Genomic DNA, 461,373 nt, shown 5'->3' with positions numbered 1-461,373 from the left:
AGTGTTTGTCGCTGTTTGAAATGTTACCAAGCTTCGATTTGGGAACGTTATTAAGACTTATATTACATAATGTATAAATTTTTAATGAAAATAGAGTCGCTTCAACAATAGCATCCGATTGCTGAAGAATAAAAATTGCACCAGATCCTTAATTCATACTAACTATTATTTCTCTAAAATGAATGTGTTTATAAATATATTATGACCAATTACTTTTACATATTTTCTGTTCTATTCAAAGATTACAGCTCCTGTATTGTAATCTAATAGTAAGAAGTAACCATCTGAGTAAGTACCGTCTTTAATAGGTTGATACACCGTTAATGTTGATGTGTCTCTTAAATATTCTGAAGCAGGGTATTTTTCCCACTTCTCTAAAGAACCTGTAATTTTACTTAATTTAGGTTTAAAGGCTATCTGTCCATTTTTTTTATAGGGTACTTTAGCTGAATATGTTGTACCTACTTGTCCAGATTTAGCTTCGGTATAAGAATAACCAATTGAGCTAGAGATAATTTCCTCGACCCCAGTTTCAACAGATGCCGAAAAACTACGAGTAATTGTTTTGGACTCTGATATTGTGATAGGACAACCGTCTAGATTAGGACATAGCAAACCTCTAGATACCGTTACTGAAGAGCCGAATACATTTGTTCTAGTTGATGGTTTAGATGCATAAGGTTCTAATAAATTTTCTTTGAACCCTTTAGTTATAGAAGAATTAATTTCAGCTTTAGTTATATCTTCTGTTATTTCTTCAGAATTCTCAATTTCATTGAGGTATTCACTAATGGGTACTTCAATTAATTGATTTGTTAATGAATCCCATTTGTAAACTGCCATTATTTCCTTGTTACTAGAACTATCGTAGACCTTAATTTCGTCAGCATTAACTGTGTATGAGAATACAAAGAAGCAACATAAAGTGAAAAGCATAGTAAAAATTTTTTTCAATATTAAACTTCCCTTTAATGTTTTTTTATGTTATAAAAAGTGACATAAAAAGTATTTTTCAAAAAAAAAAAAACGATTATATGTAAGGGAAAACGAAATATATATGTTTTTTTAGAAAAACTCAAAGTTTTATGTTACAATTTATTACATTGGGATTATTTTACAATATTTCGAAATAAAAAGGAAGGTGATTTTTATAAAAAAAAATATTTTTATTTTATTAGTGTTCTTTTTAATCGGATGTAGTCAAGTTGAAGAGGAAGAAGAAAAAGTGATGAATTATATAACTGCAGATTCTGCGATTAATAGTGCTTTAGAAAATATTAATGGAGAGATCCTTCAAACGATAACTATGGAGACTGAAGTCTTTGTATTTTTTAGAATTAAAAATGAAGGTGCACTTGGTATTTTTACTGTATATAAAAATAACGATAAATATTATATAAATTATGAGAAACGAGCAATGAAGGCTAATTTAATTTGGGGAGAATATGATTCTAAATTAAATGGACGTTTGACAGCAGTGATGGGGAAAGTACCTGATGATGAACAAATAGAAAAAGTGAAATTAATCGGGGGAAATTCGGAAATGGAACTTGCTGTATCCAATAAATACTTCGTCATTTTTAATTACCAAGATACATTTCGTACGATTGAATATATAAAATAGCCTTGGCGAGGGTACTTAAAGCTCGGGTAGGTGCTTCACTCATCTTACCGAACCGTAGAACCTTCCCAAAGCGTCGTTTGGGAGTATTGTTGATCCATAACCTTGTCATGGCATTTGTTATTCCATAATCTGGGCGCGATTCTTCAATAAGAAGATCGCGTTTTTCCGTTATAGGGCCATATTATGAAATATAATATTGATAGATAATAGCATTTGGATAAATTTTGAAACAAATAAGAATTTTAATTCGTATATTAGATACTAAATACTTTAAGGCGGTGTTGTATGTGGAATGGATAGCTATAATACTAGCTTCTCTTATACCATATGGTATTACCATTTGGACTTATCTCTATCCAAAAGAAAGTTTATTGTTGGGAAGACGAGGGATATACAAGGAAGAACCTGAAATAACGGAAAGTGCAATTAAAAATACAAAAATGAAAGCTAAAATCACCATTATCGTTTATCCGATAGTTTATATTATAGTTTTTGTTTATATTTACAGCTTGTAAAAATATAAAATCCTTTCTTCAACAATCTGGCGCTTTAATGGAATATGGATCACAGAAATGATCAATCTTTATTCAAAACCAACATTTTTATGAATTAAATTACATATTATACGACACTAACTATTAGATTTTTATTTTAAAAACAAAAGCATCTAAGAAAAATAAAAGTTACTTATGAAATTGTCAATGAAAATGAAAAAGCAACTAGTTTACATAATATATTTATGTAAACTAGTTGCTTTTTCTCGTTCCAAAATGGTGATCTCATAGTATAATAATAATACCAATTTTTCTGGGAGGTACTAGTTTGCAGCAGGCGTTACAATATTTAAAAACTTATTTTGGTTACGATACATTTCGATTAGGACAATCACAAGTGATTGAAAATATTCTTCATAATAACGATACATTGGTGATTATGCCAACGGGTGGCGGGAAATCCCTTTGCTATCAAATTCCAGCACTATGTATGGAAGGAACTACGATTGTTATTTCTCCTTTAATTTCACTTATGAAAGATCAAGTGGATATGCTAGTTTCAAGCGGCATACCAGCTGCATTCATTAACAGTTCCCTAAGCTTTGAAGAAGTACAGGATACAATGTATCAAGTACGAAATGGACAAATTAAATTGCTCTATATAGCACCAGAGCGATTAGAAAATGAACGCTTTACGAGGGAGCTTGCACAATTACGTGTTCCTTTAATCGCCATTGACGAAGCACACTGTATTTCACACTGGGGACATGATTTCCGACCAAGCTATCGTTCAATTCAACAGCTTCTACACTTATGGGAAGTAAAACCTACTGTCATTGCGTTAACGGCTACTGCTACAGAAGAAGTTAGTGAAGATATTCGCCAATTGCTATCAATTGATAATGATCATACATTTATTACTGGGTTTGCAAGAGATAACTTGAAATTTTCTGTCTTACTTGGTGAAAACAAAGAGGCGTTCATTAAAAAATACGTGAAGGCGAATGGGAATGAAGCGGGTATCATTTATGCCGCTACACGAAAATCTGTTGAGTCAGTTTATGAAATGTTACATAAAGTTGGTGTATCCGTTGCTAAATATCATGGTGGGATGTTTGAAGAAGATCGAACATATGAGCAAAATCGCTTTCTTAACGATGAGGTCCAAATCATGGTAGCGACAAATGCATTTGGTATGGGCATTAATAAAACGAATGTCCGCTATGTGCTTCATTATAATATGCCACGCAATATGGAGAGCTATTATCAAGAGGCTGGGCGAGCAGGAAGAGATGGTTTAGCGAGTGAATGTATTTTACTTTATTCATCATCTGACGAGCAAACACAACGTTTCTTAATCGACCAGGCACAGGATCGTAGCAGAATTCCACTCGAATTAAATAAACTGCATAAAATGATTGATTATTGTCATACAGAGCGTTGTTTACAGAGTTACATTGTCGAATATTTTGGCGACGAATTAACTGCTAATTGTAATAGATGTGCTAATTGTACAGATGATCGACCACAGCAAGATGTTACAACTGATGCACAAAAAGTCTTATCTTGTATTGTTCGAATGGGCCAAAAATTTGGTAAGCAACTAACTGCTTCAGTACTTGCTGGTTCACGAAGTAAAAAGGTAACTGAATTTAACTTTCATAAACTTCCGACATATGGCATTTTAAAACCGATGAATGCAAAAGAAATCGCTAATTTTATCGAATTTTTGATTTCAGAAAAACTCATTGCAGTGAATAATGGACAGTTCCCAACATTATCGATTTCAGATACTGGAAGGGAAGTCTTACTTGGGGAGCAAAAAGTACTACGTAAGGAAACACGTATTCCTCAAACGACAATTGAACAAAATGATCCACTATTTGAAGTACTTAGATCTGTAAGGAAGGAAATTGCAGATCGAGAAAAAGTGCCACCATTTGTTGTATTCTCAGATAAATCTTTAAAAGATATGTGTGTAAGACGACCAAAGAACAGCGCACAATTTTTAGAAGTTAGTGGTGTTGGTGAAAGTAAGTTAGAAAAGTATGGAAAAACGTTTATTGATACAATTCAGCAGTTTATTACACAAGAATAATAAAAACAAGCTCGTCACAAAAGACGGGCTTTTTTTGTTGTCGATATTTTATGAATTATTTATAATTGGTTTTATGTGTTTCGTGAAGTTTAAAATAATTAAACTTTTTTAAAGATATTGTAAATAAGTTACTTCCATAGTTTAATTAAATATAATGTACTGAGAAGAGTAGGTGGATTTTTATTGAACACTTTAGGAGAGCGCATCAAGAAGCTGAGAAAAGAAAAAAAATATACGCAAACTGAGCTGGCGGGTGACCGTCTCACAAAGGGCATGCTTAGTTTAATTGAAAATAATAAAGCCCAGCCTTCAATGGAAAGTTTACGCTTTTTAGCAAAGCAATTAGGAGTAGAGGTTAGTGAACTACTAGATGATGGGACATTAGCGCAGCTTCGAAATTTATATACTGAAATTGAAGAAGACATCGAACGAAGAGAGTTGCTTATAGATCCTGAACAAGTACAATCTTTATCGGTTAATATGATTGAAAAGATTGAACCATACTTGGCACAAATTCAAGGGACTAATTATGAACAAATTCGCTTGCGTGAAGTTTATTATTTAATGAATCGCACAATAAATAAAGCGAAATCATTAGAGGAGTATTGGAAGTTTATTGACCAATATGAAGCGATTCACGCCTATAGCCGTATGCTTCGTTGTTATTTCTATTTAGCTTTTGCTGCGATGGAACAAAGGAATTATCAAGATACACTAGCTATATTAAAACAAGGTGAACAAAGTATTGCACCATATGAATTATTAATTGATCCGATTGTACGCCTTGATTTATATTACAATTTAACTGTTGCATATTCGGCTATTGACGATATTGAGATGTCTGAGCGATATTTACAGAAAGCTTTGGGAATTGCCAAAAGAAAGCATATTTTTTATCGTATGGCTAATTTTTATGAGTTAATATTTATCCACGCAGTTGCCAATAAAGAATATGATAAAAGTACGCAATATTTCCAAAAGTTAAAGTTACTAGCTGATTTTTCTGAGGATGCGTCCATAGCGCGTGCAACGGCCCATTGTCATCTTCATTATGTGAATAATGTAGAACGTAATTATAGTGAAATTGATCAAATAATGGCTGAATATAAGGCAGTATTAGCAAATGACCATTACTTGTATGATCATCCTAAATTTATATGTGAACAAATGTATGCCCAGTTCCATATGAAAAATTATGAGCAAGCTTTAGTATATGGGAAATCGTTAAAAATACCGGGCTTCATTCATCATCCGATTGACTTAGCGATGTATTACCGCTTTTATGCCATTCGGGCACTTGCTTATTATTATTTAGAGGATTTTGAAACAGCGAAGAAAGAGATTATTTATGCAAAAAATGGGGTAGAGGATTTCCCTGATACAATTTATAAGCAATTTGTGTTAAATGCTTATTCGGAGATCTTTTTTGATTAAAAAAACGAATTGCTTTCAACTGGGAGCAAACTTAATAAGTGACGATTAAAAGAAAAACTCCATCATTTTGACGTAAGTCAAAATGATGGAGTTTTGTGTTTAACGAATTACACAGTGAAAAAGGATGTATCGTTTAAAATAATAAAAATATAAATTTATATTTTATATGCAACTAATCAATCTATAAAATACTCTAACGTTATGTAAGGAAAAGGAGGTGTTCGCAATGGAATATGAATTATTAGTAAAAAAAGCTCAAAAAGGAGATGGAGAAGCATTTATACAACTTATTCAGCAATATGAGCTCATTTTGTATCGAACGGCGAAACGACTTGGTTTAAAAGATGATGATATATCGGATATATTACAAGAAACCATTTTAACTGCCTTTGAAAAGGTAGGCACGCTAAAAAAGGCTTCATACTTTAATACATGGATTTGTCGTATTTTATTAAACAATTGTTATCGCTTTATGAAAAAGAATAAACAAATCGTTTCAATTGATGAACCACTATTTAATCATTTGTCCTATCAAGATAATTTATCAATCGAGTTAGAAGATGCATTAAATAGTTTAGATGACAATCTTCGTATTGCATTAACACTTTATTATGTGAACGGTTTTACAACGAAAGAAATTAGCGAATTTCTTCACGAACCTGAAGGCACTATTAAATCACGAATCTCCAGAGCCAAAAAAAAATTAAAAAATACATATTATTTGGAAGGAGCTAATCTAACATGAAGCGAAACATGGATGAGATAATGAATAATAACATAAATAAGGAACAAGTAATACCCGATTCAATCCGTGTTGCATTTGACAAATCATACGAACAAATCCGACAGCAATCCAAGAAAAAAGTAAAAAAATCTTGGTTAAAACCTGTTTCAGCTGCAGCTGTAGCAATTACTTTAAGTTTTGCAATCTTACTCACGAATGATACTACGTTAGCAAAACTTCAAGCTTTTTTAAGTATAAATGATCCAGGAATCGAAACTGCGGTTAATAATGGTGATTTACAATATATAGCGCAAACACAGAAGTCTGAAAACCTCTCTATAACACTAGAAAATTTGTTTGCAGACGCCTATCGTTTAGGATTACAGGTAACAATTGAGGCAGACCATATTTCAAAAGACAACCTAAACTACCTAAGTTTTGAGTACCGTCTTTTTGATGCTGATGGTATTGAAATTGATGCACTTGTATCTGATACAAAGGAAATCGCTGGTTCAAGGATTTATTCGGGCGCAGATTTCCAACTTAGAGAAGTGAAAAATAATAGTGCAACACTAGAATTTTTTGCAGAAGCAACTACAACAACTGCCCCATCATTAGAAGGTGCTAAATTAGTCGTTGAAACCGTGCACTTTATAAACAATGAAGGAGGCGTTACTTCAGTTGATGGTGAATGGACATTTGATTTAACATCAGCGAATGTTATAACAAAAGAGTATATAGCAAAAAATTCTGTTACTGGTTTAACCTTAGAACATGCTATTGTAACAAACGGTTCGATGCAATTGCGTTATAAAATCGATGGTATCGTTGAAAATGAGAATGAGATTTTTGAAACAGCATTAATCAATGATAAAGGAGAATCGTTCTTTGCAAAAAGTGCAAATGTTGAGCGATTAGAAAAAGGGCAACAAACAGTGATTAGCCTTGTTTTTCCATACAGTGTTTGGAATAAGCAACAATCGCTCTTATTAAAGGTTAAGGGATATAATGAATTAAGATTAGTAGAGAATGAGTAAATAAGTGCCGAGGTCCTAAAAGAAATTATTTATTAAAGCAAAAATATAGTTATCGCATATGTGTGTGTAGCCTCCTGTCCCTTAAAGATAGGAGGCTTTGTTTCAACTACCGCTATGAACATTCCGATAAGTATTTAATGTAAGTACTTATCTGGACAAAATTAAGATTTTAAAAATTTTATTATAATATTTTGGTATTATTGTATAATTTAAGTAATTACGAATAAAGGAGAGAGGAATATGTTAGTCATTACTGTAAAGATCACAAACAAATCGGAGGGTATGTTGGTTTAATTTCATAATGTAACTTATTCTCCGATTTGAGCTTCAAAACTGACTCACTATTCGGAGGTAAACAATTGGACATTAAAAATATTTATTATTTTATAACGAGTTCGCGTTCATTTTGTATTCATATCGTATTCACATTAAATGCGATTTATTATGTTTCTCATGCTGGATTAAACCCACTTCAATTAGTGTTAATTGGAACAATTATGGAATTAGCTGTTTTATTTTTTGAAATTCCAACAGGCTTAGTAGCTGATTTTTGGGGGCGGAAAAAATCCTTTATTATTGGCACATTCATCATTGGTTTAGCACATCTATTAGAAGGTAGTGTTCCAACATTTTGGGCGATTGCAGTTGGTGCAGCATTATGGGGAATAGGCTGGACATTTATTAGTGGTGCGGAAACGTCATGGATTGCAGACGAATTAGAAAATAATGAGTTAGATACTGTTTTTCTTAAAGGAGCCAAATTTAGCTCAATTGGCAGTTTTTTAGGAATTATTGTAAGCGTAGTTGTCGCAACAGTCTTTACTGTGCAAATTGCTATTTTAATTGCAGGTGGGTTGCTCGTGGTCATTGCGATTATTTTATTAAGAATAGTACCTGAAACGAAATTTCTTAGTATTGCACATGGAGAAACGACAAGTTATCAACAAATACTACATGCTGTTAAGGGTGGGCTAATTCAAATTAAAGGAAATGCAATGCTAATCAGTCTTGCAGTTGTTACGATATTTTTTGGATTAGCTAGTGAGGGTTTTGATAGACTTTGGGGAGCACATTTCATAGAAGGTTTCCATTTGATTGAAAAAGATGCGATCTATTGGTTTGGGGCTTTTTATGCAATTGCTTTTTTATTAAATATAGGAATTTTAAAAGTTGTTGAAACCTATGTGAAAGAGCGATTTGCAATGGTTTTACTTGTTCTTAATAGTTTACTTGTACTAATAATGCTATTCTTTGCCGTTAGTAATGCTTTTTTATTGGCAGCGATATTGTATTGGTTGATTGCATCACTTCGTGCCGTCAACACACCATTAATAAACATCCTGACTAATAAACAATTACAATCACAAGGTCGAGCAACTGCGCTTTCGATGTATGGTCAACTTGATGCGTTTGGTCAAGTAGCTGGTGGGCCGTTAGTTGGAATCATTGCACTTTATACATCGATTCAAGGTGGTATCATTTCTTCAGCAATTTTAATTATACCTACATTGTACTTTTTATGGCGAATGAGTAAATTTTCATAATGATAAATATTAAGTAAGTATGACAGTTAAAATATGGGGGCGTTGATTTTGCAACGATTCCATATTTTTTTATGATGGGAACCAAATGAACTCACTTTTTAAGAAAAGATAAAATATACTTTAAAATTAATAAAAGGAAAAGAGGAATATTGAACAGAATTAGATAGAATGGGGTATGGAAATCGTCACTCAAAAAATCAAAGAAAAACGCTGCAATCATATGAAACAGCGTTTTTACGTGAATGGATTGTTAAACAGCAACTAATTTCTTTTTATTCTTTGTTCCAATGCTCAGTAATAAACTCATCACGACCGGATTTTGCGCGATCTTCTTTATAATGAGCCTGTTCTTTTTTGTAGTAATCTTGGTGATAATCCTCAGCAATCCAGAAAGTTTGTGCTGGTAAGATTTCTGTTACAATTGGCTTTTTAAAGCGGCCACTATTGGCTAATTGTTGTTTGGATTTTTCTGCGGCTTCCTGTTGTGCGACATTATGTGTAAAGATAACAGTTTTATAAGATTCACCACGATCATGGAACTGTCCACCTGCATCAGTTGGATCAATTTGCATCCAAAAAATTTCTAATAAGCGCTCATAGCTAAAAATTGTTGGATCAAATTCAATTTCTACAACTTCCACATGTCCAGAATCACCGCGCTTAACGTCCTCATATGTTGGGTTATCGATATGTCCCCCCATATAGCCACTCGTTACTTTATGTATTCCATCCCATTGATCGAATGGCTTTACCATGCACCAAAAACAACCTCCTGCAAATGTAGCCTTTTCCATCGTCTCACTCCTCAGTTTACAATCATATAATAAATATGCTGTATTCTAACATGGAATGAGTTAATCAGCAATGTGAAAAATAAATGTGTACAATACAATCTTTTTGGAGAAGGGTATAGTAGAACTTATATTGAAACTAATCTATAATTGATTTCGTCTAATTGTGAGTAATAGAAAGGAAGATATTACTTATGGAAGAACATGTGCAAAAAACGCGATATCGTAAAAAGAAGCTACGAAAAGGTCGTTTAATTTTTATCGTTTTGTTTGTAACAATAGTCGGCTTACTCGTCTATAGTTATACGCAATATCGAAGTGGCCTTAATTTAACGAATGATGAAAGTATCCCTGCTGCAGATTTCACACCAGATGAAAAACATCCTACTATTGAAAATTATTTAGTTTTAGGTGTAGATAGTCGCGGAGAGGAAAAATCACGATCTGATACAATGATGCTTCTATCTTGGAATCGAGATACAAATGATATGAAGCTCGTTTCCTTTATGCGTGATATTTATGCGGAAATACCAGGTTACCAATCCTACAAACTAAATACAGCCTATTATTTAGGCGGAGTACCATTAATTCAAGAAACGTTAAATAATATGTTTGATATACCGATCCACCATTATGCTTTAATTGATTTCACAAGCTTTGAAACATTAATCGACATCTTAGCACCAAACGGGATAGAAATGGATGTAGAAAAAAATATGAGTGGAGATATCAAGGTTGACATTAAAAAAGGGCTACAAAATTTAAATGGGAAAGAATTACTTGGCTATGCTCGATTCCGCTCAGATGCTGAAGGAGACTTCGGACGTGTGGAGCGTCAACAAAAGGTAATTGAAGCTTTAAAGGATGAGTTAATGAAGCCAACTAATATGGTAAATATCCCGAAATTTGTAGGTGCTACACAAGGATACATTACTACAGATTTATCAAGTAAAGACCAGTTAGCAACCGTGCTAAAAGCAGTTGCTGGTGGTGGAATGAATGTAGAAAAAATGACGATCCCTGCTGAAGGTACTTATACATTCGGTAGCTATAGACACGCTGGATCAGTACTTGAAATCAATTTGCAACAAAATAAACAAATTTTGCATGATTTTTTACAATTAGAGGAGTAACCATTATATCAATATGAAAAATCCATGATAAAATATAATGGAACATAAAATTATGCGATTTGTTGGGGTGGTTTTTTGGAAAATGAAAGAGAAAAAGCGGGAATCAAGTCGAAACCATTACCGCAAGAGAAATCGGCATTTTTCTCAAGTAGATTTATTCGATTTTTAGGTGGTAAAAATTTACTTTACTTATTGATTGTTCTCTTACTGATAGGTTGTATTGTATTTATATACAATAAAATCTCCTTTATTTTTGAACCATTAAGTGTATTAGTAGAAGTAATTATTTTACCAGGAGTACTTGGGGTTATTTTATTTTATTTATTACGACCACCATTAAAATTATTAGTGAAATGGAAAGTACCCCGAGCATTAGCAATATTTCTTTTGTATATTATTGTTGCTGCATTATTAACACTGCTGATTGTACTTGTTTATCCATTCCTACGGGATCAATTTACGAATTTAGCCCAGGAATTTCCGCTAGTGTTTATGTCATTTGCTGATCAAATTTTATCATTTTTAAACAATTCTCATTTTGATGAGTATTTCCAATCAATCAACGTGAATTACAACGAATTTTTAACGAACTTTACAGATGATCTAGTAAATGCAGTAAAGGAAACAATGTCAAGTTTAGCAACGGGGGTTGCTACTGGGCTAACAGGACTTGTTTCAGCAGTAACAGGTATTGTACTAGGATTAGTAATTGTACCGTTTATTACGTTTTATTTACTATATGAAGGCGATAAAATGCCGCGCTTTATATTACGTTTATTCCCACCACAACAACGTGAACATATTGGCGAAGTATTACATGATATGGACAAGCAAATTAGTTCATACATTCAAGGGCAAATTTTAGTATCGTTTTGTATCGGAGTCATGATGACAATCGGTTTTGTAATTATTAAAATGCCTTATGCTTTCTTATTAGGCTTTTTAGCAATGATTACAAGTGTCGTGCCGTATTTAGGACCAGCAATTGCAGTTACGCCAGCTGCCATAATAGCCATTGTTAACTCGCCATGGCTATTAGTGAAGTTAATTATTGTCTGGACAATTGTACAATTAATTGAAGGGAAGTTTATTTCCCCTCAAATTATGGGTAAATCATTAAGTATACATCCAATTACAATTATCTTTGTACTCCTAACAGCTGGAGCATTATTCGGCGTTCCAGGTGTAGTTTTAGGTATCCCAGGGTATGCTTTAATAAAAGTACTAGTGACCCATGGATATCGCCTATTTAAAGAGCGTTACAATCGTTTCCAATCAGACGAAACGAATTTATACGAAGATTAAAAGTGAACGATGTGAGGATGTCCTATAAGTGTAGACTTATTGGCATCCTCTTTTTTGAAAATTTATTGGGATTTAAATTCATAAGCGGGGGATTTAGTATGTTAAGTAAATGGGTAACAACAGTTGAGGAAAACGGTGTAAAAGTTGAAACGGTTATCGAAAAAACTGAATTGGTAGAAGGCGACATCCTGAGTGGGACGGTTTATGTGACTTCATTAGAAGAAGACGAACAAGAAAAAATTGACTATATTTCATTAAAGGTAATTTGCAAGGATGCTGATGGTGACTTGCAAGTTATTGCAAAGCATTCATTTGAGCTTGTTGGGGGCATACGATCTAAAGATGCAGAAATTATCCCATTTGAATTAATTCCAGATGAACGTTGGAGTTGCGGACCAAAACAACAGCTAATTTTTCAGACAAAGGTGCTTTTTTTAGATGGTACAGTAATTGAAGAGGCAGGTATTATTTCTTACGAGTCCGAGTAAACAGTGCCTTCTATTCGTAGTGTTTATCGCATTGATTGTTTGTCATAACCACAAAAAAAGGATGAGTCTACTTTTGAGGAGACTCATCCTTTCGTCTATTATTTTAAACTTTTTAATCGTTCAACTGCTTTTTGTAATTGTTCAACTGGTTGAACTAAGGCTAATCGCATATAGCCTTCGCCAGCTGTACCGAATGCAGTACCTGGTACCATGACTACTCCAGTTTCTTCAATTGCTTTAAATGCAAAGTCAACACTATTTAATGTTGAAGGGTATTTTGCCCATACGAACATTCCTCCATCACTTGGAGCAACTTCCCATCCAATTGAAGTTAAGCCATTCATTAATGTTTGATGACGTACAGAAAATGTTTTACGCAGTTCTGCTGTTACTTCTTCTGCATGATCAAGCGCTAACGCAGCAACTTGTTGAATTGGCTCAAAAATACCAAAATCCAAATTCGATTTTAATTGCTTCATTATTTCCACTAACTTGTCATTACCAACAATGTAGGCGATACGAGTACCGGCTAAGCTGAAGCTTTTCGATAATGAGTTAATTTCTAAGCCAACTTCTTTTGCACCTGGTGTCGCCAAGAAGCTAATTGGAGAATTTCCTTTAAAGTAAAACTCTGAATAGGCAGCATCATGTAAGACAATGATGTTGTATTTTTTTGCAAAGGCAACGACTTCTTCAAAATAATCAAGAGAAGGCATTGCTGGTACAGGGTTTCCTGGTAAATTTAAAATAAGTAGCTTTGCTTTTTGAAGTACTTCGTCAGGAACGGCTTTTAGATCTGGTAAGTAATTATTCTCTTTCGTTAATGGCATATAATATGGTTCTGCACCAGCTAAATGAATGCCTGCATCATATGCTACATAAGCAGGATTTGTCGTTAATACGATATCACCTGGATCACAAAAAGCGACGGGTAAATGGACTAAGCCTTCTTGCGATCCAATCGTTTGAACTACCTCTGTTGCAGGGTTTAACTGAACATTATTAACTCGTTTATAATAGCGACAAACCGCTTCGTTAAATGCTTGAATACCCGTTAATGTATAACCATAAGAAGATGAAAGTGCAGTTAATTCTGACATCTTTTGACGTAAATTTTCTGCAGGTGGAATATCTGGGCTACCTAAGCTTAAATCGATTAATTCCATCCCTTTTTGTTGTTGTAATAGTGCATGTTTCTTCAAGTCTCCAAAAATTGCAGGAGCAAATAACGACATTTTTTTTGACGGTTGGATATTCAATTTGTAACACTCCTTAAAACTTTTCCAATATATGCCCCATTTTATCATACTCATCACGTATAATGGGGAGGAATTCAGAAAAAAGGATTAATGCAATACATTAAAGCGTTAAATTGCTGTGTATTAGCAAATTTTTGCGGAAATGAAGGGGAACAATGATGAAAATATATTCTTTAAGTGGGGCAAGTGGGACAGGAAAGAGTACAAGTGCGTTGCAATTCGCACATGAACATAACATTCCAGCGATTATCGACGATGGACTACTCATTGTGAACGGAGAGAAGGTTGCAGGTACTTCAGCGAAGTTTGAAAAGAATACGTTAAAGGCTGTTCGTCGTGCCATATTCGAGGATGAGTCACATAAAGACGAGGTCATTCAAGCATTAAAAAATGGACAAGTTGATGCCATATTAATTATAGGAACTTCTGATAAAATGACCGGAAAAATAGCGAAACGTTTACAACTCGGTGAAATTATGACATACGTTCATGTAGAAGATGTTCGCACAGAAAAAGAAATTCAAATGGCACGGTTTATTCGTGAAATACAGGGTAAACATGTAATGCCCGTGCCTTATCGCCAAGTAGAACAAAACTTCTTTAAACGCCTTATCCAGCGTGGGAAGGAGATTTTTTCGACGAATCGTGAAAAAATCGGGGAGACGACAATCGTACGACCAGATTTTCACCAGCAAACGATTACGATAGCGCGATCTGTCTATTTGGATGTTATAAAGCATGTAGTTGAAAAAAATACAATTGTTTCACGATTAGTACATTTACATTTTTCAATTGTATCTGTCCCGCGTGTAGTTATTGAAATACAAATTGCTGCACCGGTTTCTTATTATATACCGGATGCTATAAAACAACTTCAACAGGAAATTGCAGACAGCTTTCAATTTCATTTTAGTATTGGACCAGAGGAAATTAATGTAAAGATTGTAGGGATAGAGACTACTATACGATAAAATAGGGGAAATGAGTTAAGTAGTAAATAAATATATAGTATACTGGAAAAGACAATTAAATAGGAGGAGGGGTAATCTATGAATAAACGGCGACGGTTTGGTATTCGCTTTAAAATTACAAGTGGATATATTGTGTTAATAACCTTTTTAGTCGCAGCTACAATACTATTAAATACACAAGTAACCAACCTTCAAAAAGAACGTAATGGAATTATTCAATATGATTCACAAATGCGGATTTTATCAAACCAATTAGAACGTCAAATTGTAAATATGGAGTCTTCCTTACATCGTTATCTCATAACGAAGGATGAAAACTATATAGAAACATATTATCAAGGCCTAGCAACATGGAATACAATTTATCAAAATTTGGATGACCTCGTTCAAAATTATTCCACACATCAAAAGAAGCTTCCGACAATACATACAAGTATTGAATATTGGATTGCCAACATAGGTCAACCGTTAATTGATGTTATTGCGACAAATGATTCTGAGCGAATAGTAGAAAAGTTTAATGGTGTACAAAGTAGTGCCATTATAAGCGATTTACAAGCACAGTTTACGGATTTTCGGACAACTGAAACAGAAGCCATTCAGCAAAAAATCGTGGAGTTAGATGGTAAAAATAGACAGTTAACATTTAGTCTATTTGCGATATTAGGCGTGATTGCAACATTAACGATATTAGTATTTAATACGATTTCACGTAAAATTACTGAGTCAGTTAATGAAGTAACATCGACTATTCTTGAAATAAATGAGACAAACGGAAAAAACCGAAAGCCGATTATTGCAAAAACAAATGATGAAGTACAGGATTTAGTCGATGCAACAAATACTCTATTAATCACAATGGAAAATCGTCAATTATTCCAAAGAAATATAGCGGAAATTGTAACGTCCTATCAAGGTGTCGATTCATTGGACAACCTCGGTAAAGTACTATTAAAGGAATTGACAACACGTACTGAATCTGTCTATGGCGCTTTTTATATACAGGATATGCAAAATAAGCAACGATACAATAAAATTGCTTCTTTTGCAGATTCGAGAGAAGAAGTTGGCCGTCAGCATTTCATGGCAGGTGAAGGCTATATTGGCCAAAGTGTTAGGGAACGCCGGATGCTAAACTATGAAAATATGGAGGAGAGTTTACGGATTTTTGAAACTGCAATAGGTAATACGGAAATTACGAATGGCGTCATAGTACCAGTTTTATTTGGTAGAGACGTCGTAGCAGTATTGGAATTTGCGGCTATCCATACTTATAGCGCCCAACAAAAGTTATTGATTCAGGAGGTTGTTCAACATTTAGGGGTGACCATCAATAGTATTCAAGGGCGTATGGAAATAATACGTCTACTAAATGAATCGCAGACGATGACAGAGGAGTTACAAGTTCAGTCTGAGGAATTACAAACCCAATCTGAAGAATTAAAAATGCAGACGGAAGAGCTAAAAACGATTAATGAACAGCTTGAAGAACGAACTCGTGACGCAGAACAAAAATCATATGCACTGGAAAAAGCTCAAATTGAACTTGAGCAAAGTGCCGAGCAATTGCTTCAAAGCTCCAACTATAAATCTGAGTTTTTAGCAAATATGTCCCATGAGTTAAGAACACCGCTTAACAGTATTTTAATATTATCAGAAATGCTCGCGGAAAATCGTGATAATCGTCTATCTGATGATGAATTAGAATATGCCAATGTCATTCACAAATCTGGTGGGGATTTACTAAATTTAATAAATGATATATTAGATTTATCAAAAGTAGAAGCGGGTAAGATGGATTTATGGTTTAGTGAGATGGATGTTTCTGAAGTACCACAGCATATTCAAAGCTTATTTAACCCATTAGCGGAGCAAAAAGGAATTGAATTAATGGTGGATGTTTCACCAGATATGGACACGATTTTTTACACAGATGTAAAACGATTCCATCAAATTATTAATAATTTATTGTCGAATGCTGTGAAATTTACTGAACAAGGTTCAATATCTGTAATAATTGAGCAAGCTGAAATTACTTCCAGTATGCAGCATAGTAGTGATAATTGGATTGCAATTACCATTAAAGATACGGGGATTGGTATTCCAAAAGAAAAGCAGCAAATTATTTTCGAATCATTCCAGCAAGCTGATGGTGCAACGGTCCGAAAATATGGTGGGACAGGCTTAGGGCTATCCATTTGCCGTGAATTTACAAAGCTACTTGGTGGCTGGATGTCACTTATAAGTGATGTAGGACAAGGTAGTACATTTACTGTATTTTTACCAAGTCTTCCAGATGGGAATATACCTCAAGGTCAACTTGTACAACAGGAAGTTGCATTTACTGATGCACCACAACTTATTGAAACGCATATGGATAAAACGGTGTTTGATGATAAACATATATTAATAGTGGATGATGATTATCGAAATATTTATGCATTAAAGCAGGCGTTAGAGCATAAAGGTGTCAAAATAATAGAAGCGAATAACGGAGTGGAATGCCTAAATATTTTACAAACAGAGCCTAGAGTAGATCTTGTATTAATGGATATTATGATGCCAGAGATGGATGGTTATGAGGCAATGGAACGTATTCGAAGAGATTTGAATTTAACTGAATTACCGATTATCGCACTAACGGCTAAGGCAATGAAGCATGACCGTGATCGTGCAATTGAATCGGGTGCGTCAGACTATATTAGTAAACCGTTAAATTTAGATCAGCTCTTTTCTGTTTTATCAGTATGGCTAACAAGTGAGGAACGTTTACGAAATGAATAGGCAACAATTAGAATTACGTTTGTTACTCGAGGCAGTGTATTCTTTATCAGGATTCGATTTTCGAGAGTATAATCAGCAGTCCATTTTACGTCGTGTGCAGCATCGAATGCGAATTAACAACATCCCGACAATTTCACGGTTAACTGAAATGGTTATTTATGAAGAGCAATTACTGTCTCAATTATTAAATGATTTTTCGATTAATGTGACAGAGATGTTTCGAGATCCAACCTTTTTCCGAGCATTTCGCGAAGAAGTTGTGCCTCAATTAAGGGAGCTTGATAAAATTCGAATTTGGCATGCAGGGTGTGCTACGGGTGAAGAAGTGTATTCTATGGCCATTTTATTACGAGAAGAAGGCTTACTTGATCGTACAGCCCTATATGCAACTGATATGAATCAAAATGTATTAACAAAAGCTCAAAAAGGTGCGTTTCCGATTCAAAAAATGCAAGCCTACACGAAAAATTATTTTTTAGCTGGTGGGAAAGAAGCCTTTTCTCAGTACTATAAAACAGATGCAGCGTATGTATATTTTCAACCGTGCTTACGTGAAAACATCATATTCGCGCAACATAATTTAGTAACCGATCATTCCTTTCAAGAATTCGATGTCATTATATGTCGGAATGTACTCATATACTTTACGCAAAAGCTACAGCATGATGTACATCAGCTTTTTTATGAGAGCTTAGCACCGAATGGATTTTTAGCATTGGGAGATAAGGAAACGTTGCAATTTACACCGTTAGCACCGAAATATCAAACAGTGCATCAAAAGGAACGGATTTACCAAAAGAAAAGTTAAACGAAGCAAAAGAGCTACACGATTTTTTTCGTGTAGCTCTTTTTTTAAATTAAGATCCTGCTTGTAATAATAAGACGCACATGTCGTCTGGCTGGTTTTGTTGTAAATCTTTATCGACTAAATAATCTATCGGTGGTCGATCCTTAGCCCACATGACACTTGCTATTTTACAAAGCTCTTTATCAGATGTAATTTCACAAGGACCCATCGCTTCCAATACACCATCCGTGAATAAGACAATTTGAACAGAGGTTGTATAATGAATAATTTCTTTGTCAATTTTAATTTCTTCAAAGAACCCAACTGCATAACTTGTTTGTGTGATGGGCACCGTTTGTTGTCCGTCAACAAGTGCATAGCCAGTAGGATGTCCAGCATTAACATATTCGATTGTCTTTTTTTGCGTATCAATAATAAAGCAGACGCCTGTAAAATAATACAGTAAATTTTCTTTTTCATTTTGTAATAAACTCATATAACGGTTTAGCTCGGCAATAACAAGTTCTGGATCAACTAATTTTTTTATTGCCTCACGTAATACGGAGGAAATGTACATACATACTAACGATGCAGAAACCCCATGACCCATCATATCGAGTAAAATGACGGCATATCGATGATCATCGATTTTATCCCAATAATATAAATCACCTGCTAAATTAAATGAAGGTAAATAAGAAGCCGTAATCATTAAATCCTTCTGCTCAACTGGTGGACTTAATAAGCTTTGTTGTACACGCGCGGCTAAGTTAAGCTCCCGTTCAATATTTCTTTCTTGATTTGTATGCCAATCGAGTTCTGATTTTAAACGTAATGCAACTCGTAAGCGAGCAAGTAACTCGACTTTATTAATAGGTTTCGTTATGTAATCAATACCGCCCACATCTAACGCTTCTGATAATTTTCCTTTATCCTCTAATGCAGTTACAAAAATAACTTGAATATCTTTTAAACGGGGATCTTCTTTAAGAATTCTACAAGCTTCAATTCCATCCATTTCTGGCATCATGACATCTAATAAAATAGCATCTACCTCGTTACATTGAGGTACATTGGATGGATCCAAATATTGAAATAGCTCTTTCGCAGATTGTAATGAAACATAGTCTTGATAGCCGTCCGCTTTCAAGATTTTTTCTATTACGTAGAGATTTACTCTGTTATCGTCTACTAGAAGAATGGTCACTATATCACCTTACCTCTTTGCAATTTAATTGAAATCTATATAAAACTATTTCTTCCAATGTAATTATACAGAAAGTAGAAATAATTTGAAAATGAGAAGCTTGCTATAGTTACACTTACACCTATAGTAGGATATTCTAAGGTTCATTTATTACAATATTTTGTAAATTGATAAGGAGAATTACATAATGTGGGGAACGGTAAGAAGTGACAGATACCTAACATTAAAAAAGAATAATAGAAGTACATCCGCCATTTTCAACAAATATGCAATAATGAATATTAAATAAATAATGAAAACCCCCTTTTAAATTAAATGTGAACTACAGTGTACTGCAGTTTTCCATTTAATCTTGCAAGGAGGTATTTCACATATTCTTTACTTTAACCAGTAAAGCGTTTTATTTGTTTCGTTTAAATTGCGGTTGGCGCTTTTCTACAAAAGCAAGAACGCCTTCAGAAAAGTCATTTTTTGATACAAATGGTGTTGAACCTTCCCATAAGGCAGGTGTTGAATTAATACATTCATTTACTGAACGTTTTACAGCTATTAAAGAATCTGGTGACATGCCTGCTACTAGCTTACCCATGCGAATAGCAAAGCGCGTCAAATCCTTTTCTGCGACTAAGTAGTTTAACATACCAGCTTTAAATGCTTCCTCTGCTTTATACATTCGACCTGTAAATACAAAATCCTTTGTTGCAGAAGGACCGACTAAATCCACAAGACGCTTCGCAAACTTATTGTTTAACGTAATCCCTAATTTCCCGACAGGAATCCCCATTTTTGTTTTATCCGAACCGATACGAATATCACAGGCAAGTGCTAATTCTAGGCCAGCTCCCATTGCTGGGCCATTAATGACCCCAATGACCGGAATTGGTAAATTTTCAATTGTCGAAATCGTCTTTTCCATATGTACAAAAGCTTCTTCTGCTTTTTCTAAGGAAATGGAATTGAACTCTTTAATATCTGAGCCGGCAGTAAAGTTTTCACCTGAACCGCGCAATAAGAGTACTTTATTTTTTGGATTATCTAACGTGCGTAGGGCAATTTTGGCTAATTGATCCCACATGTTTGCTGTAAGTGCGTTTTTTAACTGCGGACGGTGTATTGTAATAATCGCGAGTCCAGCTGTTTCTTGATAAATGATTTTTGCTTCTTCCGCTTCAAGTCTTGTTGTACGTACTTGCATAAGTAATTTTTCCCCCTAAACCTTTTCATGATGCTTATTATAGCTTATTCGACAATTAATGACATGCAATTTAGAATTTTCAAGAAGAAATGCATCATGGAAGGCATTTTTACAGGAATGATTTACGTTTTTCTTTAAAAAATCATGCTACAATACGAGTAAGGGGCGTGGTAAAATGGAGCAATTAATTGATTATGTAAAAGCATTTGAAGTGTATTTACGTGGACTCAATAAATCTGCTTATACGACGAAACAATATTCGCTTGATGCGAAACAATTCGCAGAAATAGTGAATGATGCTCAATCGATTAATGAAGCGCTACTACACTATACTAATATGATCGTGGAACGCTATCCAAGTACAAATTCCATTAACCGTAAATATGCAGCGATTCGACAGTTTTTAAGCTTTTTACAAACGCGCGGTATTATTTCATCATATAATACAAATGCTTTGCAACCACATGACAAAGATGAAAAAAAGCTTCAAGTGTTAAAAGAAAAGCAACGGAAAAAAGTAATTACATATTGGCCACATAAATATGAGATCGCTTTATCAGAGGAGGATGCTTGGCTTGCGTTACGAAATGCGACAATAGTTTTTTGTATCGCTGAGCTAGGAATTAAACCAGCGGAGCTCGTGCGTATGGAGTGGAAGCATGTCCGTGAAGATGAACAGCAGCTTATTGTGCTTTCTTCTAAAAAATACAGAATACTTCACTTATCTAAAACACTTGTGGAGCTTTTAAAACGTTATCGAGAGGAAACGAATGCCTTTATGCTTGCAGCACATTCTTCTCCTTACGTATGGTTAGGTGTTGGGAATCAACAAGGGCAACCTGTTACAGTAAAGACGATTGAACGCGTTTTTTCTGCAATGTCGGAGCAACTCGGTTTTAAAATTACTGCGACAACACTTCGATACGCGGTCATCAAAAAGGAATTGAATAACTCAACGGATATTGATGCATTGTATGAACAGTTCGGTTATGCTCGAAAAGGAGTATTAACAGAGCGCCAACAGCGTTTTTCAACGGAAAGAGAAATAAAACAATAACAAAAGAAAGCAGGGGTATTATGGCTATTTCATTAATGGAAGCCTATATGATTGAAGTTTTAAAAAGTCATGCGCTTACATATGAAGAAATTAGTAATCAAATCGAACAAAATAATGTTGATCAAATTGCTCAACAATACGAGGTAGATATGGCGCAATTAAAAGCGCTATATGAAGCTTCACCTGTTGAATTTAAGGATGCGTTTCAAGGACATTACGAAGTGAAATTCATGACGATTAACGGACTAAAAAATTTAATTCGGATGAGATTTGGCATTACTGAAGATCGCTATACTCTTTTAGAACAAGGGAATGGAATCGAAAATTTAATAATTGATGAAGCGACTGAAAAGCAAATTACTACGATGCTTTCTTCAAACTGGAAAGTTAAACGTGACGATAAAAAAGTTACGTTTTATGTATAGGTGATGTGATGGAAACGTTCATTATTTTTATATTTATTATTGTCCTTGCAATCATTTCTTTTAAGGTCATGAAAAAAATATTCAAGCTAATTATTTGGCTCGTTATCTTTTATTTACTTTATCAATATTTCTTTATGTAAAGAATGGATGTGCTCCTGTATTGGGCGCATTCTTTTTTTTTAATTAATTTACTAGCCTTTAAATTTTCAAAATATATTGTAAATTTTTAATTTTTGTTTTATACTTTGAACATTCTAAAAACCAAGTAAGTTAATATGATTATATGGAGATGGTGTTATGTCAGCAAAACAAATTCACTTTGGTGCTATGATCCATGGTGTTGGAAGTCATATGTCATTATGGAAACACCCAAAAATTAATCCAGCACAAAGTGTAAGTCTTGAATATTATGTGCAGCAAGCGCAAGTGGCAGAAAAAGGGCTGTTCGATGTTGTGTTTATTGCAGATGGACTTTTTATTAATGAAAAATCATTGCCACATTTTTTAAATCGCTTTGAACCGATTACGATTCTTTCCGCGCTTGCAATGGCGACTAACAAAATTGGGCTAGTTGGGACGATTTCAACTTCCTATAGCGAACCATTCAATGTAGCACGTCAGCTTGCGTCATTAGATTTAATTAGCAATGGTCGTGCAGGGTGGAATGTCGTGACAACGCCACTTGAAAGTACCGCATTAAATTTTAGCAAAGGCTTAGATCATCATCCTACCCATAGTGAGCGTTACGAAATAGCTGCCGAGTATGTAGAGGTAGTGCAAGGTCTTTGGAACTCATGGGAGGAGGACGCCTTTACGTATGATGTGGAAAATGATCAATTTTTCGATTCTAAAAAGTTACATCCTCTTAATTACGAAGGAAACTATTTTTCAGTGGCAGGACCGTTAAATATTCAACGATCAGTGCAAGGTGAACCGGTTATTTTCCAAGCGGGCTCCTCACCAGCCGGGATCGCATTTGCAGGAAAAGCAGCAGATGCCATTTTTGCAAATGCCGTTTCGATTGAAGAGAATAAAAAGCTACGAGAAAAACTACGTGCTGCAGCAGCCGAAAGTGGGCGGGATGCAAAAAGTTTGTCCGTATTACCTGGCATATCACCAATCATTGCAAATACCTTTGAAGAAGCAGAACAAAAGTACTTGGAAGTAGCGGAATTAATAACGGCTGAGAAAGCATTGGCCTATTTAGGGCGTTATTTTGACCATCATGATTTCACTCAATATGAATTGCATGCGCCATTTCCTGAACTTGGTGATATCGGGCGCAATAGCTTCCAATCTACAACAGACCGGATAAAAAAATATGCTAAAGAAAAAAACTTAACGCTATACGAGGTGGCCATTCGTGAAGCGACACCTAAGGATGCATTTTTAGGTACTCCTGAACATATCGCAAACGAAATAATTAAATGGATTGATGCAGAGGCAGCAGATGGATTTATTATTTTACCCGGTGTTCCAGAAGCTTTAGAAGATTTCGTTGATATGGTCATCCCTCTGTTACAAGAAAAGGGTTATTACCGTACCGAATACACATCCAATACGTTACGAGAGCATTTAGGCTTACCAAACAAGCCAAGTAAACACGATCAAATACATGTTTAAAGAGGTGCGGAATGATTCAACTATCAAATATTCATAAATCCTTCGGGAAAAATGAAGTATTAAAAGGAATCGATTTAACGGTTGAAAAGGGAGATATTATCGCAATATTAGGACCAAGTGGCTCAGGTAAAACAACTTTGTTACGAAGCATCAACTTTTTAGATAAAGCAACGTCCGGTATTATTACAATCGATAATCTATCACTTAATGCAAAAACAGCCTCTAAAAAAGAGATAATTGAACTTCGTAAAAAAACAGCCATGGTATTTCAAAACTATAATTTATTCCAGCATAAAACGGTGCTTGAAAATATTATGGAAGGTCCCATTCATGTTCAGAAGCGGGAGAAAAAAGAGGTAAAAGAACAGGCTTTGGAATTATTAAAGAAGGTGGGGCTTACAAATAAAGCGGATGCCTATCCAAGCTCTCTGTCAGGAGGACAGCAGCAACGTGTTGGTATTGCGCGGGCATTAGCGATGAATCCACAAGTTATTTTATTTGATGAGCCAACGTCTGCTCTAGATCCTGAACTAGTTGGGGAAGTACTCGATGTCATTCGAAAAATTGCAAATGAAGGGATTACGATGATAATCGTTACGCACGAAATGAATTTCGCGCGTGAAGTTTCCAATCATGTTGTTTTTATGGATGGAGGGGTGGTTGTTGAAAGTGGGACGCCACAGCAGATTTTTAATCATCCGAAGCATAATCGAACAAAGCAGTTTTTAAAACGACTAACGCCAGAGTTAATGTTCGAAATTTAAGGAGTGATTGTATGTTTACATTGTCAATTTTAGATCAAAGTCCAATATTATCTGGAGATACAGCACAAGATGCCTTAAATCGAACAATTGAACTGGCACAAGTTGCAGAACGTTTAGGCTTCAAGCGTTTTTGGGTATCAGAGCACCACCAATCGAAAGAGGTCGCAGGCTCATCACCGGAAGTACTTGTTTCTCACATTTTAGCAAAGACCGAAAAAATCATCGTTGGCTCTGGTGGTGTGATGTTAACCCATTATAGTCCATACAAGGTAGCGGAAAACTTTCATGTCTTAGCAAATTTAGCACCAGGACGCGTGGATTTAGGCATTGGAAAGGCACCAGGTGGCTTACCCCAATCGACTAAAGCTTTACAATATAATGGTTTGAGTAATCCGGAAGATTTTAATGATCGTCTTAAGCAACTTATTCGCTATATAAATAAGCAGGATGAACTGTCTGTAGAACCAGCTACACGTATTGCACCCGAAGTCATTTTACTAGGAGGCAGTGTAAGCAGTGCTAAATTTGCTGCTGAGCAAAAAATACCTTACGTTTTTGCTCAATTCATTAATGGCAATGAAGAACAGTTAATAGAAGCGGCAAAATTGTATAAAGCGATTTATCCAACAGGAATTTTTATGGTTGGTGCGGCAGTAATTGCAGCAGCAACTGAAGATGAGGCTGAAAGATTAGCAAAAGATACGGATTTATACCGTGTCTATCTAGAGACAGGTGAAAAATTTACATTAACCAATTTTGAGAGTGCAGAGCGATTTGGAAAAGAATCCGGCAAAACCTATCGAGTGGAGCGTGTACCTTCTCCAGCCATTTACGGTACGATTGATAAAATTGAAAAGCATTTTACGTTGTTTCAAAACTACGGGGTTGATGAAATTATTGTTCATAATCCAGTACTAGAGAAAGAAGCCCGTTTAACATCTATTGAGCTCATCAGTCAATTAAACGCTGTTACTCAATCATAATTTGGAGGAAATTTATTATGAAAATCACAAAAAAAACATTCATCTCATCATTATTACTTTCGAGTGCTTTATTACTTGCAGCGTGTGGAAATGATGAGGAGGCAAGTTCAAAAAATCAGGAAGAAGGCGTTCAAGAAATTATTATCGGAACAGGCAATCAAATGCTAAATATCGCCTATATCGATGAAAATGAAAAGTTGACAGGCTATGACGTAGAGCTTTTAAAGAAAATTGATGAAAAGCTTGAGGATGTTTCATTTACATTTGAAGCAATGGATTTTACGAACTTATTATTAAGTCTTGAAACAGGAAAAATCGATATGGTTGCACATAATATGGCGAAGAATAAAGAACGTGAAGAGAAGTTTTTATTTAATGCACAGCCATATAATGCTATTCCGACACATGTTGTTGTACATGAAGACAATCAAGACATTCAATCGATTGATGACTTGCAAGATAAAACGGTTGGATTAGTCCCAACTAGTAATGCCGCGCTATTTTTTGAGAAATATAAAGAAGATCATGGTTTAAATACTGAAATCTCCTATATTTCGTCAACACCGGACTTAACAAACCAACTAAAAACAGGACGAATTGATGCAATTTTCAGCTTCCCATTCTCTGTAAAAGCGAATAATGCGCAGTCAAATGCAGAGCAAAAAATTGTAGGAGAAGAATTATTATTTACAGATATTTTCTTCTTATTTAGTAAATCAGATACAGAACTAGCTGCAAAAGTTGATGGAGCAATTAAAGAACTGATTGAAGACGGAACAGTTTCAGAACTATTGTTACAATGGTTTGAAGCGGATTACTCAGATCAATTGTTAAAATAAAAGGGGGAATTATAGCATGATTGATATAAGCTACGTAGTGGAATTCCTCCCGAAGCTAATCAGCTATTTACCTATTACATTAGAAATATTCTTTCTGTCTTTAGTTTTAGGCTTACTACTAGGTATTTTAATCGCAATACCGCGGCTCTACAATATACCGGTATTGAAATCGATTGCGACAATATATGTTTCCTTTATTCGAGGGACACCTATTTTAATTCAATTATTTCTTATTTTTTATGGTTTACCAGCGATTGTAATCCTCTTTGGTGTTGATCTTTCAAGGATGGATGCGTTTATATTTGTCATTATTACGTACACGCTCCATAATGGTGGACAATTTGCTGAGATTTTCCGCGCCGCGGTTAAATCTGTCGATTATGGTCAAACAGAGGCTGCACAAGCAATTGGCATGTCATCTATGCAAATCTTTATTCGTATTGTTTTTCCACAAGCGTTCCGCATTGCATTGCCGAATATTGGGAATGCGGCGGTGAGTTCGTTAAAGGATACATCTCTCGCATTTTCAATTGGTGTGATGGATATGATGGGACGTGGCGATACATTAATTGCTGCAACGATGAAAGTATTTGAAGTGTATATCGGCTTAGCCATAATTTATTACGTTATTGTTTTAATTATTGAAAGATTATTTAATTGGTTTGAGAAATACTTTAATCGTCATTTGCGCTTAGCATCAACAGGAGGTTAAAACATGACTATCGATCTTAACTTTATTTGGACAGCATTTAAAAGCATTCTTCCTGCTCTGCCGATGACGATGTTCATTACATTTATTCCTCTTTTTGCGGGTGCAGTTATTGGCATTGCAGTTGCATTCATTCGTCTAAGTGATTGGAAAATTATTAAGGGAATTGTTAATGTTTATGTTTCTTTTTACCGCGGAACGCCCGTTGTACTACATATCTTTTTAATTTATTTTGGCTTACCCATTATTGCAGAGGAAAGCTTAGGGATTTCATTACACGGTTGGCCAATCGTCATTTTTGTTTGTATTGCCTTAACGCTAAATGCCGGTGCGTTTTTATCAGAAATCATTCGTTCAGGCATATTAAGTGTATCGGTACAGCAATCAGAAGCAGCGATTTCTCTTGGGATGACAACAACACAAGTTTACAGGCGAATTATTTTACCACAAGCTTTTGTAACGATTGTGCCAAATTTAACGAATATGGTGATTGCGTTTTTACATGCTTCCTCCATTGCCTTTTTAGTGTCAGTAAAAGAGTTAACTGGTACAGCAAATATTATTGCTTCAAGTAATTTGAAATATTTAGAAGCGTTTATTGCACTGGGTATTATTTACTGGCTTGTTACAATTCTATTTGAGTTAGTAGGACACCAAATTGAAAAGAAATTAAGTGCTCACCTCCGCCAAGGGGTTGTGCAATGAGAAGGAGTGGAAATATGAGTCAAGCAACTGTTGTCGTTTGGTCAAAATCTGGCTGTTCGTATTGCCAAGAAGTGAAAGGTTTTTTAGAAGAAAATCAAATTTCGTATAAAGAAGTCGATGTGACGAGTCATGATGATCGACGAGATATATTAGAGCTCAAATACGATGTCCGTTACGTACCAGTTGTAGAAATTGGGCAAGAAGGCAACTATACAGGGGTTACACAATTAGGACTTGAAGCATTAAAAGTAGCATTAGAAAAACAAGGGATACTATAAATAAGCGAGGGATAACTATAGCACGCTATCCCTCGCTTATTTTTTATTGATTCTTTCTACGCTTTTTTTTGACGAAATAGTTGCCTAAATAATTTAAAAGCTGGTTAATGACAAGGAGAATAGATATAACTAGACCAACAATTGTTAATATAAAAGCAATCCATTCAAATAACGTAAAGCTAAAAATACTTGACCAATCCATTGGCTCACCTAGTAAATCGATTACTAAATTCATTCCGTATATACCTGAAATCATCGTGAATACAGTAAGTAGGAAAATTAATTCATTTAGACGATCATTTGAGCGATCTTCTTGGATGCGATACAACTCATCTAACGTTTCTTTAATATCTCGATATTGCTCCTCAATACAAAAAACTTTTCTAAAAAAATGAGCAATTTCTTTACCGCCCGTCCGAACAGATACTTCAGAAAAATAATAACGAGAAGCAAACTTTGTAATTTGTTCAATTAAATCTTCGATAATATGTTTGTCCTTTGAAAATCGTAACTCACTATGCTCAAAGGCCAATTTAAGGAGCATTAGCTTATAAAAATAATAAATGAGCGTTGTGTAATAGGATGTTGTATGAAATAGCGATACGTACTTTTCGGCTTGGTTATGCGGATAGGTGGTGAGTTGTATATGTCCTTGCAACGTTGTCATACTATAAAAATTTGGTGCCCATCGATTATAACAATGTTCTTCAACAAATTTTTTAATATATTGTTCATTCGTACTTGAAATATAAGGCTCGCCATCTTTATCTCTACCATTTAATTGTCCCGCGCGGTATAACATTTTATCATCAATATTTGTATCTTCCTCTAAATGAATTAATGCACTTACATACATCCGTTCATCCTCAAAATATGGCATTTTCTTAATAGTTTGGTCTATGTGGGAGTAGTCAACAAAAAACGATTCTAAAAAGGGAGCTAATGTTTTAAATACTAGTTCCTCTGTATGTTTGTATTCTAATTGCTCCAAACGTATTTTTGCTCCGAGCTCTTCTTCCATTTTCGGATGTAATACACGAAAATAATGGGCAAAGGAGAGGGCACTTGTCATATCACAAATCCCTTTCAGCTGAACTCGGATAGCTAATATCCCAATACCAAAAGGACAAAGGTTGATATCAACACTTGGAATGCTAAAGGACATGTTTTCAAAAACTGTCGTCATTTCTCCTTCAAGATCAAATTGTTTTGTGAAGCGATTAAAGTTTACGAGAGAAATGTCATCGTTTAATATTTTTTCCTCTATAAAAGGATAATAATATTGCTTAAGCAATTCATAGGATACGTTTACATCCGGTCCGTAAAACTTTTCGTGAAATTGTTGTTGTTCAACTTGAAAGTGATAATAATCATTTTCTTTTAGTACTCGCAGGAATTTTTTAAAATGATGCTTTCTATAATTAAACGGGTAATAAAATATAAATTGACTTTGCGTCGCCTCCAACAAACACACCTCCTATAAAATTATTCCCGAATTTTCGTGAAAACTAACCTAGTAGATTCATTTTTAAATGCTCTCTCAGACGAATCGAGGTGGGGCATTACCCACAAACATTCATTTCACTTCGTCTGAGTGCGAAATTACAATATAGAAACATACGTTCGTTTATTTGTTCAATAATAACCGTTTTTCTGTATGAAAGACCCTGATTTTCAATAAATGTTCCCAAATATGAATTTGGGAACATTTTTTATGCTATAATTACGCTAGGAGTTGATCAAATGGCGCAAATTAAGTTACCAAAATTTTTGCGAGATTTTTTAATATATTTAACGACAATTACAGGGAAATCACCTCGTACTCGAAAAGAATATGAATATGACTTAATTTTGTTTTTACGGTTTCTGCGCGCGGTGGAAGAGGATATTCCATTATCAAATATACATATGATTGAAATTAGTGAACTTACGATAGATACGATTAAAGAAATAACATTAGAGGATTTATATTTATTTATGGAGTATTGTGAAGTGCAGCGCAGTAATTCGGCTGCAACGCGTGCGCGAAAGGTAGCAACATTAAAAGCCTTCTTTAAATATTTAAAAGGGAAGCGACGTTTAATAGAAGATAATCCAGCAGAACAATTAGAATCTCCGAAAATCGGGAAACGGCAACCAATCTATTTAAATATGGAGGAAGCGCAAGAGTTTATTGGCGCTATTGATGCGCAACATTATAGTAGTCGGGATTTTTGTATGATGGTTTTTTTCTTAAATTTAGGAATTCGTGTTTCTGAATTATGTTCACTTAATTTAGATTCCATTCAAGGAAGAAAAATAACCGTAATCGGAAAAGGAGATAAAGAACGGCAAGTTTACTTAAATGATGCGTGTGTTAATGCATTAGAAAAGTATATGATCGATCGCCGTGATTATAAAGGTGAAGGGCCACAGCCATTGTTCGTATCACAAAAAGGAACGCGATTTGCTCGACAATCCATCGCGAAAATCGTGAAGCAAATTAATGCGAATTGTCATGCGCCCAAAGAAAAATTAACCCCACATAAATTAAGACATACTTCTGCGACAATGATGTATAAAGCAGGCGCGGACATACGAAGCTTACAACATATTTTAGGGCACTCAAGTGTGGCAACGACTCAAATTTATACTCATATCGAAGATGAACAATTGCAAGAAGTTATTCAAAATAATCCATTTAACAAGTTTACATAATATTATTACGTAAACTTTTTTAGTGTAAGAAATTTCAGAAATGAATTGACATGATACACCATCTGTTATATATTTAAAACACAAAAATAAAACTGTTATAGAACAATGAAGGGGATGTATAAAATGAAAGCAAATCGTCAAGCATATGAAGTGTACGTGAAAAAGTGTGAACAATTCGGATTAGAACCGGTAAATTTTCGATATTTTATTATTCAATTATCTGAACAACAAATAAATGCCTATTATGAGCAAGCAATATTAGAAGGGATACATTAATATGACAGATTATCGTGATGCCTATGAATATTATAAGGATGCGTGCAAAAAACATGATCTTGAGCCAGTAAACATTCATTATTTTATTTTAAACTTATCTCAAGAACAGCTATTCGCTTACAATAACTATATAAACGAGAAAAGAGGGAATTATGAAAAATCAAATTAATGAAACAAATTAAGACAATCGACCTATTTTGTGAGGGCGATTGTCTTTTTTGTTTTTCGCTACTTCCCAATAGACCTAAAAAATACTTTACTTTTCAGTTCAGACGGATTAGCATATATTATTGTGTAATAATCCCTATGTTGTTTTCATTTTTAAACAATAAGTAGTGAATTTTGATTACATATAAAAAAGAAGAGGTAGGCGTTACTAGTGGGAAAAATAATGAATAAATCTACTATTATGTTATTAAACACGGCTTTTGTTGTTTTACTTTCGTTGTTTATACATTTATTACACAGGCAATTTCATTTTTTAGATAGCTATTTACATATCCAGGGCATTACTAATGTAGCAGGCTCGATGAATGTATTACTAAATATTTTTACAATCCTTCCTATTGTATTAATGGCTGCGACATTTTGGCTATACAAAAAGAAGCATCCGTCACAACAACTTTTCATGACGATTACGTTAACCTTTGGAAGCATTTCAATTATTGCAGGTGGAAATGGTTTAACAGAATATCACTTTTCAATATTTATGGTCCTTGCGATGATAGCGAACTTTCAAAAAGTCCGATACATAATTATTAGTACAGTAATATTTGCTGTCCACCACTTATCAGGCTACTTTTTCTTTCCACAGCTCATTTGCGGTACAGAGGACTACAGCTTTTCATTATTAATGATTCACGCAATATTCCTTATTATGACGGCATTTTCAACAAGTATTTTAATTGTGCATAATCAAAAAACAGAAATGAATTTAGCGAACGAAACCGCACTTGCAGAACGTCAGTTACAACAACTATTTAGTGAAATTAATGAGGAAAGTGTTAATTTAACCGCGTTATCGGCCCAAATTGCAACGGAATCGTCTGCATCGGCTAAGTCAAGTCTGGACATTACAAATGCTTTATTTACGTTTGAAGAAAATGCAAAAAATGAAGCCCAATCATTACAACAAAGTATCCTTGAAAACGAAGAAAGTATTACGCAGTTGTCAATCATTCACGAAAAAACGGAAAATGTTACGGATCAGGCAAAACGAAGCTTACTTCAAGCAGCAGAAGGCAAAGAAACAATTCGTGTCGTTTCGAGTCAAATGGGTATTATTACAGAAACAATAACTTCAATTAAACACCTGATTGAACTGCTTCATTCGCAGTCGCAAGACATCTCTAACTCATTAACGGTCGTTCATAAAATTTCGGAGCAAACGAAGCTGTTAGCATTAAATGCATCGATTGAAGCCGCACGTGCAGGAGAAGCTGGAAAAGGGTTTTCCGTAGTAGCGAGTGAAATAAGAAAGTTAGCGACAGATACGCAGCAATCCGTCTCTAAAATGGATGTGGTGTTAGAAGGTATTCAGCAGCAAGTTACTACAGTCGCATATAAAATGCAAGACGGGATGGAAGAAATTCATAAGGGAAATACAATCATAGAAAAAAGTGAACTGGCGTTTGAATCTATTTTTGAAACAATTTCTACATTAGAACACAACATTAATCAAATATCACATGCCACGCATGATATTGTTCGAAAAACAGATCGTTCTGTTTCCTTATTTAGTGACATTGCCACAATGAACCAACATTCTGTAACTAGTGTAGGGGTAATAACTGCATCAGCAAAGCAACAACATCAAGCTACTAAAAGTTTAGAGCAAGTCGTTATCGAATTAAATAACGTAACGAACAATATGAAAAAATTAACGGATCTAATAAATTCATAATATAAGTTATTAATAGAATAAGAATAGGGAATAAAAGACTTACCTCAAAAGTTACTTTTGGGGTATGTTTTTTTATGTTATAAGGTATTTTTTACTATTGAAATATTATGATTTTGTGAATTTTTTTCTCGAATTATCCATTTTATTGAGCTAAATTGCATAAAAAGTTGGATAATAAAGTTATTTAGTTTTATAATTTTAAAGATAAAGGATATTCTGTTTATACTTATTATTAAAGGAATGGGGAGATACTAATGCAGGAGGTAATCGATTCAAACGTCCTTGAATCAATGGATTTTACATATGAACAATTAGTTGATTTAAAGGCTGCTCTTGATAAAACTTCAATTGTTGCTGTAACCGATCGAACTGGGAAGATTTTAAAAGTGAATGACCAATTTTGTGAGATTTCTAAGTATTCGAAGGAAGAATTAATTGGACAAGATCATCGAATTTTAAATTCCGGGTTCCATCCGAAATCCTTTTTCAAAGAAATGTGGCGTACTATCGGTAGTGGGGAAACATGGCAAGGAGAAGTTTGTAACCGCGCAAAAGATGGTTCCTTATATTGGGTGAAAACAACAATCGTTCCTTTTTTAGATGATACTCATAAGCCTCAACAGTATATTTCAATACGAACAGATATCACGGCACAAAAGAATATTAAAAAAATTGCCCATATCGCTTACCATGATGATTTAACGGGGCTTCCTAATCGTCGTAGCTTAACAAGACGCATTGAAAGTGAAATAGAAAATTGTCGTCGTAGTCAAAAAGAGTTTGCGCTTTTTTTCTTTGATGTTAATCGTTTTAAAAATATAAATGATAGTTTAGGTCATAAAATTGGCGACTTATTTTTAAAGGAATTAGCCAATCGCTTAAAACAAATTGATATTCAGACGAATTCTTTTTACCGCCTTAATGGGGATGAGTTTGTCTATGTATTAGAGGATGTAAAGCTCATTTATGAAATGGCCGACAAAATATTAGAAGTGTTTAAAGAAAGCTTTATTTTTGAAAAGTATGAGTTTTATGCAAGTGTTAGCCTAGGCGTTAGTATTTACCCAGAACATGGTGAAAGCATTACGAAGCTACTAAAAACAGCTGACATAGCTATGTACGTTGCAAAAGCGAAAAAAGGCAATAGTTTTAGTATTTATAAGAAAAAAATGCGCGGAACCAATGATCGATTTTTACTTCTTGAAACTAAATTACATAAAGCATTAAGAGAAAACACATTAGACCTACATTTCCAGCCAAAGTATAAATTACAAACAGGGGAGCTTGCGGGTGTAGAAGCTTTCATTCGCTGGACCGATGAAGAGCTTGGTCAAATGAAGCCAGAGCAATTTATTCCATTTGCGTCACAATGTGGTCTTATTCAGGACATTGATCAATGGGTCATTATAAATGCAGCCAAAAGAATGGTCGCTTTACAAGCAATCGTTCCCGCAGATTTTAAAATGGCTGTGAATGTTTCTGTAGATTCTATTAAGGAAGCAGATTTTATTGCAAGTTTAACAGCAATTCTTACTTCAACAAAATTAAATCCAAAACAACTGGAAATTGAGATTTCTGAGTTAAGTATGCTAGATACAGATAGTCAATTAATCGAAAAACTTCACCAAATCCATGCATTAGATATTACAATTTCCATTGATGACTTTGGGATGGGGTATTCTTCGTTAAATTATTTACGTGAGATTCCAATCTCGTCATTAAAGATCGATAATGCATTTACGCAGCATTTAAATTTAGTACCTGCGAACGCAAAAATGATTGCTGCAATCGTGTCATTAGCGAATGCCCTTAATCTGCAGGTTGTTGCTGAAAAGGTAGAAAACGGAGAAGATTTAGCCATTTTAAAAGAGTTGAAATGTGCGTATGTTCAAGGAGTTTACTTAAATGAACCATTGACTTTTGAAGCGCTTGTAAGTTACTTAAAATCAATATAATGAAAAAAGGTGTTATTGAAAGTTTTTCGCTTTCAGTAACACCCTTTTTTAATCAATTAAATAGCTTTCTATACGGTCGAAATCTTTTTCGTCTATGCAATCCATATATTTATATAACAAATCGATATCAACTTTCATTTGATCTTTATGTGTTAAATAAAATTGCTCTGTTAAATGACAAATAATAAGAGGTACTGGCTTTTGATGATCGAATCGATTAAAATGCTTCGCTAAAAAAGAAGTATCTAATTCAATAAATGTATTTAAGCCAAGTGCAGTGAAGTCAATATACTTCAAATGCGCGGATAAAAAGGATTCAGTAAGCATTTCATTATATTGACAAACAATAGACCAATCTAATTCATTGCGATAACGATTTATCCAATGTAATTCAGCATTGGCAGCAAATAATTGTTGCTGGTCCTTATTATACGTGGCGAATTTCTTATCCATTTCCGCGTTTGTAGGTCGCTTATCGCCATACCTATCGTATTTTTGACTCGTTAATGAAGGAATACCTTTAACTAAATGTTCACTACCTGGCCATTTATTTAATCCACGGTCATATTCAAAAAAATGAAGATCCATTTCGATCTGTTCGTCACTTTCTGGCAAATAGGTAATATAAAAGGAACTATAAAATGCATCACTTTCTATAAAGTCTTCTAATTGATCGCTAAAGTCGCTGTGAATCGGTTTTTTTGTAAACTGTAGCTGATGAATCATATAGCGTTTAAAAGACGTTGACAGGCGTGCTAGTACGCTTTTATTGTATTGTAGCGCATAAAAGTCAACTTCCTGTAAATGATCGATTAAAAATTGCTCTGATAGTAATGGATTGCTATAGCATACATATCCAAATGGAAGATAATCGAAATAGTGCTCAAGTTTAGTCGGATGTTCCTTTACAGCTGCTGTACACCATTCCTTATATTCCTTTAAAAAGGCGCGGTCATAGTGGTGGTCTTCGTTAGTAAAAACTTCACTTGGCGCTTCAAATTGAGTAAAGCATGAAAACGTATTGAAATGCTGTACATTAAAGTTTTCAGGGATGGCGATTTGCTGTAAGGATTGTTTTATATGAAATATTTTTTTAGGCTTTGTAGTAACAAAGCTATAAGTACCAATTGCACCGCGTTCTTCTAATAAAATATAGGCAAGCTCCTGGCGCTGATCTCGTGTAAGTTTACATTCTTTAGGGAACTTTACCGCAGCAAAATACTGAGATTGTGCCATATCATAATAAAATTTATAGTCGCCTTCCTCTGTAAATGGTTCATCAGTTTCGTTTTTTTGCCAATAGAGAAGGGCACCGTAAACAGGCGCATAGTTAGAAAACGTTATGTTCGCGATTGAAAAAATATTATGTGAAAGTGAATCATCATAAACGACTTTTAGAAAATCAATATTTTTAATTTTTAACATAAAACACCTCCGGGTACTTGTATTATAAACGTTTCTTTACTTTCTCGCACAAATTGAAAACATTTTTTATGAAATAGGTTTAAAAATTTTTTACGGAGGTAATATATCTATAGTAAAGTTACAATCAGTCAATAGTTTTAAAAAGTATTATTGGATTTCTATTAGCTTCGTTGTATGCGTTTTAAAATTAATATAGAAAGGTAAAACTCTCTTAAAAAATTTAAAAGCAAAATGCTTTAACGAAGATTCTTGAACGATACCTGTTGATTAAAGAACAACGAAATGTATACACGAACAAAGTATATCCACCCTGAAATTGAAGCTCAAGCGTCTGTGGGAAATAAACTATGTCACGCGTCACTACAAATAAATAGGCAACATGGTTGTAACTTTACTGTAATAAGAAAGACACACGTTACTTACACTAACGTGTGTCTTTCTCCTGTATACTAATAATATTGAAATAAAGATAGGAGTGACTCATATGTGGAAGTTGAATAACGGAAAGCTTATCCAAACTACGGATAATTCACGTGTTCGCTATAAAACTCGAATTAGCGCGGCTTTAATTGAACAGTTAAAAGAATTAGCAGCTCAGCATGATACACATATTGGGTATTTGCTAGAAAACGGCTATAACAATTTGCTGCAACAAGGAACGATTACATATAACAAGAAAAGTCGCCCAAATGATCGTAGCGAGTTTAGAACAACTTGTGATGAAGAGCTTTTACAAGCAATAAGAGACTTTGCCAAGCAACATGAGTTAAATTTAAATGATGTAATCGAAGCAAGTACGGCATTCATAAATCCCGCTGAAGTAAAGCATGCGAACTGGAGATATCGCGTGGAAATATAGTGTGGTACACATCGAAAAAGAGGCTGGGACAGAAGTGGAAATTTCTCTATTTACGGTAAAGTACAGTATTAAAAAAAATTGGATACTTAACAAATTGGTTGTAGTGGAGGGGCGACTCCTGGGGGAATAGCGTGGCGCCTGAGATTACAGGCCTAGGCCACGCCCCCGGAAAGCGTCCCGCAACGAAAACCAATTACAAAAAAACATCATTTTCTCACTCGAGAAAATGATGTTTTTGTTTTACTCACAATTTATTTGATTTCAATTTTTTACAAAAGAACTTAATTGCAAAACTGAAAATTACTTTCTCTTTTATTTACCAATATTGTAAAATTATAAAGGGAATGCGATGATGGAGTATATTAGGCATTTTTCATAATGGTATGTAGTGGGATGTGTAGCTTTGGAAGTAATTCAAAACAAATTCAGGGAAAAAAGAAACGAATGGAAATGCAATAGGTTCATTGCTTATAGGGATTGTATCAATTATCGGTATATTTCTTGTAGGAAATGCTGCCGTTCTTAGTATAGCGGGTCTATTACTGGGAATCTTTGGATTAAGAGAAACATAAAAACTTAAGCAACAAGGAATGAAATTAGAGGTTATAGGCATAATTTTCAATTGTGTAGTTATTGTTAGTTTATTTTTTTAAATAAATCAACGTACTTAATGAGCATGTAGCATGATTATTTTTGGAGGTGGGACAACTATGGAGAAACCAGTAGTTAAACTTAGTAATTATGATCCACGTTGGGAAAAACAATTTGAATATGAGAAAAAAAGAATTCTTGATGCATTAGGTGATAAGGTTTTTGCAATCGAATATATAGGAAGCACATCTATAAAAGGATTACAAGCGAAACCAATAATAGATATTATTGTAGCTGTACAAAATATAGATGAAATATCGAACTTTATTCATCCTTTAAGTAAAATAGAATTTGAATATATTCCTAAACCTGAGTTTAAAGATAGAAGGTTCTTTAGAAAGGGACAATGGGGAAATGGCACCTGTCATTTACATATGTGTGAAATTAGTAGCAGTGAATGGATTGATAAAGTATTATTTCGTGATTATCTTCGGTTACATCCTGAAGTTGCCGAACAATATGCCTCATTAAAAAAAGAGCTTTCTTCTAAATATTTGTTCGATAGACCGACGTATACAAAGAATAAAGAGCCGTTTATAAAATCAATTATTGAAAAAGCTAGAATGGAATTACATAGTAAATAACGTAGCATGGATCCTCAAGTTTTGAAGTTTTACATAGAGTAAAAAGATTGGCCAATATGCTAATCTTTTTTAATTTAAAGCATTTAAAGCAGCAGAGTAATTTTTCAACAATTTAACTAACTAATCAATAGAAAAGATATCAATATTTTAAGCAGCTTAGAATGCATGAATTAAAAACATGTTTGCATTTTACTAAATGAAAATTGTTAAAGAAAGAGCAGAAGCAACTTAGCGGTCTTAATATAATTCCATTTTAGGGACACCGTCATAATATATATTATAGGAAGTTGCGTATCGTTTCATAAGTATACTTATAATAGTGAGACGAAACGTGAAATTTGATCAAAATGAATAAAAGCTGGATTATGTTCAAAATGAACTCATTCCAGCTTGTTAAAAATTCAATTAAATCCTTACTTATAATATGCTTTTTATTGATAGTTGCTCATTCAGTACCTAATTTACTATGTAACTTTGACCAATAATATAATTGCTGTTCATTTATTTGAATTCAATAGCAACTTTAAAATCAACATATCTTAACAAGATATTTCAACTCATTTAAGCTTATGTTAGAACAAAAATTCTTTTTGTTAAACGAGTAATTGATACTAAATTTGCAGCCAATTCCCTTATTTTAATCCTTTCAAGATCCTCATGACATTACAACTAACAAATCTACAAAAAGCGTGAACAATTGTGCATCTTTTCACAAGCTATCTGTTTATTGTTTTAGCTCCTTTAAAAAGTAAGCAAGCCACTTATCTTGAGGAGAAACGATTGGTGGTAAATTTTCTAATGGTGCCCAAAATAAATTAAATGTATGTTGATCGGTTTCAATCGCCCACTCATTCAATTTACTGTTTGCTTGTAAATGATAAAAATGTCTCATCACTTTTGATGCCAGATTGGCTTCTTCTACCCAACCGGTTATTTGATAAGATATATAATTCGGATTTGGGTATTGATCTCCTTCAATATAAGAAACTTGGACGAATTTCTTATGTTTTCGTTCGTGTAGCACAGTAATTCCCCGTCTAATTTCTGCCCATTGGAAGCTTGAAACATCTGGTTTTGAATATATTTTTGCCGGTTTTTAGAGAATATATTTCCCGTCAAAAAGCTGTTCTTGACTACCAATGAGTGTACAGGAATGATATTCTTCAATACCTGTTTCTTCAATTGCTTCTCTAATAGCAGCATGCTTAAAGTCCTCGTCGAGTTCTACTGTGCCTGCTGGAATTTGGATTCCGGCATTAGGATGTTGTATTAGTAAAAGCTGTAGTTTATCATCAATTTTACGTGTTATAAAGCAAGTAACTTTTCCTATTACATTGGTAATCATACTTCTGATCACCAGTAATTTTCCATTAAAGAAATTGACCATTTCGGTTGCTTAATTTTCTCTTTTGGCAAGAACTCTTTCATAACAGGTTTAATATCAATAATAGGTGTACCATCGATTGCGTCTAATCCTTTTACAATTATTGCTCTTTGTTGAATCGCAACAAGTTCCACAATCGTTACGCCTAATTTATTTGGTCTATTTTTGCCTCGTTGTGCAAATATGCCAACCTCAGGATATTGCTTATTATTTCGTGGATGTCTTGCTTCATATTGTATTTGATGATCTTTTACTTGATCAAAGTAAAAAATAATTTCTATGTGAGAAAATTCGTCAATTCCCTTTAAAGAAGCTTCATTGAGCTCATCACATAGCTCAATTGTTGATAAAATTGAGCCCCAATGATCATCCTCGATAGCTTTTCGCGTATTTTTTACAAATGCGATCGGCTGTATTGTATACGGCATCGTACTTCCCCCTTTTCCAACTATCAGTACTTCTTAGTTCATACGATATCATACGTCACGTGTAAAGGTAATTATTGGTTATCTATAGATAGCCATAAGCTTGTCTTATTATAGAGATGTATAAACTAAAATTAGTTACATTTTAAGCATTGTTAATAGATAGAATCGTCCCTTGCTCTTATTTGTAATCACTTTTAAGGATGGCCATAATAATTTCGTCTGAATATGTATTATCAATGTATAAAGATTGACGTAAAACGCCTTCTTTAACAAATCCAATTTTCTCATATGCTCTAATCCCACGAGTGTTATGACTGAATACCTCTAACTGCAAACGATTTAATTGAAGCTGTTCAAAAACAAACTGTAAAACAATTTTGATTGCTTCCGTTCCATCTCCTTTTCCTGTTAATGAAATGGCCGCCATCGATATTCGAAATCCTGCTTTTTTGTTGTCCTCATCAATATCCAAAATTGATAATTCTCCAATCATTTCGTCACTTTCCTTTAAACAAATAGCAAAATCATAGCGGCTTTCGTCATTATTAATATGTTCGATATGTTTTATTATTTGATCCAATGAAAAAATGCTCTTCGTCCCTGTCATATAACGGATTTCTTGATCCATTGTACTTTCTAAAATAATCGTCGCATCTAATTCACAAAGTGGCCTTAAAAAAATTCTCTCGCTTTCTAATCTCATATCAACATGCTCCTTTTTAGGTTGTTTATTGTATTGAATAGAATCAAATTATAAAGTTATGCTGCGTTGGATGGTAATATATACATTATCATCTACCATTGAAAGCTTATTTGAAAGCTTTTTTTGGAGTGATCCGAGTAGATGTTGTACTAAATGCATCGGAATTTTTAGTTGTGCAGGCTGTTTAAACGTTAGTGGTTTCCGATTGGATGTCACCTGGAGTTGAATCCCTTTCTCCATTTCAAGCGAAATTGTCAATTGTTTAACTGGCTCTGCTAATATGAATTCAATTCCTTCCGCGCTTTTAAATGCAACAAAAGTTGGATCCGTAGCTTCAAATGTTGCAAGCCAGCTTTCCCCAAACGACATCATCAAGGCGGAAGTATGCTGAATAGTATTTTCTACGATGAAAGCATTTTCTTTTACATTTGCAGAGTGTGACTTTTCAAGAGCGAATGTTTCAGTTGTTTGATTTTTATAGGTCACAATCAATTGGTCAGACATCGTGTTTATGTGATGAACAGACTCCGCTCGAACATGTTTAAGCTCATTCGTACGAAGATTAAATGTGTACAAATATCCAAGATGAGAATAGTTACTAAAATAAATACGATCATTTGCATAGGTGCAAGATTGAACCCGAATATTAAGTAAACGTTTTGTCTGCAGCTTATTAAGCTGAAGCTCGGTTAATAGCGCAGTTTTCGGATGCGGATAAATAAGTGTATCCTCTACGATACAAGCATCATAAAGTGCGTGAAATACATTAAAACGTTTGCTCGTACAAGGTGGATATAAATCAAGATCCCATTGATGATTTATTGCCATTTGCTCATCTGTACATAAAAAATACCGATAGCGAATCACATGATTTTCATAGACATGGCCAATATCATCCCACGTCACATCAATATGAAACCACTCGCCGTCAATATTGACGAGATTCCAAGCATGGCCCGCATCACCTTCCCCATCTGCCTTCCCTATCACGTAATAACAAGGGATTGCTAGCATCTCCATCATTTTTTCAAACAAGAGCGCATAAGCCATACAAACACCGCGCTTTTCCTGCATAAATGTATGTACAGCAAATGGTGAGCCTTTCGTCTGCATTTCATAAGCATACGTTCGGACGATATAATCATGCACAGCTACAACCTTTTGCAAAGTTGTCATAGAAGGCTTCGTAATTGTCTTTAACGTATGTTCAATTTCTGTAAGCATCCACTGTTCTTGATCACCATTCATCCGATAACTAAGTGTAAACTCAACCTTTACACGATTTTTGGATGTACTACGGTAACGATAACTACGATTGGCACAATGCTGTGTATAAAACGGCTTATGCAAATGACATAATTCGAATGCCTCTTCAATAAGCTCATGCACAGGCTTAGGTGTATGACCATTAATATGCAATGTAAATTGCTTATCTAAACGCTCCATATGCATTGTTAGTACCGCTTGTAACTCGTCATATGTAATGGTGGATGATTTAATGGAACCTCCACGTGCTTTAAATTCTTCATAACTTATAAAATAGCGTTTCATTTGCTTTATTCTCCTACGTACTTAAACGTTATCATCAATTTCATAATCATTTTCTTTTACATAAATTTCTACAAGCTTGCCTTCCATTGAGATTACCTTCTCTAAATGCATACCATTTTTTAATGCGATACGTTTTGAGCCTTCATTGCCTACTTGAATGGCAGACACATAACGTGCTAAATACATTTCTTCATCCGCATAAGTTTTCAGGGCATGAGCGGCCTCAAAACCATATCCTTGATGCCAACAGCTAGGCTTTATCCAATAGCCAAGTTCCATTTCAAAGGTATCATCAAAAATTTGTGCTACAAGCCCAGCATGTCCGATCACTTCCCCACTTTCTCGATGAATGAGCTTATGAAGCCCGTAATCACCAAAATTTTTATACTGTTCAAGCATCCGGTCGATTAAGTGCTCCGCATAAACAATGTCTTTCACTTGTCCATTTCCGATAAATTTCATGACATCAGGGTCTGTAACAAGTTCAAGTACAAATTGTACATCTTCTTTTGTATAACGTTCAAAACGCAAACGCTCCGTAGTAAGTTTTAGCATTTCTTTGGCTCCTTTTTAATAAATTTATGCTTTTGGTCTAAAAAAATACGGCTTTTTATAATTAAAATATCAAATTATTATCATTTTTAGATTAAAGCTTACTAATTCTTTCATTCACTACATCAATTTATTTTAACATCTTGATGGGAAGAAATATTTTAAATTGTTGAATATCAAAAAAATATTATTTTTAACTTGTTATAGTACAAAGATAGTGTAATCAGGAAATAATATGGAAATCAATTATATTAGATTAGCGAAATATTATATTGTGCTTTATGTGTGATTTCCTCTAATAAAGTGAAATATTCTGTAAATTTAAAACGTAAAATAATATTTCGTTATATATTTCACGTAAATTTAAGTCCATTTTTTCTTCATAAAACCTAATAATTCTACTTCAAACAGAAATGGATAATTAAGAGTTTTCAGAAAAAATGTTATTGCATAATAAAGTATTCCCCCTTACAATCAAAACTAATAACGGATTGAAATAGTAATATTCCGTTTAAAACAGAATAATAATTCTTAAGGGGGAATTCAGTTGAGCAAATCAGGGGAGAATTACTCAACAAATAGCGATTCAATCAACTATGATGTGATTGATCGCATGGAATCATTTAATCGATTTGTACAAAAGAAAAATCGATTTTTATTCGGTATGACTATAACATTTTTGACATTTTACATCCTTTTACCGATTTTAGCATTCACACCTGTTTTACAACAGAAAGCAATCGGTAGTATTACTTGGGTTTGGGTTTATGCACTTGCCCTATTCATAATGACAATTGTACTTTGTACAGTTTACATTAAAATGGCAACAAAATTTGATGAAGCTGCCAATGCGGTTTTAATTGAATATGAAAAGGCTGGTGCATAAGAATGAATTTAGTATCTGCAGGCTTCTTTTTAGGGATTGTTGGATTAACATTAATCGTTACATATATCGCAGCGAAAAGAACTTCTTCCGCAAGTGATTTCTATACAGCTGGAGGTGGCTTAAAAGGCTGGCAAAATGGTTTTGCGATTGCTGGGGACTACTTATCAGCTGCTGCCTTTTTAGGGGTATCGGGAGCAATTGCTTTAACAGGCTTTGACGGCTTCTTCTTCTCTGTTGGCTATGTTGTAGCAAATTTAGTTCTACTTTATATTATTGCTGAACCGATGCGAAATTTAGGACGCTTTACATTAGCTGATATGTTAACTGCCCGTTTCAATGAAAAGCGCATTCGTGGGGTTGCTGCTACGGGAACGATCATTATTGTCATTTTATATATGATCGCGCAGCTTGTAGGTGCGGGAGCATTAATTAAGCTTTTATTCGGTATTGAATATTGGGTGGCAGTGTTAATTGTAGGTGTCATGATGACAACATACGTTTTGTTTGGTGGAATGACAGCAACGAGTTGGGTGCAAATAATTAAAGCAGGCTTATTATTATTTGGTACTTCTCTATTAGCGATATTAGTTTTTGCGAAGTTTGATTTTAACTTAGTGAAAATGTTTGACACTATTAGTACGAACTATGGAGACGAATATTTAGTACCTGGAATGAAATACTCATCGACAATTGATTCGGTATCAATGATGTTGGCATTAGTTTTAGGGACATCTGGGTTGCCACATATTTTGATGCGCTTCTTTACTGTTAAAGATGCAAAAACAGCGCGTTCATCTATTTCTTGGACAACTTGGATCACAGCAATCTTTTTCTCGTTAACTATTTTCTTAGGATTTGGTGCCATGCACTTCGTAGGATTTGAAGCAATTATAGGAGAAAATGCTGCTGGGAATACAGCTGCCCCACTTCTTGCAGAATTTTTAGGTGGTAACATTTTATTATCATTTATTTGTGCTGTAGCATTTGCCACTATTTTAGCGGTAGTATCAGGATTAGTATTAACGGGTGCTTCTGCTATTTCGCATGATATTTATGGAGAAATTATTAATGGCGGTCAATTAACAGAAAAGCAACAAGTATTAGCCGCGCGTATAGGATCGATTTCAATTGCAATTGTTTCCATTGTATTAGCGCTATTTGCACAAAGCTTAAACGTTTCGTTTTTAGTATCATTTGCTTTCTGTATTGGTGCGTCAGCAAACTTACCAGTAATTCTTTACACAATTTACTGGAAAAAATTCAATGCCAATGGTGCCGTTGCAGCGATGGTAACTGGCTTAGTGTCATGTTTAGTATTAGGCGCAATGGGGCCGAATATTTGGAGCCCGACTGGTAATGCAATTTTTGTTGGGGAACCATTAGTGAATTTAGCAGTGCCAGCAATTATCACAATACCACTGAGCTTCTTTGCAGGCTTTATAGCTTCCATTTTAACGGCTAATAAGGTCGAGCAAGATGAAGCGGAACGTATTTATAAAGAAATTCGTGTTAAAGCACATACAGGAGTTTCAGTGCAAGACGTTTCTCATTAATAAGATCGAAAAACGCTTAGTAGTTAATCTGAGCGTTTTTCTTATAATTTACTATTCCATTTCAACTATCATTCCCTACTAGCTTAATTAAGTTCGCAAACTTTTATTTTTTCTAATTGGAAAAAAGATAATTATTAATATGAATCCGATGATCAACGTTCCAAATGGGTAAATTAAGGGGAAAAATAGTGAAGGATAACCTTCCCAAGCATCTGTATAATAACCAATCGAATGAGGGGCTACAACACCAGCATTAAGCAATTCTGTTTGTAAAGCGTCACGTTCCATAAAGCTAAAAGATTTATTATTTAAAAGCCCTTCTTTATCCAATGTATAAAGCGTGTACTTTAATTTCTCCGAGGGAACCCAACCTACTATATCTCCGTTTGGCATCTCTTTTGGCAATTCTCTTGTTTTCTTCAAAAGCACAATAAATTGAACTTGATCATTTTTCTTATCTTCTAAGGTTAAATATGCAATCTCTCCATAATATCTATTTAAACCTTCTTCTTCCACCCTTATTGGGTAATCTCTTAATACATCTATTACTTCTCCATCTATTTTGATAGATAAATCTGCGATGCTAATTTTATTACTCCAAGGGTCTATATAACTTTCCATATTTTTTATTGCTTCCTCAACCTCTACAATATGTCCTTTAAAATTGAATTTGGATTCAGTAGGAGGAAAACTGTTATTTACATTCGTGACAGTATATTTTAAATTCATTTTTTGATTATGAATGATTTCCATTACCATTTTTGTGCTTAACGGCAAAGAAGATATAAGTAAAATCACCCCTATCAAAAAAATTATTACCTTTTTCTTCATATCTATTTCACTCCACAATTTTAGCAATTTTAGATACCATAAATTTATTTTAGCATATAAATGTCAATTTCCTTCAAAATACAAGTTTGCTTCTTATTAAACTCTATTTTCTTAGTAGAATCGGTTATGTATTTGTACATCCAATTCATACCCTTTTAATAAATTTATGTGGTGTTTCCATTCGGTATAATAAATTATATTTATTAGGGTATGAAACCAATTAAAACATTGATACCAAATACTATGTGAATTGTGTCCCTATTTTGCTTTTATTTAATGTTTTCCCCTCAATAACCGAACTCGTTATATGCCCCTGTTTTTTCTTCTTTTATGCTTAAAAAATTATGAATATACTTTGTAAATTATAAATATAACTCTATTTTTAAAAGTAAATCATTTTTTAAATATTACTATTAAGCAATAAAATGAATAGTATTTCAACTATCAAAAATTCTCGAAAAATCATTAAAATTATTTGTCAATACTGCTGGAAACGTTTGTATTTCAACGTTTATCGACATCTGATAATGTCGAATTGTCTTATTTTCTGTATAAAAAGTAGTTTATTTTCTCTAATAAACTTATTTTTTTGAAAAATTTTTTCAGATAATTTTGTCTAAAACTATTGCAATTTTATGGGCGCTAAAATAGAATGAAAATGTAATTTCCTTAAATGAGAATTTTACAAACATTAAGCAGTAAATTCAAACACAAATGGGGGTATGTTTATGGGAAAAATTGAAAAGCCGATTATTGATTATGATAAAATTGCTTCTCAAGAATCATTTAAAAAGCTTTCGAAGAAGAAAAATTCATTTTTGTGGACTATGACGGTAATCTTTTTAGCACTTTATATGTTATTACCAATCTTAACGTCATACACAACAATTTTGGATCAAAAAGCATTTGGGGATATTACATGGGTATGGATCTACTCAGCAGGGCTATTTTTAATGACTTGGGGATTAGCTCACTTTTATGTAGCAAAAGCAAATAAATTCGATAAAGAAGCAAAAGCAATTATCGATGAATATGAAGGAGGTCGCTAATTATGAATGACATTAGTTTAACAGCGGTTATCTTCTTCGTTTCGATTGTAGGATTAACGTTAGCAATTACGTGGTGGGCGTCAAAACGTACCTCTTCTGCAAGTGATTTCTATACAGCGGGTGGCGGATTAACTGGCTGGCAAAATGGTTTAGCCATTGCTGGTGATTACTTATCAGCAGCTTCGTTTTTAGGGATTGCAGGGTCGATTGCACTATTCGGCTTTGATGGCTTCTTCTTCTCATTAGGTTATTTAGTAGCGTATTTAGTAGTACTTTATATCGTTGCTGAGCCATTACGTAACTTAGGACGCTTTACATTAGCGGATATGATTACTGCCCGCTTTGATAAAGCAAAAGTACGCGGTACAGCAGCATTATCTACAATTACAATTGTATTATTCTATATGATTGCACAGCTTGTAGGTGCAGGCGCCCTAATTCAATTATTATTAGGTATTGAATATTGGATGGCAGTATTACTTGTTGGTGTCATGATGACCGTTTATGTATTATTCGGTGGGATGACGGCAACGAGTTGGGTACAAATTATTAAAGCCGTATTATTAATGTTAGGTACAGTTATTATTTCATTCTTAGTATTAGCAAAATTCGATTTCAGTATCGCCAATATGTTCACACACATGTCTACTGCAACTGAGCACGGTGAAAATTATTTAAATCCTGGTTTACGTTATACAGATGGAATTGATACAATTTCGATGTTGATTGCATTAGTATTAGGTACAGCAGGTTTACCACATATTTTAATGCGCTTCTTTACTGTAAAAGACGCAAAAACAGCTCGTTCTTCTGTAATTTGGGCAACTTGGATTGTTGGTGGATTCTACGTATTAACAATCTTCTTAGGATTCGGTGCAGCAGCATTTGTAGGGAAAGAAACAATTGTCGCAGCAAACCCTGCTGGAAACATGGCTGCCCCATTATTAGCAAGAGCATTAGGTGGAGAAATTTTATTCTCGTTCGTCTGTGCGGTAGCATTTGCAACAATTTTAGCCGTAGTAGCTGGTTTAGTACTTTCAGGTGCTTCTGCCCTATCTCATGATATTTACGGGCAAATTATTAAAAAAGGTAAAATTACTGAGAAAGAAGCAGTTAAAGCTGCTCGTATCGGTTCGATTATCATTTCTATTATCTCTATTTTATTAGCATTAGGTGCACAATCTTTAAACGTTGCCTTCTTAGTATCATTAGCGTTCTGTATTGCTGCATCATCAAACTTACCAGTAATTATTTACACAATCTACTGGAAGCGCTTCAATACAACAGGTGCCGTGTCTGCAATGTTAACAGGTTTAATTTCTGCTTTAGTATTAGTAGCTGTTTCACCAAACGTATGGGGTCCTGAAGGTAAGGCGATTTTCGTTGGTGAGCCATTAATCATGTTAACGAATCCAGCGATCATCTCTGTCCCTCTTGGCTTCTTAGGTGGATTCATTGGTACATTGTTATCGAAAGAAACGGATGCTGCAAAATACCGTGAAGTTGAGGTTAAAGCGCAAACAGGTATTTCGGTACAAGACGTTTCACACTAAATATAAATTAGCTACTAACCTATGTTAGTAGCTAATTTTTTTATGGAATAAATCTCGTTTTTTTCATATAAATTTATTATTTTACGTTTTTTACATGGTACAATAATTAGGCAGCATCCAGCTGACTCCTTTTGTAAAGGAGGTGTGTACTACTGTGTCTTATCCATCACGCAAATTAAGGGCTAAGGCTGTTTCGAAAAAGAAACGTATCGAAAGACTAGCCATCTTCCGTTACGTAACAGACTTCTTTCGTCTCGTTGATACATTGTATCGTCTAATTCGAATGATGCTGTAAAAAACGTTGTTTCACCACCTTGTCTAGCCATCAAGGTGGTGTTTTTAAATTAGAGGCTTTGCATCAGGAATAGAAGGAAATGAGGCTATCCAACAATTGCGTCTGATTGATTGGGAGTGGCGTTATTGCCGTCTTGTCCTTCGTTTTGTTGTTTAGCAAAGAACTTTTGTACGGGGATTTTTATATAAAAATACAACCCTATTGTTAAACTAGAAAATATCCACCCTGCAACATGTTTATAGATGAGCATATTGCCATAACCATCAATTCCATATTTCTCTAGTAGAAATACGGTAAGTGCTACCATAAAAAGAATTCTTACAATAAAAATAACCTGAATAATTTGAAACCATTTAAAGATTCCTTTTTGAAAAAATAAAGCTTTACTATCCTCTCGTGCATCACCAAGCAAATAAACAAAATCAACGGCAAAATATAAAGAAAAAGGACGCTTAATTATGAGAGCAACAACATATATTAATGATAAAAAAAGACTTAAATAGATGCCATTCCAAATCATTTGCTCTGCTGATCCTGAAAGTATATTCACCGTTGTGCTAACCGCGAGAGATACTAAAATAAATACACCCGTAATGTTAAATTGTTTATCTAATATAAAGCGGTAAATAGTATAAACAACCCCAGGAACTGTTGAAATCAACATTGCTATGTAATCACCTAATGGCTCTCTCCCAAATTTCCAAATTACATAAGGTAATGCTGCATAAAATAGTAAATCAAATAATATAAACCTTTTATTAGAATGCTGTTTTTTGACCATATTTCTCCTCCATTTTTACTCTATTCAGCTGCCCCTTTTTCTACTAGAACTTTAAGCATCCTCTATACATTCGAAATAAATTATCCAAATTGTAACTATTTGTATTAAACCCTTTTTCTTTAATTGAAGTAAAGTCACCAAGAATCTGTTCTAAACTCATGGGTTAATGCCTTGAATCTATCAATGTCAGTTCTTCTTAACTAATCCATTCCAAACTTTTTGTATACTTAGCAAAATAACAGAAAATATACTGGTTCTTAATAAAAAAATTAACGCTGTAAGAACGATTATTGGTAAAATATCTTTGAATGTTAAATTTTCTAATTGAGAAAACTTAAAGTCTTTTAGTGAAAACGATAGCATAATTAGTATAGCGAATAATACGAGCCATTTCTTTGATAAAAAATTTGTCTTATTCAAGTGAAATTACCTCCGAATAAATTTATTCTCATCTAGATTCTTAATCGCCAATATTAAATTATCCTGAATGATTCTGGTATCTACGAAACTAAATGAAACATATAATGTTATAGCTTTGCCATTACTTGTATGATAAAAGAGGGCTGCATATTCTGATTCTCCATTAGGCATCGTTTCAATATCCATCAACATTTTTTCAAAGGTCAGTTTGCCATACCCTTTTCCTTGGTAGCTTTTATCAATCATCATCTTCTAAAATATTATGGAATTCATGATTTTTTTGTGTTAAATCCATTTGGCAAATAGCCATGTATCGCTTTTTCCGCTCTAGTCTTGTTTAGTAACGAATCTCTAGAATAACACTAACATAAATTACCAATATTAACATCTCTCAATAAGGGTTTTTTTCTTATTGAGTACAATCGTTATTTAACATCAACTACAAAACCTCCATTTAGAAAAAGATTGATTAAAATGGAGGTTTAAATTTTTGTTGCAATTGTGATGAAAGAAAACCATATTATGAAACATAGCTAAGAACATCGTGTAATTTGTATATAGAATATTTTTTGAGGGAGATTGTTACATGATCATAGCGGTAATTGGAAGTTTCTTATTTTTATTAGTTGCAATCTTATATGCTTTACTTGCGTTAGGTTTTCCTTATGGAGAATTCGCAATGGGCGGTAAGTATACTGTAATGCCATTAAAGTTGCGGATTGCTTGTGGGTTTTCAGTATTTATTCAGCTTTTTGCCATCATAATAATTTTGCAGACTGCAAATCTTATTCCTAATTTTTTCTCGATAGGCACTACAAGAGGAATTTGTTTTTTCTTTGCAGCATACTTGACAATTAATACGATTTTAAATGGATTTTCTAATAGCAAAAAGGAAAAGTGGATAATGACACCTATGGCTTTACTTACAGCACTTTGTTTTTGGATAACTGCTATTATGTTTTAGGAATGTCTAAGAATATACTGAATCTAAAGTTTGGGAGGAGCATTATTTTTAATTATGATATGAAAAACGAAGAGGAACCTTAATAAATAAAGGTTCCTCTTCGTTTCGTAAGACGATTCAGCTTTTTTATATACTACATGTATTTTAATCATTACGTTCACTTCACCAAATTTTAGACAAAATAAAAAAGCGATTGGGGGCCACCCAACCGCTTTGTACTACTGCAGATCCATCACGCATGAATCTTACTACCTTCATTTTATGGAAATTTACTGCCCATGTCAATGAATTGTATTTATATTATGATAAAAATTGTTCAGTTATGCATGAATATCGTAATTTACGCTTCTATTATTTCAACATACGCACGAGTAATTGCACCATCGCCGTCTGTATCAATACGAAGTGATCCATTTGAATAACGATCAGCACGTGTTAAATTCGTTACTTGTATTGTTTCTTGTACACCTTTTTCGGTTTCAATGACAATAGAGTTTCTGAAATTCACAACTAAAACGGTAAATATACGATGTGGATTCGTTTTAAGTTCTTTTAAAATGACTACTCCACGCTTCGCACGATTGCCTAACTCAATTTCACTGATGAGCATACGTTTTACAGCACCACGCTGCGTTATAATAATTAATTCCTGATCAGCATTTGGCTGTAAAATAGCGACAGCAGCTAAGTGCTCCCCATATTTTAAAACCATTCCTTTAACACCGGCTGTTTTAACCCCTGTTATTGGTAATTCATTCATTGGGAAGCGAATTGTATAGCTTGTGTTTGTTGAAAGAAGTACTTCTTCTTGCTCAGTAACAAGCGTTGCGAAAATCATTTCATCTTCGCCCTTTAAATTCATTGTTTTAATTGGTTTTGAATAACGAGTCACGACATAATCAGCAAGTGCAGAACGCTTAATTTGTCCATCCTTTGTTGCTGTAAATACATACTTATCTGCCTGTTCAAAAGTCTCAATGCCGATAACTTGAATAATTTCTTCCGTTGTATCAATTGGAACAATACTAGATATATGCTGACCTAAGTCTTTCCAACGAATATCAGGAAGCTCGTGCACCGGCTGGTAAATATAGTTACCTTTGCTTGTGAACAACAGTAAATGATGCTGTGTATTTAAGTTAGCTTCATACAGTAAGTAATCCGAATCTTTCATCGCAAAATCTTTACCGTTTGAGGCATTATGCGAACGTAAACTTGTACGCTTAACATATCCATCTTTCGTAACGGTCACGACAACCTCTTCACTCGGAACAAGGACGTCACGCGTTACTTTAATTTCTTCAATTTCTGCTTCAATTGTAGACATACGAGGTAACGCAAAACGCTTTTTAATGTCGTTTAACTCTGATTTGATGACACGAATCAATTTCTTCTCATCCTCTAAAATAGCTGTTAATTTGATGATCAGCTCATTTAATTCCTGTTGTTCGTTTTGAAGCTCTGTAATATCAGTATTTGTTAAACGGTACAGTTGTAAGCTTACGATCGCTTCTGCTTGAACTTCTGTAAAGCCAAACTTCTCAATAATATTATTTTTTGCATCACGCTTATCTTTAGATGCACGGATTGCTGCAATAACTTGATCTAAAATTGATAAAGCCTTCATTAGCCCTTCTACAATATGTAAACGGTCCTGTGCACGCTTTAAATCAAATTGTGAGCGTCGTGTCACGATTTCCTTTTGGTGGTCAATATAGGCATCTAGCATGAGCGGTAATGTCATCATTGTTGGACGACGATTATGAATCGCGATCATGTTAAAGTTGTAAGATACTTGCAAATCTGTTGACTTTAATAAGAAATGTAAAATGCCTAGTGCAGGCACATCCTTTTTCAGCTCAATAACAATTCGTAAGCCATCACGGTCAGATTCATCTCGAATTTCTGAAATGCCTTCTAGACGGCGGTCGCTTACACGTAGTTCATCCATTTTACGAATTAAGTTTGCTTTATTTACTTCAAACGGGATTTCTGAAATAATAATTTGTTCTTTATTCCCTTTTAAAGCTTCTATTTCAGTACGAGAGCGGACGATAATTTTTCCTTTTCCTGTCTCATATGCTTTTTTAATACCATCAAGCCCTTGAATGATGCCACCAGTTGGGAAATCAGGTCCTTTTATGACCGTCATTAATTCTTCAACGGTGCAATTTTTATTATCTAAACGCATTAATACCGCTTCTAGAGCTTCTTGTAAGTTGTGTGGTGGGATATCTGTTGCGTATCCAGCAGAAATCCCTGTCGCACCGTTAACAAGTAAATTTGGGAAACGTGACGGTAAAACAGTTGGTTCCATATCTTGATCATCAAAGTTTGGAACAAATTCCACCGTATTTTTATTAATATCGCGTAACATTTCTGATGCGATAGCAGAAAGTCGTGCTTCCGTATAACGCATTGCAGCTGGTGGGTCACCATCGACCGAACCATTGTTACCATGCATCTCGATTAACATGTGACGGCTCTTCCAGTCTTGACTCATACGTACCATCGCCTCATAAACCGACGAATCCCCGTGTGGATGGTAGTTACCGATTACATTACCCACAGTTTTGGCTGATTTACGGAATGGTTTTTCGAAAGTATTGCCTTCATTGAACATCGCAAATAAAATACGGCGTTGTACTGGCTTTAAACCGTCACGAGTATCTGGAAGTGCACGGTCTTGAATAATATATTTTGAATAGCGACCAAAGCGGTCACCCATTACTTCTTCTAATGGTAAATCTTGAAATTTCTCTACGAAGCTCATTCGTTAACCTCCTCATGCTGGATGAATTCATTTTCTAAAATGCTTGCATCCTCTTCCATGCCGAAGTTTACATTTGATTCAATCCATTTACGGCGCGGTTCTACTTTGTCACCCATAAGTGTTGTGACACGGCGCTCTGCACGAGCACCATCCTCAATTTTGACACGGATTAATGTACGTGTTTCAGGATTCATCGTTGTATCCCATAATTGATCGGCATTCATTTCACCAAGACCTTTGTAACGTTGCAGAATATAGCCTTTACCAATTTTTTTGATGGCCGCATCTAGTTCGTTTTCAGTCCATGCATAAGTAAGTTCTTGCTTTTTACCGGAACCTTTAGATACTTTGTAAAGCGGTGGTAAGGCAATATATACTTTGCCCGCTTCAATTAACGGACGCATGTAGCGATAAAAGAATGTTAATAGTAATACTTGAATATGTGCCCCATCTGTATCCGCATCGGTCATAATAACAATTTTGTCGTAAGCTGCATCCTCTACAGAGAAGTCTGCACCAACACCTGCACCAATTGTATGAATAATTGTCGAGATTTCTTCGTTTTTCATTATATCTTGGAGCTTTGCTTTTTCCGTATTAATAACTTTTCCGCGCAGTGGTAAAATGGCTTGGAATGTGCGGTCACGTCCTTGCTTTGCCGAACCACCGGCAGAATCACCTTCTACAAGATATAATTCATTTTTCGCCGCATTTTTTGATTGAGCTGGTGTTAATTTCCCGGATAAGAGCGTACTGGATTTTTTCTTTTTTCCGTTTCGCGCATCATCACGAGCTTTACGAGCTGCTTCGCGAACTTGTTGTGCGCGAATGGCTTTTCTTACAAGTGATGCCGAAAGCTCTGCATGCTCTTCTAAAACGTACATAAGCTTTTCCGATACAACGGTATCAACTGTTGATCGAGCTTCACTCGTTCCAAGCTTACCCTTTGTTTGGCCTTCAAACTGTAAAAGATGCTCTGGAATTCGGACAGATATGATGGCTGTTAAACCTTCTCGAATATCAGCACCTTCTAAGTTTTTATCCTTTTCTTTTAACAGCCCAATTTTCCGTGCATATTCATTAAACACGCGAGTCATCGCTGTTTTAGCACCCGTTTCATGAGTACCACCGTCTCGAGTACGGACATTATTAACAAATGAAAGAATTGTTTCTGAATAGCCATCATTAAATTGGAAGGCAAACTCAACCTCGATTTCCGCAAGCATCCCTTCCACATACTTTACTGGATGTATCACGTCTTTTTCTTCGTTTAAATATGTAACAAACGCCTCAATTCCACTTTCGTAATGGAACACGTCATGTTGACCTTCTCCACGCTCATCAATGAGCTCAATTTTTAAACCTTTTAATAAAAACGCGGATTCACGTAAGCGCTCAGCTAATGTGTCGTAATTATATTTTGTTACGGAAAAAATAGATGGGTCCGGTAAAAAATGAACAAGTGTCCCATTTTCTTTTGTTTTTCCTAAAATATCAAGAGATGTAACCGGCTTACCGCCATTTTCAAAACGTTGACGATAAATTTGCCCGTCTCGGTGAATGGTTACTTCCAAAAATACGGATAAGGCATTTACTACGGATGAACCTACACCATGTAGACCACCACTCGTTTTATAGCCACCTTGTCCAAATTTACCGCCTGCATGTAGCACTGTAAAAATAATTTCAGGTGTTGGCTTCCCCATTTTATGCATTCCCGTAGGCATACCACGACCAAAATCTCGGACGCTTATACTATTGTCCTCGTGAATCTTAACGATGATATGATCGCCAAATCCAGCGAGTGCTTCATCCACTGCGTTGTCTACAATCTCATATACTAAGTGGTGAAGACCTCGGCTATCTGTTGAACCGATATACATACCTGGTCGTTTTCGTACGGCTTCTAAACCTTCTAATACTTGAATGGCATCTTCATTATATGAAATACCGGTCTGGTTTTTTACCAAATGTAATCCCCTCCAAAAATACAAACAAACGTTCCGTTATACTGCATAATCGTACTGTCTCCTGACTTCATTGTCAATTGATGAATCAATCCATGAGACTTAGCAAGAATTAATTGTACCATCAAAAACGCCTGTTTTAAAGCGCTTCCTCCAGTAGTTTTCATCGTATTGTAACTTTTTTCCTCCTTTTCATAGAAATTTTGTGAAAAAATAATACCTCTTTCCTTCCTTTCATAAACAGTGTAAAATAATCAATACATACTATTAGTACCAACTAGTAATTCTCAATATTGAAAGGGGCACAACACTTGATTAATGCAATAATTCTCATTTGTGCTTATTTGATTGGTTCCATTCCTTCTGCTTTATGGATTGGTAAAATCTTTTACAAAACGGATATTCGACAACATGGTAGCGGCAATTTAGGTGCCACAAACACATTCCGTGTACTTGGAAAAAAACCAGGGTTCATTGTGACTCTCATTGATGTATTAAAAGGTACCGCAGCAGTACTCTTACTAACTCTTCCCTTCTTTAGCGAAGCAACGATTTATCCATTAGTATTAGGGATTGTAGCGGTTTTTGGACATATGTTCCCGATTTTTGCTAGTTTTAGAGGAGGTAAAGCCGTTGCGACAAGTGCGGGTGTTATATTAGGTTATAATTTACCGTTATTTATCGTGCTCCTCGTTACATTTATTGTCTCGTTAAAAATTACGAAAATGGTAAGTTTAACGTCAATGATTACAGCAACTGTTGCGTTAATTTATGTTATTATTTTTTGGATTGTGACGGGTAATTATGCATTATTTATTTTAATTGCCTTTTTGGCGACGTTTATTTTCTATCGTCATCGAGAAAACATTAAACGTATTAAAAACGGTACAGAACCAAAAATAAAAGGTTTCTAACTCTCTCCATTGCGAGAGAGTTTTTTTATGTATAAAAAATGTGTTTAGAATTCAAGGAATCTAAACACAGTTAAAGATAAATATTAAGATGGATTTATTGCATCTGAATTATTTTCTTGCTGACCATGATTTTCGTTTGAAAAGATGTCATAAGCAAGTAATGTTACCTCCAGCTTTTCTTCAAGCTGTTGTATTTCTTTAATTTGTTCGGGCACTAAATGAGCAAATTTCGAGTTCAAATTTCCCAAGTAAATCACATCCTTCTACAGTAATAAAATTTAGTATGGAAAATTATTAGTGAATTATCCATTGTGTATGATGGAAGTTTTATAATTACAAAAAGCCTATACGAAGAAGTTGGTATATAATGATAGATGATTAATATATCGTGAAACTGAATGAGGTGATTGGATGCAGATTAAATTATCAGAGGAAGCAATTAAGTGGTTCCAACAGGAAATGGAAGTAGAAAAAGATGATTGGATTCGATTTTATGCTAGGTATGGTGGTTCTTCCCCATTCCACGAAGGATTTTCTTTAGGTATGACAAGAGAACAGCCTCATGAAATCGGAGTGGAAACAACGGTTGACGCGATTCATTTCTATATTGAAAAATCAGATGAATGGTTTTTTAATGAGCATCATCTAGTTGTTAGCGTTGATCAGGAATCAAATGAACTAAGCTATTCCTACGAAAAATAATTCTAATTTTCCGAATTAATTGTAATCCCACTTTTGCCCCCTTCCATCGCTATAATATGGAAAGACAACTTAGATAATAGATTGATGAGGGATTACAAGTGAAAATTAAGCAAGGCTTTTATTGGCGATGTGTTTTTTTTATAACAGGCATCATTGTGCTTTCGTTAGGTATTGCCCTAACAATTAAAGGGCAGCAATTAGGTGTTGGCTCGTGGGATGTACTGCATATTGGGCTTGTGAAAAACTTCGGTTTAACAGTGGGTATGTGGTCGATCATTCTTGGCTTAATCATTTTAGCAATTGATGCAGTCATTTCGAAGCGTTTACCTAAATTGGGCACCTATTTAGATATGTTTTTAGCGGGTATTTTTATCGATATTTTTCTGTACGTATTACCAGATGCCCACGGCTGGTTTGAGCAGATCCTAGCCTTTGCTCTTGGTCTATTATTACTTGGTTTTGGGTGTGGGATGTACATGGTAGCGAATCTTGGTGTTGGACCACGAGATACATTAATGCTACTGCTTGTCCAACGTTTAGGCTGGTCAGTAAACCGAGCGCGGACGACGATGGAAGTATCAGTCGCAGTAATCGGCTTTTTACTAGGTGGTCCAGTAGGTTTAGGAACGCTTCTTATGGCATTTGGCCTTGGGGCAATCGTTCAATGGGCACTGAAATGGAACGAAAAATTATTTTACCGCGCGGCAGGTGTAGAAAGCGCGATTTTATAAAAGAGTCCTTTGACAATTTTATTGTTAGGACTAGTTAAAGTCATTATTTTTCTGTAAAGGTGAAATAATGGCTTTTTGCTTTCTTATATAAAGTTGGCAAAGGTAAAGAAAAACGGCGATGTATATAAAGGCCCCTTTTACATCGCCGTTAAACTTTATAATGCTTAGCGAAAAACTGTTCATAAGACGCATAGTGGACCTTTAAAATTTAACAGCTTGTCAATACTATCCTGTTTTGCGTAGCGTTAATTAATTTGAAATATTTGGCAATTTCTTCTCAAAAATCTCTTTTTGAAGGTGTTTAACAAATGCCTCAAGGGAAAATGAAGTTAATTCGTCCTGTTTATAAGCTCGTACAGTAACTGTCTCATTCGCTTGTTCTCGTTCTCCTAATACAAGGATATACGGTATTTTTTGTATTTGTGCGTCACGAATTTTTCGACCAAGCTTTTCGTTACGTCTATCTACTGCTACTCGAACATTAGCTTGACGTAGCTGGCTGGCAACCGCTTCAACATATGCTGTATGTACATCTGATACAGCAATGATTTGCACTTGCTTTGGTGCGAGCCAAAGCGGAAATGCACCACCAAAATGTTCGATTAAAATACCAAGAAATCGATCAATGGAGCCAAATACAGCTCGGTGAATGACAACTGGTCGCACTTTTTCATTGTCTTCATTCACATATGATAAATCAAACTTCTCAGGTAGCTGGAAATCAAGCTGCACTGTTGCACATTGATGGCTTCTCTTAATTGCATCCTTTATATGAATGTCAATTTTGGGTCCATAAAAGGCACCATCACCTTCATTAATTTTATATGGGAAACGTAGTCGCTTTAACACATTTTCAAGTGCTAGTTCTGCCTTATCCCATAGGGTAAGCTCTCCCATATAGTCATCAGGTCTTGTCGATAATTCAATTTCATACTCAAAGCCAAATACTGTATATACTTGATCAATAATTTGCAACGCTAATGTAATCTCATCCTCAATTTGCTCTGGTGTCACGAAAATATGAGCGTCATCCTGACAAAATGTACGAACTCGCAGTAGCCCATTTAATGCTCCACTAAATTCATGTCGGTGAACCTGACCAAACTCCGCCATACGAATTGGTAGATCGCGATATGAATGTAAATCATTTTTATAAATCAACATATGGCCAGGACAGTTCATTGGCTTTAAAGCAAACTTTTGCTCATCGACTTGTGTAAAATACATATTTTCTTTGTAATGCTGCCAGTGTCCTGATTGCTCCCACAAACGCTGATTCATCATGAGGGGCGTCCGCACTTCTTTATAGTCATATCTTGTTTGCAAGCTACGTAGGAAATTTTCAAGTTCATTTCTAATAGTTTGCCCGTTTGCTAAATAAAATGGCATACCTGGAGCTTCTTCAGAGAACATAAACAGTTCAAGGGGTCTTACCAACAAAAAGCGCAAAACATACGCTAAGTAAAATTTTACATAAAGAAAGCCGATTTTTCCTATGCTAAGGAAGTATCGGCTTTTAATATTCTTTAAATTGAAATGTATCAAAATGTGTTTTTTCCTGTTTTGATACTGTTACCATTGAAATTAGAAAATAAGCCTTGGTTAGTTAGAAAATCAATTCAACGGTAATAATTTAAGGTTGGGGTAGCGTCAGGAAAATGCGGATTTACAACGATAAGCATATTTTGATACGATTCTTATGAGACATTACCCTCAATCAGGGGGGGACAGCCAACATTTTTGAAATTTTGTACGCTAAGGAAACTCGAAAATAAAACAGCCGATTTCACATTCTGTTTTGGAATAGTACCAGCTAAGCTGTCACGACCCGCAATAAGGAAATTTCAGGATTAACTCCAACATACTTACCCCCGTCCTATTTTGGATGGGGGATAAAATAAAGGTAATTAACTTTTTTAGATTAGACTATTTCTGTACGCTAAGGAGGCTCCAAAGGGGATTTTGTTGACACCTTGATTTTGTGATTGTCAAGCAATCTGTAAATAACTAAATATTGAGATGAGCCTAAAATTCAGTCCATTTTATTATCTAACTTCTTTACCCATTCACTGTCATTCCAAATATCGGGGTTGTTAATCGTTAGATTTTCTCCACGAACCATGAAATCATAACCATCTTTTGTACCCGTATACCAATCAACAATGACTAACTTGCCGTTTACATTACGTACAAGAAACTCAGTAACTTCACCACGACTACCCACAGTCTGTTTAATTTCCACAGGGAATTTTAAATAGAGAAAACCTCCATCCATATCATCCGTATACCCCACTTCCCAAGTGTCAATCTTAATATTTTGCACCTTAGCATTAAATTGGGCATACACATCATATTGGGATTGGATTTTCTTTTTCGTATACTGTATAAGGTTTTCGTTATCTATAAATGTATCCAATTCAATACTCGTGCCGTTCCAGACCGCTTTATAATAGTCAGTCAGCGCTCTTACACACATTTCATAAGCCGTCTCAGAATCCTGAATAGATAGTTCCCCTTCATTTTTAGCTAAATATTCGGGGGAATCTTGTAATACATTCAGTTCAGTGTTGGGCGTAATTTCATTGTTTATAGCACTATCTTCGCTGCTTTCTTCCGAGACTACCGGTGCACATGAGCTCAGAGTAAATAAGACTACTAACAGATAAGCAAATTTCATTGTATCCCCCCTCTAATTCTAATATGAATAGATATTTTGATGCTACGATTACTGTTAAAAAAATATTAACACAATTCCTTATCTATTGTACTTGAGAGTACTAAGATTAAGATTTCCTCCCTCTAACAATCAGAATAGAATATCAAAATACACCACTACAACCGGAAGATTATAATGGTGTACCATGGATTTTAGTAATTAGTTGTAATAACCTATCAGCTTTATAACCCTTTTAGCATCACCTGGGTATATAGTCTCCGCTTTTTGGTTATTGTTATAGCTACCTGAAGCAGTACGCCCAGTAACCAATGCTCCTACAACATTTACCTGGCTTGTTTCGTAGAATTCAGTGATAATAGTGGAATGTCTCCAATTATTGTAACTTCCACTTAGATAAAATTGTAGGATATCTCCAACTTCATAAGGGTGATTAGTAGAAAACCAATCAAAAGTTCTATAAGTAATGGAAGTACCAGCTGGACCTTTTGTTGTATTGTTCACCAAAAAAGTATGAAGATTTGGTACACCTGACCATGATGAGGAACGATTACTCAAATTTCGATAATACCAACCAGTAGAAGAAATGCCTGTTCCATTTGTGTCATATACAACCGCACCGCCAGCTAACAATGCGTGCGACACGAAATTTGTACAGTCCCAATTACCGGATATTTGAGAAAAATCATAATAGGGCACAACACCATTGCCACTTGCTGGTGAGGCTTTAATGTTATTTCTCGCATAAGTTACTATGTTTTTCTTATTCAAAGACCTTAGTGTTGCGCTTGGGGCTGGTGCTGCGGCTGTCGATACTTCAGAACCTATTTCTCGGTCTACAGAAAAATTATCAACAATTCTATCATGTAGTTCCAGTTGCCGTTGGGAAATATTTGAATCTATTGAAGTAGAGTTATAGATAAATCGACTTGAATTATCCACTTGACCTATAACAAACTCATCATAATAGTCATATGGCATATACCAATCAGTCAAAGTAAATCCTGTATCCGTATTCTTAAAAAACATGTTTGAGATTTCGCCAAATCCGGATTCTACCTTCAAACCTACATAATTAAATGTAGCCTCTGTGCTGATAGAAAGGAAGACACCTTCCTTGGTCACCTCGGAGGATAATAAAGTGAAGTTCAATGTATAATTTTCTTTTTCTGCATCTGCCGCGTCTGTAACATATTGTTTTGTTTTAATTTTCTGTTCCACATAATTAGACAATTTCGGGTCAAGTAAGTTTGTGTCCATAATTGTTTTCCCTGTTAATCCCGCTGTGCCAAGATCGGTATTTTTATAATAATTCGTTAAAATATCTTTGGATAGAGAAAAAGTAGTTTCGACGACAGATGAGCTATGTGTTGCATCTGCTACCGAGTCAATTTCAGTTGAACTGCTTTTAGCTTGAGCAGCTGGAATACCAATTGCAAGCGTAAGTACCGTCACAAAAATTATTCTCAATAGATTTTTTATCAATGTACTTCAGTCCCCTCATTACAATTTAAATGAATCTTTGTTCAATCAAAAATCTAGTAATCGACTTCTTATTTACACCTTCTTGAATCAGTTCTTTTACTAGTCAATCTTACAACTCACAGATTATTTCCGACTGTAATAAAACGCAATAAAGTTTACCTTTCAATTATCCCTCCCTCTATAAATTATTTTAGAAATCACATAAACTACAAATATGTATTAATATGATTTTTATTTACAATTATAGGAAATTTACACAAAAAAATACAGATATTTATTTCGACAAAATTTGACTAATAAGCATGGTTTTAAGTGTCATTTTCGATATGTTAGAATAAATGGCTCTCGTTATTTACGTTAAATACGCTCAAAAACCTTACTACATATAAAGGCACGATTCTCGTATAGAGTAATTTTAACTTTTAACATTACTGCTTTTTACAAAGTAGAATTCTATGTTAACACTGTAACAAAAACGGTTCCATTTATGAACACATAGTGATGTAACTATTTTTCTACCTTTTTACCTTTAATAAATAATCATAAACCCTGTAAATAAATCTATGTTCAGTAATTACCACCCCGATTAAGTTTTGATACAATAAAACAGAAAAGTCATAAAGTAGAGGGTGAAATAAATGAAGGTAGGATATGCTCGTGTTTCAACAGGTATCCAAAATCTTGATTTACAATTGGATGCTCTTAAGGAACATGGTTGCGAAGAAATATTTACGGATAAAATTAGTGGTGCCAAAGATAAAAGACAAGGGTTGGAAGAGGCACTACAATTTTTACGCACTGGTGATTCGATAGTAGTTTTGCGCTTAGATCGATTAGGGAGAAATATGCAACATTTAATTAAAATTGTGAATGACCTTAATGAGAGAGGTATTAGCTTCCATAACTTGCAGGAAAACATTACGATGGACAAAGCTAGTGCAACGGGGCAACTAATATTTCATCTCTTTGCAGCATTTGCTGAATTTGAGCGTAATCTTATTCAGGAGCGATCAGCAGCTGGGCGTGTTGCAGCAAAAGCCAGAGGACGATTAGGAGGAAGACCAGAAAAGTTAGACAAGAAAGAGTTAGAAATGTTAAAGACATTGGTGCAAAATGGGACTCCTATTACTGATATTGCTCAAATGTGGGGAATTTCTCGAACAACTGTTTATCGATATTTAGAAAAGAAGGGAGTAAATCGATTTGTCCAATCAGGAAACTTTCAGCCGGTGATTTCCCTCTCTTTTGACCTTCTCTAAAACGATTCATATCCTTTTCATTGCTTTTTAAATTGAAATTAGTAATTAATCTAACCTACTACCAAAATATTGTCAATAACTTATTTTTAAGCATTCAATACTTGATTAAAATTATACTTGTTTTTCACTATTTTTCCATTTTGTAAAATTGTAAAGAATGTCTAGTAATAATAAAAATAATAAAATTACTCCAATTGTTATATTTTCATTTGAAGTTAAATCACCAATCCAATACATAGTAAGATATAATAGTGATACAAACGGAATCAACCATAGCGTACGTATAAACCTTCTTCTATAACTTAATTTATGATAGACAATTACAAACCCTTTATCCTTTTTTTCTGCATTCTTATATATTACCGACATTACAGTATTACCAATTAAATTGGCGATCAATGAAACAATAAAAATCAGTATAATATTCACATTTATCTCCTTTAGTAAAAATTAATTTTACACTTCAGCTAAATAACCTCCTTTAGCTAATATTTTCCCAAATTTAATCACTTCTATATATTTAAATCACCTAATTTTAATTACTAAGGTCATAACGTGCTATTTCATCACCATCAATAATAACAATTAAACTCACTTCCAATGCATTCTTCCAATGCATTTCCCTTCAACTTTTCTATTTGTTCTGTTGAAGGTATCACTCTTATTTCAGGATTTTCTTCACTGGCAACCAAAATTAAATTGTAAGGTTAAATCCACCCCTTCTCCCAAAGTAGTGTTTAGAAAGGTCCTTGAAATGTTTGGTACATAAAAATTCCGTGAAATTTGTAGTAGGAATGGTTCCTCTTTATAGTGGTAAACCAATTTTTGTAACTTTAATCGTTTTCGTTAATTAAGTAATTAATAATAGACGCATAAGACTCTGCAACTAATTGAGCTCCAGTACTATTGAGGTGTATACCATCTAAAGTAAGATGAAGACCACGTTTTTTTGACATCTTATCAATTTTTGAAGGCTTTTTATAGAAAATATCCATCATTACTCTTATTACTTTTGTGCTGATATAATCTGTGCTGTTTACTTTTGAAAGATGGTTTAAAAATATTGCATTTAAATTCATAAAATAAACATTTTCATGTTTAGCGGAAATGGATTGGATCAGTTTATTTAATTCTTTAATTTCATTATTTGAAGCATTCTCTATATTTTCACCAACGATTGCAGGCGTAACGGTTACAACTTTTTTCGAGGATTCCATAATGAGGTTTAGTACTTTGGAATAATAGTCTTTGAATTCGTCATGATCTTTCGCTACGGGCTGTGCTTGAACCGTTAGCATCTTTGAATATACGTCATTTACCCCGATCCAAAGGAAAGCAAGATCATAATCACTCTCTAACTTTGTTTTCATTAAACGATTAAATAAACTTATAACCGATTCACCGGGTTTGCCAAGATTAATGAAAGTAATGTTTGGAAACTGTTCCTTAAGTATGTTAGAGAAAGCAACTCCAGGACGCCCTTCTGTTAAACTGTCACCTATTAATGCAATTTTCAATTCTAATTTCTCCTCTACAAAGAATTTAAAATGATGATTATAGCTTGGTTAAAGTAGCCATGAACGATCGTTAATAAACAATCCATTTTTACAATTAATTCATTACTTTAATAAAAGAATGAGAAATTATAAATCCTGAAGTTCATTAACAGTAACAAATGTATAACCTTCCTTTGAAAGTACATGTAGTATACCTTCAATTGTTTGGATTGCTTTTCCCGTTTTATCGTACATTGGATGCAGCAAGATAATTGAACCAGGTTCAATATTCTCTGTCACATATTTAACTTTATCAGAAACCGTTGTGTAAAAAGTATCTGGTTCAAGATTCCAAGTTATAGTGTCTCTATTATGTTTCTTTAGGTAATACGGTAACCCTATCAGCTTTTTCCCATTTGGTGGTCGAACATCGATTTCCCCTTTGTAACCTGTATTTTGAATCAATTGATCTGTCTTTTCTATTTCATCTTTGTAGTAAGAGGGTGTTTTGAAAATCATTCGATTATGTGAATAAGTGTGATTCCCAATTTGATGTCCTTCTTGTGCAATTCTTCTTGCTTCCTCTGGATATTTTTCAATCTCTGCACCTATCAGAAAAAAGGTAGCTTTAGCATTGTACTTTTCTAATAGCGGTAATATCAGATTTGTGTTATCTGCTGGACCATCATCAAAAGTTAAAGCAATCACTTTCTGATTCGTCTCTACTTGTTTAGTTAAGCCCCCAAACAACTGATACGTCCTAGAATTCATTAATTTATAAGTGCCTAGCAATAGTAGGGAAAATAAGAAAATTCCTATCCCAAGCAATACCAACGTCTTTTTCACAGCAATCCTTCTTTCCATACAGGAGAGTTAGTTCAATATAAAGTAAACAACTTTATAAGCACTGCTTCTTCTATGTTTTCCTCGTTCATACCGTTGCCCTCCAGTAACTGAAGCTGGCGATGAGTGTGAGAAAATGCCGATTGTGTCTCCTTTATTTAATATAGGATTCATTCGATCATCATCCTTATAATTTTATTTTTTATATTAAACTTTAATTTCTACAAATTAAAGAAAAATCAGAAAATTACTTCCTAATTTTTCAAAAATAGCGCATAGTAGAATTGGAGGTGGTTGGAATGATACATATTGAAAACATACATCTGTACCGTAATGAAAAAATCATTTTAGATAACTTAAACTGGCATGTAGCTAAGAATGAGCACTGGGCAATTTTAGGCTTAAATGGGTGTGGTAAAACGACGTTGTTAAAAGTAATTAACGGCTACATTTGGCCAAATGATGGAAAAGTTCAAGTACTTGGCGAAACGTATGGACAAACGTACATCCCTACCCTTCGAAGACGTATAGGTTGGGTTAGTAATGTGATGCTTGATCACTTTAATTGGCGGGATTCTGCAATTGAAATTGTATTAAGCGGCAAGTTTGGCGCCCTTCGATTATTTGAAGAAGTGTCTGAGGAAGAAATTGCAAACGCCGTTGAAATTATGAAGCATTTTCATTGTGAACATTTAGCAAATAAAGAATTTGAGTATTTATCACAAGGCGAACGTCAACGAGTCCAAATTGCGCGTGCGATAATGGCAGAGCCTGAAATTTTAATTTTAGATGAGCCATGTGGAGGACTTGATATTTTGGAACGTGAAAATTTACTTGAAACCATCAAACAGATTGCAACGAAGGAAAACTGTCCGACACTGATTTATGTTACACATCACGTAGAAGAGATTTTACCATGTTTTACCCATGTTTTATTAATGAAGGATGGTAAAGATGTAGCAGCTGATGTGCGGGAAGCGATTTTAACTGAAGAATGTTTAAGCAATTTCTTTGGGCAACCTATTCGTTTGCAGCATGAACGTAATCGGGCTTGGGTCGCTTTAAAATAAATCCCTATTATTGTAACTTTCCCGAATAAATTAAAGTCTAATGATGAAAGTAATTGATTTGGAGGGAAAGAGATGAAGCAATTAGAAACCATTATTTTAGTTTTAAGTACCCTTTTGTTTTTCGTTATTCCAACAAATGTTGCTGCTACTTCGTGGGTATATTCCTTCGTAGTGTGGGATGGCCATATTTATCAAATGACGGAAGAAGAAATAACAGCGATAGATAAGCGAATAGGTAAAGTGACGAGCTATTCCGATATGGAATCTTTAGCAGGTAATTTCTCGAATCACTATCCAAAAGGTACGAAATATTTTTCCATACAAGGAATTGATCCAAATAGCGCTATAGCAGTAGAAGTCACGGCAGGAAAATATCTAAAAGCAATTAATAATGGAGAGTACACGGCCCCAAATCAGGTAGAGCGGTATGTCTATAAAGGAGTTGGGATTTTTGTCATCGTTATTGCTGCAATTATAATCATTACTCGAAAAAGGAGATATTGATGAACAATGTGTTGAATAAATCGATAAGAGAGGACATTTTCGAAGCAATTATTTCCATTTGGGGATTGAATATCCTCGATTTTACGATTGTTGATTTAGGTTATATGAATTTAAAATGGATACTTAAAACCGATCATGGAGATTTCTTTGCAAAGCAGTATAATAAATCACGTTATCCTGAACATATGGTCGAGGGATTAGAAATTTCATTAAATCATCAAAATACGCTCTATAATTCCGGGATACCTTGTCCAGAACTATATACTCATAACGGCAAATATGTAATAAAATCAACAAATGATGAGCGATTTGTATTAATGAAGTTTTGTGAAGGTCATAATCTTAAGGCAGGAACTGCAAATGAGCAACAAATGTTTCATTTGGGTCAAATTATTGGTAAAATGCACATGATTATAAATAGTAATAATCGAATAAATATACCACTTCACTGGGATGTTCGTACTAAAGAAAGTATGTTTGAAAACTGGAAGGAAAGATGGAATGAAGCAATTCGTATAGATTGCCAAAGTACACTATCTACACTAGATACACAAAGAAAAATCATTGAAAAAAACGATGTACATATTTTTTCGGATTGTGAAATTGGTTGGAGTCATTGGGACTTATTTGCAGATAACATTTTATTTAAAAATAATCTTGTCTCCGCAATTCTAGATTTCGATAGAATCAATTATGTTTACCGTGAGTTTGATATTTCAAGGCCACTTTTATCGTTTTGCATTGAAAACGGCAAGATTCATTTAGGTTGTGTTGCTGCCTTTGTTAAAGGCTATAGAGAATTTCAACCATTATCAAATCAAAAATTAGTGCGGTCTTTCAAATTAACTTGGTGGAAAGAAGCAGAATGGGTTAGCGTAAAAATGCAAAATTCAGCCGTTATAAAAAGATTTAATGAAGAAAACGTTTGGGTTGGCGATCATTGGGATCATCTCGAAGATATATTTGCTATACTAGATTAATAGAAATTGCAGAAGCATTATCCTAGATTTCAATTATATGTACAATACAAAAGGTCCCATTATATTACGGCTTCCAAACTGAATGGATGCCGTTTTTTTACTTTTTACATAAAATTATTCAAATAATTTAAGCCAAATCCCCTTCCCATTTGTCTAATAGATGTAAAACGAAAGGAGGAATTACTTACGATGAAACAGGAACGCTTAGTAAAAAAAGCGCAAAAAGGAAATGATAAAGCGTACTTGACCCTTTTCCAGCAGTACGAGGCAGATATATACCGAATGGCTTATGTCTATGTAAAAAATAAAGACGATGCATTAGATCTTGTTCAAGAAGTAGCTTATCAATCTTTTAAGAAAATCGGAACACTGAAAAATCCGGAGTATTTAAAAACTTGGCTAATGAAAATTACGATTAATTGTTCATTGAACTTACTCAATACAAACAAAAAAGTGATTCCACTAAGTTTAGGGTTTGAAGTGATTACTGGTGCAGAAGATGAAGATATTGCCCTTACTTTATCTTTACAGGAACTGATTGATACGTTGAAAGAGGATGAGAAAAGTATTATTTTACTTAAATATTATGACGATCGGACATTAAAAGAAATTTCAGAGATATTAGATATCCCCCTTGGTACCGCAAAGTCAATTTTATACCGCGCTTTAGATAAGCTTCGTCAAAATGCAAAGGAGGTAGGAAATTATGGATAATCAATTTAAGCAAGAGCTGTCAAAAATCGAAATTCCTACAGAGCTTCATGAAAGAAGTAAACTGGGTATTCATAAAGCGAAATCGGAAATGGGTGGTAAACTAAATCGTTTCGTGAAAAAGCGGTTAGCTATTGCGAGTATTTGTGCTTGTTTAATGATTCCAACGGGTGCATATGCGTATCAAGCCTTACTTGCCGATGATTTATACGGTTCGTTTGAAAATCTAAAAAAACATGTGGCAAGTATTACAATCGAAAGTTACTTGTTATTTAATGCGAAATTAGATCGAGCAAAAGGTGATTTAGGAAAACAAGAGTATGAGCAATTTAAGGAATTATTACAAGTCATTACAAGTTCAAAACTGGAATATGGGGATAAGAACGGTAACATCGATTACACGCAAATCCCTGAAGAACAAGTAGAAAAAATTAAACGAGCAATAGGAGAAGTACAACCCTACTTTGACAAATTAAATGGGCAACCATCAAGCAAAGAGGTTTTAACCGCTGAAGAATTCGAACAATACTTGCAAGCATTAATGACCTATGAAATAACGATGGCCAAAGTAGGTGTTTCCAGTCCACCTGATATTGCTTCAGTTCCTGCCGAGTTGAAAGAGGAATTCATTAAGGCACAAGATTACTTACAATATGTAAATGAGAAGCAAATGGGAAATTATAATTAATTGCAAAAAAACTCTTACTCGAATTGTTGAGTAAGAGTTTTTATATGCTATTTGGGTTATATATAATACTCTAATGGTTCATCAACATAATGCCAATGATACGGCGTTTCTTGGTAGACATAGTAGTTCAACCAGTTATAAAACAACAAGTGAGAATGGGCACGCCAGCTATTTTTCGGTTCTTTACTCGGGTCATTATTCGGGAAATAGTTTACTGGAATGTCCGTATTGTCAGGGTCCTTTTGAATATCTCGGAAATATTCATCCGAAAGTGTTGTCGCATCGTACTCTAAGTGGCCTGTGATCATAATATGCTTATTGTTTTTTGATTGGACGATAAAGACACCTGCATCATCTGAATAGCTTAATAAACGTAAATCTGGATGTGCTCGAACCTCATCAATGGAAACCGATGTATGGCGGGAATGTGGGGCTACATATTCATCACTAAAGCCGCGCACTAAATCAACGGTTAAATCGGTAATAACGTGTGAATACACACCCGAGCATTTTTTCGGTAATTCAAACTTCCCAATGCCATAACGGTGATAAAGCGCTGCTTGTGCCCCCCAACATATATACATGATGGACGTCACGTTTTTATTTGCCCAATCCATCACTTCGGTAATTTCTTTCCAGTAACCGACCGCTTCAAAATCCATCTTCTCAACGGGTGCCCCAGTAATAATCATTCCGTCATAACGTCGATGCTTAATTTCATCAAATGTTTGATAAAATGTGTCTAAATGAGACTTTGACACATTCTTTGATTCGTATGTCGCCGTATTTAAAAAAGTCACATCCACTTGTAAAGGTGTATTACCAAGTAAACGTAGTAACTGTAACTCAGTTTTTTCTTTTTCTGGCATTAGATTAAATACTAATATGTTCAGTGGACGAATTTGCTGCGTTTTCGCGCGGTCTTCTTCCATAACGAAAATCTTCTCTTTTTTTAAAAGCTCTCCAGCAGGTAGCTGTTTTGGTATATTGATTGGCATCCTTTGTTCCCCCTATACCCTATCTACGAAAAAACCTCCCATTCCAGAAAAAAGAATGAGAGGTCAACGTTCGCTCTTATCTTTCAAGGGAATCCCCTTGCTGGAATTAGCACCTTTCTAATCGCATTAGAGGTTGCTGAAACGTCACCGGGCCATATCCCTCAGTTTCTCGTGATAAGACTATTTAATTGTTATTCATCGTAACATGAATAGGTGAATTTTGCAATAATTGGTGTTACGGCTAGTTTACGGTATATATTACACTTCTTATTATACCTATGTGAATTACATTGTAACTCATACATCTGAAAAAGAGAAGTAGATGTTAATTATATTTTGAAAAATTATAATGAGGTGAAATTGATAAGGAATACGTTTGGCAACAAAAAAACAACCCTCATATAAAGGTTGTTAGATTATGTAACTATTTTTTAATAGAAAATCCTTATTCATCATCCTGTTTATTTTTCCATTTTATATATGTATCTAAATCTTTTGTATCTACCTCACCATCAAAATTCCAATCCCCTTGTTTAACAGGTTCTCTGTCAATACTTTCGAAACATGATTTTAATAAAAATATACACAGGATTATAATTACAATAATCACCATACACCCTTTAAGGCAACCTTCATATACATCAATATCTGGATTATCATTGGGATTATTGTTAGGATTATTAGTAATTTCTTCTTTCATTATTTACCACCCCATAAAATTAACTAACTATATATTACCAAAAAACTTATTATAAGGAAATAATATTTTTTATGTGCGTGTGAAAAATGATAAGGTACGGCATCGATTTCTTGTTTAGGGGTAAGCGACTATTGTAACCGCGCTACTATCAAACCTTTATTTGTAAATACTAAATCAGTTATTCTATATGTTCTTCCTTCAAACGTTAAAACTTTATCATAAGTAAAGTATCGTCTATTCACTTCATTGTCTGTAATAGATAAGTCGTATACTGTTCTAATTAGATTTATAGTTTCATTTGTAGGAATAGAAACGTCTTTGTATTTTAAAACTCCATATTCAATTCCATAATCCACTTCTTTATCTTCATAAATTGGACGTCCTAAATCATCATATCCAACTAATACTTTATCAATCATAATCTTGTCATGAGTAAAGTTACAGTAAGTTACAATTGCTTTACGTTTCTGTACTCGATTAGTAATCACATCAGTCATAACTAAATAATCATTACCATCTATTTCTACATGCTCACCGCGCTTAAATGGTGCTAGTGAATGGAAATGAAATGATGAAATTGGATTTAATTCGTGATTAGTTACAAAGCCTTTTATTGTACGTTTATTAGGTAAATTAGGATTTAAAATGTAATTTGATTCTATACTTTGAAAATTTAAATCTAAAATGAAATCATTAAATCTGTTCAATCTTCCCACTCCTAATTATACAGTAAGAAAGTAGATTTAAATCCTTCTTCACTGTTTGGTATTTTATTTATCTTATCTTCCAATTGATTGATACGAGCAAGTAGTTGTTCATGGAAGTCAGATACAGTCATATCATCTATCTTAAGCGTACTCATAAGAGATGTATTGTTTGCTATTGATTCTAATACACTTAACGCAGTCATATAGATTCTACGTTTATTTACAATGGAATTTACATCATATTTGTCATATGGTTCTAATCCATTTTCTTGTAGATAGATAATCATCTCACCTTGTTCTAATTCTATTCCTTTAGTTTCCATCTGTAGACGTTGTAAGTTATTCATATTAATCCCCTTTCAATGTATAGTGTATGCACTCTCAACTTCCTATAACCTATCTTATGTAAACTAGATATATCTCTTAAGCATTGATAACACTACATTCCTTACTTTCACGTTACTTACGTAGTATACAATAAATATACATTGTTGTTATATCAACGTTTATCACACTTTAATAAAAAATATATTTTATAAATAATGTATAAGATATGTATATTATTCTTTACTCTCCAATACAGATATACGTACCTCATGGTCAACTATAATCTTATTAGTATCTTCTACATCTTGTCTAACTTCTGTTAGATGTTGAGTAAGTTGTTGAGTAGTATTATCAAGGTTAGATAGAGTATTGTTTAGTTTACTCGTTGCTTTCCATACGGCTACAATTGCCACAATTATCGGAATAATCTGATTAAATAATGCTAATAATTCCATTTTTTTATACCTCTCTCTATTTATATAGGACAATTTCCCCACTCCTCATAGTATAACGGGCGAGAGATTTTTAACATATTATTTTAAACCTTCAAGCCTGTTATATCAACGTTTCCATTTAATTTTTATTACCTTATTTACTTAACATTTGTAATATTAAGTATACGCTTTATTATACGGATACTGTTTCATTTTCTACTACAGGAACAGGTACGTCTTGTAACCTTGTTAATTCTACTAACTTATCGTTTACATATGGGCTATTGTCAATAATAGTTTCAGTACTAATTGCACCCATATCATATTGAGTTTTCATATTATCTAAAATCTCTTTATGATTAGATGGAGTATTGTATACAAATTTAAACTCTAACGTTACTAATTGCTCATCAGTTATCTTAATACCTTTATAACCTAATAACTTAGCAACCTTTTCATATCTTTCAGTTAATCCATCCATGATGTAATTCTCTAATACACCCGCATTTGTATCTGCTAAACTAAACAGTAACTTAATAGATACTTCAGACAAGTTACTAATATCCGTTTTATTCATTGATACGGCTGGAGTTGAACTTACATCTAATAGAGTCTGATTTAACGTCTTATATACACTTTCAAACGTCTTATAATCCATTTCATTACTTACTAGTTTAAAGTCAGCACCATCATCTAAGTTAAAACCACCAGATACAACGTTTTGTGGAACAGTAGTTTCTAATTGTTGACCAATTGCTACAGGAATAGGATTCATAAACTTATAGAAAGATTCCGTATACTTACTTAGTAAATCTTCCATATTATCAAGAATATTAATATAATCCTTTAAATCACTACGTCCTTTATTAGATACTAAATCATCTTCTACTGTATAAACTACAGGTAAGCCACTTAAATTGGGGCTAGACTTTACTAATTGTAAACTACCAGATAAATCATTATACTCCTCAACTGCATTTTCACTATAAACAGTGTAATAATTCTTTCCATCAAATTGGTTAAATTCAATGAAACCAATCAATTCCTTAGTACGGTTATAAATTGGTGTACCAGATTCAGCGTCAATAATCTTAGAATCAATACGTCCCTTGTTATTAATAAATAGATATTCAGATACTTGACCATATTTAATCATATGATTTAAAATTTTTTCATTTTTATTATCGAATTTACCTAATTTATTTACCATATTTAATTGTTTTACTAACTCCACGTCACCTACAAGGTTAACAGGATTCTTTAGTAAATATTGAGTTTTAAAGTTAATGATAGTTTTCGCTAAATTAATCACAATTTTACGTGGCGAAACCAATTGACCATTATACATATAATTAGGATTATTAAGAATATCATGTTGACCATCTAAATACTCTTTATACTCTCTAGTTTCATGTATACGGTTATAGTTAATGAATTGAGCGATTTCATCTTTAAACCAAAACTTATTACCTTTATATTTGGATGCTATATATTCTTCCAATGTAGACATCTCATTCACTCCTTATTGTTTTATTGTACATACCATTTATTCGCTTTAATTCCTTGTATCGCCAAACTTGTACTAATTACTAAGTCATCATGGTGTACGTCACTAGAACCTCTTTTATTACCTAATTTACCGTTAATTTCAATGAACATTTGCATTTGTTGTAGCGTTGTTTTACAGTCAATACGTACATAGTTCAATTCGAATTGTTCTTTAAAGTCACTAATCATGATAGCCTTACTCTTTTCGGTGGTCATATAACCTATTTCTAATTTCTTTTTACCTTTTTGGTCGAATTGCTTCATTTTATACATATTTAAATAACCACGTTCTTTTCTTAAGCGTTCAATTACAGGTAATCCATAACTGTTACGCTCTACAGTAAGAAATGCATAGTTATAATAAATACCTAACGTATAGATAATATGAGCAAATTCATACACTGGTACACGATTATGATAGAAACTAAACATCTGTTCACCATCTTTATTGAGACATGTGATACTAGAGAAGTCTCCTCCTCCACCAGATGCAGTATCTACTCCAAAATAGTATTTAACTCCCTTTTTAGGCAATAAAAAAACATCCAATCCACGACCTACATATTTGTGCAAGTCAACTGGAATGAATGGAGTAACATCTTTCTTATCCATTGGTGTATTAGCATAACTTATACGATTTAATACTTTAGATTGGTCAAATACACTATTACCTGTACTGATAAACGATTCTAGCGCATTAGATGGATATTCTTGTTGGAATTGTTGTTCATTTTCCATATCGCTAATCTTGAACCGTCTCCACATTAATTGTTTTAAGTTAGCACCCTGTTCTAATAGCGCCAATTCCATATCGTCACAATCTTCTTTTGTTAATCGCTTTTTAAATACTGCCTTATGCCATTTTTCCGCTTCATCATAGTCATAAGCGAATTGTTTCTTATATAACTTGTGGTAGAAAGGAATGAAATATGATACATACTTAGATTGTCCTTTTAAACCTTGCATACTAATTCTGTAATGATGGTTACTAATACCATTTGAAGTAGATTCTATTGTTAATTGTGAGTTATTACCCTTTGCTAGTGACTGCTCTACAGATAATAGTTGTTTTTCTTGATTAGCATAGAAGGCAAATTCCGATAAATGTATGTATGTATAAGTAGAACCACGTCCAACATCTTTATGTCCCGCTACTACACTTCGAATACGAGAACCATTTTTAAAGAATAATTCATTACGGTTATCACGTCTTACCTCACTGAATACATCTGGATAATTTTCTCTAGGTAACATATCATTCATTTGTTTTAACTTCTCAAATAGCGCCATTGCACTATCATTTTTATACGATACAATTAGTATATTCTCATTTTCCTTTGTAATTGCTCTCCATAGTGCCTTTGCTAATACAAAAGTAGATATTCCACCCTGACGTGCTTTAAGAATATTAACAAAACGATTAGTTTTCATCAGTTCATCTATCTCTAGTTGCGCTTCATTCAATTCAAATTTAATTAAATCATTGTTGTTATCAGTTATTTTTATGAAGTTTTTGGAGAAAAGAGGGAATTCATTCATAACTTTTTGTAGTTTATCGTTCATTACAATTCTAACTCACTATATTTATCTTTTTCTTGCTCTTTTTCGTTGTTTTTTTGTGATAAAATAACACTTTTATTAAATTCCCTAGACTGCTTTTGAATATCCATAAGCAACTTAATAGACTTTTCATCACCTGTTAATGCTTTTTCTTTCACAATTGCATAAATATCCTCTAAATCCTTACCAGATTGAGATTCAATGTATACGTTAACTAGCGACAAATATTCAGCGCTCTTTTCCCATTTAACCATATGTGATAATGATTTAGAATTTATCTTTTTACACAATTCCTCCTCACTAGGTTTATCTTTAAACACAAATAAGTCATGTTTCCATAGAAAATACTCCTTCTTCTTCCATGACACATTATTCAATGCTTCATAAATACTCATATTTTAATCGTCTCCTTATTTTTCTCATAATAAAAAGAGAGTCAATTATCTGACTCCCTTAATTAACTCCACGGTAAACATTCATCCATGACAATTACATCATCATTTTTATCTGCATACTCATAGTTAGGTTTAAAGTTTTCTGATTCTTTAGTTATAATTTCATAATCATTACTATATTTTACTTCGATATTATTTAATTTAACTGTTCCTTCTACATCTAACCAATCATATTTGAGTGTATTCCACTCTATAGGCATCGTAAAGCCTTTTGATTCTCTTTTTGCTAGTAAAGTGCGTATTTCATTAATGGACGGTTTTAGAGCATTTACAGTCGATTTAAGACTATGTGTAGAATAATAGAAGTTATCAATCATGCTCAAGAAGTTAAATACTTTAAATTTATCAGAAAATGATAATAATTTATTACCTTTTAACTCTTTTACATTATCAATGGTCTTAGACCAATACAATTCATTAAAATCAAAATCAATATTATATGGTGTATTGTCAATTATTTCTATTGAAATAGACTTCCATATTTTATTTATACCCATTGTTTGCTTCAATTTCTCAATACTACTACTTAATTGTTTATTGTCAGATAAAGAATAAGAGTAATTAAATAGAGTGTATCCATGACTCTCTACGATAGACCTTAATTTAGAATTAAAATCATTATAAATATGTACATTTGAATTAATTATTTTATTATCAATCGTTTCACATGTATAAGTTTCTTTAGTTTTAATCTTATTTTCGTTTTCTAATAGTTTAATTGATACTTTAGCGTAAGACTTGTTACGGTTATTGATATACGATTTAAAGTGATTCATAATAAATTGAGTATCTTGCCCGAAATACATCTTACTAAATAAATCATTTACATTATTGTAATTAATATTAAAAGTATGTACTCCACTACAAAGACTACCCCATTTAGTAAAAGTATGATTGGATTCATTTACATTAAGTAATTGATTGAAGAAATATTTACTCATTTTAATGTGTGCATCATCTATACCATTAAATTTACGATTATCCTTTATTTCATCGGCTACGTCCTTAAGTCCAATTAATGTATAAGTAGGGTGTAATTCACCTTTCTTTTTACGTTGCTTAGTTACACTCTCACAAATACTATTAACTTTCTTCATGAATGAGTCGTAGCCTACATTTTTCTTAAGATAACCCTTTTCTATAAAGTGCTTGTTCTCTAGTTCCTTACCGTTATAACCGTATTTTACAGTTAATTCGATTAGTTCTTTTTCATTTAACGTTATTTCTCTCATAAGTAACTCTCCTTTTTTATTGTTTTAAAATTTACCCTAGAATTGTATGTATTATATAAAACATATTATATATATGAATATAGGGTAAATTTTATTATAATTTATTTTCCTTCTAATGTCAATCATTATATTCTCTAATTGGGTTTATGAAGGGGATTAGTCACATAATTAAAATTATGTTCCTTTGAGATAATCCCCCTCAAACTCCCCCAATCTCGAATATGATTTAAAAGGAAAAAGAAATATCAATGTCCATACGTTTTTTTACGCTAGTAAAAAATAAGGATGCAACAAACATACGCTAGTATGTGCGTTAGTATATCTTAATCTTTTTATCTTTTATATTTATCATGAGTTACCCCATGTTTTAATCAAATTCATTAATTCATCTGTACGCTCATACATAGTAAAAATACGATTATCCATGATTGAACGTGCTTTAATAATGTAACTGATACCGTTACTTTTAATGTACTTACTTAAGTTTACGTCATACACGTAATAAAATTTATTATCTGATTTCATAAATCATTCTCCTCTGATTTGTTTATATTTTGTATAAGATAGTTTTGATTGTCCTGTAAATGCACAACTAAACATCATGTTATCATGTGTAACGTCACCAATTAGAAATGGACAATCAGAATAATTAGTTTCTAATTTGGCTACTTGTTTAAATTGTTGTGTAGGTAGAATTAATTCATATCCTAATAACTTTTCAGCGTGTGACTTGTATGGTTCTTCATAAGTTAAATAACCATTATTAAACGTTAAATACTCATTCATACGCATACTTGATATTTCTTCTTTAGTGTATTTATTCATAATATTAATCAATTCGTCATAACCTAGTTGTCTTATGTAGTTATTATGAATACCTTGATATTTACTGTCATAATGTCCGTAATGACTTGAATCAATTGATAGTAAAAACATTTTCCCCTCATCAGTAGATGGTAATGGAATATCATACAATGACATAACCTGTAACAACGTTGAAAATGCACATTTTTGATGATAATTAATGGAAGTAATACCTAATACACTATTAATATTAGCGCTATTTGGATTCTTTTTACTCTTATTATCTCTTAATGTTACATGGTTATCATATGTATATCTATCACCTAAACACGCTAAATCCACCCCAATATGGTTTTTAATAGACGTATCAAGCATATAGATTCCATCTCTAGTTACATACATGTTTTGTTCATAACCGAATACTTGATTTAATATTGACATAGTTGCTAAACTATCTAAATCATCTGTACCGCTTAAGTAGTAACTTTCTTGTTTTTCTTTAGTCCATGATGGGAATTTATCTTTTAATTGTTTAATCATAATAATTAGACATAAATCTAATTACCTAAATCCTTGTGTATACCTCTTATCCTACTTTTCCATATAAATAAAGACTACGTAATAAATTAGTCAGTTGTAATTACGTTAACTAGTAATTACGTCATGGAAAATAGGAAACTAAATTTAATATCATTCACTCACTCTCTTTCTTATTCTCTTATTTTTTAATGATATAGTTTGAATATTTAGTTAATTTATTTGAGTCAAAGTTACGTTTACCTTTTTCAAAGTAAGATATATAAGCAATTGACACATTCATATGTTGCGATAGTTCTTTTAAAGTAATTCCTTTAGTACGTCTCATTAAATATAGTTCTGTTTTATTCACCTTATATTACCCATATAACAATATAAGAGGGGAAATTAATCCCCTCAATTGTCAATCCCTTATGCGAAAGTAATTACGCCTACTGCTTTTGGAGAACCAACTTTTAAAGAGTACTCACCAACAACTTGACCCTTAGTAGAGTCACCTGTTTTAGCAAGTGGTTCGAATGTTGCTTCACGTAAAGCAACTAAGTCTAAATATTCGATGTTAAATACTACTGCTTTATCTACTGGTACATGTTTAGATAATACTACGTTAACAATTCCGAAGTTAGTTTCGATAGCACGTACAACTAAACCAAAAGTAGTAGTTTTGTCAATGTAACGGTATTGAGATTCAAATTGAGCATCAATTGCTTGTTTTGCTTGAGCATTAACCATTACATATTGCTCACCATCAATTAAGTTGTTATTCCATAATTTTTCTAACGTAGAAACTAGTAATTGACCCGCATCATTTACACGACCTGTTACCGCATTGTTAGCGTCAGCGAATTCTATTAAACCAGACATTTTACGTACACCAGAAGTAGATGCATCGTCTTTTAAACCGTTGATAAGAGTTTTCTCTAAGTTGATTTTTAATTCTAATAGACGATTTTTAATTTCAGATGGGAATTCATCAATTTTCATTGCTTGAGCAGTACCAGAAATAGAAACTGCTTTCTTAAAGATTTGTAACATGTTGTTTAATTCACGACGTACAGACGCTTGGAATACAGTAGTTTCAGAACCTTCTGTAAATGAAATATCATCTGTAGTATCTAAAGTTTGTTCTCTCCATGAATGTACTACTGCCATTGCTTTTTCCACATTACCTTTAGAAAGTAATAGAGATGTTAACGGAGTAGATTGCACACCTAAAATTGCTAATTCTTGAGATAATGAAACTTGTTCCGCTGGAGTGAAGTAAGTAGTTGATTGAATTTGTGTCATAATAAGTTTTCCACCTTTTTTGTATGTTTTTTAGTTTTTAATATATAAAAAATCACCTACATTTGTAGATGATTAATTACTTAAATAATTTAGATAGTTTGTTACGAATAGCGGTATTAACGTCACCTGTTTCGATTGCTTTTGAGTAAGCATCTTGTTGGGCTTTATCAGTAGGAACATATGAATGTGCTACTAATACTTCATTGATACCTTGTTTTAAAATTGCTAATTGTTCCTGTTTGTCTTTAGCAGTAAACAACTTTTCAAAAGCAGTAAGATTTTCAGATTGTAATAACATCTTAAATGATGTTTCTTCTGCTTCTTTTGCCTTCTTTTGTAATTCTTCCATTAATACATTTTGTTCCGCAACTTGTTTTTCTAATTCTTCCATTTTCTTAGTTGTATCGTCAGTAATGTCAGTTACTTCTGTTGTTTCCTCATCAGATACTACATCCTCAATAACTGTTTCTACTGTTGATTCTACTTTTGTTTCTTCCATTTAATCATTCCCTTTCTTCTCTTAAATAAATTTAACCTTTTGTAATTGTCTTGCTAAAATTGGTTTATTATCTACTACACCGCTAAATTCGAATATAAAATCATGTTGTGGTGCGATGTAATCGTAATAATACCGACCATTATCAGTTTGTATATCAATAATAGTCTCTATTAATACTTGTTCTGTATCATAGACCTTAAGTTTAACGTCATTAGGTTGGACAGATTGACCATTAAAGTTACGAAACTCTACGACCAATCGAATAGTATCTTCACTAAACATTTACTCAACTCCTAACGTTGTTCTATTTTGAAGCGTAGTAATGCTTGTTGTACACGTCTTAGTTGTTAAATTAGTACAATGCTCTTGTGAGTACACATAAGCGTGTATAACCGCATTTTCAATTTGAGGGTATAATACTTCCACTGATACATTTAAACGCTTTAAATCTAATCCTATTAATCTTAAAACGTCTTTTTCTGTTTGCTTATCTATTAGGATGTCACCCAATATAACAGTACCTTCTGCATTTACGTTATTCACTTTTGAAACTGTTACATCTAAGTTGAACGGAATAACTTCAATATCACGTATAGTGTTATAAGCCTTTTCTGATAGCGTAGAAACGTTTCTAAACTCAACAGGATTAAATACACCTGTTTTATTCTTAAAGCCATTATAGGCAACGATAACAGGCTTAAATGCTACATCTACTTCTACAGATACTTCTTTGTAATCTTTAGGTGTAAATGCTTTAAGTTGAGGTACACTATTTGGGGATTGAGTCCAATAGTTAGTATCTAATGTGAGGGGATTTAAAATAGTAGTATCATTTACAAATGAAACATTGTTCTGGAATTGGTTAGGAAACTTAGATGTATTACCATATACATTTTTGAATGTATAACTGTTGTTAGTAGTAGCACCGTAAATAGTACCTACTATATAATTGAATGAATTTCTATTCTCATAAGAGTTAACAGATACAATGTCGTGGATGAAGTCATTAGTGTTGTTGGCATCTGTATTTAATTGAGCGAATACTCCACCTAAATTTGGTGTAGTAGAGTTAGTTGAATTAATAAATACCATGTCAATATCAGTGTTTAGGTTAGATACTTTACCGCGCTCTTGAGTTGCGATTAATTGACCACATAAACCACCGATACGACCAATAGTACAATCATTAACAGTAATAGAACCTGTAATCTTGACGTTATCGACTTTACCTATAATTGTACCCGCAAATAATCCACCACTTACGATGGTAATACCTTGTACATATAAATTGATATTTTCTATGTTTAAATTTGAAATACTAGAACCTATGTATAAGTAACCAAACAAACCTATACTTGTATTTGACGCACCTTGTTGTAAATTAATATTCTTAATTGTGTACCCTTTACCATCAAACTTCCATTCACCACGTTCTCCAACAGTAGGAGAGGATAATGGCAACATGTTTGCATTATTAAAGTCTAAATCGTTACCTAATTCAAAGTAAGCAGTACGATTCACCCTTAAACGCTCAAAATCATCAACGGTTTGAATTATAAAAGGATTGGATTGAGTACCGTTACCTAGCATTAGTTAACCCCCTTAATTCATTGGTACTTGCACTTTAATTGTGATAGTAATTGTGTCTTGTACTGCTTCAAATGTAAAATTACTAAATGTTACTGTAGCAATAGGAGTAGCATCAGACATATCTTCATGTAGATTAGCACCATTAATCGTAGTACCTGTAAAAGTACCACCTGTATTTTCTAGTACTACTTTGTATTGAATCTCATTTCCTACAACTGTAATATCATTTGTTAAAACTCTAGTTACTTCTGTAGCATCATTTACAATACTAATGTGCTTAAATGTATTTTTAATATAATCACGTACCTTGTCGTAACCATGTTGAGTAAATTGTGTCATTCATAACACTCCTTATATTTTATTGTTAAATTTTAAACATATTATTGAAATGAAAAGAGGGGCTAACGATGGCAACGCTAACCCTTCTATGTATTTTGTTAGCCTTACATACTAACAAAAGAGGAATAAAAATATAAAAACACCCAATTGGCATGTTTGGGTGCTTTATCTATTTCTATTTAATTTTATTGTCAAATTTTAAACATATTTATCCTTGTCGCCTTTAGACACCATCAATTGCCCTTGATGTTCATTAAGAATAAGTCAGTATTTAACTGGGAATATGGACGTTTAATTTAATTTACCAAATAAATCCAATTAAATTCTACTACAGTATCTAAAGGATTAAAGGTTTAACTTTTTCTACCGTTTTCATCGTCTCCCTTGTAGACCTTTATCTAAATCAGCCTATAAACGTTGATATATCAACGATATTTTTAAATCTTATTTATTCTACAACATCTAATCATTGATATATCAACAAATTAAAAATTCTAAAAGCGTTACATTATTTAGTTGTCTCCCTTGATGTTAATTATCTTTTTCATTGATTGTTAACCGTTTGAAGCGATAAAATGGATTAATGTTAGAAAAAAGACTTATAAAATTCACTACTCGCTCTAGTGATTTATTACTTTCTAAAGCGGTAGTTTATTTATTTTCACACCTTCTTATTTTTAAGTCTGAAAAAATACAAAAGAATTTCACTAGAGACTCTAGTGAATTATAACTTTCTATACTATGACCCTTCATACTGTCTCCTTTAGACGCTATCCATTTCCCTTGATAATAATTAACGTTATTTGATTAGTTACTTTACAGAATCAATTGAACTTAATTTACATTTTAAATATCAAAAAATAAGAGAATCTCGCGAACACTTGGTATGACTGGTCAAAATAACTTTTAGAACCGTCTTATTTTTTAAATAATACTGTCTATTTCTTATTTTGCTCCGTATTATCACCTTTATTAAAGTAATACGCAAATACCATAGTAAGTATTACAATTACATTTTGTACGTCTAACATTCCTGTAATAGACATGTAGGCAAATACAATAGCAAATAATATAGTTACAATCTTTCTAACTTCTATTAATTGTAGTAGTTTACTCATTTATTTCTCTCCAATCCTAAAATAATACTTGACAAACGAACCCACTTTTACACCAGAATAGGAACATGTATTAGGAAATTGGCGCATAGTTGTAACCTACTATTTCAAAACTAAATTAATAGTACTGAAATAACAAGTTACTACACATACACCGTCATAGTTATGATTGAGGTTTCTCGTATGCCTTGTTTTAGTAGGAATCTTTCGACTCTTGTAATCTCTTAATAGTACAGTCCATTAAGTGCGAAATGCATGATTACAATAACCCTATCCGTAGATAGCCTGTACTCCTTACCTAGCCTTTATATTGGTCGCTCTCACCATTCAGACACTACGAAACAAGGAACGTATTTGATGTGTCCTAAACCTTTGTTTGCAATGGGAAGGTTATAACCTGTCAAGTTTATTTTTAATTGGTGTTACTAGGTTTCCACCAACGAGTCATCTAAAAAAGACAATAGGAAACTAGACCTTTGACATTCTAATTTTTTTCAAGTAGAATAAAAGGCATATAATGACTCTATTTAGTTGTAATGGTTGACACTAAAGAGTATTGAGGGAAAGCATTGTGAGTGCTAACCCTCTTTTTTGTTGTCTAAATTAAAAATCAAAACTATTTAATGGATTATGTTTGTCATTTTCCTGTTTTAACTCGCTACCCCACAAATTCACATAACGCATAGTTGTAGTAATGTTTTCATGTCGCATTAGTTTCTGTATAGCGAATGCAGAAGTACCACTCATGACTAAACGGTGACAATAGGAATGTCTAAAAGTGTGGGGTGATACTCGAATGTTCTTAAAATTCATCTTCATTTTTAATTCTCTAAATACGTAGTCAATCGTATTGATTGTGAACGGTATATTCTTATGAGTGACAAATACATGATTAGTTTCATCTTTAAAGGCATTATTTGAGAAAGCCTTAAATGCTAATAATTCTTTTGTTAACTTGTCCGTTAAAAATACCGTCTCATATTTACGATTCTTACCGTACACGTTAAGTGTCTGATTATTAAAGTCTACATCGTCCCACTTCAACATAATTAACTCTTTCCTACGAATACCTGTCCCTAGTAACACTAAGATGATTAAGTAATTACGGTAACTACTATAGGATTGATGTTTCTTCTTTTGACCACGATAGAAAGCCAACATTTGATTAATCTGATTGTCTGTAAACGTATCTATCTTAACGTCTACTTTCTGCATCTTAAGTTTCCTAGTAACGTTTTCCTTTACGATTCCTTCTTCTAATAGATAATTAAAAAAGGCTTTAGTACGTAGAATAATTGTGTTAATTGTATTGGGTTTCTTATTCTGTTGTTGACATATCATCAGATAGTTTTTAAAGTGGTTGTGCGTTACTTCCTCAACATTAATTACACCTTCATTAATGCAATAATCAATAAACGGTTTAACCATGTACTTGTAACTATTAATATTTGCTTGAGTCGTGTTGTTAAATTTCCTATCTGCTATGAAATCATCAAATGCAAACTTTAAGAGCATAAAAAATACACCTCTCATCATCTAAATTCATAGATAACAAGAAGTGTACTATTAATAATATATAATCTGTAAACTAGTTATAATCTTATCAAGTGTCTCAAACCGTTGGTATATCTACGTTTGTAAAATACTTGTATGCGTTTCTCGTGATAAGACTATTTAATTGTTATTCATCGTAACATGAATAGGTGAATTTTGCAATAATTCTAAAAACAAGATTTTAAGATTGTGCCCACGATGTTTTTTCATGTTCGTGTACAATCGCTTCTAGCTGTTCGTCCCATATATTTGTTAACGTATTATAGACGCGAACAAAATGAAGTTGCTGTTTTTGATTATATAAAATAAAGCAGAGAATCGGAATGTCATTTATTTGTATCGATTCTGTTGATGCAATACTCGTAATAAATGTTGGAATTTCTTGTTCATCGCTTTCTTCGCCTATTAATCGTTGGAGCTTTTCGATAAGCAAGGATTCTTCTATGCCTTCAATTTCTTCTAATTCTATATATGGAAATTCTTCAGGAAATTCCTCTAGCTCCGTGAATGCTTCAATATCCCCTTCTAACACAGCTTGATGAAGTGGGCTAAATTGTAAAAAGTTTGATGTAAGCTCTAATTCCTCTTCAAAAATGCCTGCTAGTAATTGATCTTCTCCTTTTGATGTTAACGAATAATAGTCCCCTTTTTCAATCATTCCTAAGCGAATCATCTTATTCGTTAAATCGTGAATAAATAACGGTTCGACTAGCAAAATATCTGCTAATAGCTCGGCATTTTTAAGCTTTGCACGCTGAAAGGAGAGCAGCATCATTTTCATTAATATATCCATCGCACTTCGCATGATCGGATGGTAGCTCACTTCAATTGTATGAATCGGGATGGAAAAGTGCATGCATTTTTTAAGCTCGATATTTTGGTCTTGTTGAAGCTCTTTTAAAAGTCGTTGTTGTAAGCTTTGTAAATCCATACGTTCCCCCTTACACGATTTCCGCAATATAGCCATTTTGAGATTTTACTGTATTCAGCACATGCTGGTACATTGTTTTTGTTTGTACATTTTTTGGGCGTTTTGTAAACATATCAGTACTGCCAATGAGTATTAATAATTCCCGGGCTCGAGAAAGCGCAACATTTAAACGGCGATAATCTTTGGCAAAACCAATTTCCCCACGCTCATTGTCATGATTACGTACCATACTTACAATAATAACGTCCATCTCCATTCCTTGGAATTTATCGACAGAGCCTGTTCGAATGTGTAAGTGTGGGACAGATATTTCTTGTTCAATCATTCGATTAATACGCTTCACCTGTTCTGCATAGAACGAAATGACACCGACCGATTTTAAACTACTTTCATCAAGAAGCCCTTGTTCTTTTGCACGGAATGCCGCTTCATTTAGTTCGATAAGTTGCTGTTTAATTTGCTCAAGCTCAGCCGTATTGAATAAGCTCGATCCTTCCTTCATCCGCTCCTCGAAAAATTCCCGGGTATTCGGAATATCCAGCCACATTAAATGGTGTTTCCGTGTAATTTTGGATGTTTCCAAATAGTGATCACGCAGTGTATTCGAATCTTCTAAGCCACATTGCAACCGTTCTGTTTCGTTTTCATAGAAAGGTTGGATTGTTGCCATAATGTTTTCGTGCATACGGTACTGTAATGCAAGCATCGTTTTATTTTGAGCTGGTAAATTTTTATATAGGCGTTCGAATAAAGACTCTTCTAGTAGCTTTTCTAATTCTCGCTTCTGTTCAAATGTTGTGCTTTCTTTCACTACTTGCTCAAGCGTTTCTTCAAAGGTTGCATCTCCGACAAGTGGTGGCAGCTGGTGATGATCTCCTACTAAAATAATTTTGGCACCTTTAAGCATCGGTAAAAGTAACTCAGGTGGTGTCGCCTTCGACACTTCGTCTATAATAACGACATCAAAGGTTGGATAGTTGTCCATAAACTCTTTATTCGCAGATGCAACACAAGTTGTCCCAATCACATTTGCATGCTTTACATATAGCTTACGGATTTCATCTAAGTCATGTTCATTCGCTTCAGCTAATAAACCGTGCCACTCGTTTTGAAGTTCCTGTGTGACGGGAAGAAGCTCAATTTTTACTTGAAGCGCAGTAATTTGCTCATTCCAAGCCTCAATGTGTTTTGTTACTTCAATAATGGCAGCTTCTGGATTTAGCTTTGTTAGTTGTTCGAGTTCAGCACGACGTTTTTCAAGCTGTACGCCCTGTGCATTAATTTCTTTGAAAAGGGTCGATTTTTCAACGATAGTTGCTTGTCCTAATGTCATTTGCTCGGCTAATACTGCAAATTCCTCTGATTTTTGCTTGAGTTGTTGTTCTAATTTTTCACGATTTTGTAATTGTGTTTCGACCTGGATTTGTTGTAATTCATTTGTTGCAATTTGTTGTTGTAGCTCTTCGATCGTATGCTCAATTTGTAAGTCGTCATTTACAACAGCCTTTATTGCTTTTTGCTGCTGTTCTATCGTATTAATTTCTTGCTTTAACTGATCCAGTTGCTGAGCTTTTTCACTATTTTGTTCTTTAAACTGAGTCAATATTTCTTCTTTTAATTTTTCAAAAATAAGGACCGTTTCACGAATCGAATCCATATATTTTTCATTTAATTGCTCAATGTACTGCATACGTAGATGTATGCCTTGGATTGAACGCGTACCGTTTTGTACATTCACTTTACGATCTCGGAAGGCCATACTTAATTTCGTTAAAAAGTTTTGAACCTCATCAAGAGAATAGTTATGATTCATCGGTAATTGCTCAGGTTTTACATGAATACCAAGCGCTGTTTCACTGTATTTTAGCGCTTTTTCTAATCGTTCACGCACGTCTTTAATTGGCTTATATTGCTCCATCTGTGGTTGAATACGATCTAGTGCTGTAAGTAAACGATCCATCGCATAATTACGGCGAATATCATACTGTGCCATAAATTGTTCAATTTCATAAACCTTTTTTAATGAGACAATTTTTTCAGTCAAATGCGTATATTCGGATGATTCCTGTAGTCGGCTCATTTTAAGTGAAGCTGCTTGTAAGCGACTTTCCACTTGCTTCATTTCCGCCCGGTTCTTACTTTCCTGAATAAGTTGCTGTAACGTTAGTAATTGTTCTTGAAGTTGTTTTTTTTCAGTTAATAGCGTCTGTGTAGTATCAATTGTTGCTAATTGCTGTTCAAAGGTTTCAATAGCGCCTTTTACTGTATCGTAAGTGTTTGTTAACTTATTAAGGGTACGCTCATTTTCCTCAAGCTCTTTTTTACATGCTGTCAGTTCCTTTTTGAGTGTCTGAATCTTGTCTACTAATACATGAAGCTCGGCCTTTGCTGCTTCCTTTTGTTCAATTTGCTGTTCAAGCTGTTTTTTTTGTTCGTTTAAAGCTTCAATCTCCTTTTGTGCAGAGGCAATTTCCTCGTTTAACAATGCTTCTTTTTGCGCGTGTAAGGAAATTTCATGGCCAATGGCATCATACGTTTGCTTTTGCCAATATGAAGCGACATTTTCTTCGATGAATTTTTTGCCTTCTTCTTCAATGCTTTCTGTACGACCATAGCGTAATATTCGAATATCTTTATTTGATAATAAACGGCTTAGTGCATTATCTACTGCTAAATTGGATTGCGAAGCCACAAGTGTTTTAAGACCTGCTTTTGCATTTTGGTAGCAAATTTCTGAAATTACCGTTGTTTTCCCTGTCCCAGGGGGCCCTTGAATAACGTATAAATCCTCAGCATTCATTGCGCCTTGTACGGCCTGCTGCTGATAGGGATTAAGTCGATTGTGAAAATCGATTGACAGGTGATTTTTCCGTTCTGCAATTACTGGTTTATCTTCAAATAAAATTGTTTCTAAATTTGTGTTTGCAGCTAATCCTTCCTTTAAACGTTCAAAGCCCTTTAGCAATCGCTTTAATTGGGATTTCGTTGCTGCATTTGAAAATTCTACATCTTCGGACTGGAATTGTAGCTCATTTTTGCGTGCTAATCGGCTATAAAATGGCTTTAATGCAATGTCAACTGTGCTTTCATTTCGGCGCACTTTTACAACATCACCAATTTCTTGTACATAGCCATGTAATCTTGCACTTAATCCTTCAAGTTGCTTCCATTGCTTATTTTCAACATTCGAAAGTCGCATCGTCATATGAGTAAAATCGCTATCGTATGTAACCGTTGTATAGCGTGCGTGAATATCATCAATATCAGCATTTTTATTGAGTACTTTTAAGTAACCCTCCCAGCTTGAAATACGTTTGTTTACGTAATCAAAGCGTTCTTGGGCAATCGGTAAATCTTCTATCATTTGTATAAACTGTTCCTGATACGTATGTCCACTTATGCGTGAAGGGACAAAATGTATACGCATCATCGCACGTCGGTTTGTTTTTACAGGTGTTCCTTTGCCACGTGTTCGGAAGCTTTTTGCTACTAGTCCATTTTTTTTATCAAATACACAGTCCATAATGACAACGCGCTCATCGAATTTTGCTTTCAGCTTCGTATTCTTGTCATTATCGAAATAAAGCGTTACATGCATTTGCTCCTCTTCTAATGAAACCTTTTCAATGGCCACAAAGAAATATTGCTGTAATTTAAAAAAGGCGTGTTCATCTGAAACATGCTCTTTTAATGCTTCACGCGCGGTATTTGTAAGTAATATGTGACAACGCGTTTGCGCTAGTGCAGCTGTTTTGATTGCCATGAACACACCTCCAATTCTTTTTAGTCATAAATTTTATTATATCAATAAAAGGTGATGCATTAAAGAAAAAATGCTAGGTAAACGTTGTTGTTTATTCGTTTACCTAGCATTCTTAGAAATTTCACTATTGAATTTTTGCAACCTCTATATATTTTGCATCCCACTCAGGATTGATTTTTTTCAATGCTACTGGACGGAAATTTTCCTTTTTCACTAAAATATGCTGTGATGTTGCTGTTACTGCAACTGTACCGTCCTCATGTAAAATTTCATAGCCATATGTAGTGCGGAGCTTCGTATGCTCCTCAATCCACGTACGTACGGTTGCTGTTTGCCCGTAACGCATAGCGGCTTTGTATTGTATTGAGAAATCCATTACTGGCGATAAATATCCATCTTCCTCAAGCTTAGCATAGTTAAATCCTAAATCCTGAACGATTTTTGTGCGTCCAATATCACACCATACTAAATAGTTAGCATGATACACAACACCCATTTGGTCTGTTTCTGCATAACGAATTTCAACTGTTGTTTCTGAAATAAACATCATCTTCACCTCTAGTATAGTATAGCGCTAAAATAATCGAGGTGTAATGTCTTTTATTAAATATATTGAGTATACAAGCCTTTTTGTGTATCAAACCATAGTAATTGACCATGCTTTTTCTTTGGAATGTGTACTTGCAATGCCCATTCTGGAAATTGCTTTACGAGCTGGATTTGATCGCCAGTTGCAAAGGCAACAAACGAAATGTAATGGTCCTTTGTCATTGGATGTTGACTTGAAATGTACCATTGTTTATCAATTTCCTCGACGTTTAGCTGTTCTTCTTCCATCGCCTTTTTTGCTTCAAGTGGTTCTAGCTTACGACCACAACATGACATAATAAAACTCCCTGTTGATAGCCCGATATTTAAGCAGCTCGGACATACATAATACGTTGATTTTTTCATATTGCCTCCTACAAATGCATTCTCTACAATTTCGCCATCCAAAATGTTTTCAATATTGACTCCAAGGTGGTTTGAAAGCTGAGCTAATAATGTAATATCAGGGCACCCAATTCCACGCTCCCATTTTGAAATAGTCCGATCTGATAAACACATTTGATCGGCTAATTGCTTTTGAGTTAATCCTTTTTCTTTTCTTAATTGAGAAATCAGCTGGCCTATTTTTTCACTATCCATTTTCTCGCCTCCTACTCTTGTTTAAGAGTAAAATGAAAAAGCACTATTTACAACAAACGCTTCGTAGAGTTTAAAAGAAAAACGCTTAGTAATTTTCCTCTAAGCGTTTCTCAACAGCTATTTATTTTTATGATTCATACAGACATTTTTGACTAAGGTACAACGATCGTTAAGAGTGACAAATTACTATTCCGCGATCAAAAGCGTTCCATAGTAAGATCCGTATTAACCGCAACGGCAGCTTTATTTCCTTTCGCAGCAGAAATTAGTAATGAAGTTGGTCTAGACTTTTCTGTTTCCCCCGCAATGTAAATATTTTTCTGTGTCGTTCTACCGACACCATCTGTAATCACCTTTCCGTTTTCTTTAACTTCACATCCTAGTTTTTCTGCAAAGTGATTGGGGCGATAAAAAGATGGTGCAACAAACCCACATGATCTATGAAGTATTTCTCCTGTCACAAATTCAATTTTTTGAAGGAGCCCATCATACCCGATCAACGCCTTTATTGCCTCTGATTTTATTTGGATATTCCGTTTTTGTAACTCTGCAATGCCTTCTTTCGATAATTGAATGCCATTTGTTAAAACGACAATATCCTGCGACCAGTTATAAACTAATTTTGTCAAATGCAGTACATGCTCTTCTTTTTCTGCTATGACAACTAACGGTTTATCTCTTTGTTCCCAGCCATCACAATATGGGCAACTAAATAGGCTTTTACCGTAATAATTTCTTATAGTTGGTATCGAAAAAATCTCTTGAATACCTGTGGCTAATAGTATCTTTTCTGTAATATATTCCTGACCATTTGGCGTTTTGACAATAAACCTATCCTGATCTTTAACCTTGATTATTTCAGTAATTGTTGTATTAAAATAGGATACCGAAGGATAATTCTTTAATTCTTTTAACCCTAATTCTTTAAATTGTTGGGGATTTATCCCATCGCGAGTGAGAAATCCATGTGATTCCTGTGTCACTCTATTTCGATTTGTTCCATCGTCAAATAATGCAATTTTTCTCCTAGCTCTCCCTAAAGTTAAACTAGCACTTAGCCCAGATGGACCTCCACCTATTACGGTGCAATCAAAAACTTTCATTTTTTACCACCTTATTCATTTCTTTTACTGTTTTAACAGTAACAAACTCCTTATACCCGAAATCATGAGAATCTATATACATGGATCTAAATCGTTCAAATAAACAAGCTTTTTTTGAACCTGCTTTCTATTTTTAACTAGACATCGAGATCCTATTCAGTAGTGGTTCCACCACAAAATAAATGTTTTTGGATAAGCCATCATACATTGATAGGCAAGGTGTTCATATTTTTTTAATGAAAAACAAAAAAGAGCATTAATCCTTTTATTGGATTAACGCATCATTTGCATATGAAATTCAATAGTTAAAAATAGTAAAAAACTATACTCGAATTTTATATTTATGTAAATCATTTATTATCCAATCAACTGCAGTTACAAGATTCTCTGCAATATAGTCTGGTTGAACGTCTTGCCATTCATGGCGAAATCTAGTTAGTGAACCTTTTCCCCAACCTGTTTTTACTAATACCTTTTTTGCTCCTGCTTTGTATGCAGCTAGCATATCCGAGCTACCCGTATCACCAACAACATAACATTCTTCAAGTTTTAAATTATGCATTTCTCTAGCTTTTAACAATAATCCGATATTCGGCTTTTGGCATTCACATCTATCATCAGGACTATGTGGACAGTAGTAAATCTCGTCTAGAAAAGCGGAATGCTTTGCTAATTCTTTCTGCATCATTTTAAAGCCCTTTAATAAATCAGCTTCAGTAAAATAGCCTCTACCTACTCTAGTTTGGTTTGTAAAAAGAAATACTTTTACTCCAATTTCGTTAAGTGATTTAATAGCTGCGGGTGCAAAGTTATACAACGAAAAATCAAATGGATGAATTCCTCCACCAGTACCCCCAATGGTTCCATCCCTATCTATAAACACAGCTCTCATCCTACATCATCGCCCCTATCCTCCTAAGGTCTATTTTAAATTTATTGTAACAAAACAAATGGAATAACTATACAAATTTTACCATAAACAAAAAGCCTGCAGGAAATGAATCCTACAGGCCGTTTACTTAATAATTAGTTGTCTTTTACATCTTTACGATTTTTCTTCAGCATTTTCGATAATACTTCATAGACAATCGGAACGACAATTAATGTTAATAATGTAGAAGATAATAACCCACCGATTACTGTGATTGCTAGGTCTTGAGAGATCAGACCGCCACCAGCACCACCGAAAGCCATTGGCATCATTGCACCAATTGTTGCGATGGCTGTCATTAAGATTGGGCGTAATCGTGTAGCCCCAGCTTCTAATATCGCCTCACGCATGTTCATACCATCGTGTTCCATATGGATAATCCGGTCGACGAGTACAATCGCATTCGTAACGACAATACCTATTAACATGAGTAAGCCCATCATAACGGATACAGAAATTGTTTGACCCGTTGCCCATAATCCAACCCATGAACCGATTACTGCGAATGGTAATGAGAATAGGATGGCAAATGGTGCTAAACCTTCACCGAATGTTACAACTAAGATGAAGTATACAATGGCAATTGCAGCTAACATAGCTACACCAAGTTGTGTGAATGTTTCAGCCATATCTGCGGCAACACCGCCAACACCAGTTGATACACCTTTTGGTAAATCGATATCAGCAATTTTTTCGTCCGCTGTTGTAGTAGCTTTAGAAATATCTTTGTCAGTAATTGCAGCAGTTACTGTTGCAAAGTACTCACCTTTTTGACGAGATAATGAATTTAATGTCGTACCTTCCTCAACCTCTACTAAATCAGCAATTTTCATTGCTTGACCCGTAGCAGTTTGAATTGGCGTTTCAAGTAACTCATCAATTGTTGCTGCGCTTGTTCTTGCATCGCGTTGAACTACAACTTCAATGTCATTGCCATCGCTTTCAACTTTTGTTAATACTTCTTTCGTAGTATCTGATTGTAAAGCCATTAAAATTTGTGCAGTAGTTAAACCGTATTGTAATACATTTTGTTGTTCAACAATTAAGCGGTGCTCTACATATGGGTTAGATGCGTTTGATTCAACATCTTCTAAACCTTTCACATCCTTTAATGCTGATTCTACTTGTGCTACGGCTTCACGTAAATCATCTAAGTCTTCACCGTATAATGTGTAGCTTACTTCATTTGAAGACATACCCATTGAGAAGTCTTGTGATTTCCACTCGCCTGATTGACCGATATTAAACACATAATCTAGTACTTCTTCTTTTGCTTCTGAGAAGTTATCCATTTCTGGATCAAAGATTAAGTACATTAAACCGCCACCAGCACCGCCACCCATCATCATTGCTGACGGATCTGACGAAGCTTCAGTCGTCACTGATAATTGAATAATATCAATATCGTCACGTTTCATTAATTCTTTTTCAACAACTTCGATGTTTGCTAATGTGTCATCAATTAACTCGCCTGTTTCAGGTGTATATGTTAAATACATTACTTTTTCTTCTTGAGAACCCATGAAGCTGAAGCCAATTAATGGCGTTAACGCTAATGAACCAACAAGCATAAGAACGGCTATAATTGACGTAATCCACTTATGATTTAAACATTTTTCTAAGAAGTTGCGATACAGAATCGCTAATTTACCAACTTCTTTATGCTGACTTGCTGACTTTTCACCGTAAATTTTCTTACGGAATAAGAAGTGAGAAAGTGCAGGTACGATTGTAATCGCAACGATTAATGATGCAATTAATGCAAATGACATTGTTAAGGCGAATGGTAAGAATAACTCGCCAACCATACCACCAACAAAGATTAACGGTGCGAATACCGCGATTGTTACTAATGTAGAAGATAAAATTGGCTTGAACATTTCAATCGTTGCTTCACGAATTAATGCACGACCTTGTAATTTTTCTTCTTTTAAATGCATACGACGGTAAATGTTTTCGACTACTACGATCGAGTCGTCAATAACACGACCAATGGCAACCGTAATGGCACCTAGTGTCATAATATTTAACGTAATATCCATCCAGTTTAATAATAGCAATGCCATGAAGATTGAAACCGGAATTGATATGATCGAAATAATTGTTGATTTAAAGTCACGTAGGAATAAAAGGATAATTAAAATCGCAATTAATCCACCGAATACCGCTTTTTCAATCATAGTAAACACTGAATCTTCAATTGGTTTACCTTGGTCAAGAGAAATATCGATTGCAAGACCATCGATTGCCTTCTCTTCTTCTTTAATTAAATCCTTTACAGCGTTTACGACTGTAACTGTGTTTGCATCTTGCCCTTTTACGACTTGAATTGAAATCGAGTCTTCACCATTGGTACGTGAAACAGATTGAACTTTACCCACTTTTTCAATTTTAGCAATATCACTTAATTTCACGAATGGTGTTGGATTTTCTGCGGATGGAGTAACAGGAATTAACATTTCCTTCAAGTCATCCATCGTTTTGAACTTGCCATCTATAGCTACGGCTTGCTCTCCATCTTCGAACTCATATAATCCTAGTGAAACGGCTAGGTCACTAGCTTGAATCATTTGCTTCACTGAATCTTCAGTCAATCCAAGTGATTCCATTTTAGCTGTATCATATGTAAATGATACTTCCTCGATATGTTGCCCTGTAATTGTTGCAGATGCAACACCATCAATTTTATTTAATTTTGGAAGGATTAGATCTTCAACAGTTGACGTTAATTCAACGATATCCTCCTCTGTACTACTAATCGATAGTGCGATAACAGGCATCATGTTCATGCTTATCGCCATTACTGACGGTTCTTGAACACCTTCAGGAACTACCACATTATCTAATGCTGCTTCTAGATCTCTCTTTTTCTCATCCATATCTACGCCATATTCATATTCCACTTGAACTTGTGAAACATTTGATGACGAAGTTGAATATACGGCCTTAACATCTTCTAGGCTTTCCAATGCCTTTTCGTATGGTACGGAAACGTCATTCATTACTTGTTCCGGTGTAGCTCCAGGATACACACCCATCACGATAAGGAAAGGAATAGAGATGTCAGGAATAGATTCCATTTTCATACGTGATGCCGAATAAATACCAGAAAACGTAATGATTATCGTTAATAACCATACCGCTAACTTATTTTTCAACACGAAATTCACTAAACCGTTCACGCTTTCACCTTACCTTTCTTGACTATATTTAATCACCATTCTATAATAATGACTACTCGGTCACGTGTCAAACGAAAGGAGCACCTAATTATTATGACAAAAAAACAATTGATCATTGATTCTGCTGTCCAATTGTTTTCGGAAAGAGGAATCGAGGCGACTTCTGTACAGCAAATTACAGACCATTGTGGTATTTCAAAAGGTGCATTTTATTTATCTTTTAAATCAAAAGAAGAATTAGTTACATCAGTTATTGAACATTTTATGAACAATATAATTATGAAAGTTGACCAAGCAGTCAATGCAACTCCTAACAAGGAGGACAAGTTGCTGACTTACTACGTTCAAACCTTTACAATTTTGTCGGAATATACAAGTTTTGCGGAAATTTTAATGAAGGAAAAGATGGCAGCTATAAGTGATGATTTAATTGAAAAGCTTCATTTTTTTGTTGCTCTGTCGAATGAAAATCTTATTAAAATCCTTTTTGATGTGTATGGTGATCAAATAAAAGGAAAGCAATTTGATTTAGTAATGATTATTAATGGAATGATACAAGGTTATTTATCGTGGATTTTTGAGGTTAGACACCCTTTTGATATTGTGAAATTATCACAATCTTTAGTTGAAAAGACGGATCTTATCGCAACAAAGAGTCAGCTCATTTTTCTCGAAGAATCAGCATTTATATTCACTAAGTACGAACAAAAACCTTTACAAGAGTATGTAGATGAATTACAGAGCATGCTTGATGAAACAAATGGCACCATTGAAAAAGAGTCGCTTTTATTATTAATTGAGGAATTAAAGTTAGTAGAACCACGAACAGCCATTATTCTAGGTCTTTTATCAAATTTAAATAATAACGAAAAATTCGATTGGATCAAGTTCTTAATTCGAAAGCAATTGAGTACTAAAAAAGTAACTAAATGATTTCAAATTTAAAGGCTCGCTATGCTAATGGAGGATTGAAGTGCACCCAAAAGCGTAGCGAGCCTTTCTTTATTTATCCCTTCGTTCTGGATTACTTATTCGGATTTAGGAAGTCCAGTATTTCTTTAATAACCTTTTTTGGATCCTCAATCATACCTAAATGTCCAGTATTTGTTGAGACTTTTATAACATTACTATTGGATGTTTCAATTGGTGTGACTGCTTTATCTTGTTCACCTTCAATTACTAAAATGGGCGTAGAAGTTTGATCTACTAGGTCACGTTGATTAGGGCGTGACTTCATTGCTCCAAGTGCAGCTATTAATCCTTCCTTCTTTGCTTCATAGGCAACATCCTTTGCAAACAGAATATCTTCCGTTTTTGCGTCAGGTGCTAGAAAGTTATGAATGACACCATCGACAAAAGAACCGACACTTGTATCCTGAATTTCTTCTTGCTGTCTCGTTCTTTTTATAATGGCTTCTGCTGTATCAGGTGCATCAGATGAATAAAGTAAAACAGCCTTCTCAATTTGGCTATATTGCTTTTCAATCGCAGCAAGTGTAATATAGCCTCCCATCGAATGACCGACCCAATAGGCCTTTTCTACACCTTCTTTTAATAATACATCAACAACTTCTTCCGCATAGCGGTACATCGTGTAATCACCATCTTCAATGTCGCTACTGCCGTGACCTGGTAAATCTACAGCAATGACATCAAAATGCTTTTGTAGTGGTTCCATGATTTTATCGAAAATAGAAATCCCACCTAAAAAACCATGGATTAATACTAATACTTGACCTGAGCCTTTTCGCGTGTAATTTAACATTTAACAGTCCTCCCCTTATGAATACTACTTGTACTATTTCCTTTTAGCGCCCCTATGTAAACCTACGACGTTTGGTTTTCTCTCTCTTTTTATTTTTTATTCATAGCAAAAAAATCATCTCTCAACTAAGAAATTTCTGAAGAGAGATGATTTTAGTCCAAACCTTATTTTAATTTACGTGCTTTGTTATACAATCTCCCTCATAATTGAGGCGGTAATCGTAATTTGTCTATTTGGCACTATATATATGATTTTTTCCGTTTAAACGTTGGCTTTACTTCTGCAAAAAGAATGGCGAAGAAGATTAATATACAGCCAACAATCATACGTCCAGTTAATAACTCGTTTAGAAGTATAACGGAAAATAAAGTACCGAATAATGATTCTGTTGATAAAATAATCGCAGACTTTGTTGGGTTTGCATACTGCATCCCAATATTTTGACATACATATGCAACAGCTGTACAAAATACTGCTAAATAAATGATAATGCCAATACCTTGTGTTGATGCGGTTGTAGGTATCTCCCCTAAAATTAATACGGCAATGACACTTAAAATCGCAGATGTATAAAATTGGACAATCGTTAAAGCTAACGCATCCTCGGTTTTAACGAAAACATTCGTATAAAAAATATCAAACGCAAAGGCGACAGCACAAATTATGGATAACATATCCCCAATATTAATCGTTAAAGAATCTTGTAATGATAAAAACCCAATTCCGACAATCGCAACACCTGCTGCTACAAACTCAAATCGATCGATTCGACGCTTATATATAACATAAGCAATAATTGGAACGATAATCACATTGATTGCTGTTAAGAAGGCATTTTTTGAAGGGGTTGTATATTCTAGTCCCATTGTTTGTAATGCAAACGCTGTAAATAAAATTGCACCAAGTACTGCGCCTTTCCAAAGTACAGACTTTGTAATTAGCTTTAGTTTCTTATAAAAAATAATCGTTAATATTGCTGAAGCTAATAAAAATCTACCAGCCATCAATTGAAAAACCGTCCAATGCTCAAGACCTATAGCCATTCCTACGAAGCCACTTCCCCACATCACTGCGGTAATGAGCATTAAAATCTCACCTTTATACTTTTGCATGTTCATTCCTTCTCTCTATCTATCTACATTAAAGTTACAATAATCAAAATTCAATAAAAAAGGAAGTACATTTTCATATTAATGATAATGCATGTAGAAACTAATGAAATTTTGTATGTTTCATTTGACAGAATTGGATGAAAAGGGTTTTTTTGATGGATTAAGAGGAGATTTGATTTAGGTACTGATTGATTTGTTCGAAGTGTAATTAGTATAATTTCTCACTATAGTGTCGTATAATATGTTAATTAAGACTTAACTATATAATCTACTTTCTCATAGTTGAGCAAATGTTGCTTTGTTTTAATAATTGTAATGGTAATTTTGTTAAAATTCGTGTAGAATTAGCTTTTATAAACAGTTAGGGACGTGAACAATTTGATCAACATAGAAATGCCAAAACCAGACGTAGTAATTCGTCAACGTGAACAAGTAATTAAACCAGGAGAAGTAGAAATTACTCCTTACTTTGGTTTTATTGACTTCCACAAAATCACACGTGAAAATGGAGGAATTTTCTTCTTCTACAACGAGAAAAATGAACTATTATTCGTTGGTAAAGCTAGAAAAATTCGTCAACGAATTAAAAAACACTTCGAAGATAATGTTTCTCCAATGAAAAACCACCGTGATGAAATTCACAAAATTGAAGTGTATGAAATCGAAGACCCGATGGAACGTGAAATTTACGAAACTTATGCAATTAATATGTTTAAATCAAAATACAATATCGATAAAGTATTTTTTGAACGTTAATTGAAATGGAATAGGTTGTACTAGCATTTGATTGTTAGTACAACCTTTTTTTATTTTTGCTGATAATCTAACATTTCATTAATTTTCTTCATATCTTGCAATATGTTTATCTTTTGCTTTGCAATGCCATCATACCACTTATCGATTTGATCAAGCATTTTAGGCTCAACTTCTTTTCCTTCTGCCAATAAATGTACAATAATATCAATTGCCTTTGTACGATCTGCGTAAAATTTCGTACGTGCAGCAAAATCTTTCCCAACATTTTGCTTAAATAGATGACCTAGCTGAATAATGCCGTTGTTCATCATTTGTTCAGCATACAAAGTTGAGCCAACAACAGCTAATCGCTCATTAAAAGAAGGCTCTTCTTTAATATAATTTTGCATCATCATTGTTACTTCATTAGAAAATGCTTTTAATTTGTCCTTTTGTCCATCCATTAAGCTTTTTGTTTCCTCAAACAGTTTAAGCATGGAATATGTACGGTCTAGCATGTCCTTCGCCTTTTTAAAGTTCTCATCACTTGCACCGTTTAAACGTACTTGTACCGTCTCATAAACATATTGACGCTGTAAATAAGCAGTTAATAAAATAATTCCATTATAATGAATACTTGCTTCGTAGTGATTTGTCATCGTCTTCCTCCAACACGTAAAAGGAATTGACAGTAACTTTTGTGTAATCAATTGTTCCGTCAATTCGAGTTCGTACTATTGCTATTATTTATGCTAATCTAACAATAACACACTATGTCCGTGTTCGCATTAAGGTGTTTTCCACAATGATTCAAATTGTTGCCAATTCACTAATCTTGGGAATGATAACTGTTGATTGTAGGATTGATTTTTTACAATCGCTACTGTTTTCGAATCTGCTAAAGTATTTAAAACAGCAGGTTTATCATCTACATACACATCCAGTGCTAAATCTTTAATAATGTCGATCTTTTCATGGTCTTGCATACCACAGTAAAAGCGCTCATCCACTACAGGGAAGCCTTGAGCTTTCACCCATTCACGCGTCTGCTGACAAAATTTTTTAGGACGCGAAGTAATATAGTAAATTTCATGTCCTTCTTCCGCAAGCTTATTTAGTACTTCCTTCGCGTATTCGTAGCTTGGGCAGTCAGTGAAATAGATCTCTTCCATAGTATCTTTCCACATTTGGTTTCCTTGCTCACCAGTTAAACCAAATGCCTCGTGAATTTCAACTGTAAGAATCGCTTCAAATACGTCAATCCCTACTGATTGCCCTAATTTCTTGTTATACAAATGAAACGCGTGTCGACGTAAATCAATTAGTGTATCATCAATATCAAAACCAAATTTCATGTTAATCACCTAACTATATACGACAAAAGCCTCGTGAAACTTTTGCTCTTTTTCTATTTGTATTGCTTGAATTTTTGCGATTTCCGATTTCCGTTTTGTTGCACAGGATACAAAATCAAATGATTGATCCTTCGTTAGCATTTGCGCTAAAATATGCGCATCCATTAAAGCACTATTCAATCCAAATGCGCCAGTTGGGGTCATTGTGTGCACCGCGTCACCGATTAAAATGACACCATCTTTCCCCCATTGCTCACTTGTACTACTAAAAACATCGAGCAAAATAAAATCCTGCCACGACTGTATATGATCTCTTACAGCTGAAGCGAGCTGTGGAAATGCTTGTTCAAGCTTTTCGATGAATGGGGTAAAAGGTTGTTTTCGAAGTGAAGAAAAGCTACCCTTTTCAATGTTCCAGCCAATTTGAACCAAGCCTTTAGCTTGGGTGAACAATGAAATTTGCATACCTTCAACTAACGCCATCTTAATAGAGGGCATCCAATTGTCTGGCGCTGGAATGCGTGCCCATAATAAATCGTAGCCATGGTCTCGTATTGTCACATCTAAATTCGCTTTTTTACGAATTGTTGAGTATCGTCCGTCAGCACCAATTATTAATTGACTCTCAATAATGAATTCTTCACCATTTTGAACAGCATGAACAGCAGTATATTGTCCTTGTTCATTTTGTATTAATTCTTTCACCGACGTATTTAATAAATAGTCAAAATGCTCATATGTTTTTGCCTGTTCAAGTATTGCCTCTAATAGATGCGCTTGTGGTACATGAATTCCTAAATGACCAACCTGTTTATCAGGGAAAATCGTTTTAATACACTCCCCATGTTGCCAATATTCAAGTGTTTCCATTTTCAACAAACCAAGTTGCTCAATTTTATCATACAAATCATGTTGTTTTAATACCATTTCGCCTTCTTCATTTAAATGTTCCCCACGAAAGGCTTTCGCAAAATCTCCTGTCCGTTCAATTAATAAAACAGACACGTTCTTTTTTGCTAATAAATTTGCAAGTAATGCACCACCTGGGCCTCCACCTACAATACAAACATCTACCTTTCGATTCATCTTTCCACCTGCTTAGGATAAGCTGTAATACGTATGTCTTCGCCAATCCGGACGACCTCATCAAATTGTAGTGTTTGCGCTAAATCAATTGAATCGACATCTTCTCCACTAAAGGGTGTAATCGAATTTTTCCCTCCAAGTACTTTCGGTGCAATGTAAATAATATATTGGTCAATGAAGCCGCTACGTAAAAAGGACGCATTGACTGCACCTCCACCTTCAACTAATAAATGCGTAATCCCTACTTGATAAAGCGCTTTTAATGTTGATTCGATGTCTAATCCTCGCTCTGTTTGTTTGACGCGTATAATGATGATCCCTTGCTTTTCTAATGCCTCGGCCTTTTTGGCATCAGCATCAAAGGAAGTAACAATCACTGTACGTGCCTCAGTTGTATTGCTAACATGCGCATCTAACGGTGTTTTTAACGAACTATCTAATATAACTCGTATAGAATTTCGACCATTGCCATCAGGGAGACGTGTTGTTAATTTTGGATTATCATTTAATACTGTTTGAACACCAACTAAAATACCGTCCACTTCATGGCGCAATTGATGGACATCCGCACGCGCTGCTTCTGCTGTAATCCACTGTGAATGCCCATTATGCGCTGCAATTTTACCGTCCAAAGTCATTGCAAATTTCGAGACAACAAACGGACGCTCCGTTAACATATTATGGATGAAGCGTTCGTTTAGTTTTCTTGCTTCTTCATCCAGTATGCCAACTTCTACTTCAATTCCTGCATCACGTAAAAGCTGAATGCCACGTCCCGCAACAGAAGGATTTGGGTCTTCCATTGCCACAACAACCCGCGCAACTTCGGATTCCTTAACTAAATTTGCACAAGGAGGTGTTTTTCCATAATGAGAGCAAGGTTCTAGTGTTACATAAAGGGTTGCTCCCTTTGCATGCTCTCCAGCCATACGAAATGCATGAACCTCTGCATGTGGCTCACCTGCTTTACGGTGTAACCCAGTCCCTACAATTACACCATCTTTTACAAGCACAGCCCCTACAAGAGGATTTGGGTTTGTATTTCCTTTTGCACTTGCTGCCAAATCAAGTGCTAACTGCATATAGTTACGATCTGTCATCATCTTTATTTCCCCTTAAACAAATAGCTTTTCTACATTTCCGATATGACCTGATTTTTCTACTTTAGTTTGTAGATAGTGTGCATTATTTTTTGTTAATCCACCCCAAAGTGGGATGTGTCCATCTACAGATAAACCGTGTGCTTGTAATGCTGCTAATTTTTTCGGATTATTTGTAATGAGTGTTACGGTCTTCGTACGCAGTGCCTCTAAAATCTTGATTGCATCTTCGTATGAGCGTGTATCATCTTCAAAACCAAGCGCATGATTTGCTTGTACCGTATCATAATCTTGTTCTTGTAAAAGATACGCTAAAGATTTTGTGAATAATCCAATGCCACGACCTTCATGATCTGCTAAATAAAAAATCGCTCCACAACCATGCTCGACTATCATTTTCATTGATTCGTGTAATTGATAACCACAATCACATCGTTGTGAACCAAAAATATCGCCTGTATGACAAATACTATGCATACGAATAAGGGCCTCTTCCTGATGTTCAAAATCGCCATAAACGAGTACAGAAGACTGTTGACCGAATGCTAAGTTCATCTCCTGTAATGAACCAATAACTTGTTCTTTTGTTAACGAACGTTCTGTTGGCAGCCAAGAATACCAATTAAAAGTCGCTTCAAAATCCCCTTGTTTAATCGGTAATTTTACCGGTCCGACTAACGCTAAGTTTTGCGAGTCGTTTCGCGCGACAAGTTTCATTTTATCTCTTAAAATATCCATAGTATCTTTCATATTCATCACCATTATTCCTTTATCTAGTTACTTTACGTAACTTAGTTTACAATAATAACTGTTGAACGTCAATTAAGGGCTATCAGAAAAGCGTTGTACTATTCTGGTAGCCCTATTTTATTTATTATATTTTCAGTTTTCTCATATAAACAGGCAGTTGTACTAACCTAATAAATTTGTGCGATAGTTGTTAGTATTATTTAAAAGTGATAGTCTTCAATTTTCTTTACTTTTTGTGCAATTAAACTCACAACAATAAATGTTACAAAGGACGCACCTATCGGCAGTGTGACTGAATGCATTCCGTAAATGTTTGGAGTGAATTCAGAAATGAAAATATAAAGTATTAATCCGACTACCATCGAGCTAATCGCTCCATATTTGTTTGCTTTTTTCCAATATAAACCGAATACAACACTCCATAAAAACGCTGATTCTAAACCACCAAATGCAAATAAATTCAGCATAATTAGTAATTCAGGTGGCTTCAATGCAAAAATGACTACTGCTAAGCCAATAATTGTAGTCACCCAGAAGCTTCGATTTTTAATCTGGCTTTCTGTTGCATTTTTATTAATGTAATTCAAATATATATCTTTTACAACGGTTGAGCTCACTAAGATTAGTAAGGCATTTACCGTTGACATAATCGCTGCCATTGGCGCAGCAAGTACGATTCCTGCTAATACAGGCGGTAATACTTCAAGCGTTAATAATGGCATCACCTTATCACCAATTTCAATACCAGGGATAACTGGACGGGCGAAAACACCGATTAAGTGCATCCCAAACATGATTGTACCAATTCCAATTGTCCCAATTAAAATTGCACGGTGCAAGCTTTTTGAATCCTTATAGCTCATCGCACGAACGGCAATTTGCGGCAATCCGATTACCCCAAGTCCAATTAAAATCCAAAATGTTGATACATATAATGGCGTTAAATTTCCTTCAGCACCAAATGGTGAAACAAGTTGTGGATTTTCTGATACTAAGCTTTGCATAATATGATCGACACCACCACCTGCAATGATCGTTCCGATTAATAAAATGACAGTACCGATAATCATAATTGATCCTTGCAATGCATCCGTTAATGCGACTGCTCGGAAACCACCGATAATGACATACACGAGCACAGATGCAGCGAATATAAATAATGCAGTTGTGTACGATAGTCCCGTGAGCGATTCAATAAGACGTGCACCACCAACCCATTGTGCTGTCATCGATGCAAATAAAAAAACGATAATACTGATTGCAGATAAAATAACAATCGTATTACTGTCATAGCGCTTTTTTAAAAAGTCTATTAGCGTAATTGCTTCAATACGACGTGCTACAATGGCAAACTTCTTTCCTAATACCATTAATACGAAATAGCCTGCTGGTAACTGTGCCATTGCTAAGAGCACCCAACCAAGGCCAGTGTTATAGGCAACACCTGGTCCCCCAATAAAACTTGAGGCGCTCCCATAGGTCGCCATCATCGTCATCGCTAAGAGGAAGCCACCCATTTCACGTCCACCTAAAAAATACTCCTGCATAAAGGAAGTTGACGTACGAACTTGACGATTCGCCCATATCCCAATCCCGAATATCACCACTAAAAATACAAATAGTGGGATGATTACTTGCCAATGTATCACTTTTCTTCCTCCTCCTCTTCAAGCGAAATATCTTTGAAGAAAAGCTTCATCGCTAGCCAAATGCACACAATCATAAAAATTGTACCTGCTATGCAGCTATAGAAAAACCAAGCGGGAAAACCAAATACATACGTATATTCAGTTGGATCACCTGAACCGAGACCGTACGCAAAGCCGTACCAAATAGCAAAGTTAATTACGACTAGTACAACACCAATTAAAGCTTCTCGATGCGCGATTTTAAAACGCTTATCTTGCATGTAAAAACATCCTTTCTTAAACAAATAAATAATCTATTCTATAATACGTTTCTATCGTGTCAAAGAAAAGAGTTTCTACTAGAAAAACTCTGAATTCCCCTTATTTTTACCCGTTTTTATATTAAATAACTTTGTTTAAGTAACTAAACCGTCTATACGCACCCTCTTAGCAGCTTCACCCTCCTTTGCACAAAATTTAATTGAAACAGCTAAAGAACAACTGACCTTAAGCGAAAATGCTATACTTTTAATAATTTTCAGCGTTTTTATTTTCTATCTATGTCCCTTTTTGCTATACTGAGAAAGTAAAATAAATACTATGTGGGGGAAAGTAATGAAGAAATTATCAGCGGTTATGTTAGCGTTTACACTTGTATTCTCAAGTGTTGGAACAACTCTATTTTTCGCTAACGATACACAAACAGTCGAAGCAAAATCGTACAAATCTGGCAAAAAAGGATTTAACAATTCAAACAGCAATAACAACTCGAATATCCAAAAAAATGATGATGCAACAAGTCCAACAACAGCTAAGCAAAACAACGGTACTACAACGAAGCAAGATACTACTAAAGCTTCTTCAAATAAAGGTGGCTTAATGAAAGGGCTTATGCTTGGTGGTTTAGCTGGTCTTTTATTCGGAAGCTTATTTGCTAACATGGGTATGCTTGGTTCAATTTTAGGTTTATTAGTAAACGTTCTTGCCATTGGTGCAATCGTATTCTTCTTAGTGAAAATCTATCAATTAATTAAACGCAAAAAAGAAAAAGAAGAGGTTACGCAAACTTGGAAAAACTAACGTTACTTGAACAAGATTTAATTAACGCTGTTTGCTTATTCCACGCTAAATTTAAAAACGTAGAACCACAAAATATTGAAGTGGAACTTATGTATGATGATGTTGCGGGGTATTCAGCCGAGGCGTTTTATAACGGACAGTTGGAAGTTTATAATTCGGTCAATTTCATTATGGCCATTCGCCTTTATATTGATGAGCAGCTTGGCCGTGATTCAATGTCTGCACGTATTTCGCTAGACATCCATGATGAAGAAGGCATGGTTGCTTATATCGAATTTTAGTGTACAAATAGGTTTGCCTCATTTTTTTGAGGTCAAACCTATTTTTTAATCGTTAAAATTAATCGGAATTTTAACGATTACATATTTCCCTGTCCACTTTTGTGTAGTCACAATTAATTTTTTTTCTTGCTTTTCAAAAATTAATCCACTACCCTCTTTATCCTTATAAATCCACTTATTTTGATCTACCAATTTTTTAATCGTATCATCAACGATAGACATATCCTGTTCACTTGTGATATACCATGCAAATCCGTCTTCATCCGTTAATTTTTCCATTGGCTTTTCTGAATGATTGATTATTTTAATAACGTCTCTTTTGCTCAAACTTTCAATTGGAAGCGAAGGATAAAAATCTTTGTTGTAAATTACAAAAATAAGAATGAATATGCAAATCGTTCCTAATGAGAATGCTAGTATACCCTTTTTCATACTGTACTTGCTCCTTTTATAATTTTGCAATAGTAGTAGTGAATTGATTAAATAATCCGCATCGTTCTAACTGTTATTTGAGCACTTATTTAAATCTCAGTCAATTGCATCTAGTTTTATATAGTTTTCTGTCCTATCTAACCATTCATTTACTAAACAGTTAAAAAGTTCTGGTTGCTCAATTTGTAAGTTATGACCTGCGATATCTAAAATTGCAACTGAACCCCTTGGATAATATTCCATTATGTTGAGTGCATCTTTATATCCTACAGATGCGTCTTGTCTTCCTAAAAGAAATAAACTTGGTTTCGTATAATTAGTATTTTCAAGTTCAAATGAAAATGCATAATTATTTTTAATCTTCTCCAAAAATTGTGCATCCGCGATTTTACATCCAGATATAATTTCTTTGTTATAGCGTAACCAATTATACTCATTGAGTACAACTTGATTACTACTAAAGTCAGTTAATTCTACCTCTGAAATCTTTTTTAAAAATTCATTGTCCCTTTTTAAAACTTTATGTTTCTCAATTGTTCTTTCGCTTTGATTAGGAATAATAACAGGGCAAATAAATGCTACTCCAAGTACTCGATCTTTGTGCTTTTTAATAAGCCCTCTAGCTAAATAACCTCCATATGATTCTCCTGCAATTATGTATTCTTGATTAGGAAGTACAGCTTCAATAAAATCTATAAGTGTACTTAAAATATGATCGGAATTACTAATTTCGTCATAATTTTTTGTTAAACCCATTCCAGGTAAGTCAACATAAATTCGTCTCCACCCTTTCCTCAAAGTAAAAATTGGCTCCATACAACCACTCATTAATCTATGATCAGGTGTAAATCCGTGTATTAATAAAATTGGAATCCCATCTCCTATTTCTTCATAATAAATCTCAGCCTGACGAACTTTACAATACGCCAATTCACTTCCTCCTTTCAAATCGAGCTAAACCGAATGTTTGTTCTCATTATAAATGATTATGCAAAAAATAACAAATTCTTATAAAATAGGTTCTATGTCAAATGTTGGGGTAATGTCATAATGATTCATCAATCGGCACTACCTTTTTGTTTTTTCTAAACAAGTCCGTTAATTTCCATTACGGGCGGGCGCTTTCCGCGGGCACGGCTCCAACTAACTACCAACTGGATGCGTCCCGTTGCGTTGGTAATGGATTTCCCGCACGTGCTGTTCCCGCAGGACCGCCCTCCATTCCAATCAACTCTCTATTAACCAAGGTGTATATCTACTTCTTTATATACTCTACTTAATAGTACTTTTGCTTTGAAGTGTTCATACTTCCTAAATACAAATGCATGACGCTTGGTGACTTTCGAAGTGTTATTAATGCCCTCTTAAAAACCATTTGAATAGCCAAATGCGTAACGATTTAAAATCTCTACTTGCCTGCAGGGTTCATATCCATGACAACGATTTCTACATTTGAACCGTACTGTGCCAAATAATCTTTAATTGTATCTCTACGACGATTCGGTAAAATATCTATTAGTTGATGCATTTTTTGCGTCTGCAATAATTAGCTGATATTTGCCCGCATCTGTATCTGCCTTATATTCATCAATCGCAATTACTTTTGGTAACATCACGCCTTTTGGCATTGTTTGTACAACATTTTTAAAGCGACGAATTACTGTCGTTGAGGAGACACCTGTCGTTTCCGCTGCTTCTTCCGGCTTGTGGAAATAAAACAGCGAAAGTACATGATTATCGTATACAAAAAGTTTTGTGCTTTTTTTGCACAAATTGAATAGATACCCAAACAAATATTATAGAACCATAAAATAAATACCCCGTTCACCTTTTAAAATGAACGGGGTACCCTTTATGCTGTTGGTTGTACTTCTGGTGTATATTTCGCTGATAAAGTTTTATAGCCTATAACGAATGCTACAAATGCCAATGCAGATGCACCAACTAAGATGAGTGCAAGCACAAGTGCATTTGAGGAAAGCATTGATACATCGCCTAAAGAGATTACAGATTTAAAGCCCGCATTCGAGTATGTTAATGGTAGGAACGAGCTTAATGCTCTCAAATTCTCAGGAAGCATTGGAATTGGTAAGTTCGAGCCTGTAATAGACAATTGCGCTACAATGAACACAAGTCCGATAAAGCGACCTACATGTCCTGCTGCTGACACTAAGAAGAATACGATTGACATAAACGTTACACTTACTAAAATCGCAAATAGAATAAATAATAGAACGTTCTCTACTTGTAGCTGTAATACTACAAGGGTAAACACAGTAACAAGCAATGCTTGAATTGTTGCAAATAGAGCCAATTGTAGCCATTTGCTCACAAACCAGCTAATAGCTGATTTTGGCATAACTGCAGGCTTTTTAAAGTCAACGAAGAACGATAAAACAAGCAGCCCTACAAATAACGCTAATGATAAAATGTATGGTGCAGTCGAATCACGGTAATACTCGTAGGCATTCACCTTCTCACCTGCTAAAACTACAGGAGAAGAGAACATTGCGATATTATCATCCGTAATTTTTATTGCTGCTACTTGCTCAGCACCACCTTCAAGACCAGCCGTTAATTCTAAGCTTCCCGCCTGTAGACGATTCGCACCATCATTTAACGATGTGACACCTTCTGTCATTGTTTGCCAGCCTGTTGCTACCGTTTCATTCCCTGCACTAATTTGTGCTAAGCCATTTTTCAAGCTCGTTGCACCAGCACCAAGTTGCCCCCATGAAGAAGCTAATGTTTTATTTCCATCTGCCACTTGTGATGCACCACTTGATAAGCGATCAATCCCTGCTCCTAAAGCTTTTTGTCCAGTAGCTAACTGATCAATACCTGCAACTGCTTGCCCTTGACCTGCAACTAATGAATTAATGCCCCCGACAATTGTCGTTTGGCCAGCAACTGCATCTTCTAAGCCAGTAGTTAAAGCGGGCATGCTTTGTGCAATTTGTTGTGCCCCACTATTTAGTGCATTTGCACTTTGTACTGCTACTGGATAAATTGTACCTAACTCTGTTAAACCCGCACTTAATGCTTGTAAATTTGCACGGTACGTTTCTAATCCTGGCGCTTGTGATAAGCCTTGTAGCAATTGTGCTCCAGCAGCTAATTTTTCGATGTCCGCTTGTTTCGATTGTAAAACAGTAGCTAATTGGTTTAAGCCATTTGCTAAGCCAGGATTACTAGCAGTGCCATCTCCTAATGCAATGCCTGCATAAAGCTGATTTGCACCACCTGATAATTGTTGTAATCCTGCTAATAAATTTTCACTACCAGGCTGTAATTGCTGTAATCCAGTATAAATTTGTTTTGAACCAGTTTGTACTTGTGTAATTCCTGTAATTAACTGATTCGAACCAGCTTTTAACTCACCTGCACCAGCTGCTACTTGCTGTGAGCCATTCGCAAGCTTTTGAATATTACCAGTACCACCTGAAATTGCTGAAACTAATTCCCCTGCACCAGCATCAGCTGATTTTGCTCCTGCTGCTAAAGTTTGAATATCAGCAGATTTTTCAGTTAAACTAGTTAGTAATGTATTTGTACCTTGAGCTAACTGTGATGTACCATCAACGATTTGCTTAGAACCGTCTGCTCCATCTGCAAAGCCAGTTTCAATATCTGTGAATCTTGAGAATACCGTACGAGCATAAGTAGCCGTGATTTTATCCCCTAATTGCTCACGCAGCTTCTCTACCGCACTATTTGTCACTTGTGCACCCATGAAGTTTAGACCTTCATTTTGAATATAGCGAAGCTCTGGCACTTGCGGATTCGGATCAAGTACAGTTGTAACCTTTTGAGAGAAATCTTCTGGAATTTCAACGACCATGTAGTACTTTTGAGTATCCAGCCCCTTTAAAGCTTCCTCTTCACTAACAAAATGCCAACCTAAAGAATTACTCTCTTTAAGCGTTTCCATTAAATCATTACCAACATTAATTGGTTGACCGCTCGATACGCCACCCTCATCTTTATTAACAAAGGCAACTGGCAAATTGTTTAAATTGTCGTAAGGACCCCATGTAGCTGATAATAAGATGGCTACATAAACAATTGGGATTAACATGACCCCGATAAGTGCAAAAAGCAATCCTTTACGATTTTTGAGCGATGATAGCTCTTTTCCGAATAACTGAAATGATCCCATACAAAACCCCCTTTGTACTTCTATTTTTTTAATACGAATGAATATCCACTCATCCGTATATGAATAAATATATTCTATGTTTTTACATTTTTCTACTAAAAAATGTTTATTTTTTCTACTTATTACGTGAATTTTGTTCATAAAAGTATATAAAATAAAGTATTAAATAATTGCTATATAACTTATTACTAAGTAAAAGTTCACTTTTTTGACATAAAATAATATTTAAAAATATAATCTTTTTTATTTTAGTTATAACAATTTTACTTAAAAAATTTTTATAAAAAGTGCTATTTTCCTAGATAGAAAATCCTCTTTATTATAAAAAAATCACTGAACAGATTTACCTGTTCAGTGATTTTTGCTCATTATTTTGTTTTTGGAGCTGCTACATCTGTAATACGACCTTCAGTTGTATATTTCACTTCTTTTAGTGATAATAGCTGCTCTTTTAAGTTTTCCCAATCCGATAAGCCTAAATCCGTTACACGGTTTTCAGCATAGGCTTTTTTAAATACTTCATAGTTATCTCCACCTATAGCTGTGAAGGCATTTGTCGCAACTGTATATGTTTCATTATCTTTGATATCTACATACGCTTTAGTCGCTTCATCAAAATATTTTAATGAAACAACACGAGCGCCAGCTTCTTTTGATGAATCATATTCTAATTTAGCACCTGCAATGTGTAAAAAGCCACCGTGTTCTTTTGGGGCATCTTTTACTGAATGTTCAAAGGCTGCTTTTAATTCTGCTCCAGTTACATCCATTAGTGCTAATGTATTACCGTTTGGTAACACAGTAATGACTTGTCCTGTTGTTACGTTACCTGCAGGAATTTCAGCTCGAATTCCTCCACCGTTTTGTAATGCCATAATGACATTTTTCTTCGTAAATTGCTTTGCTTTTGCTAGCATACCGTCCGTAATAATATTACCAAGGGCAGTTTCACTACTACGTACACTTATTCCTACTCCCTCAGATGAACGCGGTGTCACTAATGCTTCTGTTAATGTTACGCCAATTTCTATAGAAGAAATAGTATCAACTTTTTCCTTAAACGGCGCTAATAATTTTAATCCTTCTGCATCATCTACATAATCAGCAATTTTTAATAGTTTCCCATTGTGAGCTACTACTACACCCTTTTCATCGAATCCAACATCTAAAGTACCTAAATAATCAGCATATTGATAAGCTTGGACAATTAATGTTGCATCCTTTTTCTCACCAACTGTATTTGTATCAACAATAAATGGTTCATCCAATCGAGTATGTGAGTGACCACCAACAATAATATCGATTCCAGGAACTGCTTTTGCAAGTTCTTGATCGTTGTCTACCAACGCATTGTCATCAAATCCGATATGCGTTAGCGCGATAATTTTATTTACACCTTTATCTTCAAATGCTTTTACAGCTTTTTTTGCTTCTTCAATATAGTTTTCAAATTTAACTGCGCCTGGAGAAGCAATCGATTCTGTCTCAGCAGTAGTTAAGCCAAAAATACCAACCTTTTCCCCATTAATTTCTTTCACAATACCCGAGTAAATTTTACCGTTTTCTGGTTCACTACTAATTAAATCAGAGAATAAACCGGTAAACTTCGCATCTCCTGAAAAATCTACATTAGAAGAAACGACTGGGAAATTTGCCCCTTTAATAAAGTCTACTAAAGCCTGATGACCTTCTGGAGAAGAGCCTAAATCAAACTCATGATTTCCTAACGTAAAATAGTCCACCTTTAAAGCATTTAAAAACGGTAAGTCTGCTTTACCATGGAATTCATTGAAGTAAAGTGTGCCGTTAAAGACATCTCCAGCGTGTAATAATAAAGCTTCTGGGTTTTCTTTACGTACTTCATTTACTGCAGTCATTAATTTCGGGAAGTTTTCAACACGCGCATGCGAATCATTAAAATGCATTAACGACATTGTATAGTCGGATTCAATTTGCTGTTCTGGAACTGGGTCTGGCGTTACCTCTGGATCTGGTTGTGGAGTTGGTAGGCTTGATGTTAATACTACAGCTAAAACGCTTGCTAATTCTCCTCGTTGCAATTGTTTTGTAGGGTTTACTTCAATATTTACTTGTTTTAAGATTTCCTGTAAATCTACAAGAGAAGCTACATTTTCAAAAATCATTAATAATTGACTATGTGTAATCGTATCATTTGGTCGGAATGTGTTATCGGCAAAGCCTTTAATAAAGCCTGTTGAAACTAAAGCAGCAACCGAACTATAGTAATAGTGTTCTTCTTTCACATCTGTAAAGCCCGGATTTACAACATTTCCAGTATCTAATTTTAGTACATTTGCAATCATTTTAGCTGCTTGACCACGTGTGATCGTTGCGTCCGGCTTGAATGTACCATCGCCAAACCCTTCAATGATTCCAGCACTTGCTAGTACTTGAATACCTGCATAATATGGATGTGATTCTTCCACATCTTTAAAAATTTGCGTTTCTGCTGATACACCTGTTACTCCTACGATTGCAGCTGTTACAGCCGACACAGTAGCAACTGAATACATTTTACGTTTTTTCGACATCGTTCTACCCCCAAAAATTAATTTGTACTACAATATTGATATTATCGAAAACTATTTAAAATTTCTACATTTTATAGTTTTTTTAAAAAAAAATTTGAAAAATTGTAATTTTAAAGGTTCTAAGTAAAATGTTGGGGTAGTGTCATATTGATTCTTCAATTGGCACTGCCTCTTTTTGTTGTTTCTAATATAGTCCGTTGATTTCCATTACGGGCGGACGCTTTCCGCGGGCACGGCCTGAGCCTGTAGTCTCAGGCGTCGTGCTGTTCCCGCTGGAGTCTGCCGCCCTCCATTCCAATCAACTTTCTATTAACCAAGGTGAATCCCTACATTTTTATATACATGATTTAGTAATATCTTTGCTTTATAGTGTTCAAATTTACGGAATCCATAGGCATTCCTTTTTAATACTTTGGAGGTATTTTTAATCCCTTCTAAAAATCCATTAGAATAACCAAATGCATAGCTATTTAGAATTTCTTTTTGCCAGTTCTTAAACGTTTTTATTGCTTTTAAAAAGGCTGGATTTTTTGTTTCTTCAACCTTTCGGTAGAAGTCATATAATTTCACTTTCACTTCTGATACACTTTCTTTTTTCGATTCTCGTTGCCACTTCTTATAAAGTTCTTTTAATTCATGTGCTTCCTTCAATTCAGTGGACATATTGATATAACGATTTAAGTACCAACGTTCTTTTTCGGTTAATTTGTGTTCATCCTTATGCAAGACATAGCGCATTCGCTTCGCCTTTTTACGGTCATAAGAATTCCATTCATTTTGGACTTTCCGACGTACTTCATCCACAGCCCAATGAATATAGCGACAGTAATGAAAACGGTCAGCCACAATAACAGGACGATTTAAAGCCTTCTTTACTGCTGCTTTAAAGCTAGGATTCATATCCATCACAACGATTTCGACATCTGCCCCATTTTCTTGAAGATAGTGTTTAATTGTTTCTTTTCTACGATTTGGCAAAATATCAATAGGTTCATGTGTATCTGCGTTTGCGATTATCAGTTGATAAGTTCCAGCATCTGTATCTGCTTTAAATTCATCGATCGCAATCGCTTTTGGTAAACGTACCTTTTCTGGTAATTGATGAACAAGCTGTTTAAAGCGTCGAATCACTGTTGATGAAGATGTACCAAGTACATCTGCTGCTTCTTTAAAAGTTTTCGCTTTAACCGAACGAATACGAACAACCTGATTCCATTCCTTTGAAAAGCGTTGGTAACGCTCGACAAAAGGGGAATCTTCACTAAATCTTTTGCCACAAGAACAGCGGTAACGGCGTCTTTTATAAAAGAGAACGGTTAAACGTTCAAACCACTTTAAATGTTTGATTTTTTGAATACGATAATCGTGAACTTTATCTGTTAATTGACCACAATCTGGGCAAGTATGTTCTTTTTGAGGCATCGAAACATGAAGAACAATTCGATTCTTCTGTTCCGTCATTTCATTGATGATTACTTCTTTTAATCCTGGGATGTTCATGGTAAAATTCATAGAGCACAAATCACCTTTCTATATCTTGTTTCTAGTCAATTCAAGTATATAAAAAAGTGTGATTTTGTGCTTTTTTTATGTGAATTTGTATGAACACCCCAACAAATATTGTAGAACCATTTTAAAATAAAAAAAAGGTAAAGTCGCAAGGACTTTACCTTTTTTTAAAAGTATTTACAAAGAGTTACTCAGCAGCTTTTGCACGTAATACCATTTGTAAGATACCACCGTGACGGTAGTAATCTACTTCTACTTCTGAATCGAAACGAGCTAACGCTTTGAATTCAGTTACTTTACCTTCTGGAGAAGTAGCAGTTACTGTTAAGATGTCACGTGGTTTAACATTGTCAGTTAAGTTAACTGAGATTGTTTCATCACCTTTTAATCCTAAAGTATCAGCAGATTCGCCAGCCATGTATTGAAGTGGTAATACACCCATCATTACAAGGTTTGAACGGTGGATACGCTCATAAGATTGTGCGATTACAGTTTTAACGCCTAGTAAGAATGTACCTTTAGCAGCCCAGTCACGAGAAGAACCCATACCGTAGTCGTTACCAGCTAATACTACTAAGCCAGTACCTGCTTCTTGGTACTTCATGCATGCATCGTAAATGTACTCAACTTCACCTGTTGGCCAGTAAGTAGTGAAACCACCTTCTGTACCTGGAGCGATTTGGTTACGGATACGGATGTTAGCGAATGTACCACGCATCATTACTTCGTGGTTACCACGACGTGAACCGTAAGAGTTGAAATCACGGATAGCTACGCCGTTTTCAATTAAATACTTACCAGCTGGTGTATCTTTACCGATTGCACCTGCAGGAGAGATGTGGTCAGTAGTGATAGAGTCACCGAACTTAGCCATTACACGTAATCCTTCTAAAGTTTGGATCGCACCTGGCTCTTTAGAAAGACCAGTGAAGAATGGTGGGTTTTGGATGTAAGTTGATTTATCATCGAAAGTATATAAGTTTTCAGTTGAAGTTTCGATTGCATTCCAAGCTTCGTTCGCAGTGAATACTGTTTCGTATTCTTTTTGGAATAATTCACGCGTTACAACACGGTTTAATACTTCGTTAACTTCTTCAGTTGATGGCCAGATATCAGCGAAGAATACTTCTTTGCCTTCTGGAGTTACTGCGATAGCGTCTTTTTGTAAATCGATGTCTACAGTACCAGCTAAAGCGTAAGCTACAACTAATGGTGGTGATGCTAAGAAGTTAGCTTTTACTAATGGGTGTACACGGCCTTCGAAGTTACGGTTACCAGATAATACAGAAGTTACGAATAAATCGTTTGATTTGATCGCTTCTTCAATTTCTGGTAATAACGGACCTGAGTTACCGATACATGTTGTACAACCGTAACCAACTGTGTTGAATCCGATTGCATCGAAGTATTCTTGTAAACCAGAATCTTCTAAGTAACCAGTTACTACTTTAGAACCTGGTGCTAAAGAAGTTTTAACCCACTTCGCAGGTTTGATTCCTAACTCAACAGCTTTTTTAGCAACTAAACCAGCAGCTAATAATACGTATGGGTTAGAAGTGTTTGTACAAGAAGTGATTGCAGCGATTGCTACAGCACCTGCTGGAATTTCAACATCACCTTCAGCGAATTTAGCTGTTGAAGTTTTGTCGAATTCTTCTTCTGTTAAACCAAAGCCTTGAGTACCTTGTGGAGCTACTACAGAGTTACGGTATACAGATTTCATATCAGTTAAAGGAATTAAATCTTGTGGACGTTTTGGACCAGAAAGGTTCGCTTCGATGTCTGCAAGGTTAATTTCTAATACGTCAGTGTAAACTGGCTCTAAATCTGGGTTAAAGAACATGTCGTTCGCTTTTAAGTAAGCTTCTACAACTGCAATGTGTTCTTCGTCACGGCCAGTTAAGCGCATGTAGTTAAGAGACTCTTCGTCAACTGCGAAGAAACCACAAGTAGCACCGTATTCTGGAGCCATGTTTGAGATAGTAGCACGGTCAGCTAATGGTAATTTAACAACGCCAGGTCCGAAGAACTCAACGAATTTGTTAACTACGCCACGAGCACGTAATACTTGAGTAACTTTTAATGCTAAGTCAGTAGCAGTTGTACCGTTTGGTAATTCACCTACTAATTTAACACCGATTACATCAGGAATTGGGAAGTAAGAAGGTTGACCTAACATACCAGCTTCTGCTTCGATACCACCAACACCCCAACCTAGAACACCGATACCGTTGATCATAGTTGTGTGAGAGTCAGTACCTACTACTGAGTCTGGGAATGCTACTAAGCCTTCTTCTGTTTCGTTCACGTGAACGATTGGTGCTAAGTACTCTAAGTTAACTTGGTGTACGATACCTGTTGCAGGTGGTACAGCGCGGAAGTTATCATAAGCAGTTTGAGCCCATTTTAAGAAGTTATAACGTTCAGCGTTACGCTCGAACTCTAAATCCATGTTCGCTTGTAATGCAGCTGCGTTACCATATTTGTCTACTTGAACTGAGTGGTCAATTACAAGGTCAACAGGAATAGCAGGGTTGATTTTAGCTGGGTCTCCACCCATTTCTTTCATTGCAGAACGTAATGAAGCTAAGTCAACTACTACTGGTACACCAGTGAAGTCTTGTAATACAACACGTGAAGGCTTGAATGGTACTTCCGCTTCTTTGTTGTGTGAACCGAATTTTGCTAATTCATTTACGTGTTCTTCTTTGATTACGTAGTTATCGTACTGACGTAATACTGATTCTAATAATACTTTGATTGAGTAAGGAAGGCGTGATACGTTTGCGATACCAGCTTCTTCAATTGCAGCTAAACGGAAGTAGTTATACTCTTTACCATTTACTTCGAATGAAGCGCGGCTGTTGTGTAAGTTTGCCATTGTTATGTTCCCCCTAGTTTTTCTTAATCGAAAAGGTTGTAATGCTCTTTTCTCCAACGCTAATAATAGCCTATATTCACACATAAGTAAATTGCATAATTATTATCTTTTACGATAAGTTTTATTTATGACCTATCGGAAAAGCGTTTTTATTCTACAATATTATCGAGAAATTATAATCACGCTGAAATCATTTAGCTGACTGCATTTTCCAACAAAAAATTTTCATGGGACCTCATGTAGAATTTTTGAGAATTAACTATAAAATTGATGATAAATTTACATGTCAAACTCCCCAGAATTATTGTAGAAAAACATTATCACCCAATATTTTAGTTCAATTTGAGCCAACGTTGGATAAAGATGGAGACAATTCCCCGTAATTTTTCACTTCGATTTGAAAATTTCAAATAAAAGTAGAGTGTTTTGGAAGTCGCTAATAAATTCGTTCTTGCTTTAAACCAATTTGCATCATAGCCGCGCTCGAACGCTACCATTTCCAAATAATCATATAACTGCTCGATCCATTCAATGAGTAAGTCCTCGTCAATCTCCTTTCCTAACAAAGCTTCAACAATATTACAGAAGCGCTCTTCCTCATCATCTTGGAATACATATCCCTTCCATAAGTTTTGACGGATCCCCTGTAAAATATGTGCTGTATATTGAATTGGATAATGAGTATGTTGAATAATTGCACATAAAAGATCTGTAGTGTGCGCAATACTATGTGCCCATCCTGATAGTTCATTTACATAACTGCGTAAATCCTTTTCCTTTGTAAAAAGAGTAAGTGCACTTTTTGTTATTTGTTCAATTTCAATTTCATTTAAAAATTGTAGTTGGCGATCAGCATGTACAATAGCTGTTAAAAAAAGCGCTGAGAATGAACGTTGAAAAACACTTGTATCTCCAACTGCTCCAATTTCATAGAGCAGGCCTTCAGATGATGTTAAACGTTGTACATAGTGATGAATGATTTTTTCTGGTATTACATTCTCTGATAGCAATTGAAGAAATAAACGGTAATTTTGTTGATCTCTTAGTTGTGCATTGTCATTTCCAACCTCTGCTAATAGTTGCTCAAATATTTCTTCATTGTTTAATACATATTGTGCACGGTCCATTGGTGTTAATGATAATAATTGATCATAATCTTGCTGGTACAATAAAATTCCTCCTAAATCAGTTCCATATTGTCATTGTAAGAGACAATAAGCAGTTTGACTAGGAAGAACGACTCTTAAATAGGATTTACAAAGCAAATGCTTCATCTGCTTCAAATAATTCTCCAACCTCAATGACACGATCTGAAAACTTCTTCACAACAGTTAAATCAACTGCGTTATAAAAATTTGTCAGGACAATTGCCGTACATTCAAATTGCTTTTCCTTTTTTGCTTGAAGAAATTGTTGGATAAAGCTAGATGACAAGTAGCTGGAGCCGTCTGTCACAAATAATACATCCGCTTTTTTAAATTCACTTTTTAATAAAATGTCCAATGATTCTCGTAATGGATGTTCGTAATTTGTCCCGCCACCTAGAAAACTATTACTAAACTCAATCAGCTCCTGTGTCGTAGCTTGACCTTTCAAGAAGATTTTAACTTCTCCCAGCTTTGTAGCGAATGGAATAATTGCAAAATCACGTTTTTGATTTCTTGCTATCATTAAGAGCGCGATACAAAATGCTTTACTTTGTTCTTTAATCGACGTCATCGAACTACTTTCATCGATACAAATTATTATCGGACCTCTGCCTTTTTTCTCTTTCCCGTTCGTATCAAAGATAAACGTTTGCTGCTCACTAAAGCGTCTTAAAAAGTCAACTTTGCGATTAGGAATCATATAATTCGCCATTTCAGCCGGTAATAACCGCGATATTTCTTGGCCAACGGTAATTTTATTTCGCTCCATCGTTTGTTTTTGCTTCATTTTTTGTTTTTTCAACACGATTTTTTTAAAGCGACCAACCAGATTAGCAATTTTCCGAAGCTCCTTATCGTTCCGTAATTTTTCTGCCAGCTCGAATTGATCAAGTAGCGGAATTTCTTCTCGTTTTTTTCCATCCATTGTACCTACCGCAATAATAGACTTTTGCGTATTACTTACTTTCTTTTTATTCCGTTGAATCATCGTAGAGATTGTAGAATCGTTTAGGTTTTGTAAAAGTGTCGAAAATTGATTGTGATTATGCAGTGGAACGACAATTGTTTGACTTCTCTCATTCTCCAATAATTTTTTCAGCTGTTCAGCCATTCCAATCGCTGTTAATACACTAAACATTTCGTCTCCTTTCGTGAGTTCATGCCAACGGATATATTCCTCATTTCGTAATAGCTTATAAATAAATGTGTCATGAATTTTAATAGGGTGCATATCTTGTTCCCGTATTTTTGGATGACGTCCGAAAAATGCATACCAGCTGTCACCGATAATATTTGTAAAACCGGGTAATAGTTTTTCGCCTTCTATACAAATATTATTCAACATCTTTGCCATTTTTAATAATTCATTAAAGCGTTGTTGTAGAAGCGGTGAAATGTTCAATATGGAATGACTATAGAGTAACCGTATATTTGACTCCATCATTAACCTCCTTTTAGAAAAAATACACCTTGCACGAGGTTGCACAAGATGTTTGGGCTAATATATTTATTTTTTCGGTAGCCATTTTACTTTAAAATCCAATAACCTTAGATGTCATTTGTAATAAACGTTTATGCATGTCCATTTTTAAGTTTTGTAATTCTGGGCGATTCGGTAATTGGCGATTCATATTTTGTACTTCAATAAATAACGTTTTGCCTTGCATGAGAAGCTCACTTAATTGACTGCGTGCAACGGGTGTATTTCGTATGAGTAAATTTTGCGCATTTAATAGGATGAGATCAAACTCAGAAGTTGTCCGATCAATAAAGGTATCTACTGTATCAAAAGCAATTTCATTTATAATTTCCTCTGTTTTTTTCTTTTGCTCAATCGTATCCCATAAAATATTTTTAAGGATGTTTAGGTCAACATTGAGCACTACTACTCGTCCAGCTAAGTATGCCTTTGCTTTTAATATCGATAGCGCTTGCTTAAAACGGCGATCTGACGGACGAATCCCAGCATCGTGTAAAGCCTGACGAATTTTTGCAAGTGTTTTGTAAAGTGCATCCGATATGAAAACACGTGACACCTTCTCTTGATGTTCATATAACTCAACTAATGACAATTTAGGAATCTCTACATAACTTTGATTTTTTAACATTGCGATAAAGTCATCTTGTTGTCGAATATAATTCACTTCATAACGTAATAAAAATCGATCAAATAAAGCTTCTAGACCTTCCCCTTCTTCAATATATTCATTAGAAGAGCCCACTATCGTTATTAATGGACATGGGATTGGTATACCATTATTGTAATAAACCCGCTCATTAATTATTGTTAATAACGAATTTAAAATAGCTGAGTTCGCTTTAAAAATTTCATCAATAAACGCAAAATGAGCTTCTGGCAACATATTTTTTATATTTCGTTTATATAGCCCTAGTTCTAAGTCCTTTAAAGACAGCACGCCAAATAGTTCCTCTGGTGTACTAAATGGGGTAAGTAAATGTTGAAAATAATGGCTTTCTTCTACAATGTGTCCTAGCATTGAGGACAATTCACTTTTCCCAGTTCCTGCTGGACCAATAAACAGAAGGTGCTGCTTGGAAAGAATAGCTGTTATTAATGCTTCAATTTCTTCTTCCCTATCAAAAAAACGTTCATTTAATTTTTGCTGGATGAGTTGTAATTGTTTTGGCATTGCTTTTACTCTCCTTCTTTACAACGACACTTTATTTTTACGAATTTACACTTTTTGTATAACGATTCACTACATTAAAAGTTTTTAAACGTCTACATTTCAATCAAAGTATTATTTTTTCATTTTAAGTAACATATTATTTCCTATAAATAACTATATGTAAGAATGGAATAATTAATTTCTTGTAAAAATTTTGAATTTTTTTGATTAAGATTGCGTAAATAAGTGAAAATAATAGGTATAGCATGTCATCAAGGAGGGTTTTCATGGCGATCATAAAAGTGTCAGCTTCTGTTTTTTCAAAATATAAAACAGTAGATCGCGCACTAAAAAAAGCAAGTAAAGATGATGTCATCCTACTTGCCAATGGAAAATATAAAGAATCGATATCCATTCATCGAAATGTTACGATTACTGCAAAATATGGAGATATTGTTTACTTAAAGGGCGCTATCATCATCCCGAAAGGTTTCGAAGTTACATTTGAAAATATTAACATTCATCCTTCTACACAGTTTTATGTTGAAGGAACTGTATTTATAAATAATTGTACATTCGATGGGTCTAATACAAATGTGCTTCTTTCGTTTAACGGCGGAAAAGCAACGATATCAAACTGTCATTTTTTTGGAGCAAACGAAATTGCAGTAATATTGTGTAATAAAAGTGTGGCTACGTTTCTAGATTGTACTTTTGATAACAATCAAAAATCGCATTTATTTATAGAAAATTCAAAGGTAGAATTAAAAAATTGCGAGTTTTCCAAAGCGCGCCATGGCATATGGCTAAAATCAAATTCAAAGGTTACTACTGAAAATGTCAATATCCATCACCATAGTGGAACCCAAATTATTGTACAAGAAGAGTCCACCTACCAAGATTCTGGAAGTACAATTGAACATGGAGAAGGCAACGGTATTTATGCAAACGACCAGTCGACTGTCCTATTAAATGAAACAATCGTCCAGCATCATGTACTCCCTCAGCTTTGGATACAAAAAAGTACTATACAACTAACAAACTGTTCTATTGAGCAAGGTAGCGAATCAGGGCTCATGCTGCGAGAACAATCCGAAGGAACAATTATAAATAGTAAATTCTCCCACCATAAAATTGCCAATATCCAACTCACACTAGAATCACTACTAAATATGACTGATAGCAACATTAGTAAATGTCGGGGTGTTGGTATTCAAGTAAAAGAAAAGTCCATTGTCAATTTTATAAATGCTATCTTTGAAGACAATGTATTATCTCAGCTTTACATTACGGAAAAATCGATTTGCACTGGGAAAGATTCCGTTATCAAAAATGGAAAACAGGTAGGAATCTTTGTTGATAAAGAGGCTTCTTGTTCGATCGTAGCAAGTAAAATATCCAATCACGCGAACACTGCTATTACAGCGATTGGCGCAGAAATTTTCTTATTAGACACTGAAATATTTGCCAATAAAGGAAATGGGATTTTGACGGTAAAGCAGACGGAAGCCACCATAGAAAACTGTCAATTTCAAAAGAACCAAATGCCTCATATCGCCGGGAAAGAAAAAGCACAAGTAACGGTCTCAGCTAGTACATTTACTGGTGGTAAAGGAATTTTTATGATTGAAAACTGCCAATTAGAAGTTAATGACTGCCATTTTACAGACGGTACAGGTGTTCAAATCGAAGTTGGAAGTCACACAAAAGCAACCATTCATAAAACAAAAATAATACAAGGTACAAGTAATGCGATAAAAGCGATGAAAGATGCCTCGATTCACATTACAGAATGCCAAATTATCGCCCATAAAATGCCTCAAATTGTTGTGAATGATAGTTCGCTCATTTTCAGAAATAGTGAGCTGTTACATGGTGAAAAAAATGGCTTCATTATCGAAAATCATTCGGAAGCATTAATACAAGATTCATTTATTTCAAATCATCAATATCCACAAGTGTGGATTGATTTAGAGTCATCAGTTGAGCTCTCTTCAACTCAATTAACAGAAGGACATGAATCAGACATATACGTCCAAAACAATTCGACCGTCCACGCGACAAATTGCATCATCCATAACGATAAATTTAACTTTAATATTCAAGCCGTTAACCATTCCAAAATAAACTTAGTCCAAACAGCTGTAGAAAATTCAGTTGGCGAGAAATTTTATAGTGAAAACCATAGTGAAATTACTAATTCGTATGATGAAGTAAATTGAGTAATGAAGCCAGGCTACAGACTCAGGCCCGTGCCCGCATAAAGCGTACCCGGAACTTGAAACCAATTTTACCCGCATCAAAAAAACAATTTTTCTCTTAGGAGAAAATTGTTTTTTTGTTTTGTCTCAGCTTCTTTATTTTTGTCTACTTCGAAGCCTTTGCTCTTCGTTATGGTGGCAAAAAATTCTAGCCCCTCTGAATTTAAACGTTTTCTTCTAGGCTAATTTATGAGAAAATAGTTCGTTAGAAAGGAAGTAAGTAATTAATGACTACGTTAAAAGAAATTACCCCAAGCTATGATCCATGGGAAGCCTATTTAGACGTTGAACAACATGGCGGCCTAACTTTATCCAATATTGAATTTACAACAACCACTTTATGTAATATGCGTTGTGCACATTGTGCCGTTGGTTACACACTTCAAACGAAAGATCCCGAAGCATTACCAATTGAACTGATTTTGAAACGACTAGATGAGATTCCTCATTTAAAAACAATTTCAATAACTGGTGGCGAGCCGATGATGTCAAAAAAATCGGTGCAAAACTATGTTCTTCCACTCCTAAAATATGCACATGAACGTGGAGTTCGTACACAGATGAACTCAAACTTAACAATTGATGGTGCACGCTATTTAGAAATCGCTCCTTATTTAGATGTGTTGCATATTTCACATAACTGGGGAACGATTGAAGAATTCGTAGAAACAGGATTTGCAATGATGGAACGTAAACCCACAGAAGAGCAACGGGCGGCCCTATTCCAGCGGATGATTGATAATTCAAGAATGCTTGCAGATCATGGTGTTATGGTATCGGCTGAAACAATGTTAAATAAAAAGACATTACCGTATTTAGAGCATATTCATAAGCAAATCGTCGAGGAAATGAAGTGTGCACGTCATGAAGTCCACCCGATGTATCCATCAGACTTCGCTTCTGCGCTCACTTCTTTATCACTTGAAGAGACACGTGACGCGATTAACCATTTACTAGATATTCGGGATGAAAATACATGGATGCTTTTTGGTACATTACCGTTTTATCCGTGTAGTAAGTCTGAAGAAGATTTGAAATTACAAGAGCGTATACGTCAGACGAAAAATGTAACGCTTCGAAACGATCCTGATGGCCGTTCACGTTTAAATATTAATATATTTACTGGTGAAGTCATCGTTACGGATTTTGGTGATACGCCAGCTCTTGGAAATATTCAGCATGATTCATTACCAGCCATATTTGATAAGTGGTTAGCGACGGACTTAGCAAAAAGCTTAAACTGTCATTGTCCTGCTGTTAAATGCTTAGGACCCAATGTACTTGTAAAAAATATGTATTATGAACATGAAACATTTGTAAGTGGTTCTGTGAAATAAAACGTAAAAATGCCTCCCTACAATTCGTACAAAATCGTACTAGTATTGTAGGGAGGCATCTATTATATTTCAATATATTTTGGGAGCTCTGGGATGTCTGATTTTACATCAGACTCTGTTAGGCTTAAGCCGTTTAATTTATATTTTGAATCAAACTCCAACTGGACGAGTAAATCATCGGGCTCCGCGATATTTAATCGATTGTAAAGAGCTTGATGCGTTAAATCAACAGCGCAAATACATTCTATCGTATTTTGAACATGATATTTTTCTTGTTCCGTAATTGGGAATGCCCCATTTAGTAAATGCGGCATAATTGCATCACGTAAAAATCCTTGTGCTTCAACAATACAGTTAAACTCTGCTAATTTATCCGCATACGAACGTAGATGAACACGTTCTGTTTTCCGCTGTAAATTTAAATCGCTTACTTGCGTAATAATTGTTTTTAATCGTTGTGCTGCCAGCTCATTTAAACGATTTTGTACAGTATATAAATTTTCACTCACAAACACTTCGTATTTCTTAATAAATTCTAGTTTTTCCTCACATTGCTTTTGGAGCTTATTTAGTGAATGGATCCGTTCAATTATTAAACTTTCCATTTCATTATTTGCTATTGGGAATGTTAAGGGTTTCCCCGTAAGTTTTTTATATTGCTTTTCTAAGCGGGAATATTCCATCGAATAATCGACGTGTAATTTTCGGTAATCCCGTACATTTTTTTGATACAAGACGGCCATTTCTTCATATTTTTCTACTAATGAATCGCGTAAATATAAGTCGCTCGCAAGTTTTTGCAACAACTGATAGAGCGTTTGGACATCTTTAAAGACGGTGCTAACATTTTGATATTCCTCTTCATAGGACGTAAGCAGTACTAAATCGCGTTGTTGACGACTAAATTCGTACTCCGAGTCTGATTGATATCGCTCCACATTTTCAAGGGCAGAAATATAAGGCTCCCGAGTTGGAATGACCTCGATCTCTTTTCGTAATCTTTCTAGCCAATGGATAAACAATTCCGTAACGTGACGCGTCTTCTTTTGCTTATCCTCTACTAAGCGATAAATTAATTGAGAGAGATGTGTAATATTCGAATCAATTAATAGTTGCGTGTCATTCGTTTTTCTTGCTTTTAACGCATTTAATGCAGATACCCCTAAAAATTCACCTGCTTTGTTGCCATATCGCGCCTTTTCAGAAGCAAAAGATTGTTCAACATCGCTTGTAGATTCGTCAATCCCATTTAAAATGATATGCGGCTGTATATTGAAAGTTTCTAATTTATTTAGTAAATTCACCTCATCAACAGTCGCAGGTGAGCCATTTCGTAAAACCCAAAATACTTCGTCGACACGCTGGATTAACGAATGTGAGAAGTAAGCGGTATTGTTATTTCCTACTTCTAACGCTGTTGAATCAATAAGTGTGACCGCTTTTAATAAATCATGTTTAATATATACTTCAATAAAATCTAAATGCTCCCGGATTATTTGAGCGCTATATGTATCAGAAACTGTAAGTAAATGTAATTTGGAAATATCAAATGTTGCGACCATGCCATCTAGGAAAATTGCTTTTATACACTCTTCTTCTCCATAGCGTAAAAATGTGTTAATATTTGTTGGCTGATTTTTATTATCTTCAAGTAATTCTCTTCCAAGTAAACTATTTATTAAAGTCGTCTTTCCTACCCGTTCTTTCCCTAAAAATAAAAAGATTGGCTGACTATCTGCATCATCAATAATTCGCTTAAGTCGTCTTGTCGTATCTTTTACATAAGAATTTTGCGATAAAATAATGTGCAGAGGCTTAAGACGATCTATTAATTGCTGTAAATCCGTAATGTCATTTAAACTCGTCTGCTGTGCATCTGTTGGCTTTGTCATCTGTATTCCCCTCTTATCTAGTAATATTTCCATTATAAGTCCTTTCAAAATTGCTTGAATATGGAATTTTCAACAGATTCAAAAAATCACTACAAGTGTCACAGTCATAAACGACAAAAATAGGTAATAGTACACACTAACTTTAATAGAATACAATTAATAATGATTCATTCCACATCTATCGTCTTGCTCAATTTGACGGTCATGATATGATAGGAAAAGATTATTTAAAGGGGTTTTTTTATGGGAAGTATACGTGAGCAATGGTTCGGAAATATACGTGCAGATGTATTAGCTGGTTTAGTCGTTGCATTAGCACTAATTCCGGAAGCCATTGCATTTTCAATATTAGCTGGTGTTGATCCTATGGTAGGTCTTTATGCATCCTTTGTAATTGCCGTAACAATCAGCTTTGTTGGGGGACGCCCTGCGATGATTTCTGCTGCTACTGGCGCGATGGCATTAGTCATTGTCTCATTAGTAAAGGACCATGGTTTGCACTATTTACTAGCTGCCACAATTTTAACTGGATTTATACAAATAGCATTCGGTCTACTTAAAATTGCGAAATTAATGAAATTCATTCCAAATGCTGTGATGATTGGCTTTGTTAACTCCTTAGCTATTTTAGTATTTCTAGCACAAACTCCGCACTTTATCGGTGGGGATTTCATGACGTGGTTATTTTTACTTGTGACGATTGCGTTAATTTATGCGATTCCTTATATCATTAAAGGAATCCCCGCTCCATTAATTGCAGTTGTTATCTTATCAATTGTAGCGGTCTATTCAGGCGTCAATTTAAAAACCGTTGGCGATATGGGTTCGATCAGTCAGTCATTACCGTCGTTTTTCATTCCAGACATTCCATTCAATTGGGAAACGTTCATGATTATTTTACCGTATTCCTTAGCACTTGCTGTTGTAGGTTTAGTGGAATCGTTACTCACAGCGTCTATTTTAGATGATATGACGTCTACAGAAAGTGATAAAAACAAAGAAGCACGTGGTCAAGGCATTGCCAATGTCATTAACGGATTTTTTGGAGGAATGGCGGGTTGTGCGATGATTGGTCAGTCAGTTATTAATGTTAAATCCGGTGGGCGCGGTCGCCTTTCAACGTTTGTTGCAGGTAGTTTTTTAATGTTTCTTATTTTAGTTTTAGGTGATTATGTTGTACAAATACCGATGCCTGTACTTGCTGGTGTTATGGTCGTTGTTTGTATTACACAATTTGATTGGCATTCGTTTAAATATGCAATGATAGCACCAAAAAAGGATGTCTTTGTCATGCTATTAACGATTGCTGTTGTACTCTACACACATAATCTTGCAATTGGGGTTGTGGCAGGTATTATCGTAAGTGCGCTCTTTTTCGTCAATGAAATTTCTCGTGTCAAAATAACTCAGCAAGGAACAACGTATGCTGTATCAGGGCAATTATTTTTTGCTTCAACAGAAAGCTTTGTCGAATATTTTAAAACACAAGCGTTTTCCTCTAATTCGATTATCATCGATTTCACCAATTGTAAAGTATGGGACGATTCCGCAGTTGGTTCATTAGTAAAGGTGAAGGACTTGTTAAAGGCGAAAAATATAACTGTAGCGTATACAGGCATTGATGAAGCAAGTAAACAATTGCTTGTGAAGTTAACCGGTCATACGATAATTGACTAACTTTGGGGGAATGAACATGTATCCACATATTTTACTTGCGGCAGATGGCTCTGAAAACTCATTTCGTGCAGCAAAAGAAGCAGTTAAACTAGTCAAATTAAATGAACATAGCAAAATTACACTATTATTTGTGATTGATTATGAAAAAGTAAAAACAGAGGTACTTCACGCAAATTCAGCAGAAAGCTTGTATATGGAACGCAAGAAAAAGCTACAACACATTGAGCAATTATTCACGGCAGAAAACGTGCACTATGCAATTGAAATGGTGCATGGTAGTCCTGGTCCTGAAATTGTGAACTATGCCAATTCAAAAAAAGTAGATTTAGTTATTATCGGAAGTAGAGGATTAAATAGCTTACAGGAAATGGTGCTAGGAAGTGTATCTCATAAAGTAATGAAACGTGTCCAATGCCCGGCCATGATTGTTAAATAATTGTATTCTTTAATTCAAAAGTCAAAACACCATTTTTCTCTAATATGAAAAATGGTGTTTTATATTTCATTACGTTTACACTAGATGAAAGACGTTTCTTAAAGTTAAATGATTAAGAGCAGTCTCACATGTAGAGTTATTTACGACAAATACAATTGGTTGTATGGTCATTTACCATACCGACTGCTTGCATAAACGAATAGCAGATTGTGCTCCCTACAAATTTAAAGCCATCTTTTTTTAATTGCTTGCTCATTCGGTCACTAATTTCTGTTGTGATAGGAACTTCTTCAATCGTATTCCAGTAATTAATGATCGGCTTCCCATCTACAAAGGACCAAACATACTGTGAAAATGACCCATAATCGTTTTTTATTTTTATGTAGCTTTGTGCATTCGTCACAACACTAGCAATTTTTAAACGATTACGAATGATTCGCTCATCTTCCTTTAATTGTGCTAATCTTTGTTCATCATAAGTAGCAATCACTTCAGCATTAAACTGGTCAAATGCTAAGCGGTATCCTTCTCTTCGTTTTAATATCGTCAGCCAACTCAGTCCAGCTTGTGCGCCTTCTAAACAAAGCATCTCAAATAGATGCTGATCATCATATACAGGTACGCCCCACTCCTCATCATGATACTTTACATAAATCGGCTCATCTAACTTCACCCATGCACAACGTTCCATAATAATCACCCCAACGGTTGTTTTCTTTCACTTTAAGCGAACTATTTTGCATTCGCAATCAAAATGTGATAGATTTAACTGACGAACGTTAGGAAGGTGATAATATGACGCAACAAAAAATCGTTCTGGCAGCTTATAGTAACTTTGCTGAGCATGGGTATAGTGGTGGTTCCCTAGCACAAATAGCGGAAGAAGTAGGGATTCGCAAGCAATCAATCTATACGTATTTTAAAAGTAAGGATGATCTTTATTTATCAATATCTCAAGATGCCATGCAAACAGAGCTGGCCTTTATGAAGGGATTTATCGAGCAACAGCAAGAGCAAGAAGTTGAACAAATGCTCTATCTACTTTTACGCGCAGCACAACAACGCTTTATGCAACAATTAAGTACTAAATTTTTTATTCGGTCGACATTTATTACACCACCCCATTTAGAAAAGCAATTACTGGAGCAAACTTATTTTTATTTAGATTCATTAGAAGCTATACTAAAACACTTTTTTGCTAAACAACAAATAGCAGTATCCCCAACAATAGCAGCAAGTAGCTTTTTAGCGTTACTCGACAGTTTATATGTTGAAATGCTTTATGGTGGTGAAGCACGCTTTGAAAAACGGTTAGAAGCCGGTTGGAAAGTGTTTTATCGGGGCATTACAAATTGAGGTGAAAGATGATGACAAAATATTGGCTCCTTGTATTATTAGCAGGACTTATTGAAATTCTTTGGGCAATGGGCTTAAAATATGCAAGCACGATTGGCATGTGGATAGGCGTTGTTGTGCTCATAATTATATCCTTTTATATTTTAATTATTGCAACAGAAAAATTACCTGTTGCAACGGTGTATGCGGTATTTACGGGAATAGGAACCGCAGGAACAGTTATTGTAGAGACATTATTATTTAACGAACCATTCAGTATTGCAAAAATTGGCTTTATCGCCCTTTTATTAATAGGCGTAATTGGACTAAAACTTATTTCGAATGAGCCAGAAGAAGCGAGGGATAACTAATGGCTTGGGTATATTTACTATTAGCAGGTGCATTTGAAGTTGGTGGAGTAATTGGCATGAATAAGGTTGCTCAAAAACGCAACATCACGAACTTCACCATTTTATTTGGATCATTTGCTTGTAGCTTTACATTGCTTGCATTAGCAATGAAAACTTTACCGATGGGAATTTCTTATGCTGTTTGGACGGGTATCGGTACTGTTGGTGGAACACTCGTGGGAATGTTTCTTTATAACGAATCTAAAAGTTGGAAAAGAATTTTGTTTATTTCGTTTATTTTAATTGCGGTTGTCGGATTAAAGTTAACGCAGTAAGATAGAGTCACAGCTTAAACGTGGAGCAGCCATTTCTCGTTCTGCGTTTTTATATTCGTATATTATAGTGGAGGTACATATATGAAAGCTTATTTACAACTTATCCCTATCCCAATGAGCGGGCTTATGCTAGGTTTTGTTTCATTGGGGAACGTATTTCATACAGTAGAACAGCATGTACTAGGGCATATTGCATTTTTCATTGGTGGCTTTTTATTATTAATGCTTTTGTCAAAAGCGTTGTTTGCTTGGTCAAGTGTTTTATCAGAAATGCAAAATCCAATTATCGCATCTGTGTCCCCTACTTTTACAATGGGTACGATGGCTTTTAGTAATGGCTTACATTACTATTCTGTTCCAGAACTTCTCATTCAAAGTATATGGATTATTGCTGCTGCTACTCAAATTTTTATTATTTTGTATTTTATTAAGGCATTTATTTGGAGAAAAAAATTGTCAATTTCGATGATTTTTCCAAGTTGGTTCATATTATTTGTTGGAACAGCGATGATGCCGTTAACTGCTGGACAGCTATCAAATGTTTTCACAAAAGGAATCCTACTTTTTGCGGTGATCTCATTCATTATTCTCGTTCCGATTGTAATTAAACGTGGGTTTATTTTAAAAGACTTACCAGAGCCCACTATTCCAATGATTACGATTTTAACAGCGCCTGCATCATTAAGCTTAGCTGCTTATTTCCAGCAGTATGAAGGAACATTACCAATCGCAATTACTCTATTTGTTGTCGCTCAAGCTTTATTTTTATTAGTATTAACAAAACTAGTAAGTGCTTTAAAGCTTCCTTTTTATCCAAGCTATGCGGCCTTTACGTTTCCTCTTGTTGTTACAGCAACAGCAACACATGCTATGTATCAATTTTTAAGTAATCATAATATTGACTTACTATGGTTAAATTGGGTTGGAAACGGACAACTAATCCTTGCTACTTTAATGATTTCATATGTTTTCATTCGATATTGTAACTATTTAGTTTTTCAATTTAAACAACAGCGTATAAAGCAACAATCAAATCAAGAAGTGATTTCATAACGAATACAACTTATTTTTAATAACAAAAAGCACCGAGATTTAATTCTTGGTGCTTTTTGTCATTTCATTCGATAGCTGTAGTGTGCATTTGTCGTGAATATTCTTTCTTATTGTACATTCTGAATTTTACGTCCCCTATCGCTTCTTAAGCATTTGCAATTAGAAACTTTTTCCACTCAGATGTCGTATAATACTTAAGGAGGTCGAAAGAAATGAATAAATGGTTGTACTTTATTATTGGCATAGGCGTTATTAGTAGCGGCCTTTATATTTGGTTAGGCTATGAAATAAATCAAGGGGAGAAAAATAGAGCAGACGGTACAAATGATTATTTAATCGTATTAGGAGCTAAAGTGAAGCCGGGTGGTGTTCCCTCCCTGTCTCTTAAAAACCGTTTAGATGTTGCTGCAGTATACTTACATGACCATCCTCATGTAAAAGCAATCGTTTCAGGTGGGCAAGGACCCGATGAGGACAGAACCGAAGCCTCTGTAATGTTTGACGTGTTAGTAGAAAAAGGAATTGCTCCAGATCGAATCATGCTCGAGGATCAATCTACTTCTACTTATGAAAATCTACTCTATTCAATGTCTCTATTACCAGAAAAGATTACAGATATTACAATCGTTTCGAATGATTTTCATTTGCGGCGAGCAAGTCTGTTAGCTCAAAATTTAGGATTGCAGTCCGATGTATTAGCAGCCCCTACCCCTAAAGTAGTTGAGTTCAAATCACGGGTTCGGGAAAGGCTAGCATTATTAAAAACATTTATTGCAGGTAAATAATTTTACATTTAGAAACCATTTCGTTATTTTTATAGAGAACGACAAAATGGGGTGAAATAAATGAAACTTAGTATTTTAGATCAAGTACCAATTTCAAAAGGGATGACTTCAACAGAAGCTCTTGCAAATAGTGTAAAAATTGCTCAGCTCGGTGATAAATTAGGCTATGAGCGCATGTGGTTTGCCGAGCATCATAATATGACTTCATTAGCAAGCTCTGCACCTGAAATTACAGCTGCCTATGTCGCAGCAAAAACAGAGCGTATCCGAGTTGGTACCGGCGGGATAATGATGATGCATTATTCCCCATTAAAAATTGCAGAAGTATTTAAGACATTAGCTGCGTTAGCGCCAGGTCGCATTGATTTTGGCGCTGGGCGAGCACCAGGTGGAGATGGACTAGCTATGACGGCTCTTGCGAGTGGCAGACGCCCAGAGATGAATGAACAATATGATAAGCTTGAAATCATTTTACGTCTGATGAATGAGCAGCAAACAGGTGAGGCAGTTTATGATGCAGTCGTTGCCGCGCCATTTAAAATTCAACTGCCACAAGCATGGCTGCTAGGCTCAAGTGGTCAAAGTGCTAGACAAGCAGGAGCTGCTGGGGTTGGGTACTCGTTTGCTCAATTTTTCAATGGGCAAATGTCTAAAGGAATTTTTGACGCCTATCGCAATGCTTTCCAACCGTCTTATTTTATGGAGAAGCCAGAAATAATTACTACTTATGCAGTATGTGTGGCGGAAACAGAAGAAGAGGCGGAATATTTATCGATGCCGATGCAAATTGCGCGACTAAATTTAATGCGAGGTAAGCTAACACAAGGGATTTCTCCTGAGGAAGCAAAGGATTATCCATTAACAGAAATGGATAAAATGATTTTACAGCAAAACCGTTCATTAATGCTTGTTGGATCAGCGAAGGAAGTTGCGGAGCGAATTTTATATGAGCAAGAGTATTACGGATTTGATGAGGCAATGATCAATAGTAATTTATATACTGTTGAGCAACGTTTAAATAGCTATCAATTACTGGCAGAGCAATTGATCAAATAATTTCAGATGCAAATTTTGTGAGGCTGGGACAAAACCAAAACATCATTTTTCTCGAGTGAGAAAAATGATGTTTTTTGTAATTGGTTTCCGTTGTGAGAACGATTTCCGGGGGAGTCGCCCCTCCACTACAACCAATTTATTAAGTATCTAATTTTTAATACTGCATTTTCCATAAATAGAGAAATTCCCACTTCTGTCCTAGCCTCTTTTTTTTCGCTAATTCATTCCGCTAGAAATCCATTTCAGTCTGTAGTTTTATACGGTTGCAATTTGACTAGCCGTCTGTGGATTAATGCGCGCTACGATAATACTGTTAATCGCATTTACATAAGCAAGTGCAGATGCCTTTAATATATCAGTATGGGCAGCCTTTGCCATATACGTCTCGCTATTAAATTCAACAATAATTTTTACTTTTCCTAATGCTTCTTGCCCACGTGACACAGAGCTAATATTATACTCGACTAATTTAACGTTAATCCCCGTTACCTCCGCTATTGCTAAGTAAAGCGCATCAATTGGACCTGAACCTACAGCACTTGCTTGAAAGACATCCGCCCCTCGTCTTACTTTCACGCTTGCGGACGGGAACGTTGAATTTGAGATAATTTGTAAATCTTCAATTTCATAAAACTGGTCTGCATAAGTTTGTTCGTTTGGATTGTTTTTCTCTGCCTTTTCATAATACTCCTCAACGATTACATATAAATCGTGATTATAGACTTCCTTCTTAGAATCGGCTAATTTTAAGAAGTTTTCAAAAATACCTTCAAATTCTTCCACAGTAAAATCTTTAAAACCAAGCTTTGATAATGCATTTTTGACTGCATGGCGGCCGGAGCGTGCAGTTAATACAAGCTCCATATCTTCTAAACCTACATCTTCTGGATGAACAATTTCATAGGCATCTCTAGATTTTAGTAAGCCATCCTGATGTATGCCCGAAGAGTGTGCAAAGGCATTATCTCCTGTAATTGCCTTGTTTACTTGTACATCAATGCCCATAAAGCTTGATACTAAGCGAGATGTGTTCATAATTTCCTTCGTATGAATATCCGTAAATACATCATACACATCTCCACGAGTTTTAATCGCCATTACAACTTCCTCTAAAGCAGCATTACCAGCCCGTTCACCAATACCATTTATCGTACATTCTACTTTATCTGCACCATTTTTAATGGCAGCTAGCGTATTTGCTGTTGCCATACCTAAATCATTGTGGCAATGTACGGATAATAGCACAGAGTCATCTAAGTTTTTCATGCGGTCATTCAGTTTCGCGATCATTTTTCCCCATTGCTCCGGCTCTGCGTACCCTACAGTATCAGGGACATTAATCATTGTTGCACCAGCCTTCATGACGGCCTCAATCGTTTTCCATAGATACTCAAAATCTGAGCGCGATGCATCTTCTGTTGAATATTGTACTTGTGGAAGTAATGTTTTAGCGTATTTCACCGCATCAACACCGATCTGTAAAATTTGATCTTTTGATTTACTAAACTTTTTCTCTACATGAATATCCGATGTGCCTAATACCATATGAATCATCGGATTTTGTGCATGTTTTACTGCATGATACACAGCATCAATGTCACTCTTCACCGCACGAGCAAGTGCTGTAATCATAATATCTGATGTATTCCCTACTTTTTGTGCTACTGCCTTTACCGCATCAAAATCACCTTGAGAAGATGCAGGGAAACCGGCTTCTATTATGTCGACACCTAGTTTTTTTAATTGTTGAGCTATCTCTACTTTTTCGTATAGGTTTAATTTTGCACCTGGTACTTGCTCACCATCACGTAACGTTGTATCAAACACCCAAATTTTTCGACTCATTTACAAAACCCCTTTTCTGTTTTATTTTGATGGGAAAACAAAGTAGGCACAGCGGCAAAATAAAAAGCCCCGCCTCTATCAACTACTGATAGAGACGAGACTGAACTCGCGGTACCACTCTAAATTGAACGGTCATTACTGACACAATTCCACTTAACGACAGCACAATACTGTCTTGCCTAATAACGGAGGCATCCGACTTCCCTACTGACATTCAGGTTGTAGCTCATGGACGAGTTCAATTGCTGTATCCGTCAGTTTACACCACCCACTGACTCTCTTTAAGAATACGGGACAATTTACTACTTCCAATCAAAGCCTTTTCTGTTCTCTTGAAAGCAAGTTTACGCACTTTCCATATTGATGTCAATATTTATCTGAAAATTTTTAATTAAATAACAATTAAATGCGATCACCATTGAAAATCGAGTTTTTTACGATCACATAATCTACATTGCGAATTGCAGCTAATGTTTTCCCACCTGAATAAGAAATAGATGATTGTAAATCTTGCTCCATTTCTGTCAAAGTATCCATTAAAGGACCTTTGTAATTAACATACATCTTTTTACCTTCTACGTTTTTGCGCTCACCCTTTTGGAACTCTGACGCAGAGCCGAAATATTCCTTCATAAGTTTACCATCAACTTCGACTGTTTTTCCTGGTGATTCCTCATGACCAGCAAATAATGAGCCAATCATAACCATTGTCGCTCCGAAACGTACCGATTTAGCAATATCACCGTGCGTACGAATACCGCCATCTGCAATAATTGGTTTTGATGCTGCTTTTGCACACCAACGAAGTGCGGCTAACTGCCATCCACCAGTGCCAAAACCTGTTTTAATTTTTGTAATACATACTTTACCTGGTCCAATACCTACTTTTGTCGCATCCGCCCCTGCGTTTTCTAATTCGCGAACAGCTTCAGGCGTCCCTACATTTCCAGCAATAACAAAACTGTTTGGTAAATGCTTTTTAATATGACCGATCATGTCAATCACTTGATTTGAATGACCATGTGCAATATCAATTGTAATGAATTCCGGTGTTAACTTTGCATCTGCAAGCTGTTCAACAAATGCATATTCTTCATCTTTCACGCCAACAGAAATCGATGCAATGTACCCTTTCCCCTGCATATCACGAATAAATTGCTCACGCGTTTCTGGATTGAAACGGTGCATAATGTAAAAATAACCTTCAGATGCCAATTTTTCAGCAATTGTTTCATCAATTATCGTTTGCATATTCGCTGGTACAACCGGTAATTTAAATTGATACCCACCTAGTGTAACTGTTGTATCACATTCTGTACGGCTTTTCACAATACACTTTGCAGGTATTAATTGAATATCCTCATAATCAAAAACTGTATCCATCATATTAAAACACTCCTAAACACGAACATTTTTTTATTCAGCTTAATAATCATTCGCCATTAGGTACTTTATAATAGATTGAAAGCGGTGTCAACCAAAATTGAACATTTTTTTAGAATTTCACTCAATCTAAGAAATGTTTTGAATTTACTACTTCCTTGCAACATGTTGTCGTACAATAGTATAAAGCTTGAGAGGAGGAATACATATCGACGGTCAATTAGTTGCGATGTCCTTAATGAATTTAAAAGGACGTGAGCTGCGAATGCTTTATGCATTGTTATTTAAAACAAATATTTTTAGCTTGTTAAGAGTAAAAACGAAGGAATTATTTAATAAGGATGTAGACCACTTTAATGCCAACCTGGAAAAGGAAATGCAAAAAATCGAGCAAATTTCAGATGAAGCACTACAGCTTGAATTATTTTTAAAGCTTACGGAAGTGTATGAGATGAAAGGAATTCCTTATCACTCTATCGAAAATATAGAACAACAATGCACGGCAATAGTAGAACATGCTTATAGTGATTTAGAAAAAAGTGATCATAATTTTATTGATTTCACAGATCGTTCAACAGATCAAACGAAGCTACAGCAAATCATTCAATTTGAAATGCAAAAATTATTCTTTTCTTTTGATGATAAATATCAAGAATTAAAGGAAGATGAACGCTTCAAATTCACGCAAAAGATACAAGAATTTCTTGTTGAATTACCTGATGATGAACAAATCCGATTAAAAAACCGATTACAAATTGAGGAAGTTACGAAGGAGACCATTCACGAAGCAATGGTTGCAAGGGGATCTGTATTTGTATTATCTGCTATTGTGGAAATTGCTGGCTTTACGGCCTATACAACATTAACAACTGCCATGGCTTCAACGATTGCTTTAGGAGGAGTAGCAATGCCTGTTGGCGTATACACATTAGCATCATCGCTCCTTACGTTAGTCATTAACCCGTTCATTTTAATCCCATTAGCAATTGGTGGAGGTGGTTGGTTAGTATCACGTCAAAATAAAGTTTCACAAAAAAGATTAGTCCCAATTGTACTCTTACAAATGACACTTCCCTCGATGGTCGCATTACCAAACAATGATGAAAAATTATTTCAACCAATCATTTCACGCTGGCAGCATTTAAAAAACAAGCACACTAGTTTACTAGACGACCAACATCAATACTTAAAAGAAATTGCCCTTCGTCAAAAAAAGGCCGTTTCCGCTGAACGGGAGAGTGCAGAATTAGCAAATACGATTCAGGCGCTTACAAAAGAGAAAGAATCAATCCGACAGGCATTATTAAACGTTATTTATGCGATTGACAAATCCGAACAATCGACTACCTATGATCACTTACTCCAAACAATTTCTTCAAAAAAAGAGCGAATTGCAACGCTCGAAATTCAAAAAGCAAACAACTCAAAGCAAAAAGGCTTTTGGAAATCGATAAGTTCCGCTTTTGATAATAGTTCATTGCGGTCTGAAATACGGACTTTAACCGAGGAAATTGGGGAAGCAGAAATGCAATTAGTGGAGGAACTTTTACAAACGGAAGGTACTGTATTGATGAATGATCGGCAACGGTTTCAAAAAATCATTAATGAAACAAATGACCTTATTCAAAAACGCTCTGAATCTTCAAATACAGCTCTTACATTACGTGGTGAAATTGCCGAATTAGAAGAAAAATTATCTGTAGTAAAGAAAGAAATAAAAAATTACCAATCAAAATATTATGGCATTGCGGATGAATAAAGTTAAAAAAAGGTGTCCTAAAAGAGTCATTTAGGGCACCTTTACATAATTTATCAATTGATTTAAAGAATGAATTTCAGCAAATGGTTTTATTTTCGTATCGTTCGAGTGTTTGTTTGGATTGAACCAAATCCCCTTAACATTGTCATTTTGACAGCCACCAATATCCTTTTCTAAGTCATCCCCTACAAATAATGTCGCTTCAGGTTTTACATTTAGCTTATTTAAAGCGAATTCGAATATTCGTTTGTCTGGTTTACTAATCCCCACTTCTTCTGAAATAAAGATTGAATCAAAACAACAATGTAAATTTGTATTACTTATTTTAGCGTATTGTCTCTGTGTGGAGCCATTTGTTATTATGGCCACCTTCACTTGCTCTTTTATAACATTTACGAGATGTAGTACGTTTTCGTTTATCGAAAAACACATAGGAAAATGTTCATTCCAAAATTTTTGAAGGGCATTTCGCTGAATTCTTTCGATTGGTGGGAATTCATTAAAAAATGCTTCCAAAACAAAAGCTTTATCATTTTGACCATAAGCCCTACTGTCATAGTCTTTGAATCTTTTAAGCATTTTGTTTTTTTCTCCATCGGTAATCTCGTCATAATACTTGTCTAAAATTATTAAAAACATCTTATCGACTGCCTTATTTCGATCAAGTAATGTATCATCTAAATCAAAGAATATAGCTTGAATGTTTGTCAAATTACCCCACCTCCTTTATCACAAAATATGAATACTTAAAATTATGAAGGATACCTTTATTCAAAAATATCCGTTCGCTATTTTTTAGCAAACGGATAAATTTAAACACTATTCTTATATATATATTAGTTTTTAATTGTGAATATATTTCTCAAATACATCCCCGAAATCTTTCTTCACAAATTGCGCTTTTTGATCGATTAACCACTTGTGAGAGAAGCTTGTAATTTCTTTAAAGGATGAAGCTGGAGAAATACTATCATTGCCAATTCGGCCTAGTGAATTCGACGCTAGCGTTAAGCTTTGTTTAGCGGCCTCCATACTAAAGGCATTTGTTTTTTGCTCAAGCGAAATGGCATGCAACGCTTTATATAAGTCTTTAATCTCAGTTAAATATTTTTTATGAATATCAATGCTTAATGGATTATTGCCTATTGTAAACTTAATTTCAACATCTAAATCGATTGTACCTGCTGTTTCTAACAGTACTTGATCAATTGTGTAATGCTCATAATCATAACGGCGTAGTAAACGCTTTTTACTAATGGCATTGGCACCGTCAACATGAATTAACGCATAGTTTGTAAAGCAATATTCATCTGCTTTTGTTTTAATTAAAAAATAAATTTTTTCATCAATTTCATTAAAGACGAAATCATCTGCATCCGTTTTATCAAAATCTTCTTTTGATATAACAACACCGATATCTGATAAGCCGAGTGCATCGGCAGCAATTTTTTTAAACATCGAGCATCCTCCAAATCTATTTGAATTCTACTTAATTTTACCACACTTTTTATGATTTTTTGTGGTGCTTCTTTTGGAAGGAACCGCTATTTTTTCCTAGGAATCGTCAATGTGTGCCAATCATTTGATTTTAACCGTTTTGCCACATAGACGATTTGCCCAATATGATAAGAATAATGATACATTTGGCGTTCAATTGCGTCGATCACCGTATGTGGTTCATTTCGGATTGTAATAATATTTAAAAGCTGCTCTTCAGTAATGCTTTCTAACGCATTTAAAAAAGTATCCCATCCAACCGCCCAAATATTCATTAGCTGTTCTTTGGAGGCAATATCCCCTACAAATTCGTCATCTCGATTTCGGTCAGGTTTCTCTCCATCCGTTGTAAGAAAATCCGTCCACCGAGATACCATGTTTCCACTCATATGTTTTATGATAATCGCAATACTGTTTGACTCTTCATTCGGCGTCCAAAATAGCTCACTTTCACTTAATTGCTCCATTGCTTTTTCAGCCGTTGTTTTGGCTTCGAGAAATCGTTGCCTAACAGTTGTTAAATAAGCTTTACCTAAGTTCATCTTTTCCCCCCCATTTTATATACGAAAGATCATTCTGAAATTGTCGAAAGTCTGTTACTTAATTGATCCAAAATGATTTCTTCTACAGCCTGACCATTGTAGTCTATATACGCAACCGCCTTGCCCTTTACTGCCACAATCGTTTTGATTAACCCGTTATTATATACAAGTAATTGATTAAAGCGACGATCATTTATTTTCGTAAAATCCTTTTTTTCCACTCTATATTCATTTCGTTCGATTAAATCATCCATGAACAGTGCGGTTAATTGAGCGAACTGAAGTTGGTATACCTCGTAACTCATATATGGTCGATAAGACGATTGATCATCAATTAATGCTTGATTTGATTTATACTGAATCGGTGCTAAAATGCTCCACTCCACCGAGTATCGATTATTCCAATCTACTTCATCCCAAATATCACTTGATTCTCGACGTAAATTTGCATTTTGTTCGATATCCGCTAAAGGGATAATTGGCAAATCGTGCGCTTCTGCTGGCATCGTTTTTGTATCCATTTTTATTATTTGTACAATAGGCATAAATGCTAATGCGGTCATTAGAAGGAGGTATGATAGGAAACCAATTATTAATACCCACCTTCGTTTCTTCTTATTCGATGATCTAATGGTGGTTATACTGTTTAATTGTTCTAAACTATATTGACTAATACTTTTCATGGAAATATATGCAGTAGGTAAAGACATAAGTATATATCCTACTAAAATAAAGAAAAGTATATGTTCACTCACTACAAAATGATATATAGATGCTTCACTTCTAAAAAGGAACGCTACAAAAATTGCTGATAGAAGGAGCGTCGGAATGAATGTAATAAAGATAGTATTTCTCGTCCACTTTTTAACCGTTTCAAAAGCCTTTAATTGCACCTCTCGATCAATGATGCTTTGTTCTTTTGCATGCTCATTTGTCGTACTAAAAACATGGTACGTTGTAAAATAGACCGTATAGTTCGTGACATATTCAAAGCCTAATTGTTCACTTTTTTCCAGCTGAACGGTTGATAAGTTCATCCAATTCGAAGGCTCAATTTTATAATAGACGTCACTTTTTTCTCCTTTTTCAAAAGTAACTAAGTACTTGCCTAGCTTTTTTAAGTGAAACCCTTTGGCGGACATTTCCTGAAACCATACTTCCTGCTCAGCTATCCGCCAAAATTCATCTATTCGAATTTTTCGAATGAAATTACCCATATCAAACCCCTTATATTTAATTATTAACTCTTTAATAAACTTGTAGGGTATCCCACATATGCTATTACTTGATTTGGCATTTCGACTAGATTTCCGACCGCATATTCATTAAAAAGTTGTTCGATTTCTTTCACATATTCATCAAATTTCGGCTCTCCTTTTTGAAGAGAGTACGATGCTGATAGACACCGTTGAATATATTTTTCCTTCGTGAAGAATAACGGATCGGAAAAGGAAATCACTTCATATTGCTTATTAAAAAAGGAATTGATTTTATAATCATCTCGCTGCATCCAACCACTAAAACCAGGGAAATTCGGACAATACTTCTCAAAAAGCTGATGCATCCTTTGATTAAGTAAAGCGTTCTGGTCGCGCACATTCCATATTAAAAATACTTTTCCCTCTGGTTTTAAAATACGTGAACATTCCCATTGAAAGGCGACTTCGTCAAACCAATGAAATGCCTGGGCGACTGTAACAAAATCCACTGATTTTGGCATTAGTCCTGTAGCTGAATCGGAGCCTGTTAATGCTTTAAAATGAGTAAACTGCCCAAGCTCTTTCATTGCCATATCACGCATATCCTTGTTCGGTTCCACACCATATACAAAGCTGCCCCGCTCTAGCAGTAATTTCGCAAATTTCCCTGTACCTGAACCGATATCTGCGATAACAGACTTCTCTGTAAATCCGCATTGTTCATACAAGTAATCTATTAATTGCTTAGAATAAGATGGTCGAGCAGATGCATAATGGCTAGCTAAGCCCGTAAATTTATCTGTATTTTTCATCGTCTAACTCCCTTCAAAGGCGTATTTAAATTAAATTCCCCCACCATTAAGTAGCAAAATTAGCCCAACAACAAACATGATCCATGAAAGCGCTGAACTTGTATTCTTTTGTATTAAAATTTGCAAATTCCTTAACGGTTTTACCATCCATCGACGGAATAATATGAATAGGAAAAGTAAAAAAAGTGCTGGTACAATCATTATCACATTGTATCCTAGTAAAATAGGTAACCACTCATAAAAGCTAAAGTGATGACTTACCATTAGCCCGATCGAAGCAAAATAAGGTATGGCAGTAGCTACTTCCACAACAAACGTCGTTAATCCCATTGCAACCATTGCATTTACCTTAAAGTTTTTCGGCCTCGGTTGATCCATTCCTTTTTTCTTTGGCACAAACCAACTACCAATAAATAAAATAGCTCCAATACTCGTCATTGCTATTTTGGCCGTATTGCTACTGAATGCATCTGCAATTGGACGAAAAATAATATCTAAGCCAAGCATTAAAAAAATACCCGTACTAAAATACAAGACGATAATCGTAACTAAATAGGTGATGATTAATTTCGTTTGTTTTCCTTTTGCTGACAGTAATACATATACTGTTACGCCGATTATCGCTGGACTAAACATATCAAGTAATGCCAATGCGCCAATATACAATAAAATTTCATTACTCATAGCTGACCGGCTTCTTTTCTAGCTTCATAAATGGTATATGCTTGTTCAATAAAGTTTATAAAATCATTATCTAATGGATACAATCCAGCTTGCTCTGAAAGTGAGGGGGATTTTCGTATTTCCCACATTTTCTCTAGAAAAAGATCGTTATCCTTATATGCTTCTTCACTCTTTTCGACCATACGTTTTATAATACGTTGTACCTCAGCTGATTCAGCACCATGTGACACCTCTTGCTTCAACTGCCCTAATAAAGCGACCCATTCTAACGAGTGAGGATCATTCCGATTTATATTCGGAAGTTTTTTGATTAAATCCATTTCACTATCAGCGAATAGTTGCTTTCGAAAGGCTTGTTTTTGGTCTTGCTCTCGTAATGAAAGTTGAATCATCTGTTGAATAAGGGCTTCTGTCAGCTCCCCTTCGATGGCTAAAGCATTTTTCAAACCAATTAATGTATTCTCCATTTGCTTTAACTTCTCTTGCTCCTCTTTCACAAATGCAAGCTGATGCTCAATACTAGCGGACCAATTCCACGTCTTATTCAAAAGTGTTTGAATTTCCTTCAGCTTAAACCCTAAATTTTTGAGAAATAAAATTTGTTGAAGTTTTTTTAGTTCTTCTTCTCCATATAGACGATGGCCACCCTCTGTTTTAGCTGATGGTATGAGTAAAGCAATCTCTTCATAATAGCGTAATGTACGAACTGAAATACCCGTTCTTTTTGAAATATCTTTAATGGTAATCATTATTTACGCGCCCCCTATCATTTTCCAACAGTATACAAAATGACGTTGCGTAAGTTTCAAGTGTTTTTAAAAATCTTTTTCATAAAGCTAATTAAATGAAACGAGCTGGAAAAGTTCCAAACATACTTTGCTACATTTTTAAGCTTCCACTTGGATTCCAAATCCGCTTAATTTCGATTTCTTCATTCTTTTCTATTAAATATACATCCGGATTACTAAGTTGTTTCCATTGTTCGAAACCAAATTCTGTTGGTGAGAAATGCTTTAATAATAATGTCATAAGGTTACCATGCGTAATAAGTGCTATCGTATGTTCATTTTCCTGAAGCAATTGCTCCACTAATTCTACAACGCGCGATGCCGCTTCCCTACTTGATTCACCGCCTGTAAGCTTTAAATTTTCGTCATGAAAGCTTTGTTTTAATTTTTCCTGCCAATCGACTAAATTTTCACTACTTAAAACTCTTTCCATTAACCGATCGTCTATTTCGATCGGCATATTCTGTTTATTCGCAAAAGGCAATATGGATTGAACCGCGCGATTAAATGGACTAGAAATGATTTTTTTTATGGGCATGCCCTCTAAAAATTTTACTAACTCTTTAGCTTGATACTGCCCGCTATGAGTCAGGTTTGCGGTAGGTGCCTGCCCTTCCGCTTCACAATGCCTTATGACAACTAATTTTTGCAAAATAATTCCTCCTAGTGCAATTAAAATAATTCTTCCATTCAAAAGAAATCATAATTTTATTTATTTTAACAATTAATGTAAATAAAAGAAATAAAAATGCTGGCTCAAGCACTGTACAATACAGAGCTTAAGCCAGCTATTATAAAAAGGAAGTTCCATATACGCTTACTTATAGTGAGCAATGTTTAGCTTCGCGTTTTTTCTAATTACATGATTAAAAAATAATGAAACAATTAACAAACTAATAAGGGCAGAATCAATGATGCGAACAACGATAATACCATACGCTTGAATGGATACTTCATCGATTACATACCATAAACAAAACAGAAGAAATGTGAGTACGGTAATTTGACCCCAATACATACATTTTTGTATTGGTTTTATCCTCTCATCACGTATACCTCCATTTCTTTTTGTACGAATATACATATATCCTATTATTAAGATGATTCCAACCATTGTGCTTCCATGTTGTAAAAACTTATAAATAGGGATATTCAAATTCAACATTGAAACGGTGTAGGTAAGAAACGGTAACTTTAATACCACATATCCGCCTATATGCGTAAAGGAATCCCAAACTACATGTGTCAGCATCCCTAATAACGCGGAATATAAAAAAACAATACTCTTTACCAAAATGTTGGCGCTTACTTTTGGGGTAGAATGATCCTGAAAAATTGATGGAAGATGAGTAATTAATGCCCTATGTATACATGCTTTATAAAGGAAATAGACGATAATGACGAGCGGTAAATTAAATAATATAAATCCGCTAAAGGTATGACCGTATACACTATGTGGCTTTCCATGAAGAAAATACTCAAAATCTGGTGACATACTACCTAATACTAAAGCTAAAAAATTTATGTACATACTCTTCCTTGAAAATGGTAAAACTGCAGCTGGATGAGCAAAAGTCAACGGCATTATGCTTCACTCCTAAAATATGCTTTCATAAAACAATTTTTTCTTCTTATTATAGCATAATTGCTTTGCATTCTAATTACAGTCGAATCCTAACAGGAAGCTAACGTATTCTTTAGCTTCCTTTTTTGATTAAATTCCGTATTATTGCACATTACTTTATAAGAGGCTTTTTTTCCGATTCCCATTAATTCTCATTGAATTTTTACACACTTCCTCTCATAATAAATTTTTGACACCGAGGAGGGAAAAATGAAGAAAATTAACATTTTGTTAATAGTGATTTTACTACTAACATCATTCACAGTTGTGAATCAAAACGTTGAGGCAGCCTCAAATATTACAATTAATGTTGCAGGAGTAAAGCAATCCTATAGCAACAAAGCGATTATTAAATCTGGGAGCACCTTAGTCCCACTTAGAGGGATTTTTGAGTCATTAGGAGCAACTGTTCAATGGAATCAATCAACGAAAACAATTGATGCATCTAAGGGAAATACAAAAATTTGGTTAAAAATCGGTTCAAAGACTACGAAGGTAAATGGCAAAACTGTTACCATTGCTGTCCCAGCACAAATTGTGAATGGCAGTACGCTCGTTCCACTACGATTTATTAGTGAAGCATTAGGAGCAAATGTACAATGGACACAAGCTTCTAAAACAATTGATATAACGCCTGCTAAAGGCTCCTCAAAAACGATGAAGATACACTTTATCGATGTTGGGCAAGGGGATGCGACGTTAATTCAATCCCCAAACGGCAAAAATATTTTAATTGATGGTGGTCCGCGTTCAGAAGGCAATCAGCTAGTCGCCTATATTAAGTCACTTGGCATATCAAAGCTCGATTATGTCGTCGCTACACATCCAGATGCAGACCATATTGGTGGCCTAATTGCAGTGTTAAATAGTATATCCGTAAGTAAATTTATCAATAGTGGAAAAGATCATACTTCTGAAACCTATATGAACATGCTTTATTTAATTTCAAGTAAAAATATCCCCTATACTGAACCATCATCTGGAACAGTAGTAATGGATGAAAATAATTTGGAATTTTATTTAAAAGTTATTTATGCAAATAAAAATGCAACGGAAAATAATGAAGCTAGCCTTGTTATTAAAGGTGGCTATTGTGGAACAGATGTATTATTAATGGGAGATGCAGGACTTGAAGTTGAAAATATTTTACTGAAGTCAGCAAATAATTTAAAAGTCGACTTATTAAAAGTAGGACATCACGGCTCAAGTTCAAGTAGCTCATTAAATTTCTTAAAGGCAGTTAATCCTGAAGCTACAATTTTAAGCTATGGAAAAGATAATTCCTACGGCCATCCACATCAAACGGTTTTAAACAATATAAACACAGTTGGTTCAAAAATGTATTCAACTGCAACAGAAGGAACAATTATTGCTACGATCGATTGTAATGGCTATAAATTGAATGCGAAGGAATTCAGTGGAGGGAATGTTGCACCGCCAACAGTGCCTTCAAAAACGTATCAAAACTGTACAGAGTTACGTATAGATTACCCAAGTGGTGTGCCAGCAAGCCACCCAGCTTATCAAGCAAAAATGGACCGTGATCAAGACGGTTGGGCTTGTGAGTAAAATAATTCCTTAAAAAAATGAAAAGTGTCCTACAGAAGATCATAATCTTCTGTACAGGACACTTTTTTAATGATTCCATTTACAAGTTATTTACCAGGGATCGTATTGTACGATTCTTTATTCGTATCCCCTTTTTTAACCGCATCTGGATTGTCTATATTTTTTTCTTGACTGTAGTAATGTTTTGCTGCGGCTTTACTTTTTTCACTCTCATATTTTTCACGCTTTAATTGTTTGTCCGCAAGTTCATTAGGTGCTTTCGGTTTGTATTCAATCATCTATTGTACCTCCTAAAAGTATAATAATTATTGTATACACCCTATCTTTACCCGAATGCTTACAAACGAAACTTGCAGCACTGATTTTTTAATGAACTAACGTATATTTAAAACATCCAATTTATCCGGGATAATACCGAACTAGGAAAGGTTAACACTATGCATGAGGGTATATAAAATACCCCATTTCTGCGCATTGATTTTAAAATTATATCCTATTTTCATTTTAATTAAAACTTAAAATATTTATAAAATCACTTTTTATTTAACTTTTTTTCTACTTGATGAAATGTGATGTATAACGCATTATCTTTCGTTTCTATTTCGTTAGGTAACACAATTAGTTTTTTACTTTGTAAGTGAATCATTACTGTATCCGATAAATCTTTTGAATGGGATGCGGAAAATGTAATCCTTTCAGATCTTATCTCGTCAAATGTTGAACAGTCCCAAGTTCTTATATTGATAAAGTTTTGCATAGATAGCATATTTTTTTCATATATCGAAGGATTATTCTTCGGTGTAGCAAAAACTAATATATGTAAAGGCTGATCACTGTCATTTTGGTAACCATGAACATAATTCGTCCAACCAAATACTAAGCTATTTTCTTTCGCCTTAATTTGTCTTTCAAATGAAATGTCATATGTTAATTCACCTTGTAATACAAATGCATGATCTTCACCAAATGGATGAAAATGTGCCTCAATCCCTTTATCGTTGGAATTTATTTGAAAATACAATATCCGATGATTTTTGCAAGAGCTTTCCCAAACTTTTTTGATACTTTGTATTGGATATCATTAACTCCTTTAAATGTACAAGCATTGGATCACCTCCCCTGTATTATACTTCTACCCTTTTTCTGGTAAATCCGTCGAATGACGGAAAAAAACCCTGTTCTCTTTACGAACAGGGAGAATTTTTCTATATAAAAATATAAGATTTCCGACGAAAAACACTTAAGCATACTCCAATAATACATGCATTTAGTAACATCGGTGTCAGCCCATAGCTGATAAATGGTAGTGGAATCGATACAAGCGGCACAACGCCAAATGTCATCGCTATAGCATACACCACCTGCGTAGCAAATAATGTTAGAACGCCCATTACTAGCAGCTTACTAAATGTTTGCGGTTTACTAAAGCTTTGAATTCCAATACGAATAAGAACAAATAAAAGAAGTGCTGCTATAAATAATGCAAGTGCAAAGCCGTATGACTGTATTAAATGAGCAAATACGAAATCGGTATGAGCTTCGGGTGATAATCCCTGTATTTTATTTCCACCGATCCAATTCGCATTTTCTATGATGCTAGAGAATTTCACATATAAATAGCCAGATGTATCCATATACATTTCAGGTTGTAAAAAGCCATTAATCCGGGCTAATTGATAAGGGGCTAAAATACCCTTCTTTGCCATTATAAAAATACTGATAAAGAATGCTACAACTGTACCGAGTATAAGTGTCGCCGCAACGATTTTCTCTCGTTTCGAAAACGTTCCACAAAGAAGCATCACAAATGTCATCACGCTAAAAATAAACAAGACTGGTACATTTGGAATGTTCGCTATTAGAATAAACGCAAATCCAGCAAGCACGATTGCCTGCCATATTTTCATTGACTTCTTTGAAAAAAGAGCAGCCCAGGCGATACAAAATAACGGGAGTGTATACCAAACATGGAGTCTTAAAGGACCAACACGAAGCATAGATTCTCCGTTCACAATTAAATTCGGAAAACACATTATAAGAAGCATTAGTCCTATACCTGCTGCGTAAAAGTAGTACCCATAATTTTTTACTTTTCTAACATCAAAAAGCATAAGCCCCGTGATCATCATAATAGTTAATAGGATGTATATGAAGTTTCTTTCAATGAGCATCGATTTATATTGTAAATCGACTGCAAGGAGTGGCAAAAAGCTTAACATTAAAAGTAGCCCAATAGGCACTACAATCAACCAATCTACTTTAGGCTTATGTAATTTATTAAGTGATTGTCCAAGCGTTGTAGCACTACCCATCTGTGCAACTGCACGATGTTCTGCTTCATCCTCCGAATACCCTTGTGCAAGCCATGCCTTTTTCGCCTGCTTCAAGTGTTGCGTTAACTCTTTTTCTACTTCAATCTTTGCCTCCCTCGAACGAATAAAACTTGTCACCTGCTGCAAAAACTCGTTAAGCTTCATAAATCGTCACCTCCTGTAATAGTGACTTTAAAGACCATCGACCAGTGTCCTTCTTTGTTTGACCACAATATTTTGCCAAGCCCTTTTTTGATAAACGGTAGCTTTTTTCTTCCTTTTCATCCCAGCATCCGATTAGTTCCTCAGCGATTTCCGCTCGATGTAAAATAGTAAAAACGATTCCCTCGTTTTGAAGAAGGCCGTCTACACCCTTTACATGAAGAAGCTGAATAAGCTCGGTTGCTGTTTTTGGCTCATGTAATAGACTTAAAATCTCCTGCTCGATCATCGGCGTCATTTTTGCACGAACGTGTTGTTTTTGTGCTTCTGTAAATTGTACTTCTGAAAACGTATGCTTCTTCATTGCTCGCTTTAAATTTTTTAATTGCTCGTCCATTGAAATGCCTCCAGTTGTTTTTTGAGTAATGCCTTGCCTTTTCTGAGTCTCGTTTTTACAGTATTTTCATTGACGAGTAGGAGACTTGCAATTTCTTTACTCGTATAGTCTTCAAAATAAAATAAATAGATGACTTCACGATAAATGACCGGCAATTGCATAACAGACTTTGCTAATACAGCATCTTCATCATGCTGAACAACCGTTTGCTCGACACTTGTTTGTTCATCAATTGTGTGTAAAATCAGCTCATCTGCAGCTTGTACATTTTGGTTATACCAGCTTTTTAAATAATCCTTCGTATGATTAATCGCGATACGCCAAAGCCATGTCTTCATAGAAGATTTGCCGTTAAACGATGGTAAAGCATTGTAGCATTTCAGAAAAATTTCTTGGGTTAAGTCTTCTGCGATCGCATGCTGATGTACGTATGTATAAGTCAGCTGTAATATATCCTGTCCATAATGCTCCATCAGTTGCTCAATTTTTTGTTCTATCGAGGCAGTCGCATTTGTTATTACAAATTCATCCATGCCATTCCCTCCATTCCAACTATTAGACGAGTACCACATTTTAAAAGTTTGCATTTTTTATAATCGAATTCAGTTATTTAAAATCGTTCAAAAAAATACGAGATATAAATAAACTCCCCCATATGATTTTTTCAACACATGAGGAAGTACTATTTGTAAATTTATTATAGGTAGTAAACTTTATTAAACAAAGCTTCTTGAACACTACCATATTGGTGACCATGTCTTTAAAAATTGCTTCGTTCGATCTTTTCCAATATTCATTAGATTTCTCTTCATTTCTTCATCGATATCAAATTGGGTCGTATTATACTTTTCCATCGGAATAAAGATAATATCCTTTTCGTGCCTACGTGCAATATAGCGATTGTCATGAGCGTTTTTCATTGTAGTAAATAGCGCTTCAAATAGTTGGATCGCGTTGTTTATCTCATGTGGTGACATCTCTTCACTTGCACTGCTTAATTTCAAACCAAGGACTGGTCTTACTTTTACACCATTATCAAAAATCCATAATGGAAAGTTGCTTAATACCCCACCATCAACTATGACCGATTCCCTTCTGCCTGTTTTTAAATACATCGGTTCGAAGAAAAAAGGAAGACCACAGCTCATGCGTAATGCACGAGATATCGGAAATTTTCTACCATCAATGCCGTAATTTTTTAAGTCATCTGGAAAAACAAGTATTTGACCATTCGTTAAATCTGATGCAACTAGCTTTAACGTTCCACTAGGTAAATCACCGAAAGAATAAATACCTTTCGTTTTTAGTTTTTCACAAAACCACTTTTCTAATGCTTTTCCACGATACATCCCAAGGCGCAAATATAAATTAATCCATTTAATAAAAGGAAGCCGAGAAAAAACTTTAGGTGAATCAAGCAATACTTTTGGATTTAACTCATCAAAAACCTTTTCCATTTCTTTTGCGTTAAAGCCAGCTGCAATGAAAGCAGCAAAAATCGCACCAGCACTCGTGCCTGCTACCCGGTTAAATTGGATGCCGCGCTCCTCTAACTCCTGCATAGCCCCAACATAAGCAAAGCCCTTAATACCACCACCCGAGAACACTCCATCAACAAGCATCTGTTCTCCCCTTCAACGCTTTTCTACACTGTAAGTAAAAGAGGAAACATTTAGAACTAACAAACGACAAATTTCAACATATTCCTATTTTTTAGTACATTTTTAATTATGGACATATAATCTTACTTTCTTACTTAGCTTTACACAATTGGGGAATGCTCACGTACAAACTGTAGAAATGGCAATAGCTCCTCATCCCCTTTTTTGTAACACATATACATTTCAATTGTCGGTAAATAGTACAAATCAAACAATAACGATTGAATTTGCTGTGTTTTCAATTCCTCGGCAATTAAAAATCGTGGTAAAAAGGCCATTCCTAAACCTGCCTTAACGAATTGCTTTATATAATAGCTTTGTTCAATATGGAGTTTTCTAACGGATGGATACAATTCCCCAAACATTTTTTCTAAACTTGCAGTTGCTCCCAAATGTCCAATCATTAACGGATATTGGTCGATTAATTCTTGTATAACTAAATATGCCCCTTTATTTTTCGTATGAAATTGTCGTGGATATATGAATTGAAAATCCGATTGTCCTACTCTTTCACTATGACACGATGCTTGGACAGCCTTTTGAAAGCTGAACGTAACTAGCAATTGCTCATTTTCTAACTGATGATTAATGTTCTCGGAATCATCTACGACAATGTTTAACTCATAATTCGGAAATTGAACAGAAAATTTATATAAAATATGTGGTAGATGTGTTTCGACCATAGCTGCTGATAGTCGAATATGTAACTGCTTTACTCGTTGCTGATTCAGTAATTTAACCTGTCTTTTACTATCGGTTACTACATTTAAAATATGAATGGCTGACTTATAAAAGTGCTTGCCTTCCTCTGTTAGCTGTACTTTCGTATGATTTCTGTCAAATAACTGTACATCCAAATACTCTTCTAGCTGTTTAATATGTACTGTAATGCTTGGCTGGGAAATGAATAATTTTTCAGCAGCGACTCGAAAATTTCCTGTTTCAACAGTTGTAACAAACGTCTTCAACAATTTTAAATCCATACGCAGTCCCCTAACTCATTACTATTATTAATCAAACTAATTAAATTTAATTAATTTTCATAAAAATTATACCACGTTAAAGTAAAGGTATTGAAGGAGGGAAAAGTAATGGAACATTTAATTGAAATTTTTAACCGATTTAAAGAAAGAGAAGCTGCTGGAAATAGCCCATTATATGTTTATTGGTGTGGAAAAATTGTAGAAGATCAAGCAATATTAAATCTAATTTCACACATTCCTAAAGAGCAACCAAAGCCTAATTTATTTTTTGCATCCGTGCAATTTGTTGCTGCTCAAAAAAATCACCCACTGTACAGCTACATTCAACATCCTAAACTCTCAATTTATGAATTGGAACAGAGCTTTCAACAGTTAACCAATTTATGTCAGCTATATGAAGTAGAGCTAATTCACTGTTTTCAAACAAAATATGTCCAAACGAATGAAATAAATCGTGCTACCTATTTATATCCGATTTTTAGTGAAATTGCGAAAATGACTAAATTGCCCCTATCATTAATTGAAATTGGTACGAGTGCGGGACTTTTACTAAATTTGGATCATTTTTATTATGCAATTTTGGAAAAAAATTCGGTTATTGAATTTGGAAATCCGAATAGTGATCTTCAGCTCACTGCTCAAAATTTAGGCGAGCCATTAAAATCTGTATTCCCATTTTCAGTACAAAATCGTATTGGCTATGACTTAAACATTATAGATTTAACGAAAGAGGAAGATTATCTCTGGTTGAATGCATTAATTTGGCCAGAGCAAATAGAACGAAAAGAACGCTTAAAACAAGTACGAAAACTAAATCAATCGATAACTAAACAACTTCTCGAAGAGGATTTTTTAACCTCTTTGCCTAACATTACAGCAAAACTTGACGAGACAACGCAAATTGTTATATTCCATACGCATGTTGCCAATCAATTTCCCGAGAAATTAAAGAAAAATTTCTTACAATTATTAAATCAGCTTAGTAACACTCGAGCGATTTATCACGTCTACAACAATCTATTTGATGGTCATTTACATGTTGATTTCATTCAAAATGGCCATACATCATCTTTAAAAGTAATCCAACATTATGATGGACATGGTAAATATTTCGATTGGAATGAACAAACAGAATAAGATTCGTAAAAAACGACAAGAAATCGAATCAATTTCTTGTCGTTTTGCTTATTCCTCATATATCATTTTCTTTGTCATGCCACCATCTACAGTTACATTTGTTCCCGTAATGAAGTTATTACGTGGATCCGTTAAGTATAAACACGTTCTTGCAATGTCGTCGGGACGTCCTACTCGGCCACTCGGATGTTGAGAATGATCAATAGCCCGTAGCTCACTGTAGTCACCTGTTTCAATCCAACCAGGTGCAATACTATTAACCGTTATACCGAACTCCGTAAAGGAAGTAGCTAAGGCATGTGTCAATGCAACAATCCCGCCTTTGGATGCAGCATAGCTTTCAGTATGAGGTTCAGACATAAAGGCCCTTGTTGATGCTAAATTTACGATTGAACTGCCCTTTTTCATATACTTTGCAGCTTCTCGAGCACATAAAAAAACGCTTCGTAAATTTGTGTTAATGATATCATCCCAGTCAGAAAGAGTTAGTTCAAGTGGTGAAATTGATTTCATTTTGCCTGTATTATTAACTAAAATATCAAGGGAACCATAGCGTTTATATGCCATTTCCATTGTATTTTTAACATGTTCCTCACTACATACATCCGTATACAAAAAGAAGGCAGAATATCCTGCTGATAGAAGTTCACCTTCGAGCTGTGTTCCCAAATTCTTTTGTACGTCAGCTAACACGACATTAGCCCCTTCTTTTGCATAATGCTCAGCAATTGATTTTCCGATGCCCTGAGCAGCCCCTGTAATTAAAACTGTTTTATTTTCAAACAAAACGTTAAACCTCCAACTTTTTTATATTTTAATTCTTCATTTATTATATAAATAATTTGATTAGATATTAAATATTTACATCTTACATTCAGTTGAAAAAGTAGTTTTTAAACGTGTTAGAAACATATGTTATGCAAAATAAAAAGATGAGGCTGGGAGGACAGAAGTGGAAATTTCTCTATTTACGGTAAAGTACAGTATTAGAAATTGGATACTTAATAAATTGGTTGTAGTGGAGGGGCGACTCCTGGGGGAATACGCCTGAGACTAGAGGCTCAAGCCACGCCCACGGAAAGCGTCCCCGCAACTGAAACCAATTACAAAAAACATCATTTTTCTCACTCGAGAAAAATGATGTTTTTGTTTTGTCCTAGCCTCATCAAATTGATTTTGAAAATTAAAATCAGCCTATCTATTTATGAGCAGAACATAACTAGGCATATTAATGGAGACGAATGGCTTCCCATGTCGAACGGAAAATTGCAATACAGTTCTGTCAATATTGTACCTGTGTGCAATAGCTATAAAGCTACATTCTATATTTGATTCAGTTGATTGTGAACAAAAGCTCTTAAATACTTTAGGGGAGTATAATTGGCATACTTTTTTCAACTGAATACATTTAGTATAAGCCATATAATATATAACGTAAAATGCATATTTTTTATCTACAAAGAACTTATAGTTATATAAAGAGGGAGCGTCAATATTTTTGTGTAAATGACTTTCCAACCCTTCAGGGTAGAATATCACTTTTTATTTATCTTTCACGTAATCAAATGAATAATTTGTCACTGGCCCATCCTGTCTATTCTGCTGGGTCGTATAGCTTTTCAAAAATCTCCGTAAGTTCTGATCGAGCCTTGTTAAAGCCTAGATGACATCTTGTGGCGAAGCGTTGATTATAGTCCTCAAATTGCGTCACAAGGAAGCGTTCCAGTGATTCTTCATTTGGAAATTGTTCTTTACGTTTCGTATATTTCTTGATTTGTTTATTGAACGATTCAATTAAATTCGTCGAATAAATGCTTCGCCAAATATCTTTAGGAAAGTCATAAAACGTCAGTAAGAACGCATTGTCTGTTAAAGAATTTACGACTTTTGGATACGCTTTTTTCCATGTATCACAAAAAGTATCGAGCGCTTTTTGACCTTTTTCTTTGCTCGCTGCTTTGTAAATCGTTTTGAAATCATCGCAAATAGCCTGGCGATCTTCTACGCGAACTTTATGCGAAATATTACGTGCAACATGCACTAAACATGTCTGGTACTGCGCTTTCGGAAATACAGTTTGAATTGCGTCAACCATGCCTTTTAAACCGTCCGAAATGAATAATAGGACATCTTCTACGCCACGTTCTTTTAATTCTTTCAACAGTTCATGCCAGTTGTATGCAGATTCTGTTGGGGCTATTGTGTAGGCCAGTACTTCTTTTGAGCCATCTTCGCGAATGCCGACGGCAATATACACAGCTTCTTTTGAAACGGTATCACGACGCACAGCGATATAAGTCGCATCTAAATAAACGCAGACGTAACGATTGTACAACGTGCGATTATTGAATGCTGCTACTGTTTCAGAAACAGCCTTTGTCATGTTTGAAATCGTTTGTGGTGTGTAATGATGCCCGTACATTTTCTCGATTAAAGACGAGATTTCAGACATCGTAATGCCTTTTTTGAACAGGTGAATCACGGTTTCTTCGAGCGTATCATTCGTACGTTTATAAGGTGCAACGGTCTGTTGTTTGAATTCACCATTGCGATCACGTGGAATTTGAATCGTCAGCTCACCAAATTCTGTTTTTAACGAGCGTTCGTAAGAACCGTTGCGAGAATTACCTGAATTAAAACCAATGCGATCGTATTTTTCGTAATCAAGGAATTCGGTTAATTCCGTAGCTAGCAGCGAATTCACGGCTGTTTCTAAATGTGAGCGAAAAACTTCAGTTATATCTTGTTTTTGGACTAGAGCTTGAACGATTTCTGTTGTAAACTGATTCATAGGGAAGACCTCTTTTCTGGGATTAGTTGTGGTGACTTAATTCTACCAAGAAAAGGTCTTCCTTTTTCTATGTCTTCAGTTATTTACACAAAATATTTTATACTCTCTATAAAGAAGATGTTTATTAAATGCTATTAACAAAAATTCGACAAATTTATTTTTTCTCTAGAATATAATATGACAATTAACATTAGAAAAAAATTGAATATATTGTAAAATAGTAGTAATGTTTTATGGAAAATTTTAATAATAGGAGGGAAATTCCATGCAGAGCCTATTTATTGCTTCTAAAACAAAGGTTCCTCTCACTTCGCCACACATAATTGAAAAAATGGATTTATATCATACTTTTCGTAATAACAGTTGTAAAAAGGTTACGATATTCCGTGCACCAGCAGGCTATGGTAAAACAACTATTGTAAGCCACTTACTAAGTAAACAGTCAAAAGAAATTGCTTGGGTATCACTCGACCAAGCCGATAATGATCCCATTCGTTTTTGGAAATATACTTTACAAGCTGTAGCAAACGCATTACACACAAATATTGATCAAGAACTCTCTCCTCTTTTACACGCTCAAGATCTTTCGTCACTTGAATATTTTGTCAATTCTTTTGTAGAAGAAATCAATTTTTCTGAAAAAGACTTACGTATTGTGTTAGACGATTATCATTTAATTGATAACCAGATTATCCATCAACTAGTTACACAGTTCATCGAGAACTCACATCACCAAGCGCATATTTATTTAACTACTAGAAGCTCCCTCTCACTTCCAATTGCAAAATGGCGTGTGAAACAATGGGTACAGGAATTCGAAATGGAACATTTACGCTTTAGTATGCAAGAAGCGAAGCAATTTTTTGCTCTGAAAAATTCTCATTTAGCCCATCCAGATATACTCCCACATATTATGAAAAAAACAGAGGGCTGGATTTCCGGTCTAATTTTGGCTAATTTAGCAAATCAATCAGAGACCCCACAACAATGGCAAGAACATGCACAGCCTTTTATTTCTGAATTCTTATGGCAAGAGATTATCACTACGCTTCCACGTTCTACTCAGGATTTTCTTATTCGAACATCATTTTTAAATGAGTTAGAGCCAGATCTTTGTGAGAAATTAACAAATGTAGAACATAGTCGGGGAATACTTGAGGAATTAGAATCAAAAGGTTTATTTACTGTACGTTTACAATCGTCTAAACCTGTTTTTCGTTACCACCATTTATTTCAAGAAGCTCTACAAATCGAACTTAAAAGACAATATTCAAATCGAGAAGTACTGGAAATTGTAGAGCATACTGCAAAACTTTTATATGACAATGGCTATACTAATTCTGCGATTGAATTAGTACTACAATATGGACTATATGAACTTGCTGTTTTTTGGATTTCCACAAACCTTGTATCGATTTATATCGCTGGGCATACCGCAACGTTTTTACGCTGGCTCAATTTACTGCGAAGCAATCAGTATAGAGTTACTTATGAAATGCTTTTACAGGGCTATTTAACGGCTATTTCTATGCTAGAATTTGACACAGCAAATGAATTAATGCAAGAGCTTGATTTTCTCCAAGAAACGGAACAGTGGATGCAAAAAGAAGAAAATTTATCATTAGCTGCAGCTTTTGGAATAACAAAAGCCTATGCCCTCGTTGCATCTGGTGGAGATATTAAAAAGGTCAAAGAAATTTTACGAAACGAATTACCATTGCTAAAAGAAAATACATATACGCGATGGGCTTCCGTGGGGAATTTATATAATTCATTTGAAGTTAAACTTCTACGGACAAGTTTATCTTCAATTGGGAAGCTTCCAGAAATCGAGGAACTACCGGAAATTGTTGCGCTATTTCGTGAAACAAATTTAAATACATTATCTGTAGCAGCGTTTATTTTTGGTATTGCTGCGGAATGTTTATATGAATGGAATTCACTTGAAGAAGCTCAAAAAGAAATGGCAATTACTCTAAAACTAGCTCATCAATATAAAGATCCTTCATTATTTATCCCGATGTACTTTTTAAAGGCAAAAATCTATGCACAACAGTGTCAACTAAACTCTGCGCAGGCAATGCTTACACAACTCTCCCAAGAAATCACAGAAAAACATTGGCACAATTCTATCCAAACTATGAAAGCCTACTGCTATATTCTAGACGGTGATAGCCAAAACGCTGAATTTATCCTACAAAAAACAAAAACAAACCAGCCTTTTTGGCAATTAGTATATGCGCGATTATTGTTATTAAAGGACCAACCTCATGAAGCTTTACCACTCATTATTCAAGTGAAAACTAAAGCACAGTATGAAGGTCAAATAGCGACAATTATTGAAGCAACTGTATTAGAAGCAATTTGCAATTACCGATTAGGAAATAAGAAATTGGCATTAACTACATTACACGAAGCTTTATTACCTGCTTCAAAGTACTATTACGTTAGAACGTTTTTGGATGAGAAGGAAATCATACCACTACTTGATGAATATTTTAAATTAAATTCATTAGAAGAAATGTGGGAGACTGTACCTGCTCATTATTTCGATTATCTTAAAAAAAATTATACGTCCACAAATCTAACTGAAAACGATATACTTACTCCACGTGAAAGAGAGATTTATAATTTATTGGCAGAAGGAATTACAAATCGTGAAATTGCACAACAGCTATATTTATCTGAGGGTACGGTTCGCGTTTATTTATCGAACATTTATAGTAAACTTGGTGTGACTTCAAGAACAAAGGCCATTCTATTAAAAAAGTAGCTAGGCAACTTATTGAAGCTGCTGTCTGTATTTTATACAAAAACAGCAGCTTTTTAAACTCCATTACGTAGAATAACGATTGTACTAGTTCTTCTAACTTTTAAATTTCTACTCCAACATCTTTTTCTCAATATAAAAAAATGTAACCTACAGGAAGGACTAGTTAAAGTGTCCATCTTATAAGCTACATTTTATAGGTATTAATAACTCTTTTTATTATACGTTCAATTTCTTCTTCCAAGTTAATGAATAAATACTTGAAGAAATCGCGATTATAAACAGGATGATTACTAATATAAATACTGTATAGTATGAGCCTGTTGTATCGAAAATAAAACTGAATAAAGTTGTACCAAATGCTACACCTAATGTCGACGAAGACATAATTGTTGTATAAATTGATGCATAATCCATACCGCCGAAAACTTCACGAATAACAATTGGCGGTAATAATGTAGAGCCTGAGAAGCCAATACCGAACAATAAAGCGCCAGCGAATAACATCGCTTAACGGGGCGATACAGCTTCAGACAATTTACTGATCAATTTTGTAATTCCATTGGCTATGTACCAAATTATCAGGTTGAAGTAGAGGAAGCAACAACGATTTTACAGTTAATAAAACATGGTCGAGGTGCTGCCTTTACACCGGAAACATCTGTTGATCTTTATGAAGATCGATTAAAGCATTTACGAATCGAAAATGGGAAATTTACGCGAACAATTGGACTTCTCAAACATAAATACCGCTATGAAACAAAAATTTCAAAAGCGTTTATTGCTCATTGTTACAACTATTTTTCAACTCAAGTAGACAAATTTTAATTAACTAAAAGAAAAGGTTGTCCAAGTATTTTGCCTGGACAACCTCATATTTCATTATTTTTCCCCTCGAAGTGGTATCGACATTTTTCTGCTAACCGTTTTCAATCCAAATTTTTCATAAAATAAAATGGCCTTTTCGTTAAATTCCCACACATTTAATTCTAAATGGTGTACGTCATTCGTATTAGCCCAATCAACACATGCTTGAAATAATTGTTTGCCGATTCCATGCCGGTGATATGCCTCTTTTACTCCAAAATCATTCATATAGGCAAATTTGCGTGGTGTCATTGATTCGAACGTAGGAGATTCCGCAATTTCCATAACGGCAAATCCTACAACCTCTTCGTTTATTTTGGCAAGTAAAATATCACTAGCTGAATCATCAAGTAATTCACAAAAATAATTGTACGGCATGACTTCCTCCACTTGCTTAAAAACATGTGGGAGTGCGATAGCATGTTCATCATGTCCTTCTCTAACAATTGAATTTACCGTATGAAAATCACTTTTTTGTGCTTTTACAATATGTATATTCACCAATTTCTCTCCCTTCTTCACTTAAAATATAATGCATTACTTCTTCGATATAACAATCTAAAGGTTGACTGCTATCAACGATTAAGTAACGTTGATCCTGTGGCTTTTTACTGCCTTCTACTGCATATGTAAATTGATCGATTGATAAAATTTCTTTAATTTGACTTCTTTTTCGCTGACGATTTTTTAGTCGTACATTAATCTCATCAAAATTATTGAGATAGCATTCAACATATTTGTAGTGTGCTTCATATGTGTGTGCTAAGTTCGTTCCCTTCATTATTATTTCTTCATACAAACATGGACTATCAAAAATGATATTATGCCCTTGTGCCAGTAATGATTCAATTAAAGTCCAATCGAGATGATAGGAAATTTTACCGGCTTGCTTCGCGTCCATTTCAATTTCTTCTGTCACATCAAGAAAAGCAGACTTGATAATGTCATGATCAATAATAATAGCTCCAGTTCTTTTCGCAATTTCTCGAGCGAGCGTTGATTTTCCTGCTCCAGGGAAACCTGCCATTTGTATAAAAAACATCGAAATTCTCCAATTTTGTAATGATTTTTGTTGTCGTATGAAATTCAATCAAATAACGTTTCTTTTTCAGGAAAATGTAAAAATTCAAAGACCGTTTGTAATTGGGATTTGGTATTTCTTGAAGAAGATAGCACCGGTAAATTATATTCCGAAAAGAATTGTACATCGTTCGTTTCAATGCCAATTGTCGCTTCTCCTCCTATAATCTCGCATAAAACAAAAATCTTATAAAAATGATATGGATCTGGCGGATGTGGGTGCTTATTTTTATCGAGTATAGCTAGTATTCTCTTTGGAATCGCATCAAAACCTGTTTCCTCTTTTATTTCCTTGACGATATTTTCTCCTGCTGATAATCCGACATCACAAAATCCCCCAGGAAGCGCCCATTTCTCATCACTTTTTTCTTTCACGAGTAAAATTTGGTTGTTTCGAAAAATGACACCACGAACATCGACTTTGGGTGTTTGGTAGCCCGTTTCATTGGTGAATAAGTGCTTTATTTTCGTTTCGTCTAAATCTGTATAATGTGCCATAATTTCAACACTTACTTGCCTTAGCTCCTCGTATCTTTCTAAATCATGAACGTTTTTTGAAAAGGCTATGCCTGTTTGAGAGATTGCTTGAATTTTTTTTGCCCAATCCAACCATTTATTATGCATCAACGATTACCTCTTTTTCTCTAGTATTTCTCACCGAATGTATTAGAACAGCCTTTATTTTTAATTAATTGTACGAGTAATTATTCTATATTTAACTATTAAATTCCTTTATGTGCCTTATAACGAGACAAAAAGCATGATTGTATTTTGTTACAATCCTGCTTTTCTTTAATTAATCTTCTACTTCAATTTTTAATATTTTCCCTGTTTTAGCATGGATCTTATATTCATACTCGACATTGTTGTGTATGAATGTAATTTTGTAAAAACGAAGATGATCGTCATTTTCCATTTCGATATCCGATACATATCCTTGACCATTCATATGTGCCTTGGCTATTTCAGCTGCTTTTGTCTGTGAAATAAATTTACTATGCCCTTTTGCTTTTCCATGTTTATGAAGTGCCTTATTTTTAATTGGTTCCCGATCAGTTATTTTCACGTACCCATTTAGTGCGTCCACCTTTAATTCAATTTTTTCTTTTGTAGTTTTGATTTCAATTTCATAATGTGGATTTCGTTTATCGTTTTCATATTCAAAATCGACAATTTTTCCATTTACGACATTTAACGCAAGTTCTTTTGCTTGTGAAGCAGAAATGTGTTTTGTTGTTGCTGCCTCGGACTCAATTGGTTGACCAAATAACGTACTGCCAGATAATCCAATTACTGCTGTTGCCACAATAAGTGTTTTTTTCATAATTGATCTCCTTTACTATGTGATACGGATATCATACCCCTTTAAAATTAACGGAAGATTATAAAATTATTAGAATTTAATGAGAAAAATTACAAGAAAATAACAGATGTGACAAGAAGCAAATATTTTCCTTGATAAATTAGACCTTTGGATGAATCATATCATTTAATTTAAATTTTAGCTCTCACAATATATCGTTGGAACGTAATTGGTAAGCCATTACTCGTGGCATTTTGATTAAACAACAAAGTAATTTGCTCGATGTTTTTGGCAATTAAAGTATTGATGATAATGGGATTTTGACCAAAACACCGAAGCTTTATGACATCTATCGGTGAATGTAAGTATTCTATGCTATCGAAAATTTCAATTTCTGTAGTTGAGAAATGACTTGAATGGAGGCGATTCTTCACTAATTGAAATGTATTTGCTGTTGATTGTTTAAATAGGTGAGGAAATATATGTGGAAGTTCCTTACCTGTGTTATCCCCAGGATGAAGCCCTACTACATAACCGCCCTTTTTTACAACATCTTTCAGCGGTGGATAAGCAGACGTAGGTCCCTTACGAATATAGGCACAATCAAATGTATTTTGTTCAAAAGGTAACCCCTTTTTAGAATTTCCATTTACAAAGGAAACATTTTTAGTGTGAAGCGTTTTTCCAGTAGCGATAAAATCATCGGTTATATCAAAGCCTATTACCTCTTTTGCTTTTTGACCACATTGAATAGTAAATTCACCATGCCCACATCCAACATCTAATACTTTCTTTCCTGTTATGATGTGCATCACTTCTTCATCAAAACGTTTCTCTCCATTTGGTTCAGTGATGGTGGCGTTCCACGAATACTCGTATTTCCTTTGTAATTGACCAAGTTGTTTATACCATTTGATTGAGTGAGGTTCTAACCAATTTGAATGGCTTGTTGGATCTAGTAATTTCACCGTCTCATCTCCTCTATAAAGTTTCCCTACAAATAAAATTACAATATATGTTAAAATTATACACTATCATTACAAATATAATTTGAGAAATAAAGGAGGACTTTTAATGACATTACCAATCAAATTGGTACGATTTAATGGAGAAAAGCGTGAGCTCATTAATTTACTTTGCACAAATGCATGGAACTTTCATAGCTCTCCGAAAGTTGACGCTTCATCAATTGAGAAAAAGGTAGATATAGGCTTTTATGAAAATGAACGCGAAGCCTATTGGATTATTCATAATTCTGAGAAGATAGGTTTTTTAATTATCGAAGATATTGAGGATTCAATCCCATTGTTTGATCTTCGTCTTACTACAGCCATAAGGGGTAAGGGCATAGGGTTGCACGTCTTATTATGGCTTCAAGATTATTTATTTGGCGAAAAAGCGAAAATTCGGATTGAGGCCTATACACGTGCAGATAATTTAGCGATGAGAAAATGCTTAATGAAGGCAGGTTTTGTTAAGGAGGGCTATTTACGGAATGCTTGGGAAAACGACGATGGCACGATTCATGACTCCGTATTATACGCTGTCATTTTTGAGGATTGGAAAAATAAAACGATTTCGGATATTAAATTATTTGATTTACCATTTTAATTCATCGAGTTGATTTCTCAATTTTTATACAGTATTTTTGCATTGGGATTTGTTTACATAATATTTTTATAAATTTCTTCACATAAAATGAACTTTCTTCCTTTTTCATTTGTATAGTTCATGAAAGTAGTATTATTACAATTTCAAATTAGAAAGGAAGCGTTATTATGGGTATTGGTTTCATTCTTTCGATGATTGTTATGATTTTAGCTATTATCATTATTTTAGTTGTTATTTTTCCATTTGATCGAAAATACGTTGTGCGAGAAAACCGTAAAATTAATTACAAAAAGACAACAATTTATTTGCGTTGGAATGTTTTTGACACGCTCTCATTGCTTATTGCCATTTATACGATTATTTGCGTGCAAGTATTAAATATCCTTATTTCAACTGGGCAAACAATCGAAAATCCATTTGTCCAATTTTTTACGAATCAATCACAGGCTTGGGTTATCGTTACAGTCGCTTATTTAATAACAAGAATATCTGCTACTATTAAATGTATAAAGGCGAACTTTGGAGAAATTCCACATGAAAAGTAATGAGGATTTGATGATTGAATATCAGGAGGGAAATGTTGAGGCGTTATCGATTTTATATGAGCGCCTCTATGAGCCTCTATACTGCTTTTTATTTCGTTATACACGAGAAGAGCAAATTAGCGTAGATACGGTGCATGATGTATTTGAAGTTCTACAGAAAAAGAAGCATGTATATAACGTAAAAAAAGGGACAATCAAAACATTTTCATTTCAAATTGCCTATCGTTTATTATTGAATAAACTTAACCGCAAGAAAAGATGGCAAAGTGTGCTCCCTTTTTTATTGCCAACTTATAAAAAACAGTTACCGCATGAAGATACTTTGATCATTCAACAGGCGATTGAAAATCTTCCTGACAAACAAAAGGCTGTTATTTTACTCGCCTATTATGAAGATTTAACCCAGGAGGAAATTGCTGTTGTTTTATCAATTCCCCCTGGCACAGTTAAATCACGTTTACATAATGCGATAAAAGCGTTAAAACAGGCATTAAAGGAGGATTTTAAACATGAAAGATGAATGGAAAGATGAGAAAGTACTCGTAAAAATGTTAGATCAATATGAAGTGAAAGTTCCTATTGATAAACTCGCTGCTACGCCATCTAAATATCTTCGTTTCATTCGTTATTTAACTTCTCCCGCTAAAGATCCGTTAGATCTAGTAACCGAAAGTGTTAGAGGGTATCAATTGGCGAAACTTCTCCCATTAGGATGCGGGCTTTTCCTTGCTATTTTACAAGGAATATTGTTTTTGTAATGCGTATCATAAATTGAACAAAGGCTTCCTAATGAAAGGAAGCCTCTTTTTCATGCTATTATAATTCTTGTCGTAAAGCTTGCATAACTTCTATTTTCGTTGCTTTTCGTGCAGGACGTACACCTGATAATACCGCTACCCCAATGCTAAGTGTTGAAGCAATAAGCACTAATTGTACAGGAATGTACGAAAGGATAATTCCTTCTAAATTGGCATCCTTCTGACCAAAAATTTCTGAAACAACAAATGGCATTAGTGCATTCACTGTAAAGCTGAACGCATATGAAATGATTAATGCAAGTACCGTACCAATAACGCCGATCATTAAGCTTTCCATTAAAAATAATCGCTGTATTAATTTTGGACTAGCTCCGATTGCCTTCATCACACCAATTTCTCGCGTACGTTCTGTAACCGCCATCGTCATCGTATTAAAGATCCCGATAGATGCGATTAATACCGCTACTGCCCCAACAAATACTAATCCGATCTTCATAATTGAATAAACGACGTTAATCTCGTCTAATTGCTCAGTAATCGAGTACAAACGGTAGCCATCATCACGTAGTGTTTTTAATAACCCTTCTACATGCTCAAGTTCTGTTGCAAAGATGACCATTTCATCTACAAATTTCTCTTCCCCTGGACCAACTGTTAACGCAGTATCTAACCACTGTTGATTTCCTTCTGGCAACATGATTTTTGTATCAATTGCCCATTCATACGCTGGCTTTGGTAATACGCCCACAATTGTATAAGTTTTTGACTCACTATATTCACTATTTTCAGTAAATGATTTTACTTTCATTGTAATTTTTTTACCAATTAATGATTGTTTGTAGCCCTCTTCAGCACCGTCATACCATTCATTGTTTGCTTCTGCTTCTGCACTTTTTTGCGCAATAATTTCGCGGTCTGCATCATTTAATAAATGCTGTGCAAAGTGGTAACCGACAACGATTTCGTTATCTGCCTTTGGGAAAGAGCCTTCTGCTAATTCATCATTAACAGCCGCATATTTTTTAAAGTTTGTCATCATAAGCTCTGTTTGAATGTCCCGATCATCTAATTGGGAATTTGCCTCAGCCGATACGCGTGTTATCGTACGCACATTTTGTACATGCTCTAGTTGCTCTATTTTAGTAATATCTTCATCCGTTAATTGTTGTCCATTCATAAGCTCTATACTTGTTACATTTTCATTCGTTAAAATATCATTCAACACCGTTTTATGTAACCCATATCCAATCGATGCTAAAATAATTAAAAATGCACAGCCCATCGTCGCTGCAAGAATCGTCATCGAAACGCGTAACTTATTTTTCTTTATATGCTGCTTGACGAAATCATATTGGTCCTTAAATAACATTGCTATTTGCCTCCATTTCTAGCTTGCCGTTTTGCATTCGATAAGTTCTGTTCGCAATGGAAGCAACTTCTTCATCGTGTGTAATAATCACAAAGGTTAAATTAAGTTCACGATTTAACTGTTGAATAAGCAGCAAAATATCTTGTTCGGTTTCTGTATCTAAACTTCCTGTTGGTTCATCTGCCAGTAAAATGGGGGCATTTGTAATAAGAGCTCGTGCAATACTTACACGCTGCTGTTGACCACCAGAAAGTTCTTTAGGATAATGATCTGCTACTGCTGTTAAGCCAACACGCTCTAATATATCGCGTACGCGCTTAGATCGTGCTTTTTGATTCATTCCTTGAAGTTTAAGTGGTAGCTCCACATTTTCAAATGTCGTTAAACTCGGCATGAGTTGGAAATTTTGAAAAATGAACCCGAAGTTTTTAAGGCGAAATGCCGCGCTTTCGACTTCAGTCATCCCTACCATTTGTTTGCCATTAACTAGGATTGATCCTTTCTTCGCCTTCATAAAACCGGCTAACAATTGCAGTAATGTTGATTTACCTGAACCACTTTTACCAACAATCGATACAATTTCACCCGCTTCAACTTGTAAGCTTATACCTTGTAATACTGGTACTTCATTTTCCTGTCCCTTTCTTCCTATCGTAAATGCATGTTGTAAATTTTCAATTTGTATCATCATACCGCTCCCTTTCATACATTCAGTGTACAGGTGGAATCTTAATAAACAGTTAGTGAAAATATGAAGAATTTCTTAAGAAATTTGATAGAAATTAGCTAACATGGTTGCGTTGTCCCAAATTTGTTATAATGTCTAGAATTCAAAGCTTAGAACTATTTTTAAGGGAGGTTTAATGACTTGAACAAACAAACTGAAATATTTTTTGCATTTTTTCGCCCTAGCATTGTCGGTTTTGGTGGCGGACCAGCTACGATCCCACTTGTCCATAAGGAAGTTGTCGAAACATATGGCTTTATGACAGACGAGGAATTTACAGATATACTGGCAATTGGCAACACATTACCCGGTCCGATCATTACAAAAATGGCTGGTTACATTGGCTATCGTGTAGGTGGGATGCTTGGCTTAATCAATGCCGTTTTAGCAACAATTTTACCAAGTGCAATTATGCTAGTTTTGTTATTAACCTTATTAAATGAATATAAGGATTTGCCGTTTATTATCGGCATGACAAATGGTGTTGTACCTATTGTAGGTGTGATGATGGCCGTATTAACGTGGAATTATTTTAGTAAATCACAAAAATCGTTAGGTTGGAAATTAAGTGGACTTATTTTAGGAATATCATTTATTACGATTATCTTATTAAATATACATCCTGGAATTGTAGTCATTGCGTTGCTACTTTTCGCATTGCTTTTACCGGTTAAAAGGAGTCATGAAACATGATCTATATACATATATTTTTAGCTTTCTTTATACCGAATATGATTGGCTACGGTGGTGGACCGGCAACCATTCCGTTAATTGAACACGAGGTCGTTAATAAGTATCATTGGATGACTACCGCTGAATTTAGTGACACATTTGCAATTGGTAATGCACTACCTGGACCAATTGCTACAAAAATTGCTGCTTATGTTGGCTTTGAGCAAGGCGGTTTACTTGGTGCTGCAATCGCTCTTTTTGCAACCGTTGCACCATCGCTGTCATTAATGATGATTTTACTCGGCATTCTGTATCGCAATCGTCATTCTCCACGAGTAAAACGTTTGTCCACATTTGTTTTACCTGCTGTTGTTATTTTAATGGCAGATTTAACGTTCGATTTCTTCAAGACATCCGTCAATTTAATCGAGTGGCTACCAACGATTTTAATTGCCATAGCAAGCTTTATTGCAATGGAAAAATTTAAAGTACACCCCGCGCTCGTTATTTTCTTCGGGTTATGTATCGGTGGAATATTTTTAAGTGGGGTTTAATGAAATCACACTTCATTTAGGCAAAAATGAAAGGATAGATGAACAGGACAATAAACCTGTGTCATCTATCCTATTTTTACAACATATAGCTTCTTCAAATCTAATTGAATTTTATATTTTTCTTTAACGAGTTTTCTACTAAAGCATACAGTAACCCTGCCATACTAAAAAATATAATTGAACTAATCATACTTAAATTATATTCTTCTACAAAAAGCCAATCATATATTCGTTTAAAAGTAAATGCCCCTATTACTCCACCAAAAAAAGTAAAGATCACCATTTTAGAAAATAATGATTCTACAACCATACATACGACGATTGTTAAAGGTAAAAATGAAATAGGAAATAAAATAAAAGCGAAAGAAGACAAAATGAACAAATATCCCACATATTCTGATTTCCTGATTTTATCTCCTTGGAATACTTCTAATCCGAATGCTGCAAAGGAAAACAACAATATAAAGGGTATCCACATGAACAAACTATGGTAAAAAGTTTTCATAATTAATTACCTTAATTTTTTACGCATGCGCTGAAACGTGTAATAATTCCCATAATGCTGAATGCCAGCTGCCTGTTGAATAGCCTGTTTTGAAGCAATTTCAAAGCCCTCGATATCTTTTTGCATATACGCTTTATGTGCTGCAATACTAAAATTCATCCACTCTTTTTCATAAGATTTTGTTGGAATGGCATCATAGTTTCCTTCTAAAATAGTAATTAAATCATTTGTGTATTGCCCGACTTCCTTATGAAGCATCGGCTTTATGTACTGGCGCGCATCTTGAAAATCTCCACGTAATAGTGCATGAAGTGTTCCATAAATTGCTTGGTATTTTTCATTTTTATACTTTGCCAACACTTGATCAAGCGCTACCACTAGTTCTTCATCCGTTCCATCTCGTAGCAAGTACATATAAAGATAGACCGGATTTTTTTTGAATTTATCAACAATTTTCGTAAGTGCTTCCAAATTCTTCGAACGATAAAGGATATATATTGGGCTTAATAAATGTGGAACTCCCACCACTACTATTACTATATAGGCAATCCAAATGGGCCATCCTGTTATGGCTATTCCAATTCCTAGTACAAACCCCAATAAAATGAGGAAAATATAAAACTTCATTCTTTCAACTCGTTTCAATTATACTTTTGTTAAAACTTATCCGTTCCTTATTAAAAATTCATCATTTGTCGCATTGTTATAAATGAAACAACTGTTGGCGTTGCTAATGCAATGATTAATGAAAGGACGGCAAATAGTTTAGTTTGCTTGATACGCTTAGAATCCCCGTCTTTTAATTGTTGGAAAAAACTTAATGTAAAATACAAACATAATGCATAAAAAATAATCGGTATGAAACTCACTAATGGTATAAATAAATATGAATTTTCTTGCACTACTAACTCTCCTAATCTTTTAATTCATTTGTTATAGCTGTGTTTTGTACGAATTGCTGAAATTCTTGTTGTTGTTCAATGAACGGATTGTGGTTCGATTGTTCAAAGATTGTTAACCTAGCCGATGGAATATGCTTTGCAATCTCTATACTATATTCGATCGGACATTGTGCGTCATGTCGTCCTCCAAATACAAACACTGGTACAGTAATAAACTTTAGTTGATCACGTAAATCAAAGCTTTTCACCGCAACTTTTCTAAAATAATCGAGCGCACGCCCAATCGTTTTTCCACCATTTGGTATAGTCAGTGCATATTTTAGCTTCTCCTCACTTGTAAAGGACATGAGTGCCCATTCGAATGAAAGTTCGCTCCGTTCTTTTTGAGGTGTTTCAGGGTTATTTAAACTTTCCATAATTCCCATAATTCGGTTAAAGTTCTTATTTTCCGCACAGTAAATACTGTCTGGATGGCTCGCATATTGCTTACTTGCTGCACTACAGCCACAAATAACCTTTGTTAGTGAGCTTTGCGCCTCCACCGCATATTGTAGAGCCAGCATTCCACCCGTTGAATGTCCAGCAAATGCCCATTTTTCCATGTTTAACGCTTCTCGAATCGCCTCTAAATCGAGGATGACTTCCTGAAGAGAAAGCTGCTCATCCGATTCAATGACCGGAGAATTTCCAGCCCCACGAACATTAATTAAATAGACTGTATATTGTGCTGTAAACGGGTTGGCAAACCAATTTCCACGATCGTCGAAACTCGTGTAAAAATGGGTAATCGCAAGCGGTTCCCCATGTCCACTTACAAAATACTCAAATACGCCCCTCGATGTTGCAATCATTTTTTGTTGCCACATACAAAATCCCCCTATGGTGTGTATTAAAAAAGCTCGCCTTTTCTAATATTATACAGATATTTTATTCTTTTGAAATAATAAAAGGGTCTCATTTCATTTTCTCTAACAACATTTAATTTGAACAAATTTAACAAAGCGTTTTTTTCCAATTTGTAAAACGTCTCCGTCCTTTACAATTTGATCTAAAGAATCCAGATTTAATTTGTCGCCATTAAGAGACACTCCGTTTTGCTTCACGAGGCGTAAAAATTCACTTTTACTTAATACAATACCAGTAGATACAAGCTGTGACAGCATATTCTTCACAATCATTTGATCATTTTCTATAAATAATGTGGGCATATTATCAGGAATTTTCTTTTCTTGAAACACAGTAACAAAATATTTTTCAGCAGCTTTTACGTTTTGTTGACCGTGATATAACTGGGTAATGATTCTAGCAAGTTCGAGTTTAATATCTCGTGGGTTTTGTCCATTTTCCAATCTCATTTTCCATTCCTTTAAAGCCGTTGGATGCTCATCTGTAGCAAGTTCAAATTACTTCATAATTAGGTTGTCCGGTACTTCCATCACTTTTTTAAACATTACTTCTGGAGCATCCAGTATACCAATGTAATTTCCGAGACTTTTACTCATTTTTTCAATACCATCTAATCCCTCAAGAATGGGCATAAAAATAGCAATTTGCTTTTCTAAGCCTACATGCTTTTGTAATGTACGTCCCATTAAAATATTGAAGGTTTGGTCTGTTCCGCCAAGCTCAATATCTGCCCGAAGCTCAACTGAATCATATGCCTGCATTAACGGGTAGAAAAATTCATGAATTCCAATAGGAACTTGTTTTTGAAAACGTTTTTGAAAGTCATCTCTTTCTAAAATACGGGCAACGGACGTCGTGGCAGCAAGCTTGATTACTTCCTCAAAGGTTAATTTGGAAAGCCATTCACTATTAAAACGTACCGTAGTTTTGTTTTCATCTAATATTTTAAAAATTTGTTCGCAATAGGTTTTCGCATTTGCCTTTACAATGTCATCGCTTAGCGCCTTTCTTCCTTTTACCTTACCTGTTGGATCTCCGATACGCCCCGTAAAATCTCCAATAATAATAACGACTTCATGGCCTAAATCTTGCATTTGCTTCATTTTGCGTAAAACTACGGCATGACCAAGATGAATGTCAGGAGCAGATGGGTCTAAACCAAGCTTGATTTTTAAAGGCTTTTGTTGTGCATAGGATTTTTGAAGCTTTTGCAATAATTCTTCGACATCAACAATACAATCTACGCCCTTTTTAATTATTTCTAATTGTTCATTTGGATGTAAAAACATTTTCACCACTCCAATTTCGTTAAGTTTTATCCATCTAAAACTACTGCAAATAAAAAACGCCCGTTAGGCTAATGCCTAAAGGACGTGATTATACGTGTTACCACCTTTTTTTGAGAAATGCTCACACAATTCTCCTTTGTAAGTACGATCGCAAGCGATGATACTCCTGCAATGATTACGGTCGCAACCCCGTCGTAGCCTACTTACTGTTTCGGTACGCAGCTCCAAGATGTATTCACATAAATTTCCAGCGCGCCTCTCAATAACCGGCTACTCTCTGTACGTTCCATTTATGTTACTCGTTCTTTTCATCGCCTTTATCTTCTTAACAACTTTTATTTAACAATAATTAAGATTACAAATTATAATAACAAACAAAATTTAATTGTCAATATTTTCTTATTGAAATTCACTTAGCTACATCCATTTTTAATCGAACACTGCCATATTGATTGCGGGAGTCAAAAATTAAATGAATGAGGCTATCATAAAACGGGATAAATTCGCCCGTCTTAATCATGTTTAAAATTTCCTCCTTACTTGCCCATTTCACCTTTTGTACTTCCTCATATTGGAGGGTCAAATCATTTAAATCCATATCCAAGTCAATCAAATAATAATCATCAAAGCCATTTGTAAAATTGATGGTAAAGTTTGGTCTAATCTCATTAAAGTCATATGTAATTCCTAGCTCTTCTTGTAATTCTCTTGAAATGGCGGATTGGCTCGTATCGCCCATTGTTGCACTTCCTCCGCAACTAATATCCCATAAATTAGACCAGCCTTTTTTGAAGGGTTGTCTTTGCTGTATGAGCATTTCCCCTTGTGAATTAAATAGGCAAACATGGACAACTAGATGATATTCCCCTGGGCTCAATAGTTCGTCTCGTTGTATTGTTTTCCCTATTTTATTTCGATTGATATCATAAAGATCCCAAAGCTCCATTTTTGACCTCCTCTATCCTGTTTAGCCTTTCCAATAAGTGACGATCTACTTCATCGATATCTCGGATGTTTTTAGTTAAATCCCAAAGCTTAATCGCGGATGTTTCGTCATTTTCTAGAAAGGACTGTAGCTGAACGATTTCTGTAAAATAAATTGGATTATATTTAACACAGCCATTCAGATTATTTTTCACTTTCATCAATCCAACAAAATTCATATCATTGACAACTTGTCCTGTTTCCTCATAAAGCTCTCGAATCGCACATTCCTTCGCTGTTTCATTTCCATCTCTCTGACCCGCCGGTATTTCCCATTGTTTTCTCCATGTGTTGTAGCACAAAAGATATTTACCCGAACATTTTACGACGGCAAAGGAACCAGCAATCGGTTGATATAGTTTAGTTTCATGCTCCTTCATGCGAAGAAAAGCTAACAATTTCTGATTATTGATGTTACTAGCATTCAATTTCAACCACCTCAAATTTCTTTTGCAATTCCAATCATACCTTTATTTAACAGTAAATAAAATCCAATTATTTTTATTTACATATTTTTCGATTTATTGTACGATTCGTTTAATTAAAATGGAGGAATATTAGTTAACCTATTTATCCATTCGATTGGAGGTTTTTTCTTGAGTTATATCATGAATTTACGAAAGAAGATTGGCACCGAGCCTCTTATTATGGTTGGCGCATGTGTATTAATCTTCAATGAACACAATGAATTACTCATGCAATTAAGAAATGACAATAACTGCTGGGGCTTAGCTGGAGGAGCTATGGATCTTGGAGAAAGCTTAGAGGAAGTCGCACAAAGAGAAATGCTTGAAGAAACCGGCTTAAAAGCAATACACCTGGAATACTTCAAAACCTTTTCTGGAAAAGACTTTTACTATCGATATCCTCATGGTGATGAAGTTTATAATGTAGTAACCGCATTTATATGTAAAAAATATGATGGGTTATTAAAGTATAACTTTACTGAATCGAAGAGCATAAAGTTTTTTAATTTAGCCCATTTACCATTAAACATAAGTCCCCCAGATAAGCTCGTTATAGAGGAGTATTTTCGGACTATTGTGGTGGATTATCTTTAAAAATAAACTATGGAGATATATTAATTGTACGCGAGGCTGAGATGCAGGATGGTACGGCACATTGGTATTTACCAAATGAAAAAACCGTAACATCTAGTGAATCACTTGTCTCTGCGGCAGTAGATTATTGTGAGAAAAAAGGCTATTCCTATGTCGTTGGGCGTGTGCTTTCTACAAGTGCTATGCTCCTTGAGACAAGTGAAATGGTGAATGATTGGGCAAGTAATGGACATATCGGTGTAGATATGGAAACTGGCACTACGTTAGCCGTGCCAAAAAATTCAATAAAAAGGCTATCGGTTTATTAAATATATCGGATCACTTAGTTCATGGAGATACACTTTATTCGTATACAAAAGAACGGGAATGCATTGAGGCTGAAACAGATGCGAAAATTCGGGATTTAGCACTTTATTTGGCTTCTCTTTTGTTTTTAAATAATGGTACTTTATAATATGAAAACTACAAAGTGCAAAAAAACATGACTAGTTAAAGTTTTAATCACTTAGAACTTCAACTAGCCACTTATTTTATGGCGTTACAAGCTGATGGTTCTTGCTCTGCAGCTCGATTCTATATTGTCCAAACGTTTTTTTTCTTTCATCCGATGTTAAATCTCCCGCGCGTTGATAGCCAAATGTAAAAATACCGTTTGAATTAATTTCCCAATTATAGGCGTTACCTAATGTGTCAAAGCCATAATAATATCCAGGCTTCCCTAAATAATCGGAGAACCACTGTCCATTATTAAATGTTGCATATTTTAAATTGCTTGTTTCATGAGCATTAAGTATTCCACGCTCATACCTCGTTAAGTAATAGACATTATTTAAATATGTTTTTACCGCTTTGATTGGTGCTTTTTCAATCGCTACCCTTGTAATCTCTTCATCCACACGGTATAAAATAAATTCCTTCGTTGTGTTATAGGCATAATTCAAATAAAAATGGCTCATATCGGTCTTAAACCATATATCCCCTAATTGAACTCTATTTTTATCCTCAAACATTTCTTTATAATTAAAAGGTTCAAAGGTGTAGAAATCATTACTAATTAATGAGTGGCCATTTTCATTAATGACAATTATAAAACGGTCACTATAGACAATGGATTTTCCTTTGTATAGAAATTTAAAAACACGCATAAGATTTAGGTTTTCGATTGCTGTGGCATCAATATCTCTAATTATGATTAAACTATACGGTTGAATCTTTTCATTTTTTAAATAGATTATCTTTTTATTAAATGCCTCGCCAATATACCTTAAAGGAATGTACGTTGCATTGTTGTAAATACTTGCTGCCCCATCCATTTTGCTTAATTTACCATTTATCGAAATACTCTTCTCTCCTATTTTTAACGAAATGGTTTGATTAGCGTATTTAATGGTAATATACTGACTTTTTGAATTAAAATCTACCTTTGCCCCAAATCCTTCCGAAATAAAACGAAGGGGTACTAATGTTCTTCCATCTTTGACAATCGGCTGAACGGCTGACACCTTTTGCCCATTAATAAATGCCGTGGAGCTTTCAGGAGAAAGAATTATACTATTTTTTAAGTCATGTTCAGTTACATCCTCATATATGTCATAAAGATTTTCCGCGTGTGCCGTGTAACTAAAAGCTAGGAACAATATAAAAGTGAATAATGTTAGGTTTTTTTTCACTTTCATTCTACACCTCACAATAATAAATAAGTTATTTTAATGAAAAATATACCATAAATCCAATTATTAACAATATATACTTTTTCATTCTCGCTCACTTGCATTATCTTTCATCTGTAAAATTCAAATGAAGTTTAAATTTTTATTAAAATAGTAAATCTTCGTTAAAAACTATATTATTAAACTAAATTAATATTTTCACTTCATGTCAAATTTCAGAGGGGAAATTATGAGAAAGATTACGTTATCAAATGGTAAGACGGCTGAAGTTGAATGTTTAAGCTGTGCATTGACAAGTGGGTTGATTGAGCCAGAAGGTGGCGTGATACTAGAATCCTCGTATTTTCATGCCCACCAAGATGTTGCTTATCCGATTAAAGGATTAATCATATTAGCTTCAAAACGTCATATAAAATGTTTGGATGAATTAACGGAGGAAGAGCTCTTGGATTATACTCATTTATTATCCAAAATCCGAAAAGCACAACGAGAGATTTTAGGTATTGATTATGTTTATTACTTTTACAACGAAGATACTACTCACCATTTCCATACTTGGCTAGTTCCCCGATATGAATGGATGTATGAATTCGGCCGATCTGTTGAATCAGTTAGACCCGTACTTCTTCATGCTAGAAATAATATGAATAATTCTTTAAATAGACAAGAGGTATTGTCTGCATTAAACCTTTTAAAAATGAGACTAAATCATTGATCATTTGTTTAACACTCAATAATTATTTTAAATGCGAAAATTTTATGCCTATCCATTACGTGTTCCTCTTCTTATTTCTTAATAATTTAGTTATGAATGTAAACCTTTATCTGTTAAAATTAGGAAAACCATCCAGGCAATTTATTCATAAGATTTTCCATAAGAAAATTATGTTACTCGGATGTTTTCTATCCCCTGCAACATGATTAGAGTATATCTATGCACTACCTCATTGACTAAGAAGAAATTGGAGGAATAAATGAATATTGAAACTGAAAAGCTAATTTATGTTTTAAACGAAATGTTCAAGAAGAATATCATCTCTACAGACTACCAGAGTATACCGTTACAGGGCGGAACTGTGGGAAATGTGTATCTAGTTTCGGGAATTGCCGAAACCGCGGATGGTGAAAAATTACCTTACCGTATCGTACTGAAAATCCAACACAAATGGGAGCGTTATGGCGATCCAGATTCATGGCGCCGGGAATATGATCTCTATTCCTCTAACTTGGGGGCGACTTTCTCGCAAGCCCTTCGTTGGCCGATATGTTATCACGCCGAGTTCAATGTCGAAGAGAATGAATACCATCTGTGGCTAGAATATATTGATGGCGTGACAGGTTTAGATTTGACCAGTGACATGTATGAAAAGGCAGCGTTGGAGTTAGGGCGCTATCAAGGTATGCTTTATGCGGAACAACCCACTGTGCTGCAGAAACTGACGAACCTTAGCCATCCGGATTTTATGAAAAATTCGTATTTACGTTATCGGTCGTGGCCACTTGTCTACGATTATATACGATCGGAAGACTGTAAATTGCCCTTGCACGTGCGGCAAATGCTCATTAACATCGATGAACAAGCAGACAAAATATTCGCCCGTATTGAAAAATTGCCCCTCGTGCTATGTCACCGGGACTGCTGGATAACTAATCTTATTTATGCTGACGAGAAATTCGCACTTATCGATTGGGATACTAGTGGATGGGGCTACCTGGGCGAGGATCTAGCAAGCCTGATTGCGGATGAAGCGGATATTGATAACATGGTCGAACATTACGAGCGATGTATCCCTGCGTATTACAAAGGCTTTTCGGAGTATGCAGATATATCTGGGCTCACCGATCATTGTGTCTACGAGATAATCCTACTTAGATTCGGCTACAGGCTTGTCGAAGCGTATCTCCACACTGAGGCTGAAGACGAGAAGATAAAATATGTCCATACTCTCCAAAAAATTTATGAAATGAAAACCGTCACTCTTATTGTTTAATAAAAATACTGACTATCACATAAACCTATTTATAACAGCACCGTATCGGAAAGTATTTTCTACGGTGCTGTTATAACAAATTCTGTTTACTATAGTAATGGCAGTTCCCCTGCTACATCTTGATCCGTAATGCTATACATAAAAGGCATTACACGTTTATCAAATGTTCGAGTTTCTACACCTTATAAACGATCAATCCAGCATTTTAGGCGACTATGAAAGTTGTTGACGTGCTGATTGTACATTGGAATAGTTGTGAAAAACCCGCCACGTATTGTTCGGCTATGCTTATTCATTGTGATATCAAAACTTTTCTTTAAAAATTGGACTTAGCTCACTCCATACATCAAAGCTATTGCCATCTATATCAAAGAAGACAAAATTCTTTCCTGCATGCCCGCGGTTTTCAATCTCACCTACTTGCATCCCTTTTGCAATAAAATTGCTATGCAACGTTTCTAATGCTTCAATTCCGTTCACCTCAAATGTTAACGAAAAACGTTCTACACCATAACGATCTGTGAAATTTGCACTTTGATTTTCCGCTGCTTGAACGAGGAATATGCTTTGATTCGCAAGATTCAAAATCGCCTTGTCTTCATCCATATAATTTAACTCAGCTTCTAAATGATGAACATACCACTCAGACGAAAGCTTCACATTTGTTACTGGAATGTACGTTGTACCAACTCGTAATAGTTTTGCGCTCATAAAATCCCCCTATAGTCTGAAATACTTAATGCATTCGCTATGAAGATTTAATTTACCTTCTTGTAAGCAAGAAAATCATTTTAAATAGAAGAAGGAATTTATTCAATTATACGAAATATAATATAGAACAATAATAATATTAGAAAGATTTTGTCGAGAGGAGTTAACTATGGGATCAAGAATCATGCATAGTATTATTGCAAAAAAGGTAGCAGATCGATTAAATATTGAGGATAAAAGTTCATTTCTTATTGGTGGCATTGCTGCTGATGCTTGCTCCAATAAGGATGCATCTCACTTTTACAAAGGAAGCCTACAATCCTATTCTAGAACCATTGACTATGAAGGGTTTCTAGAAAAATATAAACAGCATAAACGCCATCCATATATACAAGGCTATTTCGCCCATTTAATTGCAGATGATTTATGGCTAACTGGTTTTTTTGTGCCTTGGTTAAAAAATCGAATGGAACAAAATGCAGCACTCCATCCCCTTTACCATAATGATTTTCGATTATTAAATAGTAAATTGTTATACCATTACGGATTAAAAGAGGAATTAGAAAAATACTTGAACATGCCCACTTCAATGATGGACTTAGAAGAGGTACATACTAGTGATGTAACTTCCTTTATCTCTTATGTGCTTGGGGACATGAAGGATGATCCAGCAAATATTGAAAAGGATTTACATGTCTTTTCAATGGATCAAATCATTGGATACATTGAAACATCTATCGAAAAAAGCGTGTATTTGCTAGAGCAAATCCATGTTAAAACAACATAAGTATTCTGGACTAAACCGCGCTAAAGCGGTTTTTTTTATTTTAAAATCGTGCAAGTATTCCTTATTAAATTCAAGGGCAACATTATGTAAATAAGTAGAGTGATGTAAGTTTTCAAAGGATGAGGTGTTTCGATTAAATATAAATGTCTGAATGTTAAGCATAAATACCCTCCATAAAAATATTCATATATAACTAACTTGATGAAATAAATGGAAAATACATTATGCTAAATTTACGGAGGGAGGGGTGTGATGGAAAAACGATCAATCGAGATGTTCAATCAATAGATGCTTGGATTATAGGTAAAGGTACTTTTTTTAAATCAAAACAAGTAAAAATGAATTGTAGTTGCAGTTGTCCGCAAGTTTCATTTAGCAATGCAGCTAGATTCGTGTCTGAAAGGTATTCCGATTTTTTCAAACGTATGATTACTAAAAGATATAATGAATGAAACAGGGTAAGCTTTTCCGGCAAGCATACCCTGTTTTAGAAGTTTTGTGAAATATTTGCCTATAGACTAAATAGCTCTCTAGCAATTGAATGTTTTTTACAATAATAAGTGAACTTTAAAAAAGCTACTACTTTAAATAGATTATTGACATTTTTAAAAGGAGTGATTTAATGAAAAATCTATTACAAAGAGTACCATCATATAACTCAGCCTTTGAAATTGATTTATATAGTGGCGAGATCGAAGAAAATTTTGTGGCCATTTTATTTGATAAACGCAATTTGGAAATTGTCCTATTCCAAAGCACAAATAAAAATATGCCAGAACAAATTGCGAAATTCCAATTCAGATCTCTTGAAAAAGCAAATCAGTGGATCCATAATATTATAAATTGTTATAACAAATTGTATTCTCAAACATCTTCATTGTCTACTTCGTATCATCCGCATAATGAAAATAAGAGTATGCTTGCATAAGTTGAGCATACCTTGTTTTTATTTTTTCTGAGTATAAAGCCGTTGTGACGCATTCTATAACGTCCGAATAATTAAATCACAGTTGACGGGTTGCTTTCCTAATTCTCTTGCCCAAACCGAGAGCTGACCAATATGGTGAATTTCATGGGTTACGATGTGTTGAAGAATTTTTGTCAATGAAAAGCTAACAACCTTACCGTTTCGTGTTGTAATCTTCACCTGATGTTGTGCAGGGTCATTTGGTAATTGGTCCAGAAGCTCTTTCGTATGTATTTTCACAAATTCCGAATACCCTCGAATGTCTTCAAGCATCTTCAAGCTTTCCCTGTTATTATATATAACTTTTGTATCTCGTGCGTAATTTACCCAAGTAAGCTCCGCATCAATTATATGTAGTAGTGTTTCCTTGAAGCTTTTCATGCCACCAATTCTTTCCTTTGTCCATTCAGCCTCTTCGATTTCTTTACACCACACAAACCATTCATCACGAACTTGCCAATTATAGTGAAATAATTCCATTTTCTACTCCCCTATCCCTTTTTCCATTTTATTGTATAATTTAATAATAAAGGAGTGTATAGATGAAACACAAAATAATCTTTTTCGATGTAGATGGTACGCTTACAAGCTATTTAGATGGTTCAATTACAGAAAGTACGAAAATGGCTATTCAACAATTAATTAAAAAAGGTTATCATGTCGTTGCTGCGACTGGCAGACCATACGCGATGTGTAATGACATCGCTCAATTAGGTATAGATACTTTTATTACTGCCAATGGAGCCTATGTCAAACATAAAAATGAAGTAATACATAAAATACCGTTTAATTATTCAATTATGAAAGATGTATCGAATTATGCCTCTATCCAAAAAAATGCGCTTACATTCTACTCGGAAAGCCTACACATTAATGAAATTAGGCACCCGAATATTTTAAAAGCATTAAGTGAGACATTATCGTTAACTGATTACCCCGAGCTTAGGATAAACGATTGTGAAACTTATTTACTTTGTCTTTTTGCTAATAGGACAATGGTCAAAAAATATGAAAAACAGTTTCCATCTCTAACTTTTAAGCGCTGGCATCCATTTATCGTAAATGTATTGGAACAAGATGTATCAAAATCCATTGCTATATTAAAGGTACTCGAATATTTCCAGTATACTAAAGAGGAAGCGATTGCTTTTGGAGATGGCGAAAATGATCTTGATATGCTAGAAATTGTAGATATTGGGATTGCTATGGGGAATGCAAACGATAAGTTAAAGCAGTGTGCTGACTTTATTACAAAAAGCTCGGACGAAGATGGCATACTGTATGCGTTACAGCATTATGGCATTCTTAAATAAGGGGAATCCACCGTATGAATAATATGAGGTGATGAATATGTATCAGAAATTTAATTCAATTTCATTTTTACGATCTCATTTTTCACCTAATAGAGAAACTGTAAAAAAATAGCTATACAACCTTATCTTGTTGGTTGTATAGCTATTTTTACTATGTTAGGTTATTTCATTTTACTTAATGTTTGATTCTTTATTTCATACACACAATCCGCTACGTTGTCAATGAAGGAACGATCATGGGAAACAAAAAGAATGGTCCCCTCGTATGCTTTCATAAAGCTTTCTAATGCTTGGATTGCCTCGATATCTAAAAAGTTCGTTGGTTCATCAAGTATTAGTACATTATAGGCACCTAAAAACAATTGGCATAGTTGCAAACGCATTGCTTCTCCACCGCTTAAGACATGTACACTTTTATTTAAATCCGTCCCTGTAAATTGCATCGCATGCAGCACAGTTCGGAGCATCCCTTCATTATCGTCTGAACGATTTTTTAAAAAATCTAGTAATGTTTCATCCTTACTAAATTCATAGCTTTTTTGCTGGAAATAACCAATCTTTACTTTTGGAGATATCGTGAAATCCTCAGCTTTAGAAGCAATTTGTTGAAGGAACATGCTTTTCCCTACACCGTTGTCCCCAGTAATTGCTATTTTTTCTCCAAGGGGAAATTGGAAGCTTACTTGATTTAATAGGACTTTCCTCTCCACCCGCAAGCAAAATTGGGTTGCCATTATTGGAAACTTATTGTGTAGCTCAAGTGCTTTAGCCTTTCTAAATTGGATTGGCTTTGTAACTTTCACCTTTTCAATAACCGGTAACCGTTCTATGCGTTGTTCCATGCTTTTCGCAACACGTTGCAATGACTTCTGACTTGTTCCCTTAGATTTCGTCATATTAGCTTTATTTGGTTTTGCATTCGCTTCACGCTTGGATAGCCTGCCTGCTTGCGCCACCTTTTCAGCCATTTTCATCTTCTCACTTGCAGCTTTTTCTAAGCGTATTTTTTCTTTTGTATAATGCTCGTAAGCTTGCTCCTGCTGACTTCGCTCTAATGCCTTTTGATCCATATAGGCCGAATAGTTTCCCGTGTATACACGCACCTTCCCGTCCTCAACTTCCCAAATGGTCGTTACAAGATGGTCAAGTAGAGCACGATCATGACTGATAAGCACGAGCGCACCGTAATAATAGGTCAATTCTTCTTTTATATAGTGAATACCTGTTTGGTCTAAATGAGTCGTTGGTTCATCAATTAATAGCGCCTCATAATAATGAGAAAATAATTGAGCGAGCTTTTGCCTCGTACGTTCTCCCCCACTCATAACTTGCTGACCGTGCGGGACATGAAGCTTTGCCAGTAATGTAGCATCGGCCTCCGCCTGTTCATCCCACTCGATTTGTTGAAATGTACCCGCATTTACATAGCGGTGAATCGTTCCACGAGTCGGCTCTATCTCTCCTGCTAATAGCTTTAATAGCGTACTTTTTCCTGCGCCATTTTTTCCAACGATCCCAATACGATCAAACTGATGTATTTGTAATTGCTCAATTGACAGTACTTCTTTATCTAAATATTCTACTGATAGTTGTTGTAACTCATAACAAATTTTTTCCATGTTGCTACCTCCGAAATTGTTTATTTCGTATCGATAGCAATGATCGATACGAGTGATATTTAACACTCGTATCAATTACATGAATAATAGCCACATATAGTTTTTCCTCCATGATTTATTGAGTTTCATTATAGAATGTAGGATTACGATAGTCAATCGTATCAAAACATGTAATTTTAAGGATATTAAGTGAAATAATCATTTCAATTACTGCTAGGGCTACATGAGTTACGGTAAAACATATTTCCCATCGACAAGTTTGTCCTTATTCGAAAGCTTAAATACACCTGGGTCCCAGCTCTGTAAAATGATATATCCTCCTATAACTTCTCCTTTTTTTCCACAACAAATACTTGTATATTTTTCTTGTCTATGTCCTTCTCTTTTAATTCATAATGAAATTGTGTCACCTGTTGTCCCTGATAATTACGAAGAAAATCAACACCACTCGCTTCAAAATTAGCTAATAGTTCCTCTGGTGTTTCTAAAGTAAATTGTTTCTCTTCTTTCAGTTGTTTAACAGTCCAGCCATATTCCGTTAACAACCTTTGATGCGCTTCATTAATTGGAGCTTCACATCCTGCAACAAATACTATTATAAGAAATATACTTAATATTCTTTTCATAATAATCCCCCATAATCAAATTATTCTTAGTATTCACGAAACTTATAAGTCAATATAATCGTATAACACACTATCAAGTATTCTAGGAGGTTTGTAATGAAATTAATACAGAAGGAAATGGTTGCAGAAAAATTGTTAACACAGGAGTTTCTTGCAGTTTATAAAGCATTTTCTCAGGAGCTTCAACAACTCGTAACATTTGATCAGTTTGCAGAAATGAACATTGCATTTAATGTAGATGTTCAGCATTACGAATTGGCCTTTCAAAATGAATTTCAACAGCTCGAACAATATATATTTCTTGATAATGAAAAAAGAAAGGTCATTGTTGTAGCTTTTGATCGTGATGGTATTATACAAGGCCTCTATTTAAAACCATATGTCACTTATCCAGAAAGTGATCAGCGACTAACGGTAAATCAATATCGTATGCCTATTTGTGATGAATGGGTTGTGTTTTGGGGTGGCACAAACGAATTTTATAATTATCACTATGCATACGAACATATGCGTTATGCCTATGATTTAGTAAGAGTAAAGGATGGCTCAACGTATCAACACAATCCTTTACGAAATGAAAACTATTATGCATTCGGCGCGGATGTTATCGCACCATGTTCTGGTCAAATAGTAACTGTAGTAAATGATTTACTCGATAATGTACCAGGAGAAATGGATGAAGAAAATGCTGCAGGAAATTATGTTGTCATTGCCCATGAACATGAAGAATATAGTATGATTGCCCATCTCAAGCAGCATTCTATCTGTGTGAAAACTGGAGATTTCGTAAATGTTGGACAAATCATTGGCCGTTGCGGAAATTCGGGAAACTCTTCTGAAGCACATATTCATTTTCAAGTAATGGATTCCCCACAACTGGCACAAGCAAAAAGCATTCGTATTCAATTTCAGCAAGGGCATGAGCCAGTTCAAGGAGATAAAATACAGCCGCTACTATTGAAGTAAAAGGAGCACTTCCAATGACCATCATTTATTTTATCCGCCACGCCCATTCTATGTATACACCAGATGAGTACAATCGGACATTATCGGAAAGTGGGCGTCAAGAATCCGCAAAATTAGTCCATTTGTTTAAAAAGTTGGACATTACAGCAATGTATGCAAGCCGTTATTTACGGGCAGTCGAAACAATCGAGCCAATTGCCCAAAATAAAGGGATGACGATACAGCAATTCGAAGCATTAAACGAACGCCAACTATCTGCTACACCTGTAGCCGATTTTCAACTAGCCATCCATTCTGTATGGCAAGATCCAAACTTTGCTTTACCTGGTGGAGAATCCAATAATGCTGCACAGTCACGGGTTTTGCCGATAATCACACAATTAACGGAGAAACACCAAGATGAAGCAATCATTATTGGTACCCATGGCAATATATTTACCCTGATTTTAAATTACTATGATGCAAGCTATGACTTATCGTTTTGGAATGAATTGAAAATGCCTGATGTACATAAAGTAACTATTGAAGAGAACCGTTTACACTCTGTTCGAAGACTTTCTTATGAGTCATTTAATAGCACAAATATACGTTGAGAATCCCTCCTATGTGTGATGTTTTATTCCAATTCAAACAATGAGTTAATGTAATCCGGTAGCAATAATGACAGCAAATAATCGTGCTACTGGATTTCAAATCAATTGTTCTACTTATGATGATACATCCATGCATTAAACTGTTTCTTTTGTTCATGTAACTGCCATCCCGCTTTTAAATAATATTGATTAAACTGAGAATGAACTGGACACATGGAAACAATCGGTGAATCCGATAAAACAGATAACATCTCTTCTAGCAAGTTATAACCACGGTAATCAACCCGAATTGCAAATTGATATAAAGATATTATATTTTGTGTCTTTTTTCGATAGAATCGTAAAGCTCCTACGATGTCACCATGTACTGTTGCAACTATCATTTGATTTCTTCGTATAGCTGCATTAATTCCTAATGGACATAAAAATTCATTAGAATAAATGGCATCTTGTTGATCACTTAAATTGTTATAAAAAAATTCTTTTACTCGTTGAAATTGGCTTGGATTCGCTAAGGCAATTTGCATTTTTACACCTCCAAATGGCTTCTTTCAATAATCTAATGACTTATAAATTTCACCAATGAGTCCTTCCATTTGATGAACACCCAAGTCGGAATTTGTCATTATTACTGCTCCTTTATGTATTGAAGGTAACATCACGACCATCGATTGAAATCCTTTTCCCCAACCAAATGAAAAAACCTTTTTGTTCATTTCAGTCCCTTCAAGAAATACACTTAGACCCGTCCACCCTTTACCACCTTGCATACGAATTATTTCCTCAGCTAATCTTTTAGAAAGACCTAGTTTACTTTCACCTTTTAGACTATTCATTAATTCGATACTTAATTTAGCTAAATCAATAGCTGTTGTCCAAAGACCACAGGCAGCTGGGTAAGGATAGATTGGATATTTCCCTTCTACAATTGCTCCATGTTTATGATGCCCTGCTGCAACATTATCTAAATTCGAAAAAAGTAATGATGTATCTAAAAAACTATTTTTCATTTGTAATGGCTCTAAAACTTGTTCTAACATTACGTCATGAAAAGGTTTTGATGTTACATCTGCAATTAATTGCTCAATAATGCAATAGCCTGCATCTGAATAATGAAATTCATTTACTGGTTCAAGACTCACTTGAATTGGTGTACTACAATAGAATGTATTACCACTTAAAATTTCGACCATTGATGGATACTTGTTTAAATTACTGAGCTCCATAAAGCTATTTTCAGGATCTTGGATGCCTGATTGATGGCTAAGTAAATTTCTTAATGTAACTTTTTTGTGTACTGTAAAGGGATTCATTGGAATCTTCCATGAAATTAATTGATCATTTACATCTTCATCTAAATTTAGAATTCCTTCTTGTACGAGTTTTAAAGCTAAAATTCCGGTTAAAAATTTACTAATGGAACATGCATTGAAAACCGATTGATTGTCAACAAAGCGGTTTGTATTTGCTTCAAGTAATCCGTAATTAGTAGTCACATTAATTGTTCCATTTTCAATTTGTGCCATACTTAATCCCAATACATTATAAAAACTCATTCGCTCTTCAATGTTTATGTTCAAAGCGTTTTCCCCCTCACCAAATGACCTGCCCTTATAATAACACGAACAAATGTTCTTTGTATATTATTAGGAGAATTTAATATAGACTTATTATAAAAAACGTAGGTGGAAGAAAATGCAAAAAGAGAAACATGAGATAATCACACATCAAACTGACTTTATCAATTTTGTCCAGCAATTAAAAAACTATAATGATCAAGAGTTAAGGAAGCCTATTGAAGAAGATAAATGGTCCGTAATTGAAATTATTGCTCATTTTTTCCCATGGGATGAATTTATTATGCAACAAAGGCTTCCCTATTTTTTTAAAGAAACGACATTTCCACCCGGACCGAATGCCGATGAAGTGAATTATGAAGCGGCTTTACTTGCTCGAAGTAATACGATACAAAGCACGATTGATAAATGTCTTCTTGTTCGTCGTGAATTAGTTCAAATATTAACAACACTTCCTGAAGAAAAATGGTTTGTTGAAATGAAAATTAATCAATCCCCATTAACGATATATTCTTATTTTAAAGGGCTTATGAAACATGATCTTCATCATATTGAGCAAATAAAACAATCGCTACAAATCAAATAAAATACAAAAAATAAATCCGTAGAAGCAAATTAATAAGTTAGGCTTCTACGGATTTTATTATTGGTTCAATAATATTTGATGGGGTGTCTATTCAGTTTGTGCAAAAGAAGCAGCGGTAACGACAGGTGCCTCCTCTACGACAGTAATTCGTTGCTTTAAAAATGTTGTACAAACAATCCCAAAAGACGTGATGTTACCAAAAGTAATTGCGATTGATGAATATATGCCGATAAAGATGCGGGCAAATATTAGCTAGCGTCCGCCCGTAATGGAATTCAACGGACTTGTTTAGAAAAAACAAAAAGGTAGTGCCGATTGATGAATCATTATGACATTCCCCCAACATTTGACTTAGAACCTTATTATTTATTCCATTACCGAAACTTTTTCACAGAAAAACAGTCATAATTATCAGAAAAAAATAATCCCGCTAAGACGAAAGGTTGATCGGATGTCATTTATTTTTATAGGAACTATTCTTATTAGTGCACTAATCGTTTTTGCACTTTTTTTTATTGGGAGCGGGCCTTTAAAGCCTAGTAGAAATACTCTTCTTTACTTTGGTTGTACATTTATTATTTGGGCTGCCTTCATTATCGGCTTCTATTCAAATTTATCGGCACAGTTAGGAGAAATTCTGTGGCATGGTAGCTGGATTAGTCTAATTCTCATAGGTTTAACCATTGCCTTTTTAGAATGGAAACGAAGTATATTCTATTCATTATTTATTGTAATAATCGACCTGATAAATCTAATGTTTTATGGGTTTAGCTTTTTAATTGGAAAAATGTAATTCATCGAACTGCAAATATAAAACAAAGTAAACGTCGAAACTTTTATGTTTTATCTTCCTTTCGATAAACAATTGCGTAAATTATGAGACCAATTAAATACCCTAGTACAGTTCCAAAACTAATAAAATACAACTGAAATCTTAGATTGAAAAAAAGGCCTAAAATGGTGCCGATACCACAACCAAATAGCAAGCCTAGCGGGATTAGGTCATGTTGAAAAATTTTATTGTTTTTGGATTTTCCCAGAACCAAACTCCCCTTCAATGTATTAATATTTTCGCCAGTTGTTTTATTTGAGCTCCTCTAATACTTTATATAAAAATTCTTCACTTCGTAGTATATTCGATTCAAAGGAATTGAGGTGATAGCTTAAAAGCATACTTTTAAAGAGGTTTAAGTCATCCATTAATAGGACGAATTCTACTTTATCACCGTTATGATTTTCTGCATACAGTGCATTATTTAAAACAAATGCAGTAGACCCACCCTTTGCGCCTAAATGGACAAATTGTTGATGATTTTCTTCGAATAGTTGCATTGGCCATTCCATAATATCTCGGAGTGTTTCTGAAGCCATGCTTGGTAACTCTTCATTTGAAATAATCGCTAATAATTTACCGTAATCATTGGCAGATGCACCAATCAGTCGATCAGACCATATTTTTTGAACATCAAGTGATAGATCAAATGCCTTTTTATCTAACTGAATTTTATCAGTTTTCATTTGTTGACTATATGTTGCAGCTAAAGCCCGATATTCTTCTATTGGCATTTCCTTCAGTGACTGTAAGAGCTCCTTCTTTCCTTTAGTACTTTGCTGTAACTGAACTGGAATATAAAGAGAGCCTACTATTGGATAAATTTCCTCATGTTGCGTTAATCCAAGCACTACGGCACGGTGATTGATTGCTTCCTGACCTATCCAATCGATTAGAAAATCTGTATTCGCATTGGAACTATACGTAATCATTCCCTTTACTACTTCATGAAGCGCTACAGTATTATTTTTTAATTTTCCATCCTCTTTCATTGCCGATAACCAATATTGATGGGCCCCTCCATCTGTATTTTCATAATAAAAGCGATTTAAAAGATCGATTGATATTGGCGTATCTTTACTTAGCTGTTTAGCATCGATTTGCATTGCATATTCGACGGCAATTAAAATCTTTACTGTACTAGCTAAAGGTCTAATGACATCGGATTGATAAGTAATAATTGTCTCACCATTTTTAGCAACATAAAGCGAGCTTGTTTCAGGATTTTCTTTTAGATGCTTTACTACATAATTCGGATTATCTCGAAATAGCGCGTAACTAACAGCTACTAAAATGACTATCAAAGCACTATAAATTAAAAGACGTTTTTTTGTATAAGTTTTTTTGTCAAACAAAATCATCGCTAGAAAACCAAAAAATAAAGCAACAATAAAGGGTACTTGAAATAGTAAAACTGCAATAATGATTCCAATTACAACGCCCGTAGAAAAAATTGCTTTCGATATTTCATAGGTCGTCCTCTTCCCCTTTTCTAACAAAGGTATGAACGAAAAAAAGACAATACTCAGCAAACCAATCCAAGCCCAAATCGTCATTTTTCAACTCTCCTCTTCTTATAGACTAAAAACTTAATATTTTCGTTTAAGTACAGAAATATTAATCGCATGAATCATCATTAATCCTGTTAGTAAAAACCAAATAACAAGTTTATACGTTTCATAATTAAGTGGGTTAATCCATTGATCGAATAATTCTATAAGTAACCAGCCTAATGGAAGTAAAGGAAAAACGATACCGTAGGATTTATTCGAAATTCCTTTTCCGCGCTCATCCTTACTTTCTTCTCCCCATTCAAATTTAAAAACTACAAACATAGCAGAAAAAAATAATAAAACATAAGTGATACGGAAAATTACCATGAACATCTCCATCTTTATTACTCTCCTTCTATTTCATATTGAAAAACTTCGTGTAACTCTACATTAAATAAAACAGCAATATCAAATGCGAGCTTTAACGAAGGATTGTAACGATTTTTCTCAAGAGAAATGATTGTTTGTCTACTCACCCCTAATTGATCCGCCACATCCTTTTGAGACAATCCCCTTTCAGCTCGTAGTACGACCATTCGATTTCGTATTGTTCGTTCTTGCATCATTTTTCACCTCTTATACCATTTAATGTAATTTATTTTTCACTAAAAGTAAAGTTTTTTTTACATTTAGTAAAATAAATTTTACCTATTAATACACATTAACATCTTGTCAAAGTTTTTTAATGAAAAATGAATATAAAAAGTGCTATCAAAATAACAATTAATATTGCGGTCAAACGAAATCGAGCTTTAAGTATCAATAGCAATTTATAAGTAAAAAAATGCTATAATTATGTTATTTAAAAACCAATTCAAAATGTTTCAAAGTCGTCTACATTTGAAAAGTGTGCGCATTGTAATTTCCTACTGAAAGGAATGAAATAATTGAAGAAGAAACCTATCTATGTAGAAATCCAAATGGAAAGCACCGTAGACGAGGTGTGGCATTATACACAACAACCCGATCTACATGCGCAATGGGATTTACGCTTTACAACGATTACATATAACGAAAAAGAACGGGAAGATGCTCCTCAATCCTTTACTTACACGACAAAGGTAATGCCAGGAATCGTTGTTTCAGGATGGGGCGAAAGTAAAGGGACACATGAAAAAGGTAGTGTAAAAACTTCTTCGCTTCATTTTGGGTCTCCGCAGAAAATTTCACCCATTAAAGAAGGACGTGGCTATTGGCAGTATATTCCGAATAATAACGGGATAACATTTTTGACACAGTATGATTACGATGTACGTTTTGGTAAGCTTGGACAATTGTTTGATCAGCTTTTCCGACCGATAATGGGCTGGGCAACTGCTCTTAGCTTCGATGTTTTAGCAAGATGGCTACAAACCGGAGAAAGACCGAGTACTCAATACCGTCGCTTTTTTAGTTACTACGTCATATGTTTTCTCTTTAGCTTTGTTTGGCTTTACCAAGGGCTAATCCCAAAAGTTATCGGTCAGCATCCACTGGAAATCGACATGCTCGCAAATATTTCACCACTTACGTTGGAACAAGCATCCCATTTCATTATTTGGATTGGACTCTTGGAAGCAATCATTGGACTGCTATTTTTATTAACACCAATGCAACTCCTTTTCCTAAAGGCACAAATATTTTTATTTCCCTTATTAACTTTATTTGCGATTATTGCTTCCCCTCATGTTGCGACCGATCCATTTAACGTCATTACGTTTAATCTCACACTTTGGGTGCTATCTATTGTCGCACTTTTTTTACGAGAGCAGCTACCTACAGCGAAAAATTGCAAACGAAAACGAGGTGTTTAATATGATATATGAAACATTGTTAGGCAATGATTTTCAACGCTTACATCCAAAGCTACAACAACGATATCGCCTATCTTTACAGGAACCCTTTCAAGCAACCGGTATGATGCAAGTAATTCACTCTGGACCGCGCTATTTGCGCCCAATGTATCAGCTATTTACAAAAAACCGTTTTTTATTTCCAGAAAGTGGCGTCATGGTTCCCTTTACGTTATCTAATTCATGCCGTATTAATGACGACAAGGAAGCGGAAGTATATTGGGAACGGACCTTTTACTTCCCTAAGACAACTCGCCAATTTAATGCAAAAATGACCATGGATTTACAACGTGGGATTGTAAAAGATTATTTAGGTGATCCTTCGTTATTTTATTCGGATTTAAAATTCGATGTAACGACGGATGGATTTTTACTCATTCGCTCCGAGCAACAACGTCTTGTTATTGGGAAGAAAGAAGCTTCATTACCTTCCCTTTTAACAGGACGCGTTGTAGTAACTGAAGGTTATGATGATGCACTAAACATGTATACTATCCATGTATCCATCTTCAATGATTTGATTGGGAGGATGATGATGTATGCTGGCCAATTTTCGCCGAGCAATATTTAGACCGTTATCGATTATTGGGCTTGTTTGTCTAGGCGTACTCATGCTTTTCCATGAGCCTACATCCTTTTACTACTATTTAACAGTAGCACAACTTTTGTTTGTTCCGATTGTTGTTGAACTGCTTGTAAAATTAAATACTTGGGAAAAGCTTATTATTGCAAGTGGTCAATTGGCCGTTACAACGCTATTTTTCTCTCTTAGTAAGCTCATTGTTTTCCTCTGTGTCTTCATCTATTTAACTAGTACTATTGTGGTTGCCTGGCAAGGGGTAAAAAGATTTTTAAAACGCGGCTTTGTACATATAGAAGAAATGATGATTGATCTAGGACTCATCTATTTAGTAATGGGTGGTCTTTGGTTTTTCGCATTTCATTTAAAGCTTGATTTTGGATTTAGCCCGATTATTACATGGTTAACAGCAATTCACTTTCATTATTCCGCCTTTTTACTTTGTATTTCAGTTGGGTTAATCGGGCGCATTCAGATAGATCGGTTTTATCGCCTTTGCTGCTTTATCATTGCTGCAGGTCCGATATTAGTAGCTCTTGGGATTACCTTTTCGAGAATCATTGAACTGGTGTCCGTTAGTTTATATATCATGGCGATTTTCTGCATCACCTACTTTGTAATAACTTGGAAACTCCCACGTGGACAGCGTGTACTAATAAGAGGTGCATTTTTAACGTTGTGCTTTACGATTGTTTGGTCACTGCTTTATGCGTGGAGTAATTTAACAGGCATACGATTCGTGGATATTCCAGATATGCTTGCCTTCCATGGCTTCTACAATTGTATCGGGTTTGGATGTCTCATAGTTTTGGCATGGGGTTTATCGATACCACCTACAAAACATCAGGAATACGTATTTCCTATTAGTAAAATTCGTGGAAAGCTTACGACTACAGGTAAATCTCATCCGGGCTTAGTCGATGATATGTCAGTATTTATCAATAAAGCAATGGTGCCCACAATGATCACGGATTTTTATGAGCACACATCAAACTACCATTTAACTGCTACCGTGAAATGGTCTACATGGTTTAAACCTTTTGCCTTTGTTTATCAGTTTATTAGCAGACGAATTGGACAATTAAATTTACCCTATTCCTCTAAGCCTGTTGTAATGGATGGACAAATTTTGAAGGTCGATGAACAATCGGACGGACGTGTAAAGCCTCGAGTTTGGCAACGGGCTATTGAAGATCAGCCAGTATTTACAGCTATTTACTCTACTCATTGGAAAGACACTAAATGCTATATGAATATCGCATTACCGTTACCCTTTTCAACAATGCATGGCATATTACATGTTTCAACGAAGGAGAATAATTTACATTTAACAAGTGACACCAACGGAGATGCTGGAACGTACCTAGTAATTGGAGATATGATTTTACAACTTCCATTGCACGAATACTTCATTTTAAAGGAAGAACAAGGGACGCTTCGAGCAAAGCATCATATGACCTTATTTGGATTATCTTTTTTACATATTGATTATGAGATTCAAAAAAAGATGACATGATAGAAATTTGATAAATGAATGTGTTCGTATATATGGATGAAAGGAATGGATTCAATGGACAAAAATTTAAATCCGAAACGGCTCATAGATTTAATTAAGCACGCTAATCCCCCTAAAAAAAGAATTAGCTTTGCGATTTTAATTGGCATTATTGAAACAATAGCAGGTTTGTTAGTCCCATTATTACTTATGCAAATGGTGAATCAATTTGCAGACGGTGGACTTTCTTATACTTTATTGCTAATTGCTGCAGCCGCATTAATTGGGCAAGCAATATTATCAGGCGTAAGCTTTTACTTAATGACTTCCATCGGAGAAGGCCTCGTATCCGCAATACGTAATCGTGTCTGGGCGCATGTGTTGAAGCTAACTATGCCTTATTTCGATGAACATGAATCAGGAGAAACGATGAGTCGGATTACGCAAGATACAAATGTTGTAAAAGAGCTAATTACACAGCATCTTATCAACTTTTTAAATGGTCTACTTGCAATTATTGGCTCGGTCATTATTTTATTATTCATCGATTGGAAAATGACACTCCTTATGCTGATTGCGGTCCCACTTACGGTGTTAACCATGATGCCTTTAGGGAGAAAAATGCATGGGGTTGCGGTGTCAAACCAGGATGCTCTTGCCAAGTTCACAGGAAACTTAGGCCGGGTTTTAAGTAATATTCGGATGGTAAAAGCTTATCAAGCAGAGAAACTGGAAATTGATAAAGGCAAGGCTCAGATTCATGAGCTTTATCGCTACGGTCTAAAGGAAGCAAAAATTATGGCCCTGCTGTCGCCAATTATGACCCTCATTATGATGCTCGTCGTCATCGTATTATTTGGCTATGGTGGTGCACAAGTTGCAACCGGTGCCATATCTGCTGGCGAACTAGTGGCAATAATGTTTTATCTTATTCAAATAATTGTCCCATTTACGCAAATGGCCAGCTTTTTCACTTCCTTCCAAAAGGCGCTTGGTGCAACAGAGCGATTAAATGATATTTTATCATTGCCAATTGAACAAGGTGGTGCACAGCATTTACCGATAGATGAGCAAAATATTGTGTTACAAAACATTAATTTCCGATACAATGAAAAGCCTGTTTTACAAGAGCTTTCAGCAATTCTTCCTAAAGGACAAATTACCGCTCTTGTTGGCGCGAGCGGCGGCGGGAAGACGACCATCTTTTCTTTACTTGAGCGTTTTTATAACGTGAACAAAGGTTCCCTGCTATATGGAGAGCAGCGTATTGAACAAATCAACTTACATGAATGGCGTTCATTATTTGGTTATGTGTCACAGGAAAGTCCGATAATGAGTGGAACAATTCGTGATAATGTCCTTTATGGAAGCCAACAAAAAAATGATAAAGACGTTAAAGAGGCATTAATACAGGCAAATGCATGGTCATTTGTAGCCCATTTCCCGAACCAACTAGATGAGCAAGTTGGTGAAGGTGGAATGAAGCTGTCTGGTGGTCAACGCCAGCGAATTGCGATCGCTCGGGCGATATTACGTAATCCAAAGATTTTACTGTTAGACGAAGCAACTTCAAGTTTAGATAACGAATCAGAGCATGCGGTACAGGAGGCATTAACGCGCTTAATGACAAATCGTACGACATTAATTATTGCGCACCGATTATCAACGATTAAGCATGCAAATCAAATCCTTGTACTTGAAAACGGTGAAATAACAGGTCGAGGTACACACGAGGAGCTGATGAAATCTCATCCATATTATCAAAAGCTACAGCAGCTTTCCTCGAAACAGTTGGATAGCGAGTAAATTTAAGTAAAGCCACTGTGAAAGCACGTCATGTCGATGCATATCGTCAAGGCGTGTTTTATTTGATTCTACATCTACGTCTGTCAAAATCATGGGAAGGAGAAAAAACAGCTTGGATGGCTATTATTGGCTTTGGAATCATCATCTTTAATCAAGTATTCGTCAATTTAGTAATAGCAGGACTCCATTCCTATGCATAACAAAGAAATTAAAGGCTTATCAATGATGAGATCATTAAAGGCTGGAAAGGTCTCCATATTTTATGGTGCCCATTCCCGCTTTTCCACTCAGTATTGTTAGCTTCATATGTTGCAAACATCTTCTCGAATGATTCAATCATTTTTATAGTCACTAATAAATTTCTTGCTCCTTCTTCCGAAGTATAATTGTTTATAGAATCACGCCCGTTTATAATGTTTTACAATACTCGGTGGTTAAACTTTTTTACAATAGTTACTAAAATGGCAATAATAAAAACAATAAAACTATTTATCATTAAATAATAGCCGAGCTGCAAACCGTAAAAAATCGCGAAAGGATCACGAATAATAAATACCGCTAATGCACCGCCGATGGAACCAAAAAAGGCTGCTAATAGTAAGATTGTAAAAGCGGAAATATATAAATTCTTCTTTTTTCTGTAATAGATAAACCCAATTATATTTGCACTAACGATAAATAAACACATCAGAATTATGAATAAACTTTCCAATTAACACTCCTCCATAAACCTATTTTAATATTCAATTAGCACAGCTATTTTAGTCCGTTAATTGTCCTGATTTAAGTTTTTTATTTAACCAGGCTGCTTGAGCTAAAGCGAAGCTGTCATTAAAAATATCCCCTGGTTTATTCGCTTCTCCTATAATATAAGATGAAAATGGCATATTTAAAAAATCGAATGTGTATTGAAACTGCTGAATAAGTGGTAGACCCTTAATCCTTGGTTCATCACCACCAACGGCTACGACAATTGTTTGTATTGTTTTTAAATGCTCTTTAAATGTTGGATACCGCTCATCTCGAATTGCTTGACTAAATCGGTCTATCATATTTTTCATTAAGCCAGACATGCTGTACCAGTATATCGGTGTTGCAAAGATTACCACATCGCTTTTCTCTAACATTTCAATCAACTGATCATAATCGTCATTAAATACTTGAAAGCCATTTTTAGTATGCCTTAAATCCTCGATCGGTAAAATGTGTAAATCCTTTAAATATACTTTTTCATGTTCGATACCTTGCACAACTAAGTTTGCCAATAGTTCACTATTTCCATCTTTTCTTGAACTTCCAATGAATACTGTTATCTTCATTATTGTACACCTCTCCTTTTACAAGTACAGACTTCAATTGTTATAAAATGGTTCCCGTGTTGATTGATTGATCCCATTTTAATAGTACATTTAATATTTTTTTGCATAATAAACCATGTTTAAAAAGACGGTAGATATATAAAATGCCACGAAAAGGGATAATACGTGAAAGGTAGCAAGATTTAAAGTTGATGTAGGGTTGAAGAGTATCATTAACATAACCGCAAAACCCATTCCCCAAAAATAACTACTATATATCGCACGTTCTCGAATTCTTTGTGCGCGCTCATCTTTCTCAGCCAAGTGAGGTGCTAAATAGGCTAAACAAAATGTCATAATCGTAAAAGCAAAAGCTAGTAATCCTTCTGGAAATTGGCCCGAAACAATATATGCGCCATTAATAAAAATTGCATTGAATAGCATAATAAAGCCAAAAATTAAAAATATTGTCCTCCTGTTTTTCATTCATTATCCTCCTCATAAATAAAAATATCTTCAATATGACAATTAAATAGTCTGGCTAATTTAAACGCTTGCGTGCTTGAAGGATTATAACGTCCTTTTTCTAAAGAGATAATAGTTTGCCTAGAAACTCGTAACTTTTCGGCTAATACATCCTGAGAAAAATCAAATCTTGCACGTAAGTCCTTCATATTATTTTTCATTGTTTCAGCTACCTAAAAGTAAAGTTCACTTTACATTATATGTATAAAAATGTAAATAAAGGGTTTATGAGTGAAATTTCGGGGTAATGTCATAATGATTCATCAATCGGCACTACCTTTTTGTTTTTTCTAAACAAGTCCGTTGATTTCCATTACTTGTTTCTCGTCAATTCAAGTATATAAAAAAGGATGATCTTGTGCTTTTTTTGCACAAATTGAATAGATGCCCCAACAAATATTATAGAACCAATAAAAGATGTATTATACTAAAAACGAAACCCCGAATAAGTGCACTTTTCGTGTCTACAATTCGGGGCTCTTATATGCTCTATTTTTTAATTTAAATATATTCCTTATGATACTTTTTTCAACATACACCTAAAGAGATTCTAATGTATTTAAAACCAATCTAGGAACATTGATATCCTCGATCAAGACTTTAACATCCTCTTCAGACATTGATGACTTGATACCGGTTACTTGGTGGCCATTGAACTCACTAACTACCTCCTCCCCATTTCTAAAGCTTATCGTGTAAGTAACCCCGTTAACCTCTTGGTGATATGAAAATCCAAAAAGATGGTCACTGTTTATACTGTAACTAAGTGTATAGGGTATACCCTTAATATCTATCTCCTCATATACAAACTCCTTATTTTCCATTGGTGTTTGCTTACCTATATCTACAATAAGTTTTTGCTTCTCATCATTAATACTTGAATAGTTAAAAGATATCGACAATACATCATCAGAACTCAATTCATGCGTATAGACTTTATCTTCTTCCAAATTGAGCATATCAATTTCTTGGCCATATGAGTTGTATACACGAATACTACTTAAATGATATTCATCAATGATTGATTCATAATCAATCGCAGGATAGTACTTTTTGAATTCATGAAGGTCTGTAAATGTGTAGTCTGGATTATTTATTAAATATCGGACATTATTTTTAGGGCTTTGTTTAAATGTATATTCATTGTGATTCAATTTCGCCCTTTCTGTTACCTGGAACTCGAAATCATCTTCAGCCGCTACTTGAGAAGTGCTGTTTTCCAGGACAGAGTTAGATGGATGTCCGTATTCTTTGTGATGATAATTATGGATGAATTGGACGATACTTTCAGTTATCTTCACTAATGATGGGAAATCTACTTCTTCCATTGTATCTGAGGAACGATGGATTTTTGGGGTCACATTCTGACTGGAAATCGTCATAGCATTAATATGCTTACTTAGAAATATTGAGTGATCGCTTGTTAATCCTCCACTTAAATCAGTATTAAAATCCACACTACTTTCTTTCAAGATAGATTTCAGGTCTTCCAATAAATCTTCCGAAACTTCATCCTCCCGTGAAACAATACTTATTGGCGCATTATACAAAGAATCTAAATTAATATTATTAATGCTATTATATTTGTCACTCAACTCTTCGACTAAATGAGAACTCCCTTGAAGCCCTGATTCTTCACCGTTAAAGGCAACTATAATAATCTCGTTATCAAATTTTTCAGTCGAGCTTACTAATTTTTGGGCTATTTCAAGTAATACCGCAACTCCGGACGCATTATCAATGGCTCCTCGATAAATGGAATCACCAACAGTTCCTACATGATCAAAATGAGCAGACAGAACAAGTACATTTTTATTATCTTTACCTGGAATCTTACCTGCTATGTTGTATGCATCAATCATTTCTTCTTCCACTGATATGTTCATCATTATTTGTCCACTAGAAAATTCTTTTAATCTATTATACGTGTCTGTAAAAATTTGAATAACAGGTTTCTCAACAGTGTCAATTAATAATGACTTAGAAAAAGCTTCTTCTACAATAAATACCCCTTGAGATTTTTCAAAAGCTTCTTGGAAATTACTTCTGTCTTTTAAGACAACATAAGCTTGCTCTGTCTCCGAACTTTGGCTATCAAACGTAAAAGGCAACGTTTTTTCATAGTTGCTATAACCGTTTCTCTCCAAAAAATCAATGCCACGTATCAAATTTACTTTGACTCCACTGTCAGAAATAATTTGTATTTGATAGGTTGCTTTTTCTGGATTATGAAATTTATGAGGATACTGCAATAATAGTGACTCATTATCCACGTTGATAGGCTCTAACCCTATTTCCCGGAATTTTTCTTCAATGAAAGATAGCGCTAGGTCATTACCTTTTGTCCCAGTAAGACGACCATCCATTTCATCAGAAGTTAAAATCCTAATTGTATCTTCTAAATGGCTATATTCTGTATCATCACTGCACCCTACTAAAAATAAAGTTACTAAAATTATACTAAATAATGTCTTTCGTAAATGCATCAAACACACCTCCAATATTTAAATTTACAAATTGTATATATTTACCATTAATTGGATTTTATATTTATAATATGGTGCGGTCAATGAATTATACTTATTTTTGATCTTAATAGAATGAGTGCGTAAACAAACTATTAAATTCTCATATTGTTTTGCCCCTGTTCAATTCGATTCCGTCAGTCTACTTTGTTTCAATAGTTAAAGCTGATATCGTTTTTACGGGACTATTAATTTTGTTAGTTATATAGAACAAGCATTGCCGCTAAAACAAACACTGGCAGCCCCACTACAAGTGACAATACGGAAATGGCAACATGCACATGCTCTTTCGATTTAAACATTTTTTTCAAGACGAGATAGATGAAAATACCGATTAATCCGCCTATTGAATTTAATAGTAAATCATCAATATCGCTTGCTCCGCGCTTCAGAATGTATTGGAGTGCTTCAATTCCTAAGCTCGTAGTTATTACTGCACCCATTGCTTTTCCAAAATTAAAACGTTTCAAAAAGTCTGCGAAGTATATCCCTAAAGGAATAAACATAAGAATATTTCCCCAGACGTTTAACGTAAAGCCTTGCTCTGCTATCATTTGAAAAGGCACTAAATTGACACTACGGTTCGCATCTCGTGATATAAATACTGTGTCAATTAATAAGTACGCATAAAATACCAACACAAGCCAAAAAGCTAAATTTAAAAGTTTTTTCATTGTATTTCCTCCTAACTACTCCATCTATCATAGCCAGGAAATCTTAATATAGCATTACGTAAAATCTTAATTTATTCTTAAGATTAGCTATCATTAGGTCAACACTTACTGTGAGAAAATATTTTTCCGTTCTGCTACGTTCCCATTTCAAAAAAGCAGATTGTACATACCATATCCGAAAAGAAAAAGGATAATAAATATAATAATCCAGCCGAGTTCCTTCAAACTCATTCCTGATGTTACGGGCATTCCACTTTGTGTTTTATTGAGCGTATCATTCAATTGAACAGCTGGGTTATTTTTTAGTTCTTCCTTATAAAGATGTTCACGAAGCTCCTCTGGCTTTTCTTTTTTTGACATGTTCCTACTCCTCCACTTCAATTTCTTCACGTATTCATTTTATCCTTAATTTCTTGCATTACGGCAAGTTATCTAAATTTTCCGATTAATACTTTGCAGTTATAATGTTACAATAATAGTAAAATATTTTAAAGAAGCTAGAATTGTAATTAAAGCTTTCCATTAAAAATAGTTGAATATTGGAAAACAAATAAACCTTAAAGAGGTATTAATAATGAATAATGAAACCGCTAAAAACATTAGGGGAAGTTTGAAAGCTGATTGCTCTAAATGTTTTGGACTCTGCTGTGTTGCACTCAATATTGTCACATCAAGTGATTTTGCAATAAATAAACCTGCTGGGACAATTTGCCCTAACTTACAAAAAGATTTTCGCTGTAAAATTCATAATCATTTAACGAATAGAGGATTTAAGGGATGTACCGTTTTCGATTGTTTAGGTGCGGGTCAAAAAGTTTCTCAAGACACTTTTAATGGACTAAGTTGGCAGCAACATCCTCATATCGCCACAAAAATGTTTCGTGTTTTTCCTATAGTAGAGCAGCTATTTGAAATGATTGCTTTTATTACAGAAGCATTAACTCATAATATTTCACATTCATTGCGTAGTAAGTTACGTACACAATTCGATAAATTAAGAGGCTATACTAATATGGATGCGGATAGCCTTTTAGTTTTGGATTTAATAAATTGTCGATTACCTGTAAACGAGCTTCTTCTCGAAACAAGTGAATACATCCGAAATGAGTTAAGTTCAAAAGTTTTCATGATTAAGAAAGGAAAACAATGTAGGGGCGTTGATTGGATTGGAAAAAATTTAAAAGGTAAAGATTTAAGAACGACGGATTTTAGAGGAGCGTACTTAATCGCAACGGATTTGAGAAACACGGATTTAAGAGGTGTTGATTTTATAGGAGCGGATTTACGTGATGCAAATTTAAGTGATGCAAATCTTTCTACAAGTATGTTTTTAACCCAAATGCAAATTAATGCGGCTAAAGGTAACGATCGAACGATCTTACCTACACACATTCATACACCATTTCATTGGATTAACTGATATTTTTCAATTATAACCTCTTAAATAAAATTACACGCGGCAATTTTTCTTTATGAGAAATTGCTTTTTCAAGTCATTAATAGTAATATCCTTGGTTTTTAACTTTCGTGCTGTTCCCACTACTTTAAATACAATTCCCCTACTGAAAAAGCAGTCTCTTATCGTAAGTTCTAATAATTGTAATTAGTTTGAAAAGGATTCAATCATCCTCTTGTTCTTAAAAATTCCTCAAGTATTTCCGCTAATGCTTTCGGTGCTTGCACATTCACTTCATGACCTGCCCTCGGGATAAGCTGAAGTACAGCTGCTGGAATGAGTTCCGCTATTTTTTTTGAAGCTTTCTTATTTACATAGTCCTTTTCGCCGCAAACAATCAACGCTTTACAGGAAATAGCCATTAATTGATCAGTAAAATGTAAGTTTAACATTGAATTTGTCAGCTGTATGAAATCGCTTTTTTTTAAACCGATTTCCTCAAAAGTAGAATTTGGTAGAAACTTGAATATTTTATTTTGAAATTTCAATAGTAGTTTCGGCATTTCATACTGAATACCTATTAATGCGATTGACTTTACCTTATGTGGATAATCAATCGCATAATTTAACGCCAAAATCCCCCCAAGTGATAAGCCACAAAGATCGAGTGGTTCATCAATAGAATCACAAAAATCAACGAAGCTCTTATACAGATTCACATATGTAGCTTCTTTTCCACGAAGTAAAATGGATAAATCAGGGCATTCAATTTGTTGTTGTTCTCGTAAATACGAAAGCGTTTGCGCCCAACTTGATGAGTTTTGTCCAAGTCCATGTATAAAAACTATGCTCATAAAGAACACCACCTTATAATTCAATTTTTCTCCTGAAAAGTTCTTTACAATAATTGAAAGCTTATAAATTAGTATACATTTTCTTGAGGCTATCCAACAACTATACTTCTAGTTCAAATCTCACATTAACGAACGATTCTTATTTATAATACTCGTTCATCGTCCGTTCACAATGAATCGATATACTTAACAACATCAACACAGCAAGGAGGCTACTTCATGAAATTAGCATGGAAAGAGATGAAAAAAAATAAAAGCAAGTTCTTCATCTTTGGACTAATCGTCCTTTTAATTAGCTTACTGACATTTATGATTGCAGGATTAGCAAATGGATTATCTCAAGATAATGCAGCACTAATTAAAGAGCTACCAGATGGACAGTTTTATATGACAACCGAGGCAGAAGATAACTACGCCTTATCGAGAATATCAAATACACAGCAACAGGAGCTTCTTAAAAAGTATCCAGATGCTACTGCCCTTTCAATTCAAATGGGTATGTTCCACAACGCTGAAGGAAAGCAACAGAGCGTCGCCTTTGTAACAACAACCGAATCAGATATCTTTCCTAAGGTCGCAGCAGGTGAGATGATTGTAGATATTTCTTTAAAAGAAGAAGGATATAAAATTGGTGATATTTTAACGAGTAATCAATTTAGTGGTCAGTGGGAAATCGTTGGTTTCTCCGAACAAACAAAATTTAATCACGCAGCTGTAGCCTTTATTCAACAAGAGGATTTCACAGAAATGTACCGTACAACTGATTTACAACTACTGTATTTAGCAGATGAAGAGGTAAAAACAATGGATGGTTTAACTGCCTATTCGAACAAAGATTTTTTAAATACGATTCCTAGTTATTCTGCTGAACAGCTTTCACTTAATATGATTATTTGGTTTTTAGTTGTGATTAGTGGTATGTTATTTGCAATTTTCTTCTATATGATGAACGTGCAAAAAATTGGTCTGTATGGAATTTTAAAAGCTATTGGTGTAAAAACAAGTACATTATTTGTCATGATGTGGACGCAAATGCTTCTTATTTCAGCAATCGCTTTAAGCATTTCTCTTGTGTTAAGTCAGTTATTTCAAAACGTTGCTCCACAAGGGATGCCCTTCTATTTAACACTAAATACGACATTATTATTTGCTGGTGTATTTTTAGTTATTGGCTTTATCGGAGCAACAGTCTCAGGACTTCAAATTAAAAAAATTCAACCTCTACAAGCAATACAGCAAGGAGAGATATAATATGAGTTTCTTTACTATACAACAGCTTGAAAAATCATTCCCTATTGGCGAAACAGATGAAACGATCTTGAAAGGCATTGACCTGACGCTTCAGAAAGGTGAAATCACAGCACTTGTTGGGGCTTCTGGCTCAGGGAAAAGTACTTTATTAACCATTGCTGCAGGATTACAATCTGCATCAGAAGGGCATATTTATTTCAATAATGAAGATTTAACAACACTGTCACAAGAAGAGCTTCGCCAAATGCGTGCAGAGCAATTTGGTTTCGTCTTTCAGTTTGCACATTTAGTACCGTTTCTTACAGTAGAAGAACAGCTATTATTAATGTTAGACGTTGCAAATAAGAAAAAAAATAAAATGGATATTAATCGTGTGCTTGAACTAGTTGGGATGGCACATCGAAAAACTGCGTATCCCTCTTCACTTTCTGGTGGTGAAAAACAACGAATTGCGATTGCTCGTGCCATCATTCATGAACCAAAAATATTATTTGCAGATGAACCAACAGCAAGTCTTGATTCCAAACGTTCAAGTGAAGTCATGATGCTTCTTCAAAATTTAACGAAGTCCTTAAATTTAACAACTTTACTTGTCACACACGATGAAGAAATGCTACGGTATGTAGATAGAACAGTACACATGCGAGATGGCAAAATTTTGGAGGAATCTCTTTCATAAACAGCTCCCCTAAAATTGTGAAATCAATATTTTTTTAAAATAGCGCAGCTTATGCTGGGCTATTTTAAATAGATGAAAGGAGTTTTTTTACGATGACTACCCTTTTAGTTGTAGATGATGACCCACATGTACGCGATGTTATTGCCATCTATTTTTCCCAATTAGGCTACCGTGTTATTACGGCAAGAGATGGTATGGCCGCACTTCAGCAGTTGCAGGAACATGCAATCACCCTTGCGATAATTGATGTCATGATGCCCTATTTAGACGGCTATGAACTCACAAGGACGATTCGCAACAACTATAATCTTCCAGTCATTTTATTAACGGCGAAGGGACAACTTGAAGATAAGGAAAAGGGGTATATTGCAGGTACGGATGATTATGTTGTTAAGCCTGTAGATCCAAAGGAATTGCAGTTTCGTGTAGAGGCGCTTCTTCGTCGTTACGAAGCACCTAGCCCTACAGCTACACTACATTTAGGTCCACTTACGATTTTAACTAAAAGTTACGAAATTAAAGTAAATGATCGAACATTAATATTGCCATTAAAAGAATTTGAGCTTTTAGCTTACTTAGTCAAGCATGCGACACAGGTGCTCACACGGGAGCAAATAATTGAGGAAGTCTGGGGTATTGATTATTGTGGTGACGAGCGGACAGTCGATGTACATATTAAACGATTACGTGCTCGACTAATCAAACTAGCACCGAGTATACAAATTAAAACAGTTCGCGGTATTGGTTACTCCATTGAGGAAACACAATGAAAACACTATATGCGAAATTTGTCATCACTACGATTGTCATTATGATATTTAGTAGTATTGTCTCTTTCTTTCTATCCAATATTTATTATCAACAGTATTTAAAGCCACAAAATGATGAAAAGACAACCTCACTTGCTGTCGAATTGGTAAATTATATTGAGACCCACCCAGAGCTTGAATTAGAGGAGTATTTACAGCATTCAGCGTCACTCGGTTATCATATTATGTTGTTTGATCAGAGTTTACAGCCTACTACATTTCAAGAGCCATTTCGTGACACTTCTCTTGAAGAAGATACGATCCAACAAGTGTTAAATGGCACGATTTATCATGGGATACTACACTTCCCTCACCAAACCTTTGTGACAGGTTTTTTTGCAAATGAGCTAACAAACTCGATTGGTGTTCCAATTCAATATAATGGTGAAACGTACGCATTATTTGTTAGACCAAATATAAAGATGTTATTTAATGAAATGCACTTTTTATTTGCTACATTGTTAGTGTTTATGATTGTCCTTAGCATCTTGCTTGTATTATTTTCAACGAAATTAATTGTTAAACCTATTACAAAGCTAACGGAAGCTACCACTTCTATTGCAAAAGGACAGTATGATATTCAACTTGACGATAAACGACTTGATGAACTTGGACGGTTATCTCAAAGCTTTATGCAAATGACAAAAAGGCTATCACAAATCGAAGAAAAGCGTAAAGAATTCATCGCAAATATTTCGCATGATATCCAATCACCACTCTCTAATATTAAAGGCTATGTTACATTAATCGAAAAAGATCATCCGATTAATCAACAGTATATTGATACAATTCATCATGAAATTGCACGATTGTCGACTATGACCAATCAACTATTGCAGCTGACAACACTCGACCAGCAAGACTTACCTTTACAGCCACAGTTATTTTCTGTAAGTGAACAAATCAAAAAGCTTGTTCTGCATTATGAATGGCAAATTCGTCAGAAGGATTTGATGCTTAGCTACTCTCTTCCTGAAGTACAAATCTTTGCCGATGCAGAATTGCTAAATGCAGTATGGGATAATTTACTATCTAATGCCGTTAAATATACAAATGAGTATGGGACAATTGATATTGAACTTATTGAGCAGCCTGAAAGTATTACTATTACATTTGAAGATAGTGGCATTGGTATTAGTGAACACGAACAGCAGCAAATTTTCGAACGCTTTTATCGTGCAGACTCCTCACGTACACGAACGATTGAAGGCACTGGATTAGGCTTATCTATCGTAAGGCGTGTATTAACACTGCATAATGGGACAATTAATATTACAAGTGAACTAGGTGTGGGGACTACCGTATCTGTAACATTACCAAAAAACATTTAAGAAAAACATTAACCAATGAATTTTTTATGGGATTTCCTAAAACCCATTAAACTAGATCAAAAAAGTCATCATTCTAAAAAATGGTGGCTTTTTTCTTTTGTGGGACACATTATACTTTAGTGGGCTCTTCTTTATAGGTGTACTCAATAATGAAGGGGCTCAAGCATCATACTCCTCCTCTTTTTCCATTCTAGATTTCAGAAAAGCTTTGATGCAAGAATATTCAAACAATATAATACTATTAGTTACACTATGTTTGGAGGGATATTATGAAAAATGTGAAAGTATTACATATTGATGCATTTAGTTCAATTCCTGATAGAGGAAATCCTGCAGGGGTTGTGTTGAATGGGAAGGACTTTTCTGAACAAGAAATGCAGCAAATTGCTAAAAAAATCGGCTTTAACGAAACCGCATTCATACTGCCATCCGAGGTGGCTGACTTTCGAATCCGCTATTTTACTCCCGGTCACGAAATGAATTTATGTGGTCATGCGACAATGGGAGCTGTTTTTGCCTTGCAACAAGAATGCCTTCTACAAAATAGTTGCATTACGATTGAAACGCTTGTTGGTGTTTTACCAATTAAAGTTCAACATAGTTCGGGAGAAATTCGAATTCACATGCAACATGCAAAGCCACAATTCATTGAATTTACAGGATCTGTACAACACTTAGCAGCAGCAATTGGACTTTCTCTAGATGAAATTGATCACTCCCTTCCAATTGTTTATGGAAGTACAGGCACATGGACGCTAATTGTTCCGATCAAACAGTTATCTAGCTTCCAAAAAATGAAGCCGAAAACAGAACAATTCCCTGAAATATTACTCGACATGCCGAAGTCATCAGTTCATCCGATTTGTTTTGAAGTTAGAGATGTAGACAATGATATGCATGCAAGACATTTTTCCTCTCCTTATTCTGGGACAGTTGAAGATGCCGTCACAGGTACAGGTTCCGGCGTGATGGGTGCCTACTATAAACAATATGTTCATCCATCTGTGCCACTCCCTACTACATTCAAAGTAGAACAAGGACATGAAATAAACAAAGATGGCCTAGTTTATGTACATTTAGAAGAACAAAGTCAACAATTACAGGTTTCCATCTCTGGGACAGCTGTATTTGTTAAAAATATAGAATTGTTTCTTTAAAGCAAGTTCCAACTTAATATAGCAATAATTATCAAAAAAATTTCATGTTTATTCCATATACTTAGTTTTGAGGTGAGCACTATGTATAGTCAAATTATTCAAAATATCATTGAAACATTAGAAGCTAACTTATTAGAACAATGGCAGCTTGAAAACTACGCAAGAAAAATTGGCTATTCTAAATTTTACTTAACACGTCAATTTAAAAAGGAAACCGGTTTGACTATTGGAGCGTATATTCGGAAAAGACGTCTTGCAATATCGGCCCTTCTATTGCTCCATTCAGAGTTAAGTATCTTGGAAATCTCATTCGAATGCCTTTTTCAATCACAGGAGGCATTTTCAAGAGCTTTTAAAGAACTATATAATATGCCACCTGGTAAATATCGCAATCTAATGCGCTTATTACAGCAAAGGGAGGAACAAGAAATGACGACAACAAATGATGTAAAGGGATGGTTTTTAAGTGGTACAAATCCATCAGCATACACAATGAAAACGGACAATGAGGTATTCCATACTGGCTCAAAATCAGGTTACCTTGGATCTACCCGTCCTGCTGAGGAAGGGCAATTTGGGACAATGATGCAAGTATTCTCCGCAAAAAATTGGGTAGGCAAACGGTTAAAAATGTCCTGCTTTATTAAAACTAAAGAGGCCTGAAATGTGGAGCTTGGTGCCGTATTGATAAAAGAAATGGTGACCTTGTACAATTCGATAATATGGAAAATCGTTCAATCCATGGTACTACCGATTGGAACTATTATTCAATTGTCTTAGATGTACCAGAGGAAAGTACTTCAATTCATTTTGGAATACTACTTGTAGGCTCAGGTGAAATATGGATTGACGGTGTAAAATTTGAAGAAGTTGATCGAACTGTTCCATCAACAAATATGGCAAGCTCACCCGATGACTTACCTTTAGAGCCAATCAACTTGGGTTTTGATGAATTATGATGTTACTAGATATTGTAATCAATATTTTCATCTCAATTTATACTTTGTTACGAATTTGTACAAAATGGAATGGAATTGAATGTAAATTAGAGAAAATCGGACAAATAATATCCTGAGGTATATGTTATTTTTTTCCGAAACAAAACTACTTACAAATCGGATGAAAAAAATTATGTAAAAATAATAAATGGTTAATCGTGTATACTTGCATTTTTGCAAACGAATTCGCCTGCTCATCATACTAATTGAGCAGGCATATTGGTTGGAATAGTATATTTTCTTACACTATTTTACCACAACCAAAATTTTGTCCCTTGGCATACGATTATACGATCTAACCACGTTTCAAAATTAATTGATAATGGTCTAGCATCCTCGAATGACTCAATACTGCCTTTCCAATACAAATAATACTGCTTGTTTTGCAATACATGTTTACTATTAATCACAATGTGATCTTGATATACAGATGCAATCGTAAAGCATCCCTCGAATGCATCGTATACTTGATTATAATCGATTAATTCCTGCAAACTATATAACTGTATTTCTCCACCATATGTTACATGATCAAATAAACGACAGCCATTTGAAATTTTTAAAAAATTTTTATAATCAGCTGGTAAACGATAGCCTGTCTGTCGTTCAAAATCCAGAATCTCATTTTCTGTTGCAGGTGGATGAAATGTGCATGTAGCGTTAAATACATCCCCACCTTCTACTTGAACTTGAATCATGTTTTTATTTTCAGCTAACCTTGTTTGAAGTGCTTTTAACGTTTGATCTATTAATCGTTGCATTTGCATACTCCTATTTTCAGCCCGTTAGAACATTTAGTCGAGTGTTACTTTAAAATGGTACCCTTCTTTAATGTCCATATTTTTAGAAGTGAATGGGGCCATCGTTGTTAAAGTAACGGATTTTGCTTCTTTAAGCGCTTTTGTTTCAGCTGGTGATAACAAATAAAACAAATACCCTTCATTTCCAGTTATCTCTCCCAATTCTATAGATACTGGGTCCGCAAAATTATTATCTGATGATGCTGGTTGAAATTCCTCTGTAATCGTTAATGTCGTTTGATCTGGGTAAAAGAACTGTGAAGGGTCTATATTTTCAGGTAAATTCATCTCGATTTTCACCTTCACATACCCTATTTTACCGTCGTCATTTTCAAGATCTGGATAGTAATCAAATGTGTCCGCTACAGAAAATTCGCCATATTCAATGGAAGACACCTCTAATCCATAGTCCTCATTCGTTTCAACTAAGCCTAAATTATCTTTTGTATAAAAAACTTCAAACGCTCCATGCTCGTTGTCATATGAATGAAGTGTACTATTTGAAGTAGTTGCCATCGTTGCAGTCGATTTACTATTTTCATTCATTTTGCTTTCACCAGCATCTTGTATAGTCGTGTCTTTTCCACAGCTCGCCAATACGAAACTTACAAATAATAAACTAAAAAAATATTGTTTTTTCACGCAAACATCTCCTTAAATAGGATTATTTCAGATGGCTATAGCTATACTTCTTTAAAAGCTAATTGCTTTTTCCAAATATTATTTATATCAATAATTACTATGATTTCAAGAATGATTAATTGCTTGAAGACCTTTCATCCCTCATCTTTACTTTATTCCCATTACGCTCCTATATTTCCTTCATACTTTCTTGTCATATTTGCAAATTCCCTATTCATGACTGTATTTTAAAAATTAAAAAAACCATTTCGCCAATTTTAATGCGTCATGGTTTTTACAGTTATAAATTTTTCCCACATTCATTACAAAAATTTGCGTTCATTGGATTTAGATGTTGGCAATGATCACAACTTCTCGCCTGGATAATAGTACTTTTCCCTGTATGTATCGCTTGAGCAATTTTCTCAAAGCCCTCTGTTGTTTCCTCTGCCAAATAGTTAAACGTATCCTTTGCTATCGGAGCCATTTCACGACTTTGATATTTTGCTACAGTTGATCCGTAACCTAGCCCAGTAAAAATAAATCCAACAAATAAAAATGGCATTCCAACAAAGAATAACCAATCTAGCTTAGGTTCTTCAAAAAAATCAAGCGTAAAAAATTCAAATATTGCAATTACGAGACATCCAATTCCGATGACTAACAGAAATGGACCAAAAAATTTAAAAAACTTCTTTGCTTGTTGATGCTCTTCTGTCACAAACGAATTTTTACTCATTATATTCACCCCTTCTCTAAAATACGATTTCACTTCCCAAAAGTTTCATTACAGTAAAAATTATTAAATATCTTCACGATTCTGAATCGATACCCATCACATGCAGTTTCATGAACAAGTTTATTCGTTTTGCAGCACTTCGCATTCATTCTCGTTACATATCTTGCTTTACAAACTGTTCATTCCATTGTTGAATGTGGTTACATTCATTTATTATGTATTCCATACAGTCAATCGTATCATTAACCCGTTGTGTTTTAGATTTTATGTAACGTAATTTTAAGCCTTCACGAATGCTAATCGATTCTTGAATAATGGGATGCCATCTTACAGGCATTACCTCAATTGCATATTTTGCTGCTTCAACCTTTGAAATAATTCCATGTTCTTTTAGCGTATAAAATTGGCGTAGTAAACCGGTAATAGACCACTGTATTTCCTGGTCAATAAATTTATTTGACAAAAATGGCGCTACCTTTTTATATTTTTTTAATGTATTCATACGATTGAACCAATAATGATTCATATTTGTTAGAACATAATATGTCAAATTGTTATCATCTAACTCGAAATGAAATGTAGTGAGGTCTGTTCCAAAAACTGTGATCCCCTTGTTCTTCAATATCCACCAAGTAACCGGGTTCATCTCGTGATTGCTCTGCTGTACCTTCCCTTCATTTACATAAATACATTTCGTGGCTGCAGTCGGTTTTTTACCGATATCCTCTCTAACAATATAGGAGCCATCCATTACAATAGTTTTCGATTGATTATGTAACGCTAGATGTATATTTGTTAGCACCATTAATTCTTCTTCTGTAAAAGGACGGTTCACTATTGCCATAAAATCAATATCACTCATCCCCTGACAATAAGCATCCAATGCAATAGAACCATGCAAATAGAATCCTTCTAGCATATTAGGAAATGTTTCATTAAATATCACTGTATAATCATTTAAAATCGGTCGAACTGAAGTAGGAATTCTAGTATCCATAAAATTTCTCCTTTGATGATTTGAATAACAAACGAGGTATTTAATTTTTATTGAACTTGCATACCCAATTACATTTAATGTAAAAATATCTTTTATTGCTAATTATAATTTTCTATACATAAATTGTAAATCTCCATTCGAATAAAAAACCCGCTCATTTTCTTTGAGCAGGCCGTTTAATATAATTCGTATTAGTTATATAGTTTTAAATACAACACTAAACTAATTAAAGAACAAAGCAATATCAAAGTAAATATAGTAATTGGAGCAAAAAATTGGGATAAAAAAACTGTACTCGGTGCTAAAAATCGACCAATTGTAAATTGCATATTAGAAGCTGCCATGTATTGCCCCCTAGCAGTTGGTGGTGCATAATCACTAACAAAGTTGTAGAGAACTGGTGCTCTTGTGATCTCCCCAAAGGTGAAGATTATCGTCAGAATAAGTAGCAGCCAAATATTTGTAGTTAGTCCTACGGCAAACATACCAAAGCCTGCCAATAAACAGCTTAAAATAAACACATTTTTATCACTCCATGATTTTAACCATTTCGTTACTGGTAAAACAAATAGCACAAATAAAATGCCATTTAGCCCCAACATATAGCCTAAAATTTCTTGATTTGAAAGTTCAAATTGAAAGTTTGATAGAATGGATTGACTCGGCACCTCCTCAAAGATGTAGATTGCCAAATATAAATCGAGCTGCATAATTGCAATGACTGAAAATACGCCAGCAAATAAATAAAAGGCAAATTGTTTATCTTTCAGAATCGTCACATAGCCCTTTAATTGCTCGAAAGGTGAAATTGGTACTTCTTTAGAATTTAAATTCGTATCTATCGGTAGTGTTTCTTTAAATCGAGTAAAGATGACACTGAAATAAATAAGTAGAACTAAGGCGCAGCACCAAAGTAATTCTTCTCGATAATCAAAAAACAGCCAAGCACCCAAGATTGGACCGCATACTGCCCCTAGATTACTTCCGGTTAAAAATGATGCAAATACCTTCTTCCGATGCTCCGCTGGCACCGTATCAGCAACCATTGCATCACTTGCGGGTTTATACACACCTGTACCAAACGTAATTCCTAAAAAAGCAACATAATCCAGCCAAATATAATTGGAACTCGCAAAGAGAATAAACATCATTAATTGTATCCCTGTTCCCCATAGCATGATTTTTTTTCGGCCCATTCTATCTGCAACAGAGCCCCCCACCATTCCTGCTATTAAGCTAATTATGGGCGGGATTGTCATGAATATTCCAGTCCATCCCAACCCAAAGGATTGACTAAAATAGATTGCTAAGAAAGGAAAATACATCCAGTAAAAAACATTAAAAATAGTTTCACCTATTAGTCTAATTTTTAAGTTGCTATTCCAAATAAAATTATTAACCATTCAATAACTCCCATCGTTTATTTCGGCCGATGGATTCATTTTAATTTTCAAACAAAAGAAAATATAGACTACTATTCAAAAAATTGGTATACTAATAATATGAAAAGCGAATACTATGAACGTTTATTTGAAGAGCACTAACAATCGAACATACGTTTCTAAATCTATATAAATTACAGCCTCATTGATACAGAGATGAAAACTCTGGTTTTATCGGTGGGGCATTTTTATTTAAAAATTATTTATACAAAAAAACGTCCGGAACAATACCAGACGTTTACTACTAATAATTTTCGAATAGTACTATAGTTTAATTATTAAATCTCATATTCCATTACGTATTCTGAACTATTACTAATCTTTGGTGAAGGCTGAGAATTATAAACACGAGAGTAAGGAGGTACTGAATGTGTTAGCCATATATTACTTCCTAGCACGGTATCATGACCAATCGTTGTTTTACCACCTAAAATTGTCGCTCCTGCATAAATCACCACATTATCCTCAATGTTTGGATGGCGTTTGATGCCTTTAATCGGGTTACCCTTTTCATCAAGTGGGAAGCTTAGTGCACCTAATGTAACCCCTTGATAGATTTTAACGTTGTTGCCAATTGTACACGTTTCTCCGACTACAACCCCTGTACCATGGTCAATAAAGAACGAATGACCAATTGACGCTCCTGGATGAATATCAATTCCAGTTAATTGGTGTGCATATTCAGACATAATACGAGGAACAATGGTTACATCTAACTTATATAATTCGTGGGCAATTCGGTGAATAAACACTGCCTGAATCGAAGGATAGCTTAATAAAATTTCTTCTGTAGAAGTAGCAGCAGGATCTCCATTATACGCAGCCTGAATATCCGTTTGGATCATTTCACGAATTCGCGGGAAATTGCTAATTAATTTCATCACTACTTGATCTGCTTTTTCACGACACTGTCCATTACAATTATCAAAGTTTTGATACACTAAAACCTTTTCGATAATATCACGTAAATCTAGGGCAGATTTTCGTAAATTGTTACTAACTGTTACATGCGTACGTACTTCGTCAGCTGATCCTTCATTAAAAATTGCTGGAAATAATATTTCATGAAAACAAAGTAAAATTTCATGAACTTTATCTCGTCCTTTAAAACCGATTGATTTTTCAATCTCTACATGTTTTATATTATACTCTGTTAATTCATTCGCGATTATAGGCACTTCATTATTTAGCCAATCTTCAATTTTCATTTTTTTACCCCTCTATCATTTTCAATCTTATACATTTACTAATTTGAAAATCACTCATATTAAAAATAACCCTCTTTACTTGTTTATTCAATACATATACTTCGCTTTGTAAAAAAACAGGTTGAATATCTTGCCTATTCTTCTTTTAAAGGATTCTGTTGGTATTTATTTCATTAAACGTGAATTAATAAATACAAAATTGGCAATAAATGATTATAACTTTTAGAAATACAAGATTTCACATTTTCAATTTATGGATAATGATTTAGATTTATTATTTAAAAATGGAGTGATTCATATAAATAAAAATACAAGAAGTGTTTTTCTTTTTGTTCTTGGATTTTTCACTTATTACCTTTTATCAACCGCTTACAATCTATTGTTCTAATAAAGAAAAATATACAAAGAGTAACATTTACTTTTCGAGTGATAACAAAATTTCAACAATAAAAGCTACGTTCTTTTTTATGAACGTAGCTTTTTAACTATCCGCCAATTAAGGCTTTATATTATTCACCAAATTCAATTAGCACAGCCAGAATTATCTTTACACATTTTTTCAATGAAGTAGGTTATTAAAGATAAATTATCCGTTAGCTCCGGATGAAAGGAGCACGCGAGTAGGTGTCGATCTCTTACACATACAATATCACCCTCATATGTAGCTAATACTTCTACACCTGGCTCTACCGCTATTATTTTTGGCGCACGAATGAAAACAGCGGGAAAAGCATCACTTATACCTTGAATAGTAAGAGTTGTTTCGAAACTATCTATTTGCCGTCCAAATGCATTACGACGCACCGTGATTCTCATTTGTCCAATAGAAGCATCCCCATTTTCAACATTTTCAGCCAATAAAATGCACCCTGCACATGTGCCAAATACGGGCTTTATTTTAGCAAATTGCTGAAGAGCTGGTAACATACTAGCGTTGTCGATTAAGCGACGTATCGCTGTACTTTCCCCACCGGGCAAGAGTAAACCGTCGATATATTCTAGCTGCTCTACGTTTTTCACCGCTACAGCGTTAGCCCCAGCTGCTTGGATTGCTCGAAGATGTTCCGTGACAGCTCCTTGGAGTGCTAAGACACCAATGTTCATTACCATCCACGCTCCTGCATGCGTTCAGCTTGAGGTAGATTATGAATATCAATTCCTTTCATCGGTATGCCGATTTGCTTTGAGACAGTAGCAATTAATGAATAATCGTTGTAATGTGTCGTTGCTTGTACAATAGCACGTGCAAATTTTTCAGGATTTTCGGCTTTGAAAATACCGGAGCCAACAAATACGCCATCAGCGCCCAGCTCCATCATTAATGCCGCATCAGCGGGTGTAGCTACGCCACCAGCTGCAAAATTAACGACTGGTAAACGTCCTTCACGTTTAATGATCCGTAAAACTTCATAAGGTGCCTCTAATAATTTTGCCTCTGTCATCAATTCATCTTCATTCATTGCAACTACTGCGCGAATTTGTGCATTTACCTTTCTTAAATGACGCACTGCCTCTACTATATTACCCGTGCCGGGCTCTCCTTTAGTGCGCAGCATCGCGGCACCTTCTCCAATGCGACGTGCAGCTTCTCCTAAATCACGACATCCACACACGAACGGTACTGTATATTGGTTTTTTAACAAATGGAATTCTTCATCTGCTGGTGTTAGTACTTCACTTTCATCTATGTAATCTACACCAAGTGTTTCTAGGACTCGTGCTTCGACAATATGACCGATACGTGCTTTTGCCATTACGGGAATTGAAACTGCATTCATCACTTCCTCAACAATACGTGGATCTGCCATCCGCGCTACACCGCCTGCTGCACGAATGTCTGAAGGGACACGTTCAAGTGCCATTACAGCAACAGCTCCTGCAGCTTCTGCAATTTTTGCTTGCTCTGCATTTACGACATCCATAATGACACCCCCTTTTTGCATGAGTGCCATCCCTCTTTTCACGACATCTGACCCTTTAGAAATTGACATTTCTCTATCACTCCTTAATGTTAGAATAGTAATTAGTATACAAATTAACTGATTACTATGAAATATCCAATTATTAAAATAGTAAAGGGGTCAGATTTTTCAAACATTATTCACTAGTGCCTAAATTGATTAACAAATTCCTGCATTTGCAATGTAGTGACGAAAAAAAGACAATGCAATCGCATCGTCTTTTTAAATAAATATTATTTTTTTATGATCCCTCAACCACATTTCAAAGTATGGCAATTATAAATCCAACTGGACTTTCCTCACTTCAGCTTCGAACACGTCTAAATCATAATGATATTTAACTGCATATTGACGTCCCTTTTCGATAAGCTGCTTAGAAAACGCTACTTCCCCTGCATCTGCAAAGGCCTGTGCGTAATACAAATAATCATTTGGAATAAATAACAGCTGATCTAATTGCTGAAAATAACTTTTTGCATCGTTTACGTTGTGTAGCTCGATTGATGCTGTAATTACATATGGTAAAACGAATGGTGAATATGGATTGATTGTCGATTTCTTTGAAAGCCATTCTTCCCCAAGCTTTAAGATTTGCTCGGGTTCATTTAAATTTTCTTCTAGCATCTGAAGATGGTTTTTATTGAGACGAAACAGTTCATGGTATGTACTATATTCTTGTTTCGTAACCTCCTCAAAGGCTTTCACGAAATCCCTGGATTGTTTATAGGTCGCGAGGATTTCAGGAATTACCTCTTCCCCATGTTTTTCAATTAAGTCATAAATCGCGTAAAAACCTTGTAAGTAGATTGTATTGGAATTTGACCAAATGTTATTATGCAGCTGCTCAAATGGAAACACATCATAGTAATACGAGGACTGTACAATTAACGTATTTTGAACTCCAAATGCACTATACTCCGCTAAACCTTCTGTAAACCATGCGGGTATTTCCTCTATTGAAAGTTCTTGATTTCTTAAATAGAGGTCAAATAAATAATGGCTATATTCATGGAGGATCGTGTAGGAGGTATACTGCTCAGCCTCACCATTAATTAAAATTGTCTCCATATTATTAAAGTAAGCACCCGATAACCATGGAATTTTTTCATGTCCTCTGTAATCAGAAAGTGTTACGAAGATTGGAATTGAATGATGACTTGCATAGTCCATTGGCAATAAACTTTGTGCTATCTCCCTTGTTTGAACAAGTTCCTTTAATACATCTTCTGAATGAAATGGTAAGTTTGGGGGTGTATAAATTCGAAAATTCCCCTCTTTAACCTTTGTATACTCCTCATTAAATTTAAATACCTGCTCAAAAGTTTTATTTGGATTTAAAAATAAATAAATGACAATTATATTAATCACTAAAATAAATAGCAAAAATAACCGAAAGACTAATTTTTTCATATTCCCTCCTCTGCTCACTACCAAAATTAAACCCTTCTTGTAATTTAATATATTCTATACGAGCAAAAATTTTTAAATACCTCCTCAATAAGGATCAATTACAATTACCTTTGTCGCAATGTTCGAAAGGAAGGTAACGTCATGCTCCACGAATAAAAGAGTAGGTTTACATTGCAGAATCATTTCTTCAATTTGTTTTTGGTTAAAGACATCTAAATAATTCATTGGCTCATCCCATATAAAAAATTCTGCAAAGATGCCGAGTGACTTTGCTAATTCCACTTTTTTCTTTTGACCATTGCTCATCTGCTCAATTGGGACATGAAAAACATCTCGTTCGAATCCTAATACACGTAGATGTGTTAAAAGTGATGTATAATCGATTTGATGTTGAACGGCAAAGTCTTTTAGCAAACCAATATTATTCTCATAATTCTGACGTATGATGCTTTTCGTCACATTATGATGCAATAGTACTTCACCTATTACCGTCCCATCAAAGTGTTGGTCAATCATATAATTTAAAAATGCCGTCTTCCCGCTACCATTCGGGCCTACTAACGCTACTTGCTCCCCTTGATAAAGTTCAAAAGTAATTGGCTGAAAAAGAATACGATCCTCATAAGCTAACGTAAAATCCTTTACACGAAGTACAGGGTCACGATGGCTATACATACAATTTACTGTTAATACATTGACGTCATCCATATCCTTCAGAAGCTGTGATTTTTCTTCGATTTTTACTTGCATCCGTTTTTCGATAGTCTTTGATTTTTTCATAAGGCGTGCAGCACGTGCATTGGCAAAGGCATCATTTCCTGAATCTTTTTCTCTTTTATGCGCCCAGTCCGCCTTTTCTTTTGACGTTTGCTTTAAGCGGTCAATCTCTAACTTTATTTTCCTATTTTGTTGAGTTTCATGATTGTCTTTACGTTTCTTTTGCAAGTCATAAGTCGAAAAATTTCCTTTAAACAAACTTATTTTGGTTTTTTCAATGACTAAAACATGGTCAACCACTTCATCGATAAAGCTACGGTCATGACTAATAACAATAAAGCCCTTCTTTTTCTTTAAATAGTCACACACTACTTGTCTAGCTTCTCGATCTAGATGGTTCGTAGGCTCATCTAAAAGTGGGAATTTCGATTCATGACAAAAAAGTGCTGCAAGTAATACTTTCGTTTGCTCACCACCTGATAATTGCTCAAATGGTTGCCAGAGTACCTCTTTATTTAATGATAACTGTTGGCATTCTCTTTCTAGCTTCCACAATTCGATTGGCATTACTTCTTCAATGGCATAGTAAGTTACGTTTTTTTTATTTAGTATTTGTTGCGGAAAATACACAAAGTCTACATCGCTAAAGATTTCACCTGTAAACGGATATTTATGCATGAGCAAGTTTAATAATGTCGTCTTTCCCCGGCCATTTCTTCCAATCAAACCGAGGCACCAACTCGTATCAAACGTCAAATTTACATTTTGAAATATTGGTTGTTCCAGCGTATCAAATCCAAAGTTCAAGTTTCTTATTCTAATCGGCATACCGCCACCTCCAGTTTTGTGGGTCACTTTCGATAATTGGAGATGATGAATTTACTTCGCATACAATCATTCCAATCGCTCACTTGATTGTATATGCATAGCCAAATAAAAAACCTTCTGAATAAAGCTTCAGAAGGATTACAATTCATTATTAAATAAACCTAATAAAAGGTATAATTAAAAGAATAATAAATGGACAGAGTAATCCTATTTTAAGTGAAAATGCATATACATTTTACGTGTAAAATAGAATTATTTGCTCATCCACTAATCACCCTTTACAATAGACTACCATTATTATATCTAATTAACTATAATTTACAAATATTATAATTAAGAACTATAACATACTTTTTACATCTACATAGAATTCAAAAATAAAGTAACAACCGAAGCCTAATAATAAAATCCCTGCCACGATGGAAGCCCATTTAATCATTTGTTGGTTCATAACTTTTCTTGTTAATGAAACAATCGTTAATAGGCCAATGTCATGTAATAAAATGCCGGATAATATTCCGAAAGCAACAATTAAAAATTGGTTAGGGCTATCTCCCTTGTAGGAATCGGCTAATACTGTACCGAATACTGAAACCCAAAATACTAAGTTTCCTGGTGAAACAGCTACGATTAAGCCATTACGATACGTCATAAAGAGCGATTTTTCCACTTTCTCCCCTGCTAATGTAATATCCTTATCGGCATTTTTAATGGAATCGTACGCCAGCATAAATAAAAATACGGCTCCGATAATCCACAATGGCATTTGAATAAATGGCAGCGATAAAAACTGGGCTAAACCAAAATACAAGGCAACTATTAATAATACATCAATGGTCATCCCACCGATTCCTACTGCCCATCCATGCATAAAGCCATTTTTTAATCCTTGTTTTGTCATTTCAACCGTAATAGCACCTACTGGCATTGCGATTGCTAACCCTACCATGACATAAGCAACATACAAACTCATTTAAACACTTCTTTCCAAAATACATTCCCTTCATACGTCCGTTTATACTTTTACATTACCATAATTACGTATAAATTCAACGATAATTTGAATATTTAATCATCCCTCTAAATAATTATCCGAATATATTCTCTATATTTAACATGAAGATAACTACAATTAATACGAAAAGAAACGTCGTAATATATTGTCTAGTTTCTCTTAAGTAAATCCACTCTAAAATCCCTTGAATTCCCCATACTAAGCTAAATAAAATCAATAAATACTACTTAGAAGCTTCATCATAAGAATTACTTTCTTGAATATAAAATTCCAGTATTAGAACGATTAATATTATTCTTCCGTAGCGATCAATTTTTTTACCAGAAGTGTCTGCAATCTTCTTTCATTCGATCTTTAAAATTTTTTTCTCTAGGAGAAAGAGCATTAATGGTATGACTACTATATAAAATACAATTTTAATTAATGACACTAAAAAATCTCCCCATTTTTTATTTAAATCCAAAATAAGCAGGAGTTAATGTTTTACTTTCAATGACAATCGCCGTTAATCCTGAATCTGTCTTCGTCTCATGCCATTCATCTTTATTCCAATAAACTGCATCACCTTGTTGTACTTTTATATTTTCCTCGCTTTCATTACGGACAAAACCTTCTCCTTTCACAATAAAAAGTAATTGCGGAACAGTCGCTTGATGGTAGCCAATTACTCCACCTGGTTCCAAAAACATACAACTTATTTGTGTTTCTTGTTCCGTTTCGGCAATACGTATCATCATAAAATTGGAATCAAACTTTGTAATTTTCTTCGCACTGCTCCGATCAAACTTATAAAATTCCATTTAACCCCTCCAAAATTTAGTAATTGTTACGAATGCATTTTTGAAATAATGCCCTTTACATATTCCTCTTTATAGTCCGTATAAGCGTTAATTCCTTTTAAATCGGTCATAAAAAAAGACGCTTTAATTGTTTCATATTGTATTTTTGCATCTGAATTGGCATTTAAATAATCTCGAAAAAAAAGGAGCTGTTTCCACTTTTCTTTATTTACTTCGACTAGATGAATAAAGTGTGTTTTTACTTCAAAGGATTCATCAAGAAATTTTGCACAAACAACCTCATTTGGCCTTTCTACCTTTAATCTATAAAATCCAGCTTGCTGAAGGCCGTTATAAAAAGTTTTATCAATCTCTTCTAGCTGCTCCACACCAATTAAAATATCAATTATTGGCTTCGCTTTCATCCCGTTAATCGCTGTGCTACCGATATGTTCTATTTGATTTGGCTCCAAATTTACATAGTTCAAAATTTCTTTTTTTACACGTTCATACTCATTTTTCCACTCTTTTTCATATGGGACTAGGATGACCTCTTCTTTTTTCAAACCCAATTTCATTCATCACGCCTCCTTTGTTGTAAATTAAGATTATGGGTAAATTCGTACCTTTTCAAGTCTGTAAGTTTTTTCAAATAAGTGCTAAAATAGTATTACATAAAACGAACGATTTAAAGGACTAAAATTCCCCTTATGAAACTCGCTCCCCCTACTTCCAAATTAAAAAAACCCTATTAATCAAGGAGTGACCATAAATGCTAATCGAATTAAAACATGCTTCCTTAGCACATATTGAATTAATTATTGCTATTGGGAAAGAAACTTTTTACGAAAGCTTTAAAAATGAGAACACGGAAGAAAACATGAAACATTACCTTGCTACAGCTTTTACTAGTGAAAAAATAAGTGCTGAACTAAATAATCCCCATTCTCGATTTTATTTACTATTTGTAGATGAACAGCTGGCTGGTTACTTAAAGGTAAACACATATTCCGCACAGTCTGAAAATATGGGCGATGAGGCGTTAGAAGTTGAGCGGATTTATTTAAAGAAATCTTTCCAAAAATTAGGACTTGGAAAAGTATTAATGGATAAAGCGATTGATATTGCTGTAGAAGAAAGTAAAACCATTATTTGGCTTGGGGTTTGGGAAAAGAATGAAAATGCGATTGCCTTTTATTCAAAAGCTGGCTTTGAAAAAAGTGGTAAAAAAATATTTTATATGGGCGATGAGCAGCAAACTGATTTCATTATGAAAAAAACTTTAAGGGGTTAAATGAAAGGAGCTTACTTCATGTATATACCGAAATATTTTCAAATGACAGATCAAGTGCAAATTCGTGAAGTGATTGAGGAATACAGCTTTGCGACGTTAATTTCACAGTATATGGGTAGCCCCTATGCTACCCATCTCCCGTTATATGTAGATGCAGAAATGAAGAACATTTATGGTCATTTCGCCCGCGCAAATCCGCAATGGAAGGATATTGAGCAGCAAACCGTCCTCGTCATTTTCCAAGGACCGCACTGTTATATTTCTCCTACTTGGTATGAAACAAAGCATGCTGTGCCCACATGGAATTATGTGACCGTACATGTCACAGGAAAATTGGAAATCATTACGGATGAGCAGCTTATTGAGGAAAACTTAATAAAATTAGTCGATAAATATGAAGGGCTTTCGAGTAATTATGCAATGAAAGAAGTAGATGATGATTATTTAGCCGGTTTAAACAAAGGTATTCAAAGCTTTAAAGTCAACATTCAAACAATCGAAGCAAAGGCGAAATTAAGTCAAAATCACCCTCAGGAACGACAAAAATCCGTCATTCAAAAGTTAGAAGAACGTGATAAACGGTTTGATCGTGATATTGCTACGCTTATGAAACGGAATTTAACTACTCCCTAATCAAATCTTGACTAGAGAGTAGTTTATTATGAATGATTTTTCTTTAATATTGAATCGTAATTGCTAAAGCTCCCCACTGTTTTTCTTGTTCAGGCGTATAAATTTCATATGTACCATTGATCATTTCTTGCATTGTCCACCCTTCGCAATCGAAATCTTCAAAGGGTATATCTGCATACATTTCTTTAAACGTGCTATATTTTCTAATTTCGGTTACTTGAACTATTATCGATTGATCTTGTTCAGGAACTTTAATAAATTCAATCGTATCCCCAACGTTAATGGCCCTTCTACTTTCGTCATTTAAGCGTACTTCTACTTTCTTTTTCCCTTCGATGATGGATTGAAAATATTCGCCAAACAAACCCATTTTATGTATCATCTTTATCACCTCACTTACTTTTCTTCGGAACTATTTTTTGTTTTAATACTTGGAATTGGAATACGTTTATTTTCGGCCATATTGATTGCCAATTTTTTTGTAATAGTCGTGTTTCATATATTCCCATTCTTTCTGGACAGTTTGTAAAGTAAGGCGTAGGCTTCACTTCGAGATTAACGACATCGGCGATACCACATGGAGCCGCTAATATGACCTTATTGTTTTCATCTAATTTTACGCCTAATGCTGTTGCTGTCTCTGGAAATTTTGACATTGCATCAATTGAAGATGTATAAGGAGACATATTGTTTCGAATATGCATTCTTGCTTCATTTTTTACGGACCAAGGAATATTCGGCGTTTGAATCTTCAGTTTATTTTCCAATGTCTTTTCTTCCGCTTCATCCAATTTCAAAGGATCAAAATATATGACATCAATATCTGGAATCGGTGTTCTTTTAGAATAGTTATGTAGCGTATCCCATATTTTTGAACGAACAAAACCTGCACATACCCACCAATCGGGCAAATCCAATGATTTTACTGTCATTAATATATCCATCATCCATTTGTCTTTTGAAATTAATTCAATAATTTTTTGTTCATTCAACATGTCAAGATAACCCCATTCGTCAATATAGCTCTACTGATAGACCATTAGCGATGTCCATCCTTGCGTGCTTGAATATAACCATAATAAGCACAGGTTCCATTTTTAGATAAATCTTTTACTTCAAATCCACATTGTTCATAGAAGCCAAAGTTATTTGCCGAAGTGTGCGCAAACCAATCGCCATGTGGCAGCTTTTGTAAGCATAGCTCCACTAGCTTTTTCCCTATTCCTTTTCCACGATATGATGATAAAACAACTAAATCCATAATATTTGCTGCCATTATTTGATCAGAAATGACCCGAACCATTCCAATCATGCTGTTCTGATCCCAAACGGTAAACGCCCATGTAGAATTTTTAAATATGTGAGAATATTTTTCCTTTTGCCAATCTGGTGTATTTTTTGCCCATCCTGCATCTTCAAAAAGTGCTTCAACGTAGGTAGCAGGAATTCCTTCCGTCCCATCTCTTATAACAAGTCCATTAAAATATTGGTACAAATTATACGCCTCCTTTTTACTAATACGTATTAATTCGACAACAGTTAGATTTCCCCTCCATACTCCTCTCCAAATGTTGAACATACTTAATGCACCATTAGAACAGATAGCCTAAGTATTACAAAATTTATTTCATAAAAAAGTACATCAATCTTATTACAGATTGATGTACTTAATACATGTTTTATTATCGTTCTATCTAAATAAACTCATTATTGAACTTAACTGCCTCATCATATTTACACCATTTGTGATTGTCCCAGCATGACCCATAATAGTATTTAAATGATTTGGTAAGTTTCCAAATCTAGAGTTTTGAAATCCATTATTTTGATAATATTGCTGGTTTCCTTGCAAACCACCATTGGGATAAAAATTAGGCTGCTCCTGCCACCCTTGATTCGAGTAAAAAGATGGCTCTTGTCTAATTTGATTGGAATAGAAATTAGGTAGTTCCTGTCTTCCCTGGTTGTAAGGGCCTTGTCTATACGGACCCGATCTCGGATATTGTTGGAAAAATGGCATTTTATTCACCCCCTTCCTATTAATAAACTTCAAATTAGTATATGTTTGTATTTTTTTGTTCGTTAGACGTTCGGGGAAAAATATAAAAAATGGAGATTTTTAATAATATCTATTTGAAGGGAAGCACCAAATTTAATAAAAAATACTATTTTTACAAATAACCATTATATATTTCAATCAAATTTTGGTAAATCTAAAATATTATTCATTTATATCATATACGTTCCGAGAATATTACTTTAAAACCTGTTTATATTAATAAAAAAGGAGGATTCTTATGACAAATATACAAAATCCATTGCAACAAATGAAATTAGAAATAGCAGCCGAATTCGGAATTGATAATTACGATGAAATCGATAAAGGTGAATTACCTTCTCGCGTAAACGGAAAAATCGGTGGTGAAATGACGAAAAGACTTATTGAATTAGGGAAGATGCAGCTTGCTCAAATGACACAAAGAGAATTAGTGCCTGTCGTTGTAAAAAGAGAGAAAGTTATGCAAAAGCAACTAATGCTTCCTTGGCCGGAAGAACACAGTCAAGACCTTTTACCGTTATCTAATCACTATAATTCCCCTAACCAAAATTATTATCACTAATAATCAATGGTGAAGTAAACTCTTTAAAAGTCATCGAAATTCGATGGCTTTTTTAATGGAATTACTATAAATGGTGCAACCGTCCGGAGGAAATTTTATGTTTTCTATCGAAAGTATAAAATTACACTTACTAAAAGGAGAAGTAAATATGATAAAGAATGATCGATTTGAATATGTTGAAATAGATTCATTAGGATTAACGAGTGCTGATAAATTTTTTTCATATGCGATGGATATTATAGAAAGTTAATATAAAAGCTGCATATTACACCGTTTAGGAGATGACAAAAATAAATAACAACATAACAACAGTTGGTTTACAAGATGATGTAAATCGGTTTATCGAAAAATTACAATTGGAGATTTGCCGAATTGTACGACAAAATTTCGTTGGCTGTTAATTACATGGTTCATTAGCTTTAGGTGGATTTAATAAACACTCTAGTGATATTGATTTATTAGTTGTCACTAAAACAGCTCTAACGATCAGTGTTCAGAAAGAACTAGCTAAATTGTTTTTATCCACCTCTACTAAACCCTATCCAATTGAAATTACATTCTTTCATGTGGAACAGCTAAAAGTTTGGAGCCATCCTTGTCCATATGACTTTCATTATAGTGAATATTGGCGAGACCGGTTTGTAACAGCGTTACAAAATAATTCAAGTCTATATTTCAATCTACACGACAAAACAGATGTTGATTTAGCTGCACATCTTACAATTTTACATAAACAAGGGATTTGCCTTAAAGGTAAACCAATTCATAAGGTGTTCCCTACTGTCCCTAAATTTGATTATTTGGATGCTCTACTTAGTGACTATAATGATTGCCTTGATAATATGGAACATACTCCTGTTTACTGTATTTTAAATCTTTTACGTGTATATCTCTTTGTAAAGGAAGAACGGATTACCTCGAAACAAGAAGCTGGGTTTTGGGGCTCACATCATTTACCACAAAACATAAATGGTATTGCTAAAAAAGCCCTTCTAGCGTATGAAACGAATACAAATGCTGCTTCCTTTCATACAACAGAATTATGTTTATTTAAGGCATACATCGATGAAAATGTTCAACAATTTTTAAATGCATAGTATCAACCTAACTACAACTATTATTTTACATTGTAATCAAACGATGTAAAATAATGGTTGACGTTTTATCTGTATTAAGCCTATAATACACTTGAAATTGTAAATAGTAGCGCCTTTTTTTAAACATAGTGTACTAATACCTTAATACACTAAAACATATTAAAGGAGTTGAATGCGTTGAGCGTTACATTTAATAATCGAGATCCTGTGTACATCCAGGTAATTCAACATTTTAAGGAGCAAATTGCAAAGGGTTTCTATGTGGCCGGGCAGGAAATACCGTCAAGACGAGAGTTAGCCAATCAGTTGAAAATTAATCCTAATACCGCACAACGAGCTTATAAAGAAATGGAGGAACAACGTTTGATTTATACTGAGGGCAACATGCCGAGCTGTATTACAAAAGATGAAGCTATTCTAAAACGTGTACGGGAAGAATTAATTATCGAAGCAGTAGATGTATTTATATCCTCGATAAAATCCATTAATGCCCCGTTACCTGAAGTATTAGAGCTTGTACAGAAGAAGTTTGAAACGACAGGCGGAGAATCGGAGGAGACGAAATGATTGAATTAAAAAACGTTTCTAAGAAATTTGGCAAAAAACAAGTGTTGAATAATTTAAGCTTTACAGCCAAAAAAGGAGACATTACATGCTTAATTGGTATTAATGGTGTGGGAAAAACGACGATCATGAAATCCATAATGGCCTTAACACCAATTCACGGTGGCGAAATATTAATTGACGGTGAAAAAATCAGTAAAAATAGCTTTGAAAAAATAACGTTCATACCAGATTCATTGAAGATGCCCTCTTCGATGACCATTGACGACGCACTTACATTTATGGCTGATTTTTATACGAGTTGGAATGAACAACGAGCAATTGAATTGTTACAGTTTTTTAAGCTCAACCTCTCAGATCGTATTCGTGATTTATCTAAGGGGAATGCAGCAAAAGTCAATTTACTATTAGGATTAGCATTAGATGTGGACTATATATTAATGGATGAGCCTTTCTCAGGCATTGATTTATTTGCACGAGAGCAAATAGCGGAATTGTTCACAAGTGATTTAGTTGAACAACGCGGGATCATTTTAACGACGCATGAAATTAATGATATTGAACATTTAATTGATCAGGCGATTTTAATTGAAAATGGCCAGGTGATAAAACAATTCAGTGTGGAAGACGTACGGGAAAATGAAGGGAAATCTGTTGTTGATATTATGCGGGAGGTGTATGTAGGATGAATCGCTACTTAAAGCTTGTCAATTTTGAAGTAAACCGTTTTTTTAAGTTTTATCTCATTCTAATCGCAATTATTACCCTTTTGCAAATAGGCGGTGTCATATTACAAACATCAAGCTATATGAAAAATGCAGAAACTGTCATTGCTCGAGATTTTATAGCCATAGAGACCTATATAGAAAAGTATGGAGCCTATTCTTTTGATAGATTTATATATTCAGGTGGATATATGTGGTCGATCATGTTAGGTATTTCCGTATTATTACTGTACGTATTAATCATTTGGTACCGTGATTGGTTTGGAAAAAGTAAGTTTATGTACCGCTTATTAATGTTACCAACTGAAAGAAGAAATATTTATTTAGCGAAATTAACGACAATTTTACTTTTTACACTCGGTTTAATCACAGTACAAGTTTTTTTAATCCTAATTGAACAGAAGATTGTAAGCTGGCTTATAGATCCGGCATTTCTAAAAAATATTCCATTTAATGATGCCATTCAAAGAGACGTTTTTATTTACTTCTACCCTAAAACATTTTTTGACTTCATTCTTATATACGGGATCGGTATTATTAGTGTCGCAGTCATATTCACAGGGATTTTGCTCGAGCGTAGCTATCATTTAAAAGGAATATTCTTTGCTCTATTATATGCTGGTTTAATGGTACTAGTCTTTGCTGCCCCGTTTATACTAAATGAATTATATTATTATTTTTTCCCAATGGAAATTCTTGCAATTACTATTTTCGTAAGCCTACTTATTTTTGGGAATGCGGTTTGGTTCGCTAATTATTTACTTAAGTACAAAGTCAATGTGTAATGGAGGGAGAGTTATGAAAAAATATTGGAAATTTATTGCGATGAGTGTAGTTATAGTACTAACAATAAGTACGTATTATATTCAGTCAGCTATCGCAAACAAAAATTTTGATTATAAAATCGAAAAAGTAAGTGGAAATGAAGCAGAAATTGAGAATCTAATCCTCGAGGTTTCCATCCCGACTAATAATTATATTTGGAGAAATTATTCGTTAACTAAGGATGGATTGATTAGTCAATATGGGGATTCTATGGTTATTAATGCATTTTCGCCTTTGCCATTATCATTAAATAATCAGCTAGGAGAATACCGTAGCTTTGTACGAGGTAAAAATCCTTATAGTAACTTTTTAATCAATGATAATCGAATGATTTATATCGGTACGGAAAACTATAATACTAAAGAATGGAATAAAAGAGCCGTTAATATCGAAGTTGAAATTTTGGATAAAGAGACGGAAAAGAGGCAAAAATTCGAGCTTACAAGTCAATTATCAACTATCTACCAAATGGCGAGTATCAAAAGCATCTATCATGTAGACGGTGAAATCAAATTAATAGTGGAACTTCATACGACGAATGCTGGGAGCTCGTTATATGCCTTTACAATTGATGAGGAGCAACAGGCTATAACAAAAGAAACATTACTTGCCATAAATGATAAAGACTCATATTTTAGAAACTACAATGGAGTATCAGACAATAATCGCTATTTTATTTACAATGTAGAAAAGTTTGAATCTAATACTCCTGCTCCATCTGCCCCGACGGATTTATATGTATACGATTTTCAAAGTGAAAACACGGAAAAACTAGAATTACCAAATGAAGTAAGATCGAAAATGGATTACACGTACACGTTCTTAAATAATGAAAAATTATATGTTTTTAATCGATTAGAAACAGGTATTAAGGGATACCAATATAACATTGAGTCGAAACAATGGCATGAGTCAGTTAGCTTCCCCTTACCTATTTCGAATGAAATTCAAACAATACGAGAAATAGAAAATAAGCTATACAGTGTACATGCCGATGACGTTATAGTTGGTGATGATATTCAATATGTATTACTAATCCATGACCTAGAAACAACTGATGTTTTATTTGAAGGAAAGATTACTCAGAGCGGTGCCCAAAAGAATTTACAAACACATTTCTATGACATTTATCAAGTGGAAGATAAGTAGGTTACATTTCCCTCCCCCTCAACATAACGAAGGCATGGATTACGTTTGCATACAATCCATGCCTTTCATTTCCGATTTAAATTATTTACACTGGAACTGCAGGAAGCGCTCTTAGTACAAATGCCATCAATGAAAATAAAAGTATACTAATAATGGCTATTCCAAGGCAAACTAAGAAGAAAGATAAATTAACTACGAACTCATATACACCGCTATACCATTCTAAAGGCATTGCAATAATGACAAAGAATGCACTCAAGCCTATTAAAGAATAACCCCCTACTGTACCAAATCGATAAAAAGCATAATTTGTAATCAAGCCACTAACGAGACATAAAAGTAGAATGACAAAATCTGAAATGAAGATAGAAGAAAAGGATAAAGAGTTATCAAAAAAATAGCTAGGATGTATGACTAATAATTCATTGGAAATAAAGTTCTTTTTCAACAGCGCAAAAAGTTCATGAATAATTGCTAAAAAAAGCCCACTGAATAAACTAACGATGATAAAAATTGCACCCGTTATTTTAATATAATGTCCTCTACTCATTCCAAGCCTTAATAAATAATTAAACGTATTCGTTAAAAACTTAGAGCCGATAATGACAAAGAATACATAGACAGGTACTGAAATAGATATAAATAATTGTATTTCTTGTTTAACAAAGTAAGTAATCGCAAATGAGGAAGCAATTATTAACAATAAAATTGTCCAGAAAGTAATCATCTGCTTTTTATAGCTTTGAAAAAAAACAAAGAAGCTGCCTTTATAAATATTCATATTGCGATCCCTCCCTTATTTTTTTTGCTTAAATAAACTAATAAATCTTGTATCGAAAGACGTTCTACCTTTACTGTATCAAAATGGGCATCTGAATTCGTTACATATAAAACAGCCATTTTTTCATTCATAAATAGTTGCTCATATAAAACCGTATGCTTGCTCGCTACCATATCCACTGCTTCTTTATGTCCTCTGACTGATATAATTGTTTCATCCCAATCAATGAAGTCTTTATATAAAAGTAAATTCCCCTCTTGAACAATTATTACCTTATCAAAAATACTACTTACTTCATCAATTAGATGAGTTGAAAGAATAAATTGCCGAGGATTCATATCCTGTTGTTCTAATAATAAATCGTAAAATTTACTTCTTGCTGCTACGTCCAGTCCAATATACGGCTCATCAAAAATAGTTATTTTCGCTTGACTAGCTAACCCGACAATAATGCCAAGTGCAGATACCATACCTTTCGATAGGTTTTTAATCTTTCCTTTTAATGGCAGTGAAAATTCACAAATTAATTGTTTTGCCAATTGATTATCCCAATTTGGGTAAAAATAATGATTGGCCTTCAACGTTTGTTCCACAGTCATTTCTAATTGAAAATTATCCGTCTCTGCAATAAAACAAATATCTTGAAGTACTGCACTATTGTTAAATACTAGTTGATTATTAATATTGATTTCACCGGAAGTTGCTGGTATTAACCCCGATAATATATTTAAAAATGTCGTTTTCCCTGCCCCATTATGACCTAGAAAGCCGATAATACTTGGCTCTTCAATAGTAAAGCTCAAATTATTTAAAACAACATGCTCTTTATATTTTTTTGTGATGTTACATACTTCAATTTTCATTCAGATGCTCCTTTATAACATTTTTCGTAATTCTTCTTCTGAAATACCTAAACGTCGTGCTTCTGCCTTAAGTGGTTCAATAAATTGAGATGTAAATTGTTGCTTTCGTTCTTCAACTAAAATATCACGGGCATTTGGGCTAACAAACATGCCTATACCTCGCCTTTTATAAATTATCCCTTTATCGACTAATTCATTAACCCCCTTCCCCGCCGTTGCTGGATTAATTTGAAATTCCTTCGCAAATTCATTTTTTGAAGGAATTTGATCTTCTGCATTGAGTACGCCATCAAGAATACTATCTTCGATTCTTTCACGTATTTGCTGGTAAATCGGTTTTTCATTCGTTAATGAATGTTTCACGTTACCTCCTCCAAAAGTTGTTCGGTTAGTTACTTGTGTAACCAACCATATCACCATTGTTAAATTAAGTCAATAAATAACGTTATATGGAAAATTTATTTTTGCTAAAATTTACCAAATTATTTACACGTGCTAACATGTTTATTGCCAACGATTTTTACATTCTACCTTCTTTCCGTGTAATAAAGTGGTAAAATATAGTTAGGGAATAATTATTAATTATTTATGAAATGGAGCGGTTTATGCATAATTTAAAAACTCACAAACGTGTCTTTTAGGGGACGGATGCCCTTGTCAGTGATGAAGGATGAACACTTACTAGTGGAAGGTGGAGCAGTCCGTCTTACAGTGGTTGGTTCAAATACATAAAGTCAATCGTGGTCCGGATCAAAGGATGCAATACGCCTTTGTGAAGTAGGAACTAGAAGTAATCGTTTAATAAAATTAGACGGTGAATTTGTCCATTCTCCTTCAAAGCCTGAAGCTATCTTATAGATTGGAAAACAAACGGAACCCTTTCCTTCAGATGAATATTCATCTTGGAGGAGATACGTTGAGTAGAAAAACCGAAAATACTGCTTTTCAATGTGAAAATTGTCAAGCACACATCAAACCATTAAGCAATGGAAGCTTTCGAAACCATTGTCCATTTTGTTTATTTTCAAAGCATCTTGATCAGAAGCCAGGCGATCGTTTAAGTACTTGTAAAGGTCTAATGCGACCAATTCGTCTTGATTATTCAGGGAAAAAAGGCTATCAAATTGTTCACGAATGCCAAACTTGTGGTAAATTACAGCGCAATAAAATCGCTGTTAATACAATACAAGAGGATGATATTTTAAGTTTAATGACGACCTTAACACCTGTCTAAATTATTCCCAAGGGTACGTCGTGCCAATGGAAAATACCATCACTTTGACTCATTCAAAATGATGGTATTTTTATGTTTGGTGTTTTATTCCTAATAACGAATTGACTGTACGAAGCACTCTAGATAGACATTTCCAATTTGATTGTAGTAACATTACTTAGCCCTCATTTTTAATGGACAAAGTTAAAATAATATAGCCAATTTTGAGCAAATAAATGACCTTAATTGTAAATTAATAGAAAATATTGGCTTGTTAATACCCAATATGAGAGTTAATAGCCAATATTAAGGTATTAATGGACATTTTTCATCTGTTAAAGGACCATTTAAAAATCTAATTTTCAAAATATTCTTCTGTATTTCTTCCTGCATAATGAGCTTAAAAATCTTCAGCCAAAGATCAATTTAACGCCGTTAATTGTAGAAATAACTCCACATCTTGTACACATAACTTCAAGCCCTTTTCCCAAAATTCTTCTGATGTAATGTCTTCATTTAAATGCTTTAACACTAGTTCCTCAGTTGACATTTTTCCTGAGTCTCGTAGCAATTGGATGTATGCATTTTCAAAGGCCGTGCCCATTTCTTTATACTTTGCAAATAAGCATAAAGAAAATAAATAGCCAAATGTATATGGAAAATTATAAAATGGTGCTTTTGTTATATAAAAATGTGGTGTCCAAAGCCATGTATATACTGATACCTCTTCAACGGAATCTTCATATCCCTCCTTTATGGCTTCATGCATCAATTCATTTATTCGATGAACCGCTACTAGTCCCTTTTTTCGTTCTTCATAAAACTTCAATTCAAAAAGGAAACGGCTATGAATATTCATAAAATTCATCACGCTTCGTTTAAATTTTTCATCTAGTAACGATATCTTTTCTTGAATGGAAGTTGCATTTTCCATAGCGGCTTCCAAAACAATCATTTCGGCAAATGTGGATGCTGTTTCTGCAATACTTAATGGATACTCCCTATTCAAGCCCGAAATATCAGTCATTGCGAAATTGTGAAAAGCATGACCTAATTCATGAACAAGCGTCAAAACACTCTTCATCGTGCCATCAAATGTCATAAAAACACGTGATTCTGCTGACATAGGGAAACTAGCACAAAATGCAACGGATGATTTTCCAGGGCGATTTTCTGCTTCAACCCACCCGTCTTCAAAAGCATTTACAGCAAAGGCTTTTAGTTTCGGTCCAAACTTACTAAAATGTTCAACGATTAGATTGATCGCATCATCAAAATGAATTTTATTGCCGACTGATGCTATAGGCGCCCAAAAGTTAAATGCTTGCATTTTTCCATCATGATTCATTTTCGCTTTATGGTTTAAATACGAGACAAATGGCTGCTTATGTTTACTTACCGCCGACCACATGGCGTCAAGCGTTTTCTTTTTCATACGATTTTTACGTAATGGCTCGTCTAACGCATCTTCAATGCCTTGCAATTGATTCATTTGAATACGGAAACCGACTAAATGGTTTAATATTTTTGCAAAGTTTTGTTGATGCTCAGCCCATTCCTTTTCTAATGATTCATGAGCGAACTTACGAATGTGCTCATCAGGATGGGCACGTAAATTCAAAGCTTGGCCAACTGAATATGTATGTTTTTTCCCTTCAATTTGCAGCTCAATTTTTAAATTCCCCATCAAAGTTTGGTACATTTGTCCCCATGCATGATAGCCATCTGTCATTAAACTTGATAGCATCGCTTGTTCATTATGTGTTAGCGATGTATTCCCCGCATTGCGCCACTCTATTAAAATAAATTTAAAATCGTTAACAATTGGAGATTCAATCAACACTTCCCACAATTCCGGAGAAATTTGAGCGATTATATTTTTCGCTTTAGTTAACGTATGTTCAAATTGACTGCTTAATTTAGTAACCTTTCCTTGTAACAGGGTGGCCTTTTCGTCCAATGGATTTTGTGCAAGTAAACAAGTGATATATGAGGTTGCTTGCGACAGCTTCCCTTTATTCATTCCTAAATCTAAAAGTAGAATCTTCATTTTATTTGCATCTACTATACTTATGGTAGAAAAACTATTGATTCCTCGAGCTAACACCTGTAAATCTTCTTCAAGTTGATGTAAATAAACATGCAGTTCATTGGTACTGTTATAAATAACTTCTAAATTCCAATTTTGATTTAATTTATCCACGTTTCTCCCCCTTAACAAGAACACAGAACATACATTCTTATATTAAACAATAATCGATTTACTTACTATGATAATTTTTTATTATTGAAACATAAGCTATTTTTATTCAAAACAAAAGAACTTCAAGAAGCTTGAAGTCCCGTTCAACTAGTCATTTATTAACTTCCCACGTTCCAATAATCGTTTTGATTCGCTGTTTTTCTTCGTTCTTATCCAAATATTCGAATAAGCCTAGTTGATTCCCCCATGGATCTGTAAAAGTCGCCCATTTCACTGGAACTTCTCGTCTTGATTGTATGTCAAAAGTTTCAATGTTTAGTGTTTTTATTAGTCTTTCCTTTTCTGCTTCCAAGTTAGAAACCCCTAGACGAATTGGTCCGCATCCTTCAGTTGTCGTTCCTTCTGCAACTTGCAACCAGCAACCAGGAATGAGCTCCCATTCTGCAAATCCTTCATGTGGAATATAATCCGGTTTCCTATTTAAGAAACTTTCATACCAGATTTGTCCTTCTTGAAAATTTGAAACACGGATTTGGTTTGTTATTTCAAAAATCATTCGCACCCTCCTTACAACAATTTTCTGATTGTTAAAAAGAATTATAGGAAACAATAAAATTCTATATTTTTTCGACTATTCTTCACTTCTATTATATTATTAAATTAAACATTTTTTCCATGTAATAGGAGGTATAACTTTGAAAAAAACAGCAATTCTTCTTTACCCACAATTTAGTGAATATGAATTGACTACGGCTTTATCACTTTTAATGCAAGGGGGAAAACCTATTTCGGTAATCTCTCTCGATAGAAATCCTATTATTGGTGAAGCCGGGTTATCCGTCATAGCCGATCAAACAATTGATGAAATTCATGTCGAAGATTTTGATAGTCTTCTATTAACTGGATGCATGGATATTTTTAAAGTACTCGAAAATCATACATATATAGACTTTATTAAAAACATAGCTAATCAAGAACACTTTATAATCGCTAGTATTTCGAGTTCGCCAGCATTACTAGCAAAAGCAGGCTTACTTACAAATAAAAACTATACAGTTGGTCTATTTGAAGAAGCACGTGTTAATTCACGCTTGTTTGATGATGCAAATTATGTAAATGAATTAGTCGTGCAGGATGGCAATTTGATTACAGCATTGGGCGTATCATTTATTACTTGGGGAGTAATGTTTGCAAAAGCATTACAGCTTGAATTTGATGAAGGCTGGTATCGAGAAGGTATTAGATAATGGTTTATTAAACGGGCTGAAATTAATTTTAATAAAAAATCGATAAAGAGAGGCGAATCAAATGACTGAAAAAAATGTCTTAATCGAATTTACTAAAATGCATGATGCGTATATTGCGGATTGGAATGCTGCAATGTTGACTGGAGACACCGCTTCATTAGATCGAATGACTGAAAAATATTACGTAGCCTTTTTCCGAGATACTAATGAAAAGCCTATATTTTTTAATAAACATGAGGCCATATCTGGTATGAACCAATCGGTGATCCATTTTTTAGGCGCCACTAAAAAGTTCGACAATCGCGTTATCCGCCTTAGAAATGCAGAAAATGCAGTTGTATTTTTTGAGCAATTGGTCGAGAAAAACAATACGGTTTTAGCTCGATTATTTACGATTGAAAATTGGCGTTTAATTGATGGACAGTGGATGATTGTAAGGGAAACAGAGGAAACCATTCATTAAAAATGTATAACAATCTGGGGTCACCTTAAAAACGGTTCTGCTCTTTTTGAACGGAAAAGAATAAATGACAAAATTGTCACATAGAGGAATGACAAATCGATGGTGACATGATTCATCTTTTCTTAAAGTAATCGTTAGAGGTGAACGTCATGTCATTAAAAAAAATCCAACTAGGAAAAATCATTCAATCCTTTTTATTACTATTAGCAGTACTTTTTTTTACTTTAGTAATTGGTCATCACGGAATGAAGCTATATGAGCAAAAGTACTATCCGGCACCTGGATATTACGTGTCCTTAGATAATCGTAAAATGCATGTTTATGTAAAAGGCGATGGGGAAAAAACGATAGTCCTCTTACCTGGCTTAGGAACGACAGCGCCTGTTCTTGACTTTGAACCACTAATCAATGAATTAGCGGAAAACTTTAAAGTCGCTGTCGTCGAGCCTTATGGTTACGGCTGGAGTGATCTAACGGATCGAAAAAGAACGGTTGAGCATATTGTAGAAGAAATACGATTAGCATTGCAAACATCTCAAATTGATGGTCCTTATATATTCATGCCCCATTCCGTAGCTGGGATTTATACGATGTATTATGCCCATCATTATCCAGCTGAAGTGGAAGCAGTTATCGGGATTGATCCTACCCTACCACAAGCGATCGATTATTTTAATGAGCCTGTCCCAAAGATTCCATCATCATTTCGTTTCTTAGCACCTAGTGGGATCGCTCGTCTAAGTCTACAGTTTAATCTAGTTAATACTTTACCACTCGCTGAAGAACATACATATTCAGTAGAGAATTTAACTATAGCGGAAAAACTGACAGCTTGGAAAGGCTACAATAAAAATATTATCGATGAAGCAAATGAACTGGAGAATACGATTGAAAAGACAAAAAGTTTGGACTTTCCTACATCGCTTCCTGTCATGATTTTTATGAAAGAGGATCATCGCGTAGCAGAAGATGGAAAATCGACAAAACGCTTTTATGAACTTCAGCTACAACACGTGGACCACCGTAAGCTTATTTCATTAAGTGGGCATCATTACTTGCATTGGCAAAATTATAAGGAAATGACTAAAGAAATAGAAGCATTTACTTCATCCTATTAATCCGATTATGCAATTTATAACAAATAGTTTAACTCCCAGATAACACACTCAGTAAAATCTTGAAAAGTCCTAACATAGTATTTTTATATAGCATTGCATAATAAGTTGAAAACACTATCCTTAAAAAACCCTAAAAATGTTGTTTTCACAGTATTTCATGGGTTATTTCGTTTTCCTCAACTTTTGTTTGGGCACATTACAAACGGTAAATTCTTTTGTGCCATCTGTGCTTTTCTTAATGCACTTTACTTGAAATAAGCTCTATATGCTGTAATAAAAGCTTCTGGTGAAGTTTTCACTATATACGTAAATACACCTTGTAGCGTATGTAAATAGAGAATACCACCTTGATTTGCAATTTCTCGATAAGAAAAATCCGTTACATACTTAATCGGAAACTCTCTATTCTGTGTAACAACCTTATCTTTGTATAAGTAAATGATTCGGTTATGCTCAATTTCAAACTGTTCAATACTTGTCACTTTTCTTTCTACTTTTATATAAGGATGTTGCGCTATCAAGCTCATATAATCCTCCTAAAACAAAGATTTCTTCTTATTATATTAACACAAACAGATTATTTATTTGCCTGATCTGATTCCTTTAGGGAATTCTCAACAAAATGCCTGTTAGTTGAAGCAGGAGAACAAATTTTTCTCCTGACGAGCTATACAAATCTCAATAGGTCTATACAATTTAAAATAATATGTTTTAAACATATATTTTACTATGAAAATACTGCAACATAAAAATAATCATTAGAAAAGAGATTACTATGACTACTCCTTTTACAATTGTTCAAGTCGATCATTTCGATCATTATTTATTAAACACTAATTTAGAAGCCGCGCTAGATAAATTGAACTGGCGCATCACTTCTAAAAACTATAAAGAACTATTTATTGCATTGTCTGATCAAACTATTGAAGGCATTGGAATTAGTTGGGCAAACCCAAATCATCCAACTGCTAAATATGTTCACTTCATTTCCTCTAAACCCATTCCACAATTAATCGAAAAATTAATTGAAAAAAGCGCACCTCAAAACAAAATCATCTTTTCATGCTGGGAAGATGAAGAAAATAAAATTGACTTAATAACGGAATTTAACTTCAAGCTTTTTCGTAAAACCTATATGGAATCTTATACGATTGAATTTTTACAACAAAATCTACAAGGGATACAAGAAGAAAAGCATACTTACTCACTTAAGCAACTTTTATTAAATCCGCTTTTAGAGAAGGACTTATTTGCTTTATTAAAGCATAATTACGAGCAAACACATTTGCGTAATGAAGCTAAGAACGTTTCGTGGGAAGCGTGGCGAGATATGCTACTCAGCGATGCCCCAGATTTAAACTTGAGCTCAGTTATCGTTGAAAATAACATCGTTTGTGCTTATATTTTTCTACATCAAACTGAAAAACACCATTATGAAATCGGCTGGATTGGAAAAAGAAATGACTATAATTTGCATGCATTATTAAAAAAGCAGCTAACTGAATTAGCAGCTTTAGGTATAAAAACGGTGGAATTTGAGGTGGATACAACCGATTTCTTTGCATATGAGTTTGCGAAATTATTAAATTTAGACAATAAAAAAAGCTGGAATTCCTATATTTTAAATGTAAAAAAAAAAAAGGAAGCTCTTTCAAAGTATAAAGAAATAAATGATTTACCGAATGTTGAACTTAAATAAATGAATCTAGGCTAAGTATTTTCTAAAGAATTCTTTTACCCTTTGCCACGCTTCAAATTGTGCGTGTGCGTTATCTTTTGGATTTCCACCAAGTAACAATTTCATACCGTTTCCAAAAGGAGATACGACAGATTGTGTGGTTGGGAATCCAGGAGTTACAAAAGCGTGGCCAGCATTGGTAAAATTGATATGTTCATAGTAATATGGATGGTTATGTTTGCTCAACCGAGTTATTACTTTTTCAGACAACCAATCAGCTGGCCATAACTGGTCATCCCCCCCTGAAATTAAAAGAACAGAACCTTGAATATTTTCGACTGCAATCTCTGCCTGTTTCTCCCCTTCTGCCCAATATAGATAGGTTTCCCGCCAAGTAATTGGTTCACCTGTTTGTCTCGCCTTATTTAATTTACTAGTCACGTCTTTTGGTACATCACCACAAGCAAACGGGAACGATTCCCCCTTAAATTGCCATGAAGATAAACCAAGTGCTGATTGCCCGATTCCTGGGAAAACAACGCCACTAGGTACATATCCTACTACTGCCTTAATAATTGGGAATACGGAGGCACTTAATAAAGCTAATTCACCACCTTTAGAAGTTCCGAATATGCCTAGTTTTGTACTATCTATAAGTGGATTATCGTTCAGCCAATTGATTGCTTTTTCAATATAGTCCAATGGAATATTTACTAGCTCTTTCGGTAAGTCTTCAATTCCAAAATACGCCAAAGCTAATGTATTACATCCATGTGAGGCCAACAAGGCTGCATTGCTCTCTCGCAATCCTCCTTCAGATCCTCCTAATACAATAATCGTCGGCAAGGGTTCGCTATTAGAATGATAAAAGAATGTTCCAACCAATCCTTGTTCACGTATAGATAATCGTTTTACTTTTGGAGATACTACCTCACGAATGATGGAAGTGACTGTCAAAACTTCTTGCTCTCTCATTAAGGTAAGTATTGTTTCTACTGGTTTTAAGGGCGTCCTTTTCTTTGGCTGATCATTCGATATAGGTGACATCGACCAAAAAAGTCCTGTTACATCAGCATGAACATAAGTTCCTGATTCAGGTTGCGCTGTTGCTAAATTAATTTGCCCTTCACTGTCAGACATTAATTCCGCAAACGATGCCCATTTCGTTCCAAGATTGTCCCACATTTCGGCTTTAATTGTTACAACTTCACATGGACAGAGATTATTAACACGGAGTTCTAGTGATGAATCTATTAAGGAACTGCTCTGGTTAACATGGAAAGATGGTTTCATTGATTTGCCCTCCATAAATAAATGTCTATAATTCTAGTAAGTCGGAATCTATTCGGAAATATATTTTCACCTATTAATTTCTCCAAAAGTTATTTTCATGCTTGGGGTGTATAATAAAGAAGACTCTATATTAAATACATTCGAAAACAGAAGTTCAGCCTCAAATTGATCCTTTGATTCTTGTAGTGAAAGCCCACGTTTTATCAAATTTTCTATAAATTGATCTTTCTTTATTGGTTCTCCACCTACTCCTTCTTCCTTTAATGAAGAGAATAATTTTTGCTTTTCTGATTGGTTCAAAACGGTATGGAGGAAGTTGACTTTATCACTGACTCTGCATTCAATGTTTTTAACGCCCAATTCAGATAAATATTTAGGAACCTTTGTCCCCATATTTCCGTCAATTCCAGTTTTATTTGAACTCTTTTCATATAATTTTTGAAGAATACTAAGTGGAACAATTTGTGATTGTTTGTATCCATCGAGTTCGTAGGACGCCATACTTGAAATCCAGTGTGGTTCAAAACAAATTATTTTGCCATCGTTTGTAACAGAATTCACCATTCGTTGAAGCATTCTTTTTGGTTCGAAAATGTGTAATAAAAATGCATGGCAAACAGCAATGTCGTATTTACTTTCTAATTCAATTTCATTCGTATCTGCAACAAAGAATTCCGTTTCATACGGAAGATTACGAAAATACTCTTTCGCCTTAATAATTAGTTGTTGTCCTTTATCTATCCCAGTATATTTAGAACCTTTCGGTAAAAGGGGTAATAATTTAATCCCTAAATATCCAAATCCACAACCGAAATCAATAATATGTACTGGTTTTGTTATTTTCCAAACAGTTTTTACTAAAAATCCTAGATAGTCATCGTTATAATATAAATCTCTCGTTCTTTTAAGATATTCTAGTTGGGTATCCCAAAAATATTCTTCCAAGTTTACTCCTCCTCTTTTATAAAAAAGCAAAAGAAGTGATTGCTCTATTTTGAACAATCACATGTTAAATTTTTATTTTCTCTCCGGTATCGGCATTTCTTCCCACGAATAATTTGGTATCGTTGCCAACCATAAAGTATCTCCCATGAGATCCATATCAAAAATGATGGCATCTTTCACATCAAATACTTTTTCCGATTTACTTTTATCTTTTATACCGATGGAAAAAATAGCTTCACCACTATCTGTATATCCGAATAATTTCTCTCCTTTTTTAATAAATTTCCCGATTGACTCATCGATTTTAATCTTTTTCCAATTTTCTTTTTGTAGATTTCTTGTCCAAACGCCACTTTTTGTTGTAATGAATAGATTATTTTTAATCACTTTCATATCATACGGTTCGTCATCGCTATTCGGCATAGTTAGTTGTTGCCAACCATCATTTGTCTTTTGAAAAATTTCCTTTTCTTCTGTTAGCCCTAGTACATCACCTCGATTCGATATTTGAATCACATAAAATGGTTTAGGAACAACCGCCTGTTCCCAACTCCCACCTTGATTCATTGTTAGGTAAACCTGTCCATTTGATAGTACAACGATATGGTTATTTATTGAATAATCGATGTTCTCAATTCTGTGATCTAATGAAAGAATTTTCATGCCTTTGCTTTTTGAAGTAATATTTGACCATAATTCTTTTTCCAGTGCTGCATATAACTGATCCTTTTTATTAAACCATGCGTGTGTTACATAATCATTCGTTTGTAGTTTTATCCATGTAGCTCCATTGTTATGGCTCCACTCTATAAAAGGTTGTTTAGTTGTACTAAATTGGGTTGGCTTTTTATCTCCCCAAACGACTAAATTCTTCTTTCCAGCAACAACTCCTGTAATTGCCATTCCTTTTTTTGTTACAGTGTCGCTGCCTTTATGTCTTGCTATCAATCCTCCACCGTACGGTAATTTATGAACCGCACTGACCACCTCTCCGGTTTGGGCATTAAATGAAATTCGAGCAAAGCGTTTATCCCGATCATTCCCTACGACATCTATAATGGGTTTACCATTAATACTCGCAAGTGTAAAATGAAATCCTGTTGCCCAATCTTCACCTTGTTTTAATCCGTATTTGTCCTTGGCTAGTTTGAGAACATCCGAGCTATCCAATTTGATTTCATCGTAAGGTATGGGTGAATCCGGAGTCTGCTTACTCGTTCTAAACACGGTAATTTTCTTTTCTGAGATGCCAATTAGAGCATAATCATCTGTACTTGGAACTATAAAAATCAGAAACCATTTAAAGCGTTTCCCTGTTTCCCCTCTAGAGCCACCCATCGTTTCGTCCACACTGTTGACACTTGTTAGTATTGCGTTTTCATTCCATTCTTTTGCTCGCTGCAATCCAATGTCAACTGCTTCTTTTAGTGTTATCTCTCCATCAGAATCGGCTCCTACATGACTAACTAAATTTATAAAAACTAATAAAATGACTAATAAACAAGCAGTTTCTTTAATAAACCTCAAAGTTACCACCATCCTATGCTTAAGCTTCTACTTAGGATGGTGAAAATATTTCGTTAAATACTCTCTAAGTTCCAGTAAACAAAAATAATATTCCATTTCTCAGAGACTCCTACTTAACTTAACGGAACTAAAAATTTAAAATAAAATCTTATGGTTTAACCAATTGTTTATATCGACACTACCTTGTACAGATAATAATCGATATAAATAGCGATATGGCAATCTACACTCTGTAAGATTTGGGATATCCATTATTTTTTCATACCCAATTTTAAAATCTCGTGCAGCTTTTTCATCTAAAATATATTCAAGGCCTATAAAATCCAACTCTCTTGGCCCGATTACATATGCCTCTGTATCAACTAATCCTGTAACTTCTTTACTATTTGCTAAAAATTGCGTTGGATCAATATCAACCAAAACAAATGTAGAATTTTTAGGAGGAGGTAAATTATTCAATATGTTGACGACTTCTATGTACTTTTCTTTTATTTGATCGTGTTCAGCATAAAATTTAGAAATGATTTCTCTTATTGCAATGATTAAGTATTGATGGAAATGGTCTAAGTTAACTTTTACACTGCCAGAGGGATTGCCGATATAATTTTCTTTATAGGAATGAATCTTTGCTAAACCTTCACCTAAGCTTTGCAATACAGAGGACGGTTGGTCGATAAATGAATGGACTACTACGCCATTCAATTTTTCAACAACTATATATTCTTTTGAAAAAAGGTTCCTTTTGTTTAATACTTTAGGAATTGGGATTGACGTTATCTCACTTAATGTATTATTAACGTGTACTAGTTCAAATACATTCCTCGGATCTATACCAAAAATTCGTTTACAACCCCACCAAAAGTCATTACTCGGTTCTTCCACCATTCGAGAAGAGCGAATAACTACTTCTTCATCACCCGTCTTGACTAACCAAACATCACTCGAATGGTCATCATAACCAGGACTTAGCTCGATAATTTCTTTAATAGGGTGTTCAAAAAACAATGAAAAATCCATACTTGCTTCCAACTTTCAAATTATTATCTTATTGTTGTATTTCGGTAAAAAGTAGTAACTTCCCTTCTAGAATTGATAATATGAGTTTTTTTAAATACGATATAATTATTTGAAATAAAATTTGATTATTTAAAATAATGTTTGATTTAACTATTGTTTTATTGATTTAGGAATATTTGACAATCATTGCTAATCGAAATATGATGAGTATATCCAGAGAAAAGGTGGTCAAAACGTATGGATAAATTAAGAAGAGTTTTCTCGAAATAATAAAATACTATTTTGGGAGGATAAATATGCAATTTGAAATAAGAGACGAAAAAAACATTCCTATAAGCCACTTAAAGAATTTATATGAAGATGTAGAGTAGTATGCCTATACAAATGATTTAAATCTACTACAACAAGCTTGCTGCCAATCATTAGCTGTCTTTTCAGTTTGGCAAGAGGATACTCTACTTGGATTAATTCGGATAGTAGGTGATGGATTAACAATCATATATATTCAAGACATATTGGTTTTGACTACACATCAAAATCAAGGCATCGCAACATTGCTTATGCAACATGTCCTTAATAAATATAAAGATGTTAGACAAAAAGTTTTGTTAACAGAAGAAGCACCAGATGTTCGTCACTTTTATGAAAAAAATGGATTTATTTCTTGCGATAAAGGCTCCTTAGTATCTTTTGCTAAACTTTCATAGTTGAATAAGGATCTGCCACAATTGGGTGCAATACAGAAGATGAATTGCGCCCATTTTCATAGGCCTATTGTCAAATCCCACAAATCCAAATTTAAAAGTTACATATTTCTTAAACGTAAAATGCAAGGTTACTAGATGATAAGACCAAACTTTCTTAAAAAACAACACTAAAAGGCATAAAACGTATTGAATACGTCTCATGCCTAATTAACTTCTATACTTTTAGAAAGTCTTTTTATTTACCTATTTATTGTAATGAAATTGGTGCTGTTAATACGTTATTACTAGAGCCTAATCGTAAACGAATCGTAGCTGTTGTACTAGTCACCGTTGGATTTATTCGTACAGTTACTTCGCCCACTGCAATGCCTTGAGCATTCGCTGTTAATGTTCCGACATTGCCATAGCCATAACTTGTTGGCCATGTGCCATTTGAATTTTTCACTTGCGAAATACTCGTACCCCCAGTTAAATAAAACTGAAGCTGGGCATTAGAAATGGTTGCGCCAGCTGTTAAGGCTTTAATTTCAACCCCTATTTTAAATTCTTCCCCATGTGTAGGTAATACTTGCGGAAGAATTAGTTTATAATTACCTATTTCTATTTCTTGCTGTGGATCTTCAGGTGGTCCTTCATTCCCTGTTCCTTCTCCTAATACAACAGCCTTTGTAATGACATTATTACCATCTGCATCTTTTAAACGTAACGTACCTTCCGTCGCAGTTACATTGCTATTTAATCGCATCGTAATCGTTTTTTGAGCAGTTCCTTGGCTATTAGCAGTTAAAGTTCCAATATCAAAATAACCATACCCCGTTGGCCATGTACCATTGTCATTTCTAACCTGCGAAATTGCTGTACCGCCTGTCAAATATATTTGAATTCTATGCCCCTGAATCGTACTATTAGGCGCGAGTCCTTCAACAGTAACTGTCACATTAAATGCCGACCCATCAACTGGTAAAACATCTGGCGTTACTGCTGAATATGTTACCGATGGTGTTGGGTCTACAGTAGAACCATAAGAACCATTTGCAAATGTTGAGGAATCATACCATAAATAACCTGCATTTGGTTGGCGCCACGGTTCATTTAAAATTTCAGTAGACAGTAACGGATCTTCAATTGAAATTCTTGGTGTTACCTGATCCAATGTAATTGCTGTGCCATTAAAGGTTGTATACGTTTCATCGGTTGCTAACCAATTTATAATATTAACAAGTAGCTCTCCATTATTATGTGCTGTAAACCCATCATATGTTCTTTTCACGCTACCTGTCTCTTCATTTCGATATTTTGGCGTTGCATCTTCCACTGGTGAGGAATCACCAATAAAAGCTGCCTTGCCAAGCTCTTTCTTTCCTATCGCGACAAATGGACCTTCAGCAATACCACCACCTGCATACACCCCTTGGTCAACTGAATTCGACCATTTATTTGCTGCGGATGTTAAGCCCGTTGGTAAATAAGCAATCCCTTTTGCAATAGATGGATTTGTAATCGCAATTGTTGAACCCGCATGGATGGATACTTGTGAGATACCCGTAGTAATTCCAAATGATTGACTTGGCGCTACGATTTGATTTGCGACTGTGTTATCAATTGAATTATATCTAAACTCAACACCAAACTCATCGCTTAGCCAGCGAGAACTTACTACACCATTTAATGCAGCTGCTTCTGCTAACGACATACCTAATGTTGGATTTAAGTACGCTCCTCGACGCCAGCCATTCATAATTTCATTGGAATCCCAGCGGTTTAAGTTTCGATCTGCGTTATAGTGATCTGCGATAAAAAATACGCCACCACCTAATTCAGCATAACTCGAAATCGCTGCTTGTTCAGAGGCAGTAAACGGAATTTGTGCCTCTGGTATAACAAATACATCATAATTTAGTAAATCATTTAGCGTGAGCGGTTCTACACTACGAAACTCTTCCACTGTATACCCTTCATCCACTAATGCATCTGCAAAATCTGAAAGGGCTCCATCAATTACCCAATCCGATTGACCTGCTGTTTGCCCATGACTATTATCAAACAAAACAGAATATCCATTTGATTGTACAGGTGTTAAAATCGGTGCAGGATCTAATGCATTTTCTGCCTCAGTCGTATTTCCAAACATGAAACTAAACGTAGCAGTCGCTAAAATGGCGGTACATAGCCATTTAGATTTTTTCCACATTTCCTTCACTCCTTCAATTTTTAAATTTTGCATGTTAATATGTTTATCTATTTCCACCGACAATTTTCGCTCTTATTTTATTTGAGCTATATTCGATTATTAAAATAAGAACAATTAAACCGATTAAAATTGCGCCAACCTCTGACCATTTATAGGCATTCATTGCAAAGATTAAAGGTGCGCCAATTCCACCTGCACCAACTAAGCCTAATACGGTTGCATCACGTAAATTCATATCAAACCGATAAATGACGATGGATAAAAACAGCGCTAAAATTTGTGGAAGAATACCGTATCGAATTTTTTCAAATAATGTACAACCAATGGATTCCATAGATTCCAGCACGGACTTGTCAATGTCTTCAATGACGTCGACATATAATTTCGAGAGCATTCCTATGCTCACTAACGACATCGTTAACACACCCGCAAATGGACCAGGCCCTGTTACGCGAATAAACATTAATCCATAAACAATCGCAGGTATTGTTCGAATCATAATTAATAAAAAGCGAATAACAAAAGAAATAGGCTTTGGAACAATATTTGATGCGGATAAAAAGGCTAATGGAATTGCAATAAGTGAACCAACAATTGTCCCTAAAAAAGCAATGGCCATTGTTTCAACTAATAAATAAGGCACTCCGCTTGTCGTAAAATTAATTAGTAAATTCAAATCTGGCTGTAAAATACCACTAAATATATTTTTCGCAATGCTTAAGCCTTCAATCGTTAAGTTGTCCATTTTTATCGTCGTTACAGACCAGGCAAAAACAGAAATTAAAACAATGACCGTAACGAATTGCGAAAGACGTCGATCTGGTTGTAATTCATATTGTTTTTGAATTGTATTTGATACTCTCATAGACAGTCACCTACATTAATTTCTTTCGATAATATTCACTAATTGTTTCAATAACAAATACCGTGATAACTAATAACAACAAAATCATTCCGACATTTGCGTAATTTCTCCAACCTAAGCTTTCATTTAACATGAGGCCGATACCACCTGCACCAACATAGCCAAGAATCGCCGCATAGCGGACATTTCCTTCAAAACAAAATAATGAAGTAGATAAGTAATTCGGTAAAACCTGTGGAAAAATGGCATATCGAAAGGATTGTGTTGTCGATAAGCCCATCGATGTCATCGCTTCAAACGCTCCCATATCCGCATTTTCGATTTGTTCGTATAATAGCTTCCCAATATAGGCCAATGAAAAGATGAAAATAGCAACTGTTCCTGCTACTGTACCTAATCCGAAAACGAACGTTGCAATAAGTGCAACAATTAATGTAGGGAGCGTTCGCAAAAAGCTAAAAATCATTTTCATAATTGCTGATAACCACTTCATTTTATGTAGGTTTGAAGCGGCTATCATCGCGAGTGGAAGTGCACATATCGCACCTAATAACGACCCAAGTAGTGACATTTTAATCGTATCTAATAAAGGATTCCAAATGTTCGGGAAGTATGCCCATGTAGGAGGAATCATTTCTCGTAAAATGAAGAAAAATTGCTCTATACGTTCCACAAGTATCAGCACATTAAAATCTGTAATTCTTGCTGATACATAAATTAACAATAGTAAAAAAATCACAATCAACGGTGTTGTAGACCGCTTTTCAATTACTTCTTTTCCATTTGGTAGTAGAATTTTTTTAGACGGATAGAATTTCTTTAGCATTTAAAATATTACTCCCTTCCTCTGCACCTCCATTGTAGATTTTCTGTAAGATGTCTTCGGTTACTTCCCCAGCCAGACCATCATAAACGATTTCCCCTGCTTGAATGCCTACAACTCGGTCGGCAAATTGCAATGCAAGCTCTACATGGTGGATATTGATAATAACTGTCATATTCAATTCTTTATTAATGTGCCTGAAATCTTCCATTACTTGATTCGCTGTCACTGGGTCAAGAGAGGCAACAGGTTCATCAGCTAAAATAATTTTAGGATTTTGAGCTAATGTTCTAGCCAATGCAACCCGTTGCTGCTGCCCCCCTGATAGCTGATCTACTCGGACATAGGCTTTATCTAAAATGCCTACACGATCCAATGCCATCAATGCTTCTTTTTTATGTTGTTCTTTAAAGATTCCTAAAACCTTTCGCCAAAGGGACAATTCTGGTACGAAAGAAACAAGTACATTTTTTATAACAGATACACGTGTTACTAAATTAAAGGATTGAAAGATCATTCCGATATGCCGTCTAAACTTCCGAATTTCTGATCCTCTTAATTTTTTTATATTCGTCCCATCTACTGTTAATGTGCCATCTGTAATGTCGTGCATCCGATTAATACAGCGGAGTAATGTTGATTTCCCGGCACCAGATAGTCCAATAATGGCAACAAATTCACCTTGTGCGATTTCAAGATTAATATTTTTTAACGCTGCATATCCATTAGGATATTGTTTTGAAACATTATTAAATTTAATCATCTACTTGCTCCAATCTTAAAAAGTGAGAACAGGGAAACTTTGTTCTCACTTTATATTTTTGCTACATATAATTATTTACCTAATTTTTGTACAAGTTCTTGCGCTTTTCGCTCATTGTCATAATCAGCATTCGACGCTTCTTGGTAACCTTCATGACTATATACAGCAATTACTTCTTTCCCTTCTGCAGAATTACCGATATTAATGAATGCTTGTTGTAATGCCTTTTTCAAGTCTTCATCCATAATTTTAGAATTTTTACTAACACTAATTGTGTCATTATAGATTGCTGGCATTACACCAAGTAAATCCGTTTCAGCCCAAATATCTTCTTCTCGATTAAACTCAGATTTCCATTTATCCGCATAATCACGACGTGCATCTGCATAAGTAACTAACACATCTGTTTGCCCTGAAGCTAAACGTGCGAATGCAGTACCATATGAATCTGCTTGAACTACTTTCGATAAATCAGTAATTGTTTTATCGTAGTTTTCTTTTAACCATAATGCTGGATATATATAACCTGCTGGTGATGTTGTTGACATTACATTCCAATTTGCACTATCTAAATCTTCAAACGTTAACTCTTTTCCACTATTTACTTTTTCAGCCAACTCTTTTCCTTTTTCTGATGGACCTGCAATTAAAATGGCACGATAAGAAGTAGCTTGGTTCGTCGTTGCTTCCGTTGGCTCATTTGAATTCCAATCTGCTGGTTTTTCAGAATCATTGCTTAAACCTGCTCGTGTTGCAGTTAATATTACTTCTGCTCCATCATCATAAAGGACATATGTACCACCTGGAATAAAACCAATGTCCGTTGTTCCAGCAGAAAGTGCTTCCCCTACCGCTTCATAATTTGTCCCAACTGTAATATCAATTTCATTTACGTCGTATCCTAAATTACTTAACTCTGACTTTAATAATGCTTTCAAAGGTTCTGTAACTGTAATAATTTCATCTGGATCACGTGAAGGTACGAAACCAATAGAAATTTTATCTAACTCCATTGTTGTTGCTCCATCCGAATTTGTTTCTCCTGCCGTATTTTCTGCTGGAGCTTCCGTGTTTGTTTCGCCTGCCTCATCACCACAAGCCATTAATAGCATAGCTAGTAACGATGTCATCATTAATAAATAGAATTTTTTCAATTGAAATCCTCCTCAAAATTTAATACTTATAAAACTTATCACTTCATTGTAAAGTGAGAATTAACTCTATATTTTTTTATGTAATAAATGTAAATTTTATGTATATTATTCTATTATTAACTTATTTTATTTTTCTATCAGCTTATACTAAAGCCAATCATAAATAATGGAGGTTTTATAGGATGCAATTAAAACAGCTTCAAATTCTCGTAACGAGCGATATACATGGGTACATTATGCCAACCACTTTCAGGCAAAAAATAGAGCCTTTAGGGTTAGCTAAAGTGGGAACATTAATTGAACAGCTTCGAGAGGAAAAACCTACTATACTAATCGATAACGGCGATTTAATCCAAGGTAGTCCTCTCACTTACTATCATCATGCATTTCAAGAGCACAAACTGGATCCCGTAATCGAAGCGGCGAATTTACTAGATTATGATTTTGCGGTATTTGGAAACCATGAATTTAATTATGGGAAGTCGTATTTAGATGCAGTCATTGCTCAATCAAATTTCCCTTGGCTTAGTGGGAATATTACGAATGAAGACGGTACATCGTATACTCAGCCTTATTTAGTAAAAGAAGTTTCAGGCATTCGTATTGGCTTTATTGCGTTAACAACTCATTTTGTGACAGTTTGGGAGGAACCGCGACATATTGAAGGACTGAGCTTTAAAGACGCCTATGAGTTCGCCAATTTTTGGATTACACAAGTTAAGGCGCACGAGCAGCTAGACCTAATCGCCCTTTGTTATCATGGGGGCTTTGAAAACGATTTAATTACTGGAGAAACGCTTGAAGCAACTACGGGAGAAAATCAAGGCTATAAAATGTGTAAGGAACTTGATTTTGATCTATTAATAACGGGACATCAGCACCGAGAGCTAGCTGAAAAGCTATTTGGAAAATCTATTATCCAACCTGGTACAAAGGGAAACTGTTTAGGGGTTATTACAATCGAAATTGAGAAATGTTTTGACAAACAACAAATTCATCATAAGCCGTCCCTCGTCTATGTAACAGACGAAACACCTGTACACGAAGGAATTGTTCAACAAAATAAGGAGGTATATTCTGCTACTGAAGAATGGCTTGATGTAACAATTGGGCAACTAGATACGGAAATACATTTTTCCGATGCTTTTTCAGTTCGAGTACAAAAACACCCTTACATACAGCTTATCCAAGATATTCAAATGGAAATGAGCGGTGCTCCAATATCTTGTACCGCTTTATTTCACGATCAAGCAGGTGGATTCCCTGCGAAAATAACGATGCGGCATATTATTAATAATTACATTTTCCCTAATACGTTAAAGGTGTTAAAAGTTTCTGGACGGCATATAATGGAGGCACTTGAACAAAATGCTACCTATTTTACCATTGACCAAAATAATCAATTACGTGTATCAAAAAGCTTTTATTATCCAAAGCCTCAGCCTTATAACTATGATATGTGGGAAGGGATTGAATACGTAATGGATATACGTAAGCCTTTGGATCAAAGGATAACAAAGGCTCTTTACAATGGCGAACCGTTGCAGCCAGAAGCATATTATGAGGTCGTCATGAATAATTACCGCGCAACAGGTGCTGGAAACTTCCCTTACTTTGCAGAATGCGAAGTAATAAAAGATATTCAAATTGATATGACGGAATTAATTGCTCGTTATTTTCAGGACCACCCAACAGTTGAATCCAAGCTTAAAAAAAATTGGGACATCCTTTATTAAGTAATTTTGAAACTTTTCCCATTTATATTCCGTATATAATAGTCTAGGCATGATTGAATGGAGGGAAAATGGCTTATGCTTAATAAAATTTCGACTCGAGGTAAATTTGCCCTGTCTGCAATTACCGTGTTTTTAATTTCAATTTTATTAGTTTTCTTTTTACCTGTTTCTGTAACGGAAACATTGTATTCTGAACGTGCCAACATTGTGCTATTGACACCTGTAACGAATATGACGCATTTATTAATCTCTTTGTTGTTCGTGATCATCGCGCTTGTGCTGCTTGCATTAAAACGTAATGTTAATACGTATATTATCGGTACCTTGTTTATTATCGCTGGCATAATTGGTTCTTCGTTTTCTGTATTAAACTACACAGCAATACAAGATGAGCAAATTGTAATTAAATACTATGATGGCTTAGCTAGTTACCCTTGGTCTTCGATTAAGGAAGCTGTTTATGAATACCGTACAGGTGAGAACGGATACTATATTTTTACTACAACGGATGATCAACATATTAAGATTGATGAAACAGCAAAGTTTACTTCGTCGGTGAAAACTACTATTTATTCAACTGTTCGAGCAAATGATATTCCATTTATCGAACGAGTAGCAAATGAGTAAAATCAATTGAAGTATTTATTCCAAATGAATTTAAAAATCGATATAGAGGATGATTAAAGTTGATAAAAGAAAAAAGCGAATTTTTAGAATGGCTTAAGGCCGGTGTGTTAGCCGCTTTATTTGTAATAGCAATCCGTACTTTTATATTTACCCCACTTGTCGTAGATGGCGCTTCCATGATGCCTACATACGCAGACGGAGATAAAGTGATTGTCAGTAAATTAGGAAATAGTATAGAAGACTTCGAACGATTTGATATTATCGTCTTTGAGTACGCAGAACATACAAATTACATTAAACGAATTATAGGATTGCCTGGAGAACATGTTGCTTATAAGGATGATACGCTTTATATAAATGGGGAAAAATATGAGGAACCCTATTTAGACTTATATAAATCTGAATTATTAGATCCGGGTACATTGACTGAAGATTTCACCCTAGAAGAATTAACGGATCATTCTACAATTCCTGATGGATACTTCCTTGTGCTTGGCGATAATCGTCGTAAAAGTACAGATAGTCGAGATGCAAGAGTTGGATTAATTTCAATTGATCAAATTATGGGAAAAGCAACGATACGCTTTTATCCATTTGATCATATAGGTAGAGTGAAGTAAAATTACAAACCCACTATCCGTAAAATGTAGCTTTTGAATAAAGTTCGATTAAAAGTAAGTTGCAAACGCTGATTTTATACAGAAAAAGACCAACTGTTTTAAAACAAAGTTTATTAAAATAGTTGGTTTTTATTGATCTATTTTGATTTTAATGAAAAAGATTGAATATTTCGGGATACGAATATTCAATTAAAGCACCTTATTAGTTGAATAAAAATAAAGTCGGGAAAATAAATTACGTTATCATTAAATTGTAATTTCAACTAATTTCTCCCAATCTTCAAAGGACAACTTTTCTGTAATATGTTTTAAATTATTTGGAACTTCAACATAACACATCAATTCTAAACTGTTACCATCTGGGTCATTGAAATAAACAGAAGCATTGCCTTGATGTGGTCGAATAAATGGTTCAATAGATTCTCGACTCCCGAATGGCATCCCCTCAACATCAATAGAGTCTAACCATTTTAAAGACTCTTTTAAATCTTCATATGAAACTCGAAATGCAATGTGTCGTAAAGAAGGATGGTAAAGAGTTTGATACTCATTTCCTTCCCACAAACCCACCCAACTTTTACCTTCTTCTATCCAAAAGAAAGCCGTATCTTCATCACGCCAAGCCATTTTTAAACCTAATTTCTCATAAAACTCCATTGATTTATCTAAATTTTTTACTGGCAAATGTGCTTCATATAACCCTTTTATCATAAATAACACCTCTTGTTGATTTTATATCTTAATAGTATCAATTTTTAAAAAATTCAACGTCATTCAAAGGTCTAATGTTATTTAATTATGTTCTACATTCTAATCCTTATTGAACTAACTTACTTCATTAGTTGCAAAAGAAAAGGATGGGATCTCTGTGGAATCCCATCTTGAAGTAAAGTACCTAGTTAGATTCTTTAATGCTTTAACTTTAGTTATAGTCATTTTAATTGCTAATAGGGTAAGCTTTTAATTAGTAAAATTAAAATACAATATAATCATTAAAGTACCATTGTTTTCAACGTGAGATCTCACATAAAAGAAACTCTTGCTATAGTTTGGGGACATTATTTTTCCATTTCGTTATGAAAATGAAATTGTAGGTAAATGTTCGTCATGTTATGATACAACTAAAAATAATATACAAAAAAAGGGAATTAGATATTCAATCTTAGAGGTGAAATTATAATGTATGCAGATTTACATATTCATTCGCATTATTCCGATAGTACCCGTTCTCCTAAAGAAATTGTCAAGAAGGCAAAAGAGCTCGGTATTGGCCTATTATGTGTAAGTGACCACAACACAACAGCAGCTTATAACGAGCTTATACCTTTGTGTAAAGCGAACCAAATTAAATTAATTCGAGGTGCAGAAATTTCTACCTCTTTTGAAGGTAAAGAATTTCATGTCCTCGCTTATGATTTCGATTTTGAAAACAAAGAGATTATTGATATTTGCAAACAATGCGATTCGGTTTATGCTGAAATTGATTTAGAATTAATCAAAAAGATGAGTGTTGACTATAAGGAAATAAGTATAAAGGAATTTAATTCTTACAATCGAAATCTAAAAAACGGTGGTTGGAAAGGTTTTGACTATTTAAAATCCAAAAGTTTAGTTAATAATGTTCCTAGTTTTTTTAAGCTCGTCAGCGATTATCATGTTCAACCAAAAAGTTCATTTCCATCAATAGAATATGTAATAAATGCAATACATAAAGCAAATGGGAAAGCCGTTATTGCCCATATCGGAGAAAATATGAAGAATAATCTTTTAGAAATAGTACCTCGTTTAATAACACTTAAAAATATGGGTGCAGATGGCTTTGAATGCTATTACACGACTCATACAGAGGAAACAACAAATATTCTTGTAGACTTTTGTCAAACAAATAATATGTTAATAACCGTAGGCAACGATGACCACGGCGGATTTAACAATAGATCGAATGTTATCTATGAAATGGGAGCAATTAAGGTCGATTTTAGTAAGTTGAATGTGAAAGATATTGAGATTTTAGGTTAAATTTAATAACCATGTTTGGTAGTACAAAACAGGCTTTTTTCATTATAATAAAAAAATCGCTTTAAAACGGTACGGTGAACCCTTCTATGTCTTCAGAGTAAATAGCTTATCTTGAAAAGAATGACAGTTTTATTGTGTTTTTAAAGTAAATGATTACAGAATTTACAATCATTATTTCATTAACTAGTGCTTTACTATATTAAAGTCCCCTTTATTTCACATACATTTTTTTAGTTTTAAATTAAAGGACTTCACTAAATTGAATAAAGAGAAAAGCTATGTTAAAAGAAAAGAATGATTTTTAACGTATAGGAATCCGCTGAATTTGCAAGTTTTTATTCAAAATATGATTCAGTGCAATTTCTTTTGAATCGCATTGAAAGCTTTGTTGTTTCTAAGTTCAAACGATAGTGCATAAAAAGGTGTATATGAATGAAAAACTGAAAAACACTTAATACATTGGTATGACAACGTTTTAAGTGTTTTATTTCGTCCTAAAACTTGCGGTTGGGAACGTTATTTTGAATAATTTTGTATATTTTATAACGTTTTAATGAACTTAGACACCTTAAATTTTGAAGTGCTCAATAAATCGGTTCTTTACTGAGCGATACTAAATCTATATTCCTTATCACTCAATCCGTCACACACCGGATTTCACTTCATACATGTACAGCTCATCCCCGTCCAAAAACAGCAACTTGTTATCACGGTTATTCACTAATTGCGGTTCGATAGGCTTACCATTTCGCTTCATCAGTTCGATTTTACGAACAGTCTTATATTCATTCCCTTCACGTTGTAACTCAAAGAGTGTACGTTCTCCACTGCCTCGGTGTGCAACAATCGTCTCCCCATTAACCGCAAACGTCCGAAAAAAAATATCATCCTCAGGTGAATAATACGATGTGAGACCCTCTTTCCGTACGCCAATCTTAGAATCTAGGCTAAAGAAAAACCAAATTCCTCCATCAGCTACACCATTCAATGCCAAACACTCAAAAATAAAATATTCCTTATCTTCTTCAAGCGAATCCAATTTAGCACCCGATGCATCCCAGCCAACTAACCCGCTGCAGCCAACTGGATCAATCCAGCCGTAATTGCCGAAAACACCTTCATCAAAGTACCCTGTCCAAATCTCTTGATTCTTTGTTACGTAAACATGCTCAATACCATCCCCTAAACAAAATGATCGGATAAAACGCCCATTTTCATCATACACACGTGCGTTTTCTTCAATGTTTTGTGCATCATGGAAATATGATCGTGCGCATACAAGTAGAAATTGTCCGTCATCAATCGGTTGGATGTGATGATAGTTCCATTTCTCTTTCGACAAATCTAGCACTTTCTTTTGTCCATCTTTTAGATGAATGACTTGATATCTATAGCTTTTTTCCGAAACGGTTGCAGGGAAACAGCCATCGATTAGTGGAATTCGCTCTTCCATCAGTAGGACAAATACATCGTTTTCATGTCCAAGTGCAATAGAAAGAGGCGTCATATTTTTCAACTCTTCTTTCAGATTAGCTATTGGATTCATAGGTATTTTTAGTATTGATTTCATTTACTTTCAGCAACCTTTCCTCGGCAGTTTGAATACGCAAAAAGAATTGAAATAATAATGATGTTAATTCTTTTTCAATTGGTTAATCATATTTTATTAACCAATCAATCAACTCCACAAAAAAATTTCACCATCTCTATCTCTATTCACTAGGCATATACCCAATCACTTTAATGGAATTTCTATCGATGAGTATTAAAGGTGTTCCAATAACTATATTCTCCTTATCTTCAAAAGAAACAGACAAAACTTCTTTTCCTTCATACGTTTGATCTAGTAACTTATAGCGCTCATTAGCAACAACTATTTTCACTTCTGCAACTTGCCAATTCCCTTTTGAAAAATCATTCCATCCTTTCTCTTTAACATAATTCCACGCAGCTTCCCTGACCTCCATATAATCATCTGTATCATTTTTATCCTCCGGCATTGAACAGCCAACAATCAAAAGTGTTAGGAAGGCAACCAGCCATACAAATAAATGGATTCTCATACATTTCATTTCGTAAGCTCCTTGGATTTTGTCATCATTTTTAAAAATTTTACCTCTTTAACTATATTTTCGAGATTATTTTTTGATATAGTATTTTATAATATATCCCTTATTTTAACAATTAGCTAGGAGGTTTAAAAATGGAGCGTCATATTGTAACCATTTCAGGTGGTGGCTTCTCAGAAGAGACTGATGCCTATATTGACAATTATATAGTGCGGATAAAACGAAAGGATTCACCTATTAAAATTTGCTTTGTTGCAACTGCGAGCAATGATGCACAAGGATATATTGACAAATTTTATTCTGCTTTTCAACATGAAGAACCAGCCCACCTTACGATTAAAGATTTTTCACTACCAAACATTCAAGCAATCGTCAATGCATTTGATATTGTTTATATCGGCGGTGGGCATACACAATCTATGCTAAAAGTATGGCGTAGTACGGACTTTGATCGCGTACTAATAAATGCGTACAAGCAAGGAGTTATTCTTGCAGGGATTAGTGCAGGCGCAATGTGTTGGTTTGAACATTATACTAGCGAAAATTCCGAACAAGAGTATGAGTCCTTCCAAGGCCTTGGACTATTAAAGGGAGCTCTTTGCCCTCATTATAATGATCCTATTCGAAAACAACATTTTGATGAATGGGCGAAAAAAGAAAACCTATCACCTCTCTATTTACTAGAGGATCATGAAAACTTACATTTTATTAATGAAAATTGCGTTGCGAAAATAAGTACATGAGCTGGAGGATGAAATAATGGAGATTTTACTACTTGGTACAATTCATTTAGAAGAAACGACAGATATGGTACAGCTGAATAAAGAGGCACGAAATAAGTTTGATGAAGAACAGTTTGAAATACTTACGGATGATTTGGCATTTTTCCAACCGGAGCAAATTTTTGTGGAATATCCATATAAAATGCAGGAGCAATTAGATGCTCAATACAAAGACTTTTCACTAAATGGCAGACCACTTCAACGTAATGAGATATATCAAATTGGATTTAGATTAGCAAGTAAATTAGGGCAAAAAAAAATTTATGCAGTGGATTGGAATGAAGAAATTTCGGGTATTAAAGGTTTAGAGGCAATAACGGATGAACAATCTGTTACAGCATTACAAAAATTACTTCAAAAGACAACAGTCAAAATGCAAACAGTTTTTTCAAAAATTCAAACAGGCAATATCGTGGAATTTTTTAAGTTTATAAATACTGCAGAACAAAATCTTCAGGATCATCAACTGTACGTTGATTTAATGCTCTTACAAGACGAGGTTGCATTTGAATGGGTTGCGAATTATTGGTATTATCGTAATCTTAAAATTGTACAAAACATTCGTAAATCGATCGAACAAGGTACACAAAAAGCTGTAATTATTTATGGAGCTGGTCATAACTATTTACTTCAGCAGATGCTACAGGATGACCCTCAAATAACTGTAACCCCATATGGAGAATACACTGTTCAAGAAATCGCTCACTGTTCTAAAAAAAATTTATAGTAAAGGACGTATTACCGTTTGAAAAGGCTCGTAATCATGACTATCGGTAAAACCCATAGCGGAAAATCTACATTTGCCAATTTAGTAGAAAAACAACTACCAAATTCTGTTGTACTTGATCAGGATAACAACGCTCAATTTATACATACCTTTTACGAAAAATTACTCCCTACAGTCGGTCCTAATTCGTTTAAACAAGGATTATCTAGCTATATTCTTCATTATGCTGTGCAACACTCTGCACTCCATATTATTCTATGTAACGCCAATTTAAAGAAACATGACCGTCTGCTTCTGCTCGAGACGTTTTTTCCAAAGGAGCATTTTATTCACATTATTGTGCATTTCCATATTCCAGAGGAAATACTACTTAGTCGAATACGCAATAGTTCGCGGATAACAACTATATTCAGAGATCCTTCGATGACCTTTGAACAATTATTAGTACGACAACAAAAGGATTCTGAAGAAAATGTTATTGAAAATCCTTCTTTAGATGAAGCCGATTACTTGTTCACTATCCAAAATAATGAGGATGCAACACATATCCTTCAAGAAATTTTGTTCATTTCGAAGAGTATTTAATTGTATAGCAAATAATAAGAAACACCCTTTATTCAGCCATAATGGGTGTTTCTGTAATCATAAGCCCCTCTTTATTTTCAAGTAATGTCCAATCTTTTACGTTTTGCTTATCAAGTATGAGGAACTTCAGCTGATTTAGACCGAAAAGTGGTTCACTCGAAGTTACCTCTGTTCCTCGAATATCTAATTGAATTAAATTATTTAAATGTGCTAAAGGTGCTAAATCAAATACTTTGGTGTTTGCAATGCTTAACACTTCAAGATTGGCTAATCCATTTACAAAATCAAGCGATTCGATTGGATTCCCCTCTAAATTCAAATGCGTAAGTTTGCTCATTTTTTCAAGCGCAGCTGCATCTGTAATTGCATTATTCGATGCTGTAAACATTGTTAAATTTTCAAGGGCTAGTAATGGTGTAAGTGAAGTAACGTTGTTATCAGAAATGTTTAAGTATTGCAATGAAGTTAATGTATCCAGTAACATAATATCTTGAATTTGATTATTTATTATGGAAAGGGATTGTAATTTTTGCAATGCATTTAAACTTTGTAATTGCCCTAACTGGTTACTAGACAAATAGAGCTCTTTTAATGCTGGCAATGTTGACAAAAATTTAATATCTGACAATGAATTATTTTCAATCGTTAAATATTTAAGATTCGTTTTTGAAATAATTAATGAAAGATCATTTATTGGCACATATATAGCAAGAGCCTCTAAACGAGTCATTTTACTTAAAGCTGTCTTTAACGTTGGATCATCTACATTTACGTAAAAATTCCTCATGTTTTGGAAGTCTTTTTCTGAGAGCGTTTCTGTAGGAATAGCAAGTTGTAAGGCTACCTCTTTTTGGACTTGCGGAGAGATTTCATTTATTGTATTTATTGCAATTGTACCTTTTGATTCATCTTTTAAAATTTCCCTTTCACAGCCACTTAGTAAAGCAAGGAATACCATTAATATGCCAATTTTTTTCATCCTTACCACTCCATTCATACATGATTAGGGTTGTTAATTTACGTTCGAAATCCCCTTTATATATTAAAATGATTATAAATTTTATTAATAAATTTATTTTTTCCAAAAAATGATTTTTTAGAAAAAATTATGAATCGAAAAGTTTTTTTTACATAAAATAATGCTCATACCGAATAAAGTAGCAGATGATTCTAATAAAAAAGTGATAAGTTACCTACTAAATAATATCCAAAATTTGTTTTATTGACTCATTTCATTATTAGCGTTTTTTTCTTATTATTAAACAAACTATAACTTATTGAAAAGGAGGTGAATATATGGATATTAAAGAAATAAAAAATCCACTATTAAGAGATTTTTTATCTATTGAAGAACATTATGAGCTATACGAGCAATACTTTTTAACACCTAATGAAAACTTAAAGAAAAAAATCGAAGAATGTTTTGGGAGATTTTATGCGCAAGTCCGTGTAGTATCCTATTTTTCCAAAACCATTCACTTTGCTGCCCGTAACTTTGATAAGAAAAAAAGAGCGTATGAACGAAGTAATTTATTGTATCTTGATGCTCCAAGTAAAACGAATGAAGGTGTAAAAGAAAATTCCACCACATTAAAGGAATTAATCGAAGACAAAAATGCAATGAGTAATTTTGAAAACCCTTTTGAACAAAAGTTAGAAGAACTTATCCTAGATTATACTCTTCATCATTCTATTCTTACACTTAATACTCGACAAAAACAGATTTTATATTTAGCTTACGTTTTGAATTTATCAGATAATGAAATCGGAAAGCAATTTAATGTAACGCAGCAAGCGATATCGAAATCTAAAAATAATGCATTAAAGAAGGTGAGGCGAATGATCAATGTTTGAAGACAACCTTTTAATTAATCTGATTAGCAACATTGGATTCCCAATTGTCATTACCATTTACCTTTTACTCAGTTTTGAACGAAAAATAGAAGGACTTCAACAGGCCATACAAAGTTTATCGAAAGAAATAGATTCTCCAAAAAACAAGGAGTGACGATATGAATGACCTAATTTCTCCTTTAGAGTTACTTGACATCCTGAAGCCTAAGATTAAAAAAGAACTTCAACAAACAGATTTTCAAAGTAGAGCTGATTTAGAACAGGAAATTATTTTAATTATTTTAGAAATTTTAAAAAAGAAAAACTTTGAAAAGTTACCTACATTTTTTTCGATGCTGGAGGAAGAACATCGACGAAATAAAAGTTTAACAGAAAGAAGCTAAACATTTCATTGCGTTGAATAACGCAATTCCAAGAACAAATTTTTATGTATTAACTAAAAAGTCTATAAAGGAGCAGCTTTTTTAAAAGCTACAATAAATAAGTTATATGCTGACAACCCGGTCCTCTATTACAAACTGAGAATCCATTTTAATCAGTTTGAGCAAAATGGATTCTTCGTTTGTATATTATTATGCGATTTGTATTTATTTCCCTCTGCTTTCTAATCTTTTCCCATCTCATATCCTCAAACTCCATCCATTTAAACTGCATGATTAAATCCAATTTACCTTACATATTACACAATGAATCGAGTAAACCAAGCGACATAATGTGCGCCTGGAATAAAGAGAACTTGAGCGAATAGTGTTCCTAAAAATCTTGAACTCATCATGAGTAACGATACCCTTTTTAAATCTATATAGCTGCCTTTATTATTAAGGACATCATCCGCCAGAATTGAAATTTTTGGGTCAATAAACACAATTAACAAAATCGTTGCTACGCCATTTATTAGCCCCGACACCATAATAGCGGTTGTTTTATAGTCAGGAATTAATAAGCTCGCATATAGGGCGGATAATACGCCAATCGTATAAATCGCTGTAATGACTATGTTTATAACAAATAATTGGACTGGCATATCTTTTAAACTAATCCCACGTAAATACGAAAGACTAGGTTTTCGAATGAGTTGCATCCCACGTCGTAAATACGAAAACGTAAACCCCTTTTTTAATAATGCAACAATAGAGCCTCTTTCTTCTCCTAAGTGTATAATTGCCCGGGAAAATATGGCAATAAATGTAGGCAAACAAAGGATTCCTAATAAGGTGCCGATTGATGCGAATCCGATAATGAATCGAAATTGATTTTCAACAAATACAAAAGCTGTCTCTGAAGGAGCTTTGTCAACTAAACTCCCTGTAAAAGGTTGTTGCATCATATTCGCTAATCTAGATACCATGACCATCATATTAAAAAGTGATAATGCAGATGCTAATAGTCGCACACGGACTCCCGATAATCGCACTGCATAGGCAAGAGTTTCAATGGAATGAATCATTAAGATAAAGATTGCAATCATGATTAAATTAGTTGTTATAAAATCAATATTAATCACCTACTAAATTGTTATATTTACCATTGGACGTTATTTGAATAAAATTTGTTTCTTTACTACCAATTCGTCTACGTGATTACCGTTAAAACAATTCAAGAATTTCACTTATGCCAATAATTAAAAGAATAATGGTAAAAAGTAGACTACTCAATATGGCCGTTAAAAGCTTTCTTTTTATGATGTCGTGCATTAAATTTCCCCTTAATAAGGAATTTTACTTCAGTTAAAGTAATTCATTTAGAAAACGTTCTTTAATCAATGGCCATTCTTCATTCGTAATACTATACATAACTGTATGGCGGATATTTCCCTCTTTACGAATCATATGATTTCTTAAAACCCCCTCTTTCACAGCACCTAGACGCTCAATTGCCTTTTGGGATTGAATGTTTTCATGTCCAGTCTTAATTTGGATGCGGTGCAAGTCGAGCTGTTCAAAACCATATTGCAATAAAAGGAACTTACAATTCGTATTCACCGCACTGCGCCATACAGAAGGTGTTAACCATGTCGACCCAATTTCTAATCGTTTATGTACAGTTGATATGTCCATATATGATGTAGAGCCTACAATACGATTCGTGCTCTTCTCAAAAATAACAAACGGGAAATCCGTCCCCTTCTTTGCCTTCTCCATTCCATCAATCACATATTTTTTAACGTCCTCATGCGTCTTTAACTCAACTGACATATGTGTCCAAATTTCTGGATATTGTGCTGCTTCAAAAAGCCCAACGATATGCGACTCATTGATCGGTACTAATTCAACAATTTCATTACTCAATTTTTGCATGTGTGCACCCCTATTTTTCTTAATTATGGAAATATTTTTACTATACCAAAAAAATGAATTGAATTATACAGCTTTCAAATTTATTAGAGAGTCAGACTATTTTCAACCTGTTATAGCCAATAATTGTAGGATTTGAATAATTGCTAGTAGGTGAAAAATTAAATGCTATGAAAATCAAAAAAAATCCTTAGAATTGCAGCTATAATGCCCCTATTCTAAGGATAAACTTTGCTATTTAATCGTAGGTGACTGGCATCCATATGAGTATGCAAGACAAGAAAAACCACACTTTTCTAGGATTGGTCTGCTCATTGGACTGGCGTCAACAGTAAGATTAGGATATCCCTTTTCATATGCCTTTTGTGCACGAACAGCCAGTAATTTTGTGTAATAACCTTTCCCTCGAAACAATGGCAGTGTTGATCCTCCCCAAAGACTCGCAAAAGATGAATTTGCCTCTATGTACATCCAAGCTGCACTTACAAGCTGACGGCCTTCATATATCCCATAAATGTATAGGGATTCAGGATTATGCTGTTTGTCTCTCCAAAGCCTTTCCCCAAGCTCCGCATGAGATTCGTTCCAGATGGTATCTTCAAGAACAACAATGTCTTGAATGCCTTGTTCATCTGTTATTTCCTTTACACTATGGACTTCACTATTCTTAAGCAAAGGGTGTTGATCCGCCAATTTCATGACCATCAGAGCTTCGGGATTACCAATTTCAAATCCTTCTTTTTCAAGAATATCTTTCAAATTAGTAGGTTGATCGTAGCTATACACCTTCCATTCAAAATTCTGCTTACGGTTACTAAAATAGCTTAACTCTTTGTTAATTATTTCTCTTGCATTGTCTTCGTTTACATTCGAAGAGATTATAAACCCGTTTTCATCAAAATTAGAAATGTGTCGCACAACATGTGTTGTTTCCTCTCTTATGTAGCCTTGTGGTTGGGCTTCATAGCGAAGTTCTTTGTGAAAAAGTGCGAGTAATTCATTTTTATCGTCCATTACCGAGCTCCTTTCGAATTCATCTAAAATAACAAGCTTTATTGGCTCTTGTAAAACCTTTTACTTATTATACCAAAACAACTTTAAAAATAATTAGCTTATAATTCCGAAAAGTGTAATAATAATAGTATTATTTTTAAGGAGTCGATGAATTGATGGTAGTTTTTTTAGTGAAAAATAAAGAGTGGTTACGGAGTTAACTAGCGATTTTCTTGTAGCTCCGGAACGTTAAAAAAACATAAATTGGAGCTGAAAAAATGGAGCATTTATTAGCATGCATGAAAATACTTGGGGATGATACGATTCAACGAACACAGCTGACACATCGTATTCAGCTTGTTAAAGCCTTTCAAATAACAAAAGGGATGAAAGTATTAGAAATTGGTTGTGGCCAAGGAGATACTACGGTTGCTTTAGCTGATGCAGTAGGAGAAAATGGACAAATTGTTGCAATCGATATTGCGTCACCTGAATATGGCGCACCAATTACTCTTGGTGAGGCTGCAAAAGCGATACAGCAGTCCCCTATTGGTAGCCGCATCACTTTCCAATTTGAAACGGATTTTTTACACTTTGAAACAGATCAAAAATTCGATGTGGCCATTTTATCCCATTGCTCATGGTACTTTAAAAACCCGGAGCTACTCGTTTCGTATTTTAAAAAGTTAAAAACAATGGCAAAACGTGTTTGCTTTGCGGAATGGGATCTTGATTATGAACTTATTCCTCAACGTGCCCACTTTTGTGCGGTCAATATTTTAGCCCTTTATTCTGCGTTTTTTGAAGGTGATGGCAATATTCAAAATGTATTCCATAAAACCTACATTAAGCAATTACTTATCGAAACAGGGTTTATTATCGAACAGGAGCAAATTGTCGATGCCACGTATTTACAGGACGGTGTGTGGGAGATTGATTATAGTAGAGAATTACTTGCAGAGTTCCAGCATGCACCTTTGAAAATTCAAACATTGGTAAATAGCTATGTGCATTTAATGAATGATGAAGCAAAGGAAATTTTGTCACTTAATAGTTTTGTCCTTTGCGCAAGAGCATAAGAGATAAAGTAAGCCCGGGTTGCAGTAAACAAATGCATCCCGGGCTTTTCAAATTAGTCTTTTAAAAAAGTGCTAATTTCTGATCAATTTTAGTTAGCACCTCTCCCGCTGATCCTTCTAACACTAAATCAAATTGTCTTGTACTACCACTTACGTCCAAATTAATATAAACAAGCTTACCGCGCGCCATTCTCGGCAATTGATTTACGGGATACACTTCTAAGCTTGTTCCTATCACAATGACTAAATCAGCATTTTGAATTTCATTGAAGGAACGATTCCAAGCTTCCTGTGGCAAGCTCTCCCCAAACAAAACTACATTCGGACGAAGCTTACCCGTACAATACGTGCAAACGGAATTATTCAAGAAATGCTCGATTGTATGAGGCTTAACACAGCTAGTGCATCGAATTGTGACAATATTTCCGTGTAGCTCGGCTACCTCCTCACTTCCTGCCTTATGATGTAACTGGTCTACATTTTGCGTCGCAATAAGTGCTACTAAACCTCTCTTCTCCCAATCCGCAAGTATTTGATGCCCGATATGTGGCTCAATATTTGTCAGCGCCTCGATACGCATTTGATAAAATTCACGGAAAAGCTCATAATGATGTTGCAAGCTTTCTACTGAAGCAACCGAACGTGGATCTATATTTTGCCACCAACCTGATTGAGATCGAAAATCAGGAATTCCAGATTCCGTCGACATTCCGGCACCTGTTAAGACAACCGTTGAATTTGAATTTTTCATCCATTCTACGAGTGTTTCAATTGCCATTCTCTTCCCTCCGAAATTTAACTATTATATATAAACTTGTACATATAACTAATCCCTTCAATAACACGTGTTGTAAAAAAACTGCCTAAGTACGCTACTTAGGCAGTTGAATTTTTTGATTTTTTGCCGCCGCTTATTGATAAATAGGCAACAAATATAAGCATCAGTAAAATACCCAATAACTGCCACTCATAAAGGACTGAGCCTAGCCAAATTACTGAAATAAGCATGGCTGTCAGCGGTTCAAAACTCGATAAAATACTTGTTTCTACAGGAGATATGTATTTTAAACTTGTTAAAAATAAAATATACGCAATTGCTCCAAATATACTAATTCCAAAAATAAGTGAAAAGTTAAAGGAATCAGCTAGTGGTGACCACTGTCTTAGCTGCCACACTTTGCCCATAAAAGCAAACACGATCCCACTAATGATCATTCCCCAACCAATAATTATTATAACACCTACCTCTGCCATTAAGCGGGCAGGATATAATGTGTAAAAGGCATAGGTTAATCCTAAAAATACACCCCAAACAAGGGCATCCGTACTAACTAAAAGTGTAGACATTGAGCCATTCGTTAATAAGAGATAAAGACCTAGCAGTGTACCAATTATTCCGATAAATTGGGATTTTGGTGGCAATGTTTTATAAAACATTGCCATATATAAAATGATAAAGATTGGCGCTAAAAATTGTAGCAATGTGGCTACTATTGCATCACTTACCTCAATTGTTTTCACAAAAGTGTATTGTAATCCAACCATTCCAATCATACTAAATATGATTAGCTGAGTAGCCCAATAGCGATTTTTCCAAATGATCATCACTTTTGATTTTTGTATCATTAATATCGATAAAATAAATATACCTGCAATAATTAACCTTACTGCTAACATAAACTCCGCAGTCATCGTCGTGTATTCCAGTAACCATTCCATCATGGGTCCTGTTGCTCCCCAAAGAACGGAACCAGTTATAATCATTGCAATTCCCTTCAAACGTTCCAAAACAACATCCTTCTTCCACAATTAACATTAGTACGATTCTAACATGTTTGGGTGAACAAAGGATATAGTTGCTTTCTACTACACATTATTTATTTACTTCGATCCAGCCACTTTCTTTGATTGTGACACGCTGGGCTTCGAATTTTGGCGGTTCATATGAAAAAACAGTTTTATTATGTTCCTCCTTAATGACATACACATTTAATAATTGAAGATCGTTAATTAATGACCGAACATGGTCTCGTTTAAAAGCTTCATTTTTTGCATTTAAAGCCATTAATAATTCGTTTTTTATCATTAAAATATCCTTTTCATTTGCTCTGCGTATTATATTTTTAGGAATATTGAGTAATTCATCGATTTGCAGTAAGTTCAATTCCATCCGGTGTCTCTCTCCTTTATCATAATCCATTGATTTCCTTGTAATTACCTTCACATATTTATGTATTTACCCATTTCCATCAAATTAACCCTGTGGAATGGCGGATTAGAAAAAATAATTTTATACAATAAAATCAGTTTAATCCCCAAAGTCGAATTTCAGACCACAATGGATACTTAATTCTTATAGCCCTAAATGGTTATTAATCTATTAGCTAAAAATTATAAAACTTATTTAGCACGGTTGTTTTTTTGGATTGTAGTAAACTATTATTACATCATACATCTATTAATTTATTCAGATAATACAACGAAATGGAGCAAGGAATGATTCATTTATTTGATTTACTTAAAAGCAAAAACATAAAAGTAACGGAAATTCCATACTGGGGTATTTATTTTCGTAATCGCTGGGAAGAACGTTTTGTCTTTCATTTAAGCCAATTACAAAAAGAGGAAATTCATCTTTATGGCAATAGGTATTTCTGTGGCTATCTATGGCATGTATTTAGCTATGATAGGAGACCACACCTATATGCTCATGAAGCGATTCAAGCCTTTAATGAAGTGAAGAAAGCGAAGTGTTATATCTTTTATCAACATTCAGCAGATGTAATTTTGGTAGAACAAGCAGATGTATTAGAAGCAGCAAATTTTACTGAGGAAGACGATGTTTATATTGTAGATGAAGCATTTACATGGACATTCGTTGTGACACATGAAAGAGATTACGGTCCATATTTTTGTAAAGCGTGAGCAAAATAGCAAGTAAAAACGCTCAGTTTCACCCGAGCGTTTTTCGGCATTATTTGCTACACTTATTCAACTAAACTCCTTTTTTGTTTAGATGATTGAGGTTGGGACAGAAGTAAAAATTTCTCTATTTACGGTAAAATAAAGTATTAAAAATTGGATACTAATAAACTGGTTGTAGTGGAGGGGCGACTCCCCCGGAAAGCGTCCTCGCAACGGAAACCAATTACAAAAAAACATCATTTTTCTCACTCAAAAAAAAATGATGTTTTGGTTTTGCCCCCTCATTGCAATATCTAATTATCCAATACGTCATTTGATTGATAGTAGTTTATATCTGATAACCATTGTTCAATACCTTGTATTGTATAATACTCTGTATTTTCCGAAACGAGGAATGGTATCCCCTTACCAACGACGGCTATTTGTGTTTTATCCAATTTATCAAATTGTTGAGTAGTAATACCTAAATATGCCGAAATTTCGTCCTTCGTAAGCAATTGCATTTTATTAATGAATTTTTCTTCATGTATAACTGAGTTAGGTAGTGAATTATCATTTGTTTTTAATGAATCAGAAATAATTAAAGCACTTACAAATACTGATATTGCTAAAACCATAACGGAAATAGCCGTAATATTAATTTTCATAAATTCCCTCCTCGTATATTTATACTATAATAATTTAACTACTTCTTAGTAAATACGTGACTATACTTACGATAAATGACAAAATAATTTTTACTACTTTAAAACAACATGACGAAACGACCATTGTGGATTTCAAAAAATGGAAGTTGCAGGATTACCTTGCACCACACTTCCTTCGTTCGTTTAAGAAATGATTCCAACACGTTATTTACATTTTCACATAATTTCCTTGTTATTCATTAAGTTCGCTTAAATACTATACGAGAGTAATATAGGTGGAGTAAGTATGCTTTTTTCTGGACAGTGGACCTTTTGTAGAACGTTAATACTATTTAATCTACTAAGTAGGTTAACAAACTATTCGTAATGCCTTCATTGTACTTTGTTGAATATGGATCCGCAAAACCATGCTCGCCTTCTACAATTTTCACAAAGACATTAGGATATATTGAAAGATCGACTTTTAATTTTGTTGGGCAAAATGATCTTTCTTGTTCCCCATAAAATAAAGTTATTTCTGCTTTTGGCACTACTTGTGCATATTGTCGAATTCTTGAACCATAAAAGCCAATTATTTTATGTACGGATGGATGCCGACTACAGATCCAGCCAACCGTTGCACCAATACTAAATCCAATGATACGTATATGTACATACATCTTAGATAAACGATTAATTAAGCGAATCACATGTTTTTGGGCGCTTATAAAACCTATATTTGTTATGAAATTTTCGTATGCCCTTTCTTCCGCTTCATATGGAAATGGCGTACTTCTATTTAATAAATCAGGAACATAGACATCAAATCCTTTTTGATACATTACATTTGCATAGTGTAATATATGCTCATTAATTCCGTATATTTCATGAAGTAAAATGACGCATTGATTTGAATCTTGTTTTAATTCCATTAACAGCCTCCTTTGTTGTTTATATGATCAAGTTTTTTTGAAATCGGAAGTTCGTATTTAGGTTTTATAGGATTTTCTATTTTTTATTTAGCAAACGTAATTGCAGATTGTACATATAATATTATCAAAAATAGGCAAACAAAAATAACACTTTTAAAAGTTCAAATAATCTTCTTATAAACGCTTTTTTTATTACGCAAAATAGCCAGAAAACCTGGTATAATCCGTGTGTTTTTCTGGCTGTTTTAGTTTTTATAAACAATCCTGCTTTTCGACCTTCACATTTTCACTTCAGCTTTCTCTCGGTAAAGGTACGTTTGAAATAGCCATTGTACACCATAAAATAGCGCTGCACCTATTGCTCCAAGTATGGAAAAACGGAGTGGATCTGAACCGTAGAAATAATACTGGGAATAAGGGATAATAAGCGCTGCACCTGTAATCACATAACTAATAAATTTCATAATAGTAGAACGAACATATTTTTCAAATACAAACGATGTAATGACGCCAATAATTAAAAACATTGGTGCACTTAGTACAATAAAGGTCATTAACAATGTTCCAAAAGTTATGCTTTGCTCACTAGCTGCGCTATAACTAAAGATAGTAAGTAAAAGACTAAAAAGTAAGGTAGAAATAAGGGCAATCGTAAATTTTCTGCTTAAAGCTTGCACAAAACCCCTCCTGGAAGTAATTTGATATTTTTTCGTTTCTACGTTAGTTTATAGCAGTTCTAGCAAGAGCTCAAGCCCAGTATGTATTTAAAAATTTGTAACGTAAGCTCAAAACAGCGCCCCCTGTGATACAGGTGAGCGCTTATCGCCTATTCTATATAAACTGATCGTACTAAAGTTCTGATGGATTCCTTGCCATTCGGATGCTTCGTTGTCATGTCAACCGTCATATTGTAAACGCCGGGCTTTGAAACCTTTGGCAGCTTAGATGTGAATTCAGCTCCGTTTGTTGTCTTCGGAATATTTGTTTGCTCAAGTTCATTTCCATCCGGATCCTTGAATTTGAATGAAAGGCTAGTTGTTCCAGCTTGCTTCGGTGTTTTCAAGGTGAAGGATGTTTGGTCGGCCTTGCCCTTTCCAGCCATGCTGAGTTCAAGTTTCTCATATTCATTAAAGGAAGAAACTAACAGATAGGCATCATTTCCAGTCACTGCCTTCATCTGTACTGTCCAAGAACCTTCTGTAAGCTCATCAAGCTGGAATGAATAGAGACTTGCACCTGAGAGAATTGTATCATCTTTTATTGGACCTGTGGCTTTCATAATTGTTCCTTCTGGTGACATTAACTCGACAATTGTATCATCGCTGGCTGTGTATACGGAAATTGTTCCGCTTGTTTTCATAGGGACATAGATTTCTTTTTCCGTAAATTGGCTATCAGATAGCTCTCCTCCTGTGATATAGCTAGAAGATTCACTGTGGATGGCAACGTCCGTTTGACTTAATGTTTCAGTATTAGCTGAAAATTCATTGACAGCAGCACTGCGTAAATAAGGTTCAATCCGAGAAAAGACTTTGGATCCTTGACGGATATTATCATGATCAATAGCGCTATCCGTAAATAAATGTGTGCCATATGGTAACTTTGAGCTGGTCATCGTAACAAGACCGTCATTTGCCCCGTACGATGATAAATAAGCACCACCGAGCGCTAGAGCAGAGAAAGCAGGTCCTTTGTTCGTTCCAGCTACCGTATAATATTTATTCTTGCTACGGTTGGAATGGCTGTCTGTTGCGGAGCGGAATTTGGCCATTTCCCCAACCTGCAATGAATAAGTGCCGGCGTCATTTTGCCCAAGCAAACTTCCAAGCCATCCCGCATACCAGCTATATGATAAGTCTGCTAGTTCGGAGCCGTGATGGGGCGATCCTAATGTGATGACCCTACCGACATAGGAATGGGCACCGTAGTGGATAAGGGCTGCCTGCGTATCAGGACCACCTTTGCTGTGGGCGATAATATTCACCTTTTGCCCATTGAAGTGACGTGATATATCGCCAAGCATAGAGGCAAGTAAGCGTCCATTCGTGTATTGATTTTCAGAACCATTACCGGCCGCGTCATACAACTGGACGAAAACAGTCTGATATCCCGCTTCGTAAGCCTTCGTATACATATCATTAACGCCATGATATGTCGTCTCCCCATACCAGCTTGTTGAACTTCCATTCTTCCCTTGTACAAAGACAATCGGTGCTTTCGATGAATCGTAATTCGGTGGACGGTCACCAAGGAACCAATCCCCAGGGGTAAAAATTTCATCGGACGGCTTGAGCTTTCCAGCTGATACTTCTGAAGACAGGGCATATGGTACAAAAACCAACAAACATAAGAAAATAGCCAAAAACCTTCTCATTAATCTACCGTTCATTACATTCCTCCATTACATTCTTGTTTTTGAATACTCTGCTAAATGTAAGCGACAAATAGAACTATAGATGTTTTCTTAGATTATGTATTCTCTATATTTCGTCCATTTCCTTTTTTTGTTTGTATTATACGCTTACAAGCCTGTTCGCTCCTGAAGCGCAGAAAGAACTTAAAGCTTTGCTCCAACACTTCTTGATGGACTTCACACCACTTTCGGTTGCTTCAACTATTAAAGAGCGCACTAAAAGCTTGATTCACTAGTTATTCAGTAAATCAAGCACGTTGTTTTTAGTTATATAGTGAAACTTCAATCAATTATGATGTATTACTACAAGATTGTTGTTATTAACTGAACAATGACTAGCCACTATTTCTGCAAAATAAAATAAACAATTACGATTACTGCCATTACAAGAAATATCGCGGATGTAATGCGCCAAGCAGAAATGGGTGCTTCCCCACCTACTTCCCCCGTTTGTCCATTTACCATGAAATGATAAATATCTTTTTTATAGCGATACGATGATTGCCAAACTGGCAGTAATAAAAAATTGTAAGTGATACTATCATGGTTTGTTGAAAATTTTAAATGTGATACTACATCTGCATGATGTTCTTGTTTAATTTTTTCCTTTATTTTTTCGTCTAAATGACTATGAATCTCTTTTTTTGCAAGCCCCCAACCATCCTTCATTCCAATGCTATAGAGCTCTACCAAGGAGTCAGATACAACTTCTGCTCGATAGGTTTTACTGTTTGCAATATTAAACGGCTCAATTTTCCCCATAATATTTTCATGATAACGCGATGTAGCACTTATTAAATGATCGCCGATAAGTTCCTGATAAAAACCGGATACTGTAAACCAATCTATTTCTCTTTTCACATTTCCATTTTTATCCTTCACTTGACGATACTTCCCGTATTTTGCAGTGTAACGTGAGCTAGTTTTTGAATTAAAGGTCCAGTAAGGTAAATACACACGTTTAAATGCCTCGGTGCGTGCACTAAGTTTAGCGACTTTTGAGACATACCATTTTCGTTTAAGCCAAATTTGAAACTTTTCGGCTGCCTGAGTATCGTTTATTTCAAAGGAACAAACCTTATTTGGCGCGAGGGAATTTACAGCACACGCCTCCTTTACTTGATTTGATCCACAATATGGGCAATTATTTACTACTTGCAACGCGTCACAAATTGTTTCTACGTCACACACTTTACACGTGATTGTTTTCTTTTCTGTGCCCCAGTCAAAACTCTGAACATCTTGCGTGAAGGTAAAATCCACATCCTTAACCGATTCATTTTCAGGAGCGGCAATTTCTGTTTCAAAATCACAATAAGGACATGATAATTTACCGACTTCAGGGTTAAACTCGATGGATGCATTACATCCTGGACATTGCGCATTAAAACCTAAATTAGCTGATTCCAAATGTTCGAGTTCATGTATACTCAACGTGAATCCCCCCTTTCCCAATCGTATTCTTATCGAATAATAGAACTTCTGTTACTTTGCAAATCTTCATTTCCACGACATTTATGACTAGTATATAGTACAAACTCTTGAATCTTCGTAATAAATAATAATTGCAATTAATATATGATAATGAAATAGAAAACATTCAGGGGGATAATTTGTGAAAAAAATATGGTTTTTAAGCTTTGTATTTTTACTCGTAGCCTGTACGGTAGAAGATGATACACAAAAAAAACTTTCTGTGGAGCAAGGTCAAAGCGTACCGGTGACAAGTCAATCGAACGATACCGCTAATGCAGCTCAATTAATTGAAGTTGTTGAGAAAATAAATGCCATGTCACAATGGGAAAGCTTTTATTCCACCTTTATGTACAAAGAATATTCTGATGTTGGAATGAATCTCGCAAGTGAAAGCACGATTAAAACGAAATATAGGTTGAACCCTCCTGAAGCGTATATTGAACACCTTGACATTGGCTTCTCGCAACAAATGGTTGATTATTATGCAAATAAAATAGATGGCTATTACGAAAATCATAACATGAATGGGTGGAGGAAAATGGAGGCTTCTACTGATCCATTAATGAGTATAATTCCTTCTAGAATTGAGCTGTTGCAAACTTTAATCGCCAATGCGGAGGAGTTTTATAAAATGGGCGGTGAGGATTACCCTGATGGTGGCTTCTTTAATATACGTGCTGATGCATTAGAAGAAGTTTATTTGAAGCTATTAAAAACCTTCTTTATGAATGCTATTGAAAATGATGTGGACCGTGAACAATTAAAGAATCTTTATAGTGATTCAATGGAGTTTACAATGATATCAGTGACGATCGAACAATATGAGGATCAAATTGGCCAATACACTATCCAAGTATTTTTTATAAATCCAGAAACCGGTGAAGAACAGGAATATCATTTTTTTGAGATGTTTGAGTATGTTAATGAATTAGAGAAAATAGAATTGCCCGAAGAATTGCAGCAATTGCTAGCATAGGAAAAAGGCTAATACCATGTTTTGAATGGAATTAGCCTTATTTTTTAGACATTCAAAAATGTATGTATTTTTTGAATAACTTCATCAACTTCCTTATGAAACACATCGTTATTTGTGAAAAAGCTGTGTACAACCCCTGGGATGACAACTAGTTCAGTTTTCACGTTTGCTGCCTTTAATTTTTCACCGTACAGTATTGCCTCGTCCCGTAGAACATCATTTTCAGCAGCAATAATTAACGCGGGAGGTAAATACGAAAAGTCCTTTAGTTGAACAGGTGCAACAAGCGGATTTGTGGCATCATTATCATTAGCAATATAATAATTACCAAACCACTTCATCACATCTCGATCTAAGCCAAATCCTGTTTTAAATTCGTGATAAGAATTACTTGAATAGCTTAAATCGGTAACTGGATAAAGTAAAAGCTGAGCAGTAATTGGCAAGACTTTTTCATCAACATGCGCGAGCTGGCAAACTGCAATTGCAAGATTGCCCCCTGCACTATCGCCACCTACAGAAATGTTTTGTATGTCACCATTGAATGTTTGCGCATTTTCGCTCACCCATACAAAGCTATCAAACGCATCATATACAGGAACTGGGAATTTAAATTCTGGTGCTAAACGATAGGCTACGGATACAACAATATGATTCGTTTCCTTAGCGATATGGGAACAGCTTTCATGGCAAGTTTCTAAATCATTTAATACCCAGCCACCCCCATGATAATAGACGATTATTGGGAATGGTCCTTCTCCATTAGGTGTATAAATTCGTATTGCAATTTCGTGACCGTCACGCATAGGGATTTTTGTCGTTTGAATGGCAGCTAAATCGGCCACATTTTGTTGCATTTTTGGTAAATTAGCACGCATACGACGAGCTTCCAAATAATCCATTGTCGCTAATGAAGGGACCTTTCCTTTTTTTAATAAATAGTGTTTTGTAATATCTAATAAATATGCCATGAACAATCACTCCTTTATATATATAATTCCGATAAGTTTACTTTGTTATAACTATAATTCTTTTTCAATAAATTTGCAAATATAGTTAATCGATTTTGCACTTTTAAAATTGATGCTCCTATTAGAAGGTTTTTTGGATTAATGCATAAAAAAGCCCAATAAGCTGCTACTTATTGGACTCGATATTTTTTATTACATTTTCTTTAATTTTTCATATTCAAGCTGTAATTGTTCAATACGTTTACGACCCTCATCACGATTACGTACTGTTTCGGCTTGAATTTGTTTAGTTTCTTCAATTCCCGCCATTATCGTGCGCCAAGTCGTTTCGATTGTTTCAATTTTGATGCTTGGGCTGCCAGCTTGGCGAGCAATATTGACCGAGTTTTGTCGAACATTTTCTGCATTTCGAATAAGCATTTCATTCGTGCGTTTATCAAGCTCTGCCATTGAATCAGATACTAGCTTTTGACGTTGCATTGTTACAGCATGAATTAACCCTTGCTTGAAAATTGGAATCGTCGTAACAAAGGCTGAGTTGATTTTCCCGATTAAATGGTTATTGCCTTGCTGCATTAAGCGAATTTGTGGTGCGGATTGGAATGAAACCTGTTGTGCCATTTCTAAATCATAGCCGCGCTGTTCTAACAATTCAATACCACGTGTTATCGTTTCAAGCTCCATAATCGCTTCTTGATCCCCTGCATCTGCGCGTGCACTTAAGGCAGGTAGCTGAGTACGTAAATTTTCAACTTTAATATCAATCGCTGCAATATGCTCACTTAATGTATGGAAGTAATTTAAGTTTTCATCATACATTTGCTCTAATTGCACCGTATTATTTTTCATTTCATATTCATATTTTTGAATTTCTGTATAAATCGAATCGACTTCTTTATTCATCGTATCGTATTTAGAAAGCAGACGTTCAAGCTGCTCTTTACCCTTTGAAAATAATTTTTTTAAGAAGCCCTTCTTTTCCTCTTCTTTAAAATCTTTCGGGTCAAAGCGGTCCATTATTTTATTTAAATTATTTAATAACGTTGTCGATTTTTCTAAGTTACTTTGCTTAATTGTTTCAAGCATACGATCGGAAAATTTTGAAATACCAGTCGCAGTTTCCTTCCCGAACTCTAATACGGCAATTTGATTTTTTACATCTATTTTTTGCGCTAACGTTTGGACAGCTGGTTGCTGCTTTAATTGTTCTTGGCGTTGGCGTATTTGAGAATATTCTTGTTCTGATACGAGTGGCTTAGGTGCCGGGTGCACAATTTCATTTATTGGTTGTGGCTGTAATTGTGGTTGCTCTTGCTCTTGTGAGCGCTTTTCTAAATCATCAAATAATGGATTGTTAGTCATGGAAATCCCCCGTTCGTTTTTCTAGTATTATTTACGTAAAAAGTGACAAAAAGTTTCACACAGTTTTATTAAATTATATCTTATTTCAACGTTTTTTAGTGATATTTCCTGAAAATGATTAAAATGAAAAATTAAAAAATGCCCTTCTATGCGCGAAAAGGACATTTTTTAGTCTACTATTGGGGGAGAGACTTAGCACTCATACGCTATTTGTATGAGCATAACTTCATATTACCCACAATTCGTATAATGAAAACAAATGTTTTACGATTGAAGTGATTTTTTTCGTATTGGCTGTAAAATAAGTGCCACGATGAAAATACAAAGCGCAATAACAACCGCAGAGTAAAATAAGCCTCCATAGCCTTGTTGGGCAGCTAATTGTGTCATGTCATTTACTGTTGCAAGTAATACTTCTTTTAATTGAGGATCTTGGATTGCATTAATTGTCTCATTCATTTGTGTTTGAGACATATTTGTACCTGTTGCAAACTGTGCACTTAGCTGCTGCAATTCGGTTTGCCCCTCAGTTGAAAGTGATACAGCTTGTAAGTTATTTTGTAAAGTTGGTGCAAAATCACTTTGAAATACAGCTGGTAGCTGACTAAAGCCCCGAGCAATAAAGCCCGCATAGATCGTCGGTGCAATCGTCATTCCAATCGTTCTTAATAAAGAAAGAGATGCAAGTGCCGTTCCTTTGTTTGCCTCTAATTTTTCAGTAGCTAATATGTTTAATGGAGCGCCTAGTAAGATCCCCATTCCAACACCCGCTATAATTGACGCAATAATAAAATGCCATTTTGCCTCAACCCAGCCTGGGAATAAGAAAAAGCCTATTGCCGCAATAATCCCTGAGAGCAATACCGCAAAAATCGGTCCCTTTTTATCGACAAATGCACCCCCAAGGCCAGCTCCAATGCCTGCGGCTAATGCAAGCGGTGTCATCCAGTAACCTGCATGCTGAGAGCTAATTCCAAGTACTTGCTCTGAAAAGGCCGGAATGAAAATCATTGCGGCGAGCATACCACCCGAAAAAATACCTAAAAGTAAAGTCAATAAATAGGTTGGCTGGCGCATTAAAGAAATAGGTAAGATTGGGTCTCCCCCACTGCGCTCTAAACGCGTTTCGTAGAAATAAAGAGCGACTAACACTGCTAACCCTAATAAAATAAATGGATAAACCGTTGTGCTTGTGAATGACTCAAAGAAATTTACCCCTTCGATATTTGTTAAGCCATACATTATCCCTAAAATCGCTATTGATAATAATACAGTACCTGTTAAATCAAGCTTACCTGGAGCTGTATCTTTCGTTTCTTCAAGCTTTAAAAAGCCCATAATTACTAAAAAGATTGCAATTGGTACATTAATTAAAAATAACCAATGCCAGCTTCCTGTGAAATCTAATATGATACTTCCTAAATTTGGTCCAAGCACAGCCGCAATCCCATTCATACCACCAAGCATTCCAAGTGCTTTCCCTTGTTTTTCAGGTGGTAGTGTACTAAGTACATGGGAAGAACCGATAATGAAAATACCGCCCCCACCCATTGCTTGAATAAAGCGCGCGATAAGATAAAATGTAAAATTTGGACTTAAAGCTACGAGCAATGAACCAATTCCAAAAATCGCAATTTCAATGATGAATAATTTTTTTCGTCCGTAACGGTCTGATAATTTCCCGATAATCGGTACACTAATCGCAAGTCCTAGAGTGTATAATGTAACACCCCAAGCCCCCCAGTTTGCATCTACACCAAATGAGCTATTAATCGTTGTTAGTGCAGCACTAATTATTCCATTGTCGAGTGCTGCCATAAATACACCAATTGCAAACAATGTAATTGCCCATGATTGTGAAGATATTTTGTTTGTCATGTAAAAGACACCTTTCTTAATTGGACTATTAAACTATTATACAGAGTAAGTTAAAAAATGGTAAAGAATTTCCCACCGTGAATTTTCGGAAACTGAATAGTTTATTTTACATATCAAAAACCCCACTTTTGTCATCTTCAAAAGTGGGGTTGCACCATATAGGTGAAAGATTATCGTTTGCCCTCTGGCTACTAGAAAATCAAAACGACTTTTAATGCGGCATCCCTGTACCCTCTTAATTAAAAACCGGTTTTTATTAAGCAAAAAACGTTTTCGCTAGATCAATCTGAATTTGCACTTGCTCAAAGCCAGTACCGCCTAAAGAATTACGACGGCGAACTGCAGCTTCTGGCGCTAGTACTTCAAAAATGTCTGAGTCAATTAAACTCGATTCCTTCTGCATTTCTTCTAATGGCAAGTCTAATAAATAAATCCCTTGCTGAATACATGTAAATACTAATTTACCTGTCACCTCATGTGCCTCGCGGAATGGCATACCCTTTGTCGCTAAATAATCCGCAAGCTCAGTCGCGTTTGAGAAATCAGAATGTACTGCGCCATGTAAGCGTGCTTTATTGACCACCATTGTACGTATCATACCCTCAAATATCTTTAATGAACCAAGAACTGTTTCCATCGTATCAAACATGCCCTCTTTATCCTCTTGCATGTCTTTGTTATACGTAAGTGGCGTCCCCTTTAACACTGTAAGTAAGCCCACTAAATTACCAAATGCTCGTCCAGCTTTCCCTCGAATAAGCTCTGCCATATCTGGGTTTTTCTTTTGAGGCATAATGGATGATCCAGTTGAAAATGCATCATCTAGCTCAATGAATTTAAATTCATCTGTTGACCAAAGGATGATTTCCTCTGCAAATCGTGATAAATGTGTCATTAAAAGTGCTGAATTTGATAAAAACTCAACGATAAAGTCACGGTCACTTACCGCATCCATAGAGTTTTGATACACAGCAGCAAAGCCTAATAACTCAGCTGACTTTAAACGATCGATTGGGAATGTTGTTCCTGCCATTGCCCCTGCACCTAATGGTAATAAATCAATACGCTTCATCGATTCTGTAAAACGTTCCTTATCGCGCTGCAGTTGCCAGAAGTACACCATTAAATGATGGGCAAAGCTGATAGGCTGTGCTCTCTGTAAATGGGTATAGCCTGGTGCGATTGTGTCGACATGTTGCTCCGCTTGAGTAATTATTGTCTTTTGGAAGTTTTCTATTAAGCCAATAACTTCAGGTACGCGTTTTTTTAAAAACAGATGCATATCTGTTGCCACTTGGTCGTTACGAGAGCGACCTGTATGTAGCTTCCCGCCGACAGGGCCGATTAAATCAATTAACATTTTTTCTAAATTTAAATGGATATCTTCATTTGCTACAGTGAATTCTAGCGCTCCTGCCTCAGCCTTTACCTTTAGCTGTGCTAAACCATCTAAAATTTTGGTAACGTCTTGTGCTGGCAATATTCCTTGAATGCCAAGCATTGTCACATGTGCAACCGAGCCTTCAATATCTTCTAATACTAATTGTTGGTCAAAGCCGATTGATGCACCAAACTCATCTACCCATGCTTCCGCTGATTTTTGGAAACGACCGCCCCATAATTTTGCCATTGTCAGTTCACTCCTAGTTAGAAAAGAACAAGCGACTCGGGCTCCGAATCGCTCACCTAAAATTACTTATTGCTTAATACTTCTGGTTCTACAGCTTTTGTATTTTTTGAAACTTCTGCTGCTACAACAGTTGGCATACCGAATAGTTCGATGAAGCCTACCGCTGAACCGTGGTTAAATTTATCATGTTTAGAGTAAGTCGCTAACTCTTCTGAATATAAAGAATTATTCGATTTACGTCCTTCTACGATTGCATGACCTTTATATAATTTCACACGTACTGTACCATTAACGTATTTTTGCGTTTCTTTTAAGAACGCTTGTAACGCTGTACGGATTGGGTTGAACCATAATCCGTTGTAGATGATTTCCGATAATTTATGCTCAATAATTGGTTTGAAGTGTGCTAATTCTTTTACTAATGTAATATCTTCTAACTCTTTGTGAGCTGTTAATAAAACTTTTGCACCCGGAATTTCATACACTTCACGTGATTTAATTCCAACTAATCGGTTTTCAACATGGTCGATACGGCCAACACCGTGTGCACCAGCAATTTTATTTAATTCTTGGATTAAATCTGCTAGTTTCATTTCTTGACCGTTTATTGATACTGGTTTACCTTCTACAAATTCAATCTCAACGAATTCAGGCGTATCAGGTGCGTTTTCCACAGATACTGTTAAGCCATAAGCTTCTTCTGGTGGGGCAACCCAAGGATCTTCCATAACCCCAGCTTCATTGGCACGACCCCATAAGTTTTGGTCGATTGAAAATGGTGAATCTAATGTTGCAGGAATTGGAACACCATGCTTTTGTGCGTATTCGATTTCCTCGTCACGGCTCCAGCCCCACTCACGTACAGGTGCTAACACTTGTAAATCAGGATTTAAAGCTTTAATCGATACTTCAAAACGTACTTGGTCATTTCCTTTACCTGTACAACCGTGTGCTACTGCATCTGCATTCGTTTCCGTAGCGATTTCTACTAATTTTTTCGAAATTAATGGACGAGATAATGCAGACACTAATGGATACTTTTGCTCATACCAAGTGTGACCTTGTAGTGAAACTAATGCATATTCTTCTGCAAATTCATCTTTTGCGTCAATCATATAAGATTCAACTGCACCTACTTGAAGTGCTTTGTTTTTAATGAACTCTAAATCTTTTCCTTCACCCACATCAAGACATACCGCAATTACGTCCCAACCTTGTTCTTTTAACCATGGAATTGCTACCGAAGTATCAAGACCACCTGAATATGCTAATACGACTTTTTTATTCGCCATGTTAAGTGCCCCCAAATTTATGTATGTTTATACATTTAATTAATAGTTTATACACGAATAGTATCATGTTATAAATATAAAATCAACTGTATTTATATAAAATTTTAGACTTTTTCGTACAGTCGAAAAACTTTAAAAAGTGCACAATTGCTAGAAAACTCGTTTACGACAATATTTGCTCATATGTGTAACGAGATGCTCAAAGTTTGTATTCAAATTTAGTGTATAAATTGGCTGTTGATACAACTAAATGGTATACACCTTTCATCATTTCCAGTAAAAATATACTTATTTCTTATTAAAGAAGCCACTCCCTACAAATTCGACAAATCTAGGTGCCACGGCATACAGCTTACTTGATATCCCCATAATCCGTGGTAAATTCACTTCGCGAGGCTTGCTCTCTATCGCTTTAACAACTTCAGCTGCTACTTTTTCTGGTTGGATTAAAAAGCGTTCTATTGCAGTCCGGTACACGTTAGATGCATCTGCCTTTTGTAAAAATGGCGTATCAATTGGACCTGGATAGATTCCTGTCACCGAGATGTTATGTTCAGCCAGCTCAAGTCTTAATCCATTGACGAAGCCTGTTATAGCATGTTTGCTCGCTGCATAAACACTAGCTTTTTTCGTTGCTACTTTTCCCGCCTGTGAACCGACAAAAATAAAATGGCCTTGTTTTTGGTCTATCATTGCGGGCGCTAATCGTTTCGCCAAATAAATCGGGGCGCGAACATTTACTTCTAACATTTGATCAATTTCCTCATCTGTTAAATCAATTGCACTCGAAAAGTAGCCTAATCCAGCATTTAAAATGGCTACATCAATTAGAGGTAACTGCTCGACTACTCGATCAATATCTTCCCGTTTCCGTAAATCTGCTTGAATGACATTTGCTCCTATTTTTTTCAAGGACTTTATGGCGCTTTCATTTCTTCCTGTTGCATAAACCGTATGACCCGCTGCTAATAAAAGCTCTGTCATATTTCGACCAATACCACTTGTAGCGCCTGTAATAAAAATTGTTTTTTTCATCATGCTTCCCCTTTGCTCTATTGTAATTTCATTTTATCGAAATTGAATAAAAATTCATAGCACTCAGTATACCTACCATTACAAAATTTCTATATAATTACTTTTTAAAGATAGAAATTGAGTAATGGGACAATGCGTTTCAAAGTACAACAAGAAGGAATTCAAATTTATATAAATTTCCAACAATAAGACTTAAATTTTTATACAAGATTTTATTCATCAAAGACGTTAATAATAAAAAAAGAGCTGCATATGCAACTCAATTATCTAAAAGTAAAGCACGTGTCAGTTTAAGTGCAATCATTCACATACTAAAGGGATCGTCAGTCGAATTGTGGAATTACCCTTTGATTTTATTCCAATCTCTTTTTAACAAAGAAAAAGAGTAGTGGTCATAATACTTACCTCTAAATAAATGCTTATCTCTATAAACCCCTTCATTTTTAAATCCTAGCTTTTCTAATAATTTAATAGAATTGACATTTTCCAAAGCTACAAATGCGTTAATTCTATTCAGTGCCATATTATTAAATCCACTTTCAATAGCACTTATTAATCCCTCTTTCATATATCCCTGTCCCCAATATTCGTGCCATAAATCATAGCCGATCTCAGCTATATTGTTCGTTCTATCCCAACAATGAAATCCGCATGTTCCAAGTTGTTGTTTATCACTTTTCTCGACTAATATCCACCGATTAAATCCTTTTTCTTCAGGATTAGAATTCCATTCAACAAATTCTGTAGCTTCATTTCTAGTCGTAAACAATTCTTCATCATATAAAAATTCACATACTTTTTCATTGCTGAATAGTCGATAAATAAAGTCAATATCCTCATTTCCCACATTCCGTAAAATCAATCTGTCTGTTTCTAAAATAGGAAATTTACTTTGTACAGTCAATTTAAGCACTCCTTATGATAACTAAATTACTTAGATGAACAACGTTAAAACTTGACGTCTTTAAAATATACCTTATTATTCAGCTATCCTGTTTCGTTAGTTGAATAAGAACATTGTTCATACAAAAAGCCACAAAACACTGATTTAACAGCATTCGGCCTTACTTTGTATAATTTATACAATGATAAAATTTGGTTATAATGCTTAGGTTTTCTAACTAATCCCCCTTTTTGATTACAATGAAATTCCATCTACCACTTTGCGTGTATTTGCCTACCACCGCAAACACCGTTAATGGTATATCAATTTATTTTTTATCTCTTATTTCTTCTAGTATTTCTATTACACGATTATTTTGTTCTTCAATAGACTTTAACCTTTTTTCAATTATGCTTGAAGTGAAAAACACAATTAGTACAATAGGTATTCCAATTATTAAATCCATTTCTATTTCCTCCATACATACATTTCAAATGGCTTAAAGTTACATGCTTGTTCAACTAAGCTGCTACGTTTGTTTAACTCTTGCCCCCATTAGTTGAAGATAAATAGATGCTTAATTTAAATACAGTTCACTATTTACTGCTGAGGTTTTTTTTAAAATAACATCCTAAATAGTAAGAACCATACATTAACAAAAAGGCAACTAGGCTTGCTGTCCACATTTGTACATAAAATCCTCCACCAACAATGAAGCTAGAAATATTAATCAACGGTAAGTAATAAAATTGGGTAGCCAATCCAAAAAAATTAGACCAAAATTGTCCTAATATTATATCTTGATACATTATTAATAAGAGTACTAATAAAGCAGGTGAATGTATAATTACCGCCGACTGATATGGTGTTTTATCAAACTTACAAGTAATAAATCCAACCAACACCCAAAAAATAAGTAAAATAATCCCTATTAATTTTAACGGTAATATACTATTAGAATTTTGTATCAACCAAGAATTCATTAGAAAACCTAACACAAAAGGAATAATTCCTATTAAAAACAAAATCAATTTTTTCATGATATCAACCTCCTTATCTAAATATCAACAACCCGTAATTTGCACTTATATACAAAATGTCATTTACCTATTTATATTTGATTCAACAAAGTGAAGATTTAACCTTATTCAACAATTGCCCAGATTCTAAAATAGTGTTTTTACTAAATTTGAAAGGGAGAACCCAAAACAGGTTCTCCCTTATTTTTACTTCACTCGTTTATATATTTGATAACAGCCATTTCCTTTCCAAATCGGTCGCCATTATCAATAAATCCTAAACTGGCATATAGGTGATGTGCTTCCTGATTTTCCGGATGATAACCAACAACAATCTTTTCTGCATCTGGCAACTTACTCATCTCTGAAATCATTAACTTTGTCGCAGCTTTCCCTATACCTTTACCTTGATAATTCTCATCAATCATTATCCTAAATACCCAATATTCATCAAGTTCCTCTTTTTCAGTGTTAAACATAAGGAAACCCACTACTTTATCTTCATAGTAAATTGCAAAAGGTTTTAATGACGGTTCATACTTTGATTGGGCAATTGATATGGCATTTGACTCCAAATACTCTGTTTGTTTCTCGGATAATTTCAATTTACAGCATTCATACCAGTTCTCTTCGTTCAATTCTTCAATTTTCACATTACTTGTAAGCATATATTTTCCCCTTTCAAATTTCGGGGAAACGCTAAGTAAACTTTGTTAGTTAGGCGTTATCCCCTTTAAGTTCCTCAGTAAAAAAGTTTTTTTGTTTGTCATAATGAACGCCCCCTTTAACAAATAATGTTTAAAAAATAATTATATGGAAATATTTAGACATTGACATTATACCATATTCTGTTCCACAATATGGCCAATTGACAATAACCCTTTTTTGATCTAAAAACCTCATATTTTTTTCAAATATCCTCGCGCAGGGTAATAACGGTCATATTCAATTTTTTCTAATGCTTTTAAATCGAATACTTCATAAACTGCATCAACGATTACATAATCACAAGGTTTTCCATCTTCATGAAATGCCTTAATCCTTTTTTTTTCTATACCCACAGAGATTGTATCTCTTATACCTTTTTCGAGTCCAAATACATCATACGTCTCTGACAATAAATCAAATCCTAATTTTTTATAAAAATTATTTGCTTGTTTATCTCCACGTGTATATAATTCAATAAATTCAATCGGAGTATTTTCAAGTTCCTTTAAAGCTGTTTCGTAAAGTTTATTCCCAATGCCTTTTGATTGATAATCTGGATGAACGGCAATCGTTTTTAAAAACGCACCTAGCCCTTTTCCTAGAAAAGATGTTTTTAATTCCTCTGTATCAAGTACCATATCTAAAAGTCCTACAACCATTCCATCCTCTATTGCGATTAATTCAATTGACGGGCGTCCGTTGAAAGTAGGTTTTGATGTTTCTACATCTTCGTATAAAGACGTATAAAAATAAGCGAGTAAACGACAGCGTAACCAGCTATCTTCGTATTCGGGTGTGTACTTTTGAATTTGCATAATAGTCTCCTTTGTATAAACATAAATTAGTTTTCATGAAACGCAAATTCAAATAAAAAATCCTTCTTAGTACACAGAGGTACAGTAAGAAGGGTTAGAAATGTTCATTAATTATGTCACTAAATAAGCATACGTATAGTAAGCACAATAAAGATATAATAAATGGTCAGACTAATCCTATTTTTTTATTGAAAATGCATATACATTTTTCATTTAAAATAGAATTATTTGTTCATATCCATTTACCATCCTCTCTAATTCATATATCCATTATATACCATAAATGTTTTTTGTGCAATGACTTAACATTCCCTAATTGCCATTAGGGATCGTTATTTGAATAGTGGGTTTATAGCTGGAAAGTGAGTATTGATTAACAAAGTTATGCACCAAAATGAATCATCCATTTATTTTCTTTATGAATATTATACAAAAAAGTTCAAAGTTCCCAAAGTAGTGTTTTGTATATTGAAAGTAGAAATGACAATAACCCTTTCATCTTTGTAACAGTAAAGCAGCCACATAAAATGAAGTGTCGCCCAGATACTATGCATCATCAAGTGGATCTCCAATCGTGCTGAAATTAATAAAGAGATTCATCCACACAAACTTAGACACAGCTATGCAGCTCACTAGTTGAATAATGGCGTTACTATTGAAGTCATTCAAAGTCTTATGGGACATGAGAAAAGTGAAACAACTAGGATCTACGCTCAATTAAGCGGGAGGCTAAGGAAAGAGCATTATCAGAAGTACTTTTAAATGCAAAAGGAGCAACGTCATAAAAGACGTTGCTCTACTTTACTAAAGCACGAGTTTGTTTAATAATAAGGATTAATATTGTACGTCTAGACGACTTTTAACTTGTTCGACCATTTCATGTTTTTCATCATGCATAGCGTCATATAAATATTTTTTATGCTTATTAGCATTATCAATAAAATCCGTAGCAATAAAGCGAGTTGCCCGCAGTGCCTGATGTAAATCAGCAGCATCTTCTTCTGTAAGGGAAGAATCCAGTATATAACGTTGGATATAATTCTGTATATCGTACAGACGAATTTTCCAATCGTGATGTACCACGTTCCCACTAAAAATCAGACTCGCTGTGTAATCAACCTCAGCGGAAAGATTGTGCAAATAGTATTTATCTTCAGGGGAATCGGTTAAAGGTTGACTAAAATTCCATTCTAAAAGCTCTATAACTGTATTCCTCATTAATATGTTTGCAAAAAAGTATTGATAGCTTATTTCGTCTTTCACTTGGTTTACTTGTTGTTTTGCCGAAGAAGTCCACCAAATAAGTCCGAATATAGCTACAAAAAATAAGACTCTTCCAAGTTTTTTCAATCCACCCATCTCCTTCACTCTCCAAGTTTTTATATACTTGTCTTTTGTAAGAGATTAATTTAAAAAGTATGCCCAAGTTAATCATTACAAATATTTCATTTACCTATAATACCCTGCTTTTTTCTAGTTCTCCTAAAGCACCCGTTAGTTGAATAAGAACACATTTACTCTTTAAATGAATCAGCAACTAATTGCTAAATTCTCTTAAATAATGAAGATAATCGTTCTCCTTTAGACTCACTTTAAAAATGTTGTTCAACAATCTGGCCATTAGTTAAATAAGGAATCTAAAACTTTTTGTTTTAAATAGGCGTATTGACCTTCATTAGTATCTGCATATGCTTCATCTCTATTAGAGCTAATGTCCGTATATAAAATTCTCTCTCTAAATTGAGAAGCTGTGAAATCATATCTTTTGTTTTTAATAAAATTATAAAAGTGCCACCCATCTGGGAGTTTAGTTTTTTTTATTTCACCGCCCAATAAATCATTTACAACTAATGCAGTAACTCCACATTGCCCCGCTGTGGGATTATCTTTGCTCCATTTTGTACTTGATTCTGCAGACCATGATTTACACAAAGCATTCGCTATTCGTTCTATTTCCATATTACTTCTCCTTCCCTTACCGTAATTAGAGAGCAACTAGTCATGTTATAGTGATAGGTAATCTCTAGTTGTTATTTCAATAATTTGAGTGTTTTTTATTGTATCCCTAAACTGTGGTTTGTAACATTATTGTTATAGATATATAACTTCTAAACGTTCTTCAACTAAACTACTTCTTAGTCCAATAAGAAAGAAGAGCTGTCTAAGCAACTCAACGAACTTCACTAAAGCACACTGTTAGTTCAAAATCTAATTTGTGTTTTGTGTAAAAATGTCTATATTTAATGTCTCTAAAACGTCAATAGCGTCTTGAACTGGTAATTTTGGTAACATAAATTCTTCTGATATGACTGCTCTTATTTCCTCCGCCGAGGATAAAGTTTGAACAGATGTTTCACCATTTGAATAACGTATACTGAATGTATTATTTACTAAAGAAACACTTCTTTGTTTATGAATTTGATATAGTTGGCATCTTAAAATAGTCATAAATGGGGCATTAGGTTTATTGGATTTTTCTATTAGCTCATTAAAATCGCTAACATTAGCTTCCTTCCGAGAATTAAAGTGCCATGTTTTCCCACTTTTTTTACCATTAGTATAGCGAACATATTTATACTTATTTCTTTGTGGCTCTTCTGGTAATATATATACCTCATCTTTACCAAAAAGAGAAATATTCTCATAATTATTCAAATGTACCGGCTTAAAAAAGGGAGCGGCAGCACCACAATCAACATAAAAATGCTTATTATCAATTTTTACTATAATGCCCAAGTGTTCCTCCCCAAGCATAACATGATAACAATCAAACCCTATCCCCTTTAATAAGATCATTAAGTTAGAATTTAAGGTGTAGCAAGTTCCTCCAAAGTTGTATTCGCAATAATTCTCAGTAAATAACTCAAATGAAGGTATTTCAAAATTACTATAATTATTATTTCTAAAATAAAGTAATTTACTGATATTCTCAAAGGGATAAGTATTTAATTGTGCACTACAAATTTGTTCTAAATAATTATATGAAGGCTTCTCTAAATGTATATTAAGACAATCCAAATATTTAGTTATAGTATCATTTATATTTACCAACCTATTCTGCCTCCCCAAAATCCTTTTAATAAATTCTGGAAATCCATTATTTTTTTACAAGTGTATAATGATAATGTAGTTGATTTTCAATCTCAACATTCCCTCTAAGATGAAAGCCACATTTTGCTATTACTTTATTTGAAGCTACATTGCGTGGAAGAACCACAGCATTCAATTGTTCAACATCAGTGTTTTCAAATAGGTAATTTACTAATCCTTTTACTGCTTGTGTTGTGTACCCCTTATTTCTATAATCCTTAGAGATAGAGTAAGCAACTTCTCTATTTGGTCCACTTAATTCCTCTTTGATACCGGTATTACAAAAACCAATAAATTCATTAGTTTCTTTTAAAACAATGCCCAACTTCAGCCACCTTTCGCCTATGCTTGGGACATTAGCTAAAAACTCTTTATTATCTGGTATCTCATAATTTGTAACCCAATCTAATCTTTGTTCTCTAGTCGAACGCCAATCTGGCAAAAACTCATAAACTTCGGGTTGTGAAGTCAGTTCATAAATAGCATCTACATCTTCTATTCTAAACTCTCTTAATAGTATTTCACCGCAGTCAATTGTAAATAAATCGTTCATATTCTATTCCCCTCCAATGTAATCACATTCTCTGCTAAGTTCAATAATTCCTTGTTCAACTAACTACTTCGTTTGTTCAATAAGAAAAAAAGCTTTACTCCTTCTTGAAGTAAAGCACTCATTATTCAGTAAGACGGAAGTAAATTTGTGTAGATTTACACCGTAAGTCTTCAATTTTTAAGCGAGGTTGTATTCATCTAAGACGATAGTGTAATATCACTTGAAATGCTTCAAAACCTTTGCCATGACTGACTTTCAACAAAAATGTTAGTTAAAGGTATATTTCTTATTGAGATAAATGTTTGTAGTCTAATATTTCAATTTCGAAACCGTGATTACATTTCTGCTTATTAAGCTTCTCACTATCACAGGACGGATATATTCGTACCTTAACCAAATCTTCTTTAACATTCCCGTTAGGCTTTTTTGAAGGAATCTCAATTCTTACAGTAACATCATAGGAATGATTCTCGTTGTAAGTAATACCAACAATCCTTTTCCATTGCCAAGTAAGGCGATTTTCTCCTCCATACTCTTTGATAACTCTTTTATCAATAGTTGGGAAGATAATGTCTGAAATTATGTCCTCTGTTGTGACATACATTTCTTCCGCTTTTGGTATAGTTTCTGATTTTGCTACTTGCATAGAAGTAAGAACAATTAATATAATTCCTAATGAGACTAAGTAATGCTTAACCATCAACACTCACCTCTGATTTACGTTTACACTTTATTCTTCGTATCTTGTTACTTTTTATTCAACCTGCACCTTAGTTGAATAATAAATTATTTATTTTCAGTATTTCCTAGTTCTAGCCAACCCTCAAATAAGGAGTCATCTTCTAATTCTAAATAAAATTTCATGAACCTTAAAAATTCATCTGTATCTACTTCTTTATACTGTAAGCCCGAAATATAAAAAAATAGCGCACCTTCACGGTACGCACGACGATCGGCCAGCTATCTGAAATTTTTTTCAGATAGCTGGCTATTTTGCACATGTGGCTTGAATATTTTCCGACCAAGGCATGTAATTATGTAAAATCTCTGGTTGCTGATGAAACGGTACATTAGGTAATTCCGTCATCAGCTTTACCAGATACTGATAAAAATCAATTCCGTTTGCTTTGGCTGTTTCGGCCAAACTTAAACAAATGGCATTCGCTTTCGCACCTGCTTCACTCACAGAGAAAAGCCAGTTTTTGCGACCAATGACATTTGGACGAATCGCATTTTCAGCGGGATTATTATCAATAGCAACGTCCCCATTTTCAAGGAAAACTTTTAACTCAGATGAACGGCTTAATGTATATTCAGCTGCTTTCGCAATAGCATTTTTGCCGAAGAAAGGCGAACGATCAATCCAATCGAAAAATTCATCGACAATCGGTTTTGCTTCTTGTTGACGAGCTTTCACGCGCTCTTCCGCTGAAAGATGTTTGATTTGACGCTCGATATGAAACAACCGATCGCAATATTGCACGCCTATTCGGCCATTCTTACTATCGGCTTTTAGCCAATAACGGCGTACATGCGCCCAACAGTTGGCGAATTGAACGTGCGGTAATTGACCATAAGCTGAATACCCATCACAGATGACAGTGCCTTTGAATCCCTTAATTAAATCTTCTAATATAGCTCGCCCTCGAGAAAGAGCACTCTTAAATAAAACGATAATGGGGCCTTCACTTTGTACACTGCGACATACCCAATTAAAAGCGTTTGATTGAGCTGGCTTTCCATCAGAACGCTTGATTATTTGTGCATAGGTTTCGTCGATATGCAGTACAGACTTTGCCGTTAATAGCTGCTTCATCAAATCATAAAGTGGTTGAAGCCAATCTTCTGCCACACGTATTACCCAATTGGAAAGATTTTTATCGTTTGTATGTAGGCCATGGCGTTCCCATTCATTTACCTGACGGTAAAGAGGCAAGTACTGAATAAACTTATCGTAGATAAGCTTGGCCAAAACAGTTGGGCCAGCAATGCTTCTTTGGATAGCACCTTGTGGTGCTTTACCACGTTTAATTTGAGCTTTTCGTAGGGCATCGTTTTTACACAATTTACACTCATACACATGTTCAAAATGCTGCACGCGCTTCAGGGAAGCTGGAATGAATTTCGCCTCTTCACGTATCAACGTAGAACTGAATTCTACCATTTCCCCCTGACAACACTCACAAGCTAAGTTGGCTGGGTGATGATGAATTTCTTCAATTTCAATATCCTCACGAAACGAATCATTTCGTTTTTTATTTGTCTTTTTACGAGTAACCGTATAACTAACCGTATCGGTGCTTTGTTCTTCTGTCTGCTCAGGTTCATTAAAAGACGGATCGTCTTCAAATAAAGAGACTTGTCCATCAGGAGCTTGATACTTGGCTTTCTCCGATTTAGAGCCATATAACGCTTTTGTTAATTGGCGAACTTGCTCTGTTAAGGCTTCTATTTGTCGATTTGACTGAGCTAGTTGTTGCTCAAGTAATCGAATAATACGTTCGTTTTGTTCTTCTTGCTTTTGATTAACAGGCATCAAATCGTTCACCACATTCCGTCCAATTTTATATATGGGTAATTATACCATTATTGATGATGTAGTTAAAAGACACCTTTTGCAGATTTCGCAATGGCCTTCGGCTGTTGTAAAGATAATCCTTCTAATAACCAGCGCAGTTCCTGTTGTGAAAGGCTTCGCACCTCATTTTCATCTTTTGGCCATTGAAGCTTACCATTATCCAATCGTTTGTAAAGCATGGCAAAGCCATCTCCATCAAAATACAAACATTTATAGCGGTCCTTACTCCATCCTGAAAAGAGAAAAATAGAATCGCTATACGGATCTAATTCGAAAGAATCTTGAACCAGCGTTGCGAGACCATCGATGCCTTTGCGCATATCGGTCTTCCCGCAAATAATATAGATGTTTTGTACGCTCGTAAAATCACGCTTCATCGATTTTTCAGCTCCTTCATAATAGTTTGGATGATGCGTTCATCTACGCCATTGAAGAAAGCTATTTCAGCTACAGCGGTTTTAATCACACAACCTGGTGCAGCATTGTATTGAGAAGAATGAAACGAAGAAGCTTCAGTTGGAAGAGGATCAAGTTTGACGGGAACAATGGTCAATTTGTTTGCGGGCATAAGAATGGCACCTCCTTTGATTGATACGTCTATCGTACCGGAGGTGCCTAGCGCTTTATATGCGTTATTTGATTACGGGCTTACTTTATACTTATAAAGAGTGTAATATCTTCTTAAAAAATTCTCTGCTGTTTGTTTTCCACCATGTTGATTGAAAATCTTAACTAATTTTTGTTAAGGATTGACCATAGATATAATTACTTTGTGGACTTTTTGTATACTCATGTAGTGGTAAATTGGAAGGCATTGGTTCATCGACTCAATTGCTATTTCAGAGGAGTATTCAGTTGAAGCACCAGTTAGTTTAAGTGCATATTTTCACAATCTTATCTAAAGTGCGTCTGGGTTTCTTTTGCATTTGCTCCTGTTCAAGAGAATATAAATGTAAATATCTTCACAGAAGGAAAAAGTCACCTTAATTTCACACTATAATACCTCATTGCTTTTGGAATTCCCTTTATTTCAAAAACTCCTTTATAGATTAGACTTCTCACCCTATATTCTATAAAAGCATCACCTAATTGATTGTTCTGTCCATATACTTCCCCTATTAACTTTGCTGATTTCATAAAATCGCATTTTTCAGTTTGCATAGCATGTAAATTTCGGGCAGTATTCACAATAAAATCATCAAAGTAATCTTCATTGACAGTGTTGATTTTGTTATTTTCCCAAATCCTCACCAAACCTTTTGATTCTGAAAATACAATCCATTCTCTTTCAAATCTTGACCTTTCCTCATCAGATAATGGTGCTGATATTTTTTCTTGATATATTTTGTTTAATTGTTCACCATTTACTTCTCCCGTATGGATATCTAAACACCCAAATTCAAGTGTATTAAATAGTTCCTGAAAAGCAAGTGAAGTATTGATCACGAAAACCTCATTTTTTTTTCCTTTTAGCAAGTATAAAAGATAGCGTAATCCAGTTTGTTCATTTGAATTTTCAGCAGTCCATATAACAATGGGGACCTCTCCATTTAACCGATCTATTTCTGCAAGTGTTTTTGAAAATCTATTTTCGTACTCTTCTTCAAAATAGTCATCGGAATAATTGAGATGGTCCTTCAACCATTCATGTCTGTGTTTACGACCAACCTCTTGATGAAGTTTCCAAATTGGACCAACAGCAAAGAAATCAGGAAATCCGATTATTTTATTCTCACGCCCTAATCCTACTCGTAAAGAACCGGCTGGAGATTCTCCGCACACAATATGAACTGTTGAATACTCTCTCTCAACATGATTTCTATTTTGTACAACCTCGAAAAATAAATCGTATATAGAATTTAATTGTTCTAAAATTTCCTCTGGTGAATTCTTTGATTCCTGCATCATTTTTATTCGAAACATCATGCTTAACAATAGGTTCTTTGCGTCGCTAATGCTTAAATCTTTTATTGATTTATTTATCTCTTCTATCACCAAAATTCACCTCGTTATTTATTCCATTTAGTTTCTTTGTAATCTATAAATTTTCCGCTTGGAGATTCGAACTTCCTTCTTAAACTAAACTGCTTCGTTAGTTGAAGAAAAAATTCTGTATTATACTTCAGTTTTGACCTCGAATGATAGTGCCTTATTTATTGCAGAATCCCCAAATTCAGTCGCTAATGCTTCCATATAGATAACATCCCATAGACGCCCTCCAAAAAAGTGTGATTGTCTTCTACGACCACATTCTACAAACCCTGCTTTTTTATAAGCTCGTATTGCATTTTCATTAAACTCAAATACTTTCAAAAAAACATTTGTAGTCCAGAAATGTTAAAAGCATAATCAAGAATCGTAATGTTTCTTTCTCAAAAATTGTAAAAAAATATAATCCCTTGATTTTGCTATTTGTTCGAAAACCGAAACTTCTTCCTCCAAAATAACAGGTCTTGTAGAAGCAAGTGTTTTAGTAGTTTGAAAATCATTATTCCAGCGATTGTAGTAAGAAACTAAATCACTTCTTAGGGGTCCTAGCGATATCAAACTACCAGAAAAGTTAATAATTATTTGATTTTCATTAACATTTATCAAATATGACACCTTTTTTTAAAGTTCTTTTATTAATAGTTCTATTAATAAGAATAAGTACCTCTAAAAACATGAAAAGATTAATCCCTTATTCAACTAACCTGCTCCGTTAGTTTGAATAACATTTAGAAGCTATATATTTTTTTCCATTAAAATCCTTATAAACTACATCTACTATTTCACCTGACAATGAATAATTGAATGTGAGTTGCTCATTAACCATTTCAGTTAAAAAAGTTGTTTTTGATGCATTGTGACAAACTGGCACAAGTTTAAATTTATACAAAGCTCCGTACATCTTAGGAACTGTCAAATATAGTTCATCATTATTTATAGAGATGTCTAAAATTTCACTCTCATCATTTCCAATAAAATACTTGCCCGCAATAAGTTCCTTGTTTATAAAGTTAATTGGTTGAGCAGGGAGAGGTAGTGATACATGTTCATCAAAAATTACCTTAGTCATTTCTTGAGTTAAATGCGTTACAGGAGTAATGCTCATATTGCTCAGAAAAATTATCGTAACTTGTTCATCTACAAATCTGAAAAAATTGCTACAAAAACCACTAATATCTCCAAAATGGTGTATGCATTTTCTGCCTAACATTTCAGATACCATCCAGCCTGAAGCGTATGAACTAAGGTTTGGAGTAAACATTTTCTCCATTAATTCTTTGGTAAGGAGGTGTGATGATTTTAATGCCTGATCCCAAAGGAATAAATCCTCTGTTGTAGAATATAGACCATAGGCTCCTAAAGGAAATGATAAATCTGTGTATGCTGAGTGAATTGGTTTTTCCCAGAATGAATAGCCTGAAGCTAAGTCTGCAACTATCTCAATTCCATCGTCACAGCCTGTATTATTCATACCTAAGGGAAGACATATTTTTGTTTGTATGTACTCTGCAAATGACATACCTGAAACATTTTCTAAAATCGCTGTTAGTAATGAATATCCGGAATTTGAATATTCAAATCTCTTACCGGGTTCGAAGTTCAATTCAAGCTGTTTAAATGAATCGATCAGGTGATGTAAAGTCATCGGAAGTCTCATAGTTTTAGACCAAAATTCAGGTGAACTCGTGTAATTTGGAATCCCTGTAGTATTTGTTAGACAATGATAAATTGTAATTTTTTCGCCTTGTGGATAGTTAGGAATATACTTACCTATACAATCATCAATTGATAATTTCCCTGTTTCATGTAACTGAAAAATACCCATAGATGTAAAGGCCTTAGTAAGTGAACCGATGCGAAATTTAGTAGTAGGTTTATTTGGTACAGCATGCTCCCAATTTGCCATGCCAAAACCTTTGTTTAAAAGTATATTTTCGTTAGAAGCTATTAAAATTGAACCGTTCAAATAACCATTTTCTTCGTACCTTTCTATCCATTTATCTAACCGTTCCTCTGTTATCATATAATTTCCCCCTATAATCCTTTACAAAACTTTATAATACTTTATTCAACTAAACAACCTCGTTAGTAAAAACTTTCCACATTTCTATTATTCTATCAAATTGGTAATAATTCCATTAATATCACTTTATTAGGGGGAATAGAATTGTTACTGTCAAAAGCATGGACTTTGTTTGAAGCTGATAAACGAATAGAGGGTTTTTCTCCGTAAACATTGAAGGCATACCAGTTACAGTCTTTGCTACTAATTGGTTATTTTAAAGATGTAGAGATGGAATTGCTGGATACAAATCAATTGAAGGAATATCTCGCTATATCCGGAAAGCATTTAAAACCGGCCAGTCTTGCACACCGTATTCGCTTTATGAAATCGTTTTTTCGTTGGTCTCATGAAGAAGGCTACTTGAGTAAGAATCCAACTTCTAAAATTAAAGAACCCAAGGTAGGGAAGCGGATACCCAAGTATTTAACCGAACGGGAGATCGAACACCTTCGTGAATCCTGTCATTCCCCAATGGAAAGAGCGATTTTTGAATTTATGTTTTCTACTGGTTGTCGAATTGGAGAAATAGTTACGTTAGTAAAGAACCATATTAATTGGTCCGATCAATCCGCTATTGTTAGAGGAAAAGGTGATAAGGAGAGGGAATTTATTTTAATACACGTTGCGACATATGGCTTAAACGGTATATTGAAAGTAGGAATGACAATAACCCTTCATTTTTGTAACAGCAAGGCAGCCACATAAAATGAGTGTTGCCCAAAAGCGATACATCATCAAGCGGATCTCCAATCGTGCTGAAATTAATAAAGAGATTCATCCGCACCAACTTAGACACAGCTATGCAACTCACTTGTTGAATAATGGCGCTCCTATTGAAGTCATTCAAAGTCTTATGGGACATGAGAAAAGTGAAACAACTAGGATCTACGCTCAATTAAGCGGTAAAATACGAAAAGAGTATTATCAAAAGTACTTTTAAATGTAAAATGAGCAACGTCTTAAATGACGTTGCTCTACTTAACTAAGCCCCCGTTAGTTCAATAAGAACAGAGATGCTTATTAGATAATCGCGCCCGACTGTTGAAGATAAATATTAAACTTTTGCACCAAAAAATTAAATAATAACCTTTTTATAAATTCTCACCTTATCACCGAAGTAAGAATGCCCTTCGTCAAAGAAAATCCATTCGTTTTTTTCATAATATCCAAAGAGTTTAGTAAATAAATATAATTCTTTATAGCCTAATAATTCAGCCCTATCTATAACAAAATTTTGCAGCTTCAAACCGAGTCCAAGATGTCTAAATTCCTCAACAATATAGAGGGAAGCTAACCATGGAGATAAGTCCTGCCTACTTTTCAAATCGTTTTTAATTAAAGATACTGTCCCAACAGGCTCTCCATCTAATAAAGCAACGAAAGTTTGAGATATACTATTCTCATTTAAACTGTATTGAACTAAATCTTTAAAAAAAAAATAGTTATTTTCTGTTCCCCATTCCTGCCATGTCCAATGTGCAACGATTTCAATTAAATCTTTTCTATGATTTAAATCAATAATATCAAGCATTATAATCCTCCTTTTATTTAGGGTTATAATTCACCCTTCTAAAAGCACAGCGTTTATATAATCAACATCCGTCCCTTTTTGGTGTGTTCCCTAACTTTCATTTGGGACCGTTATTTAGGCTTGGTTTGCATATTTATACTAATCCTAACTAAATAAAATTTAGCTTTATAACGTTTCAACCATTTGAAAAATCTCTTTGTAAAGGTCATCTAACTCTTTTTCATCTTTTAAATAGAAATACCAAACATCTTCTATATCTGCATCTATATCGGATAGATAAATTGTCGTGTGAGAGCCATTATTTAAAGATTCCCAACGAGCCGTTTCATAGGTAGCCCCTGCTCTTATGAATGGAAAATGCCTTTTTGGTGAATCAAAAAAAATAATCGGCATTTCAGAATCACTATAAACATCAACAAATCTATCATCAGATGCTTCTTCAAATATTACTGGTGTTATCATAACAGCATCAAAATTTGTTGAAATCTGTGTTGCATCTTCGCTAAATTTATCTAGTGAAATTGTCTCAAAATGAATGTTTTTGTTATTTAATTCTGGAATATCACCAATTACAGCAATTTTCAAAGGTTCTCCATCATATTTAACTTCATTATTTGAACAAGCACTTAGAGTTAGTAAGAAATAAATAGATATAAAACTTAAAATCATATTTAATCTCATCGTGACACCTCCTAAATAACATATCCCCTTACCATTTAGGAGTGATTTTAAATAGTTGCTGCTGTTTGAGTGAATTACTATGATAGTTGAAAATATAAACATTCCCAAAGCGTCGTGGGACTGCACCCCAAAAGTTAGAGTGAAAAATCTAATTTTTGGGGTGCAGTTTATGTTTGGGGACGTTTTCAATTGTCGCTGTATGTTTTAAACATTTAAGCTTTTGAAGTTCTAAATAACTTAAATAAACCGATGCTAAATATCAAAGTACCAATTAGCATAAGCGAATGAATGAACCCATTCAAAATTGGGACATCCTCCCCTGTTAAATTTTTATCTGCATAAATAACTCCAACAGCACGTTACCAACTACAAGGAATTGTACTTTACCGTCCTTACCAACTGTTAATGTTTAAATACCGTTTTTAGCTAATTTTATGAAATTAGCATTTGCTACTAAGAAGTAAACATTGCCAGCCCTATCTTCAAATCTAACCTGTGCAACTGTACCAGCTGATGCTACAGTGATTGCTAAACGATTTACTTGAGCAAATTTAAGTGTTGTAGCTTATAATATAATGTTAATTAAGAGTAAGATTAATTAGTTGCACTTGTGTTTACTGAAGACGGTAAATAAAAAATTGGTGGAGCTATAAAGTTTTGTGTACCATGGTTTTGAATTTGATCCGTGATTTTATCAGGTATAACACCAACATTTTCTTTAATAGCGATATAATAAGTTGTGTTTGCCTTACCGGTTACTTTGTAAGATTTATAAACTGCACACTACCCCGATATTTTTGGAGCGTGGTTTGTGTAGCTTTAGAGTAAAGTTTGATTAAAAACAACCCACAGACACATATTTTAAGTTAAATCAAAAGAACTGGTTTTTAAAAAATTTTGTTCAAAACGTGTTGTTTTTTTGTGAAATACTGTGCAAATTTTTATATAAAAGATTGATCGTTTCCTACTGTTGAAGATTTAATAGCTTTCTCTATATAGTTTGATTCTTGTTTTAAGAGATTTGATAAAAATATCAATTGAGGGAAGGGTTCTAATACCAAATCCTTATTAAAATTATCTTTCAATTTAGCGTATCCATTTTGTTTCAAAAATTCATTTAATGTAATTTTCCTACTACATATTAGTTCAACATCTTTTGGAGACAATAATAAAAGTCCTTTCGATTCAGATGATGGGTGAGGTTCATTTCCTGCCAAAGCTATATACATAACTGAAAATAATTCCTCTTTATTCCCTTTAATTAGAATTGGATTTACTACCTCACTCTCATTCATAAATATCTTATTGGCTTGATTATGGCACTCTAAATAATATGTAAATGGTGAATTTATTGGATTAACCTTAATCCCAGCTTCTTCCAATACCTCTCTAATCACTGTATCCAAAGGACTTTCATCTTCTTCACTATGCCCTCCTAATCGGACTACTCCAAGTTTATCTCCATTTTCAGTTGGGCCAACTTGAAAAACAAAAAAGCCATTAAATATTCCATACGCTCCAGAAGTTCTTACATTTTCAAATGAATACTCCATAATTTATCTTCCTTCTTTACTTTTTCTTACTTAACTTAATAATTCAAGAGAAACCTTTTAAATACCTTTTATATTTCTCAATTCACTCTTTAAAAAAAAGCTCTGTTTAATTTAATTGTTGACTTTTTTCATAAAAAAAGCGTATTCAAAATTAAAGGAATACGCTTTTTTTATGAGTGACTAATAATCAATATTCTGTAACCCATTATTCTTTAATCTCAATTTTCACTGCACTTCCTTGTGCTGGTAAGCTTTCATCTATTGCCTTAGTCCAAACAGAAACAAGTTGACCTACTTGTAAATGTTCAATGTCATTTGTCGAAAACCATATCGTGTATGGTTTTCCATCTGGTAAATTTTTAGTTGTGCTTTCCACTAAAAATCTTCCATTTTCTATTTCAACAATTTCTCCAGTTATTTCGGTCATATCACTAACAATTTGTGTGTTTTCCTTCTGGTCATCATTTGAGTTTTCAACAATTTCATTGTTGTTTGAACAAGCAACTAAAAAAATAGAGCAAATTCCGATTAATAGTATTTTTTTCAAATCATTTCACCTCCAAAATATTAGTCGTATTTTTTCTTTATAAGTTACATTCTAAAAAATTCACCATATCCAAAATGCTATCTTTTGTCTTGATGGAATAGAACGAATTGATCCGATTGTATTAGACTTACACTAATTAAGATTCTTACTTTGTATACGGTTAGGTGAGAATCTTTTAATTAATGATTATTTTTACAGTATACTAAAATGAATAATAGCCATTATCTTTGTTGGGTATTTCAAAGTGTCGATTTGGTAGCATTTCTTAACAGATTTTATTCAATTAAATGGCACTATAGCAGAAAGACACTCACTGTTACATGGGTGTCTTAAATCAATAAATGTTTTGTTTTACCAGACTATATTGTCCTTTTTTCTCCCACTTTTGTACTTTTTCCGGCTACTTTTGTCCATAAATAAAAGCATTTGTTTAAATGCTTTTTAATAATTTATGTGATGATTATTATTCGCTTCAGATCACTGATGCAGAACACTTAGAGAGATTATATATGCGGAGAATTTTGCTTTTGGATTCATTTAAAGGGAGAGTTTTTGATTAGGTGTAGTAAATCTTTTATTTACTGCATCTTTCAAATCAAATAGACGAAGTTGTTCTGTCTATTAATGTTAATTTTTAACATCTACCCATATAGACAGCTTTAACTGGAATTTCATTGAATAGCTTTGTTGGCTCTTTTACTCTTTGCTCTATAGCACTTTATCTCTTTTGCTCTATAGCTCTTTACCTCTTTTGCTCTATAGCTGCTGCCTACTCTTTGCCGTTTATCTCTTTGGATCTTTTGCCCTTTACCTCTTTGCTCTATAGCTCCCAGCTCTTTACCCCTTTACCTAGCCCTCTAACTCTTTACGTTCATGTATAATTTATCGGTTAATTCCGAATAATTCACTTAATACATCCTTTGTGCCTAATACATCCGCTAATGTATAGGAGTCTAATACAGCCAAGTATGCCTGCAATGCTTGATGTAAAGCATTTTTCAGCTGACATTCCGGAGATATTTTACATAAATTACTTTCAGGATTGAAGCATTCGACTATGTGAAAGTCATCCTCCGTTTTGCGAACAACTTCTCCTATATTAATATCTTTTGGGTCCATTGCTAAGCGAATACCGCCACCGCGTCCTCGAATTGTTTCAATGTAACCATGTTGTCCTAAATCGTACGTTACTTTCATTAAATGGTTTTTTGAAATTTGATAAGCATCAGCAATTTCTTGAATTGTTGTTAAATTTTCTGTTCCTCGTACGCCTAAATACATGAGCGTACGTAAAGAATAATCAGTATATACGGTTAAGCGCACGTTTTCACCATCTTTCTATTTATTAGTATAACACTTTCTCTCATTTGGTCGACTACTCTTACTTATTTTTAAACATGTATTTTAAAAACTTCTTTGTGACGAATTTGTTAAAGATGTATTTTGGATATTACTTTGTGTCTGTTTTGTTAAAGATGTATTTTTGATATTGCTTTAAAAAAGACATGGGCGTATATTGAAATCAAAGAAAGGACGTGTATTAACATGTTAGCAAAACAAACAATCGACATTATTAAATCAACAGTACCTGTATTAGAGGTGCACGGTGTTGCCATTACAAAAACATTTTATTCAAATCTCTTTAAAGACAATCCAACATTATTAAATATCTTTAACCACACAAATCAAAAGAAAGACCGTCAGCAAACAGCTTTAGCGAACACAGTATACGCAGCAGCAGTTCATATTGAAAATTTAGAAGCGATCGTACCAGCGGTTGTGCAAATTGCGCACAAACACGTAAGTTTAGGCATTTTACCTGAGCACTATCCAATCGTAGGGAAATATTTATTAGCAGCAATTAAAGAAGTATTAGGTGAAGCCGCAACAGATGAAATTTTAAATGCATGGGGTGAAGCATACGGAGTTATCGCGGACATTTTCATTTCTGTGGAAGAGGATTTATACAAGGCAGCTGAAAATAAAGGTGGCTGGCGCGCATTCAAAAATTTCACGATTGCAAAGAAGGTACAAGAAAGCGATGTCGTAACTTCTTTCTATTTACAGCCTGAAGATGGTTCAAAGCTTCCTGAATTTACAGCCGGTCAATACATTAGCATCCGTGTACAAGTACCTGGTCAACAATTTTTAATGAATCGTCAATATACAATTACAGAAGGAACTGATGAATACTTCCGTATTTCTGTAAAGCGTGAAGATGATGCGAATCCAAATGGGATTGTGTCAAACTTCTTACATGCAGCTGAACTTGGGTCAAAGGTTGATGTTAGTGCCCCAGCTGGTGTATTTACATTAGTACAAAACGATAGCCCAGTATTATTCATCAGTGGTGGTGTTGGTGTTACGCCATTACAAAGCATGCTCCAAACAATGGAAGGTCGTAAAGCTTCATTTATCCAAGCAGCACGTAATGAAAAAGTGGCAGCATTTAAGGAAGCGATTGAAGCGAAAGTTGCTGAGCTAGGTGGTAGCTATAAAGCAGTTTACTCAGAAACAGACGGCTATGTAACGAAAGAGCTAATCGAAAATCTATTAGACGAAGATACAGAAGTTTATGTTTGTGGTCCAACTCCGTTCATGGAATCGGTTATTTCAATCTTAGTTGAAATCGGTGTACCAGCAGAAAAAATTCACTACGAATTTTTCGGGGCAGCAATGGCATTACAAATTAAAACGACGAAATAATAACGTAGAAGGCGCGCATTCCTTTTTTAAGAATGCACGCCTTTTTATTGTATCTCTAACACGAAAGCAAAAGATCTTTCCCCATTTTCCCATGTTGCAAACACTTCATAAACGTAAATCCCCTTTTCCACAGGGGCTGTAAATTGGTTATTCTCAACAGAAATCTCTTGTTCTCTTCCGGTTTCATTCCATAAATGCAACTCGTAATTTGGTTCGTCCTCGAACCTAATAGAAAGGACTTCCATTGCATCGACTCGAATAGGCTCTATTTTTTCAGCCATTTGATTAATAGATGCATGATCGGTTGTAACGATCTCTACTTGCGACCCCTTCTTGCGCTCCCATTGATAGCCACCTTTTTCCATAGGATACGCTTGGTTATTAATAAATATGGACGCTTTCTTTTCAGGTGGGAAAAGTTCTTCTTTCGTACTAGAAGGTGATTGGTCTATTTTCTCATCGGTAAGATTGCTGCACGCACTCACAAGCAATAGAACGAAAAATAATGACAAAACGATTCTACCTGCTCTCACCAACAACACCTCCTATTTACGGTCGTAATAATAAATGCCATCTTGAATCTCAAAGCTTGCTAGACCTTCATCAAGTAAATAATCGAGCTGTCCAATTGTTTCAGATAATGTTAATCCAAGCTGTCTTTGATAAATATGTTCAAATAATTGCGTTGTCACTTCAAAGTTTGTTTTTGGCTGTTCGAGTAAATGTAATACTTTATGAGCTCTTTGCTGCTGCTTTTGAAGGCGCTCCTCAATTAATGATACAGCCTCCGTAATTTCACCACCATGACCTGTATAAACCTTTGTCACTTGTAAGTCACGTAACTTCTTTAATGATGCATTATATTGTAATAAGGATTTAGGACGTTCCATAGATAAATCCACTGGTGGCTCTACTAATGGATTGGAAGATGTACGTGGTAAGAGTAAGTCACCACCAATACATTCCCCTGTACTTTCTTCAACAAAAATAAGATGACTTTGGGCATGACCAGGTGTTTCATAAACTTTTAAGCCATTATGACCTGGTACTTCATCGCCTTCATTTAAAAACCCAGTTAATGGCTTTGTCCCGAATAACTCAATTTCTCCTTTTACTTCAATTACACGATTGACGTATTTTTCTGGTACGCCTTGTTCTGTTAAATGCTTTTTGAAAAAGGCTTTATGATAAGCTAAAAATTCATCGGTTTTTTTCATCCAATGGTCATTATAGGCATGGCCTAATAGTGCTGCATGTGGAAAAGCATCGACCCAGCCTGCATGGTCTGGATGATGATGGGTTAAAACAACCTGTTCTACATCTTGTAACGCATACCCTGCCCCATGAATCCCCCACTTTATCGCTTCATAAGCTTCCTGTGTTTTTGGACCCGCATCAAATAATGTTAATGTATCCCCCTTTACTAAAAACGCATTGACATCACCGACTGCATACGGAGTTGGTATAGTAATCTTGAAAATTTCCATCCTCTTTTCCCCTTTGAAACCTTTATTTTTATGAATGAGTATTCATTTATTTTACCCTTTTTTTAGCAACGTGCAAAGTAATAGATACTTTTGCACAAAAATAATGTTGTATACTTGCTCGATTAAACAAATTTTACGGCTTTTTGAGTTTCACATGTTGACAGTAACTAAATCCACCACTATAATTTTTGATAATTCTAAATTTACAGGCAATGATGAAGCTAAGTAAATGATTTAATGGTTAAAGAGAGTGCCGTACATGCTGCGATCGGCATAGCCCACTGAAATGATTGAACCTACTTCGGAGCCGTTATGTCAACATAACCGTAGCCTTTGCGATAAAAAGGAATGAAGTTGCACACGTATGTGTGAACGAAGGTGGTACCGCGGAAACAAAGCGTTTTCGTCCTTACATTTGTATGGACGAGAGCGCTTTTTATTTTGAAATCGGAGGAATGACATATGCAAAAAATTATTTTTATTGGTGCAGGCTCCATGGCTGAAGCGCTTATCCATGGCTGGGTGGAAAAGAAAATCGTGAATCCTCAAACTGTTTTTGTATCTAATCGATCAAATGGTGAACGTTTAACAATTTTACAGCAACAATATGGAGTTCAGGCATTGCAAAGTTTTGAAGAGTTGCATGATGCTGACTTAGTTATTTTGGCGGTGAAGCCGAAAGATGCCTTTGAAGCAATGCAAAAAATTGCCCCATTTTTATCGAATAATAGTGCTATCCTATCGATTTTAGCGGGTATTGGCATCGAAACAATTGAAGATTATTTAGGAAAGCGGGCAATTGCACGTGTCATGCCGAACACTTCTGCAACAATTGGTATGTCTGCTTCAGGTATTACATTTAATACCCTTGTATCAGACGCTCAACGAGCAAGTTATATACAAATGTTAGAAGCAGTTGGGATTGTTATTGAAGTAGAAGAAGATAAGCTTCATGCGATTACCGCGCTCTCTGGCAGTGGCCCAGCCTACTTGTATTATTTACTAGAGGCGTTTGAACGGGTTGGAACAGAATTCGGCTTATCAAAGGAAATTGTACGAGAGTTAATGGTGCAAACAATTGCCGGATCAGCTGAAATGCTAAAATCTGTTAAAGAAGAGCCTGAAATTTTACGGAAAAAGGTAACGAGTCCAGGCGGTACGACAGAAGCAGGTATTCGTGCCTTAGAATTAATGTCATTTAATGATGCGATTGCCAATTGTATTCGAAGTGCAGAAAACCGTTCTCGAGAATTAGCCCGTGGAGAATAACAAAAAAATGAGAGAAAACAGCTGCTGCTATTTCCTCTCATTTTTCATTTCATTCAACAAAATACAATTCAACTAAAATACAAAATTACACTTCCACCACGGACTGTATTACTTTCTCAAAGCAAAAAAAACCATATACTTCTAGTGTTAGCTTGTCATCGCGAGAACAACATTTCCCCTTTTTTGCCCCTTTAATCCGTAATTTCCTGTCTTGATTTAGTTTACTCCGAAAAGCCTCCCAAGTATTAAAAATAGTGAACACCAAATAACGGTACTCACACCTGCGTAAAAGGCATAAGTTTTAAATTTTATATGTAATACACCACAAAAGTAGCCAGTGATGTGTCTAATCCCTGGAATGAAATAGCTGATGATAATGGAATACTGTCCATATCGGGACATCCATTTTTCAGTTCGGGTGATCCGCTTCTCTGTAAATCCTGCCCACTTGCCAATTTTTAAAATAAACGGTCGACCAGCTTTTCTACCTATACAATAATTCACCATCATGCCGATAAATGTACCGAAAAAACAAACGATAAGAGCTGTTGTATAATCAAGCGTACCGATTTTCGTGAAATACCCTACCCCAAATACTAGCAACTCATCAGATATTAAAATACTAATACCCCCTAACGAAAGCAGAGCAAAAATAATAATAAATCCATATTGACCAACGAGTTGATTAATGACTTCCATTTTTCAGCTCCAATCTCACTTGTTTATTAAATTGAGGAAATGGAATTCGAAGAACCATAGAATACCCAATTATACTCGTCGTCACAGCTAAAGCCAATGATATCAGAGCAAAAGTGATTACAAAAAAATATATTGCGACTAATGGTATAGGCAACAAAGCATTAATCGACATTACGCCAGTTGAAAAATTAATTTTCGTCAATATCGACGGAAATATATGTAACATAAACCTTCTTTCTCCTCTACCTATGTATTGAAATCCATGCGAATGATTAGAAGGCACGTCGTTGAAATGGCCATCTCTTTAAAACTCACTTGATTTCATTATACCATGGTATTTTCACTCCACACATCATATAATATAGAGTTATTCGATTTTACCGAACGTTCGTTCTATAATAGATAGTCTAAAATTACCGAGAGCGAGTGAGTTTTAATGGTGTTAGAGGACAAATTAACTAAATAAAGGCCGAATACTATGTTTTTGCGTTGGTCCAAGTTTAGAGGTATAAGTAGAACCAAGTGTTGTTAGACACCATCAAACGTACAATAGGGAATTTTCCAATAATCAAAATGGATATATAAACATAATATGAATTTTATTGTTCCGTTAAAGGGCAGGTTAATTCAATAATCGGAAGGAAAAAGGGCTATAGAAAGTGAACTATTTGATATACCAAATTAAATAAAGGAGACAAAGCGATGAGTAAATCATTTATTGAACAAGTACATTATATTAGAATTCCTGTTAAAAATTTAGAACTGTCTGCACAATGGTATAAAGATGTATTAGGGCTCGAGTTACTAAATATTACTGAGGAACTTGCAATTTTAAAAATAAATGAAGGTCCTTTCTTACTTATCTTAATCCCTTCTGAAGATGAAACATTTGCACATTTTACAATTAATAATGAACAAGAATTTAGCATTGGCTTTACAAGTCCGGAATTATCTAAATTCCATCAACACTTAATTGATAATCAAGTTAAGGTCGAGGATATAAAAGAAGATAATGGTCACTCCTTTTTCCACTTTTATGACCCAAATGGCAATAAACTCCAAGTTCACTGGTAAGAATATAATAAATAAATTACCTTATTTTATGTAGGGGTACTTTAACAGAATAAGAATGGGAACGTACAGATCGGACGTTCCCTGTAAATTTATTTCACCACTATAAGCTAAAATTTATACCGGTTTTTTCTTATATAGTCTTACAGAAAACTTGTAACAAATTAATTTAATAACTATTGTTGCTATTAGAACAACACTCAAAGCTAAAGTGTTATCCAAAACAACTGCTATTGTTGGTTGTAACGTAATCAACAATAACATGCATGGGAAAGCAAATAAAGCTCCGATAATATCCGCTTTTTGCGCTTGAAAACCTGAAAAATCAGGAATTCCATAGGCACGAAAAATAATGTAAATAAAAAGCCAATTGGGATAATATCTTTTTGCATAACAGCAAATAAATCTGGACGAATTGCTTACATTACATAAGAAACAAGTACCAAACTAGTAGAAATAAATTATTTAACTTCAATTACAAAGACATAACTTGATCTTCCCTTTTTCCATTGTGCATAAACACTATAAATATAAACACCTTTTTCTTCTGGCACTAATAAGATACTGTAATTTAATGGAACATTTTCTACTTCATCATTAAACCAAATAGATGCGCCCAACGTATTTTCTAGTGGTTTTTGAATAAATTTTATTTTTAATTCAGCACCAGGTGATACAATTAAAGGTTTAAATTCTTGATGTTTAATAATATCTGGCGGGGAAATCATATCGACACATTGACTGGTTATAAGTCCATTCCAACAATAAGAACCTTGTGCCACTTCTACAGTATTATTTTCAATCGTTATAGTTGGTTTAGGTGGTTTAAGGGTAACTACATAATAAATCCCACCTACTAACATAATTACTGCTGCTAAAGAAATTATTACCTTTTTCATAAACTGTCCCTCTTATTTCGCCATGTACCTCGTTCCACTATACTGTACGGTTAGTTGAAATAGTGAGTTTTTCAAAAAATCACTTTCTACAAATTAACCTCTGTATTCTTATTTACCAATTTTTCTGCAAGTTTAATATTTTCCTTTAAATAACTCGGTAAATTAAAATCTTTTAAAATTTGCTCGGTAGTCATCCAAATTACATCATCCACTTCATCAGGACTTTTAGCAAAAGGTTCCCCTGCTACGTGATCACAAAGGAAAACAATATCAACTACATGTATGCCTGAATCAGTAACGAATGATGAGCTATTAACATATTGAAGATTAGACACCTCTATACCGACTTCTTCATTTATTTCTCTTTTTAGTGTCTTTTCTAAAATATCTGTAGTAACCCCCTCTTTATCTACCTTTCCGCCAACAAGAGACAGCCCTCCTCCAGCGTGTTCTTCTTTTTCACTACGTCTTATTAACAACCATTTATCATTTTTATAAATTGCGCCCTCTACATTGACGATAAACACAAGACTCCTCCTCATTACTAATTCGTTTCAGTATGCCTCTTCAAACTCTTCATAGTAATATTAACATAAATATCCAATAAAAAATCATCTCTCAACTTAGTAATCTTTAGAAGGGAGATGATTATAATAGTCTTTATAAAAATGCTGCCTATCCTTTTTATAATTGACCAGCACGTATTCTCTTTACGATACTATACGTTGTATAAATTGAAATAGGACCAAGTAGTGCAGCAATGATTAACCACATTGTTAAACTATCCGTTGCCTTTAGTACATCTAAATTTGTGCGTATGTATACGACAACGCCGAATAATAAAATATAGCTCATAACGTTTGGGAAAATAACTAATAAGCGTAATAGCTTTGGTGAAATTGTTGGTTGTTGCATAAAAAAACATCCCCCTTTACTCTATTATAGCGTTTATTCAGTCGAAAACACTATAAATTTCTATAAGAGGGATGACCATAATCTTTATAATTTAATTAATTTTAATTGCTGCTGTTGCCAATCAAATTGCGTTTGATCATTGGCGATGTACGTATTCTCAAAAATTTGCTGTGCTTCTTTTAATAAGTTATCTATATCATTTTTTAAAAATCGCGCACTTATATGATTCAATATTAACGCACCTGCACCTGCACTTTTCGCAATTTGAGCGGCTTCTGTATTTGTTGCATGACCATACTGTGCGGCTAAATGGATTGTTGCATGATCAAAGGTTGCTTCATGGACAACTACATCGGCATTTTGTGCTAAAATTTTGGCGTTTTCACAATATTTTGTATCACCTAAAACGGTCACAGTAAAGCCTTTTTGTGGTGGTGATGTCACCTCATCACTGTTAACAATTGTACCGTCTTCAAGCTGAACATCGTGCCCAGCCTTTAATTTGCCTAATAATGGACCTTTTGGAACACCTAGCGCAAAGGCTTTGTCAACAAGAAGCTCGCCTAAAAGTGGCTTTTGCTCCACTCGATAGCCAAAGCATTCAATGACGTGTGCAAGAGGCAATGCTCGAACAATAAATTGTTCATCCTCAAATACTATTCCTTCTTTTACATCAACAAAGGAAATTGGATAAGTGAGATGGGTTTTTGATAACTTCAATGTTTGTTCAACCCATTGCTGCAAACCTGCTGGTCCGTAGATTGTCAGCGCATCCTCTCCCCCTAAAAAAGAACGAGAGCTTAAAAAACCCGGTAAACCAAAAATATGATCTCCATGTAAATGCGTAATAAAAATTTTATCTATTTTACGTGGTTTGATCGCTGTATGCAAAATTTGATGTTGGGTTGCTTCTCCACAATCAAACAGCCAAATCGTGCCGCGCTCCTCTAATAATTTGACTGCGAGCGCACTCGTATTACGCTCTTTCGAAGGCATCCCTGCGCCAGTTCCTAAAAAATGTAGTTGCATAATAATTCCTCCAAACACGCTTTTCGAAATTAGCTACATGCCTGAAGCTAGCTTGTTTTTGCTTTATTATACGAGTTTCTCCAAAAATTTTGAAGTGTAGACACAAAAACTCATTGCTCAATTTTTTACTAGTCCATTTATTGGACGGATGTTAACTCGTCTTCTGTTACCCATTTATGATTTTTCACTTCTTCTCCAGCTGTAGAAGTATAATCTACCATATATATGATTGTTTGTTCGGCGCTATCAACTGTCGCCTCTGCTCCGTCCATACCTTCCATATGATCTGCATTTAGTTTAACTGTATCACCTACTGCTGCTGGTAAATCTTCTACCCCTTCAAGCTCTTCATGAATAACCCATTTATGATTTTCTACCTTTTCTCCACCTGTTGTCGGTGTATAGGTTACTGCATATACTGTCGTCTCATAGGCACCTACAATTGTCGCTTCTGCTCCATTCATTCCACCCATATGATCAGTCGTCATAAGTGCTTTATCTCCTACAGCATAAGTTGGATTGTTTGCCACAAGTAAATCGTCTGGTACACTGCCATCACTGGAGTGACTCATACTACTATGATCTGTAGATTCTTCATGTGTGCCACTATCCTTTACCTTTACTTCTTCTTCCTCTGTACATGCGCCTAAAATTGTCGCAGAAAGTGCTAATCCCATCCATAATTGTTTTTTCATCATCTATACCTCCTATAGTTTCATTTAGCATACCGTTTAAGTTTGCAAAAATTGTGGAATCTTAGTTTTTTTATTCTTCTCCCCACTTATATCCAATACCCCAAACAGTTAAAAGAAATGCATCTATTGGGAAATGTGCTTTTTTTAATTTGTCACGTAAGTTACGAATATGTGAGTCTACAGTCCTCTCATCTATTTCCGTTTCGTATTCCCAAGCAATTTGTAGAAGCTCTTGCCGAGTAAATACCTTCCTCGGCTTTAATATCAATGCTTTTACAATGGTATACTCTTTTGATGTAAGCGATACATTCGCCTCTTTATAATGAACTGTATATGTATCAAGCTCTAATATAAAATCACCACGAATTATCTTATTTTCTTCTGTTGTACGACGCAATAAAGCTCTAACACGAGCGACTAGCTCTCCTTCATCAAATGGTTTTGTTAAGTAATCATCTGCACCGATACGTAAACCTTTTATAATATCCGCTTTTGCTGTTCGGGCTGTCAGCATTATTATTGGTACACTCGAAAATTTACGAATTTCACTACACAATTCCCATCCATCCATTTTAGGCATCATTACATCAAGTAATAGGATGTGAATAGAATGCTCTTTTAATAATTGAATTGCTTGAAATGGGTCTGTAGTTTTCATGCAGTTAAATCCTTGTGGTACTAAAAATAGTTCAATTAAATCTAGCATGCGCTGTTCATCATCTACAATTAACACCGTTTTCATATGCTACCTCCATTACAATAAAACTGTAAATGTACTTCCTTTTCCTAATGTGCTTGTCACCTCGATTTTCCCACCATGTGCTTCTACTAATTGTTTTACGATGGCTAACCCGAGACCCATTCCACCGTGACTACGAGCCCTCGATTTTTCAACACGATATAATTTATCAAAAATAAAATTTATATGTTGGCGATCAATGCCAATTCCTGTATCCTCGACAATAAATGCGACATGGTGCTTCTGCTGCAAAACTGTAAGTGTAACTTTTGCTCCTTGATTGCTATAGTGTCGTGCATTTTCTAATAAATTTAGTAAAATTTGCTCTAACCGCAGAGGATCTGCATTTATACGAATATTAGCATCACAAGTATAAGAAAAGGCAATGTTTTTTTCTGCAAACGCAAGTGCTACAACATGCATCCTTTGTTCCAAAAATTGAGCGACTTCAACTTCCTGCTTTATAATTGGAAATTGATAATCATCAAGCTTTGCAGCGTCAAGCAAATGCTGAACTAAGCTTTTCATTTTTACGGATTCCTCTGCAATAATTGCTAAATAGTTCATTCTCTCTTCGTTCGATAAGGTTGGACGTTGCAAAACAGTTGCATAGCCATTCAAATATGTAAGTGGCGTACTTAATTCATGGGCAATTGCAGCTAAAAACTCATTACGGCCCTCTTTTACATAGCGTAAATCCTGTGCTAATTTTTCGATTGCGATTGCCAACTCCCCTAATTCATCATTACTTTTTTTAGGGAATTGTACGTATAAATGCCCTCTGCTTAATGATTCTGTAGCTTTTTTCATTTGAATAAGTGGTTTTGTTAAAAATCTTGATAATAACACATAGGCAATTAACAGGACAAAGCCACTAATAATCCCTGATAGTATAAAATGATAATTCATTTCTGAACTCATTTGACGTAGTTCAACCGTTTTTTGAAACATCAGGACATAGCCCGCTTCTTCTTTTGAATGAAAGGCATGGACGGATACTATATACGGTGAATTTTGCCAATTCGATTGAATGAATTTATCTCGGTTTACTTCAAATGGTTGTTGGACAACTTGTTCAATTTCCTTATTTGTTGAAGAAGCTACAATGAGTTCACGTTGCTCGTTTAAAATAACAACTGCACGCTGACTACCTTGTTCCATTAATGTTATATGTTCCAATGTTGTATCAGAATAATGCCCTTCTAATACGTCACGGTGTTTTTGGCCTGTTTCCATTAAACGATCTAATTCGTTCCTTACTTGATCATTTAACATGTTTTGATGTAAATAAAACATGAGCACCAGTTCCATAATTAGTACAACAACAAAAAAGTATGTTGCTAGTTTTACCGAAATTTTATGCATTCTAAAGTTCCTTTCTAAATGCTATAGAAGCATTATACAAATTAAATATGAAAAAACGATGCATTTTTTATGCCAAATCAATTACATTTAGTGGTTTTTGGCATATTAAAAAGCCTCCACGACGCTATAAATCGTGAAGGCTTCCTATTAAAATGTATTTTCATACCATGCTTTTGCTTTTTGCACTTCGTTCATAGTTAGCTGGTGACCATAGTTTTCCCATTCAAGTGTAACATCAACGCCAGATTCAACTAAATAATGCTGTAAATCAGTCGCTTCATGCTGAGGGCAAATCGGGTCATTGACACCAGCTGCGATGAACACTTTTACATCTTTTTGATTTGGCAAACTTGCTTCACGGTTTGGTACCATCGGATGGTGTAAAATTGCACCTCTTAAACTATTTTCATATTCGAATAATAAGTTCGCCGCAATATTCGCACCGTTCGAATAACCGATTGCTATGATATTATTTCGATCAAAGTCGTATTGAGCTGCCTTTTCATCTAAAAATTCCTGTAATTCCTTTGTACGGAATTTCAAATCTTCCATATCAAAAACACCTTCTGCTAAACGTCGGAAGAAACGAGGCATCCCATTTTCTAATATGTTACCGCGCACGCTTAAAACGCTCGCTTGTGGGTCAATGATTTCTGCTAATGCTAGTAAACTATTTTCGTCACCACCAGTCCCATGTAATAAAAGTAGTACAGGCTTTTCTTTTTTTCCTTCTTTATATAGGTAATTCATCAAAATTACTCCTTTCTTACTTATAAAAAAGTCATTCGGCAACATCCATCACCGAATGACTCCCTCCAATTATCGAATTGTTTTTAAAGCTTTCGACCAAGGGATTACTTGATCAAGCATTTGGTTTACTGAATCTGCTTGCACGTCCTTCGGTTTAAATACAGTGCCATTTTCAAAATCAGTGAATAATGACAATGCAGGATGCACACGTACGTCTGCTACTAATAATTCACCTAAAATACCACGTAAATGTTCTGCAGCACGTGCACCACCTACTGAACCATATGATACGATACCAGCTGCTTTGTTATTCCATTCTACACGTAAGTAATCTAAAGCATTTTTAAGTGCGCCTGTAATCGAATGATTATACTCTTGCGCAATGAAAACAAAACCATCTTGCTCTCCTACTACTTTTGACCATTCTGCAGCACCTGGTGCATCCGCTGTTCCTAAAAATGGTAAATCATAATCCTTAATGTCGATTATTGTATAATTTGCATCTCCACGTTTATCGGCTAATTGTTTCACCCATTGTGCTACTTGAGGTGAAACACGTCCTTCACGAGTTGATCCAATAATAATACCAATGTTTAAGTTTGTCATCTTTTCTTCCTCCTAAAAAAATACTTTTATATTTGAATTTTTGTGAAACCACGGTTACATTACTCGTATTCTTTTTCAATTGTTTTCGTTGAGCGTACAGTATCAAATGAACGTACAACGCTTTCGATGTATTCGCGTTTGTTTTCTAAAAATGGAGGCAACGATAATTTTTCACCAACTGTTTCATATGGCTCGTCGCCCATAAATCCAGGACCATCTGTTGCCCATTCAAATAAAATACCCGGTGCTACACGAGCGTACAACGATTCAAAGAAGAAACGATCTACATAACCCGATGTTCCAAAGCCAAAGCTTTGCAGACGCTCAATCCATTCATGTAAAACAGCTGTGTCCTCTACTCGGAATGCTGCGTGGTGAACTGTACCAAAGCCTTGGCGACCAGGTGCAAGTTCTGCATTATCTTCTACAATAACAGAAGCCCCATTACCACCTTCCCCTACCTCATATAAATGCAGTGAACCTTCTTGAGCGATTTCTCGCATTACCATTACTTTTTCCAATACTTCTTTGAAATAATCAAAGCGCGAAATCCGAATGTGTACAGGGCCTAAACCTGTAATTGCAAATTCTAATGGAATTGGACCGTTTTGCCACGGTGTTCCTGAAGCAATTCCCACATTCTTTTCATCAGAAATTAACATATATTGTTGATCGTCAAAATCGACGAAGGACAATGTTTGTTTCCCAAATTGTGTTTGGATGCCTGTATGCGCCACTTTTAGACGATCAAAGCGTTTTACCCAATAGTCAAGTGCTGCATCAGTTGGTACGCGGAAAGCCGTTTTATAAATTTCATCTGTCCCATGTACCCCTTGTGGAATACCAGGGAAATCAAAGAACGTCATATCTGTACCAGCAGAGCCTTTATCATCTGCGAAAAATAAGTGATATGTTTGAATATCATCTTGGTTGACCGTTTTTTTCACAAGTCGCATCCCTAATACATAAGTAAAAAACTCGTAATTTTTTTCTGCACTGCTTGTTATTGCCGTTACGTGGTGAATACCTTTAATATGATTCATAGTAAAACCTCCATTTTCTCGAATTCGAGATATATACTTAAAAAAATTTATTGTTTAGTAGCTTTATGCCCGACACGTTTTAGTAAATCAATCATTGTAACTAACTCCCGTTCACTTAAAGTGTCAAATAGCTGTGCTAATTTTTGCTCATGTTTTGGAAAAATCTCATCCATAAACAATGTTCCCTGTTTTGTAAGAGAAGCATATGTGACACGGCGATCATTCGGACAAGCCACTCGCTCAACATAGCCCTTTTTTTCAAGCTTATCAATAACGTACGTAATGCTACTACTAGCAATCAATACTTTTTTACCAATCATTTGAATTGGTTGATTCCCTTTATGATAAAGTAACTCAAGCACGGCAAATTCAGTTAAGTTTAAATCACTTTCTTGCACGTCCTTCTTAGCAACTTCCTGGACAGCGATCGTCGCACGGTTCAACACGGTAAAAGCTTTTAATTGCTTGTCGTATTGACTCATAAAGCATCCTCCTTTCAAATGTTTCAATTTCATTTATCTTTAATTCGAGATAAATATATCATGGATAATTTAGCAAGTCAACCACTTTGAATAAAAAAACTTCGAATTCGAGATATTTTTTCTTATTTAAAATTTATCCTCATTAAATGTACCCTATTTTATTGACATTTAACCCCACTTTTACAGTGGTACTCTTTTAATTAGGCTGTTTCTGTATAAATTGCTTTAGCATCTAAAGTTGATAAAACCACCTCACAAACTTATATTTCACGTTAAATTTGAAAAATCCCTTTTGAAGAAAGAATAATCAAAAGGGATTTCCCGTTAGCTTAAGTATATTAATTCACAATTGAGGATGCCCCCTTCCCTTTAACGTAGCGCTCCATCCGGATCAACGAAACCTGCAAAAGACCACGTTTTGCCTTGATCCTTTGAGGTAAACTTTGCCAATACTTTTCCGCCCAAATAGTCTCCCATAGGACCTTGATTCACAAATAAAGTTCCTTCAGTTCCATTAAAAGTAGGTATTTCTGCTATCGTGAAATAGCCCAAATATTCTTCTGGTATTGTAACCTCAACATGCTCCCAGTTAACCCCACCATCAACAGTTCGGTATAATCTTGGAATAGGAGGTTGTGATTCATATCGATATTCACCAAAGGAGATAAACCCTAATTGATCGTTAATAAATCCACCATCTGTAACCAAGGAATAGACATCGCCCACAGACCCTGCATTGTACCATGACTGTCCTCCATCATTAGTTTTAAATACAAAGTTAGCCTCACTATTCATCGTTTTATCACCTGTTACAATGAGATAACCATCTTCGTTAGAGGTAAACCCTAGTATCTTCATTCGTAATACTGGGACAGAATCTGAAACGAGTACTTCTTTCCAAGACTTTCCTTTATCCGTACTTATAAGAACGCTAAGCTTTGTATTATACGACATATTGACCATTGTATTATGCTCGAGTACAAAAGCAGTTGTCTTTGGTGTTATTACAAAGCTACCTTCAATTAACTTTTGTTGGGAACCGTTATATCCAATGCCAAAAATATCTGTAAGTGATGCTGGAATGGCAACCCAGTTTTCTCCGTCATCATATGTTACTCTTAGGGTTTCACCTTTAATCTCATACTTTATACCTTCGAATGACTTCTCTATTCCGACTGTATTTTGATACTCTTCTAACAATTCAACAGGTGGCAATCCGATTAGTGTATCTGTGGTACTTTCAATATTTGTAAGTGCATATGTTAAACTTTCAGCTTTGTTGATTGTGAGTTTCCAAACGATATTGGGAACGACTCTATCCTCCTGTACCTCTCCCCAACCATTATCTATTTTTGGTGTTCCTTCAGGTAGATGAACTTCAAAAACTACAGCAGCAACAAAAGAGTTTTCATCTCCTGACAATATTGTAAATCTTTCAAATCTAGCATCTTCAATCAAACCATCACTTTCTAATGTACCCATAAAATCTAGCCAGAGTCGATAAGCAATTGTTTCAAGTTTCAATCCAGATTCCTCTAATCGATGTGTGTAGGGGAGTTTACTGTCTATATCGATTTTTTTTACTACCTCAATTTGATTAGTAATTGGTTTTTCCCTCTCCTGACTAGCTAGTTGAGCCATAACAATTAAAACAATTCCTAAAAAAATAAATATCGTCAATCCAGCGTTTACTTTTTTCATGTGAATAACCCTTTTCTATTATTAGTTACCTCCTCAAGAGGTTATGCTTACTATTAATATTGTAATTTCTACAATTGCTTAATGTTTCACTTTATTCAACTAACTGGCCTTTAGAACTCCTGTGAGCCTGAAAGTTGTATACCCAACATTAGATTGATTTGAATTATTTCTCCTCTATATTTCACCTCAACATTCGTAAATAATATACTTCGTTTATCAAATCTCACTAAAAATTTTAACATAAATACCCATAATTCCCTTACGGAGTGTTATTCAATGTAGTGTTGTGCTTTTATTTAAAATCTTATAATTAAACATTAAGAAAAATCCCTGCTTTCAATTTTAAAATAGGGATTTTTGCGTTTTAATAGACTTAGGGATTGATTAAAATAACGGACCTTATTAAGGAAAAGCGCACGATTGTTGAAGATCGTTTTTTCAATTAAATATACAGGTTTTTATTCAGATCTCACTATTTGCATAAAAATCTGTATAGACAATATCCAAAGTAAAATCCAAGAAATGCTGGTTTAACAGCATTTCTTGAATTTCTGTTCCTTTCCAAACTTTTATTTGGGAACGTTATTTGTATATTGGATTGATAAAGTATTCAGAAGTGTAAAATCAACTTCATCAACAGATTCAATTTTTTCTTTTAAATCCCATAAACATATTTTGGAGGTTTCAGGATTACTTAAAAATGGCTGTAATGTATTTATAAATCCCAAATAAATAGGATTATATTTTACTTTACCAGTCGAAATATTTCGTGTCTTTACTAAACCTTTAAAATCAATATCTTTTACGATTTGTCCTGTTTCTTCATAGAGCTCCCTTAAGGCACATTCTTTTGGAGTTTCATTTATTTCCCTCTGACCAGCAGGTACTTCCCATTGTTCTCGCAAAGTGTTGTAACACATAAGATATTTTCCTGAAGACTTTAATACTGCAAAAGAACCCCCAAGAGGTTGATACAAAGTAATATCTTCTTCTTTTGTTTCAATAAATTCGATAAATTTATAACCGTTATTTTTAAGTACCTGCAAATGAAATCACCACGCCTTTTAATTTAAAGAAATAATATAAGTCATATTCAACATAACACATCTAAACCATTTAAGAACCTTCCCAAAGCGTCCTTTGGTAACATTCATTGAGATTCTATTTATATTTTACCTTCATTCAGATAGAGTGAATTGAGCAGCCCTCTTTAAAATGATATCTCGCAGCGTCTCAGAGCGTTATTTTCTATTAAAAACAGCGACAAACACTGATTTAACAGTACTTGTCGCTGTTTGGAATGTTATCAAGCTTTCATTTGGGAACGTTTTTTGAATAATGGGTGTATTCTATAGAAACGCTTGAATAGTTGTCAGTAAAGTTAATTTGAATAGGTTTCTCCTTTATCCAAATCTAAAGTGTGATTGTTAATTTTTATAGTATGATTATTTAACCACTCCACATCAACCTCGTGCATTGAATCTTCGTAATAAATCCTTTTTTTAAACCAAAGAGGTCCATTTACAATTCCTTCTACACTAATCGAGGTAGCTGCTCCACCATTCAATGTGTAAAAGTCTATAGTTATTCTATTATCAGGGGATTGAGTTGTTTCAATATGCTCTCTCGCAACTGTATTTACTGCCACTCCTAATAAAAAAGCTATCGACAGGGGAACTATAATCAATAAGGTTAACCAGCTTCTCCACCTTGCTCGCTTACTACTTTTATCTTTAAAGCCCATAATACCTATAATAAAAACAATAACAGAAAGTAACCAAAGTGTTAGAGCATCTGGTGCCAATTGCCAAGTTCGGTAATAGGACGCATAAAGTGCTTGAAATGAAAGCCCTAATAATATTAAACATACAATGAATGACCATAAATTATATTTTCTATCCAATTCGAATTGCCTCCCTTTTTCAAGTTAGACATAAATTGTAATTAAATGGTTTCAAAAGTTTCATTTGGGAACGTTATTTAGGCTTATATTGCATAATGTATAAATTTCCATTAACTATAAATGAAAATTAAAAGAGAAATAAAAATTATCGGAAAGACGATAATAGTGATTAAAGCTTTCTTTTTTGTATTACTAATTGCACTTTCAGATACTTCAGGTTCTTCTTTGTATATTCCTCTTCGCCCCCATAGTAAGCTCTCTTTGGGTTTGAAATAAGTCCAAATTACCAATCCATACATGAAAACCCATAGCAATATAATAAATACCATACTCAATCACCATCCTAAAATTTCGATAACTAATATACGATTGAATTTTTTATTTGTTTCAAAATTTATCCAATACCTACTAATCTGCTCCGTTAGTTGCAGTATAACCTTCCCAAAGCGTCCTTTGGCGACATTTCATTGAGATTGTATTTATATGTTACCTCCATTCAGAACAAGTGAATTGAACAGTCCTCTTTAAAATGATTTCTCGCAGCGTCTCAGATCGTTATTTCTAATAAAAACAGCGACAAACACTGTTAAATCAGTGTTTGTCGCTGTTTGAAATGTTACCAAGCTTTCGTTTGGTAACATTTCATTGAGAGCCTATTTATATGTTTCAGCCATTCAGAACAAGTGGATCAAACAGTCTTCTTTAAAATTATTTTTCGCAGCGTCTCAGAACGTTATTTTCTAATAAAAACAGCGACAAATACTGACTTAACAGTGCTTATCGCTGTTTGAAAAATTACCAAGCATTTAGGAACGTTATTATGTATAGGGATGTATGAAAAGGTCTATTTAATTACTTTTAGGGATATCAAGAGGCTCTGCATCAGGTAGAATTTGATATTGCCAAACTTTATTATCTTCCCCTAAGTAAAAATAAGTGTACATGGAAGCTTTCTCATCAGTGAAGGTAATATAAAGTTGTGCGTCAACATCTCCAGATTTAAATTCGTCAAATACTACTTCTCCAAAAGTCTTTTCATAGTCAAAATCTTCTTTCGATGTATCATTATATAACCATGTTTCAGTGTTACCCACTACTTCTGAAAGTTCTTCTTCGCCAAAGCGTTCACGAACATCATCATATGATAAGCCAATTTCTGCATATTCTTCTACAAATGATTTTGTTAATCCTTCGTTATCCTTTGCAGAATTACTTTCGTCTGAACAACCTACTAAAGCAGTTATTGTTAGTAGTAACCCTAAGATTTTTTTCATAGCATTCACCTCAAAAAGAATTTCAATAACGACATTTACAGTTATTGTTAATTTTTAGTATAACGTATTGTTCTAGCAGTGAATTTTTAAATTTAAAAGGCTCCCAAAGCGTCGTTTAGTCATATTTCTTAAATTAGCGTTGTTAATCCCCATAATTTTGAGGATACTCCTTGTTGCACTAAATCTGCTGTTTTAGCTTAATTACATTATTTCACAAACCTATACCGACATCAGCATAAAATCCCATTTAATTCAGAAGTGTTATTCAATAAAATCTTTCCTTATTTCGGAAAAGCGCCCATTTGTTGAAGAACAATTGTATAAAAGGTGATATAGATATTAAGAACTCAGTTGTCTTACATAGAACCTTTTAGTTCACCGGATGACTTAAATTTACCCTCAATAAACTTTAACGTTATATCGGCATCTGAAGTTGGGTTTTTATAGCTGTAAATTTCTAAAACCTCTGATTCAGCAATAAGTGCTCCTTTTCCACCAAAAATCTCGAATACCCTTACTTTTGACATACCTTTTTCAAGCTTATTTAATTGTTCTAGGTTAATTTCAATTTCAGTTGTTTCTAATCCGACTTGTGCTTTATAGCTTAGTTTATCACCTTCAAATGTCATTTCAGCGCCCTGCGAGTCTCCATCTATTTCAAATTTATATATAGCGATATTATGCGGATCACCATCCGTGCCACTTTTAGAAACCACCGTTCCCTTTGACCCGATAATAGTAAATACTTCTTCTGGAGTCATGCCAAATTTAATTTGTTTATACTCTTCTTCAGTTACTTTACCATCTTCATTAACACCTAATGATAATGTTACTTTGTTTGATGCATCCTCTATTGGTATTTCAGCAATTGGTTTTTCATCTTTTTGTACTTCTTCATTGGTAGTTTTTCCACTACATCCTACTAATCCAAGACTTAATACCAAAGCTGTGCTAAATACTAATTTTTTCGTCACAACTCAACCCCCTTATATTTCCATTTTAAGTGATTGAGAATTAAATGTATATCATTCCTCCCCAAACTGACTATTTATACGTCCTTTGGCTTTATTCAATGTAGTGTAGTGCTTTTACTTAAAATCTTATAATTAAACATAAAGAAAAATCCCTGCTTTCAATCTTAAAATAGAGATTTTTGGCGTTTTAATAGACTTAGGGATTGATTAAAATAGCGGACCTTATTAAAGAAAAGCGCCAGATTGTGGAATAAGGTCGGTTCTAATTAAAGGTGAATAAAGCGTTTTTTTTGAATAGTATAATAGATTACAGGAAATATAAGGTGAGAGAATTATGAAAATTTTTCCGGAAAAATGCCAAAAAACTATATAGAGACTGTACTACTAAAATTAATAATATAAAAGAGGGGGGATATAATTGCGTTCTATTAAAATAATGTTATTAGGTATTGCATTGATGCTTATAGCAATATACATACCGCACGAAGCCGCTTTTAGAACACGTGGTTATGAGATTTACCTTTTAGGTTCAGGATTTATTCTTGTAATAATCGGACTTTTTGTAAAAGATAAGAGTTAAATTTCATAGTAATAAAAGCGAGTAAATAATGCTCGCTTTTATTTTTTGTATAATTAACAACAATAAAGTTAAACAGAGCCATCTTTATAAATCTGCATCTTTTCTAACACTCTCCAGAAAAATATGTTACTTCGCAATATGGCCCTTTAACTGAAAAGGGCCCTTCCTTATTATAGTGATAGGTAAGCCTTTGAAGTTATCTCCAGCTTTTCCCCCACTTCACACCGTACGTGCGAGTTTCCCAGCATACGGCGTTCCAATTAATTCAATTCATTCGATTTTTATGTAAGGACAAGATGTAATGTAGAATTAGATAGCGTCGTTTAGACATTGCCCACGCAATTCATTTACTTTCATTAGTTGCTTTTTATCTAGTTGAAGTACTTTCATAAGTACTTGAATTTTCTCGAGGTCTTTAAGGTGGATTAGTCTATGAACTGATTTATGTACAATAATTAAGTTACTGTAAGAATCATCTTGCGATAAATAATATGGGGTTTTGTGATGACAGTGCCAATCATTAAAGCTAAGTTCAACCCCAGTTACAGCACATTTACCATATTGCGCAATAAATCGACTTATTCGATTATCGTTATACTCAATGGAGCGTTGAGGAATAAACTGTTGCATCACTGCAGTAAGAATGCTTTTATCAATAGCTCTTAAATCATGATGAATCTTATTTCTACCTTCGGTAGTATAATTACAGATACTTTGTGAGAAGTTTATATTGATTTGGCAACGTTGAGCATGAATAGGAACGAGTACCATCTCTTTAATTTTATAAAGGTTACACTCGTATCCTTTATACCTTTTCTGTAAAGATTTCGTGAGGTCTTGAAACTTAGCTTCTTTTCTAATGCCTTTTAAACGATTGTGTAGCGTTCTATGAATACGGTAGTTCAGCTCATTTAAATCATCTGTTATGTGTGACGCTGCAGCGTAATAATTTTGAATACCCATGACGACCGTATTAAATCGCCAAGCATTTTCAACACACTGATGTTTTTGTATTGTCTTTACGGCTTTTTTCAATTTTAATTGTGCATTGTTTAGAGCCTTTTTGGTCATATGGGAATGTGCAACATACAAGGTACGCTTAGTTGTTTTCTTAGGGTGAGCTTTTATACGAAAGCCAAGAAATTCGGAAGAATTTTTCTTCAGATTCACAACTTTCGATTTCTCCTCGCTAATTTCTAGTTTCAAACGTGTAGAGAGAAAATCTTTGACCGCATAAAACATTCGTATTGCTTGTGAACGTGTGCGACAGATGATTTTAAAGTCATCAGCATACCTCACAATATAACAATGTTTTAAGTTTGATTTCTTTAATGCCTGATTCATATTCACTTTGTTTTTATAAGCATTCTTGGTTTCAAAGTTTTCCCACTGATTACTAACCCACCAATCAAGCTCATTTAATACAATGTTCGAAAGAAGTGGTGAAAGGATTCCCCCTTGAGGGGTTCCTTTTGTCGGAAAACCTTCGCCCATGATTTCTGCTTTTAAGAGACGTGATATTATAGAAAGAACTGCTTTATCACGAATACCGATTGTCCACATTTGTTTTAACAATTTCGCATGATGAACATTATCGAAAAATCCTTTTATATCAACATCTACACAATGATATAAACACGCTCGATTGATCAATGTTTCAAAGCGTGCCTTTGCGTGATGCGTGCTACGATTTGGTCTGAAACCATAGCTATGTTTATAGAATCTTGCTTCACAGATGGGTTCTAAGACTTGTAAAATACACTGTTGAAATAACCTATCCCAAATTGTTGGAATACCTAACGGTCTTGTTTTCCCATTTGCCTTTGGAATAAAAACACGCCTTACTGGTTGTGGGCGATAATGTGCAAACATATTTTGTATCGTTGATACAACTGTAGATATCTTGAGTTGCTTAATATCTTCAATAGTTTGACCATCATATCCAGCTGTTTTACTACCTGTATTTTTCTTGATATTACGATACGCTAATTGAATGTTTTCACGCGATTGCATTATATCTAATAAATCATAAAAATTTTGACCATCAACACTGCGAGCATATAACATATCAAATTGTTTTTGCATATCATAGTACTCGTTATGTCTCAGTTTCTTTCGTTTTAACAAGTCGGTGGCTCCTTTTGGAGCTGAACCTCTATTAGTCTCACAAGAACCTTATTAATCGTTGAAGAACTGCCTTGCATGGTGAATAAATCTTGTATTAATCTAGTGGCTATCCCTCCACGTTCATTACACGCTTCATAGGTACTGTGCCACCACTTTCACTGATATAAAGAAAAGTTATATACTCGCTAATCTCACGATTATTTTCCTTTCCAACGCTTCATCAAGAGTAAGCTCTCCACGTTATCAGCTTACCACGTTGAATATTATCTATTATAGAACAAACTTAGGTGCCCCCTATAAGCCTGTTAGCATTGCATGTGCCTATAACACAAGATGGATTTTTATATCCTTGATTCTTACTCATCCACAGCTAACCCTACATATATAGTAGTAGATACATTTCTATATCTCGCGCTTCTAGACCTGTACATTCAGAAGTTTGTCAGCAATATAGTTTATTATCTATTTAGTTGCATTCTCACCATATTTGTTCAACCCAAGCACCATGATTTACACCACCCCATCGGGTAGGATTTCGTCAGCCGAACTGTTACGGTAAATTCTCGCGCCTATTAGCCGAGCTTATAACACACTTTTCCTTACTGAGTAGCGTGCTATTCGACGCAGGGAGAGCCTTTCAGAGCGTTACCTCATCATTCGACTCTTCGTTAATATTCTTCAATTTAAATCATAAATCTCCTAACCTTTACCGAGTTTATGTATGCCACAACTCATTTGAGTTAGGAACGTGTCGCACAAAGGAAAGCCCCCGTTAATTGAATATGATTATTGAAAAAAGCCGAAAACCCAAACTATAAGATACATTGGAACTGCAACAATTATCATTCCCGCAAGTAAATAGCTAATCGCCCAAATAATAAATTTAAAAATATCATATATAGCTCCTGCTAAGTCATCAATAAATCTCAACACTAGAAGCCCCTCCCAGAATATATACTTAATAAACTTAATTTATCAAAATTTACCACTAGTAAACAGGAAATATATAGTCCCATTAACGAAGTTCTTCTTAAACAAGTGCAAGAGTTAAAGTATTACAGAAACAATCTGGACCTTATATCTGTTAATTTTTGAGCACATTCCTAAAAAAAATAATAAACCCTTGAAGTTAAAAGACAAGTTTTAACTTCAAGGGTTAAATAACAGTACATATTAATAAAATTACTATTTTTTTATTATACTTTACAAAAGGTATAATTAACCGTATAAAAAATGTTTACCCTTATGCTTTTATTCACAAATTAATACTTGGCGTTCAAATTTACCCTTTTTTAATACGGCTTGGTCTTTAATTGATAGTTGAGCGTTGGCAATTTTATCGTCCATCGATTCAATCGTTACGATAACGACGCGCTTTGCGATGCGTCGTGCATGCGTAATGATACTTTGTTGCAAGTCATCGGTCGTATGGGTAAACAAGTTATAAGGCATATCAATAATTGCTACATCATAGCCTTCCTTCGCTTCTTCAATCGGACCAATTTCTACATTTGGTTCATAGCCGAAGTGGCTTAAATTGATACGTGAACCCCACACAACGCGTTTATTGAGATCTCGTCCTTCAATAGAAATACCCATACTCATTGCTTCGACAAGCACAGTGCCAATCCCACAGCATGGATCAATAATACGTAAGCCTTGCGGATAAGGCACCGCAATATTCACGATGGCTCGGGCATCTCGTGTGCTTAAGGCGGTCGAGTACATTTCAGGCTTTTGCATGTGCTTTAGCCACACTGATTCTCCTTCATGAAGCTGACCAAAATAAAAGCAATTGTCTACGAATACAAGGCCTAGTACGATGTCAGGTCTGTCTAACTCAGGCTCTCCGTTTATGGATAACGCGATTTGTCGCATATAATCATTGCGCAGTGAGCGTGTTAATTTTGGCTCAATCGCGTCCTGACTATTATTTAAGCAATGTATTTTAAAGGTTTTCCCATGTAAGTCAACGTGCTGCACCGCTGCAACAAGCAATTCAATCGTTTCTGCCTCATGCCAAATGTCTAAACGCAGTCGCATGTATGGACTACGACTTGGGGCTATTTTTTGCTCGCTTATTAAAACATTTCCTTCCACATGAAAGTTAAAAAATGTGCGCATTTCCATGCGTGAAAGTTCGTATTCACCACGTTGCCAAGCAAAACTATATAAGTATTTCATCATTATACTTCAACAATTTGTAATAATTGCGCAACAAATTGTGAAAGAAGTTCATACACTTCCTGAATCGTTAACTCTTCTGAAAAGCCGTCAATACAATCCACCGCAATATTTAATTCCCAAAGTCCTTCTTGACCAGAAAAGGATGCACTACTGCTTCCTAATGCAGATTTAACATTTGCTTTTAAATATTGGCGAATCGTTTCTCCGTGTTTTTTTTGTAGCTTTAGACCAAATAATGCCGTATAAAAATTAAAAGCATCATCAAATTCTAAAGCAACTGCGTCCACACGAATTTCTTGAAATTGTGTGCTTTCCGCATAGATAAACTCACCTTGATTTTCTTTTAAATAGCTAATTTTTGTTTGTGCGAACGCTTGGTTCTCTGCTTGTATTGTATCTTCTGTTTCTTTACTGCAACGTTCTAATACTTCCAAATGAATGTTTGTCATGATTTTTCCTTCCTTTACTCGCTCTAAAAAATTACCTTGTATAGTATACCCTACAAAACATAAACACGCATTAGTTAATCAATTTGTTCGTTGTGCAAAAATAAAAATTTGATTTTTTTACAAATATTCCAAACTTTATTACACTGTAAATCGTTTTATAAGTAAGGAAAGGAGTTGTATCTTTGGTAACTATTCACGACTTAAAAGAAATAATGAATGACTATACAGAACCATTAATACGTTTAGCTTATTACTATGTAAAAGATCCGCAAGCAGCTGAAGATATTGTGCAAGAAGTATTCATTAAATTGTATCATGCTCAAAATACCTATGTTGAATGTGGCGAATTAAAAGCTTTTTTATATAAAATGACAGCGAATAAGTGTAAAGACTATTTGAAAAGTTGGAGTTATAGAAAAGTACAACTACAAAATAATATTTTTCCTTCGAACAGTAAATTAGACGTTGATGAACTAATTAGAAAAGACGAACAAACGATTATAGGAGAAGCAATTCTTAAATTGCCATTAAAGCATCGGGAAGCACTCATCTATTATTATTTTAATGACATGACAATTCGTGATATCGCCAGTCTTCTGTCTACACCGGAAAGCACAATAAAAACGAGATTACGAAGAGGAAAAGAACTATTGAAAAGCAAACTAAAAAATATAGAGTGGGAGGTGCTTTTAAATGGATAACTATACACCGAAAGAACTAAATGACATAACAGATATGAAACAGCGTGTAATGCAAAATGTAGTCCAAGAAATAGAAATCAATAAGCAAACACGGAAAACTAGATGGGGTATTATCATGCTCACTACTGTTTTAACAGTAAGTGCTATGTTCTTTTTATTCAACCAATTATTCATTTCTGAACAGCATTCTGCAACGAACGGTACCAATGATTTTACTCAGCCTCTATTTGAAGACAAACAAGGTAGATTTTATCTCCACGGCATCACTTTAGGTGTTACTAAATCAACAGTAGTAGAGCGATTGGGTGAAAAGTATACAACAGATTATGAAGAAGATGGCAGTGGCGCTGACTATGCTTTAGATTATAATGGCGATGCAAGATTTTATTTTTATGAAGATAGATTAATTAGAATTTTATTTCTGAACACATATGAAGATGCGTTTGAAAAAACTTATAAAGATTACAATGGAATGAAATTTACTGCTTATGGACAGCGTTACCTCTATTCAAACGAAACATCTCATATAATCAAAGCAGAGCTTACTCCAATGGAAACTTTACATGTATCATTATCATTTGCGAATCCAGTGCAACTTCTAGAAAATGAAGGCTATTTAAAGCTTATAGAGGATGATACCGATTAGCCTGAAATTACATCTTTTAATGTTTAAAATACCTTCTACCATACAAAAAATAAGCGTAATCGATTTTAAGTCGAATACGCTTATAAAACGATAATAAATATTAAATATAACGTGTTAAATCTTTTATACTGTCCAACTCATATATATTTGCTTCCTTGTAATTAGAACCGACTCTAATTCCAAAACCTTTAATTCCTATATTTAATGCTAATTCTACATCGACTGCTGAATCACCAATAATAAAGGACTCTTCCAAATTAATTTCAGGATACTTAAGAATAGCCTCCTTTATCATCCCAATATTTGGTTTTATACAAGTACAGCCCTCACCTTTTCCATGCGGACAATAAAATACATCAAGCAATTCAACACCTTGGTGAGTTAACTCTCTTTCCATTTGATTATTTAAATCATTGTATTGGTCCATCGTAATATATCCTTCATTAATAATGTATTGGTTGGTAACAATTATAATTTTATAACCTTTCTTTATGACTTCTTTTAATGTATTAATTGATCCATCTATAAATACTGGATGCTTTATACTAGTCCAACTATTGTCAGGATAATCTTCAATTATTGTGCCATCTCTATCAAAGAATGCAACTTTCAATTTATACACTCCTTACCAATTAAGCTTCCATTTACTTCAATAAAAAGCGATTACTACAATGTGAACAAGTTTATTTCTTTCACTTTCGCAATTCACTATATTGTATATGAATTCTGTTTTCTGGATTTTTGTCTACTGTATATAGCACTACAAGAAAGAACCATTCTAAAGGCTTCATTAAAAGATAAATGACGTCTGCGGACCATTTTGAATTAATATGCCTACTTATTGGATAGCCATATCGATCGTAAAAGTTACGGATGATTTTATGAAAGGTTGGCATATATTGTTCTAGAATATTTTCAAAGGCATTAGCAATCAGGAGCTGGCGGTTCACGGGAATTCTTAATCCACCTCTAATACCAGCTCTAATTGGTTTGACCAATTTTTTATGCCCTTTAGCAGAGACCGTACACAAATAATGCCCGTCCCCTTCTACTATCTGTGGTTTAGGTGCAGGGATTTTCGAATAGTTGAAAGAGCTCGTCTCAAGGAACGCACGGATAACACTATCCGGACGTTGCCCAAATAAAACCAAAATTAGCTGGATGATGATTAAAATCGGAAATAAACATATTCCCCATATTCTTGTCATATTTTTATAGTTATTAGATATTTTGTAGAGAAATAGCATGAAATTATTATCGTACTCTATCTCCTTTTCATTTTGGCTATCAAGAAAATGATTGAGGGAATCTTTCAATCTTGCGATATATAAAAAGAATAGTGAGAGTAAACTAATTTGCAGAATGAATACTGAAAATTCTTCCCCATCATGTGAAAAGCCTGTATGTGTAAGATAGGCAACTGCAAATAGGATATTAGATATCATTAATGTACTACATATCACGTACACAATCGGTGAAAGCCCCCCATTGTTAAGACTTACGATCCAAAAGGAAATCATACCCAATATTAATAAGATGATAATTGATGCTATATATTCATTTGAAAGAGAAGCATATCCATTTGCCTTCACACCTGTTAATTCAAAAATATGCAAACGCTCACCGCCATCTACGGCACTACCATTTAGAAAAAAACCAACCATAAGTAAACATAAAATAACCAAGGAATAATAGGTATCAATTACTATAATTTTAAATGAACCACCTTGAACATTACGCGACTTTGTTTTCTTAATAAAACTCTGAACCATTCTAAAAAAAGCATATAAAGGAACTGAAATAAAAATAATTAAAAGCAGCATTATTATCAAACGTAACCTCCCCCCAATTTGGTACAGTACCGTACTACATAAAATGTACTTAAACAACTTATTTAACACAATTTTGTAGCAATTTAATGTAGAAAAACGCATTTCATATTAAAGAATTGCGCTCTATTATTGAAGTCGATATTACTTGACGGATTTGTATTGTTCATTAATAACCAACCCCTATTTTGGAGGTGTAATTCTTGAAGGATAAGAGTCGACTATTAATAGGTTTCATTAGCGGTTTGTTACTATGCTTTGTTGGAACATATAGAATCCTTATTTATAGCCCCATGTCTTTATTAGTTGCATATATTTTCGCAATAACTGGACTTATAAGTTCAATAGCTTGTGCGGTAAAATTGTATGATTAATATGAATAAATAGCTTTGTTTTTTTGATATTACTTAACTTTTGATAACTATAAATATTTATTTATAGTTATCAAAGTATTTTCCCTTCTCAATAATCTCTTGTGTGCTTATGCCTATCCATAACTGAAGAATATCCCTAAGCTTTTCAATTGTAGGAGGTTCTTGTCCATCCAGAGATTGATTTTCTATCACTTTCTTTATCTCCTTTCATGCATCATTATTTATAGATTGTCAAAGATGCCCTACTATATTTCATTCCTACATAATCGATTGTTCAACTAACCTGCCCGATTGCTGAAAAAGGCCCTATTTTTAAATAATTAACTGTTTAACCCATTATAGAGTCGAATAATTCTACTCGAACATGATCGGGATTTTGATTGTCTCTCAAGTAAAATTCCAAATTCCAACTTTTATTAGATCTTTTCAATCCTTTTATAGCAATCCATTGGTGTAATTCCTCATAACTGTTTTTTATTTGATAATTAGGACCATTGTGCAGAATAGTAGCATATTTGTGTGGGGGGACTGTTAATGTACTCATATCTTCAGGCACATCTTTATATTCATCAACTTGAACGCAAATCCAATAACCATCTTCTTCTGGAGAGGATTCTTCTACAACAAAAGCGCCTACTTGTTGACCTGAAAATAATACATTTTTAATTTCATTCGTTCTTTCTTTTAGGATCTTAGCAGCTTTTGGAATTTCTTCAAGATACTTTTCTCCTGCACAAACTACTCTAATTCCAACTAATTTAACCACCTCTAAATCTTTAACAGACTTTTGAGCAATCATATCTCGTGACATCAGTAGCACCCCCTAATAAGATTCATTGTACAATTTTTTTCTATAATATACACAAATACCCTCCTATTATTTGGTAGAGTATCTGTTTGTATATATTTATTCAACAAAATGGCCTTTACATGATGAAAGACGCTTTCCTTTACGGAAAAGCGCCGGATTGTTGAAATTCATCATTAAGCTTCGCATCTTTATAAACATCGTGATTTCATTTTTTTATTTTTAAACCTTTCTATTCTACTATTAATTCTGTTATTTTCTATCTAGATTTTTAATTGCCAACATTGAATTACCTTGAATGATTCCTGTATCTAAGAAACCAAATGAAGCGTATAATGTTTTCGCTTTGACATTTCGTGTATGATAAAAGAGGGATATATATTCTGCTTCCCCATCTGGCATAGTTTCAATAGACTTCAGTATTTTTTCAAATGCCAGTTTGCCGTAGCCTTTCCCTTGATAACTCTCTCCAATCATATTATGCCAAATAAAATAGCTCTTCTTCCCGTAAAAAAATTCATTTTCAAATGATTCATGATCCAACGTATCATAAATATACATCAAAAATCCAACCGCAACTTCATCGGCATAAATGGCCAATGGAGTCGCTGGTATACCGTCTGTGTTCAACATATGAGCGTCTGCAAAGCTTCTGAGGTTTGTAGTTTCTAAAAAGTCTTTTTGGTTTTCTTCAACATCAAGTGCTATTACTTCATCAATGTTATCCCCGGTTATCTTTCGTAATTCGAGCATTTTTTTATCTCCCCTCCTAAACTCTCTTCCTATTTCTCAAACTATATAATTATTAATGAGCTAAAAGAAAAAGCCATACCAAAAATTGGAATGGCCAATTTATTTCAAATTATCCTATTACCATGTTTTTTGAAAGCTTTGTCTTAACTCTTCCGCAACACGAACTAACTTACCCCTTAATTCAACAAACCAAGATGGCATTTCATTTATTTCTCCATAATCTAAACTCTTTAATATTTTTGAGAATTTATATAAGTTTGCATACTTTTGAAACTGTGGAAATTGAGCTATTACATTCCTATCTAAATCCATTTTAGAATGATATCCGTTCAAGAAAGATTGAATCAGTAATTTTGAATGAGGTTTGTTATCTTCAATAAAATCATCAAGGGCTGTAACAATATCAAGGACATACCAGTGATACATTGCATCATCAAAGTCGATTACATTAAAACTCTGGTTTTTATTTTCTTCAAAAAAGATATTATCTAATTGGAAATCATAGTGTATTAACCCAAACACATCTTTGTTAGTAGGTAATGATTGAAGCCAATTGGTCACCCTACCTAGCTCTTGAAGTGCTAATTGTTCTCCTTGATGTTCTTTAAATACATTTTCCATAAATTGTACTGTGTCCAGCCAACTCTTTCTTCTTTCAAAAACTGGCTCAAAAGTTTTTGACAAACAATGAAATGAGGCAAGTGATTTTCCCCATTCCTCCATCTGTTTTGCACTAATCGTATCAGTGTCCAAATTGATTCCATTTGCTGCACTAAAGACAACAGCTATATATGTTCCTTCGGGTGTTTTTAGTGTTTCAATAAGTTTTCCACTGATTGATCGAATTGGTGTTACCGATGGAAATCCGTTTAATTGTAAATATTGCATAAACTCTAACTCAGCTATTATTTGATCAATAGAATTATCCTGCTCAAAACTAATTCTCAAAAAATATTGAACTTGATTACGTTCAAAAGCATACACAAAATTTGAGCTTGCACGCCACAACTTTAATGTCCCCTCGTCATATTCCCAAAATTTAACGAGACTTTGAGCGACTGCATCAGAAGCTACTCCTCTTACCATGTTTCCTAAATCCATCATCTTTTATGTTTCCTCCCATTGCCTTTGAGAGGATTAAATCTTTGTTAAGAAGTAATTCCTCTAATTAGCATGCTATTTTGAATTTCTTTCATTTTCAATATGTCACCCCTTCCGTAAGTTTCGGCTATAAAAAATCAATAGCCACAAATAATTCTATTTCTACATAAAACAACATATCCCTCTTTTATATTTTCTACTCCGGGTAATTCAATAAGAGCTAATACAATAATAAAAAGAGTTGCTATGTCATGTTTATACAGCAACTCTTGCACCAGATGTTTAAAAATTATTAATTACAAATTTAATATTTTGTTCGACTACGAGAGTTATACCCTTTTGGATTTGTATAAATGGATTACTCATCCATCCAACTACCTAAAAGTTCTTCGAAAAAGAGTCTAGGTGCAGATTGCTGATCATATTGTAAATGGCTTTTTACTACAGCCATTATGTTTAACTTCGGTACAATAAATATATATTGTCCGTATAACCCACTAGCATAGTAATATTCCAATTGTTTGTTATACTTAGTACTTTCATAGGTCCATAACTGGTAACCATAACCACGTGTTCCTTCAATAGTGATATCAACTTGTTTGTACGGTTTTATCATTTGTTGGAGAAATTCAGATGAAATCAACTGCTTTGAATTATATTGCCCTTTGTTTAAAAATAATAATCCAAGCTTTACTAAGTCCTCTACATTTAATGAAATACTAAAGCCGCCTCCGTGAATTCCTTGCGGGTCCTTTACCCAAATGTATTGATTGATCCCTAATGGATGAAATAAATACTTCTTGGCAAATGATTCGGTTGAAGTCCCAGAAATTTTTTGGATAATTGCGCTTAATAAATGAGAGTTACCATTATGATATTGAAAGGTTGTACCCGGTTTATGTATCATTGGTTGATCTAATATGAACTTTATCCAGTTTTTTGAAGATTGGAAATTTCCTACTTGTATTCCCGATGTCATAGTTAACAAATGAAATAGTGTAATTTCCTCCTTCATTGGGTTATTAAATTTTAATATTTCTGGAAAGTAGTGATGAATCGGTTCGTGAATATTTTTTATTAGCCCTTTATCGACCATAATTCCAATTAATATAGATATAATACTTTTTGTAATGGAATAGACCTTTGAAGGCTTCTCTAAGACCTTTTTATTCTTTAAATATTCAAAGATTCGTGTATTTCCTTTATAAATGACATAAGCTTCAATTTTAATCTTTTTGACCTTCTTCTCTAACTCATTAAAAGATAATTCAATCATACTTTTAATCCCTCTCCCACTAACTTTGTCATTAGTATATCTGCAACCCTTTATAATTCACCTAAATTTTAACATAAATTCCATACCCTCAAGAAACAAGATTAAAGGCATAATCATTCTTAGATTACCGTTGATTTAAGTGGTGTATTCAAATCATTATTAAACCGTCTTTATTATTTAACTTCTTTGCAAATTGACCATCTATCTATTTCTACTATATTATTTTCAGTAGATGTTACATCATTTATATAATTAATTAATAAGTTTAAATCTTTATCGTCTAATTCGTGTAAGATACTTCTTCCGGTTCTCTCACTCAAGTCTTTTAGTAATTTCTCTTTATTCTTAAAAACCGATATACTTATACAACTCGAAAAGCAGCATCATTTTCCCATAAACAGTATTGGATGCAGAAACTTTTCTTACTGCCAAACGTAATAAGATTATCTGGATTTTTTATTGAGGTGATTTCATTGTTAGATCTATTACTCGAATTTACGAATGTACCAGTCACGGTTACGATCTATTCCAGTTTTTTATTAAACTTTGCTCTCGTCTATATTCTATTATCGAACAGATATTTTACATATTTTGATATAAATTATCCGATCTATGATCAAGTTAAGTCATTAACACAAATAGCAGTGAAAAAAAAGATTTTTATTATATCCCCTGTTATTGTTTGGCTGCAAAGATCAACCAAAAGATACGAATACTCTGATGAGGATGCTGACATCTCTATTCTTCCTACCATTTAAATTTCATTATTAGGAGGATAAGAGTGTACAAATTAAAAAACGTATTTTTATATGTGGGTATTGCATTGAGTGGATTATTGTTATCAGGCTGCCAATTACAACAAAATAATGGAGATAGTACTTTTCATAAAATTTTAGTCAATCCATTCATAAGCAGTTTAGACGGACTTGCTAGTGTATTGGGTGACAACTATGGTTTTGCTATCATAATTGTTACCATCCTTATTCGACTGATCATCATGCCTTTTATGTTAAAACAACAGAAGAGTCAGCAGGAGATGAGAGCAAAGATGGCGGTTGCAAAGCCGGAAATAGATGAAATACAGCGGAAACTTAAAGAAGCTGTAAATCCTGAAGAGAAGCAAAAGATACAGAGGGAAATGTTGACATTGTATCAAAAGCATGAAATCAACCCTTTAAATATCGGATGTCTGCCGCTTATTATTCAAATGCCTGTCCTAATGGGATTATACTACGCCATTACGAGTTCAGAAGAAATTGCTTCCCACTCATTTTTATGGTTTAGTCTAGGGCAGCCTGATTTATTTGTTACGGCAATCGCAGGAATATTATATTTTGTTCAATTTAAAGTTTCGCAATCTAATATGACAATCGAGCAGCAAAAACAAATGAAGTTTATAGGATTACTGTCACCGTTAATGATTGTGATTTTTTCTAGTAATGCTCCCGCAGCACTGCCGTTGTATTGGTCGGTCGGAGGATTATGCCTTATTATTCAAACTATCTTGGGCAGAAGGTTATATCCAATACAAATTGTGCAACCCAATACGAAAGGATAATTCATTAAGAAAGAAAGAACTAAAATTGCAAGTTTAGTCTTAAAAGAAAAACCTTCATTCAATTATAAACAAAGGAGCATGAGATCATTATGCTCCTTTGTTTTTTTCTTCCATTAAACTGACTTCAAATACTAAAATGACCTATACACTTCCATAGAAGGTGATTAAAGAATATGGCGCAATGCGGCAGCCACGGAAACTTTGGGGAATTCTACATATCTATTTTTAACCAGTCTTCTAATACTGAATCGTCATTTAAATTAAAATAGTATTTTGTGAACTTTATAAATTCCTTAGAATTACCTTTAAATTGATTAACCCAGATGTTTTTCTAACCATTCACACGCTTCTTGTTTCATATCATAATTAAATTGATGATTAATGAAAGGCATACTAAGTTTTAAATAATTAGGTTTTTCAGCATACAACGGTAATAATTTTTTGTATAGTTCTAATGAATAAAAATAATGTGAATCATTATCTTGGTCGCCATTTATCATTAGCAATGGCTTAGGAGAAAAACCACTCATCTTTTTAAAGGGATCAAGATACCTTATATTCAATAAACTATATTCTTCAACTGACTTGGACCTTTTATTTTAGTAAGAAGCATTGAAAGAAGTTATTAGTTTTTGTGAAAATTGGGAATATTTTTAGAACAAAAAGAGGATAGATAGAGCGAATTCCTTCAAGCTCATCTATCCTTATAATTTCTAATTGTATACTATGCCTTATATAGTTTAACCCCAAAATTTCATTACTTAAAGAGAATGAATGTATGTCCCTACTAGTGTTGCTCTCTTTCTTATACAATAAAAGCAAAGTATAAAATGAATAATAAACAAAGCACATACATAATGGGATGCACTTCTTTAGAACGCTTTTGTGCGACTAAGCAAATTGGATATAGAACAAAACCTAACCCAATCCCGATGACCACACTAGAAGTTAGCGGCATCATAATAATTGTTAAAAATGACGGAATGACAATTTCTAACTTCGTCCAGTTGATTCGACGGATTTCCATGGCCATGAGTGCACCTACAATAATTAATGCAGCTGATGTCACTTCCACTGAAATAACGTTCACAAGTGGGGAGAAGAATAAAGCAATGACAAAACAAGCAGCAATTACAACAGATGTAAAGCCGGTTTTTCCTCCGACAGCAATACCTGCAGAAGATTCAACGCTTGTTGCAGGTGTTGATGTACCTAAAACAGCGCCAATTACACCCGCTGCCGAATCTGCAAGTAAGCCTTTACCAATGTTCGGAATCTTGTTGTCTTTCATCATGCCTGCTTGACTCGTTAGTCCAATTAATGCACCCGCTGTATCAAAGAAGGCTACAATTAAGAACGTGAAAATAACTGTTAGAATTTCTGGTGTAAAAATCTCATCTAAATGGCCAAACACAACACCAAATGTCGGTTCAATGCTCGGGATACTGCCAACAATCGATGCAGGCACATCGATTAATCCGAAAATCATACCAACAATCGTTGTTATAACCATTCCGTAGAAAATACCACCATTAATACCACGTACTAACATAATAATCGTAATAATAAGACCTAGAATAGCAAGTAGTGTCATCGGTGACGTCAAATCGCCAATCGACACAAATGTATCTGGATTACCGACCACAAGGCCACCATTTTTCAACCCGATAAAAGTGATAAAGAATCCAATACCCGAAGCAATCGCATATTTTAAATCGATTGGGATGATATTAATAATCTTTTCTCGGATTTTAAATAAACTTAATAACATAAAAATAATACCGGCAACAAAAACACCCGTTAAAGTGATTTGCCAATCAATACCCATTCCAATACATACTGAAAACGTAAAGAATGAGTTTAATCCCATACTCGGTGCAATAGCAATTGGGAAGTTCGCTAGTAAGCCCATCAGCAGTGTGCCGATAATTGCCGTAAGCGCAGTTGCAGTAAATACAGCTCCGTGATCCATTCCAGATTGGCTTAGGATAATTGGATTGACGATTAAAATATAGGCGATCGATAAGAAGGTCGTAATCCCTGCGAGTGTTTCCGTTTTATAGGAAGTACCCCGTTCTGCAAATTTAAAAAAGTTTTTCATGTTGTAATCTCCTATTTGCTAGATTAAAGATTGAACGGGAATGAGTTTAACTGTCATTTTAGAAATAATTCATTTATTATCCGAGAATACAAAAAAAGCTTTGACCAATAATCGGCCAAAGCTTTTCTACAAAATGGAATAAAAATATATCATTAATTTCCCATTCCTTGTAGTCAGCTATTATCGGTAGCTGGTAGAAACTTTCAAGCCGTCTTCTTGAATTTATACAAGGTATATCTTTTCTTTTAAAAACAATAGGAGAATAATATCAAGTTAAATTTAAATCGTCAATAGTATAAATCATAATATTTTATTATCTTATTAATATAATAATATTCAAAAAAGAGCAAAAAGTTAGGATTATTCTTGACTTACAAAAAGTTCGGTGAAATAGCATTGCACAAAAGATGAAAAAATCCACATTACTGACCAAGCATCTGATTGATATTCTAACACCTAGTTCGACCGCACTTTATTCCCCTTTACCTCCAATCCGCAAGCCGTGCAATCTTTATACAGTTATCCTTTCTACTGCTCTTTTCATTATGATTCGGAAAATAGTAGTAATGCATGATCTTTGACTTTTAAATCCGATAATTTTACTCTATTTTTAGAAGGAGTGAATAACATGACAAATTTTTTTACACAATTTACTTTTAATAACGGTGTCACAATTCGCAATCGTTACGTAATGGCGCCGATGACAACTTACTCAGCAAATACTGATGATACAGTATCAGATGCGGAAATTACATATTACCGTGAGCGCTCATATGGTGTCGGTGCGGTGATTACAGCATGTGCTTACGTGATCCCTAATGGAAAAGGATTCCCAGGTCAAATCTCAGCGCATAGCGATGAATACATTCCGAGCTTAAAACGTATTGCGAATGCGATTCATGACGGTGGCGCCAAAGCAATTTTACAAATCTATCATGGTGGACGCCAAGCAGTACGTGACCTTGTGCCAAATGGCGATGTCGTAAGTGCAAGTGAAACCGTTGCAGCAGATGGCGGTGTGGCCCGTGCATTAACGGTTGAAGAAATTGAGGAAATTGTCGTAGCATTTGGTGAAACGACACGTCGAGCAATTGAAGCAGGATTTGATGGTGTGGAAATTCACGGTGCCAATACGTATTTATTACAACAATTCTTCTCAGGCTTTACAAATAAACGTACAGATCGTTACGGTGGCTCTGTTGAAAAACGTATGACATTCTTATTAGAAATTATCGATTGTGTAAACCGTGTAAAAGCGCAATATGCTAATGATCAATTTATTATTGGTTATCGTTTTAGCCCAGAAGAGCCTGAAGAAGACGGGATTACTCTAGATGAAACGATTCAACTTATAGATTGTTTAGCAGATGATAAACTAGATTACTTACACATTTCATTAGGGGATTTCCGTTCAGAAGCGCGTCGTTATAGCGGTAAAAAAGAAAATCGGATTAAAATTTTAAAACGCGTAATCGATGGTCGTGTACCGTTTATCGGTGTTGGTTCAATTTATTCACCAGAAGATGCGAAAGAAGCGATGGAAACAGGTGCTGATTTACTTGCTCTTGGTCGTGAGCTATTAATTGAACCTCACTGGGTAGAAAAAGTAGCAGCTGGTGAACGAGTTATTACTGAAATGGATATGAGTCGGGATAATCACATTCCAGAGCCACTAATGGACAGGATGAAACGTAATGTTGGTTGGGTGCCAGGCGTAAAATAATTTTTTTAAAAAGGCATTCCTATGACGAACTGACCTAAATTTATTATCCGTTTCGTAATTGGTTTGATAATGATTGCAACAATTAAACAGATAGATCAAGTATTATTTATTGATACCGTTCTATCTGTTTTTTATTTTTCTTATTCAAGAGATTTTACAAAAAAACGGTTCTAAGTTAGATGTTAGGGTAATGTCATAATGATTCATCAATCGGCACTACCTTTTTGTTTTTTCTAAACAAGTCCGTTGATTTCCATTACTTGTTTCTCGACAATTCAAGGATATAAAAAAGGATGATCTTGTTCTTTTTTTTGCACAAATTGAATAGATACCCCAATAAATATTATAGAACCAAAAAAACACCATTTCTCTCGGCATGAGAAAAATGGTGATACATATTGTTATTCTTGTATATCTTGACTTACCATGATCAATTGGTCTTTTGCTCTGAATATCGATACTACTATGACGATACAAAAGCTTAACAATACAAAAGCTGTAAACATAAAACCTGGCGTTCCGACTAAATTCAACGTGCCAAGTATTGAGGATCCTGCGACGACACCTAATGAGAAGAACGCATAAAAATAGCCATACGCTTTTCCGCGCGTCTCCTTTACAGTCGATTCGATTAATATTTTGTTGATCGACGGAAAGAAGAATGCAAATCCGACTCCGTACATCGCTAATGCACCATAAAGCCAGATCGTCTCAGATGCTTGACCAATAGCCATTTGACTAACTCCTAACAGCCCTACCCCGATTAACAACGCATATTTCGAATTTAAATAATCAAATACTCGATTCGTAGGTAAAATGAAAATTAAAACAGCGACAATGCCGAACACACTAAGTAATGTACCTGACATCCGTGAGCTATAGCCCAACGCCTCGACGTGAATCGGTAGAAGGTACGCTAATACGCCCTGTGAAAACATTAAAAAGAATGCACCACCATAGGCTTTTATTAGCCCCGTATTCCATTTAAATAGCTGCTTTTGCTCTGTACTTTCCTTTTTTGGCAATGAAGATTTTCGTAGTATGAAAAATAAACCTAGTAATAAAAGTACGCCATAAATCGCAACGATACTTAACACATTTGGAACAGATATTTTACTAGCTAATATCCCGCTCGTTGCTGGTCCAACAATGGCAGCAATCCCTACAAAGGAACCTGTCACCGCACTACCGCTCCCCTGCTCATTTGCTCTTCGCATATTCGCTAACAACGTAAAGGCTGCCGGTGTAATAAAGCCGCTACTAAAACCATGTATACAGCGAATGAGTAACAATGTCGTTGGATTATCAACGATTTGATAGCCTAATAAGGAGATGGCAGAGGCAGTTAAACCGAAGACGAGCATTCGGAAGGCGCCAATTTTATCCGTAAAAACACCTGAAAGAATATTGCCGAACGTGTTTGTAAATGAATACAAACCAACGACAATTCCTGCTATAAATGTAGTAGCTCCAACTGAAAGCGCATATGTACTCATAATTGGAAGCTGGACGAATAAGTCAAAAAACGAGAAAAAAATGATTGCATAGACGAGCCAATGTTTAGGAAATGGCTTTACGTGTAAATTCGGTTGCATTTTTTTTAGCTTCATATCATACAAAAAATTACCAAATGGGATGAATCCTACGATGAAGGCTAATACTGACCAGCTTATATTCCATTGAATACGAAGCTGAACGATAGCAATCGCAATGACGTATAATATAAAAATTCCACCATGCAAACTTCCGTTTATCGTCACGAAAATCGGTAAATCGACAAAATACTTTAATGGCATTGAAATAAATAAAAGAGTAATGAGTGATAGACCATCTAATAGCCCCATTATTCTTAAAAAACGTATCGGATGAATACTCATTTTCCCCTCCAGTTGCACAAAATCAACTCTATTATAGCATGGGCTATGAGCATTTACCTAGCTACTTGAAAATAATTCTCAAAATACATGGCAAATTTTAGACATGCATGATTACAATTATTACTACCATTTTATTTTTGATGGTCTTCTAAAAAATCTTTGCTAAAACTTGTTTTCGAGGCATAGCTACGAGATTTGACACGTACACCGCGCTTTAAAGACCCTTTGCCAAATTTCTTCTCAATCGCATCCACAAGCTCGATAATTGGTTCATCCTTAATATGCTGTTCAAAATTGAAAAGGTTTAACTGTTGAGTTTGCTCAGAGCGATCAACAACATTCGACACGGTAATTCCAATTAAACGTACCGGTGACTCGTCCCAATGCTGTAAAAAAAGCTGCCAAGCAATTTCGAATATTTCATCTGATTGCTGTAACGCATTGCGTACTGATTTACTACGCGTTTGGTTGATCCATTCGAAATTGCGTATTTGTATACTAATCGTTGTTCCTGCTAAATATTTTACTTTTAAACGTTCAGACACACTACGACTAAGCTTTTCAAACGTTTCCTTTAAAATGTAGTACTCCGTTTCATCGCGAGGTAATGTTGTAGAGTTACCAACACTTTTCGTATCATAAATTGCATTTGGATCGACTTCTCGGTTATCCTCACCATTTGCACGTTTTTTTAGGCGAACCCCATTTTTTCCTAGTTCGCGATTAATTAGACGTTCGTCCACAACGGCTAAATCACCAATCGTATGAATATTAAGTGAAGCGAGCTTTTTTGCTGTACTTTCGCCGACACCATGCATTTCGATTACCGCTTTAGGCCAAAGCATTTTATCGACTTCTCGCTTTCTAAGAACCGTGATACCCATTGGTTTTTTCATATTGGATGCTGTCTTCGCCAAAAATTTGTTCGGTGCAATGCCAATGGAGCACGGTAAATCTAGTTCGTTCAAAATGCGCTTTTGAATTTCATCAGCGAGCTCAAGTGGATGCACTGTTTTTGTTCGCTCTGTAACATCTAAATACCCTTCATCAATTGAAACAGGCTCCACCAAATGCGTATAGCTACGTAAAATGGCAAACATTGCCGCACTTGCTGCTCGGTACTTTGCAAAATCAGGGGGCAATAATAGCAGCTCCGGACATTTGCGCTTTGCTTCCCCGACATTCATCGTCGTGTAAATCCCCATTGCCCTTGCTTCATAGGAACTCGTGACGATAATCCCTCGACGTTCCTTCTCATTTCCTGCAACAGCAATGGGCTTTCCTTTTAAGCTCGGGTCGTGCGCTTGCTCAACCGATGCGTAAAAACTATTCATATCCAAATGGAAAATCACTTTACCTGCCATATCCTTCCCCCCTTTTCTTTATTTTAGTACGGAAAAGTGTTGGAATCAAAGTAAACTCCATTGTTTTCATAGTTCGTAAGATAAAAAAATTTTAAGCAAAAAAATGCTTGTGCCTTAGTCCATAAAAACGAAGGCACAAGCATTTTTCATTTAAAATAAGTACAAATATAATCGGTTACCTTCTCTACCTTTAATTGAAAAGCTTCGCCAGCTGGTACATAAAATAGCCCACTACCATTAATTTCAATCCAATCTGCACCATCTAGTTTATAGGTCAACTTTCCATCTAAAATGTTCATTTCCTCTTTTAATGACGTAGAAAATTCATATTCCCCTGGAAGCATAATTCCTAATGTTTTTTTCGTACCATCTTCTAAAAAAATCGTACGACTTGTTACCTTACCCTCAAAATAAATATTTGCCCTTTTAATAAAAGTAACATTTTCATATTGTGACATCTCATATCCCCTTTTCCCAGATTATGATTATGGTAGCATATCAATTATAAATAATAAAAACCAATATTCGAACGGTTATATGCTAATTTGTGATGACTTTTACTTTGATTTTCATATTAATTCCATTTAAATCATTTTAGTAATATAATAATGTACGCATAATAAGAGTTTTATTAATTAATTTTGTATTGGAGGAATCATGATGTTTTTAGCACTTAAAGAAATGAAGCATTCAAAAACACGTTTTGTTATGATTGGTGCCATTATTATGCTTATCGCTTGGCTCGTTTTTATTTTATCTGGTCTTGGTAATGGCCTATCATCCTTATCCGCTGCGACGATGAAAAATATTGACGGCGACCTGTTTATATATGAAGAAGGCTCAGAAGGTAAAATGATGAAGACGAAAGTATCCGGAATGATCGGTACAGATATTGAAGGTAAATATGGTGTCGATGAATCCGCGGCTTTTGGTCAATCTACGATTATTGTGCATAACGAAAAAATGCAGAACTTAAACGAAAAGCATGACGTGGCATTTATTGGAATTGAGCCGGGCAAATTTATTGAGCCAACGGTTTTTGAAGGGCAATCGCTACAACCAGCTGATAAATATGGTGTCATTATTGACGAATCTCTTCAGAAAAAGGGCTTTACTATCGGCGACACAATTATTGTCACAAGCTCAAATTTACGATTAAAAGTCATTGGTATAACCAAGGGTGAGACTTTTAACCATTTACCGACTATTTTTGGACATGTTGAAACATGGCAGTCATACGCCTTTGCTGCACCTGGTTCAAATAATGGCTTAGAGAACCCTGTATCGATGATTGCACTGCAAGGGAAAAATATCGAGGCAGAAAAAATAAATAATCAATATGATTTAATTGAAACTGTTTCAAAATCAGAAGCCGTGATGGGAATGCCAGGTTATAAGGAAGAAAGCTCCACTATTTATATGATGCTAGCTTTCTTATTTGTTATTTCAGCCATTATCATTGCTGTGTTCTTTTATGTGTTTATTTTACAAAAGACACAACAATTCGGTGTGATGAAAGCCATTGGTGCTTCTGATCGATTTATCAAAAATTCCATCATATCACAAGTATTTGTCCTATCATTTATAAGCATTGTTGCAGGTATTGTATTAACTTACTTAACTGCGATGGTATTACCTGAAGCAATGCCATTTAATTTAGACTTCATGACGGTTCTAGTATATGCTGTCATTTTATTAGTCGTATCAGTTTTAGGGTCTGTCATTTCAGCGAGACAAGTAACGAAGATTGACCCATTAACAGCGATTGGGAGAGTGGAATAAATGACGGGATTAGTATTAAAAAACGTAACGAAATCATTTAAAGAAGGCGACTCAACTGTACTAGCGTTAAAAAATGTTTCATTATCTGTTAACCCTGGAGATTTTGTCGCGATTATTGGACCATCTGGATCAGGGAAAAGTACATTATTATCGGTTGCTGGTGCCCTATTACAGCCATCGAGTGGAGATGTGTTAGTAAACGGTACAAACATTGGGAATTTAAATGAAAAGGAGCTTTCTTCTTTCCGGTTAACAGATGTGGGTTTTATTTTGCAAACATCAAACTTAATTCCATACTTAAATGTATACGATCAGTTATTACTTGTTTGCCAAATGAAAGGAAAGGTAACGGCTGCGCAGAAAAAAAGTGCAAAAACGTTATTGACGGAATTAGGTTTAGGAAATAAATTAACAAAGTTCCCGAATGAGTTGTCAGGTGGTGAGCGTCAGCGTGTAGCCATCGCTCGTGCTTTTGTTAATAACCCTGCTATTATTTTAGCGGATGAGCCTACAGCAAGCTTAGATTCAAACCGCGCATTTGAGGTTGTAAAACAAATACGTAAAGAAGTAAAAGAGCGAAATAAAGCAGCCATTATGGTGACTCATGATGAACGAATGCTGGAATATTGCGATAAAGTATACCGTATGGAAGATGGTATTTTTACAGAAGAAGTATAAATATAAGATTTATTGGAGCGTTTGCCCTCACCTTTTTTGGTGACTGCAATCGCTCTTTTTTAGTACTTACGAAAGGAGCTATTAAATTTGTCTATGAATGCTTTATGTAACCTTAACTTTCACAATATTCTGTCCCCATTATTTGGTACACTATAAGTGGAGGTGTATTCCATGCAAACGAAAGAACATTCTTGGGGGAAATTAATAAAGCTTCATCGTCAAAAACAACAGCTTAAACAAGACGACGTGGCATTCGGAATTTGCACCCCGTCCTATTTAAGCCGAATTGAAAATGGTATGGTTATCGCTGAACAAGCAATATATGAGCAATTACTAGCTAGATTGGGCATTAATTTAATGGACCAACAGTTCAAACAACAAGAGCAAATTTCGTTTTTAGAGGAATTATATGAAAAACTTTTATCAAATGAATCATTACATCAAAAAGCAATTGAAAAATTAATGCAAATGCAAAGTTTTGGTGTTCAATTGGAAGAAGACCTTTTTGCAAAGCTTGTTTATAGTCGCTATTTATTATCGATTAAAGAAGACGATCAGGCACGAAATCTTTTACTAGAAATCGAACCATTTATCCACTGGAAGCATGATCGCCTTACCCAGCTTTATGTGGCAATTACAGGCTTTGCCTATCTCTCCTTTTTGGAATTTGCTGAATTTGTAGAGCGAGAGGAAAGACTACCATGTGCACATTATTTGCAGACAGCTACCTCCTTTGAACAGGCAAACTATTACTATCACTTAGCCTTTGCCTATCATCGCAATTACAATTTTCAAAAAGCACTTATACATATTGAAAAGGCTTCAGCTACTTTTTCGCATCAATATAAACCATTATTTCAATTGAAAATATACTCCATGAAGGGTGTTATTTATAATGATTTGCACCGATTTCAGGAGGCGAATGTAGAATTCAATGCAGGACTAGATCTTTTAAATCATGTAACAGCTATTCAAACACCGATGCAATGGAGCTCCATTCATAATAATATCGCCTATTGCTATGAATGCCAGGGCCTCTTTGAACAAGCTGTACACCATTACAAAATAGCAAATGAAAGCGAAGAAGATTTACTAGCGATTATTAATTGGATGCGTGCCTGCTATCAGCTTGGGGATTTCAATTTACTCCATAAACTCTTAAATAAGTACCCGTTTGAGCAATTTTCTGTGCAACATCAAAAATACCAGTGGAGGCTATTACAATTTGCCTGTAAAAAGGAAATAACTTTAGAATCGTTAAAAGCATTAGATGAGGAAATCTTCCCTTATTTTATGGAGCAAGATTATTATTCTTTAACCTTATTTTATGCACCATTATGGGGGCAATTTTATGAGCAGCTCCATGCATATAAACAGTCAGCAAAATGCTATAAAATGGCTTTCACAGCGAGTGAAAAAGTAAGACAGCGTATGAGCAGTTAGGAGGGCTTTTATGCCATTTAAAAAGGAATATGTATTATTATTGTCCGGACTAGGAATATCCAATTTAGGAAACTGGATTTATTTAATTGCATTAAATTTAAGCGTTTGGCATTTAACCGAATCACCTGCTGCCGTTGCAGGCATTTATATTATTGGTCCCATTGCGCATATATTAAGTAGCTTTTTTGCAGGATCGATTATAGATCGAAGTAATAAAAAGCGCATACTGATATGGAGCGATATCGCACGTGGAATTATTGTGTGCATTATGCCCTTTATGTCGTCTATTTGGCTTATATATAGCCTGATTTTTTTAGCAAATATCGCGAGCAGTTTCTTTTACCCAAGTAGTACATTTATGATTACAAAGCTTGTAAATGAGGAGCACCGCCAACGCTTTAATGCGATTAATAGTATTTTAAGCTCTGGCTGCTTTATGATTGGTCCCGCACTTGGTGGTGCCATTATCGCGTTGAGTAGTACCGATGTGGCCATGTGGATTAATGGTGTGACATTCTTCCTTTGCGCGTGGCTATTGTCGTTATTACCGAATATAGAAACGACATATAATAAGACAAGGTCCATCGTCACCCTTACGATGATTCGGCACGACTTTTATACTGTATGGCAATTCATTAAAAAACATCCTGCTTTACGTACATTCATCATGCTTTATTCCGTTACGCTAATGATTGCTTATTCCCTTGATTCTCAGGAAATGTCATTTTTAAAGCAATTTCATGAAGTTTCAGATACATCTTATGGGGTGATTGTCAGTTTAACGGGCATTGGTGCCATTATTGGCGGTTTTGCTGCAGCTGCTTTTGTGCATAAGCTCTCCCTTACTACGTATATTGGTGCAGGCTTTTCGTTGACGTTATTAAGCTACTTTATCTTTTACGCTTCCCCTATTCTTATTATTGGAATTATCGCCTTTATTACATTAGGGTTTTTTATGGCATTTAGTAATACTGGCTATGCTACACTTTATCAAAAATCAATTCCTACGGAGCTCATGGGACGCTTTGGAAGTACTTTAAAGCTTTTTGAAAGTAGTATTCAAATTTCATTAACATTACTCCTAGGTTTTTTAGCCGAATGGTTTTCAATACAACTCACTACAAGCATTTTTGGGTTTCTCGGCTTATTATTTGCATTAATTGTGTATATTCATTTATTAAAGCATTTCACTTCAATTGAAAGCGAGGAAGTTATATGATTCGTTATGATGTCCACTGTTTTTGTTGTAAACAAACATTTCAAGTTGTTGAAGGCACGCAAAAATATCAATACTTTAAGCGTAATCGCAACGGAAAATTTGCATGCCCATCTTGTGAAGACAAAGTATATTCAGAAGCTCGCGCCAATTTATTTAGTAAGCTACGTTCTTAAACCCATTAATGAAATCGAGAGGGAATCACCTATACAGGAGCACATAATTCGCTTGTTAGTTTTATAGTAACAGTAAAAAAGATGAGTGGTCTCTTTAGGACTATAAAGTAAGGAAGTTTGATCCGAATGTTGGTTTGGAATAAAGTTTGATAAAAACGAACTCTACAAGTTATGAAAAAGAATAAATGAAAAGAAAGTATTTTGAACAAAAAATTGATCAAAATCCTTTCTTTTTTAATTGAGTATGAAGGTTTTATAAAATAGTTTGAATATTTAAGTAGTTATTATTCAACTAAAACGGCTCCATTTTAAACATATTTACATAGGATATTGAAGATATTACTGTAAAGATAATACCTAAAAGACAACATATTATACCCGCCGCAATTTTCTTTTTCCCACTTTGTTTTTGTTTTATTGTTAATAAATCTATAAAACCATATATTAATCCGATGATTCCTAGAAAGAATCCCAGACTCACAAAAGAAGTGATAATCGAAAAAATTCCAAATACCAACGTGACATTACTTCTACTTTTAATAAAACAAATGTTACTGGTATTATCAGCATTTATCATTTTCAACCTCCCATTCCTTCAACACCCTTACAATTAAATCAACATAAATATCCAATTAAACATTATCTAAACTCTAAAGACTATACAGAGAAGAGATGATTACAATCAATCCTTATTACAAAGCTACATTTATTTACATTAAATAAACGAAGCCTCTATATAAGAAGCTTCGTTTGTTTTTGTTTAAATATTATACGATCATATTTTTTTCTTCGGATTGCTTTAGTCGGAAATGCGTTTTAATATGATTTGCCGAAATATAACCAAACACCGTTGTTGGGCCTAATGTTGACCCGGGTCCTGCATAAACTCTTCCCATCACCGAGGCAGAGCAATTGCCCGTTGCATACAGCCCTTTTATTGGCATACTATCACGCAATGCTTGCCCATACTCATTTGTGACGATGCCCCCTTTTGTGCCTAAGTCACCAGGGAAAATTTTGCATGCATAATATGGTGGCTTTTCCAACTTTCCGAGATTCGGATTTTTATAAGTTGGATCTCCATAATAGTTATCATAAGCAGAATTCCCTCGTCCAAAGTCTTCATCTACACCTGTCTCTACAAAATGATTGAAGCGCTCAATCGTATGTTGTAAGCCACTTCGTTCAATGCCGCATTTTTCCGCAAGCTCTTCAATTGAATGTGCTTTCACTAAAAATTCACTTTCAATTGCCTCTTTCGGTGTCATCCGAGGTAGCATATCACCAAATAAATATTTATTGCGATTACGACTCTCTAATATGAGCCATGAAGGAATGGCCTTGCCCGTATTTTGATGACGCTCTAAAATCGCATGCCCTGCATCTGTATAGGATTGTGATTCATTGAAATAACGTTCTCCGGTTTGATCGACAATCATACTATGTGGCATTGACCGCTCATATACTAAAAATTTACGTGTACCCTTGCTATCTAGCGTTGCCGGTCCCCACCATGCGTCATCTAGTAAATCAGTATCTAAATTGTATTTTTGCGCAATTAGTAAAATATCACCTGTATTATCAGGACTTGCCGAAGTCCAATCTGTTCCAACATTATGGTATTTTTTACGTAGCTCTGGGTTGCGTTCAAAGCCACCGCTAGCTAATATAACGAATTTCGTTTTAATTCGATATGGTTGATTATTTTTTTCTACTTCTACACCGGTCACTTCATCTTCTTCAAATACAATGTCCTTTAACGGCGTTGATAGCTGGATTGTTACCTTTTGTTCGAGCGCTATTTTTAATAATGCAGCTACTAAGCCTGCTCCGATGGAAATAGCATGTTCACCTTTTATTTTATGCTTAAAGCCGTTAAGAAACATCCCGACAACCGTATTAAAATCTTTTGCATTCGTAAAGGCTTTCGGTAATGACGCGACCTTTCCAGAATAGAGCGGAATAGGTGGATCGATTTCCCCGGCCCGTAATGACTTTTCAAATTCACCTAACTGTCTAGAATCAAATATTGCCCCTTCTATGGAACGACCAATTTTGCCACCTGGCTGTTCAGGATAATAGTCAGGATAAAATGATCCTGCCACCCACTTCATCCCTAAAAGTTCTAAAAACTTCACCATTTTATGACCATTTTGTACGTAAGCTAATTTGCGTTCAAAGGAAGCACCCGGTCCTGTATGCTTAATAATTTCCTGCATGTAGAGTATCGCTTCTTCCTCACTATCTTGTAAGCCAGCTTTTTTTGAAACATGATTATTTGGAATCCAAAGCCCTCCACCTGATAATGCCGAAGTTCCTCCCCAAGTAGCGCTTTTTTCAATAATCGTTGTCTTTAATCCATGATAAGCCGCTGTGATTGCTGCCACTAATCCCCCTGCACCACTTCCTACGACTACTACATCGTATTCTTCATCCCAGTGCACACTCTTTCCCCCCTTTATATAAGATTTGGAGCATCAAAGCAATGTCAAAAACTCTACAGTGTTCGTACAATATATGCGCTTATTTTATTATTCATGTAAATTAGGGAAATATATTGAACAACACTGAAAAAACCTTTATCATAGAGCAGGTATTCTGAATTTCATGTCTATTACATAAGATATTATTTTAAATGAAACTTTTGGACAGAATTTACGTTAGTATAAATATAATATTAAGTGGGGTTGATACTTTTGCTAGATACAATCATTATGTCAATGGTTGAGTTTTTTAAAGGGTTCGGTTATTTTGGGGTATTACTCGCACTATGCTTCGAGTTTATTCCCGCAGAAATTGTATTACCATTAGCCGGCTATTGGATTTCTCAAGGTGAATTTAATTATGTACTCATGGTTATTGCAGGTACGGTTGGTGGTACAATTGGTCCGCTGACACTATATGCAGTCGGACGCTATGGCGGCCGCCCAATCGTGTTAAAATACGGCAAGTTTTTCTTAGTCAATGAAAAGCAAATTAATGCAGCAGACAAGTTCTTTGCTAAATATGGTGCAGGAGTTGCCTTCTTTGGTCGTTTCATGCCGGTTGTACGTACAGCCATTTCAGTGCCATGTGGAATGACTAAAATGAATGTATGGAAATTTACATTCTATACCTTTACTGCTATGTTACCAATTACAGCGCTTTATGTATATTTAGGCATTAAACTTGGCGAAAATTGGGAGCAGGCTGGCGCACTGTTTAAAGACTACTTACAGCCTTTCGTAATTGTAATTGTGGTCGTAGCTGTCATTTACGGTATTTACAAATATCGATTATGGTTATTAGAACGTAAGCTCAATTTAAAAAATAAAAAATAAAAGCATTGCTGAAATGATAGGTATTTCCCTAATTTCAGCAATGCTTTTTCGATTTATTATGCTGTAATGTCTCGCTTCATAAAGTAAACAAATGTAATCCCTAAGAAAATAATGGCATAAACAACATTTACAATAAGTGAGAAGTTAATTGTTAAATCCGGTATTATCGGGCTACTTCCTGGTGCATATTGAGATAGATCATTCGCAAACCAAATGTATTTTGCGAATTCATACTTTGCAATAAACATAGTCACTGTAGTGCCCATTAATAAAATAAATAAAGATAAGCCAACTGCAAGTGTACTTGAGCCAAAAATTGATCCAATCATAAACGCGAAGAAAATCGTCATTAAAATGGATGCACAAGAATACAGAAGTGATTCTAAGAAGGTACTTGCAACTTCTTGCTCAACAACCGCACCATTTACAACAGTTAAGAGTGGAGAAGATTCAGATCCGAATAATACAAAACCTAATAGTGCAGCAAAAGCAAGACCGCCAATTAATAGGGTAAAACCATATAATATAGAAGAAATTAATTTAGACAATAATATTTTCCATCTCGCCACTGGACGAGTTAAGAGCATTTTAATTGTTCCTGTGCCGAACTCAGATGACACGATACCCGCTGCGATGACTACCGTAAAAATACCAATCATCATTGTAATTGTCATCGTTGACATATCCAAATGTGAATTGAAAGTTGTTGCATCCTCAGATTTAAGATCGTTATCAATGCGGTATTGTGCGATTAATTTTTGCTCCTCATAATACGCTTTATCCTCTACCGCTAAGTCTCCCATCGCTAACATTTCATCATAAAATTTCATCGTTTCTTCATTTGCTGCTATGCGTTTTTCGGCAGTACTCTGATCCGGATCAAAGTATTTATTTAACCCCGCTACTAATCCTAATATACCAATTAAAATAATAAGCATTGCCCACGCATTTTTTTGTGACCATATTTTGATCCATTCATTTTTAATTAATTGCATCGATGGCACCTCCACCTGTCATTTCGATAAATTGATCTTCCAGTCGTTTTTGAACTGGTTGGATTGTATAAAGGTCGATTTCCGCTGCTACTAGTTTACGTACAAACGCTGGAATATCTTCCTTTGATAGATCAACGATAAAGCCGCCATTTTCTTTTTTCGCTTTATCTCCTAATACCGCAATAAAATGTTCTTGCTGTCCGATTTCTACATAATATTGTGACGCTACTTGCTGTTCAAGCTCACGTATATCGATGAGTTCTCCATTTTGAATAATCGCGATGCGGTCTACCATCAGCTCAATTTCTGCTAGTAAGTGACTTGATACTACAATTGCCACATTGTCCTCTTCTGCAATTTTACGTAAGTACATACGGAATTCACGAATACCTGCAGGATCTAAACCATTCGTCGGTTCATCTAAAATTAAAAACTTTGGACGATGTAACATCGCCTGCGCTAAGCCTAAACGTTGACGCATACCAAGTGAATACGTCTTTACTTTTTCATGAATTCGGTTTTCTAAACCAACTTGTTTTACAACTTCATTTATGCGTTCCTTTGTAATCCCTTTATGCATACGGGCAAAATGCTGTAAGTTTTTATAACCTGACATAAATTTGTACATTTCAGGGTTTTCAACAATTACACCAACTTGGCTAATTGCTTCTTCATAGTTCGAGGCAAGTGATTTCCCTCCAATGATTACTTCACCCGCTGTAGGATGCATAAGTCCTGTCATCATTCGAATAGTCGTCGTTTTACCTGCACCGTTTGGCCCTAAAAATCCAGTAATTTGTCCTGGATAAAACGTTAAGTTTAAATTTTTAATAATGTGCTTGCCTTTAATCGTCTTATTTAAATTTTTGATTTCAACGATTGGTTGTGTCATTTAACGCACCTGCTTTCCATATAAGTTTTTCATCCACTGTACAGCACTTTCTCCGCGCTCATCACGAATTTGCTCAACCTCATCCATCGCGCGTATATGACCATCCTTTAATAAAATCACTTGATCTAAGATTGGTTCTACCTCATTCACTTCATGGGTCGATAAGATGACGGTACTGTTTTCTAAATCAATAAAGCGAATAATTGCCTTAATTAATCCTTCCCGGGCAAGTGGATCTAGCCCCGAAAAAGGTTCATCCATTAAGTAAACCTGTGTTTCCCGTGCAATAAAGGTTGCTAGCTTAATACGACCACGATTTCCCTTCGACAATTTTCCAAGCTTAATTGTCGTTGGCACCTCTAAAAAGGCGGCAATTTCCTTCGCCTTTTCAATTGAGAAATCTTCAAACTGGGACGCATAATATGTAAACACTTCATCACCAGTCATTTTTTCGTAAAATAAATCAATATCGGGCTGATATGAGATCATATCGGCTGTACGTCTTGATATTGGCTGCCCATTTAATGTGATTTCACCTTGGGAAGGGGTTAAAATCCCCGCCATTAGCTTAAGTAGTGTTGATTTGCCACTTCCATTTTCACCAATTAGTCCGATAATCTGTCCAGAGTTTAAGTCAAGGTGAATGTTTTCTAAAATCGTTTTCCTACCATAACGAAACGATAACCCTGTCACTTTCACGTCATCTCCCCCCCTTCTTCATTAATACGGCAATAATTTCATCTAATGTAAAGCCGAATGATTCAATCGAGGTCATAAATTGCAGGGCTACTTGTTCCTTCATTTGCTCCCGTAACTCATGAATGGCTTCTGTATTCGTTGTAATAAAGGAACCTTGCCCACGCTTTGTTTCCAACACATTCATCGTTTCCAACTCCTTGTATACACGCTGAACCGTATTCACATTTACTCCGGTTTCAATAGCGTATTCACGTACAGATGGCAGCTTATCGCCAGGTTTTAGCTGTCCTTTGATGACATCACCACAAATGCTTTCCACAAGCTGTAAATAAATCGGACGATCCTTCACAAAATCCATTGTCATCGAAGCATCACCTTTTCGATCCATCTACTAGAGAGGACAAAAATTATAATGAAAATGATGCCGTACATGGCCTCTTCTAGCACATAAGCTGGCGTCACAATTAATAATTCGACCCCATTAAATGTAGGCAAGTTATCCTTCAACCATTCTTCAGAAATATAGCCGTATTGGAAAATAACCATCTCGACTTTTGCTATGTTCTCTACAAATAAAACAATAAGTACGAATGTAGCTACATAGCTTAGTACACCAATCCATTTCTTTAGTTGAAGTGACACTGTGTAGAATAATAATGAAATAACGAAGATGCCGAAGTAAGCACCAAGCACTAAATACATACAACTAACATAAAAAATGAAATACTCCCACGGTGTCCCATTTAGTAAATTGCCGCAAAAGAAATAGCCAAGGAATGATACCGTTGCAAGCGCCCACAACTGCAAGCATTGATAAACTACCTTAGCTCCAATTAAACCTTCCATTACCATCGTATTATGTAACCACAAATCCTTGTGTTTAATTGCTGTATTAAGACTAGTAAAAGATTGGATTAACTGATAAAGCACAAGTAGCCCTAGTATGACGCTCGTAATAACAAATCGAGAATTTGTAGGCGTAACATCATAAAGCTCGACTAGCATCAGTGGTCCAGCAAATATAGCAAGCAGCGCAAGCCCTAAAATTACAATGGCCAATGAGAAAAAATCAAGATGTTCCTTTTTCATAAGCCCTAAAAATTGGTTCATGATACCCCTCCGTCATAGTGTACTAGTTAGATATTACACTAGCGTTTTGTAAAATGCAATTAAAATGTTAAAAAAAGTTAATTTAGGTTGGAGTGGCGGTGGAATTTAATTTTGAGGATAGGCATGGGGTTTTGGTTTTGGATATTTTGATAAAAATATAGGACAATTCTAGGCGGAAATAAGACAATTAATTTGATTTATAAGACCAAAATATCAGGTTATAAGACAATTTTATTTTTATCCCTTATAGAAGGCAGGAAATGGATTTAGAAGCATTTTAAGTAGCAATGAAAGCGTTGCTTAGTTATGAACGGAGTGGCACTATTGAATATTGGACAAAATGTGTTGGTTAATTGACCTTTTGAAAGTAATTTAGGACAGTTTGCTAACTAAAAAAGGGTTTTTATGTATCCAATTAATCGTGGTAGCCATTTGGAAATTTGAATATATTGGTTTTTCTTTATATTGAAATTGTATACACTATATTGAAAGGCTATTAAGAAGTCAGAATGTTCATTGAAATTAAATCGTAAACTTATAGCCATAGTAAACGTAATATATAATACATTGTATATAGACCAAGAGTATCTACATTAACATTTAATAAAAAGTGTAAGTACGGTTTAATTAAATTCATTTGCTGTTAAAAGTACACAAACTTTTGGGTAATGCCGATACATAATCTACCTGGGTTGTAAAAAAATAATAAAAGGATAACAGTTTGAAGAAAACATTTTGGAGGTGTAAATTTGATGAAAAATAAAGTGAAAATAATCGAGGATAAAAAAGCATTCATTATTAGTATAACTATATTTATCGTGTTGAGTATTTCTATAAAAAATTATTATTGGTTTTATCCTCCTCCTCCTATTTATTCAATCACTTCAAAAGAAGCAATTGAACGTTTAGAGGATTCTGAAAATGGTTTCGTCAAAATAGCAACTGATGAAAATTATGATTGGTATTTAAGTGTTGATTTTAATATTATGGAATATTATGTTTATCATCCACTTATGCTTAAAGGTTGGGCTTATAAAGGGATGAGTGATACGACTAAAGGTTACGAACGATTTCATAGCAAAGATGGAGTAACTCTTAAACTTGAAGTATATAATTGGGTAAAGGGGTACCAGTTTTTGAAAATATACCATGGTGTAGATTTCTGAATAATGTGTAAATTCATACAGGAGAAGTGTATTGGCCTCAATAATTAAAGAGGGCGTCTTTAAAGTGACGCCCTCTTTTAATTTTAGTCTCTTTTATAATAATATAAATTAGAGAAATGTTCATTTTGAGGGGGAATTTCACCGTACCTCCCTATTAAGCTTTTAAAAGCGCCAAAAATCATTCAGTTATCGTCATTGTCATTAATTCTAGCACTTTCATTTTATATTTGTCACTATAATTTTGAATTTTAATAAAATTATGTAAAATACGAGAGGTAGCTTTCGTCATTCAGTTTTTTCCCGGATTAATTTCGTTGATTCGCATAGCTCTTGTATAGTAAAGGATTCACCACCATGTAATAAGTACTGCCAAATATTTTGGCGAGTATCCTCTTCATAAAAATTCATAAAACATGCGATAGCTACTCCGTGTGATACGACAGCGATATTTTCATAAGGTAACAGAAGTAGCTCTTGAAAAACATTTTGCATACGTGCTGTAACGCTTTCAAATGATTCTTGTGTTGATGGACAAAATAAATGCGGGGTATTACTATAGCATTTGTACTCTTCCGTATACTGTAAGTCTATTATCGAGCATCCTTGCCACTCTCCTAAATAAATCTCACGTAACCGCTGATCTGTATGAATAGCCTGCTGTGGAAACAATAATTGAGCGGTTTCAAAGGCACGACCTAAATCACTGCTTATTACGTAATCAGCCTTCCACAATTGACTTTGTACTTGTGTACGTCCTTGCACTGTTAATGGTGAATCTAGCCATCCTTGGAGCCTTTTCTCCATATTCCATGTTGTTTCTCAATGTCGGAAAAATTTAATCGTTTTGTACATATTTTTCTATCGCCTCTTTACAAATTTTCCAAGAATGAACATCTTTTACTGCGATTCTAAACCATTCGCCACATAAAACTTCGTAATTTTTTGTATGGCGTAGCACAATTCCTTGTTGTAGTAAAGACATGAAAAAATGATCTGCATCATATGTAGGCGGGAGGCAAAATGTAAAAAAATTAACCTCACTGTTCGTTACACGACAGTTGAGCCGCCTGAAAAAGCTTTGCATTTCTATACGTAAAGCATTTGATTGCTTGCGAGAATGCGCAACAAATTGTGTAAGATCTAAACATTTACAGCCAAGTGCAATTGCGATTCCACTAACATTCCAATGTGGAAAAAACGCTCCAATCGATTGTGCTAGTTGACTTACGATGTATCCTAACCGTACACCAGCCATTGCAAACATTTTCGTCATAGACCGTAAAACAAGTAGGTTCGGATACGATGTCACAAGGGAAATTACACTATTCGTTTCATCTGTCCAATCCATAAATGCTTCATCAATAATAAAATATTTTCCTGGATATGCCTGTACAAGCGATTCAATCCACTGCTTTGATTGAACGACACCTGTTGGATTATTCGGGTTACATATATATAACACTTTTGCCTGTTGTAGATCTTGATGCAATTGCTCATCCGAAAATAAATAGGTTTCTATATTAGTCGTTGGAATACTTACAATTGAACACCCATGCTGTAATAATGTACGTTGATATTCTGAAAAGGATGGCTCAAGCAGCGCAACCGTTTGCCCCCGCAAAAACTGTGCAATTGCCATCAAGCCCTCAGAAGCACCATTACACACAGCTATATGCTTTGGCTTTATGCCATGAAATGCTGCAACTTGGCTTTTAAAAGGCTCTGCTTGCTCATGTGGATACGTCATCACTTTTTTTAGAAGTTCTGGCCACATTGTCTGTAATTCTATTGGGGTACCTAAACTATTCGTATTTTCACTCAAATCGATAATTGTAGATGGCATTGGTATTTGTAATCCTTCATATAAAGAAGCTACATTCGCTCCATGCGCTGGATATTGCATAAATAATTCCTCCTAATATAAGTATATAAATCGTACATGTTTGCATATGAACAATGGCTGACTGAATATGTGAACGATTCATCACTATATAGGGCTCACCCATATAATCTCGAAAAGATTGTCGTTCCCCGTATCGATTAAAGCCGCCTAATCGGATTCCTAATTGCCAAGCTGTTGCGGCCTCTAAATAGCCACTATTTGGACTTGGATGCTTTCTCGCATCAATGTACCAATGTTTTAAACGAAAGTATAGGGATTGTTTTTGGACCGCTTTTGTTCCGATGACAAGTAAAAATCCAGTAATACGACTCGGAAGAAAGTTTGCAATATCATCAAGCTTTGCGGCTACATAGCCAAACTGCCTGTAACGTTCATTTTTATAAGCTATCATTGAATCTAGCGTATTAATTGCTTTATAGCACCAAACTCCGGTTGCGCCAAAGCAAAGCGCATAGAAAAGCGGTGCTGTAACGCCGTCGCTTGTATTTTAAGAAACTGTTTCAATAACACCACGAACAATTTCTGGCTCAGCTAAATGGGTTGTATCACGCCCAACTATCCAACTAAGCTTTTCACGAGCTTCATTCATTTCACCTTTTTCTAAAGCATGAAAAACGAGCATAGCCGCTTCCTTTAATGACTTTTGTGCAAGTGCTAATGTAATAAAAAATACTTCGACAACGATCCATATCCAGAAGTGCAATAAGTGTGCCAACTGAACGATACTAAACACAATTGCTGTAGGAATACTCACAACACATATGACAGTTATAAAGCCCTTTACGTATAAATACCTACCTTTATTAAATTTTTTATCTAAAAAGCTAATGAAATTCCCAATCCAAATGACCGGATGCCAGCTTTTAGGATTGCCAACGATGCGGTCAATAAAAACCGCTAACATACAAATTAAAACATTCATCTCGTTCCTCCCTCAGGCAGTCAATGATGATGCCATTTAGTTTAAGAGTGATGGGTATTCTTTCAGGTAGAACAGATTCTTGCACAACAACGGGTAACCACTGTGCCGGTTGAATTTATGTTTGAGCATGTGACTTACGTAGCCACTGATACATACTTTGAACAAGTACATTTTCTTTTGTACACCAAGCGGCAACGCTTGCTTCACCACTCGTGTGGAATGCTTGAATACGAGATTGCCACATGAGTTGACGTTCTGATCGATTCATAAAAAAACCTCCAACTTCATTCATTTTCATGATTGTCTCATGTCCAGTGAATTCATTGAAGGTGTGTTATATTTGGCGCTTACCATAGGAAAACCGCCATCCTTGTTAGATGTGTCTAACAAATGGGGTGCAGTTCACCTCTAGGTTGGGAACATATTAATTTGCTAGGAGAATTCCATTTTAATTTGGAGAATTCATGCGTATGTAATCGTCCTCAGGCCATATTCCAGTACTTGACTCCTGACCTGAGCGTTCCCTTCGCTTACCCGAGCGAATTGCTAAAGCATTGATCCATTCATAATACAGTTACGCACTACAAAAGTATTCAGTTTAATCAGAAAAGCAGATTCTGTCTTTATATTTCGTTTAGTAGTAATTAAACGAATAACATTTGCTCATTTAGAGCTCTTAAATTGAATAGATTACCTGATGGAAAAATGACCTTTTTGATATAATTCTCTACCTAGCCTTGATGTCCATACTATGACTCAAGCAATCTATATTTTCGTTTAAAACGCTCCAATACTTTCGTCCAACTCGTTGCAAAAATGAATAGAAAGAATACATTGGATAAACTATGTGCCAAATCAAAATACACACTCCCACTATAAATGGCAAGAACATAACTCCAAGAGAAACTTTCTAAATTACTCACTAGAATCCACATATTCATAAACCAGCCAAATAAAAAGCCCCAGATGAAACCAAAAGTACATAGCCCCCACATTTTTTTCACCCACCACGTATTACGTAGTAGCCCTGCACTAACTCCTATCATTCCCCATGCAAACATTTGCCAGGGTGTCCACGGACCTTGGCCTAGAAAAATATTTGACACAATGGCGGCAACTGCTCCGACTAAAAAGCCGGATTCTGCACCAAAAACAAGACCTGTCAAAATAATAATAAATGTTGTTGGTTGTACACTTGGTAATGCAGCGAAAGGTACACGAGCCACCGAGGCTATTGCAGCCAGCATCGCTAAGAGTACTATCTCTCGGCCAGAAATAGAACGTAGCTCAAAACGCATAAAGAAAATAATTAATACACAACCAATTACACCAAAACTTACCAATAAATAAGCTTTCGTTTGAAGTACAATCGCAGACGTTATTATACCAACAACCATCAAAAATGATACCACTAGTAAGATTTTATTTGAACGGGCCATAATTCTAATGCCTCCTCTACGGTTAACAGCTCTGGCATATGACTGTTTCGTGTTACTCGGTTAAATGTTGTAGTGTAAAAATAGTTTCCTTTGAATATTTCATCAGGAGTTCCTTTTACAGCTACCTCTCCATCAAAAAGCATTATACAGTTTTTAGCCGTTTTAGCAGTAAACTCAATATCATGTGTTACCATTACAATCGTTACGCCTTTTTTGTGTAACTGATGCAATATTGTAGCAAATTGCTCTTTCATGATAGGGTCCATCCCTTTTGTTGGTTCATCCATGAACACTATCTGCGGCTCTCCTAATAACATACATGCGAGTGCCGCACGCTGCATTTCTCCACCCGAGCAATCCTCTGGGTGCCGATCTAGTAGATGAGAAATGTCAAAATCCTTACATATTGCTTCTATTCGTTCAGGTCCATCGACAACATTATTGCGTCTAACAGCTTCTTGCATTTCCTTCTTAATCGTCGTCTCTACAAAGTAAGATTGCGGATTTTGAGGTAAATAAGCAAGTTGTTGGGCAATTTCCTTTGGAAGCAATTTATATGTATGTTTTCCAGCTATTTTAACAGATCCTCTTTGTGGGCGAATACTCCCAATACAAGCCTTCAATAATGTTGACTTCCCGGAGCCATTCCCCCCTACAATAGCTAAAAATTCGCCTTTTTGAATCAAGAATGATAGTCCTTTTAAAATATAGCGTTCTTTTTTTACATATTGAAAATAAACATCTTTCATTTCTATTAATATATTTTGTTCATTTTGATTTACCTTTGACTGTAAAAGTTCTTTAGTAACAGATGCTAGATTTTTTGTTGCAAGCCACTGTTTTCCCTCTTTCACTGATAGGGGTAAGCTACGGGATTGCTCGCCTTCCATTGTTATGAAAAACTTTGTAATTGCAGGTACATAAGACTTAAATATAGCATAATCATTTTTATAAACCTTACTAATACAATATTCACTCGTTCCAGCTACTTGGATACGACCTTTGTCCATCATCATGACCTGATCTGCTACTGAAAATAATTCTTCTAATCGATGTTCTACTACAATAATGGTTATACCTATTTCTTCGTTTAAACGAACTAATATCGAAAGTAGCTCTTTCGCTGCTATTGGATCTAGTTGTGAAGTCGGTTCATCTAATAACAATACACGTGGTTTTAATAAAAGTACTCCTAGCAAATTAATAATTTGCTTTTGTCCACCCGATAACTCAGATGGTTTTTTACGAAGTAAATCCTCAACACCAAAAAAATGCACCATTTCCGCAACGCGTTTACGCATTTCAAAAGTAGAATAACCTAAATTTTCAAGTGCGAAAACAATTTCTTGCATGACTTCATCTAGTACGATTTGGTTGTCAGGATTTTGCATAACAAAGCCAATTTCTTCAATTAATGTTCGATTACTCCACTCTGCCAATGCTTTCCCGCAATAATATATATCCCCTGACAATTCTCCAATAGGTGCAATTTGCTGCATTAATAAGCGTAATAAAGTCGTCTTACCACAACCACTTGGACCGCATAACACAACAAACTGCCCTTCTTCAATCTTTAGAGTAATATTTTTTAATATTGGTTGTTCATCTGGATAATTAAAACTTAAATTAGTTACTTGAAATAATGCCATCTCAGTTCATCCCCTCCTTCAATCATCAACGGAAATGCACTTAATAACGTAAAGCAAATGAAAAATATGGCATCAACTACTGTAAACGATAATGCCTTATACTCAGGATAGATTGTGATCCTGCCATGTCCTAGTAGTAGACCCACTATACAAAACGTAAAAAGACACAGCAAAATACTCGCATAAATGCCATCCTTTATATCAAATCGATATGGTTTATATTGACTTCGTTTTCCAATGCCGTAGCCTCTTGCGCTCATGGCATCAGCTGTATCCACCGCTTCCCCTAATGACCATGTCAATAATATTTGCAAAAACAGCATCCCACTTCGTGCACGCTCTCTTAGTTTACCCGAAGTAAGGGATAAGCCTTTTATTCGCTGAACATCTGTTATTTCTTGAAGTCTTGTCTTTAATAGCGGTACAAATCGCATGGCGAGCATTGTTATAAAGGCAGTACGTTGGAAAAACGATGAAAAAATATATAAAAATTTCTGCCCATTTAAAGTGCTATTAAAAGATGCAAAAAGTAGCAGTATAGCCATCAACATGAATGTTGTTATAATGCCAAATAGAATAGGCTCGAGCATAATATCATTACCCCAAATCGTCCATAAATGTGTAGTACCTTCTGCTACAAAAAACGCGTTTAACAGGACTATGAAACTACCTAATAATAGGATAGACTTCATCCATTTAATTAATTTACGCCAGCCATCTTGAACTACATTTATGAAAATTAATATGACACAACATACTATTAAAAAGAAAGGTTGATTATAGAACATTATCAGGATCGCCATACAACAATAATAAAGAAATTGCAGCGTAGGATGAAGGCCGCGGAATCCACTCTCGATTTTCAGTCACCTTCTTCCTTTACAAAATATAGCCTCACTATCAAGCTAACCCATTTGTTAAACATAGTCGTATCACATCTTCACAAGTTATGGCATTAGGGTACTGCTGACGCGCAATTTTATTGGCAGGTGTTGTATAGAAATTGTTATGAGCAAAAAATGTGCGTGGCGCATCTATGGCTAGTACTTCCCCGTCAAAAAATAATCCACACCGATCGGCGATGCTTGCAGCAAACTCCATGTCATGAGTTACAACGATTATCGTCATCCCTTGTGCTCTTAATTGTTGTAATAATTGCTTCAATTGCTCTTTAGCAAAAACATCGATTCCCTTCGTGGGTTCATCTAATAGTAGTATTTTAGGTTGTAAGAGTAACACTTTGCCAATCGCAATTTTTTGCAACTCACCACCGCTTACACTGTACGGATGTGCATCCATCAGTGACTCAATAGCAAGCATTTTCATTACACGCTCGATTTGCAAGTTCATTTCTTCTTTTCCTAAACCCATAAGTTTTGCTGTTACCTCATAATCTTGTCGTACCGTTGACTGCAAAAAAAGCATTTTAGGATCCTGTGGTAACAACGCCAAATTCTTTTGATAGAGCTGTTGCATACTGTACTTTTTCATTTTTTTATCATACAACAGCACATTGCCTTTATAAGGTTTACATTGGCCAGCTAGTAACTTCAATAACGTTGTTTTCCCTGAACCATTTCCTCCTAAAACACAAAATATCTCTTGTTTTCGAAAACCAACAGAGAGATTTTTGATAATATCGGGCAAATCACGACCATAACGAAACCAGCAATCCTTCAATGCTATTACAATTTCATCTCTTTCCTGCTTAGCAAAATCAGACGCTAAGTCTTGAATTGTATTGCTATAATTTTCTACAAATGCTATCCCTTCCCGCACCGTGATGGGACTTTCCTTAGCTACTAAAGAGAGACCATGGAAAATACGTGTAGCTGCAGGTAATGCCTGCACCATTGGATGATGTTCGTTAATCATCATTAATGTTTGACCGATAGTACGAGGTGATCCTTGAGCAAGAATCGACCCACTTTCAATTACCAGAATGTGACTAGCCAATCGAAAAGCCTCTTCTAACCGATGTTCTACTAGTATAATTGTTACCCCTGTATCTTCATGTAGCCGATGTAATGTTTGCATAAAATCTGTTGCTGCTATTGGATCTAATTGCGAGGTTGGTTCATCTAGAATGATTACTTTCGGTTGCATAATGAGTACGCTAGCTAAATTTAGCAATTGCTTTTGACCACCGGATAACTCGGAAGTTTTTTTATGAAACCAATTATTTATCCCAAAATAGTTTGTCATCTCAGCAATTTTTTTACGTATTTGCGGGTTTTTCATACCTAGGTTTTCCAAACCAAAAGCAAGCTCGTGCCAGACAGTATCCATGACAATTTGGTCATCTGGTTTTTGCATTACATAACCAATTTCGTTTGCGGCTATTTTTGCATCCATCTCTTCTAGTAAAGTTCCCTTATAAAAAATAGAACCCTCCCGTTTACCGTTCGGTGTCAACTCGCGCTTAAGTAATTGTAGTAAAGTCGTTTTTCCTGAACCAGAAGCACCAAATAATACAGTAAATGATCCCTTTTCAATTGAAAAAGAGACATTGTTTATGGTAGGTTGTGACGACTCTGCAAACGTAAAACTTACATTTTCGATTTTAAATATTTCCACACTACTAGCTCCTTAATTTCAATTACCACAGGTAAAAGCGCTATACTTAACAAAACACCATACAATAAACTTGTCTTGTAAGTGAATGATATTGCTTTTAATGTTGGTTCGTAGTAGTAATTCAGCTCGTAAAAACTCATTATGAATAGACTAATTACAACAATTAGCCAAATTGCTAATAACCGATCCCATTTATAAAATCGATATAATGAAAAATGCGAACGTTTTTGCAAACCATACCCTTTTGCTTTCATGGAATCCACTTGACTAAATGTTTGTTCCATTGCCAATACCAAAGCAACTTTTCCTATTTTCACAGCGCCTATTGCTCGATCAAATAAGCTATTTGTTGCATAGAAACCGACTGTTTTTTGCGCTCCATGGATATCTTGGAAATTTCTTTTACATTGCGGTATAAAGCGTAATAATAATGCCAACCATATCGCTAATTGAGGATGAATGACACCAAATAAATAGAGAATTTTATCTGTTGTAATATACACGCCGTAATTTTTACACCAAAAAGAAAAAGATACAACCAACACACCTACAGCTATTCCTAAAACAAAGGACTCTGCAGTCATAGGGTTGTCATTTAAAAAAAATAATATTGTGACACCATTATGGTGAAATAACGGAATAGAAAGTGCCACTAGCAACCAGACAAAAAAGTAAAACATAAGTTCATACATCAACTTTTGGAAAGTATGTAACAAACTAAATAAGATAAGGCTACTTATATAAAATATCACTAATAAGACTGGATTCATCGTCGTGAACAAAATGATGAACACCAGTAAAAAGTAGCAAAATAACATCATTGGATGAAACATTGCAAAACCTCTCAATTACTTCACCTCAATTTCTACAGTTAAAATGAGTGACCTAAATCACGCCCTAAATCCACAGTGTAATGAAAGATTATGTGATCTCCATCTTTCAAATTGTATTTACTCACCCCATAATTCGGGAAAACGCCATTTACTTCATACATCCATCCACTCAATGATCCTGCTGAAAACTCGTACAAATAATTAATACCTTGTACGTAGACGCTGCTATAAATATTTTTATCCGCTCCTTGAAATTCCATTTGAATTCGATTGTGTCTCACAGCACGATGTAAAATTTCAAACACCGTATCGCCTGAACGTAATACATATTCAGATTCTGGTAAAATCACACCATTAGACGGTACATATGTACGCAATTCTGGTTTTAATTTTCCTATATTGTCTAGTAAAGTATCACTACGAATGCTTATAAAAACTGTCTCGGAATCTTCTGTAATTTCATCAATGTGTGTTAAATAATATTCATCAACTGATTGAATTTTCGTACCAGAGAATAGTACAGCAATGATTAATACAACAAAGCTAAGTATGAGTAAATCTTTTCTCATATGTATTGCCCCCTACTCTTCATACCACTCCTCAGCACTACGCTTTTGTGCACGTCTCTTTTTCACCCGCACTACGACTACTATACTTGCTATAAGTACAACAACAGTTAATACAACAGCTATAATACGAGCGCGATATAAATTCTCAATTTGCGTTTTTGATTTGCGAACATCCTCTGAATTTAAGATTTGTAGCTGATCATAATCACTCAATTTGTTAAAACGAGCAACAATACGTTCAACACTATCTTTATCTTTCAACGTTAACTCATTAAATGGATATAATTCTTCCAGAATCTCTTCATTTAACTTTTGAATTTCTTTTTCAATTGCTTCAATCGCTTGCTTTTTCAGCTGTAATTTCGGTAACAGATCTTCATATTCCTTCAAATTTTCAGCGTGCTCTAATTTTTGTAAAAGCTTTGTGACCTCGACATAATGTTCCGTCGTTACAGAGCTTGGTATTGCTTTTACCTGCTCAGCATCCTCTATAGTGAAAATAGCCTCTTTCTCGAACTCTGACTCTTCTAGTAATGCAGTGACTGCCCCTTTTCTTTGCGTTGTTTCGTTCATATTTGTAGCAAATGGTTCTGAAGTATTCTTAATTGCTTGCTTCTCCATTTCTTTCGCAAGCTTTGCATAAGCATATACATAGCAACGCTCAGTCACTGGCACTGCAAGGTACTGTTTAAATAATGTCGTTAATTGCTCTTTTTGAGGCTGCTTGGGCAATGCATCTATTGCGTTATTTAAAGATTTTATTTGCTTTTTTAATTCCATTGGTTGTTCTTCACGGAAATCATACAAACTACGATATCCATTTTGAAAACGATATAGTGCTGTTAACGCATACAAAACTTGTTCACTTGCCATAGAATTTGATTCATCTGGTAGTGAAGTCGGATTTTCCGGATTATACGTTTTAGCGTGAATAAATCCACCATCGTTCATCTTATATCTATACAAACCATCTAAAACGTCCTGACCATTTTTAATAAAACGAATATCCGTCAATGGATCTATTCCTAGAGCCGTCAATGCCACAATTACTTGTGCGGTACTTTCAGCATTTTCTGTACCCCAGCTTTTAAAATCACCATTTGCAGTTTGAAGTAATGAAAGCGTCTCTAATGCCTCATCTACAACTTGACGTACCGTTTTTACCACCTTTTTATTCGATGCTTGTTGTACGTAACTATACGTTTTTTCACTATTATAGTAGGGTGCCAATGCTTGCAAAGCCATCGCTGTCATATCAGGGTCTGCTACATCTTGGTAAAAGGAGAATCCCCCATCCTCTAACTGCAAGTGTAGTATTTCTTCTATAATCTTGTCTCGAGAATAATAGGCGTTTTCTGGAACAGAGTATCGCATACTATCTAGAGCAATTAATCCCCATATCCAACCATTGATCCCCTGTGCACCAAGCGAAATAGTTTTACCACGATCATACGTTCCATCTTGAATTAAATTAATCGTAGTACCTGCTTTATCCTTACCTAACTGTGTTGGGTCCCCCCCTAAAGAAAGAACGGCTAAAATGATTCGATGCCACTCTGTAGATTTCATATCACTTAACTTTTCAGCCGTTTTGTAACGCAACTCTACCACATCTTCTATGACAGCTAAATATGCTGCGTAGTCATCTTTATAACCAAGTCGCCCAATTCCTATAGGATACCAATCCCCTACAGTATCACCGGCATTTTTTAAGAAATCATTATTTAAAAGGTTTGAATCTTCGGAGATTCCTACACTTCCCTTTTTCCATTCAATAATTCCTTTCATTTCTTGCTCAAGGTCTTCCGATGTCTTACTTGCATATGCTTGTGAGGGTGTAAGACACAACAAAATCAGTAGCATTGTTAGAAATAGTTGTATTCTCTTGTTAATCATTATGATAACTCCCTCTTTTAACTAGTGGATATAAGAATAGATTTTCCCTATTAAATATGGCTTTTGTTTTGCAATCGCTTTTTTCATCTCATTTTTAAATACGAGCATATCCTCTCTTTGCTCATTTACCGGTTCATGTTGGCTATATAAAACTTGCTGCTGTAATTTTACCGCGTTATTAAAATGCAGGGCACACTGCTCACCATACTTATTTTCGATATAATCCCTAAATTGATAACTTGATCCACCTTGCTGTATCATGCCATCCTTCGCTAGCAACGACATCGTGTATGCAAATAATTGTGTAATAGCAATCTTATTGTTAGGTGACATAAACAGCTGTTTTTGCTTATATTTTCTATATATAAAACGTAGCAATAACAAGATACAAACTATTAATAAGATATAAAGGCTTATTACAATCCAAAGACCAAAACTATGTTCATACTTTTCACTAGTAGGCTCCATATGTTGTTCGTCATCTTTGACCTCTTTTTTAGAAGCGTCGCCATCAGTTTTTAATAGTGTTTCATTATTAACTTCATTCATTGCAGAGCCGGCACCATTTGGATAATCGCTTAAATCGATAGATGGCATTTTTGTTAAATAAGGTGGTGTCACTTCGATTGGAACCCAGCCCAATAAATCAATATAGATTTCTGTCCAAGCATGTGCATTTTCACTTGTTATTTGTAATTCACTAAAGGCTTCTGTATTCTTGACATCGTCTGGTGTGATTAAATAGCCTTCCACATATCGAGCTGGAATGCCATAATATCGAAATATCATTGTCGCTACTGTCGCAAAATGTGCTGCATATCCTTCGCGACGTGTTTCAAGGACATAAGATAGAAAATCTTGCTTTGCACTTTTTGCTTCAACCTTTTCACTATATGTTAATTCAGCTGCCACAAATTTTTTGACAGCATCGATTCCTTTTTCATAAGAAGGTCGATCAGGAAAAGCTAAGTTACGCTCTTGCAAATGATTTTCTAGCAATTGTTTTGTCTCATCTGGCATTTGTAAAAAATGCACATACACATATTCGTTATAATGACTCTCTTGTGATATATAATCATGCAAGGTATCTTGTGTTTTCAATGTATATAAGGCGTTCGCTATTTGTGGATATTTAGCAACATTCGTTGACATAATCTCATACTGATATTGTCGTTCTCCAAATAGAGATGACGTGGCAACTGTTGTGCTATCCTTATGTGTCGCTGCTTCATTTGGAACTGATGCCAATTCGTATGGTGCATATATGTATTTACTATTGGCATTCATATTTTGGATTTTAACTTTTGACAGCGAGTTATCAGATAAATCGACCTTATTCACGACATTGTTCAATTGTGTAACAGGAATAAACCCCTTATTTTCCAACGCATTTAACAATGGTTTACTCGCAAATGCAAGTTCTCCATCCAACATCTCCCACTGATCCTTTGTATACGTTGAACCGACAAAGCCCTTTAAATAAAGAGGCTGTGGCTGTTCCATTACAACGCGTAACGCCTCCGATTTTTTTAATTCTAAAGGTCCTAATCCCTGAAACTTACCTTCTAAATAGGAATTCGTTTGTTTTTTTTCATAGCGCGTTTCGTATATCGTCTGATTTACCGTCTCTCGAAAATTCGTCAGTGATGACAGTGGTTGATAACGCTCTGTCATATCCGCATAGATGGAAAAAAGAAATGCTATCATGATGAATCCTGACATTATGCTATTCTTTTTAAGGAATAGCATCCATGAATGGAGATTAAATACAATAGCGATTACTAGAACCCAGCCTAATAACGCATTCGTATAAAATGCAGCAGTCCAGCCTGTTAGTAGCTGAATTACCCAAATAAACAATACCCATGCTACCAATACCTTGACATTTTTTTTCTCAAACAAATAGGACATTAACATCGCAATTGGCAGAGCCAACATTCCTAGTACTACGCCTGACCAGTAGTCAACATTAGAACTTTGTTCATTCAGCACTGAAGAAAAGATGATATTCTGTTCCATAGCAAGCTTTTCAAGCATCTGATGTATCAGAGAGCTAGACGCCCCTAACAGTGGTTCGTAAAACACACAGATTGCTAATATCAGCAAGATGAATGCACCAATTTCTAAAAAAAGAGGCTTCTTGAGCAATTTTCTCCCTATTATCCAAGTAGCACCAATACCGCATAATAGCCAGCTATTGGCCTGTAAACTAAGCATGGATTGTAGTACAAGCAAAGAAAGACTATAAAAACCACATGCCAGTAAGATACCGAAATATTTTTTTAAAAAAATCACTTTACGTTTCCCCTTCGTTATATATAAAGTTCTCCTAACTGAAGCTGCATGTTCTCACGGGTAAACATCACAATCTCTTGACTAGAATCCGTACGCTCACCGTACTGAATTAATAGTACGTTTTCTCCTAGCGTCATAACGGATTCATCAGAAGTAATGTAAATAATATTTGTGTAATTTGGACGATACTGTAAAAGCTTGTGCTCAGTATGCTCATTTGTGCTCTCCATGTTTATAAAATCAGTTAAACTTACTAGAAATTCTTCCTCTGATTGTATGGCATAGCATCGATCATCCTTCTCTGCCCAGCATAGTTCAAATATTTTATCCTGTTTTAAAATGGCTTGTGAGATAGCACTTAACGCCTCTAATATGCCATCATATTGTTCTATCGAACACTGAGTCTCTTGTAAAGATACAAACACAAGTATTTTCTCCTGCGAGTATTCTTCTGTCTTTTTCAAAACAAGTTCATCTAATTTACTCGATAATTTCCAATGAATATTTTTCACATTATCCCCTACAGCATAGGGCTTGTAATCTACTATTTCTGAGCCGTCAGTTGGTACGCTTAAAGCTGAGGCAGACCAAGATGGTTTCGCATATTGTTCTTGTATGTGAAGGATAGTAGAAAAACCCGCTGGTAATACACTTAATGCTGATTTTGCAGATGTTCTTATTTCTGTAAAAAAGATTGTAAACGCATCGTATATTCGTATTTGCTTTAGTTCCAGTTGTATGGGTCCACAATATGTATTCGGTAGCTCTACTGGTACGGTTACTTCACTACGTCGCCCGACGTCCAAAACAATTTTTTCTTGTTTTCGTTGCTTAGTAATGGAATGTATCCATTCCACCTTACATACTACATGTCCAAGTGAAACAGGCGACTTATTATGAATATGAATTTGTGCAAATGAAACTCCATTCTTCACAACCTGTTGTGGTACTTCTAACTGGACCGTTACTTGATTTCTTACCAAAATAATTGTCGATGCAAAATAGACAATCATTAGTAGAGAAATCACAAGAAAAAAAAGGGCAAAGTAATTTTGTGAAAATAGAAAATTAATTACAGCAAAACCAAGCCAAAGAGTGAGTATGCTACTACTTCGTTTCATTTATATACTCTCCTTTAACTTTGATATACATGTGTATCTGGTGTTACTACCTGTTTTATTATTTTCATTAGTACTTCGACTTCACTTAATTGAGCTGTTTTCGCATGCGCACTTAAAATAATACGATGATGGCAAGTATCAACAAACACAGCAATAACATCTTCAGGTGTTACAAAATCACTTCCTTTTACAAACGCATGCGCTTTCGCCATATTACAAATTGCAAGCGCTCCACGTGGGCTAATCCCGTGTACTAAGAAATTACTTTTTCTTGTTTCCTCTGTTAAAGCTGTTACATAGCGAAGTATCTCATCACTCATATGTAACATTTTTACGTGGTTTTGAAGTTCGACTAATTCCGCTTTATCAATTACTGCGCTGATTTCATTCATCGGATTAATCTCTTGTCGTTGACGTAATAAAGCTACTTGACTTTCAAAATCCGGATAGCCAATACTAAGCTTCACTAAAAATCTATCTAACTGGGCTTGTGGTAAAGCCTGTGTACCATGGATTCCCAGCGGATTTTGTGTAGCTATAACATGAAAGGGCTTTGGTAGTTCGTACGAAATACTATCTACTGTAACATTCCCTTCCTGCATAGCCTCTAATAACGCTGCTTGTGTACGGCTAGATGTTCGATTAATCTCATCACCTAGTAACAAATTACACATGACCGCTCCTTCTTTATAGATAAATTCTCCTGATTGTTTATCATACATTGTGAAACCTACAACATCTGATGCAACAACATCCGGCGTAAATTGAATTCGTTTTGAATCTAAATCTAGCACCTTACTTAATGCAACTGCTAAAGTTGTTTTTCCCACTCCGGGGATATCTTCTAGCAGTATATGTCCCTGTGCGAGGATAGCCATCCAAATTTTCTCGATTACAGGTTTCTTCCCAACTATTACTTTATTCATTTCTTCTAATACTTGTTGTGATTTATTGACCATTTCCCTTACTCCTTTATTCATGTAATCTACCATTCTTTATGCCAATCTTGACCAGAGCCACCTCCCATGCTGCCAAAACCGCCGATGTCTTTACCGTAATGTAATGTAAAACGAATTCTCACCACATCGCCATCCAATAAATAACTATCTGAAAAACCATAGTTTGGATAATCACCATTTACGCTATACATCCAACCAGAACCATTGGCAAAATCAAATTCACCTAAGCTGTCCATAGTGTAATCGTCTTCCGAAAAACGAGTGGAAACTGGTTCAACAAGCTCTCTTAAATCACTCGGAATCTTTGCATTTTGCATCAAACCAGGTTTACTAATTTCTTTCAGGTAAAAACTGTTGTCCAATGTACCTGTCTTGCCATAAGAGAAGCCATTATTTCTTAATAGCTGATCCAATAAATAAGAGGTCTTCTCATTTTGCCTTATATCCACCTTTGTCGGCGGTATTAAGTAGCCTAAACCAACAGTGGATGCTTCAATACTGATGGTAGCCGTACCTATAACATCCCCATCTTTTACAACTGTCGAATGTACCGTAAAGTTTTCCGTTGTTGAGCGGCCATCGTCATCCCAAATACGAATAACAACCTTGTTCTCTCCTTCTCGCAACGTTAACTTATAACTCGTTTTTGTACTATCATCCCATACGTACGGTACACCTACACCGTTATTACTAACAGCGACCTTATTACCTCGAATACGTTTACCATTAGCATCAACTGGCCAAACATTAAATGTTTTAATATTGCCCTGTACTTGTGCATTGTTCACCAAGTCTGTCTTTAATACTGGAGATTTCGGATCCTTCGGTATTTCTTCCGGAATTGCATTTGGATTTTTATATAATATTTTGAATTGTCGAATTAACAACTCTTCAGAGTACTCGCCTTCTAATGTAATAACATTAGTACCCTCTTTTAACGTGACTTGATAATTGTCATTATCTCCTGGTGATATAGGTGTATCATTTAACGAGATTTGTAAAGGAACTACTTCCCCATTAGCCTCTGCCTTTGCATAAAATTTAAAGGCATCTGTTTCTACTTTTTGATCCTTTAAGTCCGTAGATAATTCAATTTTTGATTTCACTTCACTGTAATTAATTTGAATTTCTCTATTTACTTCTTCCTTTGCTTCACTTGCTCGAATAATTAAATTATTTTTTCCTGCCTTCAAATCAGTTTTATAAGCTGTTCCACCCAATGACTTTATTTGATCTTTATTCAAGGTTACTTCCACTGGAACTGCCTGACCATTTCTTTTTGCGCTTACTGTAAATGTTAAAACCGCTTCATTTGTTTCAATTTGGTCTTGTAAATTCGTATAAATAATAATATCTTTCGTATTCAAAATAACGTTATATGTGCGAGATGCATGTAATTGAACACCATCTTCTCGTTCATAATTAACATCAATCTTAATAGCGTTGTTTCCTTCTTTTAGCTTAATTCCTCCATTAAAATCTTGAATATTCTCTTTGTTCAACGAAACTTTTAACTCTGCTAGTTTTAACTCACTATTTTTGTGCTCAATTGTAAAAAAATAGTTTTCTACTGTAACAATTTCATTATCTACAATGCTTGTTGTGAAAAACTCATTTTCATCCTGTGCGTCTCCAGTAATCTCAACATCAGTTTCACTTTTTTCATTCGTATTATCTTCATCAGAAGCAGGTGAAGACTCATTTTTTGTGGGCTCATCCTCACTTTTCTTAGTATCTTTTTTTGCTTGTGGATTTTCCAGTGTAAGTTGCGCTTGTTCATCAACTTGCTCTTGTTTCTGTTGTTCAGCTTCTTCTTGATCTTGCTGGCCTTCCTCTGTCTGCTGTTCTTGTGCATCACCAGCTAAAGGGACATTAGAATAATTGGAGGCAAGCTCATCTAAAGTAAATTCTGCTTTTGAGTTGTTATGCGCCACACCGGAAAATACTGCTAAGGCTATTAATAGTATGATCAGCATACTATTTACAATAACTCTTAGATTTTTTCTATTTTTGATAAAATTCTTCATATTTCATCCCTCTTTTACTAGTTAATGAAAAAATTTATTAATAGAAATAAATCCTTTCATTAAATAATAAAATTTATGAAGGAGCCCATTTAAAATGGGCATCCTTTTTTTTACATAAATTCAATCTCGTTCAAAGTTCGTTTTAAGATTTTAACCATCTGTGCACGTGTTAAATTACCTCTTGGATCAAATATTTGTTCATTTTTCCCTTGCATGATTTCAAGCGAATTTAGAATTCCAACTGCTTGATGGAATTCTTCATCGATTTGATTTTTATCTTTAAAATTGAGCTTGAGATTAATATCATCTATATTCGTCCCTGTATATTCCATCACTCTGACCATAAAGGCCGCAGCCTGTTGTCTCGTTATCGGTTTATTCGGGTCAAAATTTGAACTTACTTTTGTAATACCAGCCTCGTAAAGCGCTTGTATCTCGCTTTCAAACTCATGTCCCTTAATATCTCTAATTTCAGTATCTTCTGTTGCTCTTAAATTTAAAGCTCGCGCAATTAATGCACCAAATTGACCACGTGTAATAAATTTATTTGGTGAAAAAGTATTAGCAGTAGTCCCTTTAATAACATAACGACTTGCTAAAAATTCAATTTCGTCAGCATTCCATACATTGTCTATATCATCAAAAGTTACAGTTTCTGTTGTATACTCAAACTCAGCGCCTGTATTTGCATAAATTATTACTTTACCATTATTAATTTGGTGTGGGACAGCCTCATACTTGCCATTTACGACTTTTACAATAACGCCTACATTTGTAGATTTAGCAATCGATTGTGTGGATGCAACCGCTACATTTTTCCCTAGTAATTTTGATAAAGGTACAGTTACTTTCACATAGGATTTTGGTAATTCTATTATTCTTTTTAAACTTTTTGATACTTGTTCTTCTATTATTAGTTCAAACCCATATCGATTTGACTGTTTTAATAATTGCTTTGTAATAATGATAGAACTCGTGTCAGAAATTGCATTCAATAGAGCAGCTTTAGGAATTTCAATTAAAATTCCTTCAGAATCCTTCACAACTAGTGTATGAATATCTTTACTATCTAATTGTTTTTGAATTATATCATTTGAGATTTCAAGCTTATTACCATTAGATTGAATGATAAGCTGGTCTGCATTTTTGTCTACAGTTACTTCCTCACCAGAATCAGTAAGTTGGGCGATTTTTGTTTCTAACTGCTGTAAGTTTGCATAATTTGTTACTAATTTTCTCTGTTCAATAGGTAGCGCATTATATGCTGCGCGAATTCTTTCAATAGTTGCCTTATCTTTCAATGTCACATTAGCGACATTCGGCAATTTACTAATTTGAGAAATGACTGATTGTACTTTTGTATTATCTTTTTCTAGTAAAACTATTTGTGCTTCCAAGTTCGTCAATGCAGCTAGATTAGTAACTAGCAATTTTTGTGCAGCTGTTAAGTTTGTATAAGCTTTACGTGCTGCAACAATTTTATCCTTATCTTTTAGTGTGACAGCAGTGATACTAAGAAGTTTATTAATTTGAGTTTCCACTGCTTGTGCTTTTGTTAAATCCGAATTAATCTCACTTATTTTTCGTTCTAACTCCTGTAATTTCGAGTAATTTGTAACACTTTTCCGTTGTTCTACAGTTAGCTTGTTATAAGCATTACGAGCAGCAGTTATTGCATTAGCATCACTCGCTTTCACTTTAGCAACTGTTGGCAATTCCTCAATTTGTTCAATGACTGCCTCAATCTGCTCTGGTCCTCCTAATTTTTTTAACGCGTCCATTTTCACTTCTAGTACAATTAATTTTGATAAATTCAATACAAATTTTTGTGCCTCTAAAGGTAGTGCATCGTATGCATTGCGCACAGTTTTTAATTTAGATTCATCTGCAAGCTTCAATGCTGACTCTAGTGGTAAATCGGAAATTTGTTGATTCACCTCTTTAACAGCATCCAATTGCAGTCTCTCTAACAATTCTTCTAACGTTACAAGATGATCCACATTTTCTACATAGCCTTTTGCTTGGTCGCTTAGATTTTCATATGCCTTACGTGTTGCTTTTACTTTTTCTCCATCTATTAATTGGAGTTGCTTAATTGTTGGTAGGTCTTCAATTTGTTTACTTACCTTCGATGCTTCTTCTTTTGCTTGTTCATCGTTGGTTTCATTTTCTTTAAGAATGGCTATCTGTACTTCTAATGCTTCCAACTTATCAACATTTTCTACATAGCCTTTTGCTTTTACACTTAAAGATTCGTATGCTGCACGGACAGCTTGTACTTTTGCTTCATCTACTACTTGAAGTTGATCCTTTTCTGGTAGTTCTTTTATTTGTTGAGTTACCTTCGATGCTTCTTCTTTTGCTTGTTCATCGTTGGTTTCATTTTCTTTCAGAATGGCTATCTGTGCTTCTAATGCTTCCAACTTATCAACATTTTCTACATAGCCTTTTACTTTTACACTTAAAGATTCGTATGCTGCACGGACAGCTTGTACTTTTGCTTCATCTACTACTTGCAGTTGATCCTTTTCTGGTAGTTCTTTTATTTGTTGAGTTACCTTCGATGCTTCTTCTTTTGCTTGTTCATCGTTTGTTCCATTTTCTTTCAGAATGGCTATCTGTGCTTCTAATGCTTCCAACTTATCAACATTTTCTACATAGCCTTTTGCTTCTACACTTAATGCTTCATATGCAATACGAACTGAATGCACATTTATCTCATCACTTAACGAAATAGCATCAACTTCTGGCAAATTATTTATTAATTGCTCAATCTCAATCGAACTTCCAATATTCCGTATATCTGCTAATGCATTATCAATAGTTGTTTGATCAGCATCAACTGTTGCTAGCACATCTAATCCTCTTTCATAAGCTGCCGCTAACGAAACATTACTTAACAATTCATTACGAGCTGGGCTACTATTAATCACCGCAATGGCTTCAGTTAAGAAGTCTTTGTTGACCTGAGGGAAGAATTGATCATATTCACTACCTCCCATTGCATAACCACCGCCAATATCACTACCGTATGCTACTGTATACTGCACACGCATAATATCACCGTCTAATAAATACTTATCGGCAAATCCTACGTTTGGAAAGACATTATTCACCGCATACATCCAACCTGACATATAGTTAAAATCAAATTCTCCTAATCCATACTCAGTAGGATAAAATTCATCTTCATCAATAGGTGCTCCGTTATGTTCCTCTAACTTATCATGTATAATCTGAGGTGTATTAGGAGATTTTTCGCCTAAATTCCCCTTTAGAACAGAGGCCAAATAAAAACCACTATCTAGTAGCCCTGTATTTGTATAATCAAAGCCATGTTCTTTTAAAACTCGATCCAAATGATAGGCTGCGTTATCTCCTTTAATAACATCCACTTTAACTGGCTCAATTAAATAGCCTAACCCTACAACGAATGCATCCATACTAAATGTAAAGGATCCAATTACATCTCCATCTTGTGCTTCTTTTCGCGTAATTGTAAATGAGCGGCTATGTTCATGATCTTCATGCTTAACAACAATATTGACTTCATTAACACCAACGACAAGGTTTAATGTATAACTTGTTTTCACATCATCGTTCCAGTTAATGTGAACAGGATCGCCGTTGTTCGTTACATGTACATTATTTGTATCTATTTTGACGTCATCTAATGTCCTAGCCCATAAATCGAAGGTCATTTTATCTGCTTTGGTTTCTAAACCGTCTATTAAATCAACTTTTAACGTGATATCTTCTACTTCTTGTGCATAAGCATTGTTATTTTCTAACCCCAATGAAGTTACGGTTGGGAAAAGAACTAACAGTACGGCGAGAAAGCTAAGAAGTATCTTTCTAATGTTAGTCATTGTTTCACTCCTACTTTTCTTACATCATTTCAGCAATATTTAATGTACGTTTCAATACTTTTGCCATTTGTGATCGTTTTAAATTGACTGTTGGTGCAAATTCACCTTTTGTATTTCCAGTCATTATATCTAATGTGTTTAAGATACCAACATCCGCTCGGGCATATTTTGCAATTTTATGTGCATCTGTATATGGTGTACGACTCAATACAGCATCCACATCAAATTTAACATAGCGCAATAAATTAACCATAAGCGATGCTGCTTCCTGTCTGGTTAACTTGCCCTCTGGATTAAAGGTTGCAGGAGAAGTACCTTTTGCTATGCCCGCTTCTACGATTGCTTGTACTTCTTGCTCGTACCACTTACCTTTTGTATCCACAAAATAAGATGTTTTTCCAGAGGCTTGCAATTTCAATGCTCTAGCAATCATTACTGCAAATTGGCCACGTGTAATATCATTATTAGGAGCAAATGTACCATTATCGCTACCTTTGATGACTTGACGATTTGCTAAATATAAAATTTCATCGGCGTTAGAAACATTCCCTATATCTGTAAAGAATATATTATTTGAATTAAACAGGAACTTCCCGCCTTGTTTTAGTTTTATAGTGACTGCCTTATCTGTTGAAACATGTGGAATTGTTGGGTTATCACTACCCACTTCTAGTAAATATTTATCTTTTAATTTTTTACCATTTAAAAAGTAATTATATGGTACTTTAAGTGAAATATAACCATCGTTTAGTTTAATATTGACTTTTTTCTTATTCGTAAGTTTTATTGAGAAATCTACCGTAAAGATTTCATTTTGATAGTCAAACGTTGAAATCTGAAATTTTACAGTTTGTGCATTTTTATTGTTTTGCAACTCTTTTACTAATTGCTCAGTTGACATTGAAAGAGTTACACCGCGTGTATCTTTTACTATAAGATTTTTAATGCCATATTTCTTAATAGAGCTTTGTAGCGTTTCAGCAGGAATAGTGACTGAATATTCACCCGCGGTTTTTGCTGAATGAATTGTTAGTGTTTTCCCATTTACAACCATTTCATCAAATACATCAGAATCAATTTCGTCCTCTAGTTCCTCTTTTTCAAGTGCCTCTTTTTCAAGCACTTTTAAGCGTTCTTCAAGTTTAGTAAGTTTACTATAGTTAGTCACATTCTTTTTTTGATCAGCTGAAAGTGCCTCGTAATAAGCAATAGCTTCTCTTACTTTTTCTTTATCTGCCCGAGTTAACTGCTCGACTTTTGGTAAATTATCAATAAGCCAAATAACATTTGCTACTGTTGTTTCTTTTTTGTCTAAATCCTCTGCTACTTTTAATTTTGCTTCTAGTGACTCTAACTTCCAGTAGTTCGTAATTTGAAGTCTTTGCGTAGCAGTTAAAATATTATAAGCAATACGGGCATTTTCAATCGCAATTTGATAATCTAGCGTAATATTAGAAACATTATAAAGTGAATCTATTGTTTTTATTAAGTTCTCTACTTTCAATTCATCATCATATTGAGACAGCAATCCACTGAGTAGACCTTCTAAAGTCACTAGCTTACTTAAATTAGTTACACTTCGTTGCTCCGGTACAGTTAGACGATTAAAAGCTGCTCTAGCTTGCTTAATCTTATTTTCATGTTCCTTCGTAATACTTCCAACGGTAGGCAATTCATCAATGAGGTTGATAACCTTTTGAATATTGCCATCACTCATATTCCCCATAGTGCTACTCGTTTGAGCATAGAGTGTAACGTCTTCATCTGGCATAACTAAACGTTCATTAGGCATATACGTAGTTCCTGTGCCGTCTTGCTTTGTATTCCATGCAACAAAATCTTTTGCTGATGAGGATGGAATATCAACTACAGCATAAGGTGATACCGTTTTTGATGAAGATTCACCAACTTGATTGCCATCAAAGTAAATTGTATTGTTACTTGCAGTCATATATTGGTATTCGCCATTTTGCATATCACTCATATCATATAAGCTTTTTTCGCTTTTCTTGAAGCGATCATACGCAATAAGTCCATATAATGCTTGGTCTGTGGCCATCGCGTTAACGCTTGTACCAGAGCCACCCCCACCATCATAGCCTGCGGTTACATGCTTAAAGCCCCCCACTTCTGGCGAAGAACCACTACCATTTGCCCAAAATGTTAACAAAGCATCAATCATATTATTTGTCCAAACGCCATCCTCATATTTACCTTCTGTGATAAAATCAACAGTTTGATTGATATTTGGTAACAATATGCTTGTAGCTAAAGGGTCCATGTTCATAGCTGTCAGCGCTACAATTACTTGCACAATACTTTCCGAGTTTATGCTTCCCCAACTATCATATCCACCATTTAAAAGTTGGATTTCTGATAATTTAACAATTGCTCGCTCCACCGCTTGAGCAAACTCTTGATAAGTTGCGCTCGCACCAGTTTGGTCGTAACGACTACTATTGAGATAATATGGTGCAAATGCTTGTAAAGCCATAGCCGTTATATCTGGATCAGGAATGCCACCGCTTAAAGCCCAGCCCCCGTTCGAGATTTCCATATTTAAAATATAGTCAATCATTTTCCCTACCGTATTGACATCATCATTGGATGGATCAGGATATAATTCATAACCACCTGTATCCAATGCAATAATCTCCCAAATCGGTCCATTAATACCTTGACGATATGAAAAACTATGTGATCTTGACAAATATTCTACAAAATCATGACCTGCGACATTGGTAATTGGATAACCTAACGCAGTAAGTGCTAATGTCAAACGAGACCATTCTGTAGACTTATTGCGGTCTAGCATGCCATTTTTATTATCAACATAGGCTTCAATTCTCCCTAAATAATCTGAAAAGTAATTTGCCGGTATGTGATTGATATAATCATAGCCAGTATACATACCTCGAAGTAAATCCATTACCGACCATTCTCCAAATGTACTACCCATCGAAGGTGCAGTTACCGTTTCTAGTATGTAACGTGACGAAGCATTTATATAAAATCCAATGTCTGGCTGCTGATCTTCCCAAAAACGCACATCTAGATTCTCAAAACTTACAGTTGGATCATATGCAGCTGCATTAGCTCGTTGTGGCGTATTGGCAATTACGAGCATAAACATAATAGAAACTAATAATAACTTTTTGAAAGATGCTTGCATGTTTTCACATTCCCCCCTATTAATTTTTTGAATATAATCAAGTGTCGTATTAGGACAACAAAAAAACGCTACCCTAGGAATTGGATAGCGGTAAATAGACGCGACAAAATTAAAATGTTCGTTCTCTATTTGCCGTATAGTCCCTTTATTTCCGAAGTGATTTAATACGATCAGATAAAGATAGGTCTCCTGACTTGTGCATCATTTTACTTTGAGTCCTTCCCATTTACTAGAATATCATTTCTTTCAACAGTGGTTTTTCTCATTTCATCAGCACTTACAGTTGCGGAAACAGTCTCGGTCTTTCACCGAATTCCCTATTAAGCCGTAATGGCGTCTTTATCCTGCAAGATTTATTCAATTAAAAGAAATTCTAACACAAAAATAATTTAAAATATTCGATATATTTAAAAATAGATTGAAATACCTATTAAAATCCCAAATTAATATAATTACCATAAAAGTACAGATACATGTAATTTAATAGATTTATTTTATTAAAGACGACATTAATATTTTTCCTAGGTCCATTTTAACGATAGAAAAATCATTTCCCATTTTTAGTCCATTAACTGTACCGTATGTTTCAATGAAATGATATTTCCTTTCATTTCACAATTCTCCTCCTAGTATCTATCCTTACACCTATGCAAAAGTGAATTCTAGTAAAATAAAAGACCAAAATGAACTACAACTATTAAGAGTTGTCATTTCAATTTGGTCTTTGTATAGATAAAGAGCATAAATTACAGGTTTCTGTGGAAAATATGCTTGATTACATCGATTTGTTGTTCACACGTTAATTTTATGAAGTTAACAGTATAACCAGATACACGAATCGTTGATTATGGATATTCTTCTGATTGCCCCATAGCGTCTAGTAAAGTATCGCTGTTAAGTATGTTGATATTTAAGTGGTGACCTTCTTTTGCTGTATATCCATCAAGAATTGAAGCTAAGTTAGCCCCTTGGTTCACCGCCTCTTTACCTAGTGCTTTCTGTACCATTGAGAATGTGTTAGAAATTCCATATAAAGCATATTCGTATGGAAGCTTAGCTCCAGATGCTCCTTTGTAAGACTTCTAGCGGTAAGAAATTCATCAATGAGCTTGATAACCTTTTGAATATTGCCATCACTCATATTCCCCCATCGTGCTACTCGTTTGAGCATAGAGTGTAATGTCTTCATCTGGCATAACTAAACGTTCATTAGGCATATATGTAGTTCCTGTGCCGTCTTGCTTTGTATTCCATGCAACAAAATCTTTTGCTGATGAGGATGGAATGTCAACTACAGCATAAGGTGATACCGTTTTTGATGAAGATTCACCAACTTGATTGCCATCAAAGTAAATTGTATTGTTACTTGCAGTCATATATTGGTATTCGCCATTTTGCATATCACTCATATCATATAAGCTTTTTTCGCTTTTCTTGAAGCGATCATACGCAATAAGTCCATATAATGCTTGGTCTGTGGCCATCGCGTTAACGCTTGTACCAGAGCCACCCCCACCATCATAGCCTGCGGTTACATGCTTAAAGCCCCCCACTTCTGGCGAAGAACCACTACCATTTGCCCAAAATGTTAACAAAGCATCAATCATATTATTTGTCCAAACGCCATCCTCATATTTACCTTCTGTGATAAAATCAACAGTTTGATTAATATTTGGTAACGATATACTTGTAGCTAAAGGATCCATATTCATAGCTGTCAGCGCTACAATTACTTGTGCAGTACTTTCCGAGTTAATACTTCCCCAGCTATTATAACCTCCGTTAGTTAGCTGGATTTGCGATAATACAACAATTGCTCGCTCCACCGCTTGTGCAAACTCTTGATAAGTTGCATTCGCACCAGTTTGGTCGTAACGACTACTATTGAGATAATATGGTGCAAATGCTTGTAAAGCCATAGCCGTTATATCTGGATCAGGAATGCCACCGCTTAAAGCCCAGCCCCCGTTCGAGATTTCCTTATTTAAAATATAGTCAATCATTTTCCCTACCGTATTGACATCATCATTGGATGGATCAGGATATAATTCATAACCACCTGTATCCAATGCAATAATCTCCCAAATCGGTCCATTAATACCTTGACGATATGAAAACTTATGTGATTCTGATAAACGAGCTACAAAATCATAACCTGCGACATCGGTAATTGGATAACCTAGTGCAGTAAGTGCCAATGTTAATCGAGACCATTCTGTAGATTTATTGCGGTCCAGATTACCATTTTTCATATCAACATAGCCTTCAATTCTTCCTATATAGTCCGTGAAATAGTTTGCCGGTATATAGTTAATATAATCGTAGCCCGTGTACATTCCTCGTAATAGATCCATAACCGACCATTCTCCAAATGTACTACCCATCGAAGGTGCAATTACCGTTTCTAGAATGTAACGTGACGAAGCGTTTATATAAAAACCAATGTCCGGCTGCTGATCTTCCCAAAAACGCACATCCAGATTCTCATAACTTACCGTTGGATCATAAGCAGCTGCATTAGATCGTTGTGGAATACTGGTATTTACGAGCATAAACAGAATAAAAGCTAATAATAACTTTTTGAAAGATGCTTGCATGTTTTCACTTTCCCCCTAATTAATTTTTTGAATATAATCAAGCGTCGTATTTGGACAACAAAAAAACGCTACCCTTGGAATTGGATAGCGGTAAATAGCCACGACAAAGTTAAAATGTTCGAGCTCTATTTGCCGTATAGCCCCTTTATTTCCGAAGTGATTTAATACGATCAGACAAAGATAGGTCTCCTGACTTGTGCATCAATTTACTTTGAGTCCTTCCCATTTACTAGAATATCATTTCTTTCAACAGTGGTTTTTCTCATTTCATCAGCACTTACAGTTGCGGAAACAGTCACGGATTTTCACCGAATTCCCTATTAAGCCATAATGGCGTCTTTATCCTGCAAGATTTATTCAATTAAAAGAATTCTAACACAAAAATAATTTAAAATATTCTATGTATTTAAAAATAGATTGAAATACCTATTAAAATTATTACCACAACACAAATCAACATATTTTAATGGATTTAATTCATTTAACTCAGATACTAAGATTTTTTTCTTACAATATTTTTTCTTATTTATTCGTATTTCATTTGAACTCCCTCTCCTTAATCAACTTAATTTAGCAGTTTATATAAATACATTCATTAAAAATCTTTATAGTTATATTTACATTAATATTCAATCTCATTCACCTCACACTAAGAGCTCTATTGAGGTCGGAGTTACTTTAGAAACAAGTTTGATTATTCATTACTCTAAACCATTGACTTTACTGTATATAAAAAGCTGTCGTTTTGAACAAAGATTGATCAAAATGAAAAATCTCATTTATTTTTAATAACAGTTTTTTATAAAAGGCTCTGTAAAATAACTCTGTGATATTTGAATAAAACGAACGTTTTTAATGTAGAAAAAAATGATTGTGAGTGATACGAATGATCATTAAAGAGGTTGAAAAACAAACACAGCCGACCAATATCATTTAAAAGAGTTTTTCGTTAAATCCCTTAACTCATATTCTGCAAGTGAACCTGTCTTTAAAGAGGTTTCTAAAAAGAAGTATAAAGGTGGATACACTTGTACTCATTGTCATTCAAATAATGCGGTTCGTTTTGAAAATATTCAGTAAAGGGCGGTATGAAAACCATGGAACGTCAACGTTACCGTTGTAAAGATTGCGGTAAATCTTTTACTAATGTAACTAATACACCTTTATATCGTACTCATCTTCTACACAAATGGTTGGATTTTGTCCAGTGTATGATTGATTGAGGGATATTCTCTTCGTAAGGCAACAGAGATGATTGAAATTCACTTCATTACTTTATTCTATTGGAGAAATGGAATATATAGTAATAGGAAAATAAGTATTTAATATTCGATATAGAGGAGGGAAACATATTTTGAAGAAACACTTTGTTTCCTTGCGTTCCAAGTATATTTTTATTAATTGGTTGTTCAGAGGTAGCTTTTAATCCTAATGAAGAACCAGTTGGAAGCCAAAGTAATCCCAATGAAGGGAAGGCCCATCTATATTATCCTTTCCTTTTTCTGAGTATAGAAAATAAGTCTCATCCATTTCTACGATACCTGAAAACTCTTCAAAATCCATTTGCATAGTGCTGAAAGCAAATATGTGGTGGTGAGCCCAACGCTAAATCTGCACAATTATTATTCATGCTTGCTTTCGCGGTCGCGCTCCCAGCACTCGGTATTTTCTAATCCTTCAATTTCATCCGCATAAAAAACTGGATTTTTCCCTGCTTTACGCTGCATTAAGTAATTGTCGAGTACTTTCTTTGCTACTTTCCAAAGCAGTAAAATCGCAATTAAGTTAATGAATGCCATAATACCCATGAATACATCCGCTAAATCCCATACAAGCTGTACTTTTGCTACAGCACCAAAGAAGACAAAGCCAACAACTAAAATACGGAATACATTCAAAATAACTTTAGAATTTTTGATGAACTCGATATTTGATTCACCGTAGTAATAGTTTCCAATAACAGAACTAAAGGCAAAGAAGAAAATCGTAACCGCTAAAACTGCACCTGCCCAATCACCAATACTATCTGATAAGGAAGCTTGAGTTAAATTAATTGATGCTGCATCTGCACTTAAATAAGCATCACTTAATAACACAATCATTGCTGTTGACGTACAAATAATTAATGTATCAATGAATACACCTAGTGTTTGAATTAACCCTTGCTTCACTGGGTGGGACACATCCGCTGTTGCGGCCGCATTTGGCACAGAACCCATACCTGCTTCATTAGAGAATAATCCACGCTTAATTCCGTTTAAGATTGCTGCCCCAATCATCCCTGCGAACATTTCCTCTGCACCAAAAGCAGATTTAATAATTAACGCAAACACATCAGGTACTTCTGTAATATTTAATACAACTACAATTAACGCTAAAATAATATAACCAATTGCCATGATCGGTACTAAATATGTTGTAACTGCAACAATACGACGTAAGCCACCAAAAATAATAACCGCAGTTAACACCGCTAAAATAACACCCATTACTGTACGCGATACACCAAAGCTATCATTGAATGCTATCGAAATCGTATTAGCTTGTACTGCATTAAAAATAAAACCGAAGCAAAGAGTAATGGCAATTGCAAACACAATTCCTAGCCAACGTTTTTTCAAACCTTTTTCAATATAGTAAGCTGGACCACCTCGGAATAATCCGCCCTTGTCCTTTACTTTATACACTTGTGCTAATGTACTTTCAATGAAAGACGACGCACCACCAATTAAGGCAATAAGCCACATCCAAAAAATTGCACCAGGTCCACCTAGGGCAATTGCTGTCGCTACTCCAGCAACATTCCCTGTACCAATACGTGAGGCCGCACTAATTGTAAACGCTTGGAACGAAGAAATCCCCTTCTTGCCATCCTTACCAACTGGCGCCTTTTCAATGATCACACGGAACATTTCTGGAATCATTCTAAATTGTACAAATCGAGTACGTATCGTGAAATATAAACCAATTCCTACAAGCATGTATATTAATAAATATGAATACATAAATGTATTAATTTCACCGACAATGTTTTCAATAAATGTCATCTTTTCTACCTCCTTAAAAATAAGCATACTACAAAAATGTGTTGTCAAAAAAATATTTAAAAATACAAAATATTATTATTTTACTTTACAATGATAGAAATGACGTCATTTAGAGAATAAAAAATACTTCTCGGAGTATTACATCAAATAAATACCCATTAACAATATGTCACAAAACCTCACATACCATACAAAAAAGAGCCACACAATTTACTTGTATGGCCCTTTTCGTATACATATTATTTCTTTCGATTTCTATATAAAATAACGAGCAAAATAAACCAAAGAGGTGTCAGCATTAAAGCCATTCTTGTCGCTTCTGAGATCGCCATAATAATAAGTAAAAATACAAAGAATACCAACACGAAATAGTTCACAAATGGTGTTAATGGTGCTTTGAAAATCGATGTTTTGTGTAATTCCGGATGACGTTTTTTGTAAAGAATATGGGATACTAAAATAATACTCCATACCCAAATAAAACATATGGCACTAATTGTCGTAACAATACTAAATGCATTCTCTGGCATTAAGTAACTAAGTAATGCTCCAACAGATACAACAATTGCAGAAAATGTTAACCCATTTTGCGGTACGCTGTTTTGATTTAATTTCGCGAATGCTTTTGGTGCAAGCTTATGATTTGCTAAACTATAAAGCATACGGCTTGTTGAGAACATCCCACTATTTCCCGCTGAAGCGGCTGATGTTAACACAACAAAGTTAATTAGTCCTGCAGCTACCGGAATACCAACTAACGCAAATACTTGCACGAACGGCGAATTTGCTGCACTTAACGTATCCCACGGGTTGATCGTTAAAATTACAAATAGCGCCCCAACATAAAACAGTAAAATACGTAAAGGAATTTTGTTAATTGCTGATGGAATGTTTTTTTGCGGATTCGCCGTTTCAGCAGCAGATACACCGACTAATTCCATTCCTACAAAAGCAAACACAACCATTTGGAAGGCCATTAAGAAGCCAAATGCGCCATTCGGGAATAATCCACCATGCTCCCAAAGATTTGATACAGCCACTTTCCCTGATTCTGTTTCAAAACCAATTACAAGTAAAACAATACCGATTGCAATTAACGCAACAATCGTAATAATTTTAATGAGCGCAAACCAAAACTCTAATTCACCAAATAATTTTACCGTTAATAAATTTAATACTAATAGAACGACTAAACAAAAAATTGCTGGCACCCATTGTGGAATATCGAACCAATATTGTGTGTACATGCCGACAGCAATAATGTCAGCCATTGCCGTCATGATCCAACAAAACCAGTACGTCCAACCAGTAATATAGCCTGCCCAGTCTCCTAAATATTCTGTGGCGAATTCAGTAAAGGATGAATAGCCACCCTTAGATAATAACAGCTCCCCTAGCGCACGCATAACGAAGAATAATGCGATTCCGACGATTAAGTACGCGAATATAATGGACGGTCCAGCGAGTGAAATTGCTTTTCCGGACCCTAAAAATAAGCCCGTCCCAATCGTACCTCCAATGGCAATAAGTTGCACGTGACGATTTTTAAGATCGCGTTTTAATTGTTGTTGTTCCAAGACAAGTCCCTCCAAATCATATACTTTTGTCTACTATTTTGTAGCGCAAAATAATGAGTATGTCTTCGCGGGCCATCTATCAAATTTTCTGAAAATAAAAAAAGGACTGATAATTACACCAGTCCCTGTTACGTAAGAATAATAACTTCCCTCATTACTCTTCTGTCCTTTTGCCTGAGATTATGAACCCTTCGGCGACGCTTGCATTGCGCTCTCTCCAGAAACTGCTCCCGACTGTAGTTTTATCCACAGCGATCTTCGCATTGATATGTATGCAATTGTTGCTAATAAAAATTTGATAATAATTCAAATTTCTAATACTCGCGTTTCAATACTATTATTGTACAATAACTAATACTAGCAATGTTTCACGAAAAAAACAATGTAACAACCTATGTTGCATACAACTATAATAGCAATTCAAATGAAATATCAACATTTTCTACACATAAAAGAGTATTATTATAAAGAAAAAATATTAAACAGAATATAATGAAATTTTAAATTCCCCTGATAATTTAACCATTTGCACCTTCAGATGTCATTTCACCCAATAGTTTGCACCATCATCACTACGAAGCATAAAGCCATATTCGATTAAATTGCGGCGTAGTGATACAAAATCGTCATGAACACCTTTTAATATTTCATTTACTTCTTTTTCTGTATAATTTTTTTGCTCATCAAATCTTTTTATAATGTGCTGTAAAATAACAATTTTCTTCTTTTCCTTGCTCGGAATGATTTCGATACTACCACCTAACCCTTTTTTAAAATATGTTTTTAATATCTTTTCCCGTTCTTGTTCTTCAATTGCATAACGTTCATCCACTTGCTTTGCCCCCTTATGAATTTGATAGTTTTGTGGCTCTTTTAATAACTGCATTAATGCTAAAAACACTTTAGCTTGGCGCTCTTTTTCACGTAGCTTGAAACGGTGCTGACGAACAGTAGAAACACTATTGACACTGCTATCGCGGACAATTTGCTGATCGCTTTCTCCCGCATAAAAATGACCCAACATTTCCATTTGGACATCACTTAATCCCGTTATTTTTTTATCTTGCTGTAATAATGCGTGAAATGGTGATTGATGAGCATCTGTTAAATGTACTTCCATCATTCCTAGTGCATTCAAAAATTTTCCTTCAACTGGAAATACTTCATGTTCATAATAGTTGGTTGTGCAAAATAAGCAGTGTAGCAATCCTTCTTTATCATAATAACCTTGCATTAACTGTTGGATAGATAAATTTTCATAATCCACAAACAAAACCTCGATTCGTTTACTATTTAATAAACAATTTACACTGTATTTAATTATTTGTAAACGAAATTTGTATTTGTTTATAAAAAAACCTTTATTACATTATTGAACTGTAATAAAGGTAAACGTTTTTATTGCTTAACTTCATAAAGGATCGATTGCTTTTCTAAAAGCACGCGATTAACTTCTATTAAAGTACCGTAAGTGAGCCCTGTCTTCTTCATTTTTACTACAAATGTTTTGGGAACCGCCAATTCATTACATGCAATTTGCGCTATTTGTTGAAGAGCTTTTGGATAATTAATTTTAACGAGCAATGTATCTCCTTCTTTTGTGACTTCTTCAAAAATACGGTCGCAGCTATCTGCATAAGTCGTTACAAATAATACCTCTTCTGTTTTGAAATCCACTTCAGGTACGGACGGAAATTGAAAAATGTCTGCCCATGTTTCATATAATTGTGGATCTTGAATTAAGGATAAGCTTGTTCCTACTTCGTGAGGAATAAAATTTAAGTTAAACAATAATTCATGCTCAATTTGTGTACCACTTGGAAGCTCTTGATTCGTAGGATTATCCAAAACTGATTTATCTTCGACAGACTGTTTATCGTCTGTACAGGCGAACAAAACAATGCTTAAAAGTAATGTACTTATTATTATCGAGTATTTCATTTATATCACCTTCCATTCTTTACAGTATTAGTCGGCTCTTTCATAAATTCGTTTCACAATTCTTCAAATTTTTATTGAGTATTCAAAATCCCCCTATGCTTTTCCGACTATCAATAAAGGTAAATTAACCTAAATTTCTAAATAGATAGTTTATTAAATTATAGGTACTAAGACTAGATTTACAGATTTTTATAGTATAAAATACACGAATACAACAAAATCCATTGAAGGGGTACATAAATGAACTTTTTAAAAAATTTAAGAGTGCGTAGCAAATTATTATTACTTATATCCATAAGTATACTTATCGCCATCGTTATTGCCGGTCTATCATTCATTCAATCAATTAAGATGGCAAATAATATGGAAACGATCTATGAAGAAAAATTTATACCAAATAGTTGGTTAAACAATGCGGTAAGTGTAAACCTACGTATAGACAGCACCATTATTCAAATGATGACGACTACTGACCAACAAGAAAAACAAGCATTACATAATGAAATTTATGATGGAATTGATCAAGTATTATCAGATTTTGCTCAATATAGTGAAATGAATTTAACAGATGAGGAACGTCAAGGAGTAGTAGATTACTATGATGCCGTTGACCGTTTAACAGTACACCAAGATAAAGTAATTGAATTAGCTTTAGCTGGTCAAAATGAAGAAGCCTATAAAATGTACCATGAAAGAGTTAAGCAACCACGTGAAGATCTTATCAGTACACTTCATATGTTAAGTCAAATTAAAGTAGGTCAAACGGAACAAATCGTACTAAATAGTATTACATCTTCGGATGAAAGTAATTTACGAAATGTAATTATTAATATTGGTGCGATTATTATTTTACTTGTTTTAGGAGTATTAATTTCACTCATGATAACAAAACCAATTGAACAGTTGCGTGTTCAATTACGAAAAGTACAAAATGGAGATTTCACTGTTCATGGTGACTATCAATCTAAAGATGAAATTGGAGCACTTACCCAATCATTTAATGAAACGATTTCTTCTTTAAACAACGACTTACAAAAAGTAAAATCATCATCTGATCATGTCGAAAATACATCACAAGAGTTGATGGCCAATGTTGAACAGTCAACGGCTGCAGCAGAACATGTCGTATCTTCAATTCAGGAAATTTCTTCAGGAGCAGAGGAAACAAAATACCGTTTAGAACAAAATGCAATAATAATAGAACGCGTAGCGAATGGTTTTACTACAATCCAACAAGATTTTCAAGCTATTGACCGTTTAGCACAAAAATCAATTGCTGAGTCGAAAGAAGGCTCTGTCATTGTGAGCAAAAACGTTGAACAAATGAAAAACATTAAATTATCCGTTCAACAATCCAATGAAGTTGTTCAAACGCTTGCAAATCAAGTCGGTGAAGTCGATGAAATTTTAAAAGTTATCGACTGGATTTCGGGTCAAACAAACTTATTAGCACTTAATGCTGCTATTGAAGCTGCTCGTGCAGGTGAGCATGGTAAAGGATTTGCAGTTGTTGCGGATGAAGTTCGGAAATTAGCAGAGCAATCAATTCAAGCAACGAAGTCTGTTGCAACAATTTTAGAAAACATAAAAAAAGATACGGATGAATCAGTTCAAATTATGAATGTTGTCATTGATGAGGCTGAAAGTGGACTTACAATTACAGAAAAAACCGCTCAAAAATTCCAGGAAATTTTACAAAACACACTAGAAGTAGGTCCTGTTATGCAAAAGACTACTTCATCTGTCAATCATATTGTCAAAGATTTTAGCATCTTTACTTCAAGCGCTGATACGATTTTAACAATTTCAATGAACAATTCGAAAAACAGTGCAATGGTTTCTGCCGCTTCAGAACAGCAAGCAGCAGCAATGGAAGATATGTCGCAATCTAGTCATAACTTAACAAATGTTGCTACTGAACTAAATGGTATTGTGAAGAAATTCACCTTACAATAAGCCAAATGGAATAGAGCCCGTAACGTAAAAACGTTACAGGCTCTTTTTACTACCCTACATTAGCATTTAAAATTTCTTTAAGTTGCACTGGGTCATCACACTTAATTGCTACATAGCGATACTCTTTTTCAATGCCCATAAACAATGTAGCTTTCTGCGGCACCTTCATTTTTAACACAAAATCAGGGTACACCGTTTCAAAATCTCGCATAACAAACTCTAAAGTATCTTTTTTACGTTTTTTCTCTAGAAATTCACGGTCTTCAATAATGCATTCAATGTGCGTAAAATCAATTTTTGCTCGCTTCATTAATCCTTGCGAAATGAACATACTGCGCTCGTTCACAGCAATTGGATTCAGGCGCACCGCTTGTATATCCCCTACAAAAAAGAGGATTGAATAGACATTAAACAATAGCAAAACAATGGAAACAATAGGCCACTTATCGTGAATAAAATAATGAATACCTAACGTTTCTACTATAATGGCATGAATCATCATGACTTGAAAGGCAATATAGCTTGATTTTTTATATATCGTAATACCTGACATCGGTGCTTTTTTCCAGCTAAATAATGCATAATAAAACATAAGTGCTTCAGCGCAAAGCACTTGAATAATCGGGTTATGCTTTACATATTGATTTACGCCATAATGGAATGAAAATAACACTGGTAAAGTACTTTCTTTTACATCACGTATGATTTTTGGCATATAGCGAACAAACGTTACGATAATAATTAATTCTACGACTACTAATAATAGTTCAATCCCAATTCCTATAAATGTAACTTTTTCAAATGGTCCTAATAGCTCTATAGGGATTATCAATCTCATCGCTATACAACCTAGTGCCGCTAAAGTAATGGACAGCTTCCAAGAAAACTTCCTTAAATACAACATGAATAACACAGGAGCAACAATCATTAAATCGATAAAAGACCCAACGACAACGCCGTGTGCTTGTTCTGGAACTGGTAATATATGCATGCCAATAGATGTTTGATAAACGGCATAGTTTCCAATTAAAACAAGGAGTAAAAGCGCTAACCAAACCTTACGCCCTTTTTCAATGAACACCATACGTCGACACCCCCCTTTTTTCTTCTGCTAATTATAATTTCACTATAATTTGATTATTCTAATTATAATATAGGACGTTGACTATGTCTTTGTATATTCCACTACGTTTTTTCCATTCTTGCCCAAATGACAAATTTCTGTCATAAACTTCCCATTTCTAACGTTTCGACAGTGAAAACCTTCCACATTTCCGCTACAATGAACAAGAGCCAAAATAATGAAAAGGAGGAGAATCGACTATTATGAGAACTTTTTACTTATCGATTCTTGCTGCATTATTACTATTCGTACCGAATGCCGCAGCACATACGTATTTAGACACGACAAACCCAGAAGATGGTACGACAATCACAGCACCTCTCCAAAAAATTGAATTGACCTATTCAGGGAAAATTGAAGAAGGTAGTACTTTTATTGTAAAGGGTGCAAGTGGAAGTGAATTTAAGCCGGCTACTGTTACAGTAGAAAATGGTTTGATGCAAGGAACATTTGATGAAGCGTTGCCGAATGATACTTATACAGTTTCATGGAACAGTATTAGTGAAGACGGTCATCCCCTTTCAGGTCAATTTTCTTTTACAGTAAATGCACCACTCGACGAAGTAACTGAAGGAAACACTCTATCAGAAGAATCAACGGAACCACAAGTTGAAGCAGAACAAACTGAAACGAATGAAGAGGACACGCAAACGAACACTGCCACTCCCCTTCTTATTGTAGGTGGGCTATTATTAGTAATTATCGTAATTAGTTTAATTACGTTAATGAAGCGTAAAAGAAAATGATAACGATTTTAATTAGTATAAGTCAGTTTTTGCTATACATTTCCTTCGCGGTATTAATGGGATCATTAATTCTCAAACTCATTCCTAGTGAATATAAGCCAACCATTTCTATACGAGAAAAATGGCTCTATATAAGTGCTTGGAGTATACCCGTATTTACGTTTGTACCGATTATCCAATTGCTCGTCATATTACAGCCGCAATTTGGACTAATACAATCTTTACAAAAAATTTTATTTTCTTACAAAATGGGACATGCATGGTTAGCTATTGTAGGCTTGTCGTTAATTTTCGTGTACATTCTTCACCAAATGCAAAAATCGCAACATTGGTTATACCCGATTATAAATGTAACTTTATTAGTTGCCATTCAAGCTGGTGTCGCTTATGCAAGCCATGCAAGCTCAATGGATTCTACGGTTGGTTTTTTTAATGACTGGATACATTTAATTGCCGTTAGCTGCTGGTTTGGAGTATTGCTCATTTTAAGCTTCTTTACATTAGATTCTAACAATTGGGAGGCCTTTTTAAAATGGTTTACACCTCTCGCGCTTGTAAGTGTCACAGCGATTGCCCTGAGTGGTGTGTTCTTAACGGAGACGATTGTACCCGCTTATGTTACAGGCTGGTCGACATTTTATGGGCTTGGTTTATTTGTAAAGCATGTACTACTTGTACCACTTGCAATTGTCATTTTGGCAAACGGCTTATTAATTAAATTAAAAATAAATAAAAAAAGCTTTAATCCCGTATTGTGGGTCAAGCTTGAGCTAGCTATTTTATTTTCGATTTTAGCTATTACGGCTATTTTCAGTGAACATCAACCACCAATGCCATTCGTCCAAATGGAAAATGTGTCTTCTCTTTTCCAGCTATTTTATACGACACCTTTAACAGACGGAATGATTGGGCATTTCCAAATGACTGCTATAGGATTAGTGTTCTTCCTTTTAACAGCACTCTTCATCGCCTTACTAATTATTAGTTACGTGAAAGAGGCTCCGTTGTTAATTTCGGTATTAATGATACTCGCGATTGCACTGTGTTTTTATTTCGGATTTATTTCCATCACCGTGTTTAATTTAGAAGGCTATTGTGTCCCTTAATCTCAAAATGCTTAAACGCTAATAGGCAACGATTTGAATTTTACTTTATATCGTTGCCTATTTCCATTTAGACCAAAATTAAATTAATAGATATTATTTTAGAAGTATGAATTATCCTTTAGATTTCGTATGATTTTTCTTATGGAAACCCCATGTCAACAACGATGCAACAACGAGGAGCGCTGTCACGATTAATGTACCGTACTCCATTGCTTCATTCGTCGTCTTCACTGCGATTCCTATTAATGCCCACACAATGACAAGGACAAAAATTGGATCCATTGAATTAACCAATGCCATATAAGCAAGGGTTGATGCAATGACAACTAAAATTAAAGAGCCTAAAACTTCCGGAATACCTAAACTAACATCATAATACTTCAGTACATAGCTCATATTTGCAATCGTCGCAACAGAAATCCACGCTAAGTAAAATGAAAACGGCAAGCGCTGTGATAATTTTGATTCAGAAGGTGAATATTGTAAATAGATTCCGATCAATGTGAACAACAATAAAAACATTAGTATCATAGACCATATAAATTGCTCATAATGCCAAGTATATAGCCAGCCGATATTAAATAAGCAAGATAGTATAAATAACCAGCCAATCTTCGAGTTGAACTCTCCTGTTTTAACCTTTTTATACTGTAAAACTAACCAAATTGCTAGCAAAATATAAATGAGCGTCCAAATCGAAAATACATACCCTGCTGGTGTAAAGTATACGTCTAAACGGTGGGAAATTTCCGCTGTTGTTTGGCCATTGATTGGTAAAGTTTCAGATAAAATGTTCACAACAATCATGGCAATAAAACTTAGCCACATCAAAACATATTGCCCCATACGTTCACTCCTTTCGTTCATTAACTTTTACCCATAACGATTCTTCTTCACACTATTAAAAAATACGTGATATGTTGAAAATCAATTTACTAGGAATGAAGTATGGACTATTTCAATAGTTATTCACTCGTTTTCTATTACTATATGTCAAAGGAAGTCATTTTATTTTTCACCATTTAATGTGTTTTTTAATATGTTATACCGAAATTTTATCCATTTGATTTTTCAAGGGCGAGCTTGAGACCGAAGCCAATGAGAACAACCCCTGTCAGTGATTCAATGACAGCCTGGGTAGCTGGTCGCTTCATAAAGTTGCGAATTTTATCAAGTAAAAATACATAGAAAGTAAACCATAAAAACGTTAGAACACTATAAATAATGCCCATAACTAAAAATGACCAAAATGGTTCGCTATTTGGTGCTAAAAATTGGGGTAAAAACGTTAAAAAAAATACCGCTACTTTAGGATTTGTTACATTCGTTATAAAGCCTTGCTTAAAATAAGAATTGCCCTTCATTGTTTCTATAGGCTCCTCTTCAAGATCCATTTTTTTCGCACGCATATTCATTAATGTACGTACACCTAAATAACATAAATAAGCCGCGCCGACATATTTCAATAGAGTAAAGGCAACTGCGGACTTGACAATAATTGCCGATAAACCTGCAACTGCTGCAATCGTATGAATAGCAAGCCCTATACAGGAGCCAATCATTGTCTGAAATCCACCATTACGGCCACCAACAACTGTATTTTTCGTTACAATCGCCGTATCCGGTCCAGGTAATATAATGAGCAACACGCAGGCAATAATAAACAGTGTTACGTTGATCATACGCTTCCATCTCCTAACAAGAAAATTCTGATTTTTTTGATTATAACAAGCGTAGTGAATTTTAGCGATAAAAATTTCAAAACCCGATACGTAATTTACGCATCGGGTTTATTTGAAATTTATTAAGGTAATGTTGGACTAGTTAATGAATATAAAGATTGTTGCTGAACGGTTAAGCGATTATAGGCTTGTTCCCATTGTTTTTTCAGCGCTAATACTTTTGCAGATTCTGTATTATCATCATCATTATTATTTTTTTCTGCCACTACTTGCTCTTCCAATTCAACTACTTTCCGTACAGCTTTTAAATCATTTTGTGCAGTTTTAATGAATGAATAATGAGTAATTAGCTTTCTTTCCTTCGAATCTAATTTTTTATACTCAGCATCGACATCCTTAAGGAATTGATCGAAGCTATTCAAATAAGCTGCCCCTTCCCCTGTTACCATTGTAAAACTGTAAGGACTTGAATCATTTAATTTTGAATCCTGATATTGTCCATTAATAATTAAATCCCCGATAAAGCTATTTAATGTTTTCGCATTCGTATCTAACCCTTCCATCCATGCGCTTAACATTTCAGCCGGTGATTCGTTCGTCCCTTCATAGCTTTCAAATAGTACAACTTGCTTTTGCGTTAGCTTATTATAGCTTGCAAAGATGGATTGTTTATTTGAATACGTTGGCGATGTTCCGAGCTTATCCATTTTCGCGATAAAGGATTCCACTGCTTTTAAATCCTTTAGTGAAGCCTGATATGTTGTATAACCAACAATCGCCTTTTGCTCTTTTGTAGAAAGTAATTCCATACTTTTTTGAATTTCTTTAATTGCTGTAGCTGTGTAATCCGTATTTAAAGCTTCAATCGCATTTGCAATGTCATCTGTCGACACATTATCTGCCCCGATTAATGCTTGTGCTTGCTCATAAACAGCTAAAATCAGTGCTTTTTGCGTATTCGTTATTTTATTGTACGAAGTAATAGCTGACGTAATTTTTTTACGATCATTGGTTGCAATTGCTGCTTGTAATTTCTTTTGCTCCGACTTCGCTTTCGTTAAAGTACTATTCGCACTTGAAATAAGTGAATAGTTATAAATACGTTTTTTCTCATAAGATGTAAGCGCCTTATACCCTACTTTCGCAGCATTAATTGCCCCTTCTAATTCACTTAATTTATTGTCTGGACTTGCTAAAATACCATCAATAGATTCAATTAAGCTAATTACTTCGGAAACTTTAGACTCATCAAATTTCTCGTCAGCTTTTTCATCTGTATCCTTAAACTCTGGCGTCTTCACTAACTCTGTTAATTCAGCATAGTAACCTAAAAACGAATCGATTGATTCCTCTAAAAAATCATTGTCTTCTAGTAAAATTGATTGCTGCAGCTTTGTTAGCTTTACATATGCTTTGTATGCAGAAGCGTATTTTGATTGTGCCGATTTTAAAGCTTTCAATTTCTGCTTTTCATCACTTGCCTCTTTCGCTTCCTCATGTATTAAATACGCATTATTAATCGCTATCGCTACTTTCTTGGCAACATTTAAGTCTTTCTTCACCTGATTCACGACAGCATAATTTGTTACTAATTTTTTGTCAGTCGAGCTTAATGTTTTATAAATGCTTTGAATTTCATCTAATTCTATTTCTAATGAAACAATATCTAAGTTGTACTCTTGTAAAGGTTTTAAATCCTTAATTCGATCAATTAATTCAGTGATTAGTTCTAAATTTTCCTTTGCTTCTTCGGAAGGCTTTAAGTTTGTTAAGTCCGTTATTAATGAGGCTTGGTAAGGATTAAGATTATTATAGGCCTTTTGTGCAGCTACGATAGCAGTTGTTTTTTTCTTTGGGTCCGTAATTGTGCTAATTTTATTGAGCGCATCAATTACCTTTTGTGCTTTTTTAATATCATTTTGTGCTGTTTTTAATATTGTCGTGTTAATTAAAGGCAAATAGGTTTTTTCAATGGCCGATGCTTTTGATAAAAGTGTCTTTACTTCCGTTGAAAATTCCTCTAATGTTCCATCAAATGAATACTCTTTATTATAAATGTCAATAAATTTAGATATTTCTTCATTGATGTCTCCTATTTTTTGATAAGTTAAGTATTCACTCGAACTTCCACCAGTTGAAACCTCACTCTTTTTCAACCAGTCTTGCATAGCGTCAACATAGTTATTATTAAATTCAGTAAATGCTAGTAGTGAACGTTGTAGCTTCGTTAATTTATTGTACGAGCTTTGAATTTTAGAAAACTGCTTCAACAAATCCGCATGCTTTAATTTTGAATCTTCATACGCCACTTTAGCTTGACTAAACTTCTCCAATTCACTAATTAACGGTGCTACCATTTGAATATCTTGGTTTGCCTGCTGTAGAACAGCATAGTTTGTAATGAGTTTCTGGCTGTTTGTAGATAAATTTTTATATTTTGTATTCAAGAATGAAACGTTCGCCTTAAATTTATCGAATTCCTTTACCTCTTCAGGTTTAAAGTCAGAACCTAAAAAATCGGCCGCATACTCTTTTGTGGATGAATTCACAATTCGTGAGATGTAGTTAATTAAATCACTTGTTGGATCAGCATTTAACTCGGCAATTCCTGTTACAGGATAGGATTTCTCAATACTTGGAATTGTAATTGTAACATCAACCGAAAAACGCTTATAGCCCTTCTTCTCACTATCTAAAGGAATTGTATAGCTTGATGATGTCGCATCCGTCAGTAAAATTTTACTTTCACTATCGTTAATGACATACCACTGATACGTTATTTCATATTGGGATGAAGTTAATAATTCCCCATTCGTCCCCATTACGGCAAAATTTTTAATTGAAAGTTTGTCGCCAGGAACCAACGCTAAATTCGTTGAATTTTGATCTTTTCCGTCTACTAAAAATTTCACTTCAAAATCTTCTTTTATTTCAAGTGGCATTACTTTAACTGTAGAAGCATAGTAATGGTTTTCTTTTGTTGCAAGGACAAGCATTAAATGTTTTCCACTTGCCTTTAATGGAATATCAATGTCTGAATCCGTTTCTCCTGTTAGTAATTCATAACTGTTTTCGTTTACAATATACCATTGATAACCCGTAACAACCTCACCTTGACCTACTTTAAAATCAGAAGCATAAATAGAAGAATTAACTAAATACTTATCTGAAGTTAATTCTTTCCCTTCATCATCCTTGAACTTTACAGTCGCTTCTGTTAATGCATTAATTGCCGCACTATCCGTATATTTTGCACCTGACTCAGTTGTAATAACTACTTTAATCTCTTTCCCATTTGCTGCAATTGGAATTGTTAATTTATTCGTTGTTTCACTTAGCTTTGTTTCATGTGTACCATCGACGATGATCCATTCGTATTTTGTAATTTTTTCAGTGGTTTGATCATCCAATGCGATTTCCGTCAAATCAATTTTAATTTGACCACCATAGGAATAAACAGCATCTAATAATATATCCCTCTCAATTACTACTATTTCTTCTGCCTGAGCTACCATTGGTGCTATAAAAGCAGCAGATGTGACAGCACTTGCTGCAATAATTTTTTTATAGTTCATATGTACATCTCCTTCAATATGATTGATTTTGCTCTATGTATAAACTCATTTCCCTAACTTAAAACCTATGACAATTATATCGGTATAGATTACCTATTTATTAGTCAATTTCGTTAATTATACCATTTACTCCCCAAAGAATATGTTGTAATTTGTATAATTTTGTATTCACTATGTTTTATCTTTGTCCAATTAATAAGCAAGTTTTTACGTACTCAGCATTATTTTAAAATTCTCCATTGTTTTATATCTAAATTCCCTTTGTATTATCCTTCTTTTCCCCCTCCTCCACTTCACTCAGAAAAAGCGCACAAAGACCCTCTACAATTAGCTTCCTGTGAAATTTTGTCGCTGGAGCTTGAAAATGAATTCTTTCCTTCGCCCAAAAAACTGTTGCATTTTTTTGAGTTGTGACATATATTTTTCCTTAAGGAAACAAATTATCTTTTGTGAAATAAAATTAAATACACGAAAATAAATTCACAAAGGGAAAAGGAGGATACTATAATGAAAAAATACGTAGGAATTTTTGGCTTATCGTTATTATTAATGGCTTGTAATGGAAACGAGGAAAATAGCTCGGCCACTGAAAAGTCCGGTATTGTCGTTGCGACAACAGGACAAATTGCAGACGCTGTAAAAGAAATTAGTGGTGATGCATTAACTGTCACTACGTTGATGGGACCAGGGGTTGATCCGCACTTATACAAAGCGACTCAAGGTGATATTGAGAAATTAGATAAAGCAGAAGTGATTTTTTATAACGGTTTGCATTTAGAAGGACAGTTACAGGATATTTTTGAACAAATGGCAGAAAAAAAGACTGTTGTTGCAGCTGCAGAAATTCTAGATAAAGGTAAATTACTAGACGATGCAAATGATACGACTCTTCATGATCCACACGTATGGTTTGATATTGATTTATGGAAGGAAATTGTAGATGGGATCGGTGATAGCTTAATTGAGGAATACCCAGAACATAAAGAATTGTTCGAAAAAAATGAAGCATCCTTTTTAGCGGAATTAGAACAATTAAAAAGTTTTGCACAAGAACGTGTAACAGAAATTCCTGCAGATCAACGTATTTTAGTGACCGCCCATGATGCATTTAATTATTTTGGTGATAGTTTAGGATTCAAGGTTAGTGGGCTACAAGGTTTAAGTACAGAATCAGAGTATGGTGTAAAAGACGTTGAAAATATGGTGAACTATTTAGTAGATAATAATATTAAGGCCATTTTCGTTGAATCAAGTGTTTCTGATAAAGCAATGAACGCGGTAATCGAAGGGGCAAAGAAAAAAAGCCATTCCGTTGTAATTGGTGGAGAACTATTTTCAGATGCTATGGGTGCTGAAGGAACACATGAAGGCACGTATATCGGAATGTATAAACATAATATCAACACAATTGTTGATTCATTGAAGTAGGTGAAAAAAATGAATGCGTTATTAGTGGAAAACTTATCTGTTGCCTATGATAAAAAGGTTGTTTTAAACAATGCAAATGTTTGTGTACCATCTGGACGTTTAACAGCCATTATCGGTCCAAATGGGGCCGGTAAATCCACATTTTTAAAGGCGATATTAAAACAAATACCAAATAAAGTTGGAGAAGTCTTTATTTTAAATAAGCCGTATCAGCCAAAGGATTTATTAGTAGGCTATGTACCACAACGAAATGCGGTTGATTGGGATTTCCCTACAACAGCATTGGATGTTGTTTTAATGGGGAGATACGGACATAAGGGACTATTCAAGCGTCCAAATAAGCAAGATAAGAAACTAGCAATGGATGCATTAAAAAGTGTAGAAATGCAAGATTTTGCCGATCGTTCCATAGGGCAATTATCTGGGGGACAACAGCAACGCGTCTTCTTAGCACGTGCTCTTGCGCAAAACCCAGAGGTGTATTTTTTAGATGAACCATTTGCAGGGGTTGATGTAGCAACCGAGAAAACGATTATTACAATCTTAAAAAAATTGCGAAGTGAAGGAAAAAGTATTTTTGTCGTTCATCATGATTTACAAACGGTCGAAGAGTATTTTGACTATACAATATTATTAAATCAAACGATTATTGCGACAGGTGATACGAAGGATGTCTTTATTCCTGACCTTTTACAAAAAACGTATGGCGGCAAATTATTGTTAATAGAATCAGTAGGTGCAACTATATGATCTCTAGTAACTTATTATGGATATTACTTGGAACAATGCTTTTAGGTATAGCAGCAGGCATCACTGGCGCTTTTTCATTTTTACAAAAACAAAGCCTTGTCGGTGATGCAGCTGCACACGCTGCATTACCTGGTATTGCAATTGCCTTTCTCGTTACTGGCCAAAAGGAATTACCTGTTTTAATGATTGGTGCAGCTATTACCGCAGCCTTATCGGTTTATTGTATTCAATGGATTGTCAGCTTTTCAAAACTAAAAGCGGACGCTGCCATTGGCTTAGTACTTGCCGTTTTCTTTGGTGTAGGTATTGTTTTATTGACGATAGTAAACAGACAACCAGGAGGCAATCAAAGCGGACTAAATAACTTTATTTTCGGGAAAGCTGCTGCAATGACAAAGGATGACCTTTTATGGCTATTTTTAAGTGCGCTTATCATTATTATTGTAAGTTTACTCTTTTATAAAGAATGGAAGCTAATGATTTTCGACCCTGTCTACGCAAAAGGTATCGGACTCCCTGTGGAATTTTTAAAGGCTAGCTTAACCGCTTTAATTGTCATGACTATCGTAACAGGTATTCAAACAGTTGGTGTCATTTTAATGTCTGCCCTACTGATCATTCCTGCAGCAACTGCAAGACTGTGGACTCGAAGACTTTATTCAATGCTTTTATTTAGTGGCATCATGGGCGGGCTAGCAGGAATAATCGGAACGTATATTAGTTCACTTAAAACGGGACTTTCTACAGGTCCTATAATCGTATTAGTAGCCTCTTCCCTGTTTTTATTGTCTTACTTGTTTAGTCCTACAAATGGGCAATTAAGTAAAATGCTGCGAAGAAAAAGATTTCAAGGCAAGGTGACATACTATGATTGAATTTTGGGTTATTCTCACAGGCGCATTAGTAGGTATCACTTGTAGTATAACGGGTGTTTTCTTAATTTTGCGTAAAATGGCTATGGTTGCAGATGCAATTAGTCATACGGTGTTATTTGGTATTGTAGTTTCCTTTATAATTACACAAACATTATCTGGACTGTCTATGTTTATTGGCGCTGCAATTGCCGGGATTTTAACCGCCTATTTTATACAATTGCTACAATCTTCTGGTGTGCAAGAGGATGCTGCTATCGGTATTGTGTTTACTACACTATTTGCCATCGGTGTGCTACTCATTACGCTTTTTGCCGGCAATGTTCATTTAGATGTGGAGCATGTTTTAATGGGTGAAATCGCTTTTGTTCCTTGGGAGCAACTAACCATTTTTTCTCTCACGATGCCTAAAGCCGTTTGGATGTTACTTTTCGTCCTATTATTAAATGTTGCTTTTTTATATTTCTTTTATAAGGAAATTAAAGTTTCTACCTTTGATCCTATGTATGCAGCGACAATAGGGATTCCAATCGTATTTATTCATTACGGATTTATGACAACAGTGTCACTAACGACTGTCTCTGCGTTTGATAGTGTTGGTGCGATTTTAGTAATTGCCATGCTAATCGGTCCCGCAGCAACGGCTTATTTAATTAGTAAGTCCGTTAAAGCCATGTTTAGTTGGAGTATACTTTTCGGTGTATCTTCTGCTGTAATCGGTTATTATGTAGCGAAGTGGTTAGATACTTCCATATCGGGAATGATGGCAGCTATTATTGGGGTTATTTTTATTGTCACGTTTGTTGTGACAAAGCTTCAAAGCGCACGACAAAAACAAGTGAAATCTCGGCATATTTGAGCGATGCCCTTTTAAGTAGTAGCTAGAATTCTCCATCAAATCTAACAAAAAAGGTACTAAGAATAAAATTCTCGGTACCTTTTTTCGTTTAAAATTTTACTTCTTATTATTACTTTCCTAATCGTTCTTCAATTAAAGATTGTAAATCAACAGCAATCGTATCATACGCTACACCGTCTTCTGTTTGTGAGTAGCCCGTATAGTTTTTCACAGCGATTCCTTTTTCATCGACTAAGAAAAACGTATTTGCATGCATCACTTGATCGTCCCCTTCAATCGCTTTTACAAGGGATTTAAAAGAATTGGCAGCGAACTGCTCGATAAATTTTTGATCATACCCTGTAAGAAAATGCCACTTTGACTCATCCGGCGCATTGTGACGGGCTAAATATTCTGTTAGACGCTCCGGTGTATCATAATCTGGGTCGATAGAAAATGCGACGATTTTATAATCTTCAATTCCCTTTTCAACTAATTGCTCTTGAATTAATGTCATGTTGTGAGTCATTGGCGAACAAATCGTTGTACAGTTAGTAAAGATGAACATCGCTAACCATGGCTCACCCTTTAAGCTTTCTAATGTAACTTCATCCCCACGATGATCCGTCATTGTAAAGTCTGAAATTTCATAGCTTGTTGTTGGTTTAAATTGATAATTGCTGCATGCACTTAACACAGTTGCCATAAGAAGTAGCATAATTAGTGCAATCGACTTCTTGTTCATTTCTCTCTCTCCACTCTTCCATTCATTACCTTCATCTTAGCGAAAGAACAGAATTTACACAATACTTTCGGTCGTAAAGGTTGTGTGGCGATATTGTGAAGTGATGTTTCACAATTTACTTCCTTACGTTGGAATTTTCAACGAAACGAGAGCCGTATGAATTGCTTCGAGTTTCTTTTCAATTCGATATAGCAAATAAAATGAAATAAAGATTGGAAAGCTTACCTCTTGAATTAACGTAATCCATTGCTCCATGAAGATTCCTCCTTTCAATTAGAATAGAAAAGCCGGCAAAGTAGTGGACTTCACCGGCTAAGCGCATTATGCATTTAATTCAAGATTTGTCACATGGCGTTCGACAATACGTGCGCCCTTTTTAATCGTAAATACGAAGCCCTCATTCGCAAAAATGGCCTGATCAATAATTGTTTGCATAGCTGCATTTACTTCTGCTTCTGATAAATTCGATTTCGGGTCCGCGATACTTACTGTCATCGTCTTATTATCAGCATTTGCAAATGTTAATTGTAAAACTTGTGTCATGATTTCACCTCCTCTATCATTTTTCTTTTACGATTACTTCGTAACAATGTCTTTTTGCGTTTTCACAGATTCAATATAATTGTAGTCTGTTAAACGAACAAGTGCTTGTGCTACAGCTTCAATTTGAGTAGCTGTTACGTTATCAGCAAGGTTACGATAGGTTGCACTTTTAATGATCGGCTCATTAAATTCATCAAAGCCAGTTTGATAGAACACCGTCATCGTTGCTGATAAAAACGAGAATTCATTCATAGGTATCACCTCCTTACTTTATATATGTCACGATTTTTTGAAAAAAGGGACAATCCCGATGAAATAATTTACAAAACCTACTATAATAAGAGTAGTCATTGGAAGAAATGTTACATATCTACAAAAAAGAGGTGAAAATTGTGGGCTTAGAAGGCTGGTTTTTATGGTTTATCTTATTTTGGGTAGTTGTACTTATTTCGCTCATGGGCATCGGAGGCTTCTTCATGTTCCGCAAATTTTTAAAAGCGCTTCCGAAAGCGGATGGTAAGTCGGATTTAGACTGGCAAAATATTTATTTAGATAAAACGATTCATTTATGGGGCGATGAAGAAAAAGTATTGCTTGCAGAATTAGTAAGTCCGGTACCTGAACTCTTTCGTCAAGTAGCCAAGGAGAAAATTGCAGGTAAAATTGGCGAGTTAGCCATAGAGGAACATGCAACTAAAATTAATCTGGATTTAATTATACGTGGTTACATAATTGCTTCACCAAAGCGCGATCACAAATTTTTGCGTAAAAAATTAAATCAAATGGAAATTGATACATCTCCGTATGAGCATTTACTGGACGTATAAAACTAGAAAAACCTTACAAAGCAACTTTGTTGCCTTGTAAGGTTTTTTTATGCACCACTATAGGTTTTTTGTAGCTTTTTAAATTTAATAAGCATTCCGATACGCCATGGTAAAATCATTGCAAATGCTAATAAGAAGAACATTCCTCCAAGTTCCCCGATATTAAAACTATCTGAGAAAACTAATTTCAAGATGATTCGTAAAATTAATAATCCGATTAAGATAAATGGAAATGCCTTCGATTGCTTCATATAGATGGCGTCATCTCTAATTTCAAATTTTGATGTTGCAATTAAGACGACCGAGAATAATAGTCCTATTCCAACCGCCTCAAGTATTTGTAATGGGCCGACTCGGAATTCTTCAAAAATAAACATGAGCGCACCCGTTGACATCGCAAAGGGTGGAATCATTATTTTCTTGGCTGTGACAGGCTTTTTTTGCGCCCGTAGCCGTATAAACATGGCAAACGAACCCATAAAAATTGCCATAATTGTCGAACCTATTAATAAATATTGAGAAGGTATATTGTCAAACATTATATTCCTCCTCTTATGCTGACTAATTTTCTACTATATAAGTACATTTATGAATAATGCCTCGCTCTTGTATAATCCTTCATTATTCTTAGTATAGCATGTCGTTTTTAGCATGTAACTATTAGAAACCAGTAAATCCACCAAAAATCCCTGTAAAGATTGAAATAATGTACGTTAACCCATCAAAGAATAGTAAAACACCTACCGCGATCATAATATAACCGCCTACTTTGATAATCAATTGGCTATTTTTTCGAATCCATGTCATTCGAGAAATGAAGAATGACAGGATGAAAAATGGAATTGCAAAGCCTAAAAAGTAAGCAAGCATATACCAAATCGCTGAATCTGGATTTGTCCCACCAAGTGTAATTATGGCCATTAAAATTGGACCTGTACACGGTGTCCAGCCAGCTGCAAAAGCAAGACCGATTAATACCGAACCAAAATAGCCCGATGGCCGATTTTTAAACATAAATTTTCGGTCCTTCATTAAAAAGTCAATTTGTAATAGCCCTACGATCATCAAACCAAAAACAACAATTAAGATGGCACCTACTTGTCGTAATAACTGTTGATACTGAATAAAAAATGACTCGGCTATCGAAGTTCCAAAACCAATGGCAATGAAAATGATTGAAAATCCGAGTAAGAAAAATAGAGTATGTAAAATAGCGCGTTTTTGCATCATACCTCGTTCATTTTTAAGCTCATCTAACGTCATTCCAGTTATATAAGATAAGAAGGCTGGATAAAGAGGCAAGGTGCAGGGTGACACAAAGCTTAAAAAGCCCGCACCGAATGCCAAAAAGATATTTATGTCTGTATTCATACTGTCTGTTAATCTCCTTCACATTGATGCCTCAATCGTACCAAATTTTATATAACATTACTTCTTTTTTGAATGTGAATTTTTTTTGACGAAGCTGTGTGAGATCTGTGAAGCACAAAAACGTTCCATTTGCACATAATACCGCGCCAATTTATTTACGATCGAATCATATCAATGATAAATAAAATCGAATAAATAATGGACGTAAATATAATAACTATGATTATCGTTCTCGACTGGAACTTAAATAACGTGCGCCATACACATTCTTGAGGATGAATTCGCTTCCATTTTAAAGCGGCTTGAAAATTAATAAACCAACAATGTAATGTAAGTAGCATCGAGGGTAATAAAAAAAGCGCAAGTATCATGAGCAATTTTCCTATGATTGTAATTGAATATTGACCATAGCTAATCATAAAATACGGAAGTACAAACCAAAAGACGGAAGTGACAACTAATACGACGGCCACAAGGAAGTGTAGCCATAAATATTCGAGATGCGTTTGTCGGAAATATTTTAGTGCTGCTTGCACCTTCATCACCTACCTTTTAGCCCTACTATTCCCTTTTAATCGGAATTTTTAAACAACTATTCCGAGGGAAATATTGGGTGTGAGGATGACTCGATTTATTTTACTATTAAATACACCCCCATTTTCTCGTACATCAAAAATGGGGGGTGTCTGCATTTTTAGTAGCAATTTAAATTTTTACATTTTAACCAATCGCAAGGGGACGATCAAAGTGGCGCCCTACTTTTAAAGCTTGGAGAAATTCTGCCACATTCGTCTCTATCCCAGGGTGCCCGCTATAGCTATCGTTCATAATACCCGAATTTTCAAACCCAATTGGCTTATAATGGTTGTATGCCTCATCAATAAACATATCGGCTTTACGATTGGCGATATCATCCTCAAATTTAGAGAAAATATACAGACCATCATATAATACTGGAGACGTTGTATCAAGCGTTTGATCAATTTTTTGTCCCATTATTTCGCCTTGCTTATCGCTAATAATTTCAACTGTAATGCCTTCCGCTTCCAATTGATTCTTTATAGAATCAATTGGATCATTATTTGCTGCAATAATTCCCACCTTTTTAGATTTTGAGAATAATACAGGCTTATGGTAAATGCTTAGTGCTGGAGAAATTGTAGATGTTTCAACTGGTTGAATTGACGGATCTGGAGGTGCTACACCAATATTTTTCGCCACCGTCTCGGCTAAAGTTCTACTCACATTTGCAAACATATCAACGACCTGTTGGCGCACATGAATACTTTCTACTTTTCCTAATTCAAAGCTAAATGCTTTTAAAATATGCTCCTGCTCGATTGGTGAAAGGCTCTTCCAAAACATGCGTGCCTGGCTAAAATGATCCTTAAAGGATTCACTGCGGGCACGTACTTTACGTCCTTCAACCTTCTCCTCATAATGTTTGTAGCCCCCTTGTTCAGCTGGTACTTCATATGGGGTGTTATTTTGCATCGAGTTTTTATGGTACGTAATACGTGTCGTATTGATCGTTTGGCGTGAATAACCATCTCGTTGATTATTAAAGAATGGGCAAACAGGTCGATTTATTGGCAGCTCATGGAAGTTCGGACCACCTAATCGAATCAACTGAGTATCTGTGTAAGAAAAAAGACGCCCTTGTAATAATGGATCATTCGTAAAGTCAATCCCTCGTACAACATGTCCTGGATGGAAGGCTACTTGTTCAGTTTCGGCAAAGAAGTTGTCTACATTCCGATTTAATGTCATCACTCCTAGCTTACGTAATGGAACAATTTCCTCTGGCCATAGTTTCGTAGGATCTAATACATCAAAATCAAACGCATGTTCATCTTCTTGCTTAATAAGCTGAACACATAGCTCGAACTGAGGATAATTACCTTCTTCAATATTGTCATATAAATCTCGACGATGGAAGTCGGGATCTTTACCTGCTATTTTTTGCGCTTCATCCCAGACAAAAGATTGTAAACCTAAAACTGGTTTCCAATGGAATTTTACAAAGTGTGCTTCTCCCTGTGCATTGACAAAACGAAATGTATTAACACCAAAGCCTTCCATCATGCGAAAACTTCTTGGAATAGCTCGATCAGACATTGCCCACATAACCATATGTGCCGATTCCTGATTGTTCGCTACAAAGTCCCAAAAAGTATCGTGTGCACTCTGAGCTTGTGGTATTTCATTATGCGGCTCTGGCTTTAATGCATGAATAATATCAGGGAATTTAATTGCATCTTGAATAAAGAATACAGGAATGTTATTTGCGACTAAGTCATAGTTCCCTTCATCTGTATAAAACTTTGTCGCAAAACCACGTGCATCTCGTACACTATCAGCGGAACCACGTGATCCTGCAACGGTTGAATACCTAACAAATACAGGTGTTTGCTTCCCCTTTTCACTTAAAAAGTTCGCCATCGTTATATCACTAAAATCATCATAACTTTCAAAAACACCGTGAGCTGCAGTACCACGTGCATGTACAATACGCTCCGGAATACGCTCATGGTCGAAATGTGTCATTTTTTCGCGAAAATGAAAATCCTCCAATAAGGTTGGACCTCGTTCACCCGCCTTTAATGAATGTTCATCATCATTAATTTTTACGCCTTGATTAGTTGTCAATGGTTGTCCATTATCATTCACTTTAAACTGCTCTAATTGTTCTTGCTTTTTATTATTTTTCAATTTGAAAAGCCTCCTTGTCAAATTTAAATAAATGTTTTAAAAGCCCACTTCAATTATTTAATGTGTCCAAAAAAGTACACCTCTCTATAATTAAAGCCAATTAAGTTGTTCCCTGTTATATGACAAATGAAACTATTTTTTCTTATTTAACAACGATTAATACAAAAAAAAGCTTGGATTTGCTATCCAAGCTCTTGGTCCTAAAGTAAGTAATTAGAAATTTTCTTTATCAAACACTTCAATATCAATAATACGTGCACCGTTCTTTTTTAGGGCAGCTTCAATTTCATGTACAGTTGATTCCGTTGCCCCTTTTCGTAACGTAATAATTACGCGTCGTAAATAAGTCGTGTCATCATCTAGAGAGAATACACAGTGTAACTGCCAAATCTTTTTTACTGCTGTAAGCACTTTAATCAAAATACCATCCGTATCTGGTAGAGCAATTGTCAAAGCACAGCTGCCTGTTTTATAACCCCACGCTTCCTCCAGAAGCTCAAAAACTTTTGAATGTGGTAAAATACCAGAAAAATCACCGTTCGTATCTACAACTGCTAAATATGGCAACTGCTTGATTGATTGAAATACTTCAAAAAATGAGCTGTTTTCATGAATGAATGCCTCATGTTCCTCTGTTAATCCTTTAACGGATGTAGTCATATCCCCGTTTTTTAACATATAAGCCAAAACTTCTACTTTGTATATATTACCAACAAATTTTTCTCCTGCTTCGTCTAATACCGGAATACAACGATAGCCACTCGTATTTAATTTTTCGAGTACATCTGAAATGGCGTCAGTCTCTTTAACGAAAACAACATCCGTTTTCTTCATTTGCTTTTGTTTTACTAACATATCTTATCCTCCCTTTCGTTCACTTACCTAATATTGTAATATGTGATATCGATTTCGAGAAGGAATTTATTGAATTTTTTGTATTTTCTTTATATTATTGCTGAATAAGTGTATCGATTTTGTTTGCTACTTCAACTTTTGACATATTTAAGACTAGCGCAAGTTCATCATATAAAATCGTCGATATTTGTTGAGCCATTTGCATATCTTGTTGATTAAGTTTTTTATCCATGGCCTTTAATTCTTGTTGTTTTCGAAGGATGGTATTCAAAAGTTGAGCAATTTTTAAATGATCTCTAGTATCTATAGTAGATTTAAAAAGTTGCATTCGTACTGCATGACGTTCATTCCATTCGCCTGGACTTTGAGAGAACACCGAAATAATTTCTTCCGCCAATTGTTGCGGTATAATTTTTTGTAGCTTTGAATTCTCTGTATGAACGGGATGATATAAAACCAATGCGGGGTAAACATTTGACTCTAATACATAATATAGCTGGCTTTCCCCTTGAAATTGTTTCTCTTGAATATCTTTTATTGTACAAATGCCGTTCGTTCCGTAAAAGGCTGTATCACCAATTGCGTACATGTTATTCCCTCCAATAGTCAACTAAGTTTACTTTAATCATAAAGAAGTTTTTCTTTTTGGTCAACTTAATTGACTTAAAGTCCGTCTCGTTTTATAGTGAAAATTGGAGGGATACTATGAATAATACGATCGAACATCTCTATAAACACTATAAAACGTTACGTGATTTCATCGTCGCGACTTGGCACGAAGAGCATCACCTACCTTTATCCAATTCGGAATGGATTTGTTTAAATGCTGTTAAAGAAGGTGCCAATTCCATTCCAGAAATTATGAAGCGAAATGAAATCTCGAAGCAAGCTGCCCATAAAATGGTGAAGAATTTAGTTGATAAAAATCTTTTACAATTAACGTTAATGACTAATTCTAAAGTTCGTTATGAAATTTCAATGACTTCTACTGGATTAGATATTTATGAAAAAAACTTACAAGTACAGCAGCTTCTCGAGCAACAAATCGAGCAAACTCTTGGTATAGACGATTATGAAAAATTACAAAGTATTTTAAAGAAAAAATGGATTTAAAAGAGCATCCAAAAAGTGAATAACTTTTTGGATGCTCTTTCTTGTGTGAAAGCACTAGCTATTAGACTCTTCTAAGTCTGTCATGCTAGACGTGCTTCAACACTATTTTTTAGTATGCTAAGCCGAATAACGCTTTAATATGCGTCATGTAACGAATGTTTGAAGCTTCCTTCATTAATGAAGCTGGTAAGCCTACTAATTGTGTATTGTTTGCACCGATTGTAGCGATCGCGTCTTTACGACCTAAACTACCTAATGTTCCAGAGTTTGTGAATTTGAATTCCTTCATATCAGCGCCAGTCATTTGAGCAAAGATGTTGTAACCAGCTTGCTCACCTTGCTGCCATGCAACTTGTGCTGTTGGCGCGTATGTTGGGCGATCACCTGGGTTTGGAATGTGTGCAGATGCATCACCGATAACAAATACTTCTGGGTGAGATGTAGATTGTAGGAAGTCGTTAATTAACGCTTTGCCACGGTCACATTCTAAGCCTGATTCACCTACTAATGGTAGTGGTGCTACTCCACCAGTCCATACTAAAGTGTTTGCTACGATTGGCTCACGGTCTTTAAGCTCAATCACATTCCCTTTAACACCTGTTACAGGAGTTGATGTAATAAACTCTACGCCACGTTTCGATAAAGATTCTGTTGCACGATCAATTAAGTTTGGAGGGAATACTGGTAAAATACGAGGACCAGCTTCTACTAGCTTAATTTTTAGGTCTTCAAATTTCACACCGTATTTCGCAGCTACTTTCGGGAAGTGGTCTACGATTTCACCAACAAGCTCAACACCTGTTAGACCACCACCGCCGATAACGATTGTTGCATCCGCTTCATCTTTTGTTTGCGCATATGCTTTAATGCGAGCTTCAATGTGCTCACGAATTTGGTTTGCTTCTTCTACTGATTTTAATACAAATGAATTTTCTTCTAAGCCTGGGATACCGAAGAAACCAGTTTGGCTACCTAAAGAAACAACTAATGTATCGTATGATAATGTTTTGCCAGTTGATAATTCAACTTTTTTTGAATTCGCATCAAAGCTGTTCACTTTCGCGATTTCAAGGTTGATGTCTTTACCTTTAAAGATTTTTGCTAACGGTAATGCAACAGCACCTTCATTAATCGTACCACCAGCTAAACGGTGTAATTCTGTAATGATTTGGTGTGTTGGGAATTGGTTGACTACTGTAATTTTTGCTTCATCAGCAGTTAAATATTTACGAGCTGTAAGCGCAGATAATACACCCGCAAATCCAGCACCTAAAATAACGATCTCTTTTGACATAGTGATTGAATCCTCCATTTATTTGAGTATGCGAATTATTTGTTTGCTTTACGCTCAGCGCTAACTGCTAAAAAGGCATTCGCGAAACGTAATACGCCTTGTACTTGTGGGTCTTTAAGCATTTTCATTAATCCGAAAATACCTACTGTTTCATTGCTTTCTTCTGCACGGTCTTTAGCTTCAATCGTAATTTGTGCTAAAGATTTTGCAGTACCTACTACGGGTGCAGCCATTTCTGTTACAGCTGCAACTGTATCATTTTTTAACGTTTCATCTGTTGCTACTGCTGTAGCGAAGTCATATGATTTCGTTAATAAAGTTGTCATTTCAGCTAATTTCGGTAAGTTTTCAACAAGCGTATTTAATGAAGCTTGTACCTCTGGCTTTAATAATTGATCAAGAACATCTAATTGCTCTTGTGTCACAGATAATTTTTCTACCTGTTGATTATTCATTTCTGACATAATAACTCTCCTTTGCCATCACAATATATTTTTACAGTGAATATGTAATTACGAAAGTTCACACTTTCACATATCATTCAATTAGCAACGATAGCACAAAGATTCCATCAAAACAATTGGAAAAACGAAATATATGAAGAAACTCAAAAATAAATGGCTAAAAGCGCTAAAAGTGAGTTTCAATTTCGGTGATAAATACTAGCGTTTAAGCACATTTTGTGTCATACAATACAGCTTTATACTAATTATTCATTTCCATATAACTTTAAACAATAAAAAGACCCCATAAGTTATAGCTTATGAGGCATTTTTCTCCTTATACTCTTACATATCGCTTTCTTGCTTCGACGAATTTTGATAGAGAAAAGATTAGGACGGACAACCATATACAACCGAATGTAAATGATTCAATTGCCGTGAATGGTTCTTTAAAAACAACAACCCCGAGAATCAAACTGATTGTTGGCGATAAAAATTGAATGAACCCCATTAAGTACAATGGAATTTTTTGAGCTCCCTTTGCAAATAGTATAAGCGGAAGTGCTGTTACAACCCCACTTCCAATTAGAAATAAATTTGTTTTCCAATCAACGTGCATAAATGCTACTTCTGTTGAATTCATTAAATACAAATACACGCCCATTGCAAGCGGCACTATATATAATGTTTCAATAGCTAGTCCACGTGTTGCATCAAGCTGAATTTTCTTTTTTAATACGCCATAAAACGCAAAGCTAATTGCAAGCGTTAGAGAAATCCATGGAAATGTCCCACCTGAAAATGCCATAACACATACACCAAACCCAGCAATGCTCACAGAAACAATGGTTGCCATCGATAATTTTTCTTGGAAAAAAATTAAACCAAAAACAACTGAAATAAGCGGATTAATATAATAGCCTAAGCTAGCTTGAATGAGCTGATCATTATTCACGGCCCAAATATAAACGCCCCAGTTAATCGATATAATAATGGATGCAACAAATAAAGACCAAAATTGCTTTTGATTCGCCCATAAATAGCGAATGTCTGCAAGTAACGCTTTTCGTTGCCCGATAATTAAAATAAAAAATGCCGTTAATAGAAACGACCAAATAACGCGACTGACCAAAATTTCAATACTTGAAACCGTATCAATCTGCTTCCAATATAGAGGAATCATTCCCCACATTAGGTATGCCCCTATCGCATAGAATATACCTTTTTTGTAATCCGTCATTACTGCACCTCTTTAATAATAGAAAAACACATAAAGAATTTTTCTGTATGTCATTCAATGATTGTACGAGTTGTCCAACCAAGTGTCTCCATTATAGTTGTCGAATTTTCATATGTAAATGTCGGTGCCTATAAAATAATTCGGTACTAGAAATTTCCTTCTAAATATTTTAAATTATTCAGAAAGTTTTGTTACAATAGATTTGTAGAAAATCGATTGGAGGTATGAATGATGGAATTAGGCTTACAAGGAAAAACGGTGTTAGTAACCGGTGGCAGTAAAGGAATTGGTTTATATAGTGCACTTCAATTCGTGAAAGAAGGTGCTCAAGTAGCGATAGTTGCACGTGGCGAAAAAGGGCTTGCGGAGGCAAAAGCCTTCATTAAGGAGCAAACTGGGATTGAAATCTTCACTATCGCAACCGACATTTCTAAAGAAGAGAACTGTAAACAGATTGTGGAACAAACGGTTGCCCATTACGGGAAGCTAGAAATACTAATTAACAATGCGGGTACAGCATCTGCAAATAGCTTTGAGGAGGTCGATGCGGCGTTATGGCAATCGGATTTAGACTTAAAGCTGTTTGGAGCCATTCATACTTCAAAATACGCAATTGAGCATATGAAGGCGGCTGGACAAGGCTCGATTGTCAACTTATCGGCTGTACTTGCAAAAACCCCTCCTGCAGGCAGTTTACCGACAACAGTAAGTCGTGCTGCCGGACTTGCTCTGACGAAGGCAATGAGTAATGATCTTGGGAAATACAATATTCGTGTCAATGCGGTATGTATTGGTCTTATTCGAAGTAGTCAAATTGAAGCACGATGGAAAAAGGCGATGCCAAATGAATCATGGGAAACATATTCAAAAGAAATTGGTAAAAACATACCGCTTGGCCGCATCGGTAATACCGAAGAGGCAGCAAATGCCATTGTCTTTTTAGCAAGTGATGCGGCAAGCTATATTACAGGAACTGCGATTAATATGGATGGCGGCTCTGGCGGGACTTTATAATTGTCTTCCGCACGAATGTGTATATAGAAATAGAATACCAACGTATAAAACGCTGACATCTCCCCTCGTGAGAAAATGTCAGCGTTTTTTTTACTGTGCTAATTAACTTCCTTACTCGTTTACAATACCATTTTGCAGTAAAAACATTTTTTCATATAAACCTTTTTGAGCAAGTAGCTCTTGATGGGTTCCGCGCTCGACGATTTCGCCTTTATGCAGCACTAAAATTTGTTCGGCATCTTGAATCGTTGATAATCGGTGCGCAATCGCAATCGTTGTTCTTCCTTTTCGCATCTTTTCTAGAGATTGCTGAATGCCGACTTCCGTTTCAGTATCGATCGCTGCGGTCGCTTCATCAAGAACTAGAACTTTCGGGTTCGTCGCAATTGTACGAGCAAAGGCGATTAATTGACGTTGTCCACTAGAGAACGTTGAGCCACGCTCTGTTACACGGTTTTGATAACCATCCGGAAGTGCCTCAATAAAGTCATTTGCCTGTACAAATTCCGCTGCTTCTTTCACATCCTGTAGTGACAGCTTGTCATTAAAGAGACGAATATTGGAGGCAATTGTGCCATAAAACAGGAATGGATCTTGTAATACTAAGCCCATTTTATCTCGCAATTCTTGCTGAGGGTAGCTCTTAATTGACTCACCATCGATTAAGATTTCACCTCGTTCAAATTCATAAAATCTCATTAACAAGTTAATAATTGAGCTCTTCCCACTACCTGTATGTCCTACCAATGCCACTGTTTCCCCTGGATTTACCGTAAATGAAATGTTTTTCAGTACATCCTGTTTGCCATCATAACTAAAGGATACATTTTTAAATTCAATACATCCATTTGTTACAGACTTCATTTCATTTTGCTGCTTTGGCTCTAATTCATCGTTATCCATTAATGCGAATACACGAGATGCAGCAACAATTGCCTGTTGGAAAATTGCTAAACGCTCCATCATTTGATTGATTGGATCAAAGAAACGGTTCATATACGTGACAAACGCATAAACAACCCCTACTTCAACTGCTGTATCGAATGATGTCCAGCCGAAATAAAACAGTAAAATGATAATCGCGGTAAAATACACTAAATCGATAATTGGACGTAGCAATAAGCTATTCATTTTTGTATTTGCCATCATCGCATTATAATGTTCTTCGTTGATTGTATCGAAATCATCATTGAAACGTTTTTCTTGACGAAACGCTTGGACAATACTCATCCCGGATAAAGTTTCAGAAAGTCGTGCATTTAATTGCCCTAGCTTTTCTCGCATCCGCATATAGACGACCGAACTTAGCTTGCGGTATAAGTAGATAATATAAATGATGATTGGTAAAAGTAACAGCATCACTAAGGCAAGCTTTGGATTTAATAAAAACATTGCAATGTAAACTCCGACAATTAAAAATGCTGCTTGTACAAAACTAATAAGTACCGACACGAACATATCTTTAATCGCTTCTGTATCATTCGTAGCTCTTGATACAATCGATCCCGCAGGCACTTGGTCAAAATAGCGCATCCCGAGCTGATGTATTTTTGAAAATACATCAATCCGTAGTTGCTGAATAATTTTCAGGGCAAGCTCCTGGAATTTAATATGCTGATAATACGTAATCACTACATTTAACAATTGAATGACAAAATAGCTAATCGCTAATGTCAATACTGGCTGTAGATTAATATTGCCGATCATTAAGTAATCATCAATAAATACTTTAATTAAATAAGGACCTACCATATCACCAATAACAGTTAAAGTAAGGAGGAAAAGCGCGACAAATAACAGCTTTTTATGCGGCTTTAAATAGGTTAATAATCGCTTTAAAACAACGCTTTGTTCCTTACTTGATATTGTTTCTGTCACTTGTTCATTCGCCATGTCCATCCCCTCCTTGCTCCACTAATTGTTCCAATTGCTGCAATTCGTACATTTCATAATAACTTCCTTTTAGAGCCATTAATTGTTCATGAGTTCCCTTTTCAATAATCGTCCCATTATCCACAACAATGATTGTATGGGCTTGTTGAATGGCGCTTAAGCGATGCGATGTAATAATTGTCGTTGCATTTTTCCGCTCTTCTTTTAATGCTTGTAAGATTGCTTCCTCTGTACGTGCATCAACTGCCGATAAGGAATCATCTAAAATAAGCAACTCTGGCTTCATTAGTAATGCTCGCGCAATGGAAATACGTTGCTTTTGTCCACCAGATAATGAAACGCCTCGCTCCCCTACAACTGTTTTATAATCATCAGAGAAGCCCATTATATCTTCGTCAATATAGGCAAGTTTTGCTGCTTCACGCACCTCATGAATTGTGGCATCTGCATTGGCAAAGGCGATATTCGAAAAAATACTTGCAGAAAATAAGAAATGATCTTGAGGCACATAGCCAATTGCTTCCCGAAGTTTTAATTTTTCGTAATCTGTAATACTATGTTGACCAAAGCGAATGTCTCCATCATAGCCTTCAAACTCTCGTAAAATAAGTTTTAAAATCGAAGTTTTCCCTGCTCCGGTTTTTCCGACAATACCTAGTGTTTCCCCACGTTTTAATTCGAAATGAACATTATGTAACGAAGGCTTTTCATCTCCTGGGAATGTAAAGGAATCAATATGAAATTCAATATCCCCAGAAGGCATTACTGAAATCGCATCTTTTTTATCATCGATTTCAATTGGCTCATTTAGTAATCGTTCAATCCGATCATAGGATACACTACCGCGCTCCACAATATTAAAGAGCATCCCAATCGCTAACATTGGCCATACAAGAATATTCAAATAGGTCGTAAAGGCAATTAAATCACCGACTGTCATGGCATCTTCTAAAATGAATTTCGTACCAAATCCTAAGCTAAGTAAAAAGCTTAAGCCTACTACAAAGCTAATCGTCGGATCGAATAATGAATCTATTTTCGCCACTTTTAAGTTTTTCTCAACTACTTCATCCGATAGACGTGTAAAATCATCTACATCCTGTTGCTTTTGTCCAAATGTTTTTAACACTTTAATTCCGGTAATACTTTCTTGTGTTTTATCATTCAAATCTGAAAAGGCCGCTTGTGCGTGTCGGAAGCGCTCATGTAGAAGCTTCCCATAATACGTTGTTGATAGTGCCATTAATGGCATTGGAATTAGTGCAATAAGCGTAAGCCGCCAATCGATTGTAATCGCCATTGCTAAAATAACAAATCCACCAGTCGTAATTGAGTCAAACAGCGTTAACACTCCACCACCAGCTGTTTGCTGCACGGCACTTATATCATTTGTCGCATGGGCCATTAAATCACCAACACGATGCTTTTGATAAAAGGAAGGCGACATTTTTGAGAAATGACGATGCAGCTTTTGTCGAAGTGTCCGTGCTAAATAGTTCGATGATCCAAAAATCATCTGTCTCCAATAATAGCGTAGTACGTACATTCCGAGTGCAACGAAGACAATCACCACTATAAACTTAAATAAACTTGCCTTTGTTAACGTTCCTGCACCAATTTCATCAATTGTATAACCGATGATTTTCGGTGGGATGAGCTGTAAAATTGCGACTAACGTCAGCATTAGTAACCCAATCGCATATTGCCATTTACGCTCTTTAAAAAACCACCCTAGCTTAAAAAATACCTTCATTCATTTCACCCTCTTTTTTACTCAAGTTCCACTATTTTAACAAAAATTTTAATATTTTGATATATCTGAATGGAATTTTTTTCGGAATCCGAATTAAATTCATTCTCGAATTTCAAGCCAGTTATAAAAAGGTACCGGGCGCTTCCTTGTTTCTTGTTGGACATCCTCTTTCAATGGGAGAAGTGACCATTTATTATAAGCTCCAATTAAAAAAGCAGAAAAACTACTATGGATTGTAATAGCTCCCGTTTGTACACGAACGACAACTTCTAATATGACGCGCTTTGCACGGTCATAATCCACTTCATTTTCGATTGATAGCTGAGGAATGGCTTGTGTGAGTTGTTCGTAAATTTCTTGCTCTATCGGCCAATCTGAATACAACTGAATTAACTTTTCATGAAAAGCATTTGACCGATTTGCTTTATATAATTTATTACTACTAATAAAAGATTGAAAGAATATAGATTGAGTTGTTTGGAGTGGTAGTCCGTCCTTACTGCCATGACAATTTTTATCGATTGCCCGATCGGACATTTCCGATGGGACATAGGGATAAATAATATAAATGTTAGCCCCTTTAATTCCATTCATTTTTGTCTGTGGTAGTTTATTTATAATCTGTAGTTGTTGCATATTTTTTACAGATCGATAGACGGTTTTTGTTGTAATATTAAGCTTATCCGCAATTGTTTTTGCTTTTAAATGGGCTACGCCTGGTGTTGAGAGTGCATGCTGACTGATTGCTCGTAAAATGGCCTGTTCAGACTTCGTTAATTCGTTCTGCTTTAAATGCTTTTTTACATGTGCATCCATTTCCGTAATTGTAGAAAATGATTGATACTGTTTTAAATAGCGCATTTAACTTCTCCCCCTTTTTAATACTTATTACAAGAAAAAATTCAAAAGGGGACATTTTATTTAATTTCAAGAAAATGGTTCTAAGTAAAATGTTGGGGTAATGTCATAATGATTCATCAATTGGCACTACCTTTTTTCTAAACAAGTCCGTTGATTTCCATTACGGGCGGACGCTTTCCGCGGGCACGGCTCCAACTAACTACCAACGGGAAGCGTCCCGTTGGTAGTGGATTTTCCGCACGTGCTGTTCCCGCAGGAGTCTGCCGCCCTCCATTCCAATCAACTCTCTGTTAACCAAGGTGTATATCTACTTCTTTATATACTCTACTTAATAGTACTTTTGCTTTGAAGTGTTCATACTTCCTGCCTTTTGGCATTGTTTGTACAACATTTTTAAAGCGACGAATTACTGTTTTGTAACTGCTCACAATTTTCTATGATTCCACCTTTTAATCCTGGGATATTCATATAGCACAAATCACCTTTCCATTACTTGTTTCTCGACAATTCAAGTATATAAAAAAGGATGATCTTGTTCTTTTTTTTTGCACAAATTGAATAGATACCCCAACAAATATTATAGAACCAATAATTTTATAGAACCAAAAAAATACGCGGTACCAAATTAAATTGGCACCGCGCTTATGTTTCTTATTTTAATCGCTCTAAATCTTGATAATCCTGCATATATGGGCCATTATCTGCGACAGCAGAATGATACAGTGCTTTTACCGCAAAGTTTTTTTCTAAGCCCATTTCTGATTTTAATTTTTTGAGCTCATCATGTAGTTCCCGATGTTCATTAATCAATTTTAACATGATTGTTTTATTGTATTTCATCTAATTACCTCCTAAAGTCCACTTGATTGAAATTTCACTATAATACTTGAATAATGACGACCTTTAAGTAATTAAACTCAGGGAAGTTGTGTGGAATTGTAAAATCTTCTGGAAGCTGATGCTGTTCTAAAATTTTGTATTTTTTGTTTGATTCAGCAAAGGCTTTTTCAATAAACCCATTAAACTTCTTCAGGTTAAAGCTTGCGTTGTTCGTTGAAGCCACAATGATTCCTTTATCGTTCGTAATCGCTAATGCATCCATTAATAATTTCGGATAATCCTTCGCTGTGCTGAATGTCATTTTCTTTGTTCGTGCAAAGCTTGGTGGATCAAGGACTACTACATCAAATTTCAAGCCTTTACGTGCGGCATAGTTGAAATAATCAAATACATTCATCACTTTAATGTCTTGGGATTCATAGTCAATGCCATTCACGGCAAACTGCTCAATTGTTTTTGCTAGACTACGTTTGGCTAGATCGACACTTGTCGTTCCCGCTGCACCACCCATTGCTGCCGCAACAGAAAATGCGCCTGTATAAGAGAAAGTATTTAGCACCGTTTTGTCCATTGAATAGTTATCTCGTAATGTTTTACGTACATTACGTTGATCTAAGAAAATACCTGTCATCGCGCCGTCATTTAAATCCACCGCATAATTCATGCCATTTTCCTGAACGATTAATGGGAACTCGCCCTTTTCACCAGATACAAAATCATCTTGCTCGATGTATTGGCCGTTCGTATTGAATCTTAGCTTTTCGTATACACCTCGTGTATTCAGTGTTTCATTTAATGCTTCATATACTTCATCGCGGAACGAATAAATTCCTTCACTATACCAACTCACCATATAAAAGCCGTTGAAGAAATCAATCGTTAATCCACCGATTCCGTCGCCTTCTCCATTAAAAACACGGAATGCTGTCGTATCTTCAGAAGCAAAAAAGTTTGCACGCTTTTCTGCTGCTTCACGAATTTTCTTGGCGAAAAATTTTACGTCGATCTTTTCTTTTTCCTTGCGCGTTAATACCCAGCCAATTCCTTTATTTTGCGCACCGTAATAGCCTGTTGCAATGTAACCGCCATTTTTATCGACTAAATGCAGTATACTGCCTTCTTCAATCGATACTTCTGTTGTTGCAATTGCATCCTTTAAAATTAATGGATAGCCATTCGTTAAATCTTTAATTGCTTTTGCATCCACATGTAGTTCTACTATTTGTCTCATCATGTCATCCTAACCTTTAATTTACGTTCAATAAAAAAGAGACTTGTCGAAAAGACAAATCTCTACGTACGTCTTAAGTGTACTACGATTAACTGTGAAACGCTACTCTAACCGTTATGTCGTGACTTTAAAGACTGTTTTAATTTTTTGAATAATACCACCTGATGAATACGTTAACACACTTCGTTTATAGAACGTTAAGCTGATGAAATATAAGAACGCCGTTGTTGCGACTAATATAGCAAAACTGATTAATGGCGCAATTGCTGAAATGTCTGTCGCACCGATTCGCATCGGCATAACCATGCCCGATGTAAATGGAATATAGGAGAAGACTTTAATTAGCATCGTATCTGGATTGCCCATTCCTGAAAGCATAACATAAAACCCAAGAAATGTAAGCATTAACGCTGGCATCATCACTTGCCCTGCTTCTTCTACCTTGGCAACAAGGGAGCCAAATAATGCACCAATAATTAAATACAAGAAAATTGTAAAGAACAAGAAGCCGACAACATATAAGAAATAGCTTGCTGATAAGGAATCAAGTAAATCTGTGACCATCGTCCATTTGCTACCATTGTCTGTAAAACGTAATAAAGCAAGTAGCCCGCCAAACAAAATAACAAACTGCGTCAGCGCCACTAAAGACACACCTGCAAGCTTTGCGCGGAAATGAGTTTCAGGTTTTACACTTACTAAAAGCATTTCTAACGCGCGAGAACCTTTTTCTGACGCCACTTCTGTTGTAATCATCGATAAGTATGTTGCAACAAACATGTAAATGATGATCCCAATGGCATAAGAAATAAATACTCCCGCCATCTTTTCATCAGTGGACTTCCCATCTGTTGCTTCCTCGTTAATTGCTTCAAGAGTAATAATTGGTTCCGTCGAAAGTAAAAGCTGCTGTTGCTCTTGAGTTAAATCTAATTGCCCCATTGCATACATTTGTCCGACTTGGCTTAAAATACTCGTAAAATCTTGCTGGTCATTTAATGGAAGTGGATCGTATGATTCAATTTTCGTTGCTAACTTCCCTGCTTCATCTGTCAGCGTGAAGGCTGCATAATAATCGCCCTCTTCTAATTTGTCAGCAATGCCATCCGTACTTACAAACTCCCACTCATAGCTTTCGTTTGCTTGTAAAATTTGGGCCACATCAAAATTTGTTTCATTGACTATTGCAATCGTATCCTCCTCACCTGAGAAGAAAAATTCCTTAATTTCTGACCAGAACATAATGGCTGACAATACGACTAAATAAAGAAGTGTTGTTAAAATAAAGGATTTTGTACGAATTTTTTGCTTATATAATTGCTTCACAAGTACGCTAAATTTAGACAAGACCAGCACCTACCTTTTCTTTGAAAATTTCATGCAATGTTAAATAATCCAAGCTGAATTTTTCAATATATGCTCCATTTGAGAAGATTTCAAAAAGTGCTGGCGCATAAGATTCATCTTCTAACGTCAGGACAACTTGCCCATCACGCTCAATTTTCACATGATTTACACCTGGATATTGCGAAAGCTCCTCAAAAGATTGATCGGTGCGCACTGTTAATTTCGTTTTACCATATTGCTTTTTCAAATCAAGCAGTGAACCTGAAAATAATGATTCACCACGTTTTAATAAGCATAAGTGGTCACAAAGCTCCTCCACATTATCCATTTGATGACTAGAAAATAAAATCGTCATCCCTTGGTCCTTTAAATATAAAATCGCATTTTTTAATAGCTCCATATTCACTGGGTCCAGTCCACTGAATGGCTCATCTAAAATTAAAAATTTTGGCTTATGAATAAAACTCGCAATGAGCTGTACCTTTTGCTGATTCCCTTTTGATAATGTTTCTGCCTTGACGTGACGCTTTTCTTCTAGATCAAAACGTTGAATCCAAAAATCGATGTCCGCCTTTAATTGCTCACGGTTCATTCCTCTCAGCTCACCGAAGAAATATAGCTGCTCCTCGACTTTCATTTGCGGGAAAATACCGCGCTCCTCTGGTAAATACCCTAAAATATCACGGTTAACTTTCTTAATAGGCTGACCATCCCACGTAATTGTTCCTTCTGTCGTGTCCTGCAAATCTAAAATCATGCGGAATGTTGTCGTTTTACCCGCACCATTTTGACCGATTAGACCAAATATTTCGCCTTTTTCGATCGTAAAGTTTAAGTGATCCACCGCTGTAAAATCTTTATAACGCTTCGTCACGCCTGTTAGTTGCAACACCATTTCTTTTCCTCCCTACACTTCATATAGTGCCATTTTCTTTTTCAAATTACGTCTTCGAATGAGGAGCATTGTAATAGGAATAAGCATGACAGCAAAAATACCCGTTCCGACTCCCGCAAAAAAATCATTCAGATGAAGCACTTCCCCGTATAGACTTGCACCGCCATTAATAATCGCTAACAATAAACCGATAAGTGCTAAAGCAATGTATAACATTAGTACGCGATTTATGAGCATAAGTTTTGAAGAAGTATCTGAATAAAGCTCAAATGGACCTACATTACGATGTTGACGAAAATAAACCCAGTGAAGTTTTTTGTACACAAGCTCTGCGCCAGTTCCTTCGACGAAGTCAATATAGTCTTTCGCTACTTTACTGTAGCCAAATCCTTCTAACATATCACATCGGTAAACGTATTGCCCAGGCTCACCTTTTTCAAATATGTACAAAAAAATACGATGATTCTTTAAATGCCAACCTTGCTGTGACATGTCGTTAACCCACTGTTCTTCCTTCGTTTCATCAAAAAACAATTTGAACTTTCTCATTCTAATAACCCTCCCGACCTTGAAATAATTTTCCGTCCATTGTCATGCAATTCTTGTAAGCGTTGCACTTCGATTTCAACGATTTCCTTCCCTAGCTCGGTGATTACATACTCTTTTTTACGTCCTTCCCCCTCTAAAGTTTCAATAAATTTTTTTTCTTGCAAATTTTTTAGTGCACCGTATGTCGTTCCGGCCCCTAGCTTCACGCGACCATCACTCCATTCTTCTACTACTTGCATGATGCCGTAGCCGTGCCTCGGTTCATATAGTGCGAGCAAAATGTAATAAATGCCTTCCGTTAACGGCTGATGCATCCAAATCCCTCCTTTATTATCGACAGATGATATATCGAGTGCTGATATAAATAGTATATCGGCAGCTGATACAAATCGTCAACATTTATTTCCAATAATTTTCTAATTTATAGATCTTAGCTATTACGTATATTAAAAATTAAAAGGCGTTTGACCATCAGTAACTGCTCTGATAATCAAACACCTCTAATAAATGAATTGGAACTACTTAAAACATCCTATTCCTATTCTCTTTAAAGATCATATATTACTGCATCGGCATAAATGCGACTTGCCAAATGCCCGATTCATTTAAAATCATTTGAAAGCCTTGCTTTTCATCATCTACCACGAAATCTATATAACCACTGTAATCATCTAGCATTTTAAATTCTCCGGTTAATAAGGAACTCGCATTTTGGACTGCCTGTTTGCTTGCAGTTTGATTTTCAAACTCCGGTTTTGGTTTCATATGCTCTTCTTCTGACCAAACAATATAGTTTTCACGAGTCGTTAACAACCGATAAACAGTTTGCTCATCATGAAGAAAGCTTGCGTATAAATAAACACGTGCAATGGTTATAGGAGACTCATCACGAAAGACTTCTGAATTGTACTGATCTTTAAACGTGTTATAGAGCTGAATTTCTTTATCGGTCCAAATCTTTTTTGCCACTGTGCTCGCTTCATAGCCAAGCACCTGACCTTTTATGTTTGCCAATGAAATTACTTCAATTTTCCCACGCATCCAGTTATCAGGGACGACCAATACTTCATTATCATTTAAAAGAATTTCAGGCATCGTATAATCGAATAATGCTTTTACCGCATCTTCATTTTCAATCGCATTCCCTACCTTTTCTATGTAGGATTCAACTACTTGCTCTCCTCCGATTTTTGCATATCCATAATAGTCATTATACGGAATCTGATTGATAACGACTGTACCATTTTGTATTTCTAAACGTTCTCCTGGTAAGCCTATAATGCGACTAATGATGTTTTGTCCTTCTACATTTTCATACAACATCACATCTTTACGCTGTAACTTATTAATTTTTGAATCTACTACGATCGGATATGCGGTGTAATCGTGCTTCCCTTGATCCATCGTATCAGATAAATACGTAATAATGGTTTGTGTATTCGATGTCATTGAAGCATAAGGTATGCTTAATGACTCTGTTTCCATCTCCCCTTGAAGACGCTCGTAATTTCCGTCGCTATACTTCACAACAACACGGTTTGCTTGCTGTTGTGAAAAGCTAAAGTAATAAAGCCATTCTTTATTTAACTCAATTAATTGCGCTTCCTTTTCTCCTACTATGACTGTTTTCACATCTCTGTTTAAAATAATTCCCGTTGTTAAATACGGTACACTATTTGTAGATTGCCATAAGTATGGTGCTTGTATAGGAAGATCAATACTATGCACTTGTTGCCATTTATTATCGTGAAATTGTACATACTCTGTCGTAAGCACTTGCTCATTATTTTTCAGTTGATATACGACGATAGCATCATTTTTTTCTTGAACACCCATTTCTTTATAAAGTACTTCCACACCTTGCCCCGTTGTTTGCTCTATATAGTTAAAAAGTGAAGCCTCACTCGCTGTAACAATTGGATCATTGGGACGACTTATGAGTGCGATAAAGAGAATTGTAAGTGCAACAAAGCTAATCAAAATAAATGGAATTTTAACAGTTCGTTTCTCTTTTTGAATACGAGCTAACACGGCCAGTTCATTTTGTTTTGTAAAGCGCTCTCTTTTGTCTAAAACATTTTTCAGTTGTTGCTTTATTTTAGTCATCTACTGTCACCTCACTTTGAAAATCTATAAGCTTCGGCTTCAACAATTCACGCGCCCGCCTCAAACGGGTTTTTATAGTATTTTCTGATACAACCAACAGTTCAGCGATCTCCCTACTTGTCATTTCATCATAATAATATAGTACAACCGCTTCACGATATTTGAGCGGTAACTTAAAGACTTCATTGGCAATTTGATTTTTTGTTAGCATGATTAATGTTTCCTGCTCAACTGATGGACGAGATAGCTCAGCTGTGTTCCACATTTGACGTAACATTTTCATTCGTCCTTTTACGCTTCTCAAATAATCGTAGCTTTTATTAATAGTCATCTTTGCTAAATATGTTTTTAATGTTGCACGCTGTTCATATTGCCCATGCGTTTCATAAAATTTCACAAAAACATCTTGTACAATCTCCTCTGCCATACTCCAATTTTTCACATAAATATAAGAAAGCTTTACTAAATAATCGCCATGTTCTTGCATGATTTGGGTTAGCTCATATGTATCCACTTCCGCCCCTCCCTTCATATGAACTTGCCAAATAGACGGACGAACTTTGGAAATAGTTTCAAATTTCTTTTTGTTCCAGCGTATACTACTATTAATCTCACTAAAGAGGTCGCCACGGAGTTGATCTTTTTCTTAAGGAGGTCCAATTTGAAAAATTATTTATTATTTATCGCAATCGGTTTAATCATTTTTACAGCCTCATTTAATGCGTATAAAGCCTATTCAGTCTTACCCAAAGAAACTGAAATGCTTACTGCAATCCAGCTACGCTTACAAAATGATTCACCCATTTTACTCATCGAAAAATCATCGCTTTTTGATACCGACATAACAGTAGTATTATTTGAACAAGAAGAGAGGAATAGCTTTGCATTATTTAAAAGCAATCGATTAAATGACAAGCTAAAATTATCCCTAGTTCAGCCAACTATTCAAGAAGATCAACGCATGCTTTTTAAAACAAATAATGGTAACTATATTATTTTTACAAGCCCACTTTTTGAGCCAATACATTCCATATCCTTTACAAATCGTAGTAAAAAGAAGTATTCATTTTATGTCAAACCTATTACACCTAGTAGCAAAAATATTTACATAACAAAGAATACTGTACCAAGAAACTTACACGATTCTATGCTTGAGAATATGCAGTTTTTTAGTGAAAATGGTGCAAGCATTACAAACTAACCGATAAAAAGAGCCTAGGGCATAATAAAAAAATCAGGCTTTTCCTAATAGAAAAGCTTGATTTTTTGCTATAGAAGGAATTGATTTCCGTTTCCAGGTACGCTCTTCCCCTAGGAGTCGACCCTACACTCCAATCAATTCAATAACTATCAAATTTTTGTTAATCGAAATCCTAATTTTCTTTTAATAATATAGTTTTGTCCCGGTCTCTTTATTTTTCCTTTTATTCAAAAATGATATTTTGTTCGATCATTTCCCTACAATTAGGAAATGCCTTTCTTTTTACTAAATACATATACAAAGTCAACATAAATCGTTTCTTATTCCAGCTTACTCGATATTTTAGCTGTTCATCCTGAATAGGTGTTTGTGCAAGATGGTGCACCCATTTACTTAACGTTTCCTCCGTTAACCCTCTTTTGATTAAAGCATCAATCACATTCAATAATCGTTCATCCTCTTCATCGATAAAGGCATATTCAGTCGATAAACAGTGTTCAATCGTTTTTAAACCATTTTCTTTTGTGCAAAGCTCGTCAAATAACGGATGTAATACGGCCTGTGTCAATAAATCCGCACCGTGTGCCACACTATGTGCCCATCCTTTCTCCTTCACATTGCCGCGATAGTCAAATTCTAAATTTAAATAATGAAGCGATTGCTTAATCATATTTTGTGCCAACGTCTCTTCGATTTCACGTTTTTGAGCATCCTTATAAACAATGAGTGCAACTACTAATGCCGAAAAGGATCTAGTAAAAACTGAATCATTCGATACTTTTGTATGAATATTTAATGTAAGATGCTGCTCATCCAAACAAACTTTTAAAATATGAACAATTTGATTTTGTTGCAATCGATCATCTAAAATCAATTTGCAAAAGCCCCTATAAATGAGTGTATCTCTAATATAAGGATCAGGATTCCCGATATTTTCAAGCATAAATTCAACTAAGCTTTGTACTTCAGTTTCATTTAATAGCAGTTCATTATTCGTTATTAAATCTTGTAGTATTTTTGTATAGTCCATTTATAAAACTCCTTTATTTTCATTTCTAATTTGAATAAAATGTCAAAGTTATTTATAATTATACTAGGAGGTGATTACAATGGAATTCATTTGTTCTTCCAATAACCTAGATGATTATTTACTCGAGCTAGATGAAATCGATTTTACTAATCGTGTGATTCAACAAAAAGTAAAGCAGTTGTTTGCTAACGTCCAATCAGAACTTGACAAGGCGAAAATTGCCTTTGAATTCGTCCGTGACGAAATTGCCCATACTTGGGATATCCAATCACCTACTGTGACGTGTAAAGCATCTGAAGTGTTGCAACACACAGAAGGCATCTGTTATGCAAAATCTCACTTGCTCGCTGCATTATTACGTGCTGAAGGCATTCCAACCGGATTTTGTTATCAACGTCTCATGCTATTTGATACACCGGAAAAAGGATATTGTATTCACGCCCTAAATGCCATCTATATACAATCTTTAAACAAATGGATCCGTTTAGATGCCCGAGGTAATAAAAGAGATATCAATGCACAATTTTCAGTAACAGAAGAAAAGCTAGCCTTTCGGATAAATCGAACATTAAGTGAAATAGATTATCCGATGATTTATGACAAGCCCCATCCTAAAATTATACAAGTGCTTAAAGAACACTCCGATGCACTTACTATGTATCAATTTCATTTACCTAGTGATTTATAAATTTACATAATATAAATATTTTACCATAATAAGCAAAAAAACGAGTGCTTGACCAAATTCATGTGGTCAAGCACTCGCCTCATTCTTTATTATTTCCCGTAGTAATCTACAATCCCGTTGTAAATAGATTGAGCAAATATTTCAACGTATTTATCGTTGATTAATTTTGCACGGTCCTCCGAGTTTGAAATAAACCCTAACTCTACTAATACTGATGGAATAATCATATTTCGGATAACGTAAAATGGACCTTCTTTTACGCCACGATTTTTCATGTTTGCATTTGTTACTATTTCATTGTTAATGTACGTTGCAAGCTTTTTATCTTCCTCGTACATATCACCTGTTGAAATATTATAGTATGTTTCAGTACCTTGTGCACTTGAAGACGTCGCTGAATTTACATGGATACTTACGAAAACTTCTCCGTAGTTCGCCTTTGTATATGCGACACGCTCCGATAATTCTGGATATGTATCCCCTGTACGTGTCATATACACTTTCGCGCCAGCTGCTACAAGCTTTTGCTTCACTAGGTTAGAAACTTTTAAAACGATTGCCTTTTCTGAACTACCAGAATTCACAGCACCTGGATCTTTACCACCATGACCTGGGTCGATAATGATAATACGATTTTTAACTGAGCTACCTGATTGATTCATTAGTTTTAAGTAAGATTTATGCACGTAGCCTGTAACACCATCTGATGTTACCTTTGCCCAAAATCCTGAAATCGAATGTACCGAAACGATCGTCCCTTTCGATAACGTTTTTAATGTTTTCGAAGTCGTATTCGCCGCTTCTCGTATATTTAGACTAGATACCGTTACTTTACCAATTGTACTAGTAATAACTGGTTGTTCTGGATCTGGTTTCTCTGGTACTGGTGGTGTTGGAGGCGTTTGTACAGTTGTATTTGCTTTTACAACATAACCTGGTAAGCCGTCCACAATCGTTAAATAATAGCCTTCCACTTCTTTATAAACAGGAAGCTTTGCACCTGAATTGATTAACCCAATCTTTTTTGAGGAAGATGTAGGTTTATAATACAAGTTTAATGTTTCATTTGCAGTTGCTGTTGTGATAACTGCTCCAATTGAATTTCCATCTTGCTCTAAAAATTTTGCGTACGATTTACTAATATATCCAAATTCCCCTTGATAAGAAACCTTTAACCAATTTCCTTCGACTGCGTATACAGATAGTTTTCCACCTGTATTCACTTTCCCTAAAATTGAATGATTTGTAGATGGGCCTGTACGAATATTTAAACCATCCGTCGTCACAGCAACTAACCCAATTACTTGAGTTGTATCTACTTTTTCATAAGGAAGTGGAATATCTAAACGATATTTATCACTCTTTGCACGTGCTATAAAAATTGCGAATTGTGCACGCGTCACTGGGCTCTTCGCCATATATTTTCCATCTGTACTACCGTTTGTAATCCCATTATAGTAGATTGCTTTAATGTAAGACGCATATGTATTAGAAGAACTAATATCACTAAATGGCAAGTCCAAGTTTTTGTACTCGTCAGGATTTAAGTTAAATGCCTTCGTTAAAACATAACTCATTTCCTCACGCGTTAAAGGTTCATTCGGGTTAAACTTCCCCGATTTCGCTTGGAAAAAACCTAATTGAACGGCACGCTCAATATAAGATGAAATTTCCGTTCCAGCTTTGACATCACTAAATGATGATGTTGTGACATTTAACGGTTTGTTTCCTGATGAAATAACAGCCATTTTTGCAGCATGTCCACGCGTTACACTCAAGTTTGGCTTAAAATAACGTTTACCATTTTCGAGGTAACCATTTATTGCTCCTAAGTCTATTAAATACTGAATTTCATCATAAGCATAATTGGTTGTCGCAACATCTACAAATGATATGTTAGCTGATGTTGGTTTAACAGCTAGTGTACACACAAGTAAAAATGCAACTACCAATGAAATCAAATTATGTTTCATTGTTCTCACTTCCTTTCTAAAACGATTCCCTCTTATTGTATATAACTAAATGCAAAATTTATATAGGTAAAAGGGGAATAAACCTCAAATTTTTGTTACATTAAAATTACAATTCCATTACAGACTTCCTAATAATAGGATGCTTGTCCAGTGGAAAAAGCTGTAATAAAAGTCGAAAACTAAACTTTCACTACAGCTTCCTCTTTTTAATTATTTCGCTAATTCAATAGCAAAATCATATTGTACATATGTTACCCCATATTGTAGCAATGTTGGTGCAACGTTAAATTGACGTAATGACTTATTATAGCCATATGTTTTTTCCCCGCGATTTATCGTGTAAGATACTGCCCCTTTTGAAATAGTGGCACCTTTTAATGTAGCTTGTACCGTGTAATCTAAACCTTCTGCAACTTTTCGTAATGGTACCATCTTCGTATTTCCTACCATTAAATAATCTTTTCCAACTAATCGATCAACTTTAAGCGTTGCGTCTTCTGATGGCACTGATGGTTCTGGCACTGATGGTTCTGGCTCCGATGGTTTTGATGGTTCTGATGGTTCAGTAACTACAGGCTGATCTTCATATTTTGGAAAAACTATAACTTTGTCCGGTGAAGTTTGAGCAGGAATACTAAATGTCGATGCACCGTAAAATACAATCGCATTTTGCTTTGTAATTTCCTCTTTTGATTGCTTTTCACCTTTCGCATTTACGATTACGCTTTTTTCATCAAGATTTAGTTTTAAGTTATTGTCTTCACTAACGAAATCTTTTGTAAATGCAGCAACCTTTACAAAGTTTGGCTCATCTTCTTCCCCTACGATAATAACCGCAGGACTATATTGTGGTGGATAAATTAAGATCATTGGCTGATTCGCATGGATATAAAGCGTAACCGTATCGCCTTTTTTTAGTTCAACTGCATTGCCCTTTTTATCAAAGACTAGGGTTTCATTTCCTAAAGAGAATTGGAATGGATTGTCTTTACTATCGCTACTGTAAAACTTATTTCCTCCACGCTCTTCAATGTTCGTAATTTTACCGCTTGTTTGCATGAAAGCTGTTAATTGGTCTGCCTCCTGCGATGTTTCCGAAGTGACTGGTTGCTCTGCTCCTACTGATACCGCTCCAAGTAATAATGCTGATAATGCCATTGGTGCAACGATTTTCTTTTTCATATTAGTCATTCCTTTCAATAGATTCACTATATTAGTTGCACCAGCTTCCAAAAGGTTACAAGCTACCCATTATTTTTTTTGAATTGTAGGGTAGTAAGTGCAATATAATCGATTAATGTTAATACTCCTCGATCAAATTTATCGAGCCAGTCCCGTTGAAAGGCACCCATCTCTACCCCTTGCTGTAATTGCATTCGTACTTGTTCTCTATCTTGAAAAAGTGCATAAACTTTTTGATATAAAGCAGGATGGCTAAACAAATTATTTTTTGGTACTAAATAATTTTCTAATTCTGAAACAATGGCTGAAAAGATCTTGTCTTTATTTTGTTCATATAATCTTACATCTTCCACAGAATTCACAAAGCATAATTCAATAAGTATACTTGGTTTGTTCGTGCCATTTAAAAATGCTAAGTTGTTTCTTAATTTTGCCCCACGATTCTTCAATCCACTTGCTTTGGCGATTGCTGCGCTCATTTTTTCTGCTAAAGGCTTCAGTTGAGGATTTACATACAAAACTTCGGTACCAATTCCCGATGTTGAACGTGAACCAGAGGAATTAAAATGAATGCTAACGTCTAATTCACGTGTTGTTGCATTGTGCTGTGCTACAATATAGTTTAAATTTTCTCTTTGATTTTTTGACTGACGATCAATAATGATATTTGATTTAACTAAACTCGATAGAAGTTTTTGCCTCAATTGCTCTACGACATAGATTGTTTCTTGCCCTTCATCCAATATATCCTTTGCACCGGTTCCTTTTCCATAATGTCCTGAGCTTATTGTCAACATATGGTTTCCACCTTTCTTCTTTTTATATTATATGTCAACGTTAAAGAATAAAAGGGACATTCACTCATAGAATCTAGTATTTTATAGTAGATTTCGTTACAATAATTTTATTAGATAGATAAGAGGTACATAATGAAAAATAAAAGAATGTTAGGCTTTTTATTAGTAGTTTCGGGTTGTTTTTTCTGGGGAATTGGGGGTACAGTTGCACAACAGTTATTTGCAAAAGGGATTGAAGTAAGCTGGCTTGTGTCGACACGTCTACTGATTGCGGGAACGCTTTTACTTATTACCCAGGCAATCTTTAAAGACCGAAACCAAATACTTGAAATATGGCAGCAAAAATATACTGCGCTCCGTCTCGTAATTTTTGCTCTAGTCGGGATGCTTGCTGTGCAATATACATACATGGCGTCGATTAAAGAAGGGAATGCCGCGGTTGCCACATTACTACAATATTTAGCCCCGGTAATGATTATCGTATGGGTAGCATTTCGAGGGCAATCAAAGTTTACAAAAAAAGATGCGGTTACGATTGTACTTGCCCTACTCGGTAGCTTCTTTTTATTAACAAATGGTTCACTATCCGCGTTTGCTGTACCAATGCCTGCTATTGTTTGGGGGCTACTATCTGGCGCATCCCTTGCATTTTACACATTATACGCAATTCCTTTATTAAAACAATTTGATTCTCTTGTTGTTGTTGGCTGGGGAATGGTACTCGCAGGTACAGCCATGAGTTTCGTTCAACCACCTTGGGATGTCGATGTAAGTTTACTCAAGGGTTCAACACTCGTTTACTTAGTCATCGTTATTATTTTCGGAACAATGCTGGCCTTTTGGTTTTATATTGAAAGCTTGCAAAGTCTTACTGCAAAAGAAACGAGCTTACTCGGCAATATCGAGCCTTTAACTGCTGTAATTGCCACAGTTGTTTGGCTAAAGGAGCCTTTCGGAACATTCCAGTGGACTGGAGCATCCTTGATTTTAATAATGATGATTTATATTGCTTTAAAAGCGGAAAAAAAGGGAGGCAATGTGTAGGGATTTTTCTTCTTTACATTGAAAAAAGGAGTTAGTTACTTGTGAACTAACTCCTTCCTTATGTCAATATTACGCTAATTATTGTTGAATTATAACTTTATAATTTTTGCTATAGGCAATTCATCCGCTTGTAAAATTTCAGCTAAGCATTGTTCTGCAAATGCTGCGCCTTTTTGATTAATCACTTCAATAGAAGGCATGTCGGTAATTTCACCATGGGCTGGTGCAAGACCCCGGTCTGCAAGCGCTAGCATGCTCATATCCATAAAGGAATCCCCTGCCGCAATGTGATAATCAAACGTTTGCTGAGCCTTAATGTATGCGACAGCGTTTCCCTTTGTCAATTCACTCGGCATAATATAGAGCTTTCGCCCATTTAAATAACACGTCCAACCATGTGGTGCTAATTGATTCTTTAACTCCTGTAACTCTACTAAATTTACAGTATTCAAATTCACCCCATACACAAAAAATAAATTGTCCATCATTTGATTCTTTAACAAATATGGCTTCGTAAGTTGTTTAACGAAACATTGCTGAACTTCTGAGATCGGCATTGGTAAATTCGCCATCAGTTCCTCCATACGTTTTTGCCACTCTAGGTCAACTTGTCCATTGCGTAGAATCACGCCTCCATTTGCGACGATTGCTACGGGAGGGATAATGGTATTTTGGAATAACATTATCCGTTCATATTGCGCAAGTGAGCGGGTCGTGACAGGAACAAAATACATCCTATTATTGATTTCTTCTAATTGGTCGCAAATTCTCTTTGTCACATAAGAGATCTTTTTATCCTCCAATTGCTCAATACAAATCCGCTCTTCCTCAAGTTTACCGATAGATCTTTCAGAAAAAATTAATGTGCGATCTAAATCAGATGTAAACAGCTTCATTTAGTGCAACTCCTTAATGAGCCCACAGCATGAATACGTCATATTCGAATAATGTTCAATCATTACCCCTCGTTCTTTTGCAAGTAAATAAATGTGGGATAAATTTTCTTCAGCTGATGGATTCACAAGAATTTTCCATGGGACACGTCGTAGTAAAACCCTTGTTGTTTCCCCAATACCAGGCTTAATATGGTTTTGGTTTTGAATTCCGTATTGTCGTTGAATATGCTCGACACTGTTTAGCCCTTGCCAAGTTGGTGATGAATCTTCATTAAAGTGTTGTACTGCAAGCTGCGATGTTTTTACAAGGGATTCATTAAAATGCGTACAAATGGCTTCAATGAATGCATTAGAAACATCCACATCCGATAAATGCTCATAATATTTTGCCCCATGAAAATCATCCGGTGCTAAGATCGCTTTATTTAAAACGGTACGACTAATGAGCCCAGAAACAGTTGAATTTAAACAAGCAGAAGGAATTAAAAAGTCCTCTCGCGTACCATATAATTCCACACAATGACCTGGGTCCGCTAAAACTGCTAAATTAGCATCATAGCGTTTCTTTCCATACGTATTCCACTTGGCAATGGATTGCTGGAGCTCTCTTGTAATAGCCCCTTTTCCAGTCCAGCCATCGACAAATTGGATAGTACTAAACGGGTGACTTTCAGCAATGTAAGTAAGTGCAGCTTCATCAATACCTCGACCTCGAATAATTGAAACAGAGTAATGCTGGATGTTAATTGCATAGGCAAGTTGTAAATAACGCTTGATGAGAATACCTATAGGTGTTCCAGCTCGCGCTAAGCTTACGAGCACGAAATTATCAAATCCCCGTTCCTTTACAATTTTTTCACTTACAATTGCCACACTAGCCGCAATCTTCTTTGCATATTTTTCTAGCATTTCATTGTATAAGTTCATATATTGCTCACTCGGATGAAATTCTTCTGGTAGCATCTCTGAATAATGTACCATTCCAGACTGTATTTTCCGTTCACGTTCCTCTGTACTTTGTTCAACAGATATATGACTAATATCACGTAATAAAAACGTCACATCTTGCTTGTCATAACTTCCCATTACATCAGGCTTATACTTTAACAACCGCTTTCCCTCCCAATGTAAGTACTCGGACTTGTTTTGCAAAGCGCTGTAACTGACTGATGAGTCCATTTAGCGCGTCTTGATCAACGATTCGTTCAAAAAACACAAATATCTCGTCATATTCCTGTTGAGAAAGATTATATAAATAATTTGTTACCCCTTGGAATTCGGGACTTTTAAAAGATATTTTTTCATAAATCGTCGAATCCACGTGGGCATAAATTGGGCTACGCGTTGTTGAGTGATAATAGACATTTTCCCCCATTTGAGTAGCAAGCACCATTGGAATATACATAAACTCTCCTGTACCTAGAACTAAACTCTTTTTGCCCATCCGCATCGCTTTTAGCGCATTTCCTATTGGCTGCAATCTGTTCATATATTGCTCTTTTTCCACAACAGTACAACCAAAGCGTCCTGTGCCCATATAATAATTGGCCTCACACGACTGTCCTTCCTCATTAACAGACTGACATTCTCGTAAATCGTACGATAGCGCCTCTTCAAAAGATTGCGCCTCAATAACAGTCGCTTGTGATGTAGACTTTGTAAGTGATTCGGTCTCAATGAGATCCTCATGTATCGTTAACTTGAATTGCCCTTGCAAAATAGATACAGCATGAATTTCGATTTCTAACTCTTGAGCCAGTTCTACTAAGTCTCTTACATTGTCCTCATCTCGCCAATCTAATATGGAGACTAACGTATATTCTTTAATATGTGGAAAAGCCTTTACAAGCTGTCGAATAATATTTTGATTCGTTTTCCCTGTCGTCATTTCATCGTCAACAAGCACCACCTCTACATTGCCTTCAAAAAAATCTGGTGCTGAATATAAGCGATGTCTTGATGCATGGGAGTGTTCCTCCTCAAAGGTGATGATTGGTTTTTGCCCTATAAGTTGCTCACGTGTAGTATGGGCGTAACGTACATCCCCTGAAAAGGCATCAAAAAAAGCATGACCGAGAGCCGTTGCCGTTTCAGCAAAGCCAATTATTCGAAGAGACTTCTTCGATTGAATTGGATGCTTTTGTATAAGCTGTAGCGTCTCGAAGAAATTCTCTCCTTGCTTTAGCGCATTTACAATCAAATCTGTTGTTTCTACTAGTAAATCCTCACGAACTTCTCCATAGCGATGTGCCAATAAATGGCTAATTAAAATGGGTACTTGAGGTCGTACTGCTAAATGTTTCCCAAGCACTTTGCTTACGAATAAAAAGCTTCTTTTTTTATTAATGCGCATCGCCATGTCAAATAGTTCCTGCTGCTGAAAGCCATATGGATTTTCAGTAATGTTGACGTCGACTGTAAATTTATTCAAAACATGATAGCTGTTCATTTTAGTACCTTCCTTTGTAACAAATCCATATACTGTACATTTGGCTGTAATACACCAAATGCTTCAGCGCGCAGTAAAATTCGCTTCGCCCAATTAAAGTGAGGTTTCATTTCATTCATTTTATTGCCATACTCACTTTTTTGAACACCTAGTTGGCCATCTGATAATTGTAAAATACGCTTTGCATCGATAAATTCTTCATGCGTAACGGTATACATTGCATTTACTGGTTCTATATGTGATGGATGAATAATTGTTTTACCGATTAATCCATTCAGTCGATCCATTTCAATTTCACGTAATAGCCCTAAAAATGCCGACGATGTTCCGTCATCCTGTTGGCTAAAATACTCCCAAACTGAACCTGAGATAATATATGGTGAATCATCTCTTAAAAATATATTTAAAATGTCCTCGATACAGCTTCGAACGGGGTGGATGTCATAAATGGTCGAACTTATTGTTCGGCGTACACCTAATAAACCACAAAAATCTGTCGTGCCAATTCGAATGTTTAAAATATATTGCTCAAATTCTACTAAAATAGCACGAATTGCTAGTAAATTGTCCATTCGTTGCTCTTTTAATAAAAAATGAGGCGATTCCAAAATAGGCATAGCATATAGTTTGTAACCGCTTTTATTTTGTTGTTCAATCAACTCTAAAAAAGCTCGGCCATTATCTTGCGAAAATTTCGGTAAAACATAGCCAGTTAAAACATGCTGTCTTTCTCCGAGCATATGAATAATTTGCTGTAGCTGCATAACATCGCGTACACGCACAAATAATAATGGGAGATGTTCAATAAGCAAAGTACCTTCATGTAGCGCTGTACTTAACGTATCGATTGTTTTATTTAATTGGTCGATCCCCCCCTCTACTTGTAAATCTCCTAATGCATCTTCTAAATCGATTACGATTGTCGTTAGTGATGGGTGTTTTCGCGTGATGATTTCTTGTGCAATCATCTCTCTTGTTGCTGGCATATATAGCGCTGCTCCAACACAATACCGAAGTCGCTGTATTTCTGTATATTTTGTAAATGGACGTGGTGCTTCATAGAAAAGCGTATTTTGTCCGTCTAACACTTCTTTATCAAAAAAGCGCATTGCCAATCATCCCCTCATTGTACTCAAAAAGGGAAGACAACTGAATGTCTTCCCTTAATTTAAACTCCTTTTCGGCAAAATCAAGGTTACACGCTTAAGCCATATGCATTTACAAGCGCTGCTAATCCACCTTGATAGCCTGATCCTACGGCATTAAATTTCCACTCATTACCATGACGATATAGTTCACAAAATACGACCGCTGTCTCAATTGAGAAATCCTCCCCTAAGTCAAAGCGTAGTATTTCCGAGCCGGAATCTTCATCAACAAGACGAACAAAAGCATTTGTTACTTGTCCAAAATTTTGACGACGTCCCTCTGCATCATGAATTGTTACCGTAATAGCAATTTTGTCGACGTCTGATGGGACTTTGTTTAAGTGAACTTTAATTTGCTCATCGTCCCCATCGCCTTCACCTGTACGATTATCACCAGTATGCTCTACTGAACCATCTGGACTTACTAAGTTATTATAGAAAATAAAATCTAAATCTTGACGGCACTTTCCTTGATTATTTAATAAGAAAGCAGATGCATCTAAATCGAAAGCTGCACCTCCGTCAAAATTTTTCAAATCCCAGCCTAAGCCAACAACAATATTTTGTAATGCTGGATTACCTTTTGTTAAATCAATTCGTTGCCCTTTACTTAATTGAATTGCCATGAATAATCCCCCTGACTATAAAAAATTAACCTACTTGTAAACCGAAATCATTACATAAAGCTGCTAATCCACCTTGGTAGCCTGAACCGATTGCTGCAAACTTCCATTCGCCGTTATGACGGTATAATTCACCGACAACAAGTGCTGTTTCAATTGAGAAGTCCTCACCTAAGTCATAACGAATTAATTCGCCTGACTCATTAAATACACGGATAAACGCGTTTGACACCATACCAAAGTTTTGACCACGTGTCTCTGCATCATGGATCGTTACAGTAAATGTGACTTTTTCGATATTCGATGGCACATTTGCTAAATCTACATGTACTACTTCGTCATCACCATCACCAACACCTGTTAAGTTGTCCCCTGAGTGTACGACAGTGCCATTTCCACCCGTTGTATTGTTGTAAAATACGAAACCTTCTGGCCCTGAAACTTTCCCGCTAGCCTCTAATAAAAAGACAGATGAATCTAAATCAAATTCTTTTCCGCCATCATATTTATTTGTATCCCAGCCTAAGCCGATGCTTACTTTTGTTAAACCAGGATTTGTTTTTGTTAAATCAACCTTTTGACCTTTTGCTAATGATACTACCATTTCGTAAATCGCTCCTTAATTATTGATATTTTTTTATTACGTCACCAATTGAAACATCTTGTGTACCAGTTCCAATTGCAGCAAACTTCCATTCATTTTCATGGCGATAAATTTCACCTGTAATCAATGTTGTTTGGTTTGAGTAATTTTCCGACAAATTATACTTTAAAATTTCTTCATTTGTGGCACTATTTACAACGCGTATAAAGGCATTTTGGATCATGCCAAAATGTTGGTTACGGCGTGCAGCATCATAAATATTTACGACGAAAATAAGTCGATTATATTCAGCTGGGATAGATTTTAATTCAATTACTACTTGCTCATCATCCCCATCGCCTGCGCCTGTTAAGTTGTCCCCTGAGTGAGATACCGCGCCATTTGCACCTTTAAGATTGCCAAAGTACACGACATCTGTTCTATCTGTTAGGCGATCATTTTTTAATAAAATAACCGAAGCATCACAGTCGACATTCGCCGAATTTCCGCCGCCCCCCCCAAATAGGCTACTTAAAAATCCACCACCCGATTTTTGCTGAACTGGATCCCAGCCTAAACCGACCAAAATTTTATTTAAACCTGTATTTCCTTTTGTTAAATCAACGCGTTGACCCTTTTGTAAATTAACTGTCACAATCTTTCCTCCAAACTACAAAATTGTATTATCAAACTATATTTTACAAGGTATAACAAATGATGACAAACAATCCTACCCTATTTTAATTTTTTTGATATTCTTTTAAACATTGATTTCAAATTAAGTCGACTGTCATCCTCCGCATTTGACACGTTCAGCAGCTGGCTTAGTGTTTCATCAAAGCTAATCTTTTCAAGACGATGTGTATTAAGAAGCTGTCCTGTTATATAATGCTCAATGCTTAATGAGCCACCAGGACTAAAAATAAATACATCCATACCAAGCATATTAACAAATAGCAGTAGCACTGCATCTTGACGCTGCATTTGTCCGCTCTTTTCTTCCTTGAATATACCAATAGATGGATTCGTAAAGCTATAATCAAATTGCTGATAAAGCCGTATTATTTCTTCGGGAATGAGCAGCAACTGACCAAATAAATATTGTTCATGCACTTCTCTTGATTGACCCGGAAGCGGTTGAATATATTCGCTGTCAATTAAACGAATCATTGTTTTGGCTATGTTTCGCTGGGCACCGAGCTGCAAATTTTTATAGGGCCAAATCGTCAGCTGTAGCATTTTTTCAACATCTAAACGACCGTTTGTACTGGCATCTCGCATATGAAATTGCATATTGCTTTTTTGTAACGGTAGGAGTGGAAAAGTTGTAGCCGTGTATGCCAATTCCCGTTTTGAAAGCTTTTGTATTTTATGTGCGTAATCTTTCAAATCTGCAGAAACGCCTTCAATTTTAGTAAAGAGTACGGGTAAGTATACAACATCCTCATCATCACCGAATCCTTCACGTAAATAAAGTTGTGCTTCCGATAAAAGAAATAGTTCATCGTAAGTTGTATTTAAAATACGTGTTCTTGTTTCATAGTCAGCATATTTCCAAGGATAATTCAGCGCTGAATTATTATATAAGTGTTGATTCACCTGCTCAGAAGCACGAGAGGTAATCGTTTGCACTCGGATTGGTTTATCGAATGGGAAGTCAAAAATTTCTGTTTTATCAGAAAGCACTTCGGTTGGGAAATCCGTTATATGAAATGGGGAAAAAATATCTTGCCCATCTGGTTCAAATATGACCACATCACAACCAAATAAGTATAAAAAGTATAAAAAATAAACTTCACTTTCTTTTGCTGGACCGTACCATAAAACACGTGGCATTGCCGATTCAAAAGGTCCTTGTTCTGCCCAATGAGGGAAAAAATGATCCGACCATTTTACAAAATCCAAAAAGATTCGCTGAAGCTGATTGCTTATTAAGCCCGGATAACGCTGTTGTAAAAACTCGAGCCAGCTTCGTAATGTATTAACAAAATGATCTCGATACGGTGTATCCATTAATGGCAACAATTGCTTCCCTGCAAAAAATGCCATAAAACGATTAATGGAAATCGGACTTTCCCGATGCATTTGAAGAATATTAACAATCTCAGTCCGCTTAAGGGGATCAATCACTTTTGGCATGTTATGAAATAACAATGTCCAATTAATACCTTTATTCGTAAGCGTATATAAATATTCCTGCATGTCGTATTCATTGTCGTAAATGCCTAGAATTTGTTTGGCAACACGGGTATATTGCAGTTCCCCATCATTTTGTAAATAAATCGGTCGCGCATAAAGATTAGCGTTAATTACTTCCTCCCAGGTTTTTGTACTGTCTGCGAAATTATGTGGCATAAATCGCATAAATCCATCACTCCAGTCTATATCTCATACAACTTTTTGGATTCTTTATTCTTTACGTTTATTATAATGCTTTGGTTTCAGTAATTGTCTAAATAAGTTCAATAAATTTGTTTTTGTTAGAAATTCAACGGAATTGCTAATCCATAGTGGGAAATTTCAACATATTCCTGTTTATCCTCGTCCGTCGATTTGTTGTGACAGCAGTTATAAAGGAATTGTATGTTGTCGTCTTCTAATCATTTCACCTAGTCTACAGACAGTGAGCTAATGTGGTCGATAATAGCACCGACTGTTATTAGTTTGTTTTGTAGACATTGGAAACACAAACCATTCTAACGAGTACTCAAGGTTTTTTCCCATTGCCCTTACTTTCCACAATAATAGATAGTGAATGTATGATAAAACTAGTATTTTTTACATATATTAACAGTTGAAAATTGTCGAATAAAGTAGTTAAAATATAGAATTAATCCCATATTAAACCTATTTTTATCGTGATAGAATTAATTTAATCAATTGGAGAGGAGGAATAATATGAAAAAAATGTCTAAATTATTAGTATCTGCTCTATTACTTTCGGTAATGTTAGTGGGGGCATCTGCTTCAGCATCTGCTGACATTGGCCCTTGTAAACCAGGAGAGAAATTTTGCCATATTCCATTCTAAAATTGTGTTTTTTAATAACCTAGTTATTGGAACAGCCAAAATTTAATTGGCTGTTTTTTTATGCGTTAATACACCTTCATAAAGATCTACATCGCCTTTGAATTTGTTTGATTATTTATCATACCGTATTAACCTAAAGCTAAAGTAGCTATTATATACATTACACTCTCTAACAATGCAAGTTACTAGAAAAGATTAAAACGGCTTGAGCCCCATAGAGTAAGGGATTCAAACCGCATTAAGTAATTTATATTATTTTTATTGTCTACTTGTCCTGGAGCATCTCACTTTTTAACGTGTCAATCCTTAGGATACATTTTGGGCAGCCTATTGGGGATTTTATTCTAGAATGCCAAAAGCCATATAGTAGAAACCATTATAATAAGGATTAGCTTCCATTTTTCAATTTTATATACGTGAGGATTAAAAATATTACGCTTTAATTGTGAAAAATGAATGACACCAAGCAAGACAATTAGCAAAAGAATTAACGGTTTAAATATTGGACCCCATGTTTGGTCGTAGTAGGATAGGAACACAATACAAGCAATATATATAATGATAGAATAACTTGCGCCTTGTACTTTAGGTTGCTCCATGTTACGACGTTTATAATAAATGAATGATGCAAGATGGATTGTAAGGATGGCTATGAGAAAATGAATAGTATAATTGATTGATCCTTCATGATCAAAATGTGCCTTACTCAATGTTTTCTCAATGATTGTTGGGTATTCTGCATAGCCCGGATAATAGACATTTTGCTCCATATTCCACAAATAATTATCCGTTAATTGATAGCGTATTTGCTTTCCGTTTTTGACGACAATGATATCGTAACGCTCCATTTGGCGTGTTGTTGATGCAATTGGTTCTAGTTCTTCGACTAATTCAAAGAAGTGAACCATTTCATCTGTTGTCACATTCTCAACGCCAATGTAAAGTGTTGACGCCCTTGCTCTGAACGCTTCATCTTTATTGGAATAATATGAAAAAATCTCTTTAATATTCCCTGTTGTAGACTGATGTTGTGTAACTGATGGCATGATGAATAAAAAGAAGCCAATACAGCAAATTGCTACAACGAGGGCGAGTTCTTTCCACTTTGATAGCTCTATATTCCGTTTTGATTTCATTTCATTTTTCGTAATTTGCTCATATATTTTTTTCTTTTTTGCTTCCTCTTCAGGCATACCTCGCATAGGCCCGAAATATCTGTCGTCATTCATTCATCACACCTCCTAAAATTTTCTCTAATGCCTTCATTGCACTGCGCTGTGTGTTTACTACCTTCATCGTCGAAAGCCCCATAATCGCACATGTTTCTTGAATGGATAGTTCCTCAATTTTCCGATAAATAATGACCTCACGCTGAATCGGCTTAAGCTTGTGCAACGCTTCATAAAATGCTTTTCTCCTTTCTTCCCGCACAATCCATTCGTGAGGAACATAGGTCAATTCGTGCTGTTCATGGGATTTCGTAAAGGGTAACCACTTAATAATGGCTTTTCTACGGTAATGGTCGTACACTAAGTTCCTTGCCGCTTGACGGATATACGTAGAAATATTGCTTACTTTCGATAAATCGGTTTTATATAGACGTAAAAATGCTTCCTGGGTTAAGTCCTCTGCTAATTCAGCATTCGACACCATATAGCGTATGTATTGATAGATTGGTTGAAACTGTTCCTCGTACACCGTATCAAAATCCATGCTCATCACCTCACTTACTTTTATAGACGATTAAAATTAAGAAATATGTAAAATTTTTTCTAATTTCAATTATGAACAGGGAACTAAAAAATAGAAACCCCTAGAAACCCGCATTTCTTGCATGAAATAAAAAAAGCTCCTCTCCAATATGAGAAGAGCCTTATCTATTTGTTATGCAATAACTTCCTGCTCGCGCAATGCTTTCGCAGCCTTTACCATATTTTCTAAAGCCGCAATCGTTTCAGGCTCTTGTCGCGTTTTTAAACCACAATCAGGGTTTACCCAAAATTGCTCCTTCGGTATAACTGCTAAACTTTCCTTTAAAATATGCGTCATTTCCTCAATAGATGGTACGCGTGGACTATGAATATCGTACACTCCTAACCCAATACCAAATTCATAAGGATTTTCTTTCAATGATGCAATCAATTCTCCGTGACTTCTAGATGTTTCAAGAGAAATGACATCTGCATCTAGCGCCCGAATTGGCGCGATAAAATCATTAAATTCGCAATAGCACATATGGGTATGAATTTGTGTGTCGTTTTGCACAGCTGAAGTAGCTAATTTAAACGAATTCACTGCCCATTGCAAATAGTCCTCCCAGTTTTCTTGTCGAATGGGTAAGCCTTCACGAAGTGCTGGTTCGTCAACTTGTATAATACGAATACCCGCCTGCTCTAGTGCGTCAATTTCCTGGCGTAGCGCAAGTCCAATTTGGTACGCTACCGCTGCCCGAGGGATATCATTTCGGACAAATGACCAATTTAAAATTGTCACAGGTCCAGTTAGCATTCCTTTTACATAGTTGTCTGTTAATTGCTGTGCCTCTGCTACTTCTTTAACAGTCATCGTTTCTGTCCATTCGACATCCCCATAAATAATCGGTGGTTTTACGCAACGTGAACCATAGGAAACAACCCAAGCATATTGCGTGAAGGCAAAGCCCGTTAGTTTTTCACCAAAATATTCGACCATGTCTGTTCTCTCAAACTCCCCATGAACGAAAACATCTAAGCCAATTTCCTCTTGAATAGCAATCCAACGTGCTGTTTCTTCTTTTACAAAGAATTCATATTGTTCATGAGATAATTCATTTTTCCGCCACGCTGCTCGGTTTTTCTTAACGGCAGATGATTGTGGAAAGCTACCGATTGTCGTAGTCGGAAAATCAGGTAATTGCAAGGACTCTTTTTGTATTTTTTGGCGGGCTTCAAAAGGAGCTGGTCGCTTAAAGTCGTCTGCCTTTACTGCTTTCATTAATGCATCTACTCGCTCATTTTTTCGTACAGGATGAGTAGCTAGCGCTTCAATTGCTTGCATACTAATTGCTACACTATTTGCCTTTTTCCAACTGCCTGTTTGTAAATAACCACTCACTGCAACAATTTCTTCGATTTTTTCATTTGCAAAGGCTAAAGTATTTAGTAATACTGGATCAACGTTTTGCTCACTTTTAGTTGTCACCGGAACGTGCTGTAGACTGCATGATGAGCTTAACCACACATTTTTTGCTTCACTTAATTGCATAATAGCTTTAACACCCGATAATGTTTCTGCCAAATTTGCTCGCCAAATATCACGTCCATTAATAATCCCAATTGACAATACTTTATTTGTTGGAAAACCATATTTTCGTAATGCCTGGTAATTCTCCTTTTTGCCATGAACAAAGTCTAGACCAATGCCAGCAACTGGTAAGTGGACGAGTGTTTCATATGAGGTAAGTGCTTCAAAATACGTTTGTACCATTAGCTTTGCAGCAGGTACACTTTCAGCTAATTGCTTGTAAATTTCTTCGATTAGTTGAACTTCCTGCTTAGATAAATTTTTCGTGAGAGAAGGCTCCTCCAATTGAATCCACTGTGCCCCAGCTTCCACCAGCTCATTTAGTACCTGGGCATACAGTGGAATAAGTGCGACAATAAACGCTGCTCGAGATTTTTCGTTATAGCCCTTTGATAAATCAGCAAATGTATAGGGACCAATTAATGTAGGCTTAGCATTAAAGCCTAAATCCTTCGCTTCAAGGTAGTATGTTAAAATTTTATTTTTCTTTAGTGTTAATTTTTGTCCCTCATATTCTGGCACGATGTAATGATAATTCGTGTTAAACCATTTTGTCATTTCACTTGCAATTACATGATCTGTCCCACGAGCCATAGCGTAATAAAGCTCTAAATTTGTCACGTCCCCAAGCGACTCGTAACGACTTGGAATTAGATTAAACATTACAGCTAAATCTAACATGCGATCGTAATATGTAAAATCGCCCACTGTTACCAAATCAAGCCCAAGGTTTCGTTGACGTGTTATTTGTGATTTACGGAGTACCTTCATCTGTTCCTCACATTGCTGTTCGGAAATTTCTTTCTTCCAATACGACTCAACTATACGTTTCCATTCACGTTGCTCTCCGATATACGGATAACCAACAACTGTACTAACTACACTCATTTGATAAGCCTCCTTTTTTTACATAACCAAAAAGGCTACTTTCCGGTAATGGAAAATAGCCTGGACTTATCTATGCATCTTGAAAAAGCGTATTTAAAGTACGCACATTCGCACAGAACACCACCTATTTCCTCGTAGGCATTTGGTGTGTACTAGAATGAGGCAGGTCTCCTGACTTCTCTTCAACGCTCTTCTTGCCTTCCCGTTTTACAGTGGCATTAGTTAGATTCGCTCCGAGTTACAGTTGCGGGACAGTGTTGGATTTGCACCAAGCTTCCCTTTTAAGCTTATTCTCATAAGCACCTCTTCTTACACGTTATGTAATTGGTTAACACTATATCATAAAAACTTTAAAATAAAAACTAATTTTCTGATAAATTAGTTTTTTCTAAACATTTAATGCAAATACACGTATTGTTTTTAATCGACCTCTGAAGTTGATTTAATAATTCAGGCTTAATGGTAACCGTCATGCACCAACAATTTTTTGCATCTTCAATTTGACAATGGTTTGCTTGATTGCAAATTGGGCAACTATTTGCTGTCAATGAACTTCCCTCATTTCTAGTTCGTAATAGAAAACGCCTTGCACACGAATTCATGCAAGACGCTTTATCCATTATAGATATTTTTTTACAGCTTCTACCGCCTCTTCTACCGTCGAAACAATGACACCATTTTGCTTAATGAGTCCAACGACAAATAAGTTTCGGTAAATAAACTGATTTTCTGTTCCATCTGCAATAAGCGCGTCAATTTTTTTTGAATTCGTTCGCCCTAATTGACGCACATCTGAAAATAACGCAACAATTGGACGATTGAGCATTGAAAACGCACCAATCTCTGCAGCGACACCCGAATCTATTTCCACCCCATCAATAACAGCTATTAAAACATCACTTTCTTTTAAACTATGTATATCTGCCTGTGCAATTGCTAAGCTATTTGCATAGGCATTTTTATCGTTTATGGCATCATTTTCTTGTGGTACGTATAATTCAATTGACGGCATTGCCGTACGGAGCTTGTCGGCAATTATTTCATTTACATAGCGGTCTCCGATTGAAAATAGACCATTCGCTAAATAAGCTTTCATTCAAACACCTCATTATTTAATTTTAAATGTTTTTACAACTTTCCATGTTGTTACGCCTATTAAGAGGCCTAATATTACATAAAAAGGCCAGCCAAGTGTAGCATCCGCGCCACTTGCAATTTCTACCGTCTTCCATACGATATATGCAAATAATATATTGATGATATTTTTCGTATAATTAAGTAATTGGCGACTATTTAAATAAAAGTCCCGTGCATTTGATTCGTTTATCCGCGCTGGGTAGTTATGAGTTTCTGGATTTTTCTCAAAAATCATAAGAAAAAATTGCATAAACGTCGCAATGACCGGCAAAATAAAAAGCTCATATTTCGATCCCCAGCGGTCTACCTCCCCATTTGCACCGTAATGTGCTGGTACTTGCTCGGGTAAGCCGCTCCAATTAAATAGTAAAATTGAAAATAAACAGGCAAGTGCCACATAACCAATCGTGTCCGCTAGCCACTCTGACTTTGTCTTTGCAATATGTAATTTTGGGCGATTATATTCGTTCATAGAAAACCCTCCTCACCTAGTATACGGTGAGATTAGAGAAAAAGTTTCAAGACGCTTTGTACGCTTTATTATAACAAATCATTTATACTAATGGAAAACCATGTCCATTTTTTGATGGGAGAATTGCTATGCTAATAGATATTATTCAATTTTTGCGTGAAATAGATCAAGTCATCTTTCGCTACATAGAAGAGCTTGGACTCTATATTTATTTATTACTCTTTGCTGTTGTTTTTAGTAAAACAGCCTTTGTCATTTTTACATTTTTGCCTGGGGACAGTACCGTCTTTACGAGCGGTACTTTAGCAGCGATCGGAAAGCTTGAGCTTTGGGTGCTTTTCATTTTATTCATTATTGCAACAACCCTTGCTGATAGCAACAACTATTTTATTGGCAAAACCGTCCGGAAAATCCCGCGCAAACGTAATATTTTTATGCGCTTTATATCCGATTCAACAACGGAAAAGGCAGCTCAGTTTTTAAACGACTATGACCGAATCGCTATTACATTTTCTCGCTTCGTCCCATTAATGCGTACAATGACACCATTCATCTCAGGTTACACAAATTTCTCGTACTGGACGTTTTTGCGCTACAATTTTTTAGGGGCAGTCGTTTGGACTTCTGTTTGGCTTGGAGGAGGATTTATACTCGGAAATATTTCGTGGGTGGAGGACAATCTTGTATTGACGTTAAGCGTAATTACTGTTCTTGTATTTGCCTTTACGGGATATGCTTATTTGAAGCAATTTAAGAAAAAGCAAATGTCCATGTAAATGAAAAATACCGATTCAAAAAATAGGTATGCTCGCTCGTAGCTTACTTTCGACTACTCTCTAAAAAGTAAAAATTGAATGCCCATGACATGAATTTCTTCAAATCATGTCATGGGTATTTTAATTTCAAAGAAATAGCGCTCACTAGATACGTACAAAAACTTGCTGGTACCTCTACTACTATTTTATTGAAAAAAGTTGTCGTAACGGCAACGGCATTTTTGCTACCTTCTTTTTTTCAAGGTCATAGAAGCACCCCTTTTGTGAGCCTACACAATGAATTGTCTCATCAGAAGCTATTTCCAATTCCATTTCCCATCTCGTCTCGCCAGACTGAAGTAACCAGCATCTACCCGTCGGCTTATCAAAAATCGTTAATGGTGCTTTATAGGTAGCCTCCGTTTTCATAAGGATTGGTGAGATATTTCCCCTCAACATTTGATCTAGTGGATAGTATTCGTTCAAGAAGGCCATTCGTAAATCCTCGAACCAACGTATATAAACGATATTGCTTACAATGTCCATTGCATCAATATCATAGGCATTTATCTTAATCGGTATTTCAGCAATCAGCTTTCTTTCTGTCATTCAATATCCCTCTCCCTTCATTTATTTTTGCAATTATATTTGAACCGTGCATTATTGTAGAAAAAAATCACCCCAAAAGTTAGTTTTCACTCTAACTTTTGGGGTGCAACACCACGAAGGGGTTGTACATTTTTTGTTAATAATAGTTGTTTGTTCTTTTTTCTGCTAGTTCATATGCAAGACGAATAGTCGATACAGCTAAGTCCGCATATGTGATTTCAGAATTCGGATTGAAACGATTTTTATCAACAGGTAATATGCCCATCGCATTTGCAACCGCTACGTAGCCAATATATTTCGGATTTACATCAGCTGCATCTTCAAACTCTAATTGATAAATTTCACTATGCTTCGCTGCCGGTTCAAGTCCTAACGTATGCATATACCAAACTGCTAATTCTTCTCGTGTAATTTTTGCTTCTGTATTAAATTCCGCTCCATCTACCTTAATAATTCCCATAGATACTGCGCGCTCTACAACTGAATATAACGGATGATCTGGTGAAATATTCGTAAAGGATTGCTTCATTTCGCCGCGATCTCCCATAAGCCCTTCATAGAAATAGGTTAGTGATTTTATAATAACTTTTAGCGCCTCACCTTGTGACACTTTTTCATTACCGTTGAACTTTGCCACATCTTTTACTTCTAAAATTTTTGCATTTATTAAATAGTTCAACTCTTGTTGTGCTGTTGGATGATTTACAACTACTTCTTCACTAGAATAGATGCCGTTTTTCCATTCGCCTGTTGTTGCATCTATGTAAGCACCAGAATTTGTATTAAAGATTGGTGAATACAGTAAGTTATAATGAACTACTTTATCTTTTTGAGTCTGCTGTACATAATTCAATTTCACGGTCAAATCTTCACGCAGCTTTTTTTCCACATCTTCTACTGGCACAGCAGCAGTTATTGCCGGCCACTCATCGATATTTTGATAGCCTATATAGAGATTAGACAATGAACCGTCCGCTGCAATGCCTACCATTACCTGATCGCCTGATACGAGTAGGCCATTTACTACGCGTGGGAAAGTAAAATTAAATCCGTCCGTATGCTCCTCCACATACGGCTCTATTGCCGGCTTTGCATAATGATGTAAATAAGTTGGCGCATATTCTTTTAAGTATTTAATTGCACTTTCTAATGCTTGATCTTTCGTAATCTTTAAGGCTGGCTTTTCTTGTTCACTTGTTTCCATTACAAAATTCGATTTGTTATTATAATATTGCGTTATTTCACCTGTTTGTTTGTTGAACTCAAGCGATCCGCCGCTCCCGAATGACTTACTTTGATACATATAACTTACTGAAAGGTACTTCTTACCTTCACGTTCTACTTCATCAACGGATTGAATGACTAGCTTTACTTGTTTAGAATCTATTGCCAGTAGCTTTTGTGCCATTTCTTTCGCCTGCTCTACTGTAATACCATTATATTTTGCAGGTAATGGGCTCGTAGCTAATTTTTCAATTTTTGTCTTCGCTGGCAATTGAGTCAATAATCCATTCGTTGTTTGCCATTTACCTGTTAGTGCATGTACACCTGCATATGTTGATGCTGGTTGATAAATAAGAGAGACAATCGGTTTCTCTGTTCGATAATCCATCGACACTAAATATTGTAAATCTACTGCCAAATTATCTTTTATTTGAGCTAATGCTTGCTGTTCATCTTTAATGTTATTCTTGTCATCAAACGTAGGATATTCAGCAGAATTACTCATGCGATAAAAACCAACTACTTCACCGTTTCCTTGCACTGTTACATTAATTTGTTTGTCGCTGATTGGAATATCATTTTTCGTTTGCGCAAAAGTGAACGAATAGCGAATCGGCTCCGTAAGTAATTGGGGTGAATAGTAATTCATCGCATTTGGCTCAATTACATACTTTTCACCATTCGCAAAGGTTCCCATAAAATTTGTAGCGATTTGTCGCGCTTCATCTTTTGATACTTTGGCTGGGAACATCGAATCTTTTTCAGTGACCGGTTGATAAGAAAACTGTTCAATTTCTAAGTTTTCCCCTTTAAAAACAAAACTTCCGTGTACAGATTTCCCGTTTATGTTTTTTGAAAAATGTAAGTGATAGCGAAGTTCCTCATCATTTGTGTAAAAAGAAGCAGAACTGTTATGGAAATCATTATTTGATACAAAGCTAAATCGATTAGGGAATAGCTTGTGTACCCGTTGAATTAACTCATTTTTAGTAACATTAGTTTCTGTCGAAGCAACAGTAATTTGTACTTTCTGTTGTTGATGATTAACGAAATTTGCTGAAGCACTTGGAGCAGCAACCATACTCGTAAGAATTGCTGTTGAAGCAAAAATAGTCCCGATAGCTTTTAAATTTTTCAAAATACCCCTCCTAATTTTTGTAATCACTAAAGTTTACACTAAATTACAAAATTAGTAAACTTAACTATATAATTACAATTGATGGTACTTCTTAATGAACCCTTTGCACATAGATATTTTGTCATGTAACTTCGAATACAAAAGTCTCGATAACTTCTATTATTTTGTTCCTTTAATGCCCTGTTGTAATTCCTCTTTTCTCTCTTTATTAGTAGCAACGCTTAGTGTAACTTCTAAAAAAACTTCCTATTACATTGCACTTAAATAGGCTGTCCCACTTGCGAAACTAATTTCCAAAATATTGTATGTTTAGAAAGTGAAGTTTATCATTATGACATAATGTTTAATTATTGGCCAATTGTATTTACTTATAAATGTATAAGTTAAAAAAAGAACGTCTCTCCACGTATAAGTGAAGAAGACGTTCCTTTTAGTTTGATTGAGTCTTTAACTTGTCAATAATCTGACCAAGCCAATACATTTCATTTTCTGTGCGTCCTAAGTAGAAGCCATGAAATAAATCGACTACTTCTTGCTCATAACCACCAATCTGAATATTTTCATAAGCTTTAATTATTTCGTTTTTACTAGAAAACGATTCTCGGTATCTTTTTTCAAGAATCTCTATAACTTGCGCCCGATCAACGTAACGAATATAAATTAACGCGACAAGCATATCTTGGAGCTTATCCGCCTTTTCAAAAAGCTTATATAAAATACGTGGTAATTCTTGGCGTCCCTTATCGGTAATAGCAAAAACCTGTTTATCAGGGCGATTCGCTTCTTTAATCACCTCTACAGGATGAATAAGGCCACGTTTCGAGAGTGATTCAAAATTGTAATAAAGCTTACTTTCCGTCATATTGGTTAATTTATCAAGAGGGATATATTTAGATAACTCTTTTTTTAACTTATAGGGATAGTTATTTTCTTCCATCAATTTACTTAAAATAAAAATTTGAATTAACATACTAAACAGCTCCAACTCTATTTATTCCCTTCATCTTACCAAAATTAAAACGTAATTTCAGCTGAATCTTTTCCAATTACTCTTGAACTTGCACGTCATCCGTCACTGGAAGAGGCTTGTGGAAAATCCATACGATGAGTATGTTGATTACCATTGCACCGACACCTACAGTTGCTAATCCCCAAAGGAATGGTGCTGGGCTAATAGATCCAAACATCATTGCAAAATAAGACTGAACGGAGTGGTACATTGGTGTAATGTAACTAAACCATTCGTATGGCGCATACATCATGTCACGTGGCATTGTTGCACCATTAGCAATTGTTTGCATTAATAAAATTGGAATATTAAATATCATTCCGCCTTCTCCAAATAGGAAAATTAGGATGGAACATACATTAAATGCAGCCATATATAATAGTATCTGTTGACCCGCGACTGGTAATAATAGAGACATATCAAGGTCTGCTATTGAAAAGGCAATGGCTAAAGCACCGATTGTTGAAACTACTGCAATA

454 protein-coding genes, 11 pseudogenes, 6 riboswitches and 3 other annotated features (1 of these 474 only partly in view) are annotated in these 461,373 nt (G+C 35.0%); of the genes and pseudogenes, 151 read left to right on the top strand and 314 right to left on the bottom strand.

Annotated elements, in window-relative coordinates:
* Window positions 1-231: 231 nt before the first annotated feature.
* On the bottom strand, window positions 232-954 hold the full coding sequence (locus tag MKZ17_RS11315) for a DUF6060 domain-containing protein (protein WP_340723838.1): 723 nt from the start codon (window positions 952-954) through the stop codon (window positions 232-234).
* A 271-nt stretch (window positions 955-1,225) separates the two neighbouring features.
* On the opposite strand from MKZ17_RS11315, the gene MKZ17_RS11310 reads away from it, so the two are divergent.
* The 7 genes from MKZ17_RS11310 (at window position 1,226) to MKZ17_RS11280 (ending at window position 8,955) form a co-directional block, all read left to right on the top strand.
* Window positions 1,226-1,624 carry a hypothetical protein gene (locus MKZ17_RS11310; RefSeq protein ID WP_340723837.1) on the top strand — a complete coding sequence of 133 codons (399 nt, stop codon included), beginning with the start codon at window positions 1,226-1,228 and terminating at the stop codon, window positions 1,622-1,624.
* A gap of 287 nt (window positions 1,625-1,911) precedes the next feature.
* Complete coding sequence (locus tag MKZ17_RS11305) at window positions 1,912-2,139, top strand: hypothetical protein (protein WP_340723836.1); 228 nt, start codon at window positions 1,912-1,914, stop codon at window positions 2,137-2,139.
* Between the two features lie 307 nt (window positions 2,140-2,446).
* Window positions 2,447-4,216 carry a DNA helicase RecQ gene (recQ, locus tag MKZ17_RS11300; protein WP_340723835.1) on the top strand — a complete coding sequence of 590 codons (1,770 nt, stop codon included), beginning with the start codon at window positions 2,447-2,449 and terminating at the stop codon, window positions 4,214-4,216.
* Between the two features lie 183 nt (window positions 4,217-4,399).
* Window positions 4,400-5,650 (top strand): helix-turn-helix domain-containing protein, encoded by a 1,251-nt coding sequence (locus MKZ17_RS11295; RefSeq protein WP_340723834.1) that lies wholly within the window; start codon window positions 4,400-4,402, stop codon window positions 5,648-5,650.
* 226 nt (window positions 5,651-5,876) lie between these two features.
* Window positions 5,877-6,395 carry an RNA polymerase sigma factor gene (locus tag MKZ17_RS11290; RefSeq protein ID WP_340723833.1) on the top strand — a complete coding sequence of 173 codons (519 nt, stop codon included), beginning with the start codon at window positions 5,877-5,879 and terminating at the stop codon, window positions 6,393-6,395.
* Window positions 6,392-7,411 carry a DUF4179 domain-containing protein gene (locus MKZ17_RS11285; protein ID WP_340723832.1) on the top strand — a complete coding sequence of 340 codons (1,020 nt, stop codon included), beginning with the start codon at window positions 6,392-6,394 and terminating at the stop codon, window positions 7,409-7,411. The genes MKZ17_RS11290 and MKZ17_RS11285 overlap by 4 nt, the downstream gene beginning before the upstream one ends.
* Before the next feature lie 359 nt (window positions 7,412-7,770).
* Window positions 7,771-8,955: an MFS transporter gene (locus MKZ17_RS11280; RefSeq protein ID WP_340723831.1), complete on the top strand. Its 1,185-nt coding sequence runs from the start codon at window positions 7,771-7,773 to the stop codon at window positions 8,953-8,955.
* 272 nt (window positions 8,956-9,227) lie between these two features.
* Here the strand turns inward: MKZ17_RS11280 and msrA are convergent, their stop codons facing one another.
* Window positions 9,228-9,749: a peptide-methionine (S)-S-oxide reductase MsrA gene (gene msrA, locus MKZ17_RS11275; RefSeq protein ID WP_340723830.1), complete on the bottom strand. Its 522-nt coding sequence runs from the start codon at window positions 9,747-9,749 to the stop codon at window positions 9,228-9,230.
* 191 nt (window positions 9,750-9,940) lie between these two features.
* Here msrA and MKZ17_RS11270 point away from each other — a divergent pair, with 191 nt between their 5' ends.
* The 3 genes from MKZ17_RS11270 to MKZ17_RS11260 all read left to right on the top strand — a co-directional run bounded on the left by MKZ17_RS11270 (window position 9,941) and on the right by MKZ17_RS11260 (window position 12,672).
* Window positions 9,941-10,879 carry an LCP family protein gene (locus MKZ17_RS11270; protein WP_340723829.1) on the top strand — a complete coding sequence of 313 codons (939 nt, stop codon included), beginning with the start codon at window positions 9,941-9,943 and terminating at the stop codon, window positions 10,877-10,879.
* Window positions 10,880-10,954: 75 nt separating this feature from the next.
* Window positions 10,955-12,184 (top strand): AI-2E family transporter, encoded by a 1,230-nt coding sequence (locus MKZ17_RS11265; RefSeq protein WP_340723828.1) that lies wholly within the window; start codon window positions 10,955-10,957, stop codon window positions 12,182-12,184.
* 98 nt (window positions 12,185-12,282) lie between these two features.
* The gene (locus MKZ17_RS11260; protein ID WP_340723827.1) at window positions 12,283-12,672 is read left to right on the top strand and encodes a cysteine synthase; all 390 of its coding nucleotides are present in this window, start codon (window positions 12,283-12,285) and stop codon (window positions 12,670-12,672) included.
* 98 nt (window positions 12,673-12,770) lie between these two features.
* Here the strand turns inward: MKZ17_RS11260 and MKZ17_RS11255 are convergent, their stop codons facing one another.
* Window positions 12,771-13,931 (bottom strand): aminotransferase class I/II-fold pyridoxal phosphate-dependent enzyme, encoded by a 1,161-nt coding sequence (locus MKZ17_RS11255; protein WP_340723826.1) that lies wholly within the window; start codon window positions 13,929-13,931, stop codon window positions 12,771-12,773.
* Window positions 13,932-14,086: 155 nt separating this feature from the next.
* Between MKZ17_RS11255 and MKZ17_RS11250 the strand changes: the two genes are divergently transcribed.
* From MKZ17_RS11250 to MKZ17_RS11240, 3 genes are all read left to right on the top strand, one after another.
* Entirely contained in the window at window positions 14,087-14,902 is an 816-nt protein-coding gene (locus MKZ17_RS11250; RefSeq protein WP_445326911.1) for an isopentenyl transferase family protein, read from the top strand.
* A 78-nt stretch (window positions 14,903-14,980) separates the two neighbouring features.
* Window positions 14,981-17,686, top strand: coding sequence for an ATP-binding protein (locus MKZ17_RS11245; RefSeq protein WP_340723825.1), 2,706 nt, complete (start codon window positions 14,981-14,983; stop codon window positions 17,684-17,686).
* Window positions 17,679-18,494 (top strand): CheR family methyltransferase, encoded by an 816-nt coding sequence (locus MKZ17_RS11240; protein WP_340723824.1) that lies wholly within the window; start codon window positions 17,679-17,681, stop codon window positions 18,492-18,494. Before MKZ17_RS11245 ends, MKZ17_RS11240 begins: the two co-directional genes overlap by 8 nt.
* A 49-nt stretch (window positions 18,495-18,543) precedes the next feature.
* Here the strand turns inward: MKZ17_RS11240 and MKZ17_RS11235 are convergent, their stop codons facing one another.
* Both MKZ17_RS11235 and MKZ17_RS11230 read right to left on the bottom strand, forming a co-directional pair.
* The gene (locus tag MKZ17_RS11235; RefSeq protein ID WP_340723823.1) at window positions 18,544-19,680 is read right to left on the bottom strand and encodes a PP2C family protein-serine/threonine phosphatase; all 1,137 of its coding nucleotides are present in this window, start codon (window positions 19,678-19,680) and stop codon (window positions 18,544-18,546) included.
* A gap of 400 nt (window positions 19,681-20,080) precedes the next feature.
* Complete coding sequence (locus tag MKZ17_RS11230) at window positions 20,081-20,875, bottom strand: enoyl-CoA hydratase/isomerase family protein (protein ID WP_340723822.1); 795 nt, start codon at window positions 20,873-20,875, stop codon at window positions 20,081-20,083.
* 175 nt (window positions 20,876-21,050) lie between these two features.
* Here MKZ17_RS11230 and MKZ17_RS11225 point away from each other — a divergent pair, with 175 nt between their 5' ends.
* The 9 genes from MKZ17_RS11225 to MKZ17_RS11185 all read left to right on the top strand — a co-directional run bounded on the left by MKZ17_RS11225 (window position 21,051) and on the right by MKZ17_RS11185 (window position 28,258).
* Window positions 21,051-21,932, top strand: coding sequence for a tyrosine-type recombinase/integrase (locus tag MKZ17_RS11225; RefSeq protein WP_340723821.1), 882 nt, complete (start codon window positions 21,051-21,053; stop codon window positions 21,930-21,932).
* Window positions 21,933-21,952: 20 nt separating this feature from the next.
* A complete protein-coding gene (locus MKZ17_RS11220) occupies window positions 21,953-22,357 on the top strand; it encodes a hypothetical protein (RefSeq protein WP_340723820.1) in 405 nt (134 codons plus the stop codon).
* A gap of 297 nt (window positions 22,358-22,654) precedes the next feature.
* The gene (locus MKZ17_RS11215) at window positions 22,655-23,980 is read left to right on the top strand and encodes an LLM class flavin-dependent oxidoreductase (protein WP_340723819.1); all 1,326 of its coding nucleotides are present in this window, start codon (window positions 22,655-22,657) and stop codon (window positions 23,978-23,980) included.
* A gap of 11 nt (window positions 23,981-23,991) precedes the next feature.
* On the top strand, window positions 23,992-24,744 hold the full coding sequence (locus tag MKZ17_RS11210; protein WP_340723818.1) for an amino acid ABC transporter ATP-binding protein: 753 nt from the start codon (window positions 23,992-23,994) through the stop codon (window positions 24,742-24,744).
* 11 nt (window positions 24,745-24,755) lie between these two features.
* Window positions 24,756-25,727 (top strand): LLM class flavin-dependent oxidoreductase, encoded by a 972-nt coding sequence (locus MKZ17_RS11205; RefSeq protein WP_340723817.1) that lies wholly within the window; start codon window positions 24,756-24,758, stop codon window positions 25,725-25,727.
* A gap of 17 nt (window positions 25,728-25,744) precedes the next feature.
* Window positions 25,745-26,566 carry a transporter substrate-binding domain-containing protein gene (locus tag MKZ17_RS11200; protein ID WP_340723816.1) on the top strand — a complete coding sequence of 274 codons (822 nt, stop codon included), beginning with the start codon at window positions 25,745-25,747 and terminating at the stop codon, window positions 26,564-26,566.
* A 16-nt stretch (window positions 26,567-26,582) separates the two neighbouring features.
* Complete coding sequence (locus MKZ17_RS11195; protein WP_340723815.1) at window positions 26,583-27,278, top strand: amino acid ABC transporter permease; 696 nt, start codon at window positions 26,583-26,585, stop codon at window positions 27,276-27,278.
* A gap of 3 nt (window positions 27,279-27,281) precedes the next feature.
* The gene (locus MKZ17_RS11190; protein ID WP_340723814.1) at window positions 27,282-27,980 is read left to right on the top strand and encodes an amino acid ABC transporter permease; all 699 of its coding nucleotides are present in this window, start codon (window positions 27,282-27,284) and stop codon (window positions 27,978-27,980) included.
* Window positions 27,981-27,994: 14 nt separating this feature from the next.
* Window positions 27,995-28,258: a glutaredoxin family protein gene (locus tag MKZ17_RS11185; RefSeq protein ID WP_340723813.1), complete on the top strand. Its 264-nt coding sequence runs from the start codon at window positions 27,995-27,997 to the stop codon at window positions 28,256-28,258.
* 43 nt (window positions 28,259-28,301) lie between these two features.
* Here MKZ17_RS11185 and MKZ17_RS11180 read toward each other — a convergent pair whose 3' ends face one another.
* Window positions 28,302-29,732: a sugar phosphate isomerase gene (locus MKZ17_RS11180; protein WP_340723812.1), complete on the bottom strand. Its 1,431-nt coding sequence runs from the start codon at window positions 29,730-29,732 to the stop codon at window positions 28,302-28,304.
* Window positions 29,733-30,001: 269 nt separating this feature from the next.
* Between MKZ17_RS11180 and MKZ17_RS11175 the strand changes: the two genes are divergently transcribed.
* The 5 genes from MKZ17_RS11175 (at window position 30,002) to MKZ17_RS11155 (ending at window position 35,089) form a co-directional block, all read left to right on the top strand.
* On the top strand, window positions 30,002-30,955 hold the full coding sequence (locus MKZ17_RS11175) for a tyrosine recombinase XerC (protein WP_340723811.1): 954 nt from the start codon (window positions 30,002-30,004) through the stop codon (window positions 30,953-30,955).
* Between the two features lie 123 nt (window positions 30,956-31,078).
* Window positions 31,079-31,231 (top strand): transcriptional regulator, encoded by a 153-nt coding sequence (locus MKZ17_RS11170; protein WP_340723810.1) that lies wholly within the window; start codon window positions 31,079-31,081, stop codon window positions 31,229-31,231.
* A 1-nt stretch (window position 31,232) separates the two neighbouring features.
* Window positions 31,233-31,400, top strand: a complete 168-nt coding sequence (locus MKZ17_RS11165; protein WP_340723809.1) for a transcriptional regulator — start codon at window positions 31,233-31,235, stop codon at window positions 31,398-31,400.
* A 222-nt stretch (window positions 31,401-31,622) separates the two neighbouring features.
* Window positions 31,623-33,134, top strand: a complete 1,512-nt coding sequence (locus MKZ17_RS11160; protein ID WP_340723808.1) for a methyl-accepting chemotaxis protein — start codon at window positions 31,623-31,625, stop codon at window positions 33,132-33,134.
* Between the two features lie 254 nt (window positions 33,135-33,388).
* On the top strand, window positions 33,389-35,089 hold the full coding sequence (locus MKZ17_RS11155) for a bifunctional diguanylate cyclase/phosphodiesterase (protein ID WP_340723807.1): 1,701 nt from the start codon (window positions 33,389-33,391) through the stop codon (window positions 35,087-35,089).
* Window positions 35,090-35,137: 48 nt separating this feature from the next.
* Here MKZ17_RS11155 and MKZ17_RS11150 read toward each other — a convergent pair whose 3' ends face one another.
* Window positions 35,138-36,514, bottom strand: coding sequence for a nucleoside-diphosphate sugar epimerase (locus MKZ17_RS11150; RefSeq protein ID WP_340723806.1), 1,377 nt, complete (start codon window positions 36,512-36,514; stop codon window positions 35,138-35,140).
* Between the two features lie 484 nt (window positions 36,515-36,998).
* On the opposite strand from MKZ17_RS11150, the gene MKZ17_RS11145 reads away from it, so the two are divergent.
* Window positions 36,999-37,373 (top strand): rRNA methyltransferase, encoded by a 375-nt coding sequence (locus tag MKZ17_RS11145; RefSeq protein WP_340723805.1) that lies wholly within the window; start codon window positions 36,999-37,001, stop codon window positions 37,371-37,373.
* A 710-nt stretch (window positions 37,374-38,083) separates the two neighbouring features.
* On the top strand, window positions 38,084-38,608 hold the full coding sequence (locus MKZ17_RS11140; RefSeq protein WP_340723804.1) for a GrpB family protein: 525 nt from the start codon (window positions 38,084-38,086) through the stop codon (window positions 38,606-38,608).
* Window positions 38,609-39,332: 724 nt separating this feature from the next.
* Here MKZ17_RS11140 and MKZ17_RS11135 read toward each other — a convergent pair.
* From MKZ17_RS11135 to MKZ17_RS11110, 6 genes are all read right to left on the bottom strand, one after another.
* On the bottom strand, window positions 39,333-39,632 hold the full coding sequence (locus MKZ17_RS11135) for a hypothetical protein (protein ID WP_340723803.1): 300 nt from the start codon (window positions 39,630-39,632) through the stop codon (window positions 39,333-39,335).
* 72 nt (window positions 39,633-39,704) lie between these two features.
* Entirely contained in the window at window positions 39,705-39,953 is a 249-nt protein-coding gene (locus MKZ17_RS11130; protein ID WP_340723801.1) for an NUDIX domain-containing protein, read from the bottom strand.
* Window positions 39,954-39,961: 8 nt separating this feature from the next.
* A complete protein-coding gene (gene tsaA / locus MKZ17_RS11125) occupies window positions 39,962-40,420 on the bottom strand; it encodes a tRNA (N6-threonylcarbamoyladenosine(37)-N6)-methyltransferase TrmO (RefSeq protein WP_340723800.1) in 459 nt (152 codons plus the stop codon).
* Window positions 40,421-40,598: 178 nt separating this feature from the next.
* The gene (locus MKZ17_RS11120; RefSeq protein WP_340723799.1) at window positions 40,599-41,123 is read right to left on the bottom strand and encodes a GNAT family N-acetyltransferase; all 525 of its coding nucleotides are present in this window, start codon (window positions 41,121-41,123) and stop codon (window positions 40,599-40,601) included.
* Window positions 41,124-41,171: 48 nt separating this feature from the next.
* A complete protein-coding gene (locus MKZ17_RS11115) occupies window positions 41,172-42,674 on the bottom strand; it encodes a transglutaminase domain-containing protein (protein WP_340723798.1) in 1,503 nt (500 codons plus the stop codon).
* A gap of 21 nt (window positions 42,675-42,695) precedes the next feature.
* On the bottom strand, window positions 42,696-43,229 hold the full coding sequence (locus tag MKZ17_RS11110) for a GNAT family N-acetyltransferase (protein WP_340723797.1): 534 nt from the start codon (window positions 43,227-43,229) through the stop codon (window positions 42,696-42,698).
* Window positions 43,230-43,773: 544 nt separating this feature from the next.
* Here MKZ17_RS11110 and MKZ17_RS11105 point away from each other — a divergent pair.
* Together MKZ17_RS11105 and MKZ17_RS11100 are read left to right on the top strand one after the other, a co-directional pair.
* Complete coding sequence (locus MKZ17_RS11105; protein WP_445326910.1) at window positions 43,774-44,112, top strand: DUF485 domain-containing protein; 339 nt, start codon at window positions 43,774-43,776, stop codon at window positions 44,110-44,112.
* A gap of 2 nt (window positions 44,113-44,114) precedes the next feature.
* A complete protein-coding gene (locus MKZ17_RS11100) occupies window positions 44,115-45,665 on the top strand; it encodes a solute symporter family protein (RefSeq protein WP_340723796.1) in 1,551 nt (516 codons plus the stop codon).
* Window positions 45,666-45,752: 87 nt separating this feature from the next.
* Here the strand turns inward: MKZ17_RS11100 and MKZ17_RS11095 are convergent, their stop codons facing one another.
* A complete protein-coding gene (locus tag MKZ17_RS11095; protein ID WP_340723795.1) occupies window positions 45,753-46,496 on the bottom strand; it encodes a hypothetical protein in 744 nt (247 codons plus the stop codon).
* A 728-nt stretch (window positions 46,497-47,224) separates the two neighbouring features.
* Between MKZ17_RS11095 and MKZ17_RS11090 the strand changes: the two genes are divergently transcribed.
* The 3 genes from MKZ17_RS11090 to MKZ17_RS11080 all read left to right on the top strand — a co-directional run bounded on the left by MKZ17_RS11090 (window position 47,225) and on the right by MKZ17_RS11080 (window position 49,393).
* Window positions 47,225-47,545: a DUF485 domain-containing protein gene (locus tag MKZ17_RS11090; protein WP_340723794.1), complete on the top strand. Its 321-nt coding sequence runs from the start codon at window positions 47,225-47,227 to the stop codon at window positions 47,543-47,545.
* A 2-nt stretch (window positions 47,546-47,547) separates the two neighbouring features.
* On the top strand, window positions 47,548-49,098 hold the full coding sequence (locus MKZ17_RS11085; RefSeq protein WP_445326909.1) for a solute symporter family protein: 1,551 nt from the start codon (window positions 47,548-47,550) through the stop codon (window positions 49,096-49,098).
* A gap of 154 nt (window positions 49,099-49,252) precedes the next feature.
* Window positions 49,253-49,393: a hypothetical protein gene (locus MKZ17_RS11080; RefSeq protein WP_340723793.1), complete on the top strand. Its 141-nt coding sequence runs from the start codon at window positions 49,253-49,255 to the stop codon at window positions 49,391-49,393.
* A gap of 85 nt (window positions 49,394-49,478) precedes the next feature.
* On the opposite strand, the gene MKZ17_RS11075 is transcribed toward MKZ17_RS11080, so the two are convergent.
* Together MKZ17_RS11075 and MKZ17_RS11070 are read right to left on the bottom strand one after the other, a co-directional pair.
* Window positions 49,479-50,174: a VC0807 family protein gene (locus tag MKZ17_RS11075; protein WP_340723792.1), complete on the bottom strand. Its 696-nt coding sequence runs from the start codon at window positions 50,172-50,174 to the stop codon at window positions 49,479-49,481.
* Window positions 50,175-50,600: 426 nt separating this feature from the next.
* Window positions 50,601-50,840: a hypothetical protein gene (locus tag MKZ17_RS11070; protein WP_340723791.1), complete on the bottom strand. Its 240-nt coding sequence runs from the start codon at window positions 50,838-50,840 to the stop codon at window positions 50,601-50,603.
* A 340-nt stretch (window positions 50,841-51,180) separates the two neighbouring features.
* Between MKZ17_RS11070 and MKZ17_RS11065 the strand changes: the two genes are divergently transcribed.
* Window positions 51,181-51,558 carry a hypothetical protein gene (locus MKZ17_RS11065; protein ID WP_340723790.1) on the top strand — a complete coding sequence of 126 codons (378 nt, stop codon included), beginning with the start codon at window positions 51,181-51,183 and terminating at the stop codon, window positions 51,556-51,558.
* Window positions 51,559-51,898: 340 nt separating this feature from the next.
* Here MKZ17_RS11065 and parC read toward each other — a convergent pair whose 3' ends face one another.
* Window positions 51,899-54,331, bottom strand: a complete 2,433-nt coding sequence (parC, locus tag MKZ17_RS11060; protein WP_340723789.1) for a DNA topoisomerase IV subunit A — start codon at window positions 54,329-54,331, stop codon at window positions 51,899-51,901.
* Complete coding sequence (parE, locus tag MKZ17_RS11055; RefSeq protein ID WP_340723788.1) at window positions 54,328-56,301, bottom strand: DNA topoisomerase IV subunit B; 1,974 nt, start codon at window positions 56,299-56,301, stop codon at window positions 54,328-54,330. Before parE ends, parC begins: the two co-directional genes overlap by 4 nt.
* A gap of 308 nt (window positions 56,302-56,609) precedes the next feature.
* Here parE and plsY point away from each other — a divergent pair, with 308 nt between their 5' ends.
* Entirely contained in the window at window positions 56,610-57,212 is a 603-nt protein-coding gene (gene plsY, locus MKZ17_RS11050) for a glycerol-3-phosphate 1-O-acyltransferase PlsY (RefSeq protein WP_340723787.1), read from the top strand.
* Window positions 57,213-57,295: 83 nt separating this feature from the next.
* On the opposite strand, the gene MKZ17_RS11045 is transcribed toward plsY, so the two are convergent.
* On the bottom strand, window positions 57,296-57,460 hold the full coding sequence (locus MKZ17_RS11045) for a hypothetical protein (protein ID WP_340723786.1): 165 nt from the start codon (window positions 57,458-57,460) through the stop codon (window positions 57,296-57,298).
* Between the two features lie 163 nt (window positions 57,461-57,623).
* Here MKZ17_RS11045 and MKZ17_RS11040 point away from each other — a divergent pair, with 163 nt between their 5' ends.
* A complete protein-coding gene (locus MKZ17_RS11040; RefSeq protein ID WP_340723785.1) occupies window positions 57,624-57,914 on the top strand; it encodes a HesB/YadR/YfhF family protein in 291 nt (96 codons plus the stop codon).
* 104 nt (window positions 57,915-58,018) lie between these two features.
* Entirely contained in the window at window positions 58,019-58,645 is a 627-nt protein-coding gene (locus MKZ17_RS11035) for a YczE/YyaS/YitT family protein (RefSeq protein ID WP_340725543.1), read from the top strand.
* 249 nt (window positions 58,646-58,894) lie between these two features.
* Here MKZ17_RS11035 and thrS read toward each other — a convergent pair.
* From thrS to MKZ17_RS11020, 3 genes and pseudogenes are all read right to left on the bottom strand, one after another.
* A pseudogene (thrS, locus tag MKZ17_RS11030) lies at window positions 58,895-60,082 on the bottom strand (threonine--tRNA ligase); the annotation flags it as partial.
* A 595-nt stretch (window positions 60,083-60,677) separates the two neighbouring features.
* Window positions 60,678-61,322 carry a hypothetical protein gene (locus MKZ17_RS11025; protein WP_340723784.1) on the bottom strand — a complete coding sequence of 215 codons (645 nt, stop codon included), beginning with the start codon at window positions 61,320-61,322 and terminating at the stop codon, window positions 60,678-60,680.
* Between the two features lie 198 nt (window positions 61,323-61,520).
* A complete protein-coding gene (locus MKZ17_RS11020) occupies window positions 61,521-62,774 on the bottom strand; it encodes an amidase domain-containing protein (RefSeq protein ID WP_340723783.1) in 1,254 nt (417 codons plus the stop codon).
* Between the two features lie 668 nt (window positions 62,775-63,442).
* Here MKZ17_RS11020 and MKZ17_RS11015 point away from each other — a divergent pair.
* Window positions 63,443-64,063, top strand: a complete 621-nt coding sequence (locus MKZ17_RS11015; protein ID WP_340723782.1) for a recombinase family protein — start codon at window positions 63,443-63,445, stop codon at window positions 64,061-64,063.
* A gap of 111 nt (window positions 64,064-64,174) precedes the next feature.
* Here MKZ17_RS11015 and MKZ17_RS11010 read toward each other — a convergent pair whose 3' ends face one another.
* The 3 genes from MKZ17_RS11010 to MKZ17_RS11000 form a co-directional block, all read right to left on the bottom strand.
* Window positions 64,175-64,432, bottom strand: a complete 258-nt coding sequence (locus MKZ17_RS11010) for a hypothetical protein (RefSeq protein ID WP_340723781.1) — start codon at window positions 64,430-64,432, stop codon at window positions 64,175-64,177.
* A 464-nt stretch (window positions 64,433-64,896) separates the two neighbouring features.
* The gene (locus MKZ17_RS11005; RefSeq protein WP_340723780.1) at window positions 64,897-65,580 is read right to left on the bottom strand and encodes an SGNH/GDSL hydrolase family protein; all 684 of its coding nucleotides are present in this window, start codon (window positions 65,578-65,580) and stop codon (window positions 64,897-64,899) included.
* Between the two features lie 126 nt (window positions 65,581-65,706).
* Entirely contained in the window at window positions 65,707-66,405 is a 699-nt protein-coding gene (locus MKZ17_RS11000; protein ID WP_340723779.1) for a polysaccharide deacetylase family protein, read from the bottom strand.
* Window positions 66,406-66,701: 296 nt separating this feature from the next.
* On the opposite strand from MKZ17_RS11000, the gene MKZ17_RS10995 reads away from it, so the two are divergent.
* The 5 genes from MKZ17_RS10995 (at window position 66,702) to MKZ17_RS10975 (ending at window position 70,355) form a co-directional block, all read left to right on the top strand.
* Window positions 66,702-67,472: an ABC transporter ATP-binding protein gene (locus MKZ17_RS10995; RefSeq protein ID WP_340723778.1), complete on the top strand. Its 771-nt coding sequence runs from the start codon at window positions 66,702-66,704 to the stop codon at window positions 67,470-67,472.
* Between the two features lie 72 nt (window positions 67,473-67,544).
* The gene (locus MKZ17_RS10990; RefSeq protein ID WP_340723777.1) at window positions 67,545-67,976 is read left to right on the top strand and encodes a hypothetical protein; all 432 of its coding nucleotides are present in this window, start codon (window positions 67,545-67,547) and stop codon (window positions 67,974-67,976) included.
* On the top strand, window positions 67,976-68,956 hold the full coding sequence (locus tag MKZ17_RS10985) for a phosphotransferase (protein WP_340723776.1): 981 nt from the start codon (window positions 67,976-67,978) through the stop codon (window positions 68,954-68,956). The genes MKZ17_RS10990 and MKZ17_RS10985 overlap by 1 nt, the downstream gene beginning before the upstream one ends.
* Window positions 68,957-69,145: 189 nt before the next feature.
* On the top strand, window positions 69,146-69,670 hold the full coding sequence (locus MKZ17_RS10980) for a sigma-70 family RNA polymerase sigma factor (protein ID WP_340723775.1): 525 nt from the start codon (window positions 69,146-69,148) through the stop codon (window positions 69,668-69,670).
* On the top strand, window positions 69,663-70,355 hold the full coding sequence (locus tag MKZ17_RS10975; RefSeq protein ID WP_340723774.1) for a DUF3600 domain-containing protein: 693 nt from the start codon (window positions 69,663-69,665) through the stop codon (window positions 70,353-70,355). The genes MKZ17_RS10980 and MKZ17_RS10975 overlap by 8 nt, the downstream gene beginning before the upstream one ends.
* A gap of 56 nt (window positions 70,356-70,411) precedes the next feature.
* Here the strand turns inward: MKZ17_RS10975 and metA are convergent, their stop codons facing one another.
* The 27 genes and pseudogenes from metA to MKZ17_RS10845 all read right to left on the bottom strand — a co-directional run bounded on the left by metA (window position 70,412) and on the right by MKZ17_RS10845 (window position 97,139).
* A complete protein-coding gene (gene metA, locus MKZ17_RS10970) occupies window positions 70,412-71,353 on the bottom strand; it encodes a homoserine O-acetyltransferase MetA (protein WP_340723773.1) in 942 nt (313 codons plus the stop codon).
* A 73-nt stretch (window positions 71,354-71,426) separates the two neighbouring features.
* Window positions 71,427-71,534, bottom strand: a riboswitch (SAM riboswitch).
* A gap of 264 nt (window positions 71,535-71,798) precedes the next feature.
* The gene (locus MKZ17_RS10965; protein ID WP_340723772.1) at window positions 71,799-72,053 is read right to left on the bottom strand and encodes a hypothetical protein; all 255 of its coding nucleotides are present in this window, start codon (window positions 72,051-72,053) and stop codon (window positions 71,799-71,801) included.
* Between the two features lie 128 nt (window positions 72,054-72,181).
* On the bottom strand, window positions 72,182-72,760 hold the full coding sequence (locus MKZ17_RS10960) for a hypothetical protein (protein WP_340723771.1): 579 nt from the start codon (window positions 72,758-72,760) through the stop codon (window positions 72,182-72,184).
* 11 nt (window positions 72,761-72,771) lie between these two features.
* Window positions 72,772-73,107, bottom strand: a complete 336-nt coding sequence (locus tag MKZ17_RS10955) for a hypothetical protein (protein ID WP_340723770.1) — start codon at window positions 73,105-73,107, stop codon at window positions 72,772-72,774.
* A 213-nt stretch (window positions 73,108-73,320) separates the two neighbouring features.
* Entirely contained in the window at window positions 73,321-73,542 is a 222-nt protein-coding gene (locus MKZ17_RS10950) for a hypothetical protein (protein WP_340723769.1), read from the bottom strand.
* A gap of 172 nt (window positions 73,543-73,714) precedes the next feature.
* Window positions 73,715-75,031 carry a phage portal protein gene (locus MKZ17_RS10945; RefSeq protein ID WP_340723768.1) on the bottom strand — a complete coding sequence of 439 codons (1,317 nt, stop codon included), beginning with the start codon at window positions 75,029-75,031 and terminating at the stop codon, window positions 73,715-73,717.
* Between the two features lie 20 nt (window positions 75,032-75,051).
* Window positions 75,052-76,500 carry a phage terminase large subunit family protein gene (locus MKZ17_RS10940; RefSeq protein WP_340723767.1) on the bottom strand — a complete coding sequence of 483 codons (1,449 nt, stop codon included), beginning with the start codon at window positions 76,498-76,500 and terminating at the stop codon, window positions 75,052-75,054.
* Window positions 76,501-76,631: 131 nt separating this feature from the next.
* A complete protein-coding gene (locus MKZ17_RS10935) occupies window positions 76,632-77,024 on the bottom strand; it encodes a hypothetical protein (protein WP_340723766.1) in 393 nt (130 codons plus the stop codon).
* A gap of 62 nt (window positions 77,025-77,086) precedes the next feature.
* Window positions 77,087-78,316: a hypothetical protein gene (locus MKZ17_RS10930; protein ID WP_340723765.1), complete on the bottom strand. Its 1,230-nt coding sequence runs from the start codon at window positions 78,314-78,316 to the stop codon at window positions 77,087-77,089.
* Window positions 78,317-78,664: 348 nt separating this feature from the next.
* On the bottom strand, window positions 78,665-78,841 hold the full coding sequence (locus MKZ17_RS10925; protein WP_340723764.1) for a hypothetical protein: 177 nt from the start codon (window positions 78,839-78,841) through the stop codon (window positions 78,665-78,667).
* A gap of 3 nt (window positions 78,842-78,844) precedes the next feature.
* Complete coding sequence (locus MKZ17_RS10920; RefSeq protein ID WP_340723763.1) at window positions 78,845-79,660, bottom strand: hypothetical protein; 816 nt, start codon at window positions 79,658-79,660, stop codon at window positions 78,845-78,847.
* Window positions 79,661-79,838: 178 nt separating this feature from the next.
* Entirely contained in the window at window positions 79,839-79,985 is a 147-nt protein-coding gene (locus tag MKZ17_RS20605) for a helix-turn-helix domain-containing protein (RefSeq protein WP_445326948.1), read from the bottom strand.
* 83 nt (window positions 79,986-80,068) lie between these two features.
* Window positions 80,069-80,944 carry an SU10 major capsid protein gene (locus MKZ17_RS10915; RefSeq protein ID WP_340723762.1) on the bottom strand — a complete coding sequence of 292 codons (876 nt, stop codon included), beginning with the start codon at window positions 80,942-80,944 and terminating at the stop codon, window positions 80,069-80,071.
* Between the two features lie 76 nt (window positions 80,945-81,020).
* On the bottom strand, window positions 81,021-81,443 hold the full coding sequence (locus MKZ17_RS10910; RefSeq protein WP_340723761.1) for a hypothetical protein: 423 nt from the start codon (window positions 81,441-81,443) through the stop codon (window positions 81,021-81,023).
* A 21-nt stretch (window positions 81,444-81,464) separates the two neighbouring features.
* Window positions 81,465-81,701, bottom strand: a complete 237-nt coding sequence (locus MKZ17_RS10905; protein WP_340723760.1) for a hypothetical protein — start codon at window positions 81,699-81,701, stop codon at window positions 81,465-81,467.
* Between the two features lie 24 nt (window positions 81,702-81,725).
* Window positions 81,726-83,033: a hypothetical protein gene (locus MKZ17_RS10900; RefSeq protein WP_340723759.1), complete on the bottom strand. Its 1,308-nt coding sequence runs from the start codon at window positions 83,031-83,033 to the stop codon at window positions 81,726-81,728.
* A 12-nt stretch (window positions 83,034-83,045) separates the two neighbouring features.
* A complete protein-coding gene (locus MKZ17_RS10895) occupies window positions 83,046-83,372 on the bottom strand; it encodes a hypothetical protein (RefSeq protein WP_340723758.1) in 327 nt (108 codons plus the stop codon).
* Window positions 83,373-84,310: 938 nt separating this feature from the next.
* Window positions 84,311-84,490 carry a hypothetical protein gene (locus tag MKZ17_RS10890; RefSeq protein WP_340723757.1) on the bottom strand — a complete coding sequence of 60 codons (180 nt, stop codon included), beginning with the start codon at window positions 84,488-84,490 and terminating at the stop codon, window positions 84,311-84,313.
* A gap of 600 nt (window positions 84,491-85,090) precedes the next feature.
* Window positions 85,091-85,702 (bottom strand): tyrosine-type recombinase/integrase, encoded by a 612-nt coding sequence (locus tag MKZ17_RS10885; RefSeq protein WP_340725542.1) that lies wholly within the window; start codon window positions 85,700-85,702, stop codon window positions 85,091-85,093.
* 18 nt (window positions 85,703-85,720) lie between these two features.
* A pseudogene (locus MKZ17_RS10880) lies at window positions 85,721-86,002 on the bottom strand (phage integrase N-terminal SAM-like domain-containing protein); the annotation flags it as partial.
* A gap of 220 nt (window positions 86,003-86,222) precedes the next feature.
* Window positions 86,223-86,972: a nucleoside-diphosphate sugar epimerase gene (locus MKZ17_RS10875; RefSeq protein WP_340723756.1), complete on the bottom strand. Its 750-nt coding sequence runs from the start codon at window positions 86,970-86,972 to the stop codon at window positions 86,223-86,225.
* 10 nt (window positions 86,973-86,982) lie between these two features.
* Entirely contained in the window at window positions 86,983-90,735 is a 3,753-nt protein-coding gene (locus tag MKZ17_RS10870) for an AAA domain-containing protein (RefSeq protein WP_340723755.1), read from the bottom strand.
* Window positions 90,736-90,859: 124 nt separating this feature from the next.
* On the bottom strand, window positions 90,860-91,282 hold the full coding sequence (locus tag MKZ17_RS10865) for an acyl-CoA thioesterase (RefSeq protein ID WP_340723754.1): 423 nt from the start codon (window positions 91,280-91,282) through the stop codon (window positions 90,860-90,862).
* Between the two features lie 56 nt (window positions 91,283-91,338).
* Complete coding sequence (locus MKZ17_RS10860) at window positions 91,339-91,923, bottom strand: helix-turn-helix domain-containing protein (protein WP_340723753.1); 585 nt, start codon at window positions 91,921-91,923, stop codon at window positions 91,339-91,341.
* Between the two features lie 197 nt (window positions 91,924-92,120).
* Window positions 92,121-93,026, bottom strand: a complete 906-nt coding sequence (locus tag MKZ17_RS10855) for an NAD(P)/FAD-dependent oxidoreductase (protein ID WP_340723752.1) — start codon at window positions 93,024-93,026, stop codon at window positions 92,121-92,123.
* 322 nt (window positions 93,027-93,348) lie between these two features.
* On the bottom strand, window positions 93,349-93,918 hold the full coding sequence (locus MKZ17_RS10850) for a D-glycero-alpha-D-manno-heptose-1,7-bisphosphate 7-phosphatase (protein ID WP_340723751.1): 570 nt from the start codon (window positions 93,916-93,918) through the stop codon (window positions 93,349-93,351).
* 134 nt (window positions 93,919-94,052) lie between these two features.
* Window positions 94,053-97,139 carry an efflux RND transporter permease subunit gene (locus MKZ17_RS10845; RefSeq protein ID WP_340723750.1) on the bottom strand — a complete coding sequence of 1,029 codons (3,087 nt, stop codon included), beginning with the start codon at window positions 97,137-97,139 and terminating at the stop codon, window positions 94,053-94,055.
* 93 nt (window positions 97,140-97,232) lie between these two features.
* Here MKZ17_RS10845 and MKZ17_RS10840 point away from each other — a divergent pair, with 93 nt between their 5' ends.
* Window positions 97,233-98,072, top strand: a complete 840-nt coding sequence (locus tag MKZ17_RS10840) for a TetR/AcrR family transcriptional regulator (RefSeq protein WP_340723749.1) — start codon at window positions 97,233-97,235, stop codon at window positions 98,070-98,072.
* A 91-nt stretch (window positions 98,073-98,163) separates the two neighbouring features.
* Here the strand turns inward: MKZ17_RS10840 and MKZ17_RS10835 are convergent, their stop codons facing one another.
* A complete protein-coding gene (locus tag MKZ17_RS10835) occupies window positions 98,164-98,904 on the bottom strand; it encodes an alpha/beta fold hydrolase (protein ID WP_340723748.1) in 741 nt (246 codons plus the stop codon).
* A gap of 239 nt (window positions 98,905-99,143) precedes the next feature.
* On the bottom strand, window positions 99,144-100,016 hold the full coding sequence (locus tag MKZ17_RS10830; protein ID WP_340723747.1) for a DMT family transporter: 873 nt from the start codon (window positions 100,014-100,016) through the stop codon (window positions 99,144-99,146).
* Between the two features lie 393 nt (window positions 100,017-100,409).
* Between MKZ17_RS10830 and MKZ17_RS10825 the strand changes: the two genes are divergently transcribed.
* On the top strand, window positions 100,410-100,772 hold the full coding sequence (locus MKZ17_RS10825; RefSeq protein ID WP_340725541.1) for a nucleotide excision repair endonuclease: 363 nt from the start codon (window positions 100,410-100,412) through the stop codon (window positions 100,770-100,772).
* 50 nt (window positions 100,773-100,822) lie between these two features.
* Here MKZ17_RS10825 and MKZ17_RS10820 read toward each other — a convergent pair whose 3' ends face one another.
* The 7 genes from MKZ17_RS10820 to MKZ17_RS10790 form a co-directional block, all read right to left on the bottom strand.
* Window positions 100,823-101,410 carry a transcriptional regulator gene (locus MKZ17_RS10820; protein WP_340723746.1) on the bottom strand — a complete coding sequence of 196 codons (588 nt, stop codon included), beginning with the start codon at window positions 101,408-101,410 and terminating at the stop codon, window positions 100,823-100,825.
* Between the two features lie 129 nt (window positions 101,411-101,539).
* On the bottom strand, window positions 101,540-102,106 hold the full coding sequence (locus MKZ17_RS10815; protein WP_340723745.1) for a 5' nucleotidase, NT5C type: 567 nt from the start codon (window positions 102,104-102,106) through the stop codon (window positions 101,540-101,542).
* A 9-nt stretch (window positions 102,107-102,115) separates the two neighbouring features.
* Window positions 102,116-103,192 carry an FAD-dependent monooxygenase gene (locus MKZ17_RS10810; protein ID WP_340723744.1) on the bottom strand — a complete coding sequence of 359 codons (1,077 nt, stop codon included), beginning with the start codon at window positions 103,190-103,192 and terminating at the stop codon, window positions 102,116-102,118.
* Window positions 103,189-104,295, bottom strand: coding sequence for a bifunctional diaminohydroxyphosphoribosylaminopyrimidine deaminase/5-amino-6-(5-phosphoribosylamino)uracil reductase RibD (ribD, locus tag MKZ17_RS10805; protein WP_340723743.1), 1,107 nt, complete (start codon window positions 104,293-104,295; stop codon window positions 103,189-103,191). The genes MKZ17_RS10810 and ribD overlap by 4 nt, the downstream gene beginning before the upstream one ends.
* Window positions 104,296-104,307: 12 nt before the next feature.
* Complete coding sequence (locus MKZ17_RS10800) at window positions 104,308-105,048, bottom strand: GTP cyclohydrolase II (protein ID WP_340723742.1); 741 nt, start codon at window positions 105,046-105,048, stop codon at window positions 104,308-104,310.
* Window positions 105,049-105,242: 194 nt separating this feature from the next.
* The gene (panF, locus tag MKZ17_RS10795; protein ID WP_340725540.1) at window positions 105,243-106,688 is read right to left on the bottom strand and encodes a sodium/pantothenate symporter; all 1,446 of its coding nucleotides are present in this window, start codon (window positions 106,686-106,688) and stop codon (window positions 105,243-105,245) included.
* The gene (locus tag MKZ17_RS10790; RefSeq protein WP_340723741.1) at window positions 106,688-106,951 is read right to left on the bottom strand and encodes a YhdT family protein; all 264 of its coding nucleotides are present in this window, start codon (window positions 106,949-106,951) and stop codon (window positions 106,688-106,690) included. Before MKZ17_RS10790 ends, panF begins: the two co-directional genes overlap by 1 nt.
* A 334-nt stretch (window positions 106,952-107,285) precedes the next feature.
* On the opposite strand from MKZ17_RS10790, the gene MKZ17_RS10785 reads away from it, so the two are divergent.
* Window positions 107,286-107,750, top strand: coding sequence for a hypothetical protein (locus MKZ17_RS10785; protein ID WP_340723740.1), 465 nt, complete (start codon window positions 107,286-107,288; stop codon window positions 107,748-107,750).
* The gene (locus tag MKZ17_RS10780; RefSeq protein ID WP_340723739.1) at window positions 107,738-108,031 is read left to right on the top strand and encodes a YxcD family protein; all 294 of its coding nucleotides are present in this window, start codon (window positions 107,738-107,740) and stop codon (window positions 108,029-108,031) included. Before MKZ17_RS10785 ends, MKZ17_RS10780 begins: the two co-directional genes overlap by 13 nt.
* A 45-nt stretch (window positions 108,032-108,076) precedes the next feature.
* Here MKZ17_RS10780 and MKZ17_RS10775 read toward each other — a convergent pair whose 3' ends face one another.
* From MKZ17_RS10775 to MKZ17_RS10730, 11 genes are all read right to left on the bottom strand, one after another.
* Window positions 108,077-108,463: a hypothetical protein gene (locus MKZ17_RS10775; RefSeq protein WP_340723738.1), complete on the bottom strand. Its 387-nt coding sequence runs from the start codon at window positions 108,461-108,463 to the stop codon at window positions 108,077-108,079.
* Between the two features lie 96 nt (window positions 108,464-108,559).
* Window positions 108,560-109,393 carry an alpha/beta fold hydrolase gene (locus MKZ17_RS10770; protein ID WP_340723737.1) on the bottom strand — a complete coding sequence of 278 codons (834 nt, stop codon included), beginning with the start codon at window positions 109,391-109,393 and terminating at the stop codon, window positions 108,560-108,562.
* A gap of 478 nt (window positions 109,394-109,871) precedes the next feature.
* Window positions 109,872-109,991, bottom strand: coding sequence for a transposase (locus tag MKZ17_RS20600; RefSeq protein ID WP_350462260.1), 120 nt, complete (start codon window positions 109,989-109,991; stop codon window positions 109,872-109,874).
* Window positions 109,954-110,235, bottom strand: a complete 282-nt coding sequence (locus MKZ17_RS10765; RefSeq protein WP_340723736.1) for a hypothetical protein — start codon at window positions 110,233-110,235, stop codon at window positions 109,954-109,956. Before MKZ17_RS10765 ends, MKZ17_RS20600 begins: the two co-directional genes overlap by 38 nt.
* A gap of 80 nt (window positions 110,236-110,315) precedes the next feature.
* Window positions 110,316-112,622: a YhgE/Pip domain-containing protein gene (locus MKZ17_RS10760; protein ID WP_340723735.1), complete on the bottom strand. Its 2,307-nt coding sequence runs from the start codon at window positions 112,620-112,622 to the stop codon at window positions 110,316-110,318.
* 368 nt (window positions 112,623-112,990) lie between these two features.
* Complete coding sequence (locus MKZ17_RS10755) at window positions 112,991-115,174, bottom strand: 5'-nucleotidase C-terminal domain-containing protein (RefSeq protein ID WP_340723734.1); 2,184 nt, start codon at window positions 115,172-115,174, stop codon at window positions 112,991-112,993.
* 309 nt (window positions 115,175-115,483) lie between these two features.
* Entirely contained in the window at window positions 115,484-116,686 is a 1,203-nt protein-coding gene (locus MKZ17_RS10750; protein WP_340723733.1) for an ISL3 family transposase, read from the bottom strand.
* Between the two features lie 184 nt (window positions 116,687-116,870).
* Complete coding sequence (acnA, locus tag MKZ17_RS10745) at window positions 116,871-119,564, bottom strand: aconitate hydratase AcnA (protein WP_445326908.1); 2,694 nt, start codon at window positions 119,562-119,564, stop codon at window positions 116,871-116,873.
* A 332-nt stretch (window positions 119,565-119,896) separates the two neighbouring features.
* A complete protein-coding gene (locus tag MKZ17_RS10740) occupies window positions 119,897-120,733 on the bottom strand; it encodes a DUF2785 domain-containing protein (protein ID WP_340723732.1) in 837 nt (278 codons plus the stop codon).
* 85 nt (window positions 120,734-120,818) lie between these two features.
* Complete coding sequence (locus tag MKZ17_RS10735) at window positions 120,819-122,153, bottom strand: vWA domain-containing protein (protein WP_340723731.1); 1,335 nt, start codon at window positions 122,151-122,153, stop codon at window positions 120,819-120,821.
* 91 nt (window positions 122,154-122,244) lie between these two features.
* The gene (locus tag MKZ17_RS10730; protein WP_340723730.1) at window positions 122,245-123,363 is read right to left on the bottom strand and encodes an AAA family ATPase; all 1,119 of its coding nucleotides are present in this window, start codon (window positions 123,361-123,363) and stop codon (window positions 122,245-122,247) included.
* A gap of 266 nt (window positions 123,364-123,629) precedes the next feature.
* Between MKZ17_RS10730 and MKZ17_RS10725 the strand changes: the two genes are divergently transcribed.
* Together MKZ17_RS10725 and yfkAB are read left to right on the top strand one after the other, a co-directional pair.
* Window positions 123,630-125,564 (top strand): right-handed parallel beta-helix repeat-containing protein, encoded by a 1,935-nt coding sequence (locus MKZ17_RS10725; protein WP_340723729.1) that lies wholly within the window; start codon window positions 123,630-123,632, stop codon window positions 125,562-125,564.
* Between the two features lie 266 nt (window positions 125,565-125,830).
* Window positions 125,831-126,940 (top strand): radical SAM/CxCxxxxC motif protein YfkAB, encoded by a 1,110-nt coding sequence (yfkAB, locus tag MKZ17_RS10720; RefSeq protein ID WP_340723728.1) that lies wholly within the window; start codon window positions 125,831-125,833, stop codon window positions 126,938-126,940.
* Window positions 126,941-127,002: 62 nt separating this feature from the next.
* Here the strand turns inward: yfkAB and MKZ17_RS10715 are convergent, their stop codons facing one another.
* Window positions 127,003-128,832: a GTPase gene (locus tag MKZ17_RS10715; RefSeq protein ID WP_340723727.1), complete on the bottom strand. Its 1,830-nt coding sequence runs from the start codon at window positions 128,830-128,832 to the stop codon at window positions 127,003-127,005.
* A 243-nt stretch (window positions 128,833-129,075) separates the two neighbouring features.
* Between MKZ17_RS10715 and MKZ17_RS10710 the strand changes: the two genes are divergently transcribed.
* Together MKZ17_RS10710 and MKZ17_RS10705 are read left to right on the top strand one after the other, a co-directional pair.
* Window positions 129,076-130,509 carry a SulP family inorganic anion transporter gene (locus MKZ17_RS10710; protein ID WP_340723726.1) on the top strand — a complete coding sequence of 478 codons (1,434 nt, stop codon included), beginning with the start codon at window positions 129,076-129,078 and terminating at the stop codon, window positions 130,507-130,509.
* A 16-nt stretch (window positions 130,510-130,525) separates the two neighbouring features.
* A complete protein-coding gene (locus tag MKZ17_RS10705; protein ID WP_340723725.1) occupies window positions 130,526-130,945 on the top strand; it encodes a universal stress protein in 420 nt (139 codons plus the stop codon).
* 136 nt (window positions 130,946-131,081) lie between these two features.
* Here the strand turns inward: MKZ17_RS10705 and MKZ17_RS10700 are convergent, their stop codons facing one another.
* Window positions 131,082-131,636, bottom strand: coding sequence for a DNA-3-methyladenine glycosylase I (locus MKZ17_RS10700; protein ID WP_340723724.1), 555 nt, complete (start codon window positions 131,634-131,636; stop codon window positions 131,082-131,084).
* 104 nt (window positions 131,637-131,740) lie between these two features.
* Between MKZ17_RS10700 and MKZ17_RS10695 the strand changes: the two genes are divergently transcribed.
* The 6 genes from MKZ17_RS10695 (at window position 131,741) to MKZ17_RS10670 (ending at window position 135,859) form a co-directional block, all read left to right on the top strand.
* A complete protein-coding gene (locus tag MKZ17_RS10695; protein ID WP_340723723.1) occupies window positions 131,741-132,301 on the top strand; it encodes a TetR/AcrR family transcriptional regulator in 561 nt (186 codons plus the stop codon).
* Between the two features lie 11 nt (window positions 132,302-132,312).
* On the top strand, window positions 132,313-132,651 hold the full coding sequence (locus tag MKZ17_RS10690; protein ID WP_340723722.1) for a DMT family transporter: 339 nt from the start codon (window positions 132,313-132,315) through the stop codon (window positions 132,649-132,651).
* Window positions 132,651-132,965 carry a DMT family transporter gene (locus MKZ17_RS10685; RefSeq protein ID WP_340723721.1) on the top strand — a complete coding sequence of 105 codons (315 nt, stop codon included), beginning with the start codon at window positions 132,651-132,653 and terminating at the stop codon, window positions 132,963-132,965. Before MKZ17_RS10690 ends, MKZ17_RS10685 begins: the two co-directional genes overlap by 1 nt.
* An 81-nt stretch (window positions 132,966-133,046) precedes the next feature.
* A complete protein-coding gene (locus MKZ17_RS10680; protein ID WP_340723720.1) occupies window positions 133,047-134,018 on the top strand; it encodes a TDT family transporter in 972 nt (323 codons plus the stop codon).
* Between the two features lie 212 nt (window positions 134,019-134,230).
* Window positions 134,231-134,803, top strand: a complete 573-nt coding sequence (locus tag MKZ17_RS10675; protein WP_340723719.1) for a YdcF family protein — start codon at window positions 134,231-134,233, stop codon at window positions 134,801-134,803.
* A 60-nt stretch (window positions 134,804-134,863) separates the two neighbouring features.
* Window positions 134,864-135,859, top strand: a complete 996-nt coding sequence (locus tag MKZ17_RS10670) for an LLM class flavin-dependent oxidoreductase (RefSeq protein WP_340723718.1) — start codon at window positions 134,864-134,866, stop codon at window positions 135,857-135,859.
* 255 nt (window positions 135,860-136,114) lie between these two features.
* Here the strand turns inward: MKZ17_RS10670 and MKZ17_RS10665 are convergent, their stop codons facing one another.
* Both MKZ17_RS10665 and guaC read right to left on the bottom strand, forming a co-directional pair.
* Window positions 136,115-137,704, bottom strand: a complete 1,590-nt coding sequence (locus tag MKZ17_RS10665; RefSeq protein WP_340723717.1) for a 2-isopropylmalate synthase — start codon at window positions 137,702-137,704, stop codon at window positions 136,115-136,117.
* An 87-nt stretch (window positions 137,705-137,791) separates the two neighbouring features.
* Window positions 137,792-138,029: a binding site (T-box leader), on the bottom strand.
* A gap of 77 nt (window positions 138,030-138,106) precedes the next feature.
* Window positions 138,107-139,087 (bottom strand): GMP reductase, encoded by a 981-nt coding sequence (gene guaC, locus MKZ17_RS10660; protein WP_340725538.1) that lies wholly within the window; start codon window positions 139,085-139,087, stop codon window positions 138,107-138,109.
* Between the two features lie 190 nt (window positions 139,088-139,277).
* Here guaC and MKZ17_RS10655 point away from each other — a divergent pair, with 190 nt between their 5' ends.
* Window positions 139,278-140,846, top strand: a complete 1,569-nt coding sequence (locus tag MKZ17_RS10655; RefSeq protein ID WP_340723716.1) for a hypothetical protein — start codon at window positions 139,278-139,280, stop codon at window positions 140,844-140,846.
* Between the two features lie 30 nt (window positions 140,847-140,876).
* Here MKZ17_RS10655 and MKZ17_RS10650 read toward each other — a convergent pair whose 3' ends face one another.
* From MKZ17_RS10650 to MKZ17_RS10610, 9 genes are all read right to left on the bottom strand, one after another.
* Entirely contained in the window at window positions 140,877-141,557 is a 681-nt protein-coding gene (locus tag MKZ17_RS10650) for an HAD family hydrolase (protein WP_340723715.1), read from the bottom strand.
* A 132-nt stretch (window positions 141,558-141,689) separates the two neighbouring features.
* Window positions 141,690-142,304: a PH domain-containing protein gene (locus MKZ17_RS10645; protein WP_340723714.1), complete on the bottom strand. Its 615-nt coding sequence runs from the start codon at window positions 142,302-142,304 to the stop codon at window positions 141,690-141,692.
* An 86-nt stretch (window positions 142,305-142,390) separates the two neighbouring features.
* Entirely contained in the window at window positions 142,391-142,885 is a 495-nt protein-coding gene (locus MKZ17_RS10640) for a DUF1572 family protein (RefSeq protein ID WP_340723713.1), read from the bottom strand.
* A 29-nt stretch (window positions 142,886-142,914) separates the two neighbouring features.
* Complete coding sequence (locus tag MKZ17_RS10635) at window positions 142,915-144,102, bottom strand: DUF2812 domain-containing protein (RefSeq protein WP_340723712.1); 1,188 nt, start codon at window positions 144,100-144,102, stop codon at window positions 142,915-142,917.
* A gap of 23 nt (window positions 144,103-144,125) precedes the next feature.
* The gene (locus MKZ17_RS10630; protein ID WP_340723711.1) at window positions 144,126-144,896 is read right to left on the bottom strand and encodes a class I SAM-dependent methyltransferase; all 771 of its coding nucleotides are present in this window, start codon (window positions 144,894-144,896) and stop codon (window positions 144,126-144,128) included.
* Window positions 144,897-144,926: 30 nt separating this feature from the next.
* Window positions 144,927-145,580 (bottom strand): GAP family protein, encoded by a 654-nt coding sequence (locus MKZ17_RS10625; protein WP_340723710.1) that lies wholly within the window; start codon window positions 145,578-145,580, stop codon window positions 144,927-144,929.
* The gene (locus tag MKZ17_RS10620; protein ID WP_340723709.1) at window positions 145,577-146,329 is read right to left on the bottom strand and encodes a MerR family transcriptional regulator; all 753 of its coding nucleotides are present in this window, start codon (window positions 146,327-146,329) and stop codon (window positions 145,577-145,579) included. Before MKZ17_RS10620 ends, MKZ17_RS10625 begins: the two co-directional genes overlap by 4 nt.
* Before the next feature lie 130 nt (window positions 146,330-146,459).
* On the bottom strand, window positions 146,460-147,020 hold the full coding sequence (locus tag MKZ17_RS10615; RefSeq protein ID WP_340723708.1) for a histidine phosphatase family protein: 561 nt from the start codon (window positions 147,018-147,020) through the stop codon (window positions 146,460-146,462).
* Window positions 147,021-147,185: 165 nt separating this feature from the next.
* Entirely contained in the window at window positions 147,186-147,953 is a 768-nt protein-coding gene (locus MKZ17_RS10610; protein ID WP_340723707.1) for a DUF4184 family protein, read from the bottom strand.
* A gap of 249 nt (window positions 147,954-148,202) precedes the next feature.
* Between MKZ17_RS10610 and MKZ17_RS10605 the strand changes: the two genes are divergently transcribed.
* Entirely contained in the window at window positions 148,203-149,561 is a 1,359-nt protein-coding gene (locus MKZ17_RS10605) for a stalk domain-containing protein (RefSeq protein ID WP_340723706.1), read from the top strand.
* Window positions 149,562-149,647: 86 nt separating this feature from the next.
* Here the strand turns inward: MKZ17_RS10605 and MKZ17_RS10600 are convergent, their stop codons facing one another.
* The 7 genes from MKZ17_RS10600 to MKZ17_RS10570 form a co-directional block, all read right to left on the bottom strand.
* Window positions 149,648-149,839 (bottom strand): hypothetical protein, encoded by a 192-nt coding sequence (locus MKZ17_RS10600; protein ID WP_340723705.1) that lies wholly within the window; start codon window positions 149,837-149,839, stop codon window positions 149,648-149,650.
* A 254-nt stretch (window positions 149,840-150,093) separates the two neighbouring features.
* On the bottom strand, window positions 150,094-150,582 hold the full coding sequence (locus MKZ17_RS10595) for a cupin domain-containing protein (protein WP_340723704.1): 489 nt from the start codon (window positions 150,580-150,582) through the stop codon (window positions 150,094-150,096).
* 184 nt (window positions 150,583-150,766) lie between these two features.
* Window positions 150,767-152,038 carry an FtsW/RodA/SpoVE family cell cycle protein gene (locus tag MKZ17_RS10590; protein ID WP_340723703.1) on the bottom strand — a complete coding sequence of 424 codons (1,272 nt, stop codon included), beginning with the start codon at window positions 152,036-152,038 and terminating at the stop codon, window positions 150,767-150,769.
* Window positions 152,028-152,432: a transcriptional regulator gene (locus tag MKZ17_RS10585; RefSeq protein WP_340723702.1), complete on the bottom strand. Its 405-nt coding sequence runs from the start codon at window positions 152,430-152,432 to the stop codon at window positions 152,028-152,030. The genes MKZ17_RS10590 and MKZ17_RS10585 overlap by 11 nt, the downstream gene beginning before the upstream one ends.
* Window positions 152,417-152,965 (bottom strand): sigma-70 family RNA polymerase sigma factor, encoded by a 549-nt coding sequence (locus MKZ17_RS10580; protein ID WP_340723701.1) that lies wholly within the window; start codon window positions 152,963-152,965, stop codon window positions 152,417-152,419. Before MKZ17_RS10580 ends, MKZ17_RS10585 begins: the two co-directional genes overlap by 16 nt.
* 204 nt (window positions 152,966-153,169) lie before the next feature.
* Window positions 153,170-154,054, bottom strand: a complete 885-nt coding sequence (locus tag MKZ17_RS10575; RefSeq protein ID WP_340723700.1) for a patatin-like phospholipase family protein — start codon at window positions 154,052-154,054, stop codon at window positions 153,170-153,172.
* 140 nt (window positions 154,055-154,194) lie between these two features.
* Entirely contained in the window at window positions 154,195-155,076 is an 882-nt protein-coding gene (locus tag MKZ17_RS10570) for a LysR family transcriptional regulator (RefSeq protein WP_340723699.1), read from the bottom strand.
* 108 nt (window positions 155,077-155,184) lie between these two features.
* On the opposite strand from MKZ17_RS10570, the gene MKZ17_RS10565 reads away from it, so the two are divergent.
* On the top strand, window positions 155,185-156,213 hold the full coding sequence (locus tag MKZ17_RS10565) for a DUF2332 domain-containing protein (RefSeq protein ID WP_340723698.1): 1,029 nt from the start codon (window positions 155,185-155,187) through the stop codon (window positions 156,211-156,213).
* Window positions 156,214-156,261: 48 nt separating this feature from the next.
* Here the strand turns inward: MKZ17_RS10565 and MKZ17_RS10560 are convergent, their stop codons facing one another.
* Entirely contained in the window at window positions 156,262-156,999 is a 738-nt protein-coding gene (locus tag MKZ17_RS10560; protein WP_340723697.1) for an SDR family oxidoreductase, read from the bottom strand.
* Between the two features lie 808 nt (window positions 157,000-157,807).
* Window positions 157,808-159,004: an IS256 family transposase gene (locus MKZ17_RS10555; protein ID WP_445326895.1), complete on the bottom strand. Its 1,197-nt coding sequence runs from the start codon at window positions 159,002-159,004 to the stop codon at window positions 157,808-157,810.
* A gap of 265 nt (window positions 159,005-159,269) precedes the next feature.
* Between MKZ17_RS10555 and MKZ17_RS10550 the strand changes: the two genes are divergently transcribed.
* Window positions 159,270-161,777 (top strand): LuxR C-terminal-related transcriptional regulator, encoded by a 2,508-nt coding sequence (locus MKZ17_RS10550; protein WP_340723696.1) that lies wholly within the window; start codon window positions 159,270-159,272, stop codon window positions 161,775-161,777.
* A 216-nt stretch (window positions 161,778-161,993) separates the two neighbouring features.
* Here the strand turns inward: MKZ17_RS10550 and MKZ17_RS10545 are convergent, their stop codons facing one another.
* A complete protein-coding gene (locus MKZ17_RS10545) occupies window positions 161,994-162,281 on the bottom strand; it encodes a hypothetical protein (RefSeq protein ID WP_340723695.1) in 288 nt (95 codons plus the stop codon).
* Between the two features lie 24 nt (window positions 162,282-162,305).
* On the opposite strand from MKZ17_RS10545, the pseudogene MKZ17_RS10540 reads away from it, so the two are divergent.
* Window positions 162,306-162,602 (top strand): annotated as a pseudogene (locus tag MKZ17_RS10540) (LysR family transcriptional regulator substrate-binding protein); the annotation flags it as partial.
* 54 nt (window positions 162,603-162,656) lie between these two features.
* Here the strand turns inward: MKZ17_RS10540 and MKZ17_RS10535 are convergent.
* From MKZ17_RS10535 to MKZ17_RS10515, 5 genes are all read right to left on the bottom strand, one after another.
* Window positions 162,657-163,142, bottom strand: coding sequence for a GNAT family N-acetyltransferase (locus MKZ17_RS10535; protein WP_340723694.1), 486 nt, complete (start codon window positions 163,140-163,142; stop codon window positions 162,657-162,659).
* Window positions 163,108-163,683 carry an AAA family ATPase gene (locus MKZ17_RS10530; protein WP_340723693.1) on the bottom strand — a complete coding sequence of 192 codons (576 nt, stop codon included), beginning with the start codon at window positions 163,681-163,683 and terminating at the stop codon, window positions 163,108-163,110. Before MKZ17_RS10530 ends, MKZ17_RS10535 begins: the two co-directional genes overlap by 35 nt.
* A gap of 44 nt (window positions 163,684-163,727) precedes the next feature.
* Window positions 163,728-164,345, bottom strand: a complete 618-nt coding sequence (locus tag MKZ17_RS10525) for an NUDIX hydrolase (protein ID WP_340723692.1) — start codon at window positions 164,343-164,345, stop codon at window positions 163,728-163,730.
* 172 nt (window positions 164,346-164,517) lie between these two features.
* The gene (locus MKZ17_RS10520) at window positions 164,518-165,045 is read right to left on the bottom strand and encodes a PepSY domain-containing protein (RefSeq protein WP_340723690.1); all 528 of its coding nucleotides are present in this window, start codon (window positions 165,043-165,045) and stop codon (window positions 164,518-164,520) included.
* Between the two features lie 170 nt (window positions 165,046-165,215).
* Window positions 165,216-165,992, bottom strand: a complete 777-nt coding sequence (locus MKZ17_RS10515; protein WP_340723689.1) for a methyltransferase domain-containing protein — start codon at window positions 165,990-165,992, stop codon at window positions 165,216-165,218.
* A gap of 106 nt (window positions 165,993-166,098) precedes the next feature.
* Between MKZ17_RS10515 and MKZ17_RS10510 the strand changes: the two genes are divergently transcribed.
* The 4 genes from MKZ17_RS10510 (at window position 166,099) to MKZ17_RS10495 (ending at window position 167,938) form a co-directional block, all read left to right on the top strand.
* Window positions 166,099-166,635 (top strand): GNAT family N-acetyltransferase, encoded by a 537-nt coding sequence (locus MKZ17_RS10510; protein WP_340723688.1) that lies wholly within the window; start codon window positions 166,099-166,101, stop codon window positions 166,633-166,635.
* Between the two features lie 167 nt (window positions 166,636-166,802).
* Entirely contained in the window at window positions 166,803-167,180 is a 378-nt protein-coding gene (locus tag MKZ17_RS10505) for a group-specific protein (protein WP_340723687.1), read from the top strand.
* Window positions 167,181-167,190: 10 nt separating this feature from the next.
* Window positions 167,191-167,700 carry an RNA polymerase sigma factor gene (locus tag MKZ17_RS10500; RefSeq protein WP_340725536.1) on the top strand — a complete coding sequence of 170 codons (510 nt, stop codon included), beginning with the start codon at window positions 167,191-167,193 and terminating at the stop codon, window positions 167,698-167,700.
* Window positions 167,690-167,938: a hypothetical protein gene (locus MKZ17_RS10495; protein ID WP_340723686.1), complete on the top strand. Its 249-nt coding sequence runs from the start codon at window positions 167,690-167,692 to the stop codon at window positions 167,936-167,938. The genes MKZ17_RS10500 and MKZ17_RS10495 overlap by 11 nt, the downstream gene beginning before the upstream one ends.
* A 58-nt stretch (window positions 167,939-167,996) precedes the next feature.
* On the opposite strand, the gene MKZ17_RS10490 is transcribed toward MKZ17_RS10495, so the two are convergent.
* Together MKZ17_RS10490 and MKZ17_RS10485 are read right to left on the bottom strand one after the other, a co-directional pair.
* A complete protein-coding gene (locus MKZ17_RS10490; RefSeq protein ID WP_340723685.1) occupies window positions 167,997-169,307 on the bottom strand; it encodes an ABC transporter permease in 1,311 nt (436 codons plus the stop codon).
* Window positions 169,297-169,995, bottom strand: coding sequence for an ABC transporter ATP-binding protein (locus MKZ17_RS10485; protein WP_340723684.1), 699 nt, complete (start codon window positions 169,993-169,995; stop codon window positions 169,297-169,299). The genes MKZ17_RS10490 and MKZ17_RS10485 overlap by 11 nt, the downstream gene beginning before the upstream one ends.
* A 180-nt stretch (window positions 169,996-170,175) precedes the next feature.
* Here MKZ17_RS10485 and MKZ17_RS10480 point away from each other — a divergent pair, with 180 nt between their 5' ends.
* Window positions 170,176-170,727: a chromate transporter gene (locus tag MKZ17_RS10480; protein ID WP_340723683.1), complete on the top strand. Its 552-nt coding sequence runs from the start codon at window positions 170,176-170,178 to the stop codon at window positions 170,725-170,727.
* On the top strand, window positions 170,724-171,260 hold the full coding sequence (locus tag MKZ17_RS10475) for a chromate transporter (RefSeq protein ID WP_340723682.1): 537 nt from the start codon (window positions 170,724-170,726) through the stop codon (window positions 171,258-171,260). The genes MKZ17_RS10480 and MKZ17_RS10475 overlap by 4 nt, the downstream gene beginning before the upstream one ends.
* 511 nt (window positions 171,261-171,771) lie before the next feature.
* On the opposite strand, the gene MKZ17_RS10470 is transcribed toward MKZ17_RS10475, so the two are convergent.
* From MKZ17_RS10470 to MKZ17_RS10440, 6 genes and pseudogenes are all read right to left on the bottom strand, one after another.
* Complete coding sequence (locus MKZ17_RS10470) at window positions 171,772-172,392, bottom strand: hypothetical protein (protein ID WP_340723681.1); 621 nt, start codon at window positions 172,390-172,392, stop codon at window positions 171,772-171,774.
* A gap of 50 nt (window positions 172,393-172,442) precedes the next feature.
* Window positions 172,443-172,667 carry a hypothetical protein gene (locus tag MKZ17_RS10465; RefSeq protein WP_340723680.1) on the bottom strand — a complete coding sequence of 75 codons (225 nt, stop codon included), beginning with the start codon at window positions 172,665-172,667 and terminating at the stop codon, window positions 172,443-172,445.
* A gap of 11 nt (window positions 172,668-172,678) precedes the next feature.
* Window positions 172,679-173,533, bottom strand: a complete 855-nt coding sequence (locus MKZ17_RS10460) for an alpha/beta fold hydrolase (RefSeq protein WP_340723679.1) — start codon at window positions 173,531-173,533, stop codon at window positions 172,679-172,681.
* 102 nt (window positions 173,534-173,635) lie between these two features.
* Window positions 173,636-174,862: pseudogene (gene tyrS / locus MKZ17_RS20595) on the bottom strand (tyrosine--tRNA ligase).
* Window positions 174,863-174,937: 75 nt separating this feature from the next.
* Window positions 174,938-175,183: a binding site (T-box leader), on the bottom strand.
* 88 nt (window positions 175,184-175,271) lie between these two features.
* The gene (locus MKZ17_RS10445) at window positions 175,272-175,808 is read right to left on the bottom strand and encodes an NUDIX hydrolase (RefSeq protein WP_340723676.1); all 537 of its coding nucleotides are present in this window, start codon (window positions 175,806-175,808) and stop codon (window positions 175,272-175,274) included.
* Window positions 175,786-176,274, bottom strand: a complete 489-nt coding sequence (locus MKZ17_RS10440; RefSeq protein WP_340723675.1) for an NUDIX hydrolase — start codon at window positions 176,272-176,274, stop codon at window positions 175,786-175,788. The genes MKZ17_RS10445 and MKZ17_RS10440 overlap by 23 nt, the downstream gene beginning before the upstream one ends.
* 168 nt (window positions 176,275-176,442) lie before the next feature.
* Here MKZ17_RS10440 and MKZ17_RS10435 point away from each other — a divergent pair, with 168 nt between their 5' ends.
* Together MKZ17_RS10435 and MKZ17_RS10430 are read left to right on the top strand one after the other, a co-directional pair.
* On the top strand, window positions 176,443-176,907 hold the full coding sequence (locus MKZ17_RS10435) for an NUDIX hydrolase (RefSeq protein ID WP_340723674.1): 465 nt from the start codon (window positions 176,443-176,445) through the stop codon (window positions 176,905-176,907).
* A 2-nt stretch (window positions 176,908-176,909) separates the two neighbouring features.
* Entirely contained in the window at window positions 176,910-177,215 is a 306-nt protein-coding gene (locus tag MKZ17_RS10430; RefSeq protein ID WP_340725535.1) for a phosphorylase family protein, read from the top strand.
* 222 nt (window positions 177,216-177,437) lie between these two features.
* Here MKZ17_RS10430 and MKZ17_RS10425 read toward each other — a convergent pair whose 3' ends face one another.
* A complete protein-coding gene (locus tag MKZ17_RS10425) occupies window positions 177,438-178,583 on the bottom strand; it encodes a copper amine oxidase N-terminal domain-containing protein (protein ID WP_340723673.1) in 1,146 nt (381 codons plus the stop codon).
* 223 nt (window positions 178,584-178,806) lie between these two features.
* Here MKZ17_RS10425 and MKZ17_RS10420 point away from each other — a divergent pair, with 223 nt between their 5' ends.
* Complete coding sequence (locus MKZ17_RS10420) at window positions 178,807-179,292, top strand: HIT family protein (protein WP_340723672.1); 486 nt, start codon at window positions 178,807-178,809, stop codon at window positions 179,290-179,292.
* A 259-nt stretch (window positions 179,293-179,551) separates the two neighbouring features.
* On the top strand, window positions 179,552-180,568 hold the full coding sequence (locus MKZ17_RS10415) for an aminoglycoside phosphotransferase family protein (RefSeq protein WP_340723671.1): 1,017 nt from the start codon (window positions 179,552-179,554) through the stop codon (window positions 180,566-180,568).
* 303 nt (window positions 180,569-180,871) lie between these two features.
* Here MKZ17_RS10415 and MKZ17_RS10410 read toward each other — a convergent pair whose 3' ends face one another.
* Window positions 180,872-181,279: a VOC family protein gene (locus MKZ17_RS10410; protein ID WP_340723670.1), complete on the bottom strand. Its 408-nt coding sequence runs from the start codon at window positions 181,277-181,279 to the stop codon at window positions 180,872-180,874.
* A 169-nt stretch (window positions 181,280-181,448) separates the two neighbouring features.
* On the opposite strand from MKZ17_RS10410, the gene MKZ17_RS10405 reads away from it, so the two are divergent.
* Both MKZ17_RS10405 and MKZ17_RS10400 read left to right on the top strand, forming a co-directional pair.
* On the top strand, window positions 181,449-182,066 hold the full coding sequence (locus tag MKZ17_RS10405) for a hydrolase (RefSeq protein WP_340723669.1): 618 nt from the start codon (window positions 181,449-181,451) through the stop codon (window positions 182,064-182,066).
* A 622-nt stretch (window positions 182,067-182,688) separates the two neighbouring features.
* Window positions 182,689-182,994, top strand: a complete 306-nt coding sequence (locus MKZ17_RS10400; RefSeq protein ID WP_340723668.1) for a hypothetical protein — start codon at window positions 182,689-182,691, stop codon at window positions 182,992-182,994.
* 54 nt (window positions 182,995-183,048) lie between these two features.
* Here MKZ17_RS10400 and MKZ17_RS10395 read toward each other — a convergent pair whose 3' ends face one another.
* The gene (locus MKZ17_RS10395; protein WP_340723667.1) at window positions 183,049-183,513 is read right to left on the bottom strand and encodes a DinB family protein; all 465 of its coding nucleotides are present in this window, start codon (window positions 183,511-183,513) and stop codon (window positions 183,049-183,051) included.
* Between the two features lie 62 nt (window positions 183,514-183,575).
* Here MKZ17_RS10395 and MKZ17_RS10390 point away from each other — a divergent pair, with 62 nt between their 5' ends.
* Entirely contained in the window at window positions 183,576-184,346 is a 771-nt protein-coding gene (locus MKZ17_RS10390) for a Cof-type HAD-IIB family hydrolase (RefSeq protein ID WP_340723666.1), read from the top strand.
* A gap of 161 nt (window positions 184,347-184,507) precedes the next feature.
* Here MKZ17_RS10390 and MKZ17_RS10385 read toward each other — a convergent pair whose 3' ends face one another.
* Both MKZ17_RS10385 and MKZ17_RS10380 read right to left on the bottom strand, forming a co-directional pair.
* On the bottom strand, window positions 184,508-185,965 hold the full coding sequence (locus MKZ17_RS10385) for an Msr family ABC-F type ribosomal protection protein (RefSeq protein WP_340723665.1): 1,458 nt from the start codon (window positions 185,963-185,965) through the stop codon (window positions 184,508-184,510).
* Window positions 185,966-186,285: 320 nt separating this feature from the next.
* Window positions 186,286-186,591: a DUF4830 domain-containing protein gene (locus tag MKZ17_RS10380; protein ID WP_340723664.1), complete on the bottom strand. Its 306-nt coding sequence runs from the start codon at window positions 186,589-186,591 to the stop codon at window positions 186,286-186,288.
* A 96-nt stretch (window positions 186,592-186,687) separates the two neighbouring features.
* On the opposite strand from MKZ17_RS10380, the gene MKZ17_RS10375 reads away from it, so the two are divergent.
* Together MKZ17_RS10375 and MKZ17_RS10370 are read left to right on the top strand one after the other, a co-directional pair.
* The gene (locus MKZ17_RS10375) at window positions 186,688-187,557 is read left to right on the top strand and encodes a M23 family metallopeptidase (RefSeq protein WP_340723663.1); all 870 of its coding nucleotides are present in this window, start codon (window positions 186,688-186,690) and stop codon (window positions 187,555-187,557) included.
* Between the two features lie 14 nt (window positions 187,558-187,571).
* Entirely contained in the window at window positions 187,572-188,150 is a 579-nt protein-coding gene (locus MKZ17_RS10370) for a histidine phosphatase family protein (RefSeq protein ID WP_340723662.1), read from the top strand.
* 110 nt (window positions 188,151-188,260) lie between these two features.
* Here MKZ17_RS10370 and MKZ17_RS10365 read toward each other — a convergent pair whose 3' ends face one another.
* Window positions 188,261-188,677: an N-acetyltransferase gene (locus tag MKZ17_RS10365; protein WP_340723661.1), complete on the bottom strand. Its 417-nt coding sequence runs from the start codon at window positions 188,675-188,677 to the stop codon at window positions 188,261-188,263.
* Between the two features lie 24 nt (window positions 188,678-188,701).
* A complete protein-coding gene (locus tag MKZ17_RS10360; protein ID WP_340723660.1) occupies window positions 188,702-189,730 on the bottom strand; it encodes a serine hydrolase domain-containing protein in 1,029 nt (342 codons plus the stop codon).
* Between the two features lie 115 nt (window positions 189,731-189,845).
* On the opposite strand from MKZ17_RS10360, the gene MKZ17_RS10355 reads away from it, so the two are divergent.
* Window positions 189,846-190,313 (top strand): DinB family protein, encoded by a 468-nt coding sequence (locus tag MKZ17_RS10355; protein WP_340723659.1) that lies wholly within the window; start codon window positions 189,846-189,848, stop codon window positions 190,311-190,313.
* 1,083 nt (window positions 190,314-191,396) lie between these two features.
* Here the strand turns inward: MKZ17_RS10355 and MKZ17_RS10350 are convergent.
* From MKZ17_RS10350 to MKZ17_RS10340, 3 genes are read right to left on the bottom strand one after another with little or no spacing between them, the layout of a single operon-like run.
* Complete coding sequence (locus MKZ17_RS10350; RefSeq protein ID WP_340723658.1) at window positions 191,397-192,701, bottom strand: serine hydrolase; 1,305 nt, start codon at window positions 192,699-192,701, stop codon at window positions 191,397-191,399.
* A 33-nt stretch (window positions 192,702-192,734) separates the two neighbouring features.
* Complete coding sequence (locus MKZ17_RS10345; RefSeq protein ID WP_340723657.1) at window positions 192,735-193,037, bottom strand: hypothetical protein; 303 nt, start codon at window positions 193,035-193,037, stop codon at window positions 192,735-192,737.
* A 5-nt stretch (window positions 193,038-193,042) separates the two neighbouring features.
* Window positions 193,043-193,264, bottom strand: a complete 222-nt coding sequence (locus MKZ17_RS10340; RefSeq protein WP_340723656.1) for a helix-turn-helix transcriptional regulator — start codon at window positions 193,262-193,264, stop codon at window positions 193,043-193,045.
* A 321-nt stretch (window positions 193,265-193,585) separates the two neighbouring features.
* On the opposite strand from MKZ17_RS10340, the gene MKZ17_RS10335 reads away from it, so the two are divergent.
* From MKZ17_RS10335 to ccsA, 5 genes and pseudogenes are all read left to right on the top strand, one after another.
* Window positions 193,586-194,491, top strand: a complete 906-nt coding sequence (locus MKZ17_RS10335; RefSeq protein WP_340723655.1) for a DoxX-like family protein — start codon at window positions 193,586-193,588, stop codon at window positions 194,489-194,491.
* A gap of 1 nt (window position 194,492) precedes the next feature.
* Window positions 194,493-195,101, top strand: a complete 609-nt coding sequence (locus MKZ17_RS10330; protein WP_340723654.1) for a DUF4166 domain-containing protein — start codon at window positions 194,493-194,495, stop codon at window positions 195,099-195,101.
* On the top strand, window positions 195,070-196,626 hold the full coding sequence (locus tag MKZ17_RS10325; RefSeq protein ID WP_340723653.1) for a YndJ family protein: 1,557 nt from the start codon (window positions 195,070-195,072) through the stop codon (window positions 196,624-196,626). The genes MKZ17_RS10330 and MKZ17_RS10325 overlap by 32 nt, the downstream gene beginning before the upstream one ends.
* 36 nt (window positions 196,627-196,662) lie before the next feature.
* Window positions 196,663-198,411: an ABC transporter ATP-binding protein gene (locus MKZ17_RS10320; RefSeq protein ID WP_445326907.1), complete on the top strand. Its 1,749-nt coding sequence runs from the start codon at window positions 196,663-196,665 to the stop codon at window positions 198,409-198,411.
* Between the two features lie 53 nt (window positions 198,412-198,464).
* Window positions 198,465-198,611: pseudogene (gene ccsA / locus MKZ17_RS10315) on the top strand (cytochrome c biogenesis protein CcsA); the annotation flags it as partial.
* 218 nt (window positions 198,612-198,829) lie between these two features.
* Here the strand turns inward: ccsA and MKZ17_RS10310 are convergent.
* The 7 genes from MKZ17_RS10310 to MKZ17_RS10280 form a co-directional block, all read right to left on the bottom strand.
* Window positions 198,830-199,123, bottom strand: coding sequence for a 3-isopropylmalate dehydrogenase (locus MKZ17_RS10310; protein ID WP_340723651.1), 294 nt, complete (start codon window positions 199,121-199,123; stop codon window positions 198,830-198,832).
* 49 nt (window positions 199,124-199,172) lie between these two features.
* Window positions 199,173-199,730 carry a flavodoxin family protein gene (locus MKZ17_RS10305; RefSeq protein ID WP_340723650.1) on the bottom strand — a complete coding sequence of 186 codons (558 nt, stop codon included), beginning with the start codon at window positions 199,728-199,730 and terminating at the stop codon, window positions 199,173-199,175.
* A gap of 90 nt (window positions 199,731-199,820) precedes the next feature.
* Window positions 199,821-200,195, bottom strand: coding sequence for a hypothetical protein (locus MKZ17_RS10300; protein ID WP_340723649.1), 375 nt, complete (start codon window positions 200,193-200,195; stop codon window positions 199,821-199,823).
* Complete coding sequence (locus tag MKZ17_RS10295; RefSeq protein WP_340723648.1) at window positions 200,192-200,395, bottom strand: helix-turn-helix transcriptional regulator; 204 nt, start codon at window positions 200,393-200,395, stop codon at window positions 200,192-200,194. The genes MKZ17_RS10300 and MKZ17_RS10295 overlap by 4 nt, the downstream gene beginning before the upstream one ends.
* Window positions 200,396-200,773: 378 nt before the next feature.
* On the bottom strand, window positions 200,774-202,720 hold the full coding sequence (locus MKZ17_RS10290) for a M28 family metallopeptidase (protein ID WP_340723647.1): 1,947 nt from the start codon (window positions 202,718-202,720) through the stop codon (window positions 200,774-200,776).
* Window positions 202,721-202,956: 236 nt separating this feature from the next.
* Window positions 202,957-203,433: a VanZ family protein gene (locus MKZ17_RS10285; RefSeq protein ID WP_340723646.1), complete on the bottom strand. Its 477-nt coding sequence runs from the start codon at window positions 203,431-203,433 to the stop codon at window positions 202,957-202,959.
* A gap of 147 nt (window positions 203,434-203,580) precedes the next feature.
* Window positions 203,581-203,793, bottom strand: a complete 213-nt coding sequence (locus MKZ17_RS10280) for a DUF6366 family protein (protein WP_340723645.1) — start codon at window positions 203,791-203,793, stop codon at window positions 203,581-203,583.
* A 214-nt stretch (window positions 203,794-204,007) separates the two neighbouring features.
* Here MKZ17_RS10280 and MKZ17_RS10275 point away from each other — a divergent pair, with 214 nt between their 5' ends.
* Window positions 204,008-204,853, top strand: coding sequence for a pentapeptide repeat-containing protein (locus MKZ17_RS10275; RefSeq protein WP_340723644.1), 846 nt, complete (start codon window positions 204,008-204,010; stop codon window positions 204,851-204,853).
* A 203-nt stretch (window positions 204,854-205,056) separates the two neighbouring features.
* Here the strand turns inward: MKZ17_RS10275 and MKZ17_RS10270 are convergent, their stop codons facing one another.
* The gene (locus MKZ17_RS10270; protein ID WP_340723643.1) at window positions 205,057-205,683 is read right to left on the bottom strand and encodes an alpha/beta fold hydrolase; all 627 of its coding nucleotides are present in this window, start codon (window positions 205,681-205,683) and stop codon (window positions 205,057-205,059) included.
* 219 nt (window positions 205,684-205,902) lie between these two features.
* Here MKZ17_RS10270 and MKZ17_RS10265 point away from each other — a divergent pair, with 219 nt between their 5' ends.
* From MKZ17_RS10265 to MKZ17_RS10235, 7 genes are all read left to right on the top strand, one after another.
* Complete coding sequence (locus MKZ17_RS10265; protein ID WP_340723642.1) at window positions 205,903-206,934, top strand: ABC transporter permease; 1,032 nt, start codon at window positions 205,903-205,905, stop codon at window positions 206,932-206,934.
* A gap of 1 nt (window position 206,935) precedes the next feature.
* Window positions 206,936-207,613 carry an ABC transporter ATP-binding protein gene (locus MKZ17_RS10260; RefSeq protein ID WP_340723641.1) on the top strand — a complete coding sequence of 226 codons (678 nt, stop codon included), beginning with the start codon at window positions 206,936-206,938 and terminating at the stop codon, window positions 207,611-207,613.
* A gap of 92 nt (window positions 207,614-207,705) precedes the next feature.
* Window positions 207,706-208,383 (top strand): response regulator transcription factor, encoded by a 678-nt coding sequence (locus MKZ17_RS10255; RefSeq protein WP_340723640.1) that lies wholly within the window; start codon window positions 207,706-207,708, stop codon window positions 208,381-208,383.
* Window positions 208,380-209,753, top strand: a complete 1,374-nt coding sequence (locus MKZ17_RS10250; protein ID WP_340723639.1) for a sensor histidine kinase — start codon at window positions 208,380-208,382, stop codon at window positions 209,751-209,753. Before MKZ17_RS10255 ends, MKZ17_RS10250 begins: the two co-directional genes overlap by 4 nt.
* 269 nt (window positions 209,754-210,022) lie before the next feature.
* Window positions 210,023-210,910, top strand: a complete 888-nt coding sequence (locus MKZ17_RS10245; protein WP_340723638.1) for a PhzF family phenazine biosynthesis isomerase — start codon at window positions 210,023-210,025, stop codon at window positions 210,908-210,910.
* Between the two features lie 81 nt (window positions 210,911-210,991).
* Window positions 210,992-211,573, top strand: a complete 582-nt coding sequence (locus MKZ17_RS10240; protein ID WP_340723637.1) for a helix-turn-helix transcriptional regulator — start codon at window positions 210,992-210,994, stop codon at window positions 211,571-211,573.
* Window positions 211,574-211,632: 59 nt separating this feature from the next.
* Window positions 211,633-211,869 (top strand): hypothetical protein, encoded by a 237-nt coding sequence (locus MKZ17_RS10235; RefSeq protein ID WP_340723636.1) that lies wholly within the window; start codon window positions 211,633-211,635, stop codon window positions 211,867-211,869.
* Window positions 211,870-212,159: 290 nt separating this feature from the next.
* Here MKZ17_RS10235 and MKZ17_RS10230 read toward each other — a convergent pair whose 3' ends face one another.
* The 14 genes from MKZ17_RS10230 to MKZ17_RS10170 form a co-directional block, all read right to left on the bottom strand.
* A complete protein-coding gene (locus MKZ17_RS10230) occupies window positions 212,160-212,669 on the bottom strand; it encodes an SMI1/KNR4 family protein (RefSeq protein WP_340723635.1) in 510 nt (169 codons plus the stop codon).
* Window positions 212,670-212,702: 33 nt separating this feature from the next.
* Window positions 212,703-213,350, bottom strand: a complete 648-nt coding sequence (locus MKZ17_RS10225; protein WP_340723634.1) for a hypothetical protein — start codon at window positions 213,348-213,350, stop codon at window positions 212,703-212,705.
* A 280-nt stretch (window positions 213,351-213,630) separates the two neighbouring features.
* Window positions 213,631-214,068 (bottom strand): zinc ribbon domain-containing protein, encoded by a 438-nt coding sequence (locus MKZ17_RS10220; protein WP_340723633.1) that lies wholly within the window; start codon window positions 214,066-214,068, stop codon window positions 213,631-213,633.
* Window positions 214,069-214,222: 154 nt separating this feature from the next.
* Window positions 214,223-215,065, bottom strand: a complete 843-nt coding sequence (locus MKZ17_RS10215) for an aminoglycoside adenylyltransferase domain-containing protein (protein WP_340723632.1) — start codon at window positions 215,063-215,065, stop codon at window positions 214,223-214,225.
* Window positions 215,066-215,256: 191 nt separating this feature from the next.
* Entirely contained in the window at window positions 215,257-216,468 is a 1,212-nt protein-coding gene (locus MKZ17_RS10210; RefSeq protein WP_340723631.1) for an MFS transporter, read from the bottom strand.
* A gap of 317 nt (window positions 216,469-216,785) precedes the next feature.
* On the bottom strand, window positions 216,786-217,715 hold the full coding sequence (epsC, locus tag MKZ17_RS10205; RefSeq protein ID WP_340723630.1) for a serine O-acetyltransferase EpsC: 930 nt from the start codon (window positions 217,713-217,715) through the stop codon (window positions 216,786-216,788).
* Window positions 217,716-218,237: 522 nt separating this feature from the next.
* Window positions 218,238-218,825: a pyridoxal 5'-phosphate synthase glutaminase subunit PdxT gene (gene pdxT / locus MKZ17_RS10200; RefSeq protein WP_340723629.1), complete on the bottom strand. Its 588-nt coding sequence runs from the start codon at window positions 218,823-218,825 to the stop codon at window positions 218,238-218,240.
* A complete protein-coding gene (gene pdxS / locus MKZ17_RS10195; RefSeq protein WP_340723628.1) occupies window positions 218,819-219,706 on the bottom strand; it encodes a pyridoxal 5'-phosphate synthase lyase subunit PdxS in 888 nt (295 codons plus the stop codon). The genes pdxT and pdxS overlap by 7 nt, the downstream gene beginning before the upstream one ends.
* A gap of 246 nt (window positions 219,707-219,952) precedes the next feature.
* Window positions 219,953-221,086 (bottom strand): collagenase, encoded by a 1,134-nt coding sequence (locus MKZ17_RS10190; protein WP_340723627.1) that lies wholly within the window; start codon window positions 221,084-221,086, stop codon window positions 219,953-219,955.
* Window positions 221,087-221,170: 84 nt separating this feature from the next.
* Window positions 221,171-222,631 carry a ribosomal protection-like ABC-F family protein gene (abc-f, locus tag MKZ17_RS10185; protein WP_340723626.1) on the bottom strand — a complete coding sequence of 487 codons (1,461 nt, stop codon included), beginning with the start codon at window positions 222,629-222,631 and terminating at the stop codon, window positions 221,171-221,173.
* Window positions 222,632-222,971: 340 nt separating this feature from the next.
* Window positions 222,972-223,604, bottom strand: a complete 633-nt coding sequence (locus MKZ17_RS10180; protein ID WP_340723625.1) for a LysE family transporter — start codon at window positions 223,602-223,604, stop codon at window positions 222,972-222,974.
* A gap of 115 nt (window positions 223,605-223,719) precedes the next feature.
* A complete protein-coding gene (locus MKZ17_RS20590; protein ID WP_350462374.1) occupies window positions 223,720-223,863 on the bottom strand; it encodes a DUF4181 domain-containing protein in 144 nt (47 codons plus the stop codon).
* Window positions 223,864-224,095: 232 nt separating this feature from the next.
* The gene (locus MKZ17_RS10175) at window positions 224,096-224,446 is read right to left on the bottom strand and encodes a cupin domain-containing protein (protein ID WP_340723624.1); all 351 of its coding nucleotides are present in this window, start codon (window positions 224,444-224,446) and stop codon (window positions 224,096-224,098) included.
* A gap of 26 nt (window positions 224,447-224,472) precedes the next feature.
* The gene (locus tag MKZ17_RS10170) at window positions 224,473-225,003 is read right to left on the bottom strand and encodes a GrpB family protein (RefSeq protein WP_340723623.1); all 531 of its coding nucleotides are present in this window, start codon (window positions 225,001-225,003) and stop codon (window positions 224,473-224,475) included.
* Window positions 225,004-225,197: 194 nt separating this feature from the next.
* On the opposite strand from MKZ17_RS10170, the gene MKZ17_RS10165 reads away from it, so the two are divergent.
* On the top strand, window positions 225,198-225,719 hold the full coding sequence (locus MKZ17_RS10165) for a GNAT family N-acetyltransferase (protein ID WP_340723622.1): 522 nt from the start codon (window positions 225,198-225,200) through the stop codon (window positions 225,717-225,719).
* Between the two features lie 18 nt (window positions 225,720-225,737).
* On the top strand, window positions 225,738-226,352 hold the full coding sequence (locus MKZ17_RS10160) for an FMN-binding negative transcriptional regulator (protein ID WP_340723621.1): 615 nt from the start codon (window positions 225,738-225,740) through the stop codon (window positions 226,350-226,352).
* 43 nt (window positions 226,353-226,395) lie between these two features.
* Here the strand turns inward: MKZ17_RS10160 and MKZ17_RS10155 are convergent, their stop codons facing one another.
* The 4 genes from MKZ17_RS10155 to MKZ17_RS10140 all read right to left on the bottom strand — a co-directional run bounded on the left by MKZ17_RS10155 (window position 226,396) and on the right by MKZ17_RS10140 (window position 228,372).
* A complete protein-coding gene (locus MKZ17_RS10155) occupies window positions 226,396-226,734 on the bottom strand; it encodes an ASCH domain-containing protein (protein ID WP_340723620.1) in 339 nt (112 codons plus the stop codon).
* A gap of 10 nt (window positions 226,735-226,744) precedes the next feature.
* Window positions 226,745-227,347: a nucleotidyltransferase family protein gene (locus tag MKZ17_RS10150; RefSeq protein WP_340723619.1), complete on the bottom strand. Its 603-nt coding sequence runs from the start codon at window positions 227,345-227,347 to the stop codon at window positions 226,745-226,747.
* 44 nt (window positions 227,348-227,391) lie between these two features.
* Window positions 227,392-227,847: a GNAT family N-acetyltransferase gene (locus MKZ17_RS10145; protein ID WP_340723618.1), complete on the bottom strand. Its 456-nt coding sequence runs from the start codon at window positions 227,845-227,847 to the stop codon at window positions 227,392-227,394.
* 195 nt (window positions 227,848-228,042) lie between these two features.
* On the bottom strand, window positions 228,043-228,372 hold the full coding sequence (locus MKZ17_RS10140) for a hypothetical protein (protein ID WP_340723617.1): 330 nt from the start codon (window positions 228,370-228,372) through the stop codon (window positions 228,043-228,045).
* A gap of 277 nt (window positions 228,373-228,649) precedes the next feature.
* Between MKZ17_RS10140 and MKZ17_RS10135 the strand changes: the two genes are divergently transcribed.
* From MKZ17_RS10135 to MKZ17_RS10105, 7 genes are all read left to right on the top strand, one after another.
* Window positions 228,650-228,973, top strand: coding sequence for an alpha/beta-type small acid-soluble spore protein (locus MKZ17_RS10135; RefSeq protein WP_340723616.1), 324 nt, complete (start codon window positions 228,650-228,652; stop codon window positions 228,971-228,973).
* A 97-nt stretch (window positions 228,974-229,070) separates the two neighbouring features.
* The gene (locus MKZ17_RS10130) at window positions 229,071-229,223 is read left to right on the top strand and encodes a hypothetical protein (protein ID WP_340723615.1); all 153 of its coding nucleotides are present in this window, start codon (window positions 229,071-229,073) and stop codon (window positions 229,221-229,223) included.
* A gap of 262 nt (window positions 229,224-229,485) precedes the next feature.
* Complete coding sequence (locus MKZ17_RS10125; RefSeq protein WP_340723614.1) at window positions 229,486-230,070, top strand: aminoglycoside adenylyltransferase domain-containing protein; 585 nt, start codon at window positions 229,486-229,488, stop codon at window positions 230,068-230,070.
* A 177-nt stretch (window positions 230,071-230,247) separates the two neighbouring features.
* Complete coding sequence (locus tag MKZ17_RS10120) at window positions 230,248-230,637, top strand: GntR family transcriptional regulator (RefSeq protein WP_340723613.1); 390 nt, start codon at window positions 230,248-230,250, stop codon at window positions 230,635-230,637.
* Complete coding sequence (locus MKZ17_RS10115; protein ID WP_340723612.1) at window positions 230,634-231,323, top strand: ABC transporter ATP-binding protein; 690 nt, start codon at window positions 230,634-230,636, stop codon at window positions 231,321-231,323. The genes MKZ17_RS10120 and MKZ17_RS10115 overlap by 4 nt, the downstream gene beginning before the upstream one ends.
* A complete protein-coding gene (locus tag MKZ17_RS10110) occupies window positions 231,320-232,144 on the top strand; it encodes a hypothetical protein (protein ID WP_340723611.1) in 825 nt (274 codons plus the stop codon). The genes MKZ17_RS10115 and MKZ17_RS10110 overlap by 4 nt, the downstream gene beginning before the upstream one ends.
* A 13-nt stretch (window positions 232,145-232,157) precedes the next feature.
* Entirely contained in the window at window positions 232,158-233,333 is a 1,176-nt protein-coding gene (locus MKZ17_RS10105; protein WP_340723610.1) for a hypothetical protein, read from the top strand.
* 85 nt (window positions 233,334-233,418) lie between these two features.
* Here MKZ17_RS10105 and MKZ17_RS10100 read toward each other — a convergent pair whose 3' ends face one another.
* Genes MKZ17_RS10100 through MKZ17_RS10090 form a run of 3 tightly spaced genes read right to left on the bottom strand, consistent with a single transcriptional unit; the run spans window position 233,419 to window position 235,340 of the window.
* The gene (locus MKZ17_RS10100) at window positions 233,419-234,114 is read right to left on the bottom strand and encodes a hypothetical protein (RefSeq protein ID WP_340723609.1); all 696 of its coding nucleotides are present in this window, start codon (window positions 234,112-234,114) and stop codon (window positions 233,419-233,421) included.
* Window positions 234,111-234,977 (bottom strand): ABC transporter ATP-binding protein, encoded by an 867-nt coding sequence (locus tag MKZ17_RS10095; RefSeq protein ID WP_340723608.1) that lies wholly within the window; start codon window positions 234,975-234,977, stop codon window positions 234,111-234,113. Before MKZ17_RS10095 ends, MKZ17_RS10100 begins: the two co-directional genes overlap by 4 nt.
* Window positions 234,978-234,989: 12 nt before the next feature.
* On the bottom strand, window positions 234,990-235,340 hold the full coding sequence (locus tag MKZ17_RS10090) for a GntR family transcriptional regulator (RefSeq protein ID WP_340723607.1): 351 nt from the start codon (window positions 235,338-235,340) through the stop codon (window positions 234,990-234,992).
* A 553-nt stretch (window positions 235,341-235,893) separates the two neighbouring features.
* Here MKZ17_RS10090 and MKZ17_RS10085 point away from each other — a divergent pair.
* The gene (locus MKZ17_RS10085; RefSeq protein WP_340723606.1) at window positions 235,894-236,211 is read left to right on the top strand and encodes an RNHCP domain-containing protein; all 318 of its coding nucleotides are present in this window, start codon (window positions 235,894-235,896) and stop codon (window positions 236,209-236,211) included.
* Window positions 236,212-236,611: 400 nt separating this feature from the next.
* Here MKZ17_RS10085 and MKZ17_RS10080 read toward each other — a convergent pair whose 3' ends face one another.
* Window positions 236,612-238,393, bottom strand: a complete 1,782-nt coding sequence (locus tag MKZ17_RS10080) for a M3 family oligoendopeptidase (RefSeq protein ID WP_340723605.1) — start codon at window positions 238,391-238,393, stop codon at window positions 236,612-236,614.
* 151 nt (window positions 238,394-238,544) lie between these two features.
* Complete coding sequence (locus tag MKZ17_RS10075) at window positions 238,545-238,949, bottom strand: VOC family protein (protein WP_340723604.1); 405 nt, start codon at window positions 238,947-238,949, stop codon at window positions 238,545-238,547.
* 139 nt (window positions 238,950-239,088) lie between these two features.
* Here MKZ17_RS10075 and MKZ17_RS10070 point away from each other — a divergent pair, with 139 nt between their 5' ends.
* The 3 genes from MKZ17_RS10070 to MKZ17_RS10060 all read left to right on the top strand — a co-directional run bounded on the left by MKZ17_RS10070 (window position 239,089) and on the right by MKZ17_RS10060 (window position 241,221).
* Window positions 239,089-239,640, top strand: a complete 552-nt coding sequence (locus MKZ17_RS10070; protein WP_340723603.1) for a DJ-1/PfpI family protein — start codon at window positions 239,089-239,091, stop codon at window positions 239,638-239,640.
* A gap of 61 nt (window positions 239,641-239,701) precedes the next feature.
* A complete protein-coding gene (locus tag MKZ17_RS10065; protein WP_340723602.1) occupies window positions 239,702-240,103 on the top strand; it encodes a hypothetical protein in 402 nt (133 codons plus the stop codon).
* A 149-nt stretch (window positions 240,104-240,252) separates the two neighbouring features.
* Window positions 240,253-241,221, top strand: coding sequence for an alpha/beta fold hydrolase (locus tag MKZ17_RS10060; RefSeq protein WP_340723601.1), 969 nt, complete (start codon window positions 240,253-240,255; stop codon window positions 241,219-241,221).
* A 245-nt stretch (window positions 241,222-241,466) separates the two neighbouring features.
* Here MKZ17_RS10060 and MKZ17_RS10055 read toward each other — a convergent pair whose 3' ends face one another.
* Complete coding sequence (locus tag MKZ17_RS10055; protein WP_340723600.1) at window positions 241,467-241,748, bottom strand: hypothetical protein; 282 nt, start codon at window positions 241,746-241,748, stop codon at window positions 241,467-241,469.
* Window positions 241,749-241,996: 248 nt separating this feature from the next.
* On the opposite strand from MKZ17_RS10055, the gene MKZ17_RS10050 reads away from it, so the two are divergent.
* Window positions 241,997-242,920: a hypothetical protein gene (locus MKZ17_RS10050; RefSeq protein WP_340723599.1), complete on the top strand. Its 924-nt coding sequence runs from the start codon at window positions 241,997-241,999 to the stop codon at window positions 242,918-242,920.
* Between the two features lie 6 nt (window positions 242,921-242,926).
* Here MKZ17_RS10050 and MKZ17_RS10045 read toward each other — a convergent pair whose 3' ends face one another.
* The 4 genes from MKZ17_RS10045 to MKZ17_RS10030 all read right to left on the bottom strand — a co-directional run bounded on the left by MKZ17_RS10045 (window position 242,927) and on the right by MKZ17_RS10030 (window position 247,681).
* Window positions 242,927-244,192, bottom strand: coding sequence for an acyl-CoA thioesterase/bile acid-CoA:amino acid N-acyltransferase family protein (locus tag MKZ17_RS10045; protein ID WP_340723598.1), 1,266 nt, complete (start codon window positions 244,190-244,192; stop codon window positions 242,927-242,929).
* 66 nt (window positions 244,193-244,258) lie between these two features.
* On the bottom strand, window positions 244,259-245,137 hold the full coding sequence (locus tag MKZ17_RS10040) for a class I SAM-dependent methyltransferase (RefSeq protein ID WP_340723597.1): 879 nt from the start codon (window positions 245,135-245,137) through the stop codon (window positions 244,259-244,261).
* A gap of 72 nt (window positions 245,138-245,209) precedes the next feature.
* Entirely contained in the window at window positions 245,210-246,664 is a 1,455-nt protein-coding gene (locus MKZ17_RS10035) for a hypothetical protein (RefSeq protein WP_340723596.1), read from the bottom strand.
* A gap of 135 nt (window positions 246,665-246,799) precedes the next feature.
* Window positions 246,800-247,681 (bottom strand): phosphotransferase, encoded by an 882-nt coding sequence (locus tag MKZ17_RS10030; protein WP_340723595.1) that lies wholly within the window; start codon window positions 247,679-247,681, stop codon window positions 246,800-246,802.
* A gap of 425 nt (window positions 247,682-248,106) precedes the next feature.
* On the opposite strand from MKZ17_RS10030, the pseudogene MKZ17_RS10025 reads away from it, so the two are divergent.
* Window positions 248,107-248,388: pseudogene (locus tag MKZ17_RS10025) on the top strand (GNAT family N-acetyltransferase); the annotation flags it as partial.
* A 247-nt stretch (window positions 248,389-248,635) separates the two neighbouring features.
* Here MKZ17_RS10025 and MKZ17_RS10020 read toward each other — a convergent pair.
* The 5 genes from MKZ17_RS10020 to MKZ17_RS10000 form a co-directional block, all read right to left on the bottom strand.
* Window positions 248,636-250,579: a DNA-binding protein gene (locus tag MKZ17_RS10020; RefSeq protein ID WP_340723594.1), complete on the bottom strand. Its 1,944-nt coding sequence runs from the start codon at window positions 250,577-250,579 to the stop codon at window positions 248,636-248,638.
* Window positions 250,580-250,622: 43 nt separating this feature from the next.
* On the bottom strand, window positions 250,623-251,444 hold the full coding sequence (gene phnE / locus MKZ17_RS10015) for a phosphonate ABC transporter, permease protein PhnE (RefSeq protein WP_340723593.1): 822 nt from the start codon (window positions 251,442-251,444) through the stop codon (window positions 250,623-250,625).
* Between the two features lie 10 nt (window positions 251,445-251,454).
* Complete coding sequence (gene phnE / locus MKZ17_RS10010; protein WP_340723592.1) at window positions 251,455-252,270, bottom strand: phosphonate ABC transporter, permease protein PhnE; 816 nt, start codon at window positions 252,268-252,270, stop codon at window positions 251,455-251,457.
* Entirely contained in the window at window positions 252,245-253,030 is a 786-nt protein-coding gene (gene phnC / locus MKZ17_RS10005; protein WP_340723591.1) for a phosphonate ABC transporter ATP-binding protein, read from the bottom strand. Before phnC ends, phnE (MKZ17_RS10010) begins: the two co-directional genes overlap by 26 nt.
* Window positions 253,031-253,101: 71 nt before the next feature.
* On the bottom strand, window positions 253,102-254,184 hold the full coding sequence (locus MKZ17_RS10000) for a phosphate/phosphite/phosphonate ABC transporter substrate-binding protein (RefSeq protein ID WP_340723590.1): 1,083 nt from the start codon (window positions 254,182-254,184) through the stop codon (window positions 253,102-253,104).
* A gap of 182 nt (window positions 254,185-254,366) precedes the next feature.
* On the opposite strand from MKZ17_RS10000, the gene MKZ17_RS09995 reads away from it, so the two are divergent.
* The 3 genes from MKZ17_RS09995 to lepB all read left to right on the top strand — a co-directional run bounded on the left by MKZ17_RS09995 (window position 254,367) and on the right by lepB (window position 257,167).
* The gene (locus MKZ17_RS09995) at window positions 254,367-255,920 is read left to right on the top strand and encodes a bifunctional metallophosphatase/5'-nucleotidase (RefSeq protein WP_340723589.1); all 1,554 of its coding nucleotides are present in this window, start codon (window positions 254,367-254,369) and stop codon (window positions 255,918-255,920) included.
* Window positions 255,921-255,995: 75 nt separating this feature from the next.
* On the top strand, window positions 255,996-256,547 hold the full coding sequence (locus MKZ17_RS09990) for a hypothetical protein (protein ID WP_340723588.1): 552 nt from the start codon (window positions 255,996-255,998) through the stop codon (window positions 256,545-256,547).
* Between the two features lie 59 nt (window positions 256,548-256,606).
* The gene (gene lepB, locus MKZ17_RS09985; RefSeq protein WP_340723587.1) at window positions 256,607-257,167 is read left to right on the top strand and encodes a signal peptidase I; all 561 of its coding nucleotides are present in this window, start codon (window positions 256,607-256,609) and stop codon (window positions 257,165-257,167) included.
* 246 nt (window positions 257,168-257,413) lie between these two features.
* Here the strand turns inward: lepB and MKZ17_RS09980 are convergent, their stop codons facing one another.
* On the bottom strand, window positions 257,414-257,878 hold the full coding sequence (locus MKZ17_RS09980; RefSeq protein ID WP_340723586.1) for a VOC family protein: 465 nt from the start codon (window positions 257,876-257,878) through the stop codon (window positions 257,414-257,416).
* Between the two features lie 468 nt (window positions 257,879-258,346).
* Between MKZ17_RS09980 and MKZ17_RS09975 the strand changes: the two genes are divergently transcribed.
* On the top strand, window positions 258,347-259,186 hold the full coding sequence (locus tag MKZ17_RS09975) for a PHP domain-containing protein (protein ID WP_340723585.1): 840 nt from the start codon (window positions 258,347-258,349) through the stop codon (window positions 259,184-259,186).
* A 643-nt stretch (window positions 259,187-259,829) separates the two neighbouring features.
* Here MKZ17_RS09975 and MKZ17_RS09970 read toward each other — a convergent pair.
* Both MKZ17_RS09970 and MKZ17_RS09965 read right to left on the bottom strand, forming a co-directional pair.
* Entirely contained in the window at window positions 259,830-260,756 is a 927-nt protein-coding gene (locus MKZ17_RS09970; RefSeq protein ID WP_340723584.1) for a hypothetical protein, read from the bottom strand.
* Window positions 260,757-260,898: 142 nt separating this feature from the next.
* The gene (locus tag MKZ17_RS09965) at window positions 260,899-261,258 is read right to left on the bottom strand and encodes a hypothetical protein (RefSeq protein WP_340723583.1); all 360 of its coding nucleotides are present in this window, start codon (window positions 261,256-261,258) and stop codon (window positions 260,899-260,901) included.
* Window positions 261,259-261,389: 131 nt separating this feature from the next.
* On the opposite strand from MKZ17_RS09965, the gene MKZ17_RS09960 reads away from it, so the two are divergent.
* The 3 genes from MKZ17_RS09960 to MKZ17_RS09950 are packed head-to-tail and all read left to right on the top strand — an operon-like array spanning window position 261,390 to window position 263,349.
* Window positions 261,390-261,998 carry a Type 1 glutamine amidotransferase-like domain-containing protein gene (locus tag MKZ17_RS09960; RefSeq protein ID WP_340723582.1) on the top strand — a complete coding sequence of 203 codons (609 nt, stop codon included), beginning with the start codon at window positions 261,390-261,392 and terminating at the stop codon, window positions 261,996-261,998.
* Window positions 261,999-262,014: 16 nt separating this feature from the next.
* A complete protein-coding gene (locus MKZ17_RS09955) occupies window positions 262,015-262,764 on the top strand; it encodes a DUF5694 domain-containing protein (protein WP_340723581.1) in 750 nt (249 codons plus the stop codon).
* A 36-nt stretch (window positions 262,765-262,800) separates the two neighbouring features.
* Window positions 262,801-263,349 (top strand): AAA family ATPase, encoded by a 549-nt coding sequence (locus MKZ17_RS09950; protein WP_340723580.1) that lies wholly within the window; start codon window positions 262,801-262,803, stop codon window positions 263,347-263,349.
* Between the two features lie 28 nt (window positions 263,350-263,377).
* Here the strand turns inward: MKZ17_RS09950 and MKZ17_RS09945 are convergent, their stop codons facing one another.
* Complete coding sequence (locus tag MKZ17_RS09945) at window positions 263,378-264,328, bottom strand: leucine-rich repeat domain-containing protein (protein WP_340723579.1); 951 nt, start codon at window positions 264,326-264,328, stop codon at window positions 263,378-263,380.
* A 317-nt stretch (window positions 264,329-264,645) separates the two neighbouring features.
* Here MKZ17_RS09945 and MKZ17_RS09940 point away from each other — a divergent pair, with 317 nt between their 5' ends.
* From MKZ17_RS09940 to MKZ17_RS09930, 3 genes are read left to right on the top strand one after another with little or no spacing between them, the layout of a single operon-like run.
* The gene (locus MKZ17_RS09940) at window positions 264,646-265,203 is read left to right on the top strand and encodes a sigma-70 family RNA polymerase sigma factor (protein ID WP_340723578.1); all 558 of its coding nucleotides are present in this window, start codon (window positions 264,646-264,648) and stop codon (window positions 265,201-265,203) included.
* Window positions 265,196-265,357 (top strand): YvrJ family protein, encoded by a 162-nt coding sequence (locus MKZ17_RS09935; RefSeq protein ID WP_340723577.1) that lies wholly within the window; start codon window positions 265,196-265,198, stop codon window positions 265,355-265,357. The genes MKZ17_RS09940 and MKZ17_RS09935 overlap by 8 nt, the downstream gene beginning before the upstream one ends.
* Window positions 265,358-265,361: 4 nt before the next feature.
* On the top strand, window positions 265,362-265,586 hold the full coding sequence (locus tag MKZ17_RS09930; protein ID WP_340723576.1) for a hypothetical protein: 225 nt from the start codon (window positions 265,362-265,364) through the stop codon (window positions 265,584-265,586).
* A 296-nt stretch (window positions 265,587-265,882) separates the two neighbouring features.
* On the opposite strand, the gene MKZ17_RS09925 is transcribed toward MKZ17_RS09930, so the two are convergent.
* The 3 genes from MKZ17_RS09925 to MKZ17_RS09915 all read right to left on the bottom strand — a co-directional run bounded on the left by MKZ17_RS09925 (window position 265,883) and on the right by MKZ17_RS09915 (window position 268,511).
* Window positions 265,883-266,671: a lipid II flippase Amj family protein gene (locus tag MKZ17_RS09925; protein ID WP_340725534.1), complete on the bottom strand. Its 789-nt coding sequence runs from the start codon at window positions 266,669-266,671 to the stop codon at window positions 265,883-265,885.
* Window positions 266,672-266,930: 259 nt separating this feature from the next.
* Window positions 266,931-267,500, bottom strand: a complete 570-nt coding sequence (locus tag MKZ17_RS09920) for a GNAT family N-acetyltransferase (RefSeq protein ID WP_340723575.1) — start codon at window positions 267,498-267,500, stop codon at window positions 266,931-266,933.
* A 231-nt stretch (window positions 267,501-267,731) separates the two neighbouring features.
* On the bottom strand, window positions 267,732-268,511 hold the full coding sequence (locus tag MKZ17_RS09915; RefSeq protein WP_340723574.1) for a GNAT family N-acetyltransferase: 780 nt from the start codon (window positions 268,509-268,511) through the stop codon (window positions 267,732-267,734).
* A gap of 257 nt (window positions 268,512-268,768) precedes the next feature.
* Here MKZ17_RS09915 and MKZ17_RS09910 point away from each other — a divergent pair, with 257 nt between their 5' ends.
* Window positions 268,769-269,569, top strand: a complete 801-nt coding sequence (locus MKZ17_RS09910; protein ID WP_340723573.1) for a class I SAM-dependent methyltransferase — start codon at window positions 268,769-268,771, stop codon at window positions 269,567-269,569.
* A 61-nt stretch (window positions 269,570-269,630) separates the two neighbouring features.
* Here the strand turns inward: MKZ17_RS09910 and MKZ17_RS09905 are convergent, their stop codons facing one another.
* The 3 genes from MKZ17_RS09905 to MKZ17_RS09895 form a co-directional block, all read right to left on the bottom strand.
* Window positions 269,631-270,347, bottom strand: coding sequence for an NAD-dependent deacylase (locus MKZ17_RS09905; RefSeq protein WP_340723572.1), 717 nt, complete (start codon window positions 270,345-270,347; stop codon window positions 269,631-269,633).
* 98 nt (window positions 270,348-270,445) lie between these two features.
* Window positions 270,446-271,357, bottom strand: coding sequence for a DMT family transporter (locus tag MKZ17_RS09900; RefSeq protein ID WP_340723571.1), 912 nt, complete (start codon window positions 271,355-271,357; stop codon window positions 270,446-270,448).
* Between the two features lie 85 nt (window positions 271,358-271,442).
* Window positions 271,443-271,739, bottom strand: a complete 297-nt coding sequence (locus tag MKZ17_RS09895) for a cytosine deaminase (RefSeq protein WP_340723570.1) — start codon at window positions 271,737-271,739, stop codon at window positions 271,443-271,445.
* A 329-nt stretch (window positions 271,740-272,068) separates the two neighbouring features.
* On the opposite strand from MKZ17_RS09895, the gene MKZ17_RS09890 reads away from it, so the two are divergent.
* Complete coding sequence (locus MKZ17_RS09890) at window positions 272,069-272,494, top strand: DUF4275 family protein (RefSeq protein WP_340725533.1); 426 nt, start codon at window positions 272,069-272,071, stop codon at window positions 272,492-272,494.
* A 293-nt stretch (window positions 272,495-272,787) separates the two neighbouring features.
* Here the strand turns inward: MKZ17_RS09890 and MKZ17_RS09885 are convergent, their stop codons facing one another.
* The 5 genes from MKZ17_RS09885 to MKZ17_RS09865 form a co-directional block, all read right to left on the bottom strand.
* Window positions 272,788-273,141 (bottom strand): hypothetical protein, encoded by a 354-nt coding sequence (locus MKZ17_RS09885; protein WP_340723569.1) that lies wholly within the window; start codon window positions 273,139-273,141, stop codon window positions 272,788-272,790.
* A gap of 332 nt (window positions 273,142-273,473) precedes the next feature.
* Entirely contained in the window at window positions 273,474-274,052 is a 579-nt protein-coding gene (locus tag MKZ17_RS09880; protein WP_340723568.1) for a dienelactone hydrolase family protein, read from the bottom strand.
* A gap of 278 nt (window positions 274,053-274,330) precedes the next feature.
* Complete coding sequence (locus MKZ17_RS09875; protein ID WP_340723567.1) at window positions 274,331-274,729, bottom strand: hypothetical protein; 399 nt, start codon at window positions 274,727-274,729, stop codon at window positions 274,331-274,333.
* 149 nt (window positions 274,730-274,878) lie between these two features.
* Complete coding sequence (locus MKZ17_RS09870; RefSeq protein ID WP_340723566.1) at window positions 274,879-276,441, bottom strand: lipase family alpha/beta hydrolase; 1,563 nt, start codon at window positions 276,439-276,441, stop codon at window positions 274,879-274,881.
* 366 nt (window positions 276,442-276,807) lie between these two features.
* Window positions 276,808-277,899 carry a hypothetical protein gene (locus tag MKZ17_RS09865; protein ID WP_340723565.1) on the bottom strand — a complete coding sequence of 364 codons (1,092 nt, stop codon included), beginning with the start codon at window positions 277,897-277,899 and terminating at the stop codon, window positions 276,808-276,810.
* A gap of 181 nt (window positions 277,900-278,080) precedes the next feature.
* Between MKZ17_RS09865 and MKZ17_RS09860 the strand changes: the two genes are divergently transcribed.
* On the top strand, window positions 278,081-278,917 hold the full coding sequence (locus tag MKZ17_RS09860; protein ID WP_340723564.1) for a hypothetical protein: 837 nt from the start codon (window positions 278,081-278,083) through the stop codon (window positions 278,915-278,917).
* A 44-nt stretch (window positions 278,918-278,961) separates the two neighbouring features.
* Here the strand turns inward: MKZ17_RS09860 and MKZ17_RS09855 are convergent, their stop codons facing one another.
* The 22 genes from MKZ17_RS09855 to MKZ17_RS09750 all read right to left on the bottom strand — a co-directional run bounded on the left by MKZ17_RS09855 (window position 278,962) and on the right by MKZ17_RS09750 (window position 300,743).
* A complete protein-coding gene (locus MKZ17_RS09855; RefSeq protein WP_340723563.1) occupies window positions 278,962-279,888 on the bottom strand; it encodes an alpha/beta hydrolase in 927 nt (308 codons plus the stop codon).
* Window positions 279,889-280,080: 192 nt separating this feature from the next.
* Window positions 280,081-281,256, bottom strand: a complete 1,176-nt coding sequence (locus MKZ17_RS09850; RefSeq protein WP_445326947.1) for a toxic anion resistance protein — start codon at window positions 281,254-281,256, stop codon at window positions 280,081-280,083.
* Window positions 281,257-281,514: 258 nt separating this feature from the next.
* Window positions 281,515-283,128 (bottom strand): MFS transporter, encoded by a 1,614-nt coding sequence (locus tag MKZ17_RS09845; RefSeq protein ID WP_340723561.1) that lies wholly within the window; start codon window positions 283,126-283,128, stop codon window positions 281,515-281,517.
* Between the two features lie 256 nt (window positions 283,129-283,384).
* Entirely contained in the window at window positions 283,385-284,758 is a 1,374-nt protein-coding gene (gene argH / locus MKZ17_RS09840; RefSeq protein ID WP_340723560.1) for an argininosuccinate lyase, read from the bottom strand.
* Between the two features lie 62 nt (window positions 284,759-284,820).
* Window positions 284,821-286,050: an argininosuccinate synthase gene (locus MKZ17_RS09835; protein ID WP_340723559.1), complete on the bottom strand. Its 1,230-nt coding sequence runs from the start codon at window positions 286,048-286,050 to the stop codon at window positions 284,821-284,823.
* A 288-nt stretch (window positions 286,051-286,338) separates the two neighbouring features.
* Window positions 286,339-287,085, bottom strand: coding sequence for an SDR family NAD(P)-dependent oxidoreductase (locus tag MKZ17_RS09830; protein ID WP_340723558.1), 747 nt, complete (start codon window positions 287,083-287,085; stop codon window positions 286,339-286,341).
* 340 nt (window positions 287,086-287,425) lie between these two features.
* Window positions 287,426-287,989 carry a GNAT family N-acetyltransferase gene (locus tag MKZ17_RS09825; protein ID WP_340723557.1) on the bottom strand — a complete coding sequence of 188 codons (564 nt, stop codon included), beginning with the start codon at window positions 287,987-287,989 and terminating at the stop codon, window positions 287,426-287,428.
* A 307-nt stretch (window positions 287,990-288,296) separates the two neighbouring features.
* The gene (locus tag MKZ17_RS09820) at window positions 288,297-288,434 is read right to left on the bottom strand and encodes a hypothetical protein (protein WP_340723556.1); all 138 of its coding nucleotides are present in this window, start codon (window positions 288,432-288,434) and stop codon (window positions 288,297-288,299) included.
* A 130-nt stretch (window positions 288,435-288,564) separates the two neighbouring features.
* Window positions 288,565-289,008 carry a hypothetical protein gene (locus MKZ17_RS09815; RefSeq protein WP_340723554.1) on the bottom strand — a complete coding sequence of 148 codons (444 nt, stop codon included), beginning with the start codon at window positions 289,006-289,008 and terminating at the stop codon, window positions 288,565-288,567.
* Window positions 289,009-289,199: 191 nt separating this feature from the next.
* Window positions 289,200-289,655: a GNAT family N-acetyltransferase gene (locus tag MKZ17_RS09810; RefSeq protein ID WP_340723553.1), complete on the bottom strand. Its 456-nt coding sequence runs from the start codon at window positions 289,653-289,655 to the stop codon at window positions 289,200-289,202.
* Between the two features lie 231 nt (window positions 289,656-289,886).
* A complete protein-coding gene (locus tag MKZ17_RS09805) occupies window positions 289,887-290,510 on the bottom strand; it encodes a GNAT family N-acetyltransferase (protein ID WP_340723552.1) in 624 nt (207 codons plus the stop codon).
* An 834-nt stretch (window positions 290,511-291,344) separates the two neighbouring features.
* On the bottom strand, window positions 291,345-291,869 hold the full coding sequence (locus MKZ17_RS09800) for a hypothetical protein (RefSeq protein WP_340723551.1): 525 nt from the start codon (window positions 291,867-291,869) through the stop codon (window positions 291,345-291,347).
* A gap of 261 nt (window positions 291,870-292,130) precedes the next feature.
* Window positions 292,131-292,469: a YunG family protein gene (locus MKZ17_RS09795; RefSeq protein ID WP_340723550.1), complete on the bottom strand. Its 339-nt coding sequence runs from the start codon at window positions 292,467-292,469 to the stop codon at window positions 292,131-292,133.
* A 249-nt stretch (window positions 292,470-292,718) separates the two neighbouring features.
* On the bottom strand, window positions 292,719-293,561 hold the full coding sequence (locus MKZ17_RS09790) for an arylamine N-acetyltransferase (RefSeq protein WP_340723549.1): 843 nt from the start codon (window positions 293,559-293,561) through the stop codon (window positions 292,719-292,721).
* Window positions 293,562-293,607: 46 nt separating this feature from the next.
* Entirely contained in the window at window positions 293,608-294,153 is a 546-nt protein-coding gene (locus MKZ17_RS09785; RefSeq protein WP_340723548.1) for a GNAT family N-acetyltransferase, read from the bottom strand.
* A gap of 286 nt (window positions 294,154-294,439) precedes the next feature.
* Window positions 294,440-294,853, bottom strand: coding sequence for a hypothetical protein (locus tag MKZ17_RS09780; RefSeq protein WP_340723547.1), 414 nt, complete (start codon window positions 294,851-294,853; stop codon window positions 294,440-294,442).
* Between the two features lie 288 nt (window positions 294,854-295,141).
* The gene (gene tnpC, locus MKZ17_RS09775; protein WP_445326942.1) at window positions 295,142-296,689 is read right to left on the bottom strand and encodes an IS66 family transposase; all 1,548 of its coding nucleotides are present in this window, start codon (window positions 296,687-296,689) and stop codon (window positions 295,142-295,144) included.
* A 65-nt stretch (window positions 296,690-296,754) separates the two neighbouring features.
* On the bottom strand, window positions 296,755-297,108 hold the full coding sequence (gene tnpB / locus MKZ17_RS09770) for an IS66 family insertion sequence element accessory protein TnpB (protein ID WP_340722997.1): 354 nt from the start codon (window positions 297,106-297,108) through the stop codon (window positions 296,755-296,757).
* Window positions 297,105-297,299: a hypothetical protein gene (locus MKZ17_RS09765; RefSeq protein ID WP_340722996.1), complete on the bottom strand. Its 195-nt coding sequence runs from the start codon at window positions 297,297-297,299 to the stop codon at window positions 297,105-297,107. The genes tnpB and MKZ17_RS09765 overlap by 4 nt, the downstream gene beginning before the upstream one ends.
* Window positions 297,300-297,709: 410 nt before the next feature.
* On the bottom strand, window positions 297,710-298,726 hold the full coding sequence (locus MKZ17_RS09760; RefSeq protein ID WP_340723546.1) for a DUF1835 domain-containing protein: 1,017 nt from the start codon (window positions 298,724-298,726) through the stop codon (window positions 297,710-297,712).
* Window positions 298,727-298,846: 120 nt separating this feature from the next.
* On the bottom strand, window positions 298,847-299,044 hold the full coding sequence (locus MKZ17_RS09755) for a GNAT family N-acetyltransferase (RefSeq protein WP_340723545.1): 198 nt from the start codon (window positions 299,042-299,044) through the stop codon (window positions 298,847-298,849).
* Window positions 299,045-299,432: 388 nt separating this feature from the next.
* Window positions 299,433-300,743, bottom strand: coding sequence for a serine hydrolase domain-containing protein (locus MKZ17_RS09750; protein ID WP_340723544.1), 1,311 nt, complete (start codon window positions 300,741-300,743; stop codon window positions 299,433-299,435).
* A gap of 144 nt (window positions 300,744-300,887) precedes the next feature.
* Between MKZ17_RS09750 and MKZ17_RS09745 the strand changes: the two are divergent.
* A pseudogene (locus tag MKZ17_RS09745) lies at window positions 300,888-301,725 on the top strand (tyrosine-type recombinase/integrase).
* 135 nt (window positions 301,726-301,860) lie between these two features.
* Here the strand turns inward: MKZ17_RS09745 and MKZ17_RS09740 are convergent.
* From MKZ17_RS09740 to MKZ17_RS09720, 5 genes are all read right to left on the bottom strand, one after another.
* Window positions 301,861-302,316 carry a GNAT family N-acetyltransferase gene (locus tag MKZ17_RS09740; RefSeq protein WP_340723543.1) on the bottom strand — a complete coding sequence of 152 codons (456 nt, stop codon included), beginning with the start codon at window positions 302,314-302,316 and terminating at the stop codon, window positions 301,861-301,863.
* Window positions 302,317-302,481: 165 nt separating this feature from the next.
* Window positions 302,482-302,997, bottom strand: a complete 516-nt coding sequence (locus MKZ17_RS09735; protein ID WP_340723542.1) for an amino acid oxidase — start codon at window positions 302,995-302,997, stop codon at window positions 302,482-302,484.
* Window positions 302,998-303,938: 941 nt separating this feature from the next.
* A complete protein-coding gene (locus MKZ17_RS09730; RefSeq protein ID WP_340723541.1) occupies window positions 303,939-304,550 on the bottom strand; it encodes an NUDIX hydrolase in 612 nt (203 codons plus the stop codon).
* Between the two features lie 205 nt (window positions 304,551-304,755).
* Window positions 304,756-305,097, bottom strand: coding sequence for a DUF3221 domain-containing protein (locus MKZ17_RS09725; protein ID WP_340723540.1), 342 nt, complete (start codon window positions 305,095-305,097; stop codon window positions 304,756-304,758).
* Window positions 305,098-305,979: 882 nt separating this feature from the next.
* Entirely contained in the window at window positions 305,980-306,420 is a 441-nt protein-coding gene (locus tag MKZ17_RS09720; RefSeq protein ID WP_340723539.1) for an RrF2 family transcriptional regulator, read from the bottom strand.
* A gap of 222 nt (window positions 306,421-306,642) precedes the next feature.
* Between MKZ17_RS09720 and hmpA the strand changes: the two genes are divergently transcribed.
* The gene (gene hmpA / locus MKZ17_RS09715; RefSeq protein ID WP_340723538.1) at window positions 306,643-307,803 is read left to right on the top strand and encodes an NO-inducible flavohemoprotein; all 1,161 of its coding nucleotides are present in this window, start codon (window positions 306,643-306,645) and stop codon (window positions 307,801-307,803) included.
* A gap of 44 nt (window positions 307,804-307,847) precedes the next feature.
* Here hmpA and MKZ17_RS09710 read toward each other — a convergent pair whose 3' ends face one another.
* Window positions 307,848-308,336, bottom strand: a complete 489-nt coding sequence (locus MKZ17_RS09710; RefSeq protein WP_340723537.1) for a hypothetical protein — start codon at window positions 308,334-308,336, stop codon at window positions 307,848-307,850.
* Window positions 308,337-308,348: 12 nt separating this feature from the next.
* Window positions 308,349-309,290 (bottom strand): MBL fold metallo-hydrolase, encoded by a 942-nt coding sequence (locus MKZ17_RS09705; protein ID WP_340723536.1) that lies wholly within the window; start codon window positions 309,288-309,290, stop codon window positions 308,349-308,351.
* 203 nt (window positions 309,291-309,493) lie between these two features.
* Window positions 309,494-309,704, top strand: a binding site (T-box leader).
* Window positions 309,705-309,752: 48 nt separating this feature from the next.
* Here MKZ17_RS09705 and proC point away from each other — a divergent pair.
* Window positions 309,753-310,559 (top strand): pyrroline-5-carboxylate reductase, encoded by an 807-nt coding sequence (proC, locus tag MKZ17_RS09700; protein WP_340723535.1) that lies wholly within the window; start codon window positions 309,753-309,755, stop codon window positions 310,557-310,559.
* Window positions 310,560-310,775: 216 nt separating this feature from the next.
* Here proC and MKZ17_RS09695 read toward each other — a convergent pair whose 3' ends face one another.
* Window positions 310,776-311,258: a DedA family protein gene (locus tag MKZ17_RS09695; RefSeq protein ID WP_340723534.1), complete on the bottom strand. Its 483-nt coding sequence runs from the start codon at window positions 311,256-311,258 to the stop codon at window positions 310,776-310,778.
* A gap of 702 nt (window positions 311,259-311,960) precedes the next feature.
* Between MKZ17_RS09695 and MKZ17_RS09690 the strand changes: the two genes are divergently transcribed.
* On the top strand, window positions 311,961-312,332 hold the full coding sequence (locus MKZ17_RS09690; protein ID WP_340723533.1) for a VOC family protein: 372 nt from the start codon (window positions 311,961-311,963) through the stop codon (window positions 312,330-312,332).
* A 458-nt stretch (window positions 312,333-312,790) separates the two neighbouring features.
* On the opposite strand, the gene MKZ17_RS09685 is transcribed toward MKZ17_RS09690, so the two are convergent.
* The 16 genes from MKZ17_RS09685 to MKZ17_RS09610 form a co-directional block, all read right to left on the bottom strand.
* On the bottom strand, window positions 312,791-313,228 hold the full coding sequence (locus MKZ17_RS09685) for a hypothetical protein (RefSeq protein WP_340723532.1): 438 nt from the start codon (window positions 313,226-313,228) through the stop codon (window positions 312,791-312,793).
* Between the two features lie 86 nt (window positions 313,229-313,314).
* On the bottom strand, window positions 313,315-313,755 hold the full coding sequence (locus MKZ17_RS09680) for an NUDIX domain-containing protein (protein ID WP_340723531.1): 441 nt from the start codon (window positions 313,753-313,755) through the stop codon (window positions 313,315-313,317).
* A gap of 157 nt (window positions 313,756-313,912) precedes the next feature.
* Entirely contained in the window at window positions 313,913-314,143 is a 231-nt protein-coding gene (locus tag MKZ17_RS09675; RefSeq protein ID WP_340723530.1) for an acyl-phosphate glycerol 3-phosphate acyltransferase, read from the bottom strand.
* Window positions 314,144-314,227: 84 nt separating this feature from the next.
* Window positions 314,228-315,172: a ribonuclease Z gene (gene rnz / locus MKZ17_RS09670; RefSeq protein ID WP_340723529.1), complete on the bottom strand. Its 945-nt coding sequence runs from the start codon at window positions 315,170-315,172 to the stop codon at window positions 314,228-314,230.
* 137 nt (window positions 315,173-315,309) lie between these two features.
* Window positions 315,310-315,870 carry a YdhK family protein gene (locus MKZ17_RS09665; protein ID WP_340723528.1) on the bottom strand — a complete coding sequence of 187 codons (561 nt, stop codon included), beginning with the start codon at window positions 315,868-315,870 and terminating at the stop codon, window positions 315,310-315,312.
* A 67-nt stretch (window positions 315,871-315,937) separates the two neighbouring features.
* On the bottom strand, window positions 315,938-316,609 hold the full coding sequence (locus MKZ17_RS09660) for a response regulator transcription factor (RefSeq protein ID WP_340723527.1): 672 nt from the start codon (window positions 316,607-316,609) through the stop codon (window positions 315,938-315,940).
* Between the two features lie 12 nt (window positions 316,610-316,621).
* Complete coding sequence (locus MKZ17_RS09655; RefSeq protein ID WP_340723526.1) at window positions 316,622-317,971, bottom strand: sensor histidine kinase; 1,350 nt, start codon at window positions 317,969-317,971, stop codon at window positions 316,622-316,624.
* 147 nt (window positions 317,972-318,118) lie between these two features.
* Window positions 318,119-318,721: an alpha/beta hydrolase gene (locus MKZ17_RS09650; protein ID WP_445326906.1), complete on the bottom strand. Its 603-nt coding sequence runs from the start codon at window positions 318,719-318,721 to the stop codon at window positions 318,119-318,121.
* A gap of 69 nt (window positions 318,722-318,790) precedes the next feature.
* Window positions 318,791-319,327, bottom strand: a complete 537-nt coding sequence (locus MKZ17_RS09645) for an NADPH-dependent FMN reductase (RefSeq protein WP_340723524.1) — start codon at window positions 319,325-319,327, stop codon at window positions 318,791-318,793.
* A gap of 59 nt (window positions 319,328-319,386) precedes the next feature.
* A complete protein-coding gene (locus MKZ17_RS09640; protein ID WP_340723523.1) occupies window positions 319,387-320,370 on the bottom strand; it encodes a ring-cleaving dioxygenase in 984 nt (327 codons plus the stop codon).
* A gap of 47 nt (window positions 320,371-320,417) precedes the next feature.
* Window positions 320,418-320,852: a MarR family winged helix-turn-helix transcriptional regulator gene (locus MKZ17_RS09635; protein ID WP_340723522.1), complete on the bottom strand. Its 435-nt coding sequence runs from the start codon at window positions 320,850-320,852 to the stop codon at window positions 320,418-320,420.
* A 369-nt stretch (window positions 320,853-321,221) separates the two neighbouring features.
* Complete coding sequence (locus tag MKZ17_RS09630; protein ID WP_340723521.1) at window positions 321,222-322,553, bottom strand: hypothetical protein; 1,332 nt, start codon at window positions 322,551-322,553, stop codon at window positions 321,222-321,224.
* A gap of 569 nt (window positions 322,554-323,122) precedes the next feature.
* The gene (locus tag MKZ17_RS09625) at window positions 323,123-323,599 is read right to left on the bottom strand and encodes an NUDIX hydrolase (RefSeq protein WP_340723520.1); all 477 of its coding nucleotides are present in this window, start codon (window positions 323,597-323,599) and stop codon (window positions 323,123-323,125) included.
* Window positions 323,600-323,934: 335 nt separating this feature from the next.
* Window positions 323,935-324,456 carry a DUF5412 family protein gene (locus MKZ17_RS09620; protein WP_340723519.1) on the bottom strand — a complete coding sequence of 174 codons (522 nt, stop codon included), beginning with the start codon at window positions 324,454-324,456 and terminating at the stop codon, window positions 323,935-323,937.
* A gap of 848 nt (window positions 324,457-325,304) precedes the next feature.
* A complete protein-coding gene (locus MKZ17_RS09615) occupies window positions 325,305-325,730 on the bottom strand; it encodes a PhoU family transcriptional regulator (protein WP_340723518.1) in 426 nt (141 codons plus the stop codon).
* Between the two features lie 356 nt (window positions 325,731-326,086).
* On the bottom strand, window positions 326,087-326,704 hold the full coding sequence (locus MKZ17_RS09610; protein WP_340723517.1) for a hypothetical protein: 618 nt from the start codon (window positions 326,702-326,704) through the stop codon (window positions 326,087-326,089).
* A gap of 418 nt (window positions 326,705-327,122) precedes the next feature.
* Here MKZ17_RS09610 and MKZ17_RS09605 point away from each other — a divergent pair, with 418 nt between their 5' ends.
* Complete coding sequence (locus MKZ17_RS09605; RefSeq protein ID WP_340723516.1) at window positions 327,123-327,284, top strand: hypothetical protein; 162 nt, start codon at window positions 327,123-327,125, stop codon at window positions 327,282-327,284.
* A 309-nt stretch (window positions 327,285-327,593) separates the two neighbouring features.
* Here MKZ17_RS09605 and ltrA read toward each other — a convergent pair whose 3' ends face one another.
* From ltrA to MKZ17_RS09585, 4 genes are all read right to left on the bottom strand, one after another.
* The gene (gene ltrA, locus MKZ17_RS09600; RefSeq protein ID WP_340725532.1) at window positions 327,594-329,369 is read right to left on the bottom strand and encodes a group II intron reverse transcriptase/maturase; all 1,776 of its coding nucleotides are present in this window, start codon (window positions 329,367-329,369) and stop codon (window positions 327,594-327,596) included.
* Window positions 329,370-330,197: 828 nt separating this feature from the next.
* Entirely contained in the window at window positions 330,198-330,344 is a 147-nt protein-coding gene (locus tag MKZ17_RS09595) for a hypothetical protein (protein ID WP_340723515.1), read from the bottom strand.
* Window positions 330,345-330,662: 318 nt separating this feature from the next.
* Entirely contained in the window at window positions 330,663-331,595 is a 933-nt protein-coding gene (locus tag MKZ17_RS09590) for a TRM11 family SAM-dependent methyltransferase (RefSeq protein ID WP_340723514.1), read from the bottom strand.
* A 2-nt stretch (window positions 331,596-331,597) separates the two neighbouring features.
* Window positions 331,598-332,047 (bottom strand): protoporphyrinogen oxidase, encoded by a 450-nt coding sequence (locus MKZ17_RS09585; protein WP_340723513.1) that lies wholly within the window; start codon window positions 332,045-332,047, stop codon window positions 331,598-331,600.
* A gap of 182 nt (window positions 332,048-332,229) precedes the next feature.
* Between MKZ17_RS09585 and MKZ17_RS09580 the strand changes: the two genes are divergently transcribed.
* Both MKZ17_RS09580 and MKZ17_RS09575 read left to right on the top strand, forming a co-directional pair.
* Complete coding sequence (locus MKZ17_RS09580) at window positions 332,230-332,748, top strand: sigma-70 family RNA polymerase sigma factor (RefSeq protein ID WP_340723512.1); 519 nt, start codon at window positions 332,230-332,232, stop codon at window positions 332,746-332,748.
* Window positions 332,741-333,394, top strand: a complete 654-nt coding sequence (locus tag MKZ17_RS09575; RefSeq protein WP_340723511.1) for a hypothetical protein — start codon at window positions 332,741-332,743, stop codon at window positions 333,392-333,394. Before MKZ17_RS09580 ends, MKZ17_RS09575 begins: the two co-directional genes overlap by 8 nt.
* Window positions 333,395-333,494: 100 nt before the next feature.
* On the opposite strand, the gene MKZ17_RS09570 is transcribed toward MKZ17_RS09575, so the two are convergent.
* The 7 genes from MKZ17_RS09570 to MKZ17_RS09540 all read right to left on the bottom strand — a co-directional run bounded on the left by MKZ17_RS09570 (window position 333,495) and on the right by MKZ17_RS09540 (window position 339,535).
* Window positions 333,495-334,016: a D-glycero-alpha-D-manno-heptose-1,7-bisphosphate 7-phosphatase gene (locus MKZ17_RS09570; protein ID WP_340723510.1), complete on the bottom strand. Its 522-nt coding sequence runs from the start codon at window positions 334,014-334,016 to the stop codon at window positions 333,495-333,497.
* Between the two features lie 70 nt (window positions 334,017-334,086).
* The gene (locus MKZ17_RS09565) at window positions 334,087-335,217 is read right to left on the bottom strand and encodes a DUF6688 domain-containing protein (protein ID WP_340725531.1); all 1,131 of its coding nucleotides are present in this window, start codon (window positions 335,215-335,217) and stop codon (window positions 334,087-334,089) included.
* Between the two features lie 437 nt (window positions 335,218-335,654).
* Complete coding sequence (locus MKZ17_RS09560; protein WP_340723509.1) at window positions 335,655-335,789, bottom strand: hypothetical protein; 135 nt, start codon at window positions 335,787-335,789, stop codon at window positions 335,655-335,657.
* 136 nt (window positions 335,790-335,925) lie between these two features.
* Window positions 335,926-336,408 (bottom strand): GyrI-like domain-containing protein, encoded by a 483-nt coding sequence (locus tag MKZ17_RS09555; RefSeq protein WP_340723508.1) that lies wholly within the window; start codon window positions 336,406-336,408, stop codon window positions 335,926-335,928.
* A gap of 249 nt (window positions 336,409-336,657) precedes the next feature.
* A complete protein-coding gene (locus MKZ17_RS09550; RefSeq protein ID WP_340723507.1) occupies window positions 336,658-337,158 on the bottom strand; it encodes a GNAT family N-acetyltransferase in 501 nt (166 codons plus the stop codon).
* Window positions 337,159-337,275: 117 nt separating this feature from the next.
* The gene (locus MKZ17_RS09545; protein ID WP_340723506.1) at window positions 337,276-338,262 is read right to left on the bottom strand and encodes a phosphotransferase enzyme family protein; all 987 of its coding nucleotides are present in this window, start codon (window positions 338,260-338,262) and stop codon (window positions 337,276-337,278) included.
* Window positions 338,263-338,617: 355 nt separating this feature from the next.
* Window positions 338,618-339,535, bottom strand: coding sequence for a serine hydrolase domain-containing protein (locus tag MKZ17_RS09540; protein WP_340723505.1), 918 nt, complete (start codon window positions 339,533-339,535; stop codon window positions 338,618-338,620).
* A 781-nt stretch (window positions 339,536-340,316) separates the two neighbouring features.
* Between MKZ17_RS09540 and yidC the strand changes: the two genes are divergently transcribed.
* Window positions 340,317-341,093, top strand: a complete 777-nt coding sequence (gene yidC / locus MKZ17_RS09535) for a membrane protein insertase YidC (RefSeq protein WP_340723504.1) — start codon at window positions 340,317-340,319, stop codon at window positions 341,091-341,093.
* 805 nt (window positions 341,094-341,898) lie between these two features.
* On the opposite strand, the gene MKZ17_RS09530 is transcribed toward yidC, so the two are convergent.
* Window positions 341,899-343,194 (bottom strand): NCS2 family permease, encoded by a 1,296-nt coding sequence (locus MKZ17_RS09530; RefSeq protein ID WP_340723503.1) that lies wholly within the window; start codon window positions 343,192-343,194, stop codon window positions 341,899-341,901.
* A 150-nt stretch (window positions 343,195-343,344) separates the two neighbouring features.
* Window positions 343,345-343,444, bottom strand: a riboswitch (purine riboswitch).
* 378 nt (window positions 343,445-343,822) lie between these two features.
* On the opposite strand from MKZ17_RS09530, the gene MKZ17_RS09525 reads away from it, so the two are divergent.
* Window positions 343,823-344,917 (top strand): NADH-dependent flavin oxidoreductase, encoded by a 1,095-nt coding sequence (locus MKZ17_RS09525; protein ID WP_340723502.1) that lies wholly within the window; start codon window positions 343,823-343,825, stop codon window positions 344,915-344,917.
* A 401-nt stretch (window positions 344,918-345,318) separates the two neighbouring features.
* Here MKZ17_RS09525 and MKZ17_RS09520 read toward each other — a convergent pair whose 3' ends face one another.
* From MKZ17_RS09520 to ppnP, 3 genes are all read right to left on the bottom strand, one after another.
* On the bottom strand, window positions 345,319-346,794 hold the full coding sequence (locus MKZ17_RS09520; RefSeq protein ID WP_340723501.1) for an MFS transporter: 1,476 nt from the start codon (window positions 346,792-346,794) through the stop codon (window positions 345,319-345,321).
* Between the two features lie 131 nt (window positions 346,795-346,925).
* Window positions 346,926-348,158 carry a DNA polymerase IV gene (locus MKZ17_RS09515; protein ID WP_340723500.1) on the bottom strand — a complete coding sequence of 411 codons (1,233 nt, stop codon included), beginning with the start codon at window positions 348,156-348,158 and terminating at the stop codon, window positions 346,926-346,928.
* A gap of 146 nt (window positions 348,159-348,304) precedes the next feature.
* Window positions 348,305-348,616 (bottom strand): pyrimidine/purine nucleoside phosphorylase, encoded by a 312-nt coding sequence (gene ppnP, locus MKZ17_RS09510; protein ID WP_340723499.1) that lies wholly within the window; start codon window positions 348,614-348,616, stop codon window positions 348,305-348,307.
* 202 nt (window positions 348,617-348,818) lie between these two features.
* Here ppnP and MKZ17_RS09505 point away from each other — a divergent pair, with 202 nt between their 5' ends.
* The 4 genes from MKZ17_RS09505 (at window position 348,819) to MKZ17_RS09490 (ending at window position 353,280) form a co-directional block, all read left to right on the top strand.
* On the top strand, window positions 348,819-349,940 hold the full coding sequence (locus MKZ17_RS09505) for an ABC transporter permease (protein WP_340723498.1): 1,122 nt from the start codon (window positions 348,819-348,821) through the stop codon (window positions 349,938-349,940).
* Window positions 349,941-350,618, top strand: coding sequence for an ABC transporter ATP-binding protein (locus MKZ17_RS09500; RefSeq protein WP_340723497.1), 678 nt, complete (start codon window positions 349,941-349,943; stop codon window positions 350,616-350,618).
* Window positions 350,619-350,789: 171 nt separating this feature from the next.
* Complete coding sequence (locus MKZ17_RS09495; protein ID WP_340723496.1) at window positions 350,790-352,061, top strand: helix-turn-helix domain-containing protein; 1,272 nt, start codon at window positions 350,790-350,792, stop codon at window positions 352,059-352,061.
* 10 nt (window positions 352,062-352,071) lie between these two features.
* Window positions 352,072-353,280, top strand: coding sequence for an MFS transporter (locus MKZ17_RS09490; RefSeq protein WP_340723495.1), 1,209 nt, complete (start codon window positions 352,072-352,074; stop codon window positions 353,278-353,280).
* Window positions 353,281-353,745: 465 nt separating this feature from the next.
* On the opposite strand, the gene MKZ17_RS09485 is transcribed toward MKZ17_RS09490, so the two are convergent.
* Window positions 353,746-354,030 carry a hypothetical protein gene (locus MKZ17_RS09485; protein ID WP_340723494.1) on the bottom strand — a complete coding sequence of 95 codons (285 nt, stop codon included), beginning with the start codon at window positions 354,028-354,030 and terminating at the stop codon, window positions 353,746-353,748.
* A gap of 190 nt (window positions 354,031-354,220) precedes the next feature.
* The gene (locus MKZ17_RS09480; RefSeq protein ID WP_340723493.1) at window positions 354,221-355,897 is read right to left on the bottom strand and encodes an FAD-dependent oxidoreductase; all 1,677 of its coding nucleotides are present in this window, start codon (window positions 355,895-355,897) and stop codon (window positions 354,221-354,223) included.
* 252 nt (window positions 355,898-356,149) lie between these two features.
* Here MKZ17_RS09480 and MKZ17_RS09475 point away from each other — a divergent pair, with 252 nt between their 5' ends.
* Window positions 356,150-356,773, top strand: coding sequence for a DedA family protein (locus MKZ17_RS09475; protein ID WP_340723492.1), 624 nt, complete (start codon window positions 356,150-356,152; stop codon window positions 356,771-356,773).
* Window positions 356,774-356,829: 56 nt separating this feature from the next.
* Here the strand turns inward: MKZ17_RS09475 and MKZ17_RS09470 are convergent, their stop codons facing one another.
* Genes MKZ17_RS09470 through MKZ17_RS09450 form a run of 5 tightly spaced genes read right to left on the bottom strand, consistent with a single transcriptional unit; the run spans window position 356,830 to window position 360,469 of the window.
* Entirely contained in the window at window positions 356,830-357,768 is a 939-nt protein-coding gene (locus MKZ17_RS09470) for an ABC transporter permease (RefSeq protein ID WP_340723490.1), read from the bottom strand.
* Window positions 357,755-358,660: an ABC transporter ATP-binding protein gene (locus MKZ17_RS09465; RefSeq protein WP_340723489.1), complete on the bottom strand. Its 906-nt coding sequence runs from the start codon at window positions 358,658-358,660 to the stop codon at window positions 357,755-357,757. The genes MKZ17_RS09470 and MKZ17_RS09465 overlap by 14 nt, the downstream gene beginning before the upstream one ends.
* Window positions 358,661-359,359, bottom strand: coding sequence for an ABC transporter ATP-binding protein (locus MKZ17_RS09460; protein ID WP_340723488.1), 699 nt, complete (start codon window positions 359,357-359,359; stop codon window positions 358,661-358,663).
* 1 nt (window position 359,360) lies between these two features.
* Window positions 359,361-359,723 carry a GntR family transcriptional regulator gene (locus MKZ17_RS09455; protein WP_340723487.1) on the bottom strand — a complete coding sequence of 121 codons (363 nt, stop codon included), beginning with the start codon at window positions 359,721-359,723 and terminating at the stop codon, window positions 359,361-359,363.
* Entirely contained in the window at window positions 359,720-360,469 is a 750-nt protein-coding gene (locus MKZ17_RS09450) for a hypothetical protein (RefSeq protein ID WP_340723486.1), read from the bottom strand. The genes MKZ17_RS09455 and MKZ17_RS09450 overlap by 4 nt, the downstream gene beginning before the upstream one ends.
* 749 nt (window positions 360,470-361,218) lie before the next feature.
* Here MKZ17_RS09450 and MKZ17_RS09445 point away from each other — a divergent pair.
* The gene (locus tag MKZ17_RS09445; protein ID WP_340723485.1) at window positions 361,219-361,635 is read left to right on the top strand and encodes a hypothetical protein; all 417 of its coding nucleotides are present in this window, start codon (window positions 361,219-361,221) and stop codon (window positions 361,633-361,635) included.
* 285 nt (window positions 361,636-361,920) lie between these two features.
* Here the strand turns inward: MKZ17_RS09445 and MKZ17_RS09440 are convergent.
* The 19 genes and pseudogenes from MKZ17_RS09440 to MKZ17_RS09350 form a co-directional block, all read right to left on the bottom strand.
* Window positions 361,921-362,442: pseudogene (locus MKZ17_RS09440) on the bottom strand (histidine phosphatase family protein); the annotation flags it as partial.
* A gap of 28 nt (window positions 362,443-362,470) precedes the next feature.
* Window positions 362,471-363,538 (bottom strand): pyridoxal phosphate-dependent aminotransferase, encoded by a 1,068-nt coding sequence (locus MKZ17_RS09435; protein WP_340723484.1) that lies wholly within the window; start codon window positions 363,536-363,538, stop codon window positions 362,471-362,473.
* Window positions 363,495-364,442: pseudogene (gene cbiB / locus MKZ17_RS09430) on the bottom strand (adenosylcobinamide-phosphate synthase CbiB). The gene MKZ17_RS09435 and the pseudogene cbiB overlap by 44 nt, the downstream one beginning before the upstream one ends.
* A gap of 133 nt (window positions 364,443-364,575) precedes the next feature.
* Window positions 364,576-364,728 carry an IS66 family insertion sequence element accessory protein TnpA gene (gene tnpA, locus MKZ17_RS09425; RefSeq protein WP_340723483.1) on the bottom strand — a complete coding sequence of 51 codons (153 nt, stop codon included), beginning with the start codon at window positions 364,726-364,728 and terminating at the stop codon, window positions 364,576-364,578.
* Between the two features lie 481 nt (window positions 364,729-365,209).
* The gene (locus tag MKZ17_RS09420; protein WP_340723482.1) at window positions 365,210-365,899 is read right to left on the bottom strand and encodes an ECF transporter S component; all 690 of its coding nucleotides are present in this window, start codon (window positions 365,897-365,899) and stop codon (window positions 365,210-365,212) included.
* Window positions 365,872-367,548, bottom strand: coding sequence for an ABC transporter ATP-binding protein (locus MKZ17_RS09415; protein WP_340723481.1), 1,677 nt, complete (start codon window positions 367,546-367,548; stop codon window positions 365,872-365,874). Before MKZ17_RS09415 ends, MKZ17_RS09420 begins: the two co-directional genes overlap by 28 nt.
* Window positions 367,530-368,408: an energy-coupling factor transporter transmembrane component T gene (locus tag MKZ17_RS09410; protein ID WP_340725530.1), complete on the bottom strand. Its 879-nt coding sequence runs from the start codon at window positions 368,406-368,408 to the stop codon at window positions 367,530-367,532. The genes MKZ17_RS09415 and MKZ17_RS09410 overlap by 19 nt, the downstream gene beginning before the upstream one ends.
* Before the next feature lie 40 nt (window positions 368,409-368,448).
* Window positions 368,449-370,125: an ABC transporter ATP-binding protein gene (locus tag MKZ17_RS09405; protein ID WP_340723480.1), complete on the bottom strand. Its 1,677-nt coding sequence runs from the start codon at window positions 370,123-370,125 to the stop codon at window positions 368,449-368,451.
* Window positions 370,098-370,958 carry an energy-coupling factor transporter transmembrane component T gene (locus MKZ17_RS09400; protein ID WP_340723479.1) on the bottom strand — a complete coding sequence of 287 codons (861 nt, stop codon included), beginning with the start codon at window positions 370,956-370,958 and terminating at the stop codon, window positions 370,098-370,100. Before MKZ17_RS09400 ends, MKZ17_RS09405 begins: the two co-directional genes overlap by 28 nt.
* A gap of 38 nt (window positions 370,959-370,996) precedes the next feature.
* Window positions 370,997-371,527 (bottom strand): DUF4430 domain-containing protein, encoded by a 531-nt coding sequence (locus tag MKZ17_RS09395; protein WP_340723478.1) that lies wholly within the window; start codon window positions 371,525-371,527, stop codon window positions 370,997-370,999.
* A 12-nt stretch (window positions 371,528-371,539) separates the two neighbouring features.
* Entirely contained in the window at window positions 371,540-373,423 is a 1,884-nt protein-coding gene (locus MKZ17_RS09390; protein WP_340723477.1) for a prenyltransferase/squalene oxidase repeat-containing protein, read from the bottom strand.
* Between the two features lie 21 nt (window positions 373,424-373,444).
* The gene (locus MKZ17_RS09385) at window positions 373,445-375,718 is read right to left on the bottom strand and encodes a transglutaminase-like domain-containing protein (protein ID WP_340723476.1); all 2,274 of its coding nucleotides are present in this window, start codon (window positions 375,716-375,718) and stop codon (window positions 373,445-373,447) included.
* Window positions 375,719-375,735: 17 nt separating this feature from the next.
* Complete coding sequence (locus MKZ17_RS09380; protein ID WP_340723475.1) at window positions 375,736-376,839, bottom strand: DUF58 domain-containing protein; 1,104 nt, start codon at window positions 376,837-376,839, stop codon at window positions 375,736-375,738.
* A gap of 14 nt (window positions 376,840-376,853) precedes the next feature.
* Window positions 376,854-377,798, bottom strand: a complete 945-nt coding sequence (locus MKZ17_RS09375; RefSeq protein ID WP_340723474.1) for an AAA family ATPase — start codon at window positions 377,796-377,798, stop codon at window positions 376,854-376,856.
* A 26-nt stretch (window positions 377,799-377,824) separates the two neighbouring features.
* The gene (locus tag MKZ17_RS09370) at window positions 377,825-379,825 is read right to left on the bottom strand and encodes a DUF4430 domain-containing protein (RefSeq protein ID WP_340723473.1); all 2,001 of its coding nucleotides are present in this window, start codon (window positions 379,823-379,825) and stop codon (window positions 377,825-377,827) included.
* A gap of 110 nt (window positions 379,826-379,935) precedes the next feature.
* Entirely contained in the window at window positions 379,936-383,694 is a 3,759-nt protein-coding gene (locus MKZ17_RS09365; protein ID WP_340723472.1) for an S-layer homology domain-containing protein, read from the bottom strand.
* A gap of 19 nt (window positions 383,695-383,713) precedes the next feature.
* A complete protein-coding gene (locus MKZ17_RS09360; RefSeq protein WP_340723471.1) occupies window positions 383,714-386,866 on the bottom strand; it encodes an S-layer homology domain-containing protein in 3,153 nt (1,050 codons plus the stop codon).
* A 162-nt stretch (window positions 386,867-387,028) separates the two neighbouring features.
* Window positions 387,029-387,222: riboswitch (cobalamin riboswitch) on the bottom strand.
* Between the two features lie 390 nt (window positions 387,223-387,612).
* Window positions 387,613-387,933: pseudogene (locus MKZ17_RS09355) on the bottom strand (glycine radical domain-containing protein); the annotation flags it as partial.
* Between the two features lie 66 nt (window positions 387,934-387,999).
* Window positions 388,000-389,463: an InlB B-repeat-containing protein gene (locus MKZ17_RS09350; protein WP_340723470.1), complete on the bottom strand. Its 1,464-nt coding sequence runs from the start codon at window positions 389,461-389,463 to the stop codon at window positions 388,000-388,002.
* Window positions 389,464-389,625: 162 nt separating this feature from the next.
* Window positions 389,626-389,819: riboswitch (cobalamin riboswitch) on the bottom strand.
* Window positions 389,820-390,369: 550 nt separating this feature from the next.
* Between MKZ17_RS09350 and MKZ17_RS09345 the strand changes: the two are divergent.
* Window positions 390,370-390,777, top strand: a pseudogene (locus tag MKZ17_RS09345) (transposase); the annotation flags it as partial.
* Between the two features lie 308 nt (window positions 390,778-391,085).
* On the opposite strand, the gene MKZ17_RS09340 reads toward MKZ17_RS09345, so the two are convergent.
* From MKZ17_RS09340 to MKZ17_RS09325, 4 genes are all read right to left on the bottom strand, one after another.
* Entirely contained in the window at window positions 391,086-392,510 is a 1,425-nt protein-coding gene (locus MKZ17_RS09340) for an alanine/glycine:cation symporter family protein (RefSeq protein ID WP_340723469.1), read from the bottom strand.
* 239 nt (window positions 392,511-392,749) lie between these two features.
* Entirely contained in the window at window positions 392,750-394,087 is a 1,338-nt protein-coding gene (locus tag MKZ17_RS09335; protein WP_340723468.1) for an amino acid permease, read from the bottom strand.
* A 152-nt stretch (window positions 394,088-394,239) separates the two neighbouring features.
* Window positions 394,240-394,318: riboswitch (glycine riboswitch) on the bottom strand.
* A gap of 310 nt (window positions 394,319-394,628) precedes the next feature.
* Window positions 394,629-395,354: a DUF2087 domain-containing protein gene (locus MKZ17_RS09330; protein WP_340723467.1), complete on the bottom strand. Its 726-nt coding sequence runs from the start codon at window positions 395,352-395,354 to the stop codon at window positions 394,629-394,631.
* 131 nt (window positions 395,355-395,485) lie between these two features.
* Window positions 395,486-396,028: a dehydrogenase gene (locus tag MKZ17_RS09325; protein WP_340723466.1), complete on the bottom strand. Its 543-nt coding sequence runs from the start codon at window positions 396,026-396,028 to the stop codon at window positions 395,486-395,488.
* Between the two features lie 240 nt (window positions 396,029-396,268).
* On the opposite strand from MKZ17_RS09325, the gene MKZ17_RS09320 reads away from it, so the two are divergent.
* Window positions 396,269-397,984 carry a methyl-accepting chemotaxis protein gene (locus tag MKZ17_RS09320; protein WP_340723465.1) on the top strand — a complete coding sequence of 572 codons (1,716 nt, stop codon included), beginning with the start codon at window positions 396,269-396,271 and terminating at the stop codon, window positions 397,982-397,984.
* Window positions 397,985-398,033: 49 nt separating this feature from the next.
* Here the strand turns inward: MKZ17_RS09320 and MKZ17_RS09315 are convergent, their stop codons facing one another.
* Entirely contained in the window at window positions 398,034-399,068 is a 1,035-nt protein-coding gene (locus MKZ17_RS09315) for a beta-carotene 15,15'-monooxygenase (RefSeq protein WP_340723464.1), read from the bottom strand.
* A 242-nt stretch (window positions 399,069-399,310) separates the two neighbouring features.
* Here MKZ17_RS09315 and MKZ17_RS09310 point away from each other — a divergent pair, with 242 nt between their 5' ends.
* Both MKZ17_RS09310 and MKZ17_RS09305 read left to right on the top strand, forming a co-directional pair.
* Window positions 399,311-399,853: a copper resistance CopC family protein gene (locus MKZ17_RS09310; RefSeq protein WP_340723463.1), complete on the top strand. Its 543-nt coding sequence runs from the start codon at window positions 399,311-399,313 to the stop codon at window positions 399,851-399,853.
* Window positions 399,850-400,959, top strand: coding sequence for a copper resistance D family protein (locus tag MKZ17_RS09305; RefSeq protein ID WP_340723462.1), 1,110 nt, complete (start codon window positions 399,850-399,852; stop codon window positions 400,957-400,959). The genes MKZ17_RS09310 and MKZ17_RS09305 overlap by 4 nt, the downstream gene beginning before the upstream one ends.
* 111 nt (window positions 400,960-401,070) lie before the next feature.
* Here the strand turns inward: MKZ17_RS09305 and MKZ17_RS09300 are convergent, their stop codons facing one another.
* From MKZ17_RS09300 to MKZ17_RS09290, 3 genes are all read right to left on the bottom strand, one after another.
* Window positions 401,071-401,805, bottom strand: a complete 735-nt coding sequence (locus tag MKZ17_RS09300) for a TspO/MBR family protein (protein ID WP_340723461.1) — start codon at window positions 401,803-401,805, stop codon at window positions 401,071-401,073.
* Window positions 401,806-402,014: 209 nt separating this feature from the next.
* Window positions 402,015-402,641, bottom strand: coding sequence for a LysE family translocator (locus MKZ17_RS09295; protein ID WP_340723460.1), 627 nt, complete (start codon window positions 402,639-402,641; stop codon window positions 402,015-402,017).
* 122 nt (window positions 402,642-402,763) lie between these two features.
* Window positions 402,764-406,216, bottom strand: a complete 3,453-nt coding sequence (locus MKZ17_RS09290; protein ID WP_340723459.1) for a hypothetical protein — start codon at window positions 406,214-406,216, stop codon at window positions 402,764-402,766.
* A gap of 507 nt (window positions 406,217-406,723) precedes the next feature.
* Between MKZ17_RS09290 and MKZ17_RS09285 the strand changes: the two genes are divergently transcribed.
* From MKZ17_RS09285 to MKZ17_RS09270, 4 genes are read left to right on the top strand one after another with little or no spacing between them, the layout of a single operon-like run.
* Window positions 406,724-407,644, top strand: a complete 921-nt coding sequence (locus MKZ17_RS09285) for a metal ABC transporter solute-binding protein, Zn/Mn family (protein WP_340723458.1) — start codon at window positions 406,724-406,726, stop codon at window positions 407,642-407,644.
* Window positions 407,645-407,653: 9 nt separating this feature from the next.
* On the top strand, window positions 407,654-408,394 hold the full coding sequence (locus MKZ17_RS09280; RefSeq protein WP_340723457.1) for a metal ABC transporter ATP-binding protein: 741 nt from the start codon (window positions 407,654-407,656) through the stop codon (window positions 408,392-408,394).
* A complete protein-coding gene (locus tag MKZ17_RS09275; RefSeq protein WP_340723456.1) occupies window positions 408,391-409,269 on the top strand; it encodes a metal ABC transporter permease in 879 nt (292 codons plus the stop codon). Before MKZ17_RS09280 ends, MKZ17_RS09275 begins: the two co-directional genes overlap by 4 nt.
* Window positions 409,262-410,125: a metal ABC transporter permease gene (locus MKZ17_RS09270; protein WP_340723455.1), complete on the top strand. Its 864-nt coding sequence runs from the start codon at window positions 409,262-409,264 to the stop codon at window positions 410,123-410,125. Before MKZ17_RS09275 ends, MKZ17_RS09270 begins: the two co-directional genes overlap by 8 nt.
* A 109-nt stretch (window positions 410,126-410,234) precedes the next feature.
* On the opposite strand, the gene MKZ17_RS09265 is transcribed toward MKZ17_RS09270, so the two are convergent.
* The 4 genes from MKZ17_RS09265 to MKZ17_RS09250 form a co-directional block, all read right to left on the bottom strand.
* A complete protein-coding gene (locus tag MKZ17_RS09265) occupies window positions 410,235-410,849 on the bottom strand; it encodes an SCO family protein (RefSeq protein ID WP_340723454.1) in 615 nt (204 codons plus the stop codon).
* Between the two features lie 123 nt (window positions 410,850-410,972).
* On the bottom strand, window positions 410,973-411,104 hold the full coding sequence (locus MKZ17_RS09260; RefSeq protein ID WP_340723453.1) for a YvrJ family protein: 132 nt from the start codon (window positions 411,102-411,104) through the stop codon (window positions 410,973-410,975).
* Between the two features lie 66 nt (window positions 411,105-411,170).
* Window positions 411,171-411,392, bottom strand: coding sequence for a DUF2922 domain-containing protein (locus tag MKZ17_RS09255; RefSeq protein ID WP_340723452.1), 222 nt, complete (start codon window positions 411,390-411,392; stop codon window positions 411,171-411,173).
* A 33-nt stretch (window positions 411,393-411,425) separates the two neighbouring features.
* Window positions 411,426-411,644 carry a DUF1659 domain-containing protein gene (locus MKZ17_RS09250; protein WP_340723451.1) on the bottom strand — a complete coding sequence of 73 codons (219 nt, stop codon included), beginning with the start codon at window positions 411,642-411,644 and terminating at the stop codon, window positions 411,426-411,428.
* 107 nt (window positions 411,645-411,751) lie between these two features.
* Here MKZ17_RS09250 and MKZ17_RS09245 point away from each other — a divergent pair, with 107 nt between their 5' ends.
* On the top strand, window positions 411,752-412,219 hold the full coding sequence (locus MKZ17_RS09245; RefSeq protein WP_340725529.1) for a DUF2621 domain-containing protein: 468 nt from the start codon (window positions 411,752-411,754) through the stop codon (window positions 412,217-412,219).
* 47 nt (window positions 412,220-412,266) lie between these two features.
* Here the strand turns inward: MKZ17_RS09245 and MKZ17_RS09240 are convergent, their stop codons facing one another.
* The 5 genes from MKZ17_RS09240 to MKZ17_RS09220 all read right to left on the bottom strand — a co-directional run bounded on the left by MKZ17_RS09240 (window position 412,267) and on the right by MKZ17_RS09220 (window position 417,746).
* Entirely contained in the window at window positions 412,267-412,758 is a 492-nt protein-coding gene (locus MKZ17_RS09240; protein WP_340723450.1) for a CcdC family protein, read from the bottom strand.
* Between the two features lie 121 nt (window positions 412,759-412,879).
* Window positions 412,880-413,590: a cytochrome c biogenesis CcdA family protein gene (locus MKZ17_RS09235; RefSeq protein ID WP_340723449.1), complete on the bottom strand. Its 711-nt coding sequence runs from the start codon at window positions 413,588-413,590 to the stop codon at window positions 412,880-412,882.
* A 720-nt stretch (window positions 413,591-414,310) separates the two neighbouring features.
* Window positions 414,311-416,302 (bottom strand): catalase, encoded by a 1,992-nt coding sequence (locus tag MKZ17_RS09230; protein WP_340723448.1) that lies wholly within the window; start codon window positions 416,300-416,302, stop codon window positions 414,311-414,313.
* A 213-nt stretch (window positions 416,303-416,515) separates the two neighbouring features.
* Window positions 416,516-417,136 (bottom strand): cyclic di-AMP binding protein CbpA, encoded by a 621-nt coding sequence (cbpA, locus tag MKZ17_RS09225; RefSeq protein ID WP_445326946.1) that lies wholly within the window; start codon window positions 417,134-417,136, stop codon window positions 416,516-416,518.
* Window positions 417,137-417,251: 115 nt separating this feature from the next.
* Window positions 417,252-417,746 carry a CarD family transcriptional regulator gene (locus MKZ17_RS09220; RefSeq protein ID WP_340723446.1) on the bottom strand — a complete coding sequence of 165 codons (495 nt, stop codon included), beginning with the start codon at window positions 417,744-417,746 and terminating at the stop codon, window positions 417,252-417,254.
* Window positions 417,747-417,862: 116 nt separating this feature from the next.
* Between MKZ17_RS09220 and MKZ17_RS09215 the strand changes: the two genes are divergently transcribed.
* Window positions 417,863-418,270: a MarR family transcriptional regulator gene (locus MKZ17_RS09215; RefSeq protein WP_340723445.1), complete on the top strand. Its 408-nt coding sequence runs from the start codon at window positions 417,863-417,865 to the stop codon at window positions 418,268-418,270.
* 109 nt (window positions 418,271-418,379) lie between these two features.
* On the opposite strand, the gene MKZ17_RS09210 is transcribed toward MKZ17_RS09215, so the two are convergent.
* The 3 genes from MKZ17_RS09210 to rarD form a co-directional block, all read right to left on the bottom strand.
* Complete coding sequence (locus MKZ17_RS09210; RefSeq protein WP_340723444.1) at window positions 418,380-419,564, bottom strand: NAD(P)/FAD-dependent oxidoreductase; 1,185 nt, start codon at window positions 419,562-419,564, stop codon at window positions 418,380-418,382.
* Window positions 419,565-419,599: 35 nt separating this feature from the next.
* Window positions 419,600-420,028 (bottom strand): DUF1641 domain-containing protein, encoded by a 429-nt coding sequence (locus MKZ17_RS09205; protein ID WP_340723443.1) that lies wholly within the window; start codon window positions 420,026-420,028, stop codon window positions 419,600-419,602.
* A gap of 316 nt (window positions 420,029-420,344) precedes the next feature.
* The gene (rarD, locus tag MKZ17_RS09200; protein WP_340723442.1) at window positions 420,345-421,247 is read right to left on the bottom strand and encodes an EamA family transporter RarD; all 903 of its coding nucleotides are present in this window, start codon (window positions 421,245-421,247) and stop codon (window positions 420,345-420,347) included.
* A gap of 231 nt (window positions 421,248-421,478) precedes the next feature.
* On the opposite strand from rarD, the gene MKZ17_RS09195 reads away from it, so the two are divergent.
* Window positions 421,479-422,261, top strand: coding sequence for an SDR family NAD(P)-dependent oxidoreductase (locus tag MKZ17_RS09195; RefSeq protein WP_340723441.1), 783 nt, complete (start codon window positions 421,479-421,481; stop codon window positions 422,259-422,261).
* A 111-nt stretch (window positions 422,262-422,372) separates the two neighbouring features.
* Here the strand turns inward: MKZ17_RS09195 and MKZ17_RS09190 are convergent, their stop codons facing one another.
* The 11 genes from MKZ17_RS09190 to MKZ17_RS09140 form a co-directional block, all read right to left on the bottom strand.
* Window positions 422,373-424,154, bottom strand: a complete 1,782-nt coding sequence (locus MKZ17_RS09190) for an ABC transporter ATP-binding protein (RefSeq protein ID WP_340723440.1) — start codon at window positions 424,152-424,154, stop codon at window positions 422,373-422,375.
* Entirely contained in the window at window positions 424,144-425,907 is a 1,764-nt protein-coding gene (locus MKZ17_RS09185; RefSeq protein WP_340723439.1) for an ABC transporter ATP-binding protein, read from the bottom strand. Before MKZ17_RS09185 ends, MKZ17_RS09190 begins: the two co-directional genes overlap by 11 nt.
* Window positions 425,908-426,006: 99 nt before the next feature.
* Window positions 426,007-426,768 (bottom strand): hypothetical protein, encoded by a 762-nt coding sequence (locus tag MKZ17_RS09180; protein WP_340723438.1) that lies wholly within the window; start codon window positions 426,766-426,768, stop codon window positions 426,007-426,009.
* Between the two features lie 651 nt (window positions 426,769-427,419).
* The gene (locus tag MKZ17_RS09175) at window positions 427,420-427,608 is read right to left on the bottom strand and encodes a hypothetical protein (RefSeq protein WP_340723437.1); all 189 of its coding nucleotides are present in this window, start codon (window positions 427,606-427,608) and stop codon (window positions 427,420-427,422) included.
* A gap of 37 nt (window positions 427,609-427,645) precedes the next feature.
* Window positions 427,646-428,839 carry a class I SAM-dependent rRNA methyltransferase gene (locus MKZ17_RS09170; protein ID WP_340723436.1) on the bottom strand — a complete coding sequence of 398 codons (1,194 nt, stop codon included), beginning with the start codon at window positions 428,837-428,839 and terminating at the stop codon, window positions 427,646-427,648.
* Between the two features lie 114 nt (window positions 428,840-428,953).
* Window positions 428,954-430,195: an ABC transporter permease gene (locus tag MKZ17_RS09165; RefSeq protein WP_340723435.1), complete on the bottom strand. Its 1,242-nt coding sequence runs from the start codon at window positions 430,193-430,195 to the stop codon at window positions 428,954-428,956.
* A complete protein-coding gene (locus MKZ17_RS09160; RefSeq protein ID WP_340723434.1) occupies window positions 430,179-431,081 on the bottom strand; it encodes an ABC transporter ATP-binding protein in 903 nt (300 codons plus the stop codon). Before MKZ17_RS09160 ends, MKZ17_RS09165 begins: the two co-directional genes overlap by 17 nt.
* Window positions 431,082-431,093: 12 nt before the next feature.
* A complete protein-coding gene (locus MKZ17_RS09155) occupies window positions 431,094-431,630 on the bottom strand; it encodes a DUF2812 domain-containing protein (protein WP_340723433.1) in 537 nt (178 codons plus the stop codon).
* The gene (locus MKZ17_RS09150) at window positions 431,627-431,944 is read right to left on the bottom strand and encodes a PadR family transcriptional regulator (protein ID WP_340723432.1); all 318 of its coding nucleotides are present in this window, start codon (window positions 431,942-431,944) and stop codon (window positions 431,627-431,629) included. The genes MKZ17_RS09155 and MKZ17_RS09150 overlap by 4 nt, the downstream gene beginning before the upstream one ends.
* Window positions 431,945-432,191: 247 nt before the next feature.
* Window positions 432,192-433,736, bottom strand: coding sequence for a S26 family signal peptidase (locus MKZ17_RS09145; protein WP_340723431.1), 1,545 nt, complete (start codon window positions 433,734-433,736; stop codon window positions 432,192-432,194).
* Window positions 433,729-434,250 (bottom strand): sigma-70 family RNA polymerase sigma factor, encoded by a 522-nt coding sequence (locus tag MKZ17_RS09140; protein ID WP_340723430.1) that lies wholly within the window; start codon window positions 434,248-434,250, stop codon window positions 433,729-433,731. The genes MKZ17_RS09145 and MKZ17_RS09140 overlap by 8 nt, the downstream gene beginning before the upstream one ends.
* 147 nt (window positions 434,251-434,397) lie before the next feature.
* Here MKZ17_RS09140 and MKZ17_RS09135 point away from each other — a divergent pair, with 147 nt between their 5' ends.
* A complete protein-coding gene (locus MKZ17_RS09135) occupies window positions 434,398-434,937 on the top strand; it encodes a hypothetical protein (protein ID WP_340723429.1) in 540 nt (179 codons plus the stop codon).
* Between the two features lie 223 nt (window positions 434,938-435,160).
* Here MKZ17_RS09135 and MKZ17_RS09130 read toward each other — a convergent pair whose 3' ends face one another.
* Window positions 435,161-435,967, bottom strand: a complete 807-nt coding sequence (locus MKZ17_RS09130; RefSeq protein ID WP_340723428.1) for a DUF2785 domain-containing protein — start codon at window positions 435,965-435,967, stop codon at window positions 435,161-435,163.
* 79 nt (window positions 435,968-436,046) lie between these two features.
* Between MKZ17_RS09130 and MKZ17_RS09125 the strand changes: the two genes are divergently transcribed.
* The gene (locus tag MKZ17_RS09125) at window positions 436,047-436,655 is read left to right on the top strand and encodes a transglutaminase-like domain-containing protein (protein WP_340723427.1); all 609 of its coding nucleotides are present in this window, start codon (window positions 436,047-436,049) and stop codon (window positions 436,653-436,655) included.
* A gap of 89 nt (window positions 436,656-436,744) precedes the next feature.
* Here MKZ17_RS09125 and MKZ17_RS09120 read toward each other — a convergent pair whose 3' ends face one another.
* From MKZ17_RS09120 to MKZ17_RS09110, 3 genes are all read right to left on the bottom strand, one after another.
* Window positions 436,745-438,628, bottom strand: coding sequence for an N-acetylmuramoyl-L-alanine amidase (locus MKZ17_RS09120; RefSeq protein ID WP_340723426.1), 1,884 nt, complete (start codon window positions 438,626-438,628; stop codon window positions 436,745-436,747).
* Window positions 438,629-438,838: 210 nt separating this feature from the next.
* Window positions 438,839-439,810 (bottom strand): stalk domain-containing protein, encoded by a 972-nt coding sequence (locus MKZ17_RS09115; protein WP_340723425.1) that lies wholly within the window; start codon window positions 439,808-439,810, stop codon window positions 438,839-438,841.
* Window positions 439,811-439,872: 62 nt separating this feature from the next.
* Window positions 439,873-440,607, bottom strand: a complete 735-nt coding sequence (locus tag MKZ17_RS09110; protein ID WP_340723424.1) for an N-acetylmuramoyl-L-alanine amidase — start codon at window positions 440,605-440,607, stop codon at window positions 439,873-439,875.
* 132 nt (window positions 440,608-440,739) lie between these two features.
* Between MKZ17_RS09110 and MKZ17_RS09105 the strand changes: the two genes are divergently transcribed.
* On the top strand, window positions 440,740-441,651 hold the full coding sequence (locus tag MKZ17_RS09105; RefSeq protein ID WP_340723423.1) for an EamA family transporter: 912 nt from the start codon (window positions 440,740-440,742) through the stop codon (window positions 441,649-441,651).
* Between the two features lie 89 nt (window positions 441,652-441,740).
* On the opposite strand, the gene MKZ17_RS09100 is transcribed toward MKZ17_RS09105, so the two are convergent.
* The 8 genes from MKZ17_RS09100 to MKZ17_RS09065 form a co-directional block, all read right to left on the bottom strand.
* Window positions 441,741-442,547 carry an HAD family hydrolase gene (locus MKZ17_RS09100; RefSeq protein WP_340723422.1) on the bottom strand — a complete coding sequence of 269 codons (807 nt, stop codon included), beginning with the start codon at window positions 442,545-442,547 and terminating at the stop codon, window positions 441,741-441,743.
* Complete coding sequence (locus tag MKZ17_RS09095) at window positions 442,548-443,633, bottom strand: cysteine protease StiP family protein (protein ID WP_340725528.1); 1,086 nt, start codon at window positions 443,631-443,633, stop codon at window positions 442,548-442,550.
* Window positions 443,634-443,643: 10 nt separating this feature from the next.
* On the bottom strand, window positions 443,644-444,996 hold the full coding sequence (locus MKZ17_RS09090) for a phosphoribosyltransferase family protein (protein WP_340723421.1): 1,353 nt from the start codon (window positions 444,994-444,996) through the stop codon (window positions 443,644-443,646).
* Window positions 444,993-446,105, bottom strand: coding sequence for an HpcH/HpaI aldolase/citrate lyase family protein (locus MKZ17_RS09085; protein ID WP_340723420.1), 1,113 nt, complete (start codon window positions 446,103-446,105; stop codon window positions 444,993-444,995). Before MKZ17_RS09085 ends, MKZ17_RS09090 begins: the two co-directional genes overlap by 4 nt.
* 86 nt (window positions 446,106-446,191) lie before the next feature.
* The gene (locus tag MKZ17_RS09080) at window positions 446,192-446,770 is read right to left on the bottom strand and encodes a TerD family protein (protein WP_340723419.1); all 579 of its coding nucleotides are present in this window, start codon (window positions 446,768-446,770) and stop codon (window positions 446,192-446,194) included.
* 25 nt (window positions 446,771-446,795) lie between these two features.
* Window positions 446,796-447,371: a TerD family protein gene (locus MKZ17_RS09075; RefSeq protein WP_340723418.1), complete on the bottom strand. Its 576-nt coding sequence runs from the start codon at window positions 447,369-447,371 to the stop codon at window positions 446,796-446,798.
* A gap of 19 nt (window positions 447,372-447,390) precedes the next feature.
* Entirely contained in the window at window positions 447,391-448,005 is a 615-nt protein-coding gene (locus MKZ17_RS09070; RefSeq protein ID WP_340723417.1) for a TerD family protein, read from the bottom strand.
* Between the two features lie 80 nt (window positions 448,006-448,085).
* Window positions 448,086-449,714: a YceG family protein gene (locus MKZ17_RS09065; RefSeq protein ID WP_340723416.1), complete on the bottom strand. Its 1,629-nt coding sequence runs from the start codon at window positions 449,712-449,714 to the stop codon at window positions 448,086-448,088.
* Window positions 449,715-450,248: 534 nt separating this feature from the next.
* Here MKZ17_RS09065 and MKZ17_RS09060 point away from each other — a divergent pair.
* Window positions 450,249-450,380, top strand: coding sequence for a hypothetical protein (locus tag MKZ17_RS09060; RefSeq protein WP_340723415.1), 132 nt, complete (start codon window positions 450,249-450,251; stop codon window positions 450,378-450,380).
* A 344-nt stretch (window positions 450,381-450,724) separates the two neighbouring features.
* Here the strand turns inward: MKZ17_RS09060 and MKZ17_RS09055 are convergent, their stop codons facing one another.
* The 6 genes from MKZ17_RS09055 to MKZ17_RS09035 all read right to left on the bottom strand — a co-directional run bounded on the left by MKZ17_RS09055 (window position 450,725) and on the right by MKZ17_RS09035 (window position 456,159).
* The gene (locus tag MKZ17_RS09055) at window positions 450,725-451,609 is read right to left on the bottom strand and encodes a hypothetical protein (protein ID WP_340723414.1); all 885 of its coding nucleotides are present in this window, start codon (window positions 451,607-451,609) and stop codon (window positions 450,725-450,727) included.
* Window positions 451,602-452,093 carry an RNA polymerase sigma factor gene (locus MKZ17_RS09050; protein WP_340723413.1) on the bottom strand — a complete coding sequence of 164 codons (492 nt, stop codon included), beginning with the start codon at window positions 452,091-452,093 and terminating at the stop codon, window positions 451,602-451,604. The genes MKZ17_RS09055 and MKZ17_RS09050 overlap by 8 nt, the downstream gene beginning before the upstream one ends.
* Window positions 452,094-452,264: 171 nt before the next feature.
* Entirely contained in the window at window positions 452,265-454,550 is a 2,286-nt protein-coding gene (metE, locus tag MKZ17_RS09045; RefSeq protein WP_340723412.1) for a 5-methyltetrahydropteroyltriglutamate--homocysteine S-methyltransferase, read from the bottom strand.
* 144 nt (window positions 454,551-454,694) lie between these two features.
* Window positions 454,695-454,872: riboswitch (cobalamin riboswitch) on the bottom strand.
* A gap of 40 nt (window positions 454,873-454,912) precedes the next feature.
* Window positions 454,913-455,152 (bottom strand): cysteine-rich CWC family protein, encoded by a 240-nt coding sequence (locus MKZ17_RS20585; protein WP_350462552.1) that lies wholly within the window; start codon window positions 455,150-455,152, stop codon window positions 454,913-454,915.
* A 17-nt stretch (window positions 455,153-455,169) separates the two neighbouring features.
* Window positions 455,170-455,646, bottom strand: a complete 477-nt coding sequence (locus MKZ17_RS09040; protein ID WP_340723411.1) for a nucleoside 2-deoxyribosyltransferase — start codon at window positions 455,644-455,646, stop codon at window positions 455,170-455,172.
* A 12-nt stretch (window positions 455,647-455,658) separates the two neighbouring features.
* Window positions 455,659-456,159, bottom strand: coding sequence for a DUF1648 domain-containing protein (locus tag MKZ17_RS09035; RefSeq protein ID WP_340723410.1), 501 nt, complete (start codon window positions 456,157-456,159; stop codon window positions 455,659-455,661).
* A 128-nt stretch (window positions 456,160-456,287) separates the two neighbouring features.
* Here MKZ17_RS09035 and MKZ17_RS09030 point away from each other — a divergent pair, with 128 nt between their 5' ends.
* A complete protein-coding gene (locus MKZ17_RS09030) occupies window positions 456,288-456,935 on the top strand; it encodes a DedA family protein (RefSeq protein WP_340723409.1) in 648 nt (215 codons plus the stop codon).
* Window positions 456,936-457,115: 180 nt separating this feature from the next.
* On the opposite strand, the gene MKZ17_RS09025 is transcribed toward MKZ17_RS09030, so the two are convergent.
* From MKZ17_RS09025 to MKZ17_RS09010, 4 genes are all read right to left on the bottom strand, one after another.
* A complete protein-coding gene (locus tag MKZ17_RS09025) occupies window positions 457,116-457,523 on the bottom strand; it encodes an acyl-CoA thioesterase (RefSeq protein ID WP_340723408.1) in 408 nt (135 codons plus the stop codon).
* Window positions 457,524-457,659: 136 nt separating this feature from the next.
* Window positions 457,660-459,885 carry a YcdB/YcdC domain-containing protein gene (locus tag MKZ17_RS09020; protein WP_340723407.1) on the bottom strand — a complete coding sequence of 742 codons (2,226 nt, stop codon included), beginning with the start codon at window positions 459,883-459,885 and terminating at the stop codon, window positions 457,660-457,662.
* 430 nt (window positions 459,886-460,315) lie between these two features.
* A complete protein-coding gene (locus MKZ17_RS09015) occupies window positions 460,316-460,855 on the bottom strand; it encodes a PadR family transcriptional regulator (RefSeq protein ID WP_340723406.1) in 540 nt (179 codons plus the stop codon).
* 76 nt (window positions 460,856-460,931) lie between these two features.
* Window positions 460,932-461,373 carry the 3' end of a YhgE/Pip domain-containing protein gene (locus MKZ17_RS09010; protein ID WP_340723405.1) on the bottom strand. The gene runs 713 nt beyond the window's last position, so only the last 442 of its 1,155 coding nucleotides appear in the window; its start codon lies beyond the right edge, outside the window — the gene reads right to left on this strand; it ends in the stop codon at window positions 460,932-460,934.

It is taken from the genome of Solibacillus sp. FSL R7-0682 (assembly GCF_038005985.1).
In the GTDB taxonomy this organism is placed as follows: Bacteria; Bacillota; Bacilli; order Bacillales_A; family Planococcaceae; genus Solibacillus.
This window is presented reverse-complemented; position numbering and strand designations above follow the sequence as displayed.

What these genes read in the sequence shown, in the direction of transcription:
- MKZ17_RS11290 (WP_340723833.1), top strand. Translation starts at nt 5,877, where the DNA reads ATGGAATATGAATTATTAGTAAAAAAAGCTCAAAAAGGAGATGGAGAA.
- MKZ17_RS11285 (WP_340723832.1), top strand. Translation starts at nt 6,392, where the DNA reads ATGAAGCGAAACATGGATGAGATAATGAATAATAACATAAATAAGGAA.
- msrA (WP_340723830.1), bottom strand. Translation starts at nt 9,749, where the DNA reads ATGGAAAAGGCTACATTTGCAGGAGGTTGTTTTTGGTGCATGGTAAAG.
- MKZ17_RS11270 (WP_340723829.1), top strand. Translation starts at nt 9,941, where the DNA reads ATGGAAGAACATGTGCAAAAAACGCGATATCGTAAAAAGAAGCTACGA.
- MKZ17_RS11260 (WP_340723827.1), top strand. Translation starts at nt 12,283, where the DNA reads ATGTTAAGTAAATGGGTAACAACAGTTGAGGAAAACGGTGTAAAAGTT.
- MKZ17_RS11250 (WP_445326911.1), top strand. Translation starts at nt 14,087, where the DNA reads ATGATGAAAATATATTCTTTAAGTGGGGCAAGTGGGACAGGAAAGAGT.
- MKZ17_RS11245 (WP_340723825.1), top strand. Translation starts at nt 14,981, where the DNA reads ATGAATAAACGGCGACGGTTTGGTATTCGCTTTAAAATTACAAGTGGA.
- MKZ17_RS11240 (WP_340723824.1), top strand. Translation starts at nt 17,679, where the DNA reads ATGAATAGGCAACAATTAGAATTACGTTTGTTACTCGAGGCAGTGTAT.
- MKZ17_RS11230 (WP_340723822.1), bottom strand. Translation starts at nt 20,875, where the DNA reads ATGCAAGTACGTACAACAAGACTTGAAGCGGAAGAAGCAAAAATCATT.
- MKZ17_RS11225 (WP_340723821.1), top strand. Translation starts at nt 21,051, where the DNA reads ATGGAGCAATTAATTGATTATGTAAAAGCATTTGAAGTGTATTTACGT.
- MKZ17_RS11220 (WP_340723820.1), top strand. Translation starts at nt 21,953, where the DNA reads ATGGCTATTTCATTAATGGAAGCCTATATGATTGAAGTTTTAAAAAGT.
- MKZ17_RS11215 (WP_340723819.1), top strand. Translation starts at nt 22,655, where the DNA reads ATGTCAGCAAAACAAATTCACTTTGGTGCTATGATCCATGGTGTTGGA.
- MKZ17_RS11210 (WP_340723818.1), top strand. Translation starts at nt 23,992, where the DNA reads ATGATTCAACTATCAAATATTCATAAATCCTTCGGGAAAAATGAAGTA.
- MKZ17_RS11205 (WP_340723817.1), top strand. Translation starts at nt 24,756, where the DNA reads ATGTTTACATTGTCAATTTTAGATCAAAGTCCAATATTATCTGGAGAT.
- MKZ17_RS11200 (WP_340723816.1), top strand. Translation starts at nt 25,745, where the DNA reads ATGAAAATCACAAAAAAAACATTCATCTCATCATTATTACTTTCGAGT.
- MKZ17_RS11195 (WP_340723815.1), top strand. Translation starts at nt 26,583, where the DNA reads ATGATTGATATAAGCTACGTAGTGGAATTCCTCCCGAAGCTAATCAGC.
- MKZ17_RS11190 (WP_340723814.1), top strand. Translation starts at nt 27,282, where the DNA reads ATGACTATCGATCTTAACTTTATTTGGACAGCATTTAAAAGCATTCTT.
- MKZ17_RS11185 (WP_340723813.1), top strand. Translation starts at nt 27,995, where the DNA reads ATGAGTCAAGCAACTGTTGTCGTTTGGTCAAAATCTGGCTGTTCGTAT.
- MKZ17_RS11175 (WP_340723811.1), top strand. Translation starts at nt 30,002, where the DNA reads ATGGCGCAAATTAAGTTACCAAAATTTTTGCGAGATTTTTTAATATAT.
- MKZ17_RS11170 (WP_340723810.1), top strand. Translation starts at nt 31,079, where the DNA reads ATGAAAGCAAATCGTCAAGCATATGAAGTGTACGTGAAAAAGTGTGAA.
- MKZ17_RS11165 (WP_340723809.1), top strand. Translation starts at nt 31,233, where the DNA reads ATGACAGATTATCGTGATGCCTATGAATATTATAAGGATGCGTGCAAA.
- MKZ17_RS11160 (WP_340723808.1), top strand. Translation starts at nt 31,623, where the DNA reads ATGAATAAATCTACTATTATGTTATTAAACACGGCTTTTGTTGTTTTA.
- MKZ17_RS11155 (WP_340723807.1), top strand. Translation starts at nt 33,389, where the DNA reads ATGCAGGAGGTAATCGATTCAAACGTCCTTGAATCAATGGATTTTACA.
- MKZ17_RS11150 (WP_340723806.1), bottom strand. Translation starts at nt 36,514, where the DNA reads ATGTTAAAAATTAAAAATATTGATTTTCTAAAAGTCGTTTATGATGAT.
- MKZ17_RS11145 (WP_340723805.1), top strand. Translation starts at nt 36,999, where the DNA reads ATGTGGAAGTTGAATAACGGAAAGCTTATCCAAACTACGGATAATTCA.
- MKZ17_RS11140 (WP_340723804.1), top strand. Translation starts at nt 38,084, where the DNA reads ATGGAGAAACCAGTAGTTAAACTTAGTAATTATGATCCACGTTGGGAA.
- MKZ17_RS11130 (WP_340723801.1), bottom strand. Translation starts at nt 39,953, where the DNA reads ATGATTACCAATGTAATAGGAAAAGTTACTTGCTTTATAACACGTAAA.
- tsaA (WP_340723800.1), bottom strand. Translation starts at nt 40,420, where the DNA reads ATGCCGTATACAATACAGCCGATCGCATTTGTAAAAAATACGCGAAAA.
- MKZ17_RS11120 (WP_340723799.1), bottom strand. Translation starts at nt 41,123, where the DNA reads ATGAGATTAGAAAGCGAGAGAATTTTTTTAAGGCCACTTTGTGAATTA.
- MKZ17_RS11115 (WP_340723798.1), bottom strand. Translation starts at nt 42,674, where the DNA reads ATGAAACGCTATTTTATAAGTTATGAAGAATTTAAAGCACGTGGAGGT.
- MKZ17_RS11110 (WP_340723797.1), bottom strand. Translation starts at nt 43,229, where the DNA reads ATGCTAAAACTTACTACGGAGCGTTTGCGTTTTGAACGTTATACAAAA.
- MKZ17_RS11100 (WP_340723796.1), top strand. Translation starts at nt 44,115, where the DNA reads ATGAATTTAGTATCTGCAGGCTTCTTTTTAGGGATTGTTGGATTAACA.
- MKZ17_RS11095 (WP_340723795.1), bottom strand. Translation starts at nt 46,496, where the DNA reads ATGAAGAAAAAGGTAATAATTTTTTTGATAGGGGTGATTTTACTTATA.
- MKZ17_RS11090 (WP_340723794.1), top strand. Translation starts at nt 47,225, where the DNA reads ATGGGAAAAATTGAAAAGCCGATTATTGATTATGATAAAATTGCTTCT.
- MKZ17_RS11085 (WP_445326909.1), top strand. Translation starts at nt 47,548, where the DNA reads ATGAATGACATTAGTTTAACAGCGGTTATCTTCTTCGTTTCGATTGTA.
- MKZ17_RS11075 (WP_340723792.1), bottom strand. Translation starts at nt 50,174, where the DNA reads ATGGTCAAAAAACAGCATTCTAATAAAAGGTTTATATTATTTGATTTA.
- MKZ17_RS11070 (WP_340723791.1), bottom strand. Translation starts at nt 50,840, where the DNA reads ATGATTGATAAAAGCTACCAAGGAAAAGGGTATGGCAAACTGACCTTT.
- MKZ17_RS11065 (WP_340723790.1), top strand. Translation starts at nt 51,181, where the DNA reads ATGATCATAGCGGTAATTGGAAGTTTCTTATTTTTATTAGTTGCAATC.
- parC (WP_340723789.1), bottom strand. Translation starts at nt 54,331, where the DNA reads ATGAGCTTCGTAGAGAAATTTCAAGATTTACCATTAGAAGAAGTAATG.
- MKZ17_RS11040 (WP_340723785.1), top strand. Translation starts at nt 57,624, where the DNA reads ATGCAGATTAAATTATCAGAGGAAGCAATTAAGTGGTTCCAACAGGAA.
- MKZ17_RS11025 (WP_340723784.1), bottom strand. Translation starts at nt 61,322, where the DNA reads ATGAAATTTGCTTATCTGTTAGTAGTCTTATTTACTCTGAGCTCATGT.
- MKZ17_RS11015 (WP_340723782.1), top strand. Translation starts at nt 63,443, where the DNA reads ATGAAGGTAGGATATGCTCGTGTTTCAACAGGTATCCAAAATCTTGAT.
- MKZ17_RS11010 (WP_340723781.1), bottom strand. Translation starts at nt 64,432, where the DNA reads ATGTCGGTAATATATAAGAATGCAGAAAAAAAGGATAAAGGGTTTGTA.
- MKZ17_RS10995 (WP_340723778.1), top strand. Translation starts at nt 66,702, where the DNA reads ATGATACATATTGAAAACATACATCTGTACCGTAATGAAAAAATCATT.
- MKZ17_RS10990 (WP_340723777.1), top strand. Translation starts at nt 67,545, where the DNA reads ATGAAGCAATTAGAAACCATTATTTTAGTTTTAAGTACCCTTTTGTTT.
- MKZ17_RS10985 (WP_340723776.1), top strand. Translation starts at nt 67,976, where the DNA reads ATGAACAATGTGTTGAATAAATCGATAAGAGAGGACATTTTCGAAGCA.
- MKZ17_RS10980 (WP_340723775.1), top strand. Translation starts at nt 69,146, where the DNA reads ATGAAACAGGAACGCTTAGTAAAAAAAGCGCAAAAAGGAAATGATAAA.
- MKZ17_RS10975 (WP_340723774.1), top strand. Translation starts at nt 69,663, where the DNA reads ATGGATAATCAATTTAAGCAAGAGCTGTCAAAAATCGAAATTCCTACA.
- metA (WP_340723773.1), bottom strand. Translation starts at nt 71,353, where the DNA reads ATGCCAATCAATATACCAAAACAGCTACCTGCTGGAGAGCTTTTAAAA.
- MKZ17_RS10965 (WP_340723772.1), bottom strand. Translation starts at nt 72,053, where the DNA reads ATGAAAGAAGAAATTACTAATAATCCTAACAATAATCCCAATGATAAT.
- MKZ17_RS10955 (WP_340723770.1), bottom strand. Translation starts at nt 73,107, where the DNA reads ATGAATAACTTACAACGTCTACAGATGGAAACTAAAGGAATAGAATTA.
- MKZ17_RS10950 (WP_340723769.1), bottom strand. Translation starts at nt 73,542, where the DNA reads ATGGAATTATTAGCATTATTTAATCAGATTATTCCGATAATTGTGGCA.
- MKZ17_RS10945 (WP_340723768.1), bottom strand. Translation starts at nt 75,031, where the DNA reads ATGTCTACATTGGAAGAATATATAGCATCCAAATATAAAGGTAATAAG.
- MKZ17_RS10940 (WP_340723767.1), bottom strand. Translation starts at nt 76,500, where the DNA reads ATGAAAACTAATCGTTTTGTTAATATTCTTAAAGCACGTCAGGGTGGA.
- MKZ17_RS10935 (WP_340723766.1), bottom strand. Translation starts at nt 77,024, where the DNA reads ATGAGTATTTATGAAGCATTGAATAATGTGTCATGGAAGAAGAAGGAG.
- MKZ17_RS10930 (WP_340723765.1), bottom strand. Translation starts at nt 78,316, where the DNA reads ATGAGAGAAATAACGTTAAATGAAAAAGAACTAATCGAATTAACTGTA.
- MKZ17_RS10925 (WP_340723764.1), bottom strand. Translation starts at nt 78,841, where the DNA reads ATGAAATCAGATAATAAATTTTATTACGTGTATGACGTAAACTTAAGT.
- MKZ17_RS10920 (WP_340723763.1), bottom strand. Translation starts at nt 79,660, where the DNA reads ATGATTAAACAATTAAAAGATAAATTCCCATCATGGACTAAAGAAAAA.
- MKZ17_RS20605 (WP_445326948.1), bottom strand. Translation starts at nt 79,985, where the DNA reads ATGAGACGTACTAAAGGAATTACTTTAAAAGAACTATCGCAACATATG.
- MKZ17_RS10915 (WP_340723762.1), bottom strand. Translation starts at nt 80,944, where the DNA reads ATGACACAAATTCAATCAACTACTTACTTCACTCCAGCGGAACAAGTT.
- MKZ17_RS10910 (WP_340723761.1), bottom strand. Translation starts at nt 81,443, where the DNA reads ATGGAAGAAACAAAAGTAGAATCAACAGTAGAAACAGTTATTGAGGAT.
- MKZ17_RS10900 (WP_340723759.1), bottom strand. Translation starts at nt 83,033, where the DNA reads ATGCTAGGTAACGGTACTCAATCCAATCCTTTTATAATTCAAACCGTT.
- MKZ17_RS10895 (WP_340723758.1), bottom strand. Translation starts at nt 83,372, where the DNA reads ATGACACAATTTACTCAACATGGTTACGACAAGGTACGTGATTATATT.
- MKZ17_RS10890 (WP_340723757.1), bottom strand. Translation starts at nt 84,490, where the DNA reads ATGAGTAAACTACTACAATTAATAGAAGTTAGAAAGATTGTAACTATA.
- MKZ17_RS10885 (WP_340725542.1), bottom strand. Translation starts at nt 85,702, where the DNA reads ATGCAGAAAGTAGACGTTAAGATAGATACGTTTACAGACAATCAGATT.
- MKZ17_RS10875 (WP_340723756.1), bottom strand. Translation starts at nt 86,972, where the DNA reads ATGGATTTACAAAGCTTACAACAACGACTTTTAAAAGAGCTTCAACAA.
- MKZ17_RS10870 (WP_340723755.1), bottom strand. Translation starts at nt 90,735, where the DNA reads ATGGCAATCAAAACAGCTGCACTAGCGCAAACGCGTTGTCACATATTA.
- MKZ17_RS10865 (WP_340723754.1), bottom strand. Translation starts at nt 91,282, where the DNA reads ATGTTTATTTCAGAAACAACAGTTGAAATTCGTTATGCAGAAACAGAC.
- MKZ17_RS10860 (WP_340723753.1), bottom strand. Translation starts at nt 91,923, where the DNA reads ATGGATAGTGAAAAAATAGGCCAGCTGATTTCTCAATTAAGAAAAGAA.
- MKZ17_RS10855 (WP_340723752.1), bottom strand. Translation starts at nt 93,026, where the DNA reads ATGAAAGTTTTTGATTGCACCGTAATAGGTGGAGGTCCATCTGGGCTA.
- MKZ17_RS10850 (WP_340723751.1), bottom strand. Translation starts at nt 93,918, where the DNA reads ATGAGAGCTGTGTTTATAGATAGGGATGGAACCATTGGGGGTACTGGT.
- MKZ17_RS10840 (WP_340723749.1), top strand. Translation starts at nt 97,233, where the DNA reads ATGACAAAAAAACAATTGATCATTGATTCTGCTGTCCAATTGTTTTCG.
- MKZ17_RS10835 (WP_340723748.1), bottom strand. Translation starts at nt 98,904, where the DNA reads ATGTTAAATTACACGCGAAAAGGCTCAGGTCAAGTATTAGTATTAATC.
- MKZ17_RS10830 (WP_340723747.1), bottom strand. Translation starts at nt 100,016, where the DNA reads ATGCAAAAGTATAAAGGTGAGATTTTAATGCTCATTACCGCAGTGATG.
- MKZ17_RS10825 (WP_340725541.1), top strand. Translation starts at nt 100,410, where the DNA reads ATGCCAAAACCAGACGTAGTAATTCGTCAACGTGAACAAGTAATTAAA.
- MKZ17_RS10820 (WP_340723746.1), bottom strand. Translation starts at nt 101,410, where the DNA reads ATGACAAATCACTACGAAGCAAGTATTCATTATAATGGAATTATTTTA.
- MKZ17_RS10815 (WP_340723745.1), bottom strand. Translation starts at nt 102,106, where the DNA reads ATGAAATTTGGTTTTGATATTGATGATACACTAATTGATTTACGTCGA.
- MKZ17_RS10810 (WP_340723744.1), bottom strand. Translation starts at nt 103,192, where the DNA reads ATGAATCGAAAGGTAGATGTTTGTATTGTAGGTGGAGGCCCAGGTGGT.
- ribD (WP_340723743.1), bottom strand. Translation starts at nt 104,295, where the DNA reads ATGATGACAGATCGTAACTATATGCAGTTAGCACTTGATTTGGCAGCA.
- MKZ17_RS10800 (WP_340723742.1), bottom strand. Translation starts at nt 105,048, where the DNA reads ATGAATATGAAAGATACTATGGATATTTTAAGAGATAAAATGAAACTT.
- MKZ17_RS10790 (WP_340723741.1), bottom strand. Translation starts at nt 106,951, where the DNA reads ATGCAAGATAAGCGTTTTAAAATCGCGCATCGAGAAGCTTTAATTGGT.
- MKZ17_RS10785 (WP_340723740.1), top strand. Translation starts at nt 107,286, where the DNA reads ATGAAGAAATTATCAGCGGTTATGTTAGCGTTTACACTTGTATTCTCA.
- MKZ17_RS10775 (WP_340723738.1), bottom strand. Translation starts at nt 108,463, where the DNA reads ATGAAAAAGGGTATACTAGCATTCTCATTAGGAACGATTTGCATATTC.
- MKZ17_RS20600 (WP_350462260.1), bottom strand. Translation starts at nt 109,991, where the DNA reads ATGCATCAACTAATAGATATTTTACCGAATCGTCGTAGAGATACAATT.
- MKZ17_RS10760 (WP_340723735.1), bottom strand. Translation starts at nt 112,622, where the DNA reads ATGGGATCATTTCAGTTATTCGGAAAAGAGCTATCATCGCTCAAAAAT.
- MKZ17_RS10755 (WP_340723734.1), bottom strand. Translation starts at nt 115,174, where the DNA reads ATGTCGAAAAAACGTAAAATGTATTCAGTTGCTACTGTGTCGGCTGTA.
- MKZ17_RS10750 (WP_340723733.1), bottom strand. Translation starts at nt 116,686, where the DNA reads ATGAATTTTACCATGAACATCCCAGGATTAAAAGAAGTAATCATCAAT.
- acnA (WP_445326908.1), bottom strand. Translation starts at nt 119,564, where the DNA reads ATGGCAAACTTACACAACAGCCGCGCTTCATTCGAAGTAAATGGTAAA.
- MKZ17_RS10735 (WP_340723731.1), bottom strand. Translation starts at nt 122,153, where the DNA reads ATGGAGTCAAATATACGGTTACTCTATAGTCATTCCATATTGAACATT.
- MKZ17_RS10730 (WP_340723730.1), bottom strand. Translation starts at nt 123,363, where the DNA reads ATGCCAAAACAATTACAACTCATCCAGCAAAAATTAAATGAACGTTTT.
- MKZ17_RS10725 (WP_340723729.1), top strand. Translation starts at nt 123,630, where the DNA reads ATGGCGATCATAAAAGTGTCAGCTTCTGTTTTTTCAAAATATAAAACA.
- yfkAB (WP_340723728.1), top strand. Translation starts at nt 125,831, where the DNA reads ATGACTACGTTAAAAGAAATTACCCCAAGCTATGATCCATGGGAAGCC.
- MKZ17_RS10715 (WP_340723727.1), bottom strand. Translation starts at nt 128,832, where the DNA reads ATGACAAAGCCAACAGATGCACAGCAGACGAGTTTAAATGACATTACG.
- MKZ17_RS10710 (WP_340723726.1), top strand. Translation starts at nt 129,076, where the DNA reads ATGGGAAGTATACGTGAGCAATGGTTCGGAAATATACGTGCAGATGTA.
- MKZ17_RS10705 (WP_340723725.1), top strand. Translation starts at nt 130,526, where the DNA reads ATGTATCCACATATTTTACTTGCGGCAGATGGCTCTGAAAACTCATTT.
- MKZ17_RS10700 (WP_340723724.1), bottom strand. Translation starts at nt 131,636, where the DNA reads ATGGAACGTTGTGCATGGGTGAAGTTAGATGAGCCGATTTATGTAAAG.
- MKZ17_RS10695 (WP_340723723.1), top strand. Translation starts at nt 131,741, where the DNA reads ATGACGCAACAAAAAATCGTTCTGGCAGCTTATAGTAACTTTGCTGAG.
- MKZ17_RS10690 (WP_340723722.1), top strand. Translation starts at nt 132,313, where the DNA reads ATGACAAAATATTGGCTCCTTGTATTATTAGCAGGACTTATTGAAATT.
- MKZ17_RS10685 (WP_340723721.1), top strand. Translation starts at nt 132,651, where the DNA reads ATGGCTTGGGTATATTTACTATTAGCAGGTGCATTTGAAGTTGGTGGA.
- MKZ17_RS10680 (WP_340723720.1), top strand. Translation starts at nt 133,047, where the DNA reads ATGAAAGCTTATTTACAACTTATCCCTATCCCAATGAGCGGGCTTATG.
- MKZ17_RS10675 (WP_340723719.1), top strand. Translation starts at nt 134,231, where the DNA reads ATGAATAAATGGTTGTACTTTATTATTGGCATAGGCGTTATTAGTAGC.
- MKZ17_RS10670 (WP_340723718.1), top strand. Translation starts at nt 134,864, where the DNA reads ATGAAACTTAGTATTTTAGATCAAGTACCAATTTCAAAAGGGATGACT.
- MKZ17_RS10665 (WP_340723717.1), bottom strand. Translation starts at nt 137,704, where the DNA reads ATGAGTCGAAAAATTTGGGTGTTTGATACAACGTTACGTGATGGTGAG.
- guaC (WP_340725538.1), bottom strand. Translation starts at nt 139,087, where the DNA reads ATGGATACAGTTTTTGATTATGAGGATATTCAATTAATACCTGCAAAG.
- MKZ17_RS10645 (WP_340723714.1), bottom strand. Translation starts at nt 142,304, where the DNA reads ATGTTTAAAAAAATTGCTGCCGATGCACTCGGCTTATCAGATATCGGT.
- MKZ17_RS10640 (WP_340723713.1), bottom strand. Translation starts at nt 142,885, where the DNA reads ATGAACTTAGGTAAAGCTTATTTAACAACTGTTAGGCAACGATTTCTC.
- MKZ17_RS10635 (WP_340723712.1), bottom strand. Translation starts at nt 144,102, where the DNA reads ATGGGTAATTTCATTCGAAAAATTCGAATAGATGAATTTTGGCGGATA.
- MKZ17_RS10630 (WP_340723711.1), bottom strand. Translation starts at nt 144,896, where the DNA reads ATGAAAAATACAGATAAATTTACGGGCTTAGCTAGCCATTATGCATCT.
- MKZ17_RS10625 (WP_340723710.1), bottom strand. Translation starts at nt 145,580, where the DNA reads ATGAGTAATGAAATTTTATTGTATATTGGCGCATTGGCATTACTTGAT.
- MKZ17_RS10620 (WP_340723709.1), bottom strand. Translation starts at nt 146,329, where the DNA reads ATGATTACCATTAAAGATATTTCAAAAAGAACGGGTATTTCAGTTCGT.
- MKZ17_RS10610 (WP_340723707.1), bottom strand. Translation starts at nt 147,953, where the DNA reads ATGCCGTTGACTTTTGCTCATCCAGCTGCAGTTTTACCATTTTCAAGG.
- MKZ17_RS10605 (WP_340723706.1), top strand. Translation starts at nt 148,203, where the DNA reads ATGAAGAAAATTAACATTTTGTTAATAGTGATTTTACTACTAACATCA.
- MKZ17_RS10600 (WP_340723705.1), bottom strand. Translation starts at nt 149,839, where the DNA reads ATGATTGAATACAAACCGAAAGCACCTAATGAACTTGCGGACAAACAA.
- MKZ17_RS10590 (WP_340723703.1), bottom strand. Translation starts at nt 152,038, where the DNA reads ATGAAGCTTAACGAGTTTTTGCAGCAGGTGACAAGTTTTATTCGTTCG.
- MKZ17_RS10585 (WP_340723702.1), bottom strand. Translation starts at nt 152,432, where the DNA reads ATGGACGAGCAATTAAAAAATTTAAAGCGAGCAATGAAGAAGCATACG.
- MKZ17_RS10580 (WP_340723701.1), bottom strand. Translation starts at nt 152,965, where the DNA reads ATGGATGAATTTGTAATAACAAATGCGACTGCCTCGATAGAACAAAAA.
- MKZ17_RS10575 (WP_340723700.1), bottom strand. Translation starts at nt 154,054, where the DNA reads ATGCTTGTTGATGGAGTGTTCTCGGGTGGTGGTATTAAGGGCTTTGCT.
- MKZ17_RS10570 (WP_340723699.1), bottom strand. Translation starts at nt 155,076, where the DNA reads ATGGATTTAAAATTGTTGAAGACGTTTGTTACAACTGTTGAAACAGGA.
- MKZ17_RS10565 (WP_340723698.1), top strand. Translation starts at nt 155,185, where the DNA reads ATGGAACATTTAATTGAAATTTTTAACCGATTTAAAGAAAGAGAAGCT.
- MKZ17_RS10555 (WP_445326895.1), bottom strand. Translation starts at nt 159,004, where the DNA reads ATGAATCAGTTTACAACAGAAATCGTTCAAGCTCTAGTCCAAAAACAA.
- MKZ17_RS10550 (WP_340723696.1), top strand. Translation starts at nt 159,270, where the DNA reads ATGCAGAGCCTATTTATTGCTTCTAAAACAAAGGTTCCTCTCACTTCG.
- MKZ17_RS10545 (WP_340723695.1), bottom strand. Translation starts at nt 162,281, where the DNA reads ATGTTATTCGCTGGCGCTTTATTGTTCGGTATTGGCTTCTCAGGCTCT.
- MKZ17_RS10530 (WP_340723693.1), bottom strand. Translation starts at nt 163,683, where the DNA reads ATGTTTTTTATACAAATGGCAGGTTTCCCTGGAGCAGGAAAATCAACG.
- MKZ17_RS10525 (WP_340723692.1), bottom strand. Translation starts at nt 164,345, where the DNA reads ATGCATAATAAATGGTTGGATTGGGCAAAAAAAATTCAAGCAATCTCT.
- MKZ17_RS10520 (WP_340723690.1), bottom strand. Translation starts at nt 165,045, where the DNA reads ATGAAAAAAACACTTATTGTGGCAACAGCAGTAATTGGATTATCTGGC.
- MKZ17_RS10510 (WP_340723688.1), top strand. Translation starts at nt 166,099, where the DNA reads ATGACATTACCAATCAAATTGGTACGATTTAATGGAGAAAAGCGTGAG.
- MKZ17_RS10505 (WP_340723687.1), top strand. Translation starts at nt 166,803, where the DNA reads ATGGGTATTGGTTTCATTCTTTCGATGATTGTTATGATTTTAGCTATT.
- MKZ17_RS10500 (WP_340725536.1), top strand. Translation starts at nt 167,191, where the DNA reads ATGATTGAATATCAGGAGGGAAATGTTGAGGCGTTATCGATTTTATAT.
- MKZ17_RS10495 (WP_340723686.1), top strand. Translation starts at nt 167,690, where the DNA reads ATGAAAGATGAATGGAAAGATGAGAAAGTACTCGTAAAAATGTTAGAT.
- MKZ17_RS10490 (WP_340723685.1), bottom strand. Translation starts at nt 169,307, where the DNA reads ATGTTATTTAAGGACCAATATGATTTCGTCAAGCAGCATATAAAGAAA.
- MKZ17_RS10485 (WP_340723684.1), bottom strand. Translation starts at nt 169,995, where the DNA reads ATGATACAAATTGAAAATTTACAACATGCATTTACGATAGGAAGAAAG.
- MKZ17_RS10475 (WP_340723682.1), top strand. Translation starts at nt 170,724, where the DNA reads ATGATCTATATACATATATTTTTAGCTTTCTTTATACCGAATATGATT.
- MKZ17_RS10470 (WP_340723681.1), bottom strand. Translation starts at nt 172,392, where the DNA reads ATGAAGTTTTATATTTTCCTCATTTTATTGGGGTTTGTACTAGGAATT.
- MKZ17_RS10460 (WP_340723679.1), bottom strand. Translation starts at nt 173,533, where the DNA reads ATGTGGCAACAAAAAATGATTGCAACATCGAGGGGCGTATTTGAGTAT.
- MKZ17_RS10445 (WP_340723676.1), bottom strand. Translation starts at nt 175,808, where the DNA reads ATGGAGCTTTGGGATCTTTATGATATCAATCGAAATAAAATAGGGAAA.
- MKZ17_RS10425 (WP_340723673.1), bottom strand. Translation starts at nt 178,583, where the DNA reads ATGAAAGTGAAAAAAAACCTAACATTATTCACTTTTATATTGTTCCTA.
- MKZ17_RS10420 (WP_340723672.1), top strand. Translation starts at nt 178,807, where the DNA reads ATGAGAAAGATTACGTTATCAAATGGTAAGACGGCTGAAGTTGAATGT.
- MKZ17_RS10415 (WP_340723671.1), top strand. Translation starts at nt 179,552, where the DNA reads ATGAATATTGAAACTGAAAAGCTAATTTATGTTTTAAACGAAATGTTC.
- MKZ17_RS10410 (WP_340723670.1), bottom strand. Translation starts at nt 181,279, where the DNA reads ATGAGCGCAAAACTATTACGAGTTGGTACAACGTACATTCCAGTAACA.
- MKZ17_RS10405 (WP_340723669.1), top strand. Translation starts at nt 181,449, where the DNA reads ATGGGATCAAGAATCATGCATAGTATTATTGCAAAAAAGGTAGCAGAT.
- MKZ17_RS10400 (WP_340723668.1), top strand. Translation starts at nt 182,689, where the DNA reads ATGAAAAATCTATTACAAAGAGTACCATCATATAACTCAGCCTTTGAA.
- MKZ17_RS10395 (WP_340723667.1), bottom strand. Translation starts at nt 183,513, where the DNA reads ATGGAATTATTTCACTATAATTGGCAAGTTCGTGATGAATGGTTTGTG.
- MKZ17_RS10390 (WP_340723666.1), top strand. Translation starts at nt 183,576, where the DNA reads ATGAAACACAAAATAATCTTTTTCGATGTAGATGGTACGCTTACAAGC.
- MKZ17_RS10385 (WP_340723665.1), bottom strand. Translation starts at nt 185,965, where the DNA reads ATGGAAAAAATTTGTTATGAGTTACAACAACTATCAGTAGAATATTTA.
- MKZ17_RS10380 (WP_340723664.1), bottom strand. Translation starts at nt 186,591, where the DNA reads ATGAAAAGAATATTAAGTATATTTCTTATAATAGTATTTGTTGCAGGA.
- MKZ17_RS10375 (WP_340723663.1), top strand. Translation starts at nt 186,688, where the DNA reads ATGAAATTAATACAGAAGGAAATGGTTGCAGAAAAATTGTTAACACAG.
- MKZ17_RS10370 (WP_340723662.1), top strand. Translation starts at nt 187,572, where the DNA reads ATGACCATCATTTATTTTATCCGCCACGCCCATTCTATGTATACACCA.
- MKZ17_RS10365 (WP_340723661.1), bottom strand. Translation starts at nt 188,677, where the DNA reads ATGCAAATTGCCTTAGCGAATCCAAGCCAATTTCAACGAGTAAAAGAA.
- MKZ17_RS10355 (WP_340723659.1), top strand. Translation starts at nt 189,846, where the DNA reads ATGCAAAAAGAGAAACATGAGATAATCACACATCAAACTGACTTTATC.
- MKZ17_RS10350 (WP_340723658.1), bottom strand. Translation starts at nt 192,701, where the DNA reads ATGACGATTTGGGCTTGGATTGGTTTGCTGAGTATTGTCTTTTTTTCG.
- MKZ17_RS10345 (WP_340723657.1), bottom strand. Translation starts at nt 193,037, where the DNA reads ATGGAGATGTTCATGGTAATTTTCCGTATCACTTATGTTTTATTATTT.
- MKZ17_RS10340 (WP_340723656.1), bottom strand. Translation starts at nt 193,264, where the DNA reads ATGATGCAAGAACGAACAATACGAAATCGAATGGTCGTACTACGAGCT.
- MKZ17_RS10330 (WP_340723654.1), top strand. Translation starts at nt 194,493, where the DNA reads ATGATATATGAAACATTGTTAGGCAATGATTTTCAACGCTTACATCCA.
- MKZ17_RS10325 (WP_340723653.1), top strand. Translation starts at nt 195,070, where the DNA reads ATGCTGGCCAATTTTCGCCGAGCAATATTTAGACCGTTATCGATTATT.
- MKZ17_RS10320 (WP_445326907.1), top strand. Translation starts at nt 196,663, where the DNA reads ATGAAAGGAATGGATTCAATGGACAAAAATTTAAATCCGAAACGGCTC.
- MKZ17_RS10305 (WP_340723650.1), bottom strand. Translation starts at nt 199,730, where the DNA reads ATGAAGATAACAGTATTCATTGGAAGTTCAAGAAAAGATGGAAATAGT.
- MKZ17_RS10300 (WP_340723649.1), bottom strand. Translation starts at nt 200,195, where the DNA reads ATGAAAAACAGGAGGACAATATTTTTAATTTTTGGCTTTATTATGCTA.
- MKZ17_RS10295 (WP_340723648.1), bottom strand. Translation starts at nt 200,395, where the DNA reads ATGAAAAATAATATGAAGGACTTACGTGCAAGATTTGATTTTTCTCAG.
- MKZ17_RS10290 (WP_340723647.1), bottom strand. Translation starts at nt 202,720, where the DNA reads ATGCATTTACGAAAGACATTATTTAGTATAATTTTAGTAACTTTATTT.
- MKZ17_RS10285 (WP_340723646.1), bottom strand. Translation starts at nt 203,433, where the DNA reads ATGAAAAAACTTTTAAATTTAGCTTTTTGGCTTGTGTTGGTATTTTAT.
- MKZ17_RS10280 (WP_340723645.1), bottom strand. Translation starts at nt 203,793, where the DNA reads ATGTCAAAAAAAGAAAAGCCAGAGGAGCTTCGTGAACATCTTTATAAG.
- MKZ17_RS10275 (WP_340723644.1), top strand. Translation starts at nt 204,008, where the DNA reads ATGAATAATGAAACCGCTAAAAACATTAGGGGAAGTTTGAAAGCTGAT.
- MKZ17_RS10270 (WP_340723643.1), bottom strand. Translation starts at nt 205,683, where the DNA reads ATGAGCATAGTTTTTATACATGGACTTGGACAAAACTCATCAAGTTGG.
- MKZ17_RS10265 (WP_340723642.1), top strand. Translation starts at nt 205,903, where the DNA reads ATGAAATTAGCATGGAAAGAGATGAAAAAAAATAAAAGCAAGTTCTTC.
- MKZ17_RS10260 (WP_340723641.1), top strand. Translation starts at nt 206,936, where the DNA reads ATGAGTTTCTTTACTATACAACAGCTTGAAAAATCATTCCCTATTGGC.
- MKZ17_RS10255 (WP_340723640.1), top strand. Translation starts at nt 207,706, where the DNA reads ATGACTACCCTTTTAGTTGTAGATGATGACCCACATGTACGCGATGTT.
- MKZ17_RS10250 (WP_340723639.1), top strand. Translation starts at nt 208,380, where the DNA reads ATGAAAACACTATATGCGAAATTTGTCATCACTACGATTGTCATTATG.
- MKZ17_RS10245 (WP_340723638.1), top strand. Translation starts at nt 210,023, where the DNA reads ATGAAAAATGTGAAAGTATTACATATTGATGCATTTAGTTCAATTCCT.
- MKZ17_RS10240 (WP_340723637.1), top strand. Translation starts at nt 210,992, where the DNA reads ATGTATAGTCAAATTATTCAAAATATCATTGAAACATTAGAAGCTAAC.
- MKZ17_RS10235 (WP_340723636.1), top strand. Translation starts at nt 211,633, where the DNA reads ATGGAAAATCGTTCAATCCATGGTACTACCGATTGGAACTATTATTCA.
- MKZ17_RS10230 (WP_340723635.1), bottom strand. Translation starts at nt 212,669, where the DNA reads ATGCAACGATTAATAGATCAAACGTTAAAAGCACTTCAAACAAGGTTA.
- MKZ17_RS10220 (WP_340723633.1), bottom strand. Translation starts at nt 214,068, where the DNA reads ATGAGTAAAAATTCGTTTGTGACAGAAGAGCATCAACAAGCAAAGAAG.
- MKZ17_RS10215 (WP_340723632.1), bottom strand. Translation starts at nt 215,065, where the DNA reads ATGGATACTAGAATTCCTACTTCAGTTCGACCGATTTTAAATGATTAT.
- MKZ17_RS10210 (WP_340723631.1), bottom strand. Translation starts at nt 216,468, where the DNA reads ATGGTTAATAATTTTATTTGGAATAGCAACTTAAAAATTAGACTAATA.
- epsC (WP_340723630.1), bottom strand. Translation starts at nt 217,715, where the DNA reads ATGAAAATTGAAGATTGGCTAAATAATGAAGTGCCTATAATCGCGAAT.
- pdxT (WP_340723629.1), bottom strand. Translation starts at nt 218,825, where the DNA reads ATGGTAATGAACATTGGTGTCTTAGCACTCCAAGGAGCTGTCACGGAA.
- pdxS (WP_340723628.1), bottom strand. Translation starts at nt 219,706, where the DNA reads ATGTCAATTTCTAAAGGGTCAGATGTCGTGAAAAGAGGGATGGCACTC.
- MKZ17_RS10190 (WP_340723627.1), bottom strand. Translation starts at nt 221,086, where the DNA reads ATGAAAAAATTAGTCTTTCGGTTATTTTTGCTATTTATTTTAGTGATT.
- abc-f (WP_340723626.1), bottom strand. Translation starts at nt 222,631, where the DNA reads ATGCCGATTAGAATAAGAAACTTGAACTTTGGATTTGATACGCTGGAA.
- MKZ17_RS10180 (WP_340723625.1), bottom strand. Translation starts at nt 223,604, where the DNA reads ATGAGTTTGTATGTTGCTTATGTCATGGTAGGGTTAGCAATCGCAATG.
- MKZ17_RS10175 (WP_340723624.1), bottom strand. Translation starts at nt 224,446, where the DNA reads ATGGAATTTTATAAGTTTGATCGGAGCAGTGCGAAGAAAATTACAAAG.
- MKZ17_RS10170 (WP_340723623.1), bottom strand. Translation starts at nt 225,003, where the DNA reads ATGAAATTGGGTTTGAAAAAAGAAGAGGTCATCCTAGTCCCATATGAA.
- MKZ17_RS10165 (WP_340723622.1), top strand. Translation starts at nt 225,198, where the DNA reads ATGCTAATCGAATTAAAACATGCTTCCTTAGCACATATTGAATTAATT.
- MKZ17_RS10160 (WP_340723621.1), top strand. Translation starts at nt 225,738, where the DNA reads ATGTATATACCGAAATATTTTCAAATGACAGATCAAGTGCAAATTCGT.
- MKZ17_RS10155 (WP_340723620.1), bottom strand. Translation starts at nt 226,734, where the DNA reads ATGATACATAAAATGGGTTTGTTTGGCGAATATTTTCAATCCATCATC.
- MKZ17_RS10150 (WP_340723619.1), bottom strand. Translation starts at nt 227,347, where the DNA reads ATGTTGAATGAACAAAAAATTATTGAATTAATTTCAAAAGACAAATGG.
- MKZ17_RS10140 (WP_340723617.1), bottom strand. Translation starts at nt 228,372, where the DNA reads ATGCCATTTTTCCAACAATATCCGAGATCGGGTCCGTATAGACAAGGC.
- MKZ17_RS10135 (WP_340723616.1), top strand. Translation starts at nt 228,650, where the DNA reads ATGACAAATATACAAAATCCATTGCAACAAATGAAATTAGAAATAGCA.
- MKZ17_RS10130 (WP_340723615.1), top strand. Translation starts at nt 229,071, where the DNA reads ATGTTTTCTATCGAAAGTATAAAATTACACTTACTAAAAGGAGAAGTA.
- MKZ17_RS10115 (WP_340723612.1), top strand. Translation starts at nt 230,634, where the DNA reads ATGATTGAATTAAAAAACGTTTCTAAGAAATTTGGCAAAAAACAAGTG.
- MKZ17_RS10110 (WP_340723611.1), top strand. Translation starts at nt 231,320, where the DNA reads ATGAATCGCTACTTAAAGCTTGTCAATTTTGAAGTAAACCGTTTTTTT.
- MKZ17_RS10105 (WP_340723610.1), top strand. Translation starts at nt 232,158, where the DNA reads ATGAAAAAATATTGGAAATTTATTGCGATGAGTGTAGTTATAGTACTA.
- MKZ17_RS10100 (WP_340723609.1), bottom strand. Translation starts at nt 234,114, where the DNA reads ATGAATATTTATAAAGGCAGCTTCTTTGTTTTTTTTCAAAGCTATAAA.
- MKZ17_RS10095 (WP_340723608.1), bottom strand. Translation starts at nt 234,977, where the DNA reads ATGAAAATTGAAGTATGTAACATCACAAAAAAATATAAAGAGCATGTT.
- MKZ17_RS10075 (WP_340723604.1), bottom strand. Translation starts at nt 238,949, where the DNA reads ATGATTTTTGAAATAACAAACCAAATCCGTGTTTCAAATTTTCAAGAA.
- MKZ17_RS10065 (WP_340723602.1), top strand. Translation starts at nt 239,702, where the DNA reads ATGACTGAAAAAAATGTCTTAATCGAATTTACTAAAATGCATGATGCG.
- MKZ17_RS10060 (WP_340723601.1), top strand. Translation starts at nt 240,253, where the DNA reads ATGTCATTAAAAAAAATCCAACTAGGAAAAATCATTCAATCCTTTTTA.
- MKZ17_RS10055 (WP_340723600.1), bottom strand. Translation starts at nt 241,748, where the DNA reads ATGAGCTTGATAGCGCAACATCCTTATATAAAAGTAGAAAGAAAAGTG.
- MKZ17_RS10050 (WP_340723599.1), top strand. Translation starts at nt 241,997, where the DNA reads ATGACTACTCCTTTTACAATTGTTCAAGTCGATCATTTCGATCATTAT.
- MKZ17_RS10045 (WP_340723598.1), bottom strand. Translation starts at nt 244,192, where the DNA reads ATGAAACCATCTTTCCATGTTAACCAGAGCAGTTCCTTAATAGATTCA.
- MKZ17_RS10030 (WP_340723595.1), bottom strand. Translation starts at nt 247,681, where the DNA reads ATGGATTTTTCATTGTTTTTTGAACACCCTATTAAAGAAATTATCGAG.
- MKZ17_RS10020 (WP_340723594.1), bottom strand. Translation starts at nt 250,579, where the DNA reads ATGTGGAAAAAATCTAAATGGCTATGTACCGCCATTTTAGCGACTGCT.
- phnE (WP_340723593.1), bottom strand. Translation starts at nt 251,444, where the DNA reads ATGAGAGTATCAAATACAATTCAAAAACAATATGAATTACAACCAGAT.
- phnE (WP_340723592.1), bottom strand. Translation starts at nt 252,270, where the DNA reads ATGCTAAAGAAATTCTATCCGTCTAAAAAAATTCTACTACCAAATGGA.
- phnC (WP_340723591.1), bottom strand. Translation starts at nt 253,030, where the DNA reads ATGATTAAATTTAATAATGTTTCAAAACAATATCCTAATGGATATGCA.
- MKZ17_RS09995 (WP_340723589.1), top strand. Translation starts at nt 254,367, where the DNA reads ATGCAATTAAAACAGCTTCAAATTCTCGTAACGAGCGATATACATGGG.
- MKZ17_RS09990 (WP_340723588.1), top strand. Translation starts at nt 255,996, where the DNA reads ATGCTTAATAAAATTTCGACTCGAGGTAAATTTGCCCTGTCTGCAATT.
- MKZ17_RS09980 (WP_340723586.1), bottom strand. Translation starts at nt 257,878, where the DNA reads ATGATAAAAGGGTTATATGAAGCACATTTGCCAGTAAAAAATTTAGAT.
- MKZ17_RS09975 (WP_340723585.1), top strand. Translation starts at nt 258,347, where the DNA reads ATGTATGCAGATTTACATATTCATTCGCATTATTCCGATAGTACCCGT.
- MKZ17_RS09970 (WP_340723584.1), bottom strand. Translation starts at nt 260,756, where the DNA reads ATGAAATCAATACTAAAAATACCTATGAATCCAATAGCTAATCTGAAA.
- MKZ17_RS09965 (WP_340723583.1), bottom strand. Translation starts at nt 261,258, where the DNA reads ATGAAATGTATGAGAATCCATTTATTTGTATGGCTGGTTGCCTTCCTA.
- MKZ17_RS09960 (WP_340723582.1), top strand. Translation starts at nt 261,390, where the DNA reads ATGGAGCGTCATATTGTAACCATTTCAGGTGGTGGCTTCTCAGAAGAG.
- MKZ17_RS09955 (WP_340723581.1), top strand. Translation starts at nt 262,015, where the DNA reads ATGGAGATTTTACTACTTGGTACAATTCATTTAGAAGAAACGACAGAT.
- MKZ17_RS09950 (WP_340723580.1), top strand. Translation starts at nt 262,801, where the DNA reads ATGACTATCGGTAAAACCCATAGCGGAAAATCTACATTTGCCAATTTA.
- MKZ17_RS09945 (WP_340723579.1), bottom strand. Translation starts at nt 264,328, where the DNA reads ATGAAAAAAATTGGCATATTAATGGTATTCCTTGCTTTACTAAGTGGC.
- MKZ17_RS09940 (WP_340723578.1), top strand. Translation starts at nt 264,646, where the DNA reads ATGGATATTAAAGAAATAAAAAATCCACTATTAAGAGATTTTTTATCT.
- MKZ17_RS09935 (WP_340723577.1), top strand. Translation starts at nt 265,196, where the DNA reads ATGTTTGAAGACAACCTTTTAATTAATCTGATTAGCAACATTGGATTC.
- MKZ17_RS09930 (WP_340723576.1), top strand. Translation starts at nt 265,362, where the DNA reads ATGAATGACCTAATTTCTCCTTTAGAGTTACTTGACATCCTGAAGCCT.
- MKZ17_RS09925 (WP_340725534.1), bottom strand. Translation starts at nt 266,671, where the DNA reads ATGATTGCAATCTTTATCTTAATGATTCATTCCATTGAAACTCTTGCC.
- MKZ17_RS09920 (WP_340723575.1), bottom strand. Translation starts at nt 267,500, where the DNA reads ATGCAAAAATTGAGTAATGAAATTGTTGAATTAGTACCGATCAATGAG.
- MKZ17_RS09915 (WP_340723574.1), bottom strand. Translation starts at nt 268,511, where the DNA reads ATGGACGATAAAAATGAATTACTCGCACTTTTTCACAAAGAACTTCGC.
- MKZ17_RS09910 (WP_340723573.1), top strand. Translation starts at nt 268,769, where the DNA reads ATGGAGCATTTATTAGCATGCATGAAAATACTTGGGGATGATACGATT.
- MKZ17_RS09905 (WP_340723572.1), bottom strand. Translation starts at nt 270,347, where the DNA reads ATGGCAATTGAAACACTCGTAGAATGGATGAAAAATTCAAATTCAACG.
- MKZ17_RS09895 (WP_340723570.1), bottom strand. Translation starts at nt 271,739, where the DNA reads ATGGAATTGAACTTACTGCAAATCGATGAATTACTCAATATTCCTAAA.
- MKZ17_RS09885 (WP_340723569.1), bottom strand. Translation starts at nt 273,141, where the DNA reads ATGAAAATTAATATTACGGCTATTTCCGTTATGGTTTTAGCAATATCA.
- MKZ17_RS09880 (WP_340723568.1), bottom strand. Translation starts at nt 274,052, where the DNA reads ATGGAATTAAAACAAGATTCAAATCAATGCGTCATTTTACTTCATGAA.
- MKZ17_RS09870 (WP_340723566.1), bottom strand. Translation starts at nt 276,441, where the DNA reads ATGAACGGTAGATTAATGAGAAGGTTTTTGGCTATTTTCTTATGTTTG.
- MKZ17_RS09855 (WP_340723563.1), bottom strand. Translation starts at nt 279,888, where the DNA reads ATGGCATATTTATTAGATATTACAAAACACTATTTATTAAAAAAAGGA.
- MKZ17_RS09845 (WP_340723561.1), bottom strand. Translation starts at nt 283,128, where the DNA reads ATGACAAACAAAATATCTTCACAATCATGGGCAATTACATTGTTTGCA.
- argH (WP_340723560.1), bottom strand. Translation starts at nt 284,758, where the DNA reads ATGGCAAAATTATGGGGCGGTCGTTTCCAAAAATCAGCGGAAGCATGG.
- MKZ17_RS09835 (WP_340723559.1), bottom strand. Translation starts at nt 286,050, where the DNA reads ATGGCGAATAAAAAAGTCGTATTAGCATATTCAGGTGGTCTTGATACT.
- MKZ17_RS09830 (WP_340723558.1), bottom strand. Translation starts at nt 287,085, where the DNA reads ATGAAAAAAACAATTTTTATTACAGGCGCTACAAGTGGTATTGGTCGA.
- MKZ17_RS09820 (WP_340723556.1), bottom strand. Translation starts at nt 288,434, where the DNA reads ATGGATTTAATAATTGGAATACCTATTGTACTAATTGTGTTTTTCACT.
- MKZ17_RS09815 (WP_340723554.1), bottom strand. Translation starts at nt 289,008, where the DNA reads ATGAAAAAATTGATTTTGTTTTTAATAGGAATTATTCCTTTTGTGTTA.
- MKZ17_RS09810 (WP_340723553.1), bottom strand. Translation starts at nt 289,655, where the DNA reads ATGCTTACAAGTAATGTGAAAATTGAAGAATTGAACGAAGAGAACTGG.
- MKZ17_RS09805 (WP_340723552.1), bottom strand. Translation starts at nt 290,510, where the DNA reads ATGCAAATTCAAAAGTACACACCCGAATACGAAGATAGCTGGTTACGC.
- MKZ17_RS09800 (WP_340723551.1), bottom strand. Translation starts at nt 291,869, where the DNA reads ATGGGTGGATTGAAAAAACTTGGAAGAGTCTTATTTTTTGTAGCTATA.
- MKZ17_RS09795 (WP_340723550.1), bottom strand. Translation starts at nt 292,469, where the DNA reads ATGGAAATAGAACGAATAGCGAATGCTTTGTGTAAATCATGGTCTGCA.
- MKZ17_RS09785 (WP_340723548.1), bottom strand. Translation starts at nt 294,153, where the DNA reads ATGAACGATTTATTTACAATTGACTGCGGTGAAATACTATTAAGAGAG.
- MKZ17_RS09780 (WP_340723547.1), bottom strand. Translation starts at nt 294,853, where the DNA reads ATGGTTAAGCATTACTTAGTCTCATTAGGAATTATATTAATTGTTCTT.
- tnpC (WP_445326942.1), bottom strand. Translation starts at nt 296,689, where the DNA reads ATGCCTGTTAATCAAAAGCAAGAAGAACAAAACGAACGTATTATTCGA.
- tnpB (WP_340722997.1), bottom strand. Translation starts at nt 297,108, where the DNA reads ATGAAGCGTGATTTTACGAGCGTACAAAACATCTATATTATTTGCGGG.
- MKZ17_RS09765 (WP_340722996.1), bottom strand. Translation starts at nt 297,299, where the DNA reads ATGCCCGCAAACAAATTGACCATTGTTCCCGTCAAACTTGATCCTCTT.
- MKZ17_RS09750 (WP_340723544.1), bottom strand. Translation starts at nt 300,743, where the DNA reads ATGATAACAGAGGAACGGTTAGATAAATGGATAGAAAGGTACGAAGAA.
- MKZ17_RS09740 (WP_340723543.1), bottom strand. Translation starts at nt 302,316, where the DNA reads ATGCTTGATATTATTGATTTAAATCATAGAAAAGATTTAATTGAAATC.
- MKZ17_RS09735 (WP_340723542.1), bottom strand. Translation starts at nt 302,997, where the DNA reads ATGAGATTAAATATGATTTTAAGTTTTATATCTATTTATTTCTTACTA.
- MKZ17_RS09730 (WP_340723541.1), bottom strand. Translation starts at nt 304,550, where the DNA reads ATGGAGTATTCATTTGAAAATGTAAGAACTTCTGGAGCGTATGGAATA.
- hmpA (WP_340723538.1), top strand. Translation starts at nt 306,643, where the DNA reads ATGTTAGCAAAACAAACAATCGACATTATTAAATCAACAGTACCTGTA.
- MKZ17_RS09705 (WP_340723536.1), bottom strand. Translation starts at nt 309,290, where the DNA reads ATGGAAATTTTCAAGATTACTATACCAACTCCGTATGCAGTCGGTGAT.
- proC (WP_340723535.1), top strand. Translation starts at nt 309,753, where the DNA reads ATGCAAAAAATTATTTTTATTGGTGCAGGCTCCATGGCTGAAGCGCTT.
- MKZ17_RS09695 (WP_340723534.1), bottom strand. Translation starts at nt 311,258, where the DNA reads ATGGAAGTCATTAATCAACTCGTTGGTCAATATGGATTTATTATTATT.
- MKZ17_RS09690 (WP_340723533.1), top strand. Translation starts at nt 311,961, where the DNA reads ATGAGTAAATCATTTATTGAACAAGTACATTATATTAGAATTCCTGTT.
- MKZ17_RS09685 (WP_340723532.1), bottom strand. Translation starts at nt 313,228, where the DNA reads ATGAAAAAGGTAATAATTTCTTTAGCAGCAGTAATTATGTTAGTAGGT.
- MKZ17_RS09675 (WP_340723530.1), bottom strand. Translation starts at nt 314,143, where the DNA reads ATGCAACAACCAACAATTTCACCAAAGCTATTACGCTTATTAGTTATT.
- rnz (WP_340723529.1), bottom strand. Translation starts at nt 315,172, where the DNA reads ATGCAACTACATTTTTTAGGAACTGGCGCAGGGATGCCTTCGAAAGAG.
- MKZ17_RS09665 (WP_340723528.1), bottom strand. Translation starts at nt 315,870, where the DNA reads ATGATGAAAAAACAATTATGGATGGGATTAGCACTTTCTGCGACAATT.
- MKZ17_RS09660 (WP_340723527.1), bottom strand. Translation starts at nt 316,609, where the DNA reads ATGAAAACGGTGTTAATTGTAGATGATGAACAGCGCATGCTAGATTTA.
- MKZ17_RS09655 (WP_340723526.1), bottom strand. Translation starts at nt 317,971, where the DNA reads ATGCATAAAATTTCGGTAAAACTAGCAACATACTTTTTTGTTGTTGTA.
- MKZ17_RS09650 (WP_445326906.1), bottom strand. Translation starts at nt 318,721, where the DNA reads ATGAATTACCTATATAAAGAAGGAAAAAAAGAAAAGCCTGTACTACTT.
- MKZ17_RS09645 (WP_340723524.1), bottom strand. Translation starts at nt 319,327, where the DNA reads ATGACAAACTTAAACATTGGTATTATTATTGGATCAACTCGTGAAGGA.
- MKZ17_RS09640 (WP_340723523.1), bottom strand. Translation starts at nt 320,370, where the DNA reads ATGAATCATATTAAAGGTATTCACCACGTAACGGCAATAACAAGCAGT.
- MKZ17_RS09635 (WP_340723522.1), bottom strand. Translation starts at nt 320,852, where the DNA reads ATGAGTCAATACGACAAGCAATTAAAAGCTTTTACCGTGTTGAACCGT.
- MKZ17_RS09630 (WP_340723521.1), bottom strand. Translation starts at nt 322,553, where the DNA reads ATGAAAAAAGTAAACGCTGGATTGACGATATTTATTTTTTTAGGAATT.
- MKZ17_RS09615 (WP_340723518.1), bottom strand. Translation starts at nt 325,730, where the DNA reads ATGAAAAAAATCTTAGGGTTACTACTAACAATAACTGCTTTAGTAGGT.
- ltrA (WP_340725532.1), bottom strand. Translation starts at nt 329,369, where the DNA reads ATGCAAAAACAATTTGATATGTTATATGCTCGCAGTGTTGATGGTCAA.
- MKZ17_RS09590 (WP_340723514.1), bottom strand. Translation starts at nt 331,595, where the DNA reads ATGAAATACTTATATAGTTTTGCTTGGCAACGTGGTGAATACGAACTT.
- MKZ17_RS09585 (WP_340723513.1), bottom strand. Translation starts at nt 332,047, where the DNA reads ATGACAAACATTCATTTGGAAGTATTAGAACGTTGCAGTAAAGAAACA.
- MKZ17_RS09575 (WP_340723511.1), top strand. Translation starts at nt 332,741, where the DNA reads ATGGATAACTATACACCGAAAGAACTAAATGACATAACAGATATGAAA.
- MKZ17_RS09565 (WP_340725531.1), bottom strand. Translation starts at nt 335,217, where the DNA reads ATGCTGCTTTTAATTATTTTTATTTCAGTTCCTTTATATGCTTTTTTT.
- MKZ17_RS09555 (WP_340723508.1), bottom strand. Translation starts at nt 336,408, where the DNA reads ATGTCACGAGATATGATTGCTCAAAAGTCTGTTAAAGATTTAGAGGTG.
- MKZ17_RS09550 (WP_340723507.1), bottom strand. Translation starts at nt 337,158, where the DNA reads ATGCTCGAATTACGAAAGATAACCGGGGATAACATTGATGAAGTAATA.
- MKZ17_RS09545 (WP_340723506.1), bottom strand. Translation starts at nt 338,262, where the DNA reads ATGATGGATTTAGGAAACATGGTAAGAGGAGTAGCTTCTGATGCAGTC.
- MKZ17_RS09540 (WP_340723505.1), bottom strand. Translation starts at nt 339,535, where the DNA reads ATGATTGAATTATCTTTTAATGAGTTAGAGAAGAAGGTCAAAAAGATT.
- MKZ17_RS09530 (WP_340723503.1), bottom strand. Translation starts at nt 343,194, where the DNA reads ATGAAAAACTTTTTTAAATTTGCAGAACGGGGTACTTCCTATAAAACG.
- MKZ17_RS09525 (WP_340723502.1), top strand. Translation starts at nt 343,823, where the DNA reads ATGACAAATTTTTTTACACAATTTACTTTTAATAACGGTGTCACAATT.
- MKZ17_RS09520 (WP_340723501.1), bottom strand. Translation starts at nt 346,794, where the DNA reads ATGAGTATTCATCCGATACGTTTTTTAAGAATAATGGGGCTATTAGAT.
- MKZ17_RS09515 (WP_340723500.1), bottom strand. Translation starts at nt 348,158, where the DNA reads ATGGCAGGTAAAGTGATTTTCCATTTGGATATGAATAGTTTTTACGCA.
- ppnP (WP_340723499.1), bottom strand. Translation starts at nt 348,616, where the DNA reads ATGTCACAATATGAAAATGTTACTTTTATTAAAAGGGCAAATATTTAT.
- MKZ17_RS09505 (WP_340723498.1), top strand. Translation starts at nt 348,819, where the DNA reads ATGTTTTTAGCACTTAAAGAAATGAAGCATTCAAAAACACGTTTTGTT.
- MKZ17_RS09500 (WP_340723497.1), top strand. Translation starts at nt 349,941, where the DNA reads ATGACGGGATTAGTATTAAAAAACGTAACGAAATCATTTAAAGAAGGC.
- MKZ17_RS09495 (WP_340723496.1), top strand. Translation starts at nt 350,790, where the DNA reads ATGCAAACGAAAGAACATTCTTGGGGGAAATTAATAAAGCTTCATCGT.
- MKZ17_RS09490 (WP_340723495.1), top strand. Translation starts at nt 352,072, where the DNA reads ATGCCATTTAAAAAGGAATATGTATTATTATTGTCCGGACTAGGAATA.
- MKZ17_RS09485 (WP_340723494.1), bottom strand. Translation starts at nt 354,030, where the DNA reads ATGATAAATGCTGATAATACCAGTAACATTTGTTTTATTAAAAGTAGA.
- MKZ17_RS09470 (WP_340723490.1), bottom strand. Translation starts at nt 357,768, where the DNA reads ATGCAATTAATTAAAAATGAATGGATCAAAATATGGTCACAAAAAAAT.
- MKZ17_RS09465 (WP_340723489.1), bottom strand. Translation starts at nt 358,660, where the DNA reads ATGACACAACCAATCGTTGAAATCAAAAATTTAAATAAGACGATTAAA.
- MKZ17_RS09455 (WP_340723487.1), bottom strand. Translation starts at nt 359,723, where the DNA reads ATGACAATGGATTTTGTGAAGGATCGTCCGATTTATTTACAGCTTGTG.
- MKZ17_RS09450 (WP_340723486.1), bottom strand. Translation starts at nt 360,469, where the DNA reads ATGAACCAATTTTTAGGGCTTATGAAAAAGGAACATCTTGATTTTTTC.
- MKZ17_RS09435 (WP_340723484.1), bottom strand. Translation starts at nt 363,538, where the DNA reads ATGCAATATCCAGCGCATGGAGCGAATGTAGCTTCTTTATATGAAGGA.
- tnpA (WP_340723483.1), bottom strand. Translation starts at nt 364,728, where the DNA reads ATGAATCGATCAGAACGTCAACTCATGTGGCAATCTCGTATTCAAGCA.
- MKZ17_RS09420 (WP_340723482.1), bottom strand. Translation starts at nt 365,899, where the DNA reads ATGGCCCGTTCAAATAAAATCTTACTAGTGGTATCATTTTTGATGGTT.
- MKZ17_RS09415 (WP_340723481.1), bottom strand. Translation starts at nt 367,548, where the DNA reads ATGGCATTATTTCAAGTAACTAATTTAAGTTTTAATTATCCAGATGAA.
- MKZ17_RS09400 (WP_340723479.1), bottom strand. Translation starts at nt 370,958, where the DNA reads ATGTTTCATCCAATGATGTTATTTTGCTACTTTTTACTGGTGTTCATC.
- MKZ17_RS09395 (WP_340723478.1), bottom strand. Translation starts at nt 371,527, where the DNA reads ATGAGAAAAGATTTACTCATACTTAGCTTTGTTGTATTAATCATTGCT.
- MKZ17_RS09390 (WP_340723477.1), bottom strand. Translation starts at nt 373,423, where the DNA reads ATGATTAACAAGAGAATACAACTATTTCTAACAATGCTACTGATTTTG.
- MKZ17_RS09380 (WP_340723475.1), bottom strand. Translation starts at nt 376,839, where the DNA reads ATGAAACGAAGTAGTAGCATACTCACTCTTTGGCTTGGTTTTGCTGTA.
- MKZ17_RS09375 (WP_340723474.1), bottom strand. Translation starts at nt 377,798, where the DNA reads ATGGTCAATAAATCACAACAAGTATTAGAAGAAATGAATAAAGTAATA.
- MKZ17_RS09370 (WP_340723473.1), bottom strand. Translation starts at nt 379,825, where the DNA reads ATGAAGAATTTTATCAAAAATAGAAAAAATCTAAGAGTTATTGTAAAT.
- MKZ17_RS09365 (WP_340723472.1), bottom strand. Translation starts at nt 383,694, where the DNA reads ATGACTAACATTAGAAAGATACTTCTTAGCTTTCTCGCCGTACTGTTA.
- MKZ17_RS09360 (WP_340723471.1), bottom strand. Translation starts at nt 386,866, where the DNA reads ATGCAAGCATCTTTCAAAAAGTTATTATTAGTTTCTATTATGTTTATG.
- MKZ17_RS09350 (WP_340723470.1), bottom strand. Translation starts at nt 389,463, where the DNA reads ATGCAAGCATCTTTCAAAAAGTTATTATTAGCTTTTATTCTGTTTATG.
- MKZ17_RS09340 (WP_340723469.1), bottom strand. Translation starts at nt 392,510, where the DNA reads ATGACATTTATTGAAAACATTGTCGGTGAAATTAATACATTTATGTAT.
- MKZ17_RS09325 (WP_340723466.1), bottom strand. Translation starts at nt 396,028, where the DNA reads ATGAAATACTCGATAATAATAAGTACATTACTTTTAAGCATTGTTTTG.
- MKZ17_RS09320 (WP_340723465.1), top strand. Translation starts at nt 396,269, where the DNA reads ATGAACTTTTTAAAAAATTTAAGAGTGCGTAGCAAATTATTATTACTT.
- MKZ17_RS09315 (WP_340723464.1), bottom strand. Translation starts at nt 399,068, where the DNA reads ATGGTGTTCATTGAAAAAGGGCGTAAGGTTTGGTTAGCGCTTTTACTC.
- MKZ17_RS09310 (WP_340723463.1), top strand. Translation starts at nt 399,311, where the DNA reads ATGAGAACTTTTTACTTATCGATTCTTGCTGCATTATTACTATTCGTA.
- MKZ17_RS09305 (WP_340723462.1), top strand. Translation starts at nt 399,850, where the DNA reads ATGATAACGATTTTAATTAGTATAAGTCAGTTTTTGCTATACATTTCC.
- MKZ17_RS09300 (WP_340723461.1), bottom strand. Translation starts at nt 401,805, where the DNA reads ATGGGGCAATATGTTTTGATGTGGCTAAGTTTTATTGCCATGATTGTT.
- MKZ17_RS09295 (WP_340723460.1), bottom strand. Translation starts at nt 402,641, where the DNA reads ATGATCAACGTAACACTGTTTATTATTGCCTGCGTGTTGCTCATTATA.
- MKZ17_RS09290 (WP_340723459.1), bottom strand. Translation starts at nt 406,216, where the DNA reads ATGAACTATAAAAAAATTATTGCAGCAAGTGCTGTCACATCTGCTGCT.
- MKZ17_RS09285 (WP_340723458.1), top strand. Translation starts at nt 406,724, where the DNA reads ATGAAAAAATACGTAGGAATTTTTGGCTTATCGTTATTATTAATGGCT.
- MKZ17_RS09280 (WP_340723457.1), top strand. Translation starts at nt 407,654, where the DNA reads ATGAATGCGTTATTAGTGGAAAACTTATCTGTTGCCTATGATAAAAAG.
- MKZ17_RS09275 (WP_340723456.1), top strand. Translation starts at nt 408,391, where the DNA reads ATGATCTCTAGTAACTTATTATGGATATTACTTGGAACAATGCTTTTA.
- MKZ17_RS09270 (WP_340723455.1), top strand. Translation starts at nt 409,262, where the DNA reads ATGATTGAATTTTGGGTTATTCTCACAGGCGCATTAGTAGGTATCACT.
- MKZ17_RS09265 (WP_340723454.1), bottom strand. Translation starts at nt 410,849, where the DNA reads ATGAACAAGAAGTCGATTGCACTAATTATGCTACTTCTTATGGCAACT.
- MKZ17_RS09260 (WP_340723453.1), bottom strand. Translation starts at nt 411,104, where the DNA reads ATGGAGCAATGGATTACGTTAATTCAAGAGGTAAGCTTTCCAATCTTT.
- MKZ17_RS09255 (WP_340723452.1), bottom strand. Translation starts at nt 411,392, where the DNA reads ATGACACAAGTTTTACAATTAACATTTGCAAATGCTGATAATAAGACG.
- MKZ17_RS09250 (WP_340723451.1), bottom strand. Translation starts at nt 411,644, where the DNA reads ATGAATGAATTCTCGTTTTTATCAGCAACGATGACGGTGTTCTATCAA.
- MKZ17_RS09245 (WP_340725529.1), top strand. Translation starts at nt 411,752, where the DNA reads ATGTTACATATCTACAAAAAAGAGGTGAAAATTGTGGGCTTAGAAGGC.
- MKZ17_RS09240 (WP_340723450.1), bottom strand. Translation starts at nt 412,758, where the DNA reads ATGTTTGACAATATACCTTCTCAATATTTATTAATAGGTTCGACAATT.
- MKZ17_RS09235 (WP_340723449.1), bottom strand. Translation starts at nt 413,590, where the DNA reads ATGAATACAGACATAAATATCTTTTTGGCATTCGGTGCGGGCTTTTTA.
- cbpA (WP_445326946.1), bottom strand. Translation starts at nt 417,136, where the DNA reads ATGAAGAAAACGGATGTTGTTTTCGTTAAAGAGACTGACGCCATTTCA.
- MKZ17_RS09220 (WP_340723446.1), bottom strand. Translation starts at nt 417,746, where the DNA reads ATGTACGCAATTGGTGATACAGCCTTTTACGGAACGAACGGCATTTGT.
- MKZ17_RS09215 (WP_340723445.1), top strand. Translation starts at nt 417,863, where the DNA reads ATGAATAATACGATCGAACATCTCTATAAACACTATAAAACGTTACGT.
- MKZ17_RS09210 (WP_340723444.1), bottom strand. Translation starts at nt 419,564, where the DNA reads ATGTCAAAAGAGATCGTTATTTTAGGTGCTGGATTTGCGGGTGTATTA.
- MKZ17_RS09205 (WP_340723443.1), bottom strand. Translation starts at nt 420,028, where the DNA reads ATGTCAGAAATGAATAATCAACAGGTAGAAAAATTATCTGTGACACAA.
- rarD (WP_340723442.1), bottom strand. Translation starts at nt 421,247, where the DNA reads ATGACGGATTACAAAAAAGGTATATTCTATGCGATAGGGGCATACCTA.
- MKZ17_RS09195 (WP_340723441.1), top strand. Translation starts at nt 421,479, where the DNA reads ATGGAATTAGGCTTACAAGGAAAAACGGTGTTAGTAACCGGTGGCAGT.
- MKZ17_RS09190 (WP_340723440.1), bottom strand. Translation starts at nt 424,154, where the DNA reads ATGGCGAATGAACAAGTGACAGAAACAATATCAAGTAAGGAACAAAGC.
- MKZ17_RS09185 (WP_340723439.1), bottom strand. Translation starts at nt 425,907, where the DNA reads ATGAAGGTATTTTTTAAGCTAGGGTGGTTTTTTAAAGAGCGTAAATGG.
- MKZ17_RS09180 (WP_340723438.1), bottom strand. Translation starts at nt 426,768, where the DNA reads ATGCGCTATTTAAAACAGTATCAATCATTTTCTACAATTACGGAAATG.
- MKZ17_RS09175 (WP_340723437.1), bottom strand. Translation starts at nt 427,608, where the DNA reads ATGAAATACAATAAAACAATCATGTTAAAATTGATTAATGAACATCGG.
- MKZ17_RS09170 (WP_340723436.1), bottom strand. Translation starts at nt 428,839, where the DNA reads ATGAGACAAATAGTAGAACTACATGTGGATGCAAAAGCAATTAAAGAT.
- MKZ17_RS09160 (WP_340723434.1), bottom strand. Translation starts at nt 431,081, where the DNA reads ATGGTGTTGCAACTAACAGGCGTGACGAAGCGTTATAAAGATTTTACA.
- MKZ17_RS09155 (WP_340723433.1), bottom strand. Translation starts at nt 431,630, where the DNA reads ATGAGAAAGTTCAAATTGTTTTTTGATGAAACGAAGGAAGAACAGTGG.
- MKZ17_RS09150 (WP_340723432.1), bottom strand. Translation starts at nt 431,944, where the DNA reads ATGCATCAGCCGTTAACGGAAGGCATTTATTACATTTTGCTCGCACTA.
- MKZ17_RS09145 (WP_340723431.1), bottom strand. Translation starts at nt 433,736, where the DNA reads ATGACTAAAATAAAGCAACAACTGAAAAATGTTTTAGACAAAAGAGAG.
- MKZ17_RS09130 (WP_340723428.1), bottom strand. Translation starts at nt 435,967, where the DNA reads ATGGACTATACAAAAATACTACAAGATTTAATAACGAATAATGAACTG.
- MKZ17_RS09125 (WP_340723427.1), top strand. Translation starts at nt 436,047, where the DNA reads ATGGAATTCATTTGTTCTTCCAATAACCTAGATGATTATTTACTCGAG.
- MKZ17_RS09120 (WP_340723426.1), bottom strand. Translation starts at nt 438,628, where the DNA reads ATGAAACATAATTTGATTTCATTGGTAGTTGCATTTTTACTTGTGTGT.
- MKZ17_RS09115 (WP_340723425.1), bottom strand. Translation starts at nt 439,810, where the DNA reads ATGAAAAAGAAAATCGTTGCACCAATGGCATTATCAGCATTATTACTT.
- MKZ17_RS09110 (WP_340723424.1), bottom strand. Translation starts at nt 440,607, where the DNA reads ATGTTGACAATAAGCTCAGGACATTATGGAAAAGGAACCGGTGCAAAG.
- MKZ17_RS09105 (WP_340723423.1), top strand. Translation starts at nt 440,740, where the DNA reads ATGAAAAATAAAAGAATGTTAGGCTTTTTATTAGTAGTTTCGGGTTGT.
- MKZ17_RS09100 (WP_340723422.1), bottom strand. Translation starts at nt 442,547, where the DNA reads ATGAAGCTGTTTACATCTGATTTAGATCGCACATTAATTTTTTCTGAA.
- MKZ17_RS09095 (WP_340725528.1), bottom strand. Translation starts at nt 443,633, where the DNA reads ATGGGAAGTTATGACAAGCAAGATGTGACGTTTTTATTACGTGATATT.
- MKZ17_RS09090 (WP_340723421.1), bottom strand. Translation starts at nt 444,996, where the DNA reads ATGAACAGCTATCATGTTTTGAATAAATTTACAGTCGACGTCAACATT.
- MKZ17_RS09085 (WP_340723420.1), bottom strand. Translation starts at nt 446,105, where the DNA reads ATGCGCTTTTTTGATAAAGAAGTGTTAGACGGACAAAATACGCTTTTC.
- MKZ17_RS09080 (WP_340723419.1), bottom strand. Translation starts at nt 446,770, where the DNA reads ATGGCAATTCAATTAAGTAAAGGGCAACGAATTGATTTAACAAAAGGT.
- MKZ17_RS09075 (WP_340723418.1), bottom strand. Translation starts at nt 447,371, where the DNA reads ATGGTAGTATCATTAGCAAAAGGTCAAAAGGTTGATTTAACAAAAACA.
- MKZ17_RS09065 (WP_340723416.1), bottom strand. Translation starts at nt 449,714, where the DNA reads ATGCGATTTATGCCACATAATTTCGCAGACAGTACAAAAACCTGGGAG.
- MKZ17_RS09060 (WP_340723415.1), top strand. Translation starts at nt 450,249, where the DNA reads ATGAAAAAAATGTCTAAATTATTAGTATCTGCTCTATTACTTTCGGTA.
- MKZ17_RS09055 (WP_340723414.1), bottom strand. Translation starts at nt 451,609, where the DNA reads ATGAATGACGACAGATATTTCGGGCCTATGCGAGGTATGCCTGAAGAG.
- MKZ17_RS09050 (WP_340723413.1), bottom strand. Translation starts at nt 452,093, where the DNA reads ATGGATTTTGATACGGTGTACGAGGAACAGTTTCAACCAATCTATCAA.
- metE (WP_340723412.1), bottom strand. Translation starts at nt 454,550, where the DNA reads ATGAGTGTAGTTAGTACAGTTGTTGGTTATCCGTATATCGGAGAGCAA.
- MKZ17_RS20585 (WP_350462552.1), bottom strand. Translation starts at nt 455,152, where the DNA reads ATGAATTCGTGTGCAAGGCGTTTTCTATTACGAACTAGAAATGAGGGA.
- MKZ17_RS09040 (WP_340723411.1), bottom strand. Translation starts at nt 455,646, where the DNA reads ATGAAAGCTTATTTAGCGAATGGTCTATTTTCAATCGGAGACCGCTAT.
- MKZ17_RS09035 (WP_340723410.1), bottom strand. Translation starts at nt 456,159, where the DNA reads ATGAACGAATATAATCGCCCAAAATTACATATTGCAAAGACAAAGTCA.
- MKZ17_RS09030 (WP_340723409.1), top strand. Translation starts at nt 456,288, where the DNA reads ATGCTAATAGATATTATTCAATTTTTGCGTGAAATAGATCAAGTCATC.
- MKZ17_RS09025 (WP_340723408.1), bottom strand. Translation starts at nt 457,523, where the DNA reads ATGACAGAAAGAAAGCTGATTGCTGAAATACCGATTAAGATAAATGCC.
- MKZ17_RS09015 (WP_340723406.1), bottom strand. Translation starts at nt 460,855, where the DNA reads ATGTTAATTCAAATTTTTATTTTAAGTAAATTGATGGAAGAAAATAAC.